Source organism: Bradyrhizobium sp. WU425 (genome assembly GCF_021052305.1).
Taxonomy (GTDB): domain Bacteria; phylum Pseudomonadota; class Alphaproteobacteria; order Rhizobiales; family Xanthobacteraceae; genus Bradyrhizobium; species Bradyrhizobium canariense_D.
The window spans coordinates 1,958,332-2,413,645 of record NZ_CP088089.1 but is presented as its reverse complement, the minus strand read 5'-3'; the positions used below and the strand labels follow the sequence as shown (position 1 = coordinate 2,413,645).

The window sequence follows — 455,314 nt, the reverse complement described above, 5'->3', positions numbered from 1 at the left end:
ATCGCGTGGGGCCCGCTCAGCTGGCGTTAGTGCTTCATTGGCGCGTGTCCGACCGATGATCCGCAGGCTCGGCAAATCGCACGATGGGACCCCGCCTGCTCAATCGCTCAAGAACTTCTTTCTTACTTTCAGCAAGCCGATCAACATTATTGACCACAAACGTGTGATTACCTCCGCACTACTGGTCGCACCCGCTCCACTGGGACATGGTCGCCGTTTTTGCTGACGACCTTCAGAAACACTTCTTCCCGAGTCGCTTTGTCGATCATGCGGGCAGATCCTTTGCCGAGATGCTCATCTCCCCATTGGCTCAATGCCATCAGCACAGGCAATAGCTTGATGCCGGCTTTGGTGGGTTCGTATTGATAGCGCTTTCGCGCCCCCGGCTCCTTGTAAGGAGTTTTTTCAAAGATTCCGTACTCAACAAGTTTTTCCAGGCGCTCAGACAGCACCGCTCTTGGTATGCCCAAAAACGTTTGAAAGTCCTGGAAGCGGCGAACCCCCCATGAGGCCTCGCGCAAGATCAACAAGGTCCAGGTTTCACCAACAATCTCGAGCGTTCGCTTGATGGAGCAGTTGTTTTTTAGCTCCAACATCAAGCGAAGATCCAGCTCGGGCGAATGCGCTTTTTCTGAGTTCATTTTTCATACACAGGTTGACGTTAATGACAGTTCGTTATATGAACTTAGCATGGTTTGGCGTCGAGCGGTCAGGGAACCGTAAGATTACTTGGCGGAATGAGCCATACAGCTCTCGCGGAGGGGACAATGAAGTTTCTGCAAATGTCTAAGTTTGGCAAACCCACCGAGGTGGTTGAAGTTGTCGAAAGCGATCCACCCCCACCGCCGGCAGCAAATGAAGCCACGGTCGCGGTCGAATACTCAGCGATCGGACTTGCTGAACTTCTGATGATCCGTGGCATGTATGCGATCAGGCCGCAGCCGCCCGCGCCGCTCGGGAACGAAGCTATTGGCCGCGTTATCGCCGTAGGAGCCTCGGTTAAAAATGTAAGGACTGGCGATCGTGTCGCCATTCCGATCGGGCTTCCCGTGTGGAGACAGGCCATCACGGTGCCGGCCACCGATCTCATCGTCTTGTCTGAGCAAGCCGATCCCCAACAGATGTCAATGCTTCGGATCAACCCGCTCACAGCGGCATTGCTCCTAACCGAGTATGTCGAGCTCGGCAAGGACGACTGGGTCATCCAGAACGCCGGCAATTCCGGTGTGGGACGCAGCGTCATTGCGTTTGCAAAGGAGTTCGGACTGCGCTCGGTAAGCCTCGTGCGCAGACCCGAGCTGGTGGATGAGCTGAAGTCAGCCGGAGCTGACGTCGTCCTTGTCGATGGACCCGACGTTGTGAAGCAGGTCGCAGCGGCGACCGGCAAGGCTAAAATCAAGCTGGGCATCGACGGCGTGGGTGGCGAGTCCTCGCACTCGGTAGCGTCTTGCCTCGCGTCGAACACCAAGATGGTCGTCTATGGCGGCGTCAGCGGAAAGCCCGCGGCCATGAGTCCTCTGAACATCATTTTCAAGCAGATGACCCTGGAAGGGTTTTGGCTGGGATTTCCGCGCTTTCGAGATGCACACGAAAAGCTTGCGGCTCATACGCGGACAGCCGAGCGACTGATCGCCGAAGGCAAACTGCACGTTCCGGTCGCCGGCGTTTATTCGCTCGAGCAGGCAACTCAGGCCATGGCGCATGCGCAAAAAGGCGGGAAAGTCCTTCTGAAACCCAACTAATGGATGATCAACGGTCAGGCGCCCTGAATTCTAAGCGCCTGAAACCGCAGCTAGTGCGATATCGAAAGCGATGGCCCTAATTCCAATAGGGCGAACCGGAGGACACATGACTGCTCTTTTAGATCTGGTGCTTGAGTCTCACGGAACTCTTGAACGATGGCGAAAATTCAACGCGATCGACGTGAACCTCTCGATGCATGGTTCGCACTGGACTAGAAAGGGATGGGATGGTGTCTTCGAAAATGTTCAATTGAAGGCGCAAACGAAAGAACAGCGAACTTGCTTTACGCACTTTACCGAAGAAGGCGTGCAAAGCATCTACGAACCGGATCGTGTTCGGCTAGAGACAATCAACGGGAAGCTTATCGAGGAGCGCGTACATCCAAGAAATGCGTTTGAAGGACATACTCTTCAGACGACGTGGGATAGGCTGCATCTGGCTTACTTTACCGGGTATGCACTTTGGAATTATCTGAATACTCCATTTATGTTTGTCACTGAGAGTGCCAAAGCGGAAGAGATAGACCCGGCGACCGACCAAGGCACGGTACGCCGGCGGCTCAAGATCACTTTTCCCGAGAAGGTTGTAACTCACTGTCCGGACCAGATATTCCACGTCGATGAAAACGGGCTCATCGCTCGTTTGGATTATACCACACTCGTGGCAGGTGGCGCTCCAGCCGCGCACTACATGTCCGAGTACAAGAACATTCAAGGGATTATGATGCCAACCAAACGGCGCGCGTTCAGGAGAAACCCGGACGGAAGTATAAATACCGAATCTGTCCTCGTCGGTATCGATATCTCTGCAATTGCTTTGACTTAAAAAAGCATTCAGACGGCAGGAAGCACGCAAGCAAATGGGTACCCCCCGACTGCCCCATGGCGCGCGCCGTGGGTGTCATCGGCGATTGGGGTAGACACAATCGACTTGAGGAGCGCGTACATCCAAGAAAAACGTTTGAAGGACACGCGCGAGTACGTTCATGGCGTGGACACAAACGAACTTAAGGGCAAGGCGGGGCCAAAAGGCGCCACCTCCTCTGTTCTGAGTTATCGTTGGCATGCCGACTTCCGGTTTGGATCACGAGCCGCCGATCACACGCAAGGTCGGACACTTCCGCTTTCGATTGGCAAGCCGACGTTTATGGACAGACTTTCTAGCCGACCGCTCGCCTTGGCGTCAGATGAGCGGCGCCATCAGCCGGCGGCGCGATGTGCATCAGGATGGTCTGGGTGGCGGATGCGACCTCGATGCCGTGGTGCTGGAAACGCTGCTTCATGCGGCGGTTGAATTCGCGCTGCACCGGCCAGCGGCCGGCCTCGGTGCAACGGATCTGGCCGACGATCGACACCATGGCGCCGTCGACCTTGTCGATGCCCCAGAGCTCGAGATCGCCGCGGATCAGGCTGCGGAATTCCACCTCGCGGCGCATCTCGTCGACGATGTCCTTGAGGATCTGGCCGGCGCGGTCGGTATCCTCCTTGTAGGCGACGTTGACGCTGACGGACGCATTGCCGGCGCCGCGGCTGGCATTGGTGATAGTCGTGACCGCGCTGAACGGCACGATGTGCACGGCACCGTCGCCGGCACGAAGCCTGATCGTGCGGATCGAGACGTTCTCGACCACGCCCGATAGCCCGGACACGCTGACGCTGTCGCCGACCTGGACGGTGTTCTCCAGCAGCAGGAACAGGCCGGTGATGAGATCCTGCACCAGCTTCTGCGAGCCGAAGCCGATGGCGATGCCGACGATGCCGGCGCCCGCCAGCAGCGGCGCGACGTTGACGCCGATCTCGCTGAGCGCCGTGAGCCCGACGACAGTGGCGATCACGCACAGCAAGGCCGTGCGCAGCATCGGCTGAAAGGTCCGCAGCCGCGCGGCCCGGGCATAGTGCCCATCGCGCGACAGCGTATTGATCTGGCGGTCCAGCAGCGCGTTGCTGGCTTCCCAGATCGCAGCTGCGATGAACACGGCAAGTCCGATCGTCACCACCGCCGAGATCAGCCGGCTGCCGATCTGGCCCCCATAAAACCATACGATGGCGTCGACGCCCCAGACTTCGAGCACGGCCACCAGGCCGATGAAGGCGATCACGCCGGATACGATCTTGCGCAGCAGCGGCAGGTAGCGGTTGGCGCGGATCTCGAGGCCCGGAAAGCGCTGGAGGATCTCGGGCTTGATGCGGAAGCCGCGGTCGATCAGGCCCAGCGTCAGCATGATGGCGACACGCGTGATCAGCGCCACCGCGATGGTGCCGACGAAATATTGCAGCAGCAACGAATAGCCGTTGCGAATGTTCAGCGCCCACACGGCCCACAGCGCAAGGTCGAGCGCGATGGCGAGATAGTGCCAGCCGCCCGCGATGCGGTTGCGCAGTCGCGCCGCGATCCCCTGCCGGTCGGCCGGCGCGCGGATCGCTTCGGCGACCTGGCGGCGGCATTGCAGGATGATGACGACGATGAAGAGATGCACGACCAGCATCACCATGCGCAGGAGCGCGGCATAGCCGCCGCGATGCAGGCCGAGCAGCAGCGCCACATTCGCAAAGGCGATGCCGGAGACGCCGACACCGACGATACGGCGCGCCCAGATCTCGATATAGGCGGCGGTTTCGGCCTTGACCGGAAACAAGCCGAACGGTCCCGCCAGCACACGGACCACACAGATGAGCCCGCGCGAGAACGCATAGGCGTTGACGACGGCGAGGATCACGAGACGGACGGTGGTGGGCCCCCCGATCTCGGTGCCGAGCAGCGCCGTGGCGACGCCTACAAAGACCAACACGGGTAGCAGCTCGAGCAGGAAGCGTCCCAGCACGAGCGGCAGCCGCAGCATGATTTGCCAGGCCCGCGCCAGGCTGTGGCGGCGCATGTGCAGTTCGGGCGCCGGGGTGACATCGGCCACGGATGACGGCGGATCGGCAATGGGCAACACCTGCACCGGCAGACGCGCCGTTTGCGGCATGCGCCCTTCCAGGAACACGACGGGGCGGCGGATCAGACGGAAGATCACCCATTCGGCGCAGAAGGCGCAGCCGAACACCAGCGCAAGCTTCCAGGCGATCTCGATCAGGAGATTGTAGGCCGCGGGATCGTTCGCGGTCCGCACGATCCAGTAATAGAACGCCGGGAAGTGCGTGAGCGTCCTGGCCATATCGGCGACGTCTCGCGAAATCTCGCCGATTTCCTCGGACACGGTGAGCATGAGCTGCGCACCGAGGCCGTCGGCCGCGAGCGGGATCGGCGATTTTGGCTCGGGCGCGGGCTGCTGTGCACCGGACGCATTGGCGATCGCGCGCAGCGTGTCGATCATCTGCGCGCGCTTCTTGTCGTCCTGCAGCGTTTCCAGCGCGCGCTTGGCCTCATCGGGCGACAACGCGGCAGCGCTACTCGTCGACGGTGCAGGCGGCGCGGCGCGGGCGCTGGAGAGAGATGAGATCGCGATCAAGAGCGCGGCGAGAAGCGCGGAGGCAAGCTTATGCGACACGAGGGATCCCTGGGAAAATGAATGCGACGGCGACGTCGGGCCCGTCACCGCCGAAGCACATGCATCATGTCGGATCGACGCTATTCGCCCGGGCGCTGTGTCGGAAGTTGGCCAATGAGGCGACATTCTCTTGGCATTTGCCGCGGTGCAGGAAACGGGAACCGCGGTCTCAAGGCAGGACGTGCAGCGATCGGAATGCGGGCACGCGCAAAACCTCTCGCGTCATTCTGCCGGGCTGTCACATATGAAGAAACATTTGGCTGGAAGCTCAACCGCGGCCATTCTTCGAGACGCCCGCCTGCGGCGAGCCCTCAGGATGAGGGATGAATATGCGGCAACATTTCAACGCAGTGGATGCAGCTGAGCCTCATCCTGAGGAGCCGCAGAACGCGGCGTCTCGAAGGACGAGGCGCTCGCTCAGGCGCCGCTCAGACGTCATATGCGACAGCCCTGATATGCGACAGCCCTCCGTCATTCCGGGAGTCGGCCCGGAATGACGGCCGTGAGGAGGAGGAAGAGAGAAGCACGATGTCAAAAGCACGGCGGCCGCGTCACGGCCCTCCGACGTGGATCGGTGTGCAATCGATGTGATGCACAATACTGCGCCGGGCAGGTAGGGGCTATGCCACACTGATGCAGCCCTCTAAACCTTGGCCCGGCGTGCCGTTCGCGGTTTTCTGCCGCTATGCGATAGTCCGAACGAGCTCCATCGCACTTAACGCGGCTGGATCTGCGGAGGTGGTGTCATAGACCTCCCCTTGCTCTTGATGTGGACGTTGCGCGTCGCTTGTTTGCGACCATTGAGATGGTCCTCCCGTGACGCAGAACTGTCAAGCAAGATCAACGGCGCGCAAATCACATTTGAGGGCGCGTTCCATCTGACTGCGACGGATTCGCTTGCAGCGAAATGCGAGAAGTGGGCGAATTGCGAGGCCGCCCTTCCCGCCAATGTAGAACGCTTCTGCTACCGGTGGACGCGAGTACTGAGGAATTTGGGGATGATGACATCATGCCCCTGTTTTGCCCGACGAGTCAAACGATTTCGTTAAATCCGCAAGCGCTCGCGCTGACCTTCAAGTCATTGATTTCGTTATCCCCGGCTACTGTGCATGGGGTTGTTTTCGCGTTTTTGTTTCTTGCCCGCCTTCTCCTCCTTCTCCAGCGCCTTGCGCACCTCGTCGAATTCACCCGCCGAGGCCTTGTCGGCGCGAGGGAAGCGCAGATCGAGCTTTTCGAGCGCCGCGACGATGGCCGACCCGATCACGACGCGCGCGAACCATTTGTGGTCGGCCGGCACGACATACCACGGCGCATGAGGCGTTGCCGTGTGCCGGACGATGTCCTGATAGACCGCCTGGTAGCGCGGCCACAGCGCGCGCTCCTTGATGTCGTCCATGGAGAACTTCCACTGCTTGGACGGATCCTCCAGCCGGTCGAGGAAGCGCTCGCGCTGCTCGTCTTTGGACAGGTTGAGGAAGAACTTCAGCACCACGGTGCCGTTGCGCGCGAGATAGCGCTCCCACCCACAGATGTCCTCGAACCGCTCCTTCCAGATGTTCTTGGTGACGAGCTTTGACGGCAGCTTCTCCTTGGCGAGGACCTCCGGATGCACGCGCGTCACCAGGCATTCCTCGTAATGAGAGCGGTTAAAGATGCCGATATGCCCGCGCTCCGGCAGCGCGATTGCATGGCGCCAGAGGAAATCGTGGTCGAGCTCCTTGCTGTTCGGCGCCTTAAAGGCACTGACTGCGCAGCCCTGCGGATTGATGCCCTCGAAGATCGCCTTGATCGCAGAATCCTTGCCGCCAGCGTCCATCGCCTGGAACACGATCAGCACCGACCAGCGGTCCTGGGCGTAGAGCTTCTCCTGAAACGCGATCAGCCGCTTCTTGTTGGCATCGAGAATGTCCTGCGCCTTCTCCTTGTCGAGGTCGCCCTTCTCGTCGGTCTTGTGATCCTTGAGATGAAACTTGCCCGAACCATCGTAGCGGAATGGCGTAATGTAACGGTCAAGCTCCTGGGCGAGCGATTTGGACGACTTCTTGCTCATGAGCGCGGGACACCTTGCGTTGCGGCTTCAATCGGTCGAGCAAGCTACCAAGGATACCCTTCGGAAGGAATATGATGAAAAGCACCAGCAGCACTCCGTAGACGAGATTGTCCCAGCCGACCGCCTTGGTGCCGAAGCCGATGCGCAGGGTCTCGGCCAGCATAATCGTGATGATAGCGCCGAAGGTCGGGCCGAGCGAGACGAACAGGCCGCCGACGATGGCCGCGAACACCATCTGGAGCGACACCGCGATGCCGCTGACGGTATCGGGCGTGATGAACATCTGGTACTGGCAGTAGAGCGCGCCGGCCAATGCCGTCATCAGCGCGCTTAGCAGCGTGATCTTCAGCTTCTCCGCGGTGACGTCGACGCCGGCGGCGGCCGCGGCGTCCTCGTCCTCCGAGATCGCCTCCAGCGCATAGCGGGCCATGCTGCGGTCGACCCAGTGCCAGACCACGATGCCGAAAAGCCAGACCCCGAGCGCGATCAGGTACCAGGTGATCTTGTCGTCGAATTGCAGCGACCAGAGCTTGTTGCCCGCGGCCCGGTTCGGCGTGTAGCCGAGCGAGCCGCCGGTGTAGTCGCGCGTCGCCGTGATGACCTGGAGCACGATGCCTGAGAGCGCGAGCGTCACCAGCACGAAATAGTGCCCGGTGATGCGGAAGCGAAAACAGGGATAGCCGACGATCAGCGCCAGCGCGCCGGCCGCGACCATGCCGATGGGGATGCCGATCCAGGGCGACCAGCCCAGGTGATTCCAGAGTAGTGCGGTGACATAGGCGCCGATCCCCATGAACCCGCCATGGCCGAGCGAGACGAGGCCGAACCGCCCCATCATCGACCAGGACGTATAGGCGAACGACCAGATCAGGATCAGCACCAGGATGTGCAGATGATAGGGATCGCGATAGACGAAAGGCAGCGCGACCAGCGCCGCCAATCCGATCCCCCAAGCTGCAAGCCGTCTCCGCCCCATCATCGGCGCCTCGCGAGCAGGCCCGCGGGCCGGATGAACATCATGACGATGAAGAACGCGAAGGCGAGCACATAGCCCCATTCGAGATCGGAGAACAGGCCGCCGAGCGAGATGATCTCGGCGAACACGAAGGCGGCGATGAAGCCGCCGATGAAATTGCCGAGGCCCCCGAGCACGCAGATCAGGAAGGTGATCGGCCCGAATGACAGGCCGACGAAGGGATGCACGTCATATTGCAGAACCAGCAGGCAGGCTGCGAGCCCGGCCAGCCCCCCGCCGATCGCAGAGGTAATGAGATAGATCCGCTTCGTGTCGACGCCCATCAGCGCCATGATCTGCCGGTCCTGCGAGATCGCGCGGATCGCGGTGCCGGTGAAGGTCCGTGTCATGAACAGATAGACCGCGACCATGCCGACCAGCGCAGCCAGGAAGGACAGAAGTCGTGCGTAGCTGAAATTCATGTCGCCGAAGGCGAGCACCGGCAGGCGGATGCCGAGGTTGCGGAAGTCGATGCCGAAGGCGACGGTGGCAAAGCTCTGCAGCACGAACAGCACCCCGCCGGTCGCCAGCAACTGGTTGATCGGCGGCGCGGTGAGGAGCGGCGCGATCACGAGGTAATGTAGCGCCGCGCCGAGCACCGCGACCAGCAGGATGGTGAGCGGCGCGGCGACGAAATAGCTGATGCCGTAATACTGCACCAGGAAGTACATGGCGTACATGCCGATCATCACCAGCTCTGCGTAGCAGATCCAGGTCACGTCGATGACGCCGAAGATCAAATTGAGCCCGAGCGCGAGCAACGCCAGCACGCCGCCGAGCAGGATGCCGTTGATCACGGCCTCCAGCAGGTAGATGTCGAAAATGTCCAGAAATGCTTGCATGCCTGCATGAACCTCACACCCCGAGATACGCTTCCTTGACCGTGTCGCTCGCCAGCATCTCGGCCGAGGTGCCTGAGGACCTGATCGTACCCGCCTCGATCAGATAGGCGCGATCGACCACTTTCAGCACCTGCTGCACATTCTGCTCGACGATCAGCACGGTCAGCCCGCTGGCGCGGATCCGCTTCACCAGCTCGAACACCTGCTGCACCACGACCGGCGCGAGCCCCGCCGACGGCTCGTCGAGCAGCAGCAGCTTTGGATTCGACATCAGCGCGCGGCCGATCGCGCACATCTGCTGCTCGCCGCCGGACATGGTGCCCGCCATCTGGTGGCGGCGCTCCTTCAGGCGCGGAAACAGCTCGAACACCACGTCCAGCCGCTCGGCATAGTGGCCGCGCGCCTCCTGCATGAAGGCACCGATCTTGAGATTGTCGTCGACCGAGAGCTGCGGAAACAGCCGCCGGTTCTCCGGCACATGCGCGATCCCGAGGCTGACGATCTTGTGCGGCGGCGTGGCCACGACGTCGACGGCTTCCATTCTGATCGAGCCGCGCGAGGGGCGGATCAGCCCGGAGATGACGCGCATCAATGTGGTCTTGCCCGCGCCGTTCGGCCCGATGACGCCGACGGCCTCACCCGCCCTCACGTCGAGATTGACGTCGAACAGTGCCTGGAAGGTACCATAGCCGGCATTGACGCCGCGGAGCTCCAACATCACTGCACCCCCGCGCGGCGGCGCGCTGCGGCGGCCGCAGCCTGCGTGGTCTCGGCATCAGTGCCGAGATAGACCTCGATGACACGGGGATCGCCGGCAACGGCACTCGGCAAACCTTCCGAGATCTTCTCGCCGTGATCGAGCACCATGACGCGATCGACGACGCGCATCAGCACGCCCATGATGTGCTCGACCCAGATGATGGTAATGCCGAGCTCGTCGCGGATGTTGCGGAGCATGTTAGCCGCCTGCCCCATCTCGGCCTCGTCGAGGCCGCCGAGGCTCTCATCGGCCAGCAGAAGTTTTGGCGCGGTGGCGAGCGCTTTCGCCAGTTCGAGCTTTTTCAGGCCGGCTGCGCCGAGGCCGTCGACGCTGGCATCGCGATCGGTCGGCAAGCCGACCATCGCCAGCGAGCGCTCGGCCGCCTCCTCGGCCCTGGCACGGCTGTGGCGGCCCTGGCCATAGAATCCGGCGAGCGCGACGTTCTCGAAGATCGTCAGGCGGCGGAATGGTCGCGGGATCTGGAAGGTGCGGCCGATGCCGCTGTTGATGATCCGGTGCGGCGGAAGGCCCGCGATCTCGGAGCCGGCGAACAGGATCGAACCGGACGTCGGCGCCAGTGTACCCGAGAGCATATTGAAGATCGTGCTCTTGCCCGAGCCGTTGGGGCCGATCAGGCCGAGGATCTCGCCCTGATCGACTTTGAACGACACATTGTTGACGGCGGTGAAGCCACCAAACCGCTTCACCAGCCCGCTGACTTCCAGCACCGTCCCGCTCTCCTCTCTGCGCGCCCTGGCGCTACTGGTTGCTGTAGGTGGTGCCCTTCGGCAGCGGCAGCACGGCCTCGCGCTGCGCCTGACTCTTGGGCCACACCACGGAGGATTTGTCGTCGATATACTGGATCACGACCGGGAATGAGCGCTCGTTCTGCCCGGCCATCGGCGTGCCCTCGCCGTAAAACTTGACGCCGAATCCGAGCATGGTGCCTCCTTCGGGAATATCGGTGTCGAGCGCAGCCTTGCGCAGCGCATCCGGATCGACCCCGCCATACTGCTTGATCGCGCGCGGCAGCACGTCGTTCATGAACACATAGGTGTTGGACGCACCGATGCCGACATGCGCCGAGCGGATGGCGACCCCGGGCCGGATTTTGTCGAACTCCTCGCCGACCATCTTGATCACCGGCGGGAGCTTGGGATCCATGGTCTTCTGGTTGGCAAGCCAGATCGAAATCGGGTCGGTGTTGAAGATGTAGGTGGCATCCACCCCCATGCCTTCCTTCAGCTTCTCATAGACGCCGTAACCCGCGCCGTGCCCCATCAGCGCGCCGAACTTCAGCCCCTGCTCGCGCGCCTGACGCAGCAACAGCGTGATATCGGGGTTGTAGCCGGTGTGGAAAATGACGTCGGGCTTGGCGCGCTTCAACTTGGTCACCAGCGCGGAGAGGTCAGGCGCGGTGGCCGAGTAGCCTTCCTTCATCACGACGTTGAATCCCGCCTTCTTCGCGCCGGCTTCGTTGCCCCTGGACACGTCGACGCCATAGGCGCCGTCTTCGTGAATGATGGCGACGCGCAGATCCTTCGGCTCCTTGTCGAACTTCGCCTTGGCATTCTGCGCGATGAAATCCATGGTCATCATGCCGAACTGGTCGCCGCTCGCCTGCGGGCGGAAGACGTATTTGTAACCCTTCTCGTTGAACACGGCCGACGAGATGCAAGTCGTCATCCACATGAACTTCTTGAGCTGCTCGACGCGGGCCGCGACCGGCACACATTGCGCCGAGGAGAAGAAGCCGAGCACCATGTCGACCTTTTCCTGCTCGAGCAGGCGGACGGATTCGTTGATCGCGATGTCGGGCTTGCTTTGCGCATCGGCATAGACCGCTTCGATCTTGTAACCCTCGACGCCGGTCTTGGCGAAATGGTCGAGAATGATCTTTGCGCCGATATAGCCGAGTTCAGAGCCACCGCCGGCGAGAGGCCCGGTCAGATCGAAAACGACGCCGATCTTGATCTTCTTCTCTTTGCCTTGATCCTGGGCCTGGGCGGACAGCGCCAAGCCTGTCGCCGATACCGCGACCAACAGCCCACGTACCAAACGGGCAGCCATGCGCACGCGCATCAAAACCTCCCTGGACGATTGTGCATTGCATTCTTTTTGGTTTTATATTTTCGCCCATCACATGGGCTGAGCGCAGCGATGTCAAGCCTCGCGCATCAGCGCAACGCGAACTGCTGCTCGACGAAGGCCGTGACAAATCGCGGCATGGACGGCGTGAGATCGCTCACCCCGCGCACGAGATGAATGGCCGAGAGCTCTGGCTCGGCCTCGTCCGCCAGATTGGCTTCGATCCGCGCACGCGCCACATCACCCGGCATGTCCAGGTTGACGATTTGCAACATCGCAATCGTCGGGCCGGTGACGACGCAGTGCCAGTCCGGCTCGACCCGATAGTCGGCGGCGGTCAGGCCGGTCTCTTCCTCGAGTTCGCGGATCACGCTGCCGGGAATGTCCAGCGTGTGGCCCCTGACGTCTTCGAGATCGGGCGTACCGGACGGGAAATAAATCCGGCCCGCATTGGCGGTGTGCTGCGCCATCTCACCCATGACGAAGGCGCCGTCGGAGGCGCGCAACGCGCCCATGCCAAAACCGTTGAACACGGCCTTGTCGGGAAAACCCCAATCGCGCCAGGCGAGGAAGCTCGCGAAATCGGTCTCGAAATAGGTCGCAGAAAGATGCCCGTCGGCGAACGTTGCATCACGCCCGAGCAGGACGCGACCGTTCCAGATCTTTGGCCGCTCGCGCTGCTTCTCGGCGAAATGCGTGGCGATCTCGGCGCGCCGCTCCTCCGCGAACGCCCAGACGATCGGCCGCACGGCAAGTTCAAGCGTCGTGACGCGATGAATGATTGGTGACGTCATGACGCCTGATGACCACGCCTTCGCGTCAGTTATTTGACGCTTCCCGTGGTCTTCTTGGCCTGCTCGACATACTTGTTGGTGAAGGTCTTGCTGACGTCGATCTTGGCGTTGGCGACCTCGGGCGATCCAACGCTGAATACCGCGAGCACGGCGTCGGCGCCCTTCGGGTCCATCTTGCCGGTCTCGGAGAACATTGGGATCGTGTTCTTCAGTGCCGCGAGATAGAGGTCCTTGTTCTTGCCGACCGTCTCCTCTGGCATCTTCGCCATGATCTCCTCGGGCGAGTGCGAGTGGATCCAGGCGAGCGTGCCCAGGATCGCGTTGGTCAGCGCCTGCGTCTCCTTCTCGTGGCCGGCAACCCAGGCCGCGGTCGAGTACAGCGCGCCGCCGGGATATTCGCCCCCGAACGTCTCAAGTGTATCCTTTTGCGTGCGGGTGTCCGAGAGGATGCGCAGATCCTTGTGGCTGCCCTGGAGCACGGTCACGGAGGGATCGAGCATCACGGCCGCATCGATCTGGCCCTGCTCCATGGCGGCGACCGCAGTGGCGCCGAGGCCAACGCCGATCACGGCGGTGCTGGCGGGATCGACGCCATTCTTCTTCAGCATATATTTGAGGAAGAAGTCGGTGGAGGAGCCGGGCGCGCTGACGCCGACCTTCTTGCCGGCGAGGTCCTTGATCGACTTGATCTCGTTGGTGTGCGACGGCGAAACCACCAGCACGAGGCCGGGATAGCGGTCATAGACCACGAACGCCTGAAGCTCCTGCTTCTTGGCCGCGAGGTTGACGCAATGGTCGAAATAGCCGGAGACCACGTCGGCGCTGCCGCCGAGCACGGCCTTGAGCGCGTCCGAGCCGCCCTTGAGGTCCACGAGCTCGACATTGAGGCCGGCCTTGTCGTATTCGCCGAGCTGTTTTGCCAGCACTGTCGGCAAATAGCACAGGCAAGAGCCGCCGCCGATCGCAATGGTGACCTTGCTTTGCGCCGCGGCAAGACCGGTGGTGAGCGTCAGCGCGAGCAGCGCGCCCGCGAGCCTGGCTATCGTGTTCTTCATTGGTTTCCTCCGTTCGGCTGGCGGCACCATAAAGCAGCCGGGCTGGCTTGAGAAGCAGGACCGAAGGCGCTGGCCATCGGCCTTTCGGCGCAATAGCATGAAGCCCACAAGAACAATTCTTGATGGGGAGGATCATCCATGAATCGCCTTGCAATCGGACTGTCGATCGCCACCGCTTTTGCCGCCGGATGCGGCGCAACCCACCTGCTGCGGCCGGCGCTGGCCGCGGAGAACATCACTCCGCAGATCATCCACACCGGCGAGATGGAGGGCGACGCGCTGGGGAACGCCAACGCCGTCGGCTACCGCTCCAAGACGTTCGCAAGCGCCGATGGCGCCACCATCTCGATCCAGGTCGGCAATGTGCCCAAGCACATGCATCCCAACACCAACGAGATCCAGTACATCTTAGAGGGCACCAGCACGATCTGGTTCGGCGACAAGGAGGTCACGGTGAAGCCGGGCGACCTCGTCATCATCCCGAAGGGGACGCCGCATGGCGGCACCAAGCCGATCAGCGGACAGGTCAAGGCGATCGCGATCAAGACGCCGCCGCAGGCCCCCGATGACACCAAGCTGCTGGATTGAGCTTTCGCGATCCGGGGCTCGCGCGGTGCGCGGGCCCCTCGCGGCTTAGCCACGCCCGTCCACGGTCGGGCGCCAGACCAGCAGTCTCCGCTCCACCAATGTCACGCCAAAATCGATCAGGATGACGAAGGCCGACAGCACGAACATGCCGGCGAAGACGCCGGCGACGTCGAATATGCCCTCGGCCTGCTGAATGAGGTAGCCGAGCCCCGCCGCCGATCCCAGATACTCGCCGACGACGGCACCGACCACGGCAAAACCGACCGACGTGTGCAGCGAGGAGAACATCCACGACAGCGCCGAAGGCCAATAGACGTGCTGCATCAGCTGCCGCTCGCTCATGCCGAGCATGCGGCCGTTGTCCAGCACGGTGCGGCTGACCTCCTTGACGCCCTGATAGACGTTGAAGAACACGATGAAGAACACCAGCGTCACGCCGAGCGCGACCTTGGACCAGATGCCCAGCCCAAGCCACAGCGCGAAGATCGGCGCCAGCACCACACGCGGCAGAGCGTTGACCATCTTGACGTAGGGATCGAACACCGCGGCGACCAGCGGCTGGCGCGCGAACCAGAAGCCGATCAGCACACCGCCGGCCGATCCGATCACGAAGGCCAGGATCGATTCCGTCAGCGTGATGCCGAGATGCTTCCAGATCACACCGGACGAGAACCATTTGACGATCTGGGCGAAGACATCGACCGGATTGGAGAAGAAGAACGGCGGCAGCAGGATCTTGCCGAACACGGGCACGGTCGACAGCAATTGCCACAGCGCGAGGCAGACCACCGCGACCAGCACTTGCAGCGTAAGCAGCGTGACGCGCGACATCAGACCGCCTCCGCCGCTTGCGTGGACTGCGCATAGCCCTTCATGACCTCGTCCTTGAGCACGCTCCAGATCTCGCGATGAAGCGCATGGAATTCCTTGTCCAGCCGCACTTCGAAAATGTCGCGCGGGCGCGGCAGGCTCACGCGCCAGTCGCCGATGACGCGGGAGGACGGCCCCGCCGACATGATCACGACGCGGTCGGCGAGCGCGATCGCCTCTTCCAGATCATGGGTGACGAACAGCACGGCCTTGCGGTCAGCGTTCCAGAGGTCGAGCAACAGGTTGCCCATCACCTGCCGGGTCTGTGCATCCAGCGGTCCGAACGGCTCATCCATCAGCAGGATCTTTGGATCGCGGATCAGCACCTGCGCCAGCGCCACGCGCTTGCGCTGGCCGCCCGAGAGCATGTGCGGATAGCGGTTGGCGAAGGCACCCAAGCCGACCGAGGTCAGCCATTTCTGCGCCCGCGGCAGTGCCTCGCTGCGCGGCGTGCCGCTGACTTCGAGCCCGATCGCGACGTTGTCGAGCGCGGTCTTCCAGGGGAACAGCGCATCGGCCTGGAACAGGTAGCCGGCGTCCCGGTTCAGCCCGGCAAGTGGCTGGTCGAATATCCTGACGCTCCCCGCAGCCGGCTTCAGCAGCCCGGCCGCGACGTTGAGCAGTGTTGATTTCCCGCAGCCGGTCGGGCCGACGATGGCGACGAACTCGCCCTGCGCCACCGTCAGATGCGCCTTCTCCACCGCCGTATAGACCCGCCCGTCCCCCAACTGGAACGCGACCTTGGCATCTTCCAGCGCCACTGCCGTAGGCGTTATCATATGCTTCCTCCGAACTTGGCCCGATGCCTTAGCCGCTCGCGCGACCAAGTTCAATCAAGCCGCCAAGCGTGCTACGCATGGGCCTTGTCATCCCCTCCCTTCCCCCTCCCTTCCCTGGGGCGGGTCAGCGCAGTGAGCCCCGCCCGATGCCGTCCAGGCCGATGATTGGCTATGCCCACGTCACCAAGAGCTTCGGCGCGCTCAAGGCCGTGGACGATGTGTCACTCGACATCGCCGAAGGCGAATTTGTAGCCGTCGTCGGCGGCTCGGGTTCGGGCAAGACGACGCTGCTGCGGCTCGCCAACCGCCTGATCGAGGCGGATGGGGGCACGATCACGGTCGAGGGCGACGACGTGCAATCCGTCGATCCGGTCGCGCTGCGGCGCCGCATCGGCTACGTTTTCCAGAGCGGCGGACTGTTCCCGCATCTGAGCGTCGCCGACAATATCGGGATCACGCCGAAGCTGCTCGGCGTCTCGGCAGCGGATATCGCAACACGGGTCGATGAGTTGCTCGAGCTCGTGCAGCTCGACCGGGCCGCCCATCGCGGGCGGTTGCCGGATGCGCTCTCGGGCGGCCAGCGCCAGCGTGTCGGCGTGGCGCGGGCGCTTGCGGCAAGGCCCCGCATCGTGCTGATGGATGAGCCATTCGGCGCGCTCGATCCCCTTACCCGCGATGCGCTCGGCGACGATTTTCGCGAGCTGCACCGCAAGCTCGGCCTGACCACCGTGATGATCACCCACGACATGACGGAAGCGATCCTGCTCGCCGACCGCATCGCGGTGATGCGCAGCGGGAAGCTGCTGGCGCAGGGCACGCCAGTGGAGCTCTCGAAAAGCAGCGACGCCTACGTGCTGGAGCTGCTGCGGACGCCGCGACGCCAGGTCGAGCGATTGAACGCGCTGCTGCTAAAGGGCGGGGCGGCATGAGCCTTTTCACGGATCCGCGTTGGGGCGAAGCGCTGGCGCATTTGCCCGACTATCTCGGCAACCACGTGCGGGTGAGTCTCGCCGCGCTTGCGCTCGGCCTGATCGTCAGCCTGCCGCTGGCGATTCTGACGCGCAACCGTCCCACGCCGCGCGCTGTGCTGCTCGCGCTCGCCAGCATCGTGCAGACGGTGCCCGGGCTGGCGCTGCTCGCGCTGTTCTATCCGCTCCTGCTGCTCGCGGCCTCCGTGGCGCTGGCCTGGTTCGGCGTCTCCTTCTCCGCTTTCGGCTTCCTGCCGGCGATGCTGGCGCTGGCGCTCTATTCGATGCTGCCGGTGCTGCGCAATGGCATCACCGGCCTCAACGGCATCGATCCCGCGCTGATAGAGGCTGCCAAAGGCGTCGGAATGACCGCGCGGCAGTCGCTGGTGATGGTCGAACTGCCGCTGGCGCTGCCGGTCATGATGGCGGGGATCCGCACCGCCGCGGTGTGGGTGATCGGCACCGCGACGCTGTCGACCCCGATCGGGCAGACCAGCCTCGGCAATTACATCTTTGCCGGGCTCCAGACCCAGAACTGGGTGTTCGTGCTGTTCGGCTGCTTTGCCTCGGCCCTGCTGGCGCTCGCCGTCGATCAACTGCTCGGCCTGGTCGAGAGCGGCCTGCGCTGGCGCAGCCGCGTGCGTGCGGCGCTTGGCGCGGCCGGGATCGCGGCACTGGTCGCCGCAACATTGGTGCCGACGATGGGGCGCTCGTCACAGAACTATGTCGTCGGCGCCAAGACGTTCGCCGAGCAGTATGTGCTGTCGGCGCTGATGCGGGACCGGCTTCAGGCCGCCGGTCTCGCCGCCGTCGCACGCTCCGGTCTCGGCTCAAGCGTGATCTTCGAGGCGTTGAAAGCCGGCGATATCGATCTCTACGTCGATTATTCCGGCACGCTCTGGGCCAATCAGCTTCACCGCACGGACATCAAGCCGCGCGCGGAGCTGTTGGCGGAGCTGCAGACAACGCTTGCGAAGGAGAACATCACCCTGCTCGGCGAGCTCGGTTTCGAGAACGCCTATGCGCTGGTGATCCCGAAGAAGCGCGCCGAGGCGCTTGGCATCCGCACCATCGCCGATCTCGCCGCGCATGCTTCGACCCTGTCGATCGCCGGCGACTATGAGTTTTTCTCGCGACCCGAATGGGCGGCGCTGCAAAAGGCCTATGGCCTCTCGTTCCGCGCCCAGCGCCAGATGCAGCCGGACTTCATGTATGCGGCCGTCGCCAGCGGCGAGGTCGATGTCATCGCCGGCTACACCAGCGACGGGTTGATCGCAAAATACGATCTCGTTGCGCTCGACGATCCCAGGCACGCGATCCCGCCCTACGATGCGATCCTGTTGCTGGCCCCAAAGCGCGCCGGCGACGAACGGCTGCGGGCCGCGGTGAAGCCGCTGCTCGGCAAGATCGACATCGCGACCATGCGCGAAGCTAATTTGCGCGCCGCCGGCAATGACGCGAATTCGTCGCCCGATGCAGTGGCGAAATGGCTATGGGAGAAGGTGGGTGGGCGGTAGCCGCGCCATTCGTTCGATGTCGTCCTGGCCTTCGCCAGGACGACGTTGGAGAGACGCTACAGCCCCCTGATCATCCCCGCATCGATCAGCAGCCGGTTAAGCCGGCGCGCTTCGGCCCCGTCCTTGCATCCGTAGAATATGCCCTTGCAGCGGAGCATGATCGCCTTCTGCTCGGCGAAGGACGGATCGAGCGGGATGCCGGCGGCTTCCTGGATGACCAGCGGCAGATACGGGCCGTCGACCGTGTCCATCACGGCCTCGCTTTTCACCGGCTCGAAATTGACGGCGTCGATCGCGTAGTAAGTCGCGTAGAGACGTGCGTCGTAGGCGTCGAGCTTCTTGCCGAGAGCGCCCTCGTCGAGCCCGGGCTCGAGGATACCGGGCGCGAATTCCGGCTGATGATCGCCGTAGCGCACGATCAGGAAGGGTTCGCCGGGAAATTTCTTCTTCAAGCCCGCGAGGAAAGCGTTGTACTGCTCGGCGCTCATCGCCTGCCGCCGCAGGTACTCGTCGATGGACGGCACATTGCCCGGTGCGCGCCAGTTCGGCAGCAGATCCGGGCGGAAGCGCGTCTCCCAGGGGAAATGATTGGCGCCGAGATAGATGAAGGTGAACAGCGGCTTGTTCGGCGTCCGCTCACCCATCAGCCGGAGCGCCTTGTCGTAGAAGAAGCTATCCGGCTCGACATCCTTGGCGCCGAGATCCTTGGAGTCGAGGAAGCGTTCGATGCCGGTCGTCACCTGAAAGCTGCGCGCGGCCATGAAGCCGCCATAGGCGGGGTAGAGCGACATCGTGTCGTAGCCGCAGCGGCGCAGCGCCAGCGGCAGGCCGCGCTCGACACGGCCTGTTGCAATGCGCGTCACGAAATAGGCGAAGCGGCCGAACGAGCGCGACGACAACCCCGCGAGCACGTTGTATTCGGTGAACCAGCTCGGCCCGCCATTGCTCTCGGCCAGGAACGCGCGCTCCTTGCCGTCCCAGGATTTGAAATGGCTGCCGTAGCCGGCCGGCACCTTGATGCCCTGCGCGGCGCGGATGTCGAAGCTCGATTCATCATGGACCATGATGATGTTCGGCCGCCGGCCGGCAGGATGGCAGGCATCGACCAGCGGCATGTTGAGCCGTTCGTTGGTCGAAGCGGCCGACTCCATGAAGCCGTATTGCGCGAAGTCGGAGACCGCGCTGACGCCGGAGCGGAAGAACTTCGAGAGATAGCCGTCGTCGTAATAGCCGCGCCAAGCCTCGTCCGGATGATAGAGCGAATAGCCGACCAGCGCGGCGAGGCAGGCGAGCATCGAGGCGAGCGCCGGTAGCCTACGGACGCGGAATGGGTCGAGCCACCACAGCGCATACATCAGCGGCAGCGTGACCAGGCCGGCCCCGATCACCGACCAGCGCAAATTCGGGAAGATCGTGAACAGGAACGCCACCGTGTCGCGGTCGATCATCATCAGGTCGATGAAGTTGGCCGTCATCTGCACGACGTCGTGCTTCAGCCGTGACAGCAGCACCAGCACCACGACCATAGTCAGCGACAGCGCACCCGAGAGCGCCGGCCGCCGCAGCAGCGCGATCCAGAAGAAGTTGAGGATGCCCCAGGCCAGCACGAAGGAGAGCCGTGCGCCGAAATCCGTCTCGGACTCGTACATCAGGACGAGCGCCGCGAGATGCGGCGCTGCAACCGCGAGCAGCCGCCAGATGCCGAGCGCGGCGACGCTTGCCAGCACGGCGGTCGTGGCAGAAGGACCTGGATTGGGCGCGGACGCCATCGACGACACGCAACTGCTGGTCCGGCACGGTGATGCCGAGCCGGCTGACCGGGCCTGCGGCGTTCGGCGCAGCCGGAAGGCCTGCACCGTGTCATAAAACTGTAATTGAACGGTCACGGACAAGCAACGCGTGTCGCGGTCCGACCTTCGCTTAATGTTAGCGGAAGCCGATCGGTCTCCGGGCCCAATTCGTCCCTAGGGCAAATCCCGCAGTGCAGAACCGACTTGCCGTCTAGTCGAGGCCTTCGACGCTGACCAGGCGGGCAGAACTGCAAGCGTCCCGGACCGCTTTGAGTCCCTGGTAGGTCGCGCCTGTGTAAAATGCCTCCCAGGCTGCGACGGATGGGAATTCCAGCAGAACGATCCTGCGGGGCTGCCAGTCTCCCTCGTAGACCTTGTGGGCGCCCCCTCGCGCCAGATATCGAGCTCCAGCGGCCTCCAGGGCGGGCTTCACGCCCAACATGAAGCTTTGGTACTGCTGCAAATCCCTGATCTCGACGTCGAAAATCACATAAGCCGGCATCTCAAGACGCTCCCACGATCGGAAATTGATCACCTGTCCGGCAATGGTCTCACCTCGGAGGCTCAGCCCTGCGGCAGCAGCCCGAGCCGCTTGGCGATGATGCGGTCGACCACACGCTTGGGCAGCGTGGCCGTCATCAAATGCCGCATCCGGTCCGGCGTGATCTGGTAGCGAACCTTGGGCCTCTCGGCGGTGAGCGCCTCGAAAACGACCTCGGCGATCCGCTCGGCCGGCAGCCCGGTCTCGCCGAGCTTCATCATGAACGCCATGACCTTGTTCAGCGCCGGCAGATAAGGCGAGTTCTGGTAGACCGAAAGATCGATCTGCTCGGCCTTGCTCCAGATCGGCGTCTTGACGGCGCCGGGTGCGACGATAATGACGTCGATGCCAAACAGCATCAATTCGCGGCGCAAGCTCTCCGACAGACCTTCGATGGCATGCTTGGAGGTGCAGTAAGGCGCCGACAACGGATTGCCGTTCTTGCCCGCGACCGAGCTGATCATCACGATCCGGCCCTTCGGTCCCTCCAGCGACGGGTCGGCGCCCAGCAGCGGCCCAAAGGCCTGCGTCGCGATGACCGGGCCGATGACGTTGATCTCCATCTGCCGGCGAAAGTCGTCGACCGACAATTCGAGCACGGGACCGGCGACCGCGACGCCGGCGTTGTTGACGAGACCGGCCAGCGTCTCGCCGCCCAGCGCCTCGCGGACTTTTCGCGCAGCCGCGAGGACCGCCGCCTCGTCGGTGACGTCGAACAGCAGCGCCGTGAAGTTCGTACCGAATTCACCCATGAGCCGATCCGCATCGGCCTGCTTGCGGACACTACCGAAAACACGATAGCCGCGCCCGATCAGAAACTTCGCAATGGCCCAGCCGATGCCGGTGGACGCGCCGGTGACGACGACGGATCGCATGATCTTCCTCCCCAAGAGCTCCCGCGATCATGCAGGCGAAAGGTGCCGGGGCGCAATGCCGTCCACCGCTCAAGGAGACGCCGCGGGTGTCAGTTCTTAAGTTGAAGCGAGGTGCGAACCTCGCGACGTGCGATTGATTGCATCCTGAAGGTATGGATGAAGAGCCGAATCCTTGACCCTGAAGACGCTGGGCTTTTGAGGATCGGGAGCTTCTGAGAAATTCTGAAAACAACCCGAGACCAAGAATGTGGTTTAAGCGTCAGTTCTTCATGCTCAGGGAGCACTTCAGCTCGCGAAGAATTTGAATGAAGCAGCAATGCTTCGCGCGAGACGAAAAGAGCGAGACCGCTGGTTGCGATCTCGCTCGAATATAATCGCGAAGATTTAAGAATTGGTTTGGCGAGCGAAGCTTGTGTTTTCGCTCGTGTCCGGATGCGGCGCAACCGATACGCCGCATCCGAACGGCCGCTTAGTTCTTCGACTTGTCGACCAGCGCGCCCTTCTTGATCCAGGGCATCATGTCGCGCAGCTTGGCGCCGACTTCCTCGATCGGGTGCTCGGCGAGCTTGGCGCGGGTCGCCTTGAACGAGGTCTGGTTGACCTTATTCTCGAGCATCCAGTCGCGGGCGAACTTGCCGGACTGGATGTCGTTCAGAACCCGCTTCATCTCCTTCTTGGTCTCGTCGGTGACGATGCGCGGGCCGGTGACGTACTCACCGTACTCCGCGGTGTTGGAGATCGAGTAGTTCATGTTGGCGATGCCGCCTTCATAGATCAGGTCGACGATCAGCTTCACTTCGTGCAGGCACTCGAAATAGGCCATCTCCGGGGCGTAGCCGGCTTCGACCAGCGTCTCGTAGCCGCCCTTGATCAGCTCGACCAGGCCGCCGCAGAGCACGACCTGCTCGCCGAACAGGTCGGTCTCGCATTCTTCCTTGAAAGTGGTCTCGATGATGCCGGCACGGCCGCCGCCGACGGCGGAGGCGTAGGACAGGCCGAGGTCGTGGGCGTTACCCGAGACGTCCTTGGCGATCGCGATCAGGCAGGGCACGCCGCCGCCACGCTGGTATTCCGAACGCACCGTGTGGCCGGGGCCCTTCGGCGCGATCATCAGAACGTCGAGATCGGCGCGCGGGTCGAGCAGGTTGAAGTGGACGTTGAGACCGTGCGCGAAGACGAGCGCGGCGCCCTTCTTCATGTTGTCGTGCAGGTGCTCCCGGTAAATGTCGCCCTGGAGCTCGTCCGGGGTCAGCATCATGACCAGATCGGCCCATTTGGCGGCGTCGGCGACTTCCATCACCTTGAAGCCGGCAGCTTCCGCCTTCTTGGCCGAGGCCGAACCCTTGCGGAGCGCAATCGCCACGTCCTTGACGCCGGAATCCTTCAGGTTCAGCGCATGGGCGTGGCCCTGGCTGCCATAGCCGACGATGACGACCTTCTTGCCCTTGATCAGGTTCAGGTCGGCGTCGCGATCGTAATAAACACGCATGGTCGTTTCCTCGTTCAGGGGCCGGAATCGGCCGTTGGTCAGGTCTTGTCGGTCAGGTCTCGGACGGTGAAATTTGCGGATTTCGGGGGCTGTCTAGAGCATTTTCGGCCCCCTGGGAAACCCGTTTCTGCATGGAAAGCTGAGGCATCATGCATCCATAACGACGGGGTAGAGAGACGCCAGCAGCAGGATCGCCATCAGGATGTTAAAGGCGCGGACCAGCCGCTCGGAGGTCAGCACCGGCCGTAGTGCAGTGCCGAACAGGACCCAGACCACGGTCGAGACCGCGCCGACGAGTAGGCTGACCAGGGTCTGGATCGCGATATTGATGGGGAATCGGGCAATCGCCGCGTAGGCAGTGATTGTGCCGATCACGATCACCCAGCCCTTGGCGTTGATCCACTGGAACATCGCCGCGCCCCAGAAGGTCATCGGGCCGCGGCCGGTCTCGCCGTCCGGCGTGGTCGGGCCGGACAAAGCAATCACGGCGGCGAGGTAAATCAGATAGGCCGCGCCGGCATATTTCAGGATGGTCTGCAGGATTGGATAGGCCAGAAACACTGTGCCGAGCCCGAGGCCCACGGCGGCGATCATGAAAGCAAAACCGATGACGATACCGGCGATGTGGGGGATGGTGCGCCGAAAGCCGTAGGTCAGGCCCGAGGCCAGCAGCATGATGTTGTTCGGCCCGGGCGTGAAATACATCACCACCATAAAGGCGAGGAAGGCATAGAAGAGCGAATAGGCCATAGTCACCTCACGCGGTCTTCGGCAGGACTTGCGGACGCTTCGCCAGCACCATCACCGCGATACCGCCGATCACGGTGAGCATGCCGGCGAGGCGCAGCGGGCCGAACCGCTCCCCGAACACGATGCTGGACGCGGCCGAGCCGACGAACGGCACCAGCAGCGCGAACGGCACCACCTGCGCAGGGGGATAGTCACGCAGCAGCCGGCCCCACAGCCAATAGGCGATGCTGGTGGAGATGGCGCCGATCAACAGCAAGCAAATGAGGCCGGTGAGCGACATGTGGACCAGCGACTGCCAGGTCGGCGTCGGTCCGTTGACGACCAGCGTGAGCGCGAACAGCGGCACCGCGGTGGCGAGGCACAACCAGGCGAACAGATCGAACATCGGCACGCCGCGGGCGCCCCGCAACAAGATATTGCCGACTGCAAAGCTGACCGGCGCGATCATCAGCACGGCGAAGGCACCGACGCTGAAATCATAGCCGACCGTGCCGCAGATCATCAAAAGGCCGATTGCTGCGATGACGATGCCCAGCGTCTGCACCGGCGTCGGCCGCTCACCGAATGCGATCGCGGCAAAGCCGATCGTGAACAGCGCCTGGCTCTGCACGACGACGCTGGTCAGCCCCACGGGCACGCCGTGAGCGATGCCATAGGCCTGGCTCAGAAACTGGCCGAGAAAGAGCGTGAAGCTGATCGCGATCAGGAGCGACCAGGCAATCTTCGGTTTGCGAATGAATAGGCACGGCACCGCGGCAATGGTGAAGCGCATCGCCGTCATCAGCTCCGGCGAAAATTCGTCGAGCGCGATCCGGCTCGCCACGAAGGCAAGCCCCCAGATGACCGCCACCAGGATGGCGATGAGGATGTCGGCCGGCTTCATTGTCGTTCCCGGTTCTGCCCTGTCGTGCAGCCCTGTTTGTTGTTCTGGTCGAGCCTTGCTCGCCGGCCGTTACGTGGAGGAATTGGGTTTCCGCAGCAGATAGGTGCCGTGCATCGGGGCGTGGTAATCGGCCGAGACCAGCGTGAAGCCGACGTCGGTCAGGATCCGCTCCATGACCCAGCCAAAAGTGGAATACTCGTCGCGCATGTGGGTGACGACACTTTCACGCGGGACATCATGGTTCTTGATCTCAAAGTCGGCCCATTGGTCGACGTCGCGCTCGACGGCATCGGGCATCGAGGCGTAGACGATGTCGCGCAAATAGAAAGTGGCACCGGACTTGAGCGCGCGATAGATCCGCGACATGGCTACCGCCTTCCAGAAATCCGGCAGATGGTGCAGCGTGAACTCGCTGACGATCAGGTCATAGGATTCCGGCCGGTAGGCGAAGCTGAGCAGGCCGGCGGACTGCGTGCGCACGGGCGCCTTGCGGTCGCGCGCGTAGATCTCGGCGAGCGCCAGCATCGCGGGCGAGATGTCGATGGCGTCGACCTCGGCGCCCATCAGCGCCGCCTCGGTCGCGAGTACGCCGTTGCCGCAACCGATATCGGCAATGCGCCAGCCGCGCTGGACGCCGAGCATTTTCAGCGCGGCGCGCGCCCGTAGATCGGCATCGTCATGACTGTCGTAGATCGAGGCCACTGCAGGCCCGATCCCCATCCGGTTCCGCTCGTTGTAATACCAGTCGCGCGCCAGCATGGCTCACATTCCTTCAGGCCCGCGACCAATCGCGGCAACACCGGTGCGCGACACTTCGACAAGGCCAAGCGGACGCATCAGGTCGATAAACTGATTGATCTTGTCTGTATTGCCTGTGATCTCGAACACGAAGCTCTCGGTGGTGGCATCGATCACGCGGGCGCGGAACGCGTCCGCCAGCCGCAGCGCCTCGACGCGATGCTCGCCCTGCCCGCGCACCTTGACCATCGCCAGCTCGCGCTCGATCGAGCGCTTGGTCAGCGTCATGTCGACGACGCGATAGACCGGGATCATGCGGTCGAGCTGATGCTTGATCTGCTCGATCACCATGGGCGTACCCGTGGTGACGATGGTGATGCGCGAGAGATGCTTCTGGCTCTCGGTCTCCGACACCGTGAGGCTCTCGATGTTGTAGCCGCGCCCCGAGAACAGTCCGATGACGCGCGCGAGCACGCCGGGCTCGTTCTGCACGAGCACCGAAAGCGTATGCGTCTCGTTCGGGTCGTGGCGCTCCTCGATGAAATAGGCGGATGCGGGCTGGTTCATTGTCGTCCCCTTCATTCTCGTCGTTACGCCGTCGCCCGATGAGCGACCGGCGCATCCGTCCCGACCCAACCGCGGAACAGATCGAAATCGATATTGCCGCCGGACAGCACGAGACCGACGCGCTTTCCCGACAATGTTGTCTTGTCCTGAAGCGCCGCGGCGAGCGCGGCGGCGCCGGCGCCTTCGGTGAGATTGTGCGTGTCGGTCCAGAGCGCACGGATCGCGAGCGCGATTTCATCGTCCGTCACCTGGACGATACGCGAGGCGCCCTTGAGGATGACCGCGAGCGCTTCCGGATCGGGAATCCGCGTCGCCATGCCGTCCGCGAGCGTGTTGCTGGTCTCGGTGGTCACGACCCGGCCCGCCGCGAACGACAGCGCGTAGGACGGCGCCTCGGTCGACTGCACGCCGACGATCTCGGTCTTCAGGCCGAGCAGATCGCGCGCCATGATGCAGCCGCAGATCCCCGAACCCTGCCCGATCGGCACATAGAGGATGTCGAGATCCGGCGTGGCCCGGAACAATTCGAGCGCATAGGTCGCCACGCCCAGCACCAGGTCCGTATGGAACGACGGCACCATGTGCAGCCCGGCGAACTGCGCGTGGCGTCCGGCTTCCTCGCGTGCGGCCTGAAAGTCCTCGCCGTGCTCGACGAGTTCGGCGCCGAACGCCTTCATCGCGCGGTTCTTCTCGACCGAATTGCCGCGTGGCACATAGATCACGGCAGGGACGCCATGGCGGCTCGCGGCAAAGGCGAGGCTCTGGCCATGATTGCCGCGCGTCGCCGAGATGATGCCCGGAATGTTCGGCCGTTCGCGCTTCAGCCGATCGAGATAGACCAACCCGCCGCGCACCTTGAAGGCGCCCGTCGGCGTGTGATTCTCGTGCTTGACCACGACCTGCGTGCCGAGCCGCTCGGCGAGCAATGGCCAGGCGTGCGCCGGCGTTGCCGGCACCGCCTGCCCCACGATCGCATGTGCGCGTTCGAGCTCGTTCAGGTCGAACATCACGCTCACACCAGCGCCTTGCCGCCGGCGAACGCCTTTGCGGTGGCTTCGTCGTTCGCCTGCTCCGGCAACAGCATCTCATTGTGTGCCTTGCCGGAGGGGATCATCGGAAAACAGTTTTCCAGCGACGCGACGCGGCAGTCGAACAGCACCGGGCGCTTGACCGAGATCATCTCCTGGATGGCGCCGTCGAGATCGCCGGGCTTGTGCACCTGGAGGCCGACGCCGCCGTAGGCTTCCGCGAGCTTGACGAAGTCCGGCATCGCCTCCGAATAGGAATGCGACAGGCGGTTGCCATGGAGCAGCTGCTGCCACTGCCGCACCATGCCCATGTACTGGTTGTTCAGGATGAAGATCTTGATCGGCAGCTCGTACTGCACAGCCGTCGACATCTCCTGCATCGTCATCTGCACCGAGGCATCACCCGCGATGTCGATGACGAGGCTGTCGGGATGGGCAACCTGCACGCCAACCGCGGCCGGCAGGCCGTAGCCCATGGTGCCGAGACCGCCCGAGGTCATCCAGCGATGCGGCTCCTCGAAGCCGTAGAACTGCGCGGCCCACATCTGATGCTGGCCAACCTCGGTGGTGATGTAGGTGTCCTTGCCACGCGTCGCCTCGAACAGGCTCTGGATCGCATGCTGCGGCAGGATGACGTCGTTGCTCTTCCTGAAATAGAGCGAGTTGCGGGCGCGCCACTGCGCGATCTGCTGCCACCAGGCCTTGATGTCGGGCTTCTTCGCCTCCGCCTTGAACACCTGGAGAATGTCGCCGAGGATGTTGCCGCAGTCGCCGATGATCGGCACGTCGACGCGGATGTTCTTGTTGATCGAAGACGGGTCGATGTCGATGTGGATCTTCTTCGAGCCCGGCGAGAACGCATCGACGCGGCCGGTGATGCGGTCGTCGAAGCGCGCGCCGACGCACAGCATGACGTCGCAATCATGCATGGTCATGTTGGCTTCATAGGTGCCGTGCATGCCGAGCATGCCGAGCCAGCTCTTGCCCGAGGCGGGATATGCGCCGAGGCCCATCAGGGTGGAGGTGATCGGAAAGCCGGTGACCTCGACCAGCTCGCGCAGCAGCCTGGTCGCCTCGGGACCGGAATTGATCACGCCGCCGCCGCTATAGATCACGGGGCGCTTGGCGCCTGCGAGCAGCGCGACGGCCTTGCGGATTTGCGTCGCATCGCCCTTCACGCGCGGCGCGTAGGAGCGATGCACGTCGGATTTGCGCGGCGGATGATAGGTGCCGGTCGCGAACTGCACGTCCTTGGGCACGTCGACGAGCACCGGGCCCGGCCGACCCGTGGTCGCAACGTAAAACGCCTCGTGCAGCACCTTTGCGAGATCGTTGACGTCGCGCACCAGCCAGTTGTGCTTGGTGCAGGGGCGCGTGATGCCGACGGTGTCGCATTCCTGGAACGCGTCGTTGCCGATCAGGTGCGTCGGCACCTGGCCGGAGATGCAGACCAGCGGGATCGAGTCCATCAGCGCGTCGGTGAGCGGCGTCACCATGTTGGTGGCGCCGGGGCCGGAGGTCACCAGTGCAACGCCCGGCCTGCCGGTCGAACGCGCATAGCCCTCGGCGGCGTGGCCCGCGCCCTGCTCATGCCGAACCAGGATGTGCTGGACCTCGCTTTGCTGGAAGATCTCGTCGTAGATCGGGAGCACCGCGCCGCCGGGATAGCCGAAAATGTCGGTCACGCCATGATCGATGAGCGCGCGGACGATCATCGCGGCGCCGGTCATCTGGTTCGGATCGTGGCTCTTCTCGCTCATTGGCTTGCTCCGGATGCGCTGTTGGCAGCGGCTTCGTTCGTATCGGTTTCGGGAAATAAAAAAGGCCCCGAAGAGGGCCCATGCACACCGCCTGTCATGTGGATGGCAGCTAGCCACCCCCGGCGGTGTGCCTGGGTACGACGGCGATAAGGAGGTTAGTAATAATGTTACGCATGGCAGGTGCCCGGCTTCCCAAAGGTTGCGCGAAACATAGCGGCCAGCGCCCCGATGTCAAGGCAATGCAGCCGTTCTCGCGCGATTTTGGCAGTGTAGCGGTGTTCCCGGGGTTGGGCGAGAGGTAAATTCGGGGCCCGAGGCACAAAAGCGTGTCAACCGGGTTCCCGTGCCGCGTTCACTATCGCCGCCAGCCAGCCCCGCGTCTCCTCTAGCTTCACCCATTCGAATTGGGGCAATTGGTGCCGGAACCAGGTGAACTGCCGCTTGGCGTAGTGGCGGGTGTCGGCCCGGCCGATGGTCGCCGCCTGCTCCAGGCTGAGCTCACCGCGCAGATGCCGGATCAGGGCCGGCACACCATGAGCCTTCATCGCCGGCAGCAGCGGATCGAGGTTTCGGGCAGCGAGACGCTCGACCTCCTCCAGCGCGCCGGCACCCAACATAGCCTCGAAGCGGGCGTCGATGCGCGCATAGAGCTCGTCGCGCTCGGGCGCGAGGAACACCGCGCGAAAGCTGTCCTTGGGGAGCAACGGCGGCTGGCCCTCATGATGCCAGTCCAGCAGTGAACGGCCGGTGGCTTCGGCCACTTCGAGCGCGCGCGCAATGCGCGTGCGATCGCGACGGTTCAAGCGCTCGGCCGCCCGCGGATCGGAGGCTGCGAGTTCGTCGTGCAGCGCTTCGACGCCGTTCCGCTCCAGCCGCGCCCGGACGTCCTCGCGCACCTCGAGAGGGATCGGTGGCACCACGGAAAGGCCCGCCGTGAGCGCCTTGAAATAGAGCCCGGTGCCGCCGATGAAGATCGGCAGGCGCCCTTCGGCTTTCGCCGCTTCGAGCGCCTTGGCCGCGTCGCCCACCCAGGCACCGGCCGAAAAATTCACGGCCGCATCGACATGGCCGTACAGGCGATGAGGCACCTGCGCCTCGTCGCCAAGGGTGGGGCGCGCGGTGATGATGCGGAGGTCACGGTAGACCTGCATGGAATCGGCATTGATCACGACCCCGCCCGCAGCGAGCGCAAGCTCGAGCGCCAGCGCCGACTTGCCGCTGGCGGTTGGGCCTGCGATAAGCACCGCCTTGCCAACATCCCTCCTGCCGACTTGCCCCTCGCTCACGAAAACCTCAAATGTCCCTCGTCGCCACGCTGATCTGCAACCCGAATAATCCCGCGCTCGACTCGACCATCGTCGATGGCGCCCGCGCCGTGCTGCCTCAGGCAGCTCCCGCGCACTGGCTGTTCGACGGGGTTGCAGTCGATATCCCGTTCGGCGCCGACAGTAACCTCGAAGGCGACCGTCACGCCATCGAACAGCGGCTCCGCGAGCTTCGCGGGGACCTGCCCATCGACATCGTCGTGCAACCAGTCGGCTTCCGGCGCAAGAAGCTTTTTCTCGCCGACATGGATTCCACCATGATCGGCCAGGAATGCATCGACGAGCTCGCTGATTTCGTCGGAGTGAGGGCCCATGTGGCCGCCATCACCGAGCGCGCGATGCGCGGTGAGGTCGAGTTCGAGCCGGCGCTGCGCGAGCGCGTCGCGCTGCTCAAAGACCTCCCCGCCAGTGCCGTCGATGAAGTTCTGGCCAAGCGGATTACGCTGACTCCAGGTGGCCGCGAACTGGTCGCGACTATGCGCGCCCATGGCGCCTATGCCTGTCTCGTCTCCGGCGGCTTCACGCTGTTCACCAGTGCGGTCGCCGCAAGGATCGGTTTCCAGGAGAACCGCGCCAACGAGCTCGTCGTCCGCGACGGCAAGTTCACCGGCGAGGTGAGGGAGCCGATTTTGGGGCGCGCGGCAAAGCTCGCGACGCTGGTGGATCTGATGGAGTCGTTCGATCTCGACGACGTCGACTCGCTGGCGGTCGGCGACGGCGCCAATGATCTCGCGATGATCCAGGCGGCGGGGCTGGGCGTGGCGTATCATGCGAAGCCGGCGGTCGCGGCCGCAGCCGCGGCGCGGATCGATCATGGCGATCTCACCGCGCTGCTGTATGCGCAGGGGTATCGGCGCGAGGAGTTCGTGGAGGCGTAGCCTCCTCCTCTCCGTCGTCATGCCCGGGCTTGTCCCGGGCATCCACGTTACGCTCGTCCGCATGGCAAGGCGTGGACGGCCGGGTCAAGCCCGGCCATGACGAGAGGTGAAAGCGAGCGCTCTTACTGCACGCTCAGCGCGACAAAACGCAGCTCGCCGTCGGCGTTCGACACCAGCAGCAGCACCGATTTCTTGCCGTCCTTCTTGAGCTGGTCGACCCGTTTCTGGATGTCGGCGCCGCTGGAGACGGCCTCCTGCGCCACCTCGACAATGACGTCGCCGGCCGAGAGGCGCTTCTCGGCGGCATCCGAATTGGCGTCGACATTGGTGACGACCACGCCCTTGACGCTGTCCTTGATCTTGTAGCGCGCACGCAGGTCCTTGCTCAGCGCGGCGAGATCGAGGCCGAGCGCCTTCTGTGTCACGGTCTTTTCAGGCGGAGGCTCGTCGGTCTTCACCGCGGCCTGCACCTTGTCGGCATCCTGCAACCGGCCGAGCGTGACCTTCTTGGTTTCCTCCTGGCTCTTGCGGATGATGACGACGTCGACCTCCTTGCCGACCGCCGTGTCGGCGACCACGCGAGACAGATCCTTCGGGTCCTTGACGTCCTTGCCGTCGAACTTGACGACGACGTCGCCGGGCTCGATGCCGGCCGGTTTGGCCGGGCCCTTGTCGTCGACACCGGCAACCAGCGCGCCGCGCGGCGGCTTGATGTTGAGGCTCTCGGCGATCTCGTCGGTGACGCTCTGGATGCGCACGCCAAGCCAGCCGCGGCGCAATTCGCCGAACTGGCGGAGCTGGTCGACGACACCCGCCACCGTCTTCGACGGTACGGCGAAGCCGATGCCGATCGAGCCGCCGGACGGCGAGATGATCAGCGTGTTGACGCCGATGACGTCGCCATCGAGGTTGAACAGCGGACCGCCGGAATTTCCGCGGTTGATGGAGGCGTCGGTCTGAATGTAGCTGTCGTAGGGACCTGAGGAGATGTCACGGTTCTTCGCCGAAACGATACCGGCCGTCACGGTGCCGCCGAGGCTGAAAGGATTGCCGATCGCGACGACCCAGTCGCCGAGGCGCAGCTTGTCGGAATCACCGAACTTCACCGACACCAGCGGCTTCGACGGCTTGAACTTGAGCACGGCAAGGTCGGTCTTCTTGTCGACTCCGACCAGTTCGGCCTTGATCTTGGTCCCGTCGTTGAGAATGACGTTAATCTCATCGGCGTCCGCGATGACATGGTTGTTGGTGACGACGACGCCTGACGTGTCGATGATGAAGCCACTTCCGAGCGAGTTGGTCTTGCGCGGCGCCGGGCTGTTCTCGCCGCCCTTGCTGCCGCCGCCGGGACCCTTGCGGTTCTTGAAGAAGTCGTCGAAGAACTCCTCGAAGGGCGAACCGGGCGGCAGTTGCGGCATGGCATTGCTGCCGCCGCCCCCGCCCTTGGCTTCGACGGTCTGCGAGGTCGAGATGTTGACGACCGCGTCAATCACCTTCTCGGCGACGTCGGCGATGCCATCCGGTCCGCGCGCATAGGCCGGTGTGCCGAGTGCGCTGAAAGCGCCAACGGCGAGCGCGGCCAGCCCTAAGCGCAAACGGGTCGGGGCAATGGTGGCAGCGGTCATTGTGATCTCCAGGAAACAAGGATTCGACGTCAAGACTGCGCTCGAACGGGGGGACGGCGCAAGCGCGGACCTTAACGGGCCTCAAGACCCGGATAATAAGGCGAAAACCGGTCCCTCGCCTTCACTTTGGCGTTGGTGCGACGGCTAAATTGGACGTCGCATAACCCAGATCAGGACCAGGCCGGCCACGGCCGAACCAATGCCGACCGCCCGCAGGACGTTATCCGGCGTGGCCATCGCGCTTTTCATGGCCTTGCGCATCCAGGCCGGACTTGCCGCGAACATCAAGCCTTCCAGCACGAACAGGATGCCCAAACCGATGAGGAAGTCGGCGAACGCAATGGACCTCATCGGATTGGAACCTCCCGTTGTGCTGTTCTTGTCTGGACGAAGGGCGGCCAGACTTGCCGCCCTTGTCTCACTTACGGCTTCGCTGGCGTCGTGGTCGCCGTCTTGCCGGACGGGTTACCAAAGAACCGGAAGAAATCCGAGTCCGGGCGCAGCAGGAAGCGGGTGTCGTTCGCGCGCAGCCCGGTCTCATAGGCCGCCATCGAACGGTAGAAGGCGAAGAAATCCGCGTCCTGGCCGTAGGCTTCGGCGAACAGACGGTTGCGCTCGGCATCGCCGACGCCGCGCGTCTGCTCGGCCAGCGACCTTGCATCCGCCTCGATCACGGTCGCCTCACGGTCGGCCTTGGAGCGGATCTCCTGGGCCTTCTGGCCGCCCTGCGCGCGGAACTCGGCGGCTTCGCGCTCGCGTTCCGTCTTCATGCGCTGATAGACCGCCTGGCTGTTCTGCTCCGGCAGATCGGCGCGGCGGATCCGGACGTCGACGACCTGGATGCCGTAGCCGTCGGCCTCGTGGTCGAGCTGATCGCGGATGCGCTGCATCAGCTTCTCGCGGTCGTCGCGGACCACGTTGATGAAGGTGACCTCGCCGAGCACGCGGCGCAGCGCAGCGTTCAAGAGCGTGGTGAGCTGGATGTTGGCGGCCTGGATCGAGCCGATGCTCTGATAGAAGCGGAGCGCGTCCTTGATGCGGTAACGCGCGAAGGCGTCGACCACGAGCCGCTTCTGGTCGGACGCGATCGCTTCCTGCGACGGGTTCTCCAGATCGAGGATGCGCTTGTCGATGTTGATCACCGAATTCCACGGCGCCTTGAAGTGCAGGCCGGGAGCGGTAACGACATCGACGGGCTTGCCGAACTGCAGCACGATGGTCTGCTCGGTCTGCGCCACCGTGAACAGGGACATGTAGCCCACGATCACGACGAGCAGGAGGCCGAGCAGCGTGACGATACCTGTGACCGGAGATCTCATCGGTTGCCTCCGGTCGTCTGCTGGCCGGTTGCAGGCGGCCGCTTGGCCGTCAACTCGCTGAGCGGCAGATAAGGCACGACGCCCTGGCCCGACTGGCCGCCGTCATAAATGAGCTTTTCCGAACCGCCGAGCACGCGCTCCATCGTCTCCAGATAAATCCGTTCACGCGTCACGTCGGGCGCCTTCTTGTATTCCTCGTAAACCTTCAGGAAGCGCGAGCTCTGGCCCTTGGCCTCGGCGACGGTCTGCTCCCTGTAGCCTTCGGCGGCCTGCATGATCTGCGCCGCACGCCCGCGTGCCTGCGGCACGACCTGGTTGGCATACGTCTGCGCCTCGTTCTGCAGCTGCTCGAGATTGGCGCGCGCCGCCTGGACGTCGCGGAAGGCGTCGATCACCTGCGCCGGCGGGTCGACCTTCTGCATCTGCACCTGGCTGATCTGAATGCCGGCGCCGTAGCTGTCCAGGGTCTTCTGGATTAGTTCCTGCACGCCTTGTTCGGTAACGTTGCGCGCGCCGGTCAGGATCGGCTGGATCTGCGAGCGGCCGATCACCTCGCGCATCGCGCTCTCGGCGACCGCCTTCACGGTGCCTTCGGGATTCTGGATGTTGAAGAGGAAATCGCCGACGCCGTTGGGCTTGATGCGCCAGAGCACGGTGAAGTCGACGTCGACGATGTTCTCGTCGCCGGTCAGCATCAGGCTCTCTTCCGGCACGTCACGAATGGAGCGGCCGCGCCGCGCCGGGTCGTCGATCAGCGTCATGCCGATGGAGATGGTGGAAACGCGCAAGGCCTTTGGCAGCAGCACGGTCTCGATTGGATAGGGCAGATGGTAGTTCAGGCCGGGCTCCACGGTGCGGACATGCTTGCCGAAGCGCAGCACGACGCCGAGCTCTTCGGACTGCACCCGGAAGAAGCCCGACAGCAGCCAGAACGCGACGATGAGCAGCACGATCAGCGTGATGCCGATGCCGGAGAAATAGCCACCCGGCATGATCTGCTGGAGGCGATCCTGGCCGCGCCGCAGAAGATCTTCCAGATCCGGCGGCCTTGGCCCGACCGGTTGCGGGCCGTTGCCCCATGGTCCCTTCGGACCCGAGCCCCATGGGCCACCGCCCTGATTCTTCCACGGCATTCGACGCTCTCCTCGGCAGGGTGAAATTGCCCCCGCCCGCTTTGTCCGGTCCGGCTTTATAGGGGACAGGCAGGTCCCTTACAACGCAGCCCTCGCCGCCCTCCGAGCTAAGCTTGGGGGCAGAAAAGTCAATGTTAACATTGGCAAATGCGGTTAATGGCCTGCCCGCCGACGATATGTCACATAGGAGTAGTCGGCGCTGTCGTGGGGTCCGGCAGGATGACGGATGCGTTCAACCTCATCCCACTCTGCCCTGTCGATGTCGAAATGCGTGTCGCCTTCGGGCCGGGCATGCACTTCGGTGATCTCGAGGCGATCGGCGCGATCGAGCCATTGCCGATAGATTTCGGCGCCGCCAATCACGGCGATCTCGGCGACCGAACGCCGCAGGGCATCGCCGCGCGCGATGGCGTCTGCGGCGGCAGTCGATGTCGTCACGATGGCGCCGGCGGCGCGATAATCCGCATCGCGCGTGACGACGATGTTGGTGCGGCCGGGAAGCGGCCGGGGCAGGGATTCGAAGGTCCTGCGGCCCATGATCACGGGCTTGCCGATCGTGAGCGCCTTGAAGCGCGCCATGTCGGATTTCATTCGCCACGGCATTGCGTTGCCGGCCCCGATGACGCCGTTCTCCGCGATCGCGACGACGAAGACGATCTCCATCAGGTCGCGCTCCCGGCAAGCCGCGTCAGCGCCGGACCGGTGACGCGGCACAGCGTCCAGTCCTCCAGCATGATGGCACCGAGCGATTTGTAGAACGCGATCGACGGCGCGTTCCAGTCAAGCACCGCCCATTGCAGCCGCGACCAGCCGTTCTCGACGCATTCCCTGGCGAGGTGCACGAGCAGAGCCTTGCCGAGGCCCCTGCCCCGATGCGATGGCCGCACATACAAATCTTCGAGATAGATGCCGTGGCGGCCGCTGAACGTCGAAAAATTCGCAAACCACACCGCGAAGCCGACCGGCTCGCCGTTCCACTCGGCGAGAGCGCAATGGAGTTGCGGTCGTTCGCCGAACAGTGCGTCGGCGATGTCAGCCTCGGTCGCCTCGACCTCGTGCGAAAGTTTTTCGTACTCGGCGAGCTCGCGGATGAAAGCGAGAACCAGCCCGGCCTCACCGGGACGCACACGGCGGATGTTGAGCTGCATCGACTTCAGACCGCGACCGCGGCCTTGATGTGCGGATGCGGATCGTAGCCGACGAGCTCGAAGTCCTCGTAACGGAAGGAGAAGATGTCCTTCACGTCGGGGTTGATCCGCATCACCGGCAGCGCGCGCGGTGCGCGCGTGAGCTGGAGCTTCGCCTGCTCCAGATGGTTGGAATAGAGATGGGTGTCACCGAACGAATGCACGAAGTCGCCGGGCTTCAAGCCCGTGACCTGCGCCACCATCATGGTGAGCAGTGCGTAGGAGGCGATGTTGAAGGGGACGCCGAGGAACACGTCGGCCGAACGCTGATAGAGCTGGCACGACAGCTTGCCGTTGGCGACATAGAACTGGAACAGGCAGTGGCACGGCGGCAGCGCCATCTTGTCGACCTCGGCCGGATTCCAGGCCGAGACGATCAGGCGGCGCGAGTCCGGGTTGCGCTTGATCATGTCGATCACGTTCGCGATCTGATCGATGCTGCGTCCGTCAGGCGCGGGCCAGGAGCGCCACTGGTGGCCGTAGACGGGGCCGAGATCGCCGTTGGCGTCGGCCCACTCGTCCCAGATGGTGACGCCGTTGTCGCGCAGATATTTGATGTTGGTATCGCCTTTCAGGAACCACAACAGTTCGTGCACGATCGCCTTCAGCGGCAGGCGCTTTGTGGTCAGCATCGGAAAACCGGCGGACAGGTTGAAGCGCATCTGATGGCCGAACACCGACAGCGTGCCGGTGCCGGTCCGGTCGGTCTTTTCGGCGCCGTCTGAAAGAATCCGCTCGAGCAGGTCCTGATACTGGTGCATGTGCGTGAGCCTTTGGGGAGGCGGCGAACTTAGCGGCCGCCCCCGCGCTGCGACAGCGGCGATTCGCCATCCATGCGCATTATACCCGGAAAAGTGAGCGCTCCCGGTGCAAACGACAAGGGGCGGAACTCAGCGTCCCGCCCCTTGTCTATCAGATTGATTCTGCTGGCCAACTTGCCGGCTTGGGTTCGGGTCACGGCGCGCCGACGCTGGCGGCGCCCCTAGTTTTCGGATTCGGTGAACACCTCGTCGCGCTTGGCACGCAACGCCGGCAGCACCGTGAGCACCAGGAGGAAAGCGGCGATGCCGAGCAGCACGGCCGACAGCGGACGCGTCAGGAACACGCTCCAGTCGCCGCGCGAGATCAGCAGCGCGCGGCGCAGGTTCTCTTCCATCAGCGGTCCGAGCACCATGCCGAGCAGCAGCGGCGCCGGCTCGAAATCGTGCTTGATCAGCCAGTAGCCGACCAGACCGAACACGCCTGCCAGGATGACGTCGACCGGCGCGTTGTTCACCGAGTAGATGCCGATCGCGCAGAAGATCACGATCGAGGGGAACATCAGCCGGTAAGGGACGCGCAACAGCCGCACCCAGATTCCGACCAGCGGCAGGTTGATGATGATCAGCATCAGATTGCCAATCCACATCGAGGCGATCATGCCCCAAACCAGCTCCGGCTGCTTCTGCATCACCTGCGGACCGGGCACGATGCCGTGGATGGTCATCGCGCCCACCATCAGCGCCATCACGGCATTGGGCGGGATGCCGAGTGTCAGCAGCGGGATGAAGGAGGTCTGCGCCGCGGCATTGTTGGCGCTTTCCGGCGCCGCCACGCCTTCGATCGCACCGCGGCCGAACCGCGACGGGTTCTTGGCGATCTTCTTCTCGAGCGTGTAGGACGCAAAGGACGCGATGACCGCGCCGCCGCCCGGCAGGATACCGAGGATCGATCCGAGCACGGTGCCGCGCAGGATCGCAGGCGCCGAGTCGATCAGGTCTTTCCTGGTCGGCATCAGGCCGGTGATCTTCTGCTGCACGAGGTCGCGGTTCATCTCGGCGCCGGCGTCGAGGTTGCGGATGATCTCGGCGAAGCCGAACACGCCCATCGCCACCGTCGCAAAGCCGAGACCGTCGGCAAGCTCCGGAATGTTGAACGCCATGCGCGAGGCGCCGGTCTCGATGTCGGAGCCAACCATCGACAGCATCAGGCCGAACACGATCATCGCGATCGCTTTCAGGACCGAGCCCTTGGCCAGCACCACCGCAAAGATCAGGCCGAGCACCATCAGCGAGAAATATTCCGCCGGGCCGAACGCCAGAGCGAGCTTGGTCAGCGGCGCGCCGAGCACGGCGATGAGCACGGTCGCAACGCATCCGGCGAAGAACGAGCCGATCGCCGCGATCGCCAGCGCCGGGCCGGCACGGCCTTGCTTCGCCATCTGGTGACCGTCGATGGCGGTAACGACCGACGTCGCCTCACCGGGAATATTGACCAGGATCGAGGTGGTGGAGCCGCCGTACTGGGCACCATAATAGATGCCCGCGAGCATGATCAGCGCGCCGACCGGCGGCAATCCGAACGTGATCGGCAGGAGCATCGCCACGGTTGCGACGGTGCCGATACCGGGCAGCACGCCGACCAGTGTGCCAACCAATGCGCCAATCAGGCACATGAGAATATTGATCGAGATCGGGAGCGACAGACCGTAGAGCCACCAGGGTGACCACCAGGAGATCTGAAACACCACACCGAAACCAAGGCCCAGATTGTGGAAGAGATCGAACATCACACCCTCACTGAACCAGGAAGCGCGGGAACATCGGCATCGGCAGGCCTAGCACGTAGGGGAAGAGCAGCGCGCAGCCGAGCGTCAGGCAGGCGCCGACAATGAGCGCTTCGACCCAGCGTGTCTCATGCGTACCCATCGCCGCGATCATGAAGCTTGCGAACGCCGTTACCACCACCCCAAGCGGACGAATCGCCAGCGCGAAGAAGACGATCGAGAACATCACGAAGAGCGGCCCACGCCAGGCATAGTGCGCCATGCTGGGCCCGTCGGTCAGCAGCCCCGTCAACGCGATGCCGGCGCCAAGTGCGACGAGGAGCCCGCCAAACATCCGCGGCGCCGTGCCGGCGCCAAAGGAGAAGCCCCGCATCCCCTGCAAATCGCTAGAGGCCCACAGTGCGAACAAGGCGAGCGCCATCAGCACGATTCCGCCGACATAGTCCTGCGCGGACCTGATCGTCATGAAGAACGTGAGAATCGCCACCGCAAAGATCGGATAGGAATAGATCAGCGCCAGCAGCACATCGGATGACGCCTTCTTGGTGTCACCGCCGACCGCCCCGAGCAACGCGCCGGGCGCCCCCGCGAGCAGCGCAGTCGCGTGGCTGATGACGACGGCGGCCGGCCCGCGTCCAGCGCCCCAGCCAAAGATCGTCCCGAACGACCAGATGAATTCGAAAATCTGCGGCGCTATGGCCAGCAGACAAAAGCTGATCACCACCGAGGTGTTTCGGTTGGCTGTCGCCGAGTGGCCCATCGTATCGGCCATGCATGTCTCCTCCGCGACCCGTAAGCCACGAGCACTGTTGTTCTAATCGGCTGGAAATCGATGCCCCCGCCCGGATCCCTGCCTAGCCATTTTCATTACACAATGCCAGCAAAACCCAACAAGCCCCCGACGAGCAAAATCCATAGTGGATTGATGCGCGAGACGGATGCGACCACTGCAACCGTCGCGGTCAGAAGCAGCGCAGCAAGCGTACGATCGGTCGACTCGGCGAGGATCAGGGCGCTCGCCGCCATCAGGCCGATCGAGAGCGGAACCAGTGCAGCCTGGATCAGCCCGGGCCAGCGCGATTGGTTCGGCCGGTTGAGGAGCCGGCTGACATAATAGGCAAGCAACGCGGTGGGCAGGCACATGGCCAAAGTCGCCGCCAGGGCGCCGGGGATGCCGGCGACAGCATAGCCGATCAACGTGACGATAAGCACATTCGGACCTGGTGAGAGCTGCGCGATCGCATAGGCATCGGCGAACTGCTTGTCGGTCATCCAGTGATGCACATCGACCGCGATGCGGTGCATCTCGGGCACCGCCGCCGCGGCACCGCCGACCGCGAACAGCGACATCAGACCGAAGGTCGAGATCAGCCCCCAGATCGGGTTCTCCGCGTTCATGCTGCTACCTTCCGCCGCATCAGGAAAGTGGCGCCGACGCTGACGGGGATCGCGACCAAAAGCACGGCCTGGAGCGGCAGGCGAAGGACGCCGATGGCGAGGAACACGCCCAGCATCAGGATGAGCGCCAAGGCGTCCAGCCGCTTGAGCAGCGGCGTCATCATCCGGAAGACCACCGCGATCAAGAGGCCGACGGCCGCACAGGAAATGCCCGCGAGGATGCGGCGCAGCACGTCCACATCGCCGAACCGGGCGTAGATGATCGCGAGCACCGTCATGATCAGCGTGGGCGGCAGCAACAGCCCTGCAAAGGCGGCAATGCCGCCGGCGATCCCGCGCAGCCGCGCGCCGAACACCATCGAGAGATTGACGATGTTGGGCCCGGGCAGGAAATGGCAGAGCGCAAAAGTCTCGTTGAACTCGTCCGCCGTCATCCAGCGGTGCTGCTCGACGATGGCCTGCCGGGCGAATACCAAAACCCCTCCGAAGCCCGCCAGCGACATCCTGGCGAAGGCGAGGAACAGCGCGAGCAAGCCCGGCGGAACGGCGCTGGTGGCTGGACCGTCCGGCTCTTGAACTGGTTGTTGCGCGACCGGTGCGGAATCCTCGGACATGTCAGGAGCTTAGAACGCCGGCCGGCAGGCGGCCAAGCCTGCCGGGAACCTATCCAGAGGGAACCTCGGAATGATCGCTCGAAACACCTGTTATTTGAAACGTTTGCCCCCTATATTGGGAGTGCCGGTTCGCCGGCTATGGAAATAAACGGTCGTCGCAATAAACCATTCGGACCCGGGGGCGGTACCCGGCGCCTCCACCAAAGCCCACCAGCGGGCTGGCCCTGAAAGCGGGCTTTGGCGGGGGCGAAATAGGATCGACGAGGGCGTAAAGGGCGTTCTTTTTCCCGGTATTGTTCCGCCGTTATCGGGCTATGCAATAGTTGCCAACGACAACTTTGCTCCGGTTGCTCAGGCTGCGTAACGCAGTTTGAAAGACCATTCTGAAGTCCTAATGGGTTAAGCTCCGTTAGGCGGGGTTCGGAGGCACCTGGCAACAGAAGCCTCCACTTACCTCTTATTTCCTACCCCGCGGGGACTCCTGCTGACCCGTCAGGCGCGGTACTATTGCGACTTGGCGAGTCGGGCCGGCAGGGCCCAGCTCCTGGAATGCAACAGGACCACCATGGCGACCGATCATATCCGATACGATGTGCTGGCCCGCGACGCGCTGCGCGGCGTGTTGCGCAAGGTGCTGACCGACGCCGCGTCCCAGGGACTACCCGGCGAGCATCATTTCTTCATCACCTTCGTGTCGAAGGCGGAGGGCGTGAAGCTGTCGTCGCGGCTGCTGGCCCAATATCCAGAAGAGATGACGATCATCCTGCAGCACCAGTTCTGGGATTTGACCGTGCTCGAGGACCGCTTCGAGGTCGGCCTGTCTTTCGGCGGCATTCCGGAGCGGCTGATCGTGCCGTTCAGCGCCATCAAGAGCTTCCTTGATCCGTCCGTGAAATTCGGCCTCCAGTTCGACACCTCCGATGTCGCCGACGTCTCGGCCGAGACCTTGCCGGCCGCTCCCGCCCCGTCCGCGGTCGCGGTGGCCCCTGCCACTGACCCTGCGGAAGGCACTGAGGAGCCGGCGGCTCCGAACCAGGGCGGCGCCGAAGTCGTGCGATTGGATCGTTTCCGCAAGAAATGATCTAGATCGGGTCGGCGCCCGTCGCAGGCGGCCAAACTCCCTATATAGAGGCACATGATGAGGCCGCGCGGCATTTCGCGCGGCGGAATGGATGTGCTCATGGCCAAAACTTCCCTCTCGAAGACTTCCCCCTCGAAGACCGGCGGCTCCTCGCGCCCGGCGACCCGCACCGAGACCGACAGCTTCGGCCCGATCGAGGTCCTCGCCGATCGTTATTGGGGCGCGCAGACCGAACGCTCGCGCCAGAATTTTCGCATCGGCATCGATCGCATGCCGATCTCGCTCGTGCATGCGCTCGGCATCGTCAAGCTCGCCGCAGCGCAGTCCAACCAGGAGCTCGGTTTGCTCGACCAGCACCGCGCCAACGCCATCATCCGCGCTGCGCGCGAGGTGATCGAGGGCAAGCTGGACGATCATTTTCCGCTGGTGGTGTGGCAGACCGGCTCGGGCACCCAGAGCAACATGAATCTCAACGAGGTCATCGCCAACCGCGCCAATGAGATCCTGGGCGGCGAGCTTGGCGCCAAGAAGCCGGTGCATCCCAACGATCACGTCAACATGAGCCAGTCGTCGAACGACTCGTTCCCGACCGCGATGCATATCGCGGCGGCAAGCCGCATTACCGCCGATCTGGTCCCTGCCCTTGGCGAATTGCTGCGTGCACTGCGCAAGAAGGAGAAGGAGTTCGCAAAGATCGTCAAGATCGGCCGCACCCACACCCAGGACGCGACGCCGCTGACGCTCGGTCAGGAATTTTCCGGCTATGCCGCGCAGGTCGAAAGCGGCATCGCCCGGCTCAAGGTCGCGGTGAGGGAGCTCTATCCGCTGGCGCAAGGCGGCACCGCCGTCGGCACCGGCCTCAATTCGAAGCCGCGCTTTGCAAAACTGTTCGCAAAGCACGTTGCCGGGATTACGAAGCTACCCTTCACCAGCGCGGCCAACAAATTCGAGGCGCTGGCTTCGAACGACGCCTATGTATCGGCGCACGGCGCCATCAATTCGGTCGCGACAGGCCTGTTCAAGATCGCCAACGACATCCGCCTGCTCGGATCGGGTCCGCGTTCGGGCCTCGGCGAACTCATGCTGCCGGAGAACGAGCCGGGCTCCTCGATCATGCCGGGCAAGGTCAATCCGACGCAGTGCGAGGCGATGACGATGGTGTGCTGCCAGGTGTTCGGCAATCACACCGCGATCACGGTCGCCGGCAGCCAGGGCCATTTCGAGCTCAACGTCTACAAGCCCATGCTGGCCTACAACATGCTGCACTCGATCCGGCTGATGGCGGACGCCGCGCGCTCCTTCACCGAGCATTGCGTCAGCGGCATCCGCGCCGACGAGAAGCGCATCAAGGAACTGATGCAGCGCTCGCTGATGCTGGTGACGGCGCTCGCCCCCAAGATCGGCTACGACAACGCGGCCAAGGTGGCCAAGACGGCGCATGCCAACGGCACCACCCTGAAGGAAGAGGCGCTGCGGCTTGGCTTCGTCTCAAGCGAGGAATTCGACCGCCTGGTGCGCCCCGAGAAGATGACCAGCCCGGGATAAATTCCGAATTCCGATAGCCATCCGTAATGATACGGAGCCCCTAGCTCCATTAAATGTAGGGCTTAAAGGACGGGATTTGATTACCGTCAATGTCGCGGCGGGATTGCGTGTTACGCAGCCCCTCCGCCCCCACGGGGCGGAATTCATCGTTTGATGGCCCAAGGGTCGATTGACGAGGACAAGCGAATGGCGATCAAGTCTCATCGGGCGCAATGCGGCGCACAGTTTCTGAATGTTTCATCCTGCCCACGGAGGATCGGATGATGGAGACGCGACATGGCGAACGTCATCAACCTGAATCGTTTCCGGAAGCGCGCCGAGCGGGAAGCCACGGCGAAGCAGGCGGACGCCAACCGAACGAAGTTCGGCCGCACGAAGGCGGAGCGGTCGGCGGAGGAGACGCGCGCGGATCAGGCGAAGACGCACCTGGACCAGCACCGGATCGATCGCGAGGAGCAGCCATGAAGTCGCCTGTCGTGAAACGGTCGATCGTCGTCGCCGGTCACAAGACCAGCGTCAGCCTGGAAGAGGCGTTCTGGAACGGCATGAAGGAGATCTCCGGCCTGCGCAACATGACGCTGTCCGAGCTGGTCGGCGAGATCGACAGCAACCGCCACCAGGGCAATCTGTCCTCGGCGATCCGCCTGTTCGTGCTCGACTACTTCAAGAGCCGCGCCATGGCCGCTATCCAGGCGGAAAAGGTCCCGGCCCAGTAGCCGTCTTTGCGCCGGTCCTTGGCGCCGATCCTGGCGCCGATCGCCTCTGTCACGAAGCTGGTACTTTAAAATCACTCTAAGGTGCAGTTCCAGCCACCGAGCGCGCTTGACCTCGATGCCCTGCGTTGAAAATACAGGGCATGACCGACATCCATGATACGCGTCCGCAGATGCCGTTGGGCCTGGCCCAGCGCGGCTATACCGGCGTCATCCAGCACCTTTCCCCCAAGGACGCAGGCTCGGCACTCTCGGACATCGAACTCGAGAGTCGGCTGATCGAGCTCGGCTTCGTCGAGGGCGCGCGGGTCGAGATCCTGCACGAGGGGTTGGTCGGCCGCGACCCGATCGCCGTGCGGGTCGACAGCATCACCATCGCGGTCCGCCGTCGCGAAGCCATGGCCATTATCGTCGCCTGAAGCGACCGGACCCCAATTCCATGGAAGCACCCCTGCTGCATCTCGCCCTGGTCGGCACGCCAAACAGCGGCAAGACCTCGCTGTTCAATGCGCTGACCGGCAGCCGGCAGAAGGTCGCGAACTATCCCGGCGTCACCGTCGAGCGCAAGGAAGGCTTCTTCGTCACGCCCTTGGGGCGCCAGGTCTCCGTGGTCGACCTGCCGGGCACCTATTCGCTGCGCGGACGGAGCCCGGACGAGGAGATCACCCGGGACTTCGTGCTCGGCAAGGCCACCGGCGAGATCGTGCCCGACCTCGTGCTGTGCGTGGCGGACTCGACCAATCTGCGCCTGACCATCCGCCTGCTGCTGGAGCTCAAGCGCACCGGCCGGCCGATGATCCTCGTGCTCAACATGTTCGACATCGCGACCCGCCGCGGCATCACTGTCGACGTCGAGCGGCTCGCCAAGGAGCTCGGCGTGCCCGTGGTCACCTCGATCGCGGTGCGCAAGGGCGGCACGGCCGACCTGCTGTCGCTGACCGACGAGATTTCGGCAAAGCTCGCCGCCGAGCCGGGAGAGAACAATTGGCGGGCGCTCAGCGTGGCCGACTTGCGCGCCACCCAGCGCGAAGCCGACCGCATCATCGCCGACTGCGTCAGCCTGCCCAGCCGGCCCGACACCTGGACGGCGCGGATCGACGCGGTCGTGCTGCATCCCGTCGGGGGGCTGATCGTGCTCGCGGCGATCCTGTTCGTGATGTTCCAGGCGGTGTTCGCCTGGGCGCAGCCGCTGATGGAGTTGCTCAATTCCGGCTTCGACTCCCTCGGCGAGTTCGTGCACGCGACCTTACCCGCCGGCCTGCTGCAGAGCTTCCTTCAGAACGGCGTGATCTCAGGCGTCGGCAGCGTCATCGTGTTCCTTCCGCAGATTATCATCATCTTCCTGTTTATCCTGCTGCTGGAAGATTTCGGCTACATGGCGCGCGCCGCGTTCCTGATGGACCGCATCATGGGCGGCGCCGGCCTGCACGGCCGCGCCTTCATTCCGCTGCTGTCGAGCTTCGCCTGCGCCATCCCCGGCATCATGGCGACGCGCGTGATCGACAACAAGCGCGACCGGCTGACCACGATCCTGATCGCGCCGCTGATGACCTGCTCGGCGCGCATTCCCGTCTACACGCTGATCATCTCCGCCTTCATTCCGGCCAAAGACGTCTGGGGCTTCATCAACCTCCAGGGCCTCGTGATGTTCGGCCTCTACGCTGCCGGCATCATCAGCGCGCTGCTGGTCTCGTTTCTCATCAAATTCTTCATGCTGCGCGACTATGCGCCGGCGCCGTTCATGCTGGAGCTGCCGGACTACAAGATGCCGCGGCTGAAATCGATCGCGATCGGCGTCTACACGCGGGCCAAGATGTTCCTGCACCGCGCCGGCACCACGATCTTCTCGATGATGGTGCTGATCTGGTTCCTGGCCTCGTTCCCGCAGCCGCCCGCAGGCGCCACCGAACCGGCGATCGATTTCAGCCTCGCTGCGATCATCGGCAAGGCACTCGAGCCGCTGCTGGCGCCGGTCGGCTTCAATTGGCAGATCGCGGTCGCGCTGATCCCCGGCATGGCGGCGCGCGAGGTCGCGGTCGCGGCGCTCGGCACCGTCTATGCGATCGAAGGCGGCAAGGAAGCGGCCGAGCAGATCGGCCAGGTGCTGGCGACGAAATGGTCGCTCGCGACCGCGCTGTCGATGCTTGCCTGGTACATCTTTGCCCCGCAATGCGCATCGACGCTGGCCGTGATCCGGCGCGAGACCGGAAGCTGGACCTGGATGGCCGTCACCTTCTTCTACATGCTGGTGCTGGCCTATGCCGCGAGCCTTCTGACCTACAATGTCGCGGTCGCGTTCGGGGCGGGGTAGGCCCCAAACAAAAAACTGCGAAAACAACCCCATGCACAGTAGACGGGTGTTGTGAAATCAATGACTTACACTTGTGCGAAAATCGTCCGGCCGCAGGGCTGCGCCAGTTGCTCCGTCGGGCAAAACAGGAGCATGATGCCATCATCGCCACGACCGACCATATCTGGCGTCAAGCCGGTTTATGCGCCAGCACCGTTCCAATCCGCTCCTTCTTGAGCGCGAACTGCGCGGCCAATGCGAGGCCGAATGCCAGGCAGAACGTCGTCCCAGCCGCAATGAAGCGCAGCTTATTGGTTTCCCAGATTGCCCCCTCCTGTGCCATCAGCGACAGCAGTTGGGGCAGAAGCAAGAACACATTGGTTGCCGCAAAGCCGAAGCAATTGAACAGCCGCCACGCGACCGTTCGCATCGAATTGTCGATGTCCGGCAAATCGGAGCAGCTCTGCCTGTCGAGATAGTACGAAATATAGACTGTCACGAGCGCCGGCCCGAGGCCCCACCGCAACATCGCAAAGTAAAGGCTGGCAAGGGACATTTCCCGCAAATTGCCCTCGCCAAAGTTATGCACGGCCAACGTCAGACCAGCGGGCCCTACGGCGAGCGCGACCAGGAAGCTCCAGCAATAAGTGGTGAGGTGGGACTGATCTGAATCGCTTCCCAGAGATGACATCGCAAATCGAAGCAAGAGAACGACGACGATTGCCAATCCATAATTGCAAAGCGAATACATGACCCATGCAATCGAGCGATTGGGGTCCTGCGCCCAGACGACGCCTCTGCCTTGCAGCACGTCATAAATCACGGCCGAAATGGTCACGCCCAGATAAACGGAGCAGATCAAGGCAATGATATAGACGATCCAGTACCGTAGCGGATTGTCGTGAATGGGCGCATCGATTTCGATGCCGAATTTGCTGGCCTCATTGCGCAGGTCGATGCGGGAGCCGTTGCGATAGATCAGGTAACACGCGACAAGCCGGGCAAATCGATTGTAGAGGTCCTTGATCAGTTGCGTGGCCTGGGGCGCAGCAAGGCCCGTCAACGTCCCAGCCTTCCACTGGCTCATCGTCGGCGCCCCCTGCTGGAAGTCTGCCATCAGCTTGTCGAAACCAAAGCTGTCCTCGGTGAAGAAGGTGGCGTCATCTCCGGTGTCGCGTCCCTGCGTCAGCCACCATTTCATGTAACAGATTTCCGCCCACATCCGATCCGGGGTGTTCGGATCCTTGCGGAAGTCCTGATCGACGACATCTGGAGAATTCGCGATGACTTTCGAGAGCACCTCCTGCGGCACACGCAGCGAAAAGCGGATTTGCGCCATGATCTGCTTCGCGAGCTGAGGCACGCTGATCCAGCTCTGGATCACATCGCGCACCATCAGCAGGACGTTCCATTGAGCCTCCTTCGTCAGGAGGAACAGATACACGATCCCCATTGCGGCGACGACGGTCAGGTACGGAGCAGACTGACTTTTCGCAGCCTCTATGAAGGCTACTGGAAATGCAGGAACCAGCGGCGCCAGGGCAATGACGTCGCGGTTCTCATGGATGAGAAGAAGGAAGAAGCCGCATGAGAATACGACAAAGATGAACCCGCCCAATCGATACTGCTGCCGGGTCGTCATGTATCGCGGGAAAGTCGGGACTTCGGCAATGTTGACCGCGCGGCCAAAAGCCTGCCAGGCCAACCGGCCTGCCACCACCAGGCCCAACAACGTGATGGACCAGCGCACCAGCGAAGGAACCAGGTCGGACGCGGCGTCACGGACCTGATCTGCGGAGGCTTGTGTCGATAGTAAAATGGAAATGACAATTCCCAACACGATGCTAGCCATAGCCTGAACTCCCTCTTGAGCGAGATAGTTCGAACGGGCCGCTCTACGCGGAATTAGGCGTACCGTAAATCCGGAGCGACCACGTGTGTGTGAACCAATTCACATCCTCTGGACGTTTTCGTGCAGCTCTCTCTCTGAAGAGGCACAATGCCTTGCCCGCAAGAAAATCGCCGGACCGCATCCGGAAAGAGCCTCGCACAATCAGCGCTATCAGCTGTTCGCCGGTTGCACCGTCGCGCAAAACAGGCGCATGATGGTATTGTCGGAGAATTGGCGCGACGCTTCGTGACGGCAAGCTAGGCCGGCGTAGCACGCCTTCTCAGCCGCGGGCCGGGCTCGCCGGAAACGTCGCGGTGAACACCGTTTCATCTCGCATCGACGACGCGACGATCAACCCGCCATGGGCGCGCGCGATCTCTTGGGCAATGTACAGTCCGAGCCCAAGCCCTTTCTGGTTCGGCAGAACGTCGCCGCGATCGAACGCAGTGAAAAGGCGCGGGATCGCATCAGCCGGAATTGGCGCGCCTTTGTTGGCAACGCTGAGATCAAAGCCAGCGCCGGTCGTCTGCGCCAGCACCCTGATCGGCTTGTCGGCGGCGCCATAGGAAATCGCGTTGCCGAGAAGATTGGACAGCATCTGACCTATGCGGTCGGCGTCGATTCTCACAGGTCCCGGAACGTTGACGACCGTTTCGATGACGCGATCCGGGTGCACGTTCTCGAACTCCGCGACGATTTGCCTGATGACAGGCTCGAGTGGCTGTTCTTTCAACTTGAGCTGCATCCCGGCGCCGAGCCGCGCGCGGGCGAAGTCCATGACATTGTCGATCAGGCCCGCCATCCGGCCCACGCTTCCCTGCAGGAGGTTGATCCAGTTCTTCCCCTCGTCATCGACCTTCTTGTTCAGAAGCCGCAGGCCGCCCTGGATCGAGGCAAGAGGGTTTCGGAGGTCGTGACCGAGCACGGCGATGAACTGCTCGCGCAGTTCCGCATTGCGTTGTTCCAGCGCGAGCCTGTTCTCGATCAGTTCGACGCGCTCGGCCGCGTCGAGATGAGACGCGATCAGCTCGGCAAAAAGCTTGAACATGCCGATGACTTCGGGAGTCCGAAGCTTGCGCGGCTTCGGATCGATCGCACAAAGAGTTCCGAAGAATGAACCGTCGGGCAGAATGATCGGCACGGAGATGTAGCTTTGGAAGCCATATTGTGCAGGCGTGTGATGCTTGCAGTAGCCGGCGTCTTTGCTGACATTCTCGATGACGACCGCCTCGCGGCTCTGCCGGATCTCATGGCAGATCGTGGTCTCGACCTTGAGCTCGTCACCGGGTTTCAGCCCGAACGCAAGTTCGTCACGCGAGGCACATGTGATCCACCTGTCCTCGGTGACGCGGGCAACGGCCGTAAACCCCATGCCGGTGGTCCGGCTGACCACGTCGAGGATGGTCGAGACCGCAGCGATCCCGCTGATCTTGGCTATGTCGCGCTCGAAATCCATTGCCACTCCGCTTGGGAACATTCGCCCCGGGCCGGCCGCCCAACTGAAAGCGCGTCCTTGCAACGGTGAAAAGCACTGCCAGCCAAGTCATTCCGCGTCAATGTTACTCGACGCCCCACCTCGGAAGCGGCTATCTGTTCCCAATGGAACATTTCAGAACGGCGAGGCTCAGCGCCGAAAGGCTTCGTGAAAATCATCTCGCCGACCTCGTCGCGTTGCATCTCGATGCCGAGGTTTCGCGCTATCTCGGCGGCGTCCGTTCGGCGGAGAAGACGAAGACCTATCTCGACGCCAATATGGCGCATTGGGATCAGCATGGCTTCGGTCTGTGGGTGCTGCGAACGAAAGACGGGGCATTCGCCGGGCGAGCGGGCATCAGGCATATCCTCGTGGACGATGTCGACGAGATCGAGATTGCCTACGCGTTCAAGCGCGAATTCTGGGGCCGTGGCCTTGCAAGCGAGACCGCGACCGCACTCACCGATATTGGACTGTTACACCATGAGCTGCCGTCCCTCATTGGCCTGGTCTATGTCGGCAATGGCGCATCGCGCCGAGTTCTGGAGAAGTCCAACTATCTCCTCGAGCGAACCACGTTCCGTCACGGCGAGAACGGCGTCCTCTACCGGATCCGGCGGTGAGAGACGGCCTGACGATCACCCGGTGCGCAGCCGGACAACCGATTGCGGCAGGGAGGCCAGAAACAACACCGCGCAAACGCACAGCAGGACGATGTCCTTGAACAGAAATTCGCCGGTCAGATTCCACGCCATCGGATCGGATGAAAGGCTCCATTTGACCACACCGGGCGTCGTGAAGAAGAACGACCAGGTGATCGCAAAGGTCACCATGCCCATGAATGAACCGAGGGCGGACGAAACCGGGCTGAAGCTGCCTGCCGCGAGCAGCGCCGCAATCACGAATTCAGCGACACCGAGGACATAGGCCTCTCCCCTCAGGCCGAACACCGACAGCCAGGAGATGAACGGGCTGTTGCTGATGAACTGCGCGATGCCCTGCGCAGATTGCGGCGTGAATTTCTGCATGCCAAACGATACGAAGATGATCACCATGACCCAGCGCAGAATGGCAAGAGGACGATAGGAACCGCCCCCGACCTCAGCGACGTTGAACTCTTTCATCCGACCATGTCTCCCCGGTTTCACATCCATCAGCTCTGCGAGACTACGCTCGCTGAAGGCTGTACGAAGGGGAGCTTCGGTCGTTACCCGCGTCGGCCGGTTCCGGAGATCACAGCTGCGTGCGATGCGCGTGTTCGCGGGATGGCCGCCCGGTCTGGGGCTGTCGGCGCGTTAATGTGCCGTTGAAGGAGCGACGGCGGTGCCCTGCGCTCGCAATGACGGTGTGGAAACAGCCGCTATCGCGCGGATGGAGCGGACGCCCGCGGAGTCTACCTGAAATACCCGAGCACGAGATCGACATCCGCGCTGCCGGCCGCCGTGCCGTTCAGCTCGGCGTCGATGACGCGGCGGCAAGCCTCGATCGCGGCATGGTCGCCGAGGTCGTTGGCGGCTTCCAGCACGAGCCATGCCGCATCGACCGAGGCCTGGTCCGCTGCTCCGCCGCCGATCTCGCCGGCTGCGGCGTTGTTGAGGTTCTTCTTGCGAACTGCGGTGCCGAATTGAGGCAACATTGAAAATACTCCCTGCCAATTCCCGGATGATGCTCGGTGTACCTGTTCGGTGTACCGCTCAGTGCACCTGCAGCTCGGGCTGACGACCCGTGACGGGATCGGTGCCGGTCTTGCGCGATTGGTAGAACTTCAAGACGCTGCGCGAGGTCTCGATCTTGAGCTTGCCGAAATCGCGCTCGTTGTCGTGGAGCTCGCGCGCCGTGATCAGATGATCCTTGGCGCCGAGGAACAGCAGCGACATGGTGGTGTCCCAGGAGAAGTCGAGCGCCTTGCACAGCACCAGGATCATCTCGCGATTGCGGTCCATCATCGCACGCTCGATCACGTCGACCGGCAGCGACGACAACAGCGACAGGCCGATCTGCACCTCGTCGGACCGGTGCTGGCGAGCATAGTTCGAGATCGAGTCCTGGTTGAGGTTGCCCTGCCGGTACTGCGTCGTCACCACGCGCTTGGCAACGAAATAGCTGCGCGAGGACGGGCCGAACTTGGACTGCAGATCGCCGGTGACGTCGCTTACCGAGCTCTGGATCTGCGCCATCATTTCCGGGCGCTCGTGCTCGAGCCGGCGACGGACGTCCTCCGACGCCTTCGAGATCAGTTGCTGGAAGATGTGACGCGGCACGTCCTTGCGCAGGCCAAGCTGCTCGGCGAGAATCGAGTCACCCTCGGCGCGGCGGACCATGTGGAGCAGACCCGAACCTGAAAAGCGCGCGCCCTCGTTTTTGGCGACCGACGTCACGACCTCCTGGTCGCCGCGCTTGACCAGCACGTCGGTGACGGCCTCGCCGATCGACTTGCGCTGGGCGATCGCGAGCAGATGCGACTGGCTCTTGGTCATGGCGCTCTCGACCAGCAGCTTCTCGTCGATACGATTGGAATCGCGCAGCACGGGACCGGCGACCTCGATTTCGTCGGCGATCGCGAGTTGCGCAATGACATTGAGCGGAGCGTGATCGCAGGCTGCCATCACCTCGGAGAGCTGCACCCGTGCGGCGACCTCGATCTCGTCGGCGAGCCGGCCGATGACTTCGCCGAACGTGCTGATCTCGTCGTCGCTGTAGCGACCGGTGATCAGAATGTCGGTCGCATGCCACAACGCCTTGGTCCGGCTTTCGTCGGTGCCGCGTGCGATTGCGTCGTCCAGATCCTGCAGAAGTGTTGTCGCGCCGTTCATCCCGATGACCCCAGTTCTTGGCTGGCCATCCTGCTTGTGCCGGCAGGACGCCGAGTTCCTCTGGGAACAGAGGCTAGGGAACAAACGCGAGAATCCGGTAAAGTCGGCAGATCAGTTTTGCCGCGGAAAATTCGATAAAAAGCGAGAGAATGAGTTTACCGGTACGTCACGAGGAAGCTGCGCCCCCTCTCCCGCTTGCGGGAGAGGGTTGGGGTGGGGGTGTCTCTCCGGCGTCATGGCCGGGCTTGTCCCGGCCATCCACGTCTCACCGCCTGGGACGGAGAACGTGGATGCCCGGGACAAGCCCGGGCATGACGGACTATCGCCTACGGATTTGACGGCGTCAGCACCAGCGGCGGCTTTGGCTTGGGCTTTGCGGGCGGCGGGCCCGGGGCCGGCCTGACGTCGATCGGCGGAGGCAGCGGCGCGATCTGCGTGCTTGCAAGCGGCGGGCTTGGTGCCGCGGGAGCGGCCTGCGGCGCCTTTGGCGTCGGCGCAACCCTGATATCGGACTTGGGCTTCGGCGGCGGCGCACGGCGCGGATCGCGGCCGGGCATCGGCACATCCGTGAGCGACGGCTCCGGCGCCGGTTCGGGCGACACCAGCGTCGGCAACGCGGCGGTGGCCGGCGGCGGCTCGCCGCGCTCGATGGCGTCCAGCCGGCGCGTCTCGCGATCGATCGTGCGTACCGCGAGCCACGACGACAGCGGCCCAAGATCGACGGTGCGATTGAGCCTGTCGGGGGGACCGGCCGCGAACAGCTGGATTTCGGGCGGCGCGCCGGAGAGCCCGGTCATGATCGGCGTCAGGCTGGCACGGATGTCGGCCTGGTCGGCGGGGATGTCGTAACCGCCGGAGACGATGGCACGCGCGTTCTTCGCCTCTAGCGACGTTGCGCCGACGCGCAGGCGCCCGTCCCGGATCGTGAACGGGATCTGCGCCGAGGCCACTGCAATCGGACCCGCCGACAGCGCGGGCTCGACCAGCTGCCGCAGCCGATTGTCGTCGGCAATTTGGCCGCCGTCGCTGGCGCGGATGGCGATTTCGAAGGCGCGTGGATTGAGGCCGGAGATTTCAGCGGATTCGAGCGTCACCGTACCGTTGCCGGCGAGCGCACCGGTGAGCGCCGCGACGCTACGGCCCTGGCTGGTCAGCGCCATCTGCGCCGAGGCTCGTCCCTTCGCCAGCGCGAGGTCGCGGTAGCGCAGCGCCGCCGCGTCGACATTGCCGAGCTCGATGCGCGCGTTGAGCGTCAGACCATTGGTGCCATTGCGCGCATCAAGGCTCGCCGACATCTCGCCGCCGCCGACGCCGCCCTTCATTGCGTCGAGCGCGAGCGACTGACCGTCGCTCCGGACCGTACCGCCGAAGGGGCGCAGCTCGATGCCGCCGGGCAACGTGCCGTGCAACGCCTGGAAGGCGACGCGGCCGCGCCAGCCGCCGAGAAGCCCGGCACTCAGCGGCGCATTGGCATCGTGTCCGGCCGCGCCGATGGCCATCGCGAGCGCGGGCACGAGGTCGAGCGTATCGAGGCCGACTTCGCCGTCGACGGTCTTCTCCTGATCGAGCGTCACCGCCAGATGACCGCGCAAATGCGAGCCGGCCAGGGTGCTCTCGAGATCGTTGAAGGTCAGGCGGTTGCCGGAGAGGCCGACGCGCGAGGACAGATTGACGCTCTGCACCGATTTATCGGCCGGGCTGGTCCCGAACAGCGGCCCCAGATTGGCGTTGCGCACGCGCAAATTTACGCTGCCTTTCGGCTCCGACAATTCGACGTTGCCTTGTGCGTCCGCATCCAGCCCGCCGCCGCTAAGCTTGGCATTCAATTGCAGCTGATGGCGCCACGCGCCGCTCAAGCGGCCTTCGAACTGCGAAGCGCCCTCGCCTGCGGCCACCACGCGATCGAGCCCGAGCAACGCCAGCAGTGCACTGGCTTGCGGTGTCGCGACTTTCGAGTCCAGCGTGAAGTCGCTGTTGCGCAAGCGGTCGACGTCGATGCCGTTGACGGCGGCCACCGGCGTCTGCGCAGCCAGCGTCGCGGTGGCCTTGAGCTGCGGCGCGTCGAGTTCGAGGACAGCGCGCGCGTCGTTGCGATCGGCGTGCTCGGCGTTCTTGTCGAGGCTGAGGTCGAGCTTCAGGCGGGTCGCAGCCGGCAGCGACGGGATGGCGTCGAAGCGCGCGCGCACCGATGGCGCAAACGGCTCGAGCAGTGCAGTGAGATCGCGCAGCGAATTGGCGGAGGATTTCAGCGCGAGCTTGCCCGTGGCCTTGGCGCGGTCGAAGCTGCCACTTGCTTCCGTGGTCACGCCACTGGCCTGGCCGAACCGCAACTGCTCCAGCGAGAGCGATGCGGGGCCGTAGCCGAGTTTCGCGGTGAACGGCCGCAGCTCCTGCCCGGCCGAGATCGCGCGGCCGATATCGAGCGACAGCTTCGCTTCCTCCGGCCATTCGCCCTGCGGTCCCGAAAGCGCGCGCACAAAACTTGCGGCCGCATCGAGGTCAAGGCGGTCGGCCTTGAGCTCCGCGTCGATCCGCGAGCCCTTGCTCGCGCCGGTCTGGACGAAAGCGATGCGGCCTTCGACCGCGCCGCCGTCGATCTCGGCCTTCAGCCTGTCGATGGCGAAATGGTTGGCGGCGATGGTCACGTCACCGGCAAGGCGCAGCGGCCGCGTGCTGCGGCGGTTGACCTCGCTGCGGCCCTGGAGCCAGGCCACTAGCGTATCGGGATCGGAGGAATCGACGCTGAGACGGCCGCTGAAGCTGTCGGCGCCGGGCGTCGCGCCGTTGAGCGAGAGCTGCGTCTGTCCCGGCGCGCGCAGCTCGAGCCGCTGGAAGGTCCAGGATCGTCCGTCGGTCGCAAGCTCGGCCGTGATGTTCTGGAGCGGCCGTGCGCCGAGCATGATCTGGTCGGAGTTGAACTCGATCTGTGCCGGGATCGGCGCCTGCGGGATTGCGGCGAGGCCTGCGCGGAGCGCCGGAAGGATGCGCTGCGGCTCGTCCTTGCCGGTCAGCTTGTCGGCATCGACCTGGCGCGCCGACAGCACCGCACGCAGCAGCGGCGAAGCCCCGAACCTGATATCGCCGACGCCGCCGAGCTTCAGCGCGGAGTCTTCGGACCCGAAGCTGGCGTCGACCTGCTCGAACTTGGCGCCGGCCGGATCAGCCTTGAGTTTCGTCGTGAGCTTCCAGGGCATCGGCCCCGCCTCGCCCGGCTTCTTCGGCGCCGGCACGGCGAACGTCAGCGCGCCCTCGAATTTCGGCAGGCGGTTGTCGAAGGCGAGCACGCCTTCGAGATCGGCGAGGATCGCGCGCTCGCCGGGATCGATGTTGAGGTGGAGGCGGGTGGCATTGCCGTCGGCGCTCGGGCCGGAGGAGACGCGGAACGGATAGCGCACGCCGCTGAGGGCAAAACTGCCGTCGCCCCGGACCGAGCCGGCCAGCGAGCGCACATCGCCGGAGAAAGCGATGTCGTTGAGCTCCAGTGTCGAATGGCTGGCGGCATCATGCAGGGCGATGCGACCGGTGAGATTCAGCCGCTCGATCGCCAGCGATGCCAGATTGAAGCTCCCGCTCGCGGTGGACGGCAGATCGACCCGCCCGCGCGCGTCGAGGCCGAGATCGACCGCCATGCCATTGACCGAAAGCTCGGTGGCGCGCCATTCGCCGCGCATCAGCGAGCTCAGGCTGAATTCGACATCGAGCTTGTCGGCGCGCAGGCGGCCGAGATCGTTGTTGCCGCCGAAGGTGACCGCGCGCAGCCGCAGCGTCGGCGCCGGCAACAGCCGCGCGTCGAGCTCGCCCGCCACCCGCACCGGCACGCCGATGATCCTGCCGGCCTCTGCTTCGAACTGGGGCCTGAACTGGTTCCAGTCGACGAAGTACGGTCCGATCAGAGCGGCCAGCAGCGCTAAGATAAAGGCAATCGCCAATCCGAGCAGCGTCGTCTGCACGGGTCTCCCCTCGGCCAAACCGGATGCGGGCCTTGCCTGAGCCGCAGGGCCTCAGACGTACCGGAACAGCCCCTTATATAGGGGGAAGTGTGGCGAAGTCACAGCGACTGTTGCGCGCGGAGGTTAACGCCGGCAGCCATCACCAGCTCGCAGGCAGCCGCTTCAGGCCGCGCAGCACGAAGGTCGGCCGCCATTCGGGGTTTTCGACGTCGTCGATGCGCAGGTCGGGCAGCCGACGCAACAGCGTGGCGATGGCGATCTCGGCCTCGAGGCGGGCCAATTGGGCCCCCAGGCAGAAATGGATGCCACCGCCGAACGACAGCGGCCTCACATTCTGGCGGGTGACGTCGAGCCGGTCGGGGCGGTCAGGATAGACCGCCGGGTCGCGGTTGGCCGAGCCCAGCAGGCAGAGCACGGTCTCGCCCTTGGGGATCTTGGCGCCGCCGAGATCGTCGATATCCTCCAGCGCGACCCGCCCGGTCATCTGCACCGAGGAATCGTAGCGCAGAAACTCCTCGATCGCGCCCACCATCAGGTCCGGCCGCGCCTTCAAAAGCGCGAGCTGGTCCGGATTGCGATGCAGCGCCAGCAGGCCGTTGCCGATCAGATTGACCGTGGTCTCGTGGCCGGCGCCGAACAACAGGATGATGTTGGCGGTCAGTTCCTCGTTGGTGAGCTTGTTGCCGTCTTCCTCGGCCTGCACCAGCTGGGTAATGAGATCGTCGCCGGGATTTTTGCGACGAAGCTCGAACAGCTGCTGGAAATACATCTGCGCCATCATGTTGCCGGCGTTGCCCTTGGCGATCTCCTCCGGCGACAGCGGCACGGGATCGAGCAGCCGTCCGCCATCGCGCGAGCTGTTATAGAAAGTCTCGCGATGGTCCTCGGGGATGCCGAGCATGTCGCAGATGATGGTGACAGGCAGGCGGAAGGCGAAGTCTTCGATCAGGTCCATGTGGCCGCGGTCGATCACGGCATCGATGGTCTGGTCGACGATCTCCTGGATGCGTGGCCGCATGTCCTCGACGCGGCGGGCGGTGAAGGCCTTCACGACGAGGCCGCGCAGGCGGGTGTGGTCAGGCGGATCGGCCTGCAGCATCCAGTGGCTCATGCTGCGGAAGACCGGCTCCTCCATGATCTTCTCGCTATAGCGGCGCTTGGAGCGCTCGACGAAATCCTTGCCAAAACGCTTGTCGCGCATCACGAGGCTGACATCGGCATGGCGGCTGGCGACGAACTGGCCGAACGGCGTCACGTGAATCGGGTAGATCGCGCGGAGCCGGTCATAATGCGGATAGGGATCGCGGATGAAGTCCGGCGACAGCGGGTTGAACAGCGGACCGCCGGTGCCCTGCACGTGCTCGTTCATGGTGACCTCATATCGGTTGCCGCATGAATCGCATACGCCGCAGCCCCTCTTGCGCAGCGTAACCATCCCGGAATTATCAACTCGATACATTGTTGTATCGAGTTGCATTTTGCCCTAAACTGCCCCGATGTCAAGGGTGAGAACCAGGCCGACCAGGGACGACACGCGCGACAGGCTGTTCGAGGCGGCGGCGCGCGTGTTCGAGCAGGACGGCATCGGCGGCGCCAGCATCGAGGCGATCGCGGCGGCGGCCGGATTTAGCCGCGGCGCGTTCTATTCCAACTTCAAGAGCAAGGACGAGCTGATTATCGCCATGCTCGAGGAGCATGTCGCGCAGTCGATCCGGCGCAACATGGACATCCTCGCGCAGCACGACAATCTCGACGACTTCATCGCGGCGCTGAAGGCGATGGATCGCACAAGGCAGGATCCGCTCGGCCGCTCGCCGCTGCTCCACATGGAGATGATCCTGTTTGTCGCCCGCGCCGAGAAGCGCCGACCGGAGCTTGCAAAGCGCCTGCGCGCGCGGCGCAAGCTGGTCGCCGACATCATCGAGGCAACGCTGAAGAGCAACGCGAAGGGCGACACGCTCAATCCCCCCTGGATGGCCTCCGTCGTGCTGGCATTGGAAGACGGCTTTCGCCTGCACCGCCTGATCGATCCGGAGACGACGCCGGCCGACAGTTTTCTGCGCGCGATCACGGATCTGCGGCGCAGGACGGGATTGTCGTTGAAGTAGCGTTTGTTTTCTTCAGATCGTCGCGCTTCGCTGTTCCCGCTCGGCATCGGCGCGCCGCGCCGCTGGAACCTCGTCGCAATTCTCGCGCGCATTTTCCACATCCTCATACCGATCCAAGGAACGTTTCTGCAGCTTGCCACTTTATCCCGTGCCTGTTTTGGCAATTTGATCATTCGAGGAGACAGCGATGAGGATTCTGAAATTGTCTGCGGCCGCAGCTGCGCTGCTGGCCGGTACCGCGCTCGCCGTGGCGCAGTCGAGTTCGACGGTCGGCACTGGCGGGTCGTCAGCCGGCGGTGGCACCAGCAACTCGACCGTAGGCACGGGCGGTTCATCGGCGGGTTCGGGCAGCGGATCGGGCTCGGCCTCGACGCTTGGCACCGGCGGCTCGTCGGCGGGCGGCGGCACCAGCAGTTCGTCGATCGGCACCGGCGGCTCCGCCGCAGGCTCCGGCAGCGGCTCAGGCTCGGCCTCGACGCTCGGCACCGGTGGTTCGTCGGCGGGTGGCGGCAAGAGTTCGTCCAGCGTCGGCACCGGCGGCTCTGCGGCAGGCTCCGGCTCCAACTCGGCATCGACAGTCGGCACGGGCGGCTCGTCGGCCGGCGGCGGCAAGAGCGGCTCGACCGTGGGAGCGGCCGGCTCCTCCGCGGGACATGCCAGCGACATGGGCATGGAAAAGGGCAAAGGCCACCACAAGGACGAGATGAAGAAGGACAAGGACTGACATCCGGCCGGCGGAGCGGCAGCAATGCCGCTCCTTCGTCCTTCCTGAGGAGGACTGGCATGAACAGACCAATCGTTGCGATCGCAGTTTTGACTTTGATGAGCAGCGCCGCTGCGGGGGAAACCATGCAGAAAACCGGCAAGACCGCGTCCGGCGAGACCTGCCGGGTCACGGTGGAAAAACATCCCGACGGCAGCATTACCGCGCTGGGGTCATCGGGTTCGGGCACCACCGGCTCGACCTCATCGAGCGGCTCGCTGTCGAGCTCTAGCTCGGCCGGCGGATCGTCGGTGCACGTCCAGGCCGGTGGCGGCAACGTGTCGAGTTCGTCCTCGACGGCCGGCGGCCCGGGTTCGACCAGCGCGAGCACCGTCACGGTCAACGGCTGCACCATCTCGACATCGTCGCCATAGCAATAGGATTTCACAGATGAGAATGTTGATCGCGACCTCGTCGGTCGCACTCCTGCTTGCCGCCGCCTCGCCGTTGTCGGCGCAAACCAGCATGACCGGCGGCACCGGGGGCTCGGCCGCGGCCGGCGGCACCTCGGCCAGCACGCTCGGCACCGGCGGCACGTCGACGTCGGGCTCCGGACAGACCGGCTCGTCGATTGCAGCGGGCGGCAGCGCCGCGTCTGCCAACGGCAAGGCGCAGTCCGGCACCAGCATGAACAAGGGCAACGGTCCGGTGCTCAATTCCAATGCGCGCGCGCAGGCGCATGAGGGTGGTACGTTCAGCCGCTCCCACACCCGCACGAAAGTCAAGGCGGGCGAGGAGGTCGGGTCGACCACCAAGACCATGTCGCACGTGCCGGGCTCCAAGCCGACCATGTCGACGACATCGACCAACGTGCGCTGAACCATCCTCACGAGACTGCTGCCCGCAACCTGCGGGCAGTTTTTCTTTGTGAGCAGGTTTTTCGTTGGTGAACGGATCAACCGCCGCTCAGCGTGCGGCTGACGCGGGTCACGAGTGCATCCCACTGCCGCTTCTCGGCGGCCGGATAGTTGATCAGCACGCAATGCACGTAGCGGCGGCCAAAGTTGCAGCGGTCGTACCAGATCTTGCCGCCCCGGGTGCTGGAGACCACGAAGAAGCGCGGCGTGATGCGCTTGTAGGTGATGCCGGGCGGCGGATTCTTCCGCGCCAGGAAAGCGGCCGGTGAGCTGCCGTCATTGGGAACGGCCTGCACCGTCAAATCCGCACGGCCGTCGCTGGTCCGGTACTGCATGCCATAGCCGTCGGGCCGGCCGGCTTGCTCGGTGAAGATGGACGAAGGGATATCGACGCTGGTCCCGGTCTCGGGAATGCGATAGCCACTCCAGCTGTCCGCGCGGGCGGCCGCCGGAAAGGCACAGAGCATGACAAGGATGGTGGCGATCTTCTTCATCGTATGGACCGGCTTGTGCTGGTGGGCCGACAACGTGGGGAAACGCCGGACGTTCCTTTCCGCGATGTGAACGCGCGTTGCGCCCAAGCCGGATGATAGTCTCGAGCGCGCCCGCTAGCGAGCGCGTTTGCCCTTGTCCGTGGGCAAGGGGCAATTCGTACAAGCGCTGTCGTCGCACATGCGGCAGATCGTGAAGCGATCCATCTCGGAGGTATCCTGCCGAGCCAACAACTCATGGAGCAGCGTTTCAAGGCGCTTCGTTTCAGCCGGCGACAGTACATCCAGAAGCGACGCGACGGCCGAAATCCGCGAAGTCATCAAATCGTTGCGGGTTGCGGCGCCCTTCGCCGTCAGGTGCAAGGCAACCTCGCGGCCGTCCTGTCCGGGCCGACGTTCGACCAGCCGATCCGACACCAGACGGTCCACCAGCCGGACCGTTCCTGAATGCGACAGGCCAAGGATCCGCCGCAGCTTGTCGTTGGTCATGCCCTGGCCATAGCCGATGACGACCAGTGCCGCAGGGGTCTCGCCACCGCGGCCGATGACCTCGCGCGCGCCCTGCTCGATCCGATCCATGACGGCGAGCGAAAGCGCCCCCAGCAAATTTGCGATTCCAATTTCCATACACCGACAATATGTGCGGAGCGCACAAAAAACAACTTGACGATATGTGCGCTCCGCACATAATTTGGATCGCGGGGCTCGATCACATGGAGAATGACGATGAATACTCGGAGCGCGGCACGACAAGCGAATGCCCAAGCGGATACCAGGGGCACCGAACCCGCCTTGAAATACGTGCAGGCCAACGGCGTGCGCTTCGCCTATCTCGAACAGGGCGATGGCCCCCTGGTCATGTTCCTGCACGGCTTTCCCGACAATGCCTGGTCGTATCGAAAGCAGCTGCAGGTCTTCGCGGATGCCGGGTATCGTGCCGTCGCGCCGTTCCTGCGTGGCTATGCGCCGACCGAGATTCCGGCGGACGGCATTTTCGATCCGATCGCACTGGGCAAGGATCTCGAAGCCCTCATCGCGGCGCTGAGCGACGACGGACAGGCACGCGTCGTCGGCATGGATTGGGGCGGCACCTCGACCTTTCAGGCGCTGGCCACGGCGCCATCGGCAATCAAGGCCGCCGTGGTCATGAACACCGCGCACCCGATTACAATTTCGAGCATCAGACGGGATCCGGAGCTCGTTCGAGCCGTCTTCCACGTCTATTTTTTCCAGCTGCCCGGCGCCGAATCCGCGGTCAATACCGAGGGCCTCCCCTTTGTCGACTATCTCTGGAAGCTGTGGTCACCGACATTCAACAATGCCGAGCACATCCGTTCGATCAAGGAGACACTCAGCTCGCCCGGCACGATGGCCGCGGCGCTGAAATATTACGGAGGCCTGACCGATGCGGGGCTCACGGGCCGGCTGCCGATCAATGACATGCACACGCCGACGCTGACGATCTATGGCAGCAACGATCCGACAGCGAGGTACTCGGTCAAGGAGGAGCCGCTGTTCAAGGGGCCGCACAAGCGGATTGTCCTGCCCGATGTCGGGCACTTCCCGCACCTCGAGCGTGAGGAAGAAGTCACCGGCCTGATCATGGACTGGTTCAAGACGCACGCGCCTGACTGAACGCAGAGGGCGGTGGCCCACAACATCCTTCGATTTTCTAATCTGGAGTGCGCGCAATGGACGCCAAGACACAACATCAATATGCCGAGACCTTTCATGCCCTTCACAGGAAGGGCGATCCGCTCGTCCTGTTCAACGCCTGGGACGCCGCCACCGCCAAAGCCATCGCGAAGACCGCTCCGGCCATCGCGACCAGCAGCGGCGCGGTCGCCTCCGCACTTGGATACGCCGACGGAGAAAATGTCCCGTTCGACATGGTGACCGGCCTCGTATCGCGGATGACTGCGGCCGTGTCAGTTCCAGTCTCAATCGATCTGGAGGCAGGATATGGCGACACCCCGGAGGCCGCCGCCAGATCGGCGACCGAGATTTTGAAAGCCGGCGCCGTCGGCATCAATATCGAGGACGGGCTATCGGGGGGAAAGCGGCAACTGGTCAATCCCGAACTCCATGCCGCCAAGATCAAGGCCGTGCGCGACGCCGCGAAAGATCTTGGAGTTCAGCTGTTCATCAATGCGAGAACAGATCCGTTCCTGCTGAAATTCGGATCGCCGGACGAGTGCATGAACGAAGCGGCAAGGCGGGCGAAGGTCTATGCCGAGGCCGGCGCCGACGGAATTTTCGTCCCCGGCCTCACCGATCTCGCTCTCATTGAAAAGTTGGTTCAGCTCACGCCTCTGCCGGTCAACATCATGGTGACACAAGGCGTTCCCGCACTTCCGGATCTGGCTCGCGTCGGCGTTCGGCGGGTCAGCCTCGGGCCGTGGCCGATGATGGCCGCGATGCGGATGATCGGACAGGCCGCGGCCGCGGTCGCCGCGACCAAGCAGTACGGCACGTTCCTGCAACCGGATGCCTGAGCCCGGATATCACCAGCTCGACGCAGTGTTCTGCGCCGACCGCTTCACGCTTTTCCAATCCACCGGATGGATGTCGAGAACGGTCAGCGCAGTTCCTATGCGCTCCTGTCCATGGCCGCGATCAAGGATCCGATCTCGATTGTCGCGACATTGCAGTAGCTGTCGGAGACCGCGTAGGGGAAGATGATCTTGTCGTGGTGGCGCATCGCGCCGCAAGTGTAGACGACGTTTGGAACATATCCTTCGCGTTCGGAAGGGTCCGGGCGCAATAGTGGCTCGCGCAGGCGGCCGAGCACCTTCGAAGGGTCGTTCTTGTCCAGCAGCGCGGCCCCGATCGAATATTTTCGCAAAGGTCCGACGCCGTGCGTCAGCAGCAGCCACCCGACGTCGAGCTCGATGGGTGATCCGCAATTGCCGATCTGCACGAATTCCCAGGGGTATCGCGGCTTCAGAATCGGCTGGCCGCCATCCCACGTCTGGAGATCGTCGGAAAAGATCAGATAGAGGTTCTCGTTATCCTGGCGCGCGATCATTGCATATCTGCCCCCGATCTTGCGCGGGAATAACGCCATGCCCTTGTTGCGCGCGGCACTGCCCTTCAGGGTCGATAGCCGGAACGATACAAAGTCGGACGTCTCGATCAGCTCCGACCGGATTGCCCGTCCGCTATAGGCGGTGTAGGTCGCGTAGTAGATCGTCTCGCCGGCGTTGCTGAAATGCACAAAGCGGGCGTCCTCGATCCCGTTCGACTGCGCTTCGGTGACCGGGAAAATCACCCGCTCGCTCAGATCCTGGCCGGCCGCGAATGTAACATCAATCTCGTCGCCGCCAGCGCCCGATGTCAGCCTGACGAGATCGGGGCTGGATGCAAGGCGCGCGGTCGGGTCGATGGTCACGGTCCCGTCTGCCGCAATAAGCCCCGAGCGAAATGTCAGGGACGACACGTGACCCTCGCCGACGGCACGAAGACTCAGGATGAAGCGAAGGCTGCCTTCCGGCGTTCCGGATTGATCGGGATGCGGCACGATACTCGGATTGAACAATGCCGAGGCCTCGAACGAATATTCGTTGAGAAAATAGGCGCCCGCGAGTTGGCGCTGCACCTGCGTGAATACAGCATGGTCGGCCAGCGCCTCTTCCATCTCCGCGGCGCGGGCCTCGAAGATCTGCAACAGGTTGCGGTGACGACCGAGGAAATTCTCCAGAACGTCGGCCAATTGCCGGTCGGCCGTCTCGGCATCGAGCGCGAGGACCCGTTCGACGATATGGTTGGCGCGGGTCTTGTCCGTCGGATTGAGGTCGCGCGGCTCTGTTGCCGGCTTGAAAGGCCGAACGATGACACGGGTCGGATCAGGCCGCAGCTGAAGGGCTTGGCGTTTGAGGAAGGGAGATTGCGACAAGACGGCCTCGATGGGTTGAAGGAGGAAATCGTAATCCTGCTCCGTCAAGCGACGAGAGGAGCAGGCTTGGCCCGGCTTTCGCTCAGGCGGGCAATTTGCCGAATCTCGGAAAGCCCAAGCAAATAGGACACCACCGATTCCCCTCCCCGGTTCTCATTGGGACGATCGGGGTGCAGGCCATCCCGGCAGCTTCCGGTCTCCAAATCGACCAGCGAGGCCGACAGGTCGTTGCTGCCCAGAAACCACGCGAAGACCCGCGCGGCTTCGGCTTTCCACTCGACATCGTGATCGGCCCGCCACGCGGCGAGGCATGCCGCGATGGTCGCCGCGGCCTCCAGCGGCTGCTGGTCGAAGGCTTGCGACGGTTGGCGTCGATCGCCAAACCCCGCCGTGCCGATCGGGCGGAATTGGCCTTTCGCTGAGGTTTGCCGCTTCACAAGCCAGCGCAACGACTCCAGCCCGATATTGACATAGCGCGATGTCTTGCTGGCAAGACCGGTCATGATCAGCGCCTGGGGCAAGCGCGCGTTATCATAGGCCAACCCGTCCTCGAACCAGACCCAATCGCCAGTTGCCACGGTGTCGAAGATCAAGATCAACCGATCGGCAAGCACGGCCCGCAGGCGAGTCGCCTGGACATCGCCCGGGACAGCCGAGCAGTAAGCATCGAGGCCCAGCAATACGAACGCCCACGCACGGGGCGAACGAAAATCTTCCACTGTCACCATTGCTTCGGAAAACAAGGCCGCGGCCCATGAGCGCCGCGACGAGCTGGCGTCGGTCAACGCGCACACGCCCAAGGCCCAGAGCGTACGTCCGTGACTGTCCTCCGATCCCTTGTCCTCCAACCAGCAGCGGTTGAAGCCCATGAAATTGCGAAATCGTCGTGTATCCGGATTCCAGGCGTGCTGGACGAAAGCGGCAAATCGCGCCGTCAGCGCTTCCGGCAGCCGCTCTTCACCCGGATTGTTGAGCGCACAGGCCACGAGCAGCGCCCGGGCGTTGTCGTCGACGCAATAGCCGTGGGCACGATCCGGCACGCTATGAACGGCATGCTGAAACAGTCCCGTGTCGTCGCACATCGACAGGAAATGGCCGAGCTGCATTTCCGGCGGGGCGCGGCTGTCGCGCAGCAGCGTACCAGTATCCATACGCGCGATGGTCTTGAGCCGATGCCGGCGGCCGGCGTTCTCGAAGACCGACATATAGCGCTCGGCGGTTCTTTCCCATGTCATCGCGCGGCTGCTCGAATAGGCGCGCTTGCGCATCGCCTGCCGAAGCACGTCGTTGGTGAGCAACTTGGCGATTTCAATGCCGAGCGCTGCCGCGTCGCCAAACGGAACCAGGATGCCGCGGCCCTCGGCCAATAGTTCACGGGCATGCCAATACGGGGTGGACACCACGGCTTTACCGAGGCCAAAACTGTAGGCCAGCGTGCCCGAGGTCATCTGGGCCTCACTGAGGTACGGCGTCACGTAGACGTCGGACATCGAGATGAAATCGAGCAGCGTTTTCTTGTCGACGAACTGATCGAGGAACACGACGTGATCCTCGACGCCAGCCTGGCGCGCGTGCGCCATCAGGGACTCACGATAAGCTTCGCCACGGTCGCGCACGAGGTTGGGATGCGTCGCACCGAGGACGACGTAAACGGCGTCGGGTCGGGTCTTCAGAATCGACGGCATCGCATCGATCATGACTTCGATACCCTTGTTCGGCGACAGCAATCCGAAGGTCAGGATGACCGACTTGTTGCTGAATCCGAGTGCAGCCTTGGCCGCGTCGGGTTCGACGAACGCAAATTCCGGGATGCCATGCGGGATGATCTCGATCTTCTCGTCAGCCACGTGATAGACGGAGCGCAACAATTCCCGACCTTTTTCAGCCATCACGACGATCTTGGACGAGCACTCGACGATGCGCGTGATGACGTCGCGCTGAGCCTCTGTCGGCTCGGACAAGACCGTATGCAGGGTTGTCACGATCGGTATGGTCAGGCGCGACAGAAGCGCCATGATCTGGCCTCCGGCTTCGCCGCCGAAAATTCCGAATTCGTGTTGCAGCGAAACGGCCTCGAAGCCGCCGCTATTCAGATAGGCAGCCGCACGGACATAGTCATCTTGCCTGTCGTCGTTGATCTCCAGGCCCACGGTGGCAGGATAATCGTAGACCTGGCCGTGATCGGTCATCGCGACGATGACCGTCTCCAGATCACTCCGGGACGCCGCAACGGCGCTCTGCAAGTCGGTGGTGAAGGTCGCAATGCCGCAGCGGCGGGGAAGCGAATTGCCGATGAATGCGATACGATTTACGGCAGCCAATTTGGCGTCTCCGATTGTTTGAGCGTGGCGGTCTCGACGGGAGACGGGACCAGGGTGCCGGGAAAGGCGTGCGGTGCGCGACTGGCGCTCGCGGCGCTGCGCTCTGTTAGCGCAGCAGGGTTTATCTTCGGGCCGGGATAGGCCAGGAGCGCTTTCAAGCCGCTCGCACCGACCTCGATTTCCGCATGGTCGGCTTCCAGGAAGAACGCCTCCCCCGGCGCCAGGCTCGTCGAGCCGAGTTGGGCGTGGCCTTCGATCGCCAGCAACCAGGTCTCTTTCGGTGCGTCGAGCATCCAAACGGAGCCTGGAGCAAGGTCCGTCTGCTCCAGCGCAAAATAGGAATTGACCGTGAGGACGGTTCGGGCGCCGCTCAGGCGTTCGGACGGCGATTGGATCTGGCGTGGGCCTGCCGTCGCCACCGCGACGGCATGGTCGATGTGCAGTTGGCGCGCTCGTCCGTAGTCGAACAGCCGGAACGTGGCGTCGCTGTGCTGCTGGATTTCCACGAGCACGATGCCGGCCCCGATCGCATGGATTGTTCCAGCAGGAATGAAGATGACGTCGCCTGGATGAACCGGCTGCCAATCCACGATATCGGCGATCGAGCCATCAGTGATCGCGGTTCGCAACTCCGCGGCGGAGCGCGGATGGTTCAGCCCCACCGCGACCCCGGCACCAGGGATCGCAGAGACGATGTACCAGGCTTCGGTCTTGCCGTTGGCAAGGCCGATCGAGCGCGCGAACGCATCATCCGGGTGAACTTGAATCGACAGGGGCTCGGTGGTGAAGAGCATTTTGAGCAGCAACGTCGTCTTCGGCGCAGCAAGACCCGGGCGCTCGAACCACAATTCCCCGATCGGCCCGTCGCTCGTCGACGTCTCACTCCAGGGCCGCAGATCGAGGCTGCCCCAGGGCTTCGGCTTGGTTCGCACGATGGCATGTTCGACCGTCAAGCGGGACTCCCCAAGGCTGTGCGATCAGTCGTTGACTGTTCGTGCCGGGCGCGGGCCGGTCCAGGGCGGAAGCGCATCCCATTCAGCCCTTCGCATGCGGCGCTCTTCATCGCCGACCTTGACGAAGACAAACGGAGCGTCGTCCTGCCCGGTCTTCGATCCCGTGAATGTGGCTGGAAGCCCGTTCGAATTTCGGATCGTTGCTGTGTTTGCCACGTAAACCTCCTGACGATCTGCGTGCGAGATCGCTGCTGCAGATCAATTGAAAATGGATTCCGCCGCATGCAGGCCGACGCAGCGACCCGCACCGGCACCCGAGATACCAATCAGTCCAGGAGATTTGTATTTTGGGATATCGGACATCCGACCGCCTGCGTGGTTGAGGCGGGAGCGCAATGCTCTCAGTCACCGATAACTGCCAAGGGCGGGCGGTGATCTCGAGCATATAGGAACGCCGTCACCCAATAGCGAGACGAGCGCATCGATCCGATCGGCTTTATTAGCTGTATCTTTGTGTTGGCATTGCTCTATGGTCACACGGCCTGACGTCTGAGTTGACGGGGCTCATCGCTCGATTTCAATACTGGCCGGCTGATCCCCCCTCTCAGAAGGGTTTTCGGCTATCGGAGTCGCATGGTTTCAACGGATGGTTTCCGGCAAGAGATTCGATCCCGGCTCGAATTGGCGAATGCGCAAGGCCGGCAGAACCTGACCATCGAATGTGGCGAGCTTTACCGCTCCATGAGCCAGCTGCCCACGTTCAATCGATGGATGATCTTCTGCTGCAACGCGATGCGCGCGGAAATGGCCTTGACCGATCATTTGATTTTCGATGACAGGAACGAAAGCCTGCTGACCGTTCACTATGCATTGCCGCGTCAATGCCGAGCAAAATCAAACCAGACACGATCGAAGTAACGCGTTTCGTTGATTTCGATGACTAGCCGGTCGTTGCTGCCGTGGCGGCTCCGAGAGTAGACGCCCTACGCCGACCGCTTCACCGCGGTCGCGCCGGCCGGTGCAATGTCGAGACGAGCCAGCATCGCCTGCGCCTGCTCGGCGCAGTGCTCGATCAGCCAGCGCTCGAACGCGACGGGCGCCAGCGCGGGCGCGTAGAGGAAGCCTTGCACGACGTCGCAGCCGAGCTCGGCCAGCACCTTGCGCTGCGCCTCGGTCTCAACCCCTTCGCCGACGACAGTCATGCCGAGGCCCTGCCCGACGCGCACCACAGCGGTGGCGATCGCGAGCGCGCCGGCGTCACGCTCGATGTCGCGCATGAAGCTGCGGTCGATCTTGAGCTCGCGGATCGGCAGATGGGCGAGCCGGCTGAGGCTGGAATAGCCGGTGCCGAAATCGTCCACGGAAAGCCCGACGCCGAGCTCCCGGATCGCGTTCATCGTCTCGAGCGCGGCGACGCTGTCCTGCATGAACGCGCCCTCGGTGATCTCGAGCATCAGCGCATCCGCCGGCAGATCGTATTCGGCGAGGATATCCTTGAGCCGCGCGGCCAGCGTGACGTTGCGGAAATTGATCGGCGACAGATTCACCGACACGGATGGAATGTTCAGCCCAGCGCGGCGCCAGCTCGCCATCTGCCGGCAGGCCTCGCGCACCGACCACAGGCCGATCTGCTCGATCAGGCCGCACTCTTCGGCGAGTGGGATGAATTTTGCCGGCGAGACGTCGCCGAGCTCGGCATCGTGCCAGCGCGCCAGCGCCTCGACGCCATGGATCGCGCCGTCGCAGCTGCGGATCTGCGGCTGATAGCGGAGGGTCAGCGCGCCCTCGGCGATGGCGCGGCGCAGCGCCGCAATCAAGGCCAGCCGCTGCTCGGTGAGCCCGTTCATCTCGGCGCTGAACAGGCGATGGGTCGAGCGGCCGGCCTGCTTGGCCATGTACATGGCCGCGTCCGCCTGCTGCATCAGCGTGTCGATGTCGGTGGCGTGATCGGGATAGAGGCTGACGCCGATGCTCGCCGACATCTGCAGCTGCCTCGAGCCGAGCCGCAGCGGCGCGGCCAGCGCTTCGGTGATTCCGGCCGCGACGCGCTCGGCACCCTCGGCGTTGCGCTGCGGCAGCAGGATCACGAACTCGTCGCCGCCGAGTCGCCCCAGCATGTCCTCGGGCCCGATCTGCTCGCGCAGGCGCTGCGCGAGCTGGATCAGGAGCTCGTCGCCGGCGGCATGACCGAGTGTGTCGTTGACGTCCTTGAAATGATCGACGTCGAGGAAGGCCAGCGCGACGTGGCTGCCGGTCGGGCAGGCATCGATGGCGGTGGTGATCAGGCGCCGCAATTGCGCGCGGTTCGGCAGGCCGGTGAGGATATCGTGATAGGCGAGCCGCGCGATCTCGGCGCGCGCTTCCTTGCGCTCGATCGCGAAAGCGCCGAGATTGACGCAGGCCTCGACGATGCGCCGATGCCAATTGCTCGGCGCGCGCGGCTCCCGGTAGTAGAAGGCGAACGTGGCGATGACCCGTCCGTCCTTGGCCTTGACCGGCGTCGACCAGCATGCGCGCAGGCCAATCGCGAGCGGCATCGCCTTGTACGGCCGCCAGCGCGGGTCGGTCTCCAGATCCGTCGCCAGCACCGGCTCGCCGTAGAAGGCCGCGGTTCCGCACGAGCCGACATTGGGGCCGATGGCAACGCCGTCCAGTGCGCGGGAATAGTCCTCGGGCAGGCTTGGGCCGCCGAGCGGATGGATCAGGCCCGCGGCATCGATATGAAGCAGCGAACAGACGACGTCGGGCGCGATCTGCTCGACACGGCGGCACAGCCGGTCGGCGATCTCGCCGATCGGAACCTCGTCAGCCAGCGCGCCCATGATGAGCTGCTGCAGCGAGCGCAGCTGCTTGGTCTCGGTGATATCCTCGAGCAGCGCGAAGATGTGCTTGACCTGGCCCTTCCTGTCGCGGAAGGCATCGATGCGAGCGCAGACCCAGATCTCCTCGCCGTCCTTGTCATAGGCGAGCATCTCGACCTCGCCCCGGTGGCCACCCTCCATCAGGCGCTTGACGAGCTTCGCAACGGCCTTGCGATCGGTGTGGCGGCCGGCGAGCAGGCCCCTGGCACGGCGGCCCTCGGCTTCCTCGCTGGTGTAGCCGAACAGCGTCGTGAAGGCGGCATTGACGTAGACGATGTCCTGGTCGGTGTCGGTGATGAGCACCGCGCGGTTGGTCTGGTCGGAGACGGCGTGGAGAAGCCCGATCCTGGCGCGGCGTTCGGCATCCGCGGTGACGTCGCGCGCGAACACGATACGATAGGTAATGCCTTCACTTGCAATGGCTGAAAGCGAGATGGCCGCCCGGATGCGGCTCCCGTCGTTTCGCATGAGGCTGATCTCGTCACGGAATTCTGCAACCGGATCGGCCTGAAGGCATTTGAGGGTGAGAATTTCGGCGTCGTGACCGAGCACATCAGCGCGTGCGAGTTTCCAAATCCGCTCCGCACCGGCATTGAAATGCGTGATGCGATGCGCGCTGTCGACGATGACGATGCCCTCGTCGGCGCGTTCGAGCGCGGCCAACAGCACTTCCGGAGTTTCTGTCATGGCACAATCGGAGGCGGACATCGCTAGACCCGGAGGCATCGGGAAATATGCAACCGACGCTAGCGCCACCATGGTGTCCAAGTCGTTTTTGCAGTCCCCTCGCACCGCGCCAAGACGCGACATGATTAACATTCCGCGAAAGAAACGAAGGTAATTGGGCGCGCACGGAACCTATTCGGCGCCGGTTTCCACCTGAAGCTTGCCGGCAACGGCGCGCACCTTGCGGGGCGCAGCTTGCCAGATCGAGAGCGCCGACAATCCGCTCACGATGATGGCGACGCCAAAGGCCAGCGTGTAGTCGCCGACCCGATCGTAAAGCAAGCCGGTGACCCAGGGACCGGCAGCGCCGCCGGCCAATGCCGCCAGCATGATCGTGCCGAAAATGCTGCCCTGGTGCTTGCCCTGAAAAATCTCGAACACCACTGCGCCCATGATCGAGGTCAGGCCGTAACCGAGCGCGCCTTGCGTGAACACCATGAGGTAGACCAGCCACAATGACGGCTGGAATTTCAGGGCCATCAGCGCCGCGAAAGAGATCGCAAAGCCCGCGCAGCTGATCGCCCACACCCATTCCCGCCCGATCCGGTCGGAGACATGGCCGAGCAGGATCTGGCCGGGAATGCCGAGCAGGCTGACGATGCCGAGTGCCCACACCGCGACACCCGGGCTAAAGCCGATGTCGAGCAGGAATTTGGTCTGGTGCACCTGCACCGCGTACCAGATGTAGAGGCCGCAGAAATAGCCGAGCGCGATCCACCAGAACCGTGTCGTGGCGACCGCTTTCCGGAGTGTCCATTCGGTCCCGGCCCAGACGGGATCGACGATGTTGGAGACGGGTTTTGCGGCGCCTGCGGCCGGGGCCGCATCGCCGTCAGGCCGCAGGCCGATATCCTCCGGACGTCGATGCAGGAACAGATTGATCGGCGCCAGCACGATCAGGATCATCAGGCCCATCGCCGTGCAGGCGGTGCGCCAGCCGGTCCCTTCGATCATGTGCTGCACCCATGGCAGCAGCGTCACCGAGCCGATGCCGACCCCGGCGAAGGCGATGCCGATGGCGAGGCCGCGCGTGCGGATAAACCAGTTCGGCAGGAACAACGACTGTCCGGAATAGCCGAGACACACCGAGCCGGCACCGACCATGACGCCGATGGTGACGTAGAGATGCCAGGGCTGGCTCGTGAGCGGCGCGAGCAGCAATCCGCCGCCCATCAGAACCACGCCGAGCTCCATCACCGCGCGCGGGCCGGCGCGGTCCATCAGCCGGCCGATCAGCGGGCTGACCATGCCCGAAACGACGAAGCCGAAGGAGAAGGCGCCCGCGGTGACGCCGCGCTCCCAGCCGAATTCGGAGATGATGGGAGGAAAGAACAGCGAGAAGGCGGTGCGCGCGTTGACGCCGATGGCCATGGTGACGAAGGTCACCGCGACCACGACCCAGCCGTAGAAGAACGGAAGCCGCATTGTGTGTTTCATCCCTGGACGGTCCTTCCGACCATCCGGGACCGCCCGGGTCAAGCGCTTTTCGCGCATGCCTCATTGAGCGACCCTTGGGCGGCCGCCCTCAGGCCGCGTCGCGTTGCGACGATTTGGCGGGCGCGTCGAACAGGATCCGTTCGATCGGCTGCGGGCGGCCGAACAGATAGCCTTGCGCGAAATTGACGCCGAGCGCCTTCAGCCGCTCGTACTCCTCGCGGGTCTCGACGCCCTCGGCGGTGACCGACATGTCCAGCCCGCGCGCCAACGTCACGATCGAGGAGATGATGGCGGAGCTGCGCGGCTGATGCGTGAGGTTCCGGATGAACGATTTGTCGATCTTGATCTTGTCGAACGGGAAAGCGGTCAGATAGCTGAGCGACGAATAGCCGGTGCCGAAATCGTCGAGTGCGAGCGCGATGCCGATGCTCTTCAGCCGCTCCATGAAGGCGTGGTTCTCGACGCCACGCTCCAGCAGCACGGATTCCGTGATCTCGATCTCCAGCCGCTGCGGCGGCAATCCGGAATCGGCGAGCGCCGCGCTGATCATCTCGAACAGCTCGGCCTCCTTGAATTGGATCGGCGACAGGTTGACGGCGACCGCAAGATCGGACGGCCAGCCGGCCGCGTCCGCGCAGGCGCGCCGCAGCACAAACTCGCCGAGCGGCACGATCAGCCCGGTCTCCTCCGCAAGCGGGATAAACTGGTCCGGCGCAATCAAGCCGCGCGTCGGATGCCGCCAGCGCACCAACGCCTCGAAGCCGCGCCGCGTGCCGCTGAGGGCGTCGACGAACGGCTGGTAGTGCACCTCGAGCTGGCACCGCGCGATGGCGTCGCGCAGATCGCCTTCCAGCGTGCTGCGCGCCTCGAGCTCGGCCGACATCGCCTTGTCGTAGATGGTGAAGCAGTTGCGGCCCGACGATTTCGAGCGGTAGAGCGCCAGGTCCGCCTTCTTCAGCAGCTGCTCCTGATCGCTGCCATGATCGGGCGCGATCGCAATGCCGATGCTGGTACCGATCTCTACGCGGTGTCCGGGAAGAAGGAACGGCTCGGCCACGAGCTTGGCGATCCGCCCCGCCAGTTCGGTCGAGCAGACGCGCTGATCCTCGCAAGCTTCCTGGATGATGGCGAATTCGTCGCCGCCGAGCCGGGCCAGCACGTCGCTGGTGCGCAAAGCGGATTTCAGCCGCTGTGCGACCTGACGCAGCAGCGCATCGCCGGCACCGTGACCGAGCGAGTCGTTGACGTTCTTGAAGCGGTCGAGGTCGAGCATCAGGATCGAGAAGGTCGGACCGGTGTCCTTCAAACGGCCCTTGAGCTCGTCGAGCCGGGCCAGGAAGAAAGCGCGGTTCGGCAATCCGGTCAGGATGTCGGTCTGGGCTAGTTCGAGCACCCGCCGGTTCGCCAGTGACAGCCGCTGCGAATTGCGGCTTGCGAGCATGAGATAGGTCGAAAGCGACAGCGTCAGCAGCATGCCGACGATCAGCACCGCACCCGCGCGATCGTAAGTCGTCTCCAGCGGACCGCCGGCAGCCGGAACCGCCCGCACCTGCCAATCGGTGTCGCCGATCTTGAGATTGCCCGACCAGTGCAGGGTCCGCGCGACGTCCCGCATCGTCTGCGGCGCCGTCGCGGCCGACGAGTAATCCGGCAGCATTTGCTCCAGGCCGACGATCTGACCCGCGAACGGCGGATAGACGTTGACGCTGACCGCGGGGCTTGCCCCGGTGGTCACGCGAATGGACTGGATCAGCAGCGGCAGGTCGAAGACGCCGACGACGAAGCCGGCGAGATTGCGGCGCCGGTCCACGACCGCGTCGCGCGACGTTCCCTTGGCGTAGACGGGAATGGCGACGAGGACGTCGGGCAACCGGCCGCCCTCCTTCGGCTCGTAGAGGCGGGTGCGAATGGCCCCTATCCGGTCGGTGTCGCGCGCGCGCTCGAGGACCGCGCGGCGCTCCGGAACGGTCGCGTAGTCCATTCCGTAGACTGGAGACGTCTTCGGCTGGGTCGAGTAGAACACCGGAAAATATTCGTCGCTCTGCGGCGCGGTCGCGAACGCATCGCCCTGGAGCGACTTGATGCGATAGCCGGACACGCCGTCCGTGATCGCCGCGGCCTCGTATTCGGCGCGCTCCTTGCGGTTCACCCGCGGCACCCAGGAGATGCGCAGCATGCCGGGATGGCGCTCGAACAGGCGGGCGCTGAAGGTCTCGAATTCGCTGCGGGTGATCTCCTGATTGGTCGATTCGAACAGCGTGCGCAGCGCGACGAGCCTGGAGATGTACTCGCTCATGCCGTTCTGCATGACGATCACTTCGGTCTCGGCCGCGTTCTCGAACTCGATCTTGTTGACGCGGCCTTCCCATCGCGCCACGGCGGCTGCAGCCACGACCGAAAACAGAAGACCGACGCCGACTGCGACGAGCGCAGGGCGATAGAGCCCGAGCAGCGGCGCGGCACGCCACCATCCGGTCATACGCCCCCGATCCTGATCGTTCTGATCCCGACCGCCCATTCCAAAAACCGCCGTCCCCTGTCGCGCTCAACCGAACCTCTGGTTGAGCCGCCGGAGCCACTATCGGAACAGGACCGCGGTTAAGAACTGCACAATTTCGGAACCCGGCTTTTCCGCATTACCCGGTTTAGTTAATGAAGTGCAGGATGATGCGGGCTCTGTCGAAGCAAGTTGCCGGTTTTCCCCGGAGTAGTACGGAGCCGTCGATACATCGCCGATTCATCCCGTGGCGATAGCTTTCACGAAGCTACTCACCGCACCCGGCAAGACTTTTCTGATGTATCGATCTCGATCTGCGACATGCATCGTCATGACCGTCGCCGTCCTGGCAGCAATCATGCTGCCGGCGAAAGCCGACGAGATCGGCGTCAGCGAGGATGCGATCCTGTTCGGCCAAGCCGCAGCGCTCGAGGGTCCCTCCTCCACACTCGGACAGCGCATGCGGCAGGGCATCGTCGCAGCCTTCACCGAGATCAACGCCAAAGGCGGCGTCCACGGCCGCAAGCTCCAGCTCATCAGCCGTGACGACGGCTACGACCCCGACCGCTCGCTGGCGCAGACGCTGCGGCTGATCGAGGACGAGAAGGTGTTCGCGCTGATCGGCGCGGTGGGCACGCCGACCGCGGTGGCGACGATACCGATCACCAGCGCCAGGAACGTGCCCTTCATCGGTCCCTTCAGCGGCGCTGAATTCTTGCGCGACTTCGAGCTTGCGAACGTGGTCAACATCCGTGCAAGCTATGGCGCCGAGGCCGAGGCGTGGGTCAAGCATCTCACCGAGGATCGCCATTTCACCCGCATCGCCATTTTCTACCAGGACGACTCGTTCGGGCGCGACGGTCTTTCCGGCGTGAAGCGCGCGCTTGCCAGGCGCGGCCTCGAGCTCGCCGCCGAAGGCACCTTCGAGCGCAACACCCGCGCCGTCGCGTCGGCCTGGCGCACGATCAAGCGCGTCGAACCCGAGGCGATCGTCATGGTCGGGACCTACGGTCCCTGCGCCGAGTTCATCAAGCTCGCGCACCGCAGCGGCGCCAATCCGACCTTCGTCAACATCTCCTTTGTCGGCGCCGTTGCGCTCGCCAAGGAGCTCGGCCCCGAGGGCGAAGGCGTCGTCGTCACGCAGGTCGTGCCGTTTCCCTGGGACCGCTCGCTTAAGCTGGTCGCCGACTACCAGGCGGCGCAGACGGCGTTCGACCCGGCGCTGACACCGAATTTCGTGGCGCTCGAAGGCTATATCGCCGGCCGTCTCGCGGCCGCGGCGCTGGAACAAGCCGGACCGCAACCGACGCGCGCGAGCCTGCTGCGCACCATCAACGATGTCGGCCGCTTCGACATCAGCGGCAGCACCATCACCGTCGGCATGCGCATGCTCGACGCGCCGCCGAAGGTGTTTTTGACGGTGATCCAGAAGGACGGGACGTTCAAAGCTGTGGACCGGCTATAGAGCAGATCACGGCCGCCGCGTCCAGCGGTCGGCGTTGACGGCGCCTTGCGGGATCTCGCCTTTGACGATCGCTTCGACCTGCCGCACGGTTTCCAGCGACTGATATTCGATCGCCTGCGGCGTCAGGCCGCCGACATGGGGCGTGGCGATGACGTTGGGAAGCTTCGCAAGCTCCGGGCTTGGCATCTGGTCGGGCGCGCGGCCCACATCCATCGCGGCACCCGCGATTCGATTTTCAAGCAACGCCTTCGCCAGCGCCGCTTCGTCGACCAGGTTGCCGCGGGAGAGATTGATGAAGACCGCATGCTTCTGCATCCGCGCCAGCGCCGCCTCGCCGATCAGATTTTCGGTCTGCTCGTTGGCGATGGCAAGGCAGACGACATAGTCGGACGCGGCGAGGAGCTCGTCGAGGCTGACCTGCCGGATGGCACCGTCGGTCACGGTCGCAAAGGGATCTGCGACCAGCACTTCCATGCGCATCACCTTGGCGATTTCCCCGAGATAGCGCCCGATGCTGCCATAGCCAATGATGCCGATCTTGCTGCCGGCGAGTTGACGGCCCATCCGCGCTTCCAGCTTGCGGCCGGCGTGATAATCGGCCGTCGCTCGCGATACGCCGCGGGAGAGATCGACCATGAAGCCAACCGCGAGCTCGGCAACGGCTTGCACGAAGCCAGGCCCGGCGCGGGTCACGAGCACGCCGGCGTTCGAGGCCGCCTCGACATCGACGTTGCGGATGTCGACGGCGCAGCGGACGAAGGCGCGCAGGCGCGGCAGTTGCGCAAAGATCTCGCCGCGTCCCTCGGTCATGCGATCGGCCACGATGATGTCGACATCTTGCGCAGCGCGCACGAGGCTGGCTGAGACCAGCGTCTCATCGCTCTCGTGCAGGATCACCTCGGCGGTCGCGCGCAAGCCGTTCAGGCTGCGATCGCCGTAGTAATTGCGGCGCATCTCCGGCGTGTGGGCCAGCAGGACTTTCACGGCGATACTCCCTCAATAGCCGAACGCGCGCGGCAATGCCGTGCTGAGCCATGGCACGAACGCGATCACGAGCAGGCAAAGGAACAACAGGCCGAGATAGCCCATGATCGGCTTCACCGTCTGCTCGATCGGCACATTGCCGATCAGGCAGGCGCCGTAAAGCCCGAGCCCGAGCGGCGGCGCGAACAGGCCGATGCCCATCGCGATCACAAGCACCACGCCGAAATGCAGGGGATCGATGCCGAGCTGCACGGCCACCGGCAGCAGCAGCGGCCCGAAGATGATCAGCGCGGCCGCCCCCTCCAGCACCGAGCCCATCACGATCAGCACGCCGATCGCGAGCAGGATGAACAGCCAGGTGCCGCTGGTCTTGGACAATCCCAGCATGAAATCGCCGACCGCATGCGGCACCTGCTGCAGGGTCAGCGTGAACGCCAGCGATTGCGCTGCGGCAACGATGAACAGCACGAGCCCCGCGCGCGTCGCTCCCTGGACGAAGCTGTGCGCAGCCGATGTGAAGCTGAGTTCGCGGAACACCACGCTGCCGACGACGAGTGCATAAGCCACGGCGAAGGCCGAGATTTCCGTGGCGGTGGCAAAGCCGCTCTTGAAGCCGAAGAAGATCATGAAGATCAGGCCGAACGAGGCGATCGCGCCGCTCCACAGGCCCGACACCGGCATCTGCGGCGCGATGACCTCGGCATCAGCTGGAGACTCAGTTGGAGTCTCAATTGGAGTCTTGCCGAAGATGATGGAGACGGCGATCAAGGCCAGCGCCATCAGCGCCGCGGGCAACAGCCCTGCGACGAACAGACCACCGATCGACAGGTTCGCGACGAAGCCCAGGATGATCAGGTTGATGCAGGGCGGAATAGTCTCCGCCATCACCGCGGAGGCTGCGAGCAGCGCCACGGCGCCGCCCGGATTCTGCTTGGAGCGGCGCGCGGCCGGAATCAGCACGGAGCCGACCGCGGCGACGTCGGCCATCTTCGAGCCGGAAATGCCGGAGAACAGCACCATCGAGGCCACCATCACGACGTTCAAACCGCCGCGCATGCGGCCGACCCCGCGCTGCAACAGCTCGATCAGCCGCACCGACATGCCGTTGGCTTCCATGAGGTAGCCGACGAGAATGAAGAACGGAATCGCGAGCAGCACGAAATTGTCGATGCCGCGCGCCATCTGCTGGGCGAAGATCACGCCGGGCAGCGCGCCCTCGACCCAGATGAAGATCAGCGCGGCCAGCGCCAGTGCAAAGCCGATCGGCAAGCCACCGACCAACGTCGCAAAGAAACCGATCAGCATCAGCGTGGCCGCCGACGGCACCGTGGCGGGCGACAGATAATCCCAGGCGAGATAAAGGCCGGTCACGACGGCAATCGCGACGAGGCCTCTGACGATGTCAGGGAGCGGCCTGGCGCAGAGCTGGTCGATCGCAAACACCGTCATGAACAGCGCGCCGGCGCCCATCGGGTAGAAGGTCAGCTCCAGCGGCAGGCCGGATCCGGTGGTCTGGCCCGCCGTCAGCGAGCCGAGCTTGATGGCGTTGTAGGCGACGTAGCCCGAAATCAGCACCACCAGCAGCGCGCTCGCGGCGTCGACCAGCGCGCGCAGCCGTACCGGAGCCAGATCGCGGAAGAAAGAGACGCCGACATTCTCGCCGCGCGCGAGCGCGCTCGCCGCGCCGAAGAAGGCCGATCCGACCATCAGTCCGCGCGCGACGTCGTCGGACCACTCCACCGGCGCGTTGAAGCAGAAGCGCAGCAGCACGGAACCGCAGACGACGACGAGATCCGTGGCCAGCAGGATGGCCGCGATCGCGTCGCTGAAGCGAAGCAGCAGGGCGATGCTCCCGTGGCGGCCGCCCGAGAGAGGTACGGCAGCTGTCATTGCCACGTCAGGCCTGCGTGGCGCGGATGATGTCGATCACGGCCTTGGATTCCGGCCGCGCCTTCATGAAGTTCTCGATCTGCGGCGCGACGCGCTTTTTGAACGCCTCGCGGTCGCATTCGGCCACCGTCACGCCCTTTTCGGTCAAGGCCGACAGCGCTTCCTTCTCGACGGCGAGCCCGTGGGTCCGCGTGTCGGCCGCAGCCTTCTTCGCGGCATCGAGAAATCCCTCGCGCAGCTTCGGATCCATGCGATTGTAGGTCGTGTCGCTGAAATAGATCGCGAGCGGCGAGAAATTGTGCTGCGTCAATGCATAGAATTTCGCCGTTTCGAAGAACTTGCTGGCCAGGATGGTCGGCGGGTCGTGCTCTAGCCCGTCCAGCACGCCGGCCTGCAATGCCGTGTAGATTTCGCCGAACGCCAGCGGCGTCGCGGCGGCTCCCATCAGGCGCAGGCATTCCGTGATGACGGGATTTGGCAGCGTGCGGATCTTGAGACCGGCGAGATCTTCCGGCGTCTTCACCGGCTTCCTCGCAAGTACGCTGCGTGAACCGAAATTATAGGCCCAGGCGATGATGCGGATGTTGCTGCCCTTGAGCAGCGCGTCCTCGATCGGCTTGGCCGCGCCAGCGTCGAACGCCTTGGTCTGCTGCGGAAAGCTCGAGAACAGAAAGCCGAGGTCGTAGGTGCCGACCAGCGGCACCAGATTCGCCGAGATCGAGGAGCCCGACACCATGAGGTCGATGACGCCGAGCTTCACTGAGTTGATGACGTCGATTTCCTGACCCAATTGGTTGTCGGGAAAGAACGCGACCTCGACCTGCTCACCGAGGCCGTTCGCCTTCAGGTTCTTCACCAGATTGTCGTAGTAGACCCGGCCGTTGGCGAATTTGGGATCGTTCGGCAGCGACGAGGAGCATTTCAGCTTCAGCGTCGCGGCTTCGGCGCGGCCGATGAGTGCGGGGGAAAGCACGAGGCCGGCGGCAAGTCCCGTCGACGACTTGATGAACGCGCGACGGTTCACGGGCACGATGGACATAATGCGGTTTCTCCCCAATTATTGTTTTTCGAGCAACGGTCGTTGCCGCAGCCCGTTGCGCGGACTGTATGGCCAAAGCGACGGCGCAGGCAAGGCTTGCGGCCGGCCGTTGCAAAGCGGCGTGTCGCGAGGATCAACGGCATCAGCGCGCGGCAAAACAGCCATGTTTTTGCGGGATTCTCGATCAGATCGGCATGGGGCCGATGCGCGAGAAGATGCTTTCGCGCAGCGTTGGGCATCGATCCAATTGGCGCATGGATCAATGCGCAATTCACATGGATGGCACCAGAACGATGCCGCACCAGCTCTGGCAGACCTTCTGCCCCATTTTGCCGCAGCTCAACGTGATCCAGTGCACAGACAGACGCATGGCGGCCACCTAGAAAAGGTGACATCATCGCGCGCATTGCCGATGGAGGTGACACCATGCGCCGTCCAGTCTTTCGCAATTTGTTTCTTGCATCCGCTCTTCTCGCGCTCACGCAATTGACGATGCCGACGGGGGCCGCGGCCGAAGCGCGGCTCGCACTGGTGATCGGCCAATCGGCCTATCGCACCGTGCCGGAACTACCCAACGCAGCCAACGACGCCAAGGGCATGACGGAGCTGCTCGGCAATGCCGGCTTCACCGTCACCACGGCATCCAATCTGGCGCAAAACGATATGCGTCAGGCGATCTCGGATTTCGCCGGCAAGGTCAGCGCCAGCGGCGCCGACACCGTCGCGCTGGTGTTCTATGCCGGCCACGGCCTCCAGATCGACGGCGAGAACTATCTCGTTCCCGTCGATCTCGACCCCAAGCGCGAAGCCGACATTCCGCTGCAGGGTGTGCGACTGAACGATTTGCTCAACACGCTCGGCGCACTGCCGACGCGGGCGCGCATCTTCATGCTCGATGCCTGCCGCAACAATCCCTTCCCTGCGCTCAGCGGCGCCGGACACGGGCTTGCGATCGTCGACACCAAGGCCGGCGCGCCGGGCTCCTTCATTTCCTATTCGACCTCGCCGGGCTCCGAAGCCGAGGATGGCTCCGGCATCGACAGCCCCTATACCACCGCGGCGCTGACCGTCGCCAAGCAGCCCAATCTGCCGATCGAGGAAGTGTTCAAGCGCATTCGCGTCGCCGTGGCGCAATCGACCGACGGACGCCAGATCCCCTGGGAAAGCTCGTCGCTGACGACTGACTTCAAGTTCTTCGGCGGCGACAGCAGCGGCAGTCAGACTGCGCTTCCTGGCGCATCCTCCATGGCACTTGCGAGCGGCACGCGCAGCCTCGAGGACTGGCGCAAGGATTTGCAGGGCAAGCCGGCCATGGTCGCCTATGAGATAGTGATCACCGACGACACCGTGCCGGCGTATCAGGCCTATATCGAGTTGTACGCTCAGGATACCCGTACGCCGCGGCTGCGCACGATTGTGGAGCGCCGGCGCCAGATGCTGGCGTGGGAGCGCGCCACCGCGATCAACACCCGCGCCTCGTTCGAGGCGTATCTGGCGAACTGGGACAACAGCGATCTGGCCGCGACCGCACGCCGGCTGCTGCTCCGCGTGCAGAACCGCAACTACGTCTTGCCTGCCGCGGTCGCGGCCGCTCCTGCCCCGGTCGCCGTCGCGATGGCCCCGACCTGCCCGTGCTCGACGCCCACACCACCGGCTTCGCCGATCAACCCGACGATCGCGCCTGTGATCAAGAAGCGCGTCGACGACACACCGCCGAAGCGCAAGGTGGTCGACACGCCGCCCAGGCCGCGCCGGCCGCCGCCTGATGAGGTGATCTACGAGCGCGCGCCGCCACCGGATCGCGGCCCGCCGCCAGAAGCCTTAGGTGTCGGAATAGGCATCGGAATTGGCATGGGCATGGGCGGTCGAGGCGGCAACTACGGCGGCCCGGGACACGGCGATGGCTACCGCAGCCGTTACTGAGACCGCTCGCGCGGCAGCCGGACGCGGACACGGGTGCCGCCACCGGGACGATCCTCAATGGCGACCGTGCCGCCGTTGCTTTCGACAACTTGCCTCACGATTGTGAGTCCCAATCCTGCGCCGCCGCTCTCGCGGCTGCGCGAGGTCTCCAGCCGGTAGAATGGATCGAATACGCGGGTGCGTTCGTCAACCGGGATTCCCGGCCCGCGGTCCTCGACCAGGAGTTCGATCACATCGGTCTCGGCGTACAACGAGATGTCCGCGGCGCCACCATAGAGGATCGCGTTGTTGACGAGATTGGCAACGACCCGAGCCATGCCCGCAGCCGAGCCGCGGATGAGGAGAGCCGGATCTTCGCAGGTGAGCGTCAGCGCTGCGCAGGCGCCCTTGCGCGCTTCGTACTCGGTCCGCGCGACGCGGGCAAGATCGACGGTTTCCGCCGACGGGCCTGCGAACGAGGCGCGGACAAAGGCGAGCGCATCATCCATCAGCGATTGCATGTCGTCGAGATCGACGGTTGCCTTGTCCCGCTGCACGCTTTCGGGCAGCAGCTCGAGACGTAGCCGCAGCCGCGTGACATAAGTGCGCAGATCATGGCTGATCGCGCCGAGCACGAGGGTGCGGCTGCGCAGCAGTTCGGCGATGTTCGCCTGCATGGCGTTGACGGCGCGGATCAGCGCCCGGACGTCGGGAGCACCCCGCTCGCTGACCGGCATGGTCTCCATGGCAGCGCCGAAGCGCTCGATGGCGACGGTCAACTCGGACAGCGGCCTGGTCTCGTGGCGGACCGCGAGCAAGGCCGCCAAAGCGACGACGAAGCCGAGAATTCCGGCCAGCAGGCCGACAGGAATGCCGAGCAGGCGAAGGCTGAGCTCACCTGCGGTCTCGATCACCAGATAGCCGCCGCCAGCAAGTTCAATGACAGCTTGCAGGCGCGAGGTGACGAAATCACGCAAGCGGGCCACCTGTTGGCCGTCCCTGACGTTGACGAAGGACACTGCGACCAGCCGCTCCGCTGGCACACCGCTCAGCGCGCGCAACCGTTGCTCCGCGCTGCGCAGGAAACGGCCATGCAACGGGTTGGGCGGCACGTCCTGACGCACGACCGGCTTAAATCGCGCCGTCGTGGCCGCGCGCAGCACCAGGTCGCGATCGTCGCGCGGGACCCTGTCGATCGCCTCCGCCAAGGCGGCGACCTGCGCGAGCAAAGCGGCAAATCCGGACGGCTCGCCGCGGCCGCGCTGCTCCACGAAATAGATGGCGACCGACAGCAACTGCACGAGAATGATGGCGCCGACGACGATAAGGCCGAGGCGGGCGGCGACGTGAAGCCTGCTCATTCCGCACAGGCTCCGTGCTCAGAGCGGGCGAACGTCAGCACTGAAGAGATAGCCGCCATTGCGCACGGTCCTGATCGAGAACGCAGCCTTGGGATCCGCGGCGACGAGCTTGCGGCGCAGCCGGCTGACCGACACGTCAATGACGCGGTCGAACGGATCCGCGGTCCGGCCGCGCGTCCAGTCGAGCAACTGGTCGCGGGACAGCACCCGCTTGGGCCGTTCGAGGAAACATGCCAGCAGATCAAACTCCGCTGCCGTCAACTCGACGATACGGTCCTGGTCGTTGGTCAGGCTGCGCCCGTCGAGATCGGCCACCAGCCTGCCGAAAGCAATTCGCCGCGGCGGCGGCATCTGCAGCGGGCCGTCCACACGCCGCAAGACGGCCTTGATGCGCGCCAGCAATTCCCGAGGATTGAAAGGCTTCGGCAGATAATCGTCGGCCCCGAGCTCCAGGCCGATGATGCGGTCGACATCGTCGGCCTTGGCCGTCAGCATCAGGATCGCCGTGCGGCTCTTGCCGCGCAGGCGCTGGCAGATCGACAGTCCGTCCTCGCCCGGCAGCATGATGTCAAGCACGATGAGATCCGGGCATGCCTGCATCAGCGCCCGGTCCATCGCCGCGCCGTTCTCGACGCAAACCGGCGCATAGCCCTCCCGCGTCAGCAGGTCCGCCAAGAGCGCGCGGATCTCGCGGTCGTCCTCCACGATCATGATCGTCCGAGTGTCCATCGCGGCCTCTATCGAGCAGCCCGCTGGCAGGAATGTGGCGACCCCGTCACTCGTTACAAAACGTTACACTTCCGGCCTCGCCGGCAACATCACGGCAAAAGATCGAGGCGAGATTGGCCCCATGCGGCGACCGGTCTCGTTCCGGCGCGTCCTCACAAACAGGAGTATCCGATGAAACCCATTCTGGCTTCGCTATCACTCGCAACGGTGCTGGCCCTCACGGGAGCCTCCGGTGCAAACGCCTGGGTTCGCAGCGGCAGCGTCACGACTTGGCGAGGTACCTACTACGGCAGCGCCAGCGGCGGATGCGCCGGCGGAACCTGCTCGCGTTCGGCTTCGGTGACGGGACCTTATGGCGGCACGATCGCACGCAGCGGCAGCATCACGCGCGTGGCTCCGCATGCATTCGACTACACGCGCACCACGACGGGTCCGAACGGCAACAGCGTGACGCGCAGCGGCACGGTCGGGACTCATCCTTATTACGGTTACCGGTACTGACCGTCGCGCCGGACGACCGTGAAATTCCGGCCGGGGTCAGAACACTGGCCGCGGACTGCCTTCCTCCAACTTGCAAGCAGGGATATCTCGAATGCGACCATTGACGATCTTGGCGTCGGCCGCGGCAGCCGCACTGGCCGCAGGTTCGACCGCGCTAGCCTTCACCCCCAGCCCTCACCCCGGCATGTCCGACGGCCTCACCGAAGTCAGCGGCGGCTGCGGACCCGGCTGGCACCTGACGGCCAACGGCCTGTGCCGGCGGACCATCGTGCCCTACGCCCATCCACCCTATGCCTATGCGGCGCCTCCCTATCCTGGGGCCTGTTGGTGGACCAGCACGCCATTCGGCGTGCGGAGGGTCTGCGCATGGTGAGACCTGTACAGCTGCGGGAGCTGCGACGCGCGATCGCCGCCATCATCGCCGCGTTGGTCGCGATATCGTCCGCGGGCGCCGCGTCCGCCCAGCAACCGCGACAGGAGATACGCCAAGCGTGCACCGCGGACATGCGCGCGCTGTGCTCCGGCATCATGCCGGGAGGCGGCCGCGTCAAGCAGTGCATGATCGAGCATTTCAACCAGCTGTCGGATGGCTGCAAGAGCGCGCTGAAGCAGGCGAAGGCGTCGAAGCCATAGGGCGTGCCTCGCGGGAGTGCGCGTGGGGCTCGCAGACGCGATAAGTGCCTGCGAGCCCTGCGGGGTCTCACGATATACAGGCGAGGCCGGCAACCCCATGTTTGCCGACGACCGGCAGCTGTGGTCTGGTCGGCCAACGGAACGCTTCGGGGATTCGCTACTGATGGCGCAGGACGCTCACACCGCAACATCATGGCCGCTATTCCGCTCGCTCGCCTCCTATTCGTTACCTGGCGACCTCATGGCCGGCCTGACGCTCGCGGCAATCGCGATCCCAGAGCAGATGGCCACGGCGCGGCTCGGCGGCTTCGCGCCGCAGATCGGCTTCTTCGCCTTCATGGCGGGATCGCTCGGCTTTGCGATGCTCGGCGGCAACCGTTTCCTGTCCTGCGGCGCCGATTCCACGATCACGCCGATCTTCGCCGGGGGGCTGGCGGCGCTGGCCGCCGCCGGCTCGCCTGAGTATCAGGGCCTCGCGATCGCGCTGGCGCTGATGGTCGGTGCGATGATGCTGGCCGGCGGCGCCTTCCGCCTTGGCGGCATCGCCAATCTCCTGTCCGTGCCCGTCATGGTCGGTTTCCTCGCCGGCATCTCCGTCCACATCATCGTGTCGCAATTGCCGGGCGTGCTGGGCCTGGACTCGCCAAGCGGGCCGACGCTCGATCGCATCGGTGTGCTCGCAAGCGAGCTCGGCCGCACCAATCCCTTCACGCTATGCATCGGCTTCGGTGTGCTGGCCGTGGTCTTCGTCGCCGAGAAGATCAGCGCAAAAATTCCGGGCGCGCTGATCGGGCTCGTCGCCGCGACCCTGGCCACGATCGCGCTCGGCCTCGAGAGCAAGGGCGTCAATGTCGTAGGCCTCGTGCCGGGAACGCTGCCGCGGCCGACCTTCCCCGAGCTTGCACCGGAGCAATGGGTCCGCCTCGTGCCGCTCGCCTTTGTCATCACGGTCGTGGTGATGGTGCAGACCGCGGCGACGACGCGCTCGTTCCCGTCCGATCCCGACAAGCCGGCCGATGTCGATCGCGATTTTCTCGGCGCGGGCGCCGGCAGCGTGCTGTCGGGCCTGTTCGGCGCGTTTCCGGTCAACGCCAGCCCGCCGCGGACGGGCATTGTCGCCGAGACCGGCGGACAATCGCAGCTCGCGGGTCTCGCCGCCGCTGCGATCGTGCTGGCGCTGCTCGCGTTTGGAACGGGATTGCTGCAGCACGTTCCAGACGCAGCCCTCGGCGGCATCCTGCTGTTCGTCGCGCTGCGCATCATCCGCGTGAAGCAGATCGTCACGATCTATCGCCAATCCCCCAGCGAATTCCTGCTGATCGCCGCCACCGCCGCGCTGATCATCGTGCTGCCGATCCAGCAAGGCGCGTTCCTCGGCATCGTGCTGTCGCTGCTGCACGGCATCTGGAGCACGACGCGCGCGCGGCTGGTCGAGTTCGAGCGCGTGCCGGGCACCACGATCTGGTGGCCGGCACATCCGCACATCGCCGGCGAGCGCATCGCCGGCGTCGCCGTGCTCGGGCTGCAGGCGCCGCTGTCCTTCCTCAACGCGCCCGGCTTTCGCAGCGACGTGATCAAGGTGCTCGGCACGACGCCGCCACAGCTGCTGGTGCTGGAGGCGAGCGGCATGGTCGAGATCGACTTCACCGCCGCGCAGATCCTGCTGGACGTGTTCAGGGCGTGCAGCGAACAGGGCGTCACCGTCGCGCTGGCCCGGCTGGAATCGGTGCGCGCGCAGGACGCGTTCGAGCGGTTTAGATTGTTCGACGCCCTGCCGAGAGAGCGTGTCTTCCACAGCGTCGACGAGGCCGTGCGGAAGTTGGCGCGATAACTGGGCTCACTGCGCCAATGGCGGGTGATCGCGCTGGATCGTTTCGCGGATCCAGCTGGCATGGATCGCGCGAAACAGGATTTGCGCCGTCTTGAGGTCGTTCGCCTTCATGCAGAGATCGACGATGCGACGGACTGCGTCGTCGCGCATCAGTCCATCCGAGATCTTCATCGCGATTTCCATCGCGACTTTCGCCGCGCGCTCGTAGCGCTCGCTGTCGCGCTTGTCGCTGCGCGCGCTACCTGCCGCGCTCGCCGCAGCGGCGTCACAGATCGCACGGATGCGCTCGGCGGCCTCGATGTCGCCGAGCGGCCGTTCGATCGCTTCGTCCCAGACGTCCTGACGCGTCTTGCGCGCGAACCACTGCATTGCCTGCTCCGTGGTGAGGGAGCGAGCATAAACGGCGGCCACGCCGCGCGCTACGCCTCCGGTACGATCTTCCCGGGATTGAAGATGTTCTGCGGATCGAGCGCCTTTTTCAGCGCCCGCATCGCGTCGATCGCCTCGGGACCGAGCTCCGCCTTGAGGTATTTCTGCTTGCCCTGACCGATGCCGTGCTCGCCGGTGCAGGTGCCGTCCATCGCCTGCGCGCGCTCGACCAGCCGATGCATGAACTCCTCGCCGCGCGCCATCTCGTCGGCATCGTTGGTGTCGCAGACCAGCGAGCAGTGGAAATTGCCGTCGCCGACATGGCCGACGATCGGCGACAACAGGTTGAGGCGCTTGAGATCTTCCTCGGTCTCGCCGACGCATTCGGCAAGCCGCGAGATCGGCACGCAGACGTCGGTCGCGACCACCCCGATGCTGTCGCCGGGCCGCAGCGCTTTCACCGACCAATAGGCGTCGTGCCGCGCCTGCCACAGCTTTGTGCGATCCTCCGGCTTGGTGGTCCAGGAGAAGTCGCCGCCGCCGCAATCCCTGGCGATCTCGCCGAAGGCCTTGGACTGTTCGGCGACCTCGATCTCGCTGCCGTGGAATTCCATCAGCAGCAGCGGCGTTTCGGGCAGGGTCAACTTCGAATAGGCGTTGCAGGCCCGCACCTGCGCGGCGTTGAGCAGCTCGATGCGCGCCACGGGAATGCCGGTCTGGATCGCCAGGATCACGGCCTGACACGCCCCGTGCACGGTCTCGAACGACACCGCTCCGGCCGCGATCGTATCGGGGATGCCGCGCAGGCGGATGGTCAGCTCCGAGATGATGCCGAGCGTGCCCTCGGCGCCGACGAACAGATGCGTCAGGTCGTAGCCGGCGGATGATTTCTTCGCACGCGTGCCGGTCGTGATGATCTCGCCGTCGCCGCGGACCACTTTCAGCGCCAGCACACTGTCGCGCATGGTGCCGTAGCGCACCGCATTGGTGCCGGAAGCGCGGGTCGAGGCCATGCCACCGAGGGAAGCGTCCGCGCCGGGGTCGATCGGGAAGAACAGGCCCTGGTCGCGCAGATGCTCGTTGAGCGCCTTGCGGGTCACCCCGGGCTGGATCACGCAGTCGAGGTCCTCGGCATGCACCGCGAGCACCTTGTTCATGTCGCGCAGGTCGATGCAGATTCCGCCGGCGGGTGCGTTGACCTGGCCCTCGAGCGAGGTGCCGGTGCCGAAGGCGATGACGGGCACGCCGTTTTTCGCGCAGATCCGCACCACGTCCTGGATGTCGGCAGTCTCCTGCGCCATCACCACGCCGTCCGGCGGCTGGTTCACGATCCATGTGGTGGTATGGCCGTGCTGCTCGCGGACGGCTTGCGAGGTGATGAGGCGGTTGCCGAACCGCGCGGCAAGTTGCTCCAGCGCGCTCGCGAGGGCTTTCGGCGCCGGCCGCGGCGGATTATTGGTGATGGTCGTACCCACGGACGTTCCTCCCGACGAGACGAACCGTGGCAAAGGACATCTCACCGGTCAAGTCAAGCGACCGGACGCATAGCTGGGGAAGGACACATGCCGGAGACTGCTGCCACAACGATCGAGGGCGTGCCGTTCCGCTCGTCAATCATGCAGATCGAGCCGCAATGGATCGACTACAACGGCCACCTCAACATGGCCTATTACAACGTGATGTTCGACCGCGCGATCGACCAGATGTGGCTGACGCTCGGGATCGGACCGGGCTACATGAAGGAGCGCGGCGGCTCGACCTTCACCGCCGAATGCCACGTGCGGTATTTGCGCGAAATCCACCTCGACGATCCCGTGCAGGTCTCGGTCTGGCTGCTGGAAGCCGACGACAAGCGGCTGCACACCTTGCAGGAGCTGCGGCACGCGACCGACGGATGGCTGTCCGCCACATCGGAAAACATGTCGCTTCACATCGACATGGGCTCACGAAAGGTGGCGGCTTTTCCCCCAGACATCCGTGAGCGCATCGCAGCGGTGGTCAAGGCCCACAGCGCCGTCCCGCGGCCCGAGGGCATCGGCCGGAACGTGGCGATGCCCTCGAAGCGGTAAGCGCGCTAAACCCTGTTACGACCCCGTGCCAGTCCGACAACGGCCGAGACCAGGAACAACACGACTGCGATGAAGAAGATGATCTTGGCGATTTCGATCGACGCGCCGGCGAGGCCGCCAAAGCCCAGGATACCGGCGATCAGAGCGATAACCAGAAACGTAACTACCCAGCTAAGCATGATCCGAACCTCTGTTTCGATGTCTGTCTGCGATCGGCGCGGCTGACGCGCCTCACTTGCAGAACCAATCGCCAACTCGGAACAATGGTTCCGGGCCGCTGAAGCCGGAAATTCGCCTGACCGACAGGAACAAATTGGCTTTCGGCGCACGTGGAAAACCCCTGTCCGCGGCCCCATATAGGGACCAATCCCTGTTAAGAAGGCTCCCCTTTCACCACCCCGCGGTGCCAACGTGGGGCAAATGATTCGCATGACCGAGCCGAGCAAGATCACGTCCCAGAGCGTCCCCGACCACCAGCCCGCAGCCGGCGGCATCGCCGCGCGTGCGCGCGCCTCGGTAGGCCCGCAATACCTGTCCGGGCTCAATCCGGAGCAGCGCGAGGCTGTGGAGACGCTGGACGGGCCGGTTCTGGTGCTGGCCGGCGCCGGCACCGGCAAGACCCGCGTGCTGACCACGCGCATCGCCCACATCCTGAGCCAGGGCCGCGCCCGCCCATCCGAAATCCTGTCGGTGACCTTCACCAACAAGGCCGCGCGCGAAATGAAACATCGGCTCGGTCAGATGCTCGGCCATGCCGTCGAAGGCATGCCGTGGCTCGGCACCTTCCACTCCATCGGGGGGCGCATCCTGCGCACCCACGCCGAGCTGGCGCAGCTCAAGTCGAACTTCACCGTGCTCGACGTCGACGATCAGGTCCGACTGCTCAAGCAGCTTCTGCAAGCCGACAATATCGACGACAAGCGCTGGCCGGCGCGCATGCTGGCCGGGCTGATCGACGGCTGGAAGAACCGCGGCCTGACGCCGTCGCAGGTGCCGTCGGGCGAAGCCGCCGTGTTCGCCAACGGCAAGGGCGGCAAGCTCTATGCGAGCTACCAGGAGCGGCTGAAGATCCTGAACGCCGCCGATTTCGGCGATCTGCTGCTCGAGGACATCCGCATCTTCCGCGAGCACCCGGATATCCTGCGGCAGTACCAGCAGCGCTTCAAATTCATCCTGGTCGATGAGTATCAAGACACCAACGTCGCTCAATATCTGTGGCTGCGGCTGCTGTCCCAAGCGCCGACTTCTTTTGCCTCTCCCCGCGTGCGGGGAGAGGTCGGATCGCCCGGCAGCGCAATTGCGCGCCCGAGCGATCCGGGTGAGGGGGACTCTCAGCAAGCTGAGCTCGTGGAGGCAGCCCCTCATCCTGACCTTCTCAGCGTGAGCGAAGCTCGTCGCGACCCCGCAAGCGGGGAGAAGGAGCAGACGCGCCACGTCAAAAACATCTGCTGCGTCGGCGACGACGACCAGTCGATCTATGGCTGGCGCGGCGCGGAGGTCGACAACATCCTGCGCTTCGACCATGATTTCCCCGGCGCCAAGGTCATCCGCCTCGAGCGCAACTACCGCTCGACGGGCCACATCCTCGCCGCCGCCTCGCACCTGATCGCCCACAACGAGGGCCGGCTCGGCAAGACGCTGCGCACCGAGGACCAGGATGGCGAGAAGGTCACGGTAACAGGCTCTTGGGATTCGGAAGAGGAAGCCCGCGGCATCGGCGAGGAGATCGAGCAGATCCAGCGCCAGGGCGACAAGCTCAACGAGATCGCGATTCTGGTGCGCGCCTCCTACCAGATGCGCGAGTTCGAGGACCGCTTCGTCACGCTCGGCCTGCCCTATCGCGTCATCGGCGGCCCGCGCTTCTACGAGCGCGCCGAGATCCGCGATGCGCTGGCTTATCTCCGCGTCATCAATTCACCGGCCGACGATCTCGCCTTCGAGCGCATCGTCAACACGCCCAAGCGCGGCCTGGGCGATGCCACCGTGCAGATGCTGCACGATCACGCCCGCAAGCGCCGCATCCCGCTGTTCGAGGCGGCGCGCGCGGTGGTCGAGACCGATGAGCTGAAGCCGAAGGCGCGCGGCTCCTTGCGCGACGTCGTCGCCCAGTTCGACCGCTGGCGCGCCCAGCGCGAGGTCACCTCGCACACCGAGCTCGCCGAGATCGTGCTCGACGAGAGCGGCTACACCGAGATGTGGCAGAAGGACCGTTCGGCGGACGCCGCGGGTCGGCTCGAAAACCTCAAGGAGCTGGTGCGCTCGATGGAGGAGTTCGAGAACCTGCAAGGGTTTTTGGAGCACATCTCACTGGTGATGGACCGCGACAGCGGCGCCGACGAGGACGCGGTGTCGCTGATGACGCTGCATTCGGCCAAGGGGCTGGAATTCGACAACGTGTTCCTGCCCGGCTGGGAGGAAGGCCTGTTTCCGAGCCAGCGCACGTTGGACGAACAGGGCCGCGCCGGCCTCGAGGAAGAGCGCCGGCTCGGTCATGTCGGCCTGACCCGGGCCCGCCGCCGCGCCAAAATCTATTTTGCCACCAACCGCCGGATCCACGGCACCTGGTCGACCACGATCCCCTCGCGCTTTCTCGACGAACTGCCCGCGGCCAATGTCGAGATCACGGAATCCAAGGGCGGCTCGGCCTGGGGCGGCACCGGCGGCTACGGCGCCTCCCGCTTCGACGACATGGAAGCGTTCGGCTCCACCTATTCGACCCCGGGCTGGCAGCGCGCCCAGGCCAATCGCAATCGCGGCGGCGGTGGCGGCGGCAATGGCGGCCGCGGCAGTTTCGAGGAACAGGCCTCGTCGTTTTCGTCCCAGTCGTCCTCGCCCGATTTCGGCAGCTTCTCCTCGCGCCGCCGCGGGCCGCTGACGATCGAGGGCGAGCTGGTGGCCAAATCCACCGGCACGACCTCGGAATTCTCCCTCTCCGACCGCGTCTTCCACCAGAAATTCGGCTATGGCCGCGTCACCAAGATCGACGGCAACAAGCTCACCATCGCCTTCGACAAGGCGGGGGAGAAGAAGGTCGTGGACAGTTTTGTGCAGCGGGCGTGAGGCCTGCATGCCGCGCTACATCGCCATCATCGAGGACGCCGGCCCGGACGAAGCCGTCGGCGTGTGGTTTCCGGACCTGCCCGGCTGCATTTCCGGCGGCGACGACGTCGATGAGGCCCTGGAGAATGCGCCCGAGGCACTCGCGTTCTATGCACAGGAACTGACCGCGGACGGCCGCCAGCTTCCCCCGCCGCGGACATTGGACGAGCTCAAGGCCGACCCTGATGTCGCCGACGAGCTCGGGAAGCACACGGTCGCCCTGATCGAATGGCCACCCCTCACTGAGGCCACGGAGTGAGGACTGTTCGCCGCACTGGTCGGACTCTCGACAGTTCAGGTCCGAACAGCCCTTGACCACCGTGAACTTCCCCGTATCAGATGCGGCCATGGTCCGGGGCTCCATCACACTGATCTTGCTGGCATTGGGTATGCCGTCGCTTGCGGCGGCGGAGACCATGAGCTTTGGCGATGCGATCGGGCTGCTGGCGAAAAGTTGCGGCGCGGAAATCGTCGCCAATTGCCGCGGCGTCAACCCGGATTCGACCCGCCTGAAGGAGTGCCTCTCGCGCAACCGCGACGTGCTCTCGCAGCAGTGCCAGAGCGATTATCTCGGTGCCTTCGACGCCATCCAGAAGCGCGTCGCAGCCCGTGTCACCGTGGCGAACGTCTGCCAGCGCGAGATCGTCAAGGTCTGCGGCGGCTCGACCAAGGAGACCAGCAAGGCGGTCCCCTGCCTGGTCTCGACGCCCAAGGGCATCAGCAACAATTGCCTGAAGGCCGTTGACGACGCGGGGTATCGGTGATGCCAGCGACGAGGCTTTCCACCGCCGGAATATGCATCGCGCTCGGCCTCGCTTTGCTCGCGGGCACAGCGGAAGCGCAGACGGCGCCGCCAACCCGCGACGACATCGTCGGCAAGCTCAACCATTTCGAACAAGCCGCCGAGATCGATCTCCCCGCGCTGAAGCTGCAGGTGATGGAGCGGGCCAAGGCCAGGATCAAGAACGATCCCGGTCCGGTGAACCGGCCGCTGATCGCGCCTGATCTGGTCAATCTGCCGACCTTCACTGCGCAGATCCAGTTCGACGCCGACACGCCGATCATCCAGCCGGCGTCCTACCAGACCGTCGGCCGCCTCGCCGATGCGCTGGTCCATGCCTCGCTGCTGCCCTACACGTTCCTGATCGTCGGCCATGTCGAATCCAACGCGAAGACGCGCGAGGCCAACGCGATCCTGAGCCAGCGCCGGGCGGACGCGATACGCGACGTGCTGGTGAACACGTTCAAGATCTCGACCAAGCGGCTGCATCCGATCGGCCTCGGCGAGGAGCAGTTTCTCGACCGGGCCAGGCCGACCTCAGCCGCCAACGCCCAGTTGCAAATCCTGACCTACGCCAAGGTACCGGAGGAAGCGCCTGCGCATCCGGCTGCGACACCTGCGCCTGCGGCGAAAAAGCCCGCCAAGAAGCGCTGAGCGGACGCGCCACGGCGTCTGACGCAACCCTTTGAAGTCACGTTTCTTTTGTGACCTGTCTCACAGCGCAACAGCGCGGTTTCGCGCGACAATTACGCCGGTTTGTGCACCGCCCTATCAGGTGCTATAGGCTTTTTTCGCCCTGCCCGACCCCATGCTGCACGAGACCGAGATGGCCAGTTATTTTCAACGTCAGCTGGCCGACTACGTCGAATATCATCGCGATCCCTGGAACTGCGCGATGCACGTGGTCGGCATCCTCCTGCTCTTCACCGGCGCCGTGCTGCCGCTGACGCTGGTCCATTTCCCGGTGTTCGGGATCGAGGTCAGCCTGGCCATGGTTCTTGCCCTGCCGGTGCTGGCCTACTGGCTGATGCTGGACGCCGGGATCGGGCTCGGCATCCTCGCCTCGATGATCGTGCTGCTTTCGGTCGCAACCGCGATTGGCAATCAGGTCTCGATCGTCATGATGTGGTCGATTTTTGTGGTGCTGATCGGGCTCGGCGTCGCGTCGCAAATCGTCGGTCACAAGGTTTTCGAGGAGCGGCAGCCGTCGATGGTCGACCACCCCACGCATTTTCTGCTTGGACCGATGTTTGTCATGGCAAAATTATTCATTGCATTGGGCTTCCGTCGCGACCTTGCCGCGATTCTGGCGCCTGCTCCGACCAATTCCCTTTCAACCCGATAGTTCTAGACGCGAAACAGCAAACCTACTGCATGGCTCTCGTACTGGTTACCGGTGGCAGCGGCTTCATCGGACATCATCTTGTAGAAGCGCTCCGCGCCCGTGGGCAGCGGGTGCGTGTTCTCGACGTCCGTGCGCCTGCCGCGCCGTATGCCGACGTTGAATATGCCCAAGGCTCGGTGCTCGACGGTGCCGCGGTCGATGCCGCGATTGCTGGGGTCGATCAGGTCTATCACCTCGCGGGCCTGCCCGGCATGTGGGTCGCCGACAAGCAGGCCTTTCACGACGTCAATTGCCGCGGCACCGAGATCGTGCTCGCGGCCGCGATGAAGCGCGGGGTCTCGCGCTTTCTGCACTGCTCGACGGAATCGATCCTATTCCCCTATTCCGACCTCAACGGTGTTCCCGCCGAAGAGGCGCTGCAGCCGGCCGATGTGATGCCGGGCGCCTACACGCGGTCGAAATCGCTGGCCGAGCATTGCGCCGCGAAGGCCGCAGCTGAAGGTTTTCCGCTGGTGATCGGCACCCCGACCATGCCGATCGGTGCTGCCGACCACAATCTGACGCCGCCGACTGCGATGCTGTGGTACTTCCTGCAGAAGAAAGTGCAGCCGCATCTCGACTTCCCGGTCAATCTCGTCGACGTTCGCGACGTTGCCATGGGCCTCGTGCTGACCATGGAACGCGGGCGTAACGGCCAGCGCTACATCCTCGGCGGCGACTGCGTCAGGCTCGGCCAGATTCTGCGGATGATGTCCGCGATGAGCGGCCGCCGGCAATTCCCGGTCGTCGTTCCCGGCAAGATGGCCGAGCTGTCCGGCATCATGCTTGAATATCTCTCTGACCGCATCACGCGCAGGCCGCCCAACGGCACCGCCGAGGGCGTGCGCATTGCGCTCGCCGCGAGCGACCTCTCGATCAGCAAGGCGCGCACCGAACTCGGCTACGCGCCGCGCCCGATCGAGCCGGTCCTGCGCGAAACCATCACCCATCTTCTCGCCCGCGGCGGCGCGCTTGCCTCCGGCGCCATCGAGCATCACGCGCTCTCCTCGCGCGCCAGCTGAGCTGCCGCCCAACCCAAAGAACCTTTCCGCATGTCCTTCGATTTCAGCAAGCTTCTCTCTGTCGCCTGGGGTGGTTGGACCACGACTTGGCCGACGCAACTGCTCGCCCTGATCTGGCTCGCCTGGCTCGCAAGCTGGGTCGGCGCCTCGTTCTGGCAGGGCCGCACCCAGAAGCAGGTAATGACGCTGGAGTCCGGCCGCTATCGCATCCCGATCCTGGTCGGCGGCATCCTGTTCACGCCATGGACCGCGGAAGTGCTCGGCGAGAAGCCGCTCTGGGTGTTCAGCAATACAGCTGTCTACGTGGTGGCGCTGATCGTGCTGGCCGGCATCTCCTTCACCTGGTGGGGACGGCTGCATCTCGGACAATTCTGGTCCAACACCATCACCCACAAGCAAGACCACCGCGTCATCGACACCGGCCCGTACGGCATCGTACGCCATCCGATCTACACCGGCCTGATCCTCGGCATGCTGGTGACCGGCATCGCGGTCGGCACGGTGACCGCGATGCTCGGCGCGATCCTGATCTCGCTCGGCATGTGGCAGAAGGGCCGGATGGAAGAAGTGTTCCTGTCCAAGGAGCTCGGCGAAGACGCCTACGGCGCCTATTGCCGCCGCGTGCCGATGATCATCCCGTTCCTGTCGCCGCGCTGAGAGCGGCGGACGCGCCCCACATTCGCTGTCGTCCCGGCCTTCGCCGGACGACAGCGAGAGGAACTGCCTTCCCTCCAGCCCGTTAGCCTCTCGATACCTGCCACTGACCGCAGAGCATCGAGCCATGTCCGACGCCTACGATTATTTTCGCGAGCACGCGATCGCCGCCGTCCGCAAGGCGCGGGCGCTGCCGCCGGGGCGGCCGAAGCAGAAGCAGCGCACCGTGGCGCGTGTCTATCATCTCCTGTCCAGGGAGGCCGCGCTCGCGCCGAACATCCATCATCTGGATGATTTTCGCGCGGCGCGCCGGGCAGAGCGGCAGATCGGCCACTGATCTCCCCCGCTTGCCGGCATTCGTCCCATGCAAATTCGAACGGCTGCCATTCCACGGGAATAGAGCCCCGCGGCCCATCGCACAGGTTGACGTCTGCCCCGCCAGCCCGTTGGATGCGCCCGCAAACAGGGGCTTCTCATGACGTTTTCCAGCATCTTTGCGCAGTTCGTTGCGCTTCTCGGCGGCATCGCGCTGCAATGGCGGAAGCTGTCAGGCACCGTGCCTGCGCCGGCCTGGGGCCAGTCGCCCGCGATTCCCGAAGCAAAACCGCAAGGCGCCATTCCGACACTGAAGATGCCGACGGCGCGGGGCTGGAGCGAAGGACAGAAGCCGACGGTCGCACCCGGGCTCAAGGTCAATGCGTTCGCGACCGGCCTCGACCATCCGCGCTGGATCGAGGTGCTGCCCAATGGCGACGTGCTGATCGCGGAGGCGACGCAGATCGCGGGGGCGCCGCGGTCCGTGTTTCACTACGCAATGCAAGCGACGATGCGGCGCGCCGCCGCGCTCGGCGTCAGCGCCAACCGCATCACGCTGCTGCGCGACAAGGATGGCGACGGCGTCGCGGAGTATCGCGGCGCGTTCATGGAAAACCTCAGCCAGCCGTTCGGCATGGCGCTGGTCGGCGACACCTTCTATGTCGGCAACACCGACGGCGTGATGGCCTTCCCGTACGTGGCGAATGCCGATCGCATCACCGCGCCGGGCAAGCGCCTCACCACTTTCAAGCCGAGCGGCCACTGGACCCGCAGCCTGCTCGCAAGCCCCGACGGCAAGAAACTCTATGCCGGCGTCGGCTCGCTCAGCAACATCGGCGAGATGGGCATGGAGGTCGAGGAAGGCCGCGCCGCTGTCTACGAGCTCGACCTCGTCGCCGGTACGCACCGCATCTTCGCCGCCGGCCTGCGCAACCCGGTTGGTCTCGCCTGGGAGCCGAGCACCAACGTGCTCTGGACCGTCGTCAACGAGCGCGATGGCCTCGGCGACGAAACGCCGCCGGACTATCTGACCTCGGTGCGCGATGGCGGTTTCTACGGCTGGCCCTATTGCTACTGGGGCAAGACGGTGGATGACCGCGTGCCGCAGGATCCGGCGATGGTCGCCAAGGCACTCACGCCTGACTACGCGCTCGGCGGTCACACCGCCTCGCTCGGCCTGTGCTGGATGCCCGCGGGCACGCTGCCGGGCTTCCCCGACGGCATGGCGATCGGCCAGCACGGCTCGTGGAATCGCAGCACGCTGTCCGGCTACAAGCTGGTGTTCATCCCGTTCGAGAACGGAAAGCCTTCGGGTCCAGCACGCGACATCCTGTCCGGCTTCCTCGCGCCGGACGAGAAAGAATCCTACGGCCGTCCGGTCGGCGTCGTGATCGGTCCCGACAAGAAATCGCTGCTGATGGCCGACGACGTCGGCAACGTGATCTGGCGCGTGACGGGCGCTTGAAGGTTATGTTCCAACGCTAAGCGTGGTGCGCTGCTTACGGAGCAGCGCGATCACCGACAGTGCCGTGATCAACCCGGTCTTGGGATTCTCGGAGGGGACGTTCTCGATTGACATCGAGAAGCGCGCGGAATCCGACTCGACCTCGATGCGATGAACATTGCGCGTCACGGTCGGGTCGGCCCAGATTTGCACCTGGGTGCGATCCGGCCCGACGCCCGCGAGCGACAGCGCGACCGCGACGTTGAGATTGGCCGGAAAGCCTTTCGCTGCCTCTCGCGCGGTCCCCTCGAACAGCTTGAGCGGCTCGCGCAGATTGTCGATATCGATGTTGTTCTGGACGATGAACGGCGCGCCCTTCAAGCCGTCGATCGGCTTGCGCGTCACCATCTTCACCGAGTGAATTGTGCCGATCGCGGCGGCGTTGACGGCGTCGAGCCCGATCAGCGCGCCGGTCGGCACGAGGATGCGGCCGCCATTGGCCCGGGCGAGATCGACGAGATCAAAATTGTCGAGCAGCCCACCGACGCTGACAACGACCGCGGCCCTGCCGCGTTTCACCGCGGGCTCGACGATCGCGCGGAGTTGGCTGCTCGGGGCGCATTCGACGACGATGTCGGCGGCGTCGCCAAGCTGGTCGAGCGGTAATACGGATGGCGGACGACGCAGGCTGCCGAGCAATTTCTGATGCTTTGCGGGATCGCGCACCGCCACGGCGGAGAGCGTCAATCCCTCGATGCCCTGATCGAGCGCGGCGGCGATCTTGGTGCCGATCGAGCCGAGCCCCGCGACGGCAACCCGCAATTCGTTCGAAGCTGTCCATTCAGCCATCGCATCACCCCTCTCGCCAAGTCGATGTCATAGCGCCTCAGGCGTCGCGCGCATAGCTGCGCAGGCGCGTCTCGAGCACGGAGAGCATTGCGTCGCGGGCGGGGTCGCGCGAGCCGCGCAGCCATGCGGCAGCGAGCGGCAGCCGGCCGACGGGCCCGATCTGCTTTGGCCGCAGCGGCACGAAGCGCACGCCTGACACCGCCATCCGCATGGTCCAGCGCGGCACGATCGCGACCCCGAGCCTGGTTGCGACGAGATTGATGATGGTCTGCTTCTCGTCGGCGACCTGCACGACGCGCGGCGTGAGGCCTGCCTGCTCGAATAGTCTTATCGTGAGGTCGTGGCTGTGCGGCCGCGAGCGACGATCCGGCACCAGCATCGCCTCCTCGGCGATCTCCGCCAGCGTGATCGACTTGCGTTTGGCCAGCGCGTGGCGCTGCGGGAAGGCCACGATGGCTGTTTCCTGCAGCAGATCGCGGAATTCGAGCCGCTTGTCCCGCTGAGCCGGTGGACGCACGAAGGCAAGATCGAGCGCGCCGGTCAGGATCTTTGGCAGCAGCCGGACGGTCTTCTCTTCCAGGAGCTGCACTGCGATATCGGGATGCTTTGCGCGAAAATCGCGCAGCAGCGCCGGTAACAGCCCCGCCGCGGCACTGTCGATGGCGCCGACCCGGAGTTTTCGAGCAGCCCCCGCGCGCGCGCGATTGCGCAGGTTGGTCTCGACCGCCTCGACGCGGGCGAGGATGGCACGGGCATCACGCAGCAGCGTCGCGCCATCTTCCGTCAGCGACACCGCACGCGTCGTCCGTGCGAACAGTCGCGTGTCCAGATCCTGCTCCAGCAGCTTGATCTGGCGGCCCAGCGCGGAGGGCAGCATCTGGAGATGCTGCGCCGCGTGGCCGAAATGCAACTGCTCGGCCGCCGCCACGAAGCATCGCAACTGATGCAATTCCATCCACCGGTCCTCTGATCCTGTGACGGGATTATATCATTTTTTTGTATAAACCAGCGCCGATTGAGTCCCGGCCCCTAGGTTCGCTAGCGTTACGCAACCCCACCGACATCTGGACGGAGCCCTTCATGCGCACCCATTCGATTGCAGCGATCCCCGCGGACGGCATCGGCCCCGAGGTCATCTCCGCCGGCGTCCGCGTGCTGGAGGCGCTGGCCAACCGCAGCGGTGACCTCGCCTTCAACATCAAGACCTTCGACTGGGGTTCGGACTATTACAAGAAGCACGGCGTGATGATGCCGGCCGACGGTCTCACGGAGCTCAAGAAATTCGACGCGATCTATTTCGGCGCGGTCGGTGCGCCCGACGTGCCCGATCACATCACGCTGTGGGGCCTGCGGCTGCCGATCTGCCAGGGCTTTGACCAATACGCCAATGTGCGGCCGACCAAGATCTTGCCGGGCGTCGCCTCGCCGCTGCGCAATGTCGGCGTCGGCGACCTCGACTGGGTGATCGTGCGCGAGAATTCCGAGGGCGAATATGCCGGCATGGGCGGCCGCGCCCACAGGGGTCTCCCCGAAGAGGTCGGCACCGAGGTCGCGGTGTTCACCCGCGTCGGCGTGACGCGGATCATGAGCTATGCATTCGAGCTGGCGCGGTCGCGCCCGCGCAAGTTCCTGACCGTGGTGACCAAGTCGAACGCGCAGCGCCATGGCATGGTGATGTGGGACGAGATCGCAGCCGAAGTCGCGGCCGAATTCCCCGATGTGACCTGGGACAAGATGCTGGTCGACGCCATGACGGTGCGCATGACGCTGCATCCGAAGAGCCTCGACACCATTGTCGCGACCAATTTGCACGCCGACATCCTATCCGACCTCGCCGGGGCGCTGGCGGGCAGCCTCGGCGTCGCGCCAACCGCCAATATCGACCCGCAGCGCCGCTTCCCCTCGATGTTCGAGCCGATCCACGGCTCGGCCTTCGACATCACCGGCAAGGGCATCGCCAATCCGGTCGCGACGTTCTGGACCGGCGCACAGATGCTGGAGCATCTGGGCGAGACGGACGCGGCGGTGCGGTTGATGGCGGCGGTGGAGCGCGTCTGCGCGGCCGGCGTGCTGACGCCCGATGTCGGCGGCAAGGCGACGACGAAGGACGTGACCGATGCCGTGATCGAAGCGATCCACGGATCGAACGTGTAATCCGAGCTACGTCAGCGGGAGGCGCCAGGGTTTCCGAAAAATTTTGAGCCCCCGTCTTGAAACCAAAACGGGCTTTTTTTATTTTTCCGCTGCCGCCGAGAGGTGGCGTTCCCGACGCCTGTAGGGTCGGGAAGCTGAGACGGGCACCGGTCGTGTCCGGTGTCGTTCGTATCCATTTTGCTCCTTGGAGGATCTGGCTATGCGCACTTACGACTTCTCTCCCTTGTGGCGTTCGACCGTTGGCTTCGACCGCCTTTTCGACCTCGTTGAAACGGCACAGCGTGCCGGCGAGGACAATTATCCTCCCTACAACATCGAACGTCTCGGCGAGGATCGCTACCAGATTTCGCTTGCGATTGCGGGCTTCTCACCCAACGAGGTCGCGGTGACGGCCGAGCAGAATGCGGTGACCGTCGAGGGAAACAAGCCGGACAGAACCGAACGCGAGTATCTCTACCGGGGCATTTCCGCGCGGCCGTTCAAGCGGCAGTTTAACCTGGCCGAGTATGTTCAGGTGCACAGCGCCTCGTTCGAGAACGGCCTGCTCAAGATCGAACTGGTCCGGGAAATCCCTGAAGCCATGAAGCCGCGGCGAATTGCGATCAATGCCGCGCCGTCCGGCAACGTGCATCAACTCGAGGGCAAAGCCGCCTGAATTCGGTCTGTCGGAGGCCCGGTGATCCCGCCCGATCGTCGGGCGGGATGGGCCATGGCCTTCGATCGCGTACCCGAATGCAAGTCAGAGGTTTTAGAGAAAGGAGGAGGACCTCTCATGCTCGATCATGCCGACAACATCATCGATCTGAACGCGATATTGCACCCTGGCTCCGTCTATGATCATCCCCGCGACGTCATAGCCGATCCAACTTTGTCGATCGGCGAGAAGCGCGCGATCCTAGCGTCCTGGGCTTCGGACGCAGCCAGTGTCGCCTCGAGCCCGACATTGCGGGAGCTGCCCGGCTCGGACAAAGCCGTCACCATCGACGAAATTCTGGAAGCGCTCGCGAGCCTCGACCACCATCCGAAGGGCCCTCCGGGCGGCAAGCCGGTCCGCACGCGATCCGTCGAACGAACCGGCCTCGCAGCCTAGGCAACGACAGCTCAACGGGGATTGCGATGATGCTTGATGAAGAGCTGGCCTTGTTGCGCGGCCACCGCAGCAACATCAGCCGCTATCAGCGGTTGCTCAAGACCGAGCTGACCGAGTTCGAACGGCGGTTCATCGAGAGACGTGTGTCCGAGGAGCGCTCGGCGATCGAGAAGCTCGCCGTCTCCGCCTTTCCGCTCACCTTTCAGGCTCCGAGCCGGGCGATGGGGAACGCCACCACGCGCCTGACGGCAAGCCGGCACGGGTGATCGACATGCCCGAACACCTCCCGACATTCGAAGTGTTCCTGAAGAAGTGCGGTCGAAGGACATGGCGATGGCGTGTCTGCACGACGGAAGGACGCCTGGTCATGCACGGCTTCGAAAATGGCCGACCCGCTGCCAAATATGCGGCTGACAGGGCCTTGTTTATGATGCTTCTCGCCGCGCCCTATCGCCCGGCGGGCCGGGCTTCCGCCACGGCTCGCTCCTCCTTGGCGACACCCGCATCAAGATGGCTGCCGCGGCACAAGATGCGTGAATGACAGGTGCCGCGAGGGATGGTGCCTGCATCAAGCCCATCCCGACCATCTCCGTTGCTGACTGCTTACCGCCGTCCCGGCGGCGGGTTCGCCATAGCGGCTGTCGGCTCCGGCGGCGTCAGGTGGCGTGGAACGATGATGGACTGGCCGGGGGTGAGCGTCGCGTTCTCCGGCAGCGAGTTGCTCTGCGCCAGCGACCACAGCGGCACGCGATTGGCTGCCGCGATGCTCTCCATGGTGTCGCCGCGGCGCACCGGTAGCCGCACGCCACTGTCCCACAATTCGACCAGCGTATTCGCCGGCACGAGATAACGCAGCGGCACGGCATCGACCTGCGTCTGGGGCGGAATGCGCGGCAACTGCGTGACCATGTCGACGATCTGACGGTGGATGTCGTCGGACTTCTCGATGTTGATGTGGCTGACCCGCGCGTTCTCCTTCAGGTCATAGCTCGCATAGTGACCGCGATAGCCCGGCACCGCGACCACGTTGCCGCCGCCGAGCACGCTGTCGGAGAGATAGATGTTGATGAAGCGCTCGACATTGAGCGGCACGTCGCCGGTGGCATGCGCGGGATCGATGGTGATGACGAGGTTGATCGGGATGTTCTCCTTGGCCGCCATCTCCGAAATGACGATCGAGCAAAGCCCGCCCATCGAATGCCCGATCAGCACGATCGGCGCCGGCGTTTCCTTGTAGCTGGAGATGGCACGATCGCCGATCCATCGGCAGATGGTGAATTCATAGACGTTGGCCGAAAAGCCGGCCTGCGTCAGCTTCTCTTCGAGCCGGTCCATGCCGGTGGAGAAGAACGGCCCCATGGCGCCACGGAACAGGTAGATCTTCGGCGGCGGCAATGGCTCGAACAGTGGGGGCGGCGGCGCGACGGGTGCGGCCGCGGCGGGCTTCGTCTTGGCAGGTGAGGCAGCGGTCGTCCCGGTGCTCAAGGCGAGCAGCGCAACGGCTGCCAGCGCGAGAAGTCGCCTCAAATCGATCATCAGTCCAGCAGTCCCACTCCGGGAGGCTGCAGCCTCCCCCAAAGGCGCTTAGTGACGGTCGATTGGGTGGAATTTGGGGCACGGAACCGGGGCTCGATCCGCGCTCATTCCAGCATCTCGCCCCTCAATCACTGCATGCTCTTGAGCCTGCTGCGGTGTGCGGCCTGTTTCGCGCGGTTCCCGCAGACCGCCATGATGCACCATCGCCGCGCGCGTCTGCGCGTGTGGTCGGCGAACAGCATGGTGCAGTTGTGCCCCTCGCACGCCTTGACGTTCGAAAAATCCTCGTCGCAAACGAACTTCGCCATGGCTTCGCCAACCGGCAGTAATAGCGCCTCCGGCGATCGCCAGCGCCGCCTCATTCGCAATGCCAGAGCGCCGCCATCGGCATGGCCCGGCTCGATCCGGCTGAACGCTTCGTCGCGCTCCAGCAGGCTGTTCAACGGATCGAGCTCCCGCAATGCATCCGTCGTGAGCGGTCGGCCTGCATGCTTGCGCACGAAGCCCCTGAACCATTCGCGCAAGGCGCGCGCCTGATCCGCAACCTTGTCCAGCTCCTCCGGCGTGGCGCGCGCCGTCAGCGCGTGCAGATCATCCGCGGGCACCAGCTTCGCCTGCGCCAGCCAGTCGATCAGGCCATGACCATCATCGATCCAGTCGACCGGCGTATCGAGCGGCGTCGCCACCGAGTTGAGGAAGTCGAGGCCGAGAGAGTCGGCGATGAACATGGCGGGCGGGCGGTCCATGAGCGGTCCTTGGCCGGTCGGGAGCATGGACTCGGATAACCTGATAGAACGGCGTTGACAAGTTACGGTAAGGGGACGTAACCTCTTAGTAGGCAATTTAGTGGTTACTAAGATGGAGAATGTCATGGCCGCAATCGCGTACCGCACCGCGGATGTCGAGGGCTTCAAGGTGTTCTATCGCGAGGCCGGTCGTGTCGGAGCGCCAAAACTCCTGCTGCTGCACGGCTTCCCCAGCGCAGGCCACATGTTTCGTGACCTCATCCCGCTGCTGGCGGACAGGTTTCATATCGTGGCGCCCGACCTTCCCGGCTTCGGCCAATCCGACATGCCTTCGCGCGAAAGCTTCCGTTACACGTTCGACAATTTCGCGCGCGTGATCGAACGCTTCACCGAAATGATCGGCTTCGACCGTTTCGCGGTCTACGTTTTCGATTACGGCGCGCCGACTGGTTTCCGGCTTGCGCTCAGTCACCCCGAGCGGATCACGGCAATCATCTCACAGAACGGCAACGCCTACGAGGAAGGGCTCAGCGACGACTGGACTCCGCTCAAGACCTATTGGCAGGATCCGTCGCCGGCCAATCGCGACGCGCTACGCGCGCTCCTCACGCCGGAAGCGACGCGCTGGCAGTACACGCATGGCGTCCCCGATCCGATGACCGTGTCACCGGACGGCCAGAACCTCGACAATTTCTACCTTGCGCGCCCGGGCTCGGACGACGTGCAGCTCGACCTGTTCGGCGACTACAAGAGCAACGTCGCGCTCTATCCGGCCTTCCAGGACTATTTCCGCAAGCACACGCCGCCGTTCCTCGCGGTCTGGGGCAAGAACGACCCATTCTTTATTCCGCCCGGCGCCGAAGCGTTCAAGCGCGATAATCCGAACGCCGTGGTGCAGTTCTTTGACACCGGTCATTTCGCGCTGGAGACGCACGCGAAGGAAATCGCGGACAGCATTCGTACCTTCCTGACGTAACGGGGGCTGTCCTCCGCGAGAGTTACGCCGCCAGGCTCTGCTGAGCGCGGAATGCGCTGATCGCCATATGGACGAGATGCAGCTTGCCTTTGACCGCCGGCGATATGTCGAAGGGATATGCATCGCTCATCCCGAGCGAGCGGTTGAGTTCGTTGATGCTGCGAGCAAGCGGCATCCAGAGTGCCAGGAGTGCCTCGAAGTCGCTCTCGAGATAGGGATCCGTCAGGGTCTGCCGGGCGCGCTCGTCCAGCGCCAACGGCAAACCTGCCAGCGAGTCGAGCGTCGACACGATATGCAGGAAATGCGCGAACGTTTCCGCCCAATCCTCCCAGGGGTGGGACGTGGCGTACTCGCTGATGAAGCCGCTTCGGTCGTATGAACGATCGGCGCGGCTGTAATAGGAGTTGATCGCGGCCTGATAGTCCTGCGCTTGGTCACCGAAGATCAGCTTGAACGGGGCCTGGAATGTCGTGCCGTCGACGAGCAGGTCCCAATAGAAGTGACCGATCTCGTGCCGGAAATGCCCGAGCAGCGTGCGGTACGGCTCCCGGAACGCCACGCGGCGAGATTCTCGTTCGACATCGTCGGCCTCCGCAAGGTTGAGCGTGATCAGGCCCGAGAGATGCCCCGTCACGATCGGACCGACCTCGTCCGAAAGAATGTCGAAAGCCAATTCTGCGCCGTTGCGCGATGCGAGCGGAAGCTTGAGGCGACTGAGATCATAGAGAAGACGGCGCTTGGCTTCCTCCATAAGGCGCCATAGCATGATGTTTCTGGTGCTGCCGAGGTTTGGAATTGTGCGCGTGAGGCGGCACGAGCCGCAATACCAGTCCGCGCCCTCGACACACCAGTTGCAGCCGATGATCTCGCGGTTACGGCAAGATTGATGGGATGCAAGCCTAGTCATCTCGATGCGCGAGGAGTCGAACGCCAGCTCAGTGCTGCAATTCGCGCACGCGATGTGCTCGAACGAGACAGGATGGCGGCATGACGGGCACTGAAAGATCTTCACGTGGACTGGCCCCAGACAGACGGCACACCGGAAGGCCGGCCTGTCAATTCGAGGAACTCTTGCATTTCGAGGAACTCTTGCGGCCGTCGCTGTTGCCGGCGAGCAACGCACGCTGCGTCCGCAGCGCGTGCTGTCTTAACAAGCCGGCTCGCGTCGCGCTCAACTGGCTCGATTGAGGCTGCGGCTTTTTCTCAAGGACATTTTCGGAAACAGGCCGACCGGCCCACGTCCGCTCGGGCTGAACCGCCATGGGGCCGACGTTTCGTCCGCTTGTCATGCTGTAACAACACCAGATCGTACGCCGAGTTCCCTTCCTCGACCGGCGGGTGATCGAGCTTGGCTTGTGCAGATACGACAATGCCGCCGTCGGCGTGACGGCGGCATTGTCAATTCACCTGCTTGCGGCGAACGGCTTAATTCCGGGGAGCCGTTGCCGCCGCCGAGCGCGCCGACCTGGGCGCGCCGGGTTCGGCAACCGGAGCCGGTGCGCGCGATCGCATGATTGCGGCGTCGATCTCGGCAATCACGCGGCGCTGGATCGCTTCGTTCTTGTCGATCGAGATGTGGCCGACGCCGGAGCCGCGGACGTCGACATTGTCGAGCTTGCCGCGAAAACCGTCCGCGCGCTTCACCGGCTCGCCGGGGCCGTCGCCGATATAGATGTTGATGTAGCGCTCCGCGCCGGTCGACAGCTTGGTCTTGAACACGGAGTCGAGCCCGATCGCGAGTTTCACGGGCACGCCGAGACGGTTGAGCTTGGCGATCATGTCTGGCAGCGCAGTCGCGCCGGAGGAGTGCCCGACCAGTACGATGGTCTTGAGCCGGCCGGCCTTGTAGGCGGTCGCGGCCTCATCCGCGAGCGAGGACCAGGACACGAAATTCGCCACGGTCACCGGGATGCCCTGCGCCTGGAGCCGGGCGCCGATCGTGTCGAGCCCGAGCGAGAAGATGTTGAGCACGCCGCGGAGCAGGTAGACATGCGTGGTCGCGACGGCAGCCTGGCTTGGCGCCGCCTTGGCGGTGGTCGGGCTGATGGCAACAGCTGACAGCAGGAGCAGGCCCATCGCCCAGGCACGGAGGGCGGACAACTGGCTGACGCCAGCGGTGTGACGGCCGTTCGGTCTCATCGATCTTTTCCCTGGGAATATGCTTCGGCCGGAATCGTAGCCATGGCCTGCTCGCAGACGCAACAAAGAGCCGCGTGAACGACGATCTTAGCATCAAGCCGTGACCATCGCGCAACACTTGCCCGAAACCTGCCACGGAAGGAGCTGTTTCGAGGCCATTTTTCTCCCGCTAATTGCAGCCGCGCAAGGGCCTTCCTATGTCAGGGCTCCGCTGACCCGCCCCTCCCGGTAGGTTCCAGCCTCCCCTCCCCAGCCTTAGCCCCTCAGACTTGCGGCCATCATGTCCTCCATCATTTCCGTCGCCAATTTGTCGAAGACCTATGGGTCCGGCTTCAAGGCGCTCAAGAACGTCAATCTTGACATCACGCGCGGCGAAATCTTCGCCTTGCTCGGCCCCAACGGCGCCGGCAAGACCACGCTGATCTCGATCATCTGCGGCATTGCCAATCCGAGCGAAGGCAAGGTCCTCGTCGGCGGCGAGAACATCCAGACCTCCTATCGCAAGGCGCGCTCGCTGATCGGGCTGGTGCCGCAGGAATTGCACACCGATGCCTTCGAGAGCGTGTGGGCGACCGTGAGCTTCTCCCGCGGGCTGTTCGGCAAGCCGAAGAACCCCGATCATATCGAGAAGGTGCTGAAAGACCTCTCGCTGTGGGACAAGAAGGACAGCAAGATCATCACGCTCTCCGGCGGCATGAAGCGTCGCGTGATGATCGCCAAAGCGCTGTCGCACGAGCCGCAGATCCTGTTCCTGGACGAGCCGACCGCCGGGGTCGACGTCGAACTGCGCAAGGGCATGTGGGAGGTGGTGCGCACGCTCCAGCAATCCGGCGTCACCATCATCCTGACCACGCATTACATCGAGGAAGCCGAGGAGATGGCCGACCGCATCGGCGTCATCAACAAGGGCGAGATCGTGCTGATCGAGGACAAGGCCACCTTGATGCAGAAGCTCGGCAAGAAGCGGCTGACGCTGCATCTGCAAGGCAAGCTCGATGCGCTGCCGGAGAGCCTCAGGCAATACGAGCTCGACCTCTGCGACGGCGGCGCGACGCTGGTCTACGACTACGACACCAAGGGCGAGCGCACCGGCATCACCAGCCTGCTCGGCGATCTCCGTACCGCCGGCATCCGCTTCAACGATCTCGACACGACGCAATCGTCGCTCGAGGACATCTTCGTCGATCTCGTGAGGGCGTCATGAACTACCGCGCTGTCCGCGCCATCTACCTGTTCGAAATGGCGCGCACCTGGCGCACGCTGCTGCAAAGCATCGTCTCGCCGGTGGTCTCGACCTCGCTGTATTTCGTGGTGTTCGGCGCCGCGATCGGCTCGCGCATCAGCCAGGTCGAGGGCGTCAGCTACGGCACCTTCATCGTGCCGGGCCTGATCATGCTCTCGGTGCTGACGCAGAGCATCGCCAACGCCTCGTTCGGCATCTACTTCCCGAAATTCACCGGCACGATCTACGAGATCCTGTCGGCGCCGATCTCCTATTTCGAGATCGTGCTCGGCTATGTCGGCGCGGCCGCGACCAAATCGATCATCCTCGGCCTGATCATCCTCGCCACGGCTGGCCTGTTCGTGCCGCTGCACATCCATCATCCGGTCTGGATGCTGGCCTTCCTGGTGCTGACGGCGGTGACGTTCAGCCTGTTCGGCTTCATCATCGGCATCTGGGCCGACGGATTCGAAAAACTGCAGATGATCCCGATGCTGGTGGTGACGCCGTTGACCTTCCTCGGCGGCAGCTTCTATTCCATCGACATGCTGCCGCCCGCCTGGCGCACGGTGGCGCTGCTCAATCCGGTCGTCTATCTGATCTCCGGCTTCCGCTGGAGCTTCTACGAGATCGCGGACGTCAGCATGGCCGTCAGCATCGGCATGACAACGGCGTTCCTGGTGATCTGCCTGGTCGTGATCTGGTGGATTTTCCGCACGGGATATCGGTTGAAGAACTGATCCGGCCGTCATTCCGGGGGGCACGCGCGCGCCCCGGAATCGCAAGCTCTACCGATAGCAGTGGAAGCGGTTGTATCCGTCGTAATAGCCGCGACACCGACGGTGGCCGCGATGGGGAATGCCGAACACCCCCTCGACCGCGCCGACGGCACCGCCGACACCGGCGCCGACCGCGCCCCCAACCACGCCGCCGACGGGGCCGGCGATCCGGTTGCCTTCGTAAGAACCTTCCTGGGCGCCCCGAACGATGCCTTGGGCATGGCCAGGCTGGGGGACGCAGGACAGCGCGGCCAGAACGGCGGCGCCAGCGAAGAGCACACGGAAAGGCAGACCAGCCGGCCGAGAAGCGGCGGCGACGCAAACTTTGTTCATCTTCATTCCCAAAGGTAAAACCGGCCGCGGAAGCGGCCGGTCGAGGCAGCGATCGTCAACGCCGATGCGGCCAAATGGTTGCGCCCCGGATGGTTGCACCATTGTGATGAATTGTCGGCGTTGTGAACGCATCTCCCGCTCGCGAAAATGTCAGCGCTGCCGCTCGCTTTGCGGCACAAAGCGGCCTTGCTTACGCCGGGCGTCCCGTTAACGATGGCAATAAGGTTAGCTTTGCAGGCCGCTGGAACGAAAGCGCGATTGCAGGCATAATGCACGCCGGGGGACGGAGAGCCGCGGCGCCTACTATGAACAGGCCGGAGGCCACGAGTCAGATGCGTTCGTTTTTTATTGCTTTCACCTCCCTGATGCTTTTGAGCGCGGGCGCCGCGCAGGCCAAGGTCGACATCACCGTCGACAAGGACAATCAGCAGATGACCGTCGCCGTCGACGGCGTCGCGCGCTACCACTGGCCGGTGTCGACAGGCATCCCCTCGCGGGAGACGCCGAACGGCGCGTTCCGCGCCTTCCGCATGGAAGAGGATCACTATTCCAAGGAATTCGACGACGCGCCGATGCCGCACGCGATCTTCTTCACCAAGGTCGGGCACGCCATCCACGGCACCGACTCGGTCGGCCGGCTCGGCACGCCCGCCTCGCATGGCTGCGTGCGGCTGTCGCGCCAGAATGCCACCACGCTCTACGCGCTGGTGCAGCAGCAGGGCGTGCTCAACACCACGGTAACGCTGACCGGCTCGGCGCAGGTGGCGCTCGCCCGCAATCCGCGTGGCCGCAATCCCACGGCAGTGGCCCGCGCGCCGCAGCCCGCCGAAGAGCAGTACGCCACATCAGGCGATCCCGTGAACCTGACGCCTCAGGCCGCACCTGCCCGCCGCTACATGCCGCAAGACGACAACTACATCTATCCGGCCGACGGCAGCGACACCGGCGCGCGCTACCCCGCGCCGCGCGGCAGCCGCCCGCTCTATGACGCACAGGTCTATCAGCCGCAGCCGCAGCCGCAGCAATACTACAATCAGGGCTACGGCCAGCAGGGCACCTACTATCAGCCGCAGCCCCGGCAGGTTTACCAACCGCGGGGCTATTACTACCAGAACTGACCTATCTGGACGCGGCGTTGCCGCGCCAGCGAATCAGAAAGCCGCTGCCGCGACGGGCGCTTGCCGCAATCGACCGCAGGAAATAACGCCAGCCTTGTGCACGGATTGGGCACCGGCCGACGCAAGGAAGCAACAGTCCACAACCTTCAACGCAGCGGCGTTCCGACCAAATTGACAACCAGGGGGTCGCCCCTATTGTCGTTCCCATTGTTTCTGGGACATGACATGACACGCGAGCAGATTTCGGATTTCTGCGTTACCGCCCTGGCAAATATCCTGCGAATTTCGAGCGACCGCGTCGATATCGGCACGAAATTCAGCCGCCTCGGCCTCGATTCGGCGATGCTGGTCTACCTGATGATGGAACTCGAGGAGAAGCTCGACCTCGAGCTATCGACGGACGACTTCTACGACCATCCGACCGTTGAGGCGTTGTCGCGGTTTCTCGCCGACAAGCGCGCAATCCGCCCCGCCGCCTGAGGGCGGTTGAAGTCGGCGCAACCCATGGAAACCTTCCGCTCGCTTGTGGCATTGCTGGCCCGGCGTGCGGCGGAGCAGGCCGACGACCGCGCCTATGTCTTCGTCTCCGATCGCGGGACGGAGGACGCTGTCCTCAGCTTTCGACAGCTGCACGATGCCGCGGGCGCGCTCGCGTCGCGACTGACCGTGGCCGCGCGTCCCGGCGATCGCGCCATCCTGGTGTTTCCGCCCGGCATCGAATTCATGGTGGCGTTCTTCGGCTGTCTGATGGCCGGCATCATCGCCGTGCCGATGATGATGCCGCGGCGAAACGGCGCGCGCGATGCCAGCGCCGCGATCCTCGCCAATTGCACGCCGGCGGTGGCGCTGACCAATTCGGCCGTCGCGCTCCGCGGTGATTTGCGGGCACGCTTCGCGCATGAGCACATTCGCTGGATCGAGGTCGATCTCGCCGCGGCCGAAGGTGAGACAATCGAACTACCCGAGCCGGCGCCGGACGACATCGCCTTCCTGCAATACACCTCCGGCTCGACGTCCGCGCCCAAAGGCGTGATGGTGAGCCACGCCAATCTGCTCGCCAATCTCGAGATGATCCGGCTCGCGCTCGGCAACACCCGGCAATCGACTTACGTCAATTGGGTGCCGCTCTATCACGACATGGGGCTGATCCTGAACGCGCTGCAAGCGCTCTATGTCGGCGCGACCTGCGTACTGATGGCGCCGAACGCGTTCATGCAGCGGCCGCTCGGCTGGCTGCGCGCGATCGCGCATTATCGCGCGGAAGTGGCATGCAGCCCGAACTTCGGCTTCGATTTCTGCGTCAGCCGCTATCGCGCCGACCAGATGGAAGGCATCGAGCTGTCCTCGCTCAGGATCGCACTGAACGGCGCAGAACCGGTGCATGCGGAAACCATCGAGCGGTTCATCCAGACATTCGCGCCGCACGGCTTCGATCCGCGCGCAATGTATCCCGCCTACGGAATGGCGGAAGCGACGCTCCTGATTTCCGGCGGACGCCGTGGCGGCGGTCATGTCACACGCAGCGTGAGCCGCACGGCGCTGCAGGCGCATGCGGCGCAGGCGCCTTCCGACGCCGAAGATACACAGGTCGCCGTCGGCTGCGGGCGCCCGCTCACCGGCGAACGGATCGCCATCGTGGACGCGGACAACCGCACGCGGCTGCCCCCGGACCTCGTCGGTGAGATATGGGTGAGTGGGGCCAATATTGCCCGCACCTATTGGCGCAACGACGAGGCGACGCGCGAGGGGCTCAATGCGCAGATTGCCGGCGAAGACGGAGCGTGGCTGCGCACCGGCGACCTCGGCTTCATCGACGTCACAGGCGAATTGTTCGTCACGGGACGAATCAAGGACCTCATCATCATCCGTGGCATCAACCATTATCCGCAGGACGTGGAGCGCACGGTGCAATCGCTCGATGGAGCTTTGCGCGAAAACTGCGGCGCGGCGTTCTCGGTGCCGGACGAGACCGGCGAAGAAATGCTCGTCATCGTCCAGGAAATCGAGCGCACCGCGCGCCACTCGATCGACACCGAAGCGATCAAGGGCCGAATTCGCGAGGCCGTCGCCGACAACCACGAACTCTTCGCGCGCCACATCGCGCTGATCAGGCCCGGCACGCTGCCGAAGACCACCAGCGGCAAGATCCAGCGCAAACTGGCGCGCAAGCTCTGGCTCGATGGCGGTTTCGAGCAGCTCGGCTGAGACGATTCAGAAATCGATCTTCGCGCGCTCCCCATCGCGCAGGCTCACGGCGATCCCCTGCTCGATCTTGCGCGCGAGGATTGGGCGATAATGGATGAAGTCGGCAAAATTGGCGCGGTCGCGCGTGAGAGTGTTGTCAACGCGATAGCTGATGAAATTGCTGCGCGGTCGGCCCGCGACCACTTTCTTCAGCGCGGCATCGCAGGCGCTGCGCTCCAGGGCGGCTTCCGTACCCGGCTTCGGCACGGTGGTCGCCAAGGTCGGCGGCACGATGATGACGACGGGCACATCGGCCGGCAATGCCCTGACGATATCTGCCAGCGCAGCGATCTCGGGAAATGTCGCCCGCATCTCGGCAGACGAGGCCGGCGCCGGATCCCTGGGCCAGCCGACTTCTTTGAATTGGCCCGGCGGCCAGATGTCCTCGTAGCTGACAAAGCCGTCGGGGTTCATCCGTGGTCGCCGGCCAAGGCCGATACTGATGCGTTGAAAGGCGTGCTCGATTGCCTGCCAGGAGATCAGCCGTGCGGCGTAGGTGACGACGCTTCTGTCATAGAGCCAGTCGGGAAACGGGACGCCGCCCTCCTCCTTCGCCCGTGCATGCGTGCACCAGCCAGGGTCGGTCACGATCACCAGTGCGCCGACCTCCCGGTGATTCCGCAGGAAGAAGTCCAGCACTGCGAGCTCCTGGCGGGGAAATGCACCGGTCATGTAGAGCTGCACGAACCGCAGGCCGGTTGCGCGCGACAATTCCGCCGGCTCGACCATCTGCGCCGTCGAATTGCCCAGGATCGCGGCATTGAAATCCGGATTCCGCGCGCGGCTCGCGGCCGTGATCTGGGTCAGACGATTATCGACGCCGTCGATACCGAGCAAGCCGAGCTTGCCGCTGTCATAGGGATCGACCGCCACCATCAGTGCGAGCACCAGCAGCGCAGCCCCGATCAGCGTGCCCAGACACGCCAGCAAGCTCCGGCCCCAGCCGGGATCGGTCTCAGAACTTGAAGTAGACGAACTCATGGAGATCCCGACCACCCATGTGAAGCAGCAATGCGAATAGCCCAAGACCGAGAAAACCCGCGAGCCACGGATTGGGACGGCGCGCGAGCACCGCCACGATGTCCTGGCTCGCCGGCAGCAGGAAGGCGAACAGCGGCGCTGCGATTAGCGGCCACAAATGCTTTCCGCGCTCGAGCGGGAGCGGCGAAGCCAGTCCGGCGAAGACATGCCAGGCCGCCTCCACCGATCCCGCACGAAAGATCACGCCGGTCGCGAGCACGAACAGCACGGTAAGCGCCCAGCCGAGCCATGACGGGAACTCCGGGCCATAGCGACGCCACAGCGTGCAGGCGACCAGCGCAAGCCCGTGCAGCACGCCCCACAGCACGAAGGTCCAGCTCGCGCCGTGCCAGAGGCCACACAGCGCCATCGTGATCATCATCGCGCCGAAAAACTGCACCGGCAGCCAGCGCCGCGGCAGCAGGCGCAGATTGACCAGCGGATAAAACACGTAATCGCGCAGGAACAGCATCAGGGTGATGTGCCAGCGCTGCCAGAAATCCTGGATATTGGTCGAGCGCAGCGGCGCATCGAAATTGTACGGCAGCTGCACGCCGAACAGCAGGCCGAGGCCGATCGCGATGTCGGAATAGCCGGAGAAATCGAACAGGATCTGGAAGGAGAAGCAGAAGACGAGCCAGGCGTCACCGCCCGCGAGCGGCCCGTTCGCGGCCTGCGCGTAGATGGGATCGAGCAGATGCGCGAGGCCGTCGGCGATCACGATTTTCTCGAACAGGCCGATCGCGATGAAGCAGGTGGCGATGCAGAACTGACGCTGCCAGCCCGGAACGTAGACCTGCCTGCCGAACTGATGCATCACCTCCGACCAGCGCGCCAGGGGGCCGGCGATCGCCTGCGGGAAGAAGGCGATGTAGAGCGCATAGCGGTCGAACGCATAGAGCGGCGCCCTGCCGCGCTTCAGGTCGACCAGATACATGATGTGATGGAAGGTGAAGAAGGAGATGCCGAGCGGCAGCCCGACGTCGAGCACCGGCAGCGTCGCACCGAGCACGAGACCCAGATTAGCGAGAACGAAGTTGGCGTATTTGAACAGCGCCAGCACCGCGAGATCGAGCCCGATCACCAGCGTCAGCAGCGCCGGCCATTTCACGCGCCCATAGGCAACCGAGGCGAGCCAGTTGATCGCGATCGAGCCGATCAGGAGCAGGATGAAGGACGGGCTGCCCCAGGCATAGAAGGCGAGCGACAGCGCGACCTGCACGCCGATACGCAAGCCCGGATAGGGGTCGGCCAAGCGATAGATCAGCAGCGCCGCGGGCAGGAAGACCAGGAGAAAGGGATAGTCGTTGAACAGCATCGGTTCACAGCCGCGCCATCGCCGGCGTGAGCCGGCGGATGATGCTCAGCCCGTTTCGAGGTCGGGCGCAGCGTCACCCGGCTGCCGCAGCATGCGTCGCGCAATCTTCTCCTCGCTCGGCACCTTGACGTCCCAGGCCAGTCCCAGCGCTTCCAGCGCCCGGATGAAGACAAAGCCCGGATCGAACTCGAACCAGCGCAAGCCGAAGGCCGCGGAATAGGGAAAGGCGTGGTGGTTGTTGTGCCAGCCCTCGCCCCAGGCAAGCCAGGCCACCACGCCGAGATTGCGGCTGTTGTCGTCGCGGGTGACGAACGGCTGCGCGCCAAAGCTATGCATGACGGAGTTGATGGCGGACATGGTCTGCTCGACCACGAACATGCGCACCACGCCGCCCCAGAGCAAGCCGGTCAGCGCGCCCCACGGGCTCATCGTGGCGAGGCCGCCGATCGCGGCCGGCAGCACCAGGCCGAGACCGACCCAACTGTAATAGTAGCTGTTGACTGCAACCAGCCTGCGATCCGCCATCAGGTCCGGGACATAGTGCGCAACATTGGGATAATCGTGCTCGATCATCCAGGTCAAATGCGCGTGCAGGAAGCCGCGCAGGCGGCCGAATGGGCCCTTGCCGTGCAGCCGCGGCGAATGCAGATCGCCGTCGTGATCGGACAATTCGTGGTGCCGGCGGTGCATTGCCGCCCAGGACAGCATGGGGCCGCGGCCGGCCATCGATCCCATCACGACCAGGATCGCACTCATCGCCGTGGAGGTCGCGAAGGCGCGGTGGGTGAAGAGCCGGTGATAGCCGACGGTAAGGCCGAGGCCGGTGACCAGCCAGAAGCCGACGAACAGGCCAAGCTCCATCGCGCCGATCGGGCGGTAGAACAGAAGGACCAGCGCCAGCAGCGTGCCGACGAAGGGCAAAACGTCGAAGATCATGAAATGCCGGCGCTGCATCCGGCGAAAATGCCGGCTGCGGATAATTCGATGATCGCGTTGCTGCTGCACGGGCGGGATTCCAGGGCACCGACTATGAGTACATACCCCCGCGGCGGCCGCAACCCAAGCCGACGCCCAAGGTTTCAACAGCCACGAAAACCTATACAATCGGCCGGACGCGCCAAAACGCGTTGAAATATGGCCCCTTTCCCTTGCCCCACGAGCCGCCATGCCGTCACGTGCTGCGACGATCTTGACCGTACTGTCACTTCTCATTGCGGGACCGGCCATGGCATTTGATTCGGCTTTCGACCTCGAGGCCCATCGCGGCGGGCGGGCACTGCTGCCGGAAAACACGCTTCCGGCCTTCGCCAACGCGCTGTCGATCGGCGTGGACACGCTGGAGCTCGATGTCGGCATCACCGCCGACGGCGAAGTCGTCGTCTCGCATGAGCGCGGGCTCAATCCTGATATCACGCGGGATGCGAACGGCGCCTACGTCACGCCTCCCGGCACGCCCTTCGTGAAACTGCGGCTCGCCGACGTCAGGACCTATGACGTCGGCCAGATCCGGTCAGACAGCCCTTACGAAAAGCAATTCCCCGACCAGCGCGCCATGCCCGGGACCCGTATTCCGACCTTGAGCGAGCTGTTCGCGCTGGTGCGCAAATCCGGCAATACGCGCGTGCGCTTCAACGTCGAGACCAAGATCGATCCGAACCATCCTGACGAGACGCTCGATCCGCAATCTTTCGTCACCAGGCTGCTCGGCGTGATCGAAGCCGAGAAATTCTCCGACCGCGTCATGATCCAGTCGTTCGACTGGCGGACCCTGCTGCTCGTCCAGCAGCGGGCACCAAAGATGCCGACGGTGTACCTGACGCTCCAGCGCGGCTCGGGCCAGACGGTGGCGCTGGACAAGGCGACCAATTGGACGGCGGGCTTCAGCCCGGCCGATCACGGCGGGTCGCTGCCGCGGACCATCAAGGCTGCGGGCGGCGCGGTCTGGTCACCCTATTTCGGCGATGTGACCGCGGCACTGATCGCCGAGGCCCATGCGCTCGGGCTGCGTGTCGTGGTCTGGACGGTCAACAAACCCGAAGACATGGCGCGCATGATCGAGATCGGCGTCGACGGGATCATCTCCGACAGGCCCGATTTGTTGCGGCAGGTCGCGGGCGAGAAGGCAATCGCGTTGCCCGCGGGGACGCCGGTGGAGCCGTAGAAGCGGGCCCTACTCCCCGTCCCGCAAGCGCCGGTACAGCGCGCCCAAAATGTTGGAGTAATCGTCGGTCCAGACCCGCACCCGGTCGTCGGCTTCGGTCTGCTCCCATGTTTTCGACGATGCGAGCCTGCCGACGTCGGCATCCTCGCGGGCGGAGATGACGACGTCGGTCGAGAAGATGTAGTCACCATCGCGCCCGGAATCCTCGTTGTAGACCCAGCTCTTGAGATCGTTGGCATCGGCGATACCGACCACGACCGTCTCGAGATCGAGGTGGCGGTTGGAGACGTGCATCACCACGGCGCCGTGCGGAGCGAGCTTGTCCTTGTAGATCTTCATCGCCTCTTCGGTCGCAAGATGGATCGGGATCGCATCCGACGAATAGGCATCGACGATGATGAGATCATAGGCACCGTCCGGCTCCTTCGCGAAGGTGAGGCGGGCATCGCCGATCACCGGCTTCAGGCCCGGCATGCAGCTCGAGATGTAGCGGAAATTCTTCGGATCGCTTGCCGCGTCGACCATAGACTGATCGATCTCGAAGAATGTCCAGCTCTCGCCGGGCTCGGCGGCGCAGGCGAGCGTGCCCGATCCGACGCCGATCGCCGCGACCTTCAGCGGCGCGCCCTTGCGCTCGCGCATCGCGGTCACGGCCTGACCGATGCCGCCGTCCTTGTGATAGTAGGTGATCGGCTCCGGCCGGCCGGTGACCGGCGTGCCGTCATTGTTGAGGAAGCGCTCGGCGCCGTGAATCGTGGTGCCGTGCATCAGCACGTGGAAATAGCCGCCGGGCGTCACCACGATCTTGTGCACGCCGAAGAAGCTGCGCACCGTGGTGACGCGGCCTTCGTCCGCCGGATAAACCCGGATCAACGCCAGCGCGAGCGCGACGGTGGCGAATATCTTCCAGCGGCCGGCGTTGACCGCCAGCGCCAGCAGCGCGGCGAGCACGCCGACGCCGCCGGCCATCCAGACCCGGTGATCCTCGAACCAGGTCGATAGCCCGCCCGTCGTGGTGGACGGCACAACGAGCACGACGGCGAGCGCGGCAAGCGCCAGCCAGTACCATTTGACGATGCCCGCCAGCCGCTCGTTCGCGGGCGGCCGGCACAGCGCGGCAAGCGCAACCAGGATCGGATATTCGGCGATCCAGGAGAATGTGAACGGCGCAAGGAGCCCTGCGAACAGGCCGCCGACCATGCCGCCGAACGATAGCGCGACATAGAATCCGGTGAGATATTTGGCGGCCGGCCGGGTTCGCGCCAATTCGCCGTGGCAGGCCATCGCGATGACGAAGAAGCACAATTGATGACCGCCGAGCGTCAGCAGCAGGTTCTGTTCGCCGCCGAACGCCAGCAGGAAGACGACGCCCGCGATCGCGACCGGCTGGAGCATCAGCATCCATTTGTGCGGCAGTAACGGCCGCGACTGGAACACCACCACCCAGGTCAGGAGATACAGCGACAGCGGCAGCACCCACAGCAGCGGCGCTGCCGCAACATCGGTCGAGATGTGCGCGGTGACGGCGATGAGCAGGCCGGACGGCACTCCGGCGAGGAATATCCAGCGCAGCCGCGTCATGAGACCGGGCGCCGGCGCATTCAAATCCTCGGTTCGCGCATCGACCATGGCCAGTTTCGGCGAGCGCAACAGCAGCACGCCGCAGGCGGCGATCAGGACGATCAGAATGCCGTAACCGCCGGTCCAGAGCCGGTTCTGCGTGTGCAGCGTGAACATCGGCTCCAGCAGGAACGGATAGGACAGCAGGGCGAGGAAGCTGCCGATGTTGGAGGACGCATAGAGGAAATAGGGATCGTGTCCGGCAGGATGCCCGGTGCGGACGAACCAGGCCTGCAGCAACGGATTGTTGGCGGCAAGCGCGAAGAACGGCAGCCCGATCGAGATCACGAACAGACCGAGCAGCCAGACCGCGTAGCCCGAAGCGGGCGGATCGCCATAGGCCGAGGCGATGCCGAGCGGCAACGTGACGAACGCTGTAATCAGCAGCAGGAGATGCACCACCACCGGAACGATGCGGTTCCTCACCTGCATCAACAAATGCGCATAGGCGTAGCCCGCCAGCAGCAGCGACTGGAAGAACACCATCGCCACCGACCACACCGCCGGCGAGCCGCCGAGCCGCGGCAGGACCATCTTCGTGAACAGCGGCTGCACCGAGAACAGCAACAGCGCGCTGACGAAGATCGCGGCGGTGTAGACCGTCAGCAGCAGCCGGTTGCGTGACGATGACGGCTGCTCCGTGGCGGCGGGTTGCACGATCGAATCCATGGAAGCTCCAGCATATCCCGGCGGGCGCCGGGCGCGCGCAATGGAGCACAAGGCGCCTGAACGGGCAATAAAGGGTCTCGTGATGTTGCAGCGGGGAATGCTTGATATACAGATGTTCCGAGCCCGGTCGTTCAGACCATCCGGGAATGAGCGTGGAACAGCTTGACCCCTTCATGATCGAAACCGACGTCATCATCATCGGCGCTGGCCATAACGGCCTCACCTGCGCGGCCTATCTCGCGATGGCCGGCTTGCGCGTGCGCGTGGTCGAGCGCCGCAAGGTGGTCGGCGGGGCCGCGGTCACGGAGGAATTTCATCCCGGCTTCCGCAATTCGGTCGCGGCCTACACCGTGAGCCTGCTTAATCCGCAGGTGATCCGCGACTTGAAGCTGGCCGAACAGGGCCTGCGCATCGTCGAACGGCGCGCGCAGAATTTTCTGCCCGCCCCCGACGGCAGCTATCTGCTCACCGGCGAGGGGCGGACACAGGCGTCCGTCGCGCGGCTGAGCGCGCATGACGCAAACGCGCTCGACGGGTTTTCGCGCGAGCTGGAAGATATCGCCGACGTGCTTCGGCAATTCGTGCTGCGCGCGCCGCCAAACCTGCTCGATGGTTTCGGCACGGCTTCGATCCGCGAAGCCGTGAACGCATTCCAGAGCGCCAACATCCTGCGTGGGCTGTCGCTGGAGCAGAGCCGCAGCCTGCTCGATCTCTTCACCCGCTCGGCCGGCGAGATGCTGGACGAACGTTTCGAGCATGATCTGGTCAAGGCGCTGTTCGGCTTCGATGCCATCGTCGGCAATTATGCCAGCCCTTACGCCGCGGGATCGGCCTATGTGATGCTGCATCACGCCTTCGGCGAGGTAAACGGCAAGAAGGGCGTCTGGGGTCACGCCATCGGCGGCATGGGCGCGATCACGCAAGCCATGGCGCGCGCCGCACGCGACCGCGGCGTTGTGATCGACACCGATGCGGGCGTGCGCGAGGTCATCGTCGAGCGCGACCGCGCCGTCGGCGTGGCGCTGGAGAACGGCACGGCCATCCGCGCGAAATATGTCGCAGCCAACGTCAATCCGAAGCTGCTCTATACGCGGCTGGTCGCCGCCGATGCGCTTCCCCAAACCTTCCTCGACCGCATCCGGCACTGGAAGAACGGCTCCGGCACCTTCCGCATGAACGTGGCGCTGGACCGCCTGCCCTCCTTCACGGCGCTGCCGTGCGACGGCGATCATCTCACCTCCGGCATTATCCTGGCCCCTGATCTCGGCTACATGGACCGCGCTTTTCTCGACGCCCGGGCCCACGGCTGGAGCCGAGAGCCCGTCGTGGAAATGCTGATTCCCTCGACGCTCGACGACACGCTCGCGCCCGCTGGACACCATGTCGCGAGCTTGTTCTGCCAGCATGTCGCGCCGGCGCTTCCCGATGGAAAGTCGTGGGACGACCATCGCGAAGAAGTTGCCGACCTCATGATCGCGACGGTGGACAAATACGCACCGGGTTTTGCGACAAGTGTGCTCGGCCGCCAGATCCTGTCACCGCTCGACCTCGAACGGCAGTTCGGCCTGTTGGGGGGCGACATCTTCCACGGCGCGCTGACGCTGAACCAGCTGTTCTCGGCCCGGCCGATGCTGGGTCACGCCGATTATCGCGGGCCCCTGAGAGGCCTCTATCATTGCGGCTCCGGCGCCCACCCCGGCGGCGGCGTCACCGGCGCCCCCGGCCACAACGCCGCGCAGGCGATCCTGAGGGATCACCGCAGCCTGTTCGGAAGTCGTGGATAAGCCGGTGGATAAGCTGTGGACAGGCTGTTGGCAGGGCTGTGAAAGAGCGGTGGGTTACGTCCCTCCAAGCCTGGTACAAATTAGTGGAAATCCGGGGATGAACGGCCGGATAATCCGTGGGCAAAGTCCGGACAAACCAGCCGATCGCCTGTGGGCATTCTGTGAAAACCTCTGCCCCAAAACGACTTCGCCCGCCAGGGGGCAATTCCCCCGACGGGCGCGGCTCGAAGCAGTGCTATGGAGAATTGGCCCCGCCCGGAAATGGGAGGCGGAAATTACTTCAAAGAGCTGCTAATCGAAGTGAACTTCTCGTTCATGGTGGTGCCCAGGCCGTTCACCACGGTGATGATCGCCAGCGCGATGCCGGCTGCGATCAGGCCGTACTCGATTGCGGTTGCACCTGAATCGTCGGTCCAGAATTTCAAAATCATGCGCTTCAAGTCTCGCCTCCTTTTCCATTTCAAGCTGTGCAGGTCGTCCAACACCCGCAAATCTACGTGGCACAACCTGCGGTCGGGTTAACTTCATAAATGCAAGTTATTAGAAAAATCGGGAACAAAAGTTCCAAAAATTGAACCGGACGGAACCTGAGAATGCAACCTTCCCCCACCCATCGGGCCAGTTTTTCGATCGGCAGCGAGATCGCCGCAAGGCGCATTGTCGACGTCCTCACCGAAATGTTCTTCGAGGATGATGCGGCGGTCGCCGCCTTCGAGCAGCCGAACGGACAGTGGGACGTCGCGCTGCATTTCGCCCACGCGCCGGACCGGGCGTGGCTGCGCGAACTCGTTGCAACATCAGCAGGAAATGAGATCGCGGACACGCTGGCCTTCGACACCGTCGAAGCCAGGGACTGGGTCAAGTCGAGCCTTGAAGATCTCGTCCCGGTGCTGGCCGGGCGCTTCGTCGTCCACGGCAGCCATGACCGCGACCGCGTGGCCCCGAACAAGCTCGCCATCGAGATCGAGGCGGCTCTCGCCTTCGGCACTGGCCATCACGGCACCACACGCGGCTGTTTACTCCTGCTTGACCATGTCCTGAAACGCACCCGGCCGGACCGCGTGCTCGACCTCGGTACCGGGACCGGCGTGCTCGGGATAGCGGCGGCGAAAGCGCTGCATCGCGCGGTGCTGGCCTCCGACATCGACCCGGCCTCGGTCAAGGTGGCAGCCGAGAACGCCGTGTTGAACGAGGTCGGTCACCATGTGCGAGTGATCCGCGCCATCGGCTTCGCGGCGGCTGATTTCGGCAGACGCGGCCCGTTCGACCTGGTGCTGGCCAACATCCTTGCCAATCCGTTACGGCAATTGGCGGGCCCGATGACGCGCCACCTCGCCCCTGGCGGGCGCGTCATCCTCTCCGGCCTGTTGACGCCCCAGGTCCCCGCCGTGATCGCCGCCTACCGCGCGCGCGGCCTCGTGCCTCTGAAGCACATGCGAATCCAGGGATGGAGCAGCCTGTTGCTGCGGAAGATGGGGTGAGTACGGCTGCTGCCGTAGATGCCGCTACTTTGCCGTCTCTTCGTCCCGGCGCATCGCGCGCTCGGCCTGCGAGGCGCGCCTCGCGCGGCGTTCGGCGAAACGGTCGATCATCTGGCTGATCAGGCCGCGCGGTTTCTTCGGTGTTGCCGCAGCCGGGGCGCGGCGCACCGGCGGCGTAATCTTTTCAAACGTGAACGCTGGCATCGAGTGTCCCCTCGTCGTTGAGATGAACAACTTGCTCGAATTTCCCTGTCATCTGGACGAAGCGCAACTGCCGCATCCTGTACTCCACTCAATTCGAATGGAACTTGTTCAAGCACAGTCCATGCCAGATGCGACCTCAAATGCGTCTACATTGCGGACTGATCCGCATGATCCTAAAGTGATCCACCATGTTCGAAGCGCATTTCCAGACATTCGAGGAGCCCGAGGCCGGCGTCGCATTGACAGCCCGGCTGGCCGCGCTCCGTGAAGAACTCGCCCGCCGCAAGCTGACCGGTTTCGTGATTCCACGCGCCGATCAGCAGCAGAATGAGTACGTGCCGCCGTCCGAAGAACGTCTCGCCTGGCTGACCGGTTTTACGGGCTCGGCGGGACTGGCGGTGGTGCTGACGCACGAGGCCGCGGTCTTCGTCGACGGCCGCTACACGATCCAAGCGGCCAAGCAGGTCGATTCAAGGGCCTGGGCCGTGGAATCTCTGATCGATCCCCCGCCGGAAAGCTGGATGTCGGCACACCTGAAGGCCGGCGACCGCCTAGGATTTGATCCGTGGCTGCACACTTTTGCAGCAGCCGAGCGTTTGGCCGCCGCCTGCACCAAGGCCGGTGCCGAACTGGTCGCCGTCGACAGCAATCCGGTCGATGCGATCTGGCAAGACCGGCCACAGCCGCCGATTGCGCCGGTCACGGTGCACGGAATGCAACATGCCGGCGTGACTGAAGCCGAGAAGCTGACGCAGATCAGGAGCGAGATCGGCAAGCTCGGCGTCGATGCGTTGGTGCTGTCCGACAGCCATGCCGTGGCCTGGACCTTCAACATCCGCGGCGCCGACGTCGCGCATACGCCGCTGCCGCTGTCCTATGCGCTGGTGCCGAAGGACGGCCGTCCCACCATCTTCATCGATCACCGCAAGCTCTCAAATCTGACCCGCGACCATCTCGAGCAGTCCGCCGACGTGCGCGAGCCCGATGCGATGGCGCCGACGCTGATGGCGCTCGCCAAGAGCGGCGGATCGATCGCGCTCGACAATGCGACCGCGGCCGACGCCCTCAGCCGGCTGATCACGGGCGCCGGCGGCAAGCCGGTGCGCGGCAGCGATCCGATCGCGCTGCTCAAGGCGGTCAAGAACACGACCGAGATCAAGGGCACGCAATCGGCGCACCGGCGCGACGCCGTGGCGCTGGCACGCTTCCTCGCCTTTATCGACCGCGAGGCGGCAAGCGGCAAGCTCACCGAGATCGACGCGGTCGAGGCGCTGGAGACATTCCGCCGCGACACCGGCGCGCTCAAAGATGTGTCGTTCCCGACCATATCGGGCACCGGCCCGAATGGCGCGATCGTGCACTACCGCGTCACCCGCAAGAGCAACCGGCGGATCGTCCCCGGCGATCTGCTGCTGATCGATTCAGGTGCACAATACGAAGACGGCACCACCGACGTCACCCGCACCATGGCCGTGGGCGAGCCGACCGACGAGATGCGCGACCGCTTCACGCGTGTGCTGCGCGGCCACATCGCGATTGCGCGGGCGATCTTTCCCGACGGCGCCACCGGCGCGCAGCTCGACACACTCGCACGGCAATATCTCTGGGCCGCCGGCGTCGATTTCGAGCATGGCACCGGCCACGGCGTCGGCAGCTATCTGAGCGTGCATGAGGGGCCGGCGCGAATCTCGAAGCTCGGCACTACGCCGCTGAAGCGCGGCATGATCCTGTCCAACGAGCCCGGCTACTACAAGACAGACGGTTTCGGCATCCGCATCGAGAACCTCGAACTGGTGGTCGAAGCCGATATCAAGGGCGCGGAAAAATCGATGAACGCGTTCGAGACGCTGACCCTGGCGCCGATCGACCGCCGGCTGATCGATGTCGGCATGCTCAGCAAGGACGAGCTCGACTGGCTCAACGCCTACCACGCGCGCGTCAGGGCCGAGGTGCGGCCGGCGCTGGACGAGACGACCAAGGCCTGGCTGGACCAGGCCACGGCGGAGTTGAAGGCGTAAGCGCGTCGTCGCAAAGCCGCATGGCTCCACGCGCTTTGCGCAAGGCTGCTTCTCCACCACAGCTGTCATGCCCCGCGAAGGCGGGGAATCCAGTATTCCAGAGACAGGAAACGCATGCGAAGAAGCGCGGCGTACTGGATCGCCCGGTCAAGCCGGCGATGACACCGACTTTTTGACGCGAGCAACGCGCCCAATCGGCGCTATGGCGCCCTCATCATAACCGTCCCGGAATCCGTATAGCCGCATTCCGAAACGCCGATATGCGTCTTGCGCGAGCGCGCTACAGTCCGATTCGAATTTCTACGAGACGGACACGCATGCACGGCATGATCAGCCAGCCGCCGGACACGGCGAAGAACCTCGCGACCTCGCGCGTGGTGTTGCTGCTGCTCGTCGTCATGACCGGCATCGCGCCGATCTCGCTTTACATGCTGGTTCCGGCGCTGCCGGTGCTGGCGACGACCTTTGGCAGCGACATCTCGGTCGCGCAGATGACGGTGTCGCTGTACATGGTCGGCATCGCGCTGTCGCAACTCATCATGGGCCCGCTGTCGGACCGTTTCAGGCGGCGACCGGTGCTGCTCGGAGGACTGGCGCTGATGGTGGTCGCCAGCGCCGCCTGCATCTTCGCGGAAACCCTGCCGCAGCTGATCGCCGCGCGCTTTTTCCAGGCGTTGGGCGGCGCCGCGGGCATGGTGGTGAGCCGCGCCATCATCCGCGACATCTACGAGCGCGACCGCGTCGCCTCGATGATCAGCCTCGTGGTCGCGGCGCTGATGATCGGGCAGATGGTCTCTCCGCTCAGCGGCGGCCTGATCGAGACAGCGTTCGGCTGGCGCGCGATCTTCTACGCCATCACCGTCGCCGCGATCATTGTCGCCGTCGGCATCGCATTCGCGCTGCCCGAGACGCGCCGAGATCGCGCCGCCGGCAGCGGCTTTCGCGGCGATGTCGGCATCCTGATCCGCAACCGCGCCTTCGTCGGCTACGTGATGTGCCAGGTGCTGGCCTCGCAGATCATCTTCACCTTCGCCGGCGGCGGCCCCTATATCGTGGTGACGCAGATGGGCAGGACCAGCGCCGAATACGGCGCGTGGTTCGCGACGACGGGTTTTGCCTATCTCGTCGGCAATCTGCTCTGCGTGCGCTTCGCGCCCAGGCACTCGCTGGAGAAGTTGATCTGGTTCGGCCTCGCGCTTCAGCTTTGCGGCAGCCTGTTGAACCTGCTCTGGAGCTTCACCGGCTGGAACGAGGCGCCCGCCTGGCTGTTCGGCACGCAGATGATCGTGATGGTCGGCAATGCCTTCGTGATGGCGAACTCGGCCGCCGGCGCGATCAGCATCCGTCCCGAGGCCGCCGGCACCGCATCAGGTGCGATGGGCTTTCTCCAGCAAGGCATCGGCGCGCTGATGTCGCAATTCGGCGCCTATCTCGGCGGCCATTCCGCGACCACGCTGCCGCTCACCGCCGCGGTACTGGCGATCTCCCTGCTCTGCGCCTGCACGATGATCTTCGTCGTCCCCCGCCGCGAGGTCATGATGAGCGAGACGCTGATCGAGCAGGCGGAAGAGGAAGAGAGCGGGATGATGTGATCGGGCGCGGTGAGGCCTTCTTCCTTCTCCCCTTGTGGGAGAAGGTGGCGCGCGTAGCGCGCCGGATGAGGGGTCTCTCTCCGCGCGGGTCCCCTCTCAAAGCTTGAACTCGAGAATAGAACCCCTCATCCGGCGCTACGCGCCACCTTCTCCCACAAGGGGAGAAGGGAAGAGTCACTCCCCGATCAGCTGCAGCCACTCGTCCTCGGTCAGCACCTTGACGCCATGCTTGTTGGCCTCCGCGAGCTTCGAACCTGCGCCGGGGCCTGCGACGACGAGATCGGTTTTCTTGGACACCGAGCCGGACACTTTTGCGCCTAACCGCTCAGCGGTGGCCTTGGCCTCGTCGCGCGTCATCTTCTCCAGCGAGCCCGTGAACACCACGGTCTTGCCGGCGACGGCGGAGTTGCTCTTCGGCTTCTCCGCGTCGATGATCTCGACCTCCCTGGTGAGCCGCTCGACGATGCCGCGATTGTGGCTCTCGCCGAAATAATCGGCGATGCTCTTGATCACGGTCTCGCCGATCTGGTCGAGCGCGTCCATCTCGGCCATCGCCTCCTCGTCGCCCTTGGCGACCTTCAGGCTGGCATCGTGGAAGGCGTCCCAGGAGCCGTAGCCGCGGGCCAGCGCCAGCGCCGTGGTCTCGCCGATATGGCGCATGCCGAGCGCGTAGATAAAACGCTCCAGCGCGATCTTGCGACGGCTCTCGATCGCGCCGAACAGATTGCGCACCGAGGTTGCGCCGTAACCCTCGATGTCCTCCAGCTTGAGCTTTGCGTTGCGCTTTTCCAGCGTGAAGATGTCGGCTGGCTCCTTCACAAAACCTTCGTCGAAGAAGTACTGGAGCTGCTTCTCGCCAAGACCGTCGATGTCGAAGGCGCGCCGCGACACGAACAGCTTCAGATGCTCGATCTTCTGATAGGGGCAGGCGAACTCGCCGGTGCAGCGAGCGCGTGAGCCCTCTTCGCCCGCCGCCGTCTCCTCGCGCGTGACATCGGTGTGCAACGGGCACGGGCACTTCTTCGGAAACTGGAATTCCCTGGCAGCCTTCGGCCGCTTGTCGAGGACGACGTCGACCACCTGCGGGATGACGTCGCCGGCGCGCTGGATCACGACGGTGTCGCCGATCCTGATGTCGCGGCCCTCGCGCAGCACTTCGCCCTTGTTGCCGATGCCCTTGATGTAGTCCTCGTTGTGCAGCGTGACGTTCTGCACGATCACGCCGCCGACGCCGACCGGTTCGAGCTTGCCCACCGGCGTGAACGAGCCGGTGCGGCCGACCTGGATCTCGATGTCGCGCAGCACCGTCGTGGCGCGCTCGGCCGGGAATTTGTGCGCGATGCCCCAGCGCGGCGTGCGCGAGACGAAGCCGAGCCGTTCCTGCCAATCGATGCGGTCAACCTTGTAGACGACGCCGTCGATGTCGTAGTCGAGTTTTGCGCGCTGTTCCTCGATCGCACGATGAAACGCCAGCAGTTCCTCGACGGAGTGACAGAGCTTGGTCAGCGGGTTAGTCCTGAAGCCGCAGCGCTCGAACCAGCCGATCATGCCGCTCTGCGTGCCCTCTGGCATCGCGCTCATCTCGCCCCAGGCATAGGCGAAGAAGCCGAGGGGGCGCGAGGCGGTGATGGTCGGATCCTTCTGCCGGAGCGAGCCCGCGGCCGAGTTGCGTGGATTGGCGAAGATGGTGCTGCCTTCCGCCTTCTGCCGCTCGTTGAGCGCCAGAAACGCCTTCTTGGTCATGTAGACCTCGCCGCGCACCTCGCAGATGTCGGGGACGTTGCGGCCCTTCAGCCTCTTCGGCACGTCTTCGAGCGTGCGGATGTTGGCGGTGACGTCCTCGCCGACCGCGCCGTCGCCGCGAGTCGCCGCGGTGACGAGTTCACCGCCCTCGTAGCGCAGCGACATCGAGAGGCCGTCGATCTTCGGCTCGGCGGAAAAATCGATCTTGTCGTCGTCGAGCTTCAGGAAGCGCACGATGCGGCCGACGAAGTCGCGCAGATCCTCTTCCGCAAAGGCGTTGTCGAGCGACAGCATGGGGACGGCATGCCGCACCTTCTTGAAGCGGCCTGATGGTGCAGCACCGACTTTCTGCGACGGCGAGTCCGCGCTGACGAATTCCGGAAAGCGCTTCTCGATCGCGTTGAAGCGCTGGCGTAGCGCGTCATACTCGGCGTCGGTGACGGTGGGCGCGTCGTCCTGGTAGTAGCGTTCGTTATGCCCCTCGATCTCGAGCGCGAGCCGCATGTGCTCGACCTTGGCCTGCGCCTTGGTGAGGTCGGCGACGTCGCGAAGCGGTGTTGGTTTCGATTTTGCTGCTCTGGCCATGGTGCTTGGATACGATGGAGCGGGCGGGAGGGTAAAGGCGTGTTGAGGTCTTGCGCCCCGGACGCAGCGCAGCGCTTCTTTGGCGGTGCGCTGCAGAGCCGGGGCCCATCGGGGCGACATTCTGTATCCCGGCTCGCGCTTGCGCGCGTCCGGGACACGAAATCAAGCCGTCGCCGCCTTGAGCAGCCGGTCCGCGGCAGCCCTCGCCTCGGCGGTGATCTCGGCGCCGGCGAGCATCCGTGCGATCTCCTCGCGGCGGTGGTCGGCGGCAAGCGCATTGACGCGGGTCGCAACGCGCTTGCCCTTGTCCAGTGCGTCCTTTGAGATCAGCAAATGCTGGTCGGCACGGGCGGCGACCTGCGGGGCGTGGGTGACGGCCATCACCTGGACCTTGCCGGCGAGCCGCGCCAGCCGTCCGCCGATGGCGTCCGCGACCGCGCCGCCGACGCCGGTGTCGATCTCGTCGAAGACCAAGGTCGGCGCCGAACCGCGGTCGGACAGCACGACCTTCAGCGCCAGCAGGAAACGCGACAGCTCGCCGCCGGAGGCGACCTTCATCAGCGGCCCCGGCTTGGTGCCCGGGTTGGTCTGCACCCAGAACTCGACGCGGTCGAACCCTTGCGGGCCCGGAGCTGCCTCGTCGGTCTCGACCTGGGTCATGAACTTTGCGCGCTCGAGCTTGAGCGGCGCGAGCTCGGCATTGACGGCCTTGTTGAGCTTCTCCGCCGATTTCTGCCGCGCCATCGACAGCTTCTTCGCAGCCGCCGCATAGCGCGCATCGACCTCGATCGCGGCCTGCTCCAGCTTCTTCAGCCGTGAGGCGCCGGCATCGATCAGAACGACATCGGCGGCGTATTTTGCGGCGAGCGCGGCGAGCCCGTCGACCGGCGTCGAATATTTGCGCGAGGCGGCGCGCAACGCGAACAGGCGCTCCTCGATGCGTTCGAGCTCCGAGGGATCAAAATCGGTTGCCGCAAGCGCCGCCTGAAGATGCTGGTCGGCCTCCTCCAGCGCGTTGATCGCGATGTCGATCGCCTTCACGGCGGGCTCGACCAGCGCCGGCGAGTTGACGCCGCGGCGCTCCAGCCGGCGCACGGCGCCCGACAGCGAGGCGACCGGCGAATGGTGGCCGCCGACCGCCTCCTGCGCCTCGCGCAAGTCGGAGGCGATCTTCTCGCCCTGCATCATGGTCGTCCGACGGGACGCCAGCGAGGTCTCCTCGCCGTCCTTGGGCGCGAGCTGCTTCAATTCATCGGAGGCGTGGCGAAGGTAATCGGCTTCGCGCGCAGCGCGCTCCATGCCGGCGCGATGCTCCTCCAGCGCAGTGTTGGCGGTGCGGCGCGCGTCCCAGAGCGTCTCGACCGCCGAGACGTCCTTTTCGAGACCTGCGAAGGCATCGAGCAGGCGGCGGTGGGTGGCGGCATCGACCAGCGCGCGCTCGTCGTGCTGGCCATGGATCTCGACCAGAGCGGCCCCGACCGCCTTCAGCGTCTGCACGCTGATCGCCTGGTCGTTGATGAAGGCCCGGGTGCGGCCGTCGGCGAGCTGGACCCGGCGGAGAATCATCTCGCCGGTATCGTCCAGCCCGTTTTCCGCGAGGATTTTGGCCGCGGGATGGTTTTTTGGGATATCGAATACGGCAGTGACCTGCCCCTGCTCCGCCCCATGCCGCACGAGGCCGGCATCGCCGCGGCCGCCGAGCGCCAACGCAAAGGCATCGAGCAGGATGGATTTGCCCGCACCGGTCTCGCCGGTCAAAACCGCGAGGCCCGGTGCGAATTCGATATCGAGCCGTTCGATCAGGACGATGTCACGGATCGACAGACGCGCCAGCATGGAATTCTATTTCCTAGCCGAGACCCATTTTCTTGAAGGTCTTGCTAATCCAGGACCCCTGATTCTCGCTCGGTTCGAGACCGCCTGATTTTACAAGATTATAGGCGTCCTTGTACCAGCGACTGTCAGGAAAATTGTGCCCGAGCACGGCGGCGGCCGTCTGGGCCTCGCCAACGATGCCGATCGCCATATAGGCCTCGGTCAGGCGGTACAGCGCCTCCTCGACATGGCGGGTGGTCTGGTACTGCGTCACCACGGCCTTGTAGCGGTTGATCGCCGCCGTGTAGTCGCGCTTCTGCGCGTAATAGCGGCCGACGTTCATTTCCTTGCCGGCGAGCTGGTCGCGCGCACCTTCGATCTTGGCCTTGGCCGAGGTCGCATATTCGGAGGTCGGATATTTGCGCACCACCTCTTCCAGCGAGGCGATCGCCTTCTCGGTCCGGGTCTGGTCGCGGCTGATATCCGGAATCTGGTCGTAATGCGAGGCGGCGATCAAATATTGCGCGTAAGCCGCATCCGGGCTGCCGGGATGCAGCGTGACGTAGCGGGTGGCCGCGCCGATACAATTGTCATAATCGCCACCCTGGTAGGACGCGTAGGCCGACATCAGCAATGATTTGCGGGCCCAGTCGGAATAAGGATGCTGGCGGTCGACCTCTTCGAACTTCTTGTTCGCCGCCTTCATGTCCTTCTTCTCGTTCATGAGGTACAGGCCCTCATTGTAGATCTTGTCTGCGGGCTCCTCGACGAAGGTGTCGTCCTTGGCGGTGAACTTGTCCCAAAGCGCGCCGGTGCCGCAGCCGGCCAGCGGCAGCGCGAGCACGAAGAGGGCGACAACCTGAAGCAGCCCACGGGCTCGAGACGAGACTTCTCGAGACGGGACTTGAAGATATCCGCGCGTCATACGCTGTGCCGACATGAGTATTGCCCTGACGCCCTGTGGTGCGGTGTCCGCCAGCCCATGAACCCCGTCCTGGGCGCGAAATATAGCCGTGGTGCCTACCGTGCGACCACGCCGGTGTAACCGAAAAACGATCTTCAACCAACCGGATAGGCAGGCATTCCGCCCGGATTAAGGCGAACGCGCCGCAATCCTAGCCGATCATCGTTACCAGGAGTTTCCCGGGGAAAGCCGCCGCCAAACGCCCGCGGCGACGGGTCTCTTCAGGACGCGTCTCTCGTCTAGGAAACGTCCGCTGCAGGAAACGTCTCTCTTCAGGAAACGTCCGGCCCGTAGACCGCGGCGATCCGGCCACCGACGATGCCGCGACCGGTTTCGGCCACCGGACGCGTGGTGCGGCGGGCTGCCTCGCCCTCGACCACCCGCCAAGCAGTGCGGTCGGCGAGCAGCGCGGTCAGAACGGCGTGGTTGAGCTTGTGGCCGCCACGTACCGAGCGGTAGGCGCCGAGCAGCGGCAGACCCGCCAACGCGAGGTCGCCGATCACGTCCAGCACCTTGTGGCGGGCGCATTCGTCGGCGTAGCGCAGGCCCTCGGTGTTGAGCAGCCGCTCCTCGTCGAACACGACGGTGTTGTCGAATGAGGCACCGAGCGCATAGCCGGCGCTCCAGAGCCGCGCGACGTCGCACATCAGACCGAAAGTCCGGGCCCGGCCGACTTCGCGGCGGAAACGCTCCGGGTTGAGGTCGAAGGCATAGCTCTGCTGGCCGATGACAGGATTGGTGAAGTCGATCTCGACCTCGGCGCGGAACCCGTCGGCATAGGGCCTGATCTCACCGAAGGAGTCGCCGATCTTGACCGAGATCGGCTTCAAAACCTGGATGAAGCGGCGCTGCGCCGGCTGGGTCACGATGCCGGCCTGGTCGATCGCCGCAACGAAGGCTGCCGCGCTGCCGTCCATGATCGGCACTTCCGGCCCATCGATCTCAATGATGGCGTTGTCGACGCCCATTCCCCGCAGCGCAGCAAGGACATGCTCGGCGGTGGAAACCAGCGGACCGTTGCGATCACCGAGGACGGTGGCGAAATCCGTCGCGATCACCTGCTCGGCGGTGGCCTGAACTTCGCGGTCGCTTCCCTCGAGCCCGGTGCGGATAAAAACAAAGCCCGCGTCGACAGGCGCGGGTCCAAGCGTGAGCGTGACGGGAAGACCGGAATGAACGCCGACGCCTGCCACACTGGCTTGCGCGCGAAGCGTTGTTTGCCGGCTAAATTTCATCAGGAACCGCCCCACTACGACCATCGCGACTTATACTGAACCCGACTGCGGCCTAGACCGCTGTTCCGAATCCGTATCCCCAAGTCACGGCAAACCATAGTCACTGCCCTAAACAGCGCCAACTCACGCTTTTTTACCGATTGTTACCCCAAACCCGCCGTATTCGCGCCAAGGCTTAACCAAATTGGACCGGAGTTCGGGACCGTTTTCGGTAGTTTTACTGAACCATCGAATACGTAATTAATGATTTAAAATCAGTTGTTTGGCCACGCAATCCGGATATGCACGGGGCAAAAGAAAAGGCCCCGGCAAGCTTCCCGCCGGGACCTTTTTTCGTCCGCCTTATTGTAACAATCCTCAGGTCGCCTGCCGCCGCAGGAAGGCCGGGATATCAAGATGGTCATCTCCCTGTGGCGCCGGGGCAACAGGCGCGGGACGGCCGTGCATGTCCAGGCCCTGCGGCGCGGGACGACGTGCATACTCGGACACCGGCTCGGTAGAAGCGATTTGCTGCGCCACGGTCTTCTGGGGGCGGCGATCGGGCAGTGGCGGCATCGCGGGACCGGCGGTGCGGGCCGCGATCGGCGCCTCGGTCTCCTCGTCACGACGGCCGAGGCCGACATTGGCGAGGCGCTGCAGCAGCGACAGCCGGGTCTTCTGCGGGGTCTCCTCCTCGACCTCGCCGCGGGCCTGGCGAAGCTCGGCCTGGGCGGGCATCGGAAGTTCCTCGATCCGCGGCATCCGTGGTGTGCGGACCGGTGCACGCTCGGCCTGCGGAGGGATGAAGGTTTCCGGCGTCATCGGCTCTTGCATGGCCATCGGCGCCTGCTCGGGCTCGGGGAACAGCGTGGGCTTCTGCGCGATCGGGCGCACGGTAACGTCGCCATAGGTCTGCATCGGCGCGGGAGCCTGCGGAACGTCCGCAACGGCGGCGGCGATGGCGGCAAGCGCAGCGCGCTCGACGTTCGGACGCGGAGCCGTGGGAGCGGCGGCAAATTGGCCGGTTCCTGTGGCCGGGGTCTGTCCTTCGAACTTCTGGGCGCGCTCGGCCATGCGCTGATTGTCAGCGCGCAGCCGCGCGGTCAAATCGGCAAGACGGCTCTCGGCAGCCGCGGCGGGAGCGGCGGGAGCCTGCTGCGCCTGCGGAGCAGGATTCGCCACGGGAGCGCTGGTGGCCTGGCTGTTGCGCGCGATCGCGGCCTGTTCGATGCCGGTGGCGACGACCGAGACGCGGATCAGACCGTCGAGGGCTTCGTCGAAGGTGGCGCCGACGATGATGTTGGCGTCCTGATCGACTTCCTCGCGGATGCGGGTCGCAGCTTCGTCGACCTCGAACAGGGTGAGATCCTTGCCGCCGGTGATGGAGATCAGGAGGCCCTTGGCGCCCTTCATCGAGCTATCGTCGATCAGCGGGTTGGCGATCGCGGCTTCGGCGGCGGTCAGCGCGCGCTTGTCGCCGGAGGCTTCGCCCGTGCCCATCATCGCCTTGCCCATCTCGCGCATGACGGCGCGAACGTCGGCGAAGTCGAGATTGATCAGGCCTTCCTTGACCATCAGGTCGGTGATGCAGGCAACGCCCGAATAGAGCACCTGGTCGGCCATCGCGAAGGCGTCGGCGAAGGTGGTCTTCTCGTTCGCGACCCGGAACAGGTTCTGGTTCGGGATGATCAGCAGCGTATCAACGACCTTGTGCAGCTCATTGATGCCCGCTTCCGCGGTGCGCATGCGGCGGCCGCCCTCGAAGTGGAAGGGCTTGGTCACGACGCCGACGGTGAGGATGCCCATCTCGCGCGCGATCTTGGCGATCACGGGAGCTGCGCCGGTGCCGGTGCCGCCGCCCATGCCGGCGGTGACGAACACCATGTTGGCGCCCGAGAGATGGTCACGGAGTTCGTCCATGACTTCTTCGGCCGCGGCCGCGCCGACCACCGGCTGCGAACCTGCGCCCAACCCTTGCGTGGCCGCCGTGCCCATCTGCACGATGCGCTGCGCCTTCGACATCGTCAGCGCCTGCGCGTCGGTGTTGGCGACCACGAAGTCGACGCCCTGGAGGCCCGCCGTAATCATGTTGTTGACGGCGTTCCCACCGGCGCCGCCGACGCCGAACACGGTGATGCGGGGCTTCAGTTCGTGAATATCAGGAACATTGATGCTGATGGTCATGTTTGCCTCTCGATCACGCGCGCGTGGGTTCGCCCCGGCCGGCGGCCGCGGGAGTTGGTGAAAATCGAATATTGCGGGAAGGAGTCATCAGAAGCCCTCGCGTAGCCATCGTCCGACCTTTCCGAAATACCCGCCGGTCCCCGTCCTGACCTGCTGCCGCGTATGCCGCGGTTCGACATGTTCGTGGTGAACATATTGCGGGTAGACGAGCAGTCCGGCCGGCACCGCGAAGGCGGCGTTCTTCGCCTCGTTGGGCAGCCGGCCGAAACCGAGCGGACGTCCGACCCGCACGGGCCGGCCGAGAATCTGCGTTCCGAGCTCAACGAGACCCGTGAGCTGCGAGGCCCCGCCCGAGAGCACGACGCGGCCGTTCGGCTCCGAGGCGAAGGGCGAATCCTTCAGCTTGTCCCGAACCATTTCGAAGACTTCCTCGGCACGATGCTTGACGATGTTGGCGATGGTAGCGCGGGAGACGATCTGCGGCAGATCCTGCTCGTCACCGGCTGTCGGTACAGACATCAGCTCACGCGAGTCCGATCCGCCGGTGATGACGGTCCCGTATAACGTCTTGATTCGCTCGGCATCGGCAATGGTCGCGGAGAGTCCGCGCGCCAGATCCATCGTGATGTGTTGCCCGCCGACCGCAAAACCCGCGGCATGCACGAAGTGGCCGCCGGAAAAGACCGCGATCGTGGTGGTGCCCGCGCCCATTTCGACCACGGCGGCGCCGAGATCGGCCTCGTCGTCGGTCAGCACCGACAGGCCTGCCACATAGGGGCTTGCCGCCATGGCTTCGACGTTGATGTGGCAGCGTTCGACCGCCAGCATCAAGTTCCGCGCCACCGTGGCGTCGCAGGTGACGACATTCATGTCGATGCCGAACTGATGCGCGACCATGCCGCGGGGGTCGCGGATGCCCTTGACGCCATCGAGCGTGTAGCCGACCGGCAGAGCATGCAGCACGGTGCGGCCCTCGCCGGTGGCGTGGCGCATGCCGGTGGAGGTGACGCGGCTGACATCGGCCGGTGTCACGGCGCCGCCGCGGATGTCGGCGGCAGCTTCGACCAGCTGACCGGAGAGCCGGCCGCCGGAGACCGACAGCAGCACGGACTCGACCCGCACCTTAGCCATTTTCTCTGCAAGCCCGACGGCCTGTCGCACCGCCTGCTCGCATTCGCCGAGATCGATCACGGCGCCGGCCTTCATGCCGCGTGACTGAATCTGGCTGTAGCCGATCAGCTCCACCGCATGGGTCCGGTCGCGTAGGGCTTCGCTGGGCGCCGACGGCTTCAGCCGCGCGATCATGCAGGCGATCTTGCTGGTGCCGATGTCGAGGCAGGCGACGAGGCCGCCGCGCTTGTGCGGCATCGGGCGTGTCTTCGGTGTCTGGGTGCGATCAAGACCGGTCATGCAGCGTCCCCGGCCTTTTTCTTCTTCTTGTCCTTGAACAAATCGTCGCGCGCCTTGGCGGCGTCCTCGGACAGCTGCACCACCAGCCGATCGGGCAGGCGCAGGTCGACGGCGACGATGTCGCGGGAGAACAGCCTGTCCTCCTTGTCGAGCCTGGACAGCATCGCAAGCGCGTTGCCGACGTCCTGTTCGGGCAGGCGGATGTCGAGGCCGTCCTTGAGCCTCAGGTTCCAGCGCCGCTCACCGACGAAGATCGCGGCCTTGGTAATGGAATTGACCTGCGGATAGCGCGCCAGCAAAGCGAGGAAATCGCGGGCCTGCGTCTCGGCGCCCTTGCCGACCACGAGCGGCAGCGACAGAAAGCGGCGCGAGACGTAGGGTTCGAGCACGGCGCCGTCATCGGCGATGACGGAGAGCCGGCCGGCCTCCTGCCACAGCGCGAACGCCTTGCGCTCGGTGAGCTCGATCATGAGCTGGCCCGGATAGAGCTTCAGCACGGTCGCATCCGCGATCCAGGGATTGGCCTTGAGCTTGTCGCGCACGGCGTCGGCGTCGAGAAACAGCAGCGAGGATCGGCCGCTGACGCCGCCGATCGCGAGGATCTCGTCCTGGCTGAGCTGCTTGCGACCGTTGATCACGACGGAGGTGATGCGGAAGCCGGCGGAATTGGCCAGCGCGTTGCGGGTGTCGTTGACCGCCGTGATGAAATCCTGGAGATGGCCGCCCTTGACGATACCGAAGCCGCAGCTTCCGATCAGGAGCAGCACCGTCATGCTGATCCCGACCCGGCGCGGCAGATAGCGCTCGACCAGCGCGACCAACCGCGGCGGCGGCTCGCGCTCGACGATGGCTTTGGCCCTGGTCTTTTCCTTGGCGGCAGCACGGCCGCCGAGAACTCTTTCCTGACGCTTGTCCTGCACCCACTCGCGCAGAAGCACGACCGCTCCGATAGCGGCCGCCTTCAGGTCAGCTTGGGGCCTCAGCGATCTGAAAAGCGACCGAGTGAGGCTTCCTGCTCCATCCATTGCACGAGCTCGTCAACAGTTTGCCCGCGACATCGCGCGGGTCCTGGCGAACATGACGTCTCGGACTTGCCGGGCCGGGTGCTGGTCTTCAGCAGAAGAAAACCTCTCCCCTTCAGAGCGTTCGCTGGGGGTGACAACACCCGCAACGGTCCACGCGCCGGCAGCCAAAGCGTCATATGCGCCGCCAGCGTTAACCTTCGGACGTCCTGGTAAACAAAAGGTAAAGTTCGTTAACGACGTGAGCTTTTTGCCCAGGCCTGTGAGGCATTTATGCCGCAATATCCGGCATTTTACCGGTTTTGGGTTCCAAAACCGGCCGTTTCGCCAGTTCGGCCGTTAACCAGTCCTAATTATTTTCGCACACCGGCCACAGCGAGCTCGATCAGGCCGCGCAGGAAGTCGACGAACTCGATGCTCTCGGCCTTCAGCGCCTTGGGGTAGAGCGAGGACTTGGTCAGGCCGGGCAGCGTGTTGGTTTCGAGATAGACCAGCCCCTTGTCCGAGACGATGAAGTCCGAACGGGAATAGCCGGTACACGACATCGCCCGGTGCGCCAGCATCGCCTGGTGCTTCAGCGCGGCGGTGATTTCGGGTGCGAAACGGCCGGGACAGATCTCTTGGGTCGACTTCAAAAGATATTTCGCCGCGTAGTCGAAACTGCCCTCGCCCGGAATGATCTCGATCGGCGGCAGCGAGATGATCGAGCCGTCCGGCCGCTCCAGCACGCCGCAGGTCGCCTCGACGCCGGAGATGTAGGGCTCGATCACGTACTCTTCGTGCTTGGCCGCATTGCGAACGGCGACGAGATCCTGCTTGGCGTTGACGAAGATCAGGCCGTAGCTCGAGCCATCCCTGGCGGGCTTTGCGATCAGCCGGCCGTATTCGGCGAAGGCCTCGTCGATCTGGTCCAGCGCAATGTTGGCCGGCGGCGTCACGCCGCCGAGCGCGGCGAAATGCTTGGCCGCGATCTTGTCGAACGCGAGATGCGAGGAGGCCGAGCCCGATCCGGTGAACGGCACGCCGCGCGCTTCGCACATCACCTGCAATTCGCCGTTCTCGGCACGCCCGCCATGCAGGCCGAGCACCAGCACGCGGTCCTCCGCCCTGGCCTGGTCGAGCGCCTGCTCCAACGGAATGCCCGACGTGCCCGGCTTGAACTCGTCCTCGAACGGGCGGGCATGTTCGAGCAGCTGTTTGGACTGCACGACATGCACCTTGTCCTCGACGTCCCACCACCAGAGATCGGCCTCGGGCAGCGCCTGATGCAGCGCCTGGGCTGAGGCGACGGAAACCAGACGTTCGCGGTTGGAGCCGCCGAAGAGGATGGTGATGCGCATGTTCTCTCGTCGCTTGTCCAAATTAGCCGGGAATTCCGATCCGCTTGATTTCCCAGTGTAGCTCAATTCCGGAATTTGCCTTCACCCGTTCACGTACGGTCTCGCCCAGCGTCTCGATATCGTGCGCGGTGGCATTGCCCGTGTTGATCAGGAAATTGCAGTGCATCTCGGAGACTTCTGCACCGCCGACGCGCAAACCGCGGCAGCCGGCGGCATCGACCAGCTTCCAGGCGGAATGGCCGGGCGGATTCTTGAAGGTCGAGCCGCCGGTCTTTTCGCGGATCGGCTGCGCGGTCTCGCGATGGGTTTGCACTTCCGCCATGCGCGCGCGGATCGCCTCGGCATCCCTGAGCTCGCCGCGGAACCGCGCGGAGGTGAAGATGATGGAGGCATCGACGCCGCTGTTGCGGTAGACAAACTTCATGTCGGCATTGGAGAAGATGTGCTTCGTGCCGTCGCGCCCGACGCCACGCGCCTCGATCAACACGTCCTTGGTCTCGCCGCCATTGGCGCCCGCATTCATGCGCAGCGCGCCGCCGATCGTGCCGGGAATGCCGAAGTAAAATTCGAGCCCGCCGATATTGGCCGACGCGGCGACTTCCGCCACGCGCTTGTCGAGCGCGGCTGCGCCCGCGGTGACGACATCGCCGCTCGCGCTCGCCTCGCCAAAGGCGCGCGGCGCAAGCCGGATCACCACGCCCGCCATGCCGCCGTCGCGCACGATCAGGTTGGAGCCGACGCCGACGACATAGACGGGAATGTCGCTTGCGAGATGCGCGAGGAAATAAGAGAGATCGTCCTCATCCGTCGGCGTGAACAGCACCTGCGCGGGACCTCCGACGCGAAACCAGGTGAGCTCGGCGAGCGACTGGTTTGCCAGCAGCCGGCCGCGAAGATCGGGCATCACGGCTCTGAGGTCGGGTGTGATGTCGGGGAAGCTCACTGCGCTACCCCAGCGCCTTCAATTCGCCGGGCAAGGCATACGCCCATTGCGTGATGTTGCCGGCGCCCAGACACACGACGAGATCGCCGGACTTCGCCACGCCCTTGACGATGCCAGCGAGATCGGACGCCGCGGGCAGCGGGATCACCTCGCGGTGGCCGTGGGCGCGCAGGCCCGCGGCGAAATGGTCGCGATCGATGCCTTCGATCGGCGTCTCGCCCGCAGCATAGACCTCGGCGACGATCACCGCATCCGCATCGTTGAAGCAGGTGCAGAATTCCTCGAACAGCGACTGCAGGCGGGTGTAGCGATGCGGCTGCACCACCGCGACGATCTTACCGTTGGTGGATTCCCGCGCCGCCTTCAGCACCGCCGCGATCTCGACCGGATGATGGCCGTAGTCGTCGATGACGGTGACGCCGTTCCACTCGCCGGTCTTGGTGAAGCGGCGCTTGACGCCGCCGAAGCCGGCGATCGCCTTGCGGATCGCCTCGTCCGACACGCCGAGCTCGCGCGCGACCGCAATCGCGGCGGTCGCGTTGGAGGCATTGTGGCGCCCCGGCATCGGCAGCATGAGATCGGAGATCTCGTGCACGGCGCCCGTCTTGCGATCGCGGAAGGCAACCTTGAACTTCGATCCGCCGCCCGCCGGGGTCAGGTCGACGAAGCGCACATCGGCCTGCGGATTCTCACCATAGGTGATGATGCGTCGATCCTCGATCTTGCCGACAAGGGTTTGCACCACGGGATGATCGATGCACATCACGGCGAAGCCATAGAACGGCAGGTTCTCGACGAAATGGCGGAAGGCGTCCTGCACCGCCTCGAAGGTCTTGAAGTGATCGAGATGCTCGGGATCGACATTGGTGACGATCGCGACCTCGGTCGGCAGCTTCAGGAACGTGCCGTCGCTCTCGTCCGCTTCGACCACCATCCAGTCACCCGCACCGAGACGCGCATTGGAGCCGTAGGCATTGATGATGCCGCCGTTGATCACGGTGGGATCGAGGCCGCCGGCGTCGAGCAGCGTCGCGACCATCGTGGTCGTGGTGGTCTTGCCGTGGGTGCCGGCGATGGCGACGCAGCTCTTCAGCCGCATGAGCTCGGCCAGCATCTCGGCGCGGCGCACCACGGGGATGCGCCGTTCGCGCGCCGCCGTCAGTTCCGGATTGTCGCGCTTGATCGCGGTAGAAACCACGACGACCTCGGCCCCGTCGACGTTCTCCGCCTTGTGGCCGACCGAGACCCTCGCACCGTTCTTGCGCAGGCGGTCGAGATTGTAATTGTCGGAGGCGTCCGAACCCTGCACGGAATAGCCGAGATTGAGCAGCACCTCGGCGATTCCGCTCATGCCTATCCCGCCGATCCCGACGAAGTGGATAGGTCCGATCTCGCGCGGCAGTCTCATGGTGTATCCCGCAGTTCCCTTCGTCATGCCCGGGCTCGTCCCGGGCATCCACGAATCCTTACCACTTCTTGCAAGACGTGGATGGCCGGGACAAGCCCGGCCATGACGGCAAAAGTAGGAATTCCGGCCGATTTCGCGTCAGATTCCCGCGATTTTGGCCACCAGATCGGCCAGCCGCTCCGCTGCGTCGAGCCGGCCGGCGCCGCGGGCGGCCTGCGCCATGGCGGCAAGACGCGCGGGCTCGGCGGCGAAGGCGGAGATCTCGGCGGCGAGGCGATCGGAGGAAAACTCGGTCTGCGGAATGCGGATCGCACCGTCGACCTTGGCCAGCACGCCGGCATTGGCGAACTGGTCCTGGTCGATCGCGCCCGGCAGCGGCACCAGGATCGAGGGCCGCCCGATCGCGGCAAGTTCCGCCACGGTGCCGGCGCCTGAGCGCGACACCACCAGATGGTTGGAGGCCAGCCGTGCCGGAAGATCGGTGAAAAACGGCGCGAGCTCGGCCTTGATCTTCAGTCTGTCGTAGACCGCACGCACGCGCGCCATATCCTCGTCGCGCACCTGCTGGGTGAGGACGAGCCGGCTCCACAGCGCAGGCTCGAGGCGCTCGATCGCGCCCGGCACGATGTCGGCCATGATGCGCGCGCCCTGGCTGCCGCCGACGACGAGCAGGCGCAGCGGACCGTTCACTTCAGGCGCAGCATATGGCACGCCAGCTGCGGCGAGGATCGCCGGACGCATCGGCGTGCCGACCGTCGTGGTCTTGCCTGAAAGCGCCGGATCGCGATCGAGCACGCCGGGCAACGACGTCGCGATGGCTTGGACGCGGCTCGACAGGAACCGGTTGGCGCGGCCGAGCACCGCATTGGCGTCATGGATGATGCCGGGCACGCCGGCGAATTTTGCGGCGACCAGCGGCGGCAGCGTCGGATAGCCGCCGAAGCCGACGACGGCGACCGGCTTCAGTCGCTTGATCAGGCTGTAGGCGGACAGCGTGCCGGCCGCGAGCGTCAGGCCGGCATAGGCGAGCTGCAGCGGATTGCGTCCGCGCGCAGTCTCGCTCGAGACGACGTCGATCATGTCCTTGGTGAACAGTCCGCTGTAGCGCAGCGCGCGCTCGTCCGTGACGAGGCGGACGCGGAAGCCGCGCCGGATCAGCTCGACGCCGAGCGCCTCGGCCGGAAACAGATGGCCGCCGGTGCCGCCCGCGGCGAGAAGAATCAGGGGGGAGGTGTCCATGGTGGCGAGTTTTACAAGGACTCTTTCGTCATTGCGAGCGCAGCGAAGCAATCCAGACTGCCACCGCGGAGAGATTCTGGATTGCTTCGCTTCGCTCGCAATGACGAAAAACTATGCGTAGCTGCGCATCGCCTCGGCGTGGCCGCTCGCCTCGACTTCGGTGCGCGGGCGCAGCCGCGTCAGCGCGAGCATCATGCCGACACCATAGGCCAGCGACACGATCGAGGAGCCACCATAGGAGATGAAGGGCAGCGTCATGCCCTTGGCGGGGATGAGCTGGAGATTGACCGACATGTTGATGGCGGCCTGCACGCCGAACAGGATCGCCAAGCCCGAGGCCGCGAAGCGCGAGAACATGTCCTCGTTGGCATAGGCGCGCGACAGCGTCCGGATGACGACGAAAGCAAACAGTGCCAGCATCGCGAGGCACAGGATGATGCCGAACTCTTCGGCGGCAACCGCGAACACGAAATCGGTGTGGCTGTCGGGCAGGCTGCGCTTGGCGATGCCCTCGCCCGGTCCGAGGCCGAACCAGCCGCCATTGTAGAAGGCCTCCATGGCGGTATCGACCTGGAAGGTGTCGCCCGAGGCCGGATTCATGAAGCGCTTGATGCGGCCGGCGACGTGGGGAACAAAAAGATAGGCGCTGAACAGTCCGGCGGCGCCGAGGCCGGCGAGCCCGAACACCCAGATCATCCGCATGCCCGCGATGAAGAACAGCGAGCCCCACACCATCAGGATCAGCATGGTCTGGCCGAAGTCGGGCTCCATCACCAGCAGCGAGACCAGCATCAAGAGCAGCACCAGCGCCATCGAGGTCGCCGGCATTTCTGGCCGCCTAGTGGATTCCGCGAACAGCCAGGCGGCCATGACGACGAACGACGGTTTTGCGATCTCGGAGGCCTGGATATTGAGGCCGAGTAGCGTGATCCAGCGCCGCGAGCCCTTTACTTCGGGGCCGATCGCGAGCGTCAGCACGATCAGGACGATGCTGACCGCAAAGATGATCAGCGCCGAGCGACGGATCGCCCGCGGCGACAGGAAGGACACCCCGAGCAGCACGATGCAGGACGGCACCAGGAATAGCACGTGGCGGCTGAAGAAGTGGAAGGGATCGAGCCCGATGCGGGTCGCAACCGGCGGGCTCGCCGCCAGCGACAGGATCACGCCGGTCAGCATCAGCGCCAGGATGGCACCCATCAGCGGCTTGTCGACGGTCCACCACCACTCGGAAAAGGGGGTGCGTTCTTCACGGGAGAGCATGGCGGCCGCTTTCGGACAGAGGTCGGTCCATTGGTCGCCGAGGTTGGTTACCGGGGGGTTAAGGAAACGGGGATGATTGGAGATGAAGGCGAGCGCTTACCTCAAATGCCCGTCATGCCCCGCGAAAGCGGGGCATCCAGTATTCCAGAGACGTCGAGGGTTCATAACCACAGCCGCGGCGTACTGGATCACCCGGTCAAGCCGGGCGACGACAGCGGAGCAACAACCAGCAGCGTCCCTACACCACCGGCTTCATGCCCGGCAGCGCCTGCACCAGCTCGCGGAACCTGGTGCCGCGAATTTCGAAGTTGCGATACTGGTCGAAGGAGGCGCAGGCGGGCGACAGCAGGACGACCGCGTCAGCGATGCCTGACGCCTCCGCTTCGCATGCGGCTTGCTCGACGGCGACGTCGAGGGTCTGGCTGATCTCGTGCGGCACCTTCGTGCCGAGCGTGCCCGAAAATTCCTGCGCGGCCTCGCCGATCAGATAGGCTTTTCGGATGCGCGGGAAGTAGCCGGTGAGGCCGGTGATTCCGCCGGCCTTCGGCTTGCCGCCCGCGATCCAGAAGATGTCCGAAAAGGACGACAGCGCATGCGCGGTGGCGTCGGCATTGGTGCCCTTGGAATCGTTGACGAACAGCACGTTGCCGCGGCGGCCGACCTGCTCCATGCGATGCGCAAGGCCGGGGAAGCTGCGCAGGCCGTTCTGCAAGACGTCGAGGCCGATGCCCATCGCGAGCGCGGCGGCTGCCGCGCACGCCGCGTTCTGCGCATTGTGCAAGCCGCGCAGAGAACCGATGCCGCCGAGCGCCGCGATTTCACTGCGCGCGCCGCCCGAATTGCGCACGATATGGCCGTGCTCGACATGGATGCCGCTGGCCAGCGGATTCTTGACGGAGATCCGCACCACGTTCTTGCCGGCGCGATCGAGCCGGTCGGCGATATCGCGGCAAAAGCCGTCGTCGACGCCGACGATCGCGGTGCCGCCGGCCTGCACACCGGCAACGAGTCGCTCCTTCACCGCGGCGTAATGCGCGATGGTGCCGTGGCGATCGATGTGGTCTTCGCTGACATTGAGCAGAATGCCGACGGAGGGATCGAGTGAAGGCGTGAGGTCGATCTGATAGGACGACATCTCGATGACGTGGACGCGGCCCATGCCCGGCGGCTCCAGCGACAGGATTGCGGTGCCGATATTTCCGCCCATCTGGGTGTCATAGCCGGCGACCTTGGTGAGATGCGCGATCAAAGCCGTCGTCGTCGATTTGCCATTGGTGCCGGTGATGGCGACGAACGGCGCATCCGGCGCGTGCCGGCGCCTTTCGCGGCAGAACAGCTCGATGTCGCCGATCACCTCGATAGCGGCCTCGCGCGCCTTCAGCACGCTCCAATGCGGGACTGGGTGGGTCATCGGCACACCGGGCGCGAGCACCAGCGCGGCGAAATTCGCCCATGAGACGTTGCGCAAATCAGCCGTGATGAAGCCCGCTTGCGCGGCCTTGGCGACATTCTCGGCGCTGTCGTCGGCGGCGATCACCTCGGCGCCGCCCGCTTTCAACGCGTGACAGGAGGCGAGTCCCGAGCCGCCGAGGCCGAATACCGCGACCGTCTTGCCGGCAAAGGACGTCACGGGGATCATCGATCGTTCACCGCAGCTTCAGCGTGGATAGGCCAGCGAGCGCCAGCATCACCGAGATGATCCAGAACCGGATCACGATCTGGGGCTCGGTCCAGCCGAGTTGCTCGAAATGGTGATGGATCGGCGCCATCCGGAAGATGCGTTTTCCCGTCATCTTGAACGACACCACCTGCACGATGACGGAGACTGCCTCCAGCACGAACAGGCCGCCGATCACCGCGAGCACGATCTCGTGCTTCACCGCCACTGCGATCGCGCCCAGCATGCCGCCGAGCGCGAGCGAGCCGGTGTCGCCCATGAAGATCGAGGCCGGCGGCGCGTTGAACCAGAGGAAGCCCAGGCCCGCACCCAGCAGCGCGCCGCAGAGCACGGCGAGCTCGCCGGTGCCGGCGACATATTTGATCTGGAGATAATCGGCGAACACCGCGTTGCCGGCGAGATAGGCGATCATGGCAAAGCTCGCAGTCGCGATCATCACCGGCACGATGGCAAGGCCGTCGAGACCGTCGGTCAGGTTCACCGCGTTGCCGGCGCCAACGATGACGAAGGCGCCGAACACGACGAAGAACCAGCCGAAATGCAGCACGGTGTCCTTCAGGAAAGGAATCGTCAGCGCGGTCGACGCGGGATCGCGGTTCAGCCGCACCAGCGCGTAGCAGGCCACCAGCGCGATCGCCGCCTCGATCAGCAGGCGAAGCTTGCTGCCGAACCCGGTCGTGGTCTGCTTCGTCACCTTGAGATAATCGTCATAGAAGCCGACGAAGCCGAAGCCAAGCGTCACCGCCAGCACGATCCAGACGTAAGGGTTGAGCGGATTGGCCCACAGCACCGTGCCGACCGTGAGACCGGACAAGATCATCAGCCCGCCCATGGTGGGCGTGCCTTTCTTGGCGAGATGCGATTGCGGACCATCGGCCCGGATCGGCTGGCCCTTGCCTTGCCGGATGCGCAGATGGTCGATGATCCAGGGTCCGAACAGGAATACGAACAGCGCGCCGGTGACGACGGCGCCGCCGGTGCGGAAGGTGATGTAGCGGAAGACGTTCAGGAAGGTGCGAACGGCACCGAAGCCCGGAAATGTGTTGGAGAGCTCGATCAGCCAGTAAAACATTCAGACGGTCCTATGGCGCCTTTGCACGCGCCTTGATCTTGGCCTTGTCAACCTGCCTCACGCGCATTCGCTGGTCTTCATCATCGGGTCGGGCGACCTCTAAAGAAAACGAACGGCTTCGCGCCGGAAAGGGGGGATTCGGGAACAGCGCCTTCCAAGCAGTTTACGCCCTTGCCTGCAAGGCGGCCACTAGGCCCGGCACAAACTTGTTGACCCAGAACATCTTCTTGCTGCCCTTGACAACCACGACATCGCCTGCCCTCAGCAGATTTGCGACCTCCCCCGGCTTCAGCGTGACGGGGTCGTCGTGCCAACCGAGACCCTTGCCGGCTGGAAGCACCTCGAACAGGTGACGCATCAGGGGTCCGACGCAATAGACGCCGTCGATGCCGTCGAGATGCCTGGCGAGGTCGATGTGATAGGTTGGTGCGCCGTCGCCCAGCTCCAGCATGTCGCCGAGCACGGCAATGCGGCGGCCACCGGTCGTGTTGCGCGCCTGCAAGCTTTGCAGCGCGGCAGCCACGCTGGCCGGATTACCGTTGAAGCTGTCGTCGATCACGGTGACGCCACCGGCCGCCTGCTCGACGCCACGGCCGCTCATGATACCGACCCGGTCGAGCTTGATCGCAAGCGTCGCCGCATCGAGGTTGGTCGCACGGATCGATGCGAGCGCGGCCAGCGCATTCTGAACGCGATGCGGCGCGCCCGGCGTCAGGCTGAACGCGATCTCCTTCTTGCCGAGCGCGGCCACGACCTGCCAGCTGTCGCCGTGCGGCGCGTGCGCGACTTCATGCACCTCGGCTTTCTCGCCGAAGCGTATGACCTTGCCCTTCCAGTCCGGCGCCTTGATCCCGGCGGGCAGCACCAGCACGCCTTCCGCGGGCAGGCCGAGTGCAATCGACACCTTCTCGCGACGGATGGCTTCGAGCGAGCCGAGCTTCTCCAGATGCACCGGCTGGACGTTGACGACGAGCGCCACCGTCGGCCGCGTCAGTTCGCTAAGCCGCGCGATTTCGCCCGCCTGGTTCATGCCCATCTCGACGACCCAGAGACTGGCATCGGGGCGCGCATTGCACAGCGTCAGCGGCACGCCCCAGAAATTATTGAAGCTCGACGGGCTGGCATAGGCATTGGGATAGGCCGCGAGGAATTCCTTGGTGCTGGTTTTGCCCGCGCTGCCGGTGAGCCCGATCACCGGCCCGTTGAAGCGCGCGCGTGCCGCGCGCGCAAGGCCCCAGAGGCCGTCGATCAGCGTGTCCTTGACGACGATCTGGGGAATGCGGATGCCCGCGATCTCGTGCGGCACGATCATCGCGACCGCGCCCGAGGCTTCCGCCTTGTCCGCGAACTCCCAGCCGTCACGCGCGCTGGCGAAGGCCGAAATGAAGCCGCCGCTTGGCGTGCCGCTCAGCGCGACGAACAGGCTGCCCGGCTTCGCCAGCCGGCTGTCCTGGGTGACGAAGTCGATCGGCGTGTCCGGGAACGATCCGGCGGCGCCCAGCGCGCGCGCCACTTCGGCCACCGTCCATATGGGCGCGCTCATGCAATCCTCGACGCTAATGCGGCGGCGACCGCCTCGTGATCACTGAAGGGCAAAACCTCTCCGCCGACGATCTGCCCGGTCTCGTGGCCCTTGCCGGCGATGAGCAGCGCATCGCCATCTTCCAATTCGGCGATCGCGGTGCGGATCGCCGCGGCCCGGTCGCCGATTTCGCGGGCGCCCTTGGCGGCGGCGAGAATTTCGGCGCGGATCGATTCCGGCTTCTCGCTGCGCGGATTGTCGTCGGTGATGATGACACCGTCGGCGTTGCCGGCGGCGATCTCGCCCATGATCGGACGCTTGCCGGCATCGCGGTCGCCGCCGGCGCCGAACACGACGACCAGCCTGCGCCTGGCGTAGGGACGCAGCGCCTGCAGCGCCTTCGCCAGCGCATCGGGCTTGTGCGCATAGTCGACGAAGATCGGCGCACCGTTGCGCTCGCCGACGCGCTCCAACCGACCTTTGGCGCCTTCGAGATGTTCGAGGCTCGCGAACACGTCCGCGGCGTCGCCGCCGGTGCCGATGGCGAGGCCAGCTGACACCAGCGCATTCTCGATCTGGAACTCGCCGACCAGCGGCAGCCGGATCGTATACCGCTTGCCGCGATGTTCGAGCGCGAGCACTTGCGAAAATCCTTCGACCTCCGCACCGGCGAGACGAATGCCCTCGCCCGCCCCGTCGCCGTTGCGACCGACTGCCATCACGCGCAAGCCGCGCGAATTCGCAGCACTGATCGCCTCCGCCGAGCAATCATGATCGGCGGAGATCACGGCCGCGCCCCCCGGCGGGACAAGTTCGCGGAACAGCCTGAGCTTGGCCGCGAGGTAATGCGCGACGGTCGGATGGTAATCCATATGGTCGCGCGAGAGATTGGTGAAGCCGCCGGCGGACACGCGCACGCCGTCGAGGCGATATTGGTCGAGCCCGTGAGAAGAGGCCTCGAAGGCGAGATGCGTGACGCCCTCGCGTGCGATCTCGTCGAGCTGCCGGTGCAGTGCGATCGGATCGGGCGTCGTCAGCGAGCCGTAGACGGTACGCTTCGGGGAAACGAGCCCGATGGTTCCGATGCTGGCGGAGGCGTGCCCGAGCCGCTCCCAGATCTGCCGGGTGAATGCGGCGACCGAGGTCTTGCCGCTGGTGCCGGTCACCGCCGCAATTGTCGCGGGCTGCGCGGGAAAAAATTTTGCTGCGGCCAGCGCCAGCGCGCGGCGCGGATTCGCGACTGTGATGAACGGCACCTTGCAGCCATCAGGCGCATGGTCGCCGACGACCGCCACCGCGCCGGCGGCAATCGCGGCATCGATGAAGCGCGCACCGTCGGTCTTGCTGCCCGCAAGTGCGAAGAAGAGATCGCCGGGCTTGACCGCGCGGCTGTCGAGGGCAACGCCGGTCACGTCGAGCGCCGCGACCGCGGGCTCGATTGCGGCATCATTGCCCTGAACGTCCTGATCGAGGAGGTCGCGCAGCTTCATGGTCTTCCAGTCGACATGCCGGACCGGATTGCCGAATCTGCAGGGAAATCCCGACTCAGCAGCGGCAACGGCCCACCCGGTTGATTACTGGGTTGTCCTGGATGCTGCAAGAATAAGGCGCTCGGACGGCGGCAGGTCGAACCGCGGTTCGACGCCCAATAGCGGCGCGATCCGCTCGATCACCTTGCCGCCGGTCGGCACCGCGTTCCAGCCCGAGGTGATGAAACCTTTCGTTTCGGGAATCGCCTGGGGCTCGTCCAGCATGATCAGGATCTGATATTTCGGATCGTCGCAGGGCATGATCGCGGTGAAGGAGTTGAGCACGCGCTTCTTGGCATAGCGGCCGTTGATGACCTTCTCCGACGTGCCGGTCTTGCCGCCAACATAGTAACCCTTGACGTCGGCGGTCTTGGCGGTGCCGATTTCGGCATTGAGCCGCATCAGGAACCGCATCTTGTCGCTGGTCTCCGTCCTGATGACGCGCTTGGCCATCGCCGCCGCTTCGGACTCGCTGCGCTTCATGAAGGTCGGCGGAATCAAATAGCCGCCGTTCACCAGCGCGTTGATGCCCATCACCGCCTGCAGCGGCGCCACCGACATGCCCTGGCCGAAAGCGATGGTGACCGTGTTCAGCTCGCCCCAGCGGCGCGGAATCAGCGGAGCCGCGCTTTCCGGCAGTTCGGTGCGCAGCCGCGTCAACTGGCCCATCTTGCCGAGGAATGCCTTGTGGGCCTCGACGCCCTGGCCGAGCGCGATCCGCGCCGCGCCGATGTTGGACGAGAAGGTGAACACTTCCTTGGTGTTGATGAAGCGTCCGAGCGGATGGCTGTCGTGGATGGTGAACTTGCCGTAGTGCAGGTTTCCGCGTGCATCCCACGATGTGTTCAGATTGATCTTGCCGGAATCGAGCGCCATCGCCAGCGTGAACGCCTTGAAGGTCGAGCCCATCTCGTAAACGCCGGTGGTCAGGCGATTGATGCGGTCGGGATCGTGCGCTTCCTTCGGATTGTTGGGATCGAAGTCCGGAAGGGAGACCATCGCCACGATCTCGCCGGTCTTGACGTTGGAGACGATGCCGGAGGCAGCCTTGGTGTGGTATTTCTCCTTGGCCTTCAGCAGCTCGTCACGCAGTGCGTGCTCGACCCGCAGATCCACCGATAGCTCGATCGGCTTTTGCAGCCGGTCGGTGGCAAAGCCCGCGCGGTGGAGATCGGCGAGCCCCTGATTGTCGAGCCACTTCTCCATGCCGGCGATGCCCTGGTTGTCGATGTTGACGAGACCAATGAGGTGGGCGACCTCGTTGCCGGTCGGATAGACGCGCTTGTTCTCGCGCAGGAAACCGATGCCGGGAATGCCGAGCTTGTGGATGTCCTGCTGCTGCTTCGCCGTAATCTCGCGCTTGAGCCAGACGAAGCCCTTGCGCGTCTTCAGGCGCTCGCGCACCTCGGCCTCGTCGAGGTCGGGCACCGTGGCGGTCAGAAGTTCGATTGCCTCGTCCTTGTCGATGATGCGGCGCGGCTCGCCGAACAGGCTCGAGGCCTTGACGTCGGTCGCGAGAATCGCGCCGTTGCGGTCGACGATGTCGGGCCGCGCGGTCGCGACCACCTCCTGCGCCGCGGCGCGGCGTGCGCCATGGGCGTCGGCGCCGATCGCGAACATCACGAGCCGGCCGCCGATCAGGGCGTAGACCGCGCCAAAGGCGAGCATCGCCAGGCCAACGCGCGCCCGCGCCTTGGCCGCGCGATCGACGTTGCGCCCGTACAGCAGGCTGCGGATCAGGCGCTGGCGCCAAGGCTCAGTCGGCTTTTCTGCCGGTTTGGCCGGGGTCACAGCATTCATGGCTTGTCCTCGGGCTGAGGTACGGAGCCCGTCACATTATCGGGATCGCTGGCGGCTTCGATGGTGTTGAGCATGGCGCCGATCGGATCCGGCTCGCCCGGCCTGAACATCCGCGGCGGGCGCTCGGGCAGATTCTTCAGTGAGTCATATTGCGTGCCGTTGACCGGCTTGAGCTGCAGATGCCGATCGGACAGGCCCTGCAGGCGCAGGGGCGCATCGAGCTTGGCCCATTCGGAGCGCAGCGCCGCGATCGCATCGCGCTGCTCGCGGATCTCCGCATGCAGCCGCAGCACCTTTTCGGTGCGCGCCGTGGAGTCCATCTTGATCCTATAGACATAGGCTGCCGCGAAGATCAGCGCGCCGATGACGAGGAGGTGGATGAAGCGCATGCGCTAGCCACCTCTCATGACGTCGGAGAGTTTTGGCCAGGACGATTGCTCGCGCTCGTCATGCGCCGGCGCCGAGGTGCGCTCGCCGGCGCGCAGTTTTGCCGATCGCGCACGCGGGTTATGCGCGACTTCGTTTTCGCCCGCGATCACCGGCCGCCGCGTCAGCAGCTGAAAACTCGGCACCGCCTGCGACACTTCCGGCAAATGGCGTGAGCCACCACCCGTCTTGCTGCGCAGGCTAAGGAAATTCTTGACGATGCGGTCTTCCAGCGAATGGAACGAGACGACAACGAGGCGACCACCGGGCTTGAGCACGCGCTCGGCAGCGATGAGCGCGCTCTGGAGTTCCTCGAGCTCTTCGTTGACGAAGATGCGCAGGGCCTGGAACGTCCGCGTCGCCGGGTGAATATCGCCGGGCTTGGACCGAACCACCCTGCCGACGAGCTCGGCGAGCGCGCGCGTGGTCGTGAACGGCGTCTCCTGACGGTCCGCGACGATAGCGCGGGCGATCCGGCGCGACTGCCGCTCTTCGCCGAGAAGATAAATGATGTCGGCGAGATCGCCTTCCGAGGCGCGCGCCACGACATCGGCCGCAGTCGGGCCTGCCTGCCCCATCCGCATGTCGAGCGGACCATCGAGGCGGAACGAGAAGCCGCGGCCGGCCTGGTCGAGCTGCATCGAGGATACCCCGACGTCCATCACGACGCCGTCGACGCCATCGATGCCTTGAGCCGCGCAGACCTCGGCGAGGTTGGAGAAACGATCTTCAACGAGGGTCAGCCTGCCCGCCGAGCATGCGACGAGCTCGGCGCCGCCCTCGATCGCAGTACGGTCGCGATCAATGGCAATCACCTGAGTTCCCGGCACGTCGAGGATCGCGCGGCTGTAGCCGCCGGCACCAAAGGTCGCGTCGATATAAAGGCCGCCTTCGCGCGGGGCGAGGTGGTCGATGGCCTCGCGGCCAAGAACGGGGATGTGCGGAGCCGAGCTCATGCGCCAGGCCTGCCGATCGCCCCGCCGGACTCCCAAGTGAGATCGGGGACGAACAAGCTCATAACGCCTCGAATGATTCCGCGTCGCGGCGGTTCCACGACCCAACCCCCGTCCGATATGGTTACCGTGCCCGGTCGTCCCGGGCCACCAACCCAGTATTCCCCTTGGAATTTGTCGGGCAGCCATGGGATTTCGAGCCAAAATACGCTTTGGCCGCCTCCGGACGCGGGTCGGCTCTTCATCTCTCAGTAACGGCCCTTAGCGTTAAGAAAGCGTTGATCGGCTCGCGACAAGTCGAAAAGCTGACGCGGCGGTGATGCTTCATCCACACACATGCGCCAAAATGCATCCGTTAACCTCGTCGCGCGGTTGCGCACGGTGGAGGGTAAAGGAATAGTAAAGAAAAGGGCTTGGCCCACTCTCTGTCTGTCTCGAGCTATTTATGTCGTCCGGTTCGTCCACGCCGTCTGGATCTGATTCGAAGCGTCAACGCGTTCTGCCGGTTCCCAAAGCCGCCGCGAACATGCGGACGTTCGAGCCGGATTCCTCGATCGTCTCCGACATCATCCCCTCACCGAACCATGGCGACCGCAACAAGGGCCGCCAACCCGATATGATTGTGCTGCACTACACCGGCATGCCCGACGTCGAAGGTGCGCTGGCGCGGCTCTGCTCCGCGGGCACAGAGGTATCGGCACATTATGTCGTGCTGGAAGACGGCCGCATCGTGCAATGCGTGCCGGAGGCCAGGCGCGCCTGGCATGCCGGCGTCTCGTCCTGGTCCGGCGAGGACGACATCAATTCCTGCTCGATCGGGATCGAGATCGTCAATCGCGGCCACGATTGGGGCTATCCGGAGTTTCCGCTGCGCCAGATCGCCGCCGTGATCGCGCTGTGCCGCGGCATCATGCTCCGCCGCAAGGTGCCCGCGCACCGGGTGCTCGGCCATTCCGACGTGGCGCCGGCGCGCAAGAAAGATCCCGGCGAAAAATTTCCGTGGCATTCGCTGGCCAATTCCGGCGTCGGACACTGGGTCACGCCCGCGCCGGTGGTGCGCGGCGAAAGCCTGATGCTCGGCACCATCAGCGATGAGGTGCTGAGCCTGCAGCAAGCGCTCGCCAGATACGGCTACGGCGTTCCCCTCACCGGCAAATACGACGCCGCGACCATGGAAGTCGTCACCGCGTTCCAGCGCCATTTCCGCCCGGCGCGACTAGATGGGGTCGCGGATCACTCGACGCTCTCGACCTTGCAGGCGCTGTTGGGGAGTCTCCCTCAGGAGACAACGACCATCGTGACGAAGTAGCTGACGTCTTCGAGAACGTGACCTCTTGCTCCGTCATGCCCGGGCTTGTCCCGGGCATCCACGTCTTTGTCGCGCCGGAAGAACGTGGATGGCCGGGACAAGCCCCGCCATGACGGAAACTCAGTTCATCTCCCTCATCCTTCGCGCATAAAGCCGTCGCAGCGGCTCTAACTGCGTCGCCTCCGTCGCAGCGCGATAGGCCTCGCGCGCCTCCTCCTTCCGGCCAAGCCGCCGCAACAAATCCGCCCGCACCGCTGGCAGCAGCTCATAGCCATGAAGCGCGCCGCGTGCGGCGGTCGCATCCACGAGATCGAGCGCGCCCGCGGGCCCATCGACCATCGACACCGCCGCCGCGTGGTTGAGTTCGATCACCGGCGACGGATTGATCCGCAGCAGCACTTCATAGAGCCCGGCAATCTGCGGCCAGTCTGTCTGCTCGTAGCTCGGCGCACGCGCATGCAGCGCAGCGATCGCGGCTTGTACTGCATACGGCTGCGGCCGGCCGGGCACGCGCAGTGCGTCGTCCACCAGGCGCAGACCCTCCTCGATCTGTGCATGGTCCCACTGCGAACGATCCTGCTCTTCCAGCAGCACGATGTCGCCGGCGGCGGTCTGGCGCCCTGCGCGGCGCGCATCGTGCAGCAGCATCAGCGCCAGCAGGCCCTTGATCCCGGCTCGATCGGGTAGCAGCCGGTCGAGCAAGCGGCCAAGCCGGATCGCCTCGGCGGCAAGATCGGGTCGCATCAAATCCGCACCGGACGTCGCCACGTAGCCTTCGGTGAAGACGAGATAGATCACGGCAAGCACACCATCGAGCCGCGGCACCAGCGTGTCGCGCTCGGGGACCTCATAGGGAATGCCGGCGAGCCTGATCTTCTGCTTGGCGCGGACGAGACGCTGCGCCATCGCCTCCTCGCTGACGAGGAAGGCGCGCGCGACCTGCGCCGTGGAGAGCCCGCAGACGGTGCGCAGCGTCAGCGCGACCTGGACTTCGGGCGCAAATGCAGGATGGCAGCAGGTGAAGATCAGCCGCAGCATGTCGTCGTCGAGCATTGCCGGCGGCTCGGCCGGCGCTTGCGCGTTCAGCTCGAGCTCGTGCACCAGCGCCTGCTCCTTGCCGCGGAAGGCTGCTTGGCGCCTGATACGATCGATCGCCTTGTGCCTGGCGACATTGACCAGCCAGGCACGCGGATTGTCGGGGACCTCGCACGCCGGCCAGCGCTCCAGTGCCACCGCAAAGGCGTCCTGGAGCGCGTCCTCGGCGAGATCGAAATCACCGACGAGGCGGATCAGCGTGGCCAGCGCCCGCCCCGCCTCGTCGCGGAAGATCTTGTCGATCTCGCACAATGTCATAAGTCGATGCGCGGCTGCGCCATCACTTGTCGTAGACCCAGATCGGCCGCACCTCGATCGAGCCGATGCGCGCCGAGGGAATCCGCGACGCGATCTCGATCGCAGTATCGAGATCCTTGGCCTCCACGAGGTAATAGCCGCCGAGCTGCTCGCGCGTTTCGGCAAACGGGCCGTCGGTCGTCAGGGTCTTGCCGTCGCGCACGCGGACCGTCGTCGCGGTCGTGGTCGGCTGCAAACGGTCGCCGGCCTTGAAATTGCCGCTCTGGATGATGCCTTGCGTGAAGGTCTGATATTCCGCCGTCATCTGCTGGCCGGCCGCCGGACGCATATTCGCGTACTCGGCTTCGTTCTGGTAGATCATCAGCAAATACTGCATCGGTTAACTCCTGTTGCACGGCTGGATCGCCGACATCCAGTCGAACGGGACACGCACCCAACGACATCTTCAGGATAAATTATTTCGGGCGAACCGTGCATGGCGTTATCGGCTTGCGGAACCGACACAAATGCTTCATGCGTAAGCCGTCAGTCGGCCGGACGGCCGCTCCGGCAAGTGCCGAAAGGCCGCCGGGGAGGAAAGTCCGGGCTCCCTTGACATACGGTGCCGGATAACGTCCGGCGGGGGCGACCCCAGGGAAAGTGCCACAGAGAACGAACCGCCCGCCGTCGCCCCTTCGGGGCTTTGGCGCGGCAAGCCCTCGGGCCTGCCGTGCCGTAGCAGCGCAAGCTGCGTAGGCAGGTAAGGGTGAAAAGGTGCGGTAAGAGCGCACCGCGGCTGCGGCAACGGAGCCGGCATGGTAAACCCCACCGGGAGCAAAACCGAATAGGGACGGCATAGCGGAGTGTTCGCGAAAGCGATAACGCCGCGGGGCGATGTCAGGCCCGCCGTCCGGGTAGGTTGCTCGAGGCCATGTGCAAACATGGTCCCAGAGGAATGGCCGTCACGTATCGTTCGCGCAAGCGGACGGTGCCCTACAGAACCCGGCTTAGAGGCCGGCTGATATCTTCAACGAGGGGTTCGATGCTGACTGCATCGGGCCCCTCACCATTTGGGGGCTTGCTATCCGACGATCTCTTGCAACACACCCATCAGCGCCTCCGGCGCTGTCACATTCGGCGCATGGCTCGCATCGAGTTCGAAAGTGCGCCAGCCATCCTCGGTCTTGGTGCGCTTCGCGAACTGCCCGAACACGTCGCCCGGCGGAATGCGCGTGCAATAGATGTAGCTGCGCGGCATCGCCGGCTCGCCATGTTCGAGCGTTAGCTTCGTCTCGAAGCATTTGATCGGCATGTTGATCCGGCGTGCGTTGAGCCAGTCGAGATCGGCCTGCGGGGTATCCGGCGGCGGCGGGTTCGGCGGGATGCGGTAGCCGTCGCCTGAGCTTGCAGCCTTGCGCATCGGCTCGCGCCCGCCCTCGTGGAGATCGAACAGCGATTGGCCGTCACGCGGCACGAAGGCGTCGAGATAGATCAATTGCGTCACCCGCTCGCGCGCGCGATCGGCGACACCGGTGGCGACCATGCCGCCATAGCTGTGGCCGAGGAGCACGATGTCCTCGAGATCCTCGAACCTGATGACGTTGAGAATGTCCTGGATGTGCGTGTTGAGATCGATCGCGGGACTGGCCAGATGCGCGCGCTCGCCGAGCCCGGTATAGGTCGGCGCAATGAGGCGATGGCCGGCCTTTGCCGTCAACGGATGCATCTTCTTCCAGGCCCACCCGCCGGACCACGCGCCGTGACAAAGCAGGAAGGTTTTTGAGCGTGCGGCCATCGGCGTTTCCATCGTTCTTGTTTGTACGATGGAGTGTAGCGGCCGGTCCCGCGATGTAAACGCTACGGCCCCTTAAGCCGCGCGCGCGTTCACCTTCACGAGGACGGCTGCAGGCCGACCAGCTTCGCGCCGCAGCTTGCCCGCCTCAAAACCATGCATGCCGATCTGCCATTGCAGCCCGACGATGGCACCCTTGGTCGGCTGCAACAGCGCGAGCGAAGCGAACAACGTCACCGGCAGCCACACCACCAGTTGCAGCCAGACGGCCGGCGCATAGGCGGTCTCGACCGCGAGGATTGCCGGCACCACGAGATGGCCGACGACGACCATCACGAGATAGGCCGGGAAATCGTCGGCGCGCTGGTGGAACAACTCCTCGCCGCAATGGTCGCAGGTATCCGCCACCTTCAGGAAACGGCCGAACGCGTGGCCTTCGCCGCAGTTCGGGCACTTGCCGCGAAATCCGCGCCACATCGCCTTTGCCAGAGAGACTGAACCGGTTGCCATGACCCCACCTCTTCCTTTTCTACGATCCATACAATAATATCTTGCATCCATACATTCAAAGGATATAGGCCTTAATTGCATGGATTGGACCCCTACAATCTCGGAGCTGAGCGGGCCGCGCTATCAGCGCATCGTCGAGGCCATGGAGGCCGATATCGCGGCCGGCCGGCTGGTGCGCGGCCAGCAATTGCCGACGCAGCGGGCGCTGGCAAAGGCGCTCGGCATCGACCTCACCACGGTGACGCGCGCCTACACCGAGGCGCGGCGCCGCGGCATCATGGAGGCCCGGGTCGGCCAGGGCTCGTTCGTGTCGGAGACCAGCGCGCGCCGCGTGGTCGATCTGCCGCATCCCGTCGCGATCGACCTCTCGATGAACGTGCCGCCGCAACCTCTCGAAGCGCAGCTCGACGAGCGCATCATCGCCGGGATGGAAGCCATCCGCGCCCAATCGGGCCTGACCGCGCATCTCAACTACCAGCCGCCCGGCGGCAGCGCACACGAGCGCGAGGTCGCGGCGCGATGGATGCGCCCCCGCGTGCCGCATGCGCGTGCCGACAGGCTCGTGATCTTTCCCGGCGCACAGACGATCCTGTTCAACCTGCTCGCCCACCTCGCCCGGCCCGGCGACATCGTGCTGACGGAAGCCCTCACCTTCCCCGGCATCAGGGCCGCCGCCGCGCGCCTCGGCGTCAGACTCGTCGGCGTCGCGATGGATGACGGCGGCATCCTGCCAGAGGCGCTGGCAAAGGCTTGCCGCACGCATAGACCGAAAGCGGTCTATCTCATTCCGACGCTGCACAATCCGACCACCGCGACGCTTCTCCCCGAGCGCCGCAGCGCCATCGCCAAGATCATCAACGATGCCGATACGATTCTGATCGAGGACGATGCCTACGGGCTGCTCGATCGCTCGGCATCGCCGATCGCCAATCTCATTCCGGATCAGACATATCTCGCGACCACGCTGTCAAAATGTATCGCGCCCGCACTACGGGTCGCCTATCTGGTGACGCCCGACGGCAGCTCGCAGCGGGAGATGCGTAGCTCTTTGCAGGCGACGGTGCAGATGCCGGCGCCGCTGATGGTCGCGCTGGTGACGCGTTGGATCGAGACCGGGATCGCCGACCGCATCATCACCGCCATCAGAAGCGAGGCGATCGGCCGCCAGCAGCTCGCGCAACGGGCGCTCAAGGGATTTGAGTTCCAGGCCAAGCCCGCCGCGCATCATCTGTGGCTGCGGCTGCCGGAGGACCGTCCCGATGTCGCGGCGCATCTGCTGCGGAATGGACTGGCAGTCGTCGCCGGCGAGGCCTTCACCGTCGACGGGACCGCACCACACGCGGCACGCGTCTCGCTAGGCGCGGCGCGCAACCGGGCGGAATTGACGGAGGCGCTGCGCATCCTCGTGAGCGCGCTGCACAGGCCCGCCGACACCCGGCAGATCGTCTAGCAAATACCTATCGATGCTGCCGGCGATGGTGGGAGCGCACGACCGGCGCAACAGCCGATGGATAAGCTTGCGATGCGTAGGCATCGCTCGGCTGGCCGAGAGCCCCGCGCGCGGCGGGCGTGAGCTGGCCGCCGTTCAGAACGTCGCGGTCGGGATGGGCAGCCTGATAGGCAGCAGGCTCGGAAAACTGGGCCTGCGCCATGGTCGGCATCAAGGCCGCCGCCGACACTAGTGCGGCCGCGACGGCAATCTTCGTGCGGGTCATCGTCCTTCTCCATATTTCATTCGGGAGACTGGCCGATCGAACCGCATGATGGCGTCGAGCGGGCCCCCAGTTTGAAGTACGAGCGTCATGTAGGCCTGTCTTTCGCGAACGCCCGCCGTTGGGGATCACGCTTGCGTGCGGTTTTGAAATTGACCTGCACGGCCGCAGCTGTGCTATGCGAGCGATGGCGATCAACAGTTCGGGATCGTCAAGATAACAGGGACAATCTGTTGGAAATACTCACCTACGGGCTGCTGCTGCTCGGCGCACTGGCCGGGGGCTTCGTCTCGGGCCTTGCCGGTTTCGGCACGGCGCTGATGGCGCTCGGCATCTGGCTCTACGTGCTGCCGCCCTCGCTCGCGGTGCCCCTGGTGCTGATCTGCTCGGTGATCGCGCAGAGCTCGACGCTGCCGTCGATGTGGAAGAGTTTTGATCTCTCGCTGGTCTGGCCGTTCCTGATTGGAGGACTGCTCGGCGTGCCGCTGGGCACCATGCTGGTCGCCTCCGCCGATCCAAAAGTGTTCAAGCTGAGCGTCGGCGTGCTGATCCTTGTTTTTTCGACGGCTCTCTATCTGAACAAGCGGCCGCTCGCCGTCACGTTCGGCGGCCGCATTGCCGACGGCGCGATCGGTTTTGCCGGCGGCATCTTGGGTGGCCTTGCCGGACTGTCGGGGCCACTTCCGATCCTGTGGGCAAACATCCGAGGCTGGAACAAGCACGAGCGGCGCGGCATCTTCCAGCTCTTCAATTTCACCGTGCTCGCCGCCGCCTTGGTGTTGCAGACCGCCTCGGGCCTCGTCGCGTTCAAGGTGGTCTGGCTCGCAGTGATCGCATTTCCGGGCACGCTGATCGGCGCATGGGCCGGCGCGCGCGTCTATCATGCGCTGAGCGACAAGCATTTTGGCGATGTCGTGCTCGGTCTGTTGTTCCTGTCGGGCCTCGGCCTGGTCTGGAACAGTTTGGGCACGCACTAACTCCGTATTGTCTTCGCGGCGAGCGCCATGCGCCGGCAATGCCGACGCCAAGCACGTAGATCCAGCCCTCGGCGAAATCGAACAGATGCGAGTTGAGCAGCGAGGACAGCATGTTCTGCACCACGACCAGAAGGCCGACCCAGCAGGCCAGCCCCTCTCCGCGAAACAGCGAGAGGTGCGCGAACCAGAGCGCATAGAGGATCACGACGCCCGACGCGCCCCACTGCACGGCGACATTGAGCGTCTGGTTGTGGGGATCACCGACGATTTCCGCTCGAACCCGCTCTCGCCGACAGCCGCGCGCGCGAACAGGCCGCGGATCGCCCCGGTGCCGTGACCGAGCAGCGGCGCGTCCGCGGTGAACGCCAGCGATTTGCGCCAAAACTCCAGTCGTGACCCCATGCCGCTGACATCATTGCCGGCGATGCTGACTCATAGTCTCCGTTGAATTTGGCGACTGTTGCGCGCAGACGCGGCGAGGCGGTCCACAGCAGCACGGCCAACAGCCCCATCGCGCCGACGGCGAAGAGTGCGGTGCGGCGGCGCAAATGCAAAAGCGCGAAGACCACGATCAGGATCGGCAGCGTCACCAGCGCTGTCCGCGAGACCACGACGAACATCATGTTGGCGAGGAATCCGATCGCGAGCGCCACGAACAGCGCCGCGACGCGGTAGCGGCCTCGTCGCAGCAGCGACACGATCGGGTAGACCAGCGCGATCGCACAGAGCGCGAACTCCTGGCTCTGGTCGATATAATTGCGCACCGCGATCCCGCTTTCGACCTTGTAGGGCCCGCGCGACAGATAGAGTTTCAGCGACAATGCGGGATCGACGGCGACGGCGAAGGAATAGAGCATCAGTGCCGTGCAGGATACCAGGAACGCGGAAAACACCCAGCCGCCAAACGGCCAACGCTCGAACTGATAGATCAGAAGCGGAATTACCAGCAGCTTCGCCGCCGGGCCGATCGCATGGATTCGGTCCGGCCACGGCGCATCCGACCAGAGCGTGCCGATGGCGGCGAGTAGGACCAGCGCAATCGGCAGCAGGCAGATTGGCCGAAGCAGCGAACGCGGAAATTCGCGAAGGTCGAGGAACGCGAACGCGATCAGCCAGGGAATGAGCGCGAAAATGAGCCCGGTCGTGGTCCACGGCAACAGCAAGGCGATCAGCGCGACGAAGCGGGCTGGCGTGCGATAGCGTGCCGCCCAGATCGCGGCGAGCCAGGAATTGGGCCGCTGCTCGTTCAACACCTCGGTCATTTGGCCCCTGCAGCCGATCCCCACGGCGCGGCAAGTTTGCCGGAGCCGTGGGGCGGGGACAAGCGATCGCTACGCTGGCGCGCGTACAGGAGACGCCACGCGCTTGGGCGCAGCCGGCTCCGGGGACTTCTCATGCCGGAGCGTGGCAAGGCGCTTCCTGAATTCACGCCGTAGCAGCCACAAGCTCAGGGCCGCCTGCAGCGTGGTTGCCGCGATCGACAGGTACCAGACGTGCTCGATCCGGAAGCCCGGCCGCGTCGACAGCCAGATCGCCGGCAGCGAATAGGTGAGCACGCGCGTTGCCGAACTCCACAGCACCGGCTTGGTATTGCCGAGGCCCTGGAACATGCTCGAGCAGGTGAAGATCACGCCCTGCGCCACCATGTTGAGCGAGATGATCCGCAGGAACAGGAACGCGATCTCCATGGTTTCCCGGTCGTTCGAGAACCCCGAGAGCAGGAGCTGCGGCTTCAACTGCGCGAGGCACATGAAGCCTATCATCACGACACTGGTGATCAGCGCCGCCTTGACGAAGGTTTCGCGCACGCGCTCGCCTTTTCCGGCGCCCATGTTCTGGCCGGCGATCGGCCCAGCGGCGAGCGCAACTGCAAGCCCCGGCATCTGGATCAGGCCCAGGACCCGTTGTCCGATCCCGAAACCGGCCTGCGCCGCCGCACCGAAATCGCGCAGCACGAAATAGACCACCGCCATGAGGATGAACATCATCGCGAACTCGCCGCCGGCAGGCAGGCCGACATTGAGGATGCGCCTCAGATGCTGCGCCTGCGGACGCCACTGCGCCGGATTGAAGGCGACATAGCGTTCGACCTTACGAAAATGCGCAAGCAGCATCACGACGCCGATCAACACCGCGATCGAGCTCGCCAGCCCCGCACCGGCAACGCCGAGCGCATAGCCCGTGCCCAAGCCCGCGATCAGAACCGGCGCCAGCGCGATGTTGATGGCCACCGCAAGCGCCTGCACCAGCATCGTGGGACGCACGATGCCGGTAGCGCGCAGCGCGGATCCCATCACCTGGCTCGCGAATTGCAACGCGAGCGCCGGCATGAACCACAGCAGATACGTGGTCCCCGCCTCGATCGTGGCTTCGTCCGCGGCGATCGCATGCATGTAGGCGCGCGACAGCGCCGCGCCTGCGACCAGGGTCAACAGTCCGAACAGCACCGACAGCACGATCGCCTGATTGAAGATCAAATTGGCATCCGGCCGATCCTTGCGTCCCACGGCATGCGCGATCAACGACACCGCGCCGACGCCGAGCACCTGCATCAGCGCGTTGATGAGAAAGCCGGCATTGCCGGCCGCCGCCACGCCCGCGACCGCGGCATCGCCCAAGCCCGAGACGAAGTACAGATCGACCAGCTGGCAAAGCATGATCGTGACCATACCGACCATGATCGGCGGTGCCATGCCCAGAATGTGCTTCGCGACGGAGCCGTTGGTCAGGTCTTTCATGTCACCCGTCCTTGACCGATTCCTTGGCGACGCGGCCGACATTGGTCCGCCGGCCGCGCGCCACTCATTCCGCTGCTGCGATCTGTCCGAGCTCCACCACCTGGCGCTCGAACAGGCCGCGATAGATGCCGCCGGGCCTGGCCGCGAGCTTGGCATGCGTGCCTTGCTCGACGATCTCGCCGCGGTCGAACACCAGGATGCGATCGAGGCTCTTCACCGTGGAGAGCCGGTGCGCGATCACGATCGAGGTGCGGCCTCGCATCAGCCGCTCCGTCGCCTGCTGGATCAGCGCCTCGGATTCCGAATCGAGGCTCGAGGTCGCTTCGTCCAGGATCAGCACCGGCGCGTCCGCCAGGAAGGCGCGCGCCAGCGCCACGCGCTGCCGCTCGCCGCCGGAGAGCTTGACGCCGCGCTCGCCGACCAGCGTGCCGTAGCCCTTGGGCAGGCGCAGGATGAAGTCATGCGCGTTGGCCAGCCGTGCCGCCTGCTCGATCGCCTCCAGGCTGGCGCCGGGCCGGCCATAGGCGATGTTCTCCGCGAGCGAGCGGTGGAACAGGATCGGGTCCTGCTGCACGATCGCGATCTGGCTGCGCAGCGAATGCTGCGTGGCCTTGGCGATGTCTTGCCCATCGATCAGAACGCGGCCGCCGGTGACGTCGTAGAGCCGCTGCACCAGCTTGACGAAGGTGGTCTTGCCGGAGCCGGAGCGGCCGACGAGACCGACGCGTTCGCCGGCGCGGATCGTGACCGACAGTCCGTCATAGAGCGGTGCGTGATGGCCGCCATAATGGAACGTGACGTCGTCGAACACGAGCTCGCCGCGCTCGATCGCAATCGGCCGCGCGTCCGTCGCATCCGTAATCCCGATCGGCTCGTCGTGGATCGCCACCAGCTCCTCCATGTCATTGACCGAGCGCTGCAGGTTGTTGATGTGCATTCCGACGTCGCGCAAATAGGCATGGATGACGTAGTAGCTCGTCAGCACATAGGTGACGTCGCCGGGCGAGGCTTGCCCCGACATCCACAGCAGCACGGCGCCGCCGATCACGGAGGCACGCAGGGCCAGCAGCACCGAGAGCTGCGCCAGATTGGTGTAGTTGTAGCGCAGCCAGGTCCGCCGCACGCGCACGCGCCAGCGGTTGACGACACGGGCAAGCCGCGCATCCTCGCGCGCTTCCGCGCCGAACGATTTCACCACCGCGTTGCAGGTCAACGCATCCGCCAGCGTGCCGCCGACCTTGGTGTCCCAGGCATTGGAGATGCGCGCGGCCGGCGCGATGTAGCGCGTCGAGAACAGCACCGTCATCGTGACATAGGCCAGCGCGCCCAGCGCGATCACCGCGCCAAGCGAGGCCCAGTGCAGGCCGAGCAGGATCATCGACCCGATCAGCACCAGCAGCGACGGCGCCAGCGCCATCAAGATGGTGTCGTTCAACAGGTCGAGCGCCCACATGCCGCGGGTGACCTTGCGCACCGTGGATCCCGCAAAGGAGTTGGCGTGCCAGTCGGTCGAGAACCGTTGCACGCGCATGAAGGCTTCCTGCGCGACCTCGGACATGATCTTCAGCGAGAACGGCACGATGGCCTGGAGGCCGGTCAGCCGCAGCACCATGGAGGCTGCGCCCAGCGCCACGATACCGCCCAATGCCATCAGCGCCGCGTGCCGCGCGGCGGAATCGGATGGGCCGCGCGTCAGGGCGTCGACCAGATGTCCGGAGAAGACCGGCATGAACAGGTCGGCGATGGTCGCACCCAACAAGCCGCCGGCGACGATGAGGGTACGCCCCGGCTGCTTCAGCCAGTGCCGGAACACGAAGGGCAGCACCACGCGTATCGCCGCGGGCCTTTTTGACAGAGCGGTCATGGCATCATCCGGCCGCTTATGGCGCGGGCCGGCTCCATTGATGGACGCAGGCCGGCCGCGAGGGCCGAGACGGCGTCACTTAAAGTTGGTTTTGACTTGGGAAGCGGGGCGATCGGGACCAGGAGCCCAATCGAAGCTGGCGGAAGAGGCCTCTAGGAGGCCGAGCACATACCGAGCCAGAACATCATCGAGCGCGGGCGTGCGATCTGCGAATGCGACGAAATCATGCAAATCCTCCCGGTTCGATGGAATGAGGTGCGCTTTATAGATGTGTCAGTGGTGATTTGCAACGGGGCTCGCGCGAGATCACGCACGAGTGTTGCAAATTAGTGCGCGTCGCCGCTGGCGCCGAACGGCGAGGCCGGCCTCTTCAACAGTGTGACGAGCAGGGTGAGGCCGAGATAGAACAGCGTCAGGATGAAGAAAGCATCGCCGAAGCCCATCACCACGGCCTGGCGATGCACGAGCTGGCTGAGCTGCTTCATCGCCATCAGCGTGGAATCGCCAAGCCCCTGAAACTTCTGCATGAACATGGTCAGGGTTTCGGTCGCGGTCGCGTTGCCCCAGGTCACACGCTCCTGCAGGCGCGTAATGTGCAGATCGGTGCGGTCATTGAGCACGGTGTTGATGACGGCGAGACCTACGGCACCGCCGAGATTGCGCATCAGGTTGAAGAGGCCCGAGGCGTTCTTCACCCGGTCGGGCGCCAGCGTGCCGAGCGCGATGTTGTTGGTCGGCACCATCGCGAACATCATGCCGATGCCGCGCAGGATCTGCGGAATCAGCAACTCATAGAAATCGTAGTCGCGCGTGATCCAGGTCATCTGGTAGGAGCCGAGCGCGAACACGACGAGCCCGAACGCGATCATGTAGCGCATGTCGTACTTCGCCATGAGACGCCCGACCACCGGCGCGATCAGGAACATGGTGATGCCCGAGACGAACATGGTCTCGCCGATCATCAGTGCGCTGTAGCCACGCACTTCGGCGAGGTAGCGCGGATAGATGTAGGTCAGGCCGTAGAGGCCGATGCCGATGCAGAACTGAAGGACGCAGCCGATCGCGAAATTGCGGTTGGAAAAGGTGCGTAGATTGACGATCGGCTCGGCCGCCGTGAAGACGCGCCAGAAGAAGGCGATCGCCGAGATGCCGCAGATCCAGGCGCAGATCGCGACCGAGGGGTCCTGCATCCATTCATATTGCGGGCCTTCCTCCAGCACGTATTCCAGCGTGCCGAGGAAGCCGGCCATGAACAGCAGCCCCCACCAGTCGAAACGGTCGAGCAACTCGAAATGCGGCTCGTCGAAATCGACCAGCGCCAGCACGCCGATGGTGATGCCGATGCCAGGCACGATGTTGATGAAGAACAGCCAGTTCCAGGACATCAGGTCGGTGATGTAGCCGCCGACAGTTGGCCCGATGGTCGGAGCCAGCGTTGCGACGAGCCCGATGATGGGACCGACGATGTGGAATTTGGTGCGTGGGAAAACGGTGTAGGCCGAGGCGAACACCGTCGGGATCATGCCGGCGCCGAGAAAACCTTGCAGCGCGCGCCAGAGGATCATCTCCTCGATGGTGGTGGCGAAGCCGCAGAGCAGGCTCGACGCGGTAAAGCCTGCCGCCGAGATTGCGAACAACAGCCGCGTGCCGAAGGCGCGCGACAAGAATCCCGACAGCGGGATCGCGATCACTTCGGCGATCAGATAGGCGGTCTGGACCCAGGAGACCTCGCTAGAGCTTGCCGACAGGCCGGCCTGGATTTCACTCAGGGACGCCGAGACGATCTGGATGTCCAGGATCGACATGAACATCCCGAACACCATGATAATGAAAGCGAACAGCCGCTTCGGCGCGATGCGCTCCGAAGCGGGGTCCGCCATCATGGCAGGTGAAGCGGTCGTGGCGTTCGCCATGGTCTGACCTCGCGGCGCAGGCGCGCTACTGCGGATGGATCATGGTGGCGTCGTCGAGATCGACCTCGCTGTCGGCGTCGGCCGCGCCCTTGTTGGTGTCGACCGTTGCAGTGACCGACATGCCGGCGCGGAGCAGGTTTTGCTTCGCGACCGACTTCGGCACGCGGATGCGGACCGGCACGCGCTGCACGATCTTGGTGAAGTTGCCGGTGGCATTGTCAGGCGGCAGCAGCGTGAACACCGAGCCCGCGCCCGCTGCGATGCTGTCGACGACACCGGAGAACTTGCGCATGCCGTAGGCATCGACCTTGATCGTCACAGGCTGGCCGGGGCGGATGCGCTTGAGCTGGGTCTCCTTGAAATTGGCGTCGATATAGACGTTATCGAGCGGCACGACGTTGCCGAGCCGCTGGCCAACCGCGACGAAATCGCCGGCACTGACGAGGCGGTTCGAGAACGTGCCGTCGACCGGCGCGCGCACCGCGGTGAAGGCGAGATCGCGCTCGGCCTTGGCCAGCGTGGTCTTGAGCTCGGCGAGTTGCGCCTGCGCTTCGGCCTGCTGCGCCTTGGCGACGTCGACATTGCTGAGCGCGACGTCGTAGGCGGCCTGCGCAGCCTTGACCGCGGCGGCGCCCTGGTCGCGTCCGGCTTCGGAGCTCTCGAAGGTGGCGCGCGAGGCAAAACCCTTGTTGCTCAGCGCCTGCTGGCGCTCATAATCGAGGTCGGCGCGCTTGAGGCCGGCTTCGGCGGAGACGAGTTGCGCCCTGGCCTGCGCGACCTGGCTGTCGAGCGCCGCGACCTGGCGGCCGATGCGATCGATGGTGGCCTGCTGGGTCGCGATCCTGGTCGCGGCGGCGTCGACGGCGATCTTGTAGTCGCCGTCGTCGACGCGGAAGACGATGTCGCCGGCGCGCACCGTCGTGTTGTCGCCGGCGAGGATCGAGGAGACGTGGCCGGCAACGCGCGCGCCCAGCATGGTGTTGTTGGCGCGGACATAGGCGTCGTCGGTCGCGACGTAGAAGCGGCCGACCAGCGTGTAATAGCCGGCATAGCTCGCCGCCGCGAGCGCCAGCACGAGCCCTACTCCCATCATCACGTATTTGCGCTTGCCGGACTTCGGCGCGCCGGCGGCGGGCGCGTCTGGGGCTGCGGCCGGCTTGTCGGTCACGGGCTTCTCCGGCGCCTCGCTGGGACGGCGCTTGGTTTCCTCGGCCACATGAGAGCGCAACTGTTCGGCGAGAGCTACAGACGTCTCGGTGGCAGCGTCACCACCCGCGGGCGCCGGCGTCTCCACGGCGTCCTGGCGAAGGACGCGCGCAGCCTGGTCTCTCACTACGGCCATGGAGGCCTCCCCAAAAAAGCGCGATGAGGGACAACCCGCCCTACGGCCGGTTCCCTCTCACCCATCCCAAATATCATTGACCGAACGGTTCGGTCAATATAGATAATACCCGAACGGACCCTACCGGCCCGAATCCTTTATTTCGGTTTCATCACCCTGGACCGATGCAAAAACTTTCCGAGACCCTGAACCAATGGTTGTACCCGGCCGCGAACATCTCCACGTCGTCCAGGAGGAGGACAGCTCCAAACGCCGCCAGATCCTGGACGGGGCCCGCAAGGTGTTCATGGATCTCGGGTTTGACGGTGCCAGCATGGGCGAGATCGCCCGCGCTGCGCAGGTCTCCAAGGGCACGCTTTACGTCTACTTCGCCGACAAATGCGCGCTGTTCGAAGCCATCCTCGAGCAGGAGGCGCTCCAGCACGGGCAGGTCGCGTTCAATTTCGATCCGGCACGCGATGTTGAAACCACGCTGAAGGATTTCGGCCGGGCCTACAACCGTCTGCTGTGCCGGCCCGGCGGCGGATCGGCGATCCGCACCGTGATGGCGATCGCCGAGCGCATGCCCGATCTCGGCCGCCGCTACTATGCGCGGGTGCTGGACAAGTCGATCAACCGCCTCTCCGACTATCTCAAAGCCCACGCCGCCGCCGGCGATCTCGATATCGACGATTGCGATCTGGCGGCGTCGCAGTTCATGGAACTGTGCAAGGCCTCGCTGTTCCTGCCCTTCGTCTTCCAGGCCGCGCCCGCACCGTCGGAAGAGCGCATGAGCGAAGTCGTCGACAGCGCGACGCGGATGTTCCTGGCAGCGTATCGGGCGAAGTAGCGGCAAGGCGGGCCTGCGTTGCAGGCCGCTCCGGCGGCATTATATTCGGGCTCATGTCCCGTGATCTCCGCCCGCCCATCGATATCCTCCATTACGAGATTGTCCAGGAACAGGCCTCCGCGCTCGGACGGATGGGCCGCACGCTCGAACAGGCGCTGGCGCGCCTGCGCGAGTTCGACGCCGCCCATGCCCTCCCCGAGGTGCCGGCCGCGATGCAGCCGGCCCGACGCAAGCTGGTGATGGAAGCCGGCCACGCGCTCTGGATGTTGGTGGTGCAGCGTGAGGCATCCGGCTTGCGCGACAGCCGCCACATCATGCGGACCTACAATGTCCCGGCCGAGGTGCAGTGCTGCATGGGGCTGGTGCCGGCAGCGTCGAAGCCGGCCTGAAATGATTTCTACGGGGCGCTAGACAAGGCCAGCCGTTACCACGGCAACGATTGCGATGGCTGCGAGCGCCTAGAAAGAGGCCATGGTCGAATGGCCGCTTGGGCACAGATTCTGATGATGGCAATACGTTTCGATCGCCGAGGTAGCAACAGCTACGCCAAACCTTCATCGGGAATATTGAGAACAGCGCCGCATGCTTTGCAATGCACGGCATCGCTCTCATGCCGCTGCAGTCCGCAAGTTGGGCAAGGAAATCTGACCTTGTTCGGACTCAACAATGCGCGCGCAAGATTGAAGAACAGGGTTACGCCGAAAATCATGATCACGACGGTTATCAAACGACCTATTGTGCCTGGCAGGGTGATATCGCCAAAGCCAGTCGTCGTCAGCGCGGTCACAGTGAAATACAGCGCGTCAGCATAATTCCGAATCTGATCGTTACGAAACTTCTGGGTCTCGTAGACTATCCCCGTCATGACAAATATGAAAACCGCAAGATTGGTGACGGCAAAGATGACCTCCTCGTTGCGACGGAAGAACGACGAATCCATGCGCAACCTGGCGAGCATCTGGTAGTCACGAAGCAGTCCCAGCGTCCGCAAAATCCGCAGAAAGCCGCCAGCCTCGCCAGCCAGGGGCGCCAGGAATGAAACGATGGCGACCATGTCAGCCCATGTCGAGAGGCGGCCGAACTTTCGAAGCGGATGCCGGTCGGCGAGTAGCCGTGCTGAAAAATCGGCCAATATCATTGCGCCGAATAGCAGGTCGAAGGTTTCGATGATCTCACTGGGGTGCAGGAACGACGTCCCGATGATGAACAGTATGGTCACAACATCAAACGCGAGCAAAGCATAGCGGAAACCAACGGCGCTGGGCGTTGTACCCTCGTAGAGGCGACGGACGCGGCTTCTCAGGGAGGTGTGGTTCACAGCTGCCATGCTCGCAGTTTGCACAGATGATAGCAGCTGGGACAACCTCGCGCCCTGGGAGATCTAAGTCAGTGCGACGAGTTCGAGCTAGTCGACGCTTCCGTGACAGTCCGCAGCACAAGCGTCAGGTGGCTGTTACCGGGATGGATTGTCGTCGGCACAACCTCGATGCTATCGGCTCCAAGTTCGCCTGCTTTCTTCCACTGAAACGCAGCGCCGGATCTGCTGTAGACATTCACCCTTTTTGTTTCTCTTCCGCGCTTCTTCCATCCGAGCTTTTGGAGCGTTCTTCGAAGCGGTCAGCGCCCTTCGCTAAATCGTGTCCCGTCTTGCTCTCGTTTTTCGCTTCGTCCTTAGCAGCCGCCTCGCGCAGGCCTTCAGCGGCGCGTTCCCCAGCTTTTGACGATTTTCGTTCGTCATCCATGTGAAGCACCTTTCCTGATAAACAACACGCTTCTCCAGGACTAATCCGTGCCTGTCCCAGATTGGCCATAACAAACTTCAACCGGATCGCTTGGAGATTGTTCCAGTTCGGTTGAAGCTAGTGCGTTTGCTGGCCCAAAGCTGATGTCAGACGAGCCGCGCAGTCCCTGTGCGCTAAAGGACTATCGAAGATTACAAGCAGCATGTGCGCTCCGGTCACAAGCGCTCATCATGCTCAAGGCGGAGACTTCCGTTGCGTCGGTAAGCTGACCCTACTGGTCCACGCCTACTGCTACCTGCTTGCGGAGCGCGGCGAGATCGTTGACGACCATCTTGGTCGGGCCGGTCCAGATGATGCCGTCGTCCTGGAGGCGGCTGAGGATCAGGCTGATCGACTGGCGCGTCGCGCCGATCATGCGCGCGAGATTGGCCTGCGTGATGCGGCCGAGCGATATCGGGCCGCTCTCGTCCTGGGCCGCGTTCTCGCACAGCTTGACCAGCAGCAGCACCAACCGTTCCGCCGCCTTCTGCCCGGCCAGCGTCTGCGCCAGCATCGAATAGGTCTCGCCCTTGAAGCCGAGGCACTCGATCAGCGCGACTGCGAACGGCGGCGACTGCGCGATCAACCGGCGGACCGCATCCTGGTCGAGATGCAGTGCTTCGACGCGCCCGAGCGCGCGGGCCGACCAGCTGTGGCGGTGATCGCCGAGGATATAGGGCGCGCCGACGAAGTCGCCGGCCTCCCAGGTCGACAGCATCAGTTCGCGCCCCTGCGTGCCGGCATGGGTGCTTTCGACGATCCCGTTCAGGATGATGTGGATGCCGTTTGCGGGCTCGCCCTCGCGCAGCAGATATTCGCGGTTCTGGTAGGTCGCGAGCCTGCCGGTTCGCATCACCAGCTCCAGATCGGGCTTGTCCAACGCCTTCAGCACATAACGTCCGGTCCCGGGCCGTGGCAGTTCGGCGCGCGGCTCAGCTGGATCGGCCACCTCATGCGCATCGCTGCGCCCCACGATCGGTCTCCCTTCGAGTGACGGCTCGAAGGCTAGGAGGTCTCCGCTCGGATTGCAACGCGGCGCAGATGTTCTGGCTCGGCCGAAGCCCCCATGAAAGCGCAAGCCAGATCGGTGAGCAGGCGCTCCCGGCCGGCCGGCGCCAGGAACGTGATGCCATAGGGCACGCCGGCTGCGGTGACGGCGTTCGGAACGGCGATGGCGGCCAGCCCAAGCGGGTTGGCGTAGTTGGTGTAATAGCCGTTGTTGAAGTTGGCCGTCAGCGGATCGCGCGCGACGTCGTCGATGCTCAGCACGGTGCCGACCGTCGGCACGACCAGCGCATCATGAACTTGCCAGAAATCGCGCAGCGACCGCTGGACCTCCTTGACCTTGTAGAGCGCACGATAGGCGTCGGCCGCCGTGAACTTGCGGCTGCCGATGACGAGGTCGCGCACGATCTTCACGCCCGCCTCCGGGTTGGCGTCGAGGAATGCGCCGACCGACACGTCCCGCTCGGCGAGGAAAGGTCCGAAAAACATCAAATCGTTGACCGAAATGAACGGCGCGAAATCGACCAATGCGACCGACAGATCGAGCTGCCGCAGCTTGCGGAGTCCATCGCCGAACAGCGCCTCCGTCTCCGCATTGCCGAAGAACCTGAGCTGATCCGGACGCGGCGTTGCGATGTTGAGCGGCCGCGCCGGAGATGCCTGCTCCGTCCATCCGGCGGAATCCACCGGTGAAAAACAGTCCTCGACATCGCGCCGCGCCAACACGCGATAGATCTCGTGGCCATCGCGGGGATCGCACGTGTAGAGCGAGATGGTATCGAAACTACGGCACGCGTAGACCATGCCGCGCTGACTGAAGGCGCCGGGCGCCGGCTTGAAGCCGGTCACGCCACAATAGGACGCCGGCACCCTGCCCGATCCGCCGGTATCGGTGCCGAACGCAAAGGACGAGGTGCCCGTCGCGACCGATACCGCTGCCCCCGAGCTGGAGCCGCCGGGGATGTAGTCGGGGTTGTGCGGGTTGCGGGCGATGCCATAGGGCGAGCGCACGCCGACGAGGCCGGTCGCGAACTGATCCATATTGGTTTTGCCGAGATAGATCGCGCCGGCGGCGATGGCGTCGGCAACAACCGGGCTCGTGTCTTTCGCGGTGTAGGCGAATTCCGGGCAGGCCGAGGTGGTCTGCTCGTCGGCCACATCGATACAATCCTTGACCGAGAACACGAGGCCGTAGAGCGGCAGCTCGCCGATCTCGCCAATGCGGGCATCGAGCGCGCACGCCCTTGCCATGACGCTTTCGGGATTTGCCGTCGAGATCCAAACGCCGCTCTGGTCGGCGTCGTCAAGGCGCGAAAGCACATGCGCGGCGACATCGGACGGCTTGAGCTCACCGCGGCGATAGGCGGCGCGGAGGTGGCGAGGTGCGATATTCATGTCGGTCACGTACGTGCGGGGATTGGCAATGCGCCGGCGGGACAAGCCCGCCGGCAGCGATCCTAGCGGCCGATCACCTTCTCCAGATAGGCGGGCTGGATGAAGGCTTCGAAGTCGGCGCGCGGCAGCAGCTTCGGCAGGCGCTCCTGCTTCACCAGGAAATCGGCGGTCGAGATCAGCGTGTCGACGAACTTGCCCTTTTTCGCGGATGTGCCGAGATACTCCTCCGTGAGCTGCGTGCTGCAGGGGATCATCCCGGTGCCCTTCATCATTCGCTGCGCGTCCTCGAGAGGCAGCGAAAGCTCTTCCGCGATGATTTCGGCAGTCTTCTCCGGGTTCTTCAGCCAGAAATCGATGCCTTCGCATTCGGCCTTGATGAACTTGTCGACGTAGGATGGATACTTCTCCGCGAACGCATTCATGACGACGCCGATGTCCCAGGTCGGGTAGCCGCGCTTGGCCATCTCGCCCGAGGTGACGAGGATCTTGCCGCCGTTCTTCACGGCCTTGCCGAGATTCGGCTCCCAGAACCAGGCCGCGTCGATGTCGCCGCGAAGCCAGGCCGCCGCGATGTCCGACGGCGCGAGGTCCAGAATCTTCATCGAGGCGGGATCGACACCCTCCTCCTTGAGCGCCTGGAGCAGGAGGTAGTGCGTCGTGGAGCCGAACGGCGCCGCCACCGTCTTGCCCTTGAGGTCCTTGGGCGAGGTGATGTTCTTGTCGGCGCGGACCACCATCGACTCGACGTAGTCGAGCATGTTGATCACCAGGATGCCCTTGATCGGCAGGGAGCGCGTCGCGCCGATCGCGGTCGGCGGGTTGCCGAGGCCGCCGAAGTCGACGTCGCTGCCGGCGATCGCGCGCAGCATGTCGCCGCCGCCGCCGATCTTGACGTATTTGATGTTGACGCCCGGCATCTCCTTGGCGAGCAGGCCAAGATGCTTGGTGACCAGTTGCGCATTCACCAGGTTCAGATAGCCGACGGTCACCTTCGCCGGCTTGTCCTCGGCGCGGACTGCGGCCGTGAGCGCCAACGTGGTTACCGCGAGCGTCGCAATCAGTCTCTTCATGGAGGTCTCCCCTACGATCAGAATTGGATTCAGGCCCACGGCATCAACAGTTTCGCGATGCCGCGCATCATGAGGTCGAGCACGACGCCGGTGAGGCCGAGCACGATCAGCCCCATGATCACGACGTCGGAGAGCAGGAATTTCGCGGCGTCCCAGATCATCCAGCCGATGCCGGCGGAGGCGGCGACGATTTCGGCGGCGACGAGAACGGTGTAGGTGAATCCGAGCGAGATACGCATGCCGGCCAGAATCAGCGGTCCCGCCGCCGGCAAATAGACGTGAAACAGCAAATGGCGCCGGGTCGCGCCGAGCGACTGGGCGGCGCGCACATAGACCGGGTCCACGCTGGTGACGGCCTGGATCGTCGAGATGACGATGCCCGGCAAGCCGGCAAGAAACAGCAGCGACAGCTTCGAGCTCTCACCGATGCCGAGCCACATCACCAGCAGCGTATAAAGTCCGAGCGGCGGCAGTGGCCGGTAGAACTCGATCAGCGGATTGAGCAGCGCGCGCGCATTGCGCGACACGCCCATGAGGACGCCGAGCGGGATGCCGATCAGGCAGGCTAGGGTAAAGGCCGTGAGGATGCGATAGAGGCTTGCGCCGAGATGCTGAAGCAGCGTCGCGCCCTGATATCCCCTTGTCATCGTCTTGACGAACGCGGCCCAGACTGCCTGCGGCTTCGGCAGGAACAGCTCGTTGGCCCAGCCTATCTCCGTGACGATGGCCCAGCCGGCCAGCAGCACGGCGACGGTCAGCGTCGAGAGCAGCACCGATCGCGAGACCTTCGGAAGCCACAGCCGCAAGCTGCCGCGTCGCGTGCGATCCGGCGAGATTGGAATCGTCATGTGGGTCGCCTCGACGCTCATGTCCGCACTCCCAGGATCTGCATGATGGTCAGCGCGTAGATCCGCGTCGCCATCACCGACTTGGTGATCGAGATGTTCTCGTTGTCGACGGCCCAGCCGTCTTCTCCGGGACCGAATGTCACCGCATTGATTCCGGCTTCGCGGAAGCGGATCGTGTCGTTGAAGGCGTTCTTGCGGTTGACGCCGGGCTCGCGGCCCATCAGACGCCGGTAAACCGCGCGCAAGGAGCGGCAGGGCTCCTCCTCGACCGGCACCGGTTCGGTCGCGTTGACGAACAGCGAGCCCGGCACCTGGCGCACCTCCACCTTGACGTCGTTCACGCCGGCAAAAGTGTCCCGTCCGAGACGCTCGATGTCCGCAATCACGCTCGATAGCGTCATGCCGGGCACGATGCCGACCACGGCGAGCGTGATGGTGCAGGCATCCGGCGAGAACTGCATCTCGCCGGGCAGGCCGGAGCGAATGCGCACCACGGCGCAGCAGGGCGGCGTATGTCCCATGAACTTGCTGGGGACATGCGTGAACGCCATGTCCTTCAGTTTCGGCAACAGCTTTGCCGCTTCCATGATGGCGTTGACGCTGATGTCCGGTCGCCAGATGTGCGACTTGATCCCGTGAACGGTGAGCTCGATCAGGCAGTGGCCGGAATTGGCCACCGACAGGTTCATGCCCCAGTCCTTGTTGACGTCACCCCAGGCGGTCGGCTCGGCGGTGATCTCGTAATCGGCGGTCAGGCCGACCTTGTTGAGCATGTAGATGGAGCCCTCGGTGCCGTTCCGCTCCTCATCGACGGTGTAGCAGCACATCAAGGTGCCATCGAACTTCACACCCGCTTCGGTCAGGGCCTGCACTGCGAGCAAGGATGCAGCGAGGTTTCCGCGCGTGTCGGACGTGCCGCGCGCGTAGAGCAGATCGCCATGGCGCGTCGCCTTGAACGGATCGAAATCCGTCATGTGCCATTTCTCGGGCTCGACGGCCGGATAGGTGTCGAGGTGGTCGTTGAGAATGAGCGAGGGGGCGCCGTCCCGTCCCTTGAGCACGCCCAGCACGTTCGGCCGATGCGGCTGCGCGCTGTGCTTGGTGACCTCCATGCCGAGCGCTTCGAGCTTGCCCGCGACCAGCATCGAGATCGCCTCTTCCTCGGCGGGCGGCAAGTCGGGATCCAGCGGATTGCCGGAACGGGGCTGGCCGGTGCGGATCAGCTCGGATGCCAGTTCAAGCCAGCGCTCCTCAGTGATGCGCGACAGCACGCGCTGTTCGATATCCGAATAAGGAGGGCTGACAGGCATCTGCATGACGGGATCCGCTGGCTCACGGCGCCGGCAGCGCCGCTTCGTGGCGGCCTCCTCATTGCAGCGACCGTGCCAACTGCGGGACAAGCCCGTCACGGCAGGATTGTATTGATGATTTCAATGGCTTAGGCGAGATTTGCGCGTGCGCAAATTTTTGCGCCCGAGATGCGCTCTGCCAAAGACGCGGCGTCGACTGAACAGGCAGGGCTCAGCGCGAGGCGGGCCGGCATGGGGTCGTAGCCCGCATGGAGCGAAGCGGAATGCGGGAACGCCGTCCCCGGATTGCGCTTCGCTCCATCCAGGCTACGGATCATGCGCAAGCCTCAATCGTCGGCGTACTCGTCCTCTTCGTGCTTGCGCAGCGTGCTCTTGCGCGTACCCAGCGAGCCCGTGATGGTGGGATCGCGCCTGCTGGCGTAAGGGTTGCGCTGCTGCGCCCGCCCGGCGACCTCTTCGCCGGAAACTGCGGCGGGCTGGCAGATCAGGCGCCGGCTGGCGCGGCGCATCAGATCGACGTGGATGTGATCGTAATGATAGACGTTCGAGCCCGGCGCCAGGACCGTTGTGAAATGCACGCACGCGCCCGACTGCACGTCGCGCAGGAATCCCTGCTCTTCCGGCATGCCGCGCCAGCCATCCTTCACGGTGACGCGGCGGCCGTCGGCGAGCACGAAGGCGGCGATGTCGAGCGCATTGCCGAAGGCGTGCTCGGAAATATGGGCATGCGAATTGCCGTTCATGCCGCGGCAGGAATAGGCGGAGATCTGCTTGATCTCCGCGACGCGGGTGCCGAACCAGCGCATCGCCGAGGGCTGCACGGTGTCGGCGAGCCAGCGGTCGAGCTCGGATACGATCGGACAGGCCAGCGTCGCAACCGGCTTGATCGCAACAGGGCCGACGGCGGTGACGGGATCGCCCCGTGCCGGACCAAGACGCGGCGGCGGTTGCTGCGCGGGCGCCTGCGAATACGGCGCCGGCCGCGCTGGATAGCTCGGCGCATTCATGTAGCGCGACGCGCCCGCGGCATCGGTGCCCTCGGGCGGCAAATCGATCTCGTCCTCCTGCTGCGCCACGCCGGGCGCATTCAACGGCATCGGGCCAGGCGAAGCGCCATAGCCGGAAGGCTGCCGCACCGCGCTCTCGGGATAGTTCGAGCGTTGCGGATAGTTCTGGCTTTGCGGGTAATTCGATCGGGGCTGCGTCACCGGCCAGCGCGGCTGGTTGCCGACGCTCCCGGGCGGCCGCAAATCCTCATCGGCAAAGCCGTAACTGCTCGAGCCTTCGCCGAGGGCGGCGACCTTGAGCGGAAACTCCGCGCCGCACATGCCCGGCCCGGAAATCGGGTCGATGCGGACGAGATCCGGCCCTTCTTTCACCGCGCCAGATTTCAGGCATGCGGCTTCGGCCTCGGCCCGCCACGGTTCACGTTCGGCCTGGAAGACGCCGCGTCCGCAACCCGCTAACGAAACAAGGACGATGGAGCCGACGAGATACAAACGAACTCCGCGCGTCATGCACGCACGTTCGGTGAATTTACTTAAAGACTCTTCAACGTGTTGATTTCAGTGTTCTTTAACCATGTCGGCCGGCGCCAGCAGGAGCGCTGCCGGTGACGAGCGACAGCAAGGCTGACTTTTTCGAAAAGAGACTCTCTGTTAACCATGATCCTCTCGCGCAAGGCGGCGCGACAGCGGGAGCGACCTCATGACGTTCGCCGGGAGACTGAGCGTTATCACCGCGTACCTCGCCATGGCCTTTGTCGGTGCCATCGTGCTCGGCATGATCTAGCGGCTTCAGCCGGAGGTATCGAACGCTTCCCTTACGACCGCGCGCTCCACTGCCGCGACGTCGTGATCAGCTTCTCCGGCTGCTCTTCGGCTCGCGTCCAGTCGTTGCCGGAACACCAGAAATGGCCCAGTACGCAGGCTTCGACGTGAAGCTTGCCGGAGTTCTTCAGCGTCATCCTCGCATAATAGGTACTGCCGCTGGAGCGGCTGTAGATGTTGCCGGTCCAGACGTCGTGCGTTTTCGGCTTCATGTTGACGAGCACGCTCTCGCCCCTGGTCGATGCTTCAGTCAGCGCGAAGCCGCACAGTGCAGGACCGCAGCGTTCGATGCGGACCGTGCCCTTGGCGCCTGCGCTCTCCCATTCGCCGAGCGGCAAATAGGAGAGTTCGTCGTCGCCGCGCTCAGGGCTCGTCACGGCCTGCTCGAGCTGCGGCCTTGGCGCGACGACGGGTGCTTCCATGCGCGGCGGATCGAGCGCGACGGTCTTCGGCGGATCCGTCTGCGGTAGCTCCACCCGTGGCGGATTGGAGCTTGGCGCCTGCGGCAGGACAATTGGCTGCGAGGTCGTTGAGGCAAGGACAGGAGCCGTCTGCGCCGTCGCAGGCGCGACCGCAATCGCTTGCGCTGGCCTGACCGGAGCCACGGGATAGAGCGGCTGCGGCGGCGGAAGCACCGGCGCAGGGGCTGGCGTCGTGTCGACGACAGGCCGAAAGCTGCGATGGGAGGAAACCGAGACACAGGAAGCCGATCGGCAATTCCTGGGCGCCTCGACCTGAAATCGATGACCGCCAATCGAGAACGCGTAAGACCCGGCCTCGGCTGCGGGCGCAATCGCCAGCAGCGCGATCAATGTGCCAAGCGAAGTCACAAGCCGCGTCATCGGCGCCTCCCTCTGTGTGGCGACGACGTTACGCAAATGGAATCGCGACCGAATGTGCGCTGCGTCACCCAGCCGCGGCGAGCCGTTGTGACGTCTATCACAGAACGTCCGGCCAGCCCGGCGTAGGGTCGAACCACGCTTCATCCACCCGCGACTTCAGTCCCATCGGGACCACACATCTTCGGAGGTTGTCATGAACAAGCTCACCATCGCCGCCACCGCCCTCTTCCTCGCGTCCACCGCCGCCGCGCATGCCGGCAATGCGATCTCGTTCCAGATCGAAGGCCAGAACATCCGCATCGAGACGCCACGCAACTGCGCCTCGCTCAATTGCGTGACCATCGTCGCGCCGGGCCTCTCGGACAAGCCGATCAAGCTGAACAACATCAACCTCAAGGGCCTTGGCTCCAAAGACGATGACGTCGACACCACGCCGGCTCCTGCCACGACCGCGCAGCCCGCGCCGGCTCCGGTGCAGCAGCATCCCGTGCAGCAGCCCCCGGTGCAGGCGACTGCGCCGGCAGCGCCCGCTATCGCAGCACCGAGCACGACGGTTGCCGCTGTTCCGTCCGTCGGTTACGACAACACGACGCAGACCGCGCCCGTTGCGGCTCCCGCTCCTGCGCCCGCGCCGGTCGCGGTTGCTCCGGCCCCGGTGCCCGCCGCGCCTGTCGCGGTTGCCAACACACCGATCGGCGTCTGGGCCACCGAAGAGAACAAGGGCAATGTCCGCGTCGAACAGTGCGGCGTCAATCTCTGCGGCTACGCCGCAAAGACCAACGAGCGCATCCTGATCAACATGAAGCCCGACGGCGCGAAGTGGAGCGGCCGTATCCACGATCCCGACTCCGGCCGCAATTACGACTCGACGATCGCGATGAAGGGCCCGAATGCAATGCGCGTGCAGGGCTGCGCCTTCGGCGGCATGTTCTGCGGCGGCCAGACCTGGAAGCGCGTGAGCTGACGCCGCAGGCGTCGTCTCCAACACATGCACATTCTTCGTCATGCCCGGGCTTGTCCCGCTTGCGCGGCCGAAGCCGCTTCGGCGAGGCGAAGGCCCGGGCATCCACGTTCTTAGTCCCGCGCTTCAAGGCGTGGATGGCCGGGGCAAGCCCGGCCATGACGGTGGAGAGGCTTGGCCGCAAGCTAGCATCGCGTACCGTTTGAACGTTCACCGCCTCCGTGCGATAGACATTCATCCGCCGTTCAGCTGTACGCGGCTGATATCGGTCGATCTCTCACCGGGATTCTTCGTGACTCTTACCGTGGCCTGGCGCCGCTTCATGTTCGCGCTTGTGCTGCTGGCGTCGCCGCCGGCCGGCGCGAGCGTTGCGTTCGGATTCGATGCGATCGAGCTTGCGCAGGCGCAGCCAGAAGCGCAGCCGTCGCCCGCCCCTTCGCCGACGCCATCGGCTTCACCCGCTCCCGCGACCGAGGCGCAGCCCGCTGCCGTCGAGCCGATCGGCAACGTTGCGACGGTGACGGGCATCGCGACCGTGATCCGCGACAAAAATTCCTATCCGCTGCGCGTGCGCGACGACATCTATCTCAACGACGTCGTGCAGACTTCGTCGAACTCATCGCTCGGCATCACCTTCGACGACGCGACCACGTTCAACCTCTCCGCCAGCACGAAGATCACCATCGACACTTACGTCTATGAGGACGGCGGCAAGCACAACGCAGGCATCTTCGACATAGGCAAGGGCACGGTCGCCTTCGTCGCGGCGGCGGTGGCAAAGACCGGCGACATGAGGATCACGACGCCGACGGCCACGCTCGGCATCCGCGGCACCACGGGCGTGGTCGAGGTGCCGGAAGGCGCGGCCGCGAGCAAGACCAACAACGTCAACATCAAGCTCTATCCCGATGCCGATGGCCGGGTCGGACACATCGACGTCGACGACCGCACGAGCGGGACGCGGCTCGGCGCGCTGACCCAAGGCGCGAGCGGTTTTGCGATCCGGCCGGGCGCGGCCGCTGCCGGGGTCATGCGCTTTGCCGCGGTGCCGATCACGATAGCGCCACAGCAGATCGCGCGCGACCGCGGCTTCGTCAGCCAGGTGCGTCTGGCGCAGACCACGGGCCGGCAGATCGTCACCGAGCAGCGCGACTTCCGTCGCGCCAATCCGACCGCGAGCCCGCGCATTCCGCGGCCGTTCCAGCCGCCGCAACAGCAACAATTGCGGCCGAACACGGCGCCAGGACAACAGCCGCAACAGCCGCAGCGGCCGAACGGCCAGCCCGGTCAGAACAACCGTCCAGGGCAGCAACAGCCAGGCACGCCAGGCCGTCAAGGCGCCCAGCCACAGCGGCAGGGCCAAGCGCCGGGCCAAGGTGGCGCCGTGCAGCCCGGTACGCCGCGCGTAGGTCAGGGTCAGCAGCAACAAGGCCAGAAACAAGGCGCGGGACGTCCGGCAGGCCCACCGCGCGCCGGTCAAGGCACGCAGCCTGACGGCACCCCGCAAACCCGGCCGCGACGCGGTGGACAGAGTCCGACGCAGCCCGGCGGAGTCGCGCCGCCGCAGCCGGGCGGAACGCAACAGCAGCCCGGTCCGCAGCCGCAACTGCCGCGCACCGGCATGCAACCCGGCCAGCCGCCCGCTGCTCAACAGCCGGGCCTGCAACGCCCGGGCGGATTCCAGCAGCGCCTCCCCGCCGCACAACGCCCCGCAGCGCCGCGACGGCCAGCGCCAGTTCCGAAGGAGAAGGAGCGGCGGTGACTTTCTTCCTTCTCCCCTTGTGGGAGAAGGTGGCGCGAAGCGCCGGATGAGGGGTTCTCACCGCGAATCCATTGCGACAGCTTCGCGCGTGGACCCCTCACCCGCCTCGCCGCTTCGCGGCGAGCCACCCTCTCCCACAAGGGGCGAGGGTGCACCGTCGACGCGGGGCGAGGTGAAGAAAACTCACGCCTCTCCGCGTAGCCAGGCTTTCATCTTCTGCAACAGACCGTGCCGCAACTCGCCCACCGAGGCTGCTTCAGCCGGTGTCAGTGTCTGCAAAGCCGCATCGACATCGTCGGTCGCCAGCGGTGGCGGCTCGGGCGCAGGCGAAGATGTAAGCCCCGCCGCGGCGAGCGCGATCGGGCCAACCTGGGTCAGGAACACCCGCTCATACTCGCGCGACAGGCGCGCGAGCGCGTCTTCCAGGGGCAGCCAGTCGACCGCCTTGATGTCGTTCATCAGCTTGCGGACGGGACCGCCCCCGGCCTCCATGCGCCAGAAATGCACGACCTTGGAGCGGCCACCTGACTGATAGACGAGCGTACCCAAAAATTCGTGGATGGCGACGTCGTGGCCGGTCTCTTCCCGCACTTCGCGATGCGCAGCTTGCTTCGGCGTCTCGCCGTCGTCGAGCTTGCCCTTGGGCAAAACCCATTCGTTGCGCTTGCGCTGGCGCACGACGGCAATCAGCGGCGGCGCACCTCGCCGCAGCACAATACCACCCGCCGCCATGACCGGCGCCCGTGCCATCACCACATCCGTCGTCGTAGAAACGTCCCCACCGACGATATAAGCGGCCGCCGCGGCGGATTGAAGGCTAGTTTTTTCTCAGCAACGCTTGACCTGCGCGAATGCGCGTGCCTTCGGCGATGCCGTCGCAGAAGGTGAAATCGCCGGGCGCGAGAATGATGATGGTCGAGCCGTGCTCGAACCAGCCGAGCTCCTCGCCCTTGCTCACGTTGACGTCGCAGGGAAAATTGACCGGCCCCCTGGTCTGCGCATTCAGCACCATGTCGAGGAAGTGCAGGCGGATGCTTGCCACCAGGATCGCGGCGACCGGCACCAGCGTCACGGCCTCGCCAGTTGATAGATGCGTGCGGATCACCGTGCGCTCGTTCTTGCAGAACAGGCGCTCGACGCGCTTTAGCGCGATCGGGTTGACGTTCCAGACATCGCCATGGATCAGCGTGACGCGCTCGATATGCGCGTCATAAGGCGCGTGGAAGCGGTGATACATGCTTGAAGTCAGCCGCAGCGTGACGAAGGAGCCGTTGCGGTGCTGGTCGACCAGTACGGAATCGCCCAGCAGATCGAGCAGCGAGTACGGCGCGCCCTTGACCTGGAACAGCTCGGTATCGGCGATCCGGCCATGTGCGCCGACGATGCCGTCGGACGGACTGGCGACAATGGAGGGGTCCGGATCAAAGCGCCGCAAGCCGGGCTTGAGCTCCCGGGTGAAGCAGTCGTGCAGGCTCCGGAAATGGGTCTTGCGCGCCTCCGTGAGATCGAGGTCGGAGAACAGCTTCCACAGCGCGATGGAGCCGTCCCGCACCAGCGGGTTCTCGATCTTGGAGAACCAGCCCATGAACCGGGTCAACGCGGCGCGCGGGATGCGGTTGGTCAACAGGAAGTTGAGGTCTTCCTGCTGGGTGAAAGAGGCGATGAGGGCTTTGACTGTCATGAATCTGTCAGCTCACAGTATTAGCGCTTGTTGTCATGGAAACGACACTCCCGATTCTTTCTTTGTCCGTGGCCGCCGCAGCGTCCGCTGCCGCCGCCTTCCCGAAGATCAAGGCGCGGATCGAATTGTCCCGCGCCAAGCACCGCTCGCTCGCCGGGCACTCCAAGATGTCGCGCCGGGTGGCAAAGCTGCTTCCGTTCTACGAATTCGAAGGCGATGCGTACTTCGCCTGCGACGGCGCGCCGGCGAACATCGCAGGCCTGCGCAGGGACGGCTTCTTCCGCCTCGCAAGCCTCTACGCCGAGCGCTACCCCAAGGGCCGCGCGATGACGAAGGACGCGGCGGAAAAGATCTCCGACCTGCACTTCACCGAAACATACCGCGTGCCATTCCAGTTCTCGCGTCTCGTCCGCGAGCATTTGGGCACTTCGACATTCGTAGAGTCGTCGCGCGGTGTCACCATTACGGATGTCGACGGCAACACCTCCTACGACCTCACGGGGTCCTACGGCGTCAACATCTTCGGCAACGGCTTCTACAAGGAGTGCATCGAGGGCTCCGAGAAGCGGGCGCACGCGCTCGGACCGGTGCTCGGACCCTACCATCCCATCATCCTCGAGAACGTGGCGCGGCTGTGCCAGATCTCGGGCCTCGACGAAGTGTCCTTCCATATGTCCGGCACCGAGGCCGTGATGCAGGCAGTGCGGCTCGCGCGCTACCACACCAGGCGCACGCATCTGGTCCGTTTCGCCGGCGCCTATCACGGCTGGTGGGGCGACGTGCAGCCCGGCGTCGGCAATCCGATTCCCGCGCACGAGACCTACACCCTCGCCGAGATGTCGGAGAAGACGCTGCACGTGCTGCGCACGCGCAAGGACATCGCCTGCGTGCTGGTCAATCCACTGCAGGGCCTGCATCCGAACGGCAACGCGCCCGGCGATTCCTCGCTGGTCGATTCCTCCCGGGGCGGTAATTTCGACCGCGCGGCCTACACCGAATGGCTCAAGCAGCTGCGCGAGGTCTGCACTGAGCGCGGCATCGTGCTGATCTTCGACGAGGTCTTCGTCGGCTTCCGTCTCGCTGCCGGCGGCGCCCAGGAATACTTTGGCATCAAGGCCGACATGGTGACCTACGGCAAGAGCCTCGCCGGCGGCCTGCCGGTCGGCGTGGTCTGCGGCAAACGCGAGCTGATGCGCCGCTTCCGCGACGACCGCCCCGCCGACGTCTGCTTCGCCCGCGGCACCTTCAACTCGCACCCCTACGTCATGACGGCGATGGACGAGTTTCTGAGCCGGCTCGCCAGCCCGAATTTCCGCGCCGTCTATGACGGACTGGACGAGACCTGGAACGGCCGCGCGCAAAAGCTCAACCGAATGATGAGCGATGCCGACCTGCCGGTGCGGTTTGCAAATTTCTCGTCGATCTGGACGGTGAAATACACCACGCCGTCCCGCTACAACTGGATGCTGCAATATTATCTGCGCGCCGAAGGCCTGTCCTTGAGCTGGGTCGGCACCGGCAGGCTGATCTTCAGCCTGAACTACACCGACGCCGATTTCACCGAGGTCGCCGAGCGTTTCGTCCGCGCGGCCGAGAAGATGAAGGCCGACGGCTTCTGGTGGCACGACGGCGTCCTCACCAACAAGACCATCAAGCGGCAGATCCTGAAAGAGATGCTGGCCAAGCGCTTCGGGCGCTGAGGCTGGTTCCTCCAACGGCGTCATGGCCGGGCACAGCCGTCCGAAGGACGGCGTCGCTTCCGCTCGCCTATGCCCGGCCATCCACGCGTCTCCGCGCGAGAACTCCAAGACGTGGATGCCCGGGCCTTCGCCTCGCCGAAGCGGCTTCGGCCGCGCAGGCGGGACGAGCCCGGGCATGACGCAACCATCAGACATCGGAGGCCTTGGTGAGAACGGCGCGCTCAGGCGTGCTGCTCTTCGAGCGTGGGCTCACCGATGAGGCCCAGCGTGTGCTCGGGCTTGAGATGCAGGCCGGGATCCATCAGCTCGCCACGCATCAGCGCCAGCGGCGCGTTGCGGTAGAGCATCAAATCGTGGAAGGGGTCGGTCAGGATCTTCGTCATCCAGACGAGACCGGTCTCGACGTCGCGGATGAAGAACAGGTGCACCGTGCGGAACATGAGACCGCCGCCGCCGACGACGAGCCAGATCTTGGCCACTTGCCGCATGAAGTCGGTCGCGCCCGCCCAAGGCGTGAACAGTCCGAACAGAGTCGGATCGACCAACAGCACCACCGGCGACATCGCCCAGATCGACATCAGCACCACCTTGCGCCGAAGGTTGTAGCCGACCTTGATCTCTTCCTTGTGCTCGTGCGTCGCCTGGTTGATCTGGTCGTAGCCATGCGGCTCGAAGAAGAAGTGGCCGGCCTGGCGCGAGGTCATCGAGACCAGCCAGCCCACCAGCGCGGAGACCATGGGGTCGACGAACAGCCAGACATAGGCGAACAGGAAGCTCAGCGCGCTGACGAAGTGCAGGCTCTGATTGATGCGGCTGTGGTGATAGTAGCGATGGTCGTCCCAGCGCTGGATGCGCAGCTGCTCGAGATAGTTCTTGATCATGCTCTCCCCCAAATGCTTTCGGGTTCAGGATTTACAGGGATTCGATGTAGGCCGTGTGACATCATCATTTTGTCATGTGACGATGCGCAGCGGCGCGATGACGCACGGGTTACGTGAGCTTGGATCAAGCCGCCTTGGCGACGTCGATCTTGCGGAATCGCACCAGCGAGAAATGACCGAGCGGCGGGATCAGGCGGCGCTCGGCGAGCTCGATGCCGTCGGCACCGGCCAGCCATTTGGCATAACGCGACCAGGCGAACTCGGCGGTGCGGAAACCGAGCGGACGTACCACCGGCTGCAGCTTCTGCTCGATGAAGCGGCGCATGCCGGTATCGGCGCTGACGCGGGTGAGGATGATCAGCTCCCCGCCCGGGCGCAGCACGCGGGCGAATTCGTCCAGCGCGACTTCCGGATTCGGCACGGCGGTGACGACGTATTGCGCCATCACGACGTCGAAGCAGTTGTCGGGGAATTCGAGCTTCTCGGCATCCATCACCGCGAGGCCTTCGACGTTCTCTAGGCCGCCCTCGGCGACGCGCTGGCGCGCCTTGTCGAGCATCGCCTCCGAGATGTCGGTGCCGAAAATGCGCAGATGCGGCGCGTAGAGCGGCAGCGAGATGCCGGTGCCGACGCCGACCTCGAGCACCCGGCCGCCGATCTTGTTGGTGGCCGCGATCGCGGCCTGCCGGCCTTTTGCGAACACGCCTCCGAACACGAGGTCGTAGACCGGTGCCCAACGATCATAGGCCTGCTCGACCGTGCCACGGGTGAGGTCGAGCTGCTGGGTGCCGTCAAGGTTCATGATCTTAGCCATCGATGAGGTTCTCGCTGTAGTCAAACGGGATCAGCCGCGCACCGGCCGCCGCGCCATGCGAGGCGAGGCGCGCAAGGCACGGCTGGGCTGAAGTGAAGTGAGGTTGCCGACGAATTGGCGCGCGCTGTTTTCCCAGGAGCGCTCCAGCGCGAAGTTGCGGCAGGTCTCGCGCGACATGGTCAGTGCGCGCAGGCACGCGGCGCGCAAATCGTGGTCGATCGCGCCGATCGGGTGATCTGCGATGACATCCTTCGGACCCGTCACCGGGAACGCCGCAACCGGCGTGCCGCAGGCGAGCGCTTCGAGCTGCACCACGCCGAACGTGTCGGTCAGGCTCGGAAACGCGAACACGTCAGCGGCGGCGAGGTACGCGGTGAGGTCAGCGCCCTTCTTCTCGCCGAGGAAGACCACGTCGGGATATTTCTTTTCAAGGCCGGCCTTCTGCGGACCGTCGCCGATGACGACCTTGGTGCCGGGCAGGTCGAGCGAGAGGAAAGCCTCGAGGTTCTTCTCCACCGCCACGCGGCCCATCGTCATGAAGATCGGCCCGGGCAGATCGAGCTTGGCTGGAGAGTCCGGATGAAACAGCTCGGTGTTCACGCCGCGGGTCCAGAAGCCGAGCCGCTTGAAACCGCGCTCGGACAGCTCCTGCCGCAGCGAGGGCGTCGCGACCATCGTCATGGCGGCGGCATCGTGGAAGTGGCGCAGCACGGCGTAGCCGACGCTCGCGGGGATGCCGGTTCGCACCGAGACGTATTCGGGAAAGCGCGTGGTGTAGGAGGTGGTGAAGGCGAGCCGGTTGCGACGGCAATAAGCCCGCGCCGCCCAGCCGATCGGCCCTTCGGTCGCGATGTGCAGCGCCTCCGGCGCCGCCCTCTCGATCCGCCGCCCAATCTCCCTGCCGCTCGGCAGCGCAATGCGCAGCCCCGGATAGGTCGGCAACGGCCATGACCGAAAGCCGTCCGGCGTCAGGAAGTCGATCTCGACATCCAATGCCTTGGCCGCGCCAGCCAGCGAGGTCAGCGTCCGCACCACACCGTTGACCTGCGGATGCCAGGCGTCAGTCGCGATTAATACCCGCATGGGGAAATCCCGAGATTTTTATGATTCTCGGCTTAGGACCATCAACCACGGATATTTCAGGCGTGTGACGTCATGGAAGTGTCGGCCCGCTGTTTTGTTCGTTAACGGGTCCGCGCAGCCACGAAACCGTCATGAAACAATCCTTTCCGCCATGAAACCGTTTTCGGTTTTCCGCGCAAACGTCCCGAAACTTCTTGCCGTTAGTGATCTAGGCAACAGAGCACCGCAACGGTGCCGGGTGACCAAGAAACACCGCGCAAACAGGGGCGACCGATGATCAATCTGGAGACGTTGAAGACTTATTCGCGCGCCGTTGCGTTTGGCGCAGTGGCTGTCACCGCGATCGCGTTCGCCGGCCCGGCCAAGGCCGCGCCTGTGCAGCTCTTCCCCTTCTTCCAGCCGCTGCCGCCGATCGCAGCGCCGCAGCCGTACCAGCCTTATCAAGCGACGCCCTATCGGGCCGCGCCGTCCGAGGAGCAGGACGCGGTCGAAACGCCGGCCCGCTTCCGCCGCCAGACCGTCTCCTATGCGACGCGTGAGGCGCCGGGCACCATCATCATCGATACGCCCAACACCTATCTCTATCTCGTGCTCGGCAATGGCCAGGCGATGCGCTACGGCATCGGCGTCGGCCGCGACGGTTTCACCTGGTCCGGCACCCAGTCGGTGACCAAGAAGGCGGAGTGGCCGGATTGGACCCCGCCGCCGGAGATGATCGCCCGCCAACCCTATCTGCCGCGCCACATGGCCGGCGGTCCCGGCAATCCGCTCGGCGCCCGCGCCATGTATCTCGGCGGCACCATCTACCGCATCCACGGCACCAACGCACCCGACACCATCGGCAAGCACGTCTCCTCCGGCTGCATCCGCCTGACCAATGACGATGTCGCGGACCTGTACTCCCGCGTCAACGTCGGCACCAAGGTGATCGTGCTGCCGATGACGGAGCGCCGCGCAGAGCTCGGAGCCGCAACGCGGTAAGCGACAGGACATTGTGACGCAAACGGCCCCGGAACCCACCGGGGCCGTTTTCGTTGGCCCTCTGCATACCGATGCGCGCGCGTGCTGCGGCGCGATCCCCGATGGAGGCGCGAATGCAATCACGTCCGCAAACGCCGCAAGGCAAATGCCTGCGCGCGATCGCTGCCGCCGTGGCACTGCTGCTGACCGTGCCCACCTCGCGCGCACAGCAGCCGGGGAGCGACGATGCAGCCCAGCAAGCCTTCAACAATTCCTGCCGCACCTGCCACTCGGTGAAAGAGGGCGACAATCGTCTGGGCCCCAACCTCAACAAAATCGTCGGACGCAAGGCCGGCGCGCTGCCGAACTACAACTATTCTTCGTCGATGAAGGAAGCCGGCTTCGTCTGGGACCAGGACAAACTCACCCGCTTCATGCTCAAGCCGGACGAGGTCGTCTCCGGCAACAAGATGCAGCCCTATGGCGGCGTCTCGGCGGAGGAAGCGGGCAAGATCGTTGCCTATTTGCAGGCGGCTTCGCGGTAGGGCCACCGGCCCCGCCGATCTGCGATCAGCCTCAGCCACGCCGCCGAATGAAACGCGCTCATCAGCAGATACATCGGCACCATCCCGCCGAGCATCGCCCCATGTCCGGAGCCACACAGCATGTCCGCCGGGCCATCAAGCATGGCCGTCAGTACGGCCATGATCGCGAAGGTCGGCGTCGCCGCCAGCCCCAACCATCTGGCGAGGTGGCGCGCGGCCACCACACCGTTGCGGCTCGCGCCGGCCATTGCGCTGACGGGACTAGTCACGTCCTTCAGCCGCCTCCTCGCGAAAAGCCTTCTCGCCCGCGGTCGAGATCTCGACCCATCTCTTGTCGGGCACCGCACCTTCGGTGTAGCTGTCGTGCCAGTTCCACCATTTGTAGGTCGGCGTCTGCGGATAGCCTTTCGGCGAATCCTCCCAGACCTCCTGCCGTCCCAGCGGCGTGATGTCGAGGTAATTCCAGGTGCCGCCCATCTGCTCGTCGCCCCGGCTCTTGACGAAATAGGTGCGGAAGATCCGGTCGCCGTCGCGGAAGAACACGTTGGTCCCGTGCCACTCGTCGACGCCGAAATCCGCATCGAAACTGTCGGTGACGGTGACCCATGGCATGGTCCAGCCCATCCGCTGCTTCAGCCTGCTGATATCGGCCTGCGGTGCGCGCGAGGCGAACACCAGCGTGGTGTCGCGGGCATTGAGGTGCGCGACATGCGCGACCTGGTCGGCCACCATGGAGCAGCCGCGGCAGGCATGATCCGGCCAGCCGAACACGCCCGGCTCGAAGAACGCACGGTAGACGATCAGCTGCCGCCGGCCCTGGAACAGGTCGTGCAGACTGACCTTGCCGCCGGGCCCCTCGAACGCATAGGTTTTGGTCACTTCCATCCAAGGCATGCGCCGGCGCTCGGCGGCCAGGGCGTCGCGGGCACGGGTATGCGCCTTTTCCTTCACGAGCAGTTGCTGACGGGCGGCCTCCCAGTCCTGCGGCGACACCACCGGCGGTGTTTGCATGGCGGCTTGTCCGTTGTTTCCTGCGTTGTCAGCTGATGTCATCATGGCTCTCCAACTTTTCCCGGGCGGCCGTTCCGTATCTCGCTGTGTGAGATGCGGAACCGCTCGTCCCTCGCCGCACATTGTCGGCCGTCAACGATCTCTCGCACCGGACGGTTGCGTGGTGGGAGTAACAAGTGTGGCGGGATTTGAATGGAGTCGCTGATCACGGCCGCGGCGCGCGCGCTCCAAGCCGGCGATCCGCTCGGCGCGCTGAACCGCGTTGCGCTGCGCAACGATGCACCTTCGCTGGCGCTGCGCGGCATCGCGATGGCGCAACTCGGCGATCTCGCCAAGGCGAAGACGTTGCTGCGCAGCGCCGCACGCGCCTTCGGCCCGAAAGAGGCGGTCGCGCGCGCCAGATGCGTGGTGGCGGAGGCCGAGATCGCACTCGTCTCGCGCGACCTGAATTGGCCGGCCAACACGCTCGTGGTCGCGCGGGCGACGCTCGCGAGCCACGGTGACCTCGCCAACGCGGCCTATGCGGGTCACATCGAGGCGCGCAGACTTCTCCTTCTCGGGCGCCTCGACGAGGCCGAGCGCACGCTGGCCGAGATCAAGACCACACCGCTGCCCCCGGCTGCGCAGGTCGCCCGCGAGCTCGTGATTGCCGGCATCGCCATCCGGCGGCTCCGAACGAAAGACGCGCGCGCGGCGCTCGGGCGCGCGGCGAGCGCAGCACGACAGGCCGGCATTCCCGCGCTTGCGGCGGAGGTCGAAGGCACGAGCCGCGTGCTCGACACGCCCGCAGCGCGCTTGATCACGCGCGGGCACGAACGGCCGCTACTGCTCGAGGAGGTCGAGGACCTCGTGACATCGGAGGCGCTCGTGGTGGACACGTTCCATCACGCGGTTCGCAGGCGAGGCATCCTCGTGCCGCTCGGAACGCGGCCGGTGCTGTTCGCGCTCGCGCGCATCCTGGCGCAGGCCTGGCCGGCCGATGTCTCGCGGGAAGCGTTGATCACGGGAGCGTTTCAGGCAAGGCACGTCGATGAATCGCATCGCGCCCGGCTGCGCGTCGAAATCGGGCGGCTTCGCACCAAGCTCAAGCCTCTGGCCGACGTCAGCGCGACCAGGCAAGGTTTTGCGCTGACGCCGCGCAACACGCGGCAGGTTCTCGTCCTCGCACGGCCCGTCGAGGAGAAGCACGCCAATGTGCTCGCCTTCCTCTCTGATGGCGAGCCCTGGTCGAGTTCGGCGCTCGCGCTGGCGCTGGGAACGAGCGCGCGCACCGTGCAACGGGCCCTCGAAGAGCTGGCGCGATCGAACAAGGTGCAGTCCTTCGGACACGGACGGGCGCGGCGCTGGATGACGCCGCCCGTGCCGGGTTTCCCGACAGGCTTGTTACTCCCCGGACCGCTCATGAAGACGTAAAGTGGGATTCACACCGCAGGGACCGAGCAGATGAAACGTTCAGCCGCCGAGATCGTCAGGGAATACGGGCCCTATGCAGGCGTCGAAGCCGTGCACGGCGTCACCTATGACGGCAGCCTTATGTGGTTCGCATCCGGCGACAGATTGAACGCGGTCGACCCGGCCGATGGCAACATCACCCGCTCCATCGATGTCGCCGCGCATGCGGGAACGGCGTTCGACGGCCGCCACCTGTTCCAGATCGCCGAGGACCGCATCCAGAAGATCGACGCTGTGACCGGCAAGGTGCTCGCCACCATCCCGGCACCCGGCGGCGGTGGCGATTCCGGACTGGCCTGGGCCGAGGGCTCGCTCTGGGTCGGACAGTATCGGGAGCGCAAGATCCATCAGGTCGATCCCCAGACGGGAAAAATTCTCCGCACCATCGAAAGCAAGCGCTTCGTCACCGGCGTGACCTGGGTCGACGGCGAGCTCTGGCACGGCACCTGGGAAGGCGAGGACAGCGACATCAGGCGGATCGACCCCGAGACGGGCAAGGTGCTGGAGCAGCTCGACCTGCCCGCCGGGACGATGGTGTCAGGATTGGAGTCCGATGGCGGCGACCGTTTCTTCTGCGGTGGCGGAGATCGCGGCAATGTGAGGGCGGTGCGCCGTCCGAGGCGCAGCTAGGGTGTGCCATGACGCATGCGCGGCAACGGTGCGTTCGCGGCCGTTAATATGTTTGCCCCAATTCCACCCCATCGGTGGGCTCTAGCGCCCTCCTTGCCTGCCCTGTAGACTTCTGCCCCGGGGCGGCCTGGGGGATTGATGCGACTGACGCTGAACTTAAAAACTGTCCTGATCGCCGTCGCGGTGCTCTCGGCGTCGTTTTTCATCAGCCTGAAGGCGATGGACTGGCTGTCGCCGCGGGCAACGAATTCCGCGCCGCCGGTCGCGCAATTGCCGCCGCTGCCGCCAGTCTCGAAGAGCTCGATCGTGGTGGCGCCGGTCGCCATCGCGCTGTCGGCGATCCGCGAGCAGGCCGAGAAGGCCGCTCCGCGCAATTTCGCCGGCAAGGCCGAGAACCCGATTTCGCAAATCCTGGAGAACGCCGACATCGGCTGGTCGGCGGTACGCGGACCGATGGCGACTGCCGGCGACAAGGACGTGCTGACGATCTCGACGCCGCTCACGGGCAAGCTGAACGTGACGGGCTCGCTGTCGTCGAAAGCCACCGGCGCGCTCGGCGAGGCGCTCGGCAGCGTGCTCGGCGGCAATGCCGCGAAACAGATCGGCGCGGTCAACATCAAGAATTTGAACGCCAGCGCCGAGATCAAGGGCAACGTCGTCGTTACCTCGCGGCCGAAGCTTGCCGCCAACTGGCATCTCGAGCCCAATCTCGGCGCCCAGGTCAATCTTGGCGATACAAACCTCAACATTTCGGGCGCCAAGGTCAACGTGCCTGCGCAGGTGAAGCCGCTGATCGACAAGACCGTTGGCGAACAGATCAACGCCGTTTCCGAACGCATGCGCAACGATCCGACCTTGCGGGACAACGCGAAGCTGCAATGGGCCAAGGCCTGCCGCTCGATCCCGCTGCAAGGCTCGGGGTCTTCCGCCGCGCTGCCGCCGCTTTGGCTCGAGATGAAGCCGACCCGCGCCATCGCGGCACAGCCGCGCGTCGACGCACAGAACGTGACGCTGCTGCTTGGCCTCGAGCTCGAGACGCGCGTGATCTCGACGCCGACCAAGCCCGACTGCCCGTTCCCCGACAAGATCTCGATCGTGCCGCCGACCGGCACCGGTGTGAACATTGGCGTGCCGATCGACGTGCCCTTCACCGAGATCAACAAGCTCATCGCGGCGCAGATGGTCGGCCACACCTATCCCGAGGACGGCTCCGGCCCGGTCGATGTCACCGTCAAGAGCGTCAACGTGATCCCGTCGGGCGAGCGCCTCCTGATCTCGCTGCTGGTGCGCGCCAAGGAGAAGAAGAGCTGGCTTGGTCTCGGCGCCGAAGCGACCGTGCACATCTGGGGCCGGCCGATGCTCGACCAGGCGCAGCAGACGCTGCGGCTCGCCGACATCCAGCTCGCCGTGGAATCCGAGGCGGCCTTCGGCCTGCTGGGTGCCGCGGCGCGCGCGGTGGTGCCGCAGATGCAGCAGGCGCTGGTGCAGAAAGCGACGGTCGATCTGAAGCCGATTGCCGCCAACGCACGCGAGAAGATCGCCGCCGCGATCGCCGACTATCAGAAGAACGAGGATGGCATCAAGGTCGAGGCGAAGATCGACAGCCTGAGCCTCGCCGACATCGCCTTCGACTCCAAGACGCTGCGCGTGATCGCGGAAGCCGGGGGCTCGCTGAATGTATCCGTGACGAAGCTGTCGGGGATGTAGCGCGCGCCTTTTCCCGACGGGTCCGTGCGCGCAGTCGCTTGCGCCGCTGGCAATCTGGTCGGACGATGCTAAGCTGTTCCTCGCACCCCGGGGACGGGGTGCTGACAGCACTGTGGCTGACAACGCGAGGATGACATGGAAGCCGGCATGGTTTCGCCTGCGCCGGCGCTGGTGCGCTTTTCCGGCATTCAGAAGACCTATGATGGCGAGCACCTCGTGGTGAAAAACCTCGATCTCGACATCAGGAAGGGCGAGTTCGTCACCCTGCTTGGTCCGTCGGGCTCGGGCAAGACGACCACCCTGATGATGCTGGCGGGTTTCGAGGTTCCGACCCATGGCGAGATCTTCCTCGCGGACCGACCGATCAAGAACGTGCCGGCACACAAGCGCGACATCGGCATGGTGTTCCAGAACTATGCCCTGTTTCCGCACCTGACGATTGCGGAGAATATCGCCTTCCCGCTCTCCGTTCGCAACACGAACAAGGCCGAAGCGCAGGATCGTGTCAAAGCGGCATTGCGCATGATCAAGATGGAAACTCTGGCGCAGCGGCGGCCCGGGCAGCTGTCCGGCGGTCAACAGCAGCGCGTGGCACTGGCCCGCGCCCTTGTTTTCAATCCGCAACTCGTGCTGATGGACGAGCCGCTGGGCGCCCTGGACAAGCGCCTGCGGGAGCAGATGCAACTGGAGATCAAGCAACTGCACGAGACGATGGGCATCACCGTCGTCTACGTCACCCACGATCAAAGTGAAGCGCTCACCATGTCGGATCGCATCGCCGTATTCAACGACGGCATCGTGCAGCAGATCGACAGGCCCGCCGCGCTGTATGAGCATCCGGTGAACAGCTTCGTCGCCCATTTCATCGGCGAGAACAATGTGCTGGCCGGCACCGTCGAGACGGTCGAGAAAGAATATTGCCGAGTTGCGCTGGCTGGCGGCGGCGCCGTGACCGCACGAGCCGTCAACGTATCAGGCGCGGGCGCATCGACCTCGCTGTCGGTGCGGCCGGAGCGGATCGCCATTATCCCGGATGGCATCTCCAGCGACGAACCGAACCGACTGCCGGCCAAGGTGCAGAACACCATCTATCTCGGCGACCACGCGCTGGCCGTGCTCGACGTCGCCGACAACAAGGAGTTCATGGTCAAGCTTCAGCCGGGGACACATGACAGCCTGAGAGCTGGCAGCCTTACAGCTGGCAGCCTGAGACCTGGCGATGACGTGTTCATCACCTTCCGCCCGGAGGACTGCCTGGCCCTCGATCCCGTCTGATCCGACCATGCAGCATCGCTCCAAGGTGGGCGGACCTGCACCGACCAAGCTCAACGTCACGTGAAGAAGGAACAAAGACCATGCTGAAGCGCAAGATTATTCTGGGTTTCGCCGCGGCATTCACTGCCAGCGCGACGCTGGCCACGGTCGCGCAGGCGCGTGACCTCACCGTTGTGTCGTGGGGCGGCGCCTATCAGGATGCCCAGAAGAAGGTCTATTTCGAGCCGTTCAAGAAAGCGACCGGTGTTCCCTTGAATGACGAGTCCTGGGACGGCGGCGTCGGCGTGTTGCGCGCCAAGGTGCAGGGTGGTGCCGCCACCTGGGACGTCGTCCAGGTCGAGAGCGACGAGCTGGCGGTTGGCTGCGAGGAAGGCCTGTTCGAAAAGCTCGACTATTCGAAGATCGGCGGCGAGGCCGCCTATATCCCACCGTCGGTCAATCCTTGCGGCGTCGGCGCCATCCTCTACGATTTCGTTCTCGGCTACGACAAGGACAAGTTGAAGGAGGCCCCGAAGGGCTGGGCCGACTTCTTCGACACCAAGAAGATCCCGGGCAAGCGTGCCCTGCGTCAGGGGCCGAAGACCACGCTGGAGATCGCCCTCATGGCCGACGGCGTCGCGCCAAAGGACGTCTACAAGGTGCTGGCGACCGACGAGGGCGTCGAGCGCGCGTTCAAGAAGCTGGACACCATCAAGGGCGACATCGTCTGGTGGAAGGCCGGCGCTCAGCCGCCGCAATTGCTCGCCTCCGGCGAGGTGGCAATGACCTCGGTCTACAATGGCCGCATCGACACCGCGAACAAGAACGAGAAGAAGAATTTTGGCATGGTCTGGGACGGAGCGCTCTTCACCCTCGACACTTGGGTGATTCTGAAAGGCAGCCCGAACAAGGACGCGGCCTACAAGTTCCTGGACTTCGTCGGCAAGGCTGAGAACCAGTCGAAACTGTCGGAGAACATTGCTTATGGCACCTCGAACAAGGACGCAGCCGCCCTGCTCGCGCCTGCTGTTCTGAAGGACCTGCCGACGGCGCCTGACAACATCAAGAATGCGGTCGAGATCAATGTTGCCTTCTGGCTCGAGAACATCGACCGCCTGACCGAGCGCTTCAACAAATGGGCCGCGAAATAGCGTCCCCACAAAGCTCGACCCAAGGTTAGACCAATGACGGATGCGCTCTTGACCGGCGCCCATGGCCCGACCGAGGTGCCGCTCAAGCGCCGATTGCGGCGGGCGGAGCGAGCACGCCAGGTCAAAGCATTGGCGCTGGTTCTGCCGCTTCTCGTCTTCCTGCTCTTCACCTTCGCTGGGCCCATCGCCGGCATGCTGTGGCGTGCCGTCGATGACCGCGAGGTGCGTCTGGTTCTGCCTCAGACCATCGCGGCTCTCGCCAGTTGGGACGGCAGGAATCTGCCGGACGAAAAGGCCTACGCGGCGCTGGCGGGCGACATCATGGCGGCGCGCGATTCCGGCACCATTGCGATTGCGGCCAAGCGGCTCAACTACGCACTGAACGGCTTCCGCACGATCCTGACTAGCACCGCACGCAATCTGAAGACTGCGCCCGAGCCCGGCACGGCCAGGGAGACGCTGGGCAAGATCGCCCCGGCCTGGCGCGAACGCGCCACCTGGACCACGATCAAGGACGCCAGTGGTCCCATGACCGGCTTCTATCTTTTGTCGGCGCTCGATCTGACGCGGAACGTGGACGGCGCGATCGTCGCAGCCCCGCCGGATCAGGCCATCTACCGCGACGTTTTCGTCCGCACCTTCCTCATCAGCCTCAGTGTCACGGTGCTGTGCCTGATCCTTGGCTTTCCGGTCGCCTACTTGCTGGCCGCGCTGCCGCCCGGCCGGTCGAATTTGCTGATGATCTTCGTCCTGCTGCCGTTCTGGACGTCGCTGCTGGTCCGCACCTGCGCCTGGATCGTTCTGTTGCAGAGCAAAGGCGTCGTGAACGACAGCCTGCTCTGGCTTGGCATCATCGACGAGCCGTTGCGCCTGATCTACAACCGCTTTGGTGTCTGCGTGGCCATGACCCACGTTCTCCTGCCGTTCATGATCCTGCCGCTGTACAGCAGCATGAAGGCGATCTCGCCTGCTTACATGCGTGCGGCCGCCTCGCTCGGTGCACCACCCCTCACCGCCTTCCTGCGGATCTACCTGCCTCAGACGCTGCCGGGCATCGGCGCGGGAAGCCTGCTCGTCTTCATCCTGGCGCTCGGCTATTACATCACGCCGGCACTCGTCGGGGGCGCCGCCGATCAAATGATCAGCTACTTCATCGCGCTCTACACGACCGAGACGGCCAATTGGGGCCTTGCTTCGGCACTGGGTGCGGTGCTGCTGCTCGCCACTATTCTGCTCGCGCTCGTCTACGGAAAGCTGGTGCAGGGACAGCAGGTCACGGGAGGGATGAAGAATTGAGCGACAATTCCTCCATCCGCACGCCGAGCCAGCGCATTGCGTGGACCGCGACCATCGTGATCTCCACGCTGGTGTTCATCTTCCTGATTGCGCCGATCCTTGCGATCATGCCGCTGTCGTTCAGCTCGGGCTCGTACCTCACCTATCCGCTGCCGGGCCTCTCGCTGCGCTGGTACGACGACTTCATCAATTCGCCGCGCTGGATGAATTCGCTGAAGAACAGCATGATCATCGGTGTCGCCTCGACCCTGCTGTCGATGGTGCTCGGCACGCTGGCGGCGTTAGGGCTGGCGCAGTGGAAGAGCCGGTTCAAGCCGCTCGTGCTGGCCTTCGTGCTGTCGCCGGTCGTCGTGCCCGGGGTCATCACCGCGGTCGGTCTCTATTTCTTCTTCGCGCCGATCGGATTGACCGGCAGCTATCTCGGCTTGATCCTGGCCCACACCGCGCTGGCGACGCCCTTCGTCGTCATCACGGTCGGCGCGACGCTGCAGAGCTTCGACACCAATCTGGCCCGCGCTGCCGCCTCGCTCGGTGCCTCGCCGCTTGACGCCTTCCGCCGCGTGATCCTGCCGCTGATCCTGCCCGGCGTGGCATCGGGGGCCCTGTTCGCCTTCGCGACCAGCTTCGATGAGGTGGTGATCGTGCTGTTCATGGCAGGTCCCGAGCAGCGCACCCTGCCGCGCGAGATGTTCAGCGGCATCCGCGAGAACATCAGCCCGACCATCACGGCGGCGGCGGTGATCCTGACGACGGTCTCGGTCATCCTGCTCGCCACCCTGGAAGGCCTGCGCCGGCGCAACGAACGGCTCAAGGGCAGCAGCGCGTGAGCTTCTTCCTTCTCCCGGGGAGAGGGTGAAAACACTGCCGCGCCCTGCTTATTTCTCAACCCTCCTCGCGCATTCTCGGGCTTTGCTCCGGGGACCGATTGTCGTTAGAACGGTCCCCGTAACAAAACCCAAACAACAACGCTGAGGGAGAAACAAAATGCAAAAGCTCATCGCCGCGATCGCGGCCGGTCTCGCGCTCGCCGCCACGTCAGGCGCCGCCCAGGCGCAAATTTCCGACGACGTCGTCAAGATCGGCGTGCTCACGGACATGTCGAGCCTCTATGCGGACGCGACCGGCAAGGGCTCGCTCGCCGCCGTGGAGATGGCGGTCGCCGATTACGGTGCCAAAGTCGCGGGCAAGCCCGTGCAGGTGGTCTCCGCCGATCACCAGAACAAGCCCGACGTCGGCGTCAACATCGCCCGCAACTGGTACGACAACGACAAGGTCGACGCGATCTTCGACGTGCCGACCTCGTCGGTGGCGCTGCCGATCTCGGCGTTGACGCGCGAGAAGAACAAGATCCACATCAATTCCGGCGGCGGCTCATCCGATATCACGGGCGTCGCCTGCTCGCCCAACACGGTGCACTGGACCTACGACACCTATGCGCTGTCGAACGTCGCCGGCAAGGCGATGGTCAAGCGCGGCGAGGACACCTGGTTCTTCGTCACCGCCGACTACGCCTTCGGCATGGCGCTGCAGCGCGACGCCGCCAACGTCGTCAAGGAGAGCGGCGGCAAGGTGCTGGGCGAGGTCCGCCATCCGCTCAACTCGTCGGACTTCTCCTCCTTCCTGCTCCAGGCCCAGGCCTCCAAGGCCAAGGTGGTCGCGCTGGCCAATGCCGGCGGCGACACCACCAATGCGCTGAAACAGGCGGCCGAGTTCGGCCTGACGGAGGGCGGCCAGAAGATGATCGCCTTGCTCATGGAGATCACCGACGTTCATTCGCTCGGCATCAAGTCGACGCAAGGCCTCATCATCACCGACGCGTTCTACTGGGACACCAACGAGGAGACGCGCGCCTTCTCCAAGCGCTTCAACGAGAAAGTCGGTCACATGCCGACCATGATCCAGGCGGGGCTCTATTCGGCGACCATGCACTATCTGAAGGCGATCGACGCCATCAAGTCAGACGAGGCGCCGAAGGTGATGGAGCAGATGCGCAAGACGCCGGTCAACGACTTCTTCGCCAAGAACGGCAAGATCCGCATCGACGGCCGCATGGTCCACGACATGTATCTTTTCGAGGTCAAGAAGCCCCAGGACTCCAAGGGCGAGTGGGACCTCTACAAGCTGATCGCCACCGTGCCCGGCGACGAGGCCTTCCGTCCGCTCGACAAGGGCGGCTGCCCGCTGGTGACTCACTGAGGCTCTTCTCCCTCTTCCCGCTTGCGGAGAGAGGGAAGAAAAGCACGACAGCGCGCCCGGTGAAAACCGGGCGCGCTTCGTTTAGCCATTCAGAGCCGCGTTACTCCGAGTACTTGAACTCGGGCATGTTCTTCAGCTCATCCTTGCTCGCATTGAACACGGCGTGGTCCGGATACCATTTCGACGCGGACGTGGCCGTCGTTGTCGTCGCGGGCTTGTTGTCGGTGCCGGTCGCGGCACCCGTCGTGGTAGTCGCCGCGGGCCGGTTGGCTGCGCTGTTCGGGTTGTTCCCGGCAGCGCCGGTGTAGGCAACCGCCTCGTTGACGAATTTCAGCTTCTCAAAGGGCACCGCAACCAGATGCTCGCCCAGGCCGAGGAAGCCGCCGACGCCGATCACGGCGATCTTGATGTTACCGCTCTTGTCCATCAGCAGATCGTTGATCGAGCCGATGTTCTCATTGGCGTCGTTATAGACCTTGATGCCGTCCATCTTGGACGTACGCCACTGTCCCGACGCGGTCGTGGTGGTCGTCGTCGCCGCGGCAGCCGGCGCCTTGTCGGTGGTGGCGGTCGGATTTTGCGCGAACGCAACGGTTGCGAGCAGTGCGGTACCGGCAAGACCGGCCGCGATCGATTTCATCAACATATTGTCCTCTCCTTCAGCAGAAAACTTGTGCGGAGAAAACAGCTCGGATCAGTCCCAGTTCCGCGCGTGCTGCAATTTCGTCGCGTGCTGCGCGAGCATCGGAGCCGCGTGCGATTGTTCCTAAGTCACTCAGGAACATTTTGCAGCGCACGATTCCCTTCGGCGATCACGCGGCGCGCGCGATCGCTATCGCCCACGGCGGTGAGCTGTCGCTGCACGACCGGGAGCCGCATGGGCTGATCGTGCGGATGCAATTGCCGGTACGGCAGCAGCCGCAGCTTGCGGCTTAAGCCATGATCCGGACCCGAAGGGCCGCGCCAGCGCAAGGTGTGCAGCGGTTTTCCGAAAAGATCATGCCCGAAGACTAAACCTCAGGCCGCAAGCGGCGGGTGCGCGACGGCTCCCTCATCAAAAATCGCAACCGCCTCGAAGCGATAATTGCAAGCACGGCATGTCCAAAGATAGGAGATGCGTCCGTCGCCCGCCTCGATCCAATCAGGTTGGGGGATCGGCGCGCCGCATTGCGCACAGGGATTTTGCCTGGGAATGTCGCCGATGTGTGCCTTCACCACGTTTGCTTTTGTCATGGCACCTCTCCCGATTTGCGCCGCTCTCTTACTCGCTTTCGGGCCCGCACGCGAATAGACAGGCCCGCTGTCGCGAATGACGGCTTCGTCTGCATGACAAGCCCTACGCCGGCCTTGCGTCCGAATGACGGCTCTGCGCTGCAAAAACGTAATCGGAGGCGTTTCGCCACATCATCGCCGCGTTCGCGGGGCCTAACGCGAGCGGGCGCAGGTGAGCGGTGCCGAGGAACATTTGATGAAAATTTTACATGTCGCCGCGCTGCTCGCGGCCGGACTGACGTTGCCACAGGCCGCATTCGCGGGCCAAGCGGAGTACGCCGAGATGGTCGCGGCCCATGCCCGCGCCAACGGCGTGCCGGAGGCGCTGGTGCATCGCGTCATCATGCGCGAAAGCCGCTATCAGCCCGGCCTGGTCGGCCATGGCGGCACCATCGGGCTGATGCAGATCAAGCTCGCGACCGCGCGCGGGGTCGGCTACACCGGCGACGCCGCCGGCCTGCGCGATCCCAATACCAACCTCACCTATGCCGTGAAATATCTCGCCGGCGCCTATCACGCCGCCAATGGCGATCACGCCCGCGCCGTGCGTTATTTCGCCGGCGGCTATTACTACGCCGCAAAGCGGCAGCGGCAGGAGGCCGTGCAGGTCGCCAATACGAGCGAGGCCAATATGGGCGCTCCTTGGCTCGAGCCGAACGGCAATCCGCAGCCGATGTTCGGCACGGTCCCGCACCGCAAGCTCGCCCAGCGCGTCCGCAACGCCCGGGCACAGGCGCCCAGGTAAGCCCGGTTCCCGCCAAACGCGTTGACCACCCAGTCCTGCTGGCATACATTAGAGCCGTTCCGAGGGGTGCTCCGAGGAGGAGCTGAGATACCGCTAAATGGGCAAATCCGCCCAGGACCGCGGTGACCCTTTGAACCTGATCCGGGTCATGCCGGCGAAGGGACAGGGATGTTGCAGACGACCAAGCGACCGGATTCCCCGGTATCCATCATCGGCGCAGGCATTGCGGGCGCCTGGCAGGCCTTGCTGTTCGCGCAGGCCGGCCACGCCGTCACCCTGCACGAGCGCGGTGACGCCGACATGACCGACGCCACCAGCCATTGGGCCGGCGGCATGCTCGCGCCCTATTGCGAGGCGGAGGTTTCCGAACCCATCATCAGCCGCCTCGGCCTGCGCTCGCTCGACATCTGGCGGCGCGAATTGCCCGACACGCCTTTCAACGGCTCGCTGGTCGTTGCCCACCCGCGCGAGCGCAACGACTTCGAGCGTTTTGCCCGGATGACCGAAGGCCATCGCCGGCTCGATGCCGCCGGCCTTGCCGAGCTCGAGCCGTCGCTCGAAGGCCGCTTCCGCGACGCGTTGTTCTTCCCGACCGAGGGTCATGTCGAGCCGCGCCGCGTGCTGCCGAAACTGCACGAGCGCATCCGCGCCGCCGGCGGCACCATCAAATTCGAAAGCGACGTCGCCGCGGCCGAACTCGCAAAACTTGATCCTAAAGGCATCGTGATCGACTGCCGCGGCCTTTCTGCGCGCGACGAGCAGCCCGGCTTGCGCGGCGTCAAGGGCGAGATGATCCTGATCGAAACCGCCGAGGTGCAGCTCGCGCGCCCGGTGCGGCTGATCCATCCGCGCTGGCCGCTCTATGTGATCCCGCGCGAGGACAATCTGTTCATGCTGGGCGCGACCTCGATCGAGGCCGAGGACACCGGCGTCAGCGTCCGCTCGGCGCTGGAGCTGTTGGGCGCGGCCTATGCCGTGCATCCCGCCTTCGGCGAGGCCCGCATCGTCGAATTCGGCTCCGGCCTGCGCCCCGCTTTTCCCGACAATCTGCCGCGCATCGGCATTCGCGGCAACACGATCAGCGTGAACGGCCTCTACCGTCACGGCTTCCTGATCGCCCCGGCGCTGGCCGAGCTGACGCTTGGCTTTGTCGAGCGCGGCCAGATCGACAATGAGGTGATGCAATGCGCGTGATCGTGAACGGCGAGCAGCGCGAGGTGAATTCGGCCAGCGTCGACGCGCTGCTCAGCGAGCTCGACTACGAGGGCACCCATTTCGCGATCGCGCTCAACTACGACGTCGTGCCGAAGAGCCGCTGGGCCGAGACGGCGCTGAAGCCCGGCGACGAGATCGAGATCATCACGCCGCGGCAGGGAGGGTGATGATGATGGCGCGCTCGCCGAACACTCAGCTGTCATCGCCCGGCTTGACCGGGCGATCCAGTACGCCGCGGCGTCTCGGTTCTAACCGCACCGCCTCTGGAATACTGGATCCCCGCCCCCCGTGCGCAATTTGCGCACTAGGCGGGGATGACAGTGTCATTTGGAGAGACACCCCATGGTGACCTTCTACGGCAAAACCTTCCCCTCCCGCCTCCTGATCGGCAGCGCGCTCTATCCCTCGCCTGCGATCATGCAGTCGGCGATCCGCGCCTCGGGCTCGAACATCGTCACGGTGTCGCTGCGGCGCGAATCCGCTGGTGGCAAGACCGGCGATGCGTTCTGGAATCTGATCCGCGAGCTCGACGTCACCGTGCTGCCGAACACCGCCGGCTGCCGCAGCGTGCGCGAGGCGGTGACGACGGCCAAGCTCGCGCGCGAACTATTCGGCACGAGCTGGATCAAGCTCGAAGTCATCGCCGACAACGACACGCTGCAGCCCGATGTCGTTGGACTGGTCGAAGCCGCCGCCATTTTGATCAAGGACGGCTTCGAAGTGTTCCCCTACTGCACCGAGGATCTCTCGGTCGCAAACCGCCTGGTCGATGCCGGCTGCAAGGTTGTGATGCCGTGGGCGGCGCCGATCGGCAGCGCGAAAGGCATCACCAACCGTGACGCGCTCAAGCTGATGCGCGAGCGGCTGCCTGATATCACCCTGGTGGTCGACGCCGGCATCGGTGCGCCCTCGCATGCGGCGCAGGCGCTCGAGCTCGGCTACGACGCCGTGCTGCTCAACACCGCCATCGCAAAAGCCGCCGATCCCGTCGCCATGGCCAACGCCTTCCGCCTCGGCGTCGAGGCCGGCCGCACCGCTTTTGAGGCCGGGCTGATGAACGCCCGCGATTTCGCCTCCCCTTCCACCCCTGTCGTTGGGACACCGTTCTGGCATGCCGTATCCTGATCGCTTTTATCCCGTCGTCGACAGCCTCGCCTGGGTCGAGCGCCTGACCAGGCTCGGCGTCGGCACCATCCAGCTGCGCGCAAAGGACCTCGACGACTCGCAATCGCTGCAGATGGTCACCGACGCGCTGGCGATCACCGCGGGCACGCAAGCCAAGCTCGTCGTCAACGACTATTGGCGCGCGGCGATCGTCGCCGGCGCAAAATATCTGCATCTCGGCCAGGAGGACCTTGCCGACGCCGACCTCGCTGCCATCCGCGAGGCCGGCTTGTCGCTCGGCGTCTCCACCCACGACGATGCGGAGCTGGACACCGCGCTCGCCGCCGAGCCCGATTATGTTGCGCTGGGCCCGATCTTCTTCACCACCTTGAAGTCGATGCGCTTCGAGCCGCAGGGCATTCCGAAGATCACGGAATGGAAGAAGCGCATCGGCAATATCCCGCTGGTCGCGATCGGCGGCATCAAGTTCGAGCACGCCGCGGAGATCTTTGCCGCGGGCGCGGATTCCATCGCCGTCGTCAGCGACGTCACCCAGAATGCCGACGCGGATGCGCGGGTGCGGCAATGGCTCGGCCTGTCCGCGGAGGCGGCGTGATGCGCCTCACTCTCTCACCCCGCACGCCACTGTCATCGCCCGGCTCGACCGGGCGATCCAGTACGCCGCGGCTTCTCGGCTTGAGCCGCACCGTCTCGGAGTACTGGATCCCCGCTCCCGTGCGCAATTGCGCACTAGGCGGGGATGACAGCCGAATTTGCCTCTCGCACAGCGACATCAACGAATTAAACCGGAGGATCCCATGAACATCCGCTCCAATCCCGACAAGACCGTCCCGGCCGTCACCACCGGCCCGCTGCCCTCGTCGCGAAAAATCTTCGCCTCGCCCGATGCCGCGCCCGACCTGCGCGTGCCCCTGCGCGAGATCATCCTGTCCGAAGGCGCCGGCGAGCCGAACCTGCCGGTGTACGACACCTCCGGCCCCTACACCGACCCGAGCGTGACCATCGACGTCAACGCCGGTCTCGCGCGCGGCCGCAAGGCCTGGGTGCTCGAGCGCGGCGGCGTCGAGGAATATCAGGGACGGCAGATCAAGCCGGAGGACAATGGCAGCGTCTCCACCGACAAGGCCGCGCGCGCCTTCTCGGCCTATCACCAGCCGCTCCGCGGCCTCGACGGCCACAAGATCACGCAGCTCGAGTTCGCCCGCGCCGGCATCATCACCAAGGAGATGATCTACGTCGCCGCGCGCGAAAACCTCGGCCGCAAACAGCAGCTCGAGCGTGCGGAAGCAGCCCTTGCCGACGGCGAAAGTTTCGGCGCGGAAGTCCCCGCGTTCATCACCCCGGAGTTCGTCCGCTCCGAGATCGCGCGCGGCCGCGCCATCATCCCCTGCAACATCAATCACAGCGAACTCGAGCCGATGATCATCGGCCGCAACTTCCTGACCAAGATCAACGCCAATATCGGCAACTCGGCGGTCACGTCATCGGTCGAGGAAGAGGTCGAGAAGATGGTATGGGCGATCCGCTGGGGCGCCGACACCGTGATGGACCTCTCCACGGGCCGCAACATCCACACCACCCGTGAATGGATCCTGCGCAACGCGCCGGTGCCGATCGGCACCGTTCCGATTTATCAGGCGCTGGAGAAGTGCGACGGCGATCCGGTCAAGCTGACCTGGGAGCTCTACAAGGACACGCTGATCGAGCAGTGCGAGCAGGGCGTCGACTATTTCACCATCCACGCCGGCGTGCGCCTGCAATACATCCACCTCACCGCCAACCGCGTCACCGGCATCGTCAGCCGCGGCGGCTCGATCATGGCGAAGTGGTGCCTGGCGCATCACAAGGAAAGCTTCCTCTACACCCATTTCGACGAGATCTGCGACCTCATGCGCAAGTATGACGTCTCGTTCTCGCTCGGCGACGGCCTGCGTCCGGGCTCGATCGCCGACGCCAACGACCGCGCGCAGTTCGCCGAGCTGGAGACGCTCGGAGAGCTCACGAAGATCGCGTGGGACAAGGGCTGCCAGGTCATGATCGAAGGCCCCGGCCACGTGCCGATGCACAAGATCAAGATCAACATGGACAAGCAGCTCAAGGAGTGCGGCGAAGCGCCGTTCTACACCCTCGGGCCCCTGACCACCGACATCGCGCCGGGCTACGACCACATCACCTCGGGCATCGGTGCCGCCATGATCGGCTGGTTCGGCTGCGCCATGCTCTGCTACGTCACGCCGAAGGAGCATCTCGGCCTGCCCGATCGCAACGACGTTAAGGTCGGCGTCATCACCTACAAGATCGCCGCCCACGCGAGCGACCTCGCCAAGGGCCACCCGGCAGCCCAGCTGCGCGACGACGCGCTGTCCCGCGCCCGTTTCGACTTCCGCTGGAGCGACCAGTTCAACCTCGGCCTCGACCCCGACACCGCGAAAAACTTCCACGACGAGACCCTGCCCAAGGAAGCCCACAAGGTCGCGCATTTCTGTTCGATGTGCGGCCCGAAGTTCTGCTCGATGAAGATCACCCAGGACGTGCGGGATTATGCGGCGACGCTGAACGACCCGAACGGCGTGGGCATGTCGATGAGCGGGACTGCCGAGGACGGCATGGCCAAGATGAGCGCGAAGTTCAAGGAGATGGGCGAGAACTTGTATCTGGATGCGGAGAAGGTGAAGGAGAGCAATCGGGTGTTGTGAGCGGGCCCGTGCGAACTTTGGGGGCGACGATCGTCGCCCCCAAAGTTGGAAACGCAATGCGAACGGCCCATGCGGTCTGAAATACTACCAGGACTACCACCGTACGGACCTCCGGCCATCTCTTTGACCGGACACGGTGAGCGCGAATTTCGGGAAGGTTTGGTTGTCCGCTTCTATCCCAAGGGTTCCGATCCATGGATCGGCAATTTCGTGGGAGGCATCTTCGATTACACCACTGTGCTCGATCATCCCAACGGAAGGGACGTGATCGTTGTCGCGTGTGGCGACACCTGCATTATCGATCCGGAAGAACCGTGCAGTTAGAGATCACATTGCAAGTGACACCGGACAAGTGATTGCGGTACCGGCTCTTGGACTGGTGGTTTTCCAAGGGTTGGTCGATTTTAGCGCGGTTCGGTCAGATGACCTGTGATGGATTAGTCCGCGGATTTCGTGCGATAGCTTCCGCAGTATCAATGTACACGAAACCAAACTTACCGGCGAAGCATGGTCTGCAATTGGAGACTCTTGGGTATCATTCAGCCTCGATCTTTTGACAGACCACTGCACCGACGGAGTTTATGAGTTAGATGCGGCTCGGGCGGTGCGTGTGACGCGCAAATCGGACTAGCGCGGGCAAGCGTAGCCCGGATGAGCGCAGCGACATCCGGGTCTTTGCCGCCCCGCATATCACTCCGTTCATGCGGGCTACAGCCGCGGATAATTGACGTGCCCGATACATCCCCTCACCGCCTCCCCGACCAGCTCCGTCCCAACCTCCGCCTCGTCTTCGTCGGCACTGCCGCCAGCACGCGCTCGGCCGAGCTCGGGCACTACTACGCCCATCCCGGCAACCGCTTTTGGCGCGCGATTCATGAGGCCGGGATCACGCCGCGGCGCTATCAGCCAGGCGAGTTTGCGGCGCTGCTGGAGCTCGGGATCGGCTTCACCGATCTCTCCAAGTCGGGCGCCGGGATGGATCATCAGATCGCGGCTGAGACAATCGACGTGCCGGGGTTCAGGGCCAAGATCGAGAAGTATCGACCGCGGACAATTGCGTTCACGAGCAAGAAGGCGGCGAGCTTGTTTTACGGCACGCCGTCGAGCGTGATTGCGCTGGGGCGGCAGCCACGCGATGAGAGTTTGCCGGAGATTTTCGTCCTGCCCTCGCCGTCGGGTGCTGCGTCAGGGCATTGGACGCTGGAGCCGTGGCGAAAGCTTGCGGCGTGGATCGCCGCGTAGCGTGAATTTGCGATAGCGCTCGCCCCCTCAGGCGTCGTCCCGGCGAAGGCCGGGACCCATAACCCACGGAGTGGTTTGGCGGAGACTCGAGGTCCGGTACAGCGACCATTCGTAATCGATGGATTCCGCGGTATGGGTTCCGGCCTTCGCCGGGACGACACCGCCGATTTAGGCAACGCATCCCGCGACAAGTTCACCCCGCATACGCCTTATCCAAATCCACAATCACGATCTTTCTCATCTGCATCATCGCCTGCATGACGCGGTTCGCCTTGCTGCGGTCGGGGTCGCCGAGGTAGCGGCCGAGCGCTGATGGGATCACCTGCCAGGACAGGCCGAACTTGTCCTTGAGCCAGCCGCAGCGGGACTCCTCGCCGCCGTCGGCGGTGAGCCTGTCCCAGAAATAATCGACTTCCGCCTGCGTCTCTACGCTGATGAAGAACGACACCGCTTCGTTGAACTTGTATTGCGGGCCCCCGTTGAGCGCGTTGAAGCGCTGGCCTTCGAGCTCGAACACCGCCATGAAGTCGCTGACGGTCTCAACCTTGGCGTTGGGGAACACCGATTTGTAGAAGGCGACGGCCTCCGGCACGTTGTTGTCGAACCAGAGAAACGGCGTGATGGAGGTCATTAACGTGTATCCTTTCGCCTCGGCTGGACGCGCCGCAGGGTGCCAGTGTTCCAAGGACGAGGCAGGGGGCAACGATCCGACAGTGGCCGCGGGATTTTCTTGTAGCCCGGATGAGCGACAGCGACATCCGGGGCCCGCAGCTGCCCCGCATATCGCTATCGCTCATGGGGCTACGGGGTCCACGAAAACCCATTAACCTGTCGGAATCCACTCATTCCATTCGTCCTCCGAACGCAAAACGCGATCAACCCCGGAGCCCCTCCCGATGCCCCCCACCATCACCGCCTTCGCAAACTCGCCCGACCGCGGCAAGGGACAGGCGCGCGACATGCGAGTGCGCTGGGCGCTTGAAGAGGTGGGGCAGCCTTACGATGTGCGTCTGGTTTCGTTCGAGGACATGAAGGCGCCCGCGCATCTCGCGCTACATCCGTTCGGGCAGATCCCGACCTATGAGGACGGCGACCTCGCCTTGTTCGAGTCCGGCGCGATCGTACTCCATCTCGCCGACCGCCATGCCGGGCTGCTGCCGATGGAGCCGCACGCCCGCGCCCGCGCGATCGCGTGGATGTTTGCCGCCCTGAGCACGCTGGAGCCGCCGATCGTCGAGCTCGGGATGGCCATGCTGTTCGAGCGCGACAAGAGCTGGTACGCGCCGCGGCTGCCGATGCTGCAGGATCGCGTCCGTGTCAGGCTCGGTGAATTGTCCCGCCAACTCGGCGATGCCAACTGGCTCGACGGTGCGTTCAGCGCCGGCGATCTCATGATGGTGACGGTGCTGCGCCGGTTGCACACATCGGGCCTGCTGAACGAATATCCAGATATCGCCGCCTATGTCGCCCGCGGCGAAGCGCGGCCGGCTTTCAGGCGGGCGTTCGATGCGCAATTGGCGGTGTTCACCGGGGCACGCTTGGCGCCCTAAAGATCGAAATTGGTCGGCAGCATCACCACGTCGCGGATGGTCATGCCGCGCGGCCGCGTCAGCATGAACATCACGACCTCAGCCACGTCGCCGGCCTCCAGCAGGCTTCCCGAGTCCCTGGCTTCCTTCAGCTTCTCCGGCGGCCAGTCCGCGAGCAAGGCGCTGACGACCGGACCGGGCGAAATCGAGCCGACGCGGATGCCGTGCTTGAAGACCTGGCGCCGCACCGTCTGGACGAAGCAGTTCACCGCCCATTTGGACGACGCATAGACCGGCTCCCATGGCGTGGGAAAATGCGCCGCCAGCGAGCTCGTGACGATGATGTCGCCGGTCCCGCGCGCGATCATGTGCGGCAGCACGTCGTGTACGTTCTTCATCACGACGTTGACATTCAGGTTCAGCATCCGGTCGATCGCCATGGTGTCGGCATCGACCAGATCGCCACCGACATACGTCCCGGCATTCGCATGCAGGATATCGAGCTGGCCAACCTGCTCCAGAACCCGCGGCAGCAGCGTTGCACAGTCTTTTGGGTCCAGCAGATCGATGAGCAGCGGGATCACCGCGTCGCCGTGCTTGTCGCGGAGCGCCTTCAGCGCGGCCTCATCGCGGTCGACCATCACCACGCGCGCGCCGGCGGCCAGCATCGCCTCGGTGCTGGCCAATCCGATGCCCGACGCAGCCCCGGTCACGGCCGCCACCTTGCCGTCCAACTCTCTCGCCATGGGATCCCCATCTTGCCGAGGTCACTGGGATCGTGAGTATAGCGACCCCGGCCGGAATAGTCGGGAAGAGATGGTGGGCGCGGCGCTTGCGCCCCATTTCCCCCTACGACATCGGCCTTACCGCAGCGTGATCGCAAGCCCGCTCAGATCCGCATTCGCCATCAGGCCGACCTGCGTGCCGGACAGCTCGAGCACGGCGCCCTTCTGGTTGGTCAGCACGATCGCACGCGCGCCGCGGCCCACTGCGATGCCCGCACCGGCGGCGCCATAGACGCCGGCGATGTCGGAGGGCCGGTTGATGTTGGAGACGCGGCCGCGCAGCACGGTCTTGGAGCCGCCGAAGACGAGGCCGTAGTCGAGCCCGCCGGTCGAGAGCGAATAGGCGCGGCCGCGGAAGTTCAGCACGCCCGAGCCGCCGGAGCCGCCGATGATCCAGCCCGCCTTGTAGATCGTCAGCACCACGGTGCCGCCGTCGGCCAGAGCCGAGGTCGAGAGGCCGGCAAGCGCGGCAATGCCGACCAGCGCGGCGCGGAGGGTGGATGCGAACTTCATGGGAGTCTCCGGGGGCTATTCTTCAAGGAGGGAAACGAATCGAACGAGCGGAATCTATCCGATGGATCGGGGCGGCAACATGATGGGATGGGCGTGAGTCGCGGTCTGTAGCAACACACTCAACTGTCATCGCCCGGTTCAACCGGGCGATCCAGTATTCCAGAGAGAGCGATAGTGAACCGAAAAGCCGCGGCGTACTGGATGCCCCGTCGAGCCGGGGCATGACGGCGGAGTTTGGCGCGACAAGACGCTCACCGCCATCATGCCATTCTGCCCCTGTTTTGCCCGACGGGGCAACGATTATTTTGTTTTTCCCGAAGTGAAAAAGAAAGCTCAACGATTCCTGCTGGATGCCTACTGTGCATGGGGTTGTTTTCGCGTTTTTTGTTGGAGGCGCCCCGAGCTGCCGCTACGCTTGCGCGTCCAGCCGTCCATCCGAGGTGATCCCATGCCGATCCAGCACTTCGCGCCCCCGCCGCACGTCAAGGCGCCGCCGCTGTCCTTTGCCACGCGCGCCGGCGATCTCCTGTTCGTCTCCGGCATTCCCGGCTTCGACGCGACCGGCGCGCTGCCCGACGGCTTCGATGCGCAGTTCGCCAACGTCGCCGTCAACATCAAGCGCGTGCTGGCGGAGGCCGGCGCCGAGATCCGCGATCTCGTCAAGGTCAACGTGCTGCTGACCCGCGCCTCCGACGTGGCCGCCATGAACGCGCTCTATGCCGGCGCCTTCGGCCCGCCGCCTTACCCTGCCCGCACCACCTGCGTGGTCCACGCACTGCCCGATCCGAAGATGCTGATCGAGATCGAGGCGGTGGCGTCGCTGGCCAAGAGTTAGACGTGTGATCGTCAGGCGATAGTCAAGGGATAAGGGTCGTCCGAACAGCCGACCAACGGCTGACATATCCGTGAACGGTCGCCGCCCCGCTTGCCAGCCACGCAGATTTGCCGCACCAGTTTTCTCTCACGTTCCCATCAGGAGATATTTCATGCGTCGCGTTCTCGCCCTTTGTGCCGTTGCCGGCATCGCCACCTCCGTGTTCGCCGTGCCGGCCTCTGCGGCAGTCGGCTATTACGTGATCCGCTGGGACAACACCGGCATTTGCCAGGTCTGGAACGAGGACCTCAAGTACAAGCCGTTCCAGTGGGGCGTGTCGACCTACAAGGTCGTCAGCAAGCCGCTCCCGACCTTCACGGCCGCCTCGGAGCTCCAGATCAAGCTGCGCGCGGAGCGCCGCTGCACGCTCTAGGCGTGAGGCGACAGACCGGATTTCAAAGGGCGGATCGCGCAAGCGGACCGCCCTTTTCTTTTGGACGGACCACCGGTTTTTCGGCCGACGTCACCCATTTTCCGCGCACACGCTTTGAACCTGGCCGGTTGGCGGACCCACTCACATCTTGTCCGGGGCGCACCAGCGTCCGACTCCAAGTCTGACGTCCGTAGCCCGGATGAGCGAAGCGATATCCGGGAATTCCCGGTCAGCCTCCCTGGGCTCGCTCACCGAAAGCAATCCCACTTTCGCCGGCATCGCCCGCCCAGTCTTCCGAGAGCAATCCCGCCCGCGCATATCGGTGAAAGGACGAATGCGGCCAATCACAAACGCGCTGGACGTAGCGATGCTTGACGGGGTTGAAGTGAATGTAATCCACGTGGCGGGCGAAATCATCTTCGTCGCGAACCGTGTGCTCCCAGTAGCGTCGTTGCCACAGAGCCAATTCTCCATTGGAGTGGCGGGCTACGTCGATACCCGCATGCAGTAGTGCGCTGCTGAAATGCCCCTTGATCCTTCGCCAACGTCCCGCGAAATCGGCGTCATGCGGCGGGAGGCTCATGACGACATGCAAATGGTCCGGAAGGATCACGATCGCATCGACCTCGAACGGGCGCTGCCTGCGAGCGGCCCGGAAGGCATCACGCAGGGCGCCAACGTTTTCAATCAAAATGGTCGATCTGCGGTCGAAGAGCGCTACAGTGAAAAAGTAGGTGCCGCCGGGAAGAAAATTTCTGCGATACAAAACCATGGGCTAGACCCGTCCCGGATGTCGCTTCGCTCATCCGGGCTACAGGATAGCACATGAGCCCTCACGCGTCCTTGTACGCGCCGGGATGGATCAGGAGGTCGCGCGCGGCGGCGAGGTCGATGAACGCTTCCGCGCTGCCGCCCTGGTCGGGGTGCATGCCCTTGGCGGCGCGGCGATACGCCTGATTGATGTCCTCGCAGGTGAGCTGCACCGCGAGCGGCAGGCCGAGCACCTTGCGGGCACGATCCTCGCTGGACAATTTTTTCGGCGCAGCATTGCGGCGCCCGAAGCGCGGCGCGCTCAGGTCGTGAACGACATCGAGCACCACGCCGAGACGGCGCCGTGCCGCCAGCGTGACGCTGTGATCGTCATTGCCTACGGCCTGGCGCAGCACAGGAAGCGCCTGCTCGGCGGCCTGACGCAGCATGGTATCGGTGCTCATCCGCGCGATCTCGGCCACCAGCCGGCCCGCCTCGGCCCAACCGGCGCCGTCCGCCGACCGCAGGCGTTCGAGTGCGAGTTTCCAGGATTCGAGCCGTTCCATCATGCGCGCAACGTTTAGCAATCAAGATCAGTATGCCAAGGGCGCCGTTTCCGACCCCTTAATTTCGAGTTAGCCTTTCATGAAACTTCGAAAAGAAATCGGGAGGAAATTGTCATGGCATTGCTCGCAAACCACATCGCGATCGTCACGGGCGCCGGTTCCGGCATCGGCCGGGCCATCGCGTCCGGCTACGCCCGCGAGGGCGCGCAAGTGGTGCTGCTCGACGTCAACGCCGACACGGTCGCGGAAGCCGCCGAGGGGATCCGCAAGTCCGGCGGCAAGGCCGAGAGCTTTGCACTCGACGTCACCAAACGCGACGACTGCTTCGCGCTCGCCAGGCAAGTCGCCGACAAGGTCGGGCAGGTCTCGATCCTCGTCAACAATGCCGGCATCACCCGCCGCAACGCCTTCACCGCCGATACGGAGACGGTGGCGAAGGATTGGAATGACATCATCTCGCTCAACCTCAACGGCGTCTTCAACATGACGCAGGCGTTCCTCGCGCCCTTGCGAGCAGCCAAGGGCCGCATCGTCAATATCGGATCGATCCAGTCCTTCGTGCATCTGCGCACGCCGAGCTCGGCGGCCTACACCACCTCGAAACACGGCGTGCTCGGCTTCACCAAGGCGCTCGCGGTCGAGCTCGGCAAGGAGGGCGTGCGCGTCAATGCAATCGGGCCGGGCTTCATCGAGACTAACATCAACGCCAATGTGCGTGCGACCAATCCGGCGCTGGTGCAGGCTTTCGTCGATCACACCCCGCTGGCGCGCACCGGCAAGCCCGAGGACATCGTGGGTCCCGCGATCTTCCTTGCGTCGGACATGTCGGCCTACGTCACGGGAACGATCGTGATGGTGGATGGCGGATACCGGACGGTGTGAGCGGGAGGGATGCCTGCTTTGCGGGGTATGCTCGCAGGAATATGCAATCCGTGCCAATCGCGGCGGCGCGGCGGCATTCCCAAGGTCAATTCGTGCGATCGCCCGCTGTTAACCTTTCGTTAACCAAACCCGCCCACCGTAGATCTACGGCTTGGGGGTCGTTTGTTCTCGATCCGCTTCCAAAGACGGAAGCGGGCGTTGATCGGGGAGTGTGTCGATGACCACTGTTCATGTCGCTGCGTCCGAACCGGGCGCGTATGTCCTTTCACCGAACCAGATCGTTCCGCTGCTGATCGGCGCGACCGTCGACGAGGTCGAGCGTGAGCTCGTGCTGCAGACGCTCGCCCGCTGCGACGGCAATCGCACGCGCGCCTCACGCGTGCTCGGCCTCTCGGTGCGCACGTTGCGCAACAAGATCAGGCTCTACGCCGCCTCCGGCATCGAGGTGCCGGCCTATCACGACTAGCGCGCGACGTGCCGCCGATTGGTGTTGATCATGCCCAGGCGCGAGCCCGACGGAATTGCTGCTGTCGTCAAACGCCGCTAATTACTTGCTTCCGGTCAAGGGAGCAGCGGCGTGGCAGACGAACAAAAACGGCAGGGACCTCAGGGACCGCGCGGACGGCAGGGCGAACCGGGGCGGCCGGGACCGCAGGGTCATCCAGGCAAGCGCGGGCCCGATGGCGCGCGTGGCAAGCCAGGTCCGCAGGGCAAGCCGGGCCCGATCGGAAAGCCTGGACCGCTGGGCAAGCCCGGTCCGCAAGGCAAGCAGGGCGAAGCCGGCCCGCGCGGGGCGGCCGGTGCACAGGGACCTGTCGGACCGCAGGGGCCGGCGGGGCCGCAGGGCCCGCGCGGCGAGGCCGGTCCGCCCGGCCAGTTGCCGTCGATCGAACAGGTGCTGCCGTGGCTCGATCAGCTGTTCGACGCCTGGGACGAACGCCGCCGCCAGCGCGAGCATGAGGCTGCCGAGCGCGAGGCGCTGGAAGCCGCGGTGCAGGAGACCGACGACGCGCCCCTCGATGACGAAGACGAGGACAGCGAAGGCGATCACAGGAAGAAGAAGAAAAAGAAGAAGCACGGCCACAAGGACTGACGGACGAATCTATTTCGTCCCATTCTCGCGTCGCGGCAGCATGCCCATGCGCTCGAATTGCCAGCGCATGGCGCGGTACCAGAGATAGCCGACCGCTGCGCCGCACAAGGCCAGGATCACGACGTTCGCGCTCGAGAACGAACCGCTCCACCACGTCATCCACGCGGTCCACAGCAACGTGAAAACGATGGCACCTGCTTTCAGCGGAAGAAGGGGGCGGGTCATGGTGGTGCTCCGGCGTGTCAAAAGCCCGGCGAACATCATCGCGCGCTGAGACCGTTGTCACCGTGAGGCAGGTCACGGAACGGACCTTCGAGCCGCCTAACCGAAGCGCAGCCGCGAGCGTTCCTTGGCCTTTTCCGCCTCGACCTCACGGTCGCGCGCCGGGGCATGGGTGTGCAGCGACGTCAGGAGTTTTCGCGCAGCCTCCGAGACCTCCGCCACCGCACGATCGAAGGCTGCCTCGTTGGCCTGCGACGGCTTGTTGAAGCCAGACAGTTTTCGAACGAACTGGAGCGCGCTGGCGTGGATCTCATCCTCGGTCGCCTCCGGCTCGAAGTTGAACAGCGTCTTGATGTTGCGGCACATGCAGTCTCTCCTGACCTTTCCCTCAAGGACGACCGGCGAAAACGAAATCCTACATCCTTCCGGACAGTTCTGCTAAGTTCCGCCGCAACGCGGCCGCCGACCAGAGCCGCACGGGGGAAATCGACATGAAAGCTTCTTGCGCGGCGCTGTCAGCCATCCTGTTGTCCGTCTCGTTGGCGGCCATCTCGACATCCGCATGGGCGGCCGATTATCCGACGCCGAAGCAGGGCGCCTGGATCGCCAGGGATTTCAAGTTCCACACCGGCGAGACCATGCCGGAGCTGAAGCTGCACTACACAACCGTGGGTGAGCCGAGCGGCCAGCCGGTCCTGGTGCTGCATGGCACCGGCGGCTCGGGCGCGAGCATGCTGTCATCAGCCTTTGCCGGCGAGCTGTTCGGCGCGGGGCAGCCACTCGATGCCTCCAAATATTACATCATCATCCCCGATAATATCGGTCATGGCAAATCGTCAAAACCGTCCGACGGGATGAAGACGAGCTTCCCGAAATACGACTACAACGACATGGTCGAGGCCCAGTATCGCCTGGTGACGGAAGGGCTCGGGGTCAAGCATCTGCGGCTCGTCATCGGCAATTCGATGGGCGGCATGCACACCTGGTTGTGGGGCGAGAAATATCCGAAGGCGATGGACGCGCTGATCCCGATGGCCTCGCAGCCGACCGAGATGGCATCCCGAAACTGGATGCTGCGGCGGATCATGCTCGACACCATCCGCAGCGACCCCGACTACAACGGCGGGAATTACACCAGCCAGCCGCGCATGATGAAATACGCCATCACCGCCTACGGCATCGCGAGCATCGGTGGAACGCTGGCCTATCAATCGCAGGCGCCGACGGCGGCGAAGGCCGACAAGATCGTCGACGAGCGGCTGGCCATGCCGATCACGGCAGATGCCAACGACTTCGTCTACCAGTGGGAGTCTTCGCATAACTACAATGCCGGCGAGAAGCTGGAGGCCATCGAAGCGCCGCTGCTGCTGATCAATTCAGCCGACGACGAACGCAACCCGCCTGAGACCGGCATCACGGACGCTGCGATGACGCGGGTCAAGAACAGCAAACTGTATCTCATTCCGGCAAGCACCGAGACGCGCGGCCACGGCACCACCGGAAACGCCAAATTCTACAGCGAGCAGGTCCAGCAATTTCTGCAAGCCGCGCCGCAGCAAACGATCGAATCTGCGCGCCGCTGATTTGCATCGCATCAACGGCCGTCTAGCCCGCATATTATTTGAGCATGCATTACGCTGACGGCTCGGGCTTAATTGCGTCGATGTCCGAATCGACGCGCGGGATAATCGCGCGCCAACGGCACGACACGCGATGAGGAGGATCGCATGCACAGGCTCGCACTGTGCGTTTGGCTGGCCGCACTGACGGGCGCCGCGTTCGCGTTCGACAACGGGCAATATGATCACGTCCCGCCCGACATCCGCGCCTGGTTCAAGAGCGTGATCGCACCGAACGGCGTGCCCTGCTGTGACGTCTCCGACGGCCATCGCACGGAGTACGACGTGCGCAGCGGTGCCTATTGGGTGCCGATCGAGGGACAATGGATGGAGGTGCCCGAGCGCGCCATCATCCGCGACCGCGGCAATCCGGTCGGCCAGGCCGTGGTGTGGTACGTCCGTCACCGCGGCGCCATCATCATCAGTTGCTTCGTGCCGGCGGATGCGGTGTAGCGCGATAGCGCCTCGACGCGGCGCGTGCTAGCTCGGCCGATAGCTCCTGTGAACGACAGAACGCGAGCTCGCGCTCTATCCGCCTTGCGTGTGGGCGGCAAGCATCAAGCAGGTCCTGGAGGGCATCGACCTTCCACCCATCCCCAACAGCTGGCTCTATCACGGGCCGCGGCTGGCGCTGCAGCCAGTCCTGATCTGGTGGGCTCTGAACTGCGCTGGCGTGATCGACTGGACGCGGCGGCGTGACAAAGGGGGATAGCGATCGGGCCGAGAGATGATATTCTCGGGGCATTCCACCAGGGAGACCTTCGTGACTGATCTTTGCGCCGAAGACCTCGCCACCATCTATGCCCAGCCGAGCCCGCGCGTGATCGCGAAAGCGCGCCCCGCAATCGACACGCATGCGAAGAAATTCATCGAGATGTCGCCGTTCTGCGTGCTCGCGACATCGGGAGCGGACGGCAGCGTCGATGCCTCACCACGCGGCGGCGGCGTTGGCTTCGTCCACGTCGCCGGCCCCAACCAGCTGCTGATGCCTGATCGCTCCGGCAACAACCGGATCGACAGTTTTCGAAATGTCGTCGAGGGCTCGGGCTTCGTGCATCTGTTGTTCTTCGTCCCCGGCATCGACGAGACGCTGCGCGTCGGCGGCCGCGGCTCGCTGTCCGCCGATCCGGACCTGCTCGCCTCGATGGTGGAGTTTGGCAAGTCGCCGCGCGCGGTGCTGAACGTCGCCGTCAGCGAAGTCTATTTCCACTGCGGCAAGGCACTGATGCGCTCGAAGCTTTGGTCGTCCGAGAAGGTGCCGCGCTCGGTGATGCCGAGCATCGTCGAGGTGGTCCACGAGCAGACCGGCCTTGGTGAGCCGCAGAGTCAGGAGATCGTGGAAGAGCTCTACAAGACGCAGTTGTAGCTGGCGTCCAGGCTGTCGTCCCGGCCTGGTGCGCAATCGCGCATCAGGCCGATACGGAGTTGTGCCATCGCTAACGCGCCGAACTAATGCCCGTCCCCCTCGAGCCCGCCAACGTGCTTCTGGGTGTAGAGTTCGAGGCCGATGCGGCCGATCAGGTCGAGCTGGGTCTCGAGGAAGTCGATGTGGTGCTCCTCGTCGCTCATCAGCTTCTCGAACAGATCACGCGTCACGTAGTCCTTGACGCTGTGGCAGTAGGTCGCCGCTTCCTGATAGAGCGCCCGCGCGCTCATCTCGGCGGCGAGATCGCACTCGATGATCTCCTTGACGTTCTGGCCGATGCGCAAGGGATCGAGCACCTGCATGTTCGGGAAGCCGTCGAAGAACAGGATTCGCTCGGTGAGCTTATCGGCGTGCTCCATCTCCTCGATGGACTCCTTGCGCCAGACCTTGGACATGTCCCGCAGGCCCCAATTGTCGAGGAACCGGTAGTGCAGCCAGTACTGGTTGATCGCAGTCAGCTCGTGACGCAGCGCCTTGTTGAGATAGTCGATAACTTTTGCGTCGCCCTGCATGGTTCACTCCAGCTCTTGCAGTCCAAATCGGCCGTAAACCGAATTTAGAACGCTTCTAAATGAGTTTGAAGACTGGGGCAACCGGCTACGGAGACGCAGCCGGGGAAAAGCTCAGTAAGGGTTGCGGAAGATTTCAGCAGGCCGCGAGGGCGAACTCGGCCGGCTGGGCCGTCTCGTCATTGGCAGCCACAGTGTGGTTGTGCGGGCAGCCGGAGCAGCAGGACGAGGCACAGGGGCCGAGCGCTTCATCGATAATGGTCTTGATCGTCCGGGCGCAGCGGCCGCATTCGGCGCTACAGCCGAGACATCCATAGACCTGCTTGGCATGGCGCACGGCGTCGTCGGACTCGGCGACGGCGGCGCGGATGTCGTCATCGCTCAGCACGTTACAGGAACAAACGATCATGGAAGCGGCAGGCCCTTTGGTGATGCGCCATCATCGATATTTAAGGGGCCGGCCGGATGCAAAAGGAAAAAGCGGAATTTGAAGCTATTCCAAACTAGCCCGCAAACAGCCTAGAACGGCTCTAAAACAGGGCCTTGCTCTGGATCAAGATTGCGGCGGATCTAGTCGCCTCCACCATCGCCGCCCCCGCAATCTCCGCCACTACTGCCGCCATCGCTGCTGGAACAGCTGCCGCCGTCGGTCGAGCTGCTGGAACTATCGCTGGAAAACCAGCTCCCCAATGAGAAGCCGTCGCTCGTGCCCGCGGAGGTGTCGCCACCGCTATTGCCGCTGGCCCCGGCGCGGGAGCGCCGCTGGCCGCGGTTCTGGAGATGGGTGATCCAGCCGTAGCCGATCGCGGAGACGATCCCGGCAGCGATCAATGCATTTATCATCGCGCTACCGATCATCGCCCTCCCCTGGCAGAGCTGCGGTCCACGGTAATTGGTCGTCCCCGTCAAAGGTGCCGTTCATTGATCATTCAATCGAAATATGGAACTTTACCCCCAAAGAGTTCCCGCGTGTTTTGCTCGAAAGGTCAGTCAATGAAGAAGTCGCTCCTGGCAATCGCTGCCGTCGCCGCTGTGGCCCTTAGCGCCGCTACGCCAGCCCAAGCGCAACGCGGCGTTGCCGCGGGCGTGGCAGCCGGAATCATCGGGGGCGCCATTGTCGGTGGGGCGCTGGCCTCTCCGTACTATTACGGCCCCGGCCCTGGCCCCGGCTACGCATATGGTCCGGGATATAGCCCGGGCTACTATCCGCCGCGCTATTACGCGCCGCGCCCGGGCTACGTCGCCGACGACTATTACGGCGACGGCTGCGTCTGGCAGAAGCAGCGCTTCTGGGACGGTTATGCCTGGCGCGTCCGCCGCGCCAGAGTCTGTGGCTGAAGTCGCCGCAAGCCGGTTGATTCCAGCTGCGCCGTTCATCCAGGGGCCTGAAAAAGACCGCTTTTTCTCGTCACAGCTCCGTGCACGTTTACCGCGGATTGACCATTTGCGCGCTTCCTAGCTGCAAGGCCAATTCCATCAGAGTCTGCGTGAACCTTTGAACCCCGGGCGCTCCTAACAAGGAGCATCCATCTCTCAGGAGAGCCAAGAGTATGAAGAAGACTTTAGTTGCCGCCCTCACGGTTGCGACGATCGCCGGTTCGCTGGTGACCGCCACGCCGTCCGCCCAGGCCCATGACGGGGTCGGCGTCGGCATCGCAGCCGGCCTGATCGGCGGCGCGATCGTCGGCGGCGCCATCGCATCGAGCCGTCCCGCCTATGGTGGACCGGTTTATGTGGCCGAGCCCGGCCCGCCGCCCCCGCCCTGCTACTGGCAGCGCCAGCGCTACTGGGATGGCTACGGCTGGACCGTCCGCCCGGTTCGCGTTTGCTACTGATCTGACCGCATGGCGTTCATGAGCGCCGCGATCGAAGCCCGGCCGAGCACCTCGGCCGGGCTTTTTTTCTTTTAGCCAGCCCTGCGCCTATCGCGCCGCCTGGATCGAGCGCAGCACCTCTTCGCTCGGCCAGCAATCGACCTTGAGGCCTGCCGACTTCTGGTAGGCGCCGAGCGCAGCGCGCGTCTGCATGCCCGCCTTGCCGTCGATCTTGTCCTTGTAGAGCCCGACGCGCGTGAGCCCCCGCTGCATCGCCTCGACGTCCTTGGTCCGCAATTGCTTCGAGGCAGACCATGGGGTCGCGAACGGTTGCGGGCTCGTCATGCGGTCGGCGAGATGTCCGACGAACAGCACGTAGAGGTCGGAAAAATTGTATTCCTTGATCACGAAGTAGTTCTTCGTGGTCAGGAAGGACGGGCCGTAGATGCCTTCAGGCTGCAGCAGGGAGGCCGGCTGTGCCTGCTCGGCGGCAGTGAGCTTTTGTCCACGCACCGGTACAAAGCCTTCGCGCAGCCATTGGCCGATCGGCTTCGTCACCTCGGGCACGCCGGCGGTGCAATCGACTTTGGCCGGTGCCTGCACCTCGTAGGCCCAGCGTACACCGCTCTGCCAGCCCTTGTTGACGAGCTGCTGCGCGGCGGAGGCCAGCGCATCCGGCACCGAGTGCCAGATGTCGATGCGGCCGTCGCGGTCGAAATCAACGCCATGCTTGTAATATTCGGACGGCAGGAATTGCGTGAGCCCGGTCGCACCGGCCCAGGACGAGCGCATGTCCTTGCGTGTCACTACGCCGTCACCGAGAATTTTCAGCGAGAGGATGAACTCGTTGCGATAGCTGTCCTTGCGGCGGCCGACATAGGCCTGCGTCGCCAGCACGCGGACGAGATCGTAAGGCAGCGTATAGCGGCCATAGTCGGTCTCGCGGCCCCAGATCGCCAGCATCACGGTAGCAGGCACGCCGGAGTTCTTCTCGATCTCGGTCAGCGCGGGGCGATATTTTTGCAGCAACCGCTGCCCCTCGCCCGCAAGCCGCGCGATCGAGGCTTCCCTGACATAGTCGGCCGGCACCTGCACGAACTCGGCCTGTGACGGCGCCCCCGTTGCGGGACGCCCCGGCAGGATCAGATCCGGCAGCTTGTAGTCCGGCTCGAGCCCGCGCGTCTCTCCCTCGAACGTCGCGCGCGACACGCCGGCGGCCTCCGCCTCCGGCCACAGCGAGGCGATGAACTGCGCGAAGGCGGCGTCGGCAGCGCCGGCGGGCGACAGGCCGCAGGTGATAGCGATCACCGCAGCTATCAGCACCCGCCGCATCATTTTGAGATCACCGCGTCAGCTTCTTGTACTTCACGCGGTGCGGGATGATGCTGTCCTGGCCGAGCCGGCGCATCTTGTCCTTCTCGTAGTCCTGGAAGTTGCCCTCGAACCATTCGACATGGCTGTCGCCTTCGAAGGCCAGGATGTGGGTCGCGATGCGGTCGAGGAACCAGCGATCATGGCTGATGATGACGGCGCAGCCGGCGAAATCCTCCAACGCCTCTTCGAGCGCACGCAGCGTGTCGACGTCGAGGTCGTTGGTCGGCTCGTCGAGCAGCAGCACGTTGGCGCCGGATTTCAGCATTTTCGCAAGGTGCACGCGGTTGCGTTCACCGCCCGAGAGCGCGCCGACTTTCTTCTGCTGGTCGGCGCCCTTGAAGTTGAACGACGAACAATAGCCGCGTGAATTGACTTCCCTCTTCCCGAGCAGGATCAGCTCGTTGCCGCCGGAGATCTCCTCCCACACGTTCTTGCTGCCGTCGAGCGCGTCGCGCGACTGGTCGACATAGCCGAGATGAACGCTCTCGCCGATCGTGATGGTGCCCTTGTCCGGCTCTTCCTGCTTGGTGATCATCCTGAACAGCGTGGTCTTGCCGGCGCCGTTGGCGCCGATCACGCCGACGATACCGCCGGGCGGCAGCTTGAAAGTGAGATCGTCGATCAGCATGCGATCGCCGAAACCTTTGCTGAGCCCTTCGAAGTCGACCACGTTCTGACCCAGTCGCTCGGCCACGGGAATCGTGATCTGCGCGGTCTGTGTCTGCTTTTCGCTCGCCTGTTTCAGCAGTTCGTCATAGCGCTGATAGCGCGCCTTGGATTTGGCCTGGCGCGCTTTCGGCGAGGACGCGATCCATTCCTGCTCGCGGGCCAGCGTCTTCTGATGCGCAGCGTCCTCGCGGCCCTCCTGCTCGAGCCGCTTCTGTTTCTGCTGCAGCCAGGACGAGTAATTGCCCTCGTAGGGAATGCCCTTGCCGCGATCGAGCTCGAGAATCCAGCTCGTGACGTTGTCGAGGAAGTAGCGGTCATGGGTGACGATCAGGATCGCGCCGGGATAGTTGCGCAGATGGCCTTCCAGCCACGACACCGATTCCGCGTCGAGATGGTTGGTCGGTTCGTCCAGCAGCAACAACTCAGGCTGGTCGAGCAGCAGCTTGCACAACGCGACGCGGCGGCGCTCACCGCCGGAGAGTTTCGACACGTCGGCATCGTCGGGCGGACAGCGCAGCGCGTCCATGGCCTGGTCGACCTTGCTGTCGAGATCCCAGAGGCCCTGGGCCTCGATCTCGTCCTGCAGCTTGGTCATCTCGTCGGCGGTCTCCTCGGAATAGTTCATCGCCAGCTCGTTGTAGCGATCGAGGATAGCCTTCTGCTTGGCAACGCCCAGCATGACGTTCTCGCGCACGCTGAGTGCCGGATCGAGATGCGGCTCCTGCTCGAGATAGCCGACGCGGGCGCCCTGGGCGACCCAGGCCTCGCCGTTATACTCCTTGTCGAGGCCGGCCATGATCTTGAGCAGCGTCGACTTGCCCGAACCGTTGACACCGAGCACGCCGATCTTGGCGTCCGGGTAGAAGCTCAGATGGATGTTATCGAGCACCTTCCGGGTCGGGTAGCTCTTGGTCAGGCCCTGCATGAAATAGATGAACTGGCGCGCCATCGGTCCCGAAAACCTTCGATTTGAGGAAATTTGCTTGCCGCCGATGTAGCGACCCCGCCCCGAAAGGGCAATGTTTTCCCTCCGTTCACCACGGATGAATACGGAACGGACACCATCCCGCCGCCGATCCGGACAATTGAAACCATCTTTTAATAAATCAGGCCAAAGCTCGGTTTCGCGCGGAAACAGCGCCACCCGCTCAGAATGAACGGGAGCACAGCGAGACAGCGTCATGGCCATGATCGAGACCAACTCCCTTCCCGTTCCGGCGGAAGCCGGCAGCGCCTCCGCATTTGCCTCGGAGATCAAGGGCTTCTGGAAGCGCTTCTTTGCCACCGCTTTCAACCCCTACCGGCCCGAACTGCATTACATGCGCGGCCCCGGCCCGGCCTGGCGCGCCAAGCACGGCATGAATGCGCCGTTCCGGCTCAAGCCCCGCGACCTCTGAGCCTTTATCACCTGTCGGATTTTTGAAGACGCGAACGGCTTGCGCACGGTCCTGATTGCGCGCAACCATGGCCTGGTTCCACCTCTCGCCATGGAAGAACGCTGATGACGCGGCTGCGCTGTGCAATTCTCGACGACTATTTCAACCTCGCCCTCGACGTCGCCGATTGGCAAAGCCTGTCCGACCGCATTGACGTCACCGTGTTCAGCCATCCCTTCGTCTCCGAGCAGGCCGCGGCGAGCGCGCTGGCCGATTTCGAGATCGTCTGCGCGATGCGCGAGCGCACCGCGTTCCCCAAGAGCCTGTTCGAAAGCCTGCCGAAGCTGAAGCTGCTGCTGACGTCAGGCATGCGCAACGCCTCGATCGACATGGAGGCCGCCAAGGCGCGGGGCGTCACGATCGGCGGCACGCAATATTCGCGCGATCCGACCGCGCCCCTCACCATGGGCCTGATCCTGGAACTGACCCGCGGCATCGGCCGCGAGAACGCGCGCATGCATGCGGGCGAGCCCTGGCAGGCCTTTGCCGGCGTCGAGATCGAGGGATTGACGCTCGGCGTCGTCGGGCTCGGCAAGCTCGGCAGCAAGATGGCTGATATCGCGAAGGCGTTCGGCATGAACGTGATCGCCTGGAGCCCGAACCTGACCCCGGAGAAGTGCAAGGACGTCGGGGTCGGCTATGCCACCAAGGAGGAGCTGTTCACCAAGGCCGATATCGTCAGCATCCATGTGGTGCTGAGCGAGCGCTCGCGCGGGCTGGTCGGGGCTGCCGATCTCGCGCGGATGAAACCGACGGCCTTCCTCGTCAACACCGCGCGCGGGCCGATCGTGGACGAGCAGGCACTGCTCGAGGCGTTGCAGCAGAAGAGGATTGCAGGCGCCGGCATCGACGTGTTCTCGGTCGAGCCGTTGCCGACGGACCATCCCTTCCGCAAGCTCGACAATCTCGTCCTGACGCCGCATCTCGGCTACGCCACCGCGGACGGCTTGCGCATCCATTACGGCCAGATGGTCGAGGCGATCGACGCTTTCACCAAGGGCGGTGAGCTGCCGCGCAAGCTGGCCTGATGCCTCAGGCCGCCGAGCGCTGGCTGGTGGGCTGCCGTGCCGCATCGGCAAAGCCGTCGCGCCAGGAGGCATGCGCCGGCAGCCAACCGAGCTCGCGCTTGGCCTTGCCGTTGGAGGCTCCACGCACCTCCGTCATCATCGCAACCATATGCTCGCCCGCAAGCAGGCGCCCGAGCCAGGCGGGGATGTGACGCGGCGGCTTGGCACCGAGGAGTTCGGCCAGCGCGGGCAACCAATCCTTCACCGGCGCCGGATGATCGTCGACGATATTGTAGATGCTGCCAGTGCGTCCGCGTTCAAGCGCGGCGAGCGTGGCAGAGGCTGCATCTTCGGTGTGAATGAACGACCACGTGCCGCCGCCGTCACCGATCACCGGCACACGCCGGTGGCGCAGCTGGTCGATCATCGCCGGCGAGAGCGTGCCGGTGCCGGGTCCATAGAAGAATCCATAGCGCAGCACGATGCCCTCCGGCTTCGTCGAAGCGGTGACGATTCGCTCCAGATAGCGGATTGCCTCAAGCGTGCGTCGCAGCTCTCGCGGTGGATTCGAGTCGAGTTCATCGGTCTCGGTCTTGACCGTTCCCCCGGCGCGACTGAAGGTCCAGCCGCAGAAGCTTTGCGCGATGAAGCGCTTGGCGCCGGCCTCGCGCGCGGCGTTGAGCAGAATGTCGGTTCCGCGGGTGCGGAGCTCGTTGGTTCGCTTGAAAGCCCGATCGAAATGCCGGAGGTCCGTGGCGGCCGCGAGATCTGTCATCTGGTGGATGACGGCGTTGGGCTTTGCCGCAATCACCGCAGCGCGCATGCTGTCGGCATCGAGGCCGTCGGCAACGACCGTCTCCGCACCCAATCGCCGCACAAGGTCTGTTTTTGCCGCACTCCGTGTCGTGCCGATCACCGAATGACCCGCGGCGACCAGCGCCGGAACAAGATACTGACCGACCGCGCCGGTCGCGCCCGCAACAAAGATGCGCATCCTGTGCTCCTCAATTCGTTGCAATCCTCCCGGACGTAATCGAGGTGCGGAGCCGTTCAAGTATGCGCAAGTGAGACTTGCACGCATGCGTCAAATGATGACGGCGCGTGACCGAAGGCCACGCGCCGTCATCAGATCAATTCTTGCGAGGCCGATTCAGCGCACGGTGACGGGTGCGGGCAACGGCGGCACCACTGTCGGCTGGGTGCCTCCGACCGGACCGGTCTGCGCGGCCATTGGCGCGGGGCCTGCAGCGACGGGCACGGGCGCGGCGGATGCGGTCGCAGTTCCCGGCGACGGACCACCCGGCATCACGACCACGCGGGTGCCGACCTTGACGCGATCGAACAGGTCGGAGACGTCCTCGTTCAGCATGCCGATGCAGCCGGAGGACACGAACTTGCCGATGGTCGAGGGCTGGTTGGTGCCGTGAATGCGGTAGACGGTCGAGCCGAGATACATCGCGCGGGCGCCGAGCGGATTGCCGGGACCGCCGGCCATGAAACGCGGCAGATAGGGCTGGCGCTCGATCATCTCGGTCGGCGGATGCCAATCCGGCCACTCGGCCTTGCGGGTGATCTTCTGCACGCCGGTCCAGGTGAAGCCGTCCCGGCCAACGCGGACGCCGTAGCGGATCGCACGGCCGTTGCCCAGCACGTAATAGAGGTAGGTGTTCGGGGTATCGACGATGAGTGTTCCGGCCGGCTCCTTGGTCGCCAGCGAGACCTCCTGACGGCGCAGGTTCTGCGGCAGCTGCGCCGGAGCAGCGTCAGGCTGCTCCTCGGGCGGCAGCGAGGCGATCGCCATCGGCCGACCGTCGGCACCAACGGGTGGCTGCCCGGCTTGGACCGTTCCGGTCGCGGCGGGACCACCGACCGCCTCGGGCGGACGCAGGCCGTCACTGCCGGGCGCCTGAGTCGGACGATCGGCGTAGATCACCGCGGGCGGGCCGGCAGGGCGGCCGTAGCGCGGGTCGTCGGGCGACGTCACGGGACCCTGCGGCGGCGCGGCCGAGTAGACGGGGGCACCTGCGGGACGGCCATAACGCGGATCATCGGGCGACATCACCGGACCCTGCGGCGGCGCGGCGGAATACACCGGGGGAGCGCCGGGCGGACGGCCGTAACGCGGATCCGGACCGGGCGGCGGCAGCGCTGCCTGCGGCATCGCATCATCTTCATCGTCGAGCGCGTCGAAACTCGGCGCGCGGTCGCCGGGCCGATATTCGGCCGGCGGCGCGCCATAGCTCGGCGCCTGCTGGACCGGATAGCTCTGGGCCTGTGCGAGCGAGGTTCCCGCCGCAGCGACTGTTGCGGCAGCGCATATCGTCAGAAAATGTTTGATCATCATCGCTCTTGTATAGTCCCCGGGCCCCGTCCGGACCGTTAACGGCCAGATGACGGAAGATAGCGGCACATTCAAGACATTACAGGCGGATTTGTGCCTGATTTGCCGATTTGTGATCCGCAAGACTAACCGTTGCCTCCTTGCATCACGGGGCGAAAATCAGCCCACGCCCGAGATCGCCGGAGTCGCCGGCTCCGTTTTTTACGGAACGGCGCGGAATCGTTGCGGTATGTTCGAATCAGCCTGATTCGCCTCCGCTTTGAGCTTCGATCCCCGCGTGGCGAACGCGGCAAGCAGTACCGTCACCGCGTTCAGATGGCTCATGGGCCCTGGCCACTTCATCGCCGGGGCGGAAATTCGCAATCCCTCGATGCTTCCCGGCTTTCGCTTCCTGTTTGCCGCGATCCTGCTGTCAGCCTCCATCCTGGTATTCGGCCTGGGCGCCGCCGCGCTGCTGCGGGCGAGCCACGAGCAGTATGTCAGCAACCCCTCCTGGCGGAACGGCCCGCAGGAGCAGGTGTTTGCACAAGCTCCCGAGCCGGCCCAGCCGGTGCTCGCGGTCCTCCGCGTCGAGCCGGAAGCGGCCACCGATCCGACGCCGTCGCTGCGCGATCAAGTCCCGACCATCGCACTGCCGATGAGCGAGCCCGAACAAGTGGTCGCGCTGACGACTGAGACCGACGGTCAGCCGCAGGTCGTTGCACCTCCGGCTGACGTCCCGGCCGAACCGGCCAATGCGGAGACCAAGGCCGAGACGACGACGGACGCCGCGGTGCAGGCCTCAAGCAACACGCTTACTCCGGCCGACGCCAGCGCATCCATCGCCGAGGCCAAGCCCGTTGCGATCGCTCTCGCGAGCAAACCAACACCTGCCGCCCCCAGCGGAGCCTCGGCTTCGTCCAGGTTCGACATGGCGAGCGCGAAGTTCGCCGCATTGAACGACCCGGCGACCACGGCTTGGGAGGGTCCGCCGGCGAAGGCCAAGGCCGGCTCTAAGGCCGACAGCAGGTCGCCGGAGAGCAAGGCGACCAAGCCGCGGGCGCATCGCGTCAAGAAGCGCCGCCGCATTGTCCGGCGCGCGCCGCCGCCGGTTCAGCAACTCGATCCGTTCGGACAACCGCAACCCACGCTCGCCGCAACGACGACCGCGCGCGCACGTCAGTAGGGTTACGCCGGCCCGGTTGCGATCGGCGGTCCCTTTTCCTGGCCCCATTCCGACCATGAGCCATCGTAGAGCGCGGTGTCGGTGATGCCGAGGCGATAGAGCGCCAATGTCAGCACGCCGGCGGAGACCCCGGAGCCGCAGCTCGTCACGATCGGCGCATCGAGCCTGACGCCGGCGTTGGTAAAGGCAGCGCGGAGATCATCAAGCGGCTTCATCGTGCCGGTCGCGGCGTCGAACAGGAGATTGTAGGGCACGTTGCGCGCGCCCGGGATATGGCCGGAGCGGATGCCTGCGCGCGGCTCCGGCGCCCGGCCCTCGAACCGGTCGGCGGCGCGCGCGTCGATCACCTGCTCGGCACGGCTTTCGACGTTGGCGATCAATTGCTGCATGCTGCGCACGCGTTTTGAATCGTAGCTGGCCGTGAACGTCGCAGGCTTCGGCTTCGCCTCGCCACTCTCGACCGGACGCCCCTCGGCGCGCCACTTCTTCAGGCCGCCATTGAGGATGCGCACATTGCCGTGCCCGAAAGCCAGGAACATCCACCACGCGCGGGGAGCAGCGACCCAGCCGCCGGCATCATAGATCACGACGGTGTCGGCATTGGAGATGCCGAGATGACCGACGTCGCGGCCGAACTGCTCGGCACTCGGATACATGTGCGGCAGCGGGTTGGAATGGTCCGAGATCGCATCGACGTCGAAGAACACCGCGCCCGGCAGATGCGCGGCGAGATAATCGTCCTTCGGCAATGGCAGCACACCCGGCAGCTTGAAGCTGGCGTCGAGCACCTTGACGTTGGCGTCATTGATGTGGGCGGCGAGCCATTCGGTAGAGACGAGGGGATCGGTGGGCATGCGAGATCTTTCTATTATTCCGCGCGAGCGTAACGTGAGCGAGGTTGAAGCAGTGCGCATCCAACTCCGCTGTCATCGCCCGGCCAGTGCGCAATTGCGCACTAGGACCGGGCGACCCAGTATTCCAGAGGCGATTGTAATTGAGCCGAGAGGCCGCGGCGTACTGGATTCCCCGCTTTCGCGGGGAATGACGCCGGAGATTGGAGCGGCAGCGCAGCACCCTCACCCCTTCTTCTTCGGCTCCCACTGTTGGGTCGGCCCGCCGGCGTCGCGCCAGGCGGCGTAGCCGCCCGCGATGTGGGCGACGGGCTTGAGGCCCATGTCCTGCGCAGTCTTGGCGGCGAGCGCAGAGCGCAAGCCGCCGGCGCAATGGAAGACGAACTTCTTGTCCTCCTGGAACACCGGCTTGGCATAAGGGCTCTGCGGATCGATCCAGAATTCGAGCATGCCGCGGGTGCAGGCGAACGCGCCGGGGATGCGGCCGTCGCGCTCGATCTCGCGGGGATCGCGGATGTCGACGATGACGACGTCGCCGTTCTTGGAGATCTCGATGGCGTCTTTGGCGGTGAGCGTCTCGATCTCGGCATTGGCCTCGTCGATCAGCGCCTTGATGCCACGGGTGATGGTCTGGGGCACGTGGTTCTCCCTCTTGTAGTCATTCCCGGCGCGGAGCGCGAGCTAGTGCGTTAATTCCTTCATCGCACCTTCAAGTCCCTCGATCGTGATCGGATACATGCGGTTGGCAAAAATGCGTTTGATGATGGTGGTGGATTCCGAATAGTCCCAGTGCTTCTGTTGCACGGGGTTCAGCCACACCGAATGCGGATAGGTACGGATGATGCGGTCGAGCCAGACCGAGCCGGGCTCCTCGTTGACGTGCTCGACCGAGCCGCCGGGCACCATGATCTCGTAGGGCGACATCGAGGCGTCGCCGACGAACACGATCTTGTAATCGTGCGGGTATTTGTGCAGCACGTCCCAGGTCGGGGTGCGGTCGGTAAAGCGCCGCTTGTTCTGCTTCCACACGCCTTCATAGAGGCAATTGTGGAAGTAGAAATACTCCATGTGCTTGAACTCGCTCTTCGCCGCCGAGAACAACTCCTCGACCTGCTCGATATGCGCGTCCATCGAGCCGCCGATGTCGAAGAACACTAGCAGCTTCACCGCGTTGCGGCGCTCGGGCCGCATGTGCACGTCGAGATAGCCGTGATTGGCGGTCTCGCGGATGGTGGTGTCGAGATCGAGTTCATCCGGCGCGCCGGTGCGCGCGAATTTGCGCAGGCGGCGCAATGCCACCTTGATGTTGCGGATGCCGAGCTCGACATTGCCGTCCAGATCCTTGAACTCGCGCTTGTCCCACACCTTGACGGCGCGGTTGTTGCGGTTCTTGTCCTGGCCGATGCGAATGCCTTCGGGATTGTAACCATGAGCGCCGAACGGCGAGGTGCCGGCGGTGCCGATCCACTTCGAGCCGCCCTGATGACGGCCCTTCTGCTCCTCGAGACGCTTCTTCAGGGTCTCCATGAGCTTGTCCCAGCCCATGGCCTCCATCTGCTTCTTCTCTTCGTCGGTCAGATATTTCTCGGCGAGCTTCTTCAGCCACTCCTCGGGAATCTCGGCTCCCTCCATGGCGTCGAGCAGGCTTTCCAGCCCCTTGAAGACGGTGCCGAAGACGCGGTCGAACTTGTCGAGGTTGCGCTCGTCCTTCACCAGGGAGGTGCGCGAGAGATAGTAGAAGTTCTCGACCGAGTAGTCCGCGAGGTCGGCGTCGAGCGCCTCCATCAGCGTGAGGTATTCGCGCAGCGTCACGGGGACCTGCGCATCGCGCAGAGAAGTGAAGAATTGCAGGAACATGGGTGACAGATTGCCCTTTGGATTGTCGGCGTCAAGGGGCGCCTCGGAGACCCCACCCGACGAGCTCTGGGCAGGATTGTCCGCCAGGCGGGATTGGCGGAGCGATTGTGCTCGTCATCCTTTCGCTGATAAAACGGGTCTGAAAGCCTGACCGAACCAGGAACGGCCGCCACGCGCGGCCGTTCCGTTTGTTGGACCAGGGCCATGAACTGGCAATTCCTGGGACGACGACCAACAAGGACGCGCGATGAAATTTACCGGCACCAAGGACTATGTTGCGACCGACGATCTCAAGGTCGCGGTCAATGCCTCGATCGTGCTGGAGCGCCCGCTGCTCATCAAGGGCGAGCCCGGCACCGGCAAGACGGTGCTGGCGGAGGAAGTGGCGAAGGCGCTGAACGCCCCGCTTCTGACCTGGCACATCAAGTCCACCACCAAGGCGCAGCAAGGCCTCTACGAATACGACGCGGTGTCGCGCCTGCGCGACAGCCAGCTTGGCGATGCCCGCGTGTCCGACATCAAGAACTACATCAAGCGCGGCAAGCTGTGGGATGCCTTCACCGCCGAGCAGCGCCCGGTGCTGCTGATCGACGAAATCGACAAGGCCGACATCGAATTCCCAAATGATCTCCTGCTCGAGCTCGACCGCATGGAATTCCATGTCTACGAGACCGGCGAGACGATCAAGGCCAAGCAGCGCCCGATCATGATGATCACCTCCAACAACGAGAAGGAACTGCCGGACGCATTCCTGCGCCGTTGCTTCTTCCACTACATCAAGTTCCCCGACGCCGACACCATGACCCGGATCGTCGACGTCCACTTCCCCGGCATCAAGAAGCGGCTGGTCGAGGAAGCCCTGCGCATCTTCTTCGAGGTCCGCGAAGTGCCCGGGTTGAAGAAGAAGCCCTCCACCTCAGAGCTTCTGGACTGGCTCAAACTGCTGCTCAACGAAGACATGAGCGTCGAGCAGTTGCGCGAGCGCGACCCGCGCAAGCTGATCCCACCACTGCACGGTGCGCTGCTCAAGAACGAGCAGGACGTGCATCTGTTCGAGCGATTGGCGTTCCTGAGCCGGAGGGAAGTGTAGGTTCGAGCGCACTCCGCTGCCGCCCCACCTTCCGGTGTCATTCCCCGCGAAGGCGGGGAATCCAGTACGCCGCGGCTTCTCGAATCAATCATAACCGCCTCTGGAATACTGGATCGCCAGGTCAAACCGGGCGATGACACCGAGAGTGTGGCGCACTCTCTCCACCTCGTCATTGCGAGCGCAGCGAAGCAATCCAGGCTGCCTCCGCGGAAAGATCCTGGATTGCATCGCTGCGCTCGCGATGACGGAGCAAGGGTGAGCATCGCCCTCTCCAACTCGCGCTTCAAATCGCGAGGGGCGACCAAGGTCGCGTGAGATGGGCCTCCGGCTCTGCAGCGCACAGCTGCACCGGACGATGCTTCGCATCGCCGGGGAAGCGCTGCGCTGCGTCCGGAGCACGAGACCTTGCTACGCCACCGCCGCATCCGGCACGCGCGCGGCTTCCATCGGCTTCTTGCCGCGGATCAAGTCCGAGGCGCGGTCGGCGATCATCATGGTTGAGGCATTGAGGTTCGCCGAGATCATGCGCGGCATCACGGAGGCATCGATGACGCGGAGACCTTGCAACCCGTGAACGCGGAGCTGATCGTCGACCACCGCCCAGGTGGAATCCGCCGGGCCCATGCGGCAGGTGCAGCCGGGGTGGAAGGTGGTGGTGCCACGCTCGGTGGCGGCCGCCAAAAACTCATCGTCGGTATTGACGTTGGGTCCAGGGAAATCCTCGTAGGCGTAATAGGGCGACAGCGGCGCGCTCTTCAAAAGCCTGCGCGCGAGCTTCATGCCGCCGACGATGACCCGGCGGTCGAGCTCGGCGTCAAGATAGTTGGTCTGGATGATCGGCGGCGCAAACGGATCTGCCGAGCGGATGCGGACATAGCCGCGGCTCTCGGGGCGCTGCTGCCAGGACGCCACCGTCATGCCGGGCTCGTCCTCGAGCTGGCCCTGCACGCCTTCCTTGTAGCTCGCCGGTGTGAAGGTGAGCTGGAGGTCGGAGCTCTCCGCACTCTCGCCGGAGTGCCAGAAGCAGTAGACCATGGTCGGCGACAGCGACAGCAGGCCTTTGCGCGCGGTCGCCCATTTCATCGCCTCGACCCAGAGACGCCAGCCGCGGCGGAGCTCGTTGATGGTCCTGATGTCCTTGACGCGCGCGACCGTGCGCGGGGCGTAGTGATCTTGCAGGCCTTCGCCGACCGGAAGCGCGTGACGCACGGCGATGCCGTGGGCCGGCAACAGATCCGGTGAGCCGATGCCGGACAACTGGAGCAGCTGCGGCGAATTATAGGTGCCGCCGGAGAGGATCACTTCCTTGTTGGCGCGGACCTCGACCGGCGTGCCGCCATGACCGCCCTTCATGTAGCGCACGCCGACGGCGCGCTTGCCCTCGAAGATGATCTCGGTCGCATGCGCGTGGGTGCGGACATGCACGTTCGGCCGCTTCATCGCGGGCTTGAGGAAAGCGGTGGCGCCGGAGACGCGCAAGCCCTTGTCGATGGTGCGCTGGCAATAGGAGACGCCTTCCTGGGTCTTGCCGTTGTAGTCGGGGTTGCGCGGAATGCCGAGGCTCACCGCGCCTTCCATGAAGGCTTCGCAAAGCGGATCGCGCCAGTTCATGGTGGTGACGGTGAGATTGCCTTCGCGGCCGCGATAAATGTCCTCGCCCTCGCCGACCCGCTTCTCCAGCCGCCGGAAGTAGGGCAGCACGTCGGCATAGCCCCAGCCGCGATTGCCCATCTGCGCCCAGGTGTCGAAATCCATGCGCTGGCCGCGGTTGTAGATGTGGCCGTTGATCGAGGACGAACCGCCGAGCGTCTTGCCGCGCGGCGCGTAGATGCTGCGGCCGCCGGTCCAGGGTCCGACCTCCTGCTGGTAGGCCCAGTTGATGCTCTTCATGTGGAAGGTCTTGATGAAGCCGGCCGGCAGATGGATGTAGGGATGCCAGTCGCTCGGGCCGGCCTCGAGCACGCAAACGCTGGTCGCAGGGTTTTCGCTCAGCCGGCTGGTGAGCACGCAACCGGCGGAGCCCGCGCCGACGATCACATAATCAAATCTGTCCATGGTGCCTCGGCCGCCTCTAGCGCGGCTTGTCGTTGAGTTGATAATTCAAATGCGTTCGCACCGTAGGCCATTCGGCCGCGGTGATGCTGTAGACCACGGTGTCGCGTAGCGTGCCGTTCGGCGCGACCTGGTGGCTGCGCAGGATGCCGTCCTGCTTGGCGCCCAGGCGCTCGATGGCGCGGCGGCTCTGGTGATTGAAGAAGTGGGTGCGGAATTCCACCGCGATGCAGTCCAGGGTTTCGAAGGCGTGGGTGAGCAGCAGCAATTTGCACTGCGTGTTGAGCGGGCCGCGTTGCGCGCTCTTACCATACCAGGTCGAGCCGATCTCGACGCGGCGGTTGGCCGCATCGATGTTCATGTAGGTCGTCATGCCCACGATCTTGCCGCTGCCATCGAATACGGTGAAGGGGAGCATCGAGCCGGCGGCCTGAAGACCGAGCCGGCGGTCGATTTCCTTGCCCATGTTGTCCGGCGTCGGGATTGCGGTGTACCAGATGGTGGAGAGCTCACCATCCTTCACGGCCTCGCTCAGCCCCTCGCGGTGCTGATGCGACAGCGGCTCCAGAGCGGCATGCTGTCCGCGCAGGGTGATGGGATCAGGCCAGGGCATTTGAAACTCTCTCCTTTGTCATTGCGAGGAGCGAAGCGACGAAGCAATCCAGACTGTCACCGCGGACGCATTCCTGGATTGCTTCGCTTCGCTTGCAATGATGGTCACTAGCACCGTTTACTTGTTAAGGAAATTCAACGGCAAACCGCTGCGCGGCCAGTCCATGGCGATCAGTTCGCCCTTGCCGGAGAGCGTGATGTAGGCGGTCTTCAGCTCGGGGCCGCCGAAGGCGATGTTGGTGGTGACGCGGTCGCCGGTCGGGATCTGCTCGACCAGCGTGCCATCGGGCGCGATCACCGAGATGCAGCCGGAGACGAGGGTGGCGACGCAGACATTGCCGTTGGCTTCGACCGCCAGCGAATCGAACATCTGGTAGCCGCCGAGGCCGCAGATCGGTTTGCCCCGCTCGCCGCGATAGATCGCGTCGCGCGGCTTGAGCGTGCCGGGCGCGGAGAGCTCGTAGGCCCAGAGCCGGCCCGTCGGCGTCTCCGCGATGTAGACGGTGGTCTCGTCCGGCGACAGGCCGATGCCGTTCGCCGGCAACACGCCGTGGACGACCTCGACGATCTCCTTCATGCCGGGCTTGAGATAGTACATGCCGCCGACGTCCATCTCGCGCGCGCGGCGCTTGCCGAGATCGGAGAACCAGAGGCCGCCCTGCTTGTCGAACACCAGATCGTTCGGCCCGCGCAGATCGTGCTCGCCGCAACTGGTCACGACGGTTTCGATCTGGCCGGATTGCAGATCGACGCGCTGGATCGAGCCGCCGAGATAGTCGTCGGGCTGCGGACCCGGCATGATCATGTTGCGGGTCGGGATCCAGGAGAAGCCGCCATTGTTGCAGATGTAGATCTTGCCGTCGGGGCCGAGGGCTGCGCCGTTCGGGCCGCCCGGAATCTTCGCGACGATCTCCTTGCGCCCGTCGGGATGGATTCGGGTGAGGCGCTGGCCGCGGATTTCCACCAGCACGACCGAGCCGTCCGGCATCACGACCGGACCTTCGGGAAATTCGAGGTCGGTGGCGAGAACGCGGACGTTGGACATGTGGGGACCCTCCCGGCTGCTTGTTATGACTTGCGCGGGATGTCCGGCACGGGCCCCACAGGCAAGATTGCCTGCGGTTATGACAAAGTCACCGGGGCTTGCCAAGCAAGCCGGATGGTATGCCAGCGTTGCGCGCTAATCTCGCACGGGTATCCAAATCTCCAGGCCGCCATTGCCGGTGGCGGGATCGAATTTCTCGTCGTAGCGCTCGAAGTTCGGCGCATCGGCAGCTTTCAGGCCGGAGGCCGGCAGCCACTGATTCCAGATCGCGTTGACGGTGCGCCTGATCGAGGCGACGTGGTCGGCGTGGGTGAACACCGCATAGCGCTGCTCGGGGATGCGGATACGGCCGAAGGGGCGCGGCAGTTCGGAGAAATCGGCGACCTCGACGCCGGCAATGTAGTCGAAATTGCCGGCATCGTCGCCGTTGCAGCAGACGCCATAGGCGACCGGTCCAACGCGCGCGGGAATGTCGGCGACCTCCTGGTGGAAGCGCTGCCACAGTCCAGGAATGGCCGCGCCGTTGTCGCAGGAGATGCGCTCGCTGATGCCTGCGACGAGGAAGGCCTTTGTGGTTTCGAAGCGCGGGTTGGCGAGTTTGTCCGAGATGGTTGAATCCATGAGGATCGGCTCCTGAAGCTTGAGATGGCCGGTGCATTGCGCGGCGCGCACCGCTTCGGGCGTGGTGCCGAACTGGTCGCGGAACGCGCGGGTGAATGCTTCGTGCGAGCCGTAATCGGCCTCCAGCGCCAGCGACAGGATGTCCGGCGCGCCTTTCGCAAGACTGCGCGCCGCTTCGCTCAGCCGCCGCGCGCGCACGTACCGCATCACCGGCAGGCCGGTGGCTACGGCAAACGCGCGCACGATGTGGAACCGCGACACGCCCGATATCGCAGCGATCTCGTCGAGCGTCATCGGCTCGACCAGATGGCTCTCGACATACCAGAGCGCGCGCTGGGCTGGGTTCATGGCGTTTCTCGTTCGAAGCGCGACCATGATGCACGGAAGTCCGCGGGTTTCGCTTGATCGGCGTTGCGGTCCCGCAGGAGGATAACGCCGGAACAGCCACTGGCAACGTCCGGGCATTCATGGCTACACTCGGGACGTCCTTGAAACCGCTCACAAGAAAGCAGGAGGAACCGCGTCATGAAAATCACCGATGTGCGGGCGCACCATATCCGCATCCCCTATGACGCTGGTGTCGCGAACTTCCGTCAGGGCGCCTCCGCCATCACTGCCCTCGACATGGTGATCCTCGAGGTCACCACCGACGCCGGGCTGACCGGCTGGGGCGATGCCTTCGCTTATGTCTGTCCCCGCACCACGCGCAGTGCCGTCGAGGAAATGATCGCACCACAAGCCCGTGGGCTGGAGGTTCCCGATGCCGCCGGCATCCCCGCGGTGATGGAGCAGATCCAGCGCAATCTGCATCTCTTCGGGCGTTACGGCATCACCATGTTCGCGATCTCCGGGCTCGACATCGCGCTGTGGGACCTCGCCGCCAAGATCGAGGGCGTGCCGCTGCACCGCCTGCTCGGCGGCACCAGGCGCCCGGCCATTCCGGCCTATGCGAGCCTATTGCGGATCGGTTCGCCCGACAACATCGCCGCCGAATGCAAGAAGGCGCTGGCGCTCGGCTATGGCGCCATCAAGCTGCACGAGACCACGGCGCCGGCGGTGTTTGCCGCGCGCGCGGCGATCGGGCCCGGCATTCCGCTGATGGTGGACATGAACTGTCCGCTCTCGGGCGAGCAGGCGATCGCATTCGCCAGGACATGCCATGACGCGCAGCCGATGTTCCTGGAGGAGCCGGTCTGGCCGCCGGAGGATTTTACGGCGCTCGCCGAGGTCCGCAGCAAGGGCGGGCTCGGCGTCGCCGCCGGCGAGAACGCCTGCACGGAATATCAATTCCGCCAGATGATGGAGGCGGGCGCGGTCAGCCACGCCCAGCCGTCGGTGATCAAGGTCGGCGGCATCACGGAATTTCTGAAGGTTGCGGCGCTCGCGGATCGGCAAGGCGTCAAGATCGTTCCGCACTCCCCGTATTTCGGCCCCGGCCTGCTGGCGACCTTGCATCTCCTGGCGGGGCGCGACGACGGGTTGGTCGAGATGTTTTACCTGAAGCGCGAGGCCTGCCTCTGGGGCGGCCGCGCCGATGTCGATGCCACCGGCCATGTCGCGGTGCCGACCGGACCTGGGCTCGGCTATGAGCCCGACCGCAGCGTCATGGAGCGATATCGCGTCGCCTGAGCGCGGCGCCTATTTCGCCGCATCCTTCGGCGGCGGCGCATCCTGTTTCTTCTTCACATCCTCCGCGGTCTTCGCCTGCGCGGCCTGGAGATCGCCGAGCATCTTCTGCAAGCCGGCCACGGTCGTCTTCAACGCATCGATCTGGCGAGCCGCGGCGTCCAGCCTCTGCTGGTGATCGAGGTTGAGCTTGGTGATCGTCTTCTGGAGGAAGTCGACGTTGCTCTGGAGGCAGCTGGTGCGGCGCTCCATGGTCTTCTCGACGGTGCAGATCTCGATACCGGGCACGTCCTGCGCGCGGACCGGCACAATCGCCAGCGTAGCGAGCAGCAACATCGCGAAACAAACGACGGCGCTTCGAAGCAGCATACAGGTTCCTTGTCAAATCAATCACGGCAATGTGCGCTTTTTGCACGCAGCCTGTCGAGGCTACCACACTCGCACCGCATTCTCGCGTTGAGCTTGCGGCTGTTCCCTCGCACGGGGAGCGATGATCTGCACGCGGAGGAAATGGGCACTCTTTCCGCGGCTTTGTTTAAGGGAGTTTTTTGATGGCAACGCGCGACAGACGACTGGCGGAATTCGACGGCGCCGGAGAACCGCCGCCCGGCCTTGCAGTCGAAGTGCTGTGCGAGGACCACAGCGGAACGTATCAGCTGCCGTTCGCCTGCCGCTATATCGAGGGACGCTGGCAGAACCACGCGGCCGGCGTCGCAGTTGAAGCAACCGTCATCGGCTGGCGCGTCCCGCGCATGAAGCATTCGGGCGTGGCCTGAGCACTGATTTCTGTCTCAAAATGCAACGGGGCCGCGTCCCGGCTTTAACCTTCGGAACGCGGCCCGAACGAATCACGTCCGAATCAGCCGTAGCGCCCCGTACGCGCCTGTTCACGGCTAGATGTCGCAACCGGCCAGCGCGCGCATACAATATCTGCACAGCGCGTGAGCGGGCTCAGCCCACCACGGGCGTCAAACGTTAACGCCTTCAATGACATGACCGCGGGGTGCGGCGGTTGGATGCTCGCTCCCAAAACAGGCAGATGGCACCCGGCCTGCCTAATATTCGACCTCGAGCTCCTCGATCTCGGCCGGCTCATCCCGTGCCGCCGCGATCCATTCCTTCATCTCCGGCATGGCCATGATGGTATCGGCATAGGCCTGCAGCTGTGGCTCGAGCTTGACGTTATAGGTCACGAAGCGCGTCACCACCGGGGCGTACATCGCGTCAGCCATGGTGCGGGTCTCGCCGAACAGGAAGGGCCCGCCCGATTTGTCCAGGCAGTCGCGCCAGATCGCCCAGACGCGATCGATGTCGGCCTGCGCGCGCGACCAGATCTTGAAGCCGGGGAAGTGCCCCTTCAGATTGACCGGCAGCGAGGCGCGCAAGGTGGTGAAGCCGGAATGGATTTCGCCGCAGATCGAGCGGCAATGCGCGCGCTGAACGCGATCGGCGGGCAGCAGCCCGGCATCCGGCATCGCCTCGTTGAGATATTCGGCGATCGCCAGCGTATCCCAGACGATCGCGCCGTCGTGCCGCAGGCACGGCACCAGGATCGACGACGACAACAGCAGGATTTCGGCACGCGCCGACGCGTCGTCCGGCGCGGTGACGATCTCCTCGAAATCGAGCCCGGAAAATTTCGTCAGCAGCCAGCCACGCAGCGACCAGGACGAATAGTTCTTGCTGCTGATGGTCAGTGTCGCCTTCGCCATATGGCCTTCCCTCACACCTAAGACTTGCACCCCGCCTGGACTGCGGGAGTGCGCACCGCCTGTGCTTCCCGCCAAAAGAGCAGCAAGCGACGTGCCAATCTTGAGGACGGCCCATCTCCGGTTTGGCTCCGATATTGCATAGCAGCACGGGGACAGGTGGGCGTTTCAGTATGATGTCGATGTATTATCAGGCCTTTCAGAACCATATGGACCTGACGGCGCCGTGGCGGTCGGGGGCTTCGTCCGCACTCAAATTCCTCAATCTGGTGCCGCAGGGCTTATCGGATCAGGTCGTCGGCCGGCTGTCGGCCGCGCTGGAGTTGATCTCCCGCTCCACCCTCACCTATCACCGCCCCGCCTACGGCATCGACAGCGTCATGGTCGGCAATCGCGAGGTCGCCGTAACCGAGGAGATCGCTTACGCGACCCCGTTCGGCTCGCTGCTGCGTTTCAAGAAGGAAGGCGTGGGCGAGCAGCCGCGCATGCTCCTGGTGGCGCCGATGTCCGGCCATTTTTCGACGCTGCTGCGCGGCACCGTGAAGACGCTGCTGCAGGATCACGACGTCTACATCACCGACTGGCACAATCCACGCGACATTCCCCGCAGCGAGGGCCGTTTCGGGCTCGACGACTACACCGAGCATCTCATCGACTTCCTCGGCCAATTAGGCCCCCGCCCGCATATGGTCGCGATCTGCCAGCCCTCGGTCTCCGCGCTCGCGGCCGCCGCGATCATGTGCGAGGGCAACCATCCTTCGCGGCCGGCGACGCTGACGCTGATGGCCGGCCCGATCGACACGCGCATCCAGCCGACGAGGGTCAACGAATTCGCCAAGAGCAGGCCAATCGACTGGTTCGAGCAGAACCTGATCAACTACGTGCCGATGCAGTGCCGCGGTGCCCTGCGGAAAGTCTATCCCGGCTTCGTGCAGCTCACCGCCTTCGTCTCGATGAATCTCGAGCGCCATATCAAGCAGCACATCGATCTCGCCGATCACATCGCCAAGGGCGAGAAGGAGAAGGCGGCCAGCATCAAGACCTTCTACGACGAATATTTCGCCGTGATGGACCTGCCCGCGGAATTCTACATCGAGACCGTGCGAGACGTGTTCCAGGAGCATCTTCTGCCCCAGGGCAAGCTGATGCATCGGGGACGTCCGGTGAACACCAAGGCCGTCAGCCGCATGGGGCTGATGACGGTCGAGGGCGAGAAGGACGACATCTGCTCGATCGGCCAGACGCTGGCCGCGCAAGACCTCTGCACCGGCGTACGCGCCTACCGCCGCGTCCACCACATGCAGGCCGGCGTCGGCCATTACGGCGTGTTCTCGGGCAAACGCTGGAACAACGAGATCTACCCGCTCTTGCGGGATTTCGTGCACGTGAATTCGTAACCCGTCAGCCCCTGGCCCGTACGTCACGTGCGAACCTCAACGCGCAATTGCAGTGAGGCGACCGGAGATGGGTCAGGATCGAGACGTCTCTCCTGACCAAACGGCTAGCTAAACAAACCGCACGTGCCTAATGCACTTGCTTGAGCAGCTCTCTGGCTTCAACGACTTCGGGAAGATTGCGCTCCGCATCGAATTCAGCGAGCACGGGAGCGAGCACCTCGGATACCGCGCCCGCTCCGCCATTTGTCTTATGCAGGCGTGCAAGTCCAATGGCGCTGCGCAGCTCGAAAGTCTTCACCCGTTGGTGCCGTGCGATTTCAAGCGCTCGGCTTAGCGCAGTTTCGGCCCTGGCTAGGTCCGAAGGATCATGACGCAACAAAAGCTCCCCGTAGACGCGATGCAGCTCGGCATCAAGCCAATGCTGACCGGATTGCCCCGCCCATGCGATCAATCCGCTCAAGATTTCCAGCCCGTTTTCGAGTTGGCCCGACTCTGCATCCGCCATGGCGACATGCATCCCCCAAAACGGCTCACAGAGGTAGCAGTCATTCTCGTGCAGCAAGGTCCAGCCGCGACGCATTTCCGTGAGCCCGGCCATTCCGTCGCCAGCGCGCCACTTGGCCAGGCCATTCAGGTAGGTGCCGGCGGCCACATACAGCGGCATCGTGTGGTCGCGAGCGAGACCAAGCGCCAGGATCGTCTCTGTTTGCTGCAACATGCCCCCGCATAGTCCGTCGAACACAGCTCGATGAACAAGCGCATTGGCCTGAGAAAGCGCCCGTTTTTCTCCGGAAGCCCTTATCGCTTCCGCGGCGAGGCGGCGTGCGCGGGCGATCCTGCCAAGGGGCCAAAGCACCAGGGCAAGAAACCTCATGATCACGAATGGGAGATCCAGCGCCGAGCCCCTGAACGTCGCGGGATCCGGCTCGTCACCATAGATCTCTAGTGCCTTCTCAAGATGTACTCTCGCGTTCAAGTAGTCGCCCCCGAACCAGCAGGTAACCCCGCCCGTCCAATGTGCAACGACGGCGGCCACCGGTGAGGCCGGTCGCCGGTCAGCGGCGTTCACGATGGCATCCACCAGCGCCTGCATCGGCGCGAGTTCGCCGTGTGTCAGGCAGGCATTGAAGAGACCCGAATGGACCGGCGCAAGTTCAACCGGATCATTGATGTCGGCTGCGAACTGTCGGGCGCGCGTCCATGCGGCTACCGTTTCGGGAGCGCTGTGCCCGAGGCTGCCCCGTAATGCACGGCCATATGCGATTTGAAGATGTAGCCTACCCATCATCCGGTCGTGCTCATCGGGCAGCTCATCGGCGATGGCAATCGCCTTGCCGAGATGTGCAATCGCCTCGGAATAAGCGGAGCGTTTCAGCGCCTGCAGGCCCGCCTTGCGCCACCATTCGAGGGCGACCTCGTTCAGCCCCGCCTCAGTGAAGTGGTGTGCCAGAACTTCCGGCTCAGTCTCGGCGACGACTGGAAACTTCTCGCGCAGGACATCGCCGATGCGCTTGTGAAGCACCTGCCGTTTGCTCTTGAGCAGGCTCTCGTAGGCCGCTTCCTGAACGAGGGCGTGCTTGAAACTATAGTTTGCTTCGGGCGGAGCCCCGCGACGCACCAGCAGTTCGGCCTCTTCGAGTTGCGCTAGCGCAGCGCTCAGCGTCAGATCATCGCGTCCCGCCACATATCTCAGCAGCGCGTATGAAAAGTCGCGACCAATGGCGGCGCCTATCTGCGCTAACTCCTTGACGGGGGCCAGCCGGTCAAGCCGCGCCATCAGCGAATCCTGCAGCGTCGCGGGAATAGCGAGCGGCGGGAGCGGATTATCGAGACGATAGCGCCCGGCATCTTCGACGAGTAGCCCGGACTCCAGCACCATCTTGGTCAATTCCTCGACGAATAGTGGGATGCCATCCGTCCTATCGATGATCTGCTTCATCATCTCGCGTGACAGCTGGCGACCAACGGCCACCTGTTCGACCAGCGCGCGCGAGTCCCGCCGATCGAGTCGGTCGAGCCGCAACAGACTGACGTTGGCAAGGCCCGACCAGGAGGGCTCGAACTCTGGCCGGGATGTCATGAGCACGAGTATCGGCAGTCCTCTGATACGATCGACCGCGAGATCGAACAGTTCAAGTGTCGTGGCATCGGCCCAATGCATATCCTCGCAGATAATCAGCAGGGGTTGCTCTCGCGCCAACCCCTCAAGCTGATCCAGAAGGGCGGCAAATGTCTGTCGCCGCTGCTGCGCCGGGCTCAAAGCCAGCGGCGGACAATGGTCGCCGGTGGGAATCGAAAGGAGAGCCGCAATGAGCGGTGTCGCTTGGGCGACCTGCTGTGTTCCAAGCGACAGCATTGCCTCGAGCTTGTCGAGCTTTTGCCCAGGCGTGTCGTGCGACCGGATGCCGGCGGCGCGCTCGAGCTGCGCGAGAAAGGGATGGAGCACACTGTTGGTATGGTAGGGCGAACACTGATATCGCACCCGGCGGTGCGCCCCCAACGAGGGGCTTTCGGACAGGGTTGCGACAATGCGCGACTTGCCGATGCCCGCTTCGCCAGAAATCAATACCATCTGGCCCTGCCCCTGCCATGCCAGCCGCTGGCGCGAGAGAGTGAACTCGATCTCGTCCCTGCGGCCGACAAAACCGATCGAGCGTACCGCGCGGACCGCCTCGAAGCGACTCTCGGATGCGATCGCCCCCTCCACCGCCCAGACTGCGATTGGTTCGGCTATCCCCTTGACCTCACGGCGGCCGAGATTGCGAAACGTGAAGAGATCACCAAGCAGCCGGCGCGTCGACGAAGCAACGACGACCGCGCCCGGTTCCGCCAGGCTCTGGAGCCGAGCGGCGAGGTTTGGTGTGTCGCCGACGGTTGCCTGCTCCTCTGATGCATCTCCACTGATGAGGTCACCGACCACCACAAGCCCTGTCGCAATTGCGATGCGCAGTTCAACCCGTTCGTCGGCGCCCGTTTTGAGCTGCCCAATTGCGGAGATAGTGTCGAGGGCAGCTCGTACTGCGCGCTCCGCATCATCCTCATGCGCGCGAGGATAGCCGAAATAGACGAGTATTCCGTCGCCAACGAACCTGGCTATCCTGCCGTCATAAGCGGCAATGACGCTCGCGCAGGCGGCGCGGTAGGCCCGGATCACTTCCCACATATCCTCGGGATCGAGACGCGCCGAGAGCGCGGTCGAGCCGACCAGATCGCAAAACATAACGGTGAGGTGGCGCCGCTCGGCGTCCTGAGGAGGGGTCGGCGATGCGATCAACGCGGCTGGATCGAGGTCGGCAATAGCACGCAGCATTTTGCGGCGATGGCCTAGCAGGACTCCGAGCTTTTCAAAGTCCTCGTCCATCAGTTCGGGGAGGACGCCCACGTCGATTCCATTCTGGGCAAAACGCTCTGCGTATTGCCCAAGCCCCAGTTTCTCGAGCCACTCCGCAATCTGCATTGGCTCCACCGATCGTGTGGTTGGCGGTTAGCAGGATTTTGGACCACGGCGCGGGGACGATATCCCAACACCGCCATGATGGCACGTCTTGTTTGTTGTGCGATAATTTAGGTTACTCAGTACCGACACGGCTTCCAAGCCGGGTCGCCGCCCGATGCGAACGACTGCGCTACCAAAAATCGTCTTCCCGCAGCGTTGGACGACAGAGGTTGCGATGAGTGGTCACTACTCACTCCGGACCTGAAATCGAATCCAACACTGCGGCTTGTGCACTCGTCATGACGCCAAGCAGACGTTCTTGCGTGAGCACAATTCCTTCATTGCTTGTCCATGCGCGCTTCGTAGTTGCGAGCCATCATGCCCGCCGCAACTTGGAGCGAGGAACCAACCACCCAACAGCCGGCAACAAAGGTTATCAGGCCATTGGCTGGGTTTTGATCAAGGACAAGGATGCTGACGGACAGAGTTGCGGCAATCGCGGCGCCGAACGTTCCAGCCGCACTCATGATCTCAGCCGGCTCGGAACCATTCCACTCTTCCGAGTTGCTCGAGATCGACTTCCGCGCGACACTGCGAGACAAATCAATTCCGACATAATAGCTGAGAGCTCCATAGAGCATCGTTATCAGCACGATCCAGCCGCTTTCAAACAGTCCGCCTTTCTCACGCAACAGGGTCGCACCCACATAGAGGCCACAGGAGGCCCCAACGGCTGCGAGCCCAATTCTTTCAAGAAGATGGGCCGACCTGATCAGACCGGAACGAGCGATCCGAAGATTGCCGGAGCCCCTCGTTAGGGAAAATGCGCTGGAAACTGCATCACTAATTTTCATTGGGGGTCTCCTTCTTAGGTAAGTAGCGGCCTACCGGCCGACCCCGAATAGAGGCAGCCTCGTGGACGCGTTTTGCGATTGCCTTGATTCCAATTTCTGAAAAATCTGTGCTGAGTGATGGGGCTGGCTTGCTCGTGAGCAAGACGAGAGCCAATCCAAAGCTGCGAGCACGCGGCTACGCAGGCATTGCATCTCACCCGTGTCGGTCAGTTAGGTCCGGGTGCGGCAATTTCTTGCGGGAGTGATAGCTCGAAAGAGAGTGATGAAATATGAGACGGTTCACATAACGCGGTTCCCCGGCGCTCTATCCGATCACAATTTCCGGAGGACAAGTCTGCATCGTCGCGAGACCCGGGAGCACGGGAGCTGAGCCAGTAAACAAGTTGTCCCGGCCGACATCAGATCTATCCCCTCATACCGTGTTTCGTGCACGTGAATTCCTGAAGCGCAAGCAAGCAATCAGCAGGATCGGACAAGGCAGCGCGGCTTTAGGAAAGACGCCGGCGCTCCGCCAGCCCTAACACACGGACATGCCGCTTTTGCCGGAGGCCAAGCCATGTCCGAACTTCCCACCCCCGCTGCAACACCCGCCGCGGTCGTCGATGCATTGAAGGCGGTCGCAGGCAATCCGCCGAAGGTGCGCGCGAGCTTCGCCAAGGGTCGTTGTGTGCGCGGGACCTATGCCCCGTCCGACCGCGCGGCAGAGATTACGCGATCGCTGAGCTTCACAAAACCGTCGCGCGTGCTGGCGCGCTTCTCCGTCGGCGGCGGCAATCCCGGGGTGACCGACACCAACAACCTCGTGCTGCGCGGCTTCAGCTTCAGGCTGGGCGACGACGCCCATCGCTCGGACATCCTGACGGAAACCGCTCCGGTGCATTTTGCACGGACGCTCGACCAGATGCTCGCCTTCCTCGAGGCGCGCATTCCGGGTGCGGACGGCAAGCCCGACATCGAGAAGGTCCGGGCCTTTTCGGCGGCCAATCCTGAAACACTGAACCAGGCGAATTACGTCGCGGCACGCCGGCTGCCCGGCAGCTTTGCCGGCACGACCTATTGGGGCGTGCACTCCTTTCCCGCGACGAACGCGAAGGATGAGACCCGCTTCATCAAGTTCAAGGTCTCGCCGGTCGGCGGCGACGTCACCTTGAGCGAGGACGAAGCGAGGGCGAAGTCGGCCGATTTCCTGCATGACGATCTCGCGCGGAGGATCGTAGCCGGCGACGTCCGATTCAACGTGATGGCCTTGCTCGACCGTCCCGGCGATCCCACCATGGACGTGACCCTGCGATGGCCGGACGAGGACAACCGTGAGCAGGTGCGGCTGGGGACGATCGTCATCACCAGCCTCGAAGCCAACGCGGCCTGCGACGGCTCCATCTTCAATCCAGCCAATCTTGCCGACGGCATCGGCCATCCGCCGGACGAGATTTTTGCGGCGCGCCGCACGGCCTACACGATCTCGCTGGCGAAGCGTCGGTAACTTCAAGTCTTGTCCCGTCCACCATCCGTTTCTCGGCGCCATGCGCCCGGACTGACGCCGACGATGGACGAGAACACCCGCGTGAAATGGCTCTGATTGGCAAATCCGGCCGAGATGGCAATCTCGGATAACGGCAGGTCGCGGACTGTCATCAGTTGCTTGGCCGCCTTGACGCGCTGTTGGAGCAGCCATTGATGCGGCGGCAGGCCGGTGGAGATCCGGAATGCGCGTGAGAAGTGGCTGACTGACAGGCCAAGCTCGGTCGCGATCAGCTGCAGCGCGATCTTGCCCGAGAGATCGGAATCGAGCCGGTCACACGCACGCTTCACCTGCCATGGCGCGAGACCGCCGCGGCTCGGTTCCGCGGCCGGCTTCAGCCCACCATAGGTCTGGGCGACATGGGCGGTGAGCGCGAGCATCATGTGATCGACGAAAAGCTGGTTGGTCTCGTCGGGCCGACACAGTCCTTGCCGCAACGAGGCACCGACATGTCGAACGACCTCGTCGTCATGACCGACACCGGGCTCGTAGCTGAGCTCGCCTACGCGCGGCCCGCCCGGTTGCCTGGCAACGCTGTTGAGCGCCGAGCGCGGCAAATAGAAGAAGAGCGAGTGAAACGGCTTGTCGATCACATAGCGCGGGTCACGCTTGAGGTCGTACAGATAAGTCGCACCTGCGCGAACATCCGCCTTGGTGACACAGCGGCCCTCCTCCCAGCATTCGCAATCCGGATAGTCGCGGAGTTTCAGGCTGAGGAGATAGGCATCTTCCGCAGCCAGCGATCCGGAAATATCCGGTGTCGGATCGTCGTTGCGGACTTCGGTGACCGCGAGCTCGGCGCTGTGCAGCGAACGCGTGATCAGGACCGGTGCTTGCTTGGAGCGAAGGCCCTGCCCGAGCCTCTGCCCGTAGACGCCTGCTTGTGTCATTCTAGTAAATCCATCCGTAAAGGCACGTCTTCGCCGGCCTTCCCGAGATCCGCGCATTATCGGAGATCGCCGGCCGACGGTCCAGCTGCAGCGCATAACACGAAGCTGGCGCGGCCAGCCGTCGCACCGGGCCGTGCCGCGATGATTTCATTGTGATTTCAGCGTGATGTCACCGGCCTGGCGTCGCGAAGGACACCACCGTTGACCTGCCCGGCAGATCGCGGGGCGACTTCATCGTGCATTTTGGAAATAATTTGCGGCCTGCGCACGTCAGTTGGACCATTCCTCGCCCCAGAGCTGGACGACATGGCCCGGCGACACCTCACGAAATTGACGCACGGGCGGCTGGTAATCGGGCGCGCGCACCGGGCTTCTGATCTCGTCATTCGTGGCCTCGCGCCTGGTGCCGCGGCGCGCTGGATCGGGCACTGGCACGGCCGCCATCAGCTTCTTCGTATAGGGATGCTGCGGATTTCCGAACAGGGCCGCGCGTGGACCGGTTTCGACGATCTCGCCGAGATACATCACCGCGACGCGATGGCTCATGCGCTCGACCACCGCGATATCGTGGGAAATGAAGAGATAGGCAAGTCCCATGCTGGCCTGAAGGTCCAGCATCAGATTGACGACCTGCGCCTTGACCGAAACGTCGAGCGCCGAGACCGCTTCGTCCGCGACGATCAGCTTCGGTCCGAGCGCGAGCGCGCGGGCAATGCAGATGCGCTGGCGCTGGCCACCGGAGAATTCGTGCGGAAAGCGCGCGGCCATGTCGGCGGTGAGACCAACGCGGACAAGCAGGTCGGCGACCTTCTCCCGTGCCTGCGACGCCGTGACGAGCCCGTTGGCGAGCAATGGGGCCGCAATCGCCGTTCCCACCGACATGCGCGGGTTGAGGCTCGCGAACGGATCCTGGAACACGATCTGCATCTGCTTGCGAAAGTCACGCAAGGTGCGGGCATTCATCGCCAGCACATCCTGCCCGTCCACCAGAACGGTGCCGCTGTCCGGCTCCGTCAGCTTGAGAATGGAGCGGCCCGTCGTCGACTTGCCGCAGCCGGATTCGCCGACCAGCGCCAGCGTCTCCCCGGCGCGCAAGGTGAAGGAGATGTTCTCGACCGCATGGACGCGGCCCGAGACCTTGCCGAACAGGCCCGAGCGGATTGGAAAGCGCGTCGTGAGGTTGGAGACCTCGAGCAGCGGTCGCTCGGCAATCGAGACCGTATCGGGCGTCTCCGCCGGCTCGTCAGAGGTCCCCGTCACCTTGTCGACGGTCGGAAAACGCATCGGCCGCGTCCGCCCGTCCATCGAGCCGAGGCGTGGCACGGCCGCGAGCAGCGAGCGGGTATAAGGATGCGAGGGTGAAGCAAAGATGCGCGCGGTCGCATCGGTTTCCACTGCCTGGCCGCCATACATCACCACGGTGCGGTCCGCGATCTCGGCCACCACCCCCATGTCGTGGGTGATGAAGAGGATCGACATCTCCTCTTCCTGCTGAAGCTCCTTCAGAAGCTCCAGGATCTGGGCCTGGATCGTGACGTCGAGCGCGGTGGTCGGCTCGTCTGCGATCAGCAGCCTCGGCTTGCAGGCCAGCGCCATCGCGATCATTACGCGCTGGCGCATGCCGCCGGAGAAGCGATGCGGATGCTCGTGGAAGCGCGATTTCGCCGCAGGTATCCGCACGCGGTCGAGCAGGCATATGGTCTCGACCTCCGCCGCCGCGCGCGACAGGCCGCGGTGCTGGATCAGTGCTTCCGCAATCTGGAAGCCGATGGTCAGCACCGGATTGAGGCTCGTCATTGGCTCCTGGAAGATCATGGCGATTTCGTTGCCACGAACATCCTTCATGCTCGCTTCGGGCAGCGTCAGCAGGTCGCGACCGGCAAGCCGGACGCTGCCTTCGACGCGGCCGTTCTCCTTCGGAATGAGCCGCATGATCGAGAGCGCAGTGACGCTCTTGCCCGAACCGGACTCGCCGACGATCGCCACGGTTTCCCGCGAGGCAATATCGAACGACACGTCGCAGACGACGGGAATCCATCGCCGCTCACGCAGGAAGGACGTCGTCAGGCCGGAAACCGACAGCACCGGCGACTGCGCGTTGGCAGCGATTTGATCAGCTCCGCTTGCGCCCATGCTCATGCCAGTGTCCTAATAGCCGCGACTACGATCGACACGCCCCGGCAATTCTTCACCGCGGCGGTGGCGCGCAATCACATCCAGCACGAAATCGACCGCCGTATCCGGCGTCGTCATGCTGGCATTGTGCGGCGTGACCAGGATGCGCGGATGGCTCCAGAAAGGGTGACCCGCAGACAGCGGCTCCGGCTCGGCGACATCGAGGACAGCACCCGACAACGCGCCGCTGTCGAGCGCCGCGAGAAAGTCGGCTTCGACCAGATGCGGGCCACGCCCGACGTTGACGAGCGACGCGCCGCGCGGCAGGCGCGCGAACAAGTCCGCATTGAGGATGCCGCGGGTCTCATCCGTCAGAGGCAACAGGCAGACGAGAATGTCGGTCTGCGCAAGGAAATCCGGCAACGTCCCCATGCCCGTATAACAGGTGACGCCGTCGATCTCGCGCATCGATCGGTTCCAGCCGAGTAGTGGAAAGTCGAAAGCCGTGAGGCGTTCGAGCACGGCCTGGCCGAGTTGGCCGAGACCCATCACGCCGACGCGCCGCCGCTTCGCCGGCGTGATCCGGATCTCGCGCCAGACCTGCGCCTTCTGCTGGGCGATGAAGTGCAGGAGATCGCGATGCAGGGCGAGCACCGCCATGGTGACGTATTCGACCATGGTCTCGGCGATGCCAGGCTCCAGCATGCGAACGAGCGGAATGTGCGCTGGAAGTTTTTTCGCGTCGAACTGATCGACACCCGCACCGACCGAGAAGACCAGCTCGAGATTTGGGAAAGTCGTCGCGATGTCGTCGGGCGGCACCCACGCCACGAGATAGCGGATGTCGGCGGGATCGCCGATGTCGGGCCAGAGCCGGAATGGCACATCGGGCGCGCGCTCGGCGAAGAAGCCCGCCCATTCAGCGCCCCGAACCATGTTGGCCTTGTAGAGAACCGTCATGCCGCCAAAACTCTCAGAACGGGCTGACCGGCGCGAGCCGGCGGCCTTCGATCAGGCGCTTGTGGCTGTAGGCCGCGGGATCGACCAGCGGCGTCGCGCCCGTCACGATGTCCGCCGCGAGCTTGCCGGCCGCAGGACCGATGCCAAAGCCGTGGCCGGAGAAGCCGGTGGCAAGGAAGAAGCCAGGCATGGCATCGACCGGCGAGATGACCGGAATGGTATCCGGCGTGCAGTCGATCGTCCCGCCCCAGGCTTCCGCGATCTCGATGTCCTTCAATTCAGGGTTCGACTTGATCAGCGAAGCCAGCGCGGCATTGACCAGCGACATGTCAGGCGCGGGATCGCGCACCCGCTCGGTCTCGAATGGCGACGGCTTGTCCAAGCTCCAGTTCGTGCCGCGCATGAGCTGGTCGAAGAAGGATTTGCCGAACGACAGTTTCAACCCGTTCTTGCGATGCAGATAGGTCGGCCAGAAAGTTCGCGCGTACCGGAACAGATCAGGCGACAGTTCGACCGTGCCGCGGTTGCGTAGCGCCAGGGTAAAGCCGCCGTCGAGGCGGCGGCGGATGCAATAGAAATCGGTGCCGAGCGCACCGGAGGTGATCTCCGGCCCCGGCGTGGTCCGGCACGCGGTCGCATTGACGAGGCCGATCGGCAGCTCGATGCCGTGGCGACGGCAGAATAGCGACGACCAGGCGCCGCCGGACAGCAGCACCGATTGCGTGCGAACGGTGCCCTTCTCGGTGACGACGGCGCTCACCCGTCCACCTTGCGTCTCCAACCCACGCGCGGCGCAGCCCTGATGAATCGTGACGCCGTGCTTTCGCGCGGCGGTCGCAAGCGCCGGCACGGCCATTGAGGGCTCGGCGCGCCCGTCGCTCGGCGTGTGCAATCCGCCAACCCATGTCTCGGCATTGCCGGGCAGGCGCTCGGCGACCTCCGCCGGCGTCAGCACGGTCGAGTGAACCTGCATCTCGCGCGCCGTTGCGGCCCATCGCTCCCAGCTGGCGAGCTCGTCCTTGCTCTTGGTCAGGAACAGCACGCCGGTACGGCGGAAGCCGGCATCGACGCCGGCATCGTTTTGCATGTCTTCCCACAGCCGCAGCGCCTCGCGGGCCAGCGGGATCTCCTCACGCGCGCGGCCCTGCTGGCGGCACCAGCCCCAATTGCGGCTCGACTGCTCGCCGCCGACATGGCCCTTCTCGACCAAGGCGACGGAGAGGCCCTTCTTTGCGAGATGATAGGCCGCGGAGACGCCAATGACGCCGCCGCCGATGACGACGACATCCACCTGCGCTGGCAGGCGCTCGTCACTGTTTATGCGGGTGAGCGGCGGGGACATGGGAAACTCCAGATATTCAGTTCGATCGAGACAGCTCGGCTCGTCGCTAGTTTGCAGATCATGGGATGTTCATCCGCGGATCGAGCGCGTCGCGCAGGCCGTCGCCGAGGAAGTTGAAGCTCGTCACCGCAAGCGTGATGGCGAGGCCCGGTGCAATCGCGAGCCAGGGCGCGCTGGTGAGATAGATCTGCGCGTTATTGAGCATGTTGCCGAGGCTCGCGGCCGGCGGTTGGATGCCGTAACCGAGATAGCTGAGATAGGATTCGAGCAGAATGGCCTTGGCCACGTTCAGCGTCGCCGCCACCACGATCGGCGCGATCGCATTGGGTACGAGCTCGCGGAACATGATCCGCAGATTCGACGAGCCGAACGCGAGTGCAGCAACCGCAAACTCGCGCTCCCGCAGCGAGCGCACCTGGGCCTCGACGACGCGGGCCACCCACATCCAGGCGGTTGCCGCGATCAGCACGGTGGTGGTGATGAAGCCGGGCTCGATGAGCGCCGCGAGCGCAAGCAGCAGGAAGATGGTCGGAAAGCAGAGCATGGCATCGACGAGCCGCATCAGCACCGCGCCGACCACGCCGCCATAGAAGCCGGCGAAGGCCCCGACGACGATGCCCACCGCCATCGCCATCACCATCGCGACGAAGCCGATCGACAGCGAGACGCGCGCGCCCATCATCAGCCGCGCCAGCACGTCGCGGCCGAGTTCGTCGGTGCCGAGGATGTGCGCGCCCGACAGCGGCGGTGCGAACCGCTTCATGATATCGATGTAGGTGTCGTCGAACGGCAGGAGGTACGGGCCGAATGCCGAACCGAGAACAAGGACGAGAATGATCACCGCGCCTGCAAGTGCAAGCCGGTGCCGACGAAATCGCCGCCACGCGGCCTGGCCGGGTGCGGGTTGAGCGCTGGACAAGTCTACGGTCGTCATCCCTAGCCCACCCGGATGCGCGGATCGACGACCGCATAGAGGATGTCGGCCAGCAGCGACCCGATCAGCACCATGATCGCCGAGAACATCAGAATGCCCATCACCACGGGATAGTCGCGATATCCGATGGAATCGAGGAACAGCCGGCCCATGCCGGGCCAGGTGAACACGGTTTCAGCGACCAGCGCACCACCGAGCAGCGTCGGAAACTGAAGGCCGCCCATCGTGATCATCGGCAGCAGCGCGTTACGCAAGGCGTGAACCGTAAGGATTCGCCATTCCGGCATGCCCTTGGCGCGCGCGGTGCGAATGTAGTCCTGGTTGATGACTTCGAGCATCGAGGAGCGCATGAAGCGGCCCCACATCGCGGTCTCCACCAGCGCCAGCACCAGCGCCGGCGCAATGAGATGATGGAGCAGATCGAGCAGGGAGCCATCGCCGACGGTCTGCCGGTTGCCGGCCGGCAGCCAGCCGAGCTTCACCGAGAACACATAGATGGTGACGAGGCCGAACCAGAAGGTCGGGATCGACAATGCGATCATGGCGCCGACGGTTGCGAGCGAATCGAACAGCGAATAGCGGCGCAGCGCACCGAGCACGCCAATCCAGCAGCCGAGCAGCACCGCGATGATGGTCGCAGTCGCCATCAGTTCCAGCGTGGCGCCGAGATGCGACGAGATCACCGCCAGCACCGCCTCGCCGTCACGATACGAGCGGCCCCAATCGCCCCTCAGCATCCGGCCGAACCAATCGAGATACTGGATCGGCAGCGAACGATCGAGGCCGAGTTGCCGCGTGACGCGGTCGAGATCCTCCTGCGTCATCTGCGCGGACGCCGCGAATTGCGAGAGCGGACCGCCGGGCGCCAGATGCAGGATGGCGAAGCCGATCGCGGACACGATCACCAGCAGCATGATCGCCTGCGCCAGGCGATTGGCGACGTAACGGGCCATCTCAGGCGATCTCGCGCGCCTGAACCATCAGGCCCAATACCATTCGCGAATGTTCCAGCAGTTGATCGACATGTTGATGTTGGGACGGAAGCCTTGCAGCCCTTCCTTCACACCTTCGGCGATGAAGCCCTGGAACAGCGGCAGGATCGCGAGGTCGTCGCGGATGAGCTTTTGCAGAGCGCCATAGGTCGTCTTGCGCTGCGCCAGATCGAACTGCTTGGCACCTTCGGCGAGAAGCCGATCCGCCTCCGGGTTGCGATACTGATAGGTGTTGTAGCCGCGGCCACCTTTGGCAGGAATGGCGCCGGAGCCGAAGCGGGGCGTCACGTCGGGGTCGCTGCCGAGCATGAAATTCACTCCCACGATCACCGAATTGAATTTCGATTGCTGCCAGAAGTCGCCCCAGATCACGGCGGCCGGCATGTTGTTGACGCGCATCGCGGCACCGATCGCGCGCCAGTCCTGGATCAGCAGCTGCTGGGTCTGCTCACGCACCGCATTGCCCGACGTCGTTGAATTGGTGAATTCGAGCTTGACGCCGCCTTTCTCGCGCACGCCGCCGGCGCCGCGGACCCAACCGGCCGCATCGAGCAGCGTGTTGGCCTTGGCCGGATCGTATTTGTGCTGCGGCAGTCCCTGCTGGAACGACCAGGCCTGTTGCGGCACGAAGCTTTCGGTCTGCGTCGGCAAGCCGTAGTTCAGCGCGTCGATGATCGCCTGCTTGTTGATCGCGAGATACAGCGCCTCGCGCACCGTGCGGTCCGCCAACGCGCCGAACTCCAGATTGGGCGCGATGTGCTCCACCGACGACGTGGATGAGACGAAGATCTTGCGGCCCTTCAGCGTCTTCGCTTCCTGCACGAAGTTCGGCAGAATGCCTTGCAGGCCGGTGTAATCGACCTGGCCGGTGCGGAACTGGGTGTAGAGCACGGTCAGGTCTGGAATGTATTTGAACACCACGCGCTCAACGTAGGGTCCCTTGGCGTGATAGCCGGTATGGGCATTCAACTGAATGTGGTCGCCCGGCACGCGCTCGCCCCAGCGGAACGGTCCGGTGCCGACAGGCGCATTGTGGAACGGCGAGGCGTTCGGATCGGTCACCTTCTCCAGGATGTGCTTGGGCACGATGAAGGTCAGCGATCCCAGGATCGACATATAGGGCGAATAGGGAGCTTCCATGCGCCAGTGAATCTCGTCGGGCGCGACGATCTTGATGTCCTTGACGAGACTATGGCCGACGCGGCTGCGCGCGCGAAAATCGGGGTTGTTGATCAGCTCAAGCGAGAACTTCACGTCCTCGGCCGTGAACGGCGTGCCGTCGTGCCATTTCACGTCGCTGCGGAGCTTGACCTTCCAGGTCAGGCCGTCGGCCGAGAGGCCGCCATTCTCGACCGTCGGGACTTCGCGGGCGAGGTCGGGAACGAACTTGCCGTCGGGATCGATGAACCAGAGCGGCGAGAACACCTGCCACCAGATGCCCTGATCGACTTCGATGCCCGGCATCAGGGGATGAAAGACCGTCGGCTCCTGCGACAGCGCCGCGATCACCTGTCCGCGCGGCTTGTCCGGCGGATTGGTCGGGCGTTCTGTCTGCGCAAATGCGTTGCCCGATAGCGTCCATCCCGCCGCGGCGCCGGCCCCGAGCTGAAAGATCTGACGGCGATTCGGATTGCCGAGATGCAGTGCCCCAACGCCGAACTTCCCGGTGTCGTCCGCCATGACCACTCTCCGTTGTCGCACGCGGCACCGTCTCCCGGGCCCCGAGACCCCGGCAAAGGGACAGGAATGGGCTTTAGTGCTTCTAAATTTTCTATCAAAAGTTCATCACGACTAAATACAGCTGTCAATCATATTGCTAGGATGCGCGACCTTTTCACTCCGACTGAAGCTCCGGAACGTCATTGTCCGGGCTGAGATGATGCATGGGAGAGCGACATGGATGGTCGCGGCGAGATCAACGATCCGAAGGATGCCCCGCCGACCGAAGCCGACGATGCCGTCGACCAGCGCCTCGGCGAGACCGTGCGGCTGCTGCGGCAGCGCGCGGGCCTGTCGATCCAGGACGTCGCCAAGAAGACCGGCCTCTCCAACGGCATGATCAGCCAGCTCGAACGCGCGCGCGCCATGCCGTCGATACGCACGCTGCGCCTGCTCAGCATCGCGCTCGACGTTCCCATCTCCTATTTCTTCGAGACCACCGATCCCGCCGACGTGCAGCGCTATATCGTGCGCAAGAACGGCCGGCGCCTGCTGCGGCTCACCGCCAGCGGCGTCGTCAAGGAAGCGCTGACGCCGGCAGACAAAGGCCAGCTCGAATTCTACGAGCTCACGCTCAATCCCGGCGCCTCGTCCGGCACCGACTTCCTGCAGCACACCGGCGAGAAGGCGGGCTACATCCTCTCAGGCAGCCTGCGGCTGTGGCTCGACAACCAGGCCCATCTGCTCGACGCCGGCGACAGCTTTCGCTTTCCGAGCATCGTGCCGCACATGTTCGACAACCCGACCCAGCAGACGGCCCGCGTGATCTGGGTGACGACGCTGCGCCAGACCGATTCGCCGGCAGGTTGAAAGCGCCGCCAGCCCGGCACCACCGCAAATTGCCCCTCGACGCTGCCGCGCGGAATCTGTAGCTCACATCTGTAGCTCACGTGGAGCCGGTCATTGACAGGGCGGACACGAGGGTCTGCCACTGACGCGTTGGTGTGAGACCATGAAACTCAGGCGGCTTCTGACACTCGCGATGGCCGCGCAGGTCATCGTGACCGCGGCGGCTCTCCTCGTCTCCTATGCCGCGACCGGAACCGGGTTCGGCATTGCCCAGATCGTCGCCATGCTCGCAAGCGGCGCCATTGCGGTCCTGCTCGCTCGTCTGTGCACGCGCGCGATCGAAACGGCGCAGGAAAAACGGGCCGCCGCGCTACTGACCGAGCAGGCGCGGGCCAGCGCACAGATGACGCAAGCGGTCATCAAGACCGCGCTCGATGCCTTCGTTCAGACCGACCAGAACGGCATCGTGCTGGAATGGAGCCTTCAGGCCGAGGCCCTGACGGGATGGACGCACAAGGAGGCGCTCGGCACGGACGTCGTCAATCTCCTCATCGCCGAGCCGCTGCGCGACGGCTTCAGGCAACGCATGATGCGGCTGCTGCCGGAATTGTCGGATACGCCGATCGGCATCCGGTTCGAAGCGACCCTGCTGCACCGGGACGGCGACGAGATCCTGATCGAGGCCTCCAGCACGGCGCTCCACATCGGGGGGCGCACCCTCATCAACAATTTCGTCAAGGATGTCACCCAGAAGCGCGCCGCCGAGGAGCAGCTGATCCAGGCCCAGAAGATGGAGGCGATCGGTCAGCTCACCGGCGGCATTGCGCACGAATTCAACAACATGCTCACCGTGATCACGGGCACGATCGAGATCCTCGCCGACGCCGTGAAGGATAATCCGCCGCTCGCGACCATCACCAAGCTGATCAGCGACGCCGCCGATCGCGGCGCCGCGCTGACGTCGAGCCTGTTGTCCTTTGCCCGCAAGCAGGCGCTCAAGCCAGCCGAGAGCGACATCAACGAGCTGCTCGAAGAGCTCGCAAAGCTGCTGCTGGCAACCTTCGACAAGAAGATCGAGATCGTGACCCGGCTCGACGGCAACATTTGGCTCGCCCTCGTCGATCGCGGCCAATTGAGCTCGGCGCTTCTCAACCTCGCGATCAACGCCCGCGACGCGATGCTGGACGGCGGCAGACTGACGTTGACGACGCGCAACGTCGTGTTCGGCGTCCGCGAGGCCGTGGCGGTCGGGGCCGGCTATGCCGGCGACTATGTCGAGATCGAGATAGGCGATACCGGCACTGGCATTCCGCCGGCCATTCTGGAGCGGATCTTCGATCCCTTCTTCTCGACCAAGGACATCGGGAAGGGCACCGGGCTCGGGCTCAGCATGGTGTTCGGATTCATCAAGCAGTCCGGTGGCGGAATCAAGGTCGCTTCCGAAGAAGGACGCGGCACGACTTTCACGATCTATCTGCCGAAGGCGGAGGCGAGCACGCTTCGCCCCACCGGCTATGACGAGCGCAAGGTCGTGGGCGGGACGGAAACCATTCTTTGTGTCGAGGACGACCGCGACGTCCGCCAGTACGTCACGGTTCAGCTCGAAAGCCTCGGCTACAAGGTCATCTCGGCCGCCAATGCAGCCGAGGCACTGGCCATCGCGGCCGAAGGCACGCCCTTCGACCTGCTTTTCACCGACATCGTGATGGCCGGCAGCTTGAACGGACGAGAGCTCGCCGACGACATGGTGGCATCGCGCCCCTCGCTGCGGGTGCTCTTCACGTCGGGCTATGCCTACGACGCCCCGCATGCGCAGGGGCGCGCCACCAAGGGCGCACCGCTTCTGACAAAGCCCTACCGCAAGGCCGAGCTCGCGCGCATGCTGCGCCGCTCTCTCGACACCGCTGTCGACGACGCGGGCGATCCGATCCCGACGCCCTATTCCGTGCAGGCCGATCTCGAAGGCTTTCTGCGCAGGCAGGCGGCTGAACGCGATGGCGCGACAAGGTCGCGGAAGACCTAGGCCATCCGCTGCGAATTCCAACGCGGGTGGCATGGTTGAATGGTCAATCAACGACAAGCTAAAAGACTGCGACGATCAGTATTGCTGGGGCGATGTTACTCAGGCGACGACGTTCAAATGATGCCGCGTCTTCGCGCCGCGCGCTCCCCAACCGACATCGGGAAGCCGCCGGCGCATCAGCTCATCTTCCGCCGCAGCGTCGCTGACGGCGTCTCGCCGAATTTTTCGCGATAGGCGCCGGCCATGCGGCCGAGATGGGTGAAGCCGAGATCGAAGGCGATCTCGGTGATCGAAGTGTCCAGCTCGGCTTGCGTGAGCCGGGTGTGGAGATTGGCGAGGCGCATGTCGAGCAGCATCTGCGAGATCGACACGCCGAAATGACGGCGGAAACCGAGCTGTAGCGCGCGGATGCCGATCCCGGACTCACAGGCGAGGTGCGCAACGTCGAGCGGCTCGCAGGCATTCGCCGCGAGGCAGTCCCGCGCAGTGTGCAGCGCGCGCGGCAGACGCTCGCCCTGGCCCGAGAACGTTCTGATCGCGTCGGACAGGCCGTGCCGCTGGCCGTCGAGGAGGTAATGAAGCAGCGCCTCGCGCCAGCCCGCGGTCGCGACCGGTGAAAGCCTGCCGGACGGTCCGAGACCTTCGGCGAGCATCATCAGCTCGACGAGCTTCGCCGCGAGGCCGCGCGCGGCCGGCACGTTCAGGTCGAGCGTAGGGTCGAACTCGACCGCGCCGGTCGCCCTGCCCGACAATGCCGCTGCGCGCTGCTCGACCATGCGGCGGTCGAGCAGCAGGATCGCTTGCGCCGACTCGGTCCAGATCATCCGGGTCGGGATGGTCGGCGACAACAGCGACGCCGTCCGTTCCGGCGCTGTGTCGAGTTCGCGGGTACCTGCGCGGATACGGGCCGTGCCGGCGAGCGGGATCTGCACCAGGAAGAAGCGGTCGAGGCAGCCGGGATCGATGGTGACGGATCCGCCATAGGCGACATAGTTGATGGAAAAGCCGTCGAAGGCGGCACAATTGTGCCTGGCCGAGAAGCCCGACCTCCGCATCGGCGTCAGATCATGCGGGCAGAAGATGCGCCCGACCTGCTCGGCCGCCTCGTCGGCGTCGTCGGTGGTGACGCGGGCGAAAGCCGCGAGCCTTTCGGCCGCGGATCGAGGCGTGCTCATTTCCAGCTCGGCTGCGGACATCGCCGACCACGCTTGGCATCACGGAATATTTTAAACCTATAATAGTTCCCCGTCCCCGGAAAGAGCCCTGTCGCAAAAACGTCGTGCCGCACGGCACAGGACGTGTCCGGATTCGTTTAGCGGATAGACAGCAGCCCGCGCCTGACCGAAGCTCCACCCTCGTCGGGATCCACGATGGAGGCGAGCCATGACTGCACTCGAGAAGGGCATTACCGCGAACGGCACGGGCTATGGCGGCAAGACCTGGAATATTCTGGGCCAGGTCTATTTTCCCAAGGCCGTCACCGATTCCACCTTTGCCTTCGAGACCAACAGCGAGCCGGGCCAGTTCGTGCCAGTGCACATCCATCCGACCCAGGACGAATTCATCCTGGTGCAGGAGGGCACGCTCGACCTCAAGCTCGACGGCAAATGGGTCAAGGCCAACGCCGGCGATCTCGTGCGCCTGCCGCGCGGCATCCCGCACGGCTATTTCAACAAGTCCGACAAGCCGGCCCGCGCGCTGTTCTGGGTCTCGCCGATGCAGAAGCTGGAGGCGCTGTTCAACCAGCTCCACAATCTGGCCGACCCCGCCGAGGTCGTGCGCATCTCGGCCCTGCACGAGGTCGACTTCCTGCCGCCTGAAGCCAACGACTAGGCGGCCGCCCCACTCCCATTTCTGTTTCGTCGCAGGTCCAGCGGCGGCGCAGCGCGGCCGAACGCGGCCTGCTGTGCCCAGAACATTCGAGCTCGCGAGCAATCCCATGGTCAACCCAAAGCATGTCTGCGTGATCGGCGCCGGCGTCTCCGGCCTTGCCGCCGCAAAGGCGTTCTCGACCCGCGGTCACCGGGTCACCATCATTGAACGCAGCGCCGATCTCGGCGGCGTCTGGGAGCCGGCGCGCTCCTATCCGGAGGTGCAGACCCAGAGCCCGAAGGAGCTCTACCGCTACACCGACCGCGCCATGCCCGAAGCCTATCCGGAATGGCCGACCGGATCGCAAGTCCACGCCTACCTCGCCGACTACGCACGAATTTTTGGCCTCGACCGTATGCTGCGTTTCAACACCAGCGTGTCGGGCATGGCGCGACGCGCCGACGGCAGACCAGGCTGGACGCTCGCGCTCTCGGACAAGAGCGGCGCCAGCACAGCTGAGGATTTCGACTTCGTCGCGGTCTGCACCGGACAGTTCAACGAGCCGCGGGAGCTGCACTGCCCAGGCGAAGACGGCTTTCTAGCACAGGGCGGGCAGATCCTGCATTCATCGAAATACAACGATCCTCAAGTGGTGAAAGGACGGCGCGTCGTCGTGCTCGGCGGATCGAAATCGGCAACCGACATCGCGGTGAACGCCGTGAAAGCGGGCGCGCGTGAGGTGACGATCGTGATGCGCGAGCCGGTCTGGCGCATTCCTTATTTCATCGGCGGTCTCGTGAACTTCAAGCGCATCCTCTACATCCGTGCGCAGGAGGAGATGTTTCCGGGCTGGGGCATCGGCGCGATGTCGCGCCTTGCGCATCGCATCGCAGCACCGTTCGTCTGGGCAAACTGGCGCGGGCTGGAAAGCCTGTTGAAGGCGCAGCTCAAGCTGAAGCAATGCAACATGGTGCCGAAGGAGCGGATCGAGGACGGAGTCAACTGCTCGGTGCCGATCGCAACACCCGGCTTCCATCCGATGGTAGCCGACGGCCGCATCAAGGCCGTGTTCGGCAGCTTCGATCATTACGACGGTGACACCATCGTGATGAGCGGCGGCGAGCGCGTGGCGGCCGATGTCGCGGTGCTCGCGATCGGCTACAAGCTCGGCGTGCCATTCCTGCCCGCCGCGTACCAGGCAAAACTGGTCGATGCGGATGGGCAGTACCGGCTCTATCGCCTGATCGCCAATCCCGACCTGCCGGAGCTCGGTTTCGTCGGTTTCAACTCCTCGTTCTGCACCGTGCTCTGCGCCGACCTCGCCGCCAACTGGCTGGTCCGTTACGCCGACGGACAGCTCGCACGCCAGCCGACCGCGCAACAGATGCGCGACAACATCGAGATGATGCTGCACTTCAAGCGGGTCGAACGGCCGGCTGCGGGCGTCTATGGCGGCCTCTGCGTCGCGCCCTATCACTACCGTCACTTCGACGAGCTGATGGCCGACATCGGCGCCAAGGAGCAGAAGCGCGGCGGGCTCGCGGGCCACTTCCGGCCGCCGGACGCGGACGCCTATGCGCGGTTTCTCGCCTCCGCGCCGGATTACCAAGCGGCGTGAGGCCGCGAATTCGGGCCGAGTGGGATTTGCCGCTCGCCAGCCCTCGCCTCCGATGCTTACGATCCCCTTGGCCATCGAATCGACAGGCCCAGGGAACCGGCCATGAGAGCACGACATCGCGCCGCCGCAGTCATAACGGCGCTTGGGCTGATCCTTGCGACCTTCGTCCCGAGCCTGGCGCAAACGCTCACGGCCAGGCAATCGGAGGCGGTTGCGACCTACGAGCGTGCGCTCGGCGATTTCAAAGCGATTCTCTCCGAGCGGCGCCGCCAGATCGACGCCAAACAGCCGCTGCCGAACCTGCCGGGCCAGGCGCTCTATCTGGCACGCGTCGCCGTGATCAGTGCTTACAAGGATCTCACCGACGTCATGCCGTCGCGGACCGGCAGGCCCAACAAGTTCGAGATCCCGCCGGCCTATTTCGATGCCGACATCGAACCGCTGGTGGACGAATACTCAAAGCTGTTCGAGATCATGGAAGCGCCGCCGGCCGGCGCGCAGAACTCGGCGACACCGTTCAAGGACGTGGTGGATCTCGCGGTCGCGATCGCACGCGCCAAGGGGTTGGCGCCTGACCACGCCGAAGCCGCGGGCCGGATCAGTCTGGGGCTGTTCTTCGCCGAGACCAACGGCAAGCAGAACGTCCGCAACGGGCGCTCGAACACCTATATGGGCAGCTTCCAGACCGGCCCGTCCGAGGACCGCAACGGCCATAGGAAATGGGACGCCATCAAGGGCGAGATCGCGGCCGCCGATCCCGGGTTGAGCGCGCGCGACGACAAGGAGGAGGCGCGGGCCCGCGGCACCGATCATCGCTTCAATCACTGGACCAACGTGCGCGACGGCCTGATGAACGCGCATGCGGATATTTTCCGGGAGATCCCAGGAATCGTGAAGACGCTGCCCGACCCGATCGACCAAATGAAGCTGTTCGAGCTGATCCAGATCGTTCCCACGCCGACGCGGGCGGCGCTCAGGTCCGGCGATCTCCTGAACTACAGGGTGTCCAGTCCGACGATCATGAAGCACCTGCGCAACAACAGCATCTTCGCATTCGGACAGGCCGACCGGGCGCGCACCTCGGCAAGCTTCCGGGAAATCCTTGGCGCGATGTGGCTGTTCAAGCGGAAGTTCGAGAAGGCGATGGCGAAATACGCGGAGATCAAGCCACGCTGAGGGGCCTCGCCGCGTGGCACGCGACTGAGAGGCTAGCTCCCGCCTTGTAGCCGTCCGTCGGCGTCTTCAAAGGCAAACGCTCGCCACCTGGTCATTGCGTCCTGCGCCCGGTGCATTTAGCTTCTCCGGACAAGAACAAATCTCGGGGGGACATATGACAGCCGCTCTTCGCAAGCGCACGCGCCGTGCCGCATGTGCTTTGATCTCAACATCCCTGGCGGGCCTCGCCAATTTCGCCGCGCACGCCGAGATCGTCGTCACGGCCAATGACGGCAAGATGGTGCTCGAGAACGGCAGCGCCCTGGTGCGCAAGCAACCACTGCCGGACACGGTGAGCGTCATCGACTTCACCGACGGTGCCTTGAAACTTCTAGGCGAGGTGCCCGCCCCGGCCAGCGTCGTCGGACCGCCGCCGAGCGTGGCAATTGCGCCGGATGGCGCGTTCGCCCTCGTTACCGGCGCGATGAAGCTCGATCCCGCGGATCCGACCAAGACGGTGCCCGACGACAAGCTTTCGGTCATCGACCTGAAATCCACGCCGCCCAAAGTACTGGCGACCTTGCAAGCCGGCGCGGGCGCTGCCGGCGTTTCGATCAACCGCGCGGGCACGCTGGCGCTGGTTGCGAACCGCAGCGAAGGAACGGTCTCGGTCTTCACCATCAGCGGGGGCACGCTTGCGCCCGTCGGCAAGATCTAGCTCGGCGACGCCAAATCAGGCCCCAGCCACGCGGTCTTTTCCCATGACGGCGCGACCGCGCTGGTCACGCGCGACGGAGACAGCAAGATCTCGCTTCTGACTGTGGACGGGAGCAAGGTCGAGTACGCCAAGCGCGATCTCTCCGCGGGCATCCGCCCCTACGACATCGATCTCACCGGCGGCGCCGCCGCCATCGTCGGCAATGTCGGCGCCAGCAGCGGCGACAACGACTCGATCAGCCTGATCGACATGACGGCGAAACCGATCCGCGTCGTCACGACAGTCACCGTCGGGCAGACGCCGGAAGCCGTGAAGATGTCCCCGGACGGCAACTACGTGGCCGTGACCGTCATGAACGGTTCGAACAAGCCGTCAGCGTCGCCGTTCTTCAACGATTTCGGCCTGCTCAAGGTCTACAAGATTTCGGGCACTGACCTTACGCCGGTGACGGAAGCGAAGATCGGCCATTGGTGCCAGGGCATGGTGTGGTCCAAGGACTCCAAATATGTCGTGGCCCAGTGCATGGTCGAAAACGAGCTGATCGCCTTCTCGTTCGATGGCAAGGCGCTGAACAAGACATCCACGCTCAAGATGCAAGTGAGCCCCGCGGGCATCCGCACCGCGGAGCCGTAGGGCCGGAGCGCGGCGCAGTCATCCTGCGCCGCCGTCCTATTCGGTGCGGATCGGCGCGTCCTTCAGGCCATTGCTGTCATAGGCCTTGCGCAAGGTGCCATTCGTCACCGCCTCGTTCATGAATTTGGTGACGAAGGTCAGCGCTTGGGGGTGGCCGAGCGGCACAGCGACCGCCGTGACGGTCTTCTTGAAGGTCTCGTCGAGCACGCGCGTGCCCGGGATCTTCTGCGCCATCTTGTTGAGCTGGTCGCGCGACAGCGCAAACGCATCGATCTGGCCGCTGCTGAGGAGGCCGAAGATCTCGTCATAGGTCTGATAGCCCGTGACCTTCGCATTCTTCAGATGCGCGGCCGCGCCGCGCATCGTGGTCGTGGCGTTCACGGCCGCGACCTTGATGCCCACCTGATCGAGCGTGGCGAAATTGGTGACGTTCGAGCCTGATTTGACGATGTAGGTGGCGTCCGCGACCTCGTAGATCGGGCCGAACATCATCCTGCTCTCGCGCTCAGGATCTTTGGGCAACCAGGTGACGTCCCAGTTGCCGTTCGATGCCGCGTCAGTGATCTGCCCTGAATTCTGGTACACGACATATTCAACGGGCACGCCGAGTTGCCCGGCCATCTCCCTGCCGAGATCGACCGGCACGCCGGCATAGCCGTCTCCGGTCTTGGTGGACCAGAACGCGCCGCCAGCCAGGCTGATCGCGATCGCGACCCGCAGCTTGCCGGTCGGTGCGATCTCGTCCTTAAGTCCATCGCCTAGCGCGGGCATGACGACCGCCGCGGCGAGAATGAGGCCGGCAAGGACCGACTTAAGGACCGACGTGGGCATGTCATGATCTCCCGACCTTTTCTTCTTGTATTCTTCTCTTGTTCGTCCCGACCGCTTCGCGCGCCGTCGCTCGGCCTGTGACATAATTCTGGTCGATCGTGTGCGCGATGAAAAGCGGTTTGTGATGGCAAAACTGCCAAAGGCCACAGCGCGGTCCGCAGCGCAAGGCCGACGACTGCCATGGCTATGGTGTTCCACGTCCGGGCATTTGTTGGTAGCCTCCCGCCTCGACAGACAGCAACCGGGGGCCACCGAATGACCTGCGCGAATCCCGCATCTCCCGCACGGCGCAACGAAGCGTGGAGACATGTCGGGCAGGCACTGGCCGCCGCGATGGCCGTGGCCGCGCTCGCCGGCTGCGAGGACAAGAACAGTTTCGTCGCTCCGCCGCCGCCCAAGGTGGACGTCGCCGCGCCTGTGCAGCGCCCGGTGACCCGTTATGTCGAGGCCACCGGCAACACCGCGCCGATCAAGAATGTCGATCTCGTCGCGCGCGTGCAGGGATTCCTGCAATCGATCGACTACCAGGACGGCGCCTTCGTCAAGCAGGGCACCCAGCTGTTCACGATCGAGCCCGAGACCTACAAGCTCAAGCTCGACCAGGCGCGGGCGGCCGAGGCCGGCGCGCAGGCCTCAGTCCGCCAGGCGGAAGCCGACTACAAACGGCAGGCTGAGCTGGTGCAGCGCCAGGCCGTCTCGCAGGCCACGCTCGACACCTCGACATCGACGCGCGATAACGCGCAGGCCAATCTCCAGCAGGCCGAGGCCAACACCAAGCTCGCCCAGGTCAACTACGGCTACACCAACGTGACCGCGCCTTTCGACGGCATCGTCAGCGCTCACATGGTCTCGGTCGGCGAACTCGTCGGCGTCTCCTCTCCAACTCAACTCGCGTCCATCGTCGCGATGGACCCGATCTATGTGAATTTCACCGTCAACGAGCAGGACGTGCTGCGCATCCGTGCCGAGGCCGCCCGCCGCGGGCTCACCGCCGCAGACATGAAGCAATTTCCGATTCAAGTCGGTTTGCAGACCGAGGCCGGTTATCCGCATGAGGGCAAGCTTGACTATGTCGCCCCGACCCTCACCCAGTCGACGGGCACGCTCGCAGTGCGGGGCCTTGTCCCCAACGACAAGCGGGTGCTGCTGCCCGGCTATTTCGTCCGCGTTCGCGTGCCCTTCACTCAGGAGAAGGACGCCCTGCTCGTGCCCGACACCGCGCTCGGCAGCGATCAGGGCGGCCGCTATCTCCTCGTCGTCAATGGCGACAACGTTGTCGAGCAGCGCAAGGTGCAGATCGGTCCCGTGGACAACGGCTTGCGCGTGATCGAAAGCGGCTTGAAGCCGGAGGACCGCGTGGTGACCGCGGGACTGCTGCGGGTGATTCCGGGCCAGAAGATCGACCCGCAGGTGACGAAGATCGAGCAGCCGCAGGCGTCTGCCAAGTAAGATCTGCAAGTAGGAGCGCCGGCCATGATCTCAAAATTCTTCATCGAGCGGCCGGTCCTCTCGAACGTCATCGCGCTGCTGATGATCCTGATCGGCGGCGTCGCGCTGTTCAACCTCGCGATCGCGCAATATCCCGACGTGGTGCCGCCGACGGTGCAGGTCACCACACGCTATCCCGGCGCCAGCGCCAAGACCGTGATCGACACAGTTGCCTTGCCGATCGAACAACAGGTCAACGGCGTCGAGGACATGCTCTACATGCAGTCCTACAGCGGCTCCGACGGCACCTATACGCTGACCGTGACCTTCAAGATCGGCACCGACCTGAACTTCGCGCAAGTGCTGGTGCAGAACCGCGTCTCCAGCGCGCTGTCGCAATTGCCCCAGTCGGTGCAGAACCAGGGCGTCACCGTACAGAAGCGGTCGACGTCGATCCTGCTGTTCGTGACGCTGACCTCGCCCGACAAGACGTTCGACAGCCTTTATTTGAGCAACTACGCCACCATCAACCTCCGCGACGAACTCTCGCGCCTGCCCGGCGTCGGCAACGTCACCGTGTTCGGCGCCGGTCAGTATTCGATGCGGGTGTGGCTCGATCCGAACAAGCTGCAGGTCCGGGGCCTGGTGCCGCAGGACGTGATCCAAGCGATCCAGCAGCAGAGCCAGCAGGTCTCCGCCGGCCAGGTCGGCGCACCGCCGACGCCGCCGGGTCAGGCGTTCCAGTACACCCTCAACGTCAACGGCAGGCTCGACGATACCACCGAGTTCGAGAACATCATTGTCAAATCAGGCACCAGCGGCGACGTCACGCGGGTGCGCGACGTCGGCTGGGTCGAATTGGGCGCGCAGACCTACAGCCAGATCTTCTCGCTCAACAAGCAGCCTGCCACCGGCATCGGCGTGTTCCAGTCACCCGGCGCCAACGCACTCCAGGTCGAGCAGGCCGTCGAGAAGAAGATGGCGCAGCTCGCAAAGGCCTTCCCGCAGGGCATGAAGTATGACACGCCGTTCGACACCACCAAATTCGTGCAGGCCTCGGTGCACGAGGTCTACATGACGCTGATCGAGGCCGGCCTGCTGGTGCTGGTCGTGATCCTGGTGTTCCTGCAGGACTGGCGCGCGATGCTGGTGCCGGCGACCACTGTGCCGGTGACCATCATCGGCGCCTTCGCCGCCATGGCCGCGCTCGGCTTCACCATCAACATGTCGACGCTGTTCGCGATCGTGCTAGCGATCGGCATCGTCGTCGACGATGCCATCGTCGTGGTGGAAGGCGCGGCCCACAACATCGAGCAGGGCATGAACGGCCATGACGCCGCGATCAAGGCGATGGACCAGCTGTTCGCGCCGATCGTCGGCATCACGCTGGTGTTGATCTCGGTGTTTTTGCCAGCGTCGTTCCTCGCCGGGCTCACCGGCCGCATCTATTCGCAATTTGCGCTGGTGATCGCGGCGACCGCGCTTCTGTCCGCCATCAACGCGGCGACGCTGAAGCCGACGCAATGCGCTCTCTGGCTGCGGCCGACGGTGCCGCCGGAGCAGCGCAACTTCTTCTATCGCGGCTTCAACGCGGTCTACAACCGCGTCGAGCGCGGCTACATCCGACTGATCGGCGTGCTGTGCAGGAACAGCACGATCTCTGTCGCGCTCGCGCTGGTGCTGATCGGGATCGGCGGCTACGGCCTGTCCCGGGTGCCGACCGGCTTCCTGCCGATCGAGGACCAGGGCTATCTGATCGCTGCCGTGCAACTGCCTGACGGTGCCGCGCTGGAACGGACCCAGAAGGTGCTCGACAGAGCGAGCGAGCTGATCAAGGACACGCCCGGAGTCCAGCAAGTCATCACCATCGCCGGCATCTCCGCGCTGGACAACAGCGCCAGCCTTGCCAATGCCGGCGTCGCCTACATCATCCTGAAGGACTGGGACGCGCGCAAAGGCCCCGGCGAGGATTTGCGTTCGCTGGTGTACGGGCTGAACGACAAGCTCGCGGCCATCATGGAAGCGCGCACGCTTGTGCTGCCGCCGCCGCCGATCCAGGGCATCGGCAACGCCGCCGGCTTCTCGATGCAGGTCGAACTGCGTGACGGCAACAGCGATTTTGCCAAGCTCCAGGCCATCACGGGCGCGATGGTCTCCAACGGCCAGAGCCAGAGCGCCCTGCAGCGCGTCCAGTCCTCGTTCCGCTCCTCGGTTCCGCAATTTAACGTCGAGATCGACCGCATCAAGACCCAGACGCTGCACGTGACGACGGACCAGGTGTTCGCGGCGCTGTCGACCTATCTCGGCTCGTCTTATGTCAACCAGTTCAACAAGTTCGGCCGCGTGTTCCAGGTCTACACGCAAGCCGATCCCGCCTTCCGCGTCACCGAGCGCGACATCGCCAACATGATGGTGCGCAACTCGAACGGCGACATGATCCCGATCGGCACGGTTGCCACGATCACGCCGGCCACCGGCCCGTCGCTGATCAGCCTCTACAATCTCTATCCATCGTCGACCGTGATCGGCCTGCCGGCGCAGGGCTACTCCTCTGGCCAGTCGCTGAAGCTGATGGAGGAGATCGCGGACAAGACGCTGCCGCCGGGCACCGGCTTCGAATGGACCGCGATGTCCTATCAGGAGAAGGCCGTCTCCAACCAGATCTACTGGGTGTTCGGGCTCGCCATGCTGCTGGTCTATCTCGTGCTCGCCGGCCAGTACGAGAGCTGGTACGCGCCGATCTCGGTAATCCTGGCGGTGCCGCTGTCGTTGCTCGGCCCCATGCTGATCCTCAACGCACTGAAGATCGACAACAACCTCTATTGCCAGATCGGCCTGATCCTGCTGATCGCGCTGTCGGCCAAGAACGCCATCCTGATCGTCGAGGTCGGGCTCGAGCTGCACGGCCGCGATGGCAAGCCGGTGCTGGAATCCGCGGTCGAAGCTGCGCGCGCCCGCTTCCGCCCGATCCTGATGACGTCGTTCGCCTTCATCCTCGGCGTGGTGCCGCTGGTGATCGCGACCGGCGCCGGTGCCAGCGCGCGCAAGTCGATCGGCATCACGGTGTTCTCGGGCATGCTGGCCTCGACCTGCCTCGCGGTGCTGTTCGTGCCGGCGTTCTTCGTGGTGGTGCAGCGCTTCGAGAACTGGCGTGCGTCGAAGAAAACGCCGAAGGCGGTGGCAGTGGCCGAAGTGAAATCCTAGGCTTTCTCCGTGGACGTCGGCCGCGCCTCCCCGCTCGAGACCAGGAGCACCGACACCTTCGCTTGCCTGAGCACGGCGTCGGCGACGCCGCCGAAGGAGAGATGATCGGCCTGGATGCGATCGACCCCCATCACCACGAGATCGACGGCGGTGGTCTCGATCTCGCGCAGGATCGCCGCTTCAGGCGCCCGGTTCGCGCGCAAGGTCGTGGTGATGTCGACCTCGTAACGGGCGGCGAGATCGCTGGCGTCCTTCAGGATGCCGGCCTCCTGGTTCAGACCACGCGAGGCGCCGCGCTGCGCGCCCTTGTCGCGCGTCGTCGCGACATAGATCACCCGGAGCGAGCCTGATCCCGCCTGCGCCAGCGCGACCGCGACCTCGGCGCCGCGCTTGGAGACGCCGCTGCCGGAGACCGGAACGAGGATGTTGAGCGCCTCGGGCGTCGGCTGCTTCAGGTGCTTGCCCTTGGCCGCCACGACCGCGAGCGGTCCCTCGAACTTCGCTGCGATGTCCTCGATCCTCCGATCGAAGCGATCCTTGGCGGCAGCAACCTTGTCGACGCCGATGACCAGAAGATCGAAGCCCTTGCGCGCTTCGTCGGCGATGGACTCGCCGAGCTCCGCACGCCTTGCCCGGGTGACGACGTCGACGCTGCCGACATCGCCATCGCCATGGGCCGATACGATCTCGGCGGCCTTCTTCACCACGGTTTCCGCGCTTTCCTCTTCATCGCGGCCCTTCTCCTGATCCTTGGCGCGCTTGCCGATGTGCAGCACGGTGATTGGCAAGCCGCGCATGCCGGCGATCAGGCCGGCGATGTGGGCAGCGAAGGTGGCGTTCACGCTCTCGTCCACGGCGAGCAAGGGGCGTTCGAGATTGGCGACGAAGCCGCGCTTCTCGAATTCTTCCCGCTCCAGGCGCTCTTGCTCGTCCTTGTTCATCGGCAGCTTTGCCAGCGCGGCGCGCAGCATCGGCGGCATCGCCATCGTGGTCACGATCGCCATGGTCACAATCATCGTGAACAGGTTCTGGCTGAGCACGCCGATCGAAAGACCGATGGTGGCGATGATCACCTCGGTCGAGCCGCGCGCGTTCATCCCGCTTGCGAGGGCCAGCGACTCCCTTGTGTTCAGCCCGCCCACGGTTCCGCCGACGAAGGCGCCGCCGAACTTGCCGACGCTGGCGATCACGACCAGCAGGCCGGTGAGCATCAGCAGATGGGGATCGCGCAGCACCGTGAGGTCGGCGCTCAGGCCGGCCAAACCGAAGAACACCGGCATGAAGAAGCTCGAGATCAGCCCGCGCAGCCGCTCGTCGATCTGCCGCGTCAGGATCGGGGACTCCCCGACCAGAATGCCGGCGACGAAGGCACCGAGCACGGTGTGGACGCCGATCAGATGCGTGACCAGCGCCATCGCGCACATCAGCAGCAGGATCACCGTGATGACCGGGGCGGTGCTGACGAGATTGTCGTTGGCCCATCGAATGAGCTGGAACACGATGCGGCGGCCGATGGTGAAGCTAATCGCGAGGAAGGCCAGCGTGCCCAGCACAGCTTTCGCCACCGAGGCGATATCCAGCGCGCCGTGCGAAGCGAGGCTGAAGATGACGGCGATGATGATCCAGCCGATGGTGTCGTCGATGACGGCGGTGGCGACGATGATCTGGCCGACATTGCGGCGCATGAAGTTCATCTCGCGCACAACCACCGCGACGATCTTCACCGAGGAGATTGACAGCGCCGTGCCCATGAACAGCGACGCAACCAGGCGGGCTTGCGGATTCGGCAACAGCGCATCTGGCAGGAATTCGCCGAGCGCAAAACCGCAGGCAAAGGGCACGAGGATGCCGGCAATCGAGATCGCGATCGCGGCCTTGCCGACCTTCCTGACCAGCTTGAGGTCGGTCTCCATGCCGGTCAGCAGCAACAGCAGCAGGATGCCGAACTGCGCGATGCCGTCGATCATCGCTTTCTGCTCGGGCGTTTTGGGGAAGATTGCCTGCTGTGCGTCAGGCCAGACCCAACCGAACAGCGAGGGACCGAGCAGGATGCCGGCGAGCAATTCGCCGATCACCGAGGGCTGGCCGAGGCGCTGCATGATCTCGCCGAGACCGCGGCCGACCGCGATCAACAGCACGATCTGGGCCACCAGCAGGAATTCCGAGGGACCGGCCGATTTGCCGCCCTCGGCGCTGGCCGCAACGGTGGTGAGGACAAGCGCCGCGGGGACAAGGCCGACCGGTCGGAGCAGGCTCCACTGCATGCAGGAATTTTACCCCTTCATCTGCCCCGGCGAGGTGCCGGGATGACGGGGATAGAACCCGCGGCAGGCAACGGGAGTTCCTTGACTTCGCGGCGGGTAAGGGGCCTCAACAAAAAAAACGCGAAAACAACCCCATGCACAGTAGAGATGAGGTTGAAAAGACTGGAGAAAATTTCGTCTTTGCCGAAATCTAATTTCGCTTTGCCGAAAATGCTTGCCCCGTCGGGCAAAACACTGGCATGATGGCATCATCGGCAGACTACGCGAGCCGCCGCCACTCCCACGTCATTGCGGGCGCGGCGACTTGACAGCCGAACCTTTAGCGAAGGCGGAAGCAATCCAGAATCCGTCCGCCGAAAGATTCTGGATTGCTTCGTCGCTACGCTCCTCGCAATGACGGGATTGAAACGGGCGCGCGCCTCACGCCGATCCCTCACACCGCCTGCGGTGTCCTGATCTCGCGCGGGAGAATGATCGCGGCTGCGATCGCGAGCAGGCAGAGTGCGGCGAAGGCATGCAGCATGGTGACGAAGCCGCCCTGCTCGTAGAGCCAGGCGACCAGGCCGACCGAGGCGCCGGCCGCGGTGAAGCCGATGAAATAGCGCACGGCATAGGCGCGCGAGCGCCATTCCTCGCTGGTGTATTTGCCGACCATGGCGTCGTTGACCGTGACCTGTCCGAACGCGCCCATGACGATGCCGATCGAGACCAGGATCAGCGGCAGATTGGACAGGCTCGCGGCGAGATACAGGAACGGCGCCAGCATGAAGGACAGCGGCAGCGCCACTGTCTTCAGCGAATAGCGGTCGAGCAGCCGGCCGATCGTATACTGCGTCATCGCGCCGAACACGTAGACGCAGGCCGCGATGACGCCGAGCAGCGCCGGGCTTTTGGTGAGATCGGCAAGCCGCTCCGCGAACAGCTTTGGCAGCGCCACGGTGACGGCGTTGAACGTCGTGGAGATCGCGATCACCACGATCAGCAGCGACAGGATCACGCGCCACATGTCCTGCTTGGCGACCCGCGCCTGCGCTGCCGCCTGCTTCGAGCCCTTGCGGTCCTCGTGAACGACCATCGTCGCGAACGCGATGCCGATCAGGATGGTGACGATGCCGGGGACGATGAAGGCGAAGCGCCAGCCGAGATACTGGCCGATCACGCCGGTGACCAGCGCCGACGAAGCGACGCCGAGATTGCCCCAGACGCCGTTGATGCCCATCTCGCGGCCGAGCCTGTCAGCGTAGGAGACGATCATGGCAGTGCCGACGGGATGATAGATCGAGGCAAAAATGCCGATCGCGAACAGCGCCGCGCCGAGTTGGGCCGGGGTCTGCACGAAGCCAACCGAGATCATGGAGGCGCCGATGCCGACGAAGAAGATCAGCATCATGTGGCGACGGCTCCAGCGGTCGCCGAGCCAGCCGGTGAGCAGCGAGCCCGCGCCGAAGGCGACGAAGCCCGGCGTCGCGTAAGGCAGGAGTTCCGAATAGGCCATGCCGAGCGCCGGTCCCATGATGATCACCGCGGCGGCGAAAATCAGCATCGCGTAATGGTCGATGAAATGGCCCGCGTTGACGAAACTGATCACCCGGCTGGGGCTGTTCATGGGAATCCTCTCCTGCTCCGAAATGAGTTATATGTCTTGGGCATGACGGGATGCTGCCAATGACTGTCGTCGAGACGCCAATCCTCCGGGCGGTCCGGAGCAATCATCGCTCGCCCGCGGGCGTGCATCTGGTCGCACGCGACTATCCCAAGGGCATGCGGATCGATCCGCATATGCACCGCGAGGCACAGCTGATCTATGCCGCCAGGGGCACCATGCAGGTGACGACGCCCGGAGGGCGCTGGCTGGTGCCGCCGGACCGCGCGGTCTGGGTCCCCGCCGGGCTCCAGCACGCCATCGATCTGCTCGCCGACATCGAGATGCGGACGCTGTATTTCGACTTGGCCTGGCTGAAGCGCGCGCAGCGCCATGAGGGACTGACCAAGGAATTCGTGGTGCGGGTGTCGCCGCTGCTGAACCAGGCGATCCTCGCGCTGTTCGACGCGCAAAATACCGAGGAGCGGACCGATCTGCTGGTTCGGCTAGTGATGCTGGAACTGGTCCGGGCCGAGGATTCCGCGACCTTCGTGCCGCTGCCACACGAGCCGCGCTGCCGGCGCGCGGCCATGATCGTGCTCGACGATCCCACCGGCCTGCACGACATCGACGCGCTGGCGCGCGAGGTCGGAACCTCCGCGCGCACACTGTCGCGGCTGTTTTCGACAGAGACGCAGCTGAGCTTCAAGAGCTGGTGCCAGCGTGCGAGGATTGCGGCGGCGATCCAGCGGCTGTCCACCGATGCCAATGTGTCCGTGAAGCAGCTCGCGACCCAGCTCGGCTATGCCAGCGTACCGGCGTTTTCGGCCGCGTTCCGTCAGGTGACGGGACGGACGCCGACGGAGTTTGCCACACACTCGGTGTCCTCGCCCGGCTTGACCGGGCGATCCAGTACTCCGAGACGGCGCGGCTAGAAGCGAAAAGCTGCGGCGTACTGGATGCCCCGGTCAAGCCGGGGCATGACAACTCACTTGGGGCGCATAGCCCCGCTAAACTTGCCAAAATCCCCCGCTTGATTGTGATCGGATTCCGCCCAAATCCCGTGTAAGATTCCCGCACCGCACAAACCCGACACGAAAGCCCCGATGGCCAACGCCTTCTTCTCCGACTTACTTACTACCATCTCCGAGCGCGGCCGCACGCTGCTTCGCCGCGGGGATTCTGCCGACACCAAGCCGGACGCCGATGGGCTGATCGAGCTCTGTGGCGCGCTGCTGTCGGGCCGGGGTGAAGCTTCCGGCACCGCCATGGCGCGTGAGGTGCTCGACATCTACCAGGACCTGGATGCGGCGGGACGTCGCGCCTTTTTCGAAGCCCTGGTGCGCGATTTCGGCCCGGATCGGGAACGCCTGTCCAAGGCGATCGAGACATGGCGCGCCAAGCCGGCCGACGAGGATGCCAGCGCCCTGCACTTCGCCTCCGAGCCGCGCCGGCAGGAGCTGATCCGCCGCCTCAACCGCGCACCCGGCGGCACCGGCGATCTCGTCAAGATGCGCGCCGACCTGCTCGACATGATGAACAGGCACGCCGATCTCGCCGCACTCGATCGCGACGTTTCGCATCTTCTCTCGTCATGGTTCAACAGGGGGTTTCTCGTGCTGCGCAGGATCGACTGGTCGACCCCGGCCAACATCCTCGAAAAGATCATCCGTTATGAGGCCGTGCACGAGATCAGCGACTGGGACGATCTGCGCCGCCGCATCGATCCGGTCGACCGCCGCTGCTACGCCTTCTTCCATCCCGCGATGGTGGACGAGCCCCTGATCTTCGTCGAGGTCGCGTTGACCGAGACGATCCCCGGCGCGATCGCGCCGCTGCTCGCGGTCGATCGCCCATCCGTCCCGATCGAGCGCGCCCGTACCGCCGTGTTCTACTCGATCTCCAACACCCAGCGCGGTCTGGGCGGCATCTCCTTCGGCAGCTTCCTGATCAAGCAGGTGGTGGAGGAGCTGCGCCGCGAATTGCCCAAGCTCGACAATTTCGTGACGCTGTCGCCGGTGCCGGGCTTCATGCCATGGGTGAAGCAGGACAAGGATTTGCCGCTGTCGGACGAGGACCGCGAGATCCTGAAGCGCCTCGACGATCCCAAATGGTTCGAGAACCCCGAGACAACGACACTGCTACGTGGCGTGATCGAACCGCTCGCGGCGCACTATTTCCTGAAGGCGCGCACACCCAAAGGCAAGCTGATCGACTCCGTCGCGCGCTTCCATCTCGGCAATGGCGCCCGCCTCGAGCGCATCAATTGGTTAGGCGATCTCTCGCCGAAGGGCGTGCGCGAGTCCGCCGGCGTGATGGTCAACTACCTCTACCGCCTCGACGACATCGAGAAGAACCACGAAGCCTACGCCAATGACGGCGAAGTCGTGGCCTCGAGCGCGGTGAAGAAGCTCTTGAAGGGCGAAGGGCGGCGGCTGTTGGATATGCGACTGTCGTAAGGGACGACCTCGGCTGATTGCGTTGGTTCGTCCACAATCTCGGTGTCATCGCCCGGCTTGACCGGGCGATCCAGTATTCCAGAGGCCTCCGTTGAAGCGCTCGCTCTCGCCACATTCGCCACGGCGTACTGGATGCCCCGGTCAAGCCGGGGCATGACAGCGGAAAGCATGGCGTGGCCGTCGCGCCCCCTACTCCGCCAGCGCCTTCATCTCCTTGTAGAGATCCGACTTGCCTTCGAAGCCGATGCCTGACAGCTCCGGCATGGTGATGTGGCCGTTCTCGACGCGGACGCCGTCGGGGAAGCCACCATAGGGCTGGAACAGGTCGGGGTAGCTCTCGTTGCCGCCAAGGCCTAAGCCGGCTGCGATGTTGAGCGACATCTGGTGGCCGCCGTGGGGGATGCAGCGGCTCGGCGACCAGCCATGAGTTTTCAGCACCTCCAGCGTGCGCTGGTATTCGCACAGGCCGTAGGACAGCGCGCAATCGAATTGCAGCCAGTCGCGGTCGGGGCGCATGCCGCCGTAGCGAATCAAATTGCGGGCATCCTGGTGGCTGAACAGGTTTTCGCCTGTTGCCATCGGGCCCGGATAGAATTCGGCGAGGGCTGCCTGCAGCGCGTAATCCAGGGGATCGCCGACTTCTTCGTACCAGAACAAGGGATAATCCCGCAGCATCTTGGCATAGGCGATGCCGGTCTCGAGATCGAAGCGGCCGTTGGCGTCGACGGCGAGCTGCGCGTCCTTGCCGATTTCCTTCAGCACCGCTTCGATGCGGGTGCGGTCGTCCTCGATATCAGCACCGCCGATCTTCATCTTCACGACGTTGTAGCCGCGATCGAGATAGCCTCGCATCTCGCCGCGCAGCATCGAGAGGTCCTTGCCGGGATAGTAGTAGCCGCCGGCAGCGTAGACGAACACGCGCGGATTGGCTTTGACGCCGTGACGCTCAGCCAGCAGGCGAAACAGCGGCTGGCCCGCAATCTTCGCGACCGCATCCCACACCGCCATGTCGATGGTGCCGACCGCGACCGAGCGCTCGCCGTGACCGCCCGGCTTCTCGTTGGTCATCATCGCGGCCCAGACCTTGTCGGGGTCGAGATTGTCGCCGGCCGCATTCAGCAGCGATTTCGGATCGGCCTCCAGGATGCGCGAGGCAAAACGCTCGCGGATCAGGCCGCCCTGCCCGTAGCGGCCGTTGGAGTTGAAGCCGTAGCCGACGACGCGCTTGCCGTCGCGAACGACGTCGGTGACGACGGCCACGAGGCTCGTCGTCATCTTGGTGAAATCGATATAGGCGTTGCGGATCGGCGAAGAGATCGGCTTCGTGATCTCGCGGACGTCGACGATGCGGACGGACATGGGGTTTGGCTTTCTGCGGGCTCCCTCCTCTCGTCATGGCCGGGCTTGTCCCGGCCATCCACGTCTTAGCCGCTCGAAGAACGTGGATGCCCGGGACAAGCCCGGGCATGACGGCGTGCCCCAAGCACGCTTCGCATTCCAAAACTACTTCTTATCCCTGAAATACGGCTCGACCGGGCCGTGCACCTTGATGGTCAGCGGGTTGCCGTGGCGGTCCTTGGCGTTGCCTGCGGTGACGCGGACCCAGCCTTCGCTGATGCAGTATTCCTCGACATTGGTCTTCTCGACACCCTTGAAGCGGATGCCGACGTCGCGCGCCAGGATGTCCGCATTGTAAAAGGGGCTGTTCGGATCGACCGAGAGGCGGTCCGGAAATTCGTCGCTCATGATTGTCTCGCTCATAACAGGGTCTCGATTTGCTGCCGCAATCCTTCGGGCCGCGCGGTCGGCGCATAGCGCGAAACCACCTTGCCGGCGCGGTCCACCAGGAATTTCGTGAAATTCCATTTGATGGAGGCGCCCAGCAGGCCGGATTGCTGGCGTTTCAGGTACTCATACAACGGATGGGCATTGCTGCCGTTGACGTCGATCTTCTCGAACAGGGGAAAGGTGACGTCGTAATTGGTCGAGCAGAACGCCTGGATCTCGCTCGCCTGCCCTGGCTCCTGCGCACCGAACTGGTTGCAGGGAAAGCCGAGCACCGAGAAGCCGCGCGGGGACAGGTCGCGATGCAGATCCTCCAGCCCGCGATACTGCGGCGTGAAGCCGCATTTGCTCGCGGTGTTGACGATCAGCAGCACCTGCCCTTCGAAGCTGCGCATCGGCACTTCTTCGCCGAGAAGCGAGTTGGCCTTGAAGTCGTAGATCGCGGACATCGCTAACCTACGGGATCGATCGGCGACGGCGGCACGCCGCCCGCCTCGATCGCCTCGCCTGCGAGCAGGCAGAGATCCTCGCGATAGCGGCCCGACACGATGTGCACGCCGACCGGCGCCTTGCCGACGAGGCCCGTGGAGACCACGAGGCCCGGCAGGCCCATGAAGGGAATGGCGATCTGCGGCAACTGCGCTTCCCAGACGCGTTTGAAGGAAGAGTCGTCCTTGCGGTCGAGATGATCGGGGAACGGCAGTTCGCCGGAGACCGGCGTCAGCAGCACGGCATAGGTCTCGAAGAACAGCATCCAGTCGCGGGTCAGCGTGGCGCGGCGGGTCAATGCCTTGGCGTAATTGGCCTGGTCCATCGGCGTGACCCTGGCACGGTTGCCACGCAGGCACGCCAGCGCGCCGGGATCGCCTTCACGCTCGGCCATCTCGAGCTGCGCCTCATAGCCGTCGCCGAGCCAGAGCTTGATCTGCCACTCGACCGCTTCGCGCATCGGCGGGGTGTTCTCGATTGTCTCGACGGTCCAGCCGGCCCGTTCGAGCCGCTTGCCGGCGTCGATGACGGCGGCCTTCACCTCGGGCGCGGTGGCCAGGCCGTCCGGGTCGAGACAGAGCGCGGCGCGCTTCGGCCGCGCGGGGCCTTCCAGCGGCACCGGCACAAACCAGGGATCGCGGATGTCGCGGGCCGACATGGCCGCGAGCGAAATCCTGATGTCGTTGACGGTGCGCGCCAGCGGCCCCGACACCGCCATGATCTGCGGCCCGATCGGGCGCTCCGGCAGGGCCGGATTGAAGGCCGGGATGCGGCCCAAGGTCGGGCGCAAGCCATGCACGCCGCAGGCATAGGCGGGATAGCGGATCGAGCCGGCAATGTCGGTGCCATGGGCGATATGGCCGATGCCGGCCGCGACCGCCGAGCCCGCGCCGCCGGACGAGCCGCCCGGCGTCAGCGAGGCGTCGCGGGGGTTCTTGGTGTCGCCGTGGACCAGGTTGGTGGTGAACCAGCGATAGGAGAAGGCCGGGCAATTGGTGCGCCCAAGCAGAACGGCGCCGGCTTTGCGGAAATTGGCGACCACCGGATTGTCCTCGCGCGCGATCAGGTCGCGCTGGAGCTTGAGGCCGTTGGTGGTGGCAAAGCCCTCCTGGTCGACATTGGCCTTGATGGTCACGGGCACTCCGGCCAGCATGCCGGGGTCCTCGCCCCTGGCGATGGCGGCATCGACGGCGTCGGCCTGCTTGAGCACGTCCTCGGGCCGGTGGTCGATCACGGCGTTGAGGCTCGGATTGACGGCGTCGAGCCGGGCGAGGCCGGCCTGCGCGGCCTCCCTGGCGGAGACCTTTTTGGTTTTGACGAGATTGGCGAGGTCGGCCGCCGACAGGCGCCAGAGATCTTGCATGACTTGCTCCGTGTAACCGGCGTCTTTTAGCCCCGGGAACGCGGCAAAGCCATGCGGATTCGCAGGGATTCCTCCGCCATTGCGACGGTGGCGAGAGCAAGCCTTAATGCCGGGTGGCGGACTGGTCCGGAATGTCCAGGAGTGCCTCGGTGAAGGGGAATTCGAGCACGATCTCGCCTTCGCGGTCGGTGACCTCGATGACGGCCTCAAGCAGGGCCGGCTGGGTGCCTTCCGATCTCAGCACCTCCAGAATCATCTGGCGGGCAACCTCCCAGGCGCGATCGGGATTGCGCAAATCCTCTCCCTCAGGATCCACGATCAGTTCGTCGCCGATACGGGTGTTGAAGAAATATCTGGGCATCACGAAGTTCCAGTTGGGTCGCCTGTACCGGATTGAAAGCTGCACTGCACTCACAACCGCTTTATCAGGACAGGGTTCGCGACCGAATGCGCCGGGCGCAAGGCAACATCACCAGCAAGTATCGTTCCGGCAGCATTTTTCGCGCCGCAACATGGCTTTCTCGGGAAAATTTCACTGGCGAACTTTTCCACCCGCACTAACTTAAGGGTTGGGCGGATACGTCCGAATTCTCGAAAATGGAGAGCCGAAAATGGCCTGGAAAGCCCCGAAGATCCTCGAAGTGCCCTGTGGCATGGAAATCAACATGTATGTGAGCGCCACCCGCAAGTAAGCGGTTGGTGAGTTCGCGTTCTGCGCAGGTGGATCTTTCGGTCACGATGCATGTCCGGAAGACAGGATTTGTGTTTGCGTGAGGTCCACCTCGCGACATTGCCTCCAGGAGACGGATCATGCTTCGCGTCGTCGTCCTGGGCGCCGCAGCCGGCGGCGGAGTGCCGCAATGGAATTGCGGCTGCGAGGGCTGCCGGACGGCCCGTGATAACGGCCAAGAGCTGCAACGGACCCAAGCCTCGGTCGCCTTCAGCGGCGACGGCGAGCACTGGTTCTTGATCAACGCCTCCCCCGACCTCCGCCAGCAATTGAATGCGACGCCACAGCTGCATCCGAAGGCAGGCGCGCTGCGCCATACGCCGATCGCAGGCGTGATCCTGACCAACAGCGAGGTGGACGCAGTGGCCGGCCTGCTGTCGATGCGCGAGGGTTCGCCCTTCACGGTCTATGCGCACGAGAAGGTGCTGGCGATCCTGAGGGCGAACAGCATCTTCAATGTGCTGAACGAGAAAAACGTGCAGCGCCAGCCGATCGGCATCAATGAGCCGTTCGAGCCGCGGCTGCCGGACGGGGCGCGCTCAGGACTTGAGGTGCTGCCCTTCGCGGTCTCGGGCAAATCGGCCTGGTACCTGGAAGGCAAGACGCATCCGGGCGGCGACAGCGGCGAAGGCGATACGCTGGGGCTGAAGATCACCGACAAAGCAACCGGCAAATGCTTCTACTTCATCGCCGCCTGCGCCGAGGTCACCGACGCGCTCAAGGCCGAGATCGACGGCGCTGCGCTGGTGTTCTTCGACGGCACGGTGTGGCAGGACGACGAGATGATCAAGGCCGGGCTTAGCCACAAGACCGGCAAAAGCATGGGCCACGTCGCGATGTCCGGCGACCACGGCGCCATCGCGCGGCTCGCCGACCTCACACTCGACAGGAAGATATTTCTGCATATCAATAACTCGAACCCGGCGCTGCTGCCCGCTTCCCCGGAGCGCAAGGCCGCTGAAGCGGCGGGCTGGCAGATACCCGCGGACGGAACGGAGATCGTGCTGTGAATGCCGCGTCACTGACTGGAATGACCGCGCTCTCGATCGGCAAGGACATCAGGCTCACTAGCGCCGAGGAGCTGGAGGCGACGCTGCGTCACATCGGTGCGACGCGCTATCACAGCCTGCATCCGTTCCATAGACTGCTGCATGGCGGCAAGCTCAACAAGGGCCAGGTGCAGGCCTGGGCGCTGAACCGCTACTATTACCAGAGCACCATCCCGATCAAGGACGCGGTGGTGATCTCGCGCTTCCGCGACCGCGCCACGCGGCTGGAATGGCGCCACCGCATCGAGGATCATGACGGCGACATCGGCTCCGAAGGCGGTATCGAGCGCTGGCTGAAGCTGACCGAAGGCCTCGGGTTGGACACAGCTTACGTGGAATCGACCGAAGGCATCCTGCCGGCGACGCGCTTTGCGGTGGAAGCCTATGTGCACTATTGCCGCGAGAAGTCGCCGCTGGAGGCGATCGCGTCCTCGCTCACCGAATTGTTCGCGCCGAACCTGCACGAAGAGCGCATCTCCGGGATGCTGGAGCACTACGACTTCGTCAATCCTGATATCATGAGCTACTTCAACCGCCGGTTGGCGCAGGCGCCGCGCGACGCCGGGTTTGCGCTCGACTATGTCAAGGCGCATGCCGTCACGCCCGAGCAACGCGCGTCCGTCTGCAATGCGCTGATCTTCAAGACCAACGTGCTATGGGTGCAGCTCGACGCGTTGCAACACGCCTATGTCGAGGGCCATATTCCGCCGGGCGCGTTCGTGCCCCAAGAACACCAAAAGGCGAGCTGAGGAACGAGCGATGGCCGGGCCGCGTCACATCAGCGTCAGCGAGACGAGCAGGCCGGTTCTGCCGCGGCACGCCAAGCTGAAATATGACGAGACGCGAAAAGTCTGGGTGATCCTGGCGCCCGAACGCGTGCTGGCGCCGGACGAGATCGCGGTCGAGGTCTTGCAGCTCTGCGACGGCGAGCGCAATGTCGGCGAAATGTCCGACCAACTCGCGGCAAAATACGCCGCGCCGCGCGAGGCGATCCTGGCCGACGTCATCGTCATGCTGCAGGATCTCGCCGACAAGGGCTTTCTCACGGAGGCCCGGGAGAAGACGTCATGAGCGATGTGCTCGGCAATCCCACCATCCCGCCCGACGCCAGCGACAGCCTCGCGGTGCTGGAGAAGAGCCGCTCGACGGCAGAGACGTTCGGCATTCCGCTCGCCGTGCTGCTCGAGATCACCCATCGCTGCCCGCTGCAATGTCCCTATTGCTCCAACCCGGTCGAGCTCGACCGCTCGGGCAAGGAGCTGACGACCGAGGAATGGAAGAAGGTATTGAGCGAACTCGCCGAGATCGGCGTGCTGCAGGTGCATTTCTCCGGCGGCGAGCCGACGGCGCGCAAGGACCTGGTCGAGCTGGTCAAGCATGCGAGCGACGTCGGGCTCTACACCAACCTCATCACTTCGGCGGTGCTGCTGACGCGTGAGCGGTTGAGCGAACTTGCCGATGCCGGGCTCTGCCACGTCCAGATCAGTTTTCAGGGCGTTGAAGAAGCCCTCGCCGACCGCGTCGGCGGCTACAAAAACGGGCACCGCAAGAAGCTCGAAGTCGCAAAATGGACGCGCGAGCTCGATTTGCCGCTCACCGTGAATGCGGTGATGCACCGGCAGAACCTGCACCAGCTGCCTGATATCATCCAGATGTCGGTCGATCTCGATGCCGACCGGCTCGAGGTCGCCAACGTCCAATATTACGGCTGGGCGCTGAAGAACCGCGCCGCCTTGATGCCGACGGTGGCGCAGCTCGACGAGTGCACCCGCATCGTCGAGGAGGCGCGCGAGCGGCTGAAGGGCCGGCTCACGATCGACTATGTCGTGCCCGATTATTACGCGCTGCGGCCGAAGAAGTGCATGGGCGGCTGGGGTCGGCAGTTCTTCAACATTTCGCCGGCCGGCAAGGTGCTGCCCTGCCACGCCGCCGAGAGCATCACCGGGCTCGACTTCGAATCCGTGCGCTCCAACCATTCGATTGCCTGGATCTGGCAGAACTCGGAGGCCTTCAACCGCTACCGCGGCACCGGCTGGATGAAGGAGCCGTGCAAGAGTTGCGAATTCCGGGAGATCGATTTCGGCGGCTGCCGCTGCCAGGCCTTTGCGCTGACCGGCGACGCCGCCAACACCGATCCCGCCTGCGCGCTGTCGCCGCTGCACGAGACCATCTTCAAGCAGGCCGAGCGCGAGGCTGAGGGCGAAACCAACCGCTTCCTCTATCGCAATTTCGCCGGCGGCACCCTGGAATCCGAGAATGGTGCCTGACGCCGACGCGGCCAGCTCAGTCAAGCGCGCCGATCCCTTTGCACCGCTGACCTCCGAAATGCTCGACGTCGGCGACGGCCACGATCTCTATGTCGAGAGCGTCGGCCGCACCGACGGCATCCCGGCGGTCTATCTGCATGGCGGCCCCGGCAGCGGCTGCCAGCCCGACCACCGCCGGCTGTTTGATCCCGACCGTTTTCATGCCGTGCTGTTCGACCAGCGCGGCTGCGGTCGCAGCCGGCCGAAGGGATCGCGCGCACACAACACCACGCAGCATCTGATCGCGGACATGGAAAAGATCCGCGAGAAATTCGGCGCCGCGCGCTGGATGGTGGTCGGCGGCTCCTGGGGCGCGACGCTGGCGCTGGCTTATGCGCAGGCGCATCCCGAGCGCGTCTCCGGAATTGCGCTGCGCGCGACCTTTCTCGGCACGCGTGCTGAAGTCGAGATCGCCTTCACCTCGCGCCTGTCGCAATTCTACCCCGCGCTCTACGACGATTTTCTGAGCGTGCTGCCGGTCGAGGAGCGCGCGCAACCGGTGGAAGCCTACTATCGCCGCATCCTCGATCCCGATCCGGCGGTGCATGGCCCGGCCTCGCGCGCCTGGCACGATACCGAACGCGCCTTGTCGGAGCACAAGGCGGCAAAGACACGGCTGGATCTGGCGTCGCTGAACGTGTGGCGCACATTGCCGGCGACGCCGTTCATGGAGGCGCATTATTTCGTCCAAGACAGCTTCATGACGGAGAACGAGTTGTTGCGGAACGCCGGCAAGCTCGACGGCATTCCCGGCATCATCGTCCAGGGCCGCTACGATCTGTTGTGCCCTCCCGAGACATCGCAGGCGCTCGCGAAAGTGTGGCCGAGTTCCGAGATTCGCATCGTGGAAGAAGCCGGCCATTCGCTCTATGATACCGGCGTGCGGGACGCGGTCATGAAGTCGATCGCAGATATCGCTTCGAAGATTTCGCGATAGCGGGACAAGAAAATGCCACTCGCCGGGAAGGGCATGTTGCTCACGTCGATGAATATCGACGTTCCAAATGAACCCGATTTCAACCGCTGGTACGATCGCGAGCATCTGGAAGAGCGCGTTGCGATCGAGGGCTTTCTCGAAGCGCGGCGCTATGTCGCGCACGCCGCCAATCCCAAATATCTCTCGCTGTATTCAACCGCGACGCTCGACGTGCTCGACAGTCCGGCCTACCGGGCGCGGCTCGCCAATCAGACCGAATGGTCGCGGCGGAGCATGGCGCATTTCAAGGACATGCTCCGCGTGGTCGCCCGCATCACGATCAGCAGGGGCACCGGCCGCGGCGCGGCGCTCGGCCTCGTGCGGCTGCGGCCGACGCCGGACAATGCAGTCGCGTGGCGTGACGCACTGCAAGAACGGCTGGCGCCGGAAAAAACACGACGGCATCATCTCCATGCATCTGCTCGAAAGCGAGCCGGAACTATCAGGCGCGACCGCGGATATTCCGGCGGTGCGCAACGAAGGCGCGCGCGACTGGTTCGTGCTGATCGACGGCACGCATGTCGGCGCGGTCTCGTCCGTGATCGCCGAGCGCTTCACCGGCCCTGCCGCCTCGCCATTCCCGCTTCCCGTGTCGGTCGGCTCCTACTGCCTGATGTGGGACCTCGCGAAGAGCGACATCGCGCGCAACTAAGCCATCGGACGCATCGCAACATGCTGCACCGCCACATACTGCGCACGGCCGTTAATGCTGTGCGCGCGTAGCTCCCATGAAAGAGGGGAAGCGCGAAATTTGCCGTTGTACTTCGGAGCGGTTCTAATAAGCTAACCCAATGACGTCATTCAGAAACCAGATCGCCGCGCGTTAGCGTTCGCAAGCTCAAGAAAAGGCCGCGGGGTCTTTGAGCCTGCGCGGACAGGGTAGGAATGAAACCGACCGATATTGCGGCCCCCGACTACTTTCACAAAGTGGTCGATTGCCAATGGGCCTGTCCTGCGCACACTCCCGTTCCCGAATACATCCGACTGATCGCTCAAGGCCGCTACAGCGACGCCTATATGATCAATTGGAAATCGAACGTGTTTCCCGGAATTCTGGGACGGACCTGCGATCGTCCATGCGAGCCGGCGTGCCGCCGCGGACGCGTCGAGGAGACGCCGGTCGCGATCTGCCGCCTGAAGCGCGTCGCCGCCGACTTCAAGGACGACATCACGCAGCGCTTGCCGCGCCCCTCGGCCAAGAACGGCAAGCGCGTTGCCTTCGTGGGCGGTGGTCCCGCTTCGCTGACGGTCGCCCGCGATCTCGCGCCGCTCGGCTATCACTGCACCGTGTTCGACGCCGATGCCCAAGCCGGCGGCATGATGCGCTCGCAGATCCCGAAATTCCGCCTGCCGGATTCGGTCATCGACGAGGAGACCGGCTACATCCTGGGTCTCGGCGTCGACTTCAAGGGCGGCCATCGCATCGAGAGCATGAAGGCGCTGCTCGCGGAGAAGTACGACGCAATCTTCGTCGGCTCCGGCGCACCGCGCGGCCGCGAACTCGACATCCCCGGACGCAAGGAAGCAGCCGCCAACGTCCATATCGGCATCGACTGGCTGTCCTCGGTCTCGTTCGGTCATACCGACAAGATCGGCAAGCGCGTCATCGTGCTCGGCGGCGGCAACACCGCGATGGATTGCTGCCGCACTGCGCGTCGCCTCGGCGGCGAAGAGGTGAAGGTCGTCGTGCGCTCCGGCTTCGAGGAAATGAAGGCCTCGCCCTGGGAGAAGGAAGACGCGCTCCACGAAGACATTCCGATCCTCAATTTCCTCGTTCCCACAGCGTTCGTCCACGAAAACGGCAAGCTCACCGGCATCACCTTCCAGAAGGTGAAGGCCGAATACGACGCCAAGGGCCGCCGCAACCTCGTCCCCTCGGGCGAGCCGGACCAGACCATCGAATGCGACGACGTGCTGGTCGCGGTCGGCCAGGAGAACGCCTTCCCCTGGATCGAGCAGGACTGCGGCATCGAGTTCGATAAATGGCACATGCCCAAGGTCGATCCGCAAACCTTCGTCTCGACCAACCCGAAGGTGTTCTTCGGCGGCGACGCCGCGTTCGGGCCGAAAAACATCATCTGGGCGGTGGCGCAGGGCCATGACGCCGCGCTGTCGATCCACAAAATGCTCTCGGGCGAGGACATCACCGAGCGGCCATTGCCCGACGTGTACATCTCCTCGCAGAAGATGGGCATCCACGAATGGAGCTATGACAACGACATCTCCAACGACAAGCGCTACAAGGTGCCGCATCGCGACAAGGTGATCGCGCTGAAGGACATCCGCACCGAGGTCGAGCTCGGCTATGACGTCAAGCTGGCGCTGGGCGAAGCTCATCGCTGCCTGAACTGCGACGTCCAGACCGTGTTCTCGACCTCGCTCTGCATCGAGTGCGATGCCTGCGTCGACATCTGTCCGATGGATTGCATCACCTTCACGGACAACGGCGAGGAAGGCGATCTCCGTCAGCGCCTGAAAGCACCCTCGCTGCATCCGGACCAGGATCTCTATGTGTCCAGCGACCTCAAGACCGGGCGCGTGATGGTGAAGGACGAGGATGTCTGCCTGCATTGCGGGCTGTGCGCCGAGCGCTGCCCCACCGGCGCCTGGGACATGCAGAAAAATTTGATCGAGATGACTCACGCAGGTTCAGCATGTCCGACAAAAAGCCGATCAGCAGCGTAAACGACTTCGTCGTCCGCTTCGCCAACGTCAACGGATCCGGCTCGGCCAGCGCCAACGAGATGTTTGCGCGCGCGATCCTGCGCCACGGCGTTCCGGTGAGCCCCCGTAACATCTTCCCCTCCAACATCCAGGGCCTGCCGACCTGGTACGAGGTGCGGGTGACCGAAGACGGCCATCTCGGCGCCCGCGGCGGCGTCGACATGATGGTCTCCATGAACCCGCAGACCTGGGACAAGGACCTCGCCGGCATCGAGCCCGGCGGCTACCTGTTCTATGATTCCACCAAGCCGATGCCGTCGACCAAATTCCGCGACGACATCACCGTGATCGGCGTCCCCCTGACCGCGATCACCAACTCGACCTATACCGATCCGCGCCAGCGCCAGCTGTTCAAGAACATCATCTATCTCGGGGCGCTCTCGGCGCTGCTCGACATGGATCCGAAGCTGATCGAGCAGCTGATCGGCGAGCAGTACAAGGGCAAGGAGAAGCTGCTCTCGTCCAACGTCCACGCGCTGCATCTCGGCCGCGACTGGGCGCTGCAAAACCTGAAATGCCCGACCGGGCTGCGGGTGAAGAAGTCCGACAAGGTCGGCGACCGCATCTTCATCGAAGGCAACAGCGCCGCCGCGCTCGGCGCCGTCTATGGCGGCGCCACGGTGTGCGCCTGGTATCCGATCACGCCGTCCTCGTCGGTGGCAGAAGCTTTCACCGCCCACTGCAAGAAGTACCGGCACGACCCGGAGACCGGAAAGGCGAAATACGCCATCGTGCAGGGCGAGGACGAGCTCGCCTCGATCGGCATCGTGATCGGCGCCTCCTGGAACGGCGCGCGCGCCTTCACCGCGACCTCCGGCCCCGGCATCTCGCTGATGACCGAGTTCATCGGGCTGTCGTATTTCGCCGAAATCCCGGCCGTGATCATGAACATCCAGCGCGCCGGTCCCTCGACCGGCATGCCGACCCGCACCCAGCAATGCGACATCATCGCCTGCGCCTATGCTTCGCATGGCGACACCAAGCATGTGCTGCTGTTCCCCGAAGATCCCGCCGAAGCGTTCGAGTTCGCGGCCGCGGCTTTCGATCTCGCCGAGCGGCTTCAGACCACCATCTTCCTGATGCTCGACCTCGACATCGGCATGAACCACCGGCTCTGCCGTCCGCTGAAATGGGACGACGCCAAGCAATATGACCGCGGCAAGGTGATGACCGCGGAGATGCTGGACGAAGGCCGCGATTTCGGCCGCTATCTCGACGTCGACGGCGACGGCATCCCCTACCGAACCTATCCCGGCACGCATCCGACCAAGGGCTCCTATTTTACCCGCGGCACGTCGCGCGACCGCTATGCGCGTTACTCCGAGGAGGGCTCGGTCTACGCCGACAACATGCAGCGCCTGATGCGCAAGTTCGAGACCGCGCAGGATCTGGTGCCGCGGCCGCTCCAGGCCAATGCGGAACGGCCAACCAAATACGGCGTGATCTATTTCGGCTCGACCACGCCGGCGATGGACGAGGCGATCGGATTGCTGGAAGCGCGCGGGCATCAGCTCGACCGCCTGCGCATCCGCGCCTTCCCGTTCCACTCCAGCGTGGCGAGCTTCCTCGCCGAGCACGATTTCGTCTATGTGGTCGAGCAGAATCGCGACAGCCAGCTGCGCCAGCTCATCGTCAACGAAAACGGCATCGACCCGGTGCGGCTGGTGCCGATCGTGCATTACGACGGCTCGCCGATCACCGCCCGCTTCATCGCAAAAGCCATTGGCGACCACCAGGATCACATCAAGGTGACCCCGCTCCGCAAGGCCGTGTCATGACCTACATTGCAAAGCCGAAATTCCACCATCCCGGGCTGAAGAAGAACGAGCTCGGCTACACCCATCGCGATTACGAGGGCAAGATCTCGACGCTGTGCGCCGGCTGTGGCCATGACTCTATCACGGCCTCCATCATCGAGGCCTGCTATGAGCTTTCGATCGAGCCGCACCGGGTCGCCAAGATTTCGGGTATCGGCTGCTCGTCGAAGACGCCGGACTATTTTCTCGGCAATTCGCACGGCTTCAACTCCGTGCACGGCCGCATGCCCAGCGTCCTGACCGGCGCCAATCTCGCCAATCGCGACCTGATCTATCTCGGCGTCTCCGGCGACGGCGATTCCGCCTCGATCGGCTTCGGCCAGTTCGCGCATTCGATCCGGCGCGGCGTCAACATGACCTATATCGTCGAGAACAACGGCGTCTACGGCCTGACCAAGGGCCAGTTCTCGGCGACCGCCGACCGCGGCTCGAAGTCCAAGAAAGGCGTCACCAACACCGACAACGCCATCGACCTCGTCGCCATCGCGCTTCAGCTCGGCGCCACCTTCGTCGCGCGCTCGTTCTCCGGCGACAAGACCCAGCTCGTGCCGCTGATCGCGGCCGCGATCCGCCACAAGGGTGCGTCGTTCATCGACGTCATCAGCCCCTGCATCGCCTTCAACAACCATGCCGGCTCGACCAAGAGCTTCGACTATGTCCGCGAGCACAATGACGCGGTGAACCGGCTCGATGTGCTGGTCGGCCGCGATCCGATTGCGGTGGATTACGCACCCGGCACCGTGCAAATGGTCGAGCAGCATGACGGCAGCAGGATCGCGCTGCGCAAGATCGATGCCGACTACGATCCGCACGACCGGCTCGGCGCCCAGACCTTCCTGCAAAAGCACGCCGCCAAGGGACAGATCGTCACCGGCCTGCTCTATGTCGATCCCGACGCGGAAGACCTGCACGAGCATCTCAACACGGTCGAAACGCCGCTCAACACGCTGGAAGCCGACACGCTCTGCCCCGGCTCGGCGGCGCTGGACAAGTTCAACGCCAGCCTGCGGTGATTGCCTATCGTGCCGCGGCCGGCTGGCGGACGCGTATGGTGATCTTCTCCGACACGATGGGCGGCTCGAACGGATAGTGCTTGGCATCGCCCAGCACGAGTTGAAGCGTGTGCGTCCCGGGCGGAAGCTCGAGCAGCGTTTCGGTCTGCCCTGCCCCGAAATGCAGATGCGACTTGTCCTGCAGGATCGGCTCCTTGGGATCGATGGGGTCGTTGACGTCGATCAGCAGATGATGGTGACCGGCGTTCTGGTACTCGTCGCCGGCATGGGTCACTCCCATGTTGCGCAAGCCGAACCGGACCCAGAATCCGCCGCGCACCTTCTGCCCGTCACGCGGGGTGATGAAATAGAGCTTTGCGTCCTTGGGCGCTGCCTTGCCCTGCGAAAAGGCTGCCCCCGGAAGCAATGCGAGCGCCGCCGCCAGCGCGACGCAACGAAGGATCTGCATCAAACCAACTCCACCACTTAAGGACTGAGCGCCACGCGGAATCCGTGCGTGGGGTAACGAACATTGGTGTCGTAGCCATCGCGGTTGGACGGCCGCACATATCTCGAATCGTTCTTCCAGGAGCCCGAGCGCAGGACATGAGCGCTGCAGTCCCCGCTGCTCCATGCCGAGCCGTCGGTGGGCGCGCCCTGATAGGTCTTGTGCCAGCAGTCCTCGACCCACTGATCGACGCCGCCGCCCATGTCGTGGAGCCCGAACGGGTTCGGCTTGAAGCTGCCGACTTTCGCTGGCTGCTCGGCCGCGAGATCACCGCAATCCTTGCAACCGGCCATGCCCGGCTGCAGCTTGTCGCCCCACCAATATCTGGTCTGCGTTCCGCCCCGCGCGGCATATTCCCATTCGGCTTCGCTCGGAAGCCGATACGTCTTCTTCGTCGCCTTGGCGAGATAGGCCGCATATTGCTGCGCGTCGGTCCAGCTCACATTGCTGACCGGCGCATCGTCCTTGCCGATGGAGGTGAAGCTGCACGCCTTTGCAGCGGCGCACTCGTTCCATTCCTGCACGGTCACGGGATATTTGCCGATCGAGAACGGCTTCACCGTCACCTGATGGACGGGACGCTCGGTCGGGTCGTCGTTGCTTCCCATCGCAAAGCTGCCGCCGCGAATGGCGACCATCTCGGGTTCGCGGACGGGAATGGGCGATTGACTTACCGATTGACTCGTCGATTGATTTGGCGCCTGAGCGGGCGATGGAGATGACGAGGCCGACGAGGGAGAAGGCTGCGGCGTCTGCGGCGCCGCTTCGCGCGGCGGAGGCTGCGGGCTCGGCGATGCGGCAGGAGAAGCGGGAGTGAGGGCGGCCTGCTCGCCCACCCTGCCCGGCGCCTGAGCCAGAAGATACCACAGCACGCCGGCGGCCATCACCGACAGCGTGATACCCAGGAGAAAGATCAGGGCATTCTCGCGCCGCCCCCGCGTCCTGCCGACCGCGTCTGCATCCGGCAGCACTTTATAAACGCGCACGGGATCGGTGATGTTCTTGACCTTGCGGTCCCCGAGCGACTCGTAACCGCACACGACCTTGTGCTTGATCTGCTCGTAGATCGCGCCGGAGATAAAGACCTGGCCTGGCTCGGCGATGCCCTCGATACGCGTGGCGATATTGACGCCGTCGCCGTAGACGTCGTCAGGCTCCACGATGACGTCACCGAGATTGACGCCAATCCGGTACTCGATCCGGGTGTTCTTCGGAAGCGAGGCGTTGCGGCCGATGAGATTCTGCTGGATGACGATGCTGCATCGGACGGCCTCGACCGGACTGTCGAAAATCGCGATGAAGCCATCGCCCGTCGTCTTCACCAGACTTCCGTTGTGCTCGACGATGCTGGGCTGGATGAGATCCCGCTCGATCCGCTTGACGCGGACGTGCGTGCCCTCTTCGTCGGCCTGCATCAGGCGGCTGTAGGAAGCGATGTCACCGACAATGATGGCCGCGAGGCGACGAGGCATAGGGCCGTGCGAAGGCGGCTCGTCATTCCCGGATCTGAAGTTGCGAATTTCGCCCATTGCGGGGACTCCACAAACTTGCAAAGGCAGACCCCAGCCTACGACTGCCAAAGGCGATCGTCTGTGAAGGCTATCACATCGATGGAATCGGGCAATGTCCGTGGAATCGCAGGCGCCGAGTTCCGAAAGGCGAAGGCGTCACGTCGAATGAACCTTCAGGACCCCACCGACGACTAATGCCCGGCGTGGAACTAATCACCTCGCTCCGCCCTGCGATGATGCTGTCAGCTGTGCGGACGTTGAACGCGTCGCACCGGGGCTGCGTCTACAGCGTACAGCTCAGCTGCTGCACGCGAGGCCATCATGAAGTCTTTTCTCGTTGCGGCCGTCTTCCTTGCCGCGCTCGGCGGCGCCGCTCACGCCGAGGAGGCCGACGATATCCGTGAGGCCATCAAGGCCGAAGCCGAAACCTTCAACGCGCGCATGTATGCCGGCGAACCCGGCAACAAGGCCTATGCCTGCTTCGTGCGCCGCTACGATGCCGAGCATCTGGCGCACCATCCGAAGCAGAAGGTCGCCTCGATGAAGCTGCTGATCTCGGCGGAGATGGACACCGAAGACAAGCAGTTCCACAACTCCTTCCGCCTCGGCTTCAGATATCGTCACCGCTCCGGCGATTTCGATTCCAGCGGCTCCTGTCATCACGCTGTGTTCACCAAGGACGGCACCGAAATCCGCCTCGGTTGCGGCGTCGACTGCGAGGGCGGCGGCATCGGCGTCGCGCTCTCGAAGGACGACAAATCGGCGATCGTGCGGCTGGCGCGGGTCAGGGTCTGGCAGAACAACAAGCCGGACGACGATGCCGAACTGTCACTGGTCGCCGGGGCCGACGACGGGATTTTCCGCCTAGATCGAACGGACAATAAGGAATGCGCCTCGCTCGTGACCGACCGCAAGGAACTCGCCGCGCTCCGCCACAAATGATATGTGTCCGGCACAATCGAGGGGAGATCGTCATGAACCGCCGGAACATCTTGTGGAGCGCCGTCTCAGGCCTGGGCGCGGCACTTGGCGCCTCCAGCGCGAAGGCCGCGACCGAGGCCGGCACGGGCAACAAGCTGAAGGTGGTCTATCACCTGAGCGATGCCGAGAAGGTCAACTTCGTCCTCGGCAACATCCAGAACCACATCGATGGCGTCGGCGGCCCCGACCATGTGACGATCGCGCTGGTGATCCACGGCCCGGCACTGAAGGCGTTTCACTCGGCGCAGGCCAACCCTGACATTAGCAAGCGCGTCGGCGATTTTTCCAGGGATGGCGTCGAGCTTGCCGCCTGCGGCAACACGATGAAGGCGCAGAACGTCACGCTCACGGATCTCCTGCCGGGCTTCGTCAGCGCGGAGAAGGGTGGCGTCGTCCGTTTGGCCGAGCTCCAGTCGCAGGGTTATCTCTATCTGCGGCCGTAGGAGCGCGCGCTCGACATCCCCCTTGACGTACCCATAACCCCAGGGTTATGAACATATCCATAACTTGCAGGTTATGGATTTTATGCCCGCCATCGCCCACGACCTTCTGTTCAGGACGCTCGCCGACCCCACTCGTCGGGCGATCTTCGAGCGATTGTGCCGCGAGGGCGAACAGACGGTCGGAGCCCTGACAGCACTGTCGGGCGTTTCCCAGCCCGCAGTCTCAAAACATCTCGGCGCGCTGAAGCAGGCTGGTCTGGTGCGCGACCGGCATCAAGGGCGGCAGACGCATTACAGCGCCCAGCCCGGCGCGCTCAATCCGCTGATCGACTGGACCAGCCAGATGACCGGATTCTGGCAGAACCGGCTCGATGCGCTCGACGATCTCCTGAAGAGGATGGACCAATGAACGAATCCCCCACCGAAACCCGATCTGTCGTCGTCGAGCGCGAATATGCCTTTCCGGCAGAGCGGATCTGGCGCGCGCTGACGCAGCCGCATCTGATCGAGGAATGGCTGATGAAGAACGACTTCAAGCCGACCGTGGGCCACCGCTTCAACCTTCGCGGCGAGTGGGGCGGCGTGTTGGACTGCGAGGTCCTCACCATCGAGCCGCAGAAGACGCTCGCCTACACCTGGAATTTCTCGCATGACGACGCGGCGTTCGATCTCAAGAGTGTCGTGACCTTCACGCTGACGCCGGCGGGCGCAGGCACGCATCTGCGCGTCGAGCAAGCGGGCTTCAGCCCGACGCAGAAGCAGGCTTTTGGCGGCGCGCATGCCGGCTGGAAGCAGTTTCTCGCCAAGCTGGACGAGCTGCTGGCAAGGGCAGACTAGCTCGGCCGCCGGCCTTCATTCAATCATCTCAAGAGGAGGTTTCATTGACCGGAAACATGTGGGTTCGACAGATCCATCGTTGGCTGTCGATCGCTTTCACGCTTGCCGTCATCGCCAACATCGTCGCCCTGACGCTGCAAGTCCAGGCGACGTGGATCGGCTTGCTCGCCTTCGTCCCATTGATCCCATTGCTTGCGACCGGACTCTACATGTTCGCGCTGCCATATCTCGGCCGCCGCCGCGGCGCCCGACAAGAGGCGTGAACATGAAGAAGGCCGTCACCGTGAAAAACAGCAGCGCGACGAAGGCGGATGGCGCTTCGCCATCCAGGATGATCGACGGCAGGATCAAGGAGCTCGGCGACTGGCGCGGCGACATGCTCGGACGAATCCGCGGCCTGATCAAGGAGGCCGATCCTGACGTCGTCGAGGAATGGAAATGGCGCGGCGTTCCGGTGTGGGAGCACGACGGCATCATCTGCACCGGCGAGACCTACAAGGCCGTGGTGAAGATGACGTTTGCCAAGGGCGCAGCGCTGGACGATCCAGCCGGCCTGTTCAACTCGAGCCTCGACGGCAACGTGCGGCGCGCGATCGATATTCGCGAAGGCGAGAAGATCAACGAGAAGGCGTTGAAGGCGCTGATCCGCGCAGCCGTGGCGCTGAATGCGTCCAAGAAGAAGCCGGCGAAACGTTCCGGATAGAACAGCCGTTGTGGAGCCACGAACGCTTTCCTTCTCCCCTTGTGGGAGAAGGTGGCGCGAAGCGCCGGATGAGGGGTCTCTATCGACACGGGAAACGTTGAGAGATACCCCTCACCGCAGTGAGCTTGTGTCTCCGAGCGTCGCCGCCCTCTCCCACAAGGGGCGAGGGCGCATCAACGCGCATCTCGCCGTATTGCTCCGCATAGTCAGCAGCGTCAGGCCACCGCCGAGATCGGGCGCGGGCTCACGACATATTCGCGCAGCACCTTGTCATTGGCGTCGACCTCGATCAGTGCGACGTCGTAGGTCCAGAGATCGGCCAGATGCTGGAGCACGCGCTTGGCGTCGGTCTCGTTGAGCTGCGCGCCCTTGATGACATGGTGATGCAGGATCAGCCGCCGGTCGCCGGAGAGATCGACGTCGACCACCTCGATATTCGCGTCGATGTAGCCGACATCGTGCTGCCGTGCCAGCTCGCGCCGAACGCGGCGGAAGCCCCGCTCGTCGTGAATGGCGTCGACCCGGATGCCGGCGCGTTCCTCGGGGTCATCATGCAGGTGGAACATGCGGAGGTGCCGCATCAGCTTCGGACTCAGGAACTGGGCGATGAAACTCTCGTCGCGGTAGTTGGCCCAGACGTCGCGCAGCACGCCCATCACGTCGTTCTTGCCGGCGATGTCCGGGAACCATTCGCGGTCCTCGTCTTCCGGCCTGGTGACGATGCGCTCGATGTCCTGCATCATGGCGAAGCCGAGCGCATAGGGATTAAAGCCGGAAAAGCGCTGGTCATCGAATTCGGGCTGGAACACGACATTGGTGTGCGACTGCAGGAATTCGAGGAAATTGCCGTCGCTGATGCGGCCCTGCTGATGCAGCTTGGTCATGATGCGATAGTGGACGTAGGTCGCCGTCCCCTCGTTCATCACCTTGGTCTGGCTCTGCGGATAGAAATATTGCGCGATGTGGCGGACGATGCGCAACAGCTCGCGCTGCCAGGGCGCCAGCCGCGGCGCGCTCTTCTCGAGGAAATACAGCAGGTTCTCCTGCGGCAGGCCGAGCAGCTTGCGGCGGCGTTCGATGCTGAGCGCGGACCGGGTCTTGCTCTTTCCCGCCGGCACGGTGCGCCAGAGGTCGTTGAAGACCTCCTCCTCGTGCTGGCGGCGGCGCCCTGCCCGCTTCTCTTCGGCGCGGAGGTCGAGCTTCTTCTTGCCGGGATAGCGGTCGATCCCATGCGACATCAACGCATGCGCGGCATCGAGGGTGCGCTCGACCTCCACCCGGCCGTAGCGATCCTCGCATTGCATGACGTAGTTCTTGGCGAAATCCAGATAGTCCAGGATGCCGTCGGCGTCGGTCCACTGCTTGAACAGATAGTTGTTCTTGAAGAAGTGATTGTGGCCGAAGGCGGCGTGCGCGATCACCAGGGTCTGCATCGTCGCCGTGTTCTCTTCCATCAGGTAGGAGATGCAGGGCGAGGAGTTGATCACGATCTCATAGGCGAGGCCCATGAGGCCCTTGCGGTATGAGGCCTCGTGATACGCAAAGTGCTTTCCGAACGACCAGTGCTTGTAGAACAGCGGCATGCCGACCGACGAATAGGCGTCCAGCATCTGCTCGGCGGTGATGACTTCGATCTGGTTCGGATAGACGTCGAGCCCGAGATCTTTCGTCGCCACCTCCTCGCAGGCATCCGTGATGCGCTGCAAGGTGTGAAAATCCCAATCGGCGCCTTCGAACAAGCGTTCCGTCATGGAGCGGCTTTCTCCTGGGCAGTGTCGCGGCGCTGAAACAGATCGTGGAACACCGGAAAAATTTCGCTGCGCTCGCTGACCTTGCGCATCGAGAGCGGTGCGCCGCTGTTGCGCAAGCGCTCGTAGAGGGTCCAGAGCGAGGAGTCGGACAGATCGAAGGCGCTGCCGCCGGACTCGCCGACCTCGAGATAGGCGAAGAACTGGCAGACCGGCAGGATTTTGTCGGTCAGCAGCATGCCCGCGAGCTCGCCGTCGGAATAGGAATTGTCGCCGTCGGAAGCTTGCGCAGCGTAGATATTCCAGTCCGACGGGCTGAAGCGTTCGCGCACGATCTCGTGCATGGCCTGCAGCGCGCTGGAGACCAGCGTGCCGCCGGAAGCCGGGCCATAGAAGAAGGTCTGCTCATCCACCTCCTCGGCGCGATCGGTGTGGCGGATGAAGACGATGTCGACATGCTTGTAGCGGCGCTTCAGAAATACGTAGAGCAGCATGTAGAAGCGCTTGGCGAGATCCTTCATGTGCTCGGACATCGAGCCCGACACGTCCATCAGGCAGAACATCACAGCCTGGGCAACGGGCTTTGGAACCGTCTCGAAGCGGCGGTAGCGGATGTCGAGCGGATCGATGAAGGGAATGCGCTTGGATTTCGCCTTCAGTTTTTCGAGCTGGGCTAGCAGCAGCAGACGCTCGTCCTCATCTGCGCAGGCAGCGATGGCGGATTCAAGCTCTTCGATCTCCTCCTTGCTGGGACGCTTGAGCGCGATACGGCGCGCCATTGCGCGCCGAACCGTCCGGCTCACCGAGATGTTGGATGGCGAGCCCGACGTGGTGTAGCCGGCGCGCTGGATGCCCTCGCTCTCGGTCTGCGCGATCTTGCGCTTGGCGAGATCAGGAAGTTCGAGGTCATCGAGGAAGAGATCGACGAATTCGTCGCGGCTGAGCACGAAGCGGAAGGCGTCCTCGCTGTCGCCTTCGCCCGGACCGGAATCCTTGGCACTGCCCTGGCCGGAGCGCTGGAGATAGTCGCCCTCGATGAACTTCTTGTTTCCGGGCAACACCATGTCGCGCGTTCCGCCGTCGCGGCGGAAACGCGGCTCGTGCATGCCGTCGAGCGGAATGGTGACCTCGCCACCCTCCAGGACGTCCTTGATGTCGCGTTCCTGCGAGGTCTTCTTGACGGCGCCCTGCACCAGGGATTTGGCCCGACGCAAGAACCGCTGCCGGTTCTCGAGACTCTTGCCGCCTGGATTCAGGCGCCTGTCAATAATGTGAATCGGCACTTTTCCATCCGCCTCAACCGGCCTGCTTCACGCGCATGTACCATTCGACGAGCCGGCGAACCTGACGCTCGGTGTAGCCGCGCTCCACCATGCGTGCGACGAACTCGCCATGCTTCTTCTCCGTCTCGCCGTCCTTCTTCGACCCGAAGGAGATGACCGGAAGCAGGTCCTCAACCTGGGAGAATATCCGCTTTTCGATCACATCGCGAATCTTCTCGTAGGAGATCCAGGTCGGATTCTTGCCGCCGTTCTGGGCGCGCGACCGTAACGAGAATTTGACCACCTCGTTGCGGAAATCCTTCGGGTTGGCGATGCCCGCCGGCTTCTCGATTTTGGTCAGCTCCTGGTTCAAAAGCTCACGATCCAGCAGCTGGCCGGTGTCGGCGTCCTTGAAATCCTGGTCCTCGATCCAGGCATCGGCGTAGTCGACGTAGCGGTCGAACAGGTTCTGGCCGTAATCCGAGTAGGATTCGAGATAAGCCTTCTGGATCTCGTTGCCGATGAACTCGGCATAACGCGGCGCAAGGTCGGCCTTGATGAATTCGAGGTAGCGCTTCTCGACTTCCTCGGGCAGTTGCTCGCGCTTGATCGATTGCTCCAGCGCGTACATCAGATGCACGGCGTCGGCGGCGACTTCCTGCGGATCGTGGTTGAAGGTCGCAGCCAGGATCTTGAAGGCAAAGCGGGTGGAAACACCGTCCATGCCCTCGTCGACGCCGGCGGCATCGCGATATTCCTGGACGCTGCGCGCCTTCGGATCGGTCTCCTTCAGGCTCTCGCCGTCGTAGACCCTCATCTTGGCGTAGATCGTGGAATTTTCGTGCTTGCGCAGGCGCGACATCACCGAGAACCGCGCCAGCGTTTCCAGCGTCGCGGGCGCGCAAGGCGCGGCCGCGAGCTCGGAGCCCTGGATCAGCTTCTCGTAGATCTTCTGCTCCTCCGTGATCCGCAAGCAGTACGGCACCTTGATCACGCAGATGCGGTCGATGAAGGCCTCGTTGTTCTTGTTGGCCTTGAAGCTCGACCACTCGGCTTCATTGGAGTGCGCAAGGATGACGCCGGTGAAGGGGATCGCGCCGATATTCTCGGTGCCGATATAGTTTCCTTCCTGCGTCGCGGTGAGCAGCGGGTGCAGCATTTTGATCGGCGCCTTGAACATCTCGACGAACTCGAGCACGCCCTGGTTGGCGCGGTTGAGGCCGCCGGAATAGCTGTAGGCGTCGGGATCGTTCTGCGCGTAGGTTTCGAGCTTGCGGATGTCGACCTTGCCGACCAGCGAGGAAATGTCCTGGTTGTTCTCGTCACCCGGCTCGGTCTTCGCGATCCCGATCTGGCGCAGCCGCGACGGCTGGATCTTTGCAACCCGGAACTGGGAAATGTCGCCGCCGAAGGCTTCCAGCCGCTTGTAGCACCACGGGCTCATCAGGCCGGTGAGACGGCGGCGCGGAATGCCGTATTTCTCTTCCAGCATTGGGCCGAGCTGATCCGGATCGAACAGGCTGAGCGGGCTTTCGAACACGGGCGAGAGCTCGTCGCCGGCCTTGAGCACGTAGATCGGATGCACCTCCATCAGCGACTTGAGCCGCTCGGCGAGCGAGGATTTGCCGCCGCCGACCGGACCGAGCAGATACAGGATCTGCTTGCGCTCTTCGAGGCCCTGCGCCGCGTGACGGAAGAAACCGACGATGCGCTCGATGGTTTCTTCCATGCCGTAGAAGCCGGCGAAGGCCGGATAGGTGCGGATCGTGCGGTTCAAAAAAATACGGCCAAGGCGTGGGTCCTTGGCCGTGTCAATCGTCTGGGGCTCACCGATCGCTGCTAGCAGTCGTTCGGCCGCGTTTGCGTATTTCATGGGATCGCTTCGACACGATTCCAGATATTCCGCCATCGACATGTCGTGTTGGCTTCTCGCCTCGAACGACTTAGCGAAAGCGTTGAATAGAGAATCGTTGTACATGATCCCTCTCCGCGTGAGTTCCGCTACACAATTGAACGAAAGCAGCGACCGGACCGTTCCTTAGCGCCACTCTCGAATCAGCGTGAGCACATGACGATCATTCGACACCCGGGCGCCTTCTCGGCGCAACGCACAACGTAGGCACAGGGTGAGTTACGAACAGGCACCTGCCTGATATTTGAGCGAATCTTTGTCTATATTGGCTCATTTCCAGAAAATGTCACTCGCTCGCAACATCCGGGCATTACCGGGGATGCGTTCATCCGGCGCCGCATCATAGCCGTCTGCGAACGGCGATCTTATGACGCTTGTGCGGCGAAGCCTTGCGTGGCGCGTTCATCTTCCTGCTGCAATGCGGTGCGTGGACCGCCGGCGGCGTGACAGTCGCGGCAAACGCGCAGCAGTGTATCAAAATCGGTCGCCAGGCCCTCCGACCGGATGACGATGCGATCGTCCGTCACACCGCGGGCCAAGCCGCGGATGCTGCAGAGCTGCCTCTGCAAGGCCGGCGTCGGCGTCAGCACGATCACCTTGCGCCCGCGGCGTTCTTCAGCCGAAATCTCCGCGATCGAGTCCCACAGCAGAAATTCATTGCCGATGCGAAGGTCGCGAATGCCATAGGGGGTGACGATCACCACCGATGCCCGCTCGGCGGGGAGCATCCAGATCAGCCGGCCGGTCATCGCGGCGAACGCCACCACGCCGGCATAGCCGACCGTCGTGTCGTAATCGCCAAAAGCGTTCCACCAGCCCAAGGCGAGCGTTGCGCTGAGCAGCGTGATGGCGAAACCCGCAACGATCAGCAACCGCAGTTGGGTCGTACATGGACCGATTTCGAGATCGTGGGACGCATCGACGCATCCGGTCGACGTGACCGACTGGGGGCTGTCTGTGACAGCGAGCGCCAGACGGTCATGATGTGCTTGCATGCTTTCCCCCAGCATGGCCATTCGCGACCGAGCCACGATGCATCAGGCGGACCGGAATCCGCTGATGAGTACTCCGCGCAGCCACTGGCGGCGAGGCGAGGCAGCTGGCGTTACACAACAAGGGCCTAGCCGATTCCTCACGGCCAACGACCTTTTACGCAACTCGGCTCCCTCTACGCGGATCGCCATGATCGCGACGGAGTTACACTGGAGGATATGACGCCCATACCCTTGATTGGTTCCCTCAAGGAAGCATGTAAGCTAGAGGATAGCGCGTCAGGACCGGCGCGGAAACCCCTCGCCCGCAGGCTTGGAGATAAATTAGCATCATGAATCCCGTCAAAGAACTGGAAAAGCACGGACAAGCCGTCTGGCTGGACTTCCTGGCCCGCGGCTTCATCGCCAAGGGCGACCTGAAGCGGCTGATCGACACCGACGGCGTCAAAGGCGTCACCTCCAACCCCTCGATCTTCGAGAAAGCGATCGGCAGCTCGGACGAGTACGACGCGCCGATCGGCAAGGCATTGAAGCGCGGCGATCGGTCGGTCGCCGATCTGTTCGAGGCCGTCGCGGTCGAGGACATCCAGAACGCCGCCGACGTGCTGCGCCCGGTCTACGACCGCCTCAAGGGCGGCGACGGCTATGTCAGCCTGGAAGTCTCGCCCTATCTGGCGATGGACACGGGTGAAACGGTCACAGAGGCGCGGCGGCTCTGGAAGGACGTCAACCGCAAGAACCTGATGGTGAAGGTGCCGGCAACGCCGGAGGGCCTGCCGGCGATCGAGACCCTCATCGGCGACGGCATCAGCATCAACATCACGCTGCTGTTCTCCAGGGACGTCTATCTGCAGGTTGCCGAGGCCTATCTCGCCGGTCTGGAGACATACGTCGCAGGTGGCGGCGATCCCTCGCACGTGGCGAGCGTGGCGAGCTTTTTCGTCAGCCGCATCGACTCGGTGGTCGACAAGCAGCTCGACGAGAAGATTGCCCGCGCCAACGACCCGAGCGAGAAGGAACGGCTCGCCGCGCTGAAGGGCAAGGTCGCGATCGCCAATGCGAAGGTCGCCTACCAGGATTACAAGCGCCTGTTCTCAGGTCCGCGCTGGGACAAGCTCGCGGCCAAGGGCGCCAAGCCGCAGCGCATGCTGTGGGCCTCGACCGGCACCAAGAACAAGGACTACAGCGACGTCCTCTATGTCGAGGAATTGATCGGTCCCGACACCATCAACACCGTGCCGCCGGCGACATTGGATGCGTTCCGCGACCACGGCACGCCGCGGGACAGCCTGGAAGAGAATGTCGACGACGCCAGGCGCGTGCTGGAAGAACTGGAGCGCTCCGGCGTCTCGCTCGATGCTATCACCGAGGAACTCGTCAAGGACGGCGTCAAGCAGTTCGCCGACGCCGCCGACAAGCTCTATGGCGCTGTCGCCCACAAGCGCGCCACCGTGCTCGGGCCTGCGATCGACCGCCAGCTTCTCTCGCTCGGCGACGGCCTCGGCAAGGCCGTGGCCAAGAGCACCGAGGAATGGCGCGCGTCGGCAAAGATCCGCAGGCTGTGGCAACGGGACAAATCGGTCTGGACCGGCACCGACGAGGACAAATGGCTCGGCTGGCTCGACAGCGCCGCCAAGGCCGACGTCGCCGATTATGAGGATTATGCCAGCCGCGTGAAAGGCCAGAAATTCTCCGACGCCGTCGTGCTCGGCATGGGCGGGTCAAGCCTCGGGCCGGAGGTGCTGGCCGAGACCTTCGGCAAGAAGCCCGGGTTCCCGAAGCTGCACGTGCTGGATTCCACCGATCCGGCGCAGGTGCGGGCAATGGAGGCCAGGATCGACATCGCCAACACCGTGTTCATCGTCTCCAGCAAGTCCGGCGGCACCACCGAACCGAATGCGATGAAGGATTATTTCCACCAGCGCGTCGCGCAGGCGGTCGGACCGAAGGTCAAGACCGGCCATCGCTTCATTGCGGTCACTGATCCCGGATCGTCGCTGGAGACGGCGGCGAAGACGCTAAGCTATGCGCGCATCTTCCACGGCGAGCCCTCCATCGGCGGACGCTACTCGGTGCTCTCGCCATTCGGCCTGGTGCCGGCGGCAACCGCGGGCGTCGATATCAAGACCTTCATCAAGCACGCGCTTGCGATGGCCCGCTCCTGCGGACCGGACGTGCCGCCGGCCGAGAACCCCGGCGTGCAGCTCGGCCTTGCCATGGGCCATGCAGCGCTCGAAGGCCGCGACAAGGTGACGATCCTGTCGTCGAAGAAGATTGCCGATTTCGGCGCCTGGGCCGAGCAGCTCATCGCGGAATCGACCGGCAAGGACGGCAAGGGCCTGATCCCGATCGACGGCGAGCCGCTGGGCGAGCCGGCGGTCTACGGCAATGACCGGCTCTTCATCGACATCCGTATCGAGGGCGAAGCGGACGCCGCCCATGACTCGCAGCTTGCTGCGATCGAAGCGGCCGGCCATCCCGTCGTGCGCATCGTGATGAAGTCGATCGACCATCTCGGCCAGGAGTTTTTCCGCTTCGAGATGGCAACGGCGGTCGCGGGCAGCATCCTCGGCATCAACCCGTTCGACCAGCCGGACGTGGAAGCGGCCAAGATCAAGACCCGAGAGCTCACCGCCTCGTTCGAAAAGACCGGCGCGCTGCCGGCCGAGCAGCCGGTGGTCAGCACCACCGAGGCCGATCTCTACACCGACGAGACCAATGCCGCAGCCCTGCGCGCTGCCGGCGCCAACGGCGACCTCACCTCCTGGCTGAAGGCGCATCTGTCGCGCTCCAATCATGGCGACTATGTCGCCCTGCTCGGCTACATCGCCCGCGACAAGGCGACGATCGACGCGCTCCAGGCCATGCGGCTCGAGGTGCGCGAGAAACGACACGTTGCGACCTGCGCCGAGTTCGGCCCCCGCTTCCTGCACTCGACGGGGCAAGCCTACAAAGGCGGGCCGGACAGCGGTGTGTTCCTCCAGATCACCGCCGACGATGCCAGGGACCTGCCGGTGCCGGGCCAGAAGGCCAGCTTCGGCGTCATCAAGGCCGCGCAGGCGCGCGGCGACTTCGACGTGCTTACCGAGCGCGGCCGGCGCGCGCTGCGGGTCCACTTGAAGGGCGGGCTCAAGAAGGGCCTCGCGGCGCTCAATGCGGCGCTCAACGAGGCACTGAACTAAGGGAATTCTTCAAATGCAACTCGGCATGATCGGCCTCGGCCGGATGGGCGGCAATATCGTTCGCCGACTGATGCGCCAGGGACATTCGACCGTGGTCTACGACAAGGACGCCAAGGCCGTCGCCGGCCTTGCGGCAGACGGCGCGGTCGGCTCGGCGACGCTCGAAGAGTTCATTGCGAAACTGGAGCGGCCGCGCACGGCCTGGGTGATGCTGCCGGCCGGCCACATCACCGAGACCACGATCGACACGATCGCGGGCGCGATGCAGGAAGGCGACGTCATCATCGACGGCGGCAACACGTTCTGGCAGGACGACGTCCGCCGCGGCAAGGCGCTGAAGGAGCGCGGCATCCACTATGTCGACGTCGGCACCTCCGGCGGCGTCTGGGGCCTCGACCGCGGCTATTGCATGATGATCGGCGGCGAGAAACAGGTGGTCGATCGGCTCGATCCGATCTTCGCCGCGCTCGCGCCCGGCGCCGGCGACATTCCGCGCACGGAGGGACGTGAGGGGCGCGATCCCCGCATCGAGCAGGGCTACATCCATGCCGGCCCCGTCGGCGCCGGTCATTTCGTCAAGATGATCCACAACGGTATCGAATACGGCCTGATGCAGGCCTACGCCGAAGGTTTTGACATCCTCAAGAACGCCAACATCGAGGCCTTGCCGGCGGATCATCGTTACGATTTCGATCTCGCCGATATCGCCGAGGTGTGGCGGCGTGGCAGCGTGATCCCGTCGTGGCTGCTCGACCTTACCTCGACCGCGCTCGCGGATAGCCCTGCACTGGCGGAGTATTCGGGTTTCGTGGAGGATTCCGGCGAAGGACGCTGGACCGTGAACGCGGCGATCGACGAGGCCGTGCCGGCCGAAGTCCTGACCGCGGCGCTGTTCGCACGTTTCCGTTCCCGCAAGGAACACACTTTCGCCGAGAAAATTCTCTCAGCGATGCGAGCCGGCTTCGGCGGCCACAAGGAGCCGAAGCAGCCGGCCGCTTCGAAGCCGAAATAGCAATTAGCAGAGCGAAGGCCAGTAGTTCGTGACAAAAGACCCGCAAGCCAAGCGCAAGCCGGAAAATTGCGCCTTCGTCATCTTTGGTGTCACCGGCGACCTCACCCATCGGCTGGTGATGCCATCGCTCTACAATCTGGCGGCCGAGCATCTGTTACCCGAAAAGTTCTGCGTGGTCGGCGTCGCCCGCCGGGGCCAGTCGGACAACGAGCTGCGCGACAGCCTATTGAAGGGCTTGCGCCAGTTCGCGACCCGGCCGGTGGACGATGACATTGCCAAGAAGCTGCTGGAATGCGTGACCTTCGTCGAAGCCGACGCAAAGGATCCGCCATCCTTTGATCGCCTGCGTGAGCATCTGGATTCCCTGGAATGCGCGCAGGATACCGGCGGCAACCGGCTGTTCTATCTCGCGACCCCGCCGGCTGCGTTCGCGCCGACCGCGCGCGAGCTCGGCCGCACCGGCATGATGAAGGAGAACGGGGCGTGGCGGCGCCTGGTGATCGAAAAGCCGTTCGGCACCGACCTCGCCTCGGCGCGCGCGCTGAATGGCGAGCTGCTGAAGATCATGGACGAGCACCAGATCTACCGGATCGATCACTATCTCGGCAAGGAGACGGTGCAGAACATCCTGGTGCTGCGCTTTGCCAACGGCATGTTCGAGCCGATCTGGAATCGCAACCATATCGATCACATCCAGATCACGGTGGAGGAAAAGCTCGGCGTCGGCCATCGCGGCGGCTTCTACGACGCCACCGGCGCGCTACGCGACATGGTGCCGAACCACCTGTTCCAGCTGATGTCGCTGGTCGCGATGGAGCCGCCGGCGCGTTTCGACGCCCATTCCGTGCGCTCCGAGAAGGCCGAGATTCTGACCTCGATTCAGCGCCCGAGCGAAGAGGAAGCGCTGAAGAGCTCGGTGCGCGCCCAATATCTCGCAGGGCGCATCGGCGACGATGAGATCCCGGACTATCGCAAGACCGAGGACGTCAAACCCGGCAGCACTACCGAGACCTATGTCGCGCTGAAGCTGATGATCGACAATTGGCGCTGGGCCGGCGTGCCGTTCTATTTGCGCACCGGCAAGGCGCTCGGCCACAAGCGCACCGAAGTCGCGATCAAGTTCAAGCAGGCGCCGCTGTCGATGTTCTCAGGCACGGCTGTCGATCGTCTCTCTCAGAACTTCCTCACGATCGGCATCGCACCGACCGAGACCATCGAGCTCCAGTTCAACGCCAAGATCCCGGGGCCGAGCGTCACCATCGACGGCGTCGAGATGAAGTTCCGCTATGGCGACTATTTCCGGGCCGATCCCTCGACCGGCTACGAGACGCTGATCTACGACTGTATGATCGGCGACAACATCCTGTTCCAGCGTGCCGACGGCATCGAAGCCGGATGGGAGGCGGTGCAGCCGTTCCTTGACGCCTGGAAGAACGCGGGCAGCAACGGCATCGAGACCTATCAAGCCGGCAGCGACGGCCCCGCCTGCGCCGATGAATTGCTCCGCCGCGACGGCCGAAGCTGGCGTAAATTTTCGTGACGGCGACGGCCGGACAGCCGAAGCTGATCGTCGAGGCCGACGCCGAGGCTCTCGCGCGGACCGCGGCCGGACGGGTGATGGCGCGAATCGCGGCCAATCCCGGGCGCATTGCGATCTGCCTGACCGGCGGCTCCAGCCCAAAGAGGCTCTACCAGCTGCTGGGCAGCGAGGCTTGGCGCGAAAAAATCCCGTGGGAGCGCGTGCACTGGTTCATCGGTGACGAGCGCTTCGTGCCCGAAAGCGATCCCCTCAACAACATGGCGGTCGCGCGCGCGACCTTTCTCGATCGCAACGCGCCCTCCGGCCATGTTCACCCGATCCCGACGACGGCTGACGACCCTGATCAGAGCGCCGAGGCCTATGCGCGCGAGTTGCAGGCTTTCTACGGCGCGGAAAGCCTGGATCCGGCACGGCCGCTGTTCGACATGGTCTTGATGGGCGCGGGGCCGGACGGCCACACGGCTTCGCTCTTCCCGGGCTACCCCGCGATCGAGGAGATGGGACGCTGGGTGGTCGGCGTCCCCAAGGCCAATGTTGCCCCCTTCGTGCCGCGGGTCTCGCTCACCCTGCCCGCGCTGGCGTCCTGCCGCGAAATGCTGTTCGAGATAGCGGGGCACGACAAGCAGCCGATCTTGACGCGCCTGCTCAATGGCGAGACTCTGCCGGTTGTACGCGCGCGCTCGAATGGCGAGACCGTCTGGCTGGTCGACCAGGCCGCGCTTCCGGAGGGAATTCGTGGCGGGCGTTGAAGCACCTTGTGCATTGATCGTGATGGGCGTGTCGGGCTCGGGCAAGAGCACGGTTGCAAAAGCGCTCGGCGAGCGCCTCGGCTGGCGTTTCGAGGACGGCGACAGCTTTCATCCCGCCAGCAATGTCGAGAAGATGCGGGCCGGCCATCCCCTCACCGACGAGGACCGCTGGCCCTGGCTCAACGCCATTGCCGACGAGATCGCGAGGGTCTGTGACAAGGGCGAGCACGTCATCATCGCCTGCTCGGCGCTGAAGCATACCTATCGGGACGTGCTCCTGCGCGGACGCGACGACGTCCGCTTCATCTTCCTGAGGGGCACGAAGGAGCTGATCGCCGCACGCCTGGCGCAACGCAAGGGGCACTTTATGCCGCCCGGCCTGCTGACGAGCCAGTTCAACACGCTGGAGCCGCCGGAGGCTGGCGAGCACGTGATCACAGTCTCGATCGACGAATCCGTGGAAGCGATCGTGGACGGCGCGGTGCGGCAGTTGAAACTGGGCGGCGCGAAACGCTGAGGCCAAACACCCAAGAAACACCCAAGGGACCGTCATGACAAAAATCTCGCTCGTCGTCTCCGACGTCGACGGTACGCTGCTGACCAAGGACAAGACGCTGACCGACCGCGCGAGGTCCGCGGTTCAGCGTCTGCACCGGGCCGGCATCGGCTTCACGATTACGTCGAGCCGCCCCGCGATCGGCATGCGTTTCCTGATCGAACCGCTGGCGCTCTGGCTGCCGGTCGGCCCGTTCAACGGCTCCTCGATCGTCGACCCCGAGATGAATCCGGTCGAACAGCATCTCGTCCCCGCCGCGGCGGCCGAGCGAAGCTTGCAAATTCTGCGGGACTTCGGCGCCGACATCTGGCTGTTCACCACCGACAAATGGCTGATCGACAAGCCTGATGGCCAATACGTGGCACATGAGCAGCACACCATCCGCTCCGACCCGACCATCGTGACGGATTTCTCGCCGTATCTCGCGAGCGCCTGCAAGATCGTCGGGGCCAGCGCCGATGCAGCCGGCCTCGAAGCTTGCGAGAAGGCGATGCAGAAGGCGCTCGGCAGCGAGGCGATGGCGGTGCGCTCGCAGACCTATTACCTCGACATCACCCCGCCCGGCTTCGACAAGGGCACATTCGTGCAAGCCATGGCCAAGCGCCTCGGCATTTCAACGGACGCGGTCGCCACCATCGGCGACATGCAGAACGACCTCGCGATGTTTCGCGTCAGCGGCGTTTCGATCGCAATGGGCAATGCGGCCGACAACGTCAAGGACCAGGCGACCCACGTCACCGCGACCAACGAGCAGGACGGTTTTGCGGAAGCGATGGAGATGATTTTGAAGCGGAACGAGGTCACCTAGGTCACTGCTTCGACCGCTGCATCGCGGGCTTCTTGCTGCCCTGCCTTGCGGCCGACAGGTTATGCGCGGTGTTGACCAGCGCGATATGAGTCAGCGCCTGCGGGAAATTGCCGGTCTGACGCCTGGCGCCTGAATCATATTCCTCGGCCAGCAGTCCCACATCATTCGCGACACCGACCACGCGATCGAACAACGCTTGCGCCTTGTCGAGATCGCCCGCCAGTACATGGGCATCTGCCAGCCACAGGCTGCAGGCGAGGAAGGCGCCCTCGATCGGCTGCTTCTCCTCGGACACTTCGCGCGGATCGTGCCGCAGCACAAAGCCGTCAGGCATCATGTGCTTTTCCATCGCCGCGATGGTGCCGCGAATGCGCGGATCCGACGCTTCCAGGAAGCCAACGGACGGCAGCAGCAGCACGCTGGCATCGAGCAGCTTCGAGCCGTAGGACTCCACGAAGGCATTCTCCTCCGCGTCGAAGCCCCGGTTGCAGACGTCGCGATGAATGGCGTCGCGCAAGGTGCGCCAGTGCAGCAGCGGCGCCTTGAAGCCGAAGGTCTCGGCGCTCTTGATGCCGCGGTCGAAGGCGACCCAGGTCATCACCTTGGAGAAGACATAGTGCTTCGGCTGTCCGCGCCGCTCCCAGATGCCGTGATCGGGCTGGTCCCAGACTTCGGCGAGATGCTTGAGCACGGCGCATTCCAGCGCCCAGCTCTCGTCGTCGAGCTTGAGCTTGGCCATCCGCGATTGGTGGAAGGCGTCGATCAGTTCGCCGTAGACGTCGAGCTGGAGCTGCGCATGCGCGGCATTGCCGACGCGCACCGGCTGTGCGCCCTCGTAGCCATCGAGCCAACCGGCCTCCCATTCCAGCAGCCGCCGCTGGCCCCAGATGCCGTACATGATCTGCATGTTCGCCGGTGAGCCTGCCGCCGCACGCAACAGCCAATTGTGCCAGGCCGAGGCTTCCTCGGTGTAACCCGAGTTCATCAGCGCCAGCAGCGTGAAGGTGGCATCGCGCAGCCAGCAGAAGCGGTAGTCCCAATTCCTGGCGCCGCCGAGCTTCTCCGGCAACGAGGTGGTCGGCGCCGCGACGATGCCGCCGGTCGGAGCGAAGGTCAGCGCCTTGAGTGTGATCAGCGAGCGCACGATCAGGTCGCGATAGTCGCCATCGCGATTGCAGTGGCTGCACCAGTCCTGCCAGAATTTCTCGGTCTCCTTGAGTGCGACCTCCGGATCGATTGGCGCGGGCGGCTCGAGATGCGAGGGGCCGTAGGTCAGCACGAATGGCACGGTCTCGCCGGCCTTCACCTCGAAATCGGAAACCGTGGTCAGATCCTCGCCTCGGGTCTTGGCCGGTGTCCGCAGCACGGTCATGTCCTGCCCGGCGACCGCCAGAAGGGAATGGTCGATCCGCCGCACCCACGGGATGTCGACGCCGAAGCCGAAGCGGATGACGAGCTCCATCCGCATCTTCACCTTGCCGCTGACACCGCGGACCAGCCGCACGATGTCGGAGGCCTTGCCGCGCGGCGGCATGAAGTCGATCAGCGCAACGGTGCCGCCGTCAGTCTCAAAGCGCGTTTCGAGGATGAGGGTGTCACCGAGATAGCGGCGCGACGTCGCGGTGACGTCCTCGCTCGGCGCGATCAGCCAGCGGCCGTTCTTGTGCGTGCCGAGGAGCGCTGCAAAGCAGGCATCGGAATCGAAGGCCGGCCAGCACAGCCAGTCGATCGAGCCGTTGCGGCCGACCAGCGCCGCGGTCTCGCAGTCGCCGATCAGCGCATAATCTTCAATCCTCTGAGACAATGTCGTGCGAGCCTCGAAAACGACGTCCGGAGACCCCGGCGATCAACGCCCGCCGGGTAACGAGCGTTCCCGTGTCGCGGCCTTCAAGGCTGCGACATCGACCTTCGAAACGATCTTGTCGAGCGTCACAGGCAGGCGCTGGCGCCAGTTCGGATGCTCGTCAATCGTACCGGGAATGTTGGGCTGGTCGATCACGCCGAGCAGATCCTCCAGCGACACCGCAAGCAGCCGCGACGGCGTGCGCGACAGGAAGGCGAGCACCGAATAGACATCATTGGCACGGATGCCGTTGGCACGCAGGATCTCGTCGAGCAGGCCGAGCGCATCCCAGCGGGCCTGATCGTTCTCGCCCGGATCGAGCCCGAGCGAGCGCTTCATCCTGAGATCGCTGAAAGAGCGCCAGCCGGCATAGGTCGACAGATCATGCGTGTTCAACGTCACCAGCGCGTTGGGCCGGTAGTGATCGACGGGCCGGAAGTGACCGGCATCGTCGCGCTCGAACATCATGACGAGGTAGGACCAGATGCCGAAATCCTGCATGGTCTCGCGAAAACCTTCCGGCACCGTGCCGAGGTCCTCGCCGATCACAATGCACTTATGGGCCGCGCTCTCCCGCGCCACGGTCGCCAGCAGCGCCTCGAACGGCATCTGCACATAGGCGCCGTTGTCGGGCTTGAAGCCGCGCGGCACCAGATAAAGCCGCTTCAAGCCGAGCACGTGATCGAGACGGATGGCTCCGGAATGGCGCATCGAAGCCGCGAGCATATCGGCGAATGGCACGAAGGATTGCGCCTCCAGGCCGCCGGCATTGAAGCCGGCCAAGCCCCAATCCTGGCCAATGGTATTGAGCACGTCCGGCGGCGCGCCGACGGCGAGATGACGGGAGATCGCCCCCTGTTCGTTCCAAGCATCGAAGCCGTTCGACTGCACGCCGACGGCAACGTCAAGATAGAGCCCGACCCGCATGCCGAGCTGGCCGGCCAGCTCCTTGGCCGCATGCAACTGGCTATCGGCGGTCCATTGCACGAATTCGACGAACTCGACCTCGTGCTTGTCCGGGCCGTTGCGCAGCTCGGCGCATTTCGTCTCATCCGGCTGTTGCCATTCCTGCGGCCATTCCCACCACGGCGCCGCAAAGCGATGGCGTAGCACCTCGAAGCAGGCAAAACGGGACAACAGCGGCGCGCGAGCCGCCCGGAAGGCGTCGAACTGGTTGCGGCGGACGCCGCTCGCGGTTTTCACGAAGCTGTCGAAGGCGGCACGCAAGGCCAACCATTTCAAGGCCGCCATGTCCGGATAGGGCACACGATCACCGTCGCGGAGCCGCGCGGCGGTCGCGGCCGCATCGGGGACGAGGTCGGGGGAAAATTCCGGGATCGCCTCGACGTCGATATAGAGCGGATTGAGAAACAGCCGGCTGTTCGGCGAATAGGGGCTGCAATCGGCCGGATGGTCATCGAACAACACATGCAGGGGATTGAGCCCGACGCCGTCGGCGCCCAACTGCTTCGCGAGCCGGACCAGACCGGCGAGGTCGGTGAAATCGCCGATGCCCCAATTGCGGTCCGAGCGGACGCTGTAGAGCTGCACGGCAAGCAGCCAGCCCCGGTCGAAATCGCCGCCGAAGGCCCGCTCCGGCGCCACGATCATCGGCACCTCTTCCGTCACGCCTCCGGCATCCGTCAGCGTCAGCCGGTGATAGCCGAGCGGCAGGCCGGCCGGCCAGGCAATCACGGGCTCGCGCGTCTCACCTTGCGCGATCAAATTGCCGTTGCCGGTCATCTTCCATTTGAGCGGCGGCGCACCGATCGTCACCAATTCGGTGCGCGGATGGCCCAAGGCGCGTACCACCACAGGCCCGCTGACGAAGCGGTAAACCCGCTTTTCCGGCAAGGCGTCGAGGATGGATTTGAGGGCCACGGGATCGGTGACCCGCAGCTTTCCGAGGGCATCGACGAATTCGGATTGAACGCCCTTGATCCGGGCTTGAGCTAAAAGATCCATTCGGCACGCAGCTTGCAGGCCATTTTGTGGCCGGGGGCATCGATTTTAACGAGGTCGCGGAAGAGGTTAGTCAGGGTTAACTCGCGAGCCGCGCCTGCCGTTCCCCAGGGAACCAATGACACACAAGCGGCTTTCTATAGTGGTATCAAGCGTAGGTTCCCGGCAAGGGAAACGGGCTCCTGCTTTCTTGTCAATGGCATCACCGTGAACAAGACAATTCAAACTGTCGAGAGTGCCGCAGCCGGCAGCACTTTCCTCATCGAGGACGTCTATCCCCTGATCGACGGCGGGCGCTTCCCCGTGAAGCGGATCGCGCGCGAACCGGTCGAGGTCTGGGCCGACATCTACCGGGACGGCGACGCCGTGATCGGCGCAGCGCTGATCTGGCGACAGGAGCAGGACCGCGAATGGCAGAGCGAGCCGATGATCCCTCACGGCAATGACCGCTGGTCCGGCGCGTTCACACCCGTCGAGCCCGGCAAATATGTCTATGCGATCGAAGCCTGGACCGACGAATTCGCCACCTGGTCGCACGCGGTCGCGCGCAAGCAGCGCTCCGGTGCCGACGTCACGCTCGATGCGATCGAGGGCGCCGGCCTTTTGACCAAGGCGCATGGCGCGCAGCAGGACGCTGCCGCCGTCATCGTCAGGCGATGCGAGGACTATCTTCAGACCGGCGACGTTGCCCCGCTGCTGGCAACCGAGCTCGGCGCAGCCATGGCCGAGAGCCAGTTGCGGCCTGATCTCACGCGCTCGGCGCTATTCCCACTGTTCGTCGACCGCGACAAGGCACGCTTCGGCGCCTGGTATCAGATGATGCCGCGCAGCCAGAGCGTGGTGCCAGGACAGCATGGCACGCTTCGCGACTGCATCGCGCGCGTGCCCGACATCGCCGCGATGGGCTTTGACGTGCTGTACTTCACGCCGATCCATCCCATTGGCCGCACCCGGCGCAAGGGCCGCAACAACATGCCGGTGGCGGGCGACGGCGATCCCGGCTCGCCTTATGCGATCGGCGCCATCGAGGGCGGGCACGACGCGCTGCACCCCGAACTCGGCACGATCGAGGATTTTCGCGCGCTGGTCGCGACCTGCCTGGAATACGGCCTCGAACTCGCGCTCGACTTCGCCGTGCAATGCTCGCCGGACCACCCGTGGCTGACGCAGCATCCGGAATGGTTCAAATGGCGCCCGGATCGGTCGGTGCGGACGGCTGACGGGCCCTATTCCGATATCGTCATCCCCGATTTCGCGTCCGTCGACCGGGCTGGACTGTGGAACGCGTTTCGCGACGCCATGCTGTTCTGGATCGACCACGGCGTCACCATCTTCGCCATCGACAATCACGACACCGCGCCGCTCGCCTTCTGGGAGTGGCTGATCCGTGACATCCGCCGCCGGCATCCCGAGGTGATCCTGTTTTCCAAGACGTTCGCGCGCCCGAAGCTGATGAAGGGCCTCGCCAAGCTCGGCTTTGCGCAATCGTTCAGCTATTTCCCCTGGCGCACGGCGAAGTGGGAGCTGGAGCAATATCTCGGCGAGCTGACGCGCTATCCCGAACGTGACTTCTATCGGCCGAACCTGTTCGTGAATACGCCCGATCTTTTGCCCTATCATCTCCAGGGCGGCGAGACATGGGCGTTCAAATCGCGCGTCGCGCTGGCGGCGACGCTGTCCGGCAATTACGGCGTCTACAGCGGGTTCGAGCTGCTGGAGCACGACGCGATGCCCGGCCGCGAGGAATATCTCAACTCCGAGAAATACCAGATCAAGCAGCGCGACTGGAACAAGCCCGGCCACATCAAGGCCTACATCACGGAGATCAATCGCATCCGCAACGAGAATGCTGCGCTTCAGCAGACGGCGAACCTGCGCTTCCTCGGCATCGAAGACGGCGAGACGATCGCCTTCGTCAAGGAAGCGACCGACCCGGCCAACATCGTCGTGGCCGTGGTTGCGCTCTCGTGCCACGTGCGCGAATTCTGGTTGCCGCTCGGCGACGTCACGGTTGACGCCGGCGGGCAGCGACACCATGTGTCGGCACTCGAAAACCTCCTCACCGGCGAACAGGCCCGCATCGAATGGGGCGGGATCAAATTGCGTATCGATCCCGAGCGCGATCCCGCGCTGCTGTTCCGCTGCCTGGCGTAAGGGCGCACGCCATGAATGTATTGTCTTCCGTCGACACCAAGAAAGCCGAGGCTGCCGAGATCGTGGACGAGCTCTGGTACAAGGACGCCATTATCTATCAGCTTCACGTCAAGGCGTTTGCCGATAGCAACAATGACGGCATCGGCGACTTCGCCGGGCTGACCGAGAAGCTGCCCTATCTCCAGGAGCTCGGCGTCACCGCGCTCTGGCTGCTGCCGTTCTATCCCTCGCCCGGCCGCGACGACGGCTACGACATCGCCGACTACGGTTCGGTCAATCCCGATTTCGGGACGATGAAGGATTTCAAGCGCTTCATCCAGGAGGCCCAGAAGCGAGGCTTGCGCGTCATCACCGAGCTCGTCGTCAACCACACCTCGGACCAGCACAATTGGTTCAAGCGTGCTCGCCGCAGCCCGGCAGGCTCGAGCGCCCGCAACTGGTATGTCTGGAGCGACACCGACCAGAAATACCAGGGCACCCGTATCATCTTCACCGACACGGAGAAGTCGAACTGGACCTGGGATCACGAGGCCGGCGCGTTCTACTGGCACCGCTTCTTCTCGCACCAGCCGGATCTCAATTTCGACAATCCGCGCGTCGTCAGCGCGCTGATCCAGGTGATGAAGCGCTGGCTGGACGCCGGCGTCGACGGCTTCCGTCTGGACGCCATTCCCTATCTCTGCGAGCGCGAAGGTACCTCGAACGAGAACCTCCCCGAGACGCATGCCATCATCAAGCGGCTCCGCCACGAGCTGGATTCCTACTCCAAGGGCAAGCTGCTGCTGGCCGAGGCCAATCAATGGCCGGAGGACGTGCAGGAATATTTCGGCCGCGGCGACGAGTGCCACATGGCCTATCACTTCCCGCTGATGCCGCGCATCTACATGGCGATCGCGCAGGAGGACCGTTTCCCGATCACCGACATTCTGCGCCAGACGCCGGATATTCCGGCGAGCTGCCAATGGGCGCTGTTCCTGCGCAACCATGACGAGCTGACGCTGGAGATGGTGACCGACGTCGAGCGCGACTATCTGTGGACCACCTACGCCAACGATCCGCGCGCCCGCATCAATGTCGGCATCCGCCGGCGCCTCGCGCCGCTGATGGACAACGACCGGCGCAAGATCGAGCTGATGAACTCGCTGCTGCTGTCCTTCCCCGGCACGCCGATCATCTACTACGGCGACGAGATCGGGATGGGCGACAACATCTATCTCGGCGACCGCAACGGCGTGCGCACGCCGATGCAGTGGAGCCCGGACCGCAACGGCGGCTTCTCGCGCTGCGACCCGGCCCGCCTCTACGCGCCGCTGATCATGGATCCGGTCTACGGCTATGAATCGGTGAACGTGGAGGCGCAGTCGCGCAGCCTATCCTCGCTGCTCAGCGCGACCAAGCGTCTGATCTCGGTGCGCAAATCGACGCTCGCCTTCGGCCGCGGCACCATGACCTTCATCCGCCCGGCCAACCGCGCCGTGCTGGCCTATGTCCGGCAGTACCGCGACGAGGTGATCCTCTGCGTCGCCAATCTGTCGCGCGCGGCCCAGGCGACCGAGCTCGATCTGTCGCCCTGGAAGGACCGCATCCCGCAGGAGATGCTCGGCCGCACGCGTTTTCCGGCGATCGGCGAACTGCCCTACATGGTCACGCTGGGGCCCTATGGCTTCTACTGGTTCCAGCTCACCGAGCGCGACAAGTCCGAGCCGGTGACGCCGCGCGCAGTGCCCGAATTCGAGACGCTGGTGGTGCCGGTGAACTCGACCTGGGTGTCGCTGGCGCGCGAGCGCGGCGTGTTCGAGCACGAGGTGCTGCCGGGATTCCTGTCGCGCACGCGCTGGTATCCGGAGCACAATCCCAAGCACATCAAGCCGACGCTGACCTCGGCGGTGCCGTTCTGCGACATCGGCGACAACAGGCCCTGGATCGCGTTCTTCGAGGCGGCGCAGGGCGACGTCACCACGCGCTACGTGCTGCCGATGCAGATCGAATGGGTGCGCTTCGACCGCGAACGCTTCAATCCCAGGGCGCTCGCCGCCGTGCGTCAGGGGGCCCGCGAAGGGACGCTGCTGGACGTGGCAACCGAGCAGATCTTCATCGGCCTGTTCCTGCGCAATCTGTCGCAGAACCTGGTGGTGGAAGAAAACAATCTGCGGCTGGAGTTCAAGGCGACCAGCCGGTTTGCCGAGTACACCATCAAGGAGCCCGAACGCATCCGCACGATCGAGCAGTCGAACAGCACCGCGCTGGTCGACAACCAGTATGTCGCCAAGATCTATCGTCAGCTCGAAGCCGGCATCAATCCCGAGATCGAGATCGGCTCCTACCTCACCGAGATCGCCCGCTTTGCCAATACGCCGGCACTGCTCGGCAGCGTCGAGCTGGTCGAAGACGACCGTCGCAGCGCAGTCGGCGTGCTGCACGCCTATGTCGAGAACCAGGGCGACGGCTGGGGCGTCACCGCGGGCTATCTCGACCGCTATATCGACGAGCAACGGGTGCTGCCACCGGGCGAGATGCCCCGCGAGACCCAGGAGCAAGCGCCCTATCTGCACTTCATTACGCAGATCGGCCGACGGCTCGCCGAGCTGCATGTGGCTCTGGCCGCTGCAAAGCCCGGAGATCTCGCGCCGGAGCCCATTGGCTCCGCACACGTCAAGCGCTGGTCATCCGAGCTCGAGACACGGGCCGAGCGGGTTTTCGAGCGGCTGGCCGCCAGCACCGACCGCCTGCGGGAGGTGGACCGACCGCTGATCAATCAGCTCGCCGCGGAGCGCGCGACCCTGTCCGGCCGGCTCAACGCGCTCTTACCTTCCGAGCTCGGCGGGTTGAACATCCGTCATCATGGCGATTTCCGCCTCGGGCAAACTCTGATTGTGAAGGACGATATCTTCATCATCGACTTCGACGGAGATCCGCGTTTGCCGCTGGCCGACAAGCGGCGCAAGCTGCCTGCGGCGCGTGACGTTGCCGGCCTGATCCGCTCGATTGATCTTTCGGTTAACGCGGCGCTTCACCGCGCGCTCACGGGCGCCTCCGACGAACAGGGCCGTCTCACGGCTGCGCTCGACGAATGGCGCGAGCGCACCACCGCGACGTTCCTCACCGCCTACCGCGAAGCCATGACCGATCGGCGGCTGTGGCCGGAAGATCCGCAATCTGCGGCTGGCCTGTTAAGGTTTTTCCTGCTTGATCAAGCGTTCGAGGAAGTAGAGTACGAGCTGTCCCACCGGCCTGAGGGGCTCCATGCGCCGCTGTCCGGACTGCTTCGCATTCTGTCCAGTATCGAGAGCGAAGCCCATGCCTAAACTCCCTGCCGAGGCCTATGCGATCATCGAGGGTCGCCACTCCGATCCGTTCCACTATCTCGGGCTGCATCCCGAGGGCGACAAGAGCGTGGTGCGCGCGTTTCTTCCCGATGCTTCCAACGTCGAGGCGGTGGGCGAGCACGGCGAGGTGGCGAAGCTCGATCGCGTCCATGATGCCGGCCTGTTCATCGGCGCTCTGCCGAACGGCGCGAAGCACTACCAGCTCCGCGCGAAGTTCGGCGACAACGTCATCGAATTCGAGGACACCTATCGCTTTCCGCCGATCCTGACCGATTTCGACCTCTATCTGCTCGGCGAAGGCACCCACCAGCGCCTTTACGACAAGCTCGGCGCGCATCCGATGCGGCTCGAAGGCATCGATGGCATCGGCTTCGTGGTGCTGGCGCCCAACGCCCGGCGTGTCTCCGTCGTCGGCGACTTCAATTTCTGGGACGGACGGCGCCATCCGATGCGGGTGCGCGGCGCGGGTTATTGGGAATTGTTCATCCCGCACGCCAAGGCCGGCGACCACTACAAGTTCGAAATTATCGGACCGCACGGCCATCTGCTTCCGCTGAAATCCGATCCGATGGCCTTTGCAAGCGAGGTGCGCCCGAAGACCGCTTCCATCGTGTTCGACGAAGCGCATCTGCCGCGGCCGCGACCGGCGCCCGACGGCATCAACGCGTTGTCCGCGCCGATGTCGATCTACGAGGTCCATCTCGGCTCATGGCGGCGCAAGAACGGCAATGAATGGCTGACCTATCGCGAGCTGGCCGAGCAGCTGCCGGCCTACGCCCGCGACATGGGCTTCACCCATCTCGAATTCCTCCCCGTCAGCGAGCATCCTTTCGACGGCTCGTGGGGCTATCAGCCGACCGGGCTGTATGCGCCGACCAGCCGCTTCGGCACGCCGGAGGATTTTGCCGCGCTGGTCGATGCCTGCCACCGCGAGGGCGTCGGCGTGCTGCTCGACTGGGTGCCCGGCCACTTCCCGGACGATCCGCACGGGCTCGGCAGCTTCGACGGCACAGCGCTGTACGAGCACGCCAATCCGCTCCAGGGCCGGCATCTCGATTGGGGCACGCTGATCTACAATTACGGCCGCACCGAAGTGACGAACTTCCTGGTCTCGAACGCGCTGTTCTGGCTCGAGCGCTACGCGATCGACGGACTGCGCGTCGATGCCGTCGCGTCCATGCTCTACCTCGACTACAGCCGTCCGCCCGGCGCGTGGATTCCGAACCAGCATGGCGGCCGGGAGAACATCGAGGCGATCGCGTTCCTGCGCCGCTTCAACACCGAGCTGTTCGCGCGTTTCCCGCAGGCGACCACGGCCGCCGAAGAGTCCACCGCCTGGCCGCAGGTCTCGCGCCCGGTCGAATTCGGAGGGCTCGGCTTCGGCTACAAGTGGAATATGGGCTGGATGCACGACACGCTGAACTACATCAGCAAGGACCCGATCCACCGCAAGCATCATCACGGCGACATCCTGTTCGGCCTGCACTACGCCTTCTCGGAGAACTTCGTCCTGCCGCTGTCGCACGACGAAGTCGTGCACGGCAAGCGCTCTATCCTCGGGCGCATGCCCGGCGACGAATGGCAGCGCTTCGCGAATTTGCGCGCCTATTACAGCTTCATGTTCGGCCATCCCGGCAAGAAGCTGCTGTTCATGGGCGCCGAGATCGCGCAAAGCCGAGAATGGAATCACGACCAATCGCTCGACTGGCACTTGCTCGAGTACAAGCCCCATTCAGGCATCCAGGCGTTGATCCGCGATCTCAACCGGCTCTATCGTGCGGTGCCCGCCCTGCACCAGATGGACTGCGAGCAGGCCGGCTTCGAATGGCTGATCACCGACGACGCCAACCGCAACGTGTTCGCCTGGCTGCGCAAGGGATTTGACGAGCACGCCCGGTGCATGGTGATCGTCAACTTCTCACCCAATGTCTATCGCAATTACCGCGTTCGCGCGCCGTTCGGTGGCAAGTGGAAGGAAGTGTTCAACTCGGACTCCGCCCATTACGGCGGCAGCAATGTCGGCAACATCGGCGAAGTCCACGCCGTCAATGGCGAGCTCCGCCTCACCATTCCGCCGCTCGCCGCGATCTTCCTCGTTCCGGAAAGCTGAACGATGCGCCTGACTGCTGGATCGCCCGCACGCCTCGGCGCAAGCTGGGACGGACGCGGCACCAATTTCGCGCTGTTCTCCGCCAACGCGCAGAAGGTCGAGCTGTGCCTGTTCGACATGCAGGGCCGCCGCGAACTCGAGCGCGTCGAGCTGCCGGAGCGCACCGAGGATGTCTGGCACGGCTATCTCAACGACGTCTCGCCCGGCCAGCTCTACGGCTACCGCGTGCATGGCCCCTACGAGCCGGAGCACGGCCACCGCTTCAATGCCAACAAGCTCGTGCTAGACCCCTATGCCAAGCGGCTTTCCGGGCGGCTGGTCTGGAGTGACGCGCATTTCGCCTATCGCACCGGAAGCCCGCGCGAAGACCTGTCGTTCGACCGGCGCGACAACGCGCGCGGCATGCCGAAGGCCGTCGTCGTCGACGAGACCTTCAACTGGGGCCGCCGCGAGATCCGGCCCAACATTCCCTGGGAAGATACCATCATCTACGAGGCCCACGTCAAGGGACTGACACAGAAGCGCGACGACGTGCCGCCGAATTTGCGCGGCACCTATGGCGGCCTGTCCTCGCCCGCGATGATCGAGCACCTGAAGAAGCTCGGCGTCACCACGGTAGAGCTTCTGCCGGTGCACAGCTTCGTCGACGACCGCATCTTGGTGGAGAAGAAGCTCGTCAACTACTGGGGCTATAACACCCTGTCCTTCTTCGCGCCCGAGCAGCGCTACGCCCAGGACAACGCTCTCGATTCCTTCCGCACCACGATCGCACGTCTGCACGATGCCGGCATCGAGGTGATGCTCGACGTCGTCTACAATCACACCGCCGAGGGCAATCATCTCGGTCCGACGCTGTGCTATCGCGGCATCGACAACGCCTCCTATTACTGGCTGAACCGCGAAAACCCGCGCTACTACGACGATTTTACCGGCTGCGGCTCGTCGGTGAACCTCACCCACCCGCGCGTGCTGCAGATGGTGATGGATTCACTGCGCTACTGGGTCGAGGTCTGCCACGTCGACGGCTTCCGTTTCGACCTCGCCACCACGCTGGCCCGCGGACCGAACGGTTATGATCGAGGCAGCTCGTTCCTGACCGCGATCCGCCAGGACCCGGTGCTGGCGAGCGTCAAGCTCGTCGCCGAACCCTGGGATCTCGGCCTTGGCGGCTATCAGGTGGGCGCATTTCCCTCGCAATGGTCGGAGTGGAACGACCGTTACCGCAGCGCCATGCGCCGCTACTGGAGCGGCGAAGGCAGCCTGATCGGCGATATCTCCAGCCGCATGACGGCGTCCTCCGACCTGTTCAACCACGACGGACGGCGGCCGCGCGCCAGCATCAACCACATCACCGTGCATGACGGCTTCACCCTGGCCGATCTCTTCAGCTACAACGAGAAGCATAACGAGGCCAATGGCGAGGACAATCGCGACGGCTCCAACGACAACCACAGCAACAATTGCGGTGTCGAGGGTCCGACCGACGATCCCCAAATCGTCAGCTTGCGCCGGCAGCTTCGCAAGAACGTACTGGCCTGCCTCATGCTGGCGCAGGGCATTCCGCTGATCCTCGCAGGCGACGAGGTCGGGAATTCGCAATCAGGCAACAACAACGCCTATTGCCAGGACAACGAGGTGGGCTGGGTCGGCTGGGACAATCTCGGCAAGGACGGCGACGACATGGTCGGTTTTGTCGCCGAACTCGCCGATATCCGCCGCCGGTTCTCGCAGCTTCGCAGCCATCGCTGGCTCGACGGCCGCCCCAAGGACGGCATCTCCTATGGCGCGCTGTGGCTGACGCCGGCCGGCGACGAAATGACGGAAAGCGACTGGAAATTCCCGGAAGGGCGGTTCCTCTCCTATGTGATGGGGCCGATGGAACCGGGCAGCGCCGCGATCTTTATCGTACTCAACGCAGCCCCCGAAGAGATCGCATTCAAATTGCCAAAAATGACTGAATACAAGAGCTGGCAGCAGATCCTGAACACGACCGACGCCAAGCTGAATACGATCGACTTCCAGCCCGGGAGCGACAGCAAGGCGCCGCCGCGCTCCGTGCTCGCTTTCGCGGGGGCGCTATGAGGCCATCCTTCGGGGCGAGGCCGACGAGGGACGGCGTATCGTTCCGGCTGTGGGCGCCTGCCGCGCGCCGTGTCGATCTCCTGCTCGGCAGACGACACGCGATGCAGCGCCGGCAGGATGGCTGGTATGTCGCCGAGATTGCCAATCTGCCCGTCGGCAGCAACTACAAATTCAGGATCGATGACGAGATCGACGTGCCCGATCCGGCGTCTGCATTCCAACCCGACGACGTGTTCGGCCCGAGCGAGGTGATCGATCATGACGCCTTCGACTGGCGCGCATCCGATTGGCGCGGCCGCCCCTGGGAAGAGACGGTGCTGATCGAGACGCATGTCGGCACCTTCACTGCGGAAGGCACCTATCGTGCGATGATCGACAAGCTCGATCATCTCGTCGCGACCGGCATCACCGCGATCGAACTGATGCCGCTGGCTGACTTCGCCGGTCGCCGCGGCTGGGGTTATGATGGCGTGCTGTGGTACGCGCCCGACAGCGCCTATGGTCATCCCGATGAATTGAAGACGCTGATCGACGAAGCCCATCTGCGCGGGCTGATGGTGTTCCTCGACGTCGTCTACAATCATTTCGGCCCCGAGGGAAATTACCTCGGCCGCTACGCGCCGGCCTTCTTCACCGACGCGCACACGCCATGGGGCAGTGCGATCGATTATCGCGTGCCGCAGGTTCGCGCTTTTGCCGTCGAGAACGCGCTGTCGTGGCTCAGCGACTATCGCTTCGACGGCCTGAGGCTCGATGCCGCCAATCACATCATGGCGATCCCCGGCGAGCAATCGATGCTGCAAGACCTTAGCGTCGCCGCGGGCGAGCTTGCCAAGGCGACGGAGCGCCATATCCATCTCGTGCTGGAGAACGGCGACAACCGCGCGAGCCTGCTCGACGCGGCGCAGGAGCCTCCGAACGGCAAATATCGCGGCCAGTGGAACGACGACTACCACCACGTCTGGCACGTGATGCTGACGGGCGAGCTCGCCGGCTATTATGCGGACTATCAAACGCCGCGGCTCGATCTCGCACGCGCGCTCGCCTCCGGCTTCGTCTATCAGGGCGAGATCTCGGAATTCTGGGGCAAGAAGCCGCGGGGCGAGAACAGCGGCGAGCTGCCGCCGGCAACCTTCGTCAACTTCCTGCAGAACCACGACCAGATCGGCAACCGGCCGCTTGGCGACCGGCTCGAAAGCCTGGCATCGCCCGAGCAGATCGAAGCCGCACTCGCGGTGACCCTGCTCGCACCGATGGTGCCGATGCTGTTCCAGGGCGAGGAGTGGGGCTCCATCGCGCCCTTCCCGTTCTTCTGCGACTTCCAGGGCGGACTGGCTGATGCCGTCCGCAAGGGGCGCAGGCAGGAATACGCCTGGGCCTATGAAAAGTACGGCGACGAGGTCCCCGACCCGCTCGATCCGGCAACACTGCAATCGGCCGTGCTCGACTGGACCGACCACACGCCGGAGCAGGATGCGCGTCTTGCGCTGGTGCGGGAGCTGCTCGCACTCCGCCACAAGGAGATCGCGCCACGACTGAAAGGTGCGCGCTTCGGTGATGCCGCCGTGGCCGATAGCGGCCTGCTCACCGCACATTGGCACATGGGAGATGGCGCGACGTTGCGCCTCGTGGCCAATCTTTCCGACAAGGACATCGCGTGTTCCGACGGCGGTGTGGGGACCCTGATCTGGGGCGGCGCGGCCGGCGACCGGCTTGCGCGCTGGTCGGTGGTCTGGCGCCTCGGAGGTTGAGATGGCTCCAGCCATTCCTCTCGCAACCTACCGGCTTCAGCTCACCGCGGATTTCGACTTCGACAAGGCCGCCGCGGTGGTGCCCTACCTGAAGGCGCTGGGAATCACGCATCTCTACACCTCGCCGGTGATGAAGGCCCGCAAGGGCTCGACGCACGGCTATGACACCGTCGACCACAGCCAGTTCAATCCGGAGCTCGGCGGCGAGGCCGGCTTCGCGCGGCTGAGCGAGGCGCTGACGCGACACGACCTCGGCCTCATCATCGACTTCGTACCGAACCATGTCGGCGTGCACTTCGCCGACAATCCCTGGTGGCTGGACGTGCTGGAATGGGGCCAGGCCTCGCCGCACGCCGTCTCCTTCGATATCGACTGGGATCAACTGGCCTTCCGCGCCCGCGGCGGCGTGCTGCTGCCGATCCTCGGAGCGTCCTATGGCGAAGCGCTCGAGAGCGGCGATATCGAGCTGCGCTACGATCCCAACGAAGGTAGTTTTTCCGCCTGGTATTTCGAGCATCGATTGCCGATCGCGCCGGAGCGCTATGGCGAGGTGCTGCGGATGATCGTGAAGGACGCCGACGCCGCCGAGACCGAGACGGGCAAGCGCCTGCTGTCGCTCGCGGCGCGCTACACGGGACTGCGCCGCCCCAACCGCAAGGAAGCACCCGGCTTCAAGGCGGAGCTCAGGGAGATCGCAGGCAGCGCCGATATCATCGGGCGCGGCCTCGGCGCCTATCGCGCGGCCAAGGACCGTCCCGCGCAGACGCTGGCGCTGCATCATTTGCTGGAGCGCCAGCACTACAAGCTGGGGCACTGGCGGCTTGCCTCCAGCGACATCAACTATCGACGTTTCTTCGACGTCAACGGGCTCGCCGGCATGCGCGTCGAGGATCCCGGCACGTTCGCCGCCACGCACCGGCTGGTGAAGCAACTCATTGCCGACGGCAAACTGCAAGGCATCCGGCTCGATCATATCGACGGCCTGCGCGATCCCGCGCAATATTGCCAGCGGCTGCGCCGGCTGGTGCGCGACGCTCAGGGCACCACAAAGCCGTTCTATACGGTGATCGAGAAAATCCTGTGCGAGCACGAGCGCCTGCCGCATTTCGCCGGCGTCCAGGGCACCACCGGCTATGAGTGGATGAATGCCATCACTCACGTTCTGGTCGACGCCAAGGGGCTGGAAGCCATGGACGAAACCTGGCGACAGATCAGCAACCGGCCGCCGCGGCTCGCGCCTTACGTCAAGGATGCCAAACGGCGCGTGCTGGAGACGCTGCTGACCAGCGAATTCACGGTTCTGACGCGCCTGCTTGCGCGCATCGCCAACGGGCACTACTCGACCCGCGACTTTTCCGCTGACAGCCTGCGGCAGGCGCTCGAGCTCTATGTGCTGCATTTTCCGGTGTACCGCACCTATTTGACGACAAGCGCGCCAACGGCGAACGATCGTAAGCTGATCGACAACACCATCGAGCACGCTCGCCGGGAATGGTTCGCCGCGGACGAAGGCATTTTCGACTTCCTGCGCGACGCCCTCACCATGGACCTGCTCAAGCCTGGCCGTCCCCCGCACAGTGCCCCGCGGGTGCGCCGCTTTGCGCTGAAGGTGCAGCAATTCACCGGGCCGATGATGGCGAAGTCGTTGGAGGACACTGCTTTCTATCAATTTCACCGGCTGCTCGCCCTGAACGAAGTCGGCGGCGATCCCGCGAGCAAGGGCCTCACCATTCCCGCTTTCCACGAGACCATGCAGGCCCGCGCCAGGGAATGGCCGCAAGGGATGACGGCGACCGCCACGCACGACACCAAACGTGGCGAGGACGCCCGCGCGCGGATCGCTGCCTTAAGTGAAATTCCCGGCGAATGGACCAGCGCTGTGGCACGCTGGAAAGTCCTGAACGCGCCGCACCTCGCGCTCGACGGCAATCTGCGCGCTCCGTCGGCAACATTCGAATACATGCTCTACCAGACGCTGCTCGGCGCCTGCTCCCTCCAGGAGCCGGCCGATGCCGGTTTCGTCGCGCGTATCCAGGCCTATGCGCTCAAGGCCGCGCGCGAGGGCAAGGAGGAGACCAGCTGGCTCAACCCGCACGAGGCCTATGAGAACGGCGTCAAGAGCTTCATCGCGAAGATCCTCGATCCCGCGCAATCAGGCGAATTCCTGGAGGCGCTGAACACGCTGGCTCGCCGCGTCGCGCTGCTCGGCGCGCTGAACGCGCTGAGCCAGCTCACGCTCAAGGCGACACTGCCGGGCGTGCCCGACTTTTACCAGGGCACCGAATTCTGGGATCTGTCGCTGGTCGATCCCGACAACCGCCGCCCGGTGAATTTTTCCGCGCGACACGCGGCGCTGGGCACGCTGGACAACCCGGATTGGAATCACCTGATCAAGAGCTGGCCGGACGGTCAGCTCAAGCTGGCCTGGACGCGGCACCTGCTCAAGCTGCGCAACGAGCTGCCCGACGTCTTCGCGCGAGGTGACTACCAGCCGCTTCAGGTGCGGGGCGCACATGCCGACCATGTCGTAGCGTTTGCCCGCCGCCACGGCCGGGCTGCGGCGATCGTCGTGGTCGGGCGCCAGTTCGCACCTTTCACGCAAGCAGGCCGCGAATGGCCGGCGTTCGATGGGGCCGACGCCACTATTGACGTCACGGGCTATAATGTGCCGGGTTTCGCCGGCAACGATCTGCCGCTCGCGCAGGCGCTTCGCGGTTTTCCCGCTTCGGTCATCCCCGCGCGCCCAGCGGGCGCGGCGAAGCCGGTGCGACAGCGCACCCGCGCTTGAACGCTAGCTTTTCCCGTCCTTGCCCAACAGCAGCTGGCCGCGCTTGCGAATCGTGGCCTGCGCCATCTCCGCAAAGCGCTGCAATAGCCAGGGCAGCACCACCTGCACCTTGACATGGTCGTCGGCGACGTCGACCTGCCCCGTCGCGATCTGCCCGAGCGCGCGGATGCGGAAATTCATGCTGTCGCCGCTCCAGCTCTCCTCCTCGACCTGCATCACGGGAATGCTCGCCGCAGCGCGGCCTAGCCCAGTCTTGAGCCGGCGCACCGCCTCCTCGCGGCCCAAGCGGTGGGGAATGGAGACGACAAGCGGTGCTGACATGGCTCTGCCCGGTTAGTGATTGAACCTCACATAGTCATGCCCGGCGGTACCACAAAGGTTCCATGCAAGTTGCGCGTGCACCCGGTGTTTCATTGGCGGAACTTTAGAACCTGCGGCAAGTTGCCCTCGCACCACGGGACAGGTTGCAAACGACCCTTCTAACGAAGGGCTGGAGGAGATTTCCGCATGTCTATCGGTACGATCATTCTGATCATTTTGGTCATCGCGCTGCTCGGCGGCTTCAGCGGCATCGGCGGCGGCCCGTTCTACGGCACCGGCTATTACGGCGGCGGCGGTCTCGGGCTCGTCATCGTGATCCTGCTGATCCTGCTCCTGCTGGGACGGATCTAGCCACCAAACGAAGATCTAGTAGGGTGGGCAAAGGCGCAATGCGCCGTGCCCACCTTTTTGCTCGGCTGAGAGAAGATGGTGGGCACGCTTCACTTTACCCACCCTACTTCGTTTTCCCGGCGAGCTTCTTGATCGCCGCCTTGATCGACGCGGCTGCATCGTCATAACCATCCCACGCCTTCGATCGCGCCAGCAAGCCGGGCACCGTCCGCACCGTGTACCGCTTCGGATCGAGGTCGCTCTTCACCTGCGCCCACGTGACCGGCATCGACACAGTCGCACCATCTCGCGCACGCGGCGACAGCGGCGCCACCGCCGTCGACATCCGATCGTTGCGCAGATAGTCTAGGAAGATCTTTCCGTTGCGCAGCTTCTTCGACATGTTGAGCAGATAGCGCTCGGGAGCGTCGTCCGCCATCCACTGGCAGACGCCTTGCGCGAAGGCCTTGGCCTCCTTCCAGCTCACCTGGTCGCGCGCGCCGTGACGCAGCGGGACCACGACGTGCAGACCTTTGCCGCCGGTGGTCTTGCAGAAGCTTTCCATGCCGATGTCGGTCAGCCGCTGCCGCATCTCCTTGGCGGCCTCAACGACCTCGGCGAAGACGACGTCGGGCGCGGGATCGAGATCGAACACCAGCCGGCCCGGGGTATCGTAGGCGTAGGGCGCGCAATTCCAGGGATGCAGCTCGACGCCGCCGATCTGCGCCACGGCCGCGAGCCCTTCGATGCGGTCGATCTGCAAATAGGGCTTGCGGTCGCCGGAGACCCGCGCGAGCTCCAGAAGGTTCGAGGTGCCCTGCATGGCGTGGCGCTGGAAGAAGCATTCGCCCTTGATGCCGTCAGGGGCGCGGATCAGCGAGCACGGCCGGCCCTTGAGATGCACGATCATCCATTCGCCGACGGCTTCGAGGTAGCGCGCGAGATCCAGCTTGGTAACGGGATCGCCATTGCCGTCGTCCGGCCACAGCGCCTTGTCCGGCTTCGAGAGCACGACACCCATCACTTCGGCAGTGCCGGCTTGCGCTGTTCGTGCACCGGTCTTCGCTTGCGCGCGCGGCTTCGCGCGCTGCTTCGTCGAGGGCTCGGCAAGCTCGGTATCGACCGGTGTCTCGGCCTCGACCTCCTCCGCCGGCTTGTCCTGCCGCAGACCCTTGAAGGCGGCCTGGCGGATATTGCCGTCGGCAGTGAAGCCGGCGAACTCGATCTCCGCCACGAGCTCCGGCTTCAGCCAGTGCACCTCGCGCGTCTTTTTCGGTGCGTTCTTGCCGCCGAAGGGGCTTTGCTTCGCCTCCATAGCCTTCAAGGACGGCATGATGCGCTTGACCTTGTCCGCGCCGAAGCCGGTGCCGACCATGCCGACGAAGGCGAGATGATCACCGCGGTGCACGCCGGCCATCAGCGAACGGAATTTGCCATTGGTGGTCTTGTAACCGCCGATCACGACCTCATGGCCGGCGCGGCATTTTGCTTTGGTCCAGCTTTCTGTCCGCCCCGAACGATAGGGCGCGTCCAGCTTCTTCGACACCACGCCCTCGAGCTCGAGCTTGCAGGCGGATTGCAGCACGGCGTCGCCGCCGCTTTCGAAATGCTCGACATAGCGAATCTGGCTCGATTTGCGCTTACGCGCTTCCAGCAGCTCCTTCAACCGCGCCTTGCGCTCGCCGAGCGGCAGCCGGCGATAATCGAGGCCTTCCGCAAACAGCAGGTCGAACGCAAAGAAGATGAGCTCCTCGGTCTTGCCGTCCGACAGCGCCGCCTGGAGCGACGAAAAATTGGGTGCTCCATTGTGGTCGAGCGCGACGATCTCGCCGTCGACCATCATATCCGGCAGCGCGCCCGCCTCCTTCGCGATAGTTGCGAATTTTTCGGTCCAGTCGAGGCCTTTGCGCGTCTTCAACGTCGCCTTGCCGCCCTCGACCCGCAGCTGCACGCGGTAGCCGTCGAACTTGATCTCGTGGCACCAGCCGTCGCCGCCCGGCGGGCGCTCGACCGACGTACAGAGCTGCGGCGCCACGAAATCCGGCATCTCCGCCGCCTTGTTCGCGGTCGTCGCGGTCGTCGCTTTCTTCTTGACTGTTTTGCCGGTTTTCAACGCCGCGCGGGGCGCCGGCTTGACCGTGCGCTCTTTCGCCTCGTCCGCCCGGTTGGACTGCCAGACCGCGTCGGCCTTGGCCTTGGTGCCCTTCGCCAGCATGAACGGTTTTGGCGCACGGCCCTTGCCTTCGGCGATCTGATCCATCGCGCGGCCGGAGGCGACCGATTTGTCCTCCTCGAGAATGTCGTTGTCTGCGCCCTCGCGAACATATTCGTCGCGATGCTTGATCAGGAGCCAATTGGTCCGTTTGCCGCCGGTGCGGTCGTTGCGCATGCGCACCAGGACCCAGCTGCCGTGCAGCTTCTCGCCGTGCAGCGTGAACTTCAGATCGCCCTTCTTGAAACCGCGTTCGGGATCATCGGATTCCCAGGTGCCGCGATCCCACAGCATGACCGTGCCGCCGCCGTACTGGCCTTCCGGAATCGTGCCTTCGAAGTCGCCATAGTCGAGCGGATGGTCCTCGACCTCGACGGCCAGCCGCTTGTCGTGCGGATCGAGCGAGGGCCCTTTTGTCACCGCCCAGGACTTGAAGACGCCATCGAACTCGAGCCGCAGATCGTAGTGCAGCCGCGAAGCGTCATGCTTCTGAATCACGAAGCGGCGCTGCTTCGACGGCGCCACCGCGGTCTTGCCCGATGGCTCGGGCGTCTTCTCGAAATCACGTTTCTGTCGATACTTGGAGAGCTTTTGCAGCACGACTGGTCCCGGATTCTCTTTGGCGTGAAGCCTATCACGGCCCGCATCCCACCCGGAACCAAAACCCCGCGGGACGGTTGGGGTTCCAAAATGACTCGCAGACGCTGGAGAACGGAATGGCACCGCGCGCCTATTGGAAGGGAACGTTGAAGCTCTCGCTGGTCAGTTGCCCCGTTGTGCTTTATCCGGCGACCACCGCGGCCGAGAAGACGCGGTTTCACATGATCAACCGGGAGACCGGCAACCGGTTGAAGCAGCAGATGATCGACGCCGAGACCGGCGACGTCGTCGAGAGCGACCAGAAGGGGCGCGGCTACGAGCTGCGCAAGGGCAAATATGTCGAGATCGAGCCGGAGGAGCTCGAAGCGGTCCAGATCGAGAGCAACCACACCATCGACATCGAGAGCTTTGTGCCGAGCGACGAGATCGATCAGCGCTATCTCAACCACCCCTACTACATCGCGCCCGACGGCAAGGCCGCGGTCGATGCTTTTGCCGTGATCCGCGACGCCATGAAGGACCAGGATCGCGTCGCGCTCGCCAAGATCGTGCTCACCAATCGCGAGCACATCATCGCGATCGAGCCGCTCGGCAAGGGCCTGCTCGGCACCACGCTGCGCTTCCCCTACGAACTGCGCGACGAGGACCAGTTCTTCGACGACATCAAGAGCCCGAAGATCACCAAGGACATGGTTGAGCTCGCCGGCCATATCCTCCAGACCAAGACCTCCCATTTCGATCCCAGCAAGTTCAAGGACGACTACGAGACCGCGCTGAAGGCCCTGGTGAAGCGCAAGGCCAGCGGCAAGACAATCGAACTGCCGGAGCCCGAGGAGAAGCCGAGCAATGTGGTCAGCCTGATGGATGCGCTGAAGCAGAGCTTGAAGGGACGCGGCGGGAAGAAGACGGCGGCGAAGTCCCATGCGCGCCGGGCGTCGGGGCGAACGGGCGCCGCGAAGAAGACGCATCGGTCGACAGCGCGGCAGAGGAAGGCGGGTTAGCTCTCCACCGCGCACCTCACTCTCTTCCCTCATGGTGAGGAGGCGCGAAGCGCCGTCTCGAACCATGCAGGCCTCGCTGCAACAGTCGGGACCTTCATCCTTCGAGACGCGCGTTCCGCGCTCCTCAGGATGAGGGATGCAGCGTCAATCCCCCGCCTTCAGCCGATAGCCGATCCCCGTCTCCGTCAGCACATGTTGCGGCCGTTCCGGATCCGCTTCGATCTTTTGCCGGAGCTGGCGGACATAGACGCGGAGATATTGCGCGTCGGTCAGCTCGTCCCATAACTCCCTCAGCAGGAAGCGGTGGGTGAGCACCTTGCCGGCGTGCTGCACCAGCACACGCAGGAGGTCATATTCCTTCGGCGACAGTTTGACGTCGCGCTCGCCGACCCTGACGACCCGGCGCACCAGATCGACCGAGAGATCGCCGGCACGAAACACCGGCCGTTCGCCCTGGATCTGAAGCTGGTGGCGCAGCGCGGCGCGCAGGCGCGCCAGCAGCTCGTCCATGCCGAACGGCTTCGTCAGGTAATCGTCGGCACCCAGATCCAGCGCCTGCACCTTGCCGGCCTCATCGCCACGGCTCGACAGCACCACGATCGGCACAGCTTCGTTGCGGGCGCGGATGGTACGCAACAGCTCATGGCCCTGGATGTCGGGCAGGCCGAGATCGAGGATGATCAGCGCGGGATCCTCGCTGAGCTTCTCCAGCGCGGTCTTGCCGTTCGACGCCTCCAGGATCTCATAGCCTTGCGTCGAGAGCCCCATCCGCAGCAATTTGCGGATCGGCGGCTCGTCGTCGATGACCAGCACTTTGATCGGGGCGGCGCTCATGCGGCGGTATCCAATGCACGGGTCCGGGCGGGAATGGGCAGACGGATGGTCAGAACCGCGCCGCTCCGGTCGCTGCGATTCGCCGCCGAGATCGTGCCACGCATCGCCTCGACGAAGCCGCGGGAGATGGCGAGCCCGAGCCCGGTGCCGGGACGGACATGGTCGCCCTTCTGCACGCGATAAAACTTGTCGAACACCCTCTCGAGCTCCTCAGACGGAATGCCGTCGCCCTCGTCGGCAATCTGGAGCACCACATGATCGCTGTCGCGCCGGCTGCGGATCGAGACCGTCGCGTGGGGCTGCGAATATTTGGCGGCGTTGTCGAGCAGGTTGAACAGCACCTGCTCGAACAGCACCGCATCGAGCTGGAGCATAGGAAGGTCTGCGGCCAACTCCAGCTCCACCTTGTGGGCGGTGAGGATCTTGGCTGCCCGCCGGAGCGCGCTGCCGACGATCTCTCCGAGATCGTGCAACGCAGCGTTGGGCACGATGGCGCCGGATTCGAGCTTGGTCATGTCGAGCAGATTGGCGATGAAGCGGTTGAGCCGTTCGGATTCGTCGATGACCGTCGCGAGCAGGTCGCGATTCTCGGTGTCGGAGAGCGCGCTGGCGAGATCGCGCATGGTCGAGGCCGCACCCAGCACGGATGCGAGCGGCGTCTTCAGGTCGTGTGAAATCGAGGTCAACAATGCGGAACGCAGCCGCTCGGATTCGACGGAGCGCTTGACGCGATCGACGTCCTCGACCAGCAGCACGCGTTCGATCGCCAGCGCGCCCTGGTCGACCAGCGCGTCGAGCAGCCGGCGCTGGTCCGGCGTCAGCAAGGGACCGGTGCGGTCGTTGTCGATTCCGATGACCCCGATCGGGCCGCGCCCGGTGCGCATCGGCAGGAATAGCCGTTTTGCACCAGGCAGCGTGTCCGAGCCGCGGCCTGCAGGCCGGTCATTGCTCCAGGCCCAGTTGGCGGCCGCAAGGTCGGCCTGATCGAGATCGTCCTCGGGCGGATAGCCCGACTTCACCGTGAGCAGCCCTTCGTCCGGCAACAGCAGCACCACGCGGACTTTCAGCATCAGCGCGATCTGGTAGGCGGTCGCCCACAGCACGTCGTCGAGCGTGCCGGTGCCGGCGAGCTTGCGGCTGAAAGCATAGAGCTGCTCGGTGGTCCGGATGCGGCCGATCGCAGCATCAGCCTGGGTGCGGACCCGCCCCGCCACATTCGACACCACGAACGCAATCAGCATGAAGAAAAAGAACGCCGCGACATTGGTCGGATCGGTAATGGTGAAGGTATAGACCGGCGGCAGGAAGAAGAAATTGTAGGCGAGGGACGCCGCGACACTCGCAAGCAACGACGGCCACAATCCGTAGCGCACGGCAACCGTCACCACGGCGGTCAGAAACATCAGGTCGACGTTCTCAATGCCGAAATACGGCTTGATCGCCACGGCGGCAGCGAGGCCAAGCGCGGTGATCCCGACCGCCTTCAGATAGGGCCGCCCATCGAACGGGTCCGATCGCGTTGCGGTCTGTACCGCCGTCTTCGGCGGCGGCTCGTTCGTGAATTCGTCGCCAGGGATGACATGCACGCTGATGTTACCGGCGCGGCGCACCAGATCGTGCACGACGGAGCCGCGCGTCATCTCGAACCAGAGCGAGCGCGTGGACTTTCCGATCACGATCTGGGTGACGTTGTTGCCCTGCGCGAAGTTGACCACGTCGTCGGCGAGGCGGCGGCCGACGCCCGGAATCGTCAGTGCCTCGCCGCCGAGCGATTCCGCGAGCCGCAGCGTATCGGCGAGCCGGTCGCGCTCCTCATCGGACATTTGCAGGGACCGCCGCGTCTCGATCGACACCGCGATAAACGGCGCGTGCAGCCGGTCGGCCAGCCGCTTGGTGTAACGCACGAGGCTGGCCGCGCGCGGATCTTCGCTGATGCAGACGAGGATGCGCTCGCCTGCGGCCCAGGGACCGGCGATCGCGTTCGCCTGCATGTGGCTGAGTAGCTGCTCGTCGACCCGTTCGGCCGTGCGCCGCAGCGCGAGTTCACGCAGCGCGGTCAGGTTGCCCGGCGAGAAATAATGCTCCAGCGCCCGCTCGGCCTGCCTGGGGACATAGACCTTGCCTTCCTTCAGGCGCTGGATCAGGTCGTCGGGCGTGAGGTCGATCAGCTCGATGGCGTCTGCGCGGTCGAACACCGAATCCGGCACGGTCTCGCGCACCCGCACATGGGTGATCTGCGCGACAACGTCGTTCAGGCTCTCGATGTGCTGGATATTGACGGCGGTGTAGACGTCGATGCCGTGGGACAGCAGCTCCTCGACATCGAGATGGCGTTTTGGATGGCGACAAAGGGGAGCATTGGTGTGGGCGAGCTCGTCGACCAGCGCGATTTTCGGGCGGCGCGCGATCACGGCGTCGAGATCCATTTCTTCGACAATCTGGCCGCGGTAGTCGAGCTTCTTGCGCGGGATCACTTCCAGCCCACGCACCAGCGCCTCTGTCTCGGCCCGGCCATGGGTCTCGACGAAGCCGACCACGAGGTCGATGCCGGCCTTGCGCTTGGCGTGGGCGCTTTGCAGCATCTCGTAGGTCTTGCCGACGCCGGGAGCGGCGCCGACGAAGATTTTCAGCTTGCCGCTCACGCCCTCCTCCCGGCGCGCGGCCTCCAGCAGCGCCTCGGGCGAAGGACGTTGTTCGGGATCGCGGCGCTCTCGGACCATCAGATCAATATAATCATCCGCGCGGACCTAGCCTAGACTACTTCGTGGCACGATCGAGCGCGAGATTCAGAGTCAGCACGTTGACCCGGGGCTCGCCGATCAGGCCGAGCAGGCGGCCCTGGGTGTTGGAAGCCACCAGTTGCTTGACCTGATCCTCCGGCACGTTTCGCGCCTTCGCGACGCGCGGCACCTGGAATTGCGCCGCTTCCGGCGAGATATCCGGATCGAGGCCACTGGCTGAGGTCGTCACGAGGTCGACCGGCACGGCGGCATTCGGATTCTCGCCCCTGAGCTTGTCCACGTCTTCCTGCAGCCGGTCGGCCAGCGCCTTGCTGGTCGGGCCGAGATTTGAGCCACCCGAATTCGCGGCGTTGTAGGGCGCCGGTACCGTCTTGGTCGAATCGTTCGGATTCGGCGCCACCGTCGCCGAGGGACGGCCGTGGAAATATTTGTCGTCCTTGAACTCCTGCCCGATCAGGGCGGAGCCGACCACCTTGCCGTCGCGCTCGATCAGGCTGCCCTGCGCCTGCGCGGGGAAGATCGCGCCGGCAATAGCGGTCATCGCGAGCGGATAGGCTAAGCCAGTGATGGCGGTGAGCACCAGCAGCAGGACGATGGCGGGGCGGATTTCTCTGAGCATGTGTTTCTCCTATTTCTTTCGTCATTGCGAGGGGCGAAGCGACGAAGCAATCCAGTCTCTCAGCCGCGGCAAGAATTCTGGATTGCTTCGCTTCGCTCGCAATGACGGGGTTAGGCCAAATGCAAAGCGGTCACCACGAGGTCGATCGCCTTGATGCCGATGAAGGGAATGACGATTCCGCCGAGGCCGTAGATCAGCAGGTTGCGCCGGAGCAGTGCGCCGGCCCCGACCGCGCGATAGGCGACGCCCTTCAGCGCCAGCGGGATCAGCGCGATGATAACAAGCGCGTTGAAGATGATCGCCGACAGGATGGCGCTCTGCGGGCTCGACAGATTCATGATGTTGAGCACATTGAGCTGGGGGTAGAACGCCAGGAACATCGCCGGGATTATCGCGAAATATTTCGCGGCGTCGTTGGCGATCGAGAATGTAGTCAGCGCGCCGCGCGTCATCAGGAGCTGCTTGCCGATCTCGACCACCTCGATCAGCTTGGTCGGATTGGAGTCGAGGTCGACCATGTTGCCGGCCTCGCGAGCCGCCTGGGTGCCCGTGTTCATGGCGACACCGACATCTGCCTGCGCGAGCGCCGGCGCATCGTTGGTGCCGTCGCCGCACATCGCCACCAACTTACCCTTGGCCTGCTCGTCGCGGATCAGCTTGAGCTTGTCCTCGGGAGTTGCCTGCGCCAGGAAGTCGTCGACGCCGGCCTCCGCTGCAATCGCGGCGGCCGTCATGGGATTGTCGCCGGTAATCATGACGGTGCGGATGCCCATGCGTCGCAGCTCGGCAAAGCGCTCGCGGATGCCGCCCTTGACGATGTCCTTGAGCTGGATGACGCCGAGCAGCTTGCCGTCCTTGGCGACCGCCAGCGGCGTGCCGCCGGCCTTCGATATCTCGTCGGCAATGGTCTGGATCTCGCGGCCGATGTCCGAGAGCCCGGCGGGCTGGATGGAACGAGCCGTGTTGCCGGAGGCGACCACCAGCGGCGCACCGCCACCGACATAGTTGAGGATCGCATCGACCGCGCCCTTGCGCACCGACGAGCCGCCGGCATCGACGCCGCTCATGCGGGTCAGCGCCGTGAACGGGATGAAGGTGGCTCCCAACTCGGCCATGTCGCGGCCACGGATACTGTATTTTTCCTTGGCCAGCACCACGATCGAACGGCCCTCCGGGGTCTCGTCGGCGAGCGAGGCGAGCTGGGCCGCGTCCGCGAGCTCCTGCTCGGTGACCCCGCGCACCGGGCGAAAGGAGGTCGCCTGGCGGTTGCCGAGCGTGATCGTTCCGGTCTTGTCGAGCAGCAACGTGTCGACGTCTCCGGCGGCCTCGACCGCACGGCCGGACATCGCCAGCACGTTGAAGCGGACCAGACGGTCCATGCCGGCGATGCCGATCGCCGACAGCAGTGCGCCGATCGTGGTCGGGATCAGCGTCACGAACAGCGCAACCAGCACAACCACCGAGATCGAGCCGCCGGCATAGGCCGCGTAGCTCGGGATGGTGACGGTGGCGAACACGAAGATGATGGTGAGGCCCGCCAGCAGGATGTTGAGCGCGATCTCGTTCGGAGTCTTCGCCCGCTCGGCGCCCTCGACCAGCTTGATCATACGGTCGATGAAGGTCGAGCCCTGCGCTGCCGTGATCCGCACGCGAAACCAGTCGGACAGCACCTGGGTGCCGCCGGTCACCGCCGAACGGTCGCCACCGGATTCGCGGATCACGGGTGCGGACTCGCCGGTGATGGCGGCCTCGTTGACGGACGCGACGCCCTCGATCACCTCGCCATCGGAGGGAATGGTATCGCCGGCCTCGACCAGCACGATGTCGCCGACCTTGAGGCTGGTGCCGGGCACCAACTTGAAGGTGCGGTCAGAGCCGGTCAGTAGCTTGGCCTGGCTCTCGGTGCGGGTCTTGCGCAGCGATTCCGCCTGCGCCTTGCCGCGGCCTTCTGCTACCGCTTCGGCGAAGTTGGCAAACAGCACCGTGAACCAGAGCCAGACGATGATCTGGAAGGTGAAGCCGAGATTCTCACCGGCGGTGAGGAGATCGCGCAGGAAGATCACAGTGGTGAGCGCGGCCACGATCTCGACCACAAACATCACCGGATTCTTGATCATCAAGCGCGGATCGAGCTTGATGAAGGACGCGCGGATCGCAGGCACGACGATCTTGGGATCGAGCATCGCCGAGACGGACGCGCGTTTTTGCAGTTTCGTGGTATCCATGGAGGTCACTCCAAACAATCAGAAGGCGGTCGATCAGAACACTAGTCGTTCAGAACACTTGGCCGGCGTTCATCGCGAGATGCTCGACGATGGGGCCGAGGGCGACGGCCGGGAAGAAGGTGAGGCCGCCGATGATCAGGATCACGCCGACGACGAGGCCGACGAACAGCCCGCCCGTGGTCGGGAGGGTGCCCGCGGACGGCGGGATCGATTTCTTGGCGGCCAGCGAACCCGCGATCGCCATCGCCGGGATGATCATGAAGAAGCGGCCGACGAACATCGCGCTTGCGAGCGCGAGATTGTAGAAGAAGGTGTTGCCGGTGAGGCCCGCGAATGCCGAGCCGTTGTTGCCGGTCGCCGAGGTGAAGGCATAGAGCACCTCGGTGAAGCCATGCGGCCCGGCATTCGCCATCGAGGCGACCGCCGCCGGATAGACCACGCCGACCGCGGTCCATCCCAGATACATCAGCGGCAGCACCAGGATCGCGAGCATCGCCATCTTCACCTCGCGCGCCTCGATCTTCTTGCCGACATACTCCGGCGTGCGGCCGACCATCAGGCCTGCCACGAAGATCGCGAGCACGACGAACAGCAGCATGCCATAAAGGCCGGCGCCGACGCCGCCGACGATGATTTCGCCGAGCTGCATATTGATCAGGGGAATCATGCCGCCGAGCGCCGTGAAGCTGTCATGCATGGCGTTGACCGCGCCACAGGAGGCGGCCGTCGTGATCACGGCGAACAGGGAGGACGCGATGATGCCGAAGCGAACCTCCTTGCCTTCCATGTTGCCGCCGGTCAGGCCGAGCGCGTGCAGGGTCGAAGTACCGTTGGCCTCCGCCCAATAGGTGATGGCGACACCGGCGACGAACAGCACACCCATCACGGACAGGATCGCCCAGCCCTGGCGCTGGTTGCCGACCATGCGGCCGAACACGTTGGTCAGCGCCGCACCCAGAACGAAGATCGACAGCAACTGCACGAAGTTCGACAGCGCGGTTGGATTTTCGAACGGATGCGCCGCATTGGCGTTGAAGAAGCCGCCGCCATTGGTGCCGAGCATCTTGATCGCGACCTGGGAGGCGACCGGGCCGACCGCGATGGTTTGCTTGGCACCCTCGAGCGTGGTGGCCTCGACATAGTCACCGAGCGTCTGCGGGATGCCCTGCCAGACCAGGAACAGCGTATAGACAATACAGATTGGCAACAGCACATAGAGGCTGCAGCGGGTGACGTCGACCCAAAAATTTCCGACGGTGCGCGCCGACGCGCGCGAGAAGCCGCGGATCAGGGCGACCGCCAGCGCGATGCCGGTTGCCGCCGACAAGAAGTTCTGGTGCGTCAAGCCGAGCATCTGCACGAGATAGGACAGCGTGCTCTCTCCACCGTAATTCTGCCAGTTGGTGTTGGTGATGAAGGAGATCGCGGTGTTGAAGGAGAGATCCGCGGCGACAGCGCTTTGGCCGGCCGGATTGAACGGCAGGACGGCCTGCAACCGCATCACGCCGTAGATGATGAGGAAGCCGCCGACATGGAACAACAGCATGGCGACCGTATAGGTCAGCCAATGCTGCTCGCGCTTCTCGTCGACGCCGGAGAACCGGTAGATGCCGGCCTCGATCGGACGCAGCACCGGAGACAGGAAGGTCCGCTCGCCGTTGAACACGCGCATCATGTACCAGCCGAGCGGTTTTGTGAGCGCGACGGTAATGACGCAAAAGAGAATGATCTGGAGCCAACCGATCATAGTCATGATATCAACCCTTCAGGCTTCGTGAGCACGGTCAGAACCGCTCGGGCCGCAGCAGCGCGTAAGTGAGGTAGAACAGGAGGCCGAGCGAAACGGCGCCGGCGAGCGAATAATCGAAGATCATGGCCGCTCCTTCAAAGCCGTTCGCAGGCGTAGGTGTAGCCAATCGCAAGGGCGAAGAAGCCGAAGCCCAGCGCCAGCATCAGAATGTCCATCATGGAGATACTCCTCGTTGCGCCATTGATTTGGACGCAACCGTTTCTCGGGAGACCCGGTCGGCGCGTGAAAGGAAATGCCAGTGCATTTCCACCGGCCCACCGGGACTTTTGCCGTGCTGAAGTGCCATCCCAGGCATAGGTTTTCGAGACGAGGGCCGTGGCGAAGTTATAGGAATCTCATAAAAGGCCGAGGCTGGCCTGGTCGGACAACGCTCGCGAGGCACATCACATCGTCGTCCCGGCGAAGGCGGAGAATGGCGCGCGACCGCCCCCATCCCGCACTTATGAAATCCCTATATCTCCCGCCCCGCCCCCATCTCGTTTTCAAATGCCGTTTTGGCCATCTTGGAGAGCCCGGCCGACTGACCGACGCCACCTCCAGGAGGCCTGACATGACCACCGCCGCTCTCCGACACTACGATCCACCGTCACTTGGCAACCGCTTGCGCAATGCGCAGGTGATGACGCAACCGTTGATGCTCGAGATCATCGACAAGGCGTGTCGGCACTTCCCTTCGCTCGGACAGATCGAGCCCACTGCGCGCGTCACGCGCCTGATCGAAGCAGAAGCCTGGGCCGATGCCGCGCTGGCACTGATGGAGCTGGAGCTGCCGCTCTGGCAAGTCCGCCGCATCGCCTATGACGAGGGTGAATGGCACTGCGCTCTCTCGCGCGAGCGCGAGTTGCCGGACTGGCTCGACGCCGCGGTCGAGGCGCGCCACGCCGATCTCGCGCTCGCGCTGCTGTCGGCTTTCATAGAGGTCGAGGCATTGACCCTGGAAGTTTCGCGTCCGAGCGTTCCCACTGTTCGTCCCGCGCCTGACCCGCTCTACGAGCCGGTCGGCAGCGAAAATTTCGGCTAGTGGGCGCGGTCCTGACACTCGTCATCACACTCGTGGCGCGCGGGCTCGGAGCATAAACCGTCACGCCCATCGACCGCGAATTGACCATGGCTGCCTACGGGGCGAGCAACCGGCTCCGCAGCGCGGTCGCGACGCCCGGCTGAAGGCACGTCTCCCGCACCAAAAACACTCGGCCGATCTGGCGCAGTTTCACGGAACCGTGTAGATCGGTTTCATGAGCATCAGCAAGGTCAACGTGGTCGCCCATCCCCTGGTCCAGCACAAGCTCTCCCTGATGCGGGAGAAGGACCGCTCGACCAAGAGCTTTCGCGAAATCCTGAACGAGATCGGGATGCTGCTCGGCTACGAGGTGACGCGCGACCTGCCGCTGGAGCTGGTCGAGATCGAGACGCCGATTGCGCCGATGCGGGCGCCCAAGATCGCCGGCAAGAAGCTCACGCTGGCGCCGATCCTGCGCGCCGGCGTCGGCTTCCTCGACGGCATGCTGGCGTTGATGCCCTCGGCGCGCATCGCTCATATCGGGCTCTACCGCGATCCTGATACGTTGCAGGCCGTGGAGTATTATTTCAAGGCGCCGCAGGACCTGTCGGACCGCACCGTGATCCTGATGGATCCGATGCTGGCGACCGGCAACTCGGCCTGCGCCGGCGCCTCGCTGCTGAAGGCGCGCGGCGCCCGCGACATCCGCTTCGTCTGCCTTCTGGCCGCGCCTGAAGGTATCGCGCAGTTCCAGAGCGAGCATCCGGACGTGCCGGTCTGGACCGCCGCGATCGACGAGCGGCTCAACGACCACGGCTACATCGTGCCGGGGTTGGGCGACGCCGGCGACCGGATGTTCGGCACCAAGTAGACAGGTTCGCGCGATCGGGTTAGTCCGGTTGCAAATGAGCGCCAACGAATTTTCGCTGCAATCGCTGATCCGGGCCGAGGCCGCCGCCGATCCCGCCTTCGTGTTCGACGGCACGCCGGTCTCGCGCGCGGAGTTCTCGGAAAAGATCCAGCAGACCGCCGCCTGGCTTGCCGCGCAGGGTATCGGCAAGGGTGACGTCGTTGCGGTCTGGCTGGTCAACCGGATCGAATGGATCGCACTGCTGTTCGCCGCCGCCCGGCGTGGGGCAATCGTCGCCGCCGTCAATACACGCTACCGCAGCGCGGAGGTCGCGCATCTCCTGAAGCTGTCCGGCGCCCGTGTGATGGTGATCGAAGCCGCGTTCCGCTCGATCGACTTTGCCGCTATTCTCGCCGACGTGGCCAAGGACGAGGTGCCCGCGCTGCGAGAACTCGCGGTGGTCGGCGCGGATGAGATTCCCGCCCAATGGCCATGCGTACGCTTCGACGCCTTCGACAAGCCTTATCCGCCGGCTACGCCGGAGGAGGAGGACGTCGATCTGCCTCTGCTGCTCTACACGACGTCGGGCACCACCAAGGGACCGAAGCTTGTCGCGCATTCACAGCGAACATTGGCCACGCACGCCGCCGCCGTTGCCAAGGCGCTCAAACTCTCGCCGCAGCGCCATGCGCTGCTGGCGATGCTGCCGTTCTGCGGCACTTTTGGCATGACGAGCCTGCTCGGCTTCGTCGCAGCGGGCGCGGCCGTCCATGCGCTCGACGCCTTCGAGGCCGCGCCGGCGCTGAAGATTCTCCGCAAGTGCGGGATCACGCACGCCTTTGGTTCCGACGAGATGTTCCGCCGCATCCTCGCCCTCACCGACGCGCCGCATCCATTTCCGCATGTCGAGGCATGCGGCTTTGCCGCGTTCCAGCCCGGCTGGCGCGAGCTTGCGGCGGAGGCCGAAGCGCGCGGCATGCCGTTGCACGGCCTCTATGGTTCGAGCGAGGTGCAGGCGCTGTTCTCGATCGCACGCTCGAGTGATGGCTTCGCCGATCGCATCGAGGGCGGCGGCTGGCCGATGTCGCCGGAGGCCAAGGTCCGGGTGCGCGACACCGAGACCGGCGAACTCGCCCCTCGCGGCGTCTCCGGCGAGATCGAGATCCGTGCGCCGTCACTCTTTCTCGGCTACTACAACAATCCCGACGCGACGCGCGACGCCTTCACCGCGGACGGCTTCTTCCGCACCGGCGATATCGGCCAGCTGCGCGGCGACGGCTCCTTCGTCTACGAAACCCGCGCGGGCGACGCCATGCGGCTCGGCGGCTTCCTGGTTGCGCCCGGCGAGATCGAGGACGAACTCAAATCGTGCGCTGGCGTGGCCGACGCCCAGGTCGTCGCGGTCGATCTGAAGGGAAACGCACGCTGCGTTGCCTTCGTGATCCCCGCTCGGGAAACCCACCACGAGCCGCCGCGGCAGGACGCGCTGATCGCGCGCCTGCGCGAGCGGCTCGCCGGCTACAAGGTCCCGGCGCGGATCTACGTCGTGGAGGCCTTCCCCGTCACCGACAGCGCGAACGGCGTCAAGATCCAGCGCGCCCGGCTTCGGGCCATGGCGATGGACCGGATCGCGGCCGAATAGCTCTGCCGTAGCGCGTCACGGTGATCGGGCGCGAATATCGCGGCGCCCGGCAATGGTACGTGTTCGAGCTTAGTATGACTTGGCCAGTCCAAGCACCTTTTCCGCGATGAAGCTCAGCGCAAGCTGCGGGCTGACCGGCGCGATGCGCGGAATCAGAACTTCACGCAAGTAACGCTCGACGTGAAACTCCTTGGCATAGCCAAAACCGCCATGGGTCATCACCGCCTGCTCGCAGGCGTGATATCCGGCCTCACCCGCAATGTATTTCGCGGCATTGGCGGCGCCACCGCAAGGCATGCCCTTGTCGTATTGCCAGGCCGCCGACATCACCATCAACCAGGCCGCCTCGAGCTCGACCCAGTTTACAGCCAGCGGATGCTGAATGCCCTGGTTCTTGCCGATCGGCCGGTTGAACACCACGCGGGTCTTGGCGTATTCGGTCGCGCGCGACAGCGCGAGCTTGCCGAGGCCGACGGCTTCCGCGGCGATGAGAATGCGCTCGGGGTTCATGCCTTCGAGGATGTACTGGAAGCCTTTGCCCTCTTCGCCGATGCGATCCTCCATCGGGATTTCAAAGTCCTCGAAGAACAGCTCGTTGGAATCGACGACCTTGCGGCCCATCTTCTCGATCTCGTGGACCTTGATCCTGTTGCGGTCGAAGTCCGTATAGAACAGGCTCAGCCCATGCGTCGGCGAGCGCACGTCCTCCAGCGGCGTGGTGCGCGCCAGCAGCAGGATCTTGTGCGCGACCTGCGCGGTGGAGATCCACACCTTCTGGCCGTTGACGATATAGCGGTCGTTCTTGGCCACCGCTCGGGTCTTGAGCTGTGTGGTGTTGAGGCCGGTGTTGGGCTCGGTCACGGCAAAGCACGCCTTCTCGCGGCCCTCGACCATCGGCGGCAGCATGCGCTTGCGCTGTTCCTCGGTGCCGAACACGACCACGGGATTGAGACCGAACACGTTGATGTGCACCGCGGAGGCGCCGGACATGCCGGCGCCGGATTCCGCGATGGCGCGCATCATAATCGCGGCTTCGGTGATGCCGAGGCCGGAGCCGCCATATTCCTCCGGCACGCAGATGCCGAGCCAGCCGGCCTCCGCCATGGCCTTGTGAAAGTCGTGCGGGAAGCCGCCGTCGTGGTCCTTCTTCAGCCAATAGGCGTCGGGAAAGTCTTCGCAAACCTTTGCGACGGCGTCGCGAATGGCTTCCTGCTGAGCGGTGAGCGCGAAATCCATATTCTTGATCTCCTTCTTGGGAGAAGCGAACGCGCAATCTCCCCCTCGTCGCGTTCCCCACGCGAAGGCCGTGGCGGATTGGTGCGCCCGAACGTGCCTTCGCTTGCGTTCTTTAACTTGAAAAGCAGGGTACAGATACGTGAATTTCCCTATCAACTGTGTGTAGCATGCATAGGGTCATGCGGCGCGAGGATGCGAGCGCGCCGTTATTTCGCAGGGAGGAAACCGCGATGGCCGGACTTTATTTCGAGGAGTTTTCGGTGGGCCAGGAGTTCAGGCATCCCCTGACGCGGACCGTCACGGAGATGGACAACACCCTGTTCAGCCTGCTGACGCTCAATCCGCAGCCGCTGCACATCGACGCACATTTTTCGGCCCAGACCGAGTTCGGCCAGCGCATTTTCAACAGCCTTTACACCCTCGGCATCATGATCGGCATGACGGTCTATGATACGACCATGGGGACCACCGTTGCCAATCTCGGCATGACGGACGTCACTTTTCCGAAACCGGTCTTCCATGGCGATACGCTGCGGGCGACGACAAAGGTGCTTTCGTTGCGGGAATCCAAATCGCGCCCCAAGGCGGGCATCGTCGAGTTCGAGCACCACGCTCTCAACCAGAACGACGAGATCGTCGGCAAATGCCGCCGCATGGCGATGATGCACAAGAGGCCGGTCTGATGCGTTCGATGCTGTTCGTGCCGGGCGACTCCCCGCGCAAATTCGAGAAGGCCAGCCAAGGCAACGCCGACGCGCTGATCATCGATCTCGAAGATTCCGTCGTCACCGACAAGAAGCCGGAGGCGCGCGGGTTGACGCTGACGATGCTGAAGGGCCGCAACAAGCCCCACCAGCTCTATGTCCGCGTCAACGCGCTCGACACCGGCATGACGCTCGCCGACCTTGCCGCGGTGATTCCGGGCCAGCCCGACGGCATCGTGCTGCCGAAATCGCAGGGCGGCGACGACGTGCGACAGGTCGCGACCTGGCTGGAAGCTTTGGAAGCTGCGGCTGGTATCGCCATTGGCTCAACACGCATCGTCTGCGTCGCGACCGAAACCGCAGCTTCGATCTTCGGGCTCGGCAGCTACAAGGGCTGCTCTCCTCGCCTCGCGGGCCTGATGTGGGGCGCGGAAGATCTCTCGGCCTCGCTCGGCGCGACTGAGAAAGCGGCGGGCGGCGTGTTCCACAGCCCTTATCGTCTGGCCCGCGATCTCTGCCTGATGGCGGCCGCCGCGGCCGAGGTCGCGCCGATCGACACCGTCTATACCGACATCGACAATCTCACCGGACTCGAACAGGAAACGCGCGCGGCGCGGCGTGACGGTTTTTCGGCGAAAGCGCTGATCCATCCCAAGCACGTCGACGTGGTCAACGCGGCGTTCGAGCCGACCGAAGCCGAGCGCAATTGGGCCGAGAAGGTGATCGCGGCGTTCGCGAGCAATCCGAACTCCGGCACGCTGCGCCTCGACGGCCAGATGATCGACAAGCCGCATCTTCGCGCCGCAAAGAAGATCCTCGGCCAGAGTTAGATCAGGACGCCGCGCTGCGACAGATGGGATCGAAGCCACTCTCAGCGTCGTCGTGGCCGGGCTTGTCCCGGCCATCCAGGGCTTCCACGCAACCGGCACCCAAAACGTGGATGCCCGGGACAAGCCCGGGCATGACGAAGCGAAAACGTCCGGCCCCTCACTTTCCGCAGGCGGGGAGAGGGGAGCGTTAGACGATCTTGATCGACATATCCGGCAAGCCGTCGAGCTTGCACAACAGCACGTCGCCCTTCACGACCGGGCCGACATTCTCCGGCGTGCCGGAATAGATGATGTCGCCGGCCTTCAGCTCGAACGCTTCCGACAGTTTTGCGATCTGCTCGGCCACGCTCCAGATCATCTTGCTGAGATCCGAGCTCTGCTTCACCGTCCCGTTGATCGCCAGCGAGATGGCGCCCTTGTCGAAATGCCCGGTCTTGCTGGCCGGGTGGATCGGACCGATCACCGCGGCGTGGTCAAAGCTCTTGCCGATCTCCCACGGCTTCTTCTCCGCGGCCATGCCGTTCTGGAGATCGCGCCGGGTCATGTCGAGGCCGAGCGCATAACCATAGACATGGTCGAGCGCCTTCTCGGCCGGGATGTTGCTGCCGCCGGATTTCAACGCGGCGACCAGCTCGACCTCGTGGTGATAGTTCTTGGTCAGCGACGGATAGGGATGATCGGCGACCTCGCCCACAGCGACGTTCTGGATCGCGTCGGTCGGCTTCTGGAAGAAGAACGGCGGCTCGCGGTTCGGGTCCGAGCCGCGCTCGATCGCGTGCGCCGCATAGTTGCGCCCGATGCAGTAGATGCGGCGGACCTGGAACACCTGGGTTTCGCCGACGATCGGGATGGTGACCATCGGCACCGGAAAGATCGGCTTCGGCCCTGCCTGCGCCGCGGCCGGGGCAACTTCCGCGATTGAGGCAGCACTTGCTGCCGCGGCAATTGCGAGCAGCTCCCGTCGCGTTGCTGATGTCTCTTTCATGGCTTGTGCTCCCTTTTTATGTTCGTTGGGCGCATCATGCGCGCCGAGCCGCCTGATAATCAATATTCGGTATGCCAGCAATGCTGGACCGGCAGGTCGTCTACAGGCCGGCTGCAGCCGAGCCTTCCGAACCCGCTCCCTTTCGCCCTAGCATGGAACTTGCATAAATTCTGGGCGACATGGACGCCGCATGAACCTCATCAGCCTCGATATCCGCATGCTCCGGTCGCTGATCTCCGTGGTCGAGACCGGCAGCATCACCGAGACCGCGCGGCGGCTGGGCCGCACTCAGCCGGCGATCACTCTGCAATTGCAGCGGCTGGAGGAGCTCACCGGCAAGCAATTGTTCGAGCATGTCGGGCGCCGGCTCACGCTGAGCGAGGACGGCACCACGGTTCTCACCTACGCCAAATCCATCCTGAGGTTGCATGACGAATTGATTTCGCAGCTGGCGTCACAGGAGATCGAGGGTCAGGTCGTGCTCGGCACGCCCGACCTCTATGCCGCCTTCATGCTGCCGCAGATCCTCAGCGTGTTCCGAAAATCATTCCCGCGCGTCCAGGTCGAGCTCAATTGCGCGCTCTCGACGCCGCTGGTGGGCCTCGTCAAGCGCGGCGATGTCGACATCGCGCTCGTCACCCGCATGAACGATTTTACGGGCGGCCAGGTGGTACGGCGCGAGCAACTGGTCTGGATGACCGGCGAGCAGTCCTCCGCGCACCAGGAACGGCCTATCCCGCTGGCGTTGCTGCCGCCCGGCAACATCTATCGCGACTACGCAATCGACACGCTGGAACGTGCGAATTTGCGCTGGCGCATCGCCTGCGTCAGCGAAAGCGTCGGCGGCCTCCAGGCGGCGGCCTTCGCCGGCATGGCCGTGACCGTACTCGGCCGCAGCGCCCTGGTGCCGGCGATGCGCGAGATCGGCCCGAACGAGGGCCTGCCGCCGCTGCCGAAGATCGAGCTGCTGCTTTACAAGTCGAGCGGCGCGACCTCGAAGGCGGCGACCGCCTTGCACGACTATCTCGCGCACTATCTGCGCCTCGACGAGGAGCTCAGCGGCCGCGGCGAGCCGATCGAGCTGGGATAAAGCCATCCCGGCGTTCGCGCAGCGGTCGCCCCAAACTGCGTCCCGGGTCCACGATCGCAGACGAAGAACGACCGGCTTGCTGCGGTAATATCTTCTTTGATTGGCCTAGCGAACGAGGCGGTTGCTTCCTGCATTGGCATTGCGCGGCTCGGTTGCTGGAGCCACTCGGACGAGGACCGTGAGCGGTGTGCCGTTGCGCAGCAGAGCGAGCTTCACCTCGTCGCCGACCCGCGCAAGACCAATGGTATTGCGCAGCTGCGCGGCGGTGCGGATCGGGCGGCCCTCCGCCGTGGTGACAATGTCGCCCTTGTGCAGGCCAGCCTTCTCGGCCGGCGAATCCGCGGCAACTTCGGCGATGAGCGCGCCTTCGGTGCGTCCCTTGTTGACGGACGGGTGGAGGTCCTTCAGCGAAATGCCGATGCGACCGCGCTCGACCCTGCCGGTGGCGATGATCTGCTCCATCACCTTGCGCGCCATGTTGACGGGAATGGCAAAGCCAATACCGACATTGCCGCCAGCGGGCGAGATGATGGCCGAATTTATGCCGACCAGTTCGCCCTGCAGGCTGACCAGCGCGCCGCCGGAATTGCCGGGATTGATAGCGGCGTCGGTCTGAATGAAGTCTTCATAACCCTGCTTGCCGAGGCCGGTTCGGCCTAGGGCGCTGACGAGGCCCGACGTCACCGTCTGGCCGAGGCCGAAGGGATTGCCGATCGCGAGCACGAAGTCCCCGACTTCCAGTGCGTCGCTGTCACCGAGGGGAAGCGCCTTCAGTCCGGTCGGATTCTGGATCTGGAGCACGGCGACGTCCGTCGGCGAGTCGCGGCCGACGACCTTTGCGGAAAACTGCCGGCCGTCCTTGGTCGTGATCTGGAGGGCGGAGGTGCCTTCGACCACGTGGTTGTTGGTCAGCACGTAGCCGCTCCGGGCATCGACGATCACGCCGGAGCCGGTCGCGCTGACTTCCTTCTCGATCTGCCTCGGAACGTCGAAGAATTCGCGGAACAGCGGGTCACGATAGAGCGGATTGTCCTCGCGTACCCGGCCGTGCACCGAGATGTTGACCACCGCCGGCGTCACCTGCCGAACCAGAGGCGCCAAAGTCGGCACCGAGCCGCCCGGCTTCAGATCGGGGATCTGGCCTGCGGCGGGATGTGACGCCGTCAGTATCAGCACCAGCAACGCAAGCGAGAACGAACGCATTGCAATCGTCTTCATGACCTGTCGCATCGTCTGAGATTGAAATCAGAGAGCCGCTTCACGTTTGTCTGGCGGCACGTCGAGCCAGCCTTGCAAGGCTAAAAATGGAATGGCCCAGGCCGCGGAGACCTGGCCGACCAGCACCAGAGCAAGAACGGCCTGCGTGAGCATCACGCGCCTCGCCGTTCTGCGGCGGCCCAAGGCGCCGCAGGCGCATCGGGACGCCGCCGCGCGGCGGGTCGTCGTCATTGTCGCCGTCGAGCCGGCGCAGGGCCGCGAGAATATCGGCGAGCCGAATCGTATGGTTCATGCCGGGAATTTCACGAAAAGCGGGACAGCATTCGACCGCGTACATGTCGGACGCCCATGACGACAGGATGATCCGCTTCTCCGGCGTGGAGAGCTCCTTTGCATTCAGGACATCCGCGGGCGAACCGTAGTGAACCGCGGGATGAAACAGCGGGTTGAGATTTCCGGAATTCGTATTCACGTTTGTCATCGGTTGGGCCTCCCCTGACGCTCCTTTCGAAGGGATGGATGTGCTGATGATCGAATGGCCGTTCTCTCATGCATGTGGGAGCGCGGCGCGCATATCTGAGCGCCGCGTTCCACCATTCCCCTCGATCGAGCGCTTAGGCTGCTTTCTTCTGCTCGATCTGAGTTGCAGGAGAGGCCGCGCCCGCGATCTGGATCCGGCGCGGCTTCATCGCTTCCGGAACCTCACGGACGAGGTCGATGATCAAGAGGCCGTCCTGGAAGGACGCCTGCTTCACCTGGACATAATCGGCCAGGTTGAACACGCGCCGGAACGGCCGTGCGGCGATACCCTGGTACAGATATTCGCCCGTCGCGCCTTCGGGCTTCTTGCCCTCGACGGTCAGCGCATTCTGTTCGGCCGTCACCGTGATATCGTTGACGCCAAAGCCCGCCACAGCGAGGCTGATCCGGTAGTGATCTTCGCCGGAGCGTTCGATGTTATAGGGGGGATAGTTGTCTTCGCTCGCCTGGCGCAGCGCGCTGTCGACGAGACCGGCCAGATGATCGAAGCCGACGGTGGAGCGCCACAGGGGCGCGAAGTCAAACGTGGTCCTCATAACCAAGTCCTCCAAAGAGCAAGATGGATACGAAGGAGCGCAGGACAGGGTTTTAGACGGGTCCAAAGACACCGGCCCGGCGCCCGCTCCGGGCCCCTCGCGGGCACCCGGCACACCGCTCTCGCGGCGAAAATGACTTAGAAGAACGCAAGTCGACTTCAAGAGGGCCCCTCGAAAAATTTTTTGGGGCGCAGAGGCCAACCGGGAGGACGCGGCCGGCCGGTTCCAGGCCGGGTTCGGCTCACGCCTTCGCGCGGGCACGGTCCGGTTCGCGCAACGTCAGCTGTGGCCAGAACGCCGCCCATGGCTGGGCCGCTTCGAACGCAGCGGCGATGCGGAAGATCATGGGCTCGTCGAGCCAGGGAGCGACGATCTGCAAGCCGATCGGCAGCCCATCGCGATCGAAGCCGCAGGGCAGCGTCGCGGCCGGGAGGCCGGCGAGATTGATCGGCCAGGTGAAGGGCGACCAGCCGAGATGCGGATCGACCTTGCCGCCGTCGATCGTGTCGACGCCGAGGCGGCCGGCCTCGAACGCGGTCACCGCGACGGTCGGCGTCACCAGCGCATCGACTCGCTCGAACAGCTTCAGGAAGCTGCTGCGAGCCTGGGCGCGGCGATACCCTGCTTCGATATAGTCCGTGCCGCTGTAGCGCCTGCCGGCACTGATGACGTCAAGATAATCTGCTTCGGAGCTGGCGAGATCGGCCGTGGTCTTGCTCGAGACCGCGCCCGCCTGTTCGGTAAAGGCGATCGGCTTCAGCGTGTGCTCCAGGATCCCGGGATCGAGGCCCGGACCATCCATGGTGACCTGCGCGCCGCAGGCATCGAGAATGGCCAGCCCCTTCCCGAACGCCGCGCGCACATCGGGGCTGACCGCGGCGTAGCCGAGATCGACGCTGGCGCCGATGCGAATGCCGTTCAACGGCGCGGCCTTCGTATCGAACCGACGCGCCGCCACCGGCAGGCTTGCGGGATCGCGCAGATCGTAAGCAGCGATGATCTCCAGCGTCAACGCGGCATCCGCGACCGTGCGCGTAATCGGCCCGGTATGCGCGAGCGAGCCCCAGGACGGTGGCGAGAAGCCGGGCGAACGGGGCACCAGGCCAAAGGTCGGCTTCAGGCCAAACACACCGCAGAAGGACGAGGGCACGCGGATCGAGCCGACCCCATCGGTTCCGATCGCGATCGGACCGCAGCCGGCGGCAACGCCCGCCGCCGCGCCGCCGCTCGATCCGCCACTGGTGCGACCCGGGTTCCAGGGATTGCGCGTGGTGCCGGTGACCGGGCTGTCCGCCGTCAACTTGTAACCGGACTCGCAGGTCGTGGTCTTGCAGGTGACGATCGCACCCGCTTCCTTCAGCGCTGAGACAACCGCCGCGTCGACATCGGGCACGAACGCCTTGTTCATCGGTGAGCCGCCATAGGCCGGCACGCCCGCGACAAAGACCAGGTCCTTGATCGTGACGGGGACACCGGCGAGCGCTCCCTTGGTCTCGCCGGCGCGCATCTCCCTGGTGAGACGGTCGGCCTCCGCCCTCGCCTGCCCGTACATCGGCGTCACCACCGCGTTGCAGGCCTCGTTCGTCGCCTCCAGTGCGGCAATGGTGTCGTCGACGACATCGCGCGGAGTGAACGCCTTGCGCCGGTAGCCGGCCAGGATCTCGGTTGCGGAAAGCGAGCCAAGGCCAGTCGGCACCGGCGGGAAGGCCGTTCGGCCGGAACCATCAGTCATCATCAACCCTAAAAGAGCTAGCTGAGCGCCGCGTCGACGGCGCGCTTGGCCATGACCGTGACGAGATGTGCACGGTAGTCGGCTTCGGCGTGGATATCGGAGGTGAGACCGTCGGTGTCGATCCTGATCGCCGCGATCGCGGACGGATCGAAATTTCGCGACAGTGCTTCTTCCATCGGGGGAACGCGGAATACGCCGGAGCCCGCGCCGGTCACGGCGACGCGAACACCATCGGCGAATTTCGCGACGAACACGCCGACCAGCGCATAGCGCGACGCCGGCGCCTTGAACTTGGCGTAGCCCGCCCTGAGCGGCACGGGAAAGCGGATCGCCGTGATGATCTCGCCAGGTTCAAGCGCGGTCTCGAACAGACCACGGAAGAACCCGTCGGCCGCGATCTCGCGCGTGCTGGTGACGACGGTCGCGCCCAATCCGAGCACACCTGCCGGATAATCGGCCGACGGATCGTTGTTCGCGACGGAGCCACCGATAGTGCCGCGGATGCGTACGGCGGGATCGCCGATCATCGAGGCTAGCGCGGCGAGACCCGGGATCTTCGTCTGCACCAGCTTCGAGGCTGCTACCATGGCATGTGGCGTCATTGCACCGATGGTGATGGTGCCGCCGTCGTTGGTGATGCCCTTCAGATCTCCGAGCCTCGACAGGTCGACTAGGGCTGGCGGACTGGCGAGCCGCTGCTTCAGCGTCGGGATCAGCGTCATGCCGCCGGCGAGGAGCTTGCTGTCTTCGATCGAGGTCAGCAGTTTGGCAGCGTCGGGAATCCGGTCCGGCTGGTGATAGGCAAACGGCTTCATTGTCATCCTCCCTATTCCGCAGCGACCGGCAGCGACGCGTTCTGCAGCAGGCGCCAGATCCGGTTCGGCGTTGCCGGCATGTCGACATGGGTGACGCCGAGATGCGACAGCGCATCGACCACCGCGTTGATGACGGCGGCCGGCGAACCGATGGTGCCGACCTCGCCGCAGCCCTTCACGCCCATCGGCGTGTGCGTACACAGCGTCGAATGGGTCGCGATGTTCATCATCGGCATGTGGTCGGCGCGCGGCATGCAATAGTCCATCAGCGAGCCCGATAGCAGCTGGCCCGAGCCCTCGTCATAGACCGCGTTCTCGTACAGCGCCTGACCGACGCCCTGCACGATGCCGCCGTGCAACTGGCCCTCCACGATCATCGGGTTGATGACAGTGCCGACGTCGTCCACCGCGGTGTAATTGACCAGCGTCACCGTGCCGGTCTCCGGGTCGATCTCGACCTCGGCAATGTGGCAGCCGCCGGGATAGGTGAAGTTGACGGGATCATAATAAGCCTGCTCTTCGAGCCCCGGCTCCAGCACTTCGAGCGGATAGTCGTGCGGCACGTAGGCGGCGCCCGCGATCTCCTCGAACGTCCTCATGCGGTCGGTGCCCGCGACCGAGAATTTTCCGGCCTCGAACTGGATATCCACTTCGGCCGCTTCAAGCAGATGCGCCGCGATCTTCTTGCCTTTCGCAACCACCTTGTCCGTCGCCTTCGACAGCGCCGCGCCGCCGACCACCAGCGATCGCGAGCCATAGGTACCCATGCCAAACTGCACGCGATCGGTATCGCCGAACACGATGTCGACATTGTCAAAAGCGACGCCGAGTTTTTCCGAGACGATCTGCGCGAACGTCGTCTCGTGGCCCTGGCCGTGATTATGCGTGCCGATCATCACCGTGACCTGGCCGGTCGGATGCACCCGCACCGTGGCACTCTCATAAAGCCCGCCACGCGCGCCCAATTGTCCCGCGAAGCGCGACGGCGCGAGGCCGCAGGCCTCGACATAGGTCGAGTAGCCGAGCCCGCGGAATTTGCCCCTGCGCGCCGACTCCGCCTTGCGGATACCGAAATTCTTGACGTCGGCCGCGACAAGAGCGCCGTCGAGACACCCCATCGGATCGCCGGAATCGTACTGCACCAGCACCGGCGTCTGGTACGGATAAGCCTCCTTTGGGATCATGTTGCGTCGGCGGATCTCGACGCGGTCGATGCCCATCTCGCTGGCTGCGACGTCGACGATGCGCTCCAGCACGAAAGTCGCCTCGGGCCGGCCTGCGCCGCGATAGGCGTCGACCGGAACGGTGTTGGTGAACACCACCTTCACGTTGCAGTAGATTGCCGGCGTGGTGTAGACGCCACCGAGCAACGGTCCGTAGAGATTGGTCGGGATGTTCGGTCCGAAGGTCGAGAGATAGCCGCCCATATTGGCGAGCGTGTTGACACGGAAGGCCAGAAACTTTCCGGTCTCGTCCAGTGCGAGTTCGGCCTCGGTGACGTGATCGCGGCCGTGGCGATCGGAGACGTAGCCTTCCGACCGGCTCGCGACCCATTTGATCGGCCGCATCACGCGCTTGGCGGCCCAGGTAATCACGGCCTCTTCGCCGTAGTGGAACTGCTTGACGCCAAAGCCGCCGCCGACATCGGGCGCGACCACGCGCAGCTTGTGCTGCGGAATGTTCAGCACCAGCGCGCCCATCAGGAAGCGCACGACATGCGGGAACTGGCTGGTGGTCCAAAGCGTGAAGCGATCCGTGCCGGGCTCGTATTCGGCGATCGCCGCGCGCGGCTCCATCGGGTTGCCGATCAGCCGGTTGTTGACGAGGCTGAGCTTTGCGACATGGGCCGCCTTCCGGAAGGCGGTCTCGACCGCGGCCTTGTCGCCGAGCTCCCAATCGCAACAGATGTTGTTCGGAACGTCGTCGAACAGTTGCGGCGCGCCGGGCCGCACGGCTTCGAGCACGCCGACCACCGAGGGCAGCACCTCGTAATCGACTGTCAGCAGCTCGGCTGCCGCGCCGGCCTGCGCCGGCGTCTCCGCGACGACGAAGGCCACCATGTCGCCGACGAAGCGCACCTTGCCCTGCGCCAGCATCGGGAACGGCGGCTCCTTCATCGGCACGCCCTTGGCATCCGAGATACCCCAGCCGCAGGGCAGCGAGCCCAGCTTGTCGGCGGCGGCATCCTCGCCGGTCAGCACCGCGATGACGCCGGGCGATGCCAGGGCCGCACTCTTGTCGATGCCGCGCAGGATCGCGTGTCCGTGCGGCGAGCGCACGAACACACCCGCCGTCATGCCCGGACGCTTGATGTCGGAGACGTAACTGCCGCGTCCGGTGAGGAAGCGCTGGTCCTCTTTCCGTTTAGGTGAAGCGCCGATCCCGATCACATGGCCCATGGTCACTCTCCCTTGGCCGCGTTCATGGCGGCGGCGCCTGCCATGACCGAGATGACGATGTTCTGATAGCCGGTGCAGCGGCAGATATTGCCTTCGAGGCCGTGACGGACGTCGGCCTCCGTCAGGTTCGGCTTCTCGGCCGCGAGCGCCACCGCCGTCATCAGCATGCCGGGTGTGCAAAAGCCGCATTGCAGACCGTGATGCTCGCGAAATGCCTCTTGCATCGGATGCAGCCGGTTCGAACCCGGCACACCTTGCAGGCCCTCGATGGTGAGCAGCGTCGCACCGTCGAGCGCGGGCGCAAGCAGCGTACAGCTCTTCACCGGCAGGCCGTCGAGGTGCACGACACAGGCGCCGCACTGGCTGGTGTCACAGCCGATATGGGTGCCGGTGAGGTTGAGCCGCTCGCGCAGCAGCTCGGCGACCAGCGTCGCCGGTTCGACATCCACAGTTGTCGGCCGTCCGTTGAGTGTGAAGGATATCTGCACGATCATACTCCTGTGCGCGACGGGTCTTTAGGCGAGTGGAAGCGCGCTGCCGGTGGCCCATGTGGCCATCACGACATCGCCGACGGTGAAGGGATCCGCGAAGAAAGTCTTTTCCGGCACGTAGGCCACGAACGCGTCGTCCGGCACGGTGTCGAGCATGACCTTGACGAAATAGCCCTGGTATTCGATCGCGAGCACGCGACTCGGCAGCGAGGTGGAGCAGCCCGGCGGCAGCTCCCTGCCCGGTCGGACCAGCGCGACATCGTCGCGGCGCACGGCGATGTCGATCTTGTCGCCGACGCTGACCGTGGGCCGCGCCTGAAGCGGGACCTCGATGCCGTCAGGCGCGGCCTGCGCGAGCGTAAAGGTCGAACCGTTGACCTTCTCGACCCGCCCCGACAGCACGTTCTGCCCGCCCATGAACTCGGCGACGTAACGATCGTGCGGATGGGCATAGACGTCGCGCGCCGCGCCCGCCTGCTTGATTCTGCCCTGCTCCATCACCACCACGAGATCGGCGAGCGCGATCGCCTCGAGCTGGGTGTGGGTGACGTGGATGAAGGTGATGCCGAGCTCCTGCTGCATCCGCCTGAGCTCCTGGCGCATCTGCACGCGGAGCTGCTCGTCGAGGGCGGACAGCGGCTCGTCGAGCAACAGGACCCTCGGCTCGGTGATCGCGGCACGCGCCAGCGCCACGCGCTGCTGCTGGCCGCCGGAGAGCTGCGCTGGAAGGCGGTCGGCGAATTGCGTCAGATGCACCTTCTCGATCATGGCATCGGCTGCGCGGAGGCGATCGGCCTTCGACATGCCGCGCACGCGGAGCGCAAAGGCGATGTTCTCGCGCACGGTGAGATGCGGGAACAACGCGTAGGACTGAAACATCATCGCGGTGCGCCGCTGCACCGGCGCGAGCCCGACGACGTTCTGGCCGCCGATCACGATCTCGCCGGCGGTCGGGTCCTCGTGGCCGGCGATCATGCGCAGTATCGTGGTCTTGCCGCAGCCGGAGGGGCCGATGAAGCAGCAATAGGCGCCGTCGGCGATCTTGAGGTTGATGCCGTCGACCACATTGCCGACTCCGTCAAAGCTCTTGCAGACGCCCGCCAGTTCGATATCGCCGCGATCGCTCTTCATTTCCCAGCTCAACCCTTTGTGCTGCTGCCGCGCTTCTTCTGGATCAGCACGATGCTGCCCAGGCTCGCGCCGATGACAATGAAGGAGACGATGGTAGTCACGGTGCCGAGCGCATAGAGCGAAGGCGAGGTGACGTTCAGCGTCATGCTCCAGATCTCCAGCGGCAGCGTGTTGAGCGAGCCCGCGGTCTGGAGGCTGCGGGCGAACTCGTCGTAGGAGAGCGTGAAGCCGAACAGCGCGACCGCCACCAGGCCGGGTGCCAGCACCGGGATCATCACCAGCCGGATCGACTGCCAACGGCTGGCGCCGAGGTCGTAGGCCGCCTCCTCCCAGACGTGGTTGAAGCGCGACATCACCGCGAACATCACGAGCACGCCGAACGGCAGCGTCCATGACAGTTGCGCGCCGAGCGCCGAGGTGTACCAGCTCGCATTGAGGCCGAGGGCCTGGAACAACAGACCGGTACCGAGGCCGAGCACGAGTCCCGGTGCGACCAGGCTGCCGATCATCATGTAGAACACGACGGTGTCGCCGCGAAAGCGCTTGCGAAAACCGAGCCCGGCCAGGAACGACACCACCACTGTGATGATAGTGACGATGATCGCGAGCTTGATCGAACGATCGAACGAGCCCTTGACGTCGCCGGTCCGCACTTGGGTGAAGAGATCGACGAACCAGTGCAGCGAAGTGCCCTTCATCGGGAACACGAGGCCGCCACGGATGTCCTGGAACGACAGGACGTAGACACAGAACATCGGGCCGTACAGCGCGATCACATAGAACGCGAACAGTGTCGCCAGAACATAGAACGTCCACGGCCGACCGCCCGTGCTCGGCGCAATCGCCTTTGTCACCGGCGCGATCGCCTTTGACACATCAGCCTTGGGCATGTCGGCGAGAACCGCGCTCATCGCGTGATCTCCTGCCTGATGTCGACCGTGCGCAGGATCAGCGAGACGATCGCGACCAGCACCAGCGTCAGCAATACTGCGCTCGCCGCCGCGGTCGGATATTGCAGCACGCCGACATCCTCGTAGAAGGCGCTGACCACAGAGGCCGAGCCGCCGCCGGACATCACCTTGACCACGAAGAAATCGCCCATCACGATCGAGACGACGAAGATGGTGCCGAGGGCGATGCCGCTCTTGGACATCGGCACCACGATCAGCCGCATGATGTCGAAACGACTGGCGCCGGCATCGATCGCGGCCTCGATCAGCTTCTTGTCGATCCGTGCCATGGAATTGAAGATCGGCACGATCATGAAAATGGTGAGCTGATGGACATAGGCGATGACCACCGCAAGGTCGGAGAACAGCAGCACCTCAAGCGGCTGGCGGATCACACCGAGTCCCAGCAGCGCCTGGTTGATCAGGCCTTCCTTGCCGAGCAGCGGAATCCAGGAAATCATCCGGATGATGTTCGAGGTCCAGAACGGCACCGTGCAGAGCAGGAACAGGCCAATCGCCAGTAGTTGGTTGCGGACGTGGAAAACCAGGAAGTATGCGACGAAGAAGCCGATGATCAGCGTGAGGATCCAGGTCAGCAACGTGAACTTGATCGTCGCCAGATACAGCTTCAGCGTCAGCGCCGAATGCAGCACCTCGACATAGCTTGCGAGCGTGAAGCCCGGCGTCAGCCCGCCGAAGCCGTCGGTGGCGAAGAAGCTCGCGGCCAGCACGACCAGGATCGGCGCCACGAAGAACGGTACAAGCACCAGCACGAGCGGCGACACGTAGAGCCAGCCGGCGAGATTTGCGCGTGGTGGGGTTTGAGCTGGACTAAGACTTGGCTGCATGTCGGCAAACGCCTCGAAGTCGGTCATTTGGCACCGGCGCATCGCCGCGCCGGCGCTTCGTTCACGTCAGGGAAAGCAGGTTTCAGGCCACCTTGAAGTCGTTCCAGCGCTTGTTCATGTAGGCGGCTTCGTCCATCAGCGTGTTCCAGCAGGAGATGTTCTTGACGCGGTCGAGGAACGAGCCGCCGTCACGCTTGGTGCCGCTCTTCTCCATCGGCACGCCATAGGGGTCGTTGACCACCTCGGGCGCGGGCTGGCCCTCGTACCAGAACGCCCATTCGGCCGCCGTGAGGAATTTCTTCGCAGTCGAGGGGACCGGGCTGTAATAGCCGTAGCGCGCGACGAAACCGCCCTGCCAGCCCGACAGATACCAGTTGAGATATTCGTAGGCCGCGTCCAGCTTCTTGCCGGAGAGATGTTTCATCAGGCCCATGCCGTTGCACCAGCCGCGATAGCCTTCCTTTCCGTTCTTGATGTTGACCGGCGCGTAGACGCAGGGGATTTCCTTCACGCGTACCGCGGCAACCGCCGGCGACCACATCGACTGGATGACCACTTCGCCCGCCGCCATCAGCTGCACCGACTGGTCGAAGGTGGTCCAGGTCGCGCGGAACTGGCCCTGCTTCTTGAGCTCGATCAGCTTGTTGCAGGTGAAGTCGATCTCCTCCTTGGTCATGTTGCCTTTGTTTCCGTACTTGATCAGCCCGGCGCTTTCGAAGCAGAGCGCGGCGTCCATGATGCCGATCGCGGGCACGTCGAGGATCGCGGCCTTGCCTTTGAATTTCGGATCGATCAGATCCTTCCATTCCGTGACTTCATGGCCGACGAGGTCGGGGCGATAGCCGATGGAGTCGGCGTTGTAGACCTGCGGCAGGAAGGTCGCCCATTCGGTCACGCCGTCGCTCAAATCGGTCGAATCGGGCTTGGCGATATACATGGCCTCGTAGGGCGAGATGCCCTGGCGCGGGATCTTGTGACCGTCGATCTCGCCCTTGGTAAAGATCGGCAGGATGTTGTCGAACTCCTTGACCTTCTTGACCTCGATGCCCTGGATCACGCCGCGCTTGGCAGCGAGCTTGGCCTGCCAGCCCTCGAGATCGGCGATATCGACCGTATTTGGCTGGCTTATGAAGCGGTTGATGGCGGCGGAAGTGTCGAGGTTCTGCATCGTCACCTTGAAGCCGAGATCCTTGGCCGCCTGGTCGCCGATCGCCTTCACCACCGAATAGGACACGCCGACATGGCGCAGCTCGATGTCCTTGATCTCCTGCGCCCAGATGGTTGGGAATCCGCGGATCGCGTCCGATCCTGCAGCCGCGCCGGCCACCGCCGCGGCGCCCTTCAACAGCGTGCGCCTGCTCAGCTTTTTCGCAGACTTGTCGCTCGTCCCCGCCGGATTGGCAGTGGATGTCCCCTTGTCCCTGTCAAGCATGGCAACCCTCGTTGGCTACAATGAACGTGCGCACCGGTCGCCATTGACCGGCTGCGGATGTGATCAATTGCGAGGGAGGCTATGGGCGGGAGGTCGTGAAGTAAAATTGGAAGTAAAAATTCGCTGCATAAACGCGGCTAATGATTCGCCCCGCTGCACCGGCTTTTGGCAACGCGCATAAGATGAAGGCGGCCCTCAGGACCTGAGCGAGTCCCGCGCGGTCTCCGGCGCTATCAACGTTGCGATGATGGTGATGACCGACAGTGCGATGATATACACCGACACCGGCCGGTACGAGGCGGCCCATGCAAGCAGTGCCGTCGCAATCAGCGGCGAGAAGCCGCCACTGAGCGCGGCGGCAACGTTGGCTCCCAGCGATGCGCCGCTATAGCGCACCTGGGTACGGAACAGCTCCGGCATGAAGGCCGCCTTCGGCCCGAACAACAGCGCATGCGTCAGTGTCATCGTCACGACGAGCGCGAGCGTGATCAGCGCCGGCTCCCTGGTGTCGAGGAACCAGAACAACGGAAACGCCAGCGCCACCGAGAACACGCCGCCGGCGAGATACAGCGCTTTGCGGCCGAAGATGTCGGACAGCCAGCCTGCGAGCGGCAGCGTCGCGAGCTCGACGAGCGCGGCATAGACCACCGCGTTGAGGATCACCTGCCGCGGCAGGCCGAGCTGCGTCGTGGCATAGACCACGGTGAAAACAGTGAGGAGATAAGCGAGCCCGACTTCGGACACCGTGATGCCGATCGCCAGCAGGAAGCTGCGCCAGTCGCGGCGCAGGACTTCCAGCACCGGCTGCGCCAGCACCTCCTTGCGCTCGAGCACCTCCTTGAAGTGCGGCGTCTCCGCGAGTTTCAGCCGCACGATGAAGCCGACACCGACGAGCAGGATGCTGATCAGAAACGGCACGCGCCAGCCCCAGCTCAGGAAGTCCGCTTCGGGCAGCTGCGTCATCAGACCGAAAATGCCGGTGGACGCGGCGACGCCGACGGGGAAGCCGATCTGCACCAGACTGCCGTAAAAGCCGCGGCGGTTGCCGGCGTGCTCGGCCACCATGACCACCGCGCCGCTCCACTCCCCACCGAGCCCGATGCCCTGGACGAAGCGCAAAATGACGAGGAAGATTGGCGCCCAGACGCCGATCTGGCTGTAGGTCGGCAGGCAACCGATCAGGAACGTGCCCAGTCCCATCGCGAACATGGTCGCGACCAGCATCTTCTTGCGGCCGAGCCGGTCGCCGTAATGCCCGATGATCGCACCGCCGATCGGCCGCGCGACAAAGCCGACCGCATAGGTCGAGAACGCCGCCAGCGTGCCGACCATGGGATCGAAACTCGGGAAGAACAGCTTGTTCAGCACGAGCGCCGCCGCCGTGCCGTAGATCAGGAAGTCGTACCACTCGATCGCGGTGCCGAGCGCGGCTGCCCACACCACATGCGCCGTCGTCGATTTCTCCGCCGCAGTGGAGACTCCCGATGCTGCCGTCATTGCCATCCGCCCCAAGATTCCTGGGCGACATGATGGCCAATCGTTGTGGCGGTTGCAACTTGCGGGAGTGTTAGTTCTCCCAAGATCAGAATGCGAGATTTTCGCGCCACTGCCTCCTCACTGTCGTCCCGGCAAAGGCCGGGACCCATAATCACCGGGAGGAGTTTGGCAAAGACCGGCGCCCCGGTACTGCGACCGCCCGACTTCGAGAGATCACGCGGTATGGGTCCCGGCCTTCGCCAAGACGACGCGGAGCCTTTATTCTCCATTGACAAACTTATTTGCTAATATCTAACTTGCTGCCACAATAACCGGCCGCGCCAAGCGCGCCCATAAACGAGAGGGAACGACGATGAGAGGGTTTTTGGCCTGCGCCATGCTCGCGGCCATGACTTCGGCTGCCATGACCACCGTTGCGAACGCGCAAATCTCCGACGACGCCGTGCGGATCGGCGTGCTGACGGATCTGTCGAGCTGGGGCCGCGACAACAGCGGGCCGGGCTCCGTGGAGGCCGCGAAAATGGCCTTGGAGGAATTCGGGCCCACCGTGCTCGGCAAGCCGATCGAGATCATCAGCGCCGATCACCAGATGAAGACCGATGTTGGCGTGCAGATTGTGCGCGGCTGGTTCGACAACGGCAAGGTCGATGCCGTCGTCGACATCCCCAATTCCGGCATCGCGATCGCCGTCCACAATATGGTGCGCGAGCGCAACAAGATTGCGCTGCTCTCCGGGCCCGGCGCGAGTTCGCTGACCGACGAGCTTTGCAGCCCGAACACCGTGCACTTCACCTACGATACCTACGCGCTGTCGAAGGTGACGGCCTCCGCCGTGATCAAGGAAGGCGGAAAATCCTGGTACTTCATCACCGCCGACTACGCCTTCGGGCAGCAGCTCGAGAAGGATGCCACGCGCTTCATCAACGAGATGGGCGGCAAGGTTTTGGGCGGCGTGAAGCACCTCACCAATACGGCCGATTTCTCGTCCTTTGCACTCCAGGCGCAAAGCTCGAAATCGGACGTCGTTGCTTTCGCCAATGCGGGCCAGGATACCGACAATGCCATCAAGCAGTCCGGCGAGTTCGGCCTGGTGCAGGGTGGCCAGAAGCTGGTCGGCCTCCTGATGTTCGACACCGATGTCCACGCGATCGGCCTCAAATCCGCGCAGGGTACCTACATGACCACGGCCTCGTACTGGAACATGGACGAGGCGACCCGCGCATGGTCGCGGAAATTCTACGAGCGCACCAAGGTGATGCCGACCATGATTCAGACCGGCGTCTACGGCTCGGTGCTGCATTATCTCAAGGCCATCAAGGCCGCCGGCACCGATGATCCCGCCAAGGCGATGGCCAAGATGCGCGAGCTGCCGATCGAGGATACATTCGTTCATGGCGGACGCTTGCGCGAGGACGGCCGCGTCATTCGCGACATGTATCTCGCCAAGGTGAAAACACCCGAGCAGTCCAAGGAACCGTGGGATTATTTGGAGATCATCAAGACGGTGAAGGGCGAGGACGCCTTCCGCCCGGTCTCCGAGTCGAAATGTCCGTTGCGCAAGAAGTGAGGCCTGCATGACCGGCAACGAGCGCAACGAGACTTACGAGTGCGATGTGCTCGTGGCCGGATCGGGCTGCTCCGGCATGTCGGCCGCCATCACCGCGTGCTATCGCGGCCTCGACGTGCTGATCGTCGAGAAGGAGCCGCGCTTCGGAGGCACCACCGCCCGCTCCGGCGGCTGGCTCTGGATTCCCGGTACCTCGCTGGCCAAGGCCTACGGCATCGAGGAGACACCGGAGCAGGCGCGGACTTACCTGCGGCACGAAGCCGGCAACAACTTTGACGCCGCGCGCGTCGATGCATTCCTGAGCGCCGGGCCCGAGGCGGTCGATTTTTTCACCAGCAAGACGGCGCTCCGTTTCGACATGCCGCTGGTGTTCCCGGACTACCACGCCGAGGCGCCCGGCGGCGCCCAGGGTGGTCGTTCGATGGTGGCGCGCCCGTTCGACGGCCGCGAACTCGGCGGCCGGATCAAGACCCTCGGCACGCCGCTGCCCGAGCTGACCGTATTCGGCATGATGCTCGGATCCGGCAAGGACATCGTCCATTTCATGCGCGCGACGAAGTCCCTAAGCTCGGCGGTCTATGTCGCAAAGCGCCTGTCGCGGCATCTGATGGACGTGCTGCGCTATGGCCGCGGCATGACGCTGACCAACGGCAATGCGCTCGCCGGGCGCCTGGCAAAATCGGCCCAGGATCTGAAGATACCGATGTGGCTGTCCTCGCCGGTGCGCGAGCTCACTGTCGAGAACGGCACTGTCACGGGCGCCATTGTCGCCCGCGAGGGACGCGACGTCCGCATTCGTGCGAGACAAGGCGTCGTGCTCGCCTGCGGCGGTTTCCCGCATGATGTCGAACGGCGCAAGAAGATGTTCCCGCACGCGCCGACCGGGAACGAGCATTTTTCGCCGGGACCGACCGGCAACACCGGCGATGGGCTGCGGCTCGCAGAACGCGCCGGCGGACATGTCGAGGACAGGCTGCCGAACGCGGCAGCCTGGGTCCCGGTCTCGGTCACCAAGCGCAAGGACGGCTCAAACGGCGTGATGCCGCATTTCATCGACCGCGCCAAACCCGGTGTGATCGCGGTGATGCGTGACGGCAAGCGCTTTGCCAACGAGGGCAATTCCTATCACGACTTCGTCCAGGCCATGGTCAAGGCGGCGAAACCCGGCGAGGAGATCGCGGCCTACCTGGTCTGCGATCACCAGACCTTGCGCAAATACGGCCTCGGCTGCGTGCCGCCGTTCCCGATGCCGCTGGGTCATCACCTCAAGACCGGCTATCTCATGCGCGGAGAGACGCTGGAGGCGCTCGCGGCAAAGGCGGGCATCGACACCATGGCGTTCGTCGAGACCGTCAAGCAGTTCAATGCGACCGCACCACACGGGCACGATGCCGCCTTCGGCAAGGGCTCGAAGGCCTATAACCGCTACCAGGGCGATGCGCTGCACGGCCCGAACCCCTGCGTCGCGCCGATCGAGAACGGCCCGTTCTACGCCATCAAGATGGTGGTCGGCGATCTCGGCACCTATGCCGGCATCGTCACCGACGAGAACGCGCGGGCGCTAGATGCGGAGGGACGGGTGATTCCCGGGCTCTATGCCGCCGGCAACGACATGGCGAGCATCATGGGCGGCAATTATCCGGGCGCCGGCATCACGCTTGGGCCGGCGCTGACCTTCGGCTACATTGCCGGCCGTCACCTCGCCGACAGCGCCGCCAAGCGCAACGCGGCGTAAGCCACGCCAGGAAGCGCATGAAGAGAGAAAGCCGCGGCATCCAGTCGATCGAGGTCGGCGGCGAATTGCTCCGCGCCCTCGCCCGCAGCGGCGAGCCGATGATGCTGCGCGATCTTGCACGCGAGGCCGGCATGACGCCGGCCAAGGCGCATCCCTATCTCGCCAGCTTCTCCCGCATCGGCCTGATCGAGCAGGACGAGACCACCGGCCGTTACGAGATCGGCGCACTGGCGCTGGAGCTCGGCCTGATCAGCCTGCGCCGACTGTCCGGCGTACGCATCGCAGGACCGAAGATCGCGGCGCTCGCAAGCCAGATCGGGCATGCGGTCTCGCTCGCGGTCTGGGGCACGCACGGGCCCACCGTGGTGCAGCTCGAAGAACCCGGCCAGCCCGTTCACATCGTGATGCGCGCCGGTTCGGTGATGGCGCTGCTGGAGACGGCCACGGGCCGGGCCTTTGCGGCCTTCCTGCCGGAAAAGACGATCAACGCCGCACTCGAAAGCGGCCTCGATCGTTACGGCGTCGGCTATAATCCGAAGCGCGCTGTGAAAGGCGCGAAGGTCACTGAGATGCTCACAGAGGTCCGCAAGCACGGCCTCGCCCGCGCGCTCGGCGACCCCCTGCCCGGCGTCAACGCATTCTCTGCGCCGGTGTTCGACCATTCCGGCCATGTCGCGCTGGTAATCACCGCGATGGGGCCGGAAGGCACTTTTGACGCGCGCTGGGACAGCCCGATCGCCCATGCGCTACGCGATTGCGCGGGCGGCATTTCGAAACGACTGGGTCACGGGATGACGGCTGCGGCGGAGTGATCTACTTCACCGGCACCGTGTAATTCAGAATCAACCGCCCACCATCTGGATAGATCGTCTGCCCCGTGATGTAGGACGCATCGTCACTCGCAAGAAACGCGACGACGGAGGCAACTTCGCTCGGCTCGCCGCCACGGCCGGCCGGCGTGCGTGACATCACGGTCTTGCGGGCATCTTCCGAGGTGTAGATGGACGATGCCACCATGTCGGTCAGAATCGTGCCCGGCCCGACCGCGACGACACGAATATTGTGCGGAGCGAGTGCGACGGCAGCGACCGAGGTGAGCTGCTTCATGCCGCCCTTGGACATGGCGTAGGTCGCAAGCGCCGGGATTGCCAGCAGTGCATTGACCGAGGACATGTTGATGATGACCCCGCCGCCGCCTTGCGCGATCATCTGCTTCGCCGCCGCCTGCACGCCGAAGAACGCGCCCTTCAGGTTGATGCCGATGATTTCATCGAATTCCTCTTCGGAGATCTCCAGGAGGTCCCGGTTGCGAGCGACGCCGGCATTGTTGACCATGATATCGAGCCGGCCGAACTCTTTTGCGGCAGTTGCGACCAGCTGGTCGACATCGGCACGCTTTGCGACATTGCCGACGACAGTGCGCAAGGCATCCGGTCGCGCGAGTTCGGCGGCCGTCGCGGCCAAGCCCTCGGCATCGACATCCGAGATGACGACCTTGATGCCGTCGTCCAGGAATCGCTTTGCGCAAGCCTTGCCGATACCGCGCGCCGCGCCGGTGATGGCGGCGACCTTGCCGGATAGTTTCATGGTCTCACTCCAGAGTAGCTGCTTCGACAGCAGACTGTCGCCGGGCGAGAAACCCGGCTCAGACCGACGCGAAGCTAAGATGAGCACGGAACCGGTTCTTGATAAAGACGGCATCGCGCGAGGGTAGCGAGCGCGGCGGATTTTCGGCCAGAACCTTGATGACAAAAAGGCGCGGGCCATCGGCCGGCTCGTCGAGCTGCGTCGCCAGACGTTCCACCTCCTCGAGCGTCCGCACGGTCGCGGTCGCGGCAAAGCCGCAGGCCACAGCGATCGCAGTGAGATCGACGCCGCGCCCGGTGTGGCTGGCCTGCATACCGGTCTCGCCAAAATGCTGGTTGTCGATCACGACGATGTCGAGATTGCGCGGGCGCGCGACGCCGATGGTGGCGATGCCGCCGAGGCCCATCAATTGCTCGCCATCCCCGGTCAAAGCGAGGACGCGCTTTCCCGGCTGGGCTTGCGCGAGGCCAAGCCCGATCAGCGCGGCGCCGCCCATGGCGCCCCAGAGATAGAAATTGCCGTCATGGTCGCCGACCGAATGAAGATCATAGGTCGGCGAGCCGAGGCCGGACAGGACCAGCGTGTCCTTGCGATTCTTCAGGAGCGCGGCGACGGCGGCGCGGCGGTCGAGCTGAGCTTGCATTGGCATCACCACTTCTTCTTGCCGATCAGGCGTTGCCCGATCAGCACCGCGATCTGCTGATCGGAATCGTAGGCGAGCGCTGCGGCCGATTCCACGGTCTCGACCAGATCCTCCGCCGTCTCCGCGCGCATCACCTTCAAACCAATCGCTTCCAGCGAGGGCTGCGTCGCACGGCTCATCGGCACCTGCCAGGGATTGAACTCGGCCCATTCGCCGCGCATCGTCACCAGCATCAGCAGTGGAAATCGTCCGATCGCCGACAGCGACAGCATGTTGATGCAATTGCCGACCCCGCTCGACTGCATCAAGAGCACGCTACGCTGGCCGCCGAGCCAGGCGCCTGCGGCGATGGCGACGCCCTCCTCTTCCGTCGTCAGCACGTTGGTGGTGACGTCGCGGTCGGCGGAGAACAGGCGGATGAGCTGGCTGTGACCGGCATCGGGAACGTAGAACATCTGCCGCACGTCGGCGGCTTTCAGGATGCGGTAGAGCTCGGACGGCCAATCGTCTGCGCGCGTGTCGGGATTGGATTGAAGGCTGTGCACCGCTGGTCTCCGTGGATTTCGAGAGGCACTCTAGCGATGTTCAGGCGCCAAAGCTCTGACCGTCTGGCGCGATCAGGTATCGAGGGATTGTATAGCTGCCTCTTCCGCTGCCGGTGGGACAGCGCACGATGCGCATGGCTGCGCCCTCTCCCCTTGCGGGAGAGGACATCACCGCTGACAGATACAAACTCATTTGGGTGAGGGGTATCTCTCCGCGAACTCATCCGCATCCATATGCGCGGAGAGATATCCTCATCCGGCGCTTCGCGCCACCTTCTCCCGCACGGGGAGAAGGAAGAGGAGTCATAGACAACTTCTCGACCTCTAGCCAAACTGGCGCGGCCGCAGCCCGGCATGAAACCAGGTGATCATGGAATAGATATCGTAGACGGGCAATCCGACCTCGGCCTGAAGCGCCGCTGCATAAGGCGGCATGTTGGTGCATTCCAGCACGATCGCGCCGACATCCGGGTTCCTGGCGATCAGCTCCTTGCCGGCCTCGACCACATCACGTTCGGCCTCCGCAATGTCCATGTCCTCCTTCTCGGCCTTGATCAGGACGCGGAAGAATTCCTTGCCGTGCTCGGTGCCGACCAGCGGCGTATCGAGCGGCACGCCGGCGCCTGCGAGATGGGCCGGCGTCAAGGTCGAACCGGATACCGTGACGAGGCCAACGCGCTTGCCCGGCGGCAAGGTCGCCTGCACCCACGGCACCTGCATCAGTGACGAGGTCGCAACGGGAACGCCGACCGCGGCCGCGATCTCCTTCTGGAACAGCGAGAGGAAGCCGCAATTGGTGGTGATGGCCTCGGCCCCGAGCCGCACCAGGTCCTTTGCCGCGTCGATGAAATCAGGCAGCAGACCGGCGGCGCCCTTCAATACCACCTTCTCGGGCGAAGCCCCGCTCACCACACGATAGAGCACGGGGAAGGGCCAGGTGGTGCCGTTGCCCATGTCGCCGGGAATGCGGGGAAAGCGCGCCTCCAGCATCAGGATGCCGAGCGGCGCTCCATAGATGGCCTTGCCGCCGCGGGCTATTCGGGGGGACGAGTTGGCTGGAGCGGTCATGATGCGATCTCAGAGAAAACGATCGGGCGAAAACGGTGCGAGCGGAATTTCCGGCGGCTTGCCGCTCAGAAGCTGGGCGACGAGACGACCAGTGCGAGCCGAGCCGACCAGGCCGATATGGCCGTGGCCGAAGGCATAGACAACGTCGCGCGAGGCCCGCGCGTAACCGATGCAGGGCCGGCCGTCCGGCATGCTCGGCCGATGGCCGAACCAGGTCTTGATGCGCGAAGCCGGAATGTCCGTCGGCAGTTTCGGGAACATGCTGAAGAGGTTGTCGCGCAAAATCTCGGCGCGCTTCCAGTTCGGTGCGGCCTCGAGGCCGGCGATCTCGACCGTGCCGGCGGCGCGCAAACCCTTGTCGGTCCAGTTCACCACCATCTTCGCATCCGAGGCCATCATCGAGCTGCGCGGCCCCGATTCCGGATTCTCGATCATGACGTGATAGCCGCGCTCGGTCTCAAGCGGCAGCGGATCGCCGATGGACGCCGAGAGCCGCTTTGAATGCGCACCGGCGGCAATCACCGCGGCATCGCACGCAATCTCGCCGGTCTCGGTCAGGACAGCCACGAGCTTGTTGCCGGATAGCCTCAGCCCAATTGCCTTGGCCCGCACGAGCTTGGCGCCGCTTGCCAGCGCATGCTGCGCGAGCGCGGCGACATAGGCACCCGGGTCGCGGCAGCGACCGGCTTCCTCCACCACCACACCGAAAGTGTAGCGCGGATGCAAATCAGGCTCGCGCTGACGCATCTCGTCGGCCGAAAGCTCCAGCCATTCGACACCGACGCGCCTACGCACGCGCCAGCCGAGATCATCGTCGAAATTGCCGCGCGACGGAAAGACATGCATCACGCCGTTACGCTCGATCAATTCAGGGACGCCCGCCTCCTCCGCGAGCTTCCTGTGCAATAGCGGCGCGTCCTTCAGGAGATCGCGCAGCGCAAAGGCCGTCGTCTCGACCCGCGCTTCGGTCCAGCCCGAGAGCAGATATTTGATCAACCAGGGCAGCGCCTTCGGCAGATAAGACCAGCGGATCGCGAGGGGTCCCAGCGGATCCATCAGATAACCCGGCACCTTCTTCCAGACGCCGGGCTCGGCCGGCGGGATTACCGAATGCGAAGAGAGCCAGCCGGCATTGCCGTAGCTCGCCGCCTGTTCGCCACCGGGCTCGCCGGCGTCGATCAGCGTGACGCGATATCCCTCGCGCAGCGCCTCGATGGCGCTGATCACGCCGACCGCGCCGGCACCGATGATGGCGACGTGGCGGCCCTCCGACATCGCTTAAGCCTTCACCGCAGGGGCGAAGTCCTTGCCGACCGACATCGCGCGCGGATCGATGATGCAGTGGAGGATCGACGGCTTGCCCGAGGCGAGCGCACGCTCGAACGCCGGCGCGAACTCTTCGGTGCGCTCGACGCGCTCGCCATGGCCGCCGAACGCTTTTGCGTACATCGCAAAATCCGGGTTCTTGAGCTGGGTGCCGACCACGCGTCCCGGATAGTCGCGCTCCTGGTGCATGCGGATGGTGCCGTATTGCGCATTGTCGACGATGATGACGACGAGCGGCGCATCGTATTGCACGGCAGTCGCGAATTCCTGCCCGTTCATCAGGAAGCAGCCGTCGCCGGCGAACGCGATAACGGTGCGATCCGGATATTGCCGTTTCGCGAGCACCGCCGCCGGCACGCCATATCCCATCGAGCCCGAGGTCGGCGCGAGCTGGGCGGCAAAGCTGTGGAAGCGATGATGGCGATGGATCCAGCCGGCGTAGTTGCCGGCGCCGTTGCAGACGATCGCGTCCTTGGGCAGGCGATCGCGCAGCCAGGTCATGACCTGGCCGTACTGGAACGTGCCCGGCAGCTCGCGCGCCTTTTCGGTCCAGGCGAGATAGTCGGCATGCGCCTTGGCGGCCTCGCCCTTCCAGGCAACGGCGCCTGCCGGCTTCAGCGTCTCGACCGCGGCCGCGAAGGCGGCGGGCGTGGCCTGGATCGCGAGCTCAGGCTGATAGATGCGGCCGAGCTCTTCCGAGCCGGGATGAACGTGGATCAGCTTCTGCCGCGGGGTCGGAATGTCGAGCAGCGTGTAGGATGAGGACGGCATTTCCGACATGCGGCCGCCGATCAGCAAAATGACGTCGGCGTGGTCGATGCGCGCCTTCAGGCCCGGGCTCGGCCCGATGCCGAGATCGCCGGCATAATGCGAGTGATCGGCGTCGATCAGCGAGGCCCGGCGGAAGGAGGTCGCGACCGGCAGGTCGAACCGCTCGGCAAAGCGCGCGATGCTCCGGGTCGCTTCATCCGTCCAGCGCGAGCCGCCAAGAATGACGAGCGGCGCCTTGGCGCTCGCAAGCATGGCGCCGACGCGCTCGATATCGGCAGGCGCCGGCCAGCTCACCGCCGGCTCGATGCGCATGGCGTCCGCAACGGCTGCGGTCTCGGTCAGCATGTTCTCGGGCAGCGAGATCACCACGGGACCGGGACGGCCCTGCATGGCGACGCGGAAAGCGCGCGCGACCAACTCCGGAATCCGGTCGGGACGATCGATCTCGACCGCCCATTTCGCCATGGTGCCGAACACCGCCTTGTAGTCGAGTTCCTGAAACGCCTCGCGCTCGCGCATGCCGGTGTCGACCTGACCGACGAACAGGATCATTGGCGTGGAATCCTGCATCGCGATGTGGACGCCGTGGCTCGCATTGGTGGCGCCGGGGCCGCGGGTGACGAAGCAGATGCCGGGACGCCCGGTGAGCTTGCCATAGGCTTCCGCCATCATCGCCGCACCGCCTTCGGCGCGGCAGATCATGACGTCGATCGGGCTGTCGTGCAGCGCGTCCAGCGCCGCCAGATAGCTCTCGCCCGGCACGCAGGTGACGCGCTCGACGCCCTGGGCGACGAGCTGATCGATCAGGATCTGGCCCCCGGTGCGGGCGTTGCGAATGGTCATGACGGCTCCCTCAAGGCTTTGGCGATGCGTTTCGCAGCTTCGCGAAATTTTGCTCGGAGCTGGCGTAGGACAGGCCGACAGGGCGCGCAAGATCGAAAGGCTTCTCGCACCCTGCGCAGGCGTCATGCCCGCCCCTGCTGGTTGCACTGCAGCCCATGTCGCAGCCGCTTGCCGGACGAGAGGTGGCGAGCTTCGACGCCTTCGTTGACGACCTGGCCGAACCAGATCGGTGCCCTATTCGACCGCGACCTCAGCGAGGCTGACGTGCCGCAAACAGCAGGGCACAGATCGTGGAGATGATTTTGGCGTGGCTGGCGGCGAAAGCGTGAGACGGCGAGGTTCGTGCCAAGCGTTCGGTGTCGTCCTGGCGAAGGCCAGGACCCATAACCACCAAACGCAGTTTGGCGAAGATTCGGGATTGCCAGCTCGCGCAGCAAGATCTTCTTGGGGGTAATGGGTCCTGGCTTTCGCCAGGACGATGAACAAAAATCACCCGCCCTTTTTCTGCCGCGCGCTCGCCAGCAGTACCAGCACGAAGGAGGCCGCCGTCATCAGCGTCGAGATGGCGGCGATGGTCGGGTCGATCTCGTCGCGGAGGGCGGTGAACATGCGCTTGGTCAGCGGCTGATACTGGCCGCCGGAGATGAAAAGCGCGACGATGGTCTCGTCCATCGCCGAGATGAAGGCGAAGATGCCGCCTGCGACCACGCTGGACTTGATCTGCGGCAAGGTCACCGCGAAGAAGCTACGCAGGCGATTCATGCCGAGGCTGCGTGCGACCATCTCCTGCGCCGGATCGAAACTCTGCAAGCCCGCCAGCACCGAAATGATCACGTAAGGCAGCCCCAGCATCACATTGGCGAGCACCAGGCCCGGCAGCGTCGCGACCAAGCCGATTTTGGCATAGAGGAAGAAGATCCCCACCGCAGTGATGATGATCGGCACCACCAGCGGCAACAGCAGCATCATGTGGATCAGCCGCATGATCCGCAGCTTCGACTGGCTGATGGCATAGGCGGCGGAGACGCCGAGCGGCGTTGCGATAAGCACGGTAAGGAGCGCGACCGTCAGCGTTACCCGCGTCGCCTGCATCCAGGCCGCGTTGGAGAAATACTGCTGATACCAGCGCAGCGAGAACGACGGTGGCGGAAAGGTCAGAAAACGCGCGCTGGAGAAGGAGATCGGCGCGATGATCAGCACCGGCAGGATCAGGTAGACCAGCACCAGCGCGCTGATCACATAGAGGGCGATCCGGGCGGGTGACAATCGCGTCATTTCTGCCCCAATATGCGATCGAGCGAGATGAAGCGGCTGACGACGAAGAAGATCGCGAGCACGCTTAAGAGCAGCACGACGGCGACTGCGCTCGCCGCGCCGAACTGGTTGTAGAGCTCGACATTGCGGCTCACCAGCATCGACACCATCACCGTGCGGCCGCCGCCGAGCAGTTCCGGCGTGATGTAAAAACCGAGGCAGAGCACGAACACCATGGTGCAGCCTGCCAGCACGCCCGGCAGAGACAGCGGCAGGAAGACGCGGACGAAGGTGAGCGACGGGCTCGCTCCCAGGCTGGCGCCGGCCTGCATGAGGTCGGACGGGATCTTCTGCATGGTGGCGTAGAGCGGCAGCACCATGAACGGCAAGAGGATGTGTACCGTCGCAACCACCGTGCCGAAGGTGTTGTGCACCAGCGCGAGCGGTTCGCTCGTCACCTCGAGATAACGCAAAAGCTGGTTGATCACGCCGGTACGCTGGAGCAGCGCCAGCCAGGCATAGGCCCGCACCAGCACGCTGGTCCAGAATGGCAGCACGACCAGCGACAGGATGAGAATGCTCCATCCTTTCGGCACCGAGTTGGCGAGGTAGGCCACGGGATAGCCAAGCAGCAGCGCGATTCCCGTGACCACGAGGCTGATCTCGAAAGTCAGCGCAAAGCTGCGCCAGTAGATGTCTTCGGTGAAGACGCGGCGATAATTCTCCAGCGTGAAGCCGTCATGGTAGATCGACTGCCAGGCGAGCCAGCCGACCGGCAGCACGATCAGAGCCAAGATCACCAGCAGCGCCGGCGACACCAATGCCAGCATCAGGCCGTGTTCGCGACGCTGATGCTTTTGGGAGGGATCCGGCACGGATGTCATCGACGCGGCCTCGCTTCGCCTACTTCTGCATGAACGACGCCCAACGCTTCTCGGCGGCTTCGCCCGCCGGCGAGGACCACCAGGCGTAGGACATCAGCGCCTGCTTCGCCGCGTTCGCGGGCTCGCTCGGCAATTGCGCGGCGCGCTCGGGCTTGATCACGCCGGTCTCGAACGCCTTGGGATTGCCCGGACCATAATCGATATTGAGCGGCAGATTGGCCTGGTGCACGGGATCGACGGCCTCGTTGAGGAATTTGACTGCCGTCTCGAGATTCGGCGCGCCCTTGAGAATGCAGAGCGAGGTGCTCTGCAAAACGCCCTGGTTGTAGGTGAAGGCGACCTTGGCGCCTTCCTTCGCGACTGCGCTGACGCGGCCGTTCCAGGCCATCTCCATGTCGACCTCGCCGTCATTGAGAAGCTGTGCCGACTGCGCACCGGAGGTCCACCACACCGTGATGTGCGGCTTGATCTCTTCCAGCTTCTTGAAGGCGCGCTCGACGTCGAGCGGATAGAGCTTGTCGGGCGCGACGCCGTCGGCCATCAGGGCCGCCTCGAGCGTCGCGAACGGGTGGTTACGCAGTGCGCGGCGCCCGGGAAATTTCTTGACGTCCCAGAAATCGGCCCAGCTGTTCGGCGCGTCCTTCGGAAACGTCTTCTGGCTGTAAGCCAGTACGCTGGAATAGAACTCGTAGGAAACCGAATAGGGGCTGCGATAGGACTCCGGCATCGCGGCGCCATTCGGGATCTTCGAGAAGTCGAGCTTCTCGATCAGCCCCTGCTCGCCGCCACGCAGGCAGTTGCCGGTCGGAGTATCGACGACATCCCAGATCGGCTTGCCGCTGCCGACTTGCGTTTTGATTGCGGGCCAGGCATCGGGAATGGAGTCCTGGTTGACGGTGATGCCGAGCTTCTTGGCGGTGGGATCGAGAATCGCCGCCGTCTGCGCCTGCTGGTAGGCGCCGCCTTGCGAGACGAAGGTGATCTGTTCGGCAGCGGCGGCGATGCCGGTTGTTGCGAACATTCCGAGCGATCCGCCCAACAAAGCGTAGCCAAATCGAAAATCTCGTTTCGTCGTCATCCTCGCCTCCTCTGTCACTAATTAAATGTCACTGTCCGATCGCATCGAGAAACTGGTACCAGCCGGCGACCATGCGCACGGCGGGCTCGCGCAACGGATAGAACGGGATGGCTTTCAATCGCCTCGCGTCGAGCAGCCCGACCTCTGGCGTCTCGCCGCGCACGAAAGCGGCGAGATAGCGGCCCATCAGGCTCGACATCGCCACGCCCGCGCCGTTGTAGCCCATCGAGAACAGCGTGCGGTCGTCGAGCCGGCCGATATGCGGCACGGAGTCCAACGTCATCCCGACCAGGCCCGACCATTTGTAGGCGAGCGGGACGTCGGCAAGGTCGGGAAAGATTCCGACCATCGCCTTGCGCAACGCGTCGAAAGCGGTTTCCGAATCCTGCTTGCCGAACGCGCCGCGGCCGCCAAAAATCACACGATTGTCGACCATGCGGAACCAGCGCATCATGCGCTTGGTCTCGGTGTAGGTGCGCCCGGTCGGCATCAGGCTTCCCGCGAGGTTGCGCGGCAGCCTGTCGGTCGCGATGATGGCGCTTCGGAACGGGATCAGCGTGCGCTGCATGTTCGTCGTCGCGCCGGTGAGGTCGGAATAGCTGTTGGTGGCGATGATCGCGTGCTTTGCCCGCACTGCGCCTTGCGGCGTTTCAGCGACGATGCCGCTGTTGTCGCGGCGGAGCCTTACGACCGGCGACTCCTGGAAAATCGGGATGCCGCGGCGCGCCACGCCATCGGCAAGGCCGCGCAGATAATTCAGCGGATGGATGCCGCCGGAGCCGGGATTGAGCACGCCGCCGACGAAGATGTCGGAGCCAGTCTCGTCGCGCACTTGCCCCTTGTCGAGGATGCGGACCTCCGCATCCCCCATCTCGCGCTTCATCCAGTTGGCCTCGTCGATCGCGGCCTTCAGGGTCGTCTCGTTGTGAGCGGCCTTGACCTGGCCGGTGCGCGTCAACGCGGCACTGGTGATGCCAAATTCGGAGACCAGCTCCTCGACGATATCAGTGGATTCATGCGCGATCCCGTACATGCGCTGCGCCATGGCGCGGCCGTGCACGGCGTCGATCTCGCGGAACGAGAGGCGGAACTTTGCGGTGATCACGCCGCCATTGCGTCCACTCGCGCCCCAGCCCGGGCGGTTGGCCTCGAGTACGATCGGCGACAAACCGCTTTTGGCGGTGTGGTGCGCAGCAGACAGGCCCGTGTAGCCCGCACCGATGATCACCACATCCGCCTGGTGCTCGCCTGACACGACCGGAAACTCGCGCGCCGGCTCGGCCGTGGCGGCCCACAGCGAGTTGGCCGACGGCAGCGCCTTCCAGTCCCGTGTCATGCCACCGCTCATGCCTTACGCCGCCGGCCCGATGGCCGCATCGGCAAGCGCCTTCAACGTCGGAAAATGGAAGTCCGGCTTGGTCAGCGTCTCCACGGCCGGTGTGCCTCCGAAACCGGCCATGCCCTGGCGGCGCTCGATCCAGCACACCTTGTAGCCGAGTTTCCGCGCAATCCCGATGTCGTGATACTGGCTCTGCGCGACGTGAAGGATATCGGACTGCTTGTAGCCGAAAGCGGACTGGCGGCCCTTGTTGTAGGCGAAAAACTCCGGATCGGGTTTCGCAACGCCAGTCTCGTCGGCGCAAACGGTATCGTCGAAGGGATTGCCGAGCGCGTGCGCGTAACAGGACAGCGCGACGCGGTCGGCATTGGTCATCGCGACCAGGCGGAATTTGGTTCTCAGGCGCTTCAGAGCCTCGACCGAGTCTGGGAACGGTCCCCAGCGCAGCACCGCGAGCTGGAACACGTCGCAGGAGGCGTCATCGGCCTGCAGCCCGAGTTCCTTGGCAAGATAGCGATAGACATGGAACATCACCTCGCTCGACCGCTCGTGGTGCTTGTCGCGACCGCGCTTGTAGGATTCGAAGATCTTGTCGTCGCTGAGCTCGGCCGGCGACTTGCCCGAGATCCGGCGCACCGCGGAGAGCACGCCGGTCTCGAAATCGATCAAGGTGCCGACGACGTCGAAGGTGAGAACCTTGAAATTGCTGAACGAGGCTGCTGACGACATTTTTGGCTTCTTCTCTCGGTTGGACAAGGCTTGGGTTCAGTCCCTCACCCTGGGCACGACGATGGTGTCCTCGGGGTGAAGGGTCACGGTAAGGCTGCCGCCCAGCGGCGGGATGCGGCTGTAGGCCTGGTGATAGCTCGCCTGGCGCAGGCTGAGCACGATGCCATCGGCGAGCGCCAGGAAGATGCGCAGGCTCTCGCCCTGATAGACGATGTCGGTGACCGTGCCGGTGAGCCGATTGCAGGCGGTGTCCGGCGCACCATCGTCGATCAGCAGTTTTTCGCTGTGCACGGCGAGCATCAGCGCGTCCCCGTCGGGAATGGCGCGGGCGCTGCGCAGAAGCACATTGCCGAGCGCAACGCCGGAGGCATCGACGCGTCGCACGGGAAGCATCGTGGCCTCGCCAATGAAACTCGCGACGAAGGAATCCGCGGGATGATCGTGCAGGCGCTCGGGCGCGTCGATCTGGATCAGCCTGCCGTCCTTCATCACGGCGACGCGGTCGCTCATGGTCAGCGCTTCGCGCTGATCGTGGGTGACGTAGATGATGGTGGCGCCGATGCGCTTGTGCAGCGCGCGCAGCTCGATCTGCATGGATTCGCGCAGTTGCTTGTCGAGCGCGGACAGCGGTTCGTCCATCAGGATCAGCCGCGGCTCGAAGATCATGGCGCGTGCGAGCGCCACGCGCTGGCGCTGGCCGCCGGAGAGTTGCGCGATACCGCGCTCTTCGTAGCCGGCAAGACCGACCATCGAAAGCGCCGCGCGCACCTTATCCGGCCAGGCCGCCTTCGGCAGCCGTCGCGCGCGCAAGGGAAAGGCAACATTCTCGCCGACGCTCATATGCGGGAACAGCGCGTAGTTCTGGAACACGACGCCGATGTCGCGCTTGTGCGGCGGCATCCAGGTGACGTCGCGGCCGCCGAACAGGATCGTTCCGCTCGATGGCAGGATGAAGCCGCCGAGGATGCCGAGCAATGTGGTCTTGCCGGACCCGGAGGGGCCGAGCAGGGAGACGAACTCGCCGGCGGCGACATTGAGGGACACGTCGTCGAGGGCACGAACGGCGCCATAGGCCTTGCTCGCGGATCTGATCTCGACGCTTTCCGCTCGTTTGTCCAACGATCGACCTCGCCATGTCCTGAGCCGGCGTGCTTCACTGCGCGCCATAAGCCTGCTTTATAGACAGGAATTTGAGCACTCCTGGTCGAAGCGTGCACCGCACCAACATCTTCGCTCGCAGGCCCTGTCTTTTGGCTATGACGCCAATGACACCAGACTTGGCAAAACTCGGCAATTGCCAAATTCTCACCTGGGTCATAACATGGTGTTATGCCCGAGCTGCGCCGGATGCTGCCCTCAAGTAACGCCCTGTTCGTCTTCGACGCAGCGGCGCGCAATGGCAGCTTCACGGCGGCGGCCGCCGAACTGAACGTCACCCAGCCTGCGGTGAGCCGGATGCTGGGTCAGTTCGAGGACCATCTCGGCGTTCGCCTATTCGACCGCAAGGCGGGACGCGCGGTGCTCACTGAGGAAGGCGAACTCTTGTATCGCCGCGTGCTCGAAGGCTTTCGCAGCATCGAAAGCGGGCTGGTCGAGATCGAGCGGCGCCGGAAGGGCACCGAGACGGTGACACTGTCGGTCTCCTCCGCCTTCACCACGCATTGGCTGATGCCGCGCATCGACAAGCTGCAGAAGCAATTTCCTCAGGTCGATTTGCGCTTTCAGCTGATCTCCGGCGCGCTGCGCGGACCAGTGGAGAATGTCGACCTCGGCATGCGCTTCCGCGATCGCGAGGAGCCGTCATCCGGTGGCACGCTGGTGATGAAGGAGGTCATGCTGCCGATGTGCAGCCCTGCCTATCTCGGCGAAACCGATCCCGCCGAAGGCAACACCATCATTCGGCTCGCCGAGACGCCGGGCGACTGGGCCGCGGATTACGCATCGCTTCTCACCGGGCGCCGCGGTGCGGCCAAGGCGCTGAGCTTCACGGACTATGCCGTCGTGATGCAGGCCGCCCTGCTCGGCCAGGGCATCGCGCTCGGTTGGCTGACGGTCGCCTCGCACTGGCTATTGACCGGCGCGCTGGTGCCCGCCTCCGACACGCTCACCACCACACGCCGCATCTGCGAATTCCTGCCACCGCGCAACCGGCCGATGCGTCCCATCGCCGCCGAGATCCGCGACTGGATCACCGCGCAGATGAAAAGCGAGATCGCCGCGATCGACCGGCTCTATCCGAAGCTCGGCGCGATGGCGGCTTGCTACTAGAGCGTTTTCGGGCGAAGTGGACCGGTTCACGTGAAGAAAACGCATCAAAACCGGAGTCTAGGCGGGTGTCAGCGCGGCACAGTAACGATCGGGCAGGTGATCGCCGATCCCTGCCGGCAGCAGCACCGTGAGCCTGCCGACGACATCCGTCCGCGTGTTCTCGGATACGCCGCTGAGGAGATTGCGGACCTGCTCACCAATTCCAGCATTCGCCATTGGCTCATCCGAACCAACATTCGTCGTGAGCTGGCTGGCGCTGAATTTGGCGCCGCGTGCACAGGCGAGATAACGGCCGACGTGATGAAAGCCAAGCCCGGGCGGAGGCACGGTCGGGACGATGTCGGTGCCGTGCACGAGACGATAGGTCGTCCTGCCGAACGTACCGTTGTAGAGGGCGACGAAATCGTCGCGGCCCACGCGCGGACAACCGTAAAGATAGATCTGCGCATCCGCGAGCTGGAGCTGCTCCCGCGCGAAGTCCGCCGTTGCCACCGCGATCGCGGCGCCGAGGCTGTGCCCAGTGATGAAGATCGGTGATTTGCGCGCCAGCGCTGCCGCCAGTGCGCTCTTCACGTCGTCCCACACGGCCGCCGCCGCATCGACGAACCCCTGGTGCACGGGCGCCTTCGGTCGGCCAAGCGTGAAATCGCTGACCCAGTTCAGGAGATGAAGCGGGTCGGTGCCGGCGAAGGCGACAATGGTTGCGTCACCCTTGCTCGCGATGATCCCGCGCGTGTCGGTCAGCGGCAGCGTCGAATGCGCCGGCTGGCTCAGCAACTTGACGCCGGACAGATCCCAGAAAGGAGAGACCCTGTTGATCGTGTCCGGCACATGGGTCTCGTAGGCGAGTTGCGACATCCACATCATCGCGCGAGCGATGTCGAGATCAAAGCCGGTTGATGTCTCGTTGAATTTTGCAAATGCCCGTCGGTCATATTGATCGGGAGGAAGTTCGACCAGAATGCTCACATCAAGCTCCTAAATGGCTTATTGCTGCAATACGTCGATCGAAAACGGAATGACGCTACCTTCGCATATGGCTGGAATTTTGACAATCTGTGCGCGTGCCCGGGACGTATTCTGCCTTTGCGCCTAAGGGGACAAGGTTGAGACGAGGCACCTCTCCCCCCGCGTCATTGCGAGCGTAGCGAAGCAATCCAGAGTCCTTCCGCGGAGGAATTCTGGTTTGGTTCGCTGCGCTCGCAATGACGGTATGGATAAAGTTTTGGCCTCTATCGATGCTCGATCGCGCGGATCGCGCCGCGGAGCTCGGCCAGGCCGCGGAGGCGGCCAATCGCGGTGTAGCCCGGATTGGTGCGCTTGGTGGCCGCGAGATCGTCGAGCATGCGATGGCCGTGGTCGGGCCGGAACACAATTTTCTGGCCGGGCGAACGCCGCGCGTTCTCCTTCAGCAGCGCCTTCAGCACCGCGACCATGTCGACGTCACCGTCGAGATGATCGGACTCGTAGAAGGACAGGCCATCCGCCTCGCGCTTGGTCGCGCGCAGATGCGCAAAGGCAATGCGCGGGCCGAAGCGTTCGGCCATCGCGGGAAGATTGTTCTCGGCGCGCACGCCAAGCGACCCCGTGCACAGGCAGATACCATTCGCCTTTGACGGCACCGCATCGAACAACGCCTGATAGTCATCGGCGCTGGACGCGACGCGCGGCAGACCGAACAGCGGGCGCGGCGGGTCGTCCGGATGCAGCGTCAATGAGACCCCGAGCTGCTCGGCGACGGGGGTGACGCGGCCCAAAAACTCGGCGAGATGCTGCCGCAGGATTTTTGGCGTGACGTCGCGATATGTTTCGAGCCGATCGCGGAATTGCGGGATGGTCAACGGCTCGGTGGTGGAGCCCGGCAGCGCGCTGGCGATGACCATGACGAGATATTCGATATCGGCCTGGCTCATCTGCTCGAACAGTTTTTTCGCGCGGGCCTGCTGCTCGGGCGAGTATTCCTGGACGGCGGCGGGACGCTTCAGGATGTGCAGCTCGAAGGCCGCGAAACGGTCTTGATCGAAGCGCATGGCGCGGGCGCCGTTCGGCAGCTCCCATTCGAGATCGGTGCGGCACCAATCCACGACGGGCATGAAGTTGTAGCAGATGATCTTGATGCCGGCCGCGGCAGCCGCCTCCAGGCTGGCGATCCATGTCTCGATCGAGCGCGTCGCTTTAGCCCCGAGACGCTTGACGTCGTCGGGGATCGGAATCGATTCCACCACCGACCAGGTCAGCCGCGAGCGCCCGGGTTGGCCGCTCTCGATGAAGTTCTTGCGCTCCTCGACCGCCTTGCGTGTCCAGGCTTCGCCGATCGGCACCTGATGCAGCGCCGAGACGATGTCGCTCGCCCCGGCCTGCCTGACATCGTCGAGCGAGACCGGATCGTCCGGCCCGTACCAGCGCCATCCCTCGAGCATCATAAGAATTCTCCCCGATCAGTTCGCGGTCAGCACGACCTTGACGCTCTGCGAGCGGTCGAGCGCCAGCCGCAGCGCGTCCGGCGCGGTGGACAGCGGCCGCTCGGCGGTGACCAGCGACAGCACGTCGACGCTGCCGTCCGCGATCAGCTCCACCGCCGTCATGAACTCAAGCCCGAAGCGGAACGAGCCGCGCAGGTCGATCTCCTTGGCCATCACCGCATTGGCCGGCACCGGAATCTGGCCACCCGGCAAATTGCCGATCTGCACCACAACGCCGCCGCGCCTGACGATACCGATCGCACTGGCAAGGCCTGCAGCCGTGCCCGAGACTTCGAAAGCGACATCGTAGGGGCGCGAGGTGGCCTGCGCCTTCAGGCCTTCCTCGCCGGCTGCGACATTCTCGACGTGAGAGGCGCCGAGCCGGGTCGCAAAGGCCAGCGGCGCCGGCGCGATGTCGGCCACCGTGATGTCGGTCATGCCGGCGCGGCGCGCGGCGAGCATGGTCAGAAGCCCGATCGGACCGGCGCCGAAGATGATGCCGCGCTTGCCATCGATGTTGCCGGCACGCGCGACGGCGTGCAGGCAGACCGCGAGCGGTTCGGCGAGCGCCGCGGCCTGATAGGACACATGATCGGGAATCTTCACGCACTGTGCCGGGATCGCGTCGAAATAGTTGGCAAAGCCGCCCTGCATGTGCGGTGTCTTCGAGGCCGAGCCCATGAAGTAGATATTTTCGCAGAGGTTCTGCCGGCCTTGGCGGCAGGCGCCGCAATGGCCGCACCAGCGCGACGGGTTGACGGCAACGCGGTCGCCGACCTTCAGATTTGCCGCGGAGCCCGCGATCTCCACGACCTCGCCGGAGATTTCATGGCCGAGCACCAGCGGCGATTTCACCACGAAATCGCCGGTCCGGGCATGGCGGAAATAATGCATGTCCGAGCCGCAGATGCCGCCGGCGCCGAAACGGAGGCGCACCATGCCTTCAGCGAGCTTGTCGAGCGGATGCTCGACCATGCGCAGATCTTCGGGGCCAAACAGGGTTGCGGCGAGAGCAGTTGAGGTCATTTGGAAAGTCCCATGTATTTCGGTAGCCACAGGGTCAATTCGGGGATGTAGGTGATCGCGATCAGCGCAACCATCAGCGGCACCAGCCACGGCAGGATCGCCACCGTCGTGCGCTCGACCGAGAGCTTTGCGACGCGCGCGAGCACGAACAACACCATGCCGAGCGGCGGATGCAGCAGACCGATCATCAGGTTCAGCGTCATGATCAGACCGAAATGGATCGGGTCGATGCCGAGCTTGAGCACGATCGGCAACAGGATCGGCACCAGAATGGTGATCGCCGCCGTGGTGTCGATGAAGCAGCCGACGAACAGGATCAGGACGTTGGCGAGCGCCAGGAACACCCATTTGTTGTGGGTGATGCTGAGCATCCAGTCCGACAGCATCTGGGCTGCCTGCGACACCGTCAGCAGCCAGGCGAAGATCGAGGCTGCCGTGACGATGAACAGCACCGAAGCCGTGGTCTCGATGGTGTCGAAAGTCGCTTTCGCGACCGTTTTCATCGTCATGGTGCGGTAGCGTACCAGGCCGAGGAACAGCGACCAGATCACGGCGGCGACCGCGGCTTCCGTTGGGGTGAACCAGCCGAGCGTCATGCCGCCGATCAGGATCACCGGCGCCATCAGCGCCATCACCGCGGAGAAGTCGAAGTACCAGTCGATCGCGAGCAGCGCGAACAGGCCGAGACCAACTGCCCAATTGGTGGAGAGACCGGCGACCGTCAGAAGCCAGACAGCCATCGGGAAGCTCAATACGACGAGGATCTCGAGCCCCGCCGATCCCAATTGCGGCCAGGAGAACGGCGTATCGCTGCCCCATTTGTTCTTGTGCGCGAAGTAGGTGACGGTGGCCATCATCAGGAGCGTCAGCACGACGCCTGGAATGACGCCCCCCAGAAACAGCGCGCCGATCGAGACGTTGGCCATCATGCCGTAGATCACGAAAGGCAGCGACGGCGGGATGATCGGCCCGAGCGTGGCGGAGGCCGCGGTGACGCCCACGGAGAATTCCGTCGAGTAGCCGTGGTCCTTCATCGCCTTGATCTCGATGGTACCGAGACCGGCGGCATCCGCGATCGCGGTGCCAGACATGCCGGAGAAGATCACCGAGCCAATGATATTGACGTGGCCGAGGCCGCCGCGCATCCAGCCGACCAGCGCGACGGCGAATTTATAGATGCGCCCGGTGACGCCCGCGATGTTCATGAGATTGCCGGCCAGGATGAAGAACGGCACGGCGAGCAACGGAAAGCTCTCGACACCGGCGATCATGCGCTGCGCCAGCGTGACGTCGGGCGTCACGCCGCTGACCAGGATGTAGAGCAGCGACGACGCCGCCATGGCGATGGCCACGGGAACGCCGAGCAGCATGAGGATGAGGAAGCCTCCAAGCAACAGCAACATGGAATTACCCTTCAAAGCCGTCGTAGGCGCCGGGACGTTCGAGGATCGAGTAGCCCTGCCGCAAATGTTGTATGGCCACTTGCACCGAGCGGACGAACATCAGCACGAAGCCCGCCAGCACGGCGTAATAGACGTAGTCCTTGGGAAGATTGATGGTGGTCATGGATTCGTCGCCGATGATCTGGATGTAGACCCAGACCAGCTTGATGGCGTAACCGAAGAAGACGATCCGGATCAGATCGATCACTGTCGACAATGCGCGCGCCACAAGGTGCGGAAGATAGCGATAGAGCAGGTCGACCTGGATGTGCCGCGACAGCCGCACGCACATCGAGGAGCCGATGAAGACCACGCCGATCAGGCAGTAGGTCGCGATCTCCTCGGTCCAGGCGTAGCTGTCGTTGAGGACGTAACGGGTGAAGAACTGGAGGAAGACGGCGAGCGCCATCACCCAGAAGATCGCCAGCGCGACCCAGTCCTCAAAAGCGTAGATGCCGAGATCGACCTTGGGCGTCGCCTCTTCCTCGAAGGTGTGGGCGATCTCGTCCGCGGTGATCTGCCGGTGCGTTTCGGCGGTGGACATGGGTGTGCTCCTCAAACTGATCACGTCGTTCCGGGATGGTGCGTCAGCACCAGACCCGGAACCTCGAGATTTTCAGGTGCGCAATTGCACACCGTAGTTCGGTCCAGCGGACCGCCCCGGGATGGCGACTACGTCATTACTTCACCGCCTGAATGCGTTCCCAGTCGGCCTTGCGGTAGCCGAAGGTCTCGAACGCGACGTTCTTCAGCACGGTGTCGCGGAACTCGCTCTTGTCGACCTCGGTGACGGTCAGGCCCTTCTCCTTGAAGAAGGCGACCAGCTTGGCCTCGTTCTGCTTGATCTCCGCGGTCGCCTTGGCGGCGGCCTCCTGCGCGACGTCGGTGAAGGTCTTCTTGTCCTCGTCGCTGAGCTTCTTCCAAAGCGCACCGGCCACCACCGTGTTGAGATGGTCGACGATGTGGCCGGTCAGCACGATGTGCTTCTGCACCTCGTAGAACTTCTTGGCCTCGATCGTGGTGAGCGGATTCTCCTGGGCTTCGACGGTACCGTTCTGGAGCGCCAGATAGACTTCGGCGAACGCGATCGGCGCGGTGTTGGCGCCGCAGGCGCGCGGCATGGCGAGATAGGCGGGCACATCGGGCACGCGCATCTTCAGACCCTTGAGGTCGGCACAGGTCTTGATCGGCTTGTTCGACGAGGTCTGGCGCACGCCGTAATAGGTCACCGCGACGATGTGGTGGCCGCTCTTGTCCTCATAACCCTTGGTGAGCTCCTTGAAGATGTCGCTCTTGGTGTAGGCGAGCAGATGATCGGCATCGCGGAAGGTGTAGGGATAATAGGTCACGCCGATCGGCGGAAAGCTCTTGGCCGCGAAGCTCGAGCCGGAGATGATGATGTCGACCGAACCGAGCGAAAGGCCCTGGTTGATGTCGGCCTCCTTGCCGAGCTGCGACGCTGGATAGACGTCGATCGCATAGCGCCCGTTGGTGCGCTTGCCGATCTCCTGCGCGGCCCAGACCGAAGCAGTGTGGAAGGGCTCCGAGGTCTCGTAGACATGGGCCCATTTGAGCTTGGTCTGCGCCATGCCGGCGCCAGCCGTAGCAATCATCGCCGCGGCCGAGACCGCCAGCACCATTGTCATCTTTTTCAACACTGACTTTTCCTCCATTTTTCAAGTCTGCTTCTTTTAAATCTGCTTCTTGTCCGCCCGCCCCCAAACGCGGGTGCGGGCCGCACGATCTCATCGCGGTCGCGCGCTGCTGCTCGCAGCTCGCTTCTTCTTCGGCGCACGTTCCGGTTTTGTCGGTTTTGCCGTCGATCGCGCCGCGCGCCCGGAGGACGGTCCTGCCGCGCTCTCGGCGCCGAAGTTCTGCGCAAAGCGCTCCTGGGATCTCGCGAGATGATCGCGCATGGCTTCGCGCGCGGCCCCGGGATCATGCGCCGCGATCGCGTCGCGCACCGCGCGATGCTCGTCGAGTGCAGTGCGCCACGTGCCCGGGCTCTCGAAATAATGCGCAAGCTGCGCGAAATAGGGATTGAGGCGCTGGTCGAACAACTCGCCGACCACGCGCACCAGAACGGCATTGCCGAGGCTTCCGGCGATCGCGACGTGGAAGGCGCGGTCGTGGACCATCGAGGCTTCGCCGGGGTGTTCTACATTCTCCATCGCGACAAGGGACGCATCGATGCGGGCAAGGTCGTCCTTCGTCGCCACGCGCGCGGCTTCTTCGGCGATGGCGCTTTCCAGGAACTCGCGGGCACGCAACAGCTCGAACGGGCCCTCGATGACGGAAGCAGGCGCGGTCGCCGCAACCGTCGCAGGCTCGATCACATAGATGCCGGAACCGACGCGGATACGAAGGCGGCCCTCGACTTCGAGCGCGATCAGGGCTTCGCGCACCGTCGGCCTGGATATCTTGAGCTGCTCGGCGAGTTCGCGCTCGGTCGGCAAGCGGCTGCCGACCGCGTACTCACCGCTGTCGATCAGGCTTCGCAATTGATCGGCGACTTGGCGATAAAGCCGTCTCGCCTCCACAGCTTCCAGCGGCACGCTGGTCCTCCCGAAAGGGTCATGCCGGCAGCTCTCGCTGCCCGCGGCCCGCCAATTTTGGAAAATTGGTCTTACCAATTGACCGCAAGCATTGACCGAGGACGGGCGCCATGTCAAGCAGCGGCCAAACAAGGGGAGAGACGACATGCGCCTCGGCCGCGCCAATCTCGACCGGCTGCCACCCGGCATCCGCCGCCCGGCCTACGACCGTTCGCGCGTCACCTCTGGCATCGTGCATCTCGGCCTTGGCGCGTTTCATCGCGCCCACCAGGCCGTCGTCATCGATGATTGCCTTGCGGCCGGCGCCACCTCGTGGGGCATCGTCGGTGCCAGCCTGCGCAGCCCGGACACACGCGACGCCCTCGCCCCGCAGGATCATCTCTATACGGTTGCCGTCCGTGCAGCCGAAGGCACCGAACACCGCATCATCGGTGCGCTGCTCGACAGCGTGGTCGCGCGCGAAAGCCCGGCACGATTGGTCGAGCGAATGGCCGATCCCGCCATTCGCATCGTCTCCCTCACCGTCACCGAGAAGGGCTATTGCCACACGCCCCAGACCGGCGATCTCGACGAACGGCATCCTGATGTCGTGCACGACCTCAACAATTTCGACGCGCCGCGCTCGGCTCCCGGCTTCATCGTCGCCGCGCTGGCGCGCCGGCGGGCGCTGGGCGCCCCGCCCTTCACCGTGCTGAGCTGCGACAACCTCGCCGCCAACGGCCACACCGTGCAGCGGATCGTGACGCAATTCGCCGCGCTGCGCTCGAAGGATCTCGGCAAGTGGATCGCGGATACGGTGGCCTTCCCCTCGACCATGGTCGACCGGATCGTGCCGGAGACGACGGATAGTGACCGCGATGCGGTTTCATCGGCGCTCGGTTTACGCGATGCATGGCCCGTCATGACCGAGCCCTTCACGCAATGGGTGGTCGAGGATCGCTTTACGGCCGGCCGGCCCGATCTTGCCGCCGCGGGCGTCGAACTGGTGAACGACGTCAAGCCGTTCGAGCTGATGAAGCTGCGGCTGCTCAACGCCAGCCATTCGGCGCTGGCCTATCTCGGCTATCTCGCAGGCTACGAGACCATTGCCGACACCATGCTGGATCCGCATTTCGCGCGCCTCGCCGCGCAGGTGATGGAAGAGGCCGCGGTGACATTGACGATGCCATCAGGCGCAGATCTGGCCGCCTATCGCGCCTCACTGCTCAAGCGCTTCGCCAATCCGGCACTGCATCACCGCACCTGGCAGATCGTGATGGACGGCTCGCAAAAGCTGCCGCAGCGCCTGCTCGGCGCGATCCAGGATCGTCTCGCCAGGAACCTGCCGATCGCGACGCATGCGCTCGCGGTGGCCGGCTGGATGCGCTACGTCAGCGGCCTTGACGAGAAGGGCCGCACCATCGACGTGCGCGATCCGCTCGCAGCCGAGTTCGCCGGCTTGGCGCGCGAGGCAGGTCCCGTCGCCGAACGATTGGCACCCGCGCTGCTCGGCGTCGGAAAAGTGTTCGGGCCCTTGGGCGCCGAGCCGCGCCTGCGCGAAGCCGTGACCGCTGCGCTCGGCCGGCTCTACAAGGATGGCGCGCGGCGTGCGGTGGAGATTCTGGTCTCGGCGTGACCACAAAACGGGCAGCGATGCTGCGTTGCGGTCCAGATCGACGGAAAGTCGACGGAAGTCTTGCTTGATTTTTGCCTGTCATTGCCCCACCCGAGAGGCATGGCAAAGGACAGCAAGGTGATCGCCGCGAACGCAGCGTTCTACGCCGCCTTTTCGACCGGCGATTTCGACGAAATGGAGCGGATGTGGGCGGACGATGACGCCATTTCCTGCACTCATCCCGGCTGGCCGGCCATCATCGGCCGGGCCACGGTGATCGGAAGCTGGCGCGACATCCTGCAGAGTCCGGAGCGGCCGCAGATCGTCTGCGCGGAACCGCAGGCCATCGTCGATGGCGACAGCGCGCGCGTGCTCTGCATCGAGATCGTCGACGGCACGGCATTGGCTGCGGCCAACCATTTTCGGCGCGTCGGCGACGACTGGCGCCTGGTGCACCACCAGTCCAGCCCGATCGCGCAGATTGTCGAGCAAGCTGAGGACGATAGAGCGAGCCACCGCGTCCATTAACGGGCGCCCGGCCCGCAGGCACATTCTACTGTGCATGGGGTTGTTTTTTCAGTTTTTTTGTTTTGCCGCCTCACCCGAGCCCCGACAGATCATCCAGCACGACCCGCGCCTGGCTAAAATCGTCGTCCCGGAAGAACATGCTTCTGGTGATGAGCACGGGAATGTTCGCCCGCGAAGCTGCGGTCAGGCCGTTAGCGGAATCCTCGATCGCGACGCAGTCGGACGCGTTGAGCTTCAGCCGCGCCAGGGTCTCGACATAGACATCCGGCGCAGGCTTTTTATGCCGCACGTCATCTCCGGCGACAATCGCATCAAAATCCGCGGCCCAGCACTTTCCCAGGGCGCGCGACAGCAGCGCGTCGATGTTGGCGTGCGACGTGGTCGTCGCGATCGCGAGCCGCTGGCGGCGCGCCTTGGCAGCGACGAGGAGATCCGTCACCCCGGGCCGTAAGGGGCAGCAGCCGGTTTGGACCAGTCCGGCATAATGCGCGGTCTTGATGCGGTGGAGTTCCGCGATGTCCACATCCGATAATGGCGCGGCGATCCTCAGCCTTTCATGGTGGGCGCGAATGCGTTCCTTGCCGCCCGTGACCCGCAGCAGGTCCTTGTAGACGGCCCGATCCCATTGCCAATCGAGACCGTGGCGGGCGAAGGCATGGTTGAAGGCCTGCCGATGCAGCTCTTCGGTCTCAGCCAAGGTGCCGTCGACGTCGAAGATCAGCGCGGCGGCGCGGCGGACTAGCTCAGCCGCGTCAGATAGCATGATGGCTGGCGCTTCTGCCTGCATGATCGATGCGTCCCTCCGGTGAGCGACCATCGCCTGCACAGGCGGGCGAGACAAATTGCAATATCTTTTGCCGGACCCAAAAATCTCTTATGAGCGGAGGCGCGCTGCGGCGCGAACGGGAACTCCGACCTGCAAGGAAGATGTATGCTGCTCTTTATCCTTGGCCTCGGCTACAGTGCGCGGCACTTCGTCCGCCTGTTCGGTGGCCGCTTCTCGCATATCGCCGGCACGGTGCGCGATCCCGCGCAGCGGGGCGCTCTCGCCGGCGTCGAGGTGCATGCTTTCTCCGGCAGCAGTCCGGCACGCGAGACGATCGAACGCATGAGGGACGCGGATGTCCTTCTCGTTTCGATCCCGCCCGGCAGTGCCGGCGATCCCGCAATCGCGGCCTTCTCCGGCCTGCTGGCGGCGGGCGGCGACCGCAAGATCGTCTATTTGTCCACGATCGGCGTATATGGTGATCACGCCGGCGGCTGGGTCGACGAGAGCACGCCGCCGAAGGCGGACCTCGACCGGACGCGCATGCGGGTCGCGGCGGAACAGGCATGGACCGACACGACCGGTGGCGACGCCGCGATCCTGCGGCTTGCGGGTATCTATGGCCCCGGCCGTAACGCGCTGGTGACGCTGCGCGCTGGAACGGCGCGGCGCATCATCAAGCCGGGACAGGTGTTCAACCGCATCCACGTCGACGACATCGCGAGCGCGATCATGGCTGCGATTCATCACCCGAGCGGCGGCACGTGGAACGTCTGCGACGACGAGCCGGCGCCGCCGCAGGAGGTGATCGCTTACGCGGCGAAGCTGATGAATGTTGCACCGCCGCCGGAAGAGCCGTTCGAGACCGCCGAGATGTCGGCGATGGCCCGCAGCTTCTATGCGAGCAGCGCCCGCGTCTCCAACGCGAAAATGAAGTGCGAGCTCGGCGTCACGCTTGCTTATCCGACCTACCGCCACGCCCTGGATGCGTTGTGGCAAGCGGGGGAAGGAGGATCATGATCAAGCGTCAGCTCAACACGCCATACTTCTTGAACCAGGCCTGGGCCTGCTTCCAGGCATCTTCTGCTGCGTCCTTGCGATAGCTGCCGCGGTAGTCGGCATGGAAGCCATGCGGCGCTTCCGGATAGATCTTGAACTCGGCCGTCTTCTTGTTCTGCTCCAAGGCTGTCTTGAGCTGCTCGACCTGGGCGACGGGAATGCCGGTATCGGCGCCGCCATAGAGGCCGAGCACCGGTGCCTTCATCTCGGGCGCGAGCTGCATCGGGCTCTTCGGCCACGGCCGATTGGCTGGATCGACCGGCGGACCGTAGAAGGCGACGCCGGCCTTGAGGCTGCCCCTGTGAGCGGCATATTCCCAGACGGTGCGTCCGCCGCGGCAGAAGCCGATGATGCCGAGCTTACCGGTGTCGCCGCCTTGCGATCCCGCCCACGCCACCGTCGCATCGAGATCGGACAGCAGCTCCGCGTCCGGCTTGGCATTGACGATCGGCAGCAGGTCCTTGATCTCGGTGACCTTGGTCAAATCGACGCCCTTGCGGAAATAATAGTCGGGCGCGATCGCGAAAGCGCCGAGCTTGCCGAGGCGCCGCGTCACATCCTTGATGTATTCGTGCAGGCCGAAAATCTCCATCGCCACGATGATCACCGGCGCTTTGGTGTTGCCGGCGGGGCGGGCAAAATACGCATGCATCTGCTCGGAGCCGACCTTGATCTTGGCGTCCCCGGTCTGGAGGCCGCGGGTGTCGGTCGTGATCGCCTCGGCGCGCACGGGCCCGGCCGCAAGCGTGTAGCCGGCGGCGACGGCCGCAGTCGCGCTCATGAATCCGCGGGGCGAGACCGGAGCGACCTTGGTCAGCCCGACGACGTCGGATGTCATGGTGGTATCGATACTCATGGGTTCATCCTTCCTGATGCGTGCGCCTGATCGTTCAGGCGACGCATTCGCCATAGTTGCCGGCAAACGCAAATCACCAGCCTGCGAACGCGCTGCTTTCAGGCCTTGTTTTCAGGTCTTGTTCTGATGCTGTTTCACTGGCGCAGTCTCGGGCATGAGGCTCATCGCGACTAGTCCGACGATCGCCGCGAGCAGCAGGTACCAGGCCGGCGCCAGCGGATTTCCGGTGACGTGGAGGAGCCAGGTGACCACGAGCTGCGCCGTACCGCCGAAGCTGGCGATCGCGACCGCGTAGACGGTCGCGAACACACCGCCGCGGATGTTCTGGGGCAGCGCCTCGGTGAAGGTCGCGTAGAACGCAGTGAACGGCAGCGAGCCGATGACGGACAGAACACCGAAACCAACCAGGAGCGACAACGCGCCGGAGGCATGGACGATCCAGAGGAAGGTCGGGTAGGTCAGCAGCAGCGTTGCGAGCTGCGGCCAGATCATCACCGGCTTGCGACCGAGACGATCTGCCAGCCAGCCCCCGACCAGCGCGCCGACAAACTGGATGCCGTTGCTGACCAGCGACACGGCGAAAGCCAGTGTCGACGACAGATGCAGCGTGTTCTGCGCATAGGTCGTCATGTATTGGGTGACGTAGGTCGAGATCGTGCCGCTTGCCAGGATCATCAGCGCAAGTCCGATGACGCCAAGGTGCCGTCTCGCCTGCGAGAGATGACCAGTGTGCTCGACGGTGCGGGCACCGGCTTCGGCCTGCGGGATAGTCTCGGGCAGCGTCCGGCGCATCCAGAACCCGAACGGCAGGCACACCGCTCCGATCAGAAACGCCACCCGCCAGCCATAGGCGTCGAGCATCTCCGGCCCCATCGTCTTACTCAGGATGACGCCGACGAGCGCGCCTGCGGTCGCGGCGATCTCCTGGCTGGCCGGTTGCCAGGCCACCACCAGCGCGCGATGCTGGGGCGGGGCGATCTCCATCAGATAGGCGGTGGTCGGTCCAACCTCCCCGCCCAGAGCAAAGCCTTGCGCCATACGCGCCGCGATCACGATGACGGGCGCTGCAAGGCCGATCGATCGATAGGACGGCGTGAGCGCGATGGTCAGGATCGATAGCCCCATGAGCGCGAAGCTCAGCAGCATGGCAGGCCGCCGGCCGATCCGGTCGGAATAGATCCCAAGCACGATTCCGCCGATCGGCCGCGTCACGAAGCCGGCGCCGAAAGTCGCCAGCGACAGCATCAGGCTGCCGTACTCGCTTCCCGTCGGGAAGAAGGTATGGCCGATCTGGATGGCGAAGAAGCTGTAGGTGATGAAGTCGTAGAACTCGAGCATGTTGCCGACGGTGGCGGCCAATGCTGCGCGCTTGACGCTGAACGGCTTCACTTGCTCTATCATTCCCGGGCTCGATCCTATTTCGATTTAACCGCCTAGCCGCATTGCAACGCAACATTCATTAACCGAAAACGGTGGTTCTCTCGCCCCCTTTTCCGCTGCCCGAGTTGCTGCCGATCCGTCCGCTCGCGCGATTCGAAGCGCATCGCGCAACAAATGGGCTTTGCGGTGGTCGCAGCGACACATCATGTTGCACGCACATCCCGCGCGAGCGGAATCTGCGCGTACACCGCGGTCATTTGAGTGAAATTTTCAGAAGAGTTGAGCCGGGGGATTTACTCGAACTTTGTTCGTGACGCTCTAGTTCCACGACTGGAAGGTTCCGCCTCTCTCAGGGAGCTTCATTATCAGCCACCCGGATTGCGCTGCCAAAAGCTCAATTGAGTAAAGATATTGAAATGTATTTGGCTCGCGAAGCGATCGAATTATTGGGGCAGATGGCCCGCATCCTGTGGTTCGAAGGCGCCAAGCATGGCCTGCGCGACCGCGAATGGATGGCGCTGCGTTTCCTCTCCCGTGCCAACCGGTTTTCCCGGACGCCCTCGGCGCTCGCCAGCTACGTTGGCACCACGCGCGCCACCGCCTCGTTCATCATCGGCGAGCTCGAGCGACTGGGCTACATCGAGCGCAAGCGCTCCGCCATGGACAAGCGCTCCGTGTTGCTGAGCGTGACGCAGCAGGGCAAGAAATTTCTCGTGCGCGACCCCACCAGCGTTCTGCTCGAGGCCATTGCCGTTCTCGACGACGAGGCCAAGACTCGCTTTCGCGACACACTCCGGCACGCGCTCGATCAGGCCGATGCGGCCGAACAGCGGCACCATACCGACGTCTGCAAGCGATGCATCTTCCTCCGCGAGGATCGCACCACCACGGACAGCAGGACGACCGCCGAGTTCAGCTGCCGCCTGTTTCGGGCGCCGATCGCGGAGGCGGAGGTCGATCTGCTATGCACCAGCTTCGAGCATCACCGCAAATAGAAGTGGCCCTCGATCAGGGCGTGGCCTTGCGTGACGAATAGATGACGCCCCCGCTGGACTCGACCACCAGACGTCCGTTCTCGTTTTTGATCTCCTCGATACGGCCAAGGCCGGGCACCTGCTGTCCCAACACCGCCTCGACGACGCCGTTCGGGCCTTGCAGGATCGCTATCCCCTCATAGGCCTGGCGGACCGACCAGCCCTTGACCGTCTTGCGCGGCGCCGAGATGCGCTCGGAAGGTGCTACCGATCCCGTGATCTCGGGCGTAGCGGCCGAGGCCATCATTGGCATTGGCTGTGTGGCGACGGGCGCCGGAGCCTGGGCCTGCACCTGGGCAAGCTTGTCGAGCTTCACCGTAGAGGACGAGCTCACCCGTTCGATGCGATCAAGATTTTCGCCAAACCGGCCAAAACGGTCATTGGTCGCCTTGCTCGATTGATCGACCGCGGTGCGCAGGCCGTCGAGATTGTCGGACACGCCCGACACCTGCCTGCGCAGTTGCGCCACCGTCTCGCGCAGATTCCTGATCTCAGTGTTGGCCGCGACGTTGCTCTGGGCAGGCTGCATGGTGAGATAGGCGATCACTCCGGTGCAGGCGCAGACGACCAGGATCGCAGCGACCGCCAATGTCGCGAGCGGCACGACCCATGTCGGACGCGGGGGCGGCGGCTTGGCCACGATCACGGCCGGCTTGATCACGATGGGCGTAGGCTTGGAAATTGCCATCTTGTCGAGGCGCGCCTTGGCGCGAATACGCTTCAGACCCTCGAGCGCCTCTTTCGCCAGAGTTTCATCACTCGCTGCTGCCGACGCAGGCTTGGTGTTCGCAGGCTTGGTATTTGCAGCAGGCTTGGTATTTGCAAAAGGCTTGGTATTTGCAAAAGGCTTGGCATTTACAAAAGGCCTGGCCGTCGGCGCCGCATTGTCTCTGGCATCGCGCGTCTCCGCGGCCGGTTTCGCCGCTGCGGAAACATCGGCGTTCGCGTTGGGACGAGCTTGTCCATCGGACAACATGCGAGAATGCTCCGTTCGGTTCGATCTGTCGAACGGTGACATTATTTGCCGAAGCTTGCCTGAAACGTGCGCATCGAAAACTTCTCATCACGCGCGATGCGACGTCACATGAGTCAAACGCGTCACGCACGTGGCGAGAGTGCGACTCGAAAGACACACCCTCGCCAAGATTTCGCCAAGCTGGAGTCGCCTCGCCATACATGAGTCGAATTGTCGCACGTGGAAACGCGATGACGAGAGTCAATCCCGGGTTGAAAACCCATCAATGTGCATGAAGCGCAGCACCACCCGAAATAGCTGTAATCATACGGGGATGCGGAACTTTAGAACCGCCAAGGTGCAAAACTAGTTCGAATTCCAAATCAACTGATGCGATTGAATATACAAAGAAACAACTCGAACCAAACCAACAGCATCAAGCACGTGTAGCAAACGCTTAGTTGCGCACGCTTGATCGGAAATCGGCAATTGTTACGGTCCTACTCAAGTGATTCTCGCCAGTTGGCGAGGGGATTGACACAGTACAGTAGCGTTCGGACGCATGAGCGACTTGGCGCAATTGTTCTAGGTCGCTTTCTCAATCCGCTCCGCGAGGTGATCCGCAAGACACCCGCCGAGCCTCACGCAGTAAGCGTTCAGTATCGAGTCGAAGTAGCAGGCCTGCGAGACGCAGGCACTGAATGCGTAGGGCTGCCCGCGAATATCGAAACCATAATAACGGTTCGCGGGAAGGAATATCGTCAAACAGCACAGTTGCCGAGCCGGGCATCACAACAACCAACCGGCCGTAACAAGTGCGAAACAGGGGCGAAAGACTGATGTATATTATCGTTGATGATCGCGAGAGCGTCACGAACAGCTATGTCGGAGGGCTCGTTCGCGAAGGTGTATCGTCGATCGGCTTCTCCTCCGGAGAATTCTGGGACTGGCTGCAATCTGCGAGTGAATCGGATCTGGCCGCGGTGGACGCCTTCCTCCTCGGGGATTGCGACACCCGCGGAAGCCTGCCGCGGGCGATGCGCAAGCGCTCCTCGGCGCCCATCATCGCCATGAGCGGCCAAAAGATGCTCAAGAACACGCTGGAGCTCTTCGAATCGGGCGTCGATGACGTCGTCCACATACCGATTCACCTCCGCGAGATCCTCGCCCGAACGGCCGCGATTGCGCGCCGCCGGGTCGGGGAACTGCCGAGGCCCTGCGAGACCAGGATCCAGGTCTTCTTCAACGGACGTGACCCCGAGATCGCTGGCCACGCCCTCACCCTGCCACGCCGCGAACTGCGCATTCTCGAATATATGGTCAGCAACCACGGCAAGTGGGTCACCAAGACGCAGATCTTCAACGCGGTCTACGGCATCTTCGAAGCGACGTTCGACGAGAGCGTGATCGAGAGCCACGTCAGCAAACTGCGCAAGAAGCTCCGCGACCGCCTCGGCTTCGATGCGATCGTGGCGCGGCGTTACGTCGGGTACCGCCTCGACATCCCGGCCGGCGAAACCATCGACGTGCCGATGCAGGAGCTCGACGAAGTCGGCATCCTGCTCAACAGGTCGCATGCCGCTCCGGCGGCGTATCCGGCCGGAAACTGATCGGCAGGGCGCTGCCACGCAACCGACAACGGCCTCGCGAACCACCTTCGCAGGGGCCGTTGTAGTTTCAGCGACATCAACGGCGAACAGAGGCGCGGCAGTACCGGCGCCGCGGCTCGCGTCTAAGTATAATTCTAGAGGCTCGCTTCTGATTCAATCAGAACCGGTAATGCCTAGGGCTTCTGCTGGAATTCTTCCTTCGACACGTAATTGAAGTCCTCGACAAGGACGTCCTGGACGACTTCGGCCTGCATTCGCTCGTTGACACGCTGCTTGATGGCCGTTGTGAGGGTGGAGAGGTCGTAACGGGCGAGTTTTCTGAAATCCAGGCGGTCGTCGGCATAGATCCTGCGGAAGGCTTCATCGACGACGAACGGCTCGGGCGGCACGTTGAGCTGATGCATGGTCCGCGCCTCTACGGTGTAGACGAAGCGCGCGACGATGTAGCCCTGTACGTTGCCACTCTCGACCATTGGCACGCTCAGGGCCCGCGTCTTCTGGTACTGCAGCCCGTCGAGATATTCATCCTTTGCCGGCAGCAGACTGCCATTTTCCTTCCAATAGGCCACGGCATAGCTCGTTCCCGCGGTGAGGATGCATACCCAGAGCCCGGCTAGCACGAGTCTGATCATTTTCCGTCCTGTGCTGCGCGGCCGGTATAGGTGCCGTCCGATTCGGCGTCCTTGATGGCCTTGACGATGATGCTCGCAACCTCGCGCACCGCATCGTAATGCATTTCGAGGATGGAACGGTTTCGCTCGAGCTTCTCGCGCAGCCGCTGGACCTCCTCGGTGATCTCGACCTCGCCGCCGAGGTGCATTCGTGCCCGCATCAGACGGACGAATTCCAGCATGCTCCGGCTCTTCCGGGCGCTGAACTCGTCGAAGTCGATCTTCTTGCCGGTCGCGAGCGCGGCCGTCTCCTCTTCGACGATGCCTTCGAGCCGGCGGATCGCAGCCAGCAGGCCGCGTACCTCGTCCGATCTCGCCGCGTCCGCGCCGTCGTTCGCCACCTCGCCGCCGACATTCGGCAGCAGCACGGGCAACAGGGCATCCCCCGACACGGCCGCCGTCGTCATCGCCTCGCGGTCCACGACCGGCTGTTCCATCACCAGGGCCGCCGCGCCTTCTTGTGCCTGCATAGGAAATTCACCCTTCAACTTCTGTCATCCATTCCCGGATCGTCATCCGGCCTTGCCCGAAGCGTCCGGTCCCGCCGGATGCGCGGCAGCGAGCTGCTTGGCAATGCCAATGCCCTTGCCCTTTGCCAGCTGAGCACCAAGCTGCTCCGCCAGCATCGACTTCCAGACGCCGCCGGCCGTGCCTTTTCCAAAGACCTGCTCCGACTCCTTCGGCAGCATCGTCTCGACGAAGGTCTGGAGGATGAAGGCCTCGAACTTGCGGTACACCTCGCCGGATGCCGGCGCCTTGATCACCTGCACCGGCGCCCCGTTCACCGCACCCGACTGGGGTTCCGAGATCTTCGTCGCGAATTGATCGGCAGCAGCCGCCTTGGCCTTGCCGACCTCCGCGTCCATCGTGGCGGCGAAATCCGCGTCCGATGATTTCAGCGCGTCGAGCTTCGCGGTGGCCGCGCGCTGCGTCACGGGATCGGCGGCGTCGAGGACGTCGAGAACGAGGTCGGGTGTCGCTGTCACGATCATGTCTTGGTCCGATTGGCTAGCCGTGGCGGCCACTCGCGCACGGTGAGGCTTGTTCCCGTCAGCTCCTCGAGCGATCGCTTCTCGGCGTCGCGAAGCTTGTCCGCGAGCGCCGCCTTCGCGACCTGCTCGAACTGCTTCACACGGCGGCTCTCCGTGCGAACCTGGTCGAGCTGCTGCGAGGCCTGGGCCTGAATCGCGCGAGCGCCGACGCTGGCTCTGGTCAGGCGCCGCGCGATCGATTCGCTCGATGATCCCGCCGGCGGCTTCCCCTCGTTGAGAGTTCCGACCAGCCATTCCTGCTCGTCCTGCAAGCTGCGCTCCTGCTGGCGCAGATGAGCGAGCTGCCACTCTGACAGCCGAAGCTGGAGCTTCACGAGCGAGACCATCCGGCCGAGCTTGTCCGCGCGCGACGTCATGACCGATCACTCCGCCAGCCACGACGAGACGCCGAGCATCAATTGCGTCAGGAGTTCGTCGCTGGTGAGGTAGAGCAGCAGGAAGCCGCCGAACAGCACGAAGGGCACCGAGATGAAATAGACCGGAATCGCCGGCGTCAGCTTGTTGATCAGGCCGACCGCCAAGTTGACGACGACCGAATAGACGATGAAAGGGCTGGCGATCCGCAGCGTCAGCACGAACGCCTCCGACAGCCTGCCGACGAGCTGGTCGAGCGGCATGCTGCCGCCGAGCCGGTCGCCGGGATGCCAGACGGCGTAGGAGTTCATCAGTCCGCGCAGGACCTGCCAGTGCTGGTCGGTCATGAAGAACAGCGTGGTGACGGCCGTCATGATCAGCGGCACCAGGGCCGGCGCCGGATCGGTATCGCCGACCGGGGTCCCCGGGATGTTGCTCAGCCCGATCGCGCTCGCCATCACGGTGGCCATGGTCTGGAGTGCGAGGAAGAACACGCGACCGCCGAGCCCGATGACGCAGCCGACCACGAGCTCGGAGCAGATCAGGAGCGCGAGCGTCAGGGGCGCCGCGTTGTCCGTAAGGGGTTTCAGGACGGCGATCAGGATCGGCGTCAGCGCAAACGTCGTGACGAGCGCGACGAACAAGCGGACCTGGGCCGGAACGTTGACGCTGGAATAGCCGGGCACCAGCATCAGGCAGGCACCGATGCGGCAGAACACGATGAACGTCACCAGCACGCTATCGGTGAGGCCGCTGATCACGATATGGCTCCGAGGGCCCGGATCTCGGTGCTGCGCGCGACCTCGACATGCGACAGGATCGGCAGTGTCGGAAAGACCCGCTCCAGGATCATCCGGACGTAGGGACGCGCTTCCGGGGTCACCGCCAGCACCACGCTGGTGCCGTTCTCGGTGAACTTGCGGATCGCGGCGCTGGCTTCGGTCGCAAACTGCTCGATCAGGCGCGGATCGGCGTCGAATTCGACGACGTCGCCCTTGGCGTCGCGCTTCAGGCTCTGGTGAAACGCGAGATCCCAACGGTTGCCGAGACGCACGACGTTGAGCACGCCGTTGTCGGAGAGATCGCCGCAAATCTGCTGGGCAAGACGGGTACGCACGTGCTCGGCCACCTGCTCGGAGCGCCGCACATGGGGCGCGATCTCGGCGATGGCTTCGAGGATCAGATGGAGGTTGCGGATTGACACGCGCTCGGCCAGCAGGATCTTCAGGATCGCAAGCAGCCCCGAATACGATATCTGCGACGGGCAGAGATCCTCGACAAGGCGCTTGTATTCGGGATCGAGCCGGTCGAGCAGGCCGCGCATGTCCTTGTAGGACAGGAGCTGGGCGAGGTTGGCCCTGATCACTTCGCTCAGATGCGTGAGCAGCACCGACAGATTGTCGACCGGCTTGCAGCCCTGACGCTTGACCTCGTCGGTGAAAGCGTCCGTCACCCACAGCGCCTTCATGCCGAAGGCCGGCTCGATCACCTCTTCGCCGGGAACGTCGGGCTTGCCATCCTTGTCGACCAGCACCAGCACTTCGCCGAGCCTGAGCTCGCCCTGGGCGACGCGGGTGTCGTGGATCCGGATCTGGTATCCTTTGGGATCGATCGACAGATTGTCGGTGAGCTTGATCTCGGGAACCACGAAGCCGTACTGCTTGGCGAACTTCTTGCGGATCTTGGCCACGCGGTGCGCCAGCTCGGTGCGCGAGCCCAGCAGATGGACCGAGAGGTGGCCGCCGAGCGCCAGCTCGATCTCCGCGGTCTTAAGCGATTCCTTGACGGATTCCTTGGCATCGACCTGGGCGCGTTCGTCGGCCTTGCGCGCATCTTCCTTGCGCCTCAGGGCTGCCTGCCGCCTCGGCAACGAGTATCCGACGAAGGCCATGACGCCGCCGAGCAGCAGGAAGGGCGCCGTCGGCAGCCCCGGCATCAAGGCGAGCACGAACATCATCAGCGCGGCGGCCGACACCGCGCGCGGATAGCCGCCGAGCTGCCGCAACACCGCCTGCTCGGCCGAACCTCTGGTGCCGCCCTTCGAGACGAGCAGGCCCGCCGACAGCGACACGATCAGCGCGGGCATCTGCGTTACCAGGCCGTCGCCCACGGAGAGCTTGGTGTAGACGTCGGCGGCGCGTGCCAGCGTCAATCCATGATGCGTCACGCCGATGATGATACCGCCGAAAATGTTGATCGCGGTGATGATCAGGCCGGCGACGGCGTCGCCGCGGACGAATTTCGAGGCGCCGTCCATGGCGCCGAAGAACGCGCTCTCCTCTTCCAGCTCGCGGCGCCGGCGCTGGGCTTCCTTGTCGTCGATCAGGCCCGCGGATAGATCCGCGTCGATCGCCATCTGCTTGCCCGGGATCGCATCCAGGGTGAAGCGGGCGCCCACTTCGGCGATACGCGTTGCGCCCTTGGTGATCACGACGAAGTTCACCGTGACCAGAATCGCAAAGATGATCAGGCCGATGACGAAGTCACCACCCATGACGAACTTCGAGAAACCGGCAACGACATGGCCCGCGGCGTTTTCGCCCTCCCCGCCGCGCGACAGGATGAGACGGGTCGTTGCGACGTTGAGCGCAAGCCGCAGGATCGTCGCGATCAGGAGCACGGTCGGGAAGGCCGAGAAATCAAGCGGCCGCTGGATCCACAGTGCGACCATTAGGATCAGTGCCGAGAGCGCGATCGAGAACGCGAGGCCGAGATCGATCAGGATCGGCGGTATGGGCAGGAACAGGATCGTGAGCATGGCCACGATGCCGCCCGCGAAAAAGGCGTCGGCGCCCAATCGTCGCGGGGTCGGCAGGCTAGCAGCTAACGTATCGGACATGGGTCACCGGCAGAGGATCCGGCCCGTAATCTGCCGTGCAAAGCTTACGCGGGGGTGGTGGCAGGGGTGGCAGAGGTGGCCGGGACCGTCGGGTCAGAAGCCGCGCTCGATGTGCGAATAGACCATCTCAGTGAAGGTGGAGAGATGGGCTCCGATGAAGGAGCCGGAGACGGCAACGACCACGAGAATGACGATGATCTTCGGAACGAAAGTCAGCGTCACCTCCTGGATCTGGGTCAGGGCCTGGATCAGCGCGATGATGGTGCCGACCAGCATCGCGGCACCGACGGCAGGTCCGGAGGCGACGATAATGGTCCAGATCGCCGCCTGGACGATGTCGAGAGCGTCCCGTTCGTTCATGACTGGCTGATCGTGAGACCGGGGCCGATCGCGACCTTCGTGCCGTTCTCGAGTGTCGCGACCGAGCCGTCGCTGTTGATGGAGATCGAGGCGACCTTGCCGCTGAAGCTCGCTCCTGTCGCATCCGTGAAGCTGACGGTCTTTCCGATCAGCCCGTCGGCCTGCGACAGCGACTGCGAAGACAGCAGAGCGTCGAGCTTGGTGTTGGTCTGCATCGCCTGCTCGACCGACGAGAGCTGCGCAAACTGGCTCATGTATTGCGAGGTATCCATCGGATTGGTCGGATCCTGGTTCTTCATCTCTGCAATGAGGAGCCGAAGAAACGTGTTGTAGTCGACGCCGGTGCTCGACGTCGACGTCGTCGAGCTGGTCGAACTGGACGACTTGCTGGTGCTATCGGTCGCGCTGGTGACGTTCATGTATCTCTCCGCGGTCAGGCAGCCTCGAATGGAGAATCAATCGTGGCGCCGGCCAGGATGGCCTGCTCCACTGGAAACAGTGCCCGAATCCGCTTGAGCGCGTCGAAGTAACGGGTCGCCCCGACCAGGTCGTCGACCGCACCAAGCCCGACCAGCATCTCCTGGCTCTCGCACACCGCGAGCAGAGCGGCGTGATGCTGCCCGTAGAGAGCCGAAGCATCCCGGACATCGGTCGGATTCATCAGCATGAGCTGGACGATGAAATAGAGCTGCCGCAGCGCCGTGGTGGCGTCGGAGGCCTGCATGATCTGTCCTTCGAGCAGGAACATCACGTCATTGACGAGCTCGACGGAGACCTTGCGGTCCACGCGCAGCACAGCGCCGTTGATGTAGACCCGTTCGCCCGCACGCAAGGATATCTTCATTAAAGTGCGTCTCGGATCAGGCGGTTGATTTCGATGAGCTGGATCACGTCATTCGACTTTTCTTCGCGAAGGCGGTCGGCTTCCTTGACCACCCACAGCCCGATCGAGATGATGTCGGCGCGCAGCTTTTCCGGAAGCCCGTTTTCCGGATGCGCGAGATCCTCGATGAAGATCGTCCACAGCCGCCGCACATAGAGCAGGCTCTCGACCAGATCCTCCAGGCTGAAGCGGTCCTTCTGGATCCGCTCGAGCCGGTCGATGCCAAGGCTGAGCGCCTGCCGCTCGCGGCCCCGCGCCTCATAGCCGCTCTCGTCAACGACCGCTTCATAGGCTTCAAACGTCATCAGGACAACTCTGCGCAGGAGACCGAACAATAAGACAAGGATTACGAGCCTTACGAAGGAGCGGGACTTAGAGATAGTTGATGAGGCTGATCTTCTGGAGCTGCGAGGTGAGCGCAAGTGCCGTCTGGATCTGCGTCTGCAAGGTGTTGACCCTGACGGAGGCTTCCGTCGGATCGACCTTCTCTATACCCACGATCTGATTGTTCAGAATGTCCTGCTGCGTCTTGAGCTTGTCGGTTGCTGAGGTGATCCGCTGCTGGACCGTGCCGATGTCGCCGCCGAGGGTGGCAAGGTCAGTGATGGCGTTTCCGACAAGGCCGATGGCCTTGTCCACGACAACCTGGAACGTCGCTTGATCCAGGTTGGCGTTCCCGAGATCTGCCATCATGGTGTAGGCCTCGGCGAGCTTGCGGAAGCCTGTCTGATTGGCGCTGACGGAGGTATCCGCGATCTCGGTCGTGGAGATACGGCTTTGCATGACCTGGTCGGTGGCCGATGACCAATTGGTGTTCCAGGCCGGGCTCGCGAACTCGGCATCGAAGGTGGTGTCGAGGAAGGTCTGCATCTGGGCCGGGGTGATGCTGTTCACGCTGGGCGATGATTGCGAGAAGCCGAAGGTCGCAAGGAAGTCGGCGTCGACCTGGTTCTTGCTGGCTGAGCCCGCGGTGTAGGCCGTGATCGGCGTGTTCTGCGTGTTGATGCCCGAGAAGAGAGACGAGCCGTTATAGGAGACGTTGAGCGCGCCAATCAGATCCTGGAGGTTGGAGGACGCAGGCGGCAGGATGATCCGTCCGCCGCCGTCGGTGCTGCGCGCCGCGATCAGGTCCTTGAGGAAGTCCGTTGCGGTCGAACCAAGCTGGGTGATCCGGCTCTGCGTTATGTCCAGACGTCCCGAGACCAGCCCGTTGGTATCGACGAGCTGATCGGCGAAGCTCAAATCCGCCCGCAGGGTGACGTCGCCTCCCGTCGTAGCACCAAGCTCGAGGCCGACATCGGCGAAGCGGCCGGTGGTGGCTTCCTTCGAGGCCTTGGCCAGCGCGGCCTGATTGTTGGTGATCGAAGACCTCAACGACGAAGACAGCATCAAGGTCGAGATGTAGTTTGCGCTCATCATGACTTAATTTCCCACGGCAGCCAGCAGGCTCTGCAACATTTCGTCGACGGTCGAGATGATCTTCGACGAGGCCGAATAGGTGCGTTCGACCTGAAGCATCAACGACATCTCATCGTCCATGTTGACGCCGCTGACGTTCGACAGCGCCGCGGTGCTGCGGTCGAGCAGCGTTTTCTGGTAGGTGACATTGGAGTCGGCGGTCTTGCGCTGGTTTTCGATCCAGCTCGTCGACGACGACGCGAAGTCGATCAAGCTGCCGTTCGGCTTGCCTTGCGTGGTCGCATCGAACGGCTGCGACGCATCCATGGCGCCGATGAGCTGCTGCACCCGAGCCGAGTAACCGCCGTTGCCGGCGGTATTGTATTGGTATGCGACGTTGCCGCTGATCGGGCCATCGCGCAGCAGGTTGGGATTACCGCCTTGGGCGGGATCGACCGATGCAGCAACGGATATCGTACCAGCGAGGCCCACCAAGACGGTAGCGCTCGCCGGCATCGCCGGCGCGCCCGGATAGGTGAAGAGACCGGGGACGTCGGGCAGCGTCGGAACAGGCGACTGGTCACTTTCCTTGAAGGCGTCGACCAGGCCGCGCGCGATTTCGTCGAGCTGGCTCTGGTAAGTAACCGTATCATTGTCGCGCAGCTGCGCCAGGCCAGCAAGCTTGCCGGACTTGAGCGGCATCGCGGAATTGGCGCCGGTCACCGGAACGCCGTCGATATAGACCGCATTGCCGGTGGTGCCGGCCGTATAGGCGTTCGTCGGCGCAAAGCTCACCGTTCGCGCCGTCTTGTCGAACAGCACGACGCCGCTGTCGGTATAGAGCGCCGCGTCGCCGTTGGGACGGAGCGACATCGAGACCCCGACCTCCTGCGACAGCTGCGAGACGATGCTGTCGCGTTGGTCGAGGTAGTCGGTGATGTCATCGCCGGAGATCGTCCCCTTCACGATCGCGGTGTTCACGGTCTGGAACTGGGAGAGCAGCCGATTGATGTTTTGAACCGACGTATTCATGTCGGCATCCGCGCCCTCCCGGGCCGACTGCACGGTCTGGGTCGCCTGATTGAGCGCGGTCGCCATGTCCTTGGCGGACGTCACCGCGGCCTGCGCCAGCGTGGTGTTGTCCGGGGCGTTGGCATATTGCTGGAGCGCCTTCTTCAGCGCATTGAGCTGCGCCGTCGGAGACTGGTCGAGTTCCGGATCGTCCACCGTGGCAGATGCGATCTTCTGGAGACCGTCAAGGATCGCGCTCTGCTTGGCCGACGTCGAGGTTGCGGTCAGCACGTTGGTGTAGAGACCCGAGCTCGCGGCGCGCTGGATCGCCGCCACGTAGACGCCGGTTCCCGGAAGGTTGTCCAGCACGGCAATCTTGCGCGAATAGCCGGCGGAGCTGGCACCGGCGATGTTCCGCGAGATGACCGACGACTGGATGCCCGACGCCATCAACGAGGAGCGGGCGGACTCGAGAGCGGCGGTAAGGTTCATGATCTGCTCTTGCCGGGGACGAGCGCTGAAGAAATCAGCGCTTCAGGTTGACGACCACGTCCAGCAGATCGGCGCCGGTCTGGAATGATTTCGAGTTCGCGGTGAAGCCGCGCTGTGCCTCGATCATCGAGGTCAACTCGTCCGCGAGATCGACGTTGGAATCTTCCAGAGCACCCGACTGGATGGTGCCGAGCCCGCCCTGGCCGGCGAGGCCGACCTGCACGTTTCCGGATTCCAGGTTCGGTGAGTAGACGTTGCCGACTTCGGGCGTCAAATGGTCCGGGCTCGGGACGGTCGCGAGCGCGATCTGAAAGCTCGGCAGCGTGGTGCCATTCTTGAGGACGGCGGTGACGACGCCCTTGTCGTCGATGTTCACCTTGTCCACCGCGGACGGAGCGTTGCCATCCACGGTCGCTTTGAAGTCGAAACTGGAGGCGACCTGGGTCATGGCCGAGAGGTCGATGTTGAAGGCAGCCGAACCACCGGGGATCGCCACCGTAAGTGATGTCGCACTCGGCGGCGGGCCCACCAGATCAAGCTTGCCTTTTCCGGTCGAGCTTACGTCAAACGTGAACGTGGTGCTGGGCCCACTTGATGGAAGCGCGGTCGCGCCGTTGTAGACCTGCATATCCCAGGTATTTGCCGCCGTCTTTTTGGCGTAGACGTCGAGCGTCACGGCATTTCCGATATTGTCGTAAGTCACGATCGACGTCTTCGACGTGTAGTTGGCGGGGCCGGCCGGTCCAGCAGAGAAGGTAGCGCTCGGATCCAGATTGGCGGCGACGGTCGCCTTGGTCGAAGCCGACGCCTGGAGCGCCATCTGGTTGACGTTGACGACCTGGAGGCCGCCGAACCCGTTGGCTGCGACGGTGGGAGTGGCACCGTTGGCAATGTTGTAGCCCATCAGCTGGAAGCCGGCCGCGTTAACGAGGTTACCCGTGCTGTCGGGCACGAACGCACCGGCGCGCGTCAGGAAGTTGGTGCCGTTCGGATCCTGCACGACGAAGAAGCCGTTGCCCTGGACCGCGAGATCCGTGGCCGAGGTCGTGAACTGGTAATTGCCGGCGTCGGAGATGGCGTAACGCACCGTGGTCTCGACCGCGCCGGAATCGTAATTGCCCGAGCCGCTCTTCAGGATCAGCGAGGAGAATTCGGTCGAAGCCCGCTTGTAACCGGTGGTGTTGACGTTCGCGATGTTGTCCGAAACGGTTGACAGCTTGTTGGACTGCGCGTTCATCCCGGAAACGCCGGTGCGCATAACACCATACAGGCTCATGAATTGGGCTCCTTTGGTAGGTTGCAGCTACAATGGAGACTGTTGCTTGCGCGGGGCTGATGATGGGGAACGATGCACAACTTGGCGTCGTCTCCTTAGGTCGTCTTGGGCTGACAGAACGAGCGCGCCTTGTCGGTCCACGCGCCGAAGCCGCTGGAGACGAGATGCGCGACGATGTGGCAGACGTAGCGCTTCTGCGCCGGCTGGTTGTTGGGGCCTGCATTGTAGCGGGCGACTGCCATGGTCCAGCTGCCCTCGCGCTGCTTGAGCTCCTTCAGGAAGCGTGCGGCGTAGTCGACATTCCCTGCGGGATCGAACATCGCCCGGACCGAGGCGAACTTGTCGCCGTGATAGTAATGGTTGATCTGCATGCAGCCGAGGTCGATCAGCTTGATCCCTTTGGCTCGCATGGCTTCGAAGTTGGCGATCGCGTCGTTCATGTCCTTGGCGAACACGGTCTGTCCTTCGGCGCCGAGCGCGTAAGGATAAAGTGCGCCGCGCCGCCCCGTCTCGGTCAGTCCGACCGCGTAGAGAATGCCGAGCGGAATTCCGTGCTGCTGGGACGCACGCGCCATCTCGCGCTCGCACGGGCGCGAATTGTCGGTCGCCGCGGCCGCGGCGCCGGCGTTACAGATAAACAGGGCCGCGACGAATCTGCAACGCCACGTCCTGGTCATGACGCGTCTCCTGGTTGGACTGGCGCTCCTGTCGAGCCTGCTTCGCGCCGCCGTCCGCTTGTCCCGACGAATTACTCGTACCGTCGAACGTGCCTTGCGACTGCGACGAGGGCTGTTGCTGGCCCGAAAGCTGCGGCTGCGACTGGCCGGAGCCGCTCTGGAAACCATCCAGCGAGCCGTGCTGGACGGGCGCAATGTCGGCGACGTAGCCCGCGGACTGCATCAGGTCGCGGATCGAATCGCGCTGCTGGTCCAGCATCTGGCTCGTGTCCTTGCGCGCGGCGGCGAGGTGGACGGACACTTCGTTGCCGACCAGGCGAAGGCGCACGGTGACATTGCCGAGCGCGGGCGGCTCGAGATCGATGGTCAGGATCTTGAGCGGCTGATCCGGCGCATTGGCTTGGGACGCTGCAAGATCTGGAGCTGCGGACGCCGTCGATGCCGGAGCTTCCTTCAACTCGGCGACAACGGCGTTGGCAACCTGTTGCGGAGCGTTGAATTGCGCCGGCGGCAGATGAGTCTCTTGCTGGACCACGGTGACCTTGGTCGTCTCGGGCAATGCGTCCCGCGCCGACGCCTTGACAGCACGCTCGACATTGGCCGCGACGGCCCCGAAGCCGGGTGCCGTTGCCTTCGGCGATGGCTCACTGTCGTCCGTCGATGTCGCCTGGGCGCTGGTCGCCGCGTGCGAATCCGCGGCCTGCGAGCGGGCGGCGGTTGGAGCCACCGGAGGTGGGAGCTCGGCTGTCGCCTTCGCCATGCCCAAGGCCTGAACGTCGCGCTTCGTCGTGGAAGACCGCTCGTCGCGCCCGGACGCATCCTTCTTGTCGCCGGCCGGTGCTTGCATCTGCGGCATCACGACCGGCGGCCCGGCGACGATCTCCTGTCCGACGATCCCGGCAATACTCGATCGGCTCTGGACGTCGGCCTGCTCGATGTGATCGAGAGGTCCATGTTTCCCGGACGACTTATCGGTCTTTTTGTCGGAAGATTTCTCGGTGGACGTCTCGCTGGATCCCGGCTCCTCGACCGCCGCGGCACGGTCGTGCACCGTCTCGTCGCTCGCGTTGTCCTTCCCGCTCTGATGCGCCAGGCGCGTCCGCAGCGTTCCGGCTTTCACGGCCGTGGCGCTGCCCTCGTCGTTGAGCGCACGCTTCGCGAGATTCGAGACGGTGTGCAGAAGATCGTTGAAGGACGAGTCCGCCTGCGCTTTCGCCCCGGCGCTCTTCCCGGAGCGCGATGGGCCCCGCATGCTGAGGCTTTCGGCGAGACCCGAAAAGACCTGTCCGGAGGTTCCACTGAGCTTCGTCATGGACGGCGATCCCTGGTGAGAAGTTCGAGCTCCCCGAGCTGCTTCCGCGCACGAACAAGCGTTGCGGTCGACGACGCGAGGTCGAGACGCGCCGGCGTGACCGGAGGCTTGTCGGCTGCGGCGGCGGATCCGCCAGCGAACGGCTTGCGAACGTCGAGTGCGAGCTGCACCGCTGCATTGAGAAAGGGAATGTCGCGCTCGGGCAGCTTCGACAGGTCGAGCGCCTTCAACTCGGCGAGACCGCCGTCATATTCGTCGGCGAGCGCCCGCGACACGCCGCGGAACAAATGCGCCCGCTCGCGCTCCGCCGAGGCATCGGCGCTGAGAGTCAGGGCACGCTCGCCGGCAAGCCGGGTGACGGCCACCCCTCCGCGCACCATCGCGGTACGCGCGATCACGAGATAGAGCTTGAGGCGGCTCGCGCGGTCGATCTGCTCAAGCAAGGTGGTGATCCGCGCAAACCGGCGCTCGTCGAGCGCGAGGCCCGACTGCGTCAGGCCGGTCGCAAAGCGCTGCCAGAAGTCCCCGGCATAGACCGAGTTGTGGTAGTGCCGGATATAGGCCAGCGTCAGGAACTCGAACTTGTCGAAATCCTCGGCTTGCCCGACCAACAGGATCTCGCGCCGCAGCGCGGCCTCCTCCACCAATGTGCCCGGCAGGAGCAAGCGCGCATCATCCAGACGCTCGATTGCGAGCGATGCCTCGGCGCGTGCGAACAGTGCACCTTGGACCAGCGCGAGCTGTCCGCCCAGGCCCGACGGAACCGTCCGCGGCTTGACGTCCTTGAGCAGTTCGCGCGCTTCGTCCTGACGACCCTCGACATAGGCAAGCGCGCCATCGAACAGCCGTCCATCGACGTTCAGCTTGTCGCGCGGCAACTTGCGGATGATTTGCGGCGCGCCGCCACTGAGCAGGTAGATCACGGCGGCCTGGCCGTTCTGCGGGTTGCTCCACAGGCCCGGATCGGAGGCGAGAAATTTTTCGCCGATCTGCCGGATCAATGCGCTGTGGCTGCCGTACGCCGCGCTATCGCCGTTGGCGATGCCGTCCTGCACGGCCTGCAACGCCCGAACGAGTTCATATGGCTCGCCCGATGCCGATGCCCCCGGTGCCGGCTCGGCGAATGCGCCTGCCGCCGTGAACGGCAGCAGCAGCATCAGCAACGCGGCGCGGAGAGGAGACCTGATCAAGGGCGCTTCTCCCGGATCATGATCTCGATCCGGCGATTCTGCGCGGCCGCCGGATCGTTCTGAAGCTTCGGCCGCCGATCGGCATAACCCTCGACATGCTCGATGCGCTGCGCATCGACGCCGGAGCGGACCAGCATGTAATAGGCCATCTGCGCGCGGGCCGTCGACAGCCGCCAGTTGTCATAGGCCTCCGAACGGTACGGTCGATTGTCGGTGTGGCCGCGGACGATGATCACGCCGGGACGCTTCGTCAGCAGCGGGCCGATCTTGTCGATCACACGGATGAGTTCGGGCCGCGGCTCAGCCGAGCCGACCGCGAACATGCCGAAGTTCGCATCGTCGGTCAGGCTGATCAGCAGGCCCTCCTCAACCTGACGCACCTCGGCCACCGGTCCGGCGCCAGCCTTGACGTCCGACAGCGCGTCCGCGATCGCCGACTGAAGCTGTTTGACCGTTAGTTGCTGGGCCTGAACCGCGTCGCGCGGCTCGGATTCCTTGGTCGTGTCGTTGGGATGCGGCTGCGCGGCGACATTGGCTTGATTACCAGCCTGGGCGCCCGGCTGCGCGCTCCCTTCGCGTGAGGCCTGCGATGGCGCGAGCCCCGGCGGCAGCACAGGCGACAGGCTTGCGGACGACGCATCGGCGCTCGGAGCCAGGCTTCCGCCGGCATCGTCCTGCCTGGCTCGGCGCGCCTGCGGCTCGGCCTGGCCTGAGCCGGAGGCAGTGTCGCGCGCGGACGCATTCGGCTTGGACTCGGGCTTGGGCTCGCCCTCGATGACGCGGTCGGCATCCTTGGCTGCCTGCGGCGCAAGCTTCCAATAGCCGGGATCGAACGGATCGCGGTAGGCGTCGCCTCCCTTGAGGCCATCCTCTTCGGCGGACGTCAGAGCGCCGGCGCGCCGCTGGCCCGAGGCCTGGTTCGCACTGCTGGCGATCTCGGCGAGCGTCGTATAGGGATCGCGGAACAGGACCCTCTCCTCGTAGAAGGGCGGCTTCTCGGCCGTCGGAGAGTCACCGCGACGTTCCTCGCTCGGTCCTCCCGGCTGGCGCCTGCCGTCCTGGCCGTCGAACGACGACGGCTCTTTCTTGGAGAGATCCTTGAGGCCCTTCGGGGCAGGTGCGTTCTCCGCGAGCTTGATCGGATTGAAATAGCTCGCGACCACCTGCTTCTGATCCTGGTTGAGCGCATTGATCAGCCACATCACCAGGAAGAACGCCATCATCGCGGTCATGAAGTCCGCATAGGCGATCTTCCAGACGCCGCCGTGCGGCTTCTCGTCGTCGAAGGCACTCCGCCGGCGGATGATGACGAGTTCTGGCTTGACCTCATTCATGACGGACTACCGGCGCGCCTCTTTCAGGCGCTCGCTCCAGGTCGTGATCTGAGTCTCGATTACGGTCTGGTCGGCCACGACGCGAACCTCAAAAGTATCGGCGGCCTCATACTCGAAACCCGTTCGCCTGGCCGTCCCGAGCTGCGTCTTCACCAAGTCGAGCAGTTCGCTTGGTCCGGTGACCTTGAACACCGGCACTGGCGAATTGCCGGTCAGCGCCGCAATCTGCTCGACCAGCGACCCGATCGCCTTGTCGCGGACAGCATCGGCGAGGAACGGCAGCAATATCCGCGCAACGGAGCTCGCGATGTTGGTCTCGATTTCGCGGCAAGCCGTCTCGAAGCCGCTGACAACCGCCACCGCCTGCTGGTCGGACCACTTGGCCCGCTCTTCGCCGAGCCGGATCGCGCTGCGAACTCTTTCCTCGGCGATCCTGGACTCGCCCTCCGCTACGCCGGCCGCATGGCCGCGCCGAAAGGCATCGTCCAGGAGACTGACCGCGGGGGCTTCCGCCTTCGGCGCCGGAGGCGGCGACTGAAGCTGCGGCTGCGAATGGGTCTCGGGTTGCGGCTGAGGCTCGCGCCGAGCTTCCTTCGGCCTCGTCAGCACATCCTGGATTTTGGGCGGCGGTGGAGGCGGAGGCGATTTGACCCGCCCGTTCGCATCGAACTGCGTCAGGAGCTTTCCGATTGCCGCGTTCATGCCGCCTCCTCGCGTCGCATCCAGTCTTTAAGGATCGCTGCCGCCTGCATCTGATCGAGACGGACGATCTGCTCCAACCGCTTCTGCGGCGTTCGTTGCATCTTGCCTTCGAGGTCTTCGACCAGGTTGAGCTCGGCCTCTTCGCTGTCCGCCAGCGTGAGGGCGCCGGCGGCTGCCTGGAGCTGGGCGGCTTCCGCCGCCTCGGTCTGCTCCTGCGCCGCGCGATGGGTCAAAATGCCGTTGACCGCAGGACGAAGTCCGAACCACACCAGCATCGAAGCGACGGCCAGGATCGTGACCGCGTTGATGACGCTGCCGAGCTGCTTGTTGATCATCTCGACGAAGCTGATCGGCGGCACCGGCGCCAGTTCGCGCGAGCCTTCGATGAAATCGACGGCCGTCACCTGGATCTGGTCGCCGCGCGCCTTGTCGAGGCCGCCGGCCGTGGCTGCGAGTTGGCTGATCTCGGCGAGCTTGCTGTCGACGATGGCCTGGTTGCTCTTGTCGCCCAGGTCGGCAATGAGCCGCCCGCGGTTCACCAGCACGGCAATGAACAGCTTCTTCACCGAATAGCCGTCGCTCACCGTCGTCGTGGTCTTGGACGAGACCTCGAAATTGGTGACGTCCTCGCGGCGGGTCTTGTCCTCGCTGGAATTCTTGGTGCCGCCGGCGTTCACCTGCTGGTCGGGAAGATTCTGCTGCACAGTGGTCGGCTGCGAACGGTCCGCGTTCTGCGACTTCTCGTTCTCGCGGACGTTCCGGACCGAACGTTCCGCGCGACTCTCCGGATCGTAGACGGTTTCGTTGATCTGCCGCTTGTCGGTCGAGAGCTGCGATGCAACGCTCACTTCGAAATTGTCGAGGCCCAGATACGGCGTCAGCGCCTTGCGAATGTTCTCCTGCACCATTCCGCCGACCGTCTTCTGCAGGCTCGCCATCTTGGTCGGAGCGGCAGTGGCCTCGTCCTCTTCGGCAAGCAGCATCGAACCGTCGGCGTCCAGCACCGTGACCTTGTCGCGGCTCATGCCCGGAATGGCCGCCGCGACGAGATGACGGATCGACTGCGCCGTGCGCGCCTCGATGGCGCCGTCGGTGCGCAGCACGACCGATGCCGAAGGCGGCTGCTGCGTCGCGCGGAACGACCCCCGCACCGGCATCACGATATGCACCCGCGCCGCCTTCACGCCCTTCATCAACTGCACCGTGCGCGCGATTTCGCCTTCCAGCGCACGGAGCTTGGTGACCTCCTGCATGAACGAGGTCAGACCGAGCGACCCGATCTTGTCGAACAGCTCGTAGCCGGAATTGGCGCTGGTCGGCAGCCCCTTCTCGGCGAGCAGCATCCGCGCTTGCATGGTCTGGCTCGGACGCACCGAGACCGCGTCGCCGGCGGTGTTGACGTCGAAGGTGATGTTTTGCTCGCGCAGCGCTGCACCCATGCGCGTCACGTCTTCGCGGGAAAGGCCGGTATAGAGCGTTTCGAATTCAGGCCGGCTCAGATAATAGGCGCCGCCCACGACGGTGACGAGAACGGCGAAACCGATCAATCCCAAAGCCATCAGGCGTCGCGGCCCAAGCTCCAGCAGATTGTTGAGCAGTTGCTGTACCTGCGCACGACTGAGCAGCATGTGACCTCGTACCAATGCGAACGTAGAGGACACTCTGCTGCCAACCTTGTCTGAAGGTTGCGCGAGACCACGAATGTGTCGGTTCGCAGGCGAGGCGTTGCAATTTTACCAGAGAGCGAGTGACGCAATCGCGCGCGTCGGCAACAGGCGGACGGCCGGTTGCATCGCGGTGCGATCGGCGACGGCATGTTGCCTGGGATGCGACGTCAGGAAATCGATGTTGGCACGTCGTGTGCCGAGATGCGCCGTTCATGGCGGAGACCGTGCTCCCTGGGGAGCACGGTCGTTTTCGAAGCCGCGGCTTAGCGGAACAGCGACAGGATGCTCTGGCTGTTCTGGTTGGCGATCGAGAGCGCCTGAACGCCGAGCTGCTGCTGGGTCTGGAGCGCCTGAAGGCGGGTCGATTCCGCGTTCATGTCGGCATCGACGAGCTGGCCGACACCGCGGTCCACGGAGTCCATCAGGGTCTTGACGAACTCCGTGTTGGTCGCGAGGCGGTTCTTGACGGCACCGAGATTGGCGGCGGCCGAGGCCACCGAGTTGATGCCGGCGGTGACCTGCGCGATGTAGCCGTCGAGCGTGGTCTGGTCAGCTGCCGAGTCGGTCAGCGCGGAGATGCTCATCGTGTCGATCGACGGGGAGGTCGAACCGGCCGTGTCCAGAATGCCGCCCTGCGCCGAGGTGTAGAGCGAGTAGTTAGCGGTGGTCACGGTGATGGAGCCGATGGTGGGCGTACCGCCGACACGCGAGTACGACGACACCAGGTTGAAGGTCGTCGGCGTGGTGGCGGTCGTGCTCAGCCAGTTGATGCCGTTGAAGGTCGCCGAGTTGGCCTTGAGCTTCATATCCTGCTGGATCTGGGTGATGTCAGCCTGGATCTTGGTGCGGTCGATACCGGCGGTCTTGGCTTCGACCAGCAGCGCCTGGAGCTTGGTCAGGCCGGAGTCCTTGTCGCCGATGACCGAGGTCAGAGCGGTATATTCGGTGTCGACGGTCGCGGCCGACAGACCGAGCGAGTCGGAGACCGCGGAAAGCGCGGCGTTGTCGGAGCGCATCGACGTCGCGATCGACCAATAGGCCGCGTTGTCCGAGGCCGTGGACACGCGCATACCGGTCGAGATCCGGTTCTGCGTCGTCGCGAGCTGCGAGCTGACGTTGCGAAGGGTCTGCAGCGCGGTCATTGCAGACGAGTTGGTGAGGAGGCTAGAACCCATTTTGATGTCCCTTTGGAGATTGGATTGAGTTTGGGACATACCGGACTTGCACCGGTACGGCAGGGCGGCGTCATGCCTTTGGGCTGCGCAGAAGCGTCAAGGCCCAACCTGTCGTAACGGCGACGATAGCCCGCGAAGCTTGTGCGAGGCTTGTGGCTCTGTGGCTTTGCCGCAACAAGGCGGCCGAAATTGCGGCGCGCGACGTCACGCCAAACAAAAGGGCCGCGCTTCGCAAGAAGCGCGGCCCTCTTCGGATGGTTCGAGGCTTAGCGGAACAGCGACAGGATGCTCTGGCTGCTGTTGTTGGCGATCGAGAGCGCCTGGACGCCGAGCTGCTGCTGGACCTGGAGGGCCGACAGCCGGGTGGACTCCTGGTTCATGTCGGCGTCGACGAGCTGGCCGATACCGCGATCCACGGAGTCCATCAGAGACTTCACGAAGTCCGTGTTGGTCGAGAGGCGGTTCTTGACAGCACCGAGGTTGGCGGCGGCCGAGGCCACCGAGTTGATGCCAGCGGTGACCTGCGCGATGTAGCCATCGAGCGTGGTCTGGTCAGCTGCCGAGTCGGTCAGTGCGGAGATGCTCATCGTGTCGATCGACGGAGCGGTCGAGCCGGCCGTGTCCAGAATGCCCCCCTGCGCCGAGGTGTAGAGCGAGTAGTTGGCGGTGGTCACGGTGATGGAGCCGATGGTGGGCGTGCCGCCGACACGCGAGTACGACGACACCAGGCTGAAGGTCGTTGGCGTGGTGGCGGTCGTGCTCAGCCAGTTGATGCCGTTGAAGGTCGCCGCATTGGCTGTCGCCTTCATCTGCTGCTGGATCTGGGTGACGTCGGCCTGGATCTTGCTGCGGTCGATACCGGCTGTCTTGGCTTCGACCAGCAGGGACTGGAGCTTGGTCAGGCCGGAGTCCTTGTCGCCGATGACTGTGGTCAAAGCGGTATATTCGGTGTCGACGGTCGCAGCCGACAGACCGAGCGAGTCGGAGACCGCCGAGAGCGCGGCGTTGTCGGCGCGCATCGAGGTCGCGATCGACCAGTAGGCAGCGTTGTCCGAAGCGGTCGAGACGCGCTGGCCGGTGGAGATGCGGGTCTGCGTGGTGGAGAGCTGCGAGCTCACAGACCGCAAGGTCTGGAGTGCGGTCATGGCGGTCGAGTTCGTAAGCAGGCTTGACATTGCGAATGTCCCTTTATGTACGCGTTACATTTTCACGAGGGGACATACCGGGCTTTCACCGGTACGGAGGGGCGGCATCATGCCTTTGGACTGATGTGGGTGGGGTCCAACCCGCCGTGACGCATTGCTAGCACGCCGAATCTTGCGCGTGGATTAAGATTGGCTTGAATTACGCTGTAAAATCAGATGGTTAACAGTACATTTTGGTAACCATAGTCCGGTACTTCTCGCTAACCATAACCATTCCTCTGGCGCTCGTTGCCATCACGAGAACGACCGCACCAGCCCTGAGGCGAGCAGGTTCCAGCCGTCGATCAGCACGAAGAACAGCATCTTGAATGGCAATGCTAGGATCGTCGGCGGCATCATCATCATCCCCATCGACATGGTCAGCGTCGCCACGATCATGTCGATGACGAGGAACGGCAGGATGATCAGAAACCCGATCTCGAACGAACGCCTGAGCTCGGAAATCATGAAGGCCGGAATGATGACGCGCATATCGACGCGCTTGTCGTCGAACTTCCTGCGGAAGCTCTCCGCGGCGAGCGATTCGAACGTCTGCAGATCCTTGTCGCGAACATGGGCCAGCATGAATTCGCGGAACGGATCGGTGATCTTCAGATAGGCCTCTTCCTCCGAGATCTCGTTCTTCATCAGCGGCTGGATGCCGGTTTCCCAGGCGCGGTCGAAGGTCGGCGCCATCACGTAGAAGGTCATGAACAGCGCGAGGCTGATCAGCACCAGATTGGCCGGCGTGGTCTGGAGGCCGAGACCGGCGCGCAGGAACGACAGCGCCACCGCAAATCGCGTGAAGCTCGTCACCATGATGAGCAGTCCCGGCGCCACCGACAGCACCGTGATCACCGCCATCAGCTGGATGATCCGGCCGCTGGTCGAGCCGTTGCCCGGTGGCAGCAGCGAATTGAGGTCCGGAATCTGGGCCAGTGCCACTTCGGGCAGCACGACCAGGAGCAACGCAAGCAGCAGGACTCTCAGTTTCACTGAATCACCAACGTCTCAATGATCAATTCGCGGATCTTGCCCGAGGAGCGGATATTGGCGCGTTCGGTCAGGTCGTCGCGCAGATGCTGAAGCCCGCGCGATCCCTCGAACTGCGCCACCGTCGCCGAACGCAGATAGGTGACGATGTCTTCGCTGATATGGGCCGCCAGGATGCCGGCATCCTCGTCGCTCATGCTGTCGGTCACCATGGAGGCTTCGATGCGGGCCCAGTTGTTGGCCGGCGCGCCGAGATTGGTCACGATCGGGGACAGCTTCCTGAGCCGCGCGCTGCCGGCGTAGCTCGAGGCAAGAGGCGGCGGCGTGGCGGTTTTCTTCGCATCCGCGACGCGCTCGGCGGCCGCAAACAGATGCAGGCCGGCAAGCGCGCCCGCGCCGATCGCGATCAGGGTCAGCACCACGATGGCCACAATCAGGCGCATGACGTCCCCTGCCCTCGTGACGCGGCCCGACGGGAGCGCATCTCAGAACGGTGCCACGGCGTCATAGATCCGATGTCCCCATCCAGGCTGCTGCACGTCCGAGAGATTTCCCCGACCGCCATAGGCCACGCGCGCTTCGGCGATCTTCTCGTAGGAGATCGTGTTGGTTCGCGAGATATCGCGTGGACGCACGATGCCGCCGACGTTGAGCACGCGCATTTCCGTGTTGACCTTGAATTCCTGCGAGCCGCTGATCATCATATTGCCGTTCGGCAACACGTCGGTGACGATGGCTGCGATCGACAGCTTGATATCCTCGGTGCGGTCGATCTGGCCGTTACCCTTGATCTGCGTGTTGGTGTTGAGGTTGGCGCTCGTCGAGCCCTTGTCCTGCCATCCCGCAACGTCCATCAGCCAGTCGAGCCCGAACTTGATCTGCGAATCGCGCGAGCGGCCGGTCTTGTTGTCGAGCTTGGCCTTGTCCTGCATCGAGATGATCACCGTCACGACGTCGCCAACGCGCCGGGCGCGGGGATCGCGGTAGAGGTCGGTGCCGTCGTCCCAGGTCGAGCGATAGCTGACGGGCGAGTGCATACGGGGCGTCACGGGAATCGGATCGGCCTGCGTCCTCAGGCCGCTCCCGACCGGCGACAGTCGCGGGCCAGTCAGGACCTCGGCCGGATCAGTGACGCATCCCGCAAGCGATAACAGCGACAGGATGAGGATCAGATTCTTCATCTATTTGGTCTTTCCGTCATCCACGCGACGCATCCCGCCGAGCAGATCGGCGAGGTGCGCCGCGCGGCCCGTCTCCATCTCGTTGAAGATTGCGCTCGAACTCCTCGGGCTGAGCTTTGCGAGCACGGCCGCAGCCGTCTCGTCCGCCATCCCGGCGATCTGGGTTGCGGCGGCATCCGGCTTCATGCGCGAGTAGATCTCGACCACACTCGCTTCGGCCTTCTTCAGGAACTCGTCGCGCAACGCCATCCACTTCTCATATTCCGCGCGCTTGGCCTCGACCTCGGCGATCCGCTCGCGAAGCTGGTTCTCGACCTTCTCCAGCTCCTTGAGCTGCCAGGCCAGCCTTGCATCGGCGGCGGAGTCGGCGACATTGCTGCAGAACAGGGCGACTTCGTTGTCCGCGGTTGCAGCGGCCTGGGGCGGCACCGGCTTCGGCGGCGCCGTGACGCTGCCGGGCTTGGCCGGTCGCGCCGCGGCTGTGGGTGCCGACGCGGGCTTCTCGGAGGCCGAAACGGCACCCGTGGTCACTGGTCCCGAATCTTCGGCTGCCCACGCTGTCGCCCGCATCGACGCATTGTCGCTCGGGATCGATGAGATTGGCTTCTGTGGGCCAGACGCACGGGCGCGCGCGAAGGACAGCAGGTTGAGCGGCTTCGACGGCTTGGCCTCATCCAGCGCCAGAACGGGCGAAGCGCTCGCGAGCGCCGAGGCTGCGACCAGGAGGAGGAGTTTGGCTTTATGATCCAGCTTCAACATCGGCCCGCGTGCGATTCTCGGTCGAGAGAGCATTGAGCGACCAAGCTTGCACGGCGCTTACGCGTCATTGCACGATGACATCCGCCTGGAGGGCGCCAGCCGTCTTGATCGCCTGGAGGATCGCGATGATGCCGGATGGTTTCAGGCCGATCTGGTTCAGGCCGCGCACCAGGCGCTGGAGATCGACGCCGCTCAGGATCGCCACCTGCGATCCGGCTTCGTTGGCCTCGACCACGGTCTGGGGCACGACCACCGTCTGCCCTTTCGAGAACGGCGCGGGTTGCGACACCACGGGAAGCTCGGTGACCCGGACCGTCAGATTGCCGTGCGTCACGGCAACGGTCGATATCCGCACGTCGCGTCCGATCACCACCGTGCCGGTACGCTCGTTGATCACCACCCGCGCCGGCGTGTCCGGCTCGACCGTCAGCTCGCCGATTTCGGCAAGGAAGCGGACCGGTCCGATGTGGCGCGGCTTCGACAGCACGATCGTGCGGTAGTCTCGCTCGAAGGCGATCTGGGCGCGGTAGCGTCCGCCCGCGTAGCGGTTGATGGCGTCGAGGATTCGCGTTGCGGTGACGAAGTCGGGGTTCTTGAGCTCCAGCACAAGATATTCCATTTCATGGAGACTACCCTGCACCTCGCGCTCGACCAGCGCGCCGTTCGGGATGCGACCCGCGGTCGGCGTACCCTGGCTGACGTTCTGGGCCTGGCCCCCGACGCTGTAGCCGGCGACCGTGACGGCGCCTTGCGCCACTGCATAGACCGCTCCGTCCGCCGCGCGCAGCGACGTCATCACCAGGGTGCCGCCGAGCAACGAGGTCGCATCGCCGAGCGATGACACCGTCACGTCCATGCGCTCGCCCGCACCGATCGAGGGCTGCAGGTCCGCGGTCACCATGACGGCCGCGACATTGCGCGTGCGCAGCGTCGTCGGACGCGGCGGATTGTTGGTGCTGGTGGTCTCGTTCCTGACATTGATGCCCATGTTCTCGAGCATCGATTGCAGGGACTGCTCCGTGAACGGCGCATTGCGGAGCGTGTCGCCAGTCCCGTTCAGGCCGATCACGAGGCCGTAGCCGACGATCTGATTTTCGCGCAATCCCTTGATGTCCGCGATGTCCTTGATGCGGACGGCGGCCTGGGCGCTGGCGGCGGAAACGAGCAGGACGAGCGCAAGCAGGACTCTGGTCATGACCCGTCCACGACCTTGACGGTGCCGTCCGGCTGGACAACGCCCCTGATGATCACACCGGTATCGGTGTTTCGTATCGGGATGAGCGCGCCGGGCGCGCCGGACTGCATCGCTGCGCCGTAGGTCACGATCGACAGGCCGCTGTCTTCGACCACGACCTTGACCATGGCGCCGCGGGCGACCGTCCAGGGATCCTCCACCGAGTTGGTCGGGATCGGCTGGCCGGGCAGCAGCGCGCGGCGCGCCATGCGGCCGACCAGGACCTGGCGTCCTTCGATGAATATGGCGACGCCGAGCACGTTCGGCGCAAAGGCGCGCTCGGTGATCATGTCGTCCCGGATCAGTTCGCCGGCGCGGATCGAGACGGCCGGCACGGGGAGCCGCTTCTCCTCGGCCGCGGCGAGACGCGCCGAGACGAGAACCAGCAGCACTGCGGCCATCCCGCGCATGAACGAGCCCATCCTGTTCAACATGGATACACCGGAACTAGCGCATGCCCTTCGAGACCGTCTGGGCCATTTCATCCGAGGCCTGGATCACCTTGGCATTCATTTCGTAGGCGCGCTGGGCAGAGATCAACTCGGTGATTTCCTTGACGGGATCGACGTTCGAGGCTTCGAGATATTGCTGGTTGATCTTGCCGTAGCCGGAATCGCCGGGCAGCCCGACGACCGGCGTGCCGGACGCCGTGGTCTCGCGATAGAGATTGCTGCCCAGCGGTTCGAGCCCGGCCTCGTTGGCGAAATTGGCGAGATTGAGCTGCCCGATTTGCCTCGGGTTCACTTCCGTATCCAGCTTGGCGAACACCTGTCCGGTCTGGTTGACCGTGACCTGGACCGTTTCCTGCGGCACCGTGATTGCCGGATCCAGCAGATAGCCGTCGGTCGTGACGAGCTGACTATTGGCATTGGTGTTGAACGAACCCGCGCGGGTATACTGCACCTCGTTGTTCGGACCGAGCACCTGAAACCAGCCGCGGCCGTTGATCGCCATGTCGTAGGGATTGCCGGTCTGCGTGAGCGCGCCCTGGATATGCAGCTTGCGGATTGCCGCCGACTTGACCCCGAGGCCGAGATTGGCGCCTTCCGGAATCGGCGACGAGCCGCTGGTGTTCGCAACGCCCTGCATGCGGTCCATCTGGTAGAACAGATCGGTGAACTCGGCACGCGCCCGCTTGTACGAGGTCGAGTTGATGTTGGCGATGTTGTTGGCGATGACTTCGATGTTGGTCTGTTGGGCGTTCATGCCCGTGGCCGCGATGGCAAGCGATTTCACAGCGTCACTCCTTGATCAGATCGACATCCGAACGACTTCCTGGTAGGCCTGCACGACCTTGTCGCGAACTGCGACCGCCGTCTGCAAGGCCTGCTCGGCCGACATCAGCGCCTCGACGACGCGCCGCGTCGATTCCTTGCCCTGCATCGCCGAGACCGAGGCCGCCTCGCCCGCCTTCAGCGTCCCGATCGCGTCCGTCGTCACTTGTTTCATGACCGATTCGAATCCGACGTCGCCACCGGACTGAATCGCGGGCGTCGCCGCCGGCGAGATGGCCTGCGTCTCGGTCGCGCGGCTTGCCGCTTGCCCGGCCGAAATCGCCGTGGATGAAATCGCTTCAAGCATTGTCAGCTCCTCAGCAGGTCGATGGTCATGCCCAGCATCGACCTCACCTGTTTCACGACCTGCAGATTGGCTTCATAGGAGCGGTTGACTTCCCGCATGTCCGCCATCTCGATCATCATGTTGACGTTCGGCAGCTTGACGTAGCCGGCCTTGTCGGCGGCGGGATGCCCCGGCTCGTACTCCACGCGGTAAGGCGTGGTGTCGACCCCGATTTCCTTGACCTTCGCCAGCTGCGCGCCCGAGGCGCGGTCCATCGCGGCGTCGAAGGTGATCGTCTTGCGTTGATAGGGATCGGCGCCGGCTGAGCGCCCTGTCGACGTCGCGTTGGCGAGGTTCTCCGAGACGATGCGCATGCGCGTCGACTGCGCTTCGAGCCCGGAGCTCGCGACCGTCAACGAGGATTGCAATGAGTCCAGCATGTCAGTTCACCTCAGGTCTTCGCGCTCGACAGCAGCATGCGGTGAAACGACCGCACGATCGCCGAGTTCATCGAGTAATCGCGACTGACGTCGCTGCCCTTGATCATTTCCTGCTCGAGACTGACGGAGTTGCCGGAGTGAACCACATCCCAGCTGTCCTTCTTCGCAGTCGCCCGCGTGTCGCTCTCGGCTGGGGAGAGCTGCAGGTGCGACGGCGACGTGGTCGCCAGTCTCACCGGCATGCCGTCGAGCACCTTGTTGAAGGGTTCGACGTCGCGCGCCTTGAAGCCCGGCGTGTTGGCGTTGGCGACGTTGGTGGCGATCGTCGATTGGCGGAGCTCGAGGTATCGCGCCTGCGACGATGCGAGTTCGAAGAGATAGAGCGGTCCCACGGCAGCACCATTCTGGTTCAGACGGTGTAACCTTAGGGTCGCAAGCTTTCGTCAGGCTGATGGAAGGGACGCCGTCCTCGGAATTCTACTGGACCTTCTCGGACTGCGGCGTCTGCTTGGACTGCAGGAAGTAGATGATCTCGGCGACCGGCCGGAAGAACTCCGCCGGAATTACCTGGTCGACCTGAACCGCCTCGTAGAGCGCGCGCGCCAGCGCCTTGTTCTCGATCACCGGAATCCGGTTCTGCTCGGCGACTTCGCGGATCTTCAGCGCAATCACGTCCATGCCCTTCGCCACGACGATGGGCGCCGGATTTTCCTCGCGATTGTAGCGCAGCGCGATCGCGAAATGCATCGGGTTCGCGATCACCAGCGTCGCGCGCGATGCGGAGGCGATCATGCGCTGGCGCGAGCGGTCGCGCGCCAGCGAGCGCAGGCGCGCCTTGATCAGCGGATCGCCTTCGGCCTGCTTGTGCTCGTCCTTGATCTCCTGCCGCGTCATGCGCAGCTCGCGCCGCCAGTGGAAGCGCGCCCAAGCCAGATCGACCGCGACCAGGACGATGGTCGCGATGCAGATCGCCGAGACGATTCGCATGGCGATGTTGAGAATCATCTCCGGCAGCGCGACCGGATCGGTGTACATCGCCTCGAACGCCTTCGCTTCCGACGAGCGCAGCACGAACGCGACGACGACGGTGACCGCGGCGAGCTTGAACAGCGACTTGGCGAACTCGACAAGGCCCTGCGATCCAAACAGCCGGCTCCAGCCGCCGAGCGGAGAGATTCGCGAAAGGTCCGGCGTGATGCGCTGGAGCACCAGGCTGGGAGCATTTTGCAACAGCGAGGCTGCGAGCCCGAACGCCGCCAGGGTGACGACGAGCGGCGTCAGGAATCGCAGTGCCTGAAGCCCGACCACGATGAGGAGATTCTGGGCGTCGGCCCCGGTGCTGAGAGGGAAGCCGTCGGGATCGTCGAGAAAGCCCGTCAGCATCGGCGTCAATTGCTGCACGCCCTGACCGATCAGGAACGCCTGGATCACCATCAGCGCGGCCATCGAGGCGAAGATGGAAGCCTCCCGAGAGACCGGGATTTTGCCCTGTTCGAGCGCATCGCGGACTTTCTTCTCGGTCGGCTCTTCTGTCTTGCTCTCCTGATCGGTTGTTTCTGCCATGCCCGTTCAGCGGTCAGCGAAAGACCAGCTCATCCTCCTGCTCGGGGTTGAGCTCGATTTCGCCCTTTTCCGCGAGGTCGAGCGCGAGGTCCGTGATCACGCGCCGCGCCTCCAGCACGTCGCGCTGGTTCGACGGTTCGCCAATGGCGAGTTCGTGCTCGACGACCCGGCGGACGCGCGAGGCGACCGAGGACAGGATCATCTCGCGGAAGTGCTTGTCAGTGCCCTTCAGCGCGATCACGATGCGATCGGTCGGCACCTGGTCGAAGATCATGGTGCGCGCCTTCGGCGTCAGGTTGGTGACGTCGTCGAAGGTGAAGAGCAGCTCCTTCAGCACTTCGGCCGACTTCGGCCGCTTCTCCGACAGGCTCTTCAGCATGTCCTCGATGTGTCCGCGCTCCATCTTGTTGATGATGTCGGCGACGCGGGCATAGGTGTCCGCGCCGAGGTTGCGGGCGAAATTCAGCGTCAAATCCTCATGCAGCGTCTTCTCGAGGACCCTCATGGCGTCGTCGACGATCGGCTTGAGGCTGAGCACGCGCCGCATCAGCTCGTTGCGCAGGCTCGACGGCAGCTGGCTCATGACCTTGGCGGCGCAGGACGGCTTGACCTTGGACAGGATGAGCGCTGCGGTCTGCGGATGCTCCTTGGACAGGTAGCTTGCCAGCGAGTTTTCCGACACCGACGAGACGCGGTCCCACACTGACCGGCTCGAATTGCCGAGCAGGTCCGACATGATCGCCGAGACCTGATCGGCCGGAAGCACGTCGCCGAGCACAGCTTCCAGGCCGCCGAGGGTGCCGAGAATGTTGGCGCCCATTGAGAACTGCTGGGCGAACTCCTCGACGATCGCTTCCAGTTCCTGCGCCGTGATCGGCCGTAGCTCGGCGGCGGCCTTTGTCACGGTGCGGATATCCTGCGGCTCGAACTGCGCGAGCACGCTGGCGGCCGCCTGCCGGCCCATGGCGAGCAGGAGTGCCGCGACCTTCTCCGTTCCGCCCAGCGTGGCGACGCCGCGCTGCTTGATGGGAGCCATGCCGACCTGTGCGGCCATGGTCAGGTATCACCCTGTCCCAACGGCCCGACAATTTCGGTGAGCGAGACGCCGAAGCGGGAATTGTCTTCTTCGACCACGACGACCTCGCCGCGGGCGACGACGCGACCGTTGACGACGACGTCGACGGGTTCGCCGACCCGGTGGTCGAGCGGAACCACCGCGCCACGGCCGAGCTTCATCAGGTTTGCCACCGGAATGGTTGCCGATCCCAGCACCACCTGCATGGTCACGGGAATGCGCAGGATCGCATCGACATTGGCGAACTTGCCGGTCTCCTCCGCAGTGCGCGCGGCGATCTCCGCCAGCCGCTCCAGCGGAGATGTCTCCGTATGCCCCTCGTCGGACGCCGATGCTGACTCATAGTCGAAGGATTGCGCCATTTGGTATCGCCTCTTGGTATTTCCGCTCCCGGAGCGCCGCGACGTTCCGATCGTATTTATTCCGCCGGCTTCGGCTTCAATGCTTGTTCACGTCGGCGCCGCCCGCGGTCGCCGCGGATGCGAGTCCGCTCCTCGCATCGAGCGCCGCGATCGCCTCGTGGGCCTGGTCGATCTTCGTGCTCAGCACGTTGGCGAGCCGCCCGAGATTTGCGGTGGAATCATGCGCCGCGGTGATGACCGTGTCGAACGCGCCCGCCGTCTCCTGGACGATGGTCGAGAACTCGCCCTGGTAGCTGCGCAACCGCGCCAGCTCGCGATGCATCCGGGTCACCCGCATGCTGGTGAAGGCGAGCGCGATCAGCAGCACGGCATCAACGAGATAGGATATCATCGACGAACTCCCGTTTCTGATCGACGGGATCTGCCACCTGCATGGCGTAATAGCCATCAAGCTGGCCGATCTGACACCAGAACAGCACCTGGTTGTTGCTCTCGAGCCGAGCCAGCGTTCGCGGCGTGGCTTCGAGCTCGAGCACCTGTCCGACCTGGAACTTCACGACGTCGCCCAGCGAAATCATCTTCTCGTCCAGCACGGCGCTCAGCGTCACCTCGGTGCGGTGAACCTCGGTCTCCATCTGCTCGCGCCAGCGCGGATCGGCCGCGCGGCCGTCGCTGACGACGACGGTCGCGAGCTTTTGCCTGAGCGGGTTGAGCGCGGAATGCGGGATGATGAGGAACATCTGACCGCCGCGGTAGAGCGCCTGCAGCATGATGTTCGCGCAGATCGACATGTTGCCGCTCCGCCCGATCGCCAGCGACGCCATGGCGGTCTCGACCCGCTCGACGCGGAAGGTGACGTTGGAGGTGCCGGCGAAAGCGGATTGCAGCGCCTTGGCGAACCGCTCGAACAGCGCCTGGACCAGGCGGATCTCGATGTTCGAGAAGCTGCGCTCGACGTCGAGCGGCGGTTCGGCGCCATCGGAGCCGAACATCGCCTCGACCATGGTGAACACGAAGTCGCGGTCGAGCATGATGATGATGCGGGAGTCCCACTGCTCGGCATAGAGCACCGCCGCAACCGCGTTGGCCTCGTAGTCCTTGATGATGTCGCCGACACGGTCGTTGGTGATGCCGTTGACCGAGAAATAGCATGGCGTTCCAGCCATCGGCTGCAGGCTGTCCGTGCACGATGCCGCCATGCGATCGAAGATCACATTGAGCATCGGCATGCGCTCGATCGAAATGCCGGCGGCGTCCAGCAGATAGTTCGGCAGCGGCTTGCGCTGATCGATTTCGAGGGCTTCCATCATGATGCGCGCGCAGCCTTCGGTTCAACCTCGGTCACGACAGCCTTGGGGCCCGCGATCGTCTCGTTCTCGACGACGTCGATCGAGGGCCGCTCGGGGCTCGCGATCATCTTGCGGCCGTGCTCGACGGCGATCTGCGGCATGGCGCCGTTCATGAACGCCAGCAGCGTCTGCTTGACGATGATGTAGGGCCGGCAGCGCTTCTCGCGCGTCATCTTCACCTTCATCGCGAAGGGCGAAATGATCCCGTAGGACAGGAAAATACCGGCAAAGGTGCCGACGAGGGCGGCCCCGATGAAGCCGCCCAGCAGCTTCGGGGACTGGTCAAGCGCGCCCATGGCCTTGATGACGCCGAGCACCGCGGCGACGATGCCGAGCGCAGGCAGCGCCTCCGAGACCACCACCAGCGCGTGGTAGGGCGCCAGCTTGCTCTTCACGATGGTGTGGATCTCCTCGTCCATCAGCGCTTCGATCTCGTGCGTTCGCGCGTTACCCATGATGATGAGGCGGACGTAGTCGCAGATGAACTGGAGCAGCGACGGATCTCCGAGCACGCTCGGGTACGCCTTGAAGATCTCGGAGGACGCGGGATCGTCGATATGCGCCTCGACCTCGTTGCGGCCCTTGCCCCGCAGCTCCCGCATCAGCGCGTGCAGCGCACCGAGCAGATCGAGATAGTAGCGCTGACCTGGCACCGCTCCCGTCACCGCCTGCACGCAGGCAAGCCCGGTATCCGCGACCGTCTTCCAGGGATTGGCCATGATGAAGGTGCCGGCCGCGGTGCCCATGATGATCACGAACTCCCACGGCTGCATCAGCACGCCCAGATGCCCGCCCATGGCGGCAAATCCGCCCAGCAGTGCCGCTACCGTGATGACGATCCCCACGAAACTGCCCAACGCGCCGCTCCATCACCGATCCCATCGGGAATATCTAGTTGGCGAGCCTTGCGCGAGGCTGGCTTCCCCCTCGCCAGCCTCGCGCAAGCGATTCACGGCAGCTTGGGACGACGTCGCGAGAGCGGCCAGAGGGGCGCGTGTCATGCTATCCACCATCGCGGACTACACCAGACTGACCAAGGACATGGGCAAGTCGCTGACACAGGTCGCGACGCAGCCGGACGTCAGCCGTGACACCGATTATTTCCTCAGCCACATCGGCAACGTGAAGACCATCGACGACTTCCTGAAGGACTATCGTCTCTACTCCTACGCGATGAAGGCATATGGCCTCAGCGAGATGACCTATGCCAAGGCGTTCATGCGCAAGGTGCTGACCGAGGGTATCGCGGACAACAAGACCTTCGCCAACAAGCTGACCGATACCCGCTACCGGCAATTCGCGGCCGCCTTCAATTTCGCCGCCCTCGGCGACAAGGCGACCCAAACCGCCGCGGCCACGACCGGCACGGCGACCCAATACGTTACGCAGACGATGGAGGAGAAGGCCGGCGACCAGAACGAGGGCCTGCGGCTGGCGCTCTATTTCACGCGCAAGGCCTCCACGATCACCAATTCCTACCAGATCCTCGCGGACAAGGCGATGACGCAAGTGGTGCAGACGGCGCTCGGCCTGCCGTCGACGATCAGCTCGGCTGATATCGATGCCCAGGCCAAGATGATCACGAGCAAGATCAAGCTCACCGATTTCCAGGACCCGGCCAAGGTCACCAAATTCGTGCAGCGCTTCGCGGCGATGTGGGATGCGACCCAGGCCCAGAGCGACAACTCGACCAACCCGGCGCTGGTCCTGATCGGCGGCGCCACGACGTCGATCGGCATGGATTCCAACGTGCTCACGACACTTCAGAACATCAAGTTCAACAGGTAAGTCATGCAATCGGCCCTCTATGTAGGATTGTCGGCGCAGGTCGCTCTCGAAAAGCGCCTCCAGACGATCGCCAACAACGTCGCCAACGTCAACACGGCGGCGTTCCGCACCGACGTGGTGAAGTTCGAGACCGTGCTGTCCAAGGCGGGCGCGAACCCGGTCGCCTTCTCCTCGCCCGGCGACAACATCATCTCGCGCGAGATGGGCAGCATCACCGAGAGCGGCAACCCACTCGACGTCGCCGTGGTCGGACAGGGCTGGATCGCCTTCGCCGGTCCGAACGGAACGGTCTATACGCGCGACGGCCGACTCCAGATCGCCGCCAACGGCGACCTTCAGACCGTGTCCGGCTTCCCCGTCATCGATTCCGGCGGCGCGCAGATCACCCTCGATCCGAACGGCGGACCGGTCTCGATCGCGCGCAGCGGCGCGATCACCCAGGACAACAACGAGATCGGCACCATCGGCCTGTTCAACATTCCCGCCGACGCCAATCTCGACCGCTACGGCAATTCGGGCGTCACGCCCAACCGGCCTGCGACCGCGATCGCCGACTTCTCCCGCGACGGCTTCAAGCAGGGCTATGTCGAGGGCTCGGGCGCCAATCCGATGATGGAATTGACGAAGCTGATCGCGGCCTCGCGCGCCTTCGACGGCACCAATTCGATGATCGAGGGCACCGAGAGCTCGCTGCAGAACGCAATCCGGACGCTGGGTGAACCCGGCAAATAGACTGCGCCCGCGCGCAATGAGGTTGGACGGTTTCCTTGAACGCTCTTCGGCAACTTGAGTGGGCGCTGCTGGAGCTTCAGCAGAGCACTCCCCTGGCAAGCGTCAGCGGCGCGATCTCCGAGATCGCGTCGACGCATTTCCGCGTCTCCGGCCTGTCGCGCTTCGTCAGGCTTGGCGAGCTGATCGGCGTCAACTCCGGCGGCAAGCCCCAGATCGGCGAGGTGGTGCGGATCGACAGCGAGGGCATCATCGCCAAGCCGTTCGACCGGCAGTTCGCCGGCGGCCTCGGCTCGGTCGCCTACCGGATGCCGCCCCTGTCCTTCGCGCCCGATCCGAGCTGGAAGGGCCGCGTCATCAACGCGCTCGGGGCGCCCCTGGACGGACAGGGCCCTCTCACCCCCGGGTCGCGTCCGGTCTCGGCCGAGGCGGAGGCGCCTTCGGCCATGAAGCGCGCGCGGGTCCACAAGCCGCTGCGCACCGGCGTACGCGTCATCGACCTGTTCGCCCCGATCTGTGCCGGCCAGCGTGTCGGCATCTTTGCCGGCTCCGGTGTCGGTAAATCGACGCTGCTTGCGATGCTCGCCCGCAGCCAGGGTTTTGACACGGTCGTGCTGGCACTGGTCGGCGAGCGCGGCCGCGAGGTGCGCGAGTTCATCGAGGACGTGCTGGGCGCCGATCGTCACCGCGCCGTCACGATCGTGTCGACGGGAGACGAGAGCCCGATGATGCGGCGACTGGCGCCGAAGACGGCCATGGCGGTCGCCGAATATTTCCGAGACCGGGGCGAATCCGTCCTGCTCATGGTCGATTCGATCACCCGCTTCGCCCACGCCGCCCGTGAAGTGGCGCTCGCCGCCGGTGAGCCCGCGGTCGCGCGCGGCTACGCACCCACCGTCTTTACCGATCTGCCGCGCCTTCTGGAGCGCGCCGGACCCGGCGAGGAGGGATCCGGGACGATCACCGGGATTTTCTCCGTGCTGGTGGATGGCGACGATCACAACGAGCCGATCGCCGATACCATCCGCAGCACACTTGATGGCCACATCGTGCTCTCCAGGCATATCGCCGACCAGGCGCGTTACCCGGCGGTGGACGTTCTGGGTTCGGTCTCCCGCCTCGCCCATAACGTCTGGGACCCCGAAGAGCGCGAATTGGTGAGCAAGCTGCGCGCCATGATCGCCAAATACGAGGACACGCGCGACCTTCGCCTGATGGGCGGATACCAGGCGGGACGTGATTCGGGGCTCGACCAGGCGGTCGACATGGTCCCGAGAATCTATGGCGCGATGCGGCAGGACGCTTCGGCTCCCCCAAGCGCCGATCCGTTCCGCGAGCTGCGGGACATGCTCAAGGGCGACTAGCAAGTCTCAGATTGAGTCGGCGCGCGAGGCGCCACGCGATCGCACCTTGCTCGTTGTTTTCGACAGGCGATTGCGCATGCCGCCACGCTTCCAGCGCATGCACATGCACGCCCGTCTCCGGTTTCCGCCGTGATCGTCTCCACCGTTCGGGTGAGCGGAGCCGCGCCGAAAGCGACTGAACCGGCGATTCCTTGATTCAGTCCGGACAACCGCCGCGTGTAATTCCTGTGAGTTCCCTCGGACAATTCTTGGCAGAACGCACAAGTTGTGGATGACATGCGGACGCACATCGTCGTCCTGCACAAGCTTCGATCAACTTGCATCAACGACAGCCAACGGGCCGTGCAATAAAACCGTCGCATAGTCGCGTGCATGTTGCTCGTGGGACAGCGTATTGCGTTCACCATCATGTGTCCCGAGGAGCGAGATTGTCTTGAACGTTACATTCGCCTGCGACGACATCCTGTCTGCGAGATGGTCTCTACTTGATTTTGTTGAGAAGGTCATTCATCGTTTCGTCGGAAGATAAGAAACGTCTGCGTGTGACTTGAACCTTAGGGGCTTCGGTTGAACTACTCCGATCCATCGTCTGGTGGCGACGGCTATTCGGGCTCCCGTGCGACGACGCCGCGAATGGCATATCCACAGCAACACCGCCTCCCACGCCATAGCTTGCAGTGCTCATCAGTCCAGGTCGGGCGCCGGGCAGGCCGTGCCTTCACGCGAGAGAAGAGCACGGTGCATGTGTCGGACATTGCCGGTGGTCCGGCTTCTCGCAAACGGCTCGTGCGCAACGGCGGAAGGCGGCTCCGGAGCGCCGCAGACGTGACTCCCGGGGCAAGGTAGGAATTCATGCCATTGGCAAGAGAAGCCGTGGAGCTGCTGGTTCAGGCAGCGAGGGCTTGGTATTTCGAAGGCGATCAGCATGGGTTGCGCGATCGGGAATGGATGGCGCTGCGCTTTCTCGGCCGCGCCAACAGGTTTTCGCGCACGCCCTCCGCGCTCGCCGGCTTCATCGGCGCCACCAGGGCGACTGCATCGCAGATTGTGAAGACGCTGGAGAGCAAGACCTTCCTGGTGCGAAAGCCGTCGCACGAAGACAAGCGTTCTGTCGTGCTGCACGTCACTGCGCAGGGCGAGAAGTGCCTGAGCCAGCACGATCCGGTCAATCACGTGCTGAACGCGGTCACGGCGCTCGGACCCGACGAGTGCGTCAGGCTGCGCGATTCGCTGCGCGAGATCCTCAATCATCTCGACGCGGCAAATCAGCGGCTCGATGCCAGCGTCTGCCGGGACTGCATGTTTCTCGCCGAACGCGGGCCGGGTACCGGCAAGGGACGCGCAACGGCCGAATTCATGTGCCGGCTGTATCGCGCCCCGGTTTCGCTCGAGGAGACTGAACTGCTCTGCACCAGTTTCGAGCGCACCCGCGACCGTCCCAAGATCGAGGAGCATCTCGACCGCGCGCGCGTGGTGAACCAGGGGTGAGGCACGCGTAAATTTCCGCGCGGTGGCGATCTCTGAAAGGCGCACAGAGCCTCTCATGTTCCGGACAAGCTGCAACGCGCAAAGCGTGTCGAAGACGCGCGTAAACGCGCTTATGGCGCTGCTGCGCAGAACCGGGACCAGGGCGACACGGCGTGATGCGGCGAGATGGGCCCCGGCTCTGCAGCCGCACCGCAAAAGCGCTGCGCTGCGTCCAGGGCACGAGAACGGAGTGTGGCGCACATTCTCCCCACATCGTCATTGCGAGGGCAGCGACTTGTCCGCCGAAGCTTTAGCGAAGGCGGAAGCAATCCAGAGTCTCTCCGCGGTAAGACTCTGCTTCGCTGCGCTCGCAATGACGGAGTATGAGGCGGCGGCTTCGTCCTCCCAGCACCACTGTCATTCCCCGATGAAAGCGGGGAATTCAGTACGCCGCGGCTTCTCGGTTCAATCATAACTGTCTCGGAATACTGGATCGCCCGGTCAAGCCGGGCGATGACAGGGAGTGTGTAGCCGTAGACACGCCTTCGCGTCCTCGCGGCGTTTCGCCCGAGCTTTGCCTGGTCATTCCACCCTCAAAGCCAAGAGGGCGCAGGGAAGACCGGGTGCCGGCTGGCACCCGCGGTCCGCTGCGCGAAAATGTAGCGCAAGGAAACCGCACAGCAGCATACAGGTGTAGCCAATCACTCGGCCTTCCCTGCGCGATGGTTGGACGGCTTATGCCGTGCTCTCCCGGGAGCCGAGTTCGTTCTGGCCTCCCTCGTCCCAACGAAAGTCACCGGCACCGCGCCGGTTGACGCAGATGCCGCATTCGCCAGGGCTTGACCGTAGCAACGACGGCCGGGACCACACGGTTTTGCCGTACGCACGGCTCGCCATTTCGCCGCAGTTTTTCCAGCCCTATCGACGGAGCCGGAAACTTACAGACGAGACGAAGCCTAGCAGCGCCGCTCGTCGGAACGCAGCCTTGGGCTCACGGAGAGCAATCCGCCCTGCCCTTGGCCTCTCGCACCCGAACGCTGCCGCGTCCACCGCAAGCCCGGCTCGCGAACATGACGACCACAAGATCGCCCCTCAAGGATGAGCCGGGATGCACGACACATACGCCATTTCCGAATTTCGGTAAAGCGGAATATTTTTGTGAGAGCGGATTGACACGGGGGCGACACAGGCGCGGTCCCGTAGCCCGGATGAAGCGAAGCGTGATCCGGGAAGGTGCCGGACGCAGCGCGAGCAGCCCCCGGATCACGCTTGCGCTCCATCCGGGCACCGGGGCTTCGCCGCCCTATATCATCTGCCTTGCGCAAAAAAACACCCGGCGGTTTCCCGCCGGGTGTTCGTTCATGTGTTTCGATAGATTTTACCAGTTGCGCTGAGCGCGGAGGATCATGGCGACCGAGTCCTGATCCTTCAGCTCGTAGGCCGCGGTCGGCTTGGCGGTCGCGACGCTCGGGGAGGCGCCAACCGTACCAGAATACTTCTGGTCGAGATGGGTCCAGGACACGTCCGCCGAGAAGGTCAGGTTCTTGACCGGGGTCCACCGGGTGACGACACCTAGCTGGCCGATCGCGAAGTCCGGGTTGCAACCCGTCACACCTGCCAGGGCTCCGAACACACCGGCGCCGCCGCCGGCGCCGCAGATGGTGGTCTTGGCCAGCGTGCCGAACTGGGCCTGAGCGTAAGCACCGTACAGCGAGGAGTTCCAGTTGGGATCCCAGTTGTGGGTGTAAGCGCCACGGAAGCCCCAGGTCTTGACGGTTTCCTGCGAGCTACCGGTCACGTACACCGTGTCGGGAGCATTGGCGAAGCCAACGCTCTGGTAGGCAACACCCGAGCTACCGAACAGCGAGTAGCTGCTGCCCGACAGGTTCTGGAAGTTGTAGCGGGTCGCGCCGTCGGTGTAGACGCCCTGGATGTTGATCGTGTCACCCGCGCCGGTCGGGATGTTCTTGATCGACAAAGCGAGCTGAACCGCCCAACCCCACTTGTCGTCGGGATGGCCGGTGGCTTCGGTCGCGCCGTAATAGGCGACATGGTTGTCATGCGCAGCCACTGACGCCTGGAAGAGACCCCAGGCCTGATCGACACGCACCTGACCGACGAGGTTCGGCGAACGCGAGCCGCCGAGGGCGTTGGTGCCGTATGAGCCGCCGATGATGCCACCTGCGGTCGCGCCGGTCATGTTGAGGTTGCCGGCCTGATAGTAGGCCGTCGCATCTTCAGCGGAGAACGATGCCGTGACGCCCTGGCCGAAGTCGGCGGTGTAGGTGAACTGGGTGACGCCGGTAACGGTGCCGCTGCCGCCGACGAGGTTGTCGGTGATGTTGCCGGGATAGTTGGTCCAGGGCGCGTCGAACTGCGACACGGCCTTACCCATCGTGAAGCCGGCGAACTGGATGAAGGCGTAGTATACGCCGAGCGCACCGGCCGAGGTATTGCCGTCGGTGCCGTTGACGTTGCCGCTACCCGAACCGACGAGGCCTGTGCCCGCAGCGTTGAGACCGAGCGTACCGCTGTACTGGGTGCCACCCGTTGCCGAACCGGTGCCCGAATAGTTGCCGGTCGTCCAGGTAAAGACGCCGTCGAAGAACGTGCGGACCACGCCGTATTCGGTCGCGGTGCGGGTGTCGATGTTGAGGTCTTCACGAGCGCGGAAGGTGTAGTAGTTCATCAGGCGGTTGCGTGCACCGGCAACACCGCTCTGGTTCGGGTTGAAGTCCGAATTGGTATTGAGGTTCGCATCGGCACGCAGGTAACCACCCAGCTTGATGCAGGTGTCGGTGCCGGGGATGTAGTAGAAACCGGCGCCGTACAGCGAGCAGATCTTCACGTATTCGACCGCCTTGGCCTTCACGGGAAGATCGGCAGCGAACGCCCCGGAGGCGGCCATCAGGCCGGCAGCCGAGCCGAGAAAGAGTGTCTTCGTCAACTTCATCAGTAAACCTCCAGGTCGGTTCAGGGGGCTCGGGTCCTCGGTGGACGCCGCTTTACCCTCTCAATTTCCGTTCAATTCAGGTCCGCACCGAAGGTTCGGACTGAAACGACAGCGAGGTGCCCCCTCCGTCGCGGCTTCACATATAGTTTATAAAAACAATGGTCTCAATTTATTGCTTTGATGAATCGACACTTCGGGTCGCGATGTGGCTTGAGGGCAACAGCGCGACATCACCCCGGAAGATCACTATAGAAAGACCAGAAAAGCCCTCGGGGGGCATCCCGAGGGCTTCTTGGAGGTCTCGCATCGCTGTCCGTCGCGTGGGTCAAGAGCAGCGAAATAGAGCGCGATAGTCGATAATAAAATTAATTGTTCTTTGCAAGTAATAAGTGAGCCTACGATTTCTTCCGCGCGGTATCTCCCCTTTGGTCGGCGCGCGATTTTCGAGACGCTTCCAAGATATCCCATTAAGGATAGGCAAGGGATAAACGGGGAAGGGAGCCACATGATCGAGAAGAAACTCGACAGGGCGATTACGGACTTCATCTGGAACGTCGTCGAAATTCATTCCCAGCTGGAGGACATCCACACCAGCTGGGCCGGACTGCTGGGCATTACCGAGCCGCAGTGGCTGATCCTGATGGCCATCACCGAACTGGACCAGGGGCGAGGTGTCGCGGGAATCGACATCGCGAACAAGCTGCGCGTCCACCCCGCCTTCGTCACCAACCAGACCAAGAGTCTCGAAAAGGGCGGCTTCCTGTCGCGACGGCCGGCCGCAGAAGACGCACGCTACGTCCTGATGTCGCTGACGGCGAAAGCAACGACGGAGATCGAAAAACTGTCGAAGAGAAAGCTCGCCTTGAACTCGACCATGTTCAACGAGCTCGACGAGAAGACCTTGGCCGATCTGAATGCCGCGCTCGCAACGATTGCCAAGAATGCCCGGCTGGCCGCACGGTTGCTGGCCATCGACGCTTCCTGACTCCCTGACGTCAGGCGCGGAACGCGCGCCTCGATTCATCCCCAATCTCTCCTCGCCTTCCCAATCTTTTCTCGCCTTCCCCCAATCTCTTGGCGCCTTAGAGGTAGGTCACGGAATCCAGCTGGCGGGCAATTCCAAGTTTGCTGTCGAGCCATTCGAAAATGAAATCGTCCACCGCGATGAAATTCTCGACCTCGCCCAGAGGGTACGGAATGCAGTTCGGCACGACGGTCGCGCAATCGGCTCCGGCCTGCCGATAGCCGGCTTGCAGTTCGAGAGCATCCTCCTCCCAAACCATTGAGCGGCTGCCGACGACCATCAGAAGCGGGCAAGGTATCCGACACAACGGCAGCAACGAACCCGTCGAGGGCCCGTCACGGACCGCCTGCTCGACGCCGATCATCCAGCGCAGCGATGCCCGGCGCATGACCGGCGTCGCAATGCCGCCGTCGCACACGGCGGCAGCCATTCTGCGATCCAGGAGGGCAAGACGGGATGCGTGACTGGCGGCCGCCCCCTCGCCGTAGACCGCGATCTGCTGCGAATCGACGTCCGGACGAGCTTCCAGGTAATCCAGCCAGCATTGAAGAATATGCGCCGGCTTGAAGGGGCTACGACCGGATGAATCGCCAGCATCAACGAGCAGGAGTGACACGTTCCGTCGCCCTGAAGCCGGCAACAGCCTGCTCATCATCGAGCCGAGGGTGATGTCCTCGTCGCTGACGCAGATAACCGCGGGTGCGAAAGACCGATCGGGGAACGCCGGCAGAAAGTAGCCCGCAAGCGAGCCTTGATCAAAGCAGTCGATCTCCACACGCTCGATCGCCGAACCGGCGTCCTCCTCGAAGCCCCTCAGGCAGAGTCTGACCTTGTCTACGAGGTCGGTACCCCCGGGATCTCCGGGCCAAGACAGGTTCCTCGCGACTTCAAGGGCCGTCAGCGAGCACAGCCACGCTTCCCGCGCGATCTGAGCTGAACTGGTTACGCGCGCCGATTCGGCGAATATCCGGTACTCGCCTGAGATCCTCAACCACTCCGAAATCCACCGATGCCTGTGCGCCTCGCGCACGAGTTCCGCAACGGACAAGCTTTCGAAAAAATGGGACGCGCGTTTTCGCAAGCACGCCAGGCTTCGACCGGCGCCGTCGCACGTGCCGTGAGGCCAATGATCATCTTCCATGTCCGTCCCCGAACGGCGCGTCGGCGGTTGCTTGGACTCGGCGCAGCGCCGTCAGCGCAACGCCCTGCATGTCTGCTCGATGCGACGTCACGCGTGCGTGATCGCGCTTGCGTCTGCCGTCCCGATGATCGTTCCGTTTTCCCTTCGCGGGCGGGGGCACTGGACCGGACGGACTGCAGTCCGAACGAACCGGTCGCAAAACAAGTCGCACGCCGACTCCAACTCAATCGTCACGTCTCAGCTCCGTTGCTGATACACAGTTTAGGCCCCGCACCACTCTGCCATTCTTTGCTGTCCCGCGTTTGCAGTTTTTTGTTGCGGTGGACGACTAAAATTGGAGCTCATTTAACGAGGGAGAAGGCATCGCCTGTGTCGGCTTCCATCATGATTCCTCATGACGCCGATCCGGCGCGCCACCAATCACGCCAGCGATAAAAATGCGGCGGGTTACCGCCTGATCGATGCCGACGGCCTTCGACAAAGGACTTTCCGCTAGTCAATGTCGCAGGAAAACCGGCGCGACAAAATCCTCGAAGTCGCTCATCCGCACCCGGCGCGCGAGACGTGACGAGGTATGATCGCGTTCTGGGAGAGCTTGGGCGATCGAGATGTGCAACATTTCTTACTTCGGTAAGCCAGTTATTTGAGCAACTCAACGACCCTGCACAACCGCCGCCGGTTTGGCGTCGTCTTGCTTTCGGCGTCAAGCAACACGCCGGGCCGCCCGCTGATCCGCGCCTTGTATCCATTATCCCAGTTGCCATCCCCACGCACTTTGCCTTACATGCCCGCCAAACTCGCCCGCGGCTGACGGCCGGGGCCCAAAAATCACCAATTGTCAAAGGGACGAGACATGGCGCGTAACATCCTGATTCTCGGGGCTTCCTACGGCTCCCTGCTGGGCACGAAGCTGCTGATGGCGGGGCACAATGTGACCCTGGTCTGCCGCGCCAAGACCGCGGAGCTGATCAACCGCGAGGGGACCGAGGTGCGCATCAAGTTGCGTGACGAGGCGGTTCACCGCGCCATCTTCTCGCGCGACCTGCCCGGCAAGCTCGACGCCGTGACGCCGGCCAATGTGGACCTGTCCCGTTACGACATGGTCGGCCTTGCAATGCAGGAGCCGCAATACACCAACCACACGGTGCGCGTTCTCATGGTCAGGATCGCCGCGGCGAAGCTGCCGTGCCTCTCGATCATGAACATGCCGCCGCTGCCCTATCTGAAGCGGATCCCCTCGCTCGCAGACATGGATCTCGAGGAGGCCTACACCAATGCGCAGGTGTGGGAGCGCTTCGAGCCGGGGCTGGTGACCCTGTGCTCGCCCGACCCGCAGGCATTCCGTCCGCCGGAAGAGGCTGCGAACGTGCTGCACGTCGGTCTGCCCACGAATTTCAAGGCATCCGTGTTCGCCGACGAGAAGCACAACAAGGTGCTGCGCGAGCTCGAAGCCGACATCGACGCGGTGACCCTCGACGGCCACGACGTGCCGGTGAAGCTGAAGGTGTTCGATTCCCTGTTCGTGCCGCTGGCCAAATGGTCGATGCTGCTGACTGGCAACTACCGCTGCATCACGCCGCACGAGCCGCAGTCGATCCGCGATGCCGTGCACGGTGATCTCGCGCGCTCGCAGACGATCTACGAGCATGTCGACGCCATCGCCCGGCGCCTCGGCGCCGATCCGCAGGACCAGGTGCCGTTCGCGAAATACGCCAAGGCTGCCGAGAGCCTGCTGAAGCCGTCATCGGCCGCGCGCGCGGTGGCCGGCGGCGCACCCTTCATCGAGCGCGTCGACCTGCTGGTCAAGCTGATCTCGCATCAGCTCGGCGCGCCCAATGCAGAGATCGACCGCACCGTCGAGACCGTGGACCTGAAGCTCAACGAGAAGATCGTGCAGGGCGGATCGGGCGCGCTGTAACGGGCTTCGCGGACCCCTCATTGACGGGGCGCATGCCGAGCGCACGGCGCAATGGCGGTTTCGCACATCAGCGGGGGAACTCGCGCAAGCGATACCCCAGGATGACGATCCGCAAGCCCCCTATCGGCCCGCACTTCTACGGCAATCGAATCACGCCTGAACTCCGCCGTGGGCAACAACGCATGATTCTCGCCATGGCGCTCGACGCGCCGTGGCCGGATTGATAAGCCCCTGTCCGCGAATGATGGGACTTGAGTCGGGCATGACGGTTGCGATCGAGATGGGGCAGACCACGGCGGGCGCCGCGGCGGCCATGGACCTCGAGGAACTGCTGGCGACCCGCCTCCTGGTGCAAGGCAATTCGGGTTCCGGAAAATCACATCTGCTGCGGCGGCTGCTGGAGCAGAGCGCGCCCTGGGTGCAGCAGGCCATCATCGATCCCGAAGGCGATTTCGTCTCCCTGGCGGAGCATTTCGGCCATCTCGTGATCGAGGCCGAGGATCACACCGAACGCGGCCTTCAGGTTGCCGGCGAGCGCGCGCGGCTGCATCGCGTCTCCACCGTGCTCAACCTCGAAGGGCTCGATGCCGAGAACCAGATGCGCCGCGCCGCGGCCTTCCTCGGCGGACTGTTCGACGTGGACCGGGACCATTGGTACCCGATGCTGGTGGTGGTCGACGAGGCGCAGCTGTTTGCGCCTGCGGTCGCGGGCGAAGTCTCTGACGAAGCGCGAAAGCTTTCGCTCGGCGCGATGACCAATCTGATGTGCCGCGGCCGCAAGCGCGGGCTTGCCGGGATCATCGCGACCCAGCGGCTGGCGAAGCTCGCCAAAAACGTCGCGGCGGAAGCGTCCAACTTCCTGATGGGCCGCACTTTCCTCGACATCGACATGGCGCGCGCCGCCGACCTGCTCGGCATGGAGCGGCGGCAGGCCGAATCGTTTCGCGATCTCGAACGCGGACAATTCATGGCGCTCGGCCCCGCGCTGTCGCGACGCCCCCTGCGTTTGAATATCGGCGCAACCGAAACCCAGCCGCGCAATTCCACGCCGCGGCTGATGCCGATGCCCGAAACCTCACTCGAGAATATGCGCGCCGTGATCCTGGCCGCGCCGCCGCCCGATGCCAGCCGGCCGCAGCGCCGGCCCGCGCCCGATCTGCTCGAGCAGCTCCGCGCCGCGAAGGCTGCGGCACCGGAGATCGGGCCCGAAATGATCGAGGTCCCCGTCAGTGCCGAAGAGCTCGCCGAACGGCGCGAGCGCGTGGATCGGACCCTTCGTGCCGTGCTGGCCGTGCCCGATGCCGGTTTCCGCGCGGTCGGCGTGCTGTACCAGGAGTTTGTGGTTCGCTGCCGCATCGAGGGACTCGGCTCGGCGGTGCCCGACCTCACCGAATTCCGCCGCATGCTGACACGCGCACGCGCCGGGCTCGGCGCCGAGCATGCCGAGGACGACGCCTGGCAGGACGTGTCGCTGCGCGCCTCGATCCTGCCCGACGACATGCAAGGCGTGTTCATGATGATCGCGCGCGCGGCGAAAGAAGGCTGGCCCTGCCCCGGCGACGCCGCGATCGCCCGCGCCTACGGCTCGCATTCGCTGCGCCGGGCTCAGCGCCTGCTCGGCTACATGGAAGAGCAGGGCCTGATCGTCTGCCAGCTCGACGGCGCCGGCCGCAGGTTCGTGACGCTGGTGGAATTGGCGTGGGCCACCGCGCCGGGCGATCCCAATGCCGACGACCTGCCGGCGGAGAGCGCAGCTTCGGCTTGAGCCCACGATTGACTCACGCTGTCTCGGTAGCATCGGCGCCCACCAGCACATCGGGCGTGCGCCGCCGCTCGAGCGCGAATAGCCTGCGATAGAGCATGACCGAAACCAGCCATGCAATCGCGAATAGCGCGACCACGGCGAAGCCGACGTTCGCGAGTGAATCGTTGAGGCCGTCGACCAGCGTCCACACACCGCCAGACAGGCCGAGCCGATCCCCGATCAGGCCAAGCGCCTCAATGCCGCCGATGAACAGCGCCACCGCGACCGAGGCACCGGTGATCGTGAGGTTGTACCAGAGCTTCCGTAAGGGATCGACGAAGGCCCAACGATAAGCGCTGACCATCAGCGCGGAATCGGCGGTATCGACCAGCGCCATGCCTGATGCGAACAGCGCGGGAAAGACCATGACGTCGGCCAGCGATGCACCAAGCGCGTATTCGCTGGCGGAGATGCTGAGCAGGCCGATCTCGGTGGCGGTGTCGAAGCCGAGGCCGAACAGGAAGCCGAGCGGGTACATATGCGCCGGCTTGGTCACCAGGCGGAACATCGGGCCGAGCAGCCGCGCCAGCAATCCGCGGCTGGCGAGCAGCGCATCAAGCTGCGCGGCGTCGTGAATGCCTTGCGCGCGCGCGATCCGGAACGTCCGCCACAGGCCGGCGAAGATGACCAGGTTGATGGCCGCGATCACCAGCAGGAACAGCGCCGACACCGACGTGCCGATGAAGCCGCCGACGTCCTTGAGCAGGCTGTCGCCGCCAAGGCTCACCAAGCCCAGCGCGAGCAGCATGGTCGCGACCACAACCACGGTGGAATGACCAAGCGCGAAATAGAGACCAACGCTGCGCGGCGCATCGCCGGCCTGCATCAGCTTGCGCACGACGTTGTCGATGGCCGCGATGTGGTCGGCATCGACGGCGTGGCGCAGGCCGAACACCCAGGCAAGCAGCGCGGTCGCCATCACCGTCGGCCGGTCACCGAACGCCGCGAACGCCCAAGCCCACGCCGCGATGTTGGCCGCGATCAACCCGCCGAACAGCAGCATCATTCCGGGATCGACCGCCCGCAAAGATAATTTCGTCACGCCAATCATTCCGTCCGCTGCACGATCCATCGCACGAGCGGTATGATCTTTTCATAAGGTGGTCATACTGACCAGTGCAATCCCGGAGGGGCGGCACGGTTCTGCAGCAGTGCTTGCGGCGTCCTTCGGGACGCCCGCTGCGCGGGCTCCTTTAGGATGAGGTCTTGCTTCGCCGCGAGGTTGCCAGACCCTCATGGTGAGGCGCCCGCCGAGGGCGGGCGTCTCGAACCATGCAGGCCGAGATGGCGCTACGCCGCCTCGGAGCCGCCGAGATAGGCATCGCGGATGCGGGGATCGTCCTTCAGCGCGCGGGCGGAGCCGGAGAGAACGATCTTGCCGGTCTGGAGCACATAGGCCTCGTGCGCGATCTCGAGCGCGAGGCTGGCGTTCTGCTCGACCATGAAGACCGAGACGCCCTCCTGGTTGATGGTGCGGATCAGCTCCAGCACGCGGTCGACGTAAAGCGGCGACAGGCCCATGGTCGGCTCGTCCATCACGATCATCCGGGGACGGCTCATCAGCGCCCGCGCCATCGCGACCATCTGCTGCTCGCCGCCCGAGAGCGAGCCGGCGCGCTGCGACAGCCGTTGGCCGAGCTTCGGGAACAGCGTGAGCATCTTGTCGAGATCCTGCGCGATCGCCTCGCGGTCGTCGCGCACGAAGGCGCCCATCAAAATGTTCTCGCGGACGCTCATGTCGGCGAACAGCCGCCGTGCCTCCGGCACCGAGCCGATGCCGCGGCGGACGATCTGCGGCGTGGTAAGTCCCAGTAGCGAAGTGCCGTCGAACGTCACGTCGCCCGAGCGCGGCTTCACGAGGCCTAGAATGATCTTCATCGTGGTCGATTTGCCGCTGGCATTGCCGCCGAGCAGGCAGACGATGTGGCCGCGCAGAACTGATATCGACAGGTCGAAATGCACCTGGGCCTGACCATAGAAGGTATTGACGTCGGTGATCGCGAGCAGCGCATCGGGAGGCGGGTTCGTCATGCCGCGCTCTCCTGCTTCGTCGTCAGGCCGTGGCCGAGATAGGCCTCGATCACCTTGGGATCACCGCGCACCGCTTCGCCCGGGCCTTCCGCGATTTTCTTGCCCTCGTCCATGACGATGACGCGATCGGAGAGGCGCATCACCATTTCGAGCTTGTGCTCGATCAGCAAGATCGTCAGCCCTTCGGCTTTCAGCTCGGCGACGAGCCCCTGCATCTCCGTGGTCTCGGTCGGATTCATGCCGGCGGTCGGCTCGTCCAGCAGCAGCAGGCGCGGCTTCAAGGCGAGCGCGCGCGCGATCTCGACGCGGCGGCGGTTGGCGTAAGAGAGGCTGTAGGCCGGCTGATCGATACGCGGCAGCAACCGCTCGCCGAAGCGCGCGAGAATGACCTTCACCTCCTCGCGCAGCCGCTCTTCCTCCGCCTTGACGCTGGCGGGGCGCAGCAGCGCCAGACCCAATTCCAGCAGCGGGCCGATCACCGGCACTGCCGGTTTCACCGCGCGCAAGCGCGTATGCGCACCGATCAGGACGTTGTCCATCACGCTGAGATTGCCGAAGACGCGGCCGAGCTGGAACGTCCGCGCGATGCCTCCGGCCGCCAGCCGTTCCGGCGAGAAACCTGTGATGTCCTGACCTTCGAAGCGAACCGTCCCGGCGTCCGGAAGGTCAAGCCCGGTCACGAGATTGAACAGCGTTGTCTTGCCCGCCCCGTTCGGGCCGATGATGCTGATCAGCTCGCCTTTGGCGAGATCGAGATCGATGGCGTCGACGGCGGTGAGGCCGCCGAAGCGCCGCGTCAGCCCGCGCAGGGACAGCATCGCCGTGTGTGCGTCCATCATCACACCGTCCCCAAAAGGCCCTGCGGCCTGAACCGCACCAGCAGCAGCAGCACGATGCCGTAGATCAGGATGCGATACTCCGCCGCGATGCGGAACACTTCCGGCAGGCCGACCAGCGCGACCGCCCCGAGAATCGCCCCGACGACATTGCCGAGACCGCCGAGGATGACGACGGTCAGCGCCAGGATGGATTGCTGCGTGTTGAAGGTCTCGTGGTTGATATAGGAATAGAGATGCGCGGCGATGCCGCCGCTGACCCCCGCGGCAAAGCCGCCGAAGATGAAGGCCAGCGATTTGTAGCGATTCAGGCTGAGGCCATAGGCCCGCGCGGCGATGTCGTCGTCGCGGATGGCGCGAAAGCTGCGGCCGAGATGCGAGCCGAGCAGGCGTCCCTGCAGCAGCGCCAGCACGACCATCACGATGAAGCTGAACCAGTAGATCGAAATCGGGCTGACCAGCTCATAGCCAAACAGCGACAGCGGCGGGATGCCGGAGATGCCGATCGGCCCGCGCGTGACGCTCTCCCAATTCAGGATCACCAGCGAGACGATCTCGCCGATCGCGAGCGTCGCGATTGACACATAATGTCCGCGCAGCCGGAACGACGGCGAGATCAGCGCCGTGCCCAGCGCAGCACTCATCAGGCCGCCGCCGATGATGGCAAGGCCGACCGGGACAGCGAACGTGAGCGACAGCAGCGCGGAGGTGTAGGCGCCGATCGCGAGCAGCGCGGCGTGTCCCAGCGAGACCTGACCAATCGTGCCTGCAACAAGGGTGAGGCTCAGCGCGAGCATGCCGAGCAGCCAGGCGTTGATCAGGGTCTGGAGCACGTAGAACGACACGGGCAACAGCGGCAGGATCGCGAAGACGACGGCAGCGATCAGCAGAGCCCAGCGCGGAATCCAGACCGGGCGGCTCGGCGCGATGAAAGTGCCGGTGAGCGGCTCGGGCGGCGCCTGCCGCGCGCTGGCGAACAGACCGTTCGGGCGCAGCACGAGCACCACGACCAGCAGCAGGAACGCGAACAGGTTGCGGTAGCTGGTGCCGAACACGGCAACGCCGTAGCTCTCCACCAATCCCAGCAGCAGGCTGCCGATCACCGCACCCGGCACATTGCCGGCACCGCCGACGACTTCGGCGACGACGCCCTTGAGCGTCGCCTGCAGGCTCATCGCGGTGTCGATCTGGTTATAGTACATACCGACCAGCAGGCCGGAGACGCCGCCGAGCGCAGCCGCAATGCCGAACACGGCCTGATTGACGCGGTTGACGTCGACGCCCATCTGCATCGCGGCGTCGCGGTCCTGCGCGGTGGCACGCACGGCCCAGCCGAGCTTGCTGTAGCGCAGGAACACGAACAGCAGCAACGCGCTGGTGAGGCCGACACCGGCGATGAGCAGATCGAGCGGGCCGATCGTGCCGCCGCCGATCTGGAAGCGGACATCCGGCAACTGGCTCGGCAATGCGCGCGGATTGGGCGAAAAAGTCAGCATCACGAGCTGATCGAGCACGAAGCTGATGCCGATGGTCGCCAGCAGCGGTGCGATGCGCACCGAGTTCTGCAGCGGGCGCAGGCCGAACCGCTCGATGATCAAGCCGACCAGCGCCGCCGCCACCGCGACCAGGATGATGGTGAGCGGCAGTGGCGTATGCAGCTGCACCACCGCGACCCAGCCGATATAGGCGCCGACGAGGTAGATCGATCCTTGCGCAAAGTTGATCAGCCGGCTGACGCCGAAGATCAGCGCGAGCCCGACCGCAACGAGGGCGTAGACGTTACCGACGATCAGCCCGTTGATCGTGTAGTCGAGCCAGGAAGACACGCAGGAGATCCCCTCAGGTCGGCTTGCCGTCCCAGAGGGCGAACTGGCCCTTGCGCACGACGAGCTCCGCATTCATGGCGCCCTTGACGCGCCGGCTCTCGACGTCGAACGTCGCTTTGCCGAAGATCACGCTCGAGACGTCCTTCACTTTCGTGAAGGCATCGCGGATCGCGCGCCGGTCGGCGCCGCCGATCCTCACCACGGCGGCCGCCATGTTCATCGCGTCATAGGCGTAGGCGTTGAACGCGTCGGGCTCCACCCCGTTGTATTTCTTCTTGAAGCCGGCGATGAACGTCTGCACCTCGGGGCGCGGGTCTTCCGGGAAGTAGCGCGTGCCGACATGAACATCCTCGACGGCCTCGCCGCCGAGCTCCAGGAATTTCGGCGAGTAGACCGAGCTCGCGGCGCAGATCACCTGCTTCAGCCCAACCTGGCGCGCCTGGCGCGCGATCAGCGCACCGTCGGAATAATAGGAGATCAGGATCAGCCCGTCAGGATTGGCGTCGCGGACACGCACCAGCGTGGAGCGGAAGTCGCGCTCCTCCGCGATGTAGCCTTCGGTGACGGCGATTTCGGCGCCGTGCTCCTTCGCGGCCTTAACGAAATAGTCGCGGCTGGTACGGCCCCAATCGGTGTTGAGGTGCAGCACGGCGAGCTTCTTCAGGCCGAGGCGCTTGACGGCATAGGCCGCCAGCAGCGGCTGCTCGTCAGCCTGGCTGACCGAGGTGCTCCACATGAAGTCGCCGCCCTTGGTGAAATCGGGATGCGAATTTGTGAATCCGAACTGCACCAGCCCGCCGCGCTGATAGATCGGCGAGGCCGCCATCGAGGCGGGGCTGGAGAAGTCGCCGAGCTCCATGACAATCCTGGGATCGGAGACGAATTTCTGGGCGATCGCCACCGACTGGCGCGGGTCGCTCTGGCTGTCCTCGAAATTATAGGCGAGCTTGCGGCCGTTGATGCCGCCCGCTGCCTCGATCTCGTCGAGCGCGAGATCGAAGCCCTGCTTCCACTGCGTGCCATATTGTGCGTTCGGCCCGGTCAACGGACCACTGACGCCCAGCAAAATCGGTTCGGACGATTGCGCAAGCGCGGCGCGCGAGAAGGCTGCCCCCGCCATCAGGGCGGCAAGCGAGCCCTTGACCAGGGTACGACGATCGATGTTGCTCATGGACGGCTCCATCCTGTCAGGCGTTGAAACAACTAGCAATTTCCATGCCGGTGAGATTGGCTATTTCGAGGGCTCGCCAAGCGACAGCATCAGCCGGTTCGCCCAGTTGAAGAACGACGCGCCGTTGATGACGTCGACGATCTCGGCATCGTCGAGACCGGCGCGGCGCAGCTCATCGATATTGTCGGGGCTGAACGCGATCGGCGTCGCAGCCAACGCCACCGAGGCCTTGACGACCGCATTCCAGCGCTCGCCGAGATCGGCGCCGACGCCCTCGTCGAGCAGGCGCTGCACATCGTCGCGGCGCTTGGAATAAGTGCTGGCGAAACGCGCATGCACGGAGGCGCAGTAGATGCAGCCGTTGTAGCGCGAGGTCGCAGCCGCCGCGAGCTCGCGCTCGGCGCGCGGCAGGCCGTCGGCGACGTTGTAGAAGATGTCCTTGTCCGTCTTGGTGCGGGCTTCCAGCACCTCGGGGTCGCGCACCAGCAGGCGGAAATACTCGGACTTGGAACGGAAGCGATCGACGAGGCCCGCGAAATGCCGCTCGGTCAGCTCGGCTTCGAGCAGCGGGTCGATCCAGGACACCCAGCCCAGTTCGTCCTGGGTGAAGACGACGGGCGGATTGGCATTGTTTGCAGCGCTCATGATGCAGCCTACTTACGCGCCGGCCGCGGCGTTCGTGGTGCGCCCGAGCGAGGCACCGAGCACGCGCAGTCCGGTGACGACGCGCACCTGGAACGACAGGAACGCAACGAGCTGAGAGAACGTGACGATTCCGGTGTTCGACCAACCGGCGGCGAGCAGAGCCTTCATGTCGGCGGCGGCCGCATCGCGCGGGCGGAACACCAGCAGATGCGCATGTTCGAACGCCGCAGCGAGCCGGTCCCCGAGATCGGGCTTGCGCTCCGCGCTGACGCGGTAGATCAAGCCGGCCTTGTTTTCGACAGACAGGGGGCCGGTTGGAAAGGCACCGTAGGGGCCCGAGGTCTCGCCCCGCGCGATTTCGACATCGACAGCTTCGACCAGGCGCGCGCCATCGGCGGTCGCAGCTAACTTCGCCCGATAGAAGCCGGCCATCGTGGGCTCGCGGTGAAGCCCGATCACGAAGAGCGCGACCGCGGCGCGCTCCACCAGCGAGACATCGCCGGCGTCGATCGGCTCGAACAGCGAGAGATAGCTCTTCTGCGCATTGTCGCGCGCCTGGATGCGCTTGGCCCGAATGCCGTCCAGAGCCGAACCCGGTTCGATCCCGGCGAGCGTGTCGATGATATCTTTCGTAGCCATCATTCAGCCTCTTGCAACCTCATTCCGACTAACCCGCCAGCGCCACGTCGGGCGCCGTCCGCGCCCAGCCCAGCGCCGGCGCGACCTTCTCCGCCACCAGCTCGATCGAGCGCAGGATATGGGGATGCGGGGCATCGACCGAATGCGCCTGGAAGACGAGATCGGTCACCCGCTCCAGCGTGGCGTCGGCGCGGAGCGAAGCGATGACGTCGTCGGCCGCGCCGACATGGGTGTCGAACGCCGCGATCATCTCCTCGAGCGTTTCGCCTGGCTTGGCGTGGCCGCCCTTGAGGAATTGCGGGAGCGCGCGCCGCAGGCCGATATCGGCAAGACGCATCGCCTCAGTCCGGTCGTCGGCAACGAAGACGGTGCGCGAGGCCATGATGCGGGGCTCCCGTCCCGGCGGCAGCGCCTCGAGATAGGCATCGATCACCGGATTCTGAATCTCGGCGAGCGTTGCCTTCGGCGCCTCCTTGGTTCGAGGCTGGGTGCGCGACAGCAACAGGCCATCGCCTGCCTTGCCGGCACGCGCGCCGCCCGCGACAGAGAACGTCGCCTGCCAGATCCTGTCGTCCAATTGCGGCCGCTGCGGATAGAGCGTGTCACCACCTTCGAGCGGCTTGCCGACCAACGCGGTGCGGACGACGTCCAGATTGCGCGCAAAGATCTCGTTGCGCTGGGCGCTGTCGAGGCCGAAGGCGGCAAAGGCCGAGGGATTGCCGCCGGTGCCGACACCCAGCTCGAAGCGACCGTTGCAGAGCAGATCGAGCACCGCGGCATCCTCCGCCACCCGCACCGCGTTCTCCAGCGGCAAGGTGACGATGCCGGTGCCGAGCCTGATGCGCGAGGTCTGGGCTGCGACATAACCGAGGAAGGTGAAGGGGGACGGCAGGCCGCCCTCGCGCTCGTGGAAATGGTGCTGCGCGATCCACGCGGAATCGAGGCCCGCCGTCTCGGCGCGCACGATCTGCTCGGCCGCGAAGCGATATCGGTCGGCCGGCGGGGCCTCGTCGAGAAGCCGTGTGAAAAACCCCAGGCGTTTCAGGTTTGCTAAGCGTTTCATACGACCCCTGTCGGACGAGGATAGGTCCCGATGATGTCGGTTGCCGCAGCTCCAGACAAGCGGGCATTGCGCAGGGCTAGTACGCAAGCCCGCCCGCCGGGATCGCCCTGAGCTGAACTTTGGCTGGGCAGACTGCCTACCAGCTCGGCAGAACCGCGCCCTTGAACTTGGTCAGGATGAACTCCTTGACCTCCGCCGTGTGATAGCTGTCCACCAGGATCTTGACCCAGGGCTTGTCCTTGTCGACCGTGCGAACGGCGATGAGATTGACGTAGGGACCCTTCGGGTCCTCGCGCAGGATCGGATCCTTGACGGGATCGAGGCCAGCCTGGGTTGCATAATTGGTGTTGATCGCGGCGGCGTCGACGTCGTCGAGCGCGCGCGGCGCCTGCGCCGCGTCGACCTCGATGAACTTCAGCTTCTTGGGATTCTCGGTGATATCGAGCACCGTCGGCTTGAAACCCGTGCCGTCCTTCAGCTTGATCGCGCCCTTGTCGCGCAGCAGCAGCAACACGCGGCCGCCATTGGTCGGATCGTTCGGGATCGAGACCTTGCCGCCCTCGGGGATATCGGCGAAGGCCTTGTGCTTCTTGGAATAGACGCCGATCGGGAAATTCACGGTCAGGCCGACGGCTTCGATCTTGTAGCCACGGTCCGCCTTCTGATTGTCCAAATATGGTTGGTTCTGGAACGAATTGGCCTGGATCTCGCCGGCATCGAGCGCGGCGTTCGGCACGACGTAGTCGGAGAATTCGATGAGCTGGATGTCGAGACCCTGCTTGGCGGCGATCGGCTTCACCGCCTCGAAGATCTGGGCGTGCGGCCCCGGCGTCACGCCGATCTTGATGGTCTCGCCTGAAGCGGCGGCCGACCAGGCGGCGAGCACGGTCGCAAGGATCAGGGTGGAACAGAACGACATCTTGGTCTCCATGACTCGGCAATGATTGGAACCGTATTCGCTTCTCCGCGGCGCGAAATCAATGAAATGTAAATCCATATTGACCGATTGACGCGGACCACGCTTCTCCGTTCGACCGCATGTGGGGAACGAATGCATCTGCGCAAGCGTGAGACGCGTCACGACAAAACCCACGGATCGTTGCCCGTAGCCCGATGGAGCGATGCGCAATCCGGGGCGCCGCCAGCGCGGCTGGACTTATCCTGGTTGCGCTCGGCTCCATCCGGGCGTCAGACCTCTCCCCGCACATTCGTCATTTCGCCGCAGGGTTTTCTGACCTTGGTGGCATTGCCGCCTCGCCCATGATCAAACATGATGGGCCTTGGCCGGTGACGACTTGTCCTTGAAGTGGGGGATCATCCGATGAACGAGAACGAAATCCGCAAGTCCATCACTGAGGTGCAGCAGGGCACCTTGTCGCGACGCTCGTTCATGCAGACGATGGCTGCGATCGGGATCGCGGCGCCTGTCGCGAGCCAGATCCTGGTCTGGAACGACGTGGCGATGGCGGACGCCACCCTGCCCTACAAGCCGACCAAGGCCGGCGGCGGCGGCCCACTCAAGATCCTGCTCTGGCAGGCCCCTACACTGCTCAATCCGCATTTCGCGCTCGGGACCAAGGACCAGATCGCCTCGCGCGTCTTCTTCGAGCCGCTCGCCGGCTGGGACAAGGACGGCAACCTCGTCCCCTGCCTCGCGGCCGAGGCTCCGTCCAAGCAGAACGGCGGCCTTTCGCCGGACGGCCTGAGCGTGACCTGGAAACTGAAGCAGGGCGTGAGATGGCATGACGGCAAGCCCTTCACCGCCGACGACGTCGTGTTCACCTGGCAATACGCCTCGGATCTCGCCACGGCGGCGTACACTACGGGGTCTTACAAAGACATCACGGTCGAGAAGATCGACGACCACACCGTCAAGGTGCTGTTCAAGGCGCCGACGCCGTTCTGGGCCGATCCCTTCGTCGGCTCGGTCGGTCCGATCCTGCCGAAACATCATTTCGGCGACTATGTCGGCGCGAAGTCGCGCGAAGCGCCCGGCAATCTGAAGCCGGTCGGCACTGGTCCCTACAAATTCGTCGAGTTCAAGCCGGGTGACCTGATCCGGGCCGAACGCAATCCCGACTATCACGTCAAGAACCAGCCGCATTTCGACACGCTCGAGATCAAGGGCGGTGGCGATGCGGTGTCCGCGGCGCGCGCCGTGCTGCAGACCGGCGAATACGACTATGCCTGGAACATGCAGGTGGAGGAGGAGGTCCTCAAACGCATGGAGGCCAGCGGCAAGGGCAAGCTCGACGTCACGCCATCAGGCAACGTCGAATTCATCATCCTCAACACGACGGACCCCTGGACCGAGGTGGACGGCGAGCGCTCAAGCCCCAAGACCAAGCACCCGACGCTGTCCGATCCCGCCGTTCGCCGCGCGATCAATCTGCTGATCGACCGCGAGTCGATTCAGAAATTCATTTACGGGCGCGGTGGCGTCGCCACCGCGAGCTTCGTCAACGCGCCCAAACAGTTCAAGTCGCCGAAGCTGAAATACGAGTTCGACGTCGACAAGGCGAACAAGATCCTCGACGAGGCCGGCTGGGCCAAGGCCGCGGACGGCATCCGCGAGAAAGACGGCAAGAAGCTCAAATTCGTCTTCCAGACCTCGACCAATGCGCCGCGTCAGAAGACGCAGGCCATCATCAAGCAGGCCTGCCAGAAGGCCGGGATCGAGATCGAAATCAAGGCGGTCACGGCATCGGTGTTCTTCTCGTCCGACGTCGGCAACCCCGACACCTACTCCAAGTTCTATGCCGACATGGAGATGTACAACACCACGCAGCCGCAGCCCGACCCGGAGCGCTTCCTGAACCAGTGCGTCTCCTGGGAGATCTCCAACAAGGAAAACAAATGGCTCGGCCGCAACGTCTCGCGCTGGTCCGATCCCGAGGCCGACAAGGCCTACAAGTCTGCGCAGAACGAGCTTGATCCGGTCAGGCGGGCCGCGCTGCTGATCAAGGTCGACGAAACCTTTTGCGAGGCCAACGTGTTCCTGCCGCTTCTATCCCGCAACATCGTCAACGCAGGGGTCAACAACCTCATGGTCGACATGTCGGGATGGGACGTCACGACCTGGAATCTGGCGAGTTGGTATCGCAGCTGACGCCGGAGAGGCTGAACGCGCAAACTCCGC

417 protein-coding genes, 2 other RNA genes, 4 pseudogenes and 1 riboswitch are annotated in these 455,314 nt (G+C 64.3%); of the genes and pseudogenes, 163 read left to right on the top strand and 260 right to left on the bottom strand.

Going from position 1 to position 455,314, the window contains the following annotated elements:
- Positions 1-167: 167 nt before the first annotated feature.
- Positions 168-641 carry a winged helix-turn-helix transcriptional regulator gene (locus tag BcanWU425_RS11520; protein ID WP_018454364.1) on the bottom strand — a complete coding sequence of 158 codons (474 nt, stop codon included), beginning with the start codon at positions 639-641 and terminating at the stop codon, positions 168-170.
- Between the two features lie 126 nt (positions 642-767).
- Here BcanWU425_RS11520 and BcanWU425_RS11515 point away from each other — a divergent pair, with 126 nt between their 5' ends.
- Both BcanWU425_RS11515 and BcanWU425_RS11510 read left to right on the top strand, forming a co-directional pair.
- Positions 768-1,742 (top strand): zinc-dependent alcohol dehydrogenase family protein, encoded by a 975-nt coding sequence (locus BcanWU425_RS11515; RefSeq protein WP_158091743.1) that lies wholly within the window; start codon positions 768-770, stop codon positions 1,740-1,742.
- Positions 1,743-1,848: 106 nt separating this feature from the next.
- Complete coding sequence (locus BcanWU425_RS11510) at positions 1,849-2,568, top strand: hypothetical protein (RefSeq protein WP_231190457.1); 720 nt, start codon at positions 1,849-1,851, stop codon at positions 2,566-2,568.
- Positions 2,569-2,902: 334 nt separating this feature from the next.
- Here BcanWU425_RS11510 and BcanWU425_RS11505 read toward each other — a convergent pair whose 3' ends face one another.
- From BcanWU425_RS11505 to BcanWU425_RS11465, 9 genes are all read right to left on the bottom strand, one after another.
- Entirely contained in the window at positions 2,903-5,233 is a 2,331-nt protein-coding gene (locus BcanWU425_RS11505) for a mechanosensitive ion channel domain-containing protein (protein WP_204512024.1), read from the bottom strand.
- A gap of 1,090 nt (positions 5,234-6,323) precedes the next feature.
- Positions 6,324-7,283, bottom strand: coding sequence for a polyphosphate kinase 2 family protein (locus tag BcanWU425_RS11500; RefSeq protein WP_204512025.1), 960 nt, complete (start codon positions 7,281-7,283; stop codon positions 6,324-6,326).
- Positions 7,243-8,262 (bottom strand): branched-chain amino acid ABC transporter permease, encoded by a 1,020-nt coding sequence (locus BcanWU425_RS11495; protein ID WP_085350250.1) that lies wholly within the window; start codon positions 8,260-8,262, stop codon positions 7,243-7,245. The genes BcanWU425_RS11500 and BcanWU425_RS11495 overlap by 41 nt, the downstream gene beginning before the upstream one ends.
- Positions 8,259-9,140 carry a branched-chain amino acid ABC transporter permease gene (locus BcanWU425_RS11490; RefSeq protein WP_018454358.1) on the bottom strand — a complete coding sequence of 294 codons (882 nt, stop codon included), beginning with the start codon at positions 9,138-9,140 and terminating at the stop codon, positions 8,259-8,261. Before BcanWU425_RS11490 ends, BcanWU425_RS11495 begins: the two co-directional genes overlap by 4 nt.
- A 13-nt stretch (positions 9,141-9,153) precedes the next feature.
- The gene (locus tag BcanWU425_RS11485; RefSeq protein ID WP_204512026.1) at positions 9,154-9,858 is read right to left on the bottom strand and encodes an ABC transporter ATP-binding protein; all 705 of its coding nucleotides are present in this window, start codon (positions 9,856-9,858) and stop codon (positions 9,154-9,156) included.
- Complete coding sequence (locus BcanWU425_RS11480) at positions 9,858-10,628, bottom strand: ABC transporter ATP-binding protein (RefSeq protein WP_204512027.1); 771 nt, start codon at positions 10,626-10,628, stop codon at positions 9,858-9,860. Before BcanWU425_RS11480 ends, BcanWU425_RS11485 begins: the two co-directional genes overlap by 1 nt.
- 31 nt (positions 10,629-10,659) lie before the next feature.
- On the bottom strand, positions 10,660-11,982 hold the full coding sequence (locus tag BcanWU425_RS11475) for an ABC transporter substrate-binding protein (protein ID WP_204512028.1): 1,323 nt from the start codon (positions 11,980-11,982) through the stop codon (positions 10,660-10,662).
- Between the two features lie 95 nt (positions 11,983-12,077).
- Entirely contained in the window at positions 12,078-12,782 is a 705-nt protein-coding gene (locus BcanWU425_RS11470; RefSeq protein ID WP_018454354.1) for a hypothetical protein, read from the bottom strand.
- Positions 12,783-12,811: 29 nt separating this feature from the next.
- Positions 12,812-13,837: an ABC transporter substrate-binding protein gene (locus BcanWU425_RS11465; RefSeq protein WP_204512029.1), complete on the bottom strand. Its 1,026-nt coding sequence runs from the start codon at positions 13,835-13,837 to the stop codon at positions 12,812-12,814.
- 138 nt (positions 13,838-13,975) lie between these two features.
- On the opposite strand from BcanWU425_RS11465, the gene BcanWU425_RS11460 reads away from it, so the two are divergent.
- A complete protein-coding gene (locus BcanWU425_RS11460; protein WP_204512030.1) occupies positions 13,976-14,425 on the top strand; it encodes a cupin domain-containing protein in 450 nt (149 codons plus the stop codon).
- Between the two features lie 45 nt (positions 14,426-14,470).
- Here BcanWU425_RS11460 and BcanWU425_RS11455 read toward each other — a convergent pair whose 3' ends face one another.
- The gene (locus BcanWU425_RS11455; RefSeq protein ID WP_018454351.1) at positions 14,471-15,256 is read right to left on the bottom strand and encodes an ABC transporter permease; all 786 of its coding nucleotides are present in this window, start codon (positions 15,254-15,256) and stop codon (positions 14,471-14,473) included.
- Entirely contained in the window at positions 15,256-16,074 is an 819-nt protein-coding gene (locus tag BcanWU425_RS11450) for an ABC transporter ATP-binding protein (protein WP_204512031.1), read from the bottom strand. Before BcanWU425_RS11450 ends, BcanWU425_RS11455 begins: the two co-directional genes overlap by 1 nt.
- 146 nt (positions 16,075-16,220) lie before the next feature.
- On the opposite strand from BcanWU425_RS11450, the gene BcanWU425_RS11445 reads away from it, so the two are divergent.
- On the top strand, positions 16,221-17,003 hold the full coding sequence (locus BcanWU425_RS11445; protein ID WP_018454349.1) for an ATP-binding cassette domain-containing protein: 783 nt from the start codon (positions 16,221-16,223) through the stop codon (positions 17,001-17,003).
- Positions 17,000-18,559, top strand: coding sequence for a glycine betaine ABC transporter substrate-binding protein (locus BcanWU425_RS11440; protein ID WP_018454348.1), 1,560 nt, complete (start codon positions 17,000-17,002; stop codon positions 18,557-18,559). The genes BcanWU425_RS11445 and BcanWU425_RS11440 overlap by 4 nt, the downstream gene beginning before the upstream one ends.
- A gap of 56 nt (positions 18,560-18,615) precedes the next feature.
- Here BcanWU425_RS11440 and BcanWU425_RS11435 read toward each other — a convergent pair whose 3' ends face one another.
- The 11 genes from BcanWU425_RS11435 to miaA form a co-directional block, all read right to left on the bottom strand.
- Positions 18,616-20,328: a sulfatase-like hydrolase/transferase gene (locus BcanWU425_RS11435; protein WP_204512032.1), complete on the bottom strand. Its 1,713-nt coding sequence runs from the start codon at positions 20,326-20,328 to the stop codon at positions 18,616-18,618.
- 232 nt (positions 20,329-20,560) lie between these two features.
- Positions 20,561-20,851 carry a DUF1330 domain-containing protein gene (locus BcanWU425_RS11430; RefSeq protein WP_018454346.1) on the bottom strand — a complete coding sequence of 97 codons (291 nt, stop codon included), beginning with the start codon at positions 20,849-20,851 and terminating at the stop codon, positions 20,561-20,563.
- Positions 20,852-20,913: 62 nt separating this feature from the next.
- Positions 20,914-21,765, bottom strand: coding sequence for an SDR family oxidoreductase (locus tag BcanWU425_RS11425; RefSeq protein WP_018454345.1), 852 nt, complete (start codon positions 21,763-21,765; stop codon positions 20,914-20,916).
- Between the two features lie 469 nt (positions 21,766-22,234).
- The gene (gene ilvC / locus BcanWU425_RS11420) at positions 22,235-23,254 is read right to left on the bottom strand and encodes a ketol-acid reductoisomerase (protein ID WP_204512033.1); all 1,020 of its coding nucleotides are present in this window, start codon (positions 23,252-23,254) and stop codon (positions 22,235-22,237) included.
- Positions 23,255-23,401: 147 nt separating this feature from the next.
- The gene (locus BcanWU425_RS11415; RefSeq protein WP_204512034.1) at positions 23,402-24,004 is read right to left on the bottom strand and encodes a LysE family translocator; all 603 of its coding nucleotides are present in this window, start codon (positions 24,002-24,004) and stop codon (positions 23,402-23,404) included.
- 7 nt (positions 24,005-24,011) lie between these two features.
- On the bottom strand, positions 24,012-24,887 hold the full coding sequence (locus tag BcanWU425_RS11410) for an EamA family transporter (RefSeq protein WP_204512035.1): 876 nt from the start codon (positions 24,885-24,887) through the stop codon (positions 24,012-24,014).
- A gap of 69 nt (positions 24,888-24,956) precedes the next feature.
- On the bottom strand, positions 24,957-25,646 hold the full coding sequence (locus tag BcanWU425_RS11405) for a class I SAM-dependent methyltransferase (protein ID WP_204512036.1): 690 nt from the start codon (positions 25,644-25,646) through the stop codon (positions 24,957-24,959).
- A gap of 3 nt (positions 25,647-25,649) precedes the next feature.
- A complete protein-coding gene (gene ilvN / locus BcanWU425_RS11400; protein ID WP_007613340.1) occupies positions 25,650-26,192 on the bottom strand; it encodes an acetolactate synthase small subunit in 543 nt (180 codons plus the stop codon).
- A gap of 23 nt (positions 26,193-26,215) precedes the next feature.
- Positions 26,216-27,199 (bottom strand): threonine dehydratase, encoded by a 984-nt coding sequence (locus BcanWU425_RS11395; RefSeq protein WP_204512037.1) that lies wholly within the window; start codon positions 27,197-27,199, stop codon positions 26,216-26,218.
- 5 nt (positions 27,200-27,204) lie between these two features.
- Positions 27,205-28,980, bottom strand: coding sequence for an acetolactate synthase 3 large subunit (locus BcanWU425_RS11390; protein ID WP_204512038.1), 1,776 nt, complete (start codon positions 28,978-28,980; stop codon positions 27,205-27,207).
- A 329-nt stretch (positions 28,981-29,309) separates the two neighbouring features.
- Complete coding sequence (miaA, locus tag BcanWU425_RS11385; protein WP_231190455.1) at positions 29,310-30,266, bottom strand: tRNA (adenosine(37)-N6)-dimethylallyltransferase MiaA; 957 nt, start codon at positions 30,264-30,266, stop codon at positions 29,310-29,312.
- Between the two features lie 11 nt (positions 30,267-30,277).
- Between miaA and serB the strand changes: the two genes are divergently transcribed.
- Complete coding sequence (gene serB, locus BcanWU425_RS11380) at positions 30,278-31,183, top strand: phosphoserine phosphatase SerB (RefSeq protein WP_204512040.1); 906 nt, start codon at positions 30,278-30,280, stop codon at positions 31,181-31,183.
- Between the two features lie 122 nt (positions 31,184-31,305).
- Here the strand turns inward: serB and BcanWU425_RS11375 are convergent, their stop codons facing one another.
- The 11 genes from BcanWU425_RS11375 to BcanWU425_RS11325 all read right to left on the bottom strand — a co-directional run bounded on the left by BcanWU425_RS11375 (position 31,306) and on the right by BcanWU425_RS11325 (position 41,004).
- Entirely contained in the window at positions 31,306-32,808 is a 1,503-nt protein-coding gene (locus BcanWU425_RS11375) for a Do family serine endopeptidase (protein WP_018454338.1), read from the bottom strand.
- A gap of 144 nt (positions 32,809-32,952) precedes the next feature.
- Positions 32,953-33,159 (bottom strand): DUF2065 domain-containing protein, encoded by a 207-nt coding sequence (locus BcanWU425_RS11370; protein ID WP_018454337.1) that lies wholly within the window; start codon positions 33,157-33,159, stop codon positions 32,953-32,955.
- Between the two features lie 71 nt (positions 33,160-33,230).
- Positions 33,231-34,127, bottom strand: a complete 897-nt coding sequence (gene hflC, locus BcanWU425_RS11365; RefSeq protein WP_018454336.1) for a protease modulator HflC — start codon at positions 34,125-34,127, stop codon at positions 33,231-33,233.
- A complete protein-coding gene (gene hflK, locus BcanWU425_RS11360) occupies positions 34,124-35,260 on the bottom strand; it encodes an FtsH protease activity modulator HflK (RefSeq protein WP_007600977.1) in 1,137 nt (378 codons plus the stop codon). The genes hflC and hflK overlap by 4 nt, the downstream gene beginning before the upstream one ends.
- A gap of 153 nt (positions 35,261-35,413) precedes the next feature.
- Complete coding sequence (locus tag BcanWU425_RS11355; protein WP_204512041.1) at positions 35,414-35,923, bottom strand: dihydrofolate reductase; 510 nt, start codon at positions 35,921-35,923, stop codon at positions 35,414-35,416.
- On the bottom strand, positions 35,923-36,408 hold the full coding sequence (locus tag BcanWU425_RS11350; protein WP_018454334.1) for a GNAT family N-acetyltransferase: 486 nt from the start codon (positions 36,406-36,408) through the stop codon (positions 35,923-35,925). Before BcanWU425_RS11350 ends, BcanWU425_RS11355 begins: the two co-directional genes overlap by 1 nt.
- A 5-nt stretch (positions 36,409-36,413) precedes the next feature.
- Positions 36,414-37,208, bottom strand: coding sequence for a thymidylate synthase (locus BcanWU425_RS11345; RefSeq protein WP_007613362.1), 795 nt, complete (start codon positions 37,206-37,208; stop codon positions 36,414-36,416).
- A gap of 221 nt (positions 37,209-37,429) precedes the next feature.
- Complete coding sequence (locus BcanWU425_RS11340; protein WP_018454333.1) at positions 37,430-38,995, bottom strand: tripartite tricarboxylate transporter permease; 1,566 nt, start codon at positions 38,993-38,995, stop codon at positions 37,430-37,432.
- A 7-nt stretch (positions 38,996-39,002) separates the two neighbouring features.
- The gene (locus BcanWU425_RS11335; RefSeq protein WP_018454332.1) at positions 39,003-39,764 is read right to left on the bottom strand and encodes a tripartite tricarboxylate transporter TctB family protein; all 762 of its coding nucleotides are present in this window, start codon (positions 39,762-39,764) and stop codon (positions 39,003-39,005) included.
- A gap of 95 nt (positions 39,765-39,859) precedes the next feature.
- Complete coding sequence (locus BcanWU425_RS11330) at positions 39,860-40,390, bottom strand: chromate transporter (protein WP_018454331.1); 531 nt, start codon at positions 40,388-40,390, stop codon at positions 39,860-39,862.
- Complete coding sequence (locus BcanWU425_RS11325) at positions 40,387-41,004, bottom strand: chromate transporter (protein ID WP_018454330.1); 618 nt, start codon at positions 41,002-41,004, stop codon at positions 40,387-40,389. Before BcanWU425_RS11325 ends, BcanWU425_RS11330 begins: the two co-directional genes overlap by 4 nt.
- An 84-nt stretch (positions 41,005-41,088) precedes the next feature.
- Between BcanWU425_RS11325 and ssrA the strand changes: the two genes are divergently transcribed.
- The 7 genes from ssrA to feoB all read left to right on the top strand — a co-directional run bounded on the left by ssrA (position 41,089) and on the right by feoB (position 46,654).
- Positions 41,089-41,455, top strand: a transfer-messenger RNA (tmRNA) gene (gene ssrA / locus BcanWU425_RS11320).
- A gap of 114 nt (positions 41,456-41,569) precedes the next feature.
- Positions 41,570-42,085: an SspB family protein gene (locus BcanWU425_RS11315; RefSeq protein WP_018454329.1), complete on the top strand. Its 516-nt coding sequence runs from the start codon at positions 41,570-41,572 to the stop codon at positions 42,083-42,085.
- A gap of 99 nt (positions 42,086-42,184) precedes the next feature.
- Positions 42,185-43,630, top strand: a complete 1,446-nt coding sequence (fumC, locus tag BcanWU425_RS11310) for a class II fumarate hydratase (RefSeq protein WP_231190453.1) — start codon at positions 42,185-42,187, stop codon at positions 43,628-43,630.
- A 276-nt stretch (positions 43,631-43,906) separates the two neighbouring features.
- Positions 43,907-44,095: a DUF4169 family protein gene (locus tag BcanWU425_RS11305; protein ID WP_085350267.1), complete on the top strand. Its 189-nt coding sequence runs from the start codon at positions 43,907-43,909 to the stop codon at positions 44,093-44,095.
- A complete protein-coding gene (locus BcanWU425_RS11300) occupies positions 44,092-44,346 on the top strand; it encodes a ribbon-helix-helix domain-containing protein (RefSeq protein WP_204512042.1) in 255 nt (84 codons plus the stop codon). Before BcanWU425_RS11305 ends, BcanWU425_RS11300 begins: the two co-directional genes overlap by 4 nt.
- A 140-nt stretch (positions 44,347-44,486) precedes the next feature.
- Positions 44,487-44,762: a FeoA family protein gene (locus BcanWU425_RS11295; RefSeq protein WP_018454325.1), complete on the top strand. Its 276-nt coding sequence runs from the start codon at positions 44,487-44,489 to the stop codon at positions 44,760-44,762.
- Between the two features lie 20 nt (positions 44,763-44,782).
- Entirely contained in the window at positions 44,783-46,654 is a 1,872-nt protein-coding gene (gene feoB, locus BcanWU425_RS11290; RefSeq protein WP_018454324.1) for a ferrous iron transporter B, read from the top strand.
- A 169-nt stretch (positions 46,655-46,823) separates the two neighbouring features.
- Here feoB and BcanWU425_RS11285 read toward each other — a convergent pair whose 3' ends face one another.
- Together BcanWU425_RS11285 and BcanWU425_RS11280 are read right to left on the bottom strand one after the other, a co-directional pair.
- Complete coding sequence (locus tag BcanWU425_RS11285) at positions 46,824-48,485, bottom strand: hypothetical protein (RefSeq protein ID WP_018454323.1); 1,662 nt, start codon at positions 48,483-48,485, stop codon at positions 46,824-46,826.
- A 319-nt stretch (positions 48,486-48,804) separates the two neighbouring features.
- Positions 48,805-49,980: a GAF domain-containing sensor histidine kinase gene (locus BcanWU425_RS11280; protein ID WP_018454322.1), complete on the bottom strand. Its 1,176-nt coding sequence runs from the start codon at positions 49,978-49,980 to the stop codon at positions 48,805-48,807.
- A 143-nt stretch (positions 49,981-50,123) separates the two neighbouring features.
- On the opposite strand from BcanWU425_RS11280, the gene BcanWU425_RS11275 reads away from it, so the two are divergent.
- Entirely contained in the window at positions 50,124-50,621 is a 498-nt protein-coding gene (locus BcanWU425_RS11275; protein ID WP_018454321.1) for a GNAT family N-acetyltransferase, read from the top strand.
- Positions 50,622-50,636: 15 nt separating this feature from the next.
- Here BcanWU425_RS11275 and BcanWU425_RS11270 read toward each other — a convergent pair whose 3' ends face one another.
- From BcanWU425_RS11270 to BcanWU425_RS11250, 5 genes are all read right to left on the bottom strand, one after another.
- Positions 50,637-51,122, bottom strand: a complete 486-nt coding sequence (locus tag BcanWU425_RS11270) for a YkgB family protein (protein WP_085360657.1) — start codon at positions 51,120-51,122, stop codon at positions 50,637-50,639.
- A 269-nt stretch (positions 51,123-51,391) separates the two neighbouring features.
- Positions 51,392-51,634, bottom strand: coding sequence for a hypothetical protein (locus BcanWU425_RS11265; protein ID WP_018454319.1), 243 nt, complete (start codon positions 51,632-51,634; stop codon positions 51,392-51,394).
- A gap of 58 nt (positions 51,635-51,692) precedes the next feature.
- A complete protein-coding gene (locus tag BcanWU425_RS11260) occupies positions 51,693-52,811 on the bottom strand; it encodes a DUF2336 domain-containing protein (protein ID WP_018454318.1) in 1,119 nt (372 codons plus the stop codon).
- A gap of 326 nt (positions 52,812-53,137) precedes the next feature.
- Positions 53,138-56,761 carry an AsmA family protein gene (locus tag BcanWU425_RS11255; RefSeq protein WP_204512043.1) on the bottom strand — a complete coding sequence of 1,208 codons (3,624 nt, stop codon included), beginning with the start codon at positions 56,759-56,761 and terminating at the stop codon, positions 53,138-53,140.
- 139 nt (positions 56,762-56,900) lie between these two features.
- Positions 56,901-58,130: a cytochrome P450 gene (locus tag BcanWU425_RS11250; protein ID WP_018454316.1), complete on the bottom strand. Its 1,230-nt coding sequence runs from the start codon at positions 58,128-58,130 to the stop codon at positions 56,901-56,903.
- Positions 58,131-58,257: 127 nt separating this feature from the next.
- Here BcanWU425_RS11250 and BcanWU425_RS11245 point away from each other — a divergent pair, with 127 nt between their 5' ends.
- The 4 genes from BcanWU425_RS11245 (at position 58,258) to BcanWU425_RS11230 (ending at position 60,451) form a co-directional block, all read left to right on the top strand.
- Complete coding sequence (locus BcanWU425_RS11245; RefSeq protein ID WP_018454315.1) at positions 58,258-58,869, top strand: TetR/AcrR family transcriptional regulator; 612 nt, start codon at positions 58,258-58,260, stop codon at positions 58,867-58,869.
- Positions 58,870-59,056: 187 nt separating this feature from the next.
- A complete protein-coding gene (locus tag BcanWU425_RS11240; protein WP_018454314.1) occupies positions 59,057-59,593 on the top strand; it encodes a hypothetical protein in 537 nt (178 codons plus the stop codon).
- Positions 59,594-59,652: 59 nt separating this feature from the next.
- Positions 59,653-60,006: a hypothetical protein gene (locus tag BcanWU425_RS11235; protein WP_026232714.1), complete on the top strand. Its 354-nt coding sequence runs from the start codon at positions 59,653-59,655 to the stop codon at positions 60,004-60,006.
- A 22-nt stretch (positions 60,007-60,028) separates the two neighbouring features.
- Positions 60,029-60,451 (top strand): hypothetical protein, encoded by a 423-nt coding sequence (locus BcanWU425_RS11230; RefSeq protein ID WP_018454312.1) that lies wholly within the window; start codon positions 60,029-60,031, stop codon positions 60,449-60,451.
- A 76-nt stretch (positions 60,452-60,527) separates the two neighbouring features.
- Here the strand turns inward: BcanWU425_RS11230 and BcanWU425_RS11225 are convergent, their stop codons facing one another.
- Both BcanWU425_RS11225 and BcanWU425_RS11220 read right to left on the bottom strand, forming a co-directional pair.
- The gene (locus tag BcanWU425_RS11225; protein ID WP_026232713.1) at positions 60,528-60,983 is read right to left on the bottom strand and encodes a hypothetical protein; all 456 of its coding nucleotides are present in this window, start codon (positions 60,981-60,983) and stop codon (positions 60,528-60,530) included.
- 114 nt (positions 60,984-61,097) lie between these two features.
- Entirely contained in the window at positions 61,098-61,586 is a 489-nt protein-coding gene (locus BcanWU425_RS11220; RefSeq protein ID WP_231190451.1) for a MarR family winged helix-turn-helix transcriptional regulator, read from the bottom strand.
- 120 nt (positions 61,587-61,706) lie between these two features.
- Between BcanWU425_RS11220 and BcanWU425_RS11215 the strand changes: the two genes are divergently transcribed.
- Together BcanWU425_RS11215 and BcanWU425_RS11210 are read left to right on the top strand one after the other, a co-directional pair.
- Positions 61,707-62,615: an alpha/beta fold hydrolase gene (locus BcanWU425_RS11215; protein WP_026232712.1), complete on the top strand. Its 909-nt coding sequence runs from the start codon at positions 61,707-61,709 to the stop codon at positions 62,613-62,615.
- A gap of 56 nt (positions 62,616-62,671) precedes the next feature.
- Positions 62,672-63,475 carry an isocitrate lyase/PEP mutase family protein gene (locus BcanWU425_RS11210; RefSeq protein ID WP_018454308.1) on the top strand — a complete coding sequence of 268 codons (804 nt, stop codon included), beginning with the start codon at positions 62,672-62,674 and terminating at the stop codon, positions 63,473-63,475.
- Positions 63,476-63,570: 95 nt separating this feature from the next.
- Here BcanWU425_RS11210 and BcanWU425_RS11205 read toward each other — a convergent pair whose 3' ends face one another.
- The 7 genes from BcanWU425_RS11205 to BcanWU425_RS11175 all read right to left on the bottom strand — a co-directional run bounded on the left by BcanWU425_RS11205 (position 63,571) and on the right by BcanWU425_RS11175 (position 75,652).
- Entirely contained in the window at positions 63,571-64,875 is a 1,305-nt protein-coding gene (locus BcanWU425_RS11205; RefSeq protein ID WP_085350311.1) for a glycoside hydrolase family 130 protein, read from the bottom strand.
- A 44-nt stretch (positions 64,876-64,919) separates the two neighbouring features.
- Positions 64,920-67,196, bottom strand: a complete 2,277-nt coding sequence (locus BcanWU425_RS11200) for a glycosyltransferase family 4 protein (protein WP_085350277.1) — start codon at positions 67,194-67,196, stop codon at positions 64,920-64,922.
- A complete protein-coding gene (locus tag BcanWU425_RS11195) occupies positions 67,184-68,149 on the bottom strand; it encodes a class I mannose-6-phosphate isomerase (RefSeq protein WP_204512044.1) in 966 nt (321 codons plus the stop codon). The genes BcanWU425_RS11200 and BcanWU425_RS11195 overlap by 13 nt, the downstream gene beginning before the upstream one ends.
- A 639-nt stretch (positions 68,150-68,788) precedes the next feature.
- Entirely contained in the window at positions 68,789-69,013 is a 225-nt protein-coding gene (locus BcanWU425_RS11190) for a hypothetical protein (protein ID WP_231190446.1), read from the bottom strand.
- Positions 69,014-69,132: 119 nt separating this feature from the next.
- Positions 69,133-71,718: an EAL domain-containing protein gene (locus tag BcanWU425_RS11185; RefSeq protein WP_231190444.1), complete on the bottom strand. Its 2,586-nt coding sequence runs from the start codon at positions 71,716-71,718 to the stop codon at positions 69,133-69,135.
- A gap of 150 nt (positions 71,719-71,868) precedes the next feature.
- Positions 71,869-73,161, bottom strand: a complete 1,293-nt coding sequence (locus BcanWU425_RS11180) for an MFS transporter (RefSeq protein ID WP_204513988.1) — start codon at positions 73,159-73,161, stop codon at positions 71,869-71,871.
- Positions 73,162-73,261: 100 nt separating this feature from the next.
- Positions 73,262-75,652 carry a bifunctional diguanylate cyclase/phosphodiesterase gene (locus BcanWU425_RS11175; RefSeq protein WP_231190441.1) on the bottom strand — a complete coding sequence of 797 codons (2,391 nt, stop codon included), beginning with the start codon at positions 75,650-75,652 and terminating at the stop codon, positions 73,262-73,264.
- A 316-nt stretch (positions 75,653-75,968) separates the two neighbouring features.
- On the opposite strand from BcanWU425_RS11175, the gene BcanWU425_RS11170 reads away from it, so the two are divergent.
- Positions 75,969-77,135 (top strand): ABC transporter substrate-binding protein, encoded by a 1,167-nt coding sequence (locus tag BcanWU425_RS11170; RefSeq protein WP_026232708.1) that lies wholly within the window; start codon positions 75,969-75,971, stop codon positions 77,133-77,135.
- A gap of 6 nt (positions 77,136-77,141) precedes the next feature.
- Here the strand turns inward: BcanWU425_RS11170 and BcanWU425_RS11165 are convergent, their stop codons facing one another.
- The 3 genes from BcanWU425_RS11165 to BcanWU425_RS11155 are packed head-to-tail and all read right to left on the bottom strand — an operon-like array spanning position 77,142 to position 81,048.
- The gene (locus BcanWU425_RS11165; protein ID WP_204512048.1) at positions 77,142-78,119 is read right to left on the bottom strand and encodes a hydroxyacid dehydrogenase; all 978 of its coding nucleotides are present in this window, start codon (positions 78,117-78,119) and stop codon (positions 77,142-77,144) included.
- A gap of 12 nt (positions 78,120-78,131) precedes the next feature.
- Positions 78,132-80,009 carry a TRAP transporter large permease gene (locus BcanWU425_RS11160; RefSeq protein WP_204512049.1) on the bottom strand — a complete coding sequence of 626 codons (1,878 nt, stop codon included), beginning with the start codon at positions 80,007-80,009 and terminating at the stop codon, positions 78,132-78,134.
- A gap of 7 nt (positions 80,010-80,016) precedes the next feature.
- Complete coding sequence (locus BcanWU425_RS11155; protein ID WP_085350285.1) at positions 80,017-81,048, bottom strand: TRAP transporter substrate-binding protein; 1,032 nt, start codon at positions 81,046-81,048, stop codon at positions 80,017-80,019.
- A 68-nt stretch (positions 81,049-81,116) separates the two neighbouring features.
- Here BcanWU425_RS11155 and BcanWU425_RS11150 point away from each other — a divergent pair, with 68 nt between their 5' ends.
- Positions 81,117-81,431, top strand: a complete 315-nt coding sequence (locus BcanWU425_RS11150) for a hypothetical protein (protein ID WP_204512050.1) — start codon at positions 81,117-81,119, stop codon at positions 81,429-81,431.
- A 43-nt stretch (positions 81,432-81,474) separates the two neighbouring features.
- A complete protein-coding gene (locus BcanWU425_RS11145; RefSeq protein ID WP_018454295.1) occupies positions 81,475-82,971 on the top strand; it encodes a caspase family protein in 1,497 nt (498 codons plus the stop codon).
- Here the strand turns inward: BcanWU425_RS11145 and BcanWU425_RS11140 are convergent.
- Positions 82,965-84,311 (bottom strand): sensor histidine kinase, encoded by a 1,347-nt coding sequence (locus BcanWU425_RS11140; protein WP_204512051.1) that lies wholly within the window; start codon positions 84,309-84,311, stop codon positions 82,965-82,967. The two genes, BcanWU425_RS11145 and BcanWU425_RS11140, sit on opposite strands and share 7 nt — an antisense overlap.
- An 18-nt stretch (positions 84,312-84,329) precedes the next feature.
- A complete protein-coding gene (locus tag BcanWU425_RS11135) occupies positions 84,330-85,040 on the bottom strand; it encodes a response regulator (RefSeq protein ID WP_204512052.1) in 711 nt (236 codons plus the stop codon).
- Between the two features lie 171 nt (positions 85,041-85,211).
- Here BcanWU425_RS11135 and BcanWU425_RS11130 point away from each other — a divergent pair, with 171 nt between their 5' ends.
- The 4 genes from BcanWU425_RS11130 to BcanWU425_RS11115 all read left to right on the top strand — a co-directional run bounded on the left by BcanWU425_RS11130 (position 85,212) and on the right by BcanWU425_RS11115 (position 88,005).
- On the top strand, positions 85,212-85,541 hold the full coding sequence (locus BcanWU425_RS11130; protein WP_085350289.1) for a hypothetical protein: 330 nt from the start codon (positions 85,212-85,214) through the stop codon (positions 85,539-85,541).
- Positions 85,542-85,632: 91 nt separating this feature from the next.
- Positions 85,633-85,914 carry a GCG_CRPN prefix-to-repeats domain-containing protein gene (locus BcanWU425_RS11125; RefSeq protein WP_204512053.1) on the top strand — a complete coding sequence of 94 codons (282 nt, stop codon included), beginning with the start codon at positions 85,633-85,635 and terminating at the stop codon, positions 85,912-85,914.
- Positions 85,908-86,174 carry a hypothetical protein gene (locus BcanWU425_RS11120; RefSeq protein WP_204512054.1) on the top strand — a complete coding sequence of 89 codons (267 nt, stop codon included), beginning with the start codon at positions 85,908-85,910 and terminating at the stop codon, positions 86,172-86,174. The genes BcanWU425_RS11125 and BcanWU425_RS11120 overlap by 7 nt, the downstream gene beginning before the upstream one ends.
- 163 nt (positions 86,175-86,337) lie before the next feature.
- A complete protein-coding gene (locus BcanWU425_RS11115) occupies positions 86,338-88,005 on the top strand; it encodes a SulP family inorganic anion transporter (protein WP_204512055.1) in 1,668 nt (555 codons plus the stop codon).
- 6 nt (positions 88,006-88,011) lie between these two features.
- Here the strand turns inward: BcanWU425_RS11115 and BcanWU425_RS11110 are convergent, their stop codons facing one another.
- Complete coding sequence (locus BcanWU425_RS11110) at positions 88,012-88,374, bottom strand: hypothetical protein (protein WP_026232706.1); 363 nt, start codon at positions 88,372-88,374, stop codon at positions 88,012-88,014.
- A gap of 50 nt (positions 88,375-88,424) precedes the next feature.
- Entirely contained in the window at positions 88,425-89,849 is a 1,425-nt protein-coding gene (locus BcanWU425_RS11105) for an FAD-binding oxidoreductase (RefSeq protein ID WP_085350292.1), read from the bottom strand.
- Positions 89,850-89,936: 87 nt separating this feature from the next.
- On the opposite strand from BcanWU425_RS11105, the gene BcanWU425_RS11100 reads away from it, so the two are divergent.
- Complete coding sequence (locus BcanWU425_RS11100) at positions 89,937-90,443, top strand: thioesterase family protein (RefSeq protein WP_204512056.1); 507 nt, start codon at positions 89,937-89,939, stop codon at positions 90,441-90,443.
- 5 nt (positions 90,444-90,448) lie between these two features.
- On the opposite strand, the gene BcanWU425_RS11095 is transcribed toward BcanWU425_RS11100, so the two are convergent.
- Positions 90,449-90,622, bottom strand: coding sequence for a DUF1328 domain-containing protein (locus BcanWU425_RS11095; protein ID WP_007600914.1), 174 nt, complete (start codon positions 90,620-90,622; stop codon positions 90,449-90,451).
- A gap of 241 nt (positions 90,623-90,863) precedes the next feature.
- Between BcanWU425_RS11095 and BcanWU425_RS11090 the strand changes: the two genes are divergently transcribed.
- The 9 genes from BcanWU425_RS11090 (at position 90,864) to BcanWU425_RS11050 (ending at position 99,163) form a co-directional block, all read left to right on the top strand.
- Positions 90,864-93,503: an ATP-dependent helicase gene (locus tag BcanWU425_RS11090; protein WP_085385100.1), complete on the top strand. Its 2,640-nt coding sequence runs from the start codon at positions 90,864-90,866 to the stop codon at positions 93,501-93,503.
- 7 nt (positions 93,504-93,510) lie between these two features.
- A complete protein-coding gene (locus BcanWU425_RS11085) occupies positions 93,511-93,801 on the top strand; it encodes a type II toxin-antitoxin system HicB family antitoxin (RefSeq protein WP_204512057.1) in 291 nt (96 codons plus the stop codon).
- A gap of 88 nt (positions 93,802-93,889) precedes the next feature.
- Positions 93,890-94,306 (top strand): hypothetical protein, encoded by a 417-nt coding sequence (locus BcanWU425_RS11080; RefSeq protein ID WP_018454284.1) that lies wholly within the window; start codon positions 93,890-93,892, stop codon positions 94,304-94,306.
- The gene (locus BcanWU425_RS11075) at positions 94,306-94,977 is read left to right on the top strand and encodes an OmpA family protein (protein WP_018454283.1); all 672 of its coding nucleotides are present in this window, start codon (positions 94,306-94,308) and stop codon (positions 94,975-94,977) included. Before BcanWU425_RS11080 ends, BcanWU425_RS11075 begins: the two co-directional genes overlap by 1 nt.
- Before the next feature lie 154 nt (positions 94,978-95,131).
- Positions 95,132-95,668, top strand: a complete 537-nt coding sequence (locus BcanWU425_RS11070; protein ID WP_018454282.1) for an Mpo1 family 2-hydroxy fatty acid dioxygenase — start codon at positions 95,132-95,134, stop codon at positions 95,666-95,668.
- A 29-nt stretch (positions 95,669-95,697) separates the two neighbouring features.
- Entirely contained in the window at positions 95,698-96,729 is a 1,032-nt protein-coding gene (locus BcanWU425_RS11065) for an NAD-dependent epimerase/dehydratase family protein (protein ID WP_204512058.1), read from the top strand.
- Between the two features lie 30 nt (positions 96,730-96,759).
- Complete coding sequence (locus BcanWU425_RS11060; RefSeq protein ID WP_007600907.1) at positions 96,760-97,386, top strand: methyltransferase family protein; 627 nt, start codon at positions 96,760-96,762, stop codon at positions 97,384-97,386.
- Between the two features lie 124 nt (positions 97,387-97,510).
- Entirely contained in the window at positions 97,511-97,720 is a 210-nt protein-coding gene (locus tag BcanWU425_RS11055) for a hypothetical protein (RefSeq protein ID WP_018454280.1), read from the top strand.
- A gap of 138 nt (positions 97,721-97,858) precedes the next feature.
- On the top strand, positions 97,859-99,163 hold the full coding sequence (locus BcanWU425_RS11050) for a PQQ-dependent sugar dehydrogenase (RefSeq protein ID WP_085360621.1): 1,305 nt from the start codon (positions 97,859-97,861) through the stop codon (positions 99,161-99,163).
- Positions 99,164-99,166: 3 nt separating this feature from the next.
- Here the strand turns inward: BcanWU425_RS11050 and BcanWU425_RS11045 are convergent, their stop codons facing one another.
- Both BcanWU425_RS11045 and BcanWU425_RS11040 read right to left on the bottom strand, forming a co-directional pair.
- Positions 99,167-99,991: an aspartate dehydrogenase gene (locus BcanWU425_RS11045; protein ID WP_231190438.1), complete on the bottom strand. Its 825-nt coding sequence runs from the start codon at positions 99,989-99,991 to the stop codon at positions 99,167-99,169.
- Positions 99,992-100,028: 37 nt separating this feature from the next.
- Positions 100,029-100,946 carry a LysR family transcriptional regulator gene (locus BcanWU425_RS11040; RefSeq protein ID WP_085350297.1) on the bottom strand — a complete coding sequence of 306 codons (918 nt, stop codon included), beginning with the start codon at positions 100,944-100,946 and terminating at the stop codon, positions 100,029-100,031.
- A gap of 125 nt (positions 100,947-101,071) precedes the next feature.
- On the opposite strand from BcanWU425_RS11040, the gene BcanWU425_RS11035 reads away from it, so the two are divergent.
- The 4 genes from BcanWU425_RS11035 (at position 101,072) to BcanWU425_RS11020 (ending at position 103,501) form a co-directional block, all read left to right on the top strand.
- Positions 101,072-102,145 (top strand): tartrate dehydrogenase, encoded by a 1,074-nt coding sequence (locus BcanWU425_RS11035; protein WP_204512059.1) that lies wholly within the window; start codon positions 101,072-101,074, stop codon positions 102,143-102,145.
- Positions 102,146-102,344: 199 nt separating this feature from the next.
- The gene (hspD, locus tag BcanWU425_RS11030; protein WP_018454275.1) at positions 102,345-102,800 is read left to right on the top strand and encodes a small heat shock protein HspD; all 456 of its coding nucleotides are present in this window, start codon (positions 102,345-102,347) and stop codon (positions 102,798-102,800) included.
- Positions 102,801-102,917: 117 nt separating this feature from the next.
- A complete protein-coding gene (locus tag BcanWU425_RS11025) occupies positions 102,918-103,235 on the top strand; it encodes a hypothetical protein (protein ID WP_018454274.1) in 318 nt (105 codons plus the stop codon).
- Between the two features lie 26 nt (positions 103,236-103,261).
- Positions 103,262-103,501, top strand: coding sequence for a hypothetical protein (locus BcanWU425_RS11020; RefSeq protein ID WP_018454273.1), 240 nt, complete (start codon positions 103,262-103,264; stop codon positions 103,499-103,501).
- Positions 103,502-103,838: 337 nt separating this feature from the next.
- Here the strand turns inward: BcanWU425_RS11020 and BcanWU425_RS11015 are convergent, their stop codons facing one another.
- On the bottom strand, positions 103,839-104,771 hold the full coding sequence (locus tag BcanWU425_RS11015) for a LysM peptidoglycan-binding domain-containing protein (RefSeq protein ID WP_204512060.1): 933 nt from the start codon (positions 104,769-104,771) through the stop codon (positions 103,839-103,841).
- 128 nt (positions 104,772-104,899) lie between these two features.
- Positions 104,900-105,517 carry a CGNR zinc finger domain-containing protein gene (locus BcanWU425_RS11010; protein ID WP_085350313.1) on the bottom strand — a complete coding sequence of 206 codons (618 nt, stop codon included), beginning with the start codon at positions 105,515-105,517 and terminating at the stop codon, positions 104,900-104,902.
- Between the two features lie 124 nt (positions 105,518-105,641).
- On the opposite strand from BcanWU425_RS11010, the gene BcanWU425_RS11005 reads away from it, so the two are divergent.
- Entirely contained in the window at positions 105,642-106,493 is an 852-nt protein-coding gene (locus tag BcanWU425_RS11005; RefSeq protein WP_026232703.1) for an alpha/beta fold hydrolase, read from the top strand.
- Positions 106,494-106,515: 22 nt separating this feature from the next.
- Here the strand turns inward: BcanWU425_RS11005 and BcanWU425_RS11000 are convergent, their stop codons facing one another.
- Together BcanWU425_RS11000 and BcanWU425_RS10995 are read right to left on the bottom strand one after the other, a co-directional pair.
- Positions 106,516-107,505, bottom strand: a complete 990-nt coding sequence (locus BcanWU425_RS11000; RefSeq protein ID WP_204512061.1) for a zinc-binding metallopeptidase family protein — start codon at positions 107,503-107,505, stop codon at positions 106,516-106,518.
- A 413-nt stretch (positions 107,506-107,918) separates the two neighbouring features.
- Positions 107,919-108,632, bottom strand: coding sequence for a hypothetical protein (locus BcanWU425_RS10995; RefSeq protein WP_018454268.1), 714 nt, complete (start codon positions 108,630-108,632; stop codon positions 107,919-107,921).
- Between the two features lie 280 nt (positions 108,633-108,912).
- Between BcanWU425_RS10995 and BcanWU425_RS10990 the strand changes: the two genes are divergently transcribed.
- Together BcanWU425_RS10990 and BcanWU425_RS10985 are read left to right on the top strand one after the other, a co-directional pair.
- Positions 108,913-109,836, top strand: coding sequence for an ABC transporter ATP-binding protein (locus tag BcanWU425_RS10990; protein ID WP_204512062.1), 924 nt, complete (start codon positions 108,913-108,915; stop codon positions 109,834-109,836).
- Positions 109,833-110,594 carry an ABC transporter permease gene (locus BcanWU425_RS10985; protein ID WP_018454266.1) on the top strand — a complete coding sequence of 254 codons (762 nt, stop codon included), beginning with the start codon at positions 109,833-109,835 and terminating at the stop codon, positions 110,592-110,594. Before BcanWU425_RS10990 ends, BcanWU425_RS10985 begins: the two co-directional genes overlap by 4 nt.
- A gap of 48 nt (positions 110,595-110,642) precedes the next feature.
- On the opposite strand, the gene BcanWU425_RS10980 is transcribed toward BcanWU425_RS10985, so the two are convergent.
- Complete coding sequence (locus BcanWU425_RS10980) at positions 110,643-110,966, bottom strand: hypothetical protein (protein WP_085349135.1); 324 nt, start codon at positions 110,964-110,966, stop codon at positions 110,643-110,645.
- 305 nt (positions 110,967-111,271) lie between these two features.
- Here BcanWU425_RS10980 and BcanWU425_RS10975 point away from each other — a divergent pair, with 305 nt between their 5' ends.
- Genes BcanWU425_RS10975 through BcanWU425_RS10965 form a run of 3 tightly spaced genes read left to right on the top strand, consistent with a single transcriptional unit; the run spans position 111,272 to position 114,289 of the window.
- Positions 111,272-112,084, top strand: a complete 813-nt coding sequence (locus BcanWU425_RS10975) for a L,D-transpeptidase (protein WP_204512063.1) — start codon at positions 111,272-111,274, stop codon at positions 112,082-112,084.
- 60 nt (positions 112,085-112,144) lie between these two features.
- Positions 112,145-112,564 (top strand): acyl carrier protein, encoded by a 420-nt coding sequence (locus BcanWU425_RS10970; RefSeq protein ID WP_231190427.1) that lies wholly within the window; start codon positions 112,145-112,147, stop codon positions 112,562-112,564.
- A 24-nt stretch (positions 112,565-112,588) separates the two neighbouring features.
- Complete coding sequence (locus tag BcanWU425_RS10965; RefSeq protein WP_204512064.1) at positions 112,589-114,289, top strand: fatty acyl-AMP ligase; 1,701 nt, start codon at positions 112,589-112,591, stop codon at positions 114,287-114,289.
- Positions 114,290-114,295: 6 nt separating this feature from the next.
- On the opposite strand, the gene BcanWU425_RS10960 is transcribed toward BcanWU425_RS10965, so the two are convergent.
- The 3 genes from BcanWU425_RS10960 to BcanWU425_RS10950 are packed head-to-tail and all read right to left on the bottom strand — an operon-like array spanning position 114,296 to position 117,671.
- A complete protein-coding gene (locus BcanWU425_RS10960) occupies positions 114,296-115,258 on the bottom strand; it encodes a hypothetical protein (protein ID WP_231190425.1) in 963 nt (320 codons plus the stop codon).
- 25 nt (positions 115,259-115,283) lie between these two features.
- Entirely contained in the window at positions 115,284-116,666 is a 1,383-nt protein-coding gene (locus BcanWU425_RS10955; protein WP_204512066.1) for an MBOAT family O-acyltransferase, read from the bottom strand.
- Between the two features lie 45 nt (positions 116,667-116,711).
- Positions 116,712-117,671 (bottom strand): acyl-CoA desaturase, encoded by a 960-nt coding sequence (locus BcanWU425_RS10950; RefSeq protein WP_231190423.1) that lies wholly within the window; start codon positions 117,669-117,671, stop codon positions 116,712-116,714.
- Between the two features lie 160 nt (positions 117,672-117,831).
- On the opposite strand from BcanWU425_RS10950, the gene BcanWU425_RS10945 reads away from it, so the two are divergent.
- Positions 117,832-118,827, top strand: a complete 996-nt coding sequence (locus BcanWU425_RS10945) for a glycerophosphodiester phosphodiesterase (RefSeq protein WP_204512067.1) — start codon at positions 117,832-117,834, stop codon at positions 118,825-118,827.
- A 9-nt stretch (positions 118,828-118,836) separates the two neighbouring features.
- On the opposite strand, the gene BcanWU425_RS10940 is transcribed toward BcanWU425_RS10945, so the two are convergent.
- Positions 118,837-121,116 (bottom strand): spermidine synthase, encoded by a 2,280-nt coding sequence (locus BcanWU425_RS10940; protein WP_204512068.1) that lies wholly within the window; start codon positions 121,114-121,116, stop codon positions 118,837-118,839.
- A gap of 173 nt (positions 121,117-121,289) precedes the next feature.
- Here BcanWU425_RS10940 and BcanWU425_RS10935 point away from each other — a divergent pair, with 173 nt between their 5' ends.
- Positions 121,290-122,900 (top strand): phytoene desaturase family protein, encoded by a 1,611-nt coding sequence (locus tag BcanWU425_RS10935; protein ID WP_231190877.1) that lies wholly within the window; start codon positions 121,290-121,292, stop codon positions 122,898-122,900.
- Between the two features lie 275 nt (positions 122,901-123,175).
- On the opposite strand, the gene BcanWU425_RS10930 is transcribed toward BcanWU425_RS10935, so the two are convergent.
- Positions 123,176-123,331, bottom strand: a complete 156-nt coding sequence (locus BcanWU425_RS10930; RefSeq protein ID WP_085349137.1) for a Flp family type IVb pilin — start codon at positions 123,329-123,331, stop codon at positions 123,176-123,178.
- Positions 123,332-123,493: 162 nt separating this feature from the next.
- Here BcanWU425_RS10930 and BcanWU425_RS10925 point away from each other — a divergent pair, with 162 nt between their 5' ends.
- Entirely contained in the window at positions 123,494-124,381 is an 888-nt protein-coding gene (locus tag BcanWU425_RS10925; RefSeq protein ID WP_085349077.1) for a 50S ribosomal protein L11 methyltransferase, read from the top strand.
- Positions 124,382-124,405: 24 nt separating this feature from the next.
- Here the strand turns inward: BcanWU425_RS10925 and BcanWU425_RS10920 are convergent, their stop codons facing one another.
- The gene (locus BcanWU425_RS10920) at positions 124,406-124,585 is read right to left on the bottom strand and encodes a hypothetical protein (protein WP_018454252.1); all 180 of its coding nucleotides are present in this window, start codon (positions 124,583-124,585) and stop codon (positions 124,406-124,408) included.
- 188 nt (positions 124,586-124,773) lie between these two features.
- Between BcanWU425_RS10920 and BcanWU425_RS10915 the strand changes: the two genes are divergently transcribed.
- A complete protein-coding gene (locus tag BcanWU425_RS10915; protein WP_018454251.1) occupies positions 124,774-126,603 on the top strand; it encodes an aminopeptidase P family protein in 1,830 nt (609 codons plus the stop codon).
- Positions 126,604-126,920: 317 nt separating this feature from the next.
- On the top strand, positions 126,921-128,195 hold the full coding sequence (locus BcanWU425_RS10910) for a multidrug effflux MFS transporter (RefSeq protein ID WP_085361400.1): 1,275 nt from the start codon (positions 126,921-126,923) through the stop codon (positions 128,193-128,195).
- 174 nt (positions 128,196-128,369) lie between these two features.
- Here BcanWU425_RS10910 and ligA read toward each other — a convergent pair whose 3' ends face one another.
- The 19 genes from ligA to rsmH all read right to left on the bottom strand — a co-directional run bounded on the left by ligA (position 128,370) and on the right by rsmH (position 154,308).
- On the bottom strand, positions 128,370-130,523 hold the full coding sequence (ligA, locus tag BcanWU425_RS10905) for an NAD-dependent DNA ligase LigA (RefSeq protein WP_085349081.1): 2,154 nt from the start codon (positions 130,521-130,523) through the stop codon (positions 128,370-128,372).
- Positions 130,524-130,685: 162 nt separating this feature from the next.
- On the bottom strand, positions 130,686-132,359 hold the full coding sequence (recN, locus tag BcanWU425_RS10900; protein ID WP_231190421.1) for a DNA repair protein RecN: 1,674 nt from the start codon (positions 132,357-132,359) through the stop codon (positions 130,686-130,688).
- 13 nt (positions 132,360-132,372) lie between these two features.
- Complete coding sequence (locus BcanWU425_RS10895; RefSeq protein ID WP_026232697.1) at positions 132,373-133,278, bottom strand: outer membrane protein assembly factor BamD; 906 nt, start codon at positions 133,276-133,278, stop codon at positions 132,373-132,375.
- Positions 133,279-133,574: 296 nt separating this feature from the next.
- Positions 133,575-134,537 (bottom strand): UDP-3-O-acyl-N-acetylglucosamine deacetylase, encoded by a 963-nt coding sequence (gene lpxC, locus BcanWU425_RS10890; protein WP_026232696.1) that lies wholly within the window; start codon positions 134,535-134,537, stop codon positions 133,575-133,577.
- Positions 134,538-134,894: 357 nt separating this feature from the next.
- Entirely contained in the window at positions 134,895-136,700 is a 1,806-nt protein-coding gene (ftsZ, locus tag BcanWU425_RS10885) for a cell division protein FtsZ (RefSeq protein WP_018454245.1), read from the bottom strand.
- An 87-nt stretch (positions 136,701-136,787) separates the two neighbouring features.
- Positions 136,788-138,110 carry a cell division protein FtsA gene (gene ftsA, locus BcanWU425_RS10880; RefSeq protein ID WP_018454244.1) on the bottom strand — a complete coding sequence of 441 codons (1,323 nt, stop codon included), beginning with the start codon at positions 138,108-138,110 and terminating at the stop codon, positions 136,788-136,790.
- On the bottom strand, positions 138,107-139,135 hold the full coding sequence (locus BcanWU425_RS10875; protein ID WP_204512070.1) for a cell division protein FtsQ/DivIB: 1,029 nt from the start codon (positions 139,133-139,135) through the stop codon (positions 138,107-138,109). Before BcanWU425_RS10875 ends, ftsA begins: the two co-directional genes overlap by 4 nt.
- Positions 139,136-139,485: 350 nt before the next feature.
- The gene (locus BcanWU425_RS10870) at positions 139,486-140,472 is read right to left on the bottom strand and encodes a D-alanine--D-alanine ligase family protein (RefSeq protein ID WP_085349138.1); all 987 of its coding nucleotides are present in this window, start codon (positions 140,470-140,472) and stop codon (positions 139,486-139,488) included.
- Between the two features lie 22 nt (positions 140,473-140,494).
- A complete protein-coding gene (murB, locus tag BcanWU425_RS10865; RefSeq protein WP_204512071.1) occupies positions 140,495-141,415 on the bottom strand; it encodes a UDP-N-acetylmuramate dehydrogenase in 921 nt (306 codons plus the stop codon).
- 4 nt (positions 141,416-141,419) lie between these two features.
- Complete coding sequence (gene murC / locus BcanWU425_RS10860) at positions 141,420-142,823, bottom strand: UDP-N-acetylmuramate--L-alanine ligase (RefSeq protein WP_204513990.1); 1,404 nt, start codon at positions 142,821-142,823, stop codon at positions 141,420-141,422.
- Between the two features lie 138 nt (positions 142,824-142,961).
- Positions 142,962-144,062, bottom strand: coding sequence for an undecaprenyldiphospho-muramoylpentapeptide beta-N-acetylglucosaminyltransferase (murG, locus tag BcanWU425_RS10855; RefSeq protein ID WP_085349085.1), 1,101 nt, complete (start codon positions 144,060-144,062; stop codon positions 142,962-142,964).
- 111 nt (positions 144,063-144,173) lie between these two features.
- Positions 144,174-145,325 carry a putative lipid II flippase FtsW gene (ftsW, locus tag BcanWU425_RS10850; protein ID WP_018454238.1) on the bottom strand — a complete coding sequence of 384 codons (1,152 nt, stop codon included), beginning with the start codon at positions 145,323-145,325 and terminating at the stop codon, positions 144,174-144,176.
- Positions 145,326-145,563: 238 nt separating this feature from the next.
- On the bottom strand, positions 145,564-146,964 hold the full coding sequence (gene murD / locus BcanWU425_RS10845; protein ID WP_204512072.1) for a UDP-N-acetylmuramoyl-L-alanine--D-glutamate ligase: 1,401 nt from the start codon (positions 146,962-146,964) through the stop codon (positions 145,564-145,566).
- A gap of 7 nt (positions 146,965-146,971) precedes the next feature.
- On the bottom strand, positions 146,972-148,075 hold the full coding sequence (mraY, locus tag BcanWU425_RS10840; protein ID WP_007600847.1) for a phospho-N-acetylmuramoyl-pentapeptide-transferase: 1,104 nt from the start codon (positions 148,073-148,075) through the stop codon (positions 146,972-146,974).
- A 163-nt stretch (positions 148,076-148,238) separates the two neighbouring features.
- Positions 148,239-149,618 (bottom strand): UDP-N-acetylmuramoyl-tripeptide--D-alanyl-D-alanine ligase, encoded by a 1,380-nt coding sequence (locus BcanWU425_RS10835; protein WP_204512073.1) that lies wholly within the window; start codon positions 149,616-149,618, stop codon positions 148,239-148,241.
- Positions 149,615-151,087, bottom strand: coding sequence for a UDP-N-acetylmuramoyl-L-alanyl-D-glutamate--2,6-diaminopimelate ligase (locus tag BcanWU425_RS10830; RefSeq protein ID WP_204512074.1), 1,473 nt, complete (start codon positions 151,085-151,087; stop codon positions 149,615-149,617). The genes BcanWU425_RS10835 and BcanWU425_RS10830 overlap by 4 nt, the downstream gene beginning before the upstream one ends.
- 84 nt (positions 151,088-151,171) lie before the next feature.
- Complete coding sequence (locus BcanWU425_RS10825; RefSeq protein WP_085385402.1) at positions 151,172-152,926, bottom strand: peptidoglycan D,D-transpeptidase FtsI family protein; 1,755 nt, start codon at positions 152,924-152,926, stop codon at positions 151,172-151,174.
- Positions 152,923-153,315: a cell division protein FtsL gene (gene ftsL, locus BcanWU425_RS10820; protein ID WP_007600843.1), complete on the bottom strand. Its 393-nt coding sequence runs from the start codon at positions 153,313-153,315 to the stop codon at positions 152,923-152,925. Before ftsL ends, BcanWU425_RS10825 begins: the two co-directional genes overlap by 4 nt.
- A gap of 3 nt (positions 153,316-153,318) precedes the next feature.
- Positions 153,319-154,308 carry a 16S rRNA (cytosine(1402)-N(4))-methyltransferase RsmH gene (rsmH, locus tag BcanWU425_RS10815; RefSeq protein ID WP_204512075.1) on the bottom strand — a complete coding sequence of 330 codons (990 nt, stop codon included), beginning with the start codon at positions 154,306-154,308 and terminating at the stop codon, positions 153,319-153,321.
- A gap of 523 nt (positions 154,309-154,831) precedes the next feature.
- Here rsmH and BcanWU425_RS10810 point away from each other — a divergent pair.
- A complete protein-coding gene (locus tag BcanWU425_RS10810) occupies positions 154,832-155,614 on the top strand; it encodes an N-acetylmuramoyl-L-alanine amidase (protein WP_085349089.1) in 783 nt (260 codons plus the stop codon).
- A gap of 120 nt (positions 155,615-155,734) precedes the next feature.
- Here the strand turns inward: BcanWU425_RS10810 and BcanWU425_RS10805 are convergent, their stop codons facing one another.
- Positions 155,735-156,967 (bottom strand): RNA polymerase sigma factor, encoded by a 1,233-nt coding sequence (locus tag BcanWU425_RS10805; protein ID WP_231190419.1) that lies wholly within the window; start codon positions 156,965-156,967, stop codon positions 155,735-155,737.
- Between the two features lie 22 nt (positions 156,968-156,989).
- Complete coding sequence (locus tag BcanWU425_RS10800) at positions 156,990-157,343, bottom strand: YciI family protein (protein ID WP_007600836.1); 354 nt, start codon at positions 157,341-157,343, stop codon at positions 156,990-156,992.
- A 149-nt stretch (positions 157,344-157,492) separates the two neighbouring features.
- Between BcanWU425_RS10800 and rnpB the strand changes: the two genes are divergently transcribed.
- An RNA gene (gene rnpB / locus BcanWU425_RS10795) (RNase P RNA component class A) lies at positions 157,493-157,972 on the top strand.
- Between the two features lie 55 nt (positions 157,973-158,027).
- Here rnpB and BcanWU425_RS10790 read toward each other — a convergent pair.
- Together BcanWU425_RS10790 and BcanWU425_RS10785 are read right to left on the bottom strand one after the other, a co-directional pair.
- Positions 158,028-158,741, bottom strand: a complete 714-nt coding sequence (locus tag BcanWU425_RS10790) for an alpha/beta fold hydrolase (protein ID WP_162496555.1) — start codon at positions 158,739-158,741, stop codon at positions 158,028-158,030.
- A gap of 72 nt (positions 158,742-158,813) precedes the next feature.
- Complete coding sequence (locus BcanWU425_RS10785; RefSeq protein ID WP_231190417.1) at positions 158,814-159,248, bottom strand: DUF983 domain-containing protein; 435 nt, start codon at positions 159,246-159,248, stop codon at positions 158,814-158,816.
- A gap of 79 nt (positions 159,249-159,327) precedes the next feature.
- On the opposite strand from BcanWU425_RS10785, the gene BcanWU425_RS10780 reads away from it, so the two are divergent.
- Positions 159,328-160,698: an aminotransferase-like domain-containing protein gene (locus BcanWU425_RS10780; RefSeq protein WP_204512077.1), complete on the top strand. Its 1,371-nt coding sequence runs from the start codon at positions 159,328-159,330 to the stop codon at positions 160,696-160,698.
- A gap of 7 nt (positions 160,699-160,705) precedes the next feature.
- Here the strand turns inward: BcanWU425_RS10780 and BcanWU425_RS10775 are convergent, their stop codons facing one another.
- Complete coding sequence (locus tag BcanWU425_RS10775; protein ID WP_018454225.1) at positions 160,706-160,963, bottom strand: hypothetical protein; 258 nt, start codon at positions 160,961-160,963, stop codon at positions 160,706-160,708.
- Positions 160,964-161,193: 230 nt separating this feature from the next.
- Here BcanWU425_RS10775 and BcanWU425_RS10770 point away from each other — a divergent pair, with 230 nt between their 5' ends.
- Entirely contained in the window at positions 161,194-161,937 is a 744-nt protein-coding gene (locus BcanWU425_RS10770; RefSeq protein ID WP_204512078.1) for a sulfite exporter TauE/SafE family protein, read from the top strand.
- On the opposite strand, the pseudogene BcanWU425_RS10765 reads toward BcanWU425_RS10770, so the two are convergent.
- From BcanWU425_RS10765 to BcanWU425_RS10745, 5 genes and pseudogenes are all read right to left on the bottom strand, one after another.
- Positions 161,934-163,199 (bottom strand): annotated as a pseudogene (locus BcanWU425_RS10765) (O-antigen ligase family protein). The gene BcanWU425_RS10770 and the pseudogene BcanWU425_RS10765 overlap by 4 nt on opposite strands.
- Before the next feature lie 69 nt (positions 163,200-163,268).
- Positions 163,269-164,675, bottom strand: coding sequence for an MATE family efflux transporter (locus BcanWU425_RS10760; protein ID WP_085349096.1), 1,407 nt, complete (start codon positions 164,673-164,675; stop codon positions 163,269-163,271).
- A 64-nt stretch (positions 164,676-164,739) separates the two neighbouring features.
- The gene (locus BcanWU425_RS10755) at positions 164,740-166,539 is read right to left on the bottom strand and encodes an ABC transporter ATP-binding protein (RefSeq protein ID WP_204512079.1); all 1,800 of its coding nucleotides are present in this window, start codon (positions 166,537-166,539) and stop codon (positions 164,740-164,742) included.
- A gap of 326 nt (positions 166,540-166,865) precedes the next feature.
- Positions 166,866-168,452, bottom strand: a complete 1,587-nt coding sequence (locus BcanWU425_RS10750) for a DHA2 family efflux MFS transporter permease subunit (protein ID WP_085349098.1) — start codon at positions 168,450-168,452, stop codon at positions 166,866-166,868.
- Between the two features lie 25 nt (positions 168,453-168,477).
- Positions 168,478-169,794 (bottom strand): HlyD family secretion protein, encoded by a 1,317-nt coding sequence (locus tag BcanWU425_RS10745; RefSeq protein WP_204512080.1) that lies wholly within the window; start codon positions 169,792-169,794, stop codon positions 168,478-168,480.
- 193 nt (positions 169,795-169,987) lie between these two features.
- Here BcanWU425_RS10745 and BcanWU425_RS10740 point away from each other — a divergent pair, with 193 nt between their 5' ends.
- Both BcanWU425_RS10740 and BcanWU425_RS10735 read left to right on the top strand, forming a co-directional pair.
- Complete coding sequence (locus tag BcanWU425_RS10740) at positions 169,988-170,623, top strand: TetR/AcrR family transcriptional regulator (protein WP_018454218.1); 636 nt, start codon at positions 169,988-169,990, stop codon at positions 170,621-170,623.
- A 53-nt stretch (positions 170,624-170,676) separates the two neighbouring features.
- Positions 170,677-171,012, top strand: a complete 336-nt coding sequence (locus BcanWU425_RS10735) for a DUF6665 family protein (RefSeq protein ID WP_018454217.1) — start codon at positions 170,677-170,679, stop codon at positions 171,010-171,012.
- Positions 171,013-171,164: 152 nt separating this feature from the next.
- On the opposite strand, the gene BcanWU425_RS10730 is transcribed toward BcanWU425_RS10735, so the two are convergent.
- The 9 genes from BcanWU425_RS10730 to BcanWU425_RS10690 all read right to left on the bottom strand — a co-directional run bounded on the left by BcanWU425_RS10730 (position 171,165) and on the right by BcanWU425_RS10690 (position 180,703).
- Positions 171,165-171,950, bottom strand: a complete 786-nt coding sequence (locus BcanWU425_RS10730) for a potassium channel family protein (RefSeq protein WP_035968996.1) — start codon at positions 171,948-171,950, stop codon at positions 171,165-171,167.
- Positions 171,951-172,176: 226 nt separating this feature from the next.
- Positions 172,177-172,365 carry a hypothetical protein gene (locus BcanWU425_RS10725; protein WP_085385390.1) on the bottom strand — a complete coding sequence of 63 codons (189 nt, stop codon included), beginning with the start codon at positions 172,363-172,365 and terminating at the stop codon, positions 172,177-172,179.
- Positions 172,366-172,636: 271 nt separating this feature from the next.
- Positions 172,637-173,377 carry a Crp/Fnr family transcriptional regulator gene (locus BcanWU425_RS10720; RefSeq protein WP_085385389.1) on the bottom strand — a complete coding sequence of 247 codons (741 nt, stop codon included), beginning with the start codon at positions 173,375-173,377 and terminating at the stop codon, positions 172,637-172,639.
- A 32-nt stretch (positions 173,378-173,409) separates the two neighbouring features.
- Positions 173,410-174,804 carry an amidase family protein gene (locus tag BcanWU425_RS10715; RefSeq protein ID WP_204512081.1) on the bottom strand — a complete coding sequence of 465 codons (1,395 nt, stop codon included), beginning with the start codon at positions 174,802-174,804 and terminating at the stop codon, positions 173,410-173,412.
- A 62-nt stretch (positions 174,805-174,866) separates the two neighbouring features.
- On the bottom strand, positions 174,867-175,874 hold the full coding sequence (locus BcanWU425_RS10710) for a taurine ABC transporter substrate-binding protein (RefSeq protein WP_204512082.1): 1,008 nt from the start codon (positions 175,872-175,874) through the stop codon (positions 174,867-174,869).
- A gap of 29 nt (positions 175,875-175,903) precedes the next feature.
- A complete protein-coding gene (locus tag BcanWU425_RS10705) occupies positions 175,904-176,743 on the bottom strand; it encodes an ABC transporter permease (protein WP_204512083.1) in 840 nt (279 codons plus the stop codon).
- Positions 176,740-178,038 carry a M20 family metallopeptidase gene (locus tag BcanWU425_RS10700; protein WP_204512084.1) on the bottom strand — a complete coding sequence of 433 codons (1,299 nt, stop codon included), beginning with the start codon at positions 178,036-178,038 and terminating at the stop codon, positions 176,740-176,742. Before BcanWU425_RS10700 ends, BcanWU425_RS10705 begins: the two co-directional genes overlap by 4 nt.
- 320 nt (positions 178,039-178,358) lie before the next feature.
- Positions 178,359-179,549: an extensin-like domain-containing protein gene (locus BcanWU425_RS10695; RefSeq protein WP_204512085.1), complete on the bottom strand. Its 1,191-nt coding sequence runs from the start codon at positions 179,547-179,549 to the stop codon at positions 178,359-178,361.
- A 305-nt stretch (positions 179,550-179,854) separates the two neighbouring features.
- Complete coding sequence (locus BcanWU425_RS10690; RefSeq protein WP_204512086.1) at positions 179,855-180,703, bottom strand: DUF2147 domain-containing protein; 849 nt, start codon at positions 180,701-180,703, stop codon at positions 179,855-179,857.
- A 193-nt stretch (positions 180,704-180,896) separates the two neighbouring features.
- Between BcanWU425_RS10690 and BcanWU425_RS10685 the strand changes: the two genes are divergently transcribed.
- The gene (locus tag BcanWU425_RS10685) at positions 180,897-181,667 is read left to right on the top strand and encodes a DUF2147 domain-containing protein (protein WP_204512087.1); all 771 of its coding nucleotides are present in this window, start codon (positions 180,897-180,899) and stop codon (positions 181,665-181,667) included.
- Positions 181,668-181,986: 319 nt separating this feature from the next.
- Positions 181,987-183,426, top strand: a complete 1,440-nt coding sequence (locus tag BcanWU425_RS10680) for a FecR family protein (protein ID WP_204513991.1) — start codon at positions 181,987-181,989, stop codon at positions 183,424-183,426.
- A gap of 183 nt (positions 183,427-183,609) precedes the next feature.
- On the opposite strand, the gene BcanWU425_RS10675 is transcribed toward BcanWU425_RS10680, so the two are convergent.
- Entirely contained in the window at positions 183,610-184,176 is a 567-nt protein-coding gene (locus BcanWU425_RS10675; RefSeq protein WP_204512088.1) for an NUDIX hydrolase, read from the bottom strand.
- A 67-nt stretch (positions 184,177-184,243) separates the two neighbouring features.
- Positions 184,244-185,107 carry an archaetidylserine decarboxylase gene (gene asd / locus BcanWU425_RS10670; protein WP_085361427.1) on the bottom strand — a complete coding sequence of 288 codons (864 nt, stop codon included), beginning with the start codon at positions 185,105-185,107 and terminating at the stop codon, positions 184,244-184,246.
- A 35-nt stretch (positions 185,108-185,142) separates the two neighbouring features.
- Between asd and BcanWU425_RS10665 the strand changes: the two genes are divergently transcribed.
- Positions 185,143-186,807 (top strand): aminotransferase class III-fold pyridoxal phosphate-dependent enzyme, encoded by a 1,665-nt coding sequence (locus tag BcanWU425_RS10665; protein WP_204512089.1) that lies wholly within the window; start codon positions 185,143-185,145, stop codon positions 186,805-186,807.
- 221 nt (positions 186,808-187,028) lie between these two features.
- On the opposite strand, the gene BcanWU425_RS10660 is transcribed toward BcanWU425_RS10665, so the two are convergent.
- The 3 genes from BcanWU425_RS10660 to BcanWU425_RS10650 form a co-directional block, all read right to left on the bottom strand.
- Positions 187,029-187,688 carry a hypothetical protein gene (locus tag BcanWU425_RS10660; RefSeq protein WP_204512090.1) on the bottom strand — a complete coding sequence of 220 codons (660 nt, stop codon included), beginning with the start codon at positions 187,686-187,688 and terminating at the stop codon, positions 187,029-187,031.
- A 124-nt stretch (positions 187,689-187,812) separates the two neighbouring features.
- Positions 187,813-188,502, bottom strand: a complete 690-nt coding sequence (locus tag BcanWU425_RS10655; protein ID WP_204512091.1) for a class I SAM-dependent methyltransferase — start codon at positions 188,500-188,502, stop codon at positions 187,813-187,815.
- 30 nt (positions 188,503-188,532) lie between these two features.
- The gene (locus tag BcanWU425_RS10650; RefSeq protein WP_204512092.1) at positions 188,533-189,585 is read right to left on the bottom strand and encodes a glycosyltransferase family 4 protein; all 1,053 of its coding nucleotides are present in this window, start codon (positions 189,583-189,585) and stop codon (positions 188,533-188,535) included.
- A 273-nt stretch (positions 189,586-189,858) separates the two neighbouring features.
- Here BcanWU425_RS10650 and BcanWU425_RS10645 point away from each other — a divergent pair, with 273 nt between their 5' ends.
- Complete coding sequence (locus BcanWU425_RS10645) at positions 189,859-190,566, top strand: L,D-transpeptidase (RefSeq protein ID WP_085385382.1); 708 nt, start codon at positions 189,859-189,861, stop codon at positions 190,564-190,566.
- 113 nt (positions 190,567-190,679) lie between these two features.
- Positions 190,680-191,090 (top strand): c-type cytochrome, encoded by a 411-nt coding sequence (locus BcanWU425_RS10640; protein WP_204512093.1) that lies wholly within the window; start codon positions 190,680-190,682, stop codon positions 191,088-191,090.
- Here BcanWU425_RS10640 and BcanWU425_RS10635 read toward each other — a convergent pair.
- Positions 191,066-191,359, bottom strand: a complete 294-nt coding sequence (locus tag BcanWU425_RS10635) for a hypothetical protein (protein WP_204512094.1) — start codon at positions 191,357-191,359, stop codon at positions 191,066-191,068. The genes BcanWU425_RS10640 and BcanWU425_RS10635 overlap by 25 nt on opposite strands.
- Positions 191,352-192,146: a DUF899 domain-containing protein gene (locus tag BcanWU425_RS10630; RefSeq protein ID WP_204512095.1), complete on the bottom strand. Its 795-nt coding sequence runs from the start codon at positions 192,144-192,146 to the stop codon at positions 191,352-191,354. The genes BcanWU425_RS10635 and BcanWU425_RS10630 overlap by 8 nt, the downstream gene beginning before the upstream one ends.
- 147 nt (positions 192,147-192,293) lie before the next feature.
- Between BcanWU425_RS10630 and BcanWU425_RS10625 the strand changes: the two genes are divergently transcribed.
- The 8 genes from BcanWU425_RS10625 to BcanWU425_RS10590 all read left to right on the top strand — a co-directional run bounded on the left by BcanWU425_RS10625 (position 192,294) and on the right by BcanWU425_RS10590 (position 201,787).
- Entirely contained in the window at positions 192,294-193,514 is a 1,221-nt protein-coding gene (locus BcanWU425_RS10625) for a helix-turn-helix domain-containing protein (RefSeq protein WP_204512096.1), read from the top strand.
- 30 nt (positions 193,515-193,544) lie between these two features.
- On the top strand, positions 193,545-194,183 hold the full coding sequence (locus BcanWU425_RS10620; RefSeq protein WP_085361435.1) for a Vgb family protein: 639 nt from the start codon (positions 193,545-193,547) through the stop codon (positions 194,181-194,183).
- Between the two features lie 138 nt (positions 194,184-194,321).
- A complete protein-coding gene (locus BcanWU425_RS10615; RefSeq protein WP_085361436.1) occupies positions 194,322-195,890 on the top strand; it encodes a DUF4403 family protein in 1,569 nt (522 codons plus the stop codon).
- A gap of 135 nt (positions 195,891-196,025) precedes the next feature.
- Positions 196,026-197,165 carry an ABC transporter ATP-binding protein gene (locus BcanWU425_RS10610; RefSeq protein WP_204512097.1) on the top strand — a complete coding sequence of 380 codons (1,140 nt, stop codon included), beginning with the start codon at positions 196,026-196,028 and terminating at the stop codon, positions 197,163-197,165.
- A gap of 80 nt (positions 197,166-197,245) precedes the next feature.
- A complete protein-coding gene (locus BcanWU425_RS10605; protein ID WP_085361438.1) occupies positions 197,246-198,295 on the top strand; it encodes an ABC transporter substrate-binding protein in 1,050 nt (349 codons plus the stop codon).
- Positions 198,296-198,328: 33 nt separating this feature from the next.
- Entirely contained in the window at positions 198,329-199,591 is a 1,263-nt protein-coding gene (locus BcanWU425_RS10600) for an ABC transporter permease (RefSeq protein ID WP_204512098.1), read from the top strand.
- The gene (locus BcanWU425_RS10595; RefSeq protein ID WP_018454162.1) at positions 199,588-200,418 is read left to right on the top strand and encodes an ABC transporter permease; all 831 of its coding nucleotides are present in this window, start codon (positions 199,588-199,590) and stop codon (positions 200,416-200,418) included. Before BcanWU425_RS10600 ends, BcanWU425_RS10595 begins: the two co-directional genes overlap by 4 nt.
- Positions 200,419-200,575: 157 nt before the next feature.
- Positions 200,576-201,787, top strand: coding sequence for an ABC transporter substrate-binding protein (locus tag BcanWU425_RS10590; protein WP_204512099.1), 1,212 nt, complete (start codon positions 200,576-200,578; stop codon positions 201,785-201,787).
- 100 nt (positions 201,788-201,887) lie between these two features.
- Here the strand turns inward: BcanWU425_RS10590 and BcanWU425_RS10585 are convergent, their stop codons facing one another.
- Entirely contained in the window at positions 201,888-202,433 is a 546-nt protein-coding gene (locus BcanWU425_RS10585; protein WP_018454160.1) for a PRC-barrel domain-containing protein, read from the bottom strand.
- A 140-nt stretch (positions 202,434-202,573) separates the two neighbouring features.
- Here BcanWU425_RS10585 and BcanWU425_RS10580 point away from each other — a divergent pair, with 140 nt between their 5' ends.
- Entirely contained in the window at positions 202,574-202,723 is a 150-nt protein-coding gene (locus BcanWU425_RS10580) for a hypothetical protein (RefSeq protein ID WP_204514108.1), read from the top strand.
- An 81-nt stretch (positions 202,724-202,804) separates the two neighbouring features.
- Here BcanWU425_RS10580 and BcanWU425_RS10575 read toward each other — a convergent pair whose 3' ends face one another.
- Positions 202,805-203,020: a hypothetical protein gene (locus tag BcanWU425_RS10575; RefSeq protein ID WP_018454159.1), complete on the bottom strand. Its 216-nt coding sequence runs from the start codon at positions 203,018-203,020 to the stop codon at positions 202,805-202,807.
- A gap of 235 nt (positions 203,021-203,255) precedes the next feature.
- Between BcanWU425_RS10575 and BcanWU425_RS10570 the strand changes: the two genes are divergently transcribed.
- The 7 genes from BcanWU425_RS10570 to BcanWU425_RS10540 all read left to right on the top strand — a co-directional run bounded on the left by BcanWU425_RS10570 (position 203,256) and on the right by BcanWU425_RS10540 (position 210,082).
- On the top strand, positions 203,256-203,804 hold the full coding sequence (locus BcanWU425_RS10570; RefSeq protein WP_166517604.1) for a lytic transglycosylase domain-containing protein: 549 nt from the start codon (positions 203,256-203,258) through the stop codon (positions 203,802-203,804).
- Positions 203,805-203,856: 52 nt separating this feature from the next.
- Positions 203,857-203,985: riboswitch (TPP riboswitch) on the top strand.
- Positions 203,973-204,998, top strand: a complete 1,026-nt coding sequence (locus BcanWU425_RS10565) for an FAD-dependent oxidoreductase (RefSeq protein WP_085349128.1) — start codon at positions 203,973-203,975, stop codon at positions 204,996-204,998. Its footprint overlaps the riboswitch before it by 13 nt.
- On the top strand, positions 204,989-205,186 hold the full coding sequence (gene thiS, locus BcanWU425_RS10560) for a sulfur carrier protein ThiS (protein ID WP_085349129.1): 198 nt from the start codon (positions 204,989-204,991) through the stop codon (positions 205,184-205,186). The genes BcanWU425_RS10565 and thiS overlap by 10 nt, the downstream gene beginning before the upstream one ends.
- Before the next feature lie 175 nt (positions 205,187-205,361).
- Positions 205,362-206,144 carry a thiazole synthase gene (locus tag BcanWU425_RS10555; protein ID WP_204512100.1) on the top strand — a complete coding sequence of 261 codons (783 nt, stop codon included), beginning with the start codon at positions 205,362-205,364 and terminating at the stop codon, positions 206,142-206,144.
- Positions 206,131-206,739: a thiamine phosphate synthase gene (locus BcanWU425_RS10550; protein WP_204512101.1), complete on the top strand. Its 609-nt coding sequence runs from the start codon at positions 206,131-206,133 to the stop codon at positions 206,737-206,739. Before BcanWU425_RS10555 ends, BcanWU425_RS10550 begins: the two co-directional genes overlap by 14 nt.
- 202 nt (positions 206,740-206,941) lie before the next feature.
- A complete protein-coding gene (gene thiC, locus BcanWU425_RS10545; RefSeq protein WP_204512102.1) occupies positions 206,942-208,840 on the top strand; it encodes a phosphomethylpyrimidine synthase ThiC in 1,899 nt (632 codons plus the stop codon).
- A 729-nt stretch (positions 208,841-209,569) separates the two neighbouring features.
- Entirely contained in the window at positions 209,570-210,082 is a 513-nt protein-coding gene (locus BcanWU425_RS10540; protein WP_204512103.1) for a mismatch-specific DNA-glycosylase, read from the top strand.
- A gap of 193 nt (positions 210,083-210,275) precedes the next feature.
- On the opposite strand, the gene BcanWU425_RS10535 is transcribed toward BcanWU425_RS10540, so the two are convergent.
- A complete protein-coding gene (locus BcanWU425_RS10535) occupies positions 210,276-210,713 on the bottom strand; it encodes a VOC family protein (RefSeq protein WP_204512104.1) in 438 nt (145 codons plus the stop codon).
- Between the two features lie 265 nt (positions 210,714-210,978).
- Between BcanWU425_RS10535 and BcanWU425_RS10530 the strand changes: the two genes are divergently transcribed.
- Positions 210,979-211,632 carry a glutathione S-transferase family protein gene (locus BcanWU425_RS10530; RefSeq protein ID WP_204512105.1) on the top strand — a complete coding sequence of 218 codons (654 nt, stop codon included), beginning with the start codon at positions 210,979-210,981 and terminating at the stop codon, positions 211,630-211,632.
- On the opposite strand, the gene BcanWU425_RS10525 is transcribed toward BcanWU425_RS10530, so the two are convergent.
- Both BcanWU425_RS10525 and BcanWU425_RS10520 read right to left on the bottom strand, forming a co-directional pair.
- A complete protein-coding gene (locus BcanWU425_RS10525) occupies positions 211,629-212,357 on the bottom strand; it encodes an SDR family oxidoreductase (protein ID WP_204512106.1) in 729 nt (242 codons plus the stop codon). The two genes, BcanWU425_RS10530 and BcanWU425_RS10525, sit on opposite strands and share 4 nt — an antisense overlap.
- A 117-nt stretch (positions 212,358-212,474) precedes the next feature.
- Positions 212,475-212,909, bottom strand: coding sequence for a hypothetical protein (locus tag BcanWU425_RS10520; RefSeq protein ID WP_018454147.1), 435 nt, complete (start codon positions 212,907-212,909; stop codon positions 212,475-212,477).
- A 448-nt stretch (positions 212,910-213,357) separates the two neighbouring features.
- Between BcanWU425_RS10520 and BcanWU425_RS10515 the strand changes: the two genes are divergently transcribed.
- Both BcanWU425_RS10515 and BcanWU425_RS10510 read left to right on the top strand, forming a co-directional pair.
- Positions 213,358-213,744, top strand: a complete 387-nt coding sequence (locus tag BcanWU425_RS10515) for a RidA family protein (protein WP_085361452.1) — start codon at positions 213,358-213,360, stop codon at positions 213,742-213,744.
- Between the two features lie 151 nt (positions 213,745-213,895).
- Entirely contained in the window at positions 213,896-214,156 is a 261-nt protein-coding gene (locus BcanWU425_RS10510; protein WP_007613673.1) for a hypothetical protein, read from the top strand.
- Between the two features lie 229 nt (positions 214,157-214,385).
- On the opposite strand, the gene BcanWU425_RS10505 is transcribed toward BcanWU425_RS10510, so the two are convergent.
- The gene (locus BcanWU425_RS10505; RefSeq protein ID WP_204512107.1) at positions 214,386-214,928 is read right to left on the bottom strand and encodes an REP-associated tyrosine transposase; all 543 of its coding nucleotides are present in this window, start codon (positions 214,926-214,928) and stop codon (positions 214,386-214,388) included.
- 61 nt (positions 214,929-214,989) lie between these two features.
- Positions 214,990-215,475: a J domain-containing protein gene (locus tag BcanWU425_RS10500; protein WP_204512108.1), complete on the bottom strand. Its 486-nt coding sequence runs from the start codon at positions 215,473-215,475 to the stop codon at positions 214,990-214,992.
- 111 nt (positions 215,476-215,586) lie between these two features.
- Between BcanWU425_RS10500 and BcanWU425_RS10495 the strand changes: the two genes are divergently transcribed.
- The 3 genes from BcanWU425_RS10495 (at position 215,587) to BcanWU425_RS10485 (ending at position 217,447) form a co-directional block, all read left to right on the top strand.
- The gene (locus BcanWU425_RS10495) at positions 215,587-216,354 is read left to right on the top strand and encodes an SDR family NAD(P)-dependent oxidoreductase (RefSeq protein ID WP_085361455.1); all 768 of its coding nucleotides are present in this window, start codon (positions 215,587-215,589) and stop codon (positions 216,352-216,354) included.
- Between the two features lie 217 nt (positions 216,355-216,571).
- Positions 216,572-216,820: a helix-turn-helix domain-containing protein gene (locus BcanWU425_RS10490; RefSeq protein ID WP_018454141.1), complete on the top strand. Its 249-nt coding sequence runs from the start codon at positions 216,572-216,574 to the stop codon at positions 216,818-216,820.
- Between the two features lie 111 nt (positions 216,821-216,931).
- A complete protein-coding gene (locus tag BcanWU425_RS10485; protein WP_085351859.1) occupies positions 216,932-217,447 on the top strand; it encodes a collagen-like protein in 516 nt (171 codons plus the stop codon).
- 9 nt (positions 217,448-217,456) lie between these two features.
- Here the strand turns inward: BcanWU425_RS10485 and BcanWU425_RS10480 are convergent, their stop codons facing one another.
- Positions 217,457-217,672 carry a hypothetical protein gene (locus BcanWU425_RS10480; protein ID WP_027519699.1) on the bottom strand — a complete coding sequence of 72 codons (216 nt, stop codon included), beginning with the start codon at positions 217,670-217,672 and terminating at the stop codon, positions 217,457-217,459.
- Positions 217,673-217,768: 96 nt separating this feature from the next.
- A complete protein-coding gene (locus BcanWU425_RS10475; protein WP_018454139.1) occupies positions 217,769-218,035 on the bottom strand; it encodes a DUF2277 domain-containing protein in 267 nt (88 codons plus the stop codon).
- A 125-nt stretch (positions 218,036-218,160) separates the two neighbouring features.
- Between BcanWU425_RS10475 and BcanWU425_RS10470 the strand changes: the two genes are divergently transcribed.
- The 4 genes and pseudogenes from BcanWU425_RS10470 to BcanWU425_RS10455 all read left to right on the top strand — a co-directional run bounded on the left by BcanWU425_RS10470 (position 218,161) and on the right by BcanWU425_RS10455 (position 220,654).
- The gene (locus BcanWU425_RS10470) at positions 218,161-219,252 is read left to right on the top strand and encodes an alpha/beta fold hydrolase (protein WP_204512109.1); all 1,092 of its coding nucleotides are present in this window, start codon (positions 218,161-218,163) and stop codon (positions 219,250-219,252) included.
- A gap of 144 nt (positions 219,253-219,396) precedes the next feature.
- Complete coding sequence (locus tag BcanWU425_RS10465; protein ID WP_085351861.1) at positions 219,397-219,741, top strand: hypothetical protein; 345 nt, start codon at positions 219,397-219,399, stop codon at positions 219,739-219,741.
- Positions 219,742-219,808: 67 nt separating this feature from the next.
- Positions 219,809-220,000, top strand: a pseudogene (locus BcanWU425_RS10460) (hypothetical protein); the annotation flags it as partial.
- Positions 220,001-220,051: 51 nt separating this feature from the next.
- Positions 220,052-220,654 carry an MSMEG_1061 family FMN-dependent PPOX-type flavoprotein gene (locus tag BcanWU425_RS10455; protein ID WP_026232674.1) on the top strand — a complete coding sequence of 201 codons (603 nt, stop codon included), beginning with the start codon at positions 220,052-220,054 and terminating at the stop codon, positions 220,652-220,654.
- An 83-nt stretch (positions 220,655-220,737) separates the two neighbouring features.
- Here BcanWU425_RS10455 and bfr read toward each other — a convergent pair whose 3' ends face one another.
- The 3 genes from bfr to BcanWU425_RS10440 all read right to left on the bottom strand — a co-directional run bounded on the left by bfr (position 220,738) and on the right by BcanWU425_RS10440 (position 222,081).
- Positions 220,738-221,226 carry a bacterioferritin gene (bfr, locus tag BcanWU425_RS10450; protein WP_018454135.1) on the bottom strand — a complete coding sequence of 163 codons (489 nt, stop codon included), beginning with the start codon at positions 221,224-221,226 and terminating at the stop codon, positions 220,738-220,740.
- Between the two features lie 133 nt (positions 221,227-221,359).
- Positions 221,360-221,632: a (2Fe-2S)-binding protein gene (locus BcanWU425_RS10445; RefSeq protein ID WP_027570626.1), complete on the bottom strand. Its 273-nt coding sequence runs from the start codon at positions 221,630-221,632 to the stop codon at positions 221,360-221,362.
- A gap of 161 nt (positions 221,633-221,793) precedes the next feature.
- Positions 221,794-222,081: a hypothetical protein gene (locus BcanWU425_RS10440; protein ID WP_085385362.1), complete on the bottom strand. Its 288-nt coding sequence runs from the start codon at positions 222,079-222,081 to the stop codon at positions 221,794-221,796.
- Positions 222,082-222,216: 135 nt separating this feature from the next.
- Here BcanWU425_RS10440 and BcanWU425_RS10435 point away from each other — a divergent pair, with 135 nt between their 5' ends.
- Both BcanWU425_RS10435 and BcanWU425_RS10430 read left to right on the top strand, forming a co-directional pair.
- A complete protein-coding gene (locus BcanWU425_RS10435) occupies positions 222,217-222,561 on the top strand; it encodes a hypothetical protein (protein WP_204512110.1) in 345 nt (114 codons plus the stop codon).
- A 212-nt stretch (positions 222,562-222,773) separates the two neighbouring features.
- Entirely contained in the window at positions 222,774-223,058 is a 285-nt protein-coding gene (locus BcanWU425_RS10430) for a hypothetical protein (protein ID WP_007613695.1), read from the top strand.
- Positions 223,059-223,145: 87 nt separating this feature from the next.
- Here the strand turns inward: BcanWU425_RS10430 and BcanWU425_RS10425 are convergent, their stop codons facing one another.
- The gene (locus BcanWU425_RS10425; protein WP_204512111.1) at positions 223,146-224,372 is read right to left on the bottom strand and encodes a lytic murein transglycosylase; all 1,227 of its coding nucleotides are present in this window, start codon (positions 224,370-224,372) and stop codon (positions 223,146-223,148) included.
- Positions 224,373-224,379: 7 nt separating this feature from the next.
- Positions 224,380-226,029, bottom strand: a complete 1,650-nt coding sequence (gene ettA, locus BcanWU425_RS10420; RefSeq protein WP_018454130.1) for an energy-dependent translational throttle protein EttA — start codon at positions 226,027-226,029, stop codon at positions 224,380-224,382.
- 232 nt (positions 226,030-226,261) lie between these two features.
- Here ettA and BcanWU425_RS10415 point away from each other — a divergent pair, with 232 nt between their 5' ends.
- A complete protein-coding gene (locus BcanWU425_RS10415) occupies positions 226,262-226,477 on the top strand; it encodes a hypothetical protein (protein WP_018454129.1) in 216 nt (71 codons plus the stop codon).
- Positions 226,478-226,581: 104 nt separating this feature from the next.
- Entirely contained in the window at positions 226,582-227,544 is a 963-nt protein-coding gene (locus BcanWU425_RS10410) for a D-2-hydroxyacid dehydrogenase family protein (RefSeq protein ID WP_204512112.1), read from the top strand.
- 4 nt (positions 227,545-227,548) lie between these two features.
- Here BcanWU425_RS10410 and BcanWU425_RS10405 read toward each other — a convergent pair whose 3' ends face one another.
- Both BcanWU425_RS10405 and BcanWU425_RS10400 read right to left on the bottom strand, forming a co-directional pair.
- Positions 227,549-228,517 carry an NAD-dependent epimerase/dehydratase family protein gene (locus BcanWU425_RS10405; protein WP_085351865.1) on the bottom strand — a complete coding sequence of 323 codons (969 nt, stop codon included), beginning with the start codon at positions 228,515-228,517 and terminating at the stop codon, positions 227,549-227,551.
- A gap of 156 nt (positions 228,518-228,673) precedes the next feature.
- Positions 228,674-229,864, bottom strand: coding sequence for a L,D-transpeptidase family protein (locus BcanWU425_RS10400; protein ID WP_018454126.1), 1,191 nt, complete (start codon positions 229,862-229,864; stop codon positions 228,674-228,676).
- 322 nt (positions 229,865-230,186) lie between these two features.
- Between BcanWU425_RS10400 and BcanWU425_RS10395 the strand changes: the two genes are divergently transcribed.
- Complete coding sequence (locus BcanWU425_RS10395) at positions 230,187-231,029, top strand: hypothetical protein (protein WP_204512113.1); 843 nt, start codon at positions 230,187-230,189, stop codon at positions 231,027-231,029.
- 2 nt (positions 231,030-231,031) lie between these two features.
- On the opposite strand, the gene sseA is transcribed toward BcanWU425_RS10395, so the two are convergent.
- From sseA to BcanWU425_RS10380, 3 genes are all read right to left on the bottom strand, one after another.
- Positions 231,032-231,883 carry a 3-mercaptopyruvate sulfurtransferase gene (gene sseA / locus BcanWU425_RS10390; protein ID WP_085361463.1) on the bottom strand — a complete coding sequence of 284 codons (852 nt, stop codon included), beginning with the start codon at positions 231,881-231,883 and terminating at the stop codon, positions 231,032-231,034.
- A 222-nt stretch (positions 231,884-232,105) separates the two neighbouring features.
- Positions 232,106-232,519: a rhodanese-like domain-containing protein gene (locus BcanWU425_RS10385; protein WP_018454122.1), complete on the bottom strand. Its 414-nt coding sequence runs from the start codon at positions 232,517-232,519 to the stop codon at positions 232,106-232,108.
- Between the two features lie 42 nt (positions 232,520-232,561).
- Positions 232,562-233,737: a vWA domain-containing protein gene (locus BcanWU425_RS10380; RefSeq protein ID WP_085351867.1), complete on the bottom strand. Its 1,176-nt coding sequence runs from the start codon at positions 233,735-233,737 to the stop codon at positions 232,562-232,564.
- Between the two features lie 247 nt (positions 233,738-233,984).
- On the opposite strand from BcanWU425_RS10380, the gene BcanWU425_RS10375 reads away from it, so the two are divergent.
- Positions 233,985-234,827: an AAA family ATPase gene (locus tag BcanWU425_RS10375; RefSeq protein ID WP_007600695.1), complete on the top strand. Its 843-nt coding sequence runs from the start codon at positions 233,985-233,987 to the stop codon at positions 234,825-234,827.
- 408 nt (positions 234,828-235,235) lie between these two features.
- Here BcanWU425_RS10375 and BcanWU425_RS10370 read toward each other — a convergent pair whose 3' ends face one another.
- From BcanWU425_RS10370 to BcanWU425_RS10355, 4 genes are all read right to left on the bottom strand, one after another.
- Positions 235,236-236,882, bottom strand: a complete 1,647-nt coding sequence (locus tag BcanWU425_RS10370) for a GMC family oxidoreductase (RefSeq protein ID WP_085351868.1) — start codon at positions 236,880-236,882, stop codon at positions 235,236-235,238.
- A gap of 16 nt (positions 236,883-236,898) precedes the next feature.
- Positions 236,899-237,492 (bottom strand): GNAT family N-acetyltransferase, encoded by a 594-nt coding sequence (locus BcanWU425_RS10365; RefSeq protein ID WP_018454118.1) that lies wholly within the window; start codon positions 237,490-237,492, stop codon positions 236,899-236,901.
- A 117-nt stretch (positions 237,493-237,609) separates the two neighbouring features.
- Positions 237,610-238,536 (bottom strand): SMP-30/gluconolactonase/LRE family protein, encoded by a 927-nt coding sequence (locus tag BcanWU425_RS10360; RefSeq protein WP_085351869.1) that lies wholly within the window; start codon positions 238,534-238,536, stop codon positions 237,610-237,612.
- A gap of 135 nt (positions 238,537-238,671) precedes the next feature.
- Complete coding sequence (locus BcanWU425_RS10355) at positions 238,672-239,505, bottom strand: AraC family transcriptional regulator (protein WP_162496549.1); 834 nt, start codon at positions 239,503-239,505, stop codon at positions 238,672-238,674.
- Between the two features lie 177 nt (positions 239,506-239,682).
- On the opposite strand from BcanWU425_RS10355, the gene BcanWU425_RS10350 reads away from it, so the two are divergent.
- On the top strand, positions 239,683-240,786 hold the full coding sequence (locus BcanWU425_RS10350; protein ID WP_085351871.1) for a mandelate racemase/muconate lactonizing enzyme family protein: 1,104 nt from the start codon (positions 239,683-239,685) through the stop codon (positions 240,784-240,786).
- A 9-nt stretch (positions 240,787-240,795) separates the two neighbouring features.
- Here BcanWU425_RS10350 and BcanWU425_RS10345 read toward each other — a convergent pair whose 3' ends face one another.
- A complete protein-coding gene (locus BcanWU425_RS10345; RefSeq protein WP_085351872.1) occupies positions 240,796-241,152 on the bottom strand; it encodes a hypothetical protein in 357 nt (118 codons plus the stop codon).
- Between the two features lie 182 nt (positions 241,153-241,334).
- On the opposite strand from BcanWU425_RS10345, the gene BcanWU425_RS10340 reads away from it, so the two are divergent.
- Complete coding sequence (locus tag BcanWU425_RS10340; RefSeq protein WP_018454113.1) at positions 241,335-241,559, top strand: hypothetical protein; 225 nt, start codon at positions 241,335-241,337, stop codon at positions 241,557-241,559.
- A 279-nt stretch (positions 241,560-241,838) separates the two neighbouring features.
- On the opposite strand, the gene BcanWU425_RS10335 is transcribed toward BcanWU425_RS10340, so the two are convergent.
- Positions 241,839-242,495, bottom strand: coding sequence for a glutathione S-transferase family protein (locus BcanWU425_RS10335; RefSeq protein ID WP_018454112.1), 657 nt, complete (start codon positions 242,493-242,495; stop codon positions 241,839-241,841).
- Positions 242,496-242,665: 170 nt separating this feature from the next.
- On the opposite strand from BcanWU425_RS10335, the gene BcanWU425_RS10330 reads away from it, so the two are divergent.
- On the top strand, positions 242,666-243,889 hold the full coding sequence (locus BcanWU425_RS10330; protein ID WP_018454111.1) for a polyhydroxyalkanoate depolymerase: 1,224 nt from the start codon (positions 242,666-242,668) through the stop codon (positions 243,887-243,889).
- 127 nt (positions 243,890-244,016) lie between these two features.
- On the opposite strand, the gene BcanWU425_RS10325 is transcribed toward BcanWU425_RS10330, so the two are convergent.
- Together BcanWU425_RS10325 and BcanWU425_RS10320 are read right to left on the bottom strand one after the other, a co-directional pair.
- Positions 244,017-247,346, bottom strand: coding sequence for an adenylate/guanylate cyclase domain-containing protein (locus BcanWU425_RS10325; RefSeq protein ID WP_204512114.1), 3,330 nt, complete (start codon positions 247,344-247,346; stop codon positions 244,017-244,019).
- Between the two features lie 317 nt (positions 247,347-247,663).
- Entirely contained in the window at positions 247,664-248,179 is a 516-nt protein-coding gene (locus tag BcanWU425_RS10320; RefSeq protein WP_204512115.1) for a hypothetical protein, read from the bottom strand.
- Positions 248,180-248,735: 556 nt separating this feature from the next.
- Here BcanWU425_RS10320 and BcanWU425_RS10315 point away from each other — a divergent pair.
- On the top strand, positions 248,736-249,662 hold the full coding sequence (locus BcanWU425_RS10315; RefSeq protein ID WP_085361470.1) for a catalase family peroxidase: 927 nt from the start codon (positions 248,736-248,738) through the stop codon (positions 249,660-249,662).
- A gap of 2 nt (positions 249,663-249,664) precedes the next feature.
- Here the strand turns inward: BcanWU425_RS10315 and BcanWU425_RS10310 are convergent, their stop codons facing one another.
- From BcanWU425_RS10310 to BcanWU425_RS10280, 7 genes are all read right to left on the bottom strand, one after another.
- A complete protein-coding gene (locus tag BcanWU425_RS10310; protein WP_085385352.1) occupies positions 249,665-250,591 on the bottom strand; it encodes an AraC family transcriptional regulator in 927 nt (308 codons plus the stop codon).
- 270 nt (positions 250,592-250,861) lie between these two features.
- Positions 250,862-252,730, bottom strand: coding sequence for an ABC transporter ATP-binding protein (locus tag BcanWU425_RS10305; protein WP_204512116.1), 1,869 nt, complete (start codon positions 252,728-252,730; stop codon positions 250,862-250,864).
- A gap of 9 nt (positions 252,731-252,739) precedes the next feature.
- Positions 252,740-253,666: a 2-hydroxyacid dehydrogenase gene (locus tag BcanWU425_RS10300; RefSeq protein WP_204512117.1), complete on the bottom strand. Its 927-nt coding sequence runs from the start codon at positions 253,664-253,666 to the stop codon at positions 252,740-252,742.
- A gap of 13 nt (positions 253,667-253,679) precedes the next feature.
- Positions 253,680-255,008 (bottom strand): NAD(P)/FAD-dependent oxidoreductase, encoded by a 1,329-nt coding sequence (locus BcanWU425_RS10295; RefSeq protein WP_204512118.1) that lies wholly within the window; start codon positions 255,006-255,008, stop codon positions 253,680-253,682.
- A 58-nt stretch (positions 255,009-255,066) separates the two neighbouring features.
- Entirely contained in the window at positions 255,067-255,942 is an 876-nt protein-coding gene (locus BcanWU425_RS10290; RefSeq protein ID WP_085361475.1) for an ABC transporter permease, read from the bottom strand.
- A 2-nt stretch (positions 255,943-255,944) separates the two neighbouring features.
- The gene (locus BcanWU425_RS10285) at positions 255,945-256,895 is read right to left on the bottom strand and encodes an ABC transporter permease (RefSeq protein WP_204512119.1); all 951 of its coding nucleotides are present in this window, start codon (positions 256,893-256,895) and stop codon (positions 255,945-255,947) included.
- A 27-nt stretch (positions 256,896-256,922) separates the two neighbouring features.
- Complete coding sequence (locus tag BcanWU425_RS10280) at positions 256,923-258,614, bottom strand: peptide ABC transporter substrate-binding protein (protein WP_231190414.1); 1,692 nt, start codon at positions 258,612-258,614, stop codon at positions 256,923-256,925.
- Between the two features lie 216 nt (positions 258,615-258,830).
- On the opposite strand from BcanWU425_RS10280, the gene BcanWU425_RS10275 reads away from it, so the two are divergent.
- Together BcanWU425_RS10275 and BcanWU425_RS10270 are read left to right on the top strand one after the other, a co-directional pair.
- The gene (locus BcanWU425_RS10275; protein ID WP_018454100.1) at positions 258,831-259,463 is read left to right on the top strand and encodes a cupin domain-containing protein; all 633 of its coding nucleotides are present in this window, start codon (positions 258,831-258,833) and stop codon (positions 259,461-259,463) included.
- Between the two features lie 142 nt (positions 259,464-259,605).
- Positions 259,606-261,465, top strand: coding sequence for an ATP-binding protein (locus BcanWU425_RS10270; protein WP_204512120.1), 1,860 nt, complete (start codon positions 259,606-259,608; stop codon positions 261,463-261,465).
- Between the two features lie 176 nt (positions 261,466-261,641).
- Here BcanWU425_RS10270 and BcanWU425_RS10265 read toward each other — a convergent pair whose 3' ends face one another.
- Positions 261,642-262,661, bottom strand: coding sequence for an AraC family transcriptional regulator (locus BcanWU425_RS10265; protein WP_018454098.1), 1,020 nt, complete (start codon positions 262,659-262,661; stop codon positions 261,642-261,644).
- A 187-nt stretch (positions 262,662-262,848) separates the two neighbouring features.
- On the opposite strand from BcanWU425_RS10265, the gene BcanWU425_RS10260 reads away from it, so the two are divergent.
- The 4 genes and pseudogenes from BcanWU425_RS10260 (at position 262,849) to BcanWU425_RS37680 (ending at position 267,401) form a co-directional block, all read left to right on the top strand.
- Positions 262,849-263,298 (top strand): cupin domain-containing protein, encoded by a 450-nt coding sequence (locus BcanWU425_RS10260; protein ID WP_018454097.1) that lies wholly within the window; start codon positions 262,849-262,851, stop codon positions 263,296-263,298.
- Positions 263,299-263,404: 106 nt separating this feature from the next.
- Positions 263,405-264,895 carry a flavin-containing monooxygenase gene (locus BcanWU425_RS10255; RefSeq protein ID WP_085351881.1) on the top strand — a complete coding sequence of 497 codons (1,491 nt, stop codon included), beginning with the start codon at positions 263,405-263,407 and terminating at the stop codon, positions 264,893-264,895.
- A gap of 102 nt (positions 264,896-264,997) precedes the next feature.
- Positions 264,998-266,071, top strand: a complete 1,074-nt coding sequence (locus BcanWU425_RS10250; RefSeq protein ID WP_018454095.1) for a hypothetical protein — start codon at positions 264,998-265,000, stop codon at positions 266,069-266,071.
- A 154-nt stretch (positions 266,072-266,225) separates the two neighbouring features.
- Positions 266,226-267,401 (top strand): annotated as a pseudogene (locus BcanWU425_RS37680) (YncE family protein).
- A 36-nt stretch (positions 267,402-267,437) separates the two neighbouring features.
- On the opposite strand, the gene BcanWU425_RS10235 reads toward BcanWU425_RS37680, so the two are convergent.
- A complete protein-coding gene (locus BcanWU425_RS10235) occupies positions 267,438-268,232 on the bottom strand; it encodes an ABC transporter substrate-binding protein (RefSeq protein ID WP_018454093.1) in 795 nt (264 codons plus the stop codon).
- Between the two features lie 255 nt (positions 268,233-268,487).
- Here BcanWU425_RS10235 and BcanWU425_RS10230 point away from each other — a divergent pair, with 255 nt between their 5' ends.
- Positions 268,488-269,681, top strand: a complete 1,194-nt coding sequence (locus BcanWU425_RS10230; RefSeq protein ID WP_085385343.1) for an efflux RND transporter periplasmic adaptor subunit — start codon at positions 268,488-268,490, stop codon at positions 269,679-269,681.
- 24 nt (positions 269,682-269,705) lie between these two features.
- Positions 269,706-272,864: an efflux RND transporter permease subunit gene (locus BcanWU425_RS10225; RefSeq protein ID WP_204512121.1), complete on the top strand. Its 3,159-nt coding sequence runs from the start codon at positions 269,706-269,708 to the stop codon at positions 272,862-272,864.
- On the opposite strand, the gene BcanWU425_RS10220 is transcribed toward BcanWU425_RS10225, so the two are convergent.
- Both BcanWU425_RS10220 and BcanWU425_RS10215 read right to left on the bottom strand, forming a co-directional pair.
- Positions 272,861-275,128 (bottom strand): cation:proton antiporter domain-containing protein, encoded by a 2,268-nt coding sequence (locus BcanWU425_RS10220; RefSeq protein ID WP_018454090.1) that lies wholly within the window; start codon positions 275,126-275,128, stop codon positions 272,861-272,863. The genes BcanWU425_RS10225 and BcanWU425_RS10220 overlap by 4 nt on opposite strands.
- A 433-nt stretch (positions 275,129-275,561) precedes the next feature.
- Positions 275,562-276,734, bottom strand: a complete 1,173-nt coding sequence (locus BcanWU425_RS10215) for an MFS transporter (RefSeq protein WP_018454089.1) — start codon at positions 276,732-276,734, stop codon at positions 275,562-275,564.
- Between the two features lie 59 nt (positions 276,735-276,793).
- Here BcanWU425_RS10215 and BcanWU425_RS10210 point away from each other — a divergent pair, with 59 nt between their 5' ends.
- Positions 276,794-277,645, top strand: coding sequence for an AraC family transcriptional regulator (locus BcanWU425_RS10210; RefSeq protein WP_026232669.1), 852 nt, complete (start codon positions 276,794-276,796; stop codon positions 277,643-277,645).
- 171 nt (positions 277,646-277,816) lie between these two features.
- Entirely contained in the window at positions 277,817-279,169 is a 1,353-nt protein-coding gene (locus tag BcanWU425_RS10205) for a malonyl-CoA decarboxylase (RefSeq protein ID WP_085351884.1), read from the top strand.
- A 189-nt stretch (positions 279,170-279,358) separates the two neighbouring features.
- Here BcanWU425_RS10205 and tarD read toward each other — a convergent pair whose 3' ends face one another.
- From tarD to BcanWU425_RS10180, 5 genes are all read right to left on the bottom strand, one after another.
- The gene (gene tarD / locus BcanWU425_RS10200; RefSeq protein WP_085361487.1) at positions 279,359-280,528 is read right to left on the bottom strand and encodes a D(-)-tartrate dehydratase; all 1,170 of its coding nucleotides are present in this window, start codon (positions 280,526-280,528) and stop codon (positions 279,359-279,361) included.
- Positions 280,529-280,672: 144 nt separating this feature from the next.
- Entirely contained in the window at positions 280,673-280,930 is a 258-nt protein-coding gene (locus tag BcanWU425_RS10195) for a DUF3297 family protein (RefSeq protein WP_007613756.1), read from the bottom strand.
- Positions 280,927-281,403 carry a glutathione peroxidase gene (locus BcanWU425_RS10190; protein ID WP_018454085.1) on the bottom strand — a complete coding sequence of 159 codons (477 nt, stop codon included), beginning with the start codon at positions 281,401-281,403 and terminating at the stop codon, positions 280,927-280,929. Before BcanWU425_RS10190 ends, BcanWU425_RS10195 begins: the two co-directional genes overlap by 4 nt.
- A gap of 2 nt (positions 281,404-281,405) precedes the next feature.
- A complete protein-coding gene (locus BcanWU425_RS10185; protein ID WP_085385421.1) occupies positions 281,406-282,806 on the bottom strand; it encodes an amidase family protein in 1,401 nt (466 codons plus the stop codon).
- Positions 282,807-282,909: 103 nt separating this feature from the next.
- Positions 282,910-283,167, bottom strand: coding sequence for a DUF6894 family protein (locus tag BcanWU425_RS10180; RefSeq protein WP_007613759.1), 258 nt, complete (start codon positions 283,165-283,167; stop codon positions 282,910-282,912).
- Between the two features lie 250 nt (positions 283,168-283,417).
- On the opposite strand from BcanWU425_RS10180, the gene pqqA reads away from it, so the two are divergent.
- The 10 genes and pseudogenes from pqqA (at position 283,418) to BcanWU425_RS10130 (ending at position 293,421) form a co-directional block, all read left to right on the top strand.
- A complete protein-coding gene (gene pqqA / locus BcanWU425_RS10175) occupies positions 283,418-283,498 on the top strand; it encodes a pyrroloquinoline quinone precursor peptide PqqA (protein WP_231190872.1) in 81 nt (26 codons plus the stop codon).
- Positions 283,499-283,616: 118 nt separating this feature from the next.
- Positions 283,617-284,546, top strand: coding sequence for a pyrroloquinoline quinone biosynthesis protein PqqB (gene pqqB, locus BcanWU425_RS10170; protein WP_085385338.1), 930 nt, complete (start codon positions 283,617-283,619; stop codon positions 284,544-284,546).
- 20 nt (positions 284,547-284,566) lie between these two features.
- Positions 284,567-285,334, top strand: coding sequence for a pyrroloquinoline-quinone synthase PqqC (gene pqqC, locus BcanWU425_RS10165; protein ID WP_210351123.1), 768 nt, complete (start codon positions 284,567-284,569; stop codon positions 285,332-285,334).
- Between the two features lie 10 nt (positions 285,335-285,344).
- Positions 285,345-285,656 carry a pyrroloquinoline quinone biosynthesis peptide chaperone PqqD gene (gene pqqD, locus BcanWU425_RS10160; RefSeq protein ID WP_007613770.1) on the top strand — a complete coding sequence of 104 codons (312 nt, stop codon included), beginning with the start codon at positions 285,345-285,347 and terminating at the stop codon, positions 285,654-285,656.
- Complete coding sequence (gene pqqE / locus BcanWU425_RS10155; protein WP_204512123.1) at positions 285,653-286,852, top strand: pyrroloquinoline quinone biosynthesis protein PqqE; 1,200 nt, start codon at positions 285,653-285,655, stop codon at positions 286,850-286,852. Before pqqD ends, pqqE begins: the two co-directional genes overlap by 4 nt.
- Complete coding sequence (gene pip, locus BcanWU425_RS10150) at positions 286,842-287,828, top strand: prolyl aminopeptidase (protein WP_204512124.1); 987 nt, start codon at positions 286,842-286,844, stop codon at positions 287,826-287,828. Before pqqE ends, pip begins: the two co-directional genes overlap by 11 nt.
- A gap of 12 nt (positions 287,829-287,840) precedes the next feature.
- Positions 287,841-288,519, top strand: a pseudogene (locus BcanWU425_RS10145) (DUF4286 family protein).
- A 233-nt stretch (positions 288,520-288,752) separates the two neighbouring features.
- Positions 288,753-290,552 carry an FAD-dependent oxidoreductase gene (locus BcanWU425_RS10140; protein ID WP_231190407.1) on the top strand — a complete coding sequence of 600 codons (1,800 nt, stop codon included), beginning with the start codon at positions 288,753-288,755 and terminating at the stop codon, positions 290,550-290,552.
- Positions 290,522-292,369 carry a 2-oxoacid:acceptor oxidoreductase subunit alpha gene (locus BcanWU425_RS10135; RefSeq protein WP_204512125.1) on the top strand — a complete coding sequence of 616 codons (1,848 nt, stop codon included), beginning with the start codon at positions 290,522-290,524 and terminating at the stop codon, positions 292,367-292,369. The genes BcanWU425_RS10140 and BcanWU425_RS10135 overlap by 31 nt, the downstream gene beginning before the upstream one ends.
- Positions 292,366-293,421, top strand: coding sequence for a 2-oxoacid:ferredoxin oxidoreductase subunit beta (locus BcanWU425_RS10130; RefSeq protein ID WP_018454076.1), 1,056 nt, complete (start codon positions 292,366-292,368; stop codon positions 293,419-293,421). Before BcanWU425_RS10135 ends, BcanWU425_RS10130 begins: the two co-directional genes overlap by 4 nt.
- Positions 293,422-293,425: 4 nt before the next feature.
- On the opposite strand, the gene BcanWU425_RS10125 is transcribed toward BcanWU425_RS10130, so the two are convergent.
- Entirely contained in the window at positions 293,426-293,869 is a 444-nt protein-coding gene (locus tag BcanWU425_RS10125; RefSeq protein WP_018454075.1) for a DUF4399 domain-containing protein, read from the bottom strand.
- A gap of 17 nt (positions 293,870-293,886) precedes the next feature.
- Complete coding sequence (locus BcanWU425_RS10120) at positions 293,887-295,437, bottom strand: SUMF1/EgtB/PvdO family nonheme iron enzyme (protein WP_204512126.1); 1,551 nt, start codon at positions 295,435-295,437, stop codon at positions 293,887-293,889.
- Positions 295,438-295,740: 303 nt separating this feature from the next.
- Here BcanWU425_RS10120 and BcanWU425_RS10115 point away from each other — a divergent pair, with 303 nt between their 5' ends.
- From BcanWU425_RS10115 to BcanWU425_RS10090, 6 genes are all read left to right on the top strand, one after another.
- The gene (locus BcanWU425_RS10115; RefSeq protein WP_018454073.1) at positions 295,741-296,361 is read left to right on the top strand and encodes a hypothetical protein; all 621 of its coding nucleotides are present in this window, start codon (positions 295,741-295,743) and stop codon (positions 296,359-296,361) included.
- 32 nt (positions 296,362-296,393) lie between these two features.
- Positions 296,394-296,843, top strand: a complete 450-nt coding sequence (locus tag BcanWU425_RS10110; protein WP_204512127.1) for a DsrE family protein — start codon at positions 296,394-296,396, stop codon at positions 296,841-296,843.
- Between the two features lie 82 nt (positions 296,844-296,925).
- Positions 296,926-297,252, top strand: coding sequence for an ArsR/SmtB family transcription factor (locus BcanWU425_RS10105; protein ID WP_085361496.1), 327 nt, complete (start codon positions 296,926-296,928; stop codon positions 297,250-297,252).
- Positions 297,249-297,680 carry an SRPBCC family protein gene (locus BcanWU425_RS10100; RefSeq protein WP_085361497.1) on the top strand — a complete coding sequence of 144 codons (432 nt, stop codon included), beginning with the start codon at positions 297,249-297,251 and terminating at the stop codon, positions 297,678-297,680. The genes BcanWU425_RS10105 and BcanWU425_RS10100 overlap by 4 nt, the downstream gene beginning before the upstream one ends.
- A gap of 44 nt (positions 297,681-297,724) precedes the next feature.
- Entirely contained in the window at positions 297,725-297,943 is a 219-nt protein-coding gene (locus BcanWU425_RS10095) for a hypothetical protein (protein ID WP_085385331.1), read from the top strand.
- A 2-nt stretch (positions 297,944-297,945) separates the two neighbouring features.
- Positions 297,946-298,383, top strand: a complete 438-nt coding sequence (locus tag BcanWU425_RS10090; protein WP_085352024.1) for a DUF1801 domain-containing protein — start codon at positions 297,946-297,948, stop codon at positions 298,381-298,383.
- 215 nt (positions 298,384-298,598) lie between these two features.
- On the opposite strand, the gene BcanWU425_RS10085 is transcribed toward BcanWU425_RS10090, so the two are convergent.
- The 4 genes from BcanWU425_RS10085 to BcanWU425_RS10070 all read right to left on the bottom strand — a co-directional run bounded on the left by BcanWU425_RS10085 (position 298,599) and on the right by BcanWU425_RS10070 (position 304,321).
- The gene (locus BcanWU425_RS10085) at positions 298,599-300,134 is read right to left on the bottom strand and encodes a SpoVR family protein (protein WP_007613791.1); all 1,536 of its coding nucleotides are present in this window, start codon (positions 300,132-300,134) and stop codon (positions 298,599-298,601) included.
- Positions 300,131-301,408 (bottom strand): YeaH/YhbH family protein, encoded by a 1,278-nt coding sequence (locus BcanWU425_RS10080; protein WP_026232663.1) that lies wholly within the window; start codon positions 301,406-301,408, stop codon positions 300,131-300,133. Before BcanWU425_RS10080 ends, BcanWU425_RS10085 begins: the two co-directional genes overlap by 4 nt.
- 19 nt (positions 301,409-301,427) lie before the next feature.
- The gene (locus tag BcanWU425_RS10075; RefSeq protein WP_018454065.1) at positions 301,428-303,371 is read right to left on the bottom strand and encodes a PrkA family serine protein kinase; all 1,944 of its coding nucleotides are present in this window, start codon (positions 303,369-303,371) and stop codon (positions 301,428-301,430) included.
- Between the two features lie 299 nt (positions 303,372-303,670).
- Positions 303,671-304,321 (bottom strand): hypothetical protein, encoded by a 651-nt coding sequence (locus BcanWU425_RS10070; protein ID WP_204512128.1) that lies wholly within the window; start codon positions 304,319-304,321, stop codon positions 303,671-303,673.
- Positions 304,322-304,629: 308 nt separating this feature from the next.
- Between BcanWU425_RS10070 and BcanWU425_RS10065 the strand changes: the two genes are divergently transcribed.
- Genes BcanWU425_RS10065 through BcanWU425_RS10040 form a run of 6 tightly spaced genes read left to right on the top strand, consistent with a single transcriptional unit; the run spans position 304,630 to position 312,144 of the window.
- Entirely contained in the window at positions 304,630-307,479 is a 2,850-nt protein-coding gene (locus BcanWU425_RS10065; RefSeq protein WP_018454063.1) for a bifunctional transaldolase/phosoglucose isomerase, read from the top strand.
- A 13-nt stretch (positions 307,480-307,492) separates the two neighbouring features.
- Positions 307,493-308,491: a phosphogluconate dehydrogenase (NAD(+)-dependent, decarboxylating) gene (gene gnd / locus BcanWU425_RS10060; protein WP_018454062.1), complete on the top strand. Its 999-nt coding sequence runs from the start codon at positions 307,493-307,495 to the stop codon at positions 308,489-308,491.
- A 28-nt stretch (positions 308,492-308,519) separates the two neighbouring features.
- On the top strand, positions 308,520-310,031 hold the full coding sequence (gene zwf / locus BcanWU425_RS10055; protein ID WP_018454061.1) for a glucose-6-phosphate dehydrogenase: 1,512 nt from the start codon (positions 308,520-308,522) through the stop codon (positions 310,029-310,031).
- On the top strand, positions 310,028-310,780 hold the full coding sequence (gene pgl / locus BcanWU425_RS10050) for a 6-phosphogluconolactonase (RefSeq protein WP_085395695.1): 753 nt from the start codon (positions 310,028-310,030) through the stop codon (positions 310,778-310,780). Before zwf ends, pgl begins: the two co-directional genes overlap by 4 nt.
- Entirely contained in the window at positions 310,767-311,297 is a 531-nt protein-coding gene (locus BcanWU425_RS10045) for a gluconokinase (protein ID WP_026232661.1), read from the top strand. The genes pgl and BcanWU425_RS10045 overlap by 14 nt, the downstream gene beginning before the upstream one ends.
- 34 nt (positions 311,298-311,331) lie before the next feature.
- Positions 311,332-312,144 carry an HAD family hydrolase gene (locus BcanWU425_RS10040; protein ID WP_204512129.1) on the top strand — a complete coding sequence of 271 codons (813 nt, stop codon included), beginning with the start codon at positions 311,332-311,334 and terminating at the stop codon, positions 312,142-312,144.
- Between the two features lies 1 nt (position 312,145).
- Here the strand turns inward: BcanWU425_RS10040 and BcanWU425_RS10035 are convergent, their stop codons facing one another.
- Together BcanWU425_RS10035 and malQ are read right to left on the bottom strand one after the other, a co-directional pair.
- Positions 312,146-313,948, bottom strand: a complete 1,803-nt coding sequence (locus tag BcanWU425_RS10035; protein ID WP_085395696.1) for a glycoside hydrolase family 15 protein — start codon at positions 313,946-313,948, stop codon at positions 312,146-312,148.
- Between the two features lie 42 nt (positions 313,949-313,990).
- Positions 313,991-315,952, bottom strand: a complete 1,962-nt coding sequence (malQ, locus tag BcanWU425_RS10030) for a 4-alpha-glucanotransferase (RefSeq protein ID WP_204512130.1) — start codon at positions 315,950-315,952, stop codon at positions 313,991-313,993.
- A 204-nt stretch (positions 315,953-316,156) separates the two neighbouring features.
- Here malQ and BcanWU425_RS10025 point away from each other — a divergent pair, with 204 nt between their 5' ends.
- From BcanWU425_RS10025 to treY, 6 genes are read left to right on the top strand one after another with little or no spacing between them, the layout of a single operon-like run.
- Complete coding sequence (locus BcanWU425_RS10025) at positions 316,157-318,103, top strand: maltotransferase domain-containing protein (protein ID WP_204512131.1); 1,947 nt, start codon at positions 316,157-316,159, stop codon at positions 318,101-318,103.
- 11 nt (positions 318,104-318,114) lie between these two features.
- Entirely contained in the window at positions 318,115-321,408 is a 3,294-nt protein-coding gene (gene treS / locus BcanWU425_RS10020) for a maltose alpha-D-glucosyltransferase (protein ID WP_085351909.1), read from the top strand.
- Complete coding sequence (gene glgB, locus BcanWU425_RS10015; RefSeq protein ID WP_018454055.1) at positions 321,401-323,539, top strand: 1,4-alpha-glucan branching protein GlgB; 2,139 nt, start codon at positions 321,401-321,403, stop codon at positions 323,537-323,539. The genes treS and glgB overlap by 8 nt, the downstream gene beginning before the upstream one ends.
- Positions 323,540-323,542: 3 nt before the next feature.
- A complete protein-coding gene (glgX, locus tag BcanWU425_RS10010; protein ID WP_085351910.1) occupies positions 323,543-325,621 on the top strand; it encodes a glycogen debranching protein GlgX in 2,079 nt (692 codons plus the stop codon).
- On the top strand, positions 325,618-327,372 hold the full coding sequence (treZ, locus tag BcanWU425_RS10005) for a malto-oligosyltrehalose trehalohydrolase (RefSeq protein WP_204512132.1): 1,755 nt from the start codon (positions 325,618-325,620) through the stop codon (positions 327,370-327,372). Before glgX ends, treZ begins: the two co-directional genes overlap by 4 nt.
- 1 nt (position 327,373) lies before the next feature.
- On the top strand, positions 327,374-330,160 hold the full coding sequence (gene treY / locus BcanWU425_RS10000; protein WP_204512133.1) for a malto-oligosyltrehalose synthase: 2,787 nt from the start codon (positions 327,374-327,376) through the stop codon (positions 330,158-330,160).
- A gap of 3 nt (positions 330,161-330,163) precedes the next feature.
- Here treY and BcanWU425_RS09995 read toward each other — a convergent pair whose 3' ends face one another.
- Positions 330,164-330,481: a polyhydroxyalkanoic acid system family protein gene (locus BcanWU425_RS09995; RefSeq protein WP_085351913.1), complete on the bottom strand. Its 318-nt coding sequence runs from the start codon at positions 330,479-330,481 to the stop codon at positions 330,164-330,166.
- 186 nt (positions 330,482-330,667) lie between these two features.
- Between BcanWU425_RS09995 and BcanWU425_RS09990 the strand changes: the two genes are divergently transcribed.
- Positions 330,668-330,832 carry a DUF3309 family protein gene (locus tag BcanWU425_RS09990; protein WP_007595743.1) on the top strand — a complete coding sequence of 55 codons (165 nt, stop codon included), beginning with the start codon at positions 330,668-330,670 and terminating at the stop codon, positions 330,830-330,832.
- 103 nt (positions 330,833-330,935) lie between these two features.
- Here the strand turns inward: BcanWU425_RS09990 and ligD are convergent, their stop codons facing one another.
- Positions 330,936-333,623, bottom strand: a complete 2,688-nt coding sequence (gene ligD / locus BcanWU425_RS09985; protein WP_018454049.1) for a DNA ligase D — start codon at positions 333,621-333,623, stop codon at positions 330,936-330,938.
- A 116-nt stretch (positions 333,624-333,739) separates the two neighbouring features.
- On the opposite strand from ligD, the gene ku reads away from it, so the two are divergent.
- On the top strand, positions 333,740-334,624 hold the full coding sequence (ku, locus tag BcanWU425_RS09980; protein WP_018454048.1) for a non-homologous end joining protein Ku: 885 nt from the start codon (positions 333,740-333,742) through the stop codon (positions 334,622-334,624).
- Positions 334,625-334,768: 144 nt separating this feature from the next.
- Here ku and BcanWU425_RS09975 read toward each other — a convergent pair whose 3' ends face one another.
- The 6 genes from BcanWU425_RS09975 to BcanWU425_RS09950 all read right to left on the bottom strand — a co-directional run bounded on the left by BcanWU425_RS09975 (position 334,769) and on the right by BcanWU425_RS09950 (position 342,917).
- Positions 334,769-335,458 carry a response regulator transcription factor gene (locus BcanWU425_RS09975; RefSeq protein WP_018454047.1) on the bottom strand — a complete coding sequence of 230 codons (690 nt, stop codon included), beginning with the start codon at positions 335,456-335,458 and terminating at the stop codon, positions 334,769-334,771.
- Positions 335,455-338,178 (bottom strand): sensor histidine kinase, encoded by a 2,724-nt coding sequence (locus BcanWU425_RS09970; RefSeq protein WP_085361509.1) that lies wholly within the window; start codon positions 338,176-338,178, stop codon positions 335,455-335,457. The genes BcanWU425_RS09975 and BcanWU425_RS09970 overlap by 4 nt, the downstream gene beginning before the upstream one ends.
- A 37-nt stretch (positions 338,179-338,215) precedes the next feature.
- Positions 338,216-338,818 carry a K(+)-transporting ATPase subunit C gene (locus BcanWU425_RS09965; protein ID WP_018454045.1) on the bottom strand — a complete coding sequence of 201 codons (603 nt, stop codon included), beginning with the start codon at positions 338,816-338,818 and terminating at the stop codon, positions 338,216-338,218.
- A 110-nt stretch (positions 338,819-338,928) separates the two neighbouring features.
- Positions 338,929-341,043 (bottom strand): potassium-transporting ATPase subunit KdpB, encoded by a 2,115-nt coding sequence (gene kdpB / locus BcanWU425_RS09960; RefSeq protein WP_085395701.1) that lies wholly within the window; start codon positions 341,041-341,043, stop codon positions 338,929-338,931.
- 49 nt (positions 341,044-341,092) lie between these two features.
- Complete coding sequence (gene kdpA, locus BcanWU425_RS09955) at positions 341,093-342,796, bottom strand: potassium-transporting ATPase subunit KdpA (RefSeq protein WP_085395702.1); 1,704 nt, start codon at positions 342,794-342,796, stop codon at positions 341,093-341,095.
- Between the two features lie 31 nt (positions 342,797-342,827).
- Positions 342,828-342,917, bottom strand: a complete 90-nt coding sequence (locus BcanWU425_RS09950; protein WP_018454042.1) for a K(+)-transporting ATPase subunit F — start codon at positions 342,915-342,917, stop codon at positions 342,828-342,830.
- 486 nt (positions 342,918-343,403) lie between these two features.
- Between BcanWU425_RS09950 and BcanWU425_RS09945 the strand changes: the two genes are divergently transcribed.
- The 3 genes from BcanWU425_RS09945 to BcanWU425_RS09935 all read left to right on the top strand — a co-directional run bounded on the left by BcanWU425_RS09945 (position 343,404) and on the right by BcanWU425_RS09935 (position 346,345).
- Positions 343,404-343,874: a hypothetical protein gene (locus BcanWU425_RS09945; protein WP_204512134.1), complete on the top strand. Its 471-nt coding sequence runs from the start codon at positions 343,404-343,406 to the stop codon at positions 343,872-343,874.
- 214 nt (positions 343,875-344,088) lie between these two features.
- Positions 344,089-344,724: a uracil phosphoribosyltransferase gene (gene upp, locus BcanWU425_RS09940; RefSeq protein ID WP_085395704.1), complete on the top strand. Its 636-nt coding sequence runs from the start codon at positions 344,089-344,091 to the stop codon at positions 344,722-344,724.
- 34 nt (positions 344,725-344,758) lie between these two features.
- On the top strand, positions 344,759-346,345 hold the full coding sequence (locus BcanWU425_RS09935) for an AMP-binding protein (protein ID WP_085395705.1): 1,587 nt from the start codon (positions 344,759-344,761) through the stop codon (positions 346,343-346,345).
- Positions 346,346-346,414: 69 nt separating this feature from the next.
- Here the strand turns inward: BcanWU425_RS09935 and BcanWU425_RS09930 are convergent, their stop codons facing one another.
- Positions 346,415-347,581: an acyl-CoA dehydrogenase family protein gene (locus BcanWU425_RS09930; protein WP_204512135.1), complete on the bottom strand. Its 1,167-nt coding sequence runs from the start codon at positions 347,579-347,581 to the stop codon at positions 346,415-346,417.
- A gap of 230 nt (positions 347,582-347,811) precedes the next feature.
- On the opposite strand from BcanWU425_RS09930, the gene BcanWU425_RS09925 reads away from it, so the two are divergent.
- Both BcanWU425_RS09925 and BcanWU425_RS09920 read left to right on the top strand, forming a co-directional pair.
- Positions 347,812-348,264: a MaoC family dehydratase gene (locus BcanWU425_RS09925; protein WP_026232656.1), complete on the top strand. Its 453-nt coding sequence runs from the start codon at positions 347,812-347,814 to the stop codon at positions 348,262-348,264.
- On the top strand, positions 348,264-349,115 hold the full coding sequence (locus BcanWU425_RS09920; protein WP_204512136.1) for an HpcH/HpaI aldolase/citrate lyase family protein: 852 nt from the start codon (positions 348,264-348,266) through the stop codon (positions 349,113-349,115). Before BcanWU425_RS09925 ends, BcanWU425_RS09920 begins: the two co-directional genes overlap by 1 nt.
- A gap of 187 nt (positions 349,116-349,302) precedes the next feature.
- On the opposite strand, the gene BcanWU425_RS09915 is transcribed toward BcanWU425_RS09920, so the two are convergent.
- Positions 349,303-350,100, bottom strand: coding sequence for a fumarylacetoacetate hydrolase family protein (locus BcanWU425_RS09915; protein ID WP_085361511.1), 798 nt, complete (start codon positions 350,098-350,100; stop codon positions 349,303-349,305).
- A 190-nt stretch (positions 350,101-350,290) separates the two neighbouring features.
- Between BcanWU425_RS09915 and BcanWU425_RS09910 the strand changes: the two genes are divergently transcribed.
- Positions 350,291-351,190 carry a LysR substrate-binding domain-containing protein gene (locus BcanWU425_RS09910; protein WP_018454035.1) on the top strand — a complete coding sequence of 300 codons (900 nt, stop codon included), beginning with the start codon at positions 350,291-350,293 and terminating at the stop codon, positions 351,188-351,190.
- Between the two features lie 105 nt (positions 351,191-351,295).
- Here the strand turns inward: BcanWU425_RS09910 and BcanWU425_RS09905 are convergent, their stop codons facing one another.
- From BcanWU425_RS09905 to BcanWU425_RS09850, 12 genes are all read right to left on the bottom strand, one after another.
- Positions 351,296-352,408 (bottom strand): trypsin-like peptidase domain-containing protein, encoded by a 1,113-nt coding sequence (locus BcanWU425_RS09905; protein WP_018454034.1) that lies wholly within the window; start codon positions 352,406-352,408, stop codon positions 351,296-351,298.
- A 40-nt stretch (positions 352,409-352,448) separates the two neighbouring features.
- Positions 352,449-352,889: a hypothetical protein gene (locus BcanWU425_RS09900; protein WP_231190404.1), complete on the bottom strand. Its 441-nt coding sequence runs from the start codon at positions 352,887-352,889 to the stop codon at positions 352,449-352,451.
- 133 nt (positions 352,890-353,022) lie between these two features.
- The gene (locus BcanWU425_RS09895) at positions 353,023-353,484 is read right to left on the bottom strand and encodes an Hsp20 family protein (protein ID WP_018454031.1); all 462 of its coding nucleotides are present in this window, start codon (positions 353,482-353,484) and stop codon (positions 353,023-353,025) included.
- 241 nt (positions 353,485-353,725) lie between these two features.
- Positions 353,726-355,216 (bottom strand): amidase, encoded by a 1,491-nt coding sequence (locus BcanWU425_RS09890; RefSeq protein ID WP_204512137.1) that lies wholly within the window; start codon positions 355,214-355,216, stop codon positions 353,726-353,728.
- A gap of 17 nt (positions 355,217-355,233) precedes the next feature.
- On the bottom strand, positions 355,234-356,031 hold the full coding sequence (locus BcanWU425_RS09885; RefSeq protein ID WP_204512138.1) for an FAD binding domain-containing protein: 798 nt from the start codon (positions 356,029-356,031) through the stop codon (positions 355,234-355,236).
- Positions 356,032-356,042: 11 nt separating this feature from the next.
- Positions 356,043-358,430: a xanthine dehydrogenase family protein molybdopterin-binding subunit gene (locus BcanWU425_RS09880; protein WP_204512139.1), complete on the bottom strand. Its 2,388-nt coding sequence runs from the start codon at positions 358,428-358,430 to the stop codon at positions 356,043-356,045.
- A 2-nt stretch (positions 358,431-358,432) separates the two neighbouring features.
- The gene (locus BcanWU425_RS09875; protein WP_201263837.1) at positions 358,433-358,924 is read right to left on the bottom strand and encodes a (2Fe-2S)-binding protein; all 492 of its coding nucleotides are present in this window, start codon (positions 358,922-358,924) and stop codon (positions 358,433-358,435) included.
- 21 nt (positions 358,925-358,945) lie between these two features.
- On the bottom strand, positions 358,946-360,052 hold the full coding sequence (locus BcanWU425_RS09870) for an ABC transporter ATP-binding protein (RefSeq protein ID WP_204512140.1): 1,107 nt from the start codon (positions 360,050-360,052) through the stop codon (positions 358,946-358,948).
- Positions 360,053-360,060: 8 nt separating this feature from the next.
- Positions 360,061-360,963, bottom strand: a complete 903-nt coding sequence (locus BcanWU425_RS09865; protein WP_204512141.1) for an ABC transporter permease — start codon at positions 360,961-360,963, stop codon at positions 360,061-360,063.
- Positions 360,960-361,877, bottom strand: a complete 918-nt coding sequence (locus BcanWU425_RS09860; protein ID WP_204512142.1) for an ABC transporter permease — start codon at positions 361,875-361,877, stop codon at positions 360,960-360,962. Before BcanWU425_RS09860 ends, BcanWU425_RS09865 begins: the two co-directional genes overlap by 4 nt.
- 55 nt (positions 361,878-361,932) lie before the next feature.
- Positions 361,933-363,282, bottom strand: a complete 1,350-nt coding sequence (locus tag BcanWU425_RS09855; RefSeq protein WP_018454023.1) for an ABC transporter substrate-binding protein — start codon at positions 363,280-363,282, stop codon at positions 361,933-361,935.
- Positions 363,283-363,477: 195 nt separating this feature from the next.
- Complete coding sequence (locus BcanWU425_RS09850) at positions 363,478-364,779, bottom strand: MFS transporter (protein WP_204512143.1); 1,302 nt, start codon at positions 364,777-364,779, stop codon at positions 363,478-363,480.
- Between the two features lie 352 nt (positions 364,780-365,131).
- Between BcanWU425_RS09850 and BcanWU425_RS09845 the strand changes: the two genes are divergently transcribed.
- The 3 genes from BcanWU425_RS09845 to BcanWU425_RS09835 are packed head-to-tail and all read left to right on the top strand — an operon-like array spanning position 365,132 to position 368,893.
- Positions 365,132-366,346: an ABC transporter substrate-binding protein gene (locus BcanWU425_RS09845; protein WP_204512144.1), complete on the top strand. Its 1,215-nt coding sequence runs from the start codon at positions 365,132-365,134 to the stop codon at positions 366,344-366,346.
- A 7-nt stretch (positions 366,347-366,353) separates the two neighbouring features.
- Entirely contained in the window at positions 366,354-368,081 is a 1,728-nt protein-coding gene (locus BcanWU425_RS09840; RefSeq protein WP_204512145.1) for an FAD-dependent oxidoreductase, read from the top strand.
- A gap of 17 nt (positions 368,082-368,098) precedes the next feature.
- Complete coding sequence (locus BcanWU425_RS09835; protein WP_085351928.1) at positions 368,099-368,893, top strand: IclR family transcriptional regulator; 795 nt, start codon at positions 368,099-368,101, stop codon at positions 368,891-368,893.
- Position 368,894: 1 nt separating this feature from the next.
- On the opposite strand, the gene BcanWU425_RS09830 is transcribed toward BcanWU425_RS09835, so the two are convergent.
- The 12 genes from BcanWU425_RS09830 to BcanWU425_RS09775 all read right to left on the bottom strand — a co-directional run bounded on the left by BcanWU425_RS09830 (position 368,895) and on the right by BcanWU425_RS09775 (position 381,267).
- Positions 368,895-369,668 (bottom strand): SDR family NAD(P)-dependent oxidoreductase, encoded by a 774-nt coding sequence (locus BcanWU425_RS09830; RefSeq protein ID WP_231190401.1) that lies wholly within the window; start codon positions 369,666-369,668, stop codon positions 368,895-368,897.
- A gap of 58 nt (positions 369,669-369,726) precedes the next feature.
- Complete coding sequence (locus BcanWU425_RS09825; protein ID WP_204512146.1) at positions 369,727-370,317, bottom strand: thiamine pyrophosphate-dependent enzyme; 591 nt, start codon at positions 370,315-370,317, stop codon at positions 369,727-369,729.
- Positions 370,317-370,856 (bottom strand): thiamine pyrophosphate-binding protein, encoded by a 540-nt coding sequence (locus BcanWU425_RS09820; protein WP_085351930.1) that lies wholly within the window; start codon positions 370,854-370,856, stop codon positions 370,317-370,319. Before BcanWU425_RS09820 ends, BcanWU425_RS09825 begins: the two co-directional genes overlap by 1 nt.
- A 324-nt stretch (positions 370,857-371,180) precedes the next feature.
- Positions 371,181-371,924 carry an aspartate/glutamate racemase family protein gene (locus tag BcanWU425_RS09815; protein ID WP_204512147.1) on the bottom strand — a complete coding sequence of 248 codons (744 nt, stop codon included), beginning with the start codon at positions 371,922-371,924 and terminating at the stop codon, positions 371,181-371,183.
- A 9-nt stretch (positions 371,925-371,933) separates the two neighbouring features.
- Positions 371,934-373,199, bottom strand: a complete 1,266-nt coding sequence (locus BcanWU425_RS09810; RefSeq protein ID WP_204512148.1) for an NAD(P)/FAD-dependent oxidoreductase — start codon at positions 373,197-373,199, stop codon at positions 371,934-371,936.
- 3 nt (positions 373,200-373,202) lie between these two features.
- Entirely contained in the window at positions 373,203-374,864 is a 1,662-nt protein-coding gene (locus tag BcanWU425_RS09805) for a thiamine pyrophosphate-binding protein (protein WP_018454012.1), read from the bottom strand.
- 489 nt (positions 374,865-375,353) lie between these two features.
- Positions 375,354-376,139: an ABC transporter permease gene (locus BcanWU425_RS09800; RefSeq protein WP_018454011.1), complete on the bottom strand. Its 786-nt coding sequence runs from the start codon at positions 376,137-376,139 to the stop codon at positions 375,354-375,356.
- Positions 376,136-376,948, bottom strand: coding sequence for an ABC transporter permease (locus BcanWU425_RS09795; protein WP_039798931.1), 813 nt, complete (start codon positions 376,946-376,948; stop codon positions 376,136-376,138). The genes BcanWU425_RS09800 and BcanWU425_RS09795 overlap by 4 nt, the downstream gene beginning before the upstream one ends.
- A gap of 73 nt (positions 376,949-377,021) precedes the next feature.
- Positions 377,022-378,080: an ABC transporter substrate-binding protein gene (locus BcanWU425_RS09790; RefSeq protein ID WP_204512149.1), complete on the bottom strand. Its 1,059-nt coding sequence runs from the start codon at positions 378,078-378,080 to the stop codon at positions 377,022-377,024.
- Between the two features lie 28 nt (positions 378,081-378,108).
- On the bottom strand, positions 378,109-379,416 hold the full coding sequence (locus BcanWU425_RS09785; protein ID WP_231190398.1) for an NAD(P)/FAD-dependent oxidoreductase: 1,308 nt from the start codon (positions 379,414-379,416) through the stop codon (positions 378,109-378,111).
- Positions 379,417-379,431: 15 nt separating this feature from the next.
- Positions 379,432-380,148 (bottom strand): HAD family hydrolase, encoded by a 717-nt coding sequence (locus BcanWU425_RS09780; protein WP_018454007.1) that lies wholly within the window; start codon positions 380,146-380,148, stop codon positions 379,432-379,434.
- 36 nt (positions 380,149-380,184) lie between these two features.
- Positions 380,185-381,267, bottom strand: a complete 1,083-nt coding sequence (locus BcanWU425_RS09775) for an ABC transporter ATP-binding protein (protein WP_018454006.1) — start codon at positions 381,265-381,267, stop codon at positions 380,185-380,187.
- A gap of 210 nt (positions 381,268-381,477) precedes the next feature.
- On the opposite strand from BcanWU425_RS09775, the gene BcanWU425_RS09770 reads away from it, so the two are divergent.
- Complete coding sequence (locus BcanWU425_RS09770) at positions 381,478-382,416, top strand: LysR family transcriptional regulator (RefSeq protein WP_204512151.1); 939 nt, start codon at positions 381,478-381,480, stop codon at positions 382,414-382,416.
- Positions 382,417-382,473: 57 nt separating this feature from the next.
- Here BcanWU425_RS09770 and BcanWU425_RS09765 read toward each other — a convergent pair whose 3' ends face one another.
- The 7 genes from BcanWU425_RS09765 to BcanWU425_RS09735 all read right to left on the bottom strand — a co-directional run bounded on the left by BcanWU425_RS09765 (position 382,474) and on the right by BcanWU425_RS09735 (position 389,901).
- Positions 382,474-383,385, bottom strand: coding sequence for a lipase family protein (locus tag BcanWU425_RS09765; protein ID WP_085361526.1), 912 nt, complete (start codon positions 383,383-383,385; stop codon positions 382,474-382,476).
- A gap of 263 nt (positions 383,386-383,648) precedes the next feature.
- Entirely contained in the window at positions 383,649-384,839 is a 1,191-nt protein-coding gene (gene uxuA, locus BcanWU425_RS09760; protein WP_204512152.1) for a mannonate dehydratase, read from the bottom strand.
- Between the two features lie 15 nt (positions 384,840-384,854).
- Entirely contained in the window at positions 384,855-385,904 is a 1,050-nt protein-coding gene (locus tag BcanWU425_RS09755; RefSeq protein WP_085361528.1) for an L-idonate 5-dehydrogenase, read from the bottom strand.
- Positions 385,901-387,307, bottom strand: coding sequence for a TRAP transporter large permease (locus BcanWU425_RS09750; RefSeq protein ID WP_085351941.1), 1,407 nt, complete (start codon positions 387,305-387,307; stop codon positions 385,901-385,903). The genes BcanWU425_RS09755 and BcanWU425_RS09750 overlap by 4 nt, the downstream gene beginning before the upstream one ends.
- Positions 387,308-387,311: 4 nt before the next feature.
- Positions 387,312-387,890, bottom strand: a complete 579-nt coding sequence (locus BcanWU425_RS09745) for a TRAP transporter small permease (RefSeq protein WP_018454000.1) — start codon at positions 387,888-387,890, stop codon at positions 387,312-387,314.
- Positions 387,891-388,026: 136 nt separating this feature from the next.
- Complete coding sequence (locus BcanWU425_RS09740; RefSeq protein WP_018453999.1) at positions 388,027-388,986, bottom strand: sialic acid TRAP transporter substrate-binding protein SiaP; 960 nt, start codon at positions 388,984-388,986, stop codon at positions 388,027-388,029.
- 105 nt (positions 388,987-389,091) lie between these two features.
- Positions 389,092-389,901 (bottom strand): FadR/GntR family transcriptional regulator, encoded by an 810-nt coding sequence (locus tag BcanWU425_RS09735; RefSeq protein WP_204512153.1) that lies wholly within the window; start codon positions 389,899-389,901, stop codon positions 389,092-389,094.
- A gap of 145 nt (positions 389,902-390,046) precedes the next feature.
- Here BcanWU425_RS09735 and BcanWU425_RS09730 point away from each other — a divergent pair, with 145 nt between their 5' ends.
- A complete protein-coding gene (locus tag BcanWU425_RS09730) occupies positions 390,047-391,516 on the top strand; it encodes a mannitol dehydrogenase family protein (RefSeq protein WP_204512154.1) in 1,470 nt (489 codons plus the stop codon).
- A gap of 99 nt (positions 391,517-391,615) precedes the next feature.
- Positions 391,616-392,023 carry a nuclear transport factor 2 family protein gene (locus tag BcanWU425_RS09725; protein WP_231190395.1) on the top strand — a complete coding sequence of 136 codons (408 nt, stop codon included), beginning with the start codon at positions 391,616-391,618 and terminating at the stop codon, positions 392,021-392,023.
- Positions 392,024-392,093: 70 nt separating this feature from the next.
- On the opposite strand, the gene BcanWU425_RS09720 is transcribed toward BcanWU425_RS09725, so the two are convergent.
- Positions 392,094-392,810, bottom strand: a complete 717-nt coding sequence (locus tag BcanWU425_RS09720) for an HAD family hydrolase (RefSeq protein WP_204512155.1) — start codon at positions 392,808-392,810, stop codon at positions 392,094-392,096.
- 144 nt (positions 392,811-392,954) lie between these two features.
- On the opposite strand from BcanWU425_RS09720, the gene BcanWU425_RS09715 reads away from it, so the two are divergent.
- On the top strand, positions 392,955-393,809 hold the full coding sequence (locus BcanWU425_RS09715) for an SDR family oxidoreductase (RefSeq protein ID WP_204512156.1): 855 nt from the start codon (positions 392,955-392,957) through the stop codon (positions 393,807-393,809).
- Positions 393,810-393,816: 7 nt separating this feature from the next.
- On the opposite strand, the gene BcanWU425_RS09710 is transcribed toward BcanWU425_RS09715, so the two are convergent.
- Together BcanWU425_RS09710 and BcanWU425_RS09705 are read right to left on the bottom strand one after the other, a co-directional pair.
- The gene (locus BcanWU425_RS09710; RefSeq protein WP_018453993.1) at positions 393,817-394,704 is read right to left on the bottom strand and encodes a dienelactone hydrolase family protein; all 888 of its coding nucleotides are present in this window, start codon (positions 394,702-394,704) and stop codon (positions 393,817-393,819) included.
- A gap of 111 nt (positions 394,705-394,815) precedes the next feature.
- Positions 394,816-396,105, bottom strand: coding sequence for an MFS transporter (locus BcanWU425_RS09705; protein WP_204512157.1), 1,290 nt, complete (start codon positions 396,103-396,105; stop codon positions 394,816-394,818).
- A 395-nt stretch (positions 396,106-396,500) separates the two neighbouring features.
- Between BcanWU425_RS09705 and BcanWU425_RS09700 the strand changes: the two genes are divergently transcribed.
- Positions 396,501-397,079, top strand: coding sequence for a MarR family winged helix-turn-helix transcriptional regulator (locus tag BcanWU425_RS09700; protein WP_018453991.1), 579 nt, complete (start codon positions 396,501-396,503; stop codon positions 397,077-397,079).
- 13 nt (positions 397,080-397,092) lie between these two features.
- Here BcanWU425_RS09700 and BcanWU425_RS09695 read toward each other — a convergent pair whose 3' ends face one another.
- Complete coding sequence (locus BcanWU425_RS09695; RefSeq protein ID WP_085385301.1) at positions 397,093-398,094, bottom strand: hypothetical protein; 1,002 nt, start codon at positions 398,092-398,094, stop codon at positions 397,093-397,095.
- 818 nt (positions 398,095-398,912) lie between these two features.
- Here BcanWU425_RS09695 and BcanWU425_RS09690 point away from each other — a divergent pair.
- Complete coding sequence (locus BcanWU425_RS09690) at positions 398,913-399,683, top strand: response regulator transcription factor (RefSeq protein ID WP_018453989.1); 771 nt, start codon at positions 398,913-398,915, stop codon at positions 399,681-399,683.
- A 173-nt stretch (positions 399,684-399,856) separates the two neighbouring features.
- Here BcanWU425_RS09690 and BcanWU425_RS09685 read toward each other — a convergent pair whose 3' ends face one another.
- From BcanWU425_RS09685 to motA, 37 genes are all read right to left on the bottom strand, one after another.
- The gene (locus tag BcanWU425_RS09685) at positions 399,857-400,315 is read right to left on the bottom strand and encodes a hypothetical protein (RefSeq protein ID WP_085351948.1); all 459 of its coding nucleotides are present in this window, start codon (positions 400,313-400,315) and stop codon (positions 399,857-399,859) included.
- The gene (locus BcanWU425_RS09680) at positions 400,312-400,824 is read right to left on the bottom strand and encodes a FlgN protein (RefSeq protein WP_018453987.1); all 513 of its coding nucleotides are present in this window, start codon (positions 400,822-400,824) and stop codon (positions 400,312-400,314) included. Before BcanWU425_RS09680 ends, BcanWU425_RS09685 begins: the two co-directional genes overlap by 4 nt.
- A 42-nt stretch (positions 400,825-400,866) precedes the next feature.
- Positions 400,867-401,346 (bottom strand): rod-binding protein, encoded by a 480-nt coding sequence (locus tag BcanWU425_RS09675; RefSeq protein WP_018453986.1) that lies wholly within the window; start codon positions 401,344-401,346, stop codon positions 400,867-400,869.
- Positions 401,343-401,762: a hypothetical protein gene (locus tag BcanWU425_RS09670; RefSeq protein ID WP_018453985.1), complete on the bottom strand. Its 420-nt coding sequence runs from the start codon at positions 401,760-401,762 to the stop codon at positions 401,343-401,345. The genes BcanWU425_RS09675 and BcanWU425_RS09670 overlap by 4 nt, the downstream gene beginning before the upstream one ends.
- Before the next feature lie 6 nt (positions 401,763-401,768).
- Complete coding sequence (fliR, locus tag BcanWU425_RS09665; protein WP_204512158.1) at positions 401,769-402,521, bottom strand: flagellar biosynthesis protein FliR; 753 nt, start codon at positions 402,519-402,521, stop codon at positions 401,769-401,771.
- Positions 402,518-404,599 (bottom strand): flagellar biosynthesis protein FlhA, encoded by a 2,082-nt coding sequence (gene flhA, locus BcanWU425_RS09660; RefSeq protein ID WP_085385299.1) that lies wholly within the window; start codon positions 404,597-404,599, stop codon positions 402,518-402,520. Before flhA ends, fliR begins: the two co-directional genes overlap by 4 nt.
- 93 nt (positions 404,600-404,692) lie before the next feature.
- The gene (gene fliQ, locus BcanWU425_RS09655; protein ID WP_018453982.1) at positions 404,693-404,959 is read right to left on the bottom strand and encodes a flagellar biosynthesis protein FliQ; all 267 of its coding nucleotides are present in this window, start codon (positions 404,957-404,959) and stop codon (positions 404,693-404,695) included.
- Positions 404,956-405,378 carry a flagellar hook assembly protein FlgD gene (gene flgD / locus BcanWU425_RS09650; RefSeq protein ID WP_018453981.1) on the bottom strand — a complete coding sequence of 141 codons (423 nt, stop codon included), beginning with the start codon at positions 405,376-405,378 and terminating at the stop codon, positions 404,956-404,958. The genes fliQ and flgD overlap by 4 nt, the downstream gene beginning before the upstream one ends.
- A 14-nt stretch (positions 405,379-405,392) precedes the next feature.
- Entirely contained in the window at positions 405,393-405,803 is a 411-nt protein-coding gene (flbT, locus tag BcanWU425_RS09645; protein WP_085351953.1) for a flagellar biosynthesis repressor FlbT, read from the bottom strand.
- Entirely contained in the window at positions 405,803-406,147 is a 345-nt protein-coding gene (flaF, locus tag BcanWU425_RS09640; RefSeq protein WP_018453979.1) for a flagellar biosynthesis regulator FlaF, read from the bottom strand. The genes flbT and flaF overlap by 1 nt, the downstream gene beginning before the upstream one ends.
- Before the next feature lie 67 nt (positions 406,148-406,214).
- A complete protein-coding gene (locus tag BcanWU425_RS09635) occupies positions 406,215-407,261 on the bottom strand; it encodes a flagellar hook-associated family protein (protein WP_085351954.1) in 1,047 nt (348 codons plus the stop codon).
- 3 nt (positions 407,262-407,264) lie between these two features.
- Complete coding sequence (gene flgK, locus BcanWU425_RS09630; RefSeq protein ID WP_231190391.1) at positions 407,265-408,743, bottom strand: flagellar hook-associated protein FlgK; 1,479 nt, start codon at positions 408,741-408,743, stop codon at positions 407,265-407,267.
- 34 nt (positions 408,744-408,777) lie between these two features.
- Positions 408,778-410,019, bottom strand: a complete 1,242-nt coding sequence (locus BcanWU425_RS09625; RefSeq protein WP_026232642.1) for a flagellar hook protein FlgE — start codon at positions 410,017-410,019, stop codon at positions 408,778-408,780.
- A 95-nt stretch (positions 410,020-410,114) separates the two neighbouring features.
- Positions 410,115-410,696 (bottom strand): transglycosylase SLT domain-containing protein, encoded by a 582-nt coding sequence (locus tag BcanWU425_RS09620; protein ID WP_204512160.1) that lies wholly within the window; start codon positions 410,694-410,696, stop codon positions 410,115-410,117.
- Complete coding sequence (gene fliK, locus BcanWU425_RS09615; protein WP_204512161.1) at positions 410,647-412,008, bottom strand: flagellar hook-length control protein FliK; 1,362 nt, start codon at positions 412,006-412,008, stop codon at positions 410,647-410,649. The genes BcanWU425_RS09620 and fliK overlap by 50 nt, the downstream gene beginning before the upstream one ends.
- Positions 412,005-413,198: a chemotaxis protein gene (locus BcanWU425_RS09610; RefSeq protein WP_231190388.1), complete on the bottom strand. Its 1,194-nt coding sequence runs from the start codon at positions 413,196-413,198 to the stop codon at positions 412,005-412,007. The genes fliK and BcanWU425_RS09610 overlap by 4 nt, the downstream gene beginning before the upstream one ends.
- Positions 413,195-414,532 (bottom strand): MotB family protein, encoded by a 1,338-nt coding sequence (locus tag BcanWU425_RS09605; protein ID WP_204512163.1) that lies wholly within the window; start codon positions 414,530-414,532, stop codon positions 413,195-413,197. Before BcanWU425_RS09605 ends, BcanWU425_RS09610 begins: the two co-directional genes overlap by 4 nt.
- A 6-nt stretch (positions 414,533-414,538) precedes the next feature.
- Positions 414,539-415,234, bottom strand: a complete 696-nt coding sequence (locus BcanWU425_RS09600) for a hypothetical protein (protein ID WP_204512164.1) — start codon at positions 415,232-415,234, stop codon at positions 414,539-414,541.
- Complete coding sequence (gene fliF / locus BcanWU425_RS09595) at positions 415,231-416,862, bottom strand: flagellar basal-body MS-ring/collar protein FliF (RefSeq protein WP_018453970.1); 1,632 nt, start codon at positions 416,860-416,862, stop codon at positions 415,231-415,233. The genes BcanWU425_RS09600 and fliF overlap by 4 nt, the downstream gene beginning before the upstream one ends.
- Before the next feature lie 302 nt (positions 416,863-417,164).
- Positions 417,165-418,076 carry a flagellin N-terminal helical domain-containing protein gene (locus BcanWU425_RS09590; RefSeq protein ID WP_007613947.1) on the bottom strand — a complete coding sequence of 304 codons (912 nt, stop codon included), beginning with the start codon at positions 418,074-418,076 and terminating at the stop codon, positions 417,165-417,167.
- A 266-nt stretch (positions 418,077-418,342) separates the two neighbouring features.
- Complete coding sequence (locus BcanWU425_RS09585; RefSeq protein ID WP_018453968.1) at positions 418,343-419,251, bottom strand: flagellin N-terminal helical domain-containing protein; 909 nt, start codon at positions 419,249-419,251, stop codon at positions 418,343-418,345.
- A 264-nt stretch (positions 419,252-419,515) separates the two neighbouring features.
- Positions 419,516-420,256: a flagellar type III secretion system pore protein FliP gene (gene fliP, locus BcanWU425_RS09580; protein ID WP_007595877.1), complete on the bottom strand. Its 741-nt coding sequence runs from the start codon at positions 420,254-420,256 to the stop codon at positions 419,516-419,518.
- Positions 420,253-420,696, bottom strand: coding sequence for a flagellar basal body-associated FliL family protein (locus BcanWU425_RS09575; RefSeq protein ID WP_018453967.1), 444 nt, complete (start codon positions 420,694-420,696; stop codon positions 420,253-420,255). Before BcanWU425_RS09575 ends, fliP begins: the two co-directional genes overlap by 4 nt.
- A gap of 42 nt (positions 420,697-420,738) precedes the next feature.
- Entirely contained in the window at positions 420,739-421,434 is a 696-nt protein-coding gene (flgH, locus tag BcanWU425_RS09570) for a flagellar basal body L-ring protein FlgH (RefSeq protein WP_018453966.1), read from the bottom strand.
- Complete coding sequence (locus BcanWU425_RS09565) at positions 421,435-422,193, bottom strand: MotE family protein (protein ID WP_231190385.1); 759 nt, start codon at positions 422,191-422,193, stop codon at positions 421,435-421,437.
- A gap of 64 nt (positions 422,194-422,257) precedes the next feature.
- Complete coding sequence (flgI, locus tag BcanWU425_RS09560) at positions 422,258-423,388, bottom strand: flagellar basal body P-ring protein FlgI (protein ID WP_007595884.1); 1,131 nt, start codon at positions 423,386-423,388, stop codon at positions 422,258-422,260.
- Positions 423,385-423,861 (bottom strand): flagellar basal body P-ring formation chaperone FlgA, encoded by a 477-nt coding sequence (gene flgA, locus BcanWU425_RS09555; RefSeq protein WP_204512165.1) that lies wholly within the window; start codon positions 423,859-423,861, stop codon positions 423,385-423,387. Before flgA ends, flgI begins: the two co-directional genes overlap by 4 nt.
- Before the next feature lie 13 nt (positions 423,862-423,874).
- Complete coding sequence (flgG, locus tag BcanWU425_RS09550) at positions 423,875-424,663, bottom strand: flagellar basal-body rod protein FlgG (protein ID WP_204512166.1); 789 nt, start codon at positions 424,661-424,663, stop codon at positions 423,875-423,877.
- Positions 424,664-424,678: 15 nt separating this feature from the next.
- Entirely contained in the window at positions 424,679-425,008 is a 330-nt protein-coding gene (locus BcanWU425_RS09545) for a flagellar hook-basal body complex protein FliE (RefSeq protein ID WP_018453963.1), read from the bottom strand.
- Between the two features lie 2 nt (positions 425,009-425,010).
- A complete protein-coding gene (gene flgC, locus BcanWU425_RS09540) occupies positions 425,011-425,427 on the bottom strand; it encodes a flagellar basal body rod protein FlgC (protein WP_085385293.1) in 417 nt (138 codons plus the stop codon).
- A gap of 11 nt (positions 425,428-425,438) precedes the next feature.
- The gene (gene flgB, locus BcanWU425_RS09535) at positions 425,439-425,819 is read right to left on the bottom strand and encodes a flagellar basal body rod protein FlgB (RefSeq protein ID WP_018453961.1); all 381 of its coding nucleotides are present in this window, start codon (positions 425,817-425,819) and stop codon (positions 425,439-425,441) included.
- A gap of 85 nt (positions 425,820-425,904) precedes the next feature.
- On the bottom strand, positions 425,905-426,990 hold the full coding sequence (flhB, locus tag BcanWU425_RS09530) for a flagellar biosynthesis protein FlhB (protein WP_231190382.1): 1,086 nt from the start codon (positions 426,988-426,990) through the stop codon (positions 425,905-425,907).
- A 13-nt stretch (positions 426,991-427,003) separates the two neighbouring features.
- Complete coding sequence (locus BcanWU425_RS09525; RefSeq protein ID WP_027570476.1) at positions 427,004-428,044, bottom strand: flagellar motor switch protein FliG; 1,041 nt, start codon at positions 428,042-428,044, stop codon at positions 427,004-427,006.
- Positions 428,045-428,046: 2 nt separating this feature from the next.
- Positions 428,047-428,427 carry a flagellar motor switch protein FliN gene (gene fliN / locus BcanWU425_RS09520; RefSeq protein ID WP_007595899.1) on the bottom strand — a complete coding sequence of 127 codons (381 nt, stop codon included), beginning with the start codon at positions 428,425-428,427 and terminating at the stop codon, positions 428,047-428,049.
- Positions 428,428-428,503: 76 nt separating this feature from the next.
- Positions 428,504-428,818 (bottom strand): hypothetical protein, encoded by a 315-nt coding sequence (locus BcanWU425_RS09515; protein WP_018453958.1) that lies wholly within the window; start codon positions 428,816-428,818, stop codon positions 428,504-428,506.
- Positions 428,799-429,737 (bottom strand): flagellar motor switch protein FliM, encoded by a 939-nt coding sequence (locus BcanWU425_RS09510; protein WP_039798924.1) that lies wholly within the window; start codon positions 429,735-429,737, stop codon positions 428,799-428,801. Before BcanWU425_RS09510 ends, BcanWU425_RS09515 begins: the two co-directional genes overlap by 20 nt.
- Positions 429,734-430,633 (bottom strand): flagellar motor stator protein MotA, encoded by a 900-nt coding sequence (motA, locus tag BcanWU425_RS09505; protein ID WP_018453956.1) that lies wholly within the window; start codon positions 430,631-430,633, stop codon positions 429,734-429,736. The genes BcanWU425_RS09510 and motA overlap by 4 nt, the downstream gene beginning before the upstream one ends.
- Before the next feature lie 142 nt (positions 430,634-430,775).
- Here motA and BcanWU425_RS09500 point away from each other — a divergent pair, with 142 nt between their 5' ends.
- The 4 genes from BcanWU425_RS09500 to BcanWU425_RS09485 all read left to right on the top strand — a co-directional run bounded on the left by BcanWU425_RS09500 (position 430,776) and on the right by BcanWU425_RS09485 (position 435,145).
- The gene (locus BcanWU425_RS09500; protein WP_204512167.1) at positions 430,776-431,564 is read left to right on the top strand and encodes a DUF1217 domain-containing protein; all 789 of its coding nucleotides are present in this window, start codon (positions 430,776-430,778) and stop codon (positions 431,562-431,564) included.
- Between the two features lie 3 nt (positions 431,565-431,567).
- Entirely contained in the window at positions 431,568-432,296 is a 729-nt protein-coding gene (gene flgF / locus BcanWU425_RS09495) for a flagellar basal-body rod protein FlgF (RefSeq protein ID WP_007595915.1), read from the top strand.
- A 35-nt stretch (positions 432,297-432,331) separates the two neighbouring features.
- Complete coding sequence (gene fliI, locus BcanWU425_RS09490) at positions 432,332-433,657, top strand: flagellar protein export ATPase FliI (protein ID WP_018453953.1); 1,326 nt, start codon at positions 432,332-432,334, stop codon at positions 433,655-433,657.
- Positions 433,658-434,509: 852 nt separating this feature from the next.
- Positions 434,510-435,145, top strand: a complete 636-nt coding sequence (locus BcanWU425_RS09485; RefSeq protein ID WP_204512168.1) for a MarR family winged helix-turn-helix transcriptional regulator — start codon at positions 434,510-434,512, stop codon at positions 435,143-435,145.
- Between the two features lie 1,357 nt (positions 435,146-436,502).
- Here BcanWU425_RS09485 and BcanWU425_RS09480 read toward each other — a convergent pair.
- The gene (locus BcanWU425_RS09480; protein ID WP_085357572.1) at positions 436,503-438,077 is read right to left on the bottom strand and encodes a porin; all 1,575 of its coding nucleotides are present in this window, start codon (positions 438,075-438,077) and stop codon (positions 436,503-436,505) included.
- A gap of 505 nt (positions 438,078-438,582) precedes the next feature.
- On the opposite strand from BcanWU425_RS09480, the gene BcanWU425_RS09475 reads away from it, so the two are divergent.
- Entirely contained in the window at positions 438,583-439,062 is a 480-nt protein-coding gene (locus tag BcanWU425_RS09475; RefSeq protein ID WP_085357570.1) for a MarR family winged helix-turn-helix transcriptional regulator, read from the top strand.
- A gap of 97 nt (positions 439,063-439,159) precedes the next feature.
- Here the strand turns inward: BcanWU425_RS09475 and BcanWU425_RS09470 are convergent, their stop codons facing one another.
- A complete protein-coding gene (locus BcanWU425_RS09470) occupies positions 439,160-440,242 on the bottom strand; it encodes an alpha/beta hydrolase (protein WP_204512169.1) in 1,083 nt (360 codons plus the stop codon).
- 853 nt (positions 440,243-441,095) lie between these two features.
- On the opposite strand from BcanWU425_RS09470, the gene BcanWU425_RS09465 reads away from it, so the two are divergent.
- The 3 genes from BcanWU425_RS09465 to BcanWU425_RS09460 all read left to right on the top strand — a co-directional run bounded on the left by BcanWU425_RS09465 (position 441,096) and on the right by BcanWU425_RS09460 (position 443,925).
- Complete coding sequence (locus tag BcanWU425_RS09465) at positions 441,096-442,160, top strand: ketopantoate reductase family protein (RefSeq protein ID WP_007595931.1); 1,065 nt, start codon at positions 441,096-441,098, stop codon at positions 442,158-442,160.
- A 101-nt stretch (positions 442,161-442,261) separates the two neighbouring features.
- Complete coding sequence (locus BcanWU425_RS37390) at positions 442,262-442,384, top strand: hypothetical protein (protein ID WP_268738936.1); 123 nt, start codon at positions 442,262-442,264, stop codon at positions 442,382-442,384.
- A gap of 38 nt (positions 442,385-442,422) precedes the next feature.
- A complete protein-coding gene (locus BcanWU425_RS09460) occupies positions 442,423-443,925 on the top strand; it encodes an ATP-binding protein (protein WP_204512170.1) in 1,503 nt (500 codons plus the stop codon).
- 13 nt (positions 443,926-443,938) lie between these two features.
- On the opposite strand, the gene BcanWU425_RS09455 is transcribed toward BcanWU425_RS09460, so the two are convergent.
- From BcanWU425_RS09455 to BcanWU425_RS09415, 9 genes are all read right to left on the bottom strand, one after another.
- Positions 443,939-445,015: a HoxN/HupN/NixA family nickel/cobalt transporter gene (locus BcanWU425_RS09455; protein WP_409363677.1), complete on the bottom strand. Its 1,077-nt coding sequence runs from the start codon at positions 445,013-445,015 to the stop codon at positions 443,939-443,941.
- A gap of 239 nt (positions 445,016-445,254) precedes the next feature.
- Positions 445,255-445,995, bottom strand: coding sequence for an ABC transporter ATP-binding protein (locus tag BcanWU425_RS09450; RefSeq protein WP_204512171.1), 741 nt, complete (start codon positions 445,993-445,995; stop codon positions 445,255-445,257).
- Entirely contained in the window at positions 445,992-446,834 is an 843-nt protein-coding gene (locus BcanWU425_RS09445; protein WP_018453942.1) for an ABC transporter ATP-binding protein, read from the bottom strand. Before BcanWU425_RS09445 ends, BcanWU425_RS09450 begins: the two co-directional genes overlap by 4 nt.
- On the bottom strand, positions 446,834-448,657 hold the full coding sequence (locus BcanWU425_RS09440; protein WP_204512172.1) for an ABC transporter permease: 1,824 nt from the start codon (positions 448,655-448,657) through the stop codon (positions 446,834-446,836). Before BcanWU425_RS09440 ends, BcanWU425_RS09445 begins: the two co-directional genes overlap by 1 nt.
- Before the next feature lie 13 nt (positions 448,658-448,670).
- Positions 448,671-449,828, bottom strand: coding sequence for an ABC transporter substrate-binding protein (locus tag BcanWU425_RS09435; protein ID WP_026232631.1), 1,158 nt, complete (start codon positions 449,826-449,828; stop codon positions 448,671-448,673).
- 60 nt (positions 449,829-449,888) lie between these two features.
- On the bottom strand, positions 449,889-450,473 hold the full coding sequence (locus BcanWU425_RS09430) for an alkylhydroperoxidase domain protein (protein ID WP_204512173.1): 585 nt from the start codon (positions 450,471-450,473) through the stop codon (positions 449,889-449,891).
- A 12-nt stretch (positions 450,474-450,485) separates the two neighbouring features.
- Positions 450,486-451,112: a CMD domain protein gene (locus tag BcanWU425_RS09425; protein WP_204513992.1), complete on the bottom strand. Its 627-nt coding sequence runs from the start codon at positions 451,110-451,112 to the stop codon at positions 450,486-450,488.
- A 28-nt stretch (positions 451,113-451,140) separates the two neighbouring features.
- Entirely contained in the window at positions 451,141-452,175 is a 1,035-nt protein-coding gene (locus BcanWU425_RS09420; RefSeq protein ID WP_204512174.1) for a putative FMN-dependent luciferase-like monooxygenase, read from the bottom strand.
- Positions 452,176-452,311: 136 nt separating this feature from the next.
- Positions 452,312-453,106, bottom strand: coding sequence for a MetQ/NlpA family ABC transporter substrate-binding protein (locus BcanWU425_RS09415; protein ID WP_204512175.1), 795 nt, complete (start codon positions 453,104-453,106; stop codon positions 452,312-452,314).
- A gap of 390 nt (positions 453,107-453,496) precedes the next feature.
- On the opposite strand from BcanWU425_RS09415, the gene BcanWU425_RS09410 reads away from it, so the two are divergent.
- Positions 453,497-455,284 (top strand): peptide ABC transporter substrate-binding protein, encoded by a 1,788-nt coding sequence (locus tag BcanWU425_RS09410; protein WP_085348497.1) that lies wholly within the window; start codon positions 453,497-453,499, stop codon positions 455,282-455,284.
- Positions 455,285-455,314: the final 30 nt, after the last annotated feature.

Excerpts from the sequence above, each read along its gene's own strand:
- BcanWU425_RS11520 (WP_018454364.1), bottom strand. The coding sequence starts at position 641 with ATGAACTCAGAAAAAGCGCATTCGCCCGAGCTGGATCTTCGCTTGATG.
- BcanWU425_RS11515 (WP_158091743.1), top strand. The coding sequence starts at position 768 with ATGAAGTTTCTGCAAATGTCTAAGTTTGGCAAACCCACCGAGGTGGTT.
- BcanWU425_RS11510 (WP_231190457.1), top strand. The coding sequence starts at position 1,849 with ATGACTGCTCTTTTAGATCTGGTGCTTGAGTCTCACGGAACTCTTGAA.
- BcanWU425_RS11500 (WP_204512025.1), bottom strand. The coding sequence starts at position 7,283 with ATGAGCAAGAAGTCGTCCAAATCGCTCGCCCAGGAGCTTGACCGTTAC.
- BcanWU425_RS11495 (WP_085350250.1), bottom strand. The coding sequence starts at position 8,262 with ATGATGGGGCGGAGACGGCTTGCAGCTTGGGGGATCGGATTGGCGGCG.
- BcanWU425_RS11490 (WP_018454358.1), bottom strand. The coding sequence starts at position 9,140 with ATGCAAGCATTTCTGGACATTTTCGACATCTACCTGCTGGAGGCCGTG.
- BcanWU425_RS11485 (WP_204512026.1), bottom strand. The coding sequence starts at position 9,858 with ATGTTGGAGCTCCGCGGCGTCAATGCCGGCTATGGTACCTTCCAGGCA.
- BcanWU425_RS11475 (WP_204512028.1), bottom strand. The coding sequence starts at position 11,982 with ATGCGCGTGCGCATGGCTGCCCGTTTGGTACGTGGGCTGTTGGTCGCG.
- BcanWU425_RS11470 (WP_018454354.1), bottom strand. The coding sequence starts at position 12,782 with ATGACGTCACCAATCATTCATCGCGTCACGACGCTTGAACTTGCCGTG.
- BcanWU425_RS11465 (WP_204512029.1), bottom strand. The coding sequence starts at position 13,837 with ATGAAGAACACGATAGCCAGGCTCGCGGGCGCGCTGCTCGCGCTGACG.
- BcanWU425_RS11460 (WP_204512030.1), top strand. The coding sequence starts at position 13,976 with ATGAATCGCCTTGCAATCGGACTGTCGATCGCCACCGCTTTTGCCGCC.
- BcanWU425_RS11455 (WP_018454351.1), bottom strand. The coding sequence starts at position 15,256 with ATGTCGCGCGTCACGCTGCTTACGCTGCAAGTGCTGGTCGCGGTGGTC.
- BcanWU425_RS11450 (WP_204512031.1), bottom strand. The coding sequence starts at position 16,074 with ATGATAACGCCTACGGCAGTGGCGCTGGAAGATGCCAAGGTCGCGTTC.
- BcanWU425_RS11445 (WP_018454349.1), top strand. The coding sequence starts at position 16,221 with ATGCCGTCCAGGCCGATGATTGGCTATGCCCACGTCACCAAGAGCTTC.
- BcanWU425_RS11440 (WP_018454348.1), top strand. The coding sequence starts at position 17,000 with ATGAGCCTTTTCACGGATCCGCGTTGGGGCGAAGCGCTGGCGCATTTG.
- BcanWU425_RS11435 (WP_204512032.1), bottom strand. The coding sequence starts at position 20,328 with ATGGCGTCCGCGCCCAATCCAGGTCCTTCTGCCACGACCGCCGTGCTG.
- BcanWU425_RS11430 (WP_018454346.1), bottom strand. The coding sequence starts at position 20,851 with ATGCCGGCTTATGTGATTTTCGACGTCGAGATCAGGGATTTGCAGCAG.
- BcanWU425_RS11425 (WP_018454345.1), bottom strand. The coding sequence starts at position 21,765 with ATGCGATCCGTCGTCGTCACCGGCGCGTCCACCGGCATCGGCTGGGCC.
- ilvC (WP_204512033.1), bottom strand. The coding sequence starts at position 23,254 with ATGCGTGTTTATTACGATCGCGACGCCGACCTGAACCTGATCAAGGGC.
- BcanWU425_RS11415 (WP_204512034.1), bottom strand. The coding sequence starts at position 24,004 with ATGGCCTATTCGCTCTTCTATGCCTTCCTCGCCTTTATGGTGGTGATG.
- BcanWU425_RS11410 (WP_204512035.1), bottom strand. The coding sequence starts at position 24,887 with ATGAAGCCGGCCGACATCCTCATCGCCATCCTGGTGGCGGTCATCTGG.
- BcanWU425_RS11405 (WP_204512036.1), bottom strand. The coding sequence starts at position 25,646 with ATGCTGGCGCGCGACTGGTATTACAACGAGCGGAACCGGATGGGGATC.
- ilvN (WP_007613340.1), bottom strand. The coding sequence starts at position 26,192 with ATGAACCAGCCCGCATCCGCCTATTTCATCGAGGAGCGCCACGACCCG.
- BcanWU425_RS11395 (WP_204512037.1), bottom strand. The coding sequence starts at position 27,199 with ATGTTCGACCTGAACGAGCTCGAACGCGCACATGCGATCGTGGGGCAG.
- BcanWU425_RS11390 (WP_204512038.1), bottom strand. The coding sequence starts at position 28,980 with ATGAGCGAGAAGAGCCACGATCCGAACCAGATGACCGGCGCCGCGATG.
- serB (WP_204512040.1), top strand. The coding sequence starts at position 30,278 with ATGTCCCTCGTCGCCACGCTGATCTGCAACCCGAATAATCCCGCGCTC.
- BcanWU425_RS11375 (WP_018454338.1), bottom strand. The coding sequence starts at position 32,808 with ATGACCGCTGCCACCATTGCCCCGACCCGTTTGCGCTTAGGGCTGGCC.
- BcanWU425_RS11370 (WP_018454337.1), bottom strand. The coding sequence starts at position 33,159 with ATGAGGTCCATTGCGTTCGCCGACTTCCTCATCGGTTTGGGCATCCTG.
- hflC (WP_018454336.1), bottom strand. The coding sequence starts at position 34,127 with ATGAGATCTCCGGTCACAGGTATCGTCACGCTGCTCGGCCTCCTGCTC.
- hflK (WP_007600977.1), bottom strand. The coding sequence starts at position 35,260 with ATGCCGTGGAAGAATCAGGGCGGTGGCCCATGGGGCTCGGGTCCGAAG.
- BcanWU425_RS11355 (WP_204512041.1), bottom strand. The coding sequence starts at position 35,923 with ATGGAGATCGTCTTCGTCGTCGCGATCGCGGAGAACGGCGTCATCGGG.
- BcanWU425_RS11350 (WP_018454334.1), bottom strand. The coding sequence starts at position 36,408 with ATGCAGCTCAACATCCGCCGTGTGCGTCCCGGTGAGGCCGGGCTGGTT.
- BcanWU425_RS11345 (WP_007613362.1), bottom strand. The coding sequence starts at position 37,208 with ATGCACCAGTATCAGGACCTGCTCGAGCGGATTCTTTCAGACGGCGCC.
- BcanWU425_RS11340 (WP_018454333.1), bottom strand. The coding sequence starts at position 38,995 with ATGTTCGATCTCTTCCACAATCTGGGCCTTGGTTTCGGTGTGGTGTTT.
- BcanWU425_RS11335 (WP_018454332.1), bottom strand. The coding sequence starts at position 39,764 with ATGGCCGATACGATGGGCCACTCGGCGACAGCCAACCGAAACACCTCG.
- BcanWU425_RS11330 (WP_018454331.1), bottom strand. The coding sequence starts at position 40,390 with ATGAACGCGGAGAACCCGATCTGGGGGCTGATCTCGACCTTCGGTCTG.
- BcanWU425_RS11325 (WP_018454330.1), bottom strand. The coding sequence starts at position 41,004 with ATGTCCGAGGATTCCGCACCGGTCGCGCAACAACCAGTTCAAGAGCCG.
- BcanWU425_RS11315 (WP_018454329.1), top strand. The coding sequence starts at position 41,570 with ATGGCGACCGATCATATCCGATACGATGTGCTGGCCCGCGACGCGCTG.
- fumC (WP_231190453.1), top strand. The coding sequence starts at position 42,185 with ATGGCCAAAACTTCCCTCTCGAAGACTTCCCCCTCGAAGACCGGCGGC.
- BcanWU425_RS11305 (WP_085350267.1), top strand. The coding sequence starts at position 43,907 with ATGGCGAACGTCATCAACCTGAATCGTTTCCGGAAGCGCGCCGAGCGG.
- BcanWU425_RS11300 (WP_204512042.1), top strand. The coding sequence starts at position 44,092 with ATGAAGTCGCCTGTCGTGAAACGGTCGATCGTCGTCGCCGGTCACAAG.
- BcanWU425_RS11295 (WP_018454325.1), top strand. The coding sequence starts at position 44,487 with ATGACCGACATCCATGATACGCGTCCGCAGATGCCGTTGGGCCTGGCC.
- feoB (WP_018454324.1), top strand. The coding sequence starts at position 44,783 with ATGGAAGCACCCCTGCTGCATCTCGCCCTGGTCGGCACGCCAAACAGC.
- BcanWU425_RS11285 (WP_018454323.1), bottom strand. The coding sequence starts at position 48,485 with ATGGCTAGCATCGTGTTGGGAATTGTCATTTCCATTTTACTATCGACA.
- BcanWU425_RS11280 (WP_018454322.1), bottom strand. The coding sequence starts at position 49,980 with ATGGATTTCGAGCGCGACATAGCCAAGATCAGCGGGATCGCTGCGGTC.
- BcanWU425_RS11275 (WP_018454321.1), top strand. The coding sequence starts at position 50,124 with ATGGAACATTTCAGAACGGCGAGGCTCAGCGCCGAAAGGCTTCGTGAA.
- BcanWU425_RS11270 (WP_085360657.1), bottom strand. The coding sequence starts at position 51,122 with ATGAAAGAGTTCAACGTCGCTGAGGTCGGGGGCGGTTCCTATCGTCCT.
- BcanWU425_RS11265 (WP_018454319.1), bottom strand. The coding sequence starts at position 51,634 with ATGTTGCCTCAATTCGGCACCGCAGTTCGCAAGAAGAACCTCAACAAC.
- BcanWU425_RS11260 (WP_018454318.1), bottom strand. The coding sequence starts at position 52,811 with ATGAACGGCGCGACAACACTTCTGCAGGATCTGGACGACGCAATCGCA.
- BcanWU425_RS11250 (WP_018454316.1), bottom strand. The coding sequence starts at position 58,130 with ATGAACGAGCACGTGCAGGGCACCGGCGGTCCGCTGTTCAACCCGCTG.
- BcanWU425_RS11245 (WP_018454315.1), top strand. The coding sequence starts at position 58,258 with ATGTCAAGGGTGAGAACCAGGCCGACCAGGGACGACACGCGCGACAGG.
- BcanWU425_RS11240 (WP_018454314.1), top strand. The coding sequence starts at position 59,057 with ATGAGGATTCTGAAATTGTCTGCGGCCGCAGCTGCGCTGCTGGCCGGT.
- BcanWU425_RS11235 (WP_026232714.1), top strand. The coding sequence starts at position 59,653 with ATGAACAGACCAATCGTTGCGATCGCAGTTTTGACTTTGATGAGCAGC.
- BcanWU425_RS11230 (WP_018454312.1), top strand. The coding sequence starts at position 60,029 with ATGTTGATCGCGACCTCGTCGGTCGCACTCCTGCTTGCCGCCGCCTCG.
- BcanWU425_RS11225 (WP_026232713.1), bottom strand. The coding sequence starts at position 60,983 with ATGAAGAAGATCGCCACCATCCTTGTCATGCTCTGTGCCTTTCCGGCG.
- BcanWU425_RS11215 (WP_026232712.1), top strand. The coding sequence starts at position 61,707 with ATGAATACTCGGAGCGCGGCACGACAAGCGAATGCCCAAGCGGATACC.
- BcanWU425_RS11210 (WP_018454308.1), top strand. The coding sequence starts at position 62,672 with ATGGACGCCAAGACACAACATCAATATGCCGAGACCTTTCATGCCCTT.
- BcanWU425_RS11185 (WP_231190444.1), bottom strand. The coding sequence starts at position 71,718 with ATGTCCGCCTCCGATTGTGCCATGACAGAAACTCCGGAAGTGCTGTTG.
- BcanWU425_RS11180 (WP_204513988.1), bottom strand. The coding sequence starts at position 73,161 with ATGCGGCTTCCGTTCTTCTACGGCTGGGTCGTGGTCGCGGTGACCTTC.
- BcanWU425_RS11175 (WP_231190441.1), bottom strand. The coding sequence starts at position 75,652 with ATGACCGGATGGTGGCGTGCCGCGCCGCTGCTCGGGCTCTATCGCCCT.
- BcanWU425_RS11170 (WP_026232708.1), top strand. The coding sequence starts at position 75,969 with ATGTATCGATCTCGATCTGCGACATGCATCGTCATGACCGTCGCCGTC.
- BcanWU425_RS11160 (WP_204512049.1), bottom strand. The coding sequence starts at position 80,009 with ATGACAGCTGCCGTACCTCTCTCGGGCGGCCGCCACGGGAGCATCGCC.
- BcanWU425_RS11155 (WP_085350285.1), bottom strand. The coding sequence starts at position 81,048 with ATGTCCATCGTGCCCGTGAACCGTCGCGCGTTCATCAAGTCGTCGACG.
- BcanWU425_RS11150 (WP_204512050.1), top strand. The coding sequence starts at position 81,117 with ATGGCCAAAGCGACGGCGCAGGCAAGGCTTGCGGCCGGCCGTTGCAAA.
- BcanWU425_RS11145 (WP_018454295.1), top strand. The coding sequence starts at position 81,475 with ATGCGCCGTCCAGTCTTTCGCAATTTGTTTCTTGCATCCGCTCTTCTC.
- BcanWU425_RS11140 (WP_204512051.1), bottom strand. The coding sequence starts at position 84,311 with ATGAGCAGGCTTCACGTCGCCGCCCGCCTCGGCCTTATCGTCGTCGGC.
- BcanWU425_RS11135 (WP_204512052.1), bottom strand. The coding sequence starts at position 85,040 with ATGGACACTCGGACGATCATGATCGTGGAGGACGACCGCGAGATCCGC.
- BcanWU425_RS11130 (WP_085350289.1), top strand. The coding sequence starts at position 85,212 with ATGAAACCCATTCTGGCTTCGCTATCACTCGCAACGGTGCTGGCCCTC.
- BcanWU425_RS11125 (WP_204512053.1), top strand. The coding sequence starts at position 85,633 with ATGCGACCATTGACGATCTTGGCGTCGGCCGCGGCAGCCGCACTGGCC.
- BcanWU425_RS11120 (WP_204512054.1), top strand. The coding sequence starts at position 85,908 with ATGGTGAGACCTGTACAGCTGCGGGAGCTGCGACGCGCGATCGCCGCC.
- BcanWU425_RS11115 (WP_204512055.1), top strand. The coding sequence starts at position 86,338 with ATGGCGCAGGACGCTCACACCGCAACATCATGGCCGCTATTCCGCTCG.
- BcanWU425_RS11110 (WP_026232706.1), bottom strand. The coding sequence starts at position 88,374 with ATGCAGTGGTTCGCGCGCAAGACGCGTCAGGACGTCTGGGACGAAGCG.
- BcanWU425_RS11100 (WP_204512056.1), top strand. The coding sequence starts at position 89,937 with ATGCCGGAGACTGCTGCCACAACGATCGAGGGCGTGCCGTTCCGCTCG.
- BcanWU425_RS11095 (WP_007600914.1), bottom strand. The coding sequence starts at position 90,622 with ATGCTTAGCTGGGTAGTTACGTTTCTGGTTATCGCTCTGATCGCCGGT.
- BcanWU425_RS11090 (WP_085385100.1), top strand. The coding sequence starts at position 90,864 with ATGATTCGCATGACCGAGCCGAGCAAGATCACGTCCCAGAGCGTCCCC.
- BcanWU425_RS11085 (WP_204512057.1), top strand. The coding sequence starts at position 93,511 with ATGCCGCGCTACATCGCCATCATCGAGGACGCCGGCCCGGACGAAGCC.
- BcanWU425_RS11080 (WP_018454284.1), top strand. The coding sequence starts at position 93,890 with ATGGTCCGGGGCTCCATCACACTGATCTTGCTGGCATTGGGTATGCCG.
- BcanWU425_RS11075 (WP_018454283.1), top strand. The coding sequence starts at position 94,306 with ATGCCAGCGACGAGGCTTTCCACCGCCGGAATATGCATCGCGCTCGGC.
- BcanWU425_RS11070 (WP_018454282.1), top strand. The coding sequence starts at position 95,132 with ATGCTGCACGAGACCGAGATGGCCAGTTATTTTCAACGTCAGCTGGCC.
- BcanWU425_RS11065 (WP_204512058.1), top strand. The coding sequence starts at position 95,698 with ATGGCTCTCGTACTGGTTACCGGTGGCAGCGGCTTCATCGGACATCAT.
- BcanWU425_RS11060 (WP_007600907.1), top strand. The coding sequence starts at position 96,760 with ATGTCCTTCGATTTCAGCAAGCTTCTCTCTGTCGCCTGGGGTGGTTGG.
- BcanWU425_RS11055 (WP_018454280.1), top strand. The coding sequence starts at position 97,511 with ATGTCCGACGCCTACGATTATTTTCGCGAGCACGCGATCGCCGCCGTC.
- BcanWU425_RS11050 (WP_085360621.1), top strand. The coding sequence starts at position 97,859 with ATGACGTTTTCCAGCATCTTTGCGCAGTTCGTTGCGCTTCTCGGCGGC.
- BcanWU425_RS11045 (WP_231190438.1), bottom strand. The coding sequence starts at position 99,991 with ATGGCTGAATGGACAGCTTCGAACGAATTGCGGGTTGCCGTCGCGGGG.
- BcanWU425_RS11040 (WP_085350297.1), bottom strand. The coding sequence starts at position 100,946 with ATGGAATTGCATCAGTTGCGATGCTTCGTGGCGGCGGCCGAGCAGTTG.
- BcanWU425_RS11035 (WP_204512059.1), top strand. The coding sequence starts at position 101,072 with ATGCGCACCCATTCGATTGCAGCGATCCCCGCGGACGGCATCGGCCCC.
- hspD (WP_018454275.1), top strand. The coding sequence starts at position 102,345 with ATGCGCACTTACGACTTCTCTCCCTTGTGGCGTTCGACCGTTGGCTTC.
- BcanWU425_RS11025 (WP_018454274.1), top strand. The coding sequence starts at position 102,918 with ATGCTCGATCATGCCGACAACATCATCGATCTGAACGCGATATTGCAC.
- BcanWU425_RS11020 (WP_018454273.1), top strand. The coding sequence starts at position 103,262 with ATGATGCTTGATGAAGAGCTGGCCTTGTTGCGCGGCCACCGCAGCAAC.
- BcanWU425_RS11015 (WP_204512060.1), bottom strand. The coding sequence starts at position 104,771 with ATGATCGATTTGAGGCGACTTCTCGCGCTGGCAGCCGTTGCGCTGCTC.
- BcanWU425_RS11010 (WP_085350313.1), bottom strand. The coding sequence starts at position 105,517 with ATGGACCGCCCGCCCGCCATGTTCATCGCCGACTCTCTCGGCCTCGAC.
- BcanWU425_RS11005 (WP_026232703.1), top strand. The coding sequence starts at position 105,642 with ATGGCCGCAATCGCGTACCGCACCGCGGATGTCGAGGGCTTCAAGGTG.
- BcanWU425_RS10995 (WP_018454268.1), bottom strand. The coding sequence starts at position 108,632 with ATGAGACCGAACGGCCGTCACACCGCTGGCGTCAGCCAGTTGTCCGCC.
- BcanWU425_RS10990 (WP_204512062.1), top strand. The coding sequence starts at position 108,913 with ATGTCCTCCATCATTTCCGTCGCCAATTTGTCGAAGACCTATGGGTCC.
- BcanWU425_RS10985 (WP_018454266.1), top strand. The coding sequence starts at position 109,833 with ATGAACTACCGCGCTGTCCGCGCCATCTACCTGTTCGAAATGGCGCGC.
- BcanWU425_RS10980 (WP_085349135.1), bottom strand. The coding sequence starts at position 110,966 with ATGAACAAAGTTTGCGTCGCCGCCGCTTCTCGGCCGGCTGGTCTGCCT.
- BcanWU425_RS10975 (WP_204512063.1), top strand. The coding sequence starts at position 111,272 with ATGAACAGGCCGGAGGCCACGAGTCAGATGCGTTCGTTTTTTATTGCT.
- BcanWU425_RS10965 (WP_204512064.1), top strand. The coding sequence starts at position 112,589 with ATGGAAACCTTCCGCTCGCTTGTGGCATTGCTGGCCCGGCGTGCGGCG.
- BcanWU425_RS10955 (WP_204512066.1), bottom strand. The coding sequence starts at position 116,666 with ATGCTGTTCAACGACTATCCCTTTCTCCTGGTCTTCCTGCCCGCGGCG.
- BcanWU425_RS10945 (WP_204512067.1), top strand. The coding sequence starts at position 117,832 with ATGCCGTCACGTGCTGCGACGATCTTGACCGTACTGTCACTTCTCATT.
- BcanWU425_RS10940 (WP_204512068.1), bottom strand. The coding sequence starts at position 121,116 with ATGGATTCGATCGTGCAACCCGCCGCCACGGAGCAGCCGTCATCGTCA.
- BcanWU425_RS10935 (WP_231190877.1), top strand. The coding sequence starts at position 121,290 with ATGATCGAAACCGACGTCATCATCATCGGCGCTGGCCATAACGGCCTC.
- BcanWU425_RS10930 (WP_085349137.1), bottom strand. The coding sequence starts at position 123,331 with ATGATTTTGAAATTCTGGACCGACGATTCAGGTGCAACCGCAATCGAG.
- BcanWU425_RS10925 (WP_085349077.1), top strand. The coding sequence starts at position 123,494 with ATGCAACCTTCCCCCACCCATCGGGCCAGTTTTTCGATCGGCAGCGAG.
- BcanWU425_RS10920 (WP_018454252.1), bottom strand. The coding sequence starts at position 124,585 with ATGCCAGCGTTCACGTTTGAAAAGATTACGCCGCCGGTGCGCCGCGCC.
- BcanWU425_RS10915 (WP_018454251.1), top strand. The coding sequence starts at position 124,774 with ATGTTCGAAGCGCATTTCCAGACATTCGAGGAGCCCGAGGCCGGCGTC.
- BcanWU425_RS10910 (WP_085361400.1), top strand. The coding sequence starts at position 126,921 with ATGCACGGCATGATCAGCCAGCCGCCGGACACGGCGAAGAACCTCGCG.
- ligA (WP_085349081.1), bottom strand. The coding sequence starts at position 130,523 with ATGGCCAGAGCAGCAAAATCGAAACCAACACCGCTTCGCGACGTCGCC.
- recN (WP_231190421.1), bottom strand. The coding sequence starts at position 132,359 with ATGCTGGCGCGTCTGTCGATCCGTGACATCGTCCTGATCGAACGGCTC.
- BcanWU425_RS10895 (WP_026232697.1), bottom strand. The coding sequence starts at position 133,278 with ATGTCGGCACAGCGTATGACGCGCGGATATCTTCAAGTCCCGTCTCGA.
- lpxC (WP_026232696.1), bottom strand. The coding sequence starts at position 134,537 with ATGAAATTTAGCCGGCAAACAACGCTTCGCGCGCAAGCCAGTGTGGCA.
- ftsZ (WP_018454245.1), bottom strand. The coding sequence starts at position 136,700 with ATGACCATCAGCATCAATGTTCCTGATATTCACGAACTGAAGCCCCGC.
- ftsA (WP_018454244.1), bottom strand. The coding sequence starts at position 138,110 with ATGACCGGTCTTGATCGCACCCAGACACCGAAGACACGCCCGATGCCG.
- BcanWU425_RS10875 (WP_204512070.1), bottom strand. The coding sequence starts at position 139,135 with ATGGATGGAGCAGGAAGCCTCACTCGGTCGCTTTTCAGATCGCTGAGG.
- BcanWU425_RS10870 (WP_085349138.1), bottom strand. The coding sequence starts at position 140,472 with ATGCGCATCACCATCCTCTTCGGCGGCTCCAACCGCGAACGTCTGGTT.
- murC (WP_204513990.1), bottom strand. The coding sequence starts at position 142,823 with ATGAGACTGCCGCGCGAGATCGGACCTATCCACTTCGTCGGGATCGGC.
- murG (WP_085349085.1), bottom strand. The coding sequence starts at position 144,062 with ATGGACACCTCCCCCCTGATTCTTCTCGCCGCGGGCGGCACCGGCGGC.
- ftsW (WP_018454238.1), bottom strand. The coding sequence starts at position 145,325 with ATGCTCTCCCGTGAAGAACGCACCCCCTTTTCCGAGTGGTGGTGGACC.
- murD (WP_204512072.1), bottom strand. The coding sequence starts at position 146,964 with ATGATCCCCGTGACGTCCTTTGCCGGCAAGACGGTCGCGGTATTCGGC.
- mraY (WP_007600847.1), bottom strand. The coding sequence starts at position 148,075 with ATGTTTTACTGGCTGATCGAGCTCTCCAACACATTTCCGGGCTTCGGT.
- BcanWU425_RS10835 (WP_204512073.1), bottom strand. The coding sequence starts at position 149,618 with ATGAGCGCGCCCATATGGACGGTGGCCGAAGTGGCGCGCGCGCTGGGC.
- BcanWU425_RS10830 (WP_204512074.1), bottom strand. The coding sequence starts at position 151,087 with ATGAAGCTGCGCGACCTCCTCGATCAGGACGTTCAGGGCAATGATGCC.
- BcanWU425_RS10825 (WP_085385402.1), bottom strand. The coding sequence starts at position 152,926 with ATGAATGCTGTGACCCCGGCCAAACCGGCAGAAAAGCCGACTGAGCCT.
- ftsL (WP_007600843.1), bottom strand. The coding sequence starts at position 153,315 with ATGCGCTTCATCCACCTCCTCGTCATCGGCGCGCTGATCTTCGCGGCA.
- rsmH (WP_204512075.1), bottom strand. The coding sequence starts at position 154,308 with ATGAGCTCGGCTCCGCACATCCCCGTTCTTGGCCGCGAGGCCATCGAC.
- BcanWU425_RS10810 (WP_085349089.1), top strand. The coding sequence starts at position 154,832 with ATGCGGACGTTCGAGCCGGATTCCTCGATCGTCTCCGACATCATCCCC.
- BcanWU425_RS10805 (WP_231190419.1), bottom strand. The coding sequence starts at position 156,967 with ATGACATTGTGCGAGATCGACAAGATCTTCCGCGACGAGGCGGGGCGG.
- BcanWU425_RS10800 (WP_007600836.1), bottom strand. The coding sequence starts at position 157,343 with ATGCAGTATTTGCTGATGATCTACCAGAACGAAGCCGAGTACGCGAAT.
- BcanWU425_RS10790 (WP_162496555.1), bottom strand. The coding sequence starts at position 158,741 with ATGGCCGCACGCTCAAAAACCTTCCTGCTTTGTCACGGCGCGTGGTCC.
- BcanWU425_RS10785 (WP_231190417.1), bottom strand. The coding sequence starts at position 159,248 with ATGGCAACCGGTTCAGTCTCTCTGGCAAAGGCGATGTGGCGCGGATTT.
- BcanWU425_RS10780 (WP_204512077.1), top strand. The coding sequence starts at position 159,328 with ATGGATTGGACCCCTACAATCTCGGAGCTGAGCGGGCCGCGCTATCAG.
- BcanWU425_RS10775 (WP_018454225.1), bottom strand. The coding sequence starts at position 160,963 with ATGACCCGCACGAAGATTGCCGTCGCGGCCGCACTAGTGTCGGCGGCG.
- BcanWU425_RS10760 (WP_085349096.1), bottom strand. The coding sequence starts at position 164,675 with ATGAAAGACCTGACCAACGGCTCCGTCGCGAAGCACATTCTGGGCATG.
- BcanWU425_RS10755 (WP_204512079.1), bottom strand. The coding sequence starts at position 166,539 with ATGACCGCTCTGTCAAAAAGGCCCGCGGCGATACGCGTGGTGCTGCCC.
- BcanWU425_RS10750 (WP_085349098.1), bottom strand. The coding sequence starts at position 168,452 with ATGGCGAACGCCACGACCGCTTCACCTGCCATGATGGCGGACCCCGCT.
- BcanWU425_RS10745 (WP_204512080.1), bottom strand. The coding sequence starts at position 169,794 with ATGGCCGTAGTGAGAGACCAGGCTGCGCGCGTCCTTCGCCAGGACGCC.
- BcanWU425_RS10740 (WP_018454218.1), top strand. The coding sequence starts at position 169,988 with ATGGTTGTACCCGGCCGCGAACATCTCCACGTCGTCCAGGAGGAGGAC.
- BcanWU425_RS10735 (WP_018454217.1), top strand. The coding sequence starts at position 170,677 with ATGTCCCGTGATCTCCGCCCGCCCATCGATATCCTCCATTACGAGATT.
- BcanWU425_RS10730 (WP_035968996.1), bottom strand. The coding sequence starts at position 171,950 with ATGGCAGCTGTGAACCACACCTCCCTGAGAAGCCGCGTCCGTCGCCTC.
- BcanWU425_RS10725 (WP_085385390.1), bottom strand. The coding sequence starts at position 172,365 with ATGGATGACGAACGAAAATCGTCAAAAGCTGGGGAACGCGCCGCTGAA.
- BcanWU425_RS10715 (WP_204512081.1), bottom strand. The coding sequence starts at position 174,804 with ATGAATATCGCACCTCGCCACCTCCGCGCCGCCTATCGCCGCGGTGAG.
- BcanWU425_RS10710 (WP_204512082.1), bottom strand. The coding sequence starts at position 175,874 with ATGAAGAGACTGATTGCGACGCTCGCGGTAACCACGTTGGCGCTCACG.
- BcanWU425_RS10705 (WP_204512083.1), bottom strand. The coding sequence starts at position 176,743 with ATGAGCGTCGAGGCGACCCACATGACGATTCCAATCTCGCCGGATCGC.
- BcanWU425_RS10700 (WP_204512084.1), bottom strand. The coding sequence starts at position 178,038 with ATGCAGATGCCTGTCAGCCCTCCTTATTCGGATATCGAACAGCGCGTG.
- BcanWU425_RS10695 (WP_204512085.1), bottom strand. The coding sequence starts at position 179,549 with ATGACGCGCGGAGTTCGTTTGTATCTCGTCGGCTCCATCGTCCTTGTT.
- BcanWU425_RS10690 (WP_204512086.1), bottom strand. The coding sequence starts at position 180,703 with ATGACGCGGCTTGTGACTTCGCTTGGCACATTGATCGCGCTGCTGGCG.
- BcanWU425_RS10685 (WP_204512087.1), top strand. The coding sequence starts at position 180,897 with ATGAACAAGCTCACCATCGCCGCCACCGCCCTCTTCCTCGCGTCCACC.
- BcanWU425_RS10680 (WP_204513991.1), top strand. The coding sequence starts at position 181,987 with ATGTTCGCGCTTGTGCTGCTGGCGTCGCCGCCGGCCGGCGCGAGCGTT.
- BcanWU425_RS10675 (WP_204512088.1), bottom strand. The coding sequence starts at position 184,176 with ATGGCACGGGCGCCGGTCATGGCGGCGGGTGGTATTGTGCTGCGGCGA.
- asd (WP_085361427.1), bottom strand. The coding sequence starts at position 185,107 with ATGACAGTCAAAGCCCTCATCGCCTCTTTCACCCAGCAGGAAGACCTC.
- BcanWU425_RS10665 (WP_204512089.1), top strand. The coding sequence starts at position 185,143 with ATGGAAACGACACTCCCGATTCTTTCTTTGTCCGTGGCCGCCGCAGCG.
- BcanWU425_RS10660 (WP_204512090.1), bottom strand. The coding sequence starts at position 187,688 with ATGATCAAGAACTATCTCGAGCAGCTGCGCATCCAGCGCTGGGACGAC.
- BcanWU425_RS10655 (WP_204512091.1), bottom strand. The coding sequence starts at position 188,502 with ATGGCTAAGATCATGAACCTTGACGGCACCCAGCAGCTCGACCTCACC.
- BcanWU425_RS10650 (WP_204512092.1), bottom strand. The coding sequence starts at position 189,585 with ATGCGGGTATTAATCGCGACTGACGCCTGGCATCCGCAGGTCAACGGT.
- BcanWU425_RS10645 (WP_085385382.1), top strand. The coding sequence starts at position 189,859 with ATGATCAATCTGGAGACGTTGAAGACTTATTCGCGCGCCGTTGCGTTT.
- BcanWU425_RS10640 (WP_204512093.1), top strand. The coding sequence starts at position 190,680 with ATGCAATCACGTCCGCAAACGCCGCAAGGCAAATGCCTGCGCGCGATC.
- BcanWU425_RS10630 (WP_204512095.1), bottom strand. The coding sequence starts at position 192,146 with ATGATGACATCAGCTGACAACGCAGGAAACAACGGACAAGCCGCCATG.
- BcanWU425_RS10625 (WP_204512096.1), top strand. The coding sequence starts at position 192,294 with ATGGAGTCGCTGATCACGGCCGCGGCGCGCGCGCTCCAAGCCGGCGAT.
- BcanWU425_RS10620 (WP_085361435.1), top strand. The coding sequence starts at position 193,545 with ATGAAACGTTCAGCCGCCGAGATCGTCAGGGAATACGGGCCCTATGCA.
- BcanWU425_RS10615 (WP_085361436.1), top strand. The coding sequence starts at position 194,322 with ATGCGACTGACGCTGAACTTAAAAACTGTCCTGATCGCCGTCGCGGTG.
- BcanWU425_RS10610 (WP_204512097.1), top strand. The coding sequence starts at position 196,026 with ATGGAAGCCGGCATGGTTTCGCCTGCGCCGGCGCTGGTGCGCTTTTCC.
- BcanWU425_RS10605 (WP_085361438.1), top strand. The coding sequence starts at position 197,246 with ATGCTGAAGCGCAAGATTATTCTGGGTTTCGCCGCGGCATTCACTGCC.
- BcanWU425_RS10600 (WP_204512098.1), top strand. The coding sequence starts at position 198,329 with ATGACGGATGCGCTCTTGACCGGCGCCCATGGCCCGACCGAGGTGCCG.
- BcanWU425_RS10590 (WP_204512099.1), top strand. The coding sequence starts at position 200,576 with ATGCAAAAGCTCATCGCCGCGATCGCGGCCGGTCTCGCGCTCGCCGCC.
- BcanWU425_RS10585 (WP_018454160.1), bottom strand. The coding sequence starts at position 202,433 with ATGTTGATGAAATCGATCGCGGCCGGTCTTGCCGGTACCGCACTGCTC.
- BcanWU425_RS10575 (WP_018454159.1), bottom strand. The coding sequence starts at position 203,020 with ATGACAAAAGCAAACGTGGTGAAGGCACACATCGGCGACATTCCCAGG.
- BcanWU425_RS10570 (WP_166517604.1), top strand. The coding sequence starts at position 203,256 with ATGAAAATTTTACATGTCGCCGCGCTGCTCGCGGCCGGACTGACGTTG.
- BcanWU425_RS10565 (WP_085349128.1), top strand. The coding sequence starts at position 203,973 with ATGTTGCAGACGACCAAGCGACCGGATTCCCCGGTATCCATCATCGGC.
- thiS (WP_085349129.1), top strand. The coding sequence starts at position 204,989 with ATGCGCGTGATCGTGAACGGCGAGCAGCGCGAGGTGAATTCGGCCAGC.
- BcanWU425_RS10555 (WP_204512100.1), top strand. The coding sequence starts at position 205,362 with ATGGTGACCTTCTACGGCAAAACCTTCCCCTCCCGCCTCCTGATCGGC.
- BcanWU425_RS10550 (WP_204512101.1), top strand. The coding sequence starts at position 206,131 with ATGCCGTATCCTGATCGCTTTTATCCCGTCGTCGACAGCCTCGCCTGG.
- thiC (WP_204512102.1), top strand. The coding sequence starts at position 206,942 with ATGAACATCCGCTCCAATCCCGACAAGACCGTCCCGGCCGTCACCACC.
- BcanWU425_RS10535 (WP_204512104.1), bottom strand. The coding sequence starts at position 210,713 with ATGACCTCCATCACGCCGTTTCTCTGGTTCGACAACAACGTGCCGGAG.
- BcanWU425_RS10530 (WP_204512105.1), top strand. The coding sequence starts at position 210,979 with ATGCCCCCCACCATCACCGCCTTCGCAAACTCGCCCGACCGCGGCAAG.
- BcanWU425_RS10525 (WP_204512106.1), bottom strand. The coding sequence starts at position 212,357 with ATGGCGAGAGAGTTGGACGGCAAGGTGGCGGCCGTGACCGGGGCTGCG.
- BcanWU425_RS10520 (WP_018454147.1), bottom strand. The coding sequence starts at position 212,909 with ATGAAGTTCGCATCCACCCTCCGCGCCGCGCTGGTCGGCATTGCCGCG.
- BcanWU425_RS10515 (WP_085361452.1), top strand. The coding sequence starts at position 213,358 with ATGCCGATCCAGCACTTCGCGCCCCCGCCGCACGTCAAGGCGCCGCCG.
- BcanWU425_RS10510 (WP_007613673.1), top strand. The coding sequence starts at position 213,896 with ATGCGTCGCGTTCTCGCCCTTTGTGCCGTTGCCGGCATCGCCACCTCC.
- BcanWU425_RS10505 (WP_204512107.1), bottom strand. The coding sequence starts at position 214,928 with ATGGTTTTGTATCGCAGAAATTTTCTTCCCGGCGGCACCTACTTTTTC.
- BcanWU425_RS10500 (WP_204512108.1), bottom strand. The coding sequence starts at position 215,475 with ATGATGGAACGGCTCGAATCCTGGAAACTCGCACTCGAACGCCTGCGG.
- BcanWU425_RS10495 (WP_085361455.1), top strand. The coding sequence starts at position 215,587 with ATGGCATTGCTCGCAAACCACATCGCGATCGTCACGGGCGCCGGTTCC.
- BcanWU425_RS10490 (WP_018454141.1), top strand. The coding sequence starts at position 216,572 with ATGACCACTGTTCATGTCGCTGCGTCCGAACCGGGCGCGTATGTCCTT.
- BcanWU425_RS10480 (WP_027519699.1), bottom strand. The coding sequence starts at position 217,672 with ATGACCCGCCCCCTTCTTCCGCTGAAAGCAGGTGCCATCGTTTTCACG.
- BcanWU425_RS10475 (WP_018454139.1), bottom strand. The coding sequence starts at position 218,035 with ATGTGCCGCAACATCAAGACGCTGTTCAACTTCGAGCCGGAGGCGACC.
- BcanWU425_RS10470 (WP_204512109.1), top strand. The coding sequence starts at position 218,161 with ATGAAAGCTTCTTGCGCGGCGCTGTCAGCCATCCTGTTGTCCGTCTCG.
- BcanWU425_RS10465 (WP_085351861.1), top strand. The coding sequence starts at position 219,397 with ATGCACAGGCTCGCACTGTGCGTTTGGCTGGCCGCACTGACGGGCGCC.
- bfr (WP_018454135.1), bottom strand. The coding sequence starts at position 221,226 with ATGCAGGGCGACGCAAAAGTTATCGACTATCTCAACAAGGCGCTGCGT.
- BcanWU425_RS10445 (WP_027570626.1), bottom strand. The coding sequence starts at position 221,632 with ATGATCGTTTGTTCCTGTAACGTGCTGAGCGATGACGACATCCGCGCC.
- BcanWU425_RS10440 (WP_085385362.1), bottom strand. The coding sequence starts at position 222,081 with ATGATCGGTAGCGCGATGATAAATGCATTGATCGCTGCCGGGATCGTC.
- BcanWU425_RS10435 (WP_204512110.1), top strand. The coding sequence starts at position 222,217 with ATGAAGAAGTCGCTCCTGGCAATCGCTGCCGTCGCCGCTGTGGCCCTT.
- BcanWU425_RS10430 (WP_007613695.1), top strand. The coding sequence starts at position 222,774 with ATGAAGAAGACTTTAGTTGCCGCCCTCACGGTTGCGACGATCGCCGGT.
- BcanWU425_RS10425 (WP_204512111.1), bottom strand. The coding sequence starts at position 224,372 with ATGATGCGGCGGGTGCTGATAGCTGCGGTGATCGCTATCACCTGCGGC.
- ettA (WP_018454130.1), bottom strand. The coding sequence starts at position 226,029 with ATGGCGCGCCAGTTCATCTATTTCATGCAGGGCCTGACCAAGAGCTAC.
- BcanWU425_RS10415 (WP_018454129.1), top strand. The coding sequence starts at position 226,262 with ATGGCCATGATCGAGACCAACTCCCTTCCCGTTCCGGCGGAAGCCGGC.
- BcanWU425_RS10410 (WP_204512112.1), top strand. The coding sequence starts at position 226,582 with ATGACGCGGCTGCGCTGTGCAATTCTCGACGACTATTTCAACCTCGCC.
- BcanWU425_RS10405 (WP_085351865.1), bottom strand. The coding sequence starts at position 228,517 with ATGCGCATCTTTGTTGCGGGCGCGACCGGCGCGGTCGGTCAGTATCTT.
- BcanWU425_RS10400 (WP_018454126.1), bottom strand. The coding sequence starts at position 229,864 with ATGATCAAACATTTTCTGACGATATGCGCTGCCGCAACAGTCGCTGCG.
- BcanWU425_RS10395 (WP_204512113.1), top strand. The coding sequence starts at position 230,187 with ATGGGCCCTGGCCACTTCATCGCCGGGGCGGAAATTCGCAATCCCTCG.
- sseA (WP_085361463.1), bottom strand. The coding sequence starts at position 231,883 with ATGCCCACCGATCCCCTCGTCTCTACCGAATGGCTCGCCGCCCACATC.
- BcanWU425_RS10380 (WP_085351867.1), bottom strand. The coding sequence starts at position 233,737 with ATGTTCCTGCAATTCTTCACTTCTCTGCGCGATGCGCAGGTCCCCGTG.
- BcanWU425_RS10375 (WP_007600695.1), top strand. The coding sequence starts at position 233,985 with ATGAAATTTACCGGCACCAAGGACTATGTTGCGACCGACGATCTCAAG.
- BcanWU425_RS10370 (WP_085351868.1), bottom strand. The coding sequence starts at position 236,882 with ATGGACAGATTTGATTATGTGATCGTCGGCGCGGGCTCCGCCGGTTGC.
- BcanWU425_RS10365 (WP_018454118.1), bottom strand. The coding sequence starts at position 237,492 with ATGCCCTGGCCTGATCCCATCACCCTGCGCGGACAGCATGCCGCTCTG.
- BcanWU425_RS10360 (WP_085351869.1), bottom strand. The coding sequence starts at position 238,536 with ATGTCCAACGTCCGCGTTCTCGCCACCGACCTCGAATTTCCCGAAGGT.
- BcanWU425_RS10355 (WP_162496549.1), bottom strand. The coding sequence starts at position 239,505 with ATGAACCCAGCCCAGCGCGCGCTCTGGTATGTCGAGAGCCATCTGGTC.
- BcanWU425_RS10350 (WP_085351871.1), top strand. The coding sequence starts at position 239,683 with ATGAAAATCACCGATGTGCGGGCGCACCATATCCGCATCCCCTATGAC.
- BcanWU425_RS10345 (WP_085351872.1), bottom strand. The coding sequence starts at position 241,152 with ATGCTGCTTCGAAGCGCCGTCGTTTGTTTCGCGATGTTGCTGCTCGCT.
- BcanWU425_RS10340 (WP_018454113.1), top strand. The coding sequence starts at position 241,335 with ATGGCAACGCGCGACAGACGACTGGCGGAATTCGACGGCGCCGGAGAA.
- BcanWU425_RS10335 (WP_018454112.1), bottom strand. The coding sequence starts at position 242,495 with ATGGCGAAGGCGACACTGACCATCAGCAGCAAGAACTATTCGTCCTGG.
- BcanWU425_RS10330 (WP_018454111.1), top strand. The coding sequence starts at position 242,666 with ATGATGTCGATGTATTATCAGGCCTTTCAGAACCATATGGACCTGACG.
- BcanWU425_RS10325 (WP_204512114.1), bottom strand. The coding sequence starts at position 247,346 with ATGCAGATTGCGGAGTGGCTCGAGAAACTGGGGCTTGGGCAATACGCA.
- BcanWU425_RS10320 (WP_204512115.1), bottom strand. The coding sequence starts at position 248,179 with ATGAAAATTAGTGATGCAGTTTCCAGCGCATTTTCCCTAACGAGGGGC.
- BcanWU425_RS10315 (WP_085361470.1), top strand. The coding sequence starts at position 248,736 with ATGTCCGAACTTCCCACCCCCGCTGCAACACCCGCCGCGGTCGTCGAT.
- BcanWU425_RS10310 (WP_085385352.1), bottom strand. The coding sequence starts at position 250,591 with ATGACACAAGCAGGCGTCTACGGGCAGAGGCTCGGGCAGGGCCTTCGC.
- BcanWU425_RS10305 (WP_204512116.1), bottom strand. The coding sequence starts at position 252,730 with ATGAGCATGGGCGCAAGCGGAGCTGATCAAATCGCTGCCAACGCGCAG.
- BcanWU425_RS10300 (WP_204512117.1), bottom strand. The coding sequence starts at position 253,666 with ATGACGGTTCTCTACAAGGCCAACATGGTTCGGGGCGCTGAATGGGCG.
- BcanWU425_RS10295 (WP_204512118.1), bottom strand. The coding sequence starts at position 255,008 with ATGTCCCCGCCGCTCACCCGCATAAACAGTGACGAGCGCCTGCCAGCG.
- BcanWU425_RS10290 (WP_085361475.1), bottom strand. The coding sequence starts at position 255,942 with ATGACGACCGTAGACTTGTCCAGCGCTCAACCCGCACCCGGCCAGGCC.
- BcanWU425_RS10285 (WP_204512119.1), bottom strand. The coding sequence starts at position 256,895 with ATGGCCCGTTACGTCGCCAATCGCCTGGCGCAGGCGATCATGCTGCTG.
- BcanWU425_RS10280 (WP_231190414.1), bottom strand. The coding sequence starts at position 258,614 with ATGGCGGACGACACCGGGAAGTTCGGCGTTGGGGCACTGCATCTCGGC.
- BcanWU425_RS10275 (WP_018454100.1), top strand. The coding sequence starts at position 258,831 with ATGGATGGTCGCGGCGAGATCAACGATCCGAAGGATGCCCCGCCGACC.
- BcanWU425_RS10270 (WP_204512120.1), top strand. The coding sequence starts at position 259,606 with ATGAAACTCAGGCGGCTTCTGACACTCGCGATGGCCGCGCAGGTCATC.
- BcanWU425_RS10265 (WP_018454098.1), bottom strand. The coding sequence starts at position 262,661 with ATGTCCGCAGCCGAGCTGGAAATGAGCACGCCTCGATCCGCGGCCGAA.
- BcanWU425_RS10260 (WP_018454097.1), top strand. The coding sequence starts at position 262,849 with ATGACTGCACTCGAGAAGGGCATTACCGCGAACGGCACGGGCTATGGC.
- BcanWU425_RS10255 (WP_085351881.1), top strand. The coding sequence starts at position 263,405 with ATGGTCAACCCAAAGCATGTCTGCGTGATCGGCGCCGGCGTCTCCGGC.
- BcanWU425_RS10250 (WP_018454095.1), top strand. The coding sequence starts at position 264,998 with ATGAGAGCACGACATCGCGCCGCCGCAGTCATAACGGCGCTTGGGCTG.
- BcanWU425_RS10235 (WP_018454093.1), bottom strand. The coding sequence starts at position 268,232 with ATGCCCACGTCGGTCCTTAAGTCGGTCCTTGCCGGCCTCATTCTCGCC.
- BcanWU425_RS10230 (WP_085385343.1), top strand. The coding sequence starts at position 268,488 with ATGACCTGCGCGAATCCCGCATCTCCCGCACGGCGCAACGAAGCGTGG.
- BcanWU425_RS10225 (WP_204512121.1), top strand. The coding sequence starts at position 269,706 with ATGATCTCAAAATTCTTCATCGAGCGGCCGGTCCTCTCGAACGTCATC.
- BcanWU425_RS10220 (WP_018454090.1), bottom strand. The coding sequence starts at position 275,128 with ATGCAGTGGAGCCTGCTCCGACCGGTCGGCCTTGTCCCCGCGGCGCTT.
- BcanWU425_RS10215 (WP_018454089.1), bottom strand. The coding sequence starts at position 276,734 with ATGAACAGCCCCAGCCGGGTGATCAGTTTCGTCAACGCGGGCCATTTC.
- BcanWU425_RS10210 (WP_026232669.1), top strand. The coding sequence starts at position 276,794 with ATGACTGTCGTCGAGACGCCAATCCTCCGGGCGGTCCGGAGCAATCAT.
- BcanWU425_RS10205 (WP_085351884.1), top strand. The coding sequence starts at position 277,817 with ATGGCCAACGCCTTCTTCTCCGACTTACTTACTACCATCTCCGAGCGC.
- tarD (WP_085361487.1), bottom strand. The coding sequence starts at position 280,528 with ATGTCCGTCCGCATCGTCGACGTCCGCGAGATCACGAAGCCGATCTCT.
- BcanWU425_RS10195 (WP_007613756.1), bottom strand. The coding sequence starts at position 280,930 with ATGAGCGAGACAATCATGAGCGACGAATTTCCGGACCGCCTCTCGGTC.
- BcanWU425_RS10190 (WP_018454085.1), bottom strand. The coding sequence starts at position 281,403 with ATGTCCGCGATCTACGACTTCAAGGCCAACTCGCTTCTCGGCGAAGAA.
- BcanWU425_RS10185 (WP_085385421.1), bottom strand. The coding sequence starts at position 282,806 with ATGCAAGATCTCTGGCGCCTGTCGGCGGCCGACCTCGCCAATCTCGTC.
- BcanWU425_RS10180 (WP_007613759.1), bottom strand. The coding sequence starts at position 283,167 with ATGCCCAGATATTTCTTCAACACCCGTATCGGCGACGAACTGATCGTG.
- pqqA (WP_231190872.1), top strand. The coding sequence starts at position 283,418 with ATGGCCTGGAAAGCCCCGAAGATCCTCGAAGTGCCCTGTGGCATGGAA.
- pqqB (WP_085385338.1), top strand. The coding sequence starts at position 283,617 with ATGCTTCGCGTCGTCGTCCTGGGCGCCGCAGCCGGCGGCGGAGTGCCG.
- pqqC (WP_210351123.1), top strand. The coding sequence starts at position 284,567 with ATGACCGCGCTCTCGATCGGCAAGGACATCAGGCTCACTAGCGCCGAG.
- pqqD (WP_007613770.1), top strand. The coding sequence starts at position 285,345 with ATGGCCGGGCCGCGTCACATCAGCGTCAGCGAGACGAGCAGGCCGGTT.
- pqqE (WP_204512123.1), top strand. The coding sequence starts at position 285,653 with ATGAGCGATGTGCTCGGCAATCCCACCATCCCGCCCGACGCCAGCGAC.
- pip (WP_204512124.1), top strand. The coding sequence starts at position 286,842 with ATGGTGCCTGACGCCGACGCGGCCAGCTCAGTCAAGCGCGCCGATCCC.
- BcanWU425_RS10140 (WP_231190407.1), top strand. The coding sequence starts at position 288,753 with ATGAAACCGACCGATATTGCGGCCCCCGACTACTTTCACAAAGTGGTC.
- BcanWU425_RS10135 (WP_204512125.1), top strand. The coding sequence starts at position 290,522 with ATGTCCGACAAAAAGCCGATCAGCAGCGTAAACGACTTCGTCGTCCGC.
- BcanWU425_RS10130 (WP_018454076.1), top strand. The coding sequence starts at position 292,366 with ATGACCTACATTGCAAAGCCGAAATTCCACCATCCCGGGCTGAAGAAG.
- BcanWU425_RS10125 (WP_018454075.1), bottom strand. The coding sequence starts at position 293,869 with ATGCAGATCCTTCGTTGCGTCGCGCTGGCGGCGGCGCTCGCATTGCTT.
- BcanWU425_RS10120 (WP_204512126.1), bottom strand. The coding sequence starts at position 295,437 with ATGGGCGAAATTCGCAACTTCAGATCCGGGAATGACGAGCCGCCTTCG.
- BcanWU425_RS10115 (WP_018454073.1), top strand. The coding sequence starts at position 295,741 with ATGAAGTCTTTTCTCGTTGCGGCCGTCTTCCTTGCCGCGCTCGGCGGC.
- BcanWU425_RS10110 (WP_204512127.1), top strand. The coding sequence starts at position 296,394 with ATGAACCGCCGGAACATCTTGTGGAGCGCCGTCTCAGGCCTGGGCGCG.
- BcanWU425_RS10105 (WP_085361496.1), top strand. The coding sequence starts at position 296,926 with ATGCCCGCCATCGCCCACGACCTTCTGTTCAGGACGCTCGCCGACCCC.
- BcanWU425_RS10100 (WP_085361497.1), top strand. The coding sequence starts at position 297,249 with ATGAACGAATCCCCCACCGAAACCCGATCTGTCGTCGTCGAGCGCGAA.
- BcanWU425_RS10090 (WP_085352024.1), top strand. The coding sequence starts at position 297,946 with ATGAAGAAGGCCGTCACCGTGAAAAACAGCAGCGCGACGAAGGCGGAT.
- BcanWU425_RS10085 (WP_007613791.1), bottom strand. The coding sequence starts at position 300,134 with ATGACGGAACGCTTGTTCGAAGGCGCCGATTGGGATTTTCACACCTTG.
- BcanWU425_RS10075 (WP_018454065.1), bottom strand. The coding sequence starts at position 303,371 with ATGTACAACGATTCTCTATTCAACGCTTTCGCTAAGTCGTTCGAGGCG.
- BcanWU425_RS10070 (WP_204512128.1), bottom strand. The coding sequence starts at position 304,321 with ATGGCCATGCTGGGGGAAAGCATGCAAGCACATCATGACCGTCTGGCG.
- BcanWU425_RS10065 (WP_018454063.1), top strand. The coding sequence starts at position 304,630 with ATGAATCCCGTCAAAGAACTGGAAAAGCACGGACAAGCCGTCTGGCTG.
- gnd (WP_018454062.1), top strand. The coding sequence starts at position 307,493 with ATGCAACTCGGCATGATCGGCCTCGGCCGGATGGGCGGCAATATCGTT.
- BcanWU425_RS10040 (WP_204512129.1), top strand. The coding sequence starts at position 311,332 with ATGACAAAAATCTCGCTCGTCGTCTCCGACGTCGACGGTACGCTGCTG.
- malQ (WP_204512130.1), bottom strand. The coding sequence starts at position 315,952 with ATGGATCTTTTAGCTCAAGCCCGGATCAAGGGCGTTCAATCCGAATTC.
- treS (WP_085351909.1), top strand. The coding sequence starts at position 318,115 with ATGAATGTATTGTCTTCCGTCGACACCAAGAAAGCCGAGGCTGCCGAG.
- glgB (WP_018454055.1), top strand. The coding sequence starts at position 321,401 with ATGCCTAAACTCCCTGCCGAGGCCTATGCGATCATCGAGGGTCGCCAC.
- glgX (WP_085351910.1), top strand. The coding sequence starts at position 323,543 with ATGCGCCTGACTGCTGGATCGCCCGCACGCCTCGGCGCAAGCTGGGAC.
- treZ (WP_204512132.1), top strand. The coding sequence starts at position 325,618 with ATGAGGCCATCCTTCGGGGCGAGGCCGACGAGGGACGGCGTATCGTTC.
- treY (WP_204512133.1), top strand. The coding sequence starts at position 327,374 with ATGGCTCCAGCCATTCCTCTCGCAACCTACCGGCTTCAGCTCACCGCG.
- BcanWU425_RS09995 (WP_085351913.1), bottom strand. The coding sequence starts at position 330,481 with ATGTCAGCACCGCTTGTCGTCTCCATTCCCCACCGCTTGGGCCGCGAG.
- BcanWU425_RS09990 (WP_007595743.1), top strand. The coding sequence starts at position 330,668 with ATGTCTATCGGTACGATCATTCTGATCATTTTGGTCATCGCGCTGCTC.
- ku (WP_018454048.1), top strand. The coding sequence starts at position 333,740 with ATGGCACCGCGCGCCTATTGGAAGGGAACGTTGAAGCTCTCGCTGGTC.
- BcanWU425_RS09975 (WP_018454047.1), bottom strand. The coding sequence starts at position 335,458 with ATGAGCGCCGCCCCGATCAAAGTGCTGGTCATCGACGACGAGCCGCCG.
- BcanWU425_RS09970 (WP_085361509.1), bottom strand. The coding sequence starts at position 338,178 with ATGGTCCGAGAGCGCCGCGATCCCGAACAACGTCCTTCGCCCGAGGCG.
- BcanWU425_RS09965 (WP_018454045.1), bottom strand. The coding sequence starts at position 338,818 with ATGCTCAGAGAAATCCGCCCCGCCATCGTCCTGCTGCTGGTGCTCACC.
- kdpB (WP_085395701.1), bottom strand. The coding sequence starts at position 341,043 with ATGGATACCACGAAACTGCAAAAACGCGCGTCCGTCTCGGCGATGCTC.
- kdpA (WP_085395702.1), bottom strand. The coding sequence starts at position 342,796 with ATGACTATGATCGGTTGGCTCCAGATCATTCTCTTTTGCGTCATTACC.
- BcanWU425_RS09950 (WP_018454042.1), bottom strand. The coding sequence starts at position 342,917 with ATGATCTTCGATTATTCGCTCGCCGGCGCCGTTTCGCTCGGCCTCCTG.
- BcanWU425_RS09945 (WP_204512134.1), top strand. The coding sequence starts at position 343,404 with ATGACCACCGCCGCTCTCCGACACTACGATCCACCGTCACTTGGCAAC.
- upp (WP_085395704.1), top strand. The coding sequence starts at position 344,089 with ATGAGCATCAGCAAGGTCAACGTGGTCGCCCATCCCCTGGTCCAGCAC.
- BcanWU425_RS09935 (WP_085395705.1), top strand. The coding sequence starts at position 344,759 with ATGAGCGCCAACGAATTTTCGCTGCAATCGCTGATCCGGGCCGAGGCC.
- BcanWU425_RS09930 (WP_204512135.1), bottom strand. The coding sequence starts at position 347,581 with ATGGATTTCGCGCTCACCGCTCAGCAGGAAGCCATTCGCGACGCCGTC.
- BcanWU425_RS09925 (WP_026232656.1), top strand. The coding sequence starts at position 347,812 with ATGGCCGGACTTTATTTCGAGGAGTTTTCGGTGGGCCAGGAGTTCAGG.
- BcanWU425_RS09920 (WP_204512136.1), top strand. The coding sequence starts at position 348,264 with ATGCGTTCGATGCTGTTCGTGCCGGGCGACTCCCCGCGCAAATTCGAG.
- BcanWU425_RS09915 (WP_085361511.1), bottom strand. The coding sequence starts at position 350,100 with ATGAAAGAGACATCAGCAACGCGACGGGAGCTGCTCGCAATTGCCGCG.
- BcanWU425_RS09910 (WP_018454035.1), top strand. The coding sequence starts at position 350,291 with ATGAACCTCATCAGCCTCGATATCCGCATGCTCCGGTCGCTGATCTCC.
- BcanWU425_RS09905 (WP_018454034.1), bottom strand. The coding sequence starts at position 352,408 with ATGAAGACGATTGCAATGCGTTCGTTCTCGCTTGCGTTGCTGGTGCTG.
- BcanWU425_RS09900 (WP_231190404.1), bottom strand. The coding sequence starts at position 352,889 with ATGACAAACGTGAATACGAATTCCGGAAATCTCAACCCGCTGTTTCAT.
- BcanWU425_RS09895 (WP_018454031.1), bottom strand. The coding sequence starts at position 353,484 with ATGAGGACCACGTTTGACTTCGCGCCCCTGTGGCGCTCCACCGTCGGC.
- BcanWU425_RS09890 (WP_204512137.1), bottom strand. The coding sequence starts at position 355,216 with ATGACTGATGGTTCCGGCCGAACGGCCTTCCCGCCGGTGCCGACTGGC.
- BcanWU425_RS09885 (WP_204512138.1), bottom strand. The coding sequence starts at position 356,031 with ATGAAGCCGTTTGCCTATCACCAGCCGGACCGGATTCCCGACGCTGCC.
- BcanWU425_RS09880 (WP_204512139.1), bottom strand. The coding sequence starts at position 358,430 with ATGGGCCATGTGATCGGGATCGGCGCTTCACCTAAACGGAAAGAGGAC.
- BcanWU425_RS09875 (WP_201263837.1), bottom strand. The coding sequence starts at position 358,924 with ATGATCGTGCAGATATCCTTCACACTCAACGGACGGCCGACAACTGTG.
- BcanWU425_RS09870 (WP_204512140.1), bottom strand. The coding sequence starts at position 360,052 with ATGAAGAGCGATCGCGGCGATATCGAACTGGCGGGCGTCTGCAAGAGC.
- BcanWU425_RS09865 (WP_204512141.1), bottom strand. The coding sequence starts at position 360,963 with ATGAGCGCGGTTCTCGCCGACATGCCCAAGGCTGATGTGTCAAAGGCG.
- BcanWU425_RS09860 (WP_204512142.1), bottom strand. The coding sequence starts at position 361,877 with ATGACCGACTTCGAGGCGTTTGCCGACATGCAGCCAAGTCTTAGTCCA.
- BcanWU425_RS09855 (WP_018454023.1), bottom strand. The coding sequence starts at position 363,282 with ATGCTTGACAGGGACAAGGGGACATCCACTGCCAATCCGGCGGGGACG.
- BcanWU425_RS09850 (WP_204512143.1), bottom strand. The coding sequence starts at position 364,779 with ATGACGGCAGCATCGGGAGTCTCCACTGCGGCGGAGAAATCGACGACG.
- BcanWU425_RS09845 (WP_204512144.1), top strand. The coding sequence starts at position 365,132 with ATGAGAGGGTTTTTGGCCTGCGCCATGCTCGCGGCCATGACTTCGGCT.
- BcanWU425_RS09840 (WP_204512145.1), top strand. The coding sequence starts at position 366,354 with ATGACCGGCAACGAGCGCAACGAGACTTACGAGTGCGATGTGCTCGTG.
- BcanWU425_RS09835 (WP_085351928.1), top strand. The coding sequence starts at position 368,099 with ATGAAGAGAGAAAGCCGCGGCATCCAGTCGATCGAGGTCGGCGGCGAA.
- BcanWU425_RS09830 (WP_231190401.1), bottom strand. The coding sequence starts at position 369,668 with ATGAAACTATCCGGCAAGGTCGCCGCCATCACCGGCGCGGCGCGCGGT.
- BcanWU425_RS09825 (WP_204512146.1), bottom strand. The coding sequence starts at position 370,317 with ATGCCAATGCAAGCTCAGCTCGACCGCCGCGCCGCCGTCGCCGCGCTC.
- BcanWU425_RS09815 (WP_204512147.1), bottom strand. The coding sequence starts at position 371,924 with ATGACCGCTCCAGCCAACTCGTCCCCCCGAATAGCCCGCGGCGGCAAG.
- BcanWU425_RS09810 (WP_204512148.1), bottom strand. The coding sequence starts at position 373,199 with ATGTCGGAGGGCCGCCACGTCGCCATCATCGGTGCCGGCGCGGTCGGC.
- BcanWU425_RS09805 (WP_018454012.1), bottom strand. The coding sequence starts at position 374,864 with ATGACCATTCGCAACGCCCGCACCGGGGGCCAGATCCTGATCGATCAG.
- BcanWU425_RS09800 (WP_018454011.1), bottom strand. The coding sequence starts at position 376,139 with ATGACGCGATTGTCACCCGCCCGGATCGCCCTCTATGTGATCAGCGCG.
- BcanWU425_RS09795 (WP_039798931.1), bottom strand. The coding sequence starts at position 376,948 with ATGCTGGCATTGGTGTCGCCGGCGCTGCTGGTGATCTTGGCTCTGATC.
- BcanWU425_RS09790 (WP_204512149.1), bottom strand. The coding sequence starts at position 378,080 with ATGACGACGAAACGAGATTTTCGATTTGGCTACGCTTTGTTGGGCGGA.
- BcanWU425_RS09785 (WP_231190398.1), bottom strand. The coding sequence starts at position 379,416 with ATGACACGGGACTGGAAGGCGCTGCCGTCGGCCAACTCGCTGTGGGCC.
- BcanWU425_RS09780 (WP_018454007.1), bottom strand. The coding sequence starts at position 380,148 with ATGTCGTCAGCAGCCTCGTTCAGCAATTTCAAGGTTCTCACCTTCGAC.
- BcanWU425_RS09770 (WP_204512151.1), top strand. The coding sequence starts at position 381,478 with ATGCCCGAGCTGCGCCGGATGCTGCCCTCAAGTAACGCCCTGTTCGTC.
- uxuA (WP_204512152.1), bottom strand. The coding sequence starts at position 384,839 with ATGATGCTCGAGGGATGGCGCTGGTACGGGCCGGACGATCCGGTCTCG.
- BcanWU425_RS09755 (WP_085361528.1), bottom strand. The coding sequence starts at position 385,904 with ATGACCTCAACTGCTCTCGCCGCAACCCTGTTTGGCCCCGAAGATCTG.
- BcanWU425_RS09750 (WP_085351941.1), bottom strand. The coding sequence starts at position 387,307 with ATGTTGCTGTTGCTTGGAGGCTTCCTCATCCTCATGCTGCTCGGCGTT.
- BcanWU425_RS09745 (WP_018454000.1), bottom strand. The coding sequence starts at position 387,890 with ATGTCCACCGCCGAAACGCACCGGCAGATCACCGCGGACGAGATCGCC.
- BcanWU425_RS09740 (WP_018453999.1), bottom strand. The coding sequence starts at position 388,986 with ATGGTGCTGGCGGTCTCGGCCGCGGCGATGATTGCTACGGCTGGCGCC.
- BcanWU425_RS09730 (WP_204512154.1), top strand. The coding sequence starts at position 390,047 with ATGCGCCTCGGCCGCGCCAATCTCGACCGGCTGCCACCCGGCATCCGC.
- BcanWU425_RS09725 (WP_231190395.1), top strand. The coding sequence starts at position 391,616 with ATGGCAAAGGACAGCAAGGTGATCGCCGCGAACGCAGCGTTCTACGCC.
- BcanWU425_RS09720 (WP_204512155.1), bottom strand. The coding sequence starts at position 392,810 with ATGCAGGCAGAAGCGCCAGCCATCATGCTATCTGACGCGGCTGAGCTA.
- BcanWU425_RS09715 (WP_204512156.1), top strand. The coding sequence starts at position 392,955 with ATGCTGCTCTTTATCCTTGGCCTCGGCTACAGTGCGCGGCACTTCGTC.
- BcanWU425_RS09710 (WP_018453993.1), bottom strand. The coding sequence starts at position 394,704 with ATGAGTATCGATACCACCATGACATCCGACGTCGTCGGGCTGACCAAG.
- BcanWU425_RS09705 (WP_204512157.1), bottom strand. The coding sequence starts at position 396,105 with ATGATAGAGCAAGTGAAGCCGTTCAGCGTCAAGCGCGCAGCATTGGCC.
- BcanWU425_RS09700 (WP_018453991.1), top strand. The coding sequence starts at position 396,501 with ATGTATTTGGCTCGCGAAGCGATCGAATTATTGGGGCAGATGGCCCGC.
- BcanWU425_RS09695 (WP_085385301.1), bottom strand. The coding sequence starts at position 398,094 with ATGTTGTCCGATGGACAAGCTCGTCCCAACGCGAACGCCGATGTTTCC.
- BcanWU425_RS09690 (WP_018453989.1), top strand. The coding sequence starts at position 398,913 with ATGTATATTATCGTTGATGATCGCGAGAGCGTCACGAACAGCTATGTC.
- BcanWU425_RS09685 (WP_085351948.1), bottom strand. The coding sequence starts at position 400,315 with ATGATCAGACTCGTGCTAGCCGGGCTCTGGGTATGCATCCTCACCGCG.
- BcanWU425_RS09680 (WP_018453987.1), bottom strand. The coding sequence starts at position 400,824 with ATGCAGGCACAAGAAGGCGCGGCGGCCCTGGTGATGGAACAGCCGGTC.
- BcanWU425_RS09675 (WP_018453986.1), bottom strand. The coding sequence starts at position 401,346 with ATGATCGTGACAGCGACACCCGACCTCGTTCTCGACGTCCTCGACGCC.
- BcanWU425_RS09670 (WP_018453985.1), bottom strand. The coding sequence starts at position 401,762 with ATGACGTCGCGCGCGGACAAGCTCGGCCGGATGGTCTCGCTCGTGAAG.
- flhA (WP_085385299.1), bottom strand. The coding sequence starts at position 404,599 with ATGTCCGATACGTTAGCTGCTAGCCTGCCGACCCCGCGACGATTGGGC.
- fliQ (WP_018453982.1), bottom strand. The coding sequence starts at position 404,959 with ATGAACGAACGGGACGCTCTCGACATCGTCCAGGCGGCGATCTGGACC.
- flgD (WP_018453981.1), bottom strand. The coding sequence starts at position 405,378 with ATGAACGTCACCAGCGCGACCGATAGCACCAGCAAGTCGTCCAGTTCG.
- flbT (WP_085351953.1), bottom strand. The coding sequence starts at position 405,803 with ATGAAGATATCCTTGCGTGCGGGCGAACGGGTCTACATCAACGGCGCT.
- flaF (WP_018453979.1), bottom strand. The coding sequence starts at position 406,147 with ATGACGTTTGAAGCCTATGAAGCGGTCGTTGACGAGAGCGGCTATGAG.
- BcanWU425_RS09635 (WP_085351954.1), bottom strand. The coding sequence starts at position 407,261 with ATGATGAGCGCAAACTACATCTCGACCTTGATGCTGTCTTCGTCGTTG.
- flgK (WP_231190391.1), bottom strand. The coding sequence starts at position 408,743 with ATGAACCTTACCGCCGCTCTCGAGTCCGCCCGCTCCTCGTTGATGGCG.
- BcanWU425_RS09625 (WP_026232642.1), bottom strand. The coding sequence starts at position 410,019 with ATGAGCCTGTATGGTGTTATGCGCACCGGCGTTTCCGGGATGAACGCG.
- BcanWU425_RS09620 (WP_204512160.1), bottom strand. The coding sequence starts at position 410,696 with ATGACCAGGACGTGGCGTTGCAGATTCGTCGCGGCCCTGTTTATCTGT.
- fliK (WP_204512161.1), bottom strand. The coding sequence starts at position 412,008 with ATGACGAAGCTCAGTGGAACCTCCGGACAGGTCTTTTCGGGTCTCGCC.
- BcanWU425_RS09605 (WP_204512163.1), bottom strand. The coding sequence starts at position 414,532 with ATGAATGAGGTCAAGCCAGAACTCGTCATCATCCGCCGGCGGAGTGCC.
- BcanWU425_RS09600 (WP_204512164.1), bottom strand. The coding sequence starts at position 415,234 with ATGAACGCGGCAATCGGAAAGCTCCTGACGCAGTTCGATGCGAACGGG.
- fliF (WP_018453970.1), bottom strand. The coding sequence starts at position 416,862 with ATGCTGCTCAGTCGTGCGCAGGTACAGCAACTGCTCAACAATCTGCTG.
- BcanWU425_RS09590 (WP_007613947.1), bottom strand. The coding sequence starts at position 418,076 with ATGGGTTCTAGCCTCCTCACCAACTCGTCTGCAATGACCGCGCTGCAG.
- BcanWU425_RS09585 (WP_018453968.1), bottom strand. The coding sequence starts at position 419,251 with ATGTCAAGCCTGCTTACGAACTCGACCGCCATGACCGCACTCCAGACC.
- BcanWU425_RS09575 (WP_018453967.1), bottom strand. The coding sequence starts at position 420,696 with ATGCGCCTGATTGTGGCCATCGTGGTGCTGACCCTGATCGCGATCGGC.
- flgH (WP_018453966.1), bottom strand. The coding sequence starts at position 421,434 with ATGAAGAATCTGATCCTCATCCTGTCGCTGTTATCGCTTGCGGGATGC.
- BcanWU425_RS09565 (WP_231190385.1), bottom strand. The coding sequence starts at position 422,193 with ATGTTGAAGCTGGATCATAAAGCCAAACTCCTCCTCCTGGTCGCAGCC.
- flgI (WP_007595884.1), bottom strand. The coding sequence starts at position 423,388 with ATGACCAGAGTCCTGCTTGCGCTCGTCCTGCTCGTTTCCGCCGCCAGC.
- flgA (WP_204512165.1), bottom strand. The coding sequence starts at position 423,861 with ATGTTGAACAGGATGGGCTCGTTCATGCGCGGGATGGCCGCAGTGCTG.
- BcanWU425_RS09545 (WP_018453963.1), bottom strand. The coding sequence starts at position 425,008 with ATGCTTGAAGCGATTTCATCCACGGCGATTTCGGCCGGGCAAGCGGCA.
- flgC (WP_085385293.1), bottom strand. The coding sequence starts at position 425,427 with ATGCTGGACTCATTGCAATCCTCGTTGACGGTCGCGAGCTCCGGGCTC.
- flhB (WP_231190382.1), bottom strand. The coding sequence starts at position 426,990 with ATGGCAGAAACAACCGATCAGGAGAGCAAGACAGAAGAGCCGACCGAG.
- BcanWU425_RS09525 (WP_027570476.1), bottom strand. The coding sequence starts at position 428,044 with ATGGCCGCACAGGTCGGCATGGCTCCCATCAAGCAGCGCGGCGTCGCC.
- fliN (WP_007595899.1), bottom strand. The coding sequence starts at position 428,427 with ATGGCGCAATCCTTCGACTATGAGTCAGCATCGGCGTCCGACGAGGGG.
- BcanWU425_RS09515 (WP_018453958.1), bottom strand. The coding sequence starts at position 428,818 with ATGATATCCTATCTCGTTGATGCCGTGCTGCTGATCGCGCTCGCCTTC.
- BcanWU425_RS09510 (WP_039798924.1), bottom strand. The coding sequence starts at position 429,737 with ATGATGGAAGCCCTCGAAATCGATCAGCGCAAGCCGCTGCCGAACTAT.
- BcanWU425_RS09500 (WP_204512167.1), top strand. The coding sequence starts at position 430,776 with ATGCTATCCACCATCGCGGACTACACCAGACTGACCAAGGACATGGGC.
- flgF (WP_007595915.1), top strand. The coding sequence starts at position 431,568 with ATGCAATCGGCCCTCTATGTAGGATTGTCGGCGCAGGTCGCTCTCGAA.
- BcanWU425_RS09485 (WP_204512168.1), top strand. The coding sequence starts at position 434,510 with ATGCCATTGGCAAGAGAAGCCGTGGAGCTGCTGGTTCAGGCAGCGAGG.
- BcanWU425_RS09480 (WP_085357572.1), bottom strand. The coding sequence starts at position 438,077 with ATGAAGTTGACGAAGACACTCTTTCTCGGCTCGGCTGCCGGCCTGATG.
- BcanWU425_RS09475 (WP_085357570.1), top strand. The coding sequence starts at position 438,583 with ATGATCGAGAAGAAACTCGACAGGGCGATTACGGACTTCATCTGGAAC.
- BcanWU425_RS09470 (WP_204512169.1), bottom strand. The coding sequence starts at position 440,242 with ATGGAAGATGATCATTGGCCTCACGGCACGTGCGACGGCGCCGGTCGA.
- BcanWU425_RS09465 (WP_007595931.1), top strand. The coding sequence starts at position 441,096 with ATGGCGCGTAACATCCTGATTCTCGGGGCTTCCTACGGCTCCCTGCTG.
- BcanWU425_RS37390 (WP_268738936.1), top strand. The coding sequence starts at position 442,262 with ATGACGATCCGCAAGCCCCCTATCGGCCCGCACTTCTACGGCAATCGA.
- BcanWU425_RS09460 (WP_204512170.1), top strand. The coding sequence starts at position 442,423 with ATGACGGTTGCGATCGAGATGGGGCAGACCACGGCGGGCGCCGCGGCG.
- BcanWU425_RS09455 (WP_409363677.1), bottom strand. The coding sequence starts at position 445,015 with ATGATTGGCGTGACGAAATTATCTTTGCGGGCGGTCGATCCCGGAATG.
- BcanWU425_RS09450 (WP_204512171.1), bottom strand. The coding sequence starts at position 445,995 with ATGACGAACCCGCCTCCCGATGCGCTGCTCGCGATCACCGACGTCAAT.
- BcanWU425_RS09445 (WP_018453942.1), bottom strand. The coding sequence starts at position 446,834 with ATGATGGACGCACACACGGCGATGCTGTCCCTGCGCGGGCTGACGCGG.
- BcanWU425_RS09435 (WP_026232631.1), bottom strand. The coding sequence starts at position 449,828 with ATGAGCAACATCGATCGTCGTACCCTGGTCAAGGGCTCGCTTGCCGCC.
- BcanWU425_RS09430 (WP_204512173.1), bottom strand. The coding sequence starts at position 450,473 with ATGAGCGCTGCAAACAATGCCAATCCGCCCGTCGTCTTCACCCAGGAC.
- BcanWU425_RS09425 (WP_204513992.1), bottom strand. The coding sequence starts at position 451,112 with ATGGCTACGAAAGATATCATCGACACGCTCGCCGGGATCGAACCGGGT.
- BcanWU425_RS09420 (WP_204512174.1), bottom strand. The coding sequence starts at position 452,175 with ATGAAACGCTTAGCAAACCTGAAACGCCTGGGGTTTTTCACACGGCTT.
- BcanWU425_RS09415 (WP_204512175.1), bottom strand. The coding sequence starts at position 453,106 with ATGGAGACCAAGATGTCGTTCTGTTCCACCCTGATCCTTGCGACCGTG.
- BcanWU425_RS09410 (WP_085348497.1), top strand. The coding sequence starts at position 453,497 with ATGAACGAGAACGAAATCCGCAAGTCCATCACTGAGGTGCAGCAGGGC.